Origin of the sequence: Xanthomonas sp. CFBP 8443, from assembly GCF_025666195.1 — a bacterium.
GTDB lineage: Bacteria > Pseudomonadota > Gammaproteobacteria > Xanthomonadales > Xanthomonadaceae > Xanthomonas_A.
This window is the reverse complement of record NZ_CP102592.1, coordinates 4,228,501-4,689,873: the sequence shown is the minus strand read 5'-3', so window position 1 is coordinate 4,689,873 and position 461,373 is coordinate 4,228,501. Positions and strand designations below refer to the sequence as shown.

Genomic DNA, 461,373 nt, shown 5'->3' with positions numbered 1-461,373 from the left:
CGAAGTGGCCGCAGCGACCAGCGCGCTCGGCGACGGCTCCTGGGAATTCCTGCACACCGATGCCGCCGGCGGCAACGCCGCCGGCTACGATCCGCAGCACAACCTGACCAGCACCGGCATGAACGTCGGCGTGGTCGCCGGCTGGGAACGCCGCTACGGCGGCAACGCCGCGTTCGACTGGCAGGTCGACGACAGCCTGTCGCTGTATGCACGCGCCACCTACGCCTACGCCCAGACCGAGCAGGGCACGACCTTCACCCAGTTGCTGCCGCAGAACGTCACCTACGTGCCGAGTTCGACGGCAGGGGTCTACACGCCCGACATCGGCCGCATCGCCTCACGCTTCTGGTACGAGACCAATCCGGAGATCGCCGACCTGGCGACGTTCCAGATCGGCGCACGCAAGACCTCCGGCGGCTGGACCTTCATGCCGAACCTGTTCTACAGCTTCGGCGACAACGACCGGCCCGACCACGTCGAGATCGACGGGCGCGAGGATAAGTTCTCGCAGGCCAACTACGCCTACTCCGGCAGTTCGCTGGTCGGCTACGGCGGCGGCGCCTTTCCGTATCCGCAGCTGACCCCGGCGTTGCTGGCGCAGGTCAACGCCATCCCGTCGCTGTACGCCAGCAGCTACGGCGAGCTGACCAAGATCTATTCCGGACAGAAGAAGGGCGGCGCCAAGTTCGATGTCCGCTACGACTTCGACGACGGCGCGCTGGCGTCGCTGCAGTTCGGGGTGAAGTACAGCAAGAGCTCGCGCAATTTCAGCAACCGCGACTGGTGGACCGGTGGCGTGGACGACACCAGCACGCTGGGCGACCTGGGCATCTTCAACGGCAACTACAGCGCGATCTTCCCCGGCAAGTATTCCTGGGTCACGCCCAGGGTCAGCGAGACCGCGGTCGCCAACGTCATCTACAGCCATCTGCGCGACGACGACCTGGACAGCTGCGGCAGTGCGTACTACGTCAATAACTGGAACTGCAACACGATGCGCGGCACCGAGGCCGTCGCCGCGGCCTATGCGATGGCGACCTTCTCGCTCGGCAATCTGGAAATCGTGCCGGGCGTGCGCTTCGAGCACAGCAGCATCCACAACACGTTCTGGGTGACGCCGTCCGACGCCGACGGCAACCAGACGGTCGGCTACTTCGACAGCAACCACACCGCCTACGACGAACCGCTGCCGAGCGTGTTCCTGACCTGGCGTCCCGACGCACGCACCGCCTACCGCGCCTCGCTGTGGACCAGCTATACCCGGCCCGCATTCGTGCAGCTGGGTGGTGGCAGCAATATCAGCGTCTCCAATGGAAACACCACGATCACCCAGGGCAATCCGGACCTGAAGCCGATCGAATCCACCAACCTGGACCTGTCCGGCGAATGGTCGACCGAGCACGGCGGCTTCTTCTCGGTGGCCGGCTTCTACAAGCGCCTGCGCAACTACATCTACGACGCCGGCTCCGGCCAGGCCAATCCGGGTACCAGCGGCAGCGGTACGGTGTTCTATTCGATGCCGACCAACGGCGGCGACGGTCGCGTCTACGGCCTCGAGCTCAGCGCGCGCCAGCGCTTCCAGGACCTGCCGGAACCGCTGAACGGCCTGGGCGTGAGTTTCAACGCCACCCGCCAGCATGCGCGCGCCGACCTGGGCATGGACGGCTTCGAGAACGAGCACATGCAGTCGGCGCCCAATGCCATGGCCAACGTCGAGCTGTTCTACGAACGCGAGCGCTTCTCGGTGAACCTGAGCTACCACTTCAGCAGTTCGTATCTGCTCGGCTACGACTATCTGCACCAGGGCGCGCCGTGGGACGACCTGTGGGCGCGCCCGACCCGGCGCGTGGACCTGCACGCCGGCTACCACTTCGACAACGGCCTGAGCCTGGACCTGTCGATCTCCAACCTGACCAAGGAGTACAGCTACTGGGCGCACGTGGGCCGCAGCGACCTGGCGATCTCGGACATCGTCGATGCCGGCATGACCACGTTGCTGACCGCCAAGTACACGTTCTAGCCAGCTCTCCGCAGGATCGGGGCGGTGCGCCTGCACCGCCCTCTTGCGCGCGCCGCCTTCGGAGACCTCGATGAAACGTCGCAATTTTTGCCTGCTCAGTGTGCTCGCGCCACTCGGGATGGCCGCTATGGTGCCCACGGGCGCGGCCGCCACGCTTGCCGCGCCGGTGCCGGATGGACGCCCGCACACGTTCGGCTTCGCGCACGCGCAGTTCGTGCTGGATGGCCAGCCGTGGCAGATCCGCAGCGGCGAGATGCATCCGCTGCGCATCCCGCGCGAGGACTGGCTGCACCGGATCCGCATGGCCAAGGCGATGGGCCTGAACACCATCGCCCTGTACCTGATGTGGAATGCATTGGAAACGGAACCCGGCGTGTTCGACCTGGACAGCGGGCGCCGCGATTTCGCCGCTTTCATTCGCCTGTGCGCGCAGGAAGGCATGTGGGTGTACCTGCGGCCCGGCCCCTACGTCTGCGCCGAATGGACGCTCGGCGGCCTGCCCGCCTATCTGTTGCGCGAACCGGGCATGCGCCTGCGCGATGCCGGCGATGCGCGCTACATGGCGGCGGTGCGGCGCTACATCGCCGCGGTGGCGCCGCGGATCGCACCGCTGCTGGCGTCGGCCGGCGGGCCGGTGCTGATGCTGCAGATCGAGAACGAATATTCGATGTTCGGCGATGACGTCGGCTACCTGCAGGCGCTGCGCGCGCTGTGGCAGGAACACGGCATCGACGGGCCGTTCGCGCTCGCCGATGGGATGAAGGATCTGCGCCGGCGCAAGGCCTACTTGCCGGGTGCGGCGCTGGGCCTGGACGGCGCCGACCTGGCCGATCTGCAGCACGGCCGCGCGTTCGCCGACGAGGCGCCGGTGTGGGTGGCCGAGGGCTATCCCGGCTGGCTGACGCATTGGGGCGAAGCCGATTTCGCGCGTCGCGACTACCTGCCGACGCTGCGCCGGCTGCTGGCGCACGGTTATTCGTTCAACCTGTACGTGGTGCATGGCGGCAGCAACTTCGGCTTGAGCGCCGGCGCCAATGCCGACGACGACGGCTCCAACTTCCAGCCGGCATTGACCAGCTACGACTACGCCGCGCCGATCGACGAGCGCGGCGCGGCGACGCCGGCCTATTTCGCGCTGCGCGAAGCGATCGCCGCGTCCCTGCCGCAGCGTTTGCCGGCGTTGCCGCCGGCGCCGCCACGCGCGCGCTTCGCCGCGACGCTGGCGCTTCCGTATGCGGCCTTGTGGGACAACCTGCCGGCGGCGCCGGTGGCCACCGTGGCGCCGGCCGGCAACGAGCTGCTGTTCGGCCAGGACCAGGGACTGGTGCTGTATCGCCGCCGCATCGGTCCCGGTGCGCAGCTGCGCATGGACGGCGTGCACGACTACGCCGTGGTGCAGGTGGATGGCGAGGAAGTGGGGCACGTGTCGCGGGTGCGCCACCGTGCATTGCGTTCTTCGCCGCAGCTGACCCTGCCGCGGGCGCAGCAAGCGGACCGTACGCTGGAAATCCTGGTCGACAGCTTCGGCCATGTGAACTTCGGCCCGGCGCTGGGCGATGCCAAGGGCCTGGTCGGTGCGGTGCAACTGCAAGGCGCGCCGCTGCAGGACTGGCAGGCGTATCCGATCGCGCTGGACGACGCCTGGATCCAGACGCTGCAGCCGCTGCGCGCGCCGTCGTCGCGGCCGGGGCTGTTCTTCCGCGCGCAGATCGTGGTCGAGACACCCGGCGACGTCTACCTGGACATGCGCGAGTGGGACAAGGGTTATCTATGGGTCAACGGCCAGTTGCTCGGCCGCTACTGGCGCATCGGACCGCAGCAATGCCTGTACTGCCCGGGACCATGGCTGCGGCAAGGCCGCAACGAGGTGCTGGTGCTCGATCTGCACCGCACCCGCGCCGCAACGATCCGCTGCGCGAAGTCGTTGCGGGGCGAGCGCGCATGAGCCTGCGCCGCATCCGCACCGATCGTCTCCGTCCGATCCACTGCGTCGCGCCGGCGACGAGGGAGTCTGCATGCTGCTGACCACGCCCGATACGACTGCGCGCCCCGATGCCGACCACGCGCCGCCGCGCGCGATCGGATTCTGGGGTGGCCTGTCCGCGAACCTGCTGAACATGATCGGGATCGGCCCGTTCATCACCATTCCGTTGGCGCTGTCGGCGCTGGCCGGGCCGATGGTGCTGCTGGGCTGGGTGGCCGGCGCATTGCTGTGCCTGTGCGACGGCCTGGTGTGGGCCGAACTGGGATCGGCGATCCCCAAATCCGGCGGGCCGTACCACTACCTGCGCGAGGCCTATGGCCGCGAGCGTCTGGGCAGCCTGTTCGGCTTCCTGTACCTGTGGCAGACGCTGCTGACCGCGCCGTTGTCGATCGGCGCGGCGGCGGTCGGTTTCACCCAGTACCTGGCCTTCCTGGCGCCGAGCCTGGTGCCGTGGCAGCTGACCGCGATCGCCGCGGCGCTGTGCCTGTTCAACACCGCCTTGCTGTACCGCGAGGTGCGCTCGGTGCAGCTGCTGTCGCTGCTGGTCAGCGCCGCGGTGGTGGCGGCGGTGGTGTGGATCGTCGCCAGCGGCGCGCTGCATTTCGACATGGCCATCGCGCGGCGTTTCCTGCAGGCCGGCACGGCCTCGCCGCACGGCTTCTGGCTCGGTTTCGGCGCGGTGGCGCTGATCGCGGTGTACGACTACGGCGGCTACAACAACGTGTGCATGCTCGGCGGCGAGATCCGTCAGCCGCGGCGCAACATCCCGCTGGCGGTGCTGTGTTCGATCCCGATCGTGGCGGCGCTGTACCTGGGCCTGAACGTGGCCATCCTCGGCGTGCTGCCGTGGCAGCAGGCGGCGCAATCCAAGGCGGTGGTGGCCGATTTCATGCAGGCGATCTACGGGCATGTCGGCAGCACCATCGCCGTGGCGTTGATCATGCTCGCCAGCTGGGGCTCGGCGCTGGTGGTGCTGCTGGGCTATTCGCGGGTGCCGTACGCGGCGGCCGCCGAAGGGCAGTTCTTCCGCGTGTTCGCGCGGCTGCATCCGCGCGGGCGCTTTCCGACGGTGTCGCTGCTGTTCGTCGGCGCGACCTCGGCGCTGGCCTGCCTGCTGTCGCTGGACGACCTGATCGCCACGCTGATGGTCATCCAGATCATGTTCCAGTTCATGGCGCAGTGTCTGGCGGTGGTGTTGTTGCGGCGCCAGCCGCAGCGTCCGCGCGATGCGTTCTCGATGCCGTTGTATCCGTGGCCGCTGTGGGTGAGCGTGGCCGGCTGGCTGTACATCCTGGCGACCAGCCAGGGCCGCCACCTGCTCGCCGCGGTCGTGGCGCTGTGTCTGGGCACGGCGCTGTTCTTCATTCAGGCCAGGAGACAGGGCACATGGCCTTGGGCAGCACGATGAGTGCGTGCGACGTTGCCGTGGTCGGCGAGATCTATGCCGATCACATCCTCAGCGGCTTCCAGCGCTGGCCGCAGCCGGGCGAAGAAGCACTGGCCAGTGCCTATCTGCGCGAACTCGGCGGCGGCAGCGTCAACACCGCCTGCGGGTTGGCGCGGCTGGGACGCACGACGCGGCTGATCGGCCTGATCGGCGAAAGCGACCGGCCCTGGTTCGCGCAGCGCCTGGGCCAGTTCCAGGTGCGCAGCGATGGGCTGCGCAGCGACCCGGCGGGAACCGGAATCACGGTCAGCGTGTCGATGCCCGACGACCGTGCGTTCTTCACCTACCTGGGCGCCAATGCCCAGCTCGATGCGTTGCTCGCGCGCGCCGAGGTGCTGGACGAACTGTGCGCGGCGCGCCATGTGCATTTCGCGATGCCGCTGTCGCGCGCGCTGGCGCAGACGCTGTTGCCGGCGCTGGCCGCAGCCGGCTGCACGACGTCGCTGGACGTGGGCTTCAGCCCGGAGTGGCTGGCCGCGCCGCACAACCTCGCGACCTGCCGCGAGGTCGACTATTTCCTGCCGAACCAGAAAGAGGCCGCGCTGCTCGGCTGCGGCGACGGCGCCGAGGCATGCCGCCAGTGGGCCGCCTCGCTGGGGCTGCGGCATGCGGCGATCAAGCTCGGCGGCGCCGGCGCGATGGCGGTCGATGCGGCCGGCGCGCGCCGCGTGGCCGCGCCCGCGGTGCAGGTGCGCGACACCACCGGCGCCGGCGACGCCTTCGACGCAGGCTTCATCGATGCGCTGCTCGATGGCGCAGGGCTCGACGAATGCCTGCGCCGCGCCTGCTTCTGCGGCGCGTCCTGCTGCGCCGCGCTCGGCGCGCTGGACGGCCTCCCCGATTCCGACCAACTGAGGGACAGCAATGACAGCAACGAATCGTAAGATCGCCTTGATCGGCGGCGGCGGGGTACGCTCGCCGCTGGTCGTGTACGGGGTCAACGAGGCGGCCGCGGCACTGGGCGTGGAAGAGATGGTGCTGTACGACCCGGATCCGGAGCGCGTACGGCTGATGGTGGCGATGGGCCGTGCGGTGGTGACCGAGTTCGGCGGCGACTTGCGCCTGCGCGCCGCCGATTCGCTGGAGGACGCGATCGAAGGCGCGGACTTCGTGCTCAACAGCATCCGCATCGGCGGCATCGCGCAGCGCGCCGCCGACGAGCGGGTGAGCATCGACCAGGGCTATCCGGGCCAGGAGACCACCGGCCCGGCGGGTGTGGCCATGGCCTTGCGCACCGTGCCGGTGTCGATCGCGCAGGCGCGGCTGGTGGAGCGCTTGAGCCCGGATGCGTGGCTGGTCAATTTCACCAACCCGGCCGGGTTGATCACCCAGGCGGTGACCACGCATACCCGCGCCAAGATCGTCGGCATCTGCGATACCCCGACCGAGCTGTTCCACAACATCGCGCATGCGCTGGGCGCGCACCACGCGGCGGTGGACTGCGACTACGTCGGCCTCAACCACCTGGGCTGGGTGCGCGGCGTGCGCCTGCACGGCGAGGAGGTCATCGACCGGCTGTTGCAGGACGACGCGCTGTTGCGCCAGCTGTACCTGGCGCCGCTGTTCGACTTCGACATGATCCGCGCGCTGCGGCTGATTCCCACCGAATACCTGTTCTTCTACTACGAACGGCGCCGCGCGCTGGCCAACCAGCGCACCCAGGGCGGCAGCCGCGGCGCCGAGATCGAGACCTTGAACCACGCGCTGATCGCCACGCTCGGCAGCCGCCTGCAGGCCGGCGACGGCCACGGCGCGGTACAGGCCTATGCGGCGTATCTGAACCAGCGCTCGGGTTCGTACATGAAGCTCGAGGCCGAAGGCGGTTCGGCGTTCGATCCCGGCACCAGCCTGCAGTCCGACCCGTTCCGGGTCAGCACCGGCTACCACCGCATCGCCATCGACGTGATGAGCGCGCTGACCGGCGCGGTGCCGGCGAAGATCGTGGTCAACGTGCGCAACCAGGGCGCGATCGCCGATCTGCCCGACGACGACATCGTGGAGATCACCTCGCAGATCGACCGCGACCGCATCGTGCCGTGCCCGACCGCGCCGCTGCCGGACGCGGTGCATGGCCTGATCCGCGCGGTGAAGGCCTACGAGCGCGCGGCGATCGAGGCGGTGCTGTCGGGCAGCCGCCTGACCGCGCGCAAGGCGATGCTGATCCATCCGGCGATCGGCGAATGGACGCCGTCGCACGATCTGCTGGAGAGCCTGTTCGGGCATCTCAGCGACGACGGCCAGTGCCTGTGCCAGGGGCCGATGCATTGGCATGGCTGATCGGCATGCGTGCGCGGCGGCGGGGATGGATCCGTCGCCGCGTGTGCCGAGTTCTTGTGTGATTTTTTGTAGGAGCGGCTTCAGCCGCGACATGGCCTCACCGGAGAGTGCCTGTCGCGGCTGAAGCCGCTCCTACAGAAATACTGCAGAGAATCCTTGCGCCTATCAGTCGCCCAAGGTCAGCAGCGACGCATTGCCGCCGGCCGCGGTGGTGTTGACCGTCACCACCTTCTCGGTGGCGAAGCGCAGCAGGTAGTGCGGGCCGCCGGCCTTGGGGCCGGTGCCGGACAGGCCCTGGCCGCCGAACGGCTGCACGCCGACCACCGCGCCGATCTGGTTGCGGTTGACGTAAACGTTGCCGACCTGCACGCGTGCGGCGATGCGCTCGATGGTCTCGTCGATGCGCGAATGCACGCCCAGGGTCAGGCCGTAGCCGGTGGCGTTGATCTGGTCGATCACCGCATCGAGCTGGTCGGCCTTCCAGCGGATCACGTGCAGCACCGGGCCGAAGATCTCGCGCTGCAGCTGCGCCAGCGACTGCAGTTCGTAGGCGCGCGGGGCGAAGAAGCTGCCGTGCGCGGTGCCGTCGTCGGTGGCGGCGACGGCGATCAGCCGCGCTTCGCGGTCCATGCGCGCGGCATGCTCGGTGAGGATCTGCAGCGCGTCGGCATCGATCACCGGACCGACGTCGGTGGACAGCAGGCCCGGGTCGCCGATCTTCAGTTCGGCCATCGCGCCGGCCAGCATGGTCATCACCTTGTCGGCGATGTCGTCCTGCACGAACAGCACGCGCGCCGCCGAGCAGCGCTGGCCGGCGGAGATGAAGGCGCTGGAGATCGCATCCTTGACCACCGCCTCGGGCAGCGACGAGGAGTCGGCGATGAACGCGTTCTGGCCGCCGGTCTCGGCGATCAGCACGCCGATCGCGGCGTCGCGCGCGGCCATGGCGCGGTTGATCGCGCGCGCGGTCTCGGTGGAGCCGGTGAAGGCGACGCCGGCCACGCGCGGATCGCGGGTCAGCGCGGCGCCGACGGTGGCGCCGTCGCCGGGCAGGAACTGCACCGCCGCTTCCGGCACGCCGGCTTCGTGCAGCAGCTTCACCGCGGCATGGCCGACCAGGTTGGTCTGCTCGGCCGGCTTGGCGATGACGCTGTTGCCGGCGGCCAGCGCTGCGGCGACCTGGCCGAGGAAGATCGCCAGCGGGAAATTCCACGGGCTGATGCACACGAACACGCCGCGGCCATGCAGCTGCAGTTCGTTGGATTCGCCGGTCGGCCCGGGAAGGCGCTCGGGCGCGCCGAACTGGGCGCGCGCCTGGCCGGCGTAGTAGCGCAGGAAATCCACCGCCTCGCGCACTTCGGCGACGCCGTCGGGCAGGGTCTTGCCGGCCTCCTTGACGCACAGCGCGATGAACTCGGGCAGGCGCGCTTCCAGCAGGTCGGCGGCGTGCTCGAGGATGGTGGCGCGGCTGGCGGCCGGGGTGCGGTTCCAGCCCGGCTGCGCGGCGACCGCATTGGCCAGCGCCTTCTCCACCGTGGCGGCGTCGGCCGGCTGCCAGCGGCCCACGGTCTGGCGGCGGTCGGCGGGATTGACCACTGGCAGCGGCTCGCTGGCGAGCACCGCGCCCGGCACCAGCGGCGCGGCCTGCCAGGGCTTGATCGCGGCGTTGAGCTGGTCGGCCAGCGCGCGCAGGTCGTTGTCGTTGGCGAGGTTGGCGCCCATGGAATTCTTCCTGTTGTGGTTCTGGCTGCGCAGCAGGTCGGCCGGCAGCGGAATCTTCGGATGCGGGATGGAGGCGAACGCGGACACGGCGTCGACCGGATCGCGGATCAGGTCCTCGATGGCCACGTCCTCGTCGGTGATGCGATTGACGAAGCTGGAGTTGGCGCCGTTCTCGAGCAGGCGCCGCACCAGGTACGGCAGCAGGTCCTCGTGCGAACCGACCGGCGCGTACACGCGGCACGGTACGCCCAGGCGGTCGGCGGGGATCACCTCGGCGTACAGGTCGTCGCCCATGCCGTGCAGCTTCTGGTGTTCGTAGTCCTTGCCGGCGGCGATGGCGCGCACCGCGGCGATGGTCTGCGCGTTGTGGGTGGCGAACATCGGGTACAGCGCGTCGCTGTGCGCGAACATGCGCTTGGCGCAGGCCAGGTAGGACACGTCGGTGTTCTGCTTGCGGGTGAACACCGGGTAGCCCGGATGGCCCTCGACCTGCGCGCGCTTGATCTCCGCATCCCAGTACGCGCCCTTGACCAGCCGCACCGGGATGCGGCGGCCGACGCGGCGCGCCAGGTCGGCGAGGAAGTCGATCGTGTACGGGGTCCGCTTCTGGTACGCCTGCACCGCCAGGCCGTAACCTTCCCAGCCGTCCAGCGACGGATCGGAGAAGGTGGCCTCGATGATGTCCAGCGACAGCTCCAGCCGGTCAGCCTCTTCGGCGTCCACCGTGTAGCCGATGCCGTAGGACTTGGCCAGCTGCGCCAGTTCCAGCACGCCCGGCACCAGCTCGGCCATCACCCGCGCGCGCTTGGCGTGCTCGTAGCGCGGGTACAGCGCCGACAGCTTGATCGAGATGCTGGGCGCGGCGAACACCTCGCTGCCCTTGTACGAGCCGTTCGGGCCGCTGCGTCCGATCGCGTGGATCGCCTGGCGGTAGGCGTCGAGGTAGCGGTGCGCGTCCTTCATGGTCAGCGCGCCTTCGCCGAGCATGTCGAACGAGTAGCGGTACAGCGCGTTGTCGCCCTTCTTGGAGCGCGACAGCGCCTCGCCGATGGTCCGGCCCATCACGAACTGGTGGCCCATGATCTTCATCGCCTGGCGCACCGCCAGACGGATCACCGGCTCGCCGACGCGGCCGATCAGGCGCTTGAACGCGCCGGCCACGTCGGCGCGGGTCAGGTCGTTGATCTGCACCAGCTTGCCGGTGAGCATCAGGCCCCAGGTGGAGGCGTTGACCAGCACCGAGTCGCTCTCGCCCATGTGCTTCTTCCAGTCCGCATCGCCAAGCTTGTCGCGGATCAGCTTGTCGGCGGTTTCCTGGTCGGGGATGCGCAGCAGCGCCTCGGCCACGCACATCAGCAGCACGCCTTCCTCGCTGCCCAGGTCGTACTGGCGCATGAAGGCCTCGATCGCGCCCTGGTCCTGGGCGCGGGCGCGCACGCGGGTGACCAGGTCGGCGGCCAGCGCCTGCACCTTGGCCTGGTCGGCGGCGGGCAGGCGCGCCTGCTCGAGCAGTTCGCGCACGTGTTCGGCCTCATCCTTCAGCCAGGCGGCGGTGATCGCGGCGCGCAGTGCGTGGGAGGCGGGCGGCAGTTCGGGGGCAAGCAGCGGCGAGGGAGACGCGGACGGCATCGCCGGGGAGGATCCGGCGCCAGACAGAGCGTTCATGCGGGGAGGACCAGGGAAGATGCGCCCATTTTATGTCAGCGCCCGCTCGCGCAGCGCGTCGGCGACTGTGCCCGCTCCCGCATGTCGACGCGGGTCTGAACGGCCGCGGCGAGAATCTGGTTGCAATGCAGCATTTTTTATGATGAACGCGCGCTTGCCGCCGCGCAGGCCCGGGGCTACCATCGATGCGTTACCCGCGGCTCGGACAGCGCGGCAGCCCGGAAGCGCGGTTCGACATGATCGAAATGTTTCCGTTTACGTCGGAGGGGCCGGGTACGCAGCTGCGGCTGCGACCGCCACGGGCGCTCAGCGCCCGGCAATTCGTCGTGCTGTTCGCGGCACTGGCCGGGGCGATGTGGGTGGTGGCGGTGTTGGGGTGGTTCGCCGGCAACGTGTTTGCGCCTGCGTTCGCCCTGTTGCACAGCACCGTGGTGGCGCTCGCGCTGCGCTGGTCATGGCGCAGCGGCGAACGCGAAGAGGACATCCGGGTGGGTCCGGGCTGCGTGGAAGTGACCCGCACGAATGCAGGAACGCCGGCGTTCCGCGCCCACCCGCATTGGGTGCGGTTGCGGATCGAAGGCGACGACAGGGTGGTGCTGGCGTCCAGCGGCAAGCAGGTCCGGGTCGGCGAGTTTCTCGGCCCGGGCGAGCGCCGCGAGCTGGCGCAGACCCTGGAAGGCTTGCTGGCGGCCGCGACCGGCCGCAACCGATGACGCTCCAAGGGGTCTAGGCAATGAAGCAAAGCGGCAGATGGAAGCAACAGGCGGTCAGGGGTGGGATGGCATTGGCGGCGGCGCTGGCCGCACCGATGGCGTGGGCGCAGTCGGCCGACCCCAAGCCGTGGCAATTGAACATGGGCCGCGGCGTCACCCAGAGCGCCCGCAATGCCTACGACGCGCACATGGTCGCGTTGTGGGTGTGCGTGGTCATCGGCGTGCTGGTGTTCGGCGCGATGGGCTATGCGATGTTCAAGTTCCGCAAGTCCAAGGGCGCGGTCGCCGCGCAGTTCAGCCATAACACCAAGGCCGAGATCGTGTGGACGGTGATCCCGGTGCTGATCCTGATCGTGATGGCGTGGCCGGCCACGGCCAAGCTGATCGCGATGTACGACACCCGCGATGCCGAGATGACGGTCAAGGTCACCGGCTACCAGTGGATGTGGCGCTACGAATACCTGGGCGAGAACGTGGCGTTCACCAGCCGCCTGGAGCGCGGTTCCGACCGCATGCGCCAGAGCGGCAAGGTGCCGACCCTGGAAAGCGACCCGCACTACCTGCTGGACGTGGACAACCGGCTGGTGCTGCCGGTGAACACCAAGGTGCGCTTCGTGATCACCGCCGACGACGTGATCCATGCCTGGTGGGTGCCGGCGCTGGGCTGGAAGCAGGATGCCATCCCCGGGATCATCAACGAGGCCTGGACCAGCATCGAGACGCCCGGCGTGTACCGCGGCCAGTGCGCCGAGCTGTGCGGCAAGGACCACGGCTTCATGCCGATCGTGGTCGAGGCCGTGTCCAAACAGGATTTCCAGAAGTGGCTGGCCTCGCGCAAGCCGGCTCCCGCCGCCGCGCCGGCCGCGCCCGCGCCTGCCGCTGCGCCCGCGCCGGCCACGCCGGCGGCCCCGGATGCGCCCGCGCCCGACGCCACCGCGCCGGCCGCGCCGGCCGCGCCGCCGCAGGCCGTGCTGCCTCGCCTTCGTTCCGGTTCGCACCTGACCGTGCAAGCCGCCTGATCTCCTGCATTCTTTTTTGAGGTAGCCGCCATGGCCCATTCCGCAGTCGATCACCACGACGAGCACGGGCATCAGCAGAGCTTCGTGGAACGGTGGTTCTTCTCCACCAACCACAAGGACATCGGCACGCTGTACCTGCTTTTCAGCTTCACGATGTTCATCATCGGCGCGGCGATGAGCGTGATCATCCGTGCCGAGCTGGCGCAACCGGGCCTGCAGTTCGTCAAGCCCGAGTTCTTCAACCAGATGACCACCGTGCATGCGCTGGTGATGATCTTCGGCGGCGTCATGCCGGCCTTCGTCGGCCTGGCCAACTGGATGATCCCGCTGCAGATCGGCGCGCCGGACATGGCGCTGCCGCGCATGAACAACTGGTCGTTCTGGCTGCTGCCGGTGGCCTTCACCCTGCTGCTGCTGACCCTGTTCATTCCCGGCGGCGCACCCGCCGGCGGCTGGACGCTGTATCCGCCGCTGTCGCTGCAGGGCGGCTACAACGTGGCCTTCAGCGTGTTCGCGATCCACGTCGCCGGCATCAGCTCGATCATGGGCGCGATCAACATCATCGCCACCGTGCTGAACATGCGCGCGCCGGGCATCGACCTGCTGAAGATGCCGATCTTCTGCTGGGCCTGGCTGATCACCGCGTTCCTGCTGATCGCGGTGATGCCGGTGCTGGCCGGCGCGGTGACCATGCTGCTGACCGACAAGTTCTTCGGCACCTCGTTCTTCAACGCCGCCGGCGGCGGCGACCCGGTGATGTACCAGCACATCTTCTGGTTCTTCGGCCACCCCGAGGTCTACATCATGATCCTGCCGGCGTTCGGCGTGATCAGCGAGATCATCCCGACCTTCAGCCGCAAGCCGCTGTTCGGCTACCAGGCGATGGTCTACGCGATCGCGGCGATCGCGTTCCTGAGCTTCATCGTCTGGGCCCACCACATGTTCACCGTGGGCATGCCGCTGGGCGGCGAGATCTACTTCATGTTCGCCACGATGCTGATCTCCATCCCCACCGGGGTGAAGGTGTTCAACTGGGTCAGCACCATGTGGCAGGGCTCGCTGACGTTCGAATCGCCGATGCTGTGGGCGGTGTCGTTCGTGATCCTGTTCAGCATCGGCGGCTTCTCCGGGCTGATGCTGGCGATCGTGCCGGCCGACTTCCAGTACCACGACACCTATTTCGTGGTCGCGCACTTCCACTACGTGCTGGTCACCGGCGCAGTGTTCGCGCTGATCGCCGCGGTGTACTACTGGTGGCCGAAGTGGACCGGGCGCATGTACAACGAGGGCTGGGCCAAGTTCCATTTCTGGTGGACGATGCTGTTCGTCAACCTGCTGTTCTTCCCGCAGCACTTCCTCGGCCTGGCCGGCATGCCGCGGCGCATTCCCGACTACAACGTGGTGTTCGCCGACTGGAACCTGATCAGCTCGATCGGCGCGTTCGGCATGTTCGTCACTCCGTTCCTGATGGCCGGCATCCTGCTGGCGTCGCTGCGCAGCGGCGCGCGCGCCGAGGCGCGTTCGTGGGAAGGCGCGCGCGGCCTGGAGTGGACCGTGCCGTCGCCGGCGCCGGCGCATACCTTCACCCTGCCGCCGGTGCTCAAGCCCGGCGACCTGGCCCACGACGACATCAGCCACTGATGACCGCGCAACAACCGCCGCTCGACGATCTGGTGCTGCGCCGCAAGCGCGCCGTGCGCACCGCGCTGGTGGTCGGCGCGATCGCGTTGCTGATCTATGCCGGCTTCATCCTGTCCGGGGTGCTCGGCCGATGAACGCGCCGGCGCCCCGCGTGCACAGCAGCGCCGGCCTGTTCAAGCTGGTCGGCGTGGCGCTGGCGGTGTTCGTGCTGACCTTCTCGCTGGTGCCGCTGTACCGCATCGCCTGCGAGAAGGTGTTCGGCGTGCGCCTGGAACGCGGTCCGGGCGAAGGCCCGCAGGCGGGCAAGCCGTTGCTCGGCAAGCGCACGGTCAAGGTCGAATTCGACGGCGGGGTGAACTCCAAGCTGCCCTGGTCGTTCCACCCGGAGCAGCTGACCATGGACGTGGTGCCTGGCGAGCTCAACGAGGCGCTGTACTACGCGCGCAACGACGGCGCAGGCGCGATCGTCGGCAGCGCGGTGCCATCGGTGGCGCCGTCGCGCGCGTCCGGCTACTTCACCAAGACCGAGTGCTTCTGCTTCACCGCGCAGACCCTGCAGGCCGGCGAGAAGCGCGACATGCCGGTGCGCTTCATCGTCGACCCGAACCTGCCGAGCGACATCACCACCATCACCCTGTCGTATACCTTCTTCAAGAACGATGCGCTGAGCGCCGAACTGGGATCGCCGAAACTGGCCGGTTCCGTGCACGCAGCCCCTTGACCCGACCCGGAACGCCCGCCATGGCCCAGCCCAGCACCGACGCCACTGCCTATTACGTGCCCAGTCACAGCCGCTGGCCGTTCATCGGCTCGATCGCGATGTTCGTGACCATGATCGGCGTGGCCAGTTGGCTCAACGACGCGGCCTGGGGCAAGTGGAGCTTCTTCGCCGGCATCGCGATGCTGGTGGCGACCTTGTTCATGTGGTTCGGCGACGTGATCCGCGAGTCCATCGCCGGCCACTACAACCGCCAGGTCGACGTGTCCTTCCGCATGGGCATGGTCTGGTTCATCTTTTCCGAAGTGATGTTCTTCGGCGCGTTCTTCGGCGCGCTGTTCTACACCCGCACCTTCATCCTGCCGTGGCTGGGCGGCGAGGGCGACGGGGTGATGACCAATGCGCTGCTGTGGGACGGCTATTCGGCGGCGTGGCCGACCAACGGCCCGGGCGCGGTCGGCGGCCAGTTCCAGACCATCCCGGCATGGGGCCTGCCGCTGATCAATACGCTGATCCTGCTCAGCTCCGGCGTGACCCTGACCATCGCCCACCACGCGCTGAAGGCCGGCCATCGCGCGCGCCTGCTGGTGTTCCAGGGGCTGACCGTGCTGCTGGGCTGCGTCTTCCTGTTCTTCCAGGCCGAGGAATACATCCACGCCTACAAGGAACTCAACCTGACCCTGGGCTCGGGCATCTACGGCTCGACCTTCTTCATGCTCACCGGCTTCCACGGCGTGCACGTGCTGCTGGGCACGGTCATGTTGCTGGTGATGTGGCTGCGCTCGGCACGCGGGCATTTCAGCCGCGACAACCATTTCGCCTTCGAAGCGGCGGCGTGGTACTGGCACTTCGTCGACGTGGTGTGGCTGGCGTTGTTCTTGTTCGTTTATGTGTTGTGAGGGCGGGACCCGGGACTCGGGACCGGGGACTCGGAGGATGCGCGCGAGTGCGCTGCATTTGTGTTTTTTTGTAGGAGGGGCTTCAGCCCCGACGCGTTATCGGTAAGGCGTCGGGGCTGAAGTCCCTCCTACAGAAAAGCGGCTGGGCTGGAGCGGGGAAAAGCCGCTTTGTTCTTCAAGAAATTGGCGCTTTTTTCACCAATTCGCTTGACAGCGATTTGGCCCGGGACACCATCCTGCCGTCCCGAGTCCCGAGTCCCGAGTCCCGAGTCCCGAGTCCCGAGTCCCGAGTCCCGAGTCCCGAGTCAGCGGCCCAACCCATGCGGCTTGATCACCCCGGTATAGATGCCCAGGATCACCAGCAGGATCAGGCAGACCGATAGGCCGATGCGCCAGGTCAGTGCGTTCACCGTGCGCTTGCTCTGGCCGCGGTCCACCAACAGGTAGTACAGGCCGGCGCCGAGGTTCCACAGAATGACCAGCAGGAAGGCGACGATCAGCAGGGTTTTCAGCGAGTCGTTCATGGGCGTCTCGGTGCACGGTATCGCTGCATTATGACCCTCGCCGCGTCCTCGCGCGTCGCCGCGCGCGCGCGCATGCCGCTGTGGCTGGGCTGGGGGCTCGCGCTGGCGGTGGCGCTGGGATTCTGCGCGCTGGGCCGCTGGCAATTGCTGCGCATGCACGAGAAACAGGCGCTGCTCGCGCAGGCCGCGCACGTGCGCGACCGTCCGCAGGCGCTGGCCGATGCGCTGCGCACGCTGCGCCCGGCGCAACTGGCCTGGGTGCACGGCAGCGGCCGTTTCCTGCCCGGGCAGATCCTGCTCGACAACCAATTGCGCGAGGGCCGCAGCGGGGTCAAGGTCTATCAACCGTTCCTGGCCGACGGCGCGTCCGCGCCGCTGCTGGTCGAACTGGGCTGGCTGCCGTTGCCTGCCGATCGCGCGCTGCCCACACCGGTACCGCTGCAGGGGCAGTACGCGCTGGCCGGCCTGCTCGGCCCGGCGCCGTCGCATGGGCTGGCGCTGGGGCCGGCGCTGGTCGCCGCGCCGGCGCCGCAGCTGTGGCTGGCGATGCGCATCGAGCCGGCGGCGATCGGCGAGGCGCTCGGACGCCGCGACATTTTGTCGCAGGTGCTGCGCCTCGATCCGGCGTTGCCGCTGGGCTATCCGCGCGACCTGGAGATGCTGCCGAACACCCTGCCGCCCGAGCGCCACTTGGGTTACGCGGTGCAATGGTTCGGCCTGGCGCTGGCCGTGCTGATCACCGCAGCGCTGCTGAGCTGGCGCGCGCGCAAGGGACGGGGCGGGCGCTGAGCGCGCGCGCATGAGAAAATCCCCGGCATGAATGCCTCCCCCTCGGCTCCACGCCAGGCGACCGCGCGCGGCCGCTGGACGTTGATCGCGCTGTTCGTCCTGTTCTTCGGCTCGATGCTGGTCGCCGGCGCGCTGCGTTTTTCCGGCTGGCAACCGCCGGGCAACCGCAACCACGGCGAACTGCTGCAGCCGCCGGCCGACCTGCGCGCGCTGCAGCCGCGGCTGGACGACGGCAGCGTCTACGCCTGGCAGCCGCAGCAGCGCGTGTGGCGCATCGCACTGGCGCCGCCGCGCGACTGCGCCAGCGCCTGCGAAGCGCTGGCGCGCGATCTGAACAAGGTCTGGCAGCTGTTCGGCCACGACGCCGACCACGTGCAGATCCTGTGGATCGGCACGCCGCCGGCGGCGGTGCGCGCGCTGCCGCAGGTGCGCGTGCTGCGCGCCGACCCGGCGCTGCTGGCCGGCCTGCCGCGCGTGCACGATGCCGCAGGCGTGCCGGTCTACGTGATCGATCCGAACGGCTTCGTGGTGCTGCGCTACGCGCCGGGCTTCGACCCGGCCGGACTGCGCGCGGATGTGTCGAAGCTGCTGAAACTCCTGTGAGTCACCCCCTATGAACCTGTTCGCGCCGCCGGCGCTGTTTCGGCACTTCCACCGCATGGCCTGGCTGGCGGCGTTGTTCACCGCCAGCACGATCATGTTCGGATCGTTCGTGCGCCTGTCCGACGCGGGCATGAGTTGCCCGGACTGGCCGACCTGCTATGGCCGGGTGACCTGGCCGCAGAGCAGCGACGAGGCCAACGCGCACGCCGCGAGCAAGATTCGTCCGCTGGAGACGCACAAGGCCTGGCGCGAGCAGGTGCACCGGTTCCTGGCCGGGGCGCTGGGCGTGGAAGTGCTGGTGCTGTCGTTGCTGGCCGCGCGCCGGCGCCGGCTCGGCATCGCGCAGATCGTCGGCGCCGCGGCGCTGGTGGCGCTGTCGATCCCGCTGTACATGTCCGGCTGGCCGACGTGGGCGATGGCGTTGGCCGGCACCGGCGAAGCGATCCTGCTGCTGGCGGCGCTGCGCTGGTCCAACAGCGACCTGGCGCGTGCGGCGGCGCTGACCCTGGCGGTGGTGATCTTCCAGGCCCTGCTGGGCATGTGGACGGTGACCCTGCTGCTCAAGCCGATCGTGGTGATGGGGCATCTGCTCGGCGGCCTGCTGATGTTCTCGCTGCTGGTGTGGATGGCCTGGCGCGCCACCCACCTGCCGATCACCCTGGCCGACGCGTCGCGGCTGAAGTGGCTGCTGCGCCTGGGCGTGGCGCTGCTGGCGCTGCAGATCGCGCTCGGCGGCTGGGTCAGCGCCAACTACGCGGCGCTGGCCTGCGGCGGCGGCAGCTGGTCGGCCGACAACTTCCCGCGCTGCGTCAGCCAGTGGTGGCCGCCGCACGATTTCCGCGAAGGCTTCACCCTGTGGCGCGGCATCGGCGTGGACTACGAAGGCGGCGTGCTCGACGGCGCGGCGCGCATCGCGATCCAGATGGCGCACCGGATGATGGCGCTGGTCGTGGCGGCCTACCTGCTGTGGCTGGGCTGGCGGCTGAGCCGCTCGCCGGGCATGCGCGGCTGGGCGGCGGCGCTGGTGGTGCTGCTGCTGGCGCAGGTTAGCCTGGGCATCCTCAACGTCAAGCTGGCGCTGCCGCTGCCGGTGGCGGTGCTGCACAACGCAGGCGCGGTGGCGCTGCTGTTCGTGCTGGTGTCGCTGCTGGCGCGCTTGCGGGCGCCGCAATGAGCGCGACGGGCATCCACTGGCGCGACTACTGGGACCTGACCAAGCCCAAGGTGGTGGCGCTGATCGTGTTCACCGCGCTGGTCGGCATGTGCCTGGCGATTCCCGGCGTGCCGACCTGGGCGCAGGTGCGCACCGGCCTGATCGGCTTCTTCGGCATCTGGCTGGCGGCCTCGGCCGCGGCGGCGATCAACCAGCTGCTGGACGCGCGCATCGACGCGCAGATGGCGCGCACCTCGTGGCGGCCGCTGGTGGTGGGCAAGGTGCTGCCGTGGCAGGTGCTGCTGTTCGCTACGGCGCTGACCGCGCTGTCGATGGCGATCCTGGTGATCTGGGTCAACACCATCACCGCGGTGCTGACCTTCGCCTCGCTGATCGGCTATGCGGTGATCTACACCGTGTTCCTCAAGCGCACCACGCCGCAGAACATCGTCATCGGCGGCCTGGCCGGCGCCGCGCCGCCGTTGCTGGGCTGGGCCGCGATCACCGGCATGCAGGGCCAGTGGGACTGGGCCTACGCGTCGCTGCTGGTGCTGATCATCTTCGTGTGGACGCCGCCGCACTTCTGGGCGCTGGCGATCTTCCGCCGCGCCGACTATGCCAAGGCGTCGATCCCGATGCTGCCGGTCACTCACGGCGTGGTGCATACGCGCAGGCAGATCCTGGTGTACACGCTGCTGCTGGTGGTGGTGACCCTGCTGCCGGTGGCGGTGGGCATGAGTGGCGTGTTCTACCTCGGCGGCACGCTGGTGCTCGATGCGGTGTTCGTCTGGTTCGCCTGGCGCATGCTCGACCCGCCGGACGAGATGTTCTCGATGCGCATGTTCGGCTATTCGATCGTGTATCTGATGGCGTTGTTCGCCTTCCTGCTGGTGGATCACTGGATCGGCTGAGCCGCCCGTTCCCGTTCGCGGCACTCAAGGGACGGCCGCCCAGGCCGCTACCGATGGATTGACCGTAGGCGGCGAGACCGTTGGGAGGGCGTATGTGGGGAAAGAGCAAGCGCGATGCGGCGATGGCGCTGCAGGGCATGACCGCACGTCTGCGTGAGGTCGAGACCGAGCGCGACCGTGCCCACGCCGAGGCCGAACACGCCAGAACCGAGCTCAGCTATCTGCGCGGCCGCTTCGACCTGGTCACCGGCGGCACCAGCGACGGCCTGTGGGACATGAGCGTGGTGGCCGGCGATCCGATCAATCCGGCCAACGAGTTCTGGTGGTCGACGCAGTTCCGTGCGCTGCTCGGCTTCGCCTCGGAGGCGGAGTTCCCCAACGTTCTCGACAGCTGGGCTTCGCGCCTGCATCCGCAGGACAAGCAGGCCACACTGGACGCGTTCGCCGCGCACCTGGCCGATCGCAGCGGCCGTACCGCGTACGATGTGGAATACCGGCTGCAGCTGAAGAACGGCCAATACCGCTGGTTCCGCGCGCTGGGAACCACCCAGCGCGACGCCAACGGCGCACCGCTGCGGGTGGCCGGCTCGCTCACCGACATCGGCGAGCGCCGCGAGCGCGATGCCTTCCTCGACGTGATCCTGACCCGCTTCGAACTGGGCGCGGAGATGCTCAACGACGGCCTGTGGGACATGAGCGTGATCGCCGGCGACCCGATCAATCCGGCCAACGAGTTCTGGTGGTCGCCGCAGTTCCGCGCGCTGCTCGGGTTCGCCTCGGAGGCCGAATTCCCCAACGTGCTCGACAGCTGGGCCTCGCGCCTGCACCCGGAAGACAAGCAGGCCGCGCTGAACGCGTTCGCCGCGCATCTCAACGACCGCAGCGGCCGCACTTCCTTCGACATCGAATACCGCTTGCAGCAGAAGAGCGGCCAGTACCGCTGGTTCCGCGCGCGCGGGCTGACCAAGCGCGCGGCCGATGGCACGCCGCTGCGTGCGGTCGGTGCGTTGCTGGACATCCATGCCGCGCGTCAGCTCGGCGACGCGGCCCGGACGCTGCAGGTCGCGGCGGCCGAGATGGTCGAGGACAACACCGACCTGGCTCGGCGCACCGAGCAGCAGGCGGCGGCGCTGGAGGAAGCGGCCAGTTCGATGGAAGAGATCACCAGCACCGTGCAGAGCAACGTGGACCACGTGGGCCACGCCAATCGGCTGGTGGACGGCGCCAGCGACGTGGCCCAGCGCGGCGGTACGGTGGTGAACGACGTGGTCGCGACGATGGCCGGCATCGAAACCGCATCGCGCAAGATCTCCGACATCATCAGCGTCATCGACGGCATCGCCTTCCAGACCAACATCCTGGCCTTGAACGCCGCGGTGGAAGCGGCACGCGCCGGCGAACAGGGCCGCGGTTTCGCGGTGGTGGCCACCGAGGTGCGCAGCCTGGCCCAGCGCTGCACCGATGCCGCCAGGGAAGTGCGCGGCCTCATCGCCAGCTCCAGCGAGCAGGTCGAACGCGGGTCGGCGCTGGTGGCGCGGGCCGGGACCACCATGGGCGAGCTGTTCACTGCGGTGCGCGAGGTGCAAGGGATCATGGGCGAGATCGCCAACGCCAGCCGCGAGCAGAGCGCCGGCATCGTCCAGGTCAACCAGATCGTGGTGCAGATGGATACCGCGACGCAGAAGAACGCGGCCCTGGTCGAGAAGATGGCCGATGCCGCGCGCGGTCTGGAGGGCCAGGCGCAGGGTCTGACCGCGCACACCACCAGCGGCCGCCGCCCAGGCAGCGGCCATGCCGCCGAACCGGTGCGCGCGGTGGCCTGAGCGGTACGCAGCGAAGCCGCTGGCGCGGCGGTGGGCGGCGTCGCTCGACGCCGCGCCGGCCGCTGGACACGCCGCGCACCAAGCGGCATCTGCGGCGTGCCGCCTCGAATATGTTTGTGCGATGCCTTTCGTTCGATGGCGCCCGGCGCGCGCGCTGCCTAGGCAGGCGCGTGCGCCAGCACGGGCGCATGCCGCGATGACCCGGGCGCTCAGCTCAGCCAGTGCTGGCAGCTGTCGCGTTCCTGGCTGCCGCAGCTTTGCTGCATCTTGTGCTGCAGGCGTGCGAGCACGGCGCTGCCGTCATGGCCCTTGCTCCAGCCCTGCAGGGTCTTGGCCAGGGTGTCGAAGCGCTGCTTGGTGCGCTGGTGGTAGCCGCCGGGCTGCCCGGCCAGTTCGCCGATGACCTGGCCTGCGGCGGCCTCGATCGCGGCCGCATTGTCCGGCTGCAGCCGGATCAGGCCATCGACATAGAGCACGCCCCACTGCACCCGGGTGGCGGGGCCTTCGGCGCTCTCGTAGGCCTTCTTCAGCCAGTACAGCGCGGTCTGCTTGTCGCCGCGCGCCTCGGCCAGGCCGGACAGTTCCGGCATGTAGTAGTACGGCGTCTTGCTGCGCCCCAGTTCGGCCAGCAGCAGCTGTTCGGCGCCGGCGCTGTCACCGGCATCGTCGAGCAGGCCGGCGGCGTTGCTGATCGTGGACTGGCGTTCGTAGTCGGTCTTGGCGGCCTGTTCGGCCCAGCGCACGCGCTGCTGCACCTTGTCGGTCACCGCGGCCGGCAACGGCGGATGCGGCGCGTCGCCGGCGTCGGCCGGCTGGCCCTGCGCCAGCCGCGCCAGCTGGATGTCGGCATAGGCGGTGTCCAGGCGATCGCTGATCGGTAGGCTCGCGTCGGCGTAGACCTGGTCCAGCGCGTGACTCAGCGCGCTCGACAGCGTGGTCCGTTCGGTGGCATCGGCGGCCGCGGCCTGCACCAGCTCGCGCGCCGAGTAAGTCAGGGTGCTGCGGTTGGCGCGGACCTCAGCCGGATCGGCCAGCACCGCCTGCAGCAGGCGGCGATCAGCGGCGCGGCGCTTGGCGTGCGTGGTGCCGGCCTTGTCCGGATCCTGGGCGGCCAGCGCCAGCAGCGCGAAGCGGCGCTGCAGTGCCGGCTGCGGCGCGGCGGCGGCCAGTTGCGCGAGCACGCCGGCGGCCTGCTCCGGCTTGACCAACTGGCTCGCATCCACCGCCCAGCCGTATTCGCCGAGCAGAGTCCAGTCGTCGGCGCCGAGCGTGGTGGGCGCTTTCAGCGCCTGTTGCAGCAGTTGCGTCGAGCTGGTGGTGCGGGTCGCCGCCACGCGCAACGCTTCGGCCAGCCGGCCGGTGTCGCTGTCGCCGGCCAGGCGGGTGACCTCGCTGCGATCGGGGCGCAGTACGATGATGGTCGGGTAGCCCTTGATGCCGAAGCGTTCGCCCCAGGCCTGCGCGCCTTCCGAATCGCCATCCAGGTGCACCGCGACGAAGGCGCGGGTGCGGGCGATGAAGGCCGGGTCCTTGAACAGCGTAGCCTTGAGCCGGTTGCACGGCGGGCACCAGGCCGCGCCCCAGTACAGCAGCACCGGCTTGTTGTGTTCGCGCGCTTCGGCGAAGGCGTCATCCACGTCGCCCTCGCGCCAGGCGATGCCGGCGCTGTCGGGCGTCTTGGCCGGCGCAGCGGTCTGTGGCTTGGAGGCGGCGGGCGGCTTGTCGCAGCCGCCCAGCGCCAGCACTGCGGCAAGGCTGGCGGCCGTCATCACGGAAAGGCGGAGCGTACGGCGCATACGTCGGTCACCGGGCGAGAGGGGAGGAGCGGCAACAGCGGATGCCGTGCAGGCCATGGCGCCAATCGCGCACTCTACCTAGCCGATCGTGCCGCGGGTACCCGGCGGACATGTCGTTTGCGCATTTGCATATGCCGCGATTCAGCGGCGGCGGCCGGCGCGCGTTTGCCACACGGCGCGAACGACGGCGCGTGGCGGGCCGTCATGGCGCAACGTTGCTGTTTTGCCACGGCGGCTCGCGGCGATCGGCGTGTTGCGCACGCACGCAGGCGTCGGCCGCGCCTTCTCGGGCAGGCCGCGCCGATCCGTCGCCGTGCCGCGCTCGCTAGTCCTGTGTCGCCGTCTTCGTATCGCGCGCGTAGCGCTGCGCGACGAAGGCGCAGACGATCAGCTGGATCTGGTGGTAGATCATCACCGGCAGCACGATCGCGCCGAGGCTGCCGCTGGCGAACAGCACCTTGGCCATCGGCACGCCCGTGGCCAGGCTCTTCTTCGAGCCGCAGAACACGATCGGGATCTCGTCCTGGCGGGCGAAGCCCAGCCGCCGCGCGGCGAAGGTGATCAGTCCCATCGCCAGCGCCAGCAGCAGCGCGGCGACCAGCGCCACCCCGAGCAGCGCCGGCAGCGGCGTCTTGCGCCACAGGCCTTCGATCACCGCGGCGCTGAAGGCGGTGTACACCACCAGCAGGATCACGCCCTGGTCGGTGTAGCGCAGCACCGCGCGGCGCCGTTCGACCCAGCCGCCGATCCAGCGCCGCAGCAGGTGGCCGACCACGAACGGCACCAGCAGCTGCAGCATGATCTTGCCCATCGCCTCCAGCGGGTTGGCCATCGCGCTCTGCGCACCGGCCAGCAGGCCCATCAGCAACGGCGTCAGGAACACCCCGAGCAGGCTCGACAGCGAGGCGCTGCACACCGCCGCCGGCACATTGCCGCCGGCCATCGAGGTGAACGCGATCGACGACTGCACGGTGGACGGCAGCGCGCACAGGAACAGCACGCCGATGTACAGCTCCGGGGTCAGCAGCCAGTGCGACAGCGGCTTGAGCAACAGGCCGAGCAGCGGGAACAGCACGAAGGTGGCGGCGAGGATGGTCAGGTGCAGGCGCCAGTGCAGCGCGCCGGCGACGATCGCCTCGCGCGACAGCCGCGCGCCGTGCAGGAAGAACAGCGCGGCGATGGCGATGTCGGTGGCGTCGTCCATCACCGCCGCAGCGCGGCCCTGCACCGGCAGCAACGAGGCCAGCAGCACGGTGCCGAGCAGGGCCAGGGTGAAGGGCTCGATGCGCATGCGGGCGAGGAGGTTCTTCATGATGTGATGCCTGGAATAAAAAGCCTCGGATCTGGTTGGTATTCTCACACGCCGGTCCTGAAGGTGAGTTCGAATGCAGCCCACTGTCGCCAGTGCCATGCAGACGTTGGCGTTGAACGCGGCGAGAAAGTTTCGCGGCGACTATCTGGTGATGAGCCGGGAGGCGTTCTGGGATGCGGACCAGAACAATCATCTGCTGCATTCCGGGGAATTCGGGGGCTACCGTGAGCAGTTGTTGAGAACCCTGCTGGCGTCGTATCTGCCGGCGCGCCTGTCGATCGGCAGCGGTTTCCTGGCCACGCCGCTGCAGCACCACAGCACGCAGTGCGATGTCGTCATCTACGACCGCGATGCCACGCCCAGCCTGGATCTGTCCGGCGGAAGAGTGTTCTATCCGACGGAGACCTGCGCCGCGGTCGGTGAAGTCAAATCGACCCTGACGTTCGCTGCACTGAAGGAGGCCTTGCACAAGCTGGCCTGCACCAAGCGGTTGCGTTCGGAGCACTGCCCGCCCGGCTTGCCGGTCGCGCCGAACGATGCGGTATTCCACATGTGGAACCAGCTCGCGCTGGAGGAGGCGACTCCGGGCCTTCTCGACGCCCATCGTACGTCCCTGTTTCAGCCATCCCGGATCGAGCAGCAGAACCTGGTGACGTTCCTGGTGTGCGAGAAGATCGAGTGGCCAAGCGGAGCCCAGCCCGGGACGAGCGGGTTCTACAAGGCGCTCGCCGAACTCTATCCGCGTTCGGCCGATGCGTACCATTTGCGGCACAACATGCTGCTGAGCTTGGAAGACGGGTTTCTGTCCTACTACACCGGTGACGGCGAACTGGGCCCGTTGCCTTATCCATTCCCGCGTCGCGACGAAACCGATTGCGGCTGGCGCTGGCTTCCAGCCAGCGACGACGCAGTGCACATCTTCAATTTTGCCGCCGAGTGCGCGCTGGCGTCGTCGCGCACGTGGATCTACGAGTTCCTCGCCAATGCGCATTTGCAGGGAAAACAGGTTCCGCAGTATCGCTACATCCCGCTGAGTTAGCCGGACTGCCGGTTGTCCCTCAGTGCAGCGCGGCGCGCGCCTTGAACAGCTCGCGCAGTTCGTACTTGTCGGTCTCGTCCAGGCCTTGCGCGCGTTGCTTGGCCTGCAGTTCCTCCAGCCGCTGCTGCAGGGTCTGCCGCTCCAGTTGCACCACCACGTCGTGCAGTTCCTGGCGCCAGCTGGCGGTCTCGCCGGGAATCTCCTGCACCGCCAGTTTCTGCAGCGCGGCCAGTTCCTCGCGTTCGTGGAAGTGTTCGAGCAGCGCGCCGGTGGTGATCTCCGGGCGCGTGTGCACGATCTCCAACAACTCGATCATCAGTTCGATGCCGGGCAGGCGCAGGCCGGCGAACGGGTAGGGCGGCGGCAGGTCCAGCGCCAGCGAAGGCGTATGCAGCAGGCGCACGATCGCCTCGCGCACCAGGCTGCGCTTTTGCGTCGGCCGTACCGCCGCGCGCGGCGGCGGCTTGGCCGGCTGCGCGGCGGCGGGCGCGGGGCCGCCGATGCCGGTGATCTCGGCCAGGCGCTGGCGCATCAGGTCGCCGAAGGCGCCATCGGGGATCTGCGCCAGCATCGGCCGTGCGCGTTCGGCCAGCCGCGCCTTGCCGTCGAGCGTAGCCAGGTTGACCTCGCGCGAGAGTTCGTCGAAGAAGAACTGCGACAGCGGCGTGGCCTGCTGCAGCCGCGCGGCGAAGCCGTCGGCGCCTTCCTTGCGCACGATGCTGTCCGGGTCCTCGCCGTCGGGCAGGAACAGGAAGAACGCCTGGCGTCCGTCCTTCATCCGCGGCAGCACCGATTCCAGCGCCTTCCAGCCGGCGCGGCGGCCGGCGGCATCGCCGTCGAAGCAGAAGAACACGTCCGGCGCGTTGCGGAACAGCAGCTCGGCGTGCTCGGAGGTGGTCGCCGTGCCCAGCGTCGCCACCGCCTGGGTGACCCCGAACTGGAACAGCGAGACCACGTCCATGTAGCCCTCGACCACGATCAGCCGCTCGATCTTCTGGTTGGCCTGGCGCACCTGCCACAGGCCATACAGCTCGCGGCCCTTGTGGAACAGCGCGGTCTCCGGCGAGTTCAGGTACTTGGGGCCGTCATCCTTGTCCATGACCCGGCCGCCGAAGGCGATGACCCGGCCGCGGCGGTCGAAGATCGGGAACATGACCCGGTCGCGGAACTTGTCGTAGACGTGGCCGCGCTCGTTCTTGGAGAACAGCCCGGCGCGTTCGAGCAGCTTGTGGCGGCGCTCGTCGGTGCCCAGTGCGTCCTTCAGCGCGCTGAAGCCGTCCGGCGCGTAGCCAATCTGGAAGCGCGTGCGGTTGTCCGCGTCCACGCCGCGGCCGTCGAGGTAGCTGCGCGCCTTGTCGCTGGATTCGAGCTGGCGCTGGAAGAACTTGGTCGCCGCGTCCAGCGCCGAGTACAGGTCGCGATGGTCGTCGCCGGCGGCCTGCGCGGCGCCGCGCTGCTGCGCGTCGCGCGGCACTTCCATGCCGGCGCGCTTGGCCAGTTCGTCGACCGCGTCGAGGAACTCGAGGCGGTCGTAGTTCATCAGGAAGCTGATCGCGGTGCCGTGCGCGCCGCAGCCGAAGCAGTGATAGAACTGCTTGGTCGGCGACACCGTGAACGAGGCCGAGCGCTCGTCGTGGAACGGGCAGCGCGCCGCGTATTCCTTGCCCTGGCGCTTCAGCGGCACGCGCGTGCCGACCACCTCGACGATGTCGGTGCGGGCGAGCAGGTCGTCGATGAATGCGTCGGGGATGCGGGCCATGGGCGATAGGATGCCATGCGTCCGCGCCGCGGCCACGGATCGGGCCGCAAACCCTGGCGTTGCGGTGCTACAGCTGCGGCGGAATCGCCGTGATCGCGCTGGCGTCGATCCCGGCGGCGGCGAGCTTGCGCCGCGAGCGCAGGCGTTCGTCGATCACCGCGGTGATCAGCGCGCCGACGAAGAACACCACGGTGGCGTAGTAGATCCACACCAGCAGGATCACCAGCGCGCCCATCGAGCCGTAGGCGCTGCCCGGCGCGGCGGTGGCGATGTAAAGGCCGATCGCATAGCGCCCGGCCACGAACAGGCAGGCGGTGATGGCGCCGCCGATCACCGCCTGCCGCCACTCCACGCGCCGGTCCGGCAGGTAGTGGTAGAGCACGGCGAAGGCCAGGATGTAGATCGCCAGCGTCGAGACGTAGCCCACCGCGGGCAGCAGCGACGGCAGGCGCGCGAACAGCACCTGCACCACCGTGGTCAGGATCATCGAGATCAGCAGCAGAAAGCCCAGTCCCAGCACCACGCCGAAGGAGAACACGCGCTTCTTCAGCCACGCCATGACGCCTTCCAGGCGCTGCTTGTCGGTGCGGAAGATCAGGTTCAGCGCGTTCTGCAGCTGCGCGAACACCGCGGTGGCGCCGACGAACAGCAGCAGCGTGCTCCACAGCCCGGCCAGCGAACCGACGCTGGGCTGGTTCTTGGCGTTGTCGATGATGGTCTGCGCCACTTCGCGCGCGCCGTGCCCGGCCAGCTGCCCGATCTGCTCGATGAAGGCCTGCTGCGCCTGCGGGTACAACGAGGCGGTCAGCCACAGCAGCAACACCAGCAGCGGCGCCAGCGACAGCAGCGCATAGAACGACAGCGACGCGGCCTGGGTCATCACGTCGATCTCGACGAAGCGCCGCAGCAGCGCCGCCGGCAGGCTCTGCTGCAGGCGTTCGAGGTGTTTTTGCAGGCGGGTGGGTGACAGCGACAGGGACATGGGGCGGGCACGGCCTTCGGCGGGCGCGCGGCATCGCGATGCCGGGCCCGCGCTGCGCGGAAAAGTGTCGCGGGTCGCCGGCGTTGTAGCAGTCGGTCGCCGAAAGGCGGGTGAAGCCCGCCGCCGGATCAGCCGGCCAGTTGCTGCTTGACCAGCACCGAGACCAGGCCCATGTCGGCCTTGCCGGCCAGCGCCGGCTTCAGCACGGCCATCAGCTTGCCCATGTCGGCCGCGCCGCTGGCGCCGGTCTGCGCGATCGCGGCCTGGATCGCGGCGACGATCTCGGCCTCGCCGAGCTTGGCCGGCAGGTAGCGCTCGATCACCACGATCTCCTCGCGCTCGATCGATGCCAGGTCCTCGCGGCCGGCCGCGGCGTACTGGCTCACCGAGTCCTTGCGCTGCTTGACCATCTTGTCCATCAACGCCAGCACCGCGGCGTCGTCCACGTCCTTGCGCTCGTCCACTTCCTTCTGCTTGATCGCGGCGTTGATCAGCCGGATCACGCCCAGGCTGTGCGTGTCGCGGGCCTTCATCGCGGCCTTCATGTCGTCGATGAGCTGCTGCTTGAGGGTCATGAGGGGCTCCAGGGGGAAGGGAAAAGAAGGGCGTTCATTCTAGGCGCTGCGCACGTCGGCGCCGCGCCGGGCGGATGCGGGGGCGCGAGCGGAGCAGGACGGGTGCGCCTGCGGCTGGCAAGGCCGCACGGCGGCCAATAAGGCTGCCGGGGCCAGGAGATCGCTGCACCGGTGCGGCCGGCGAAGATTCCGGGCCACACAAAAAGCCGGCGACGCTTGCGCGTGCCGGCTTCGTGGGTTTACCGTAGCGGATGCCGAAACCGGCACAACCCGCTACCGCAAACCGCGATCCTCAGTACAGACGCTGACGCTTGGTGACGTCGCGAGACGTCCGGCGCAGCTGACGCTTCACCGCGGCTGCGGCCTTGCGCTTGCGTTCCTGGGTCGGCTTTTCGTAGAACTCGCGCTTGCGGGTTTCGGCCAGCACGCCGGCCTTTTCGCAGGTGCGCTTGAAGCGACGGAGCGCAAACTCGAAGGGCTCGTTCTCGCGGACTTTGACGCTGGGCATGGAATCTCCGGGACACAATGGTGACCGGGTCACGCCCGGCGAGCCGCACATTATAGCGACTGATTTCCTGGCTGCAAGCGGGGCGTTTGCCTGCCGCCGATTCGGCCCCACAATGGCATCCATGAGAGTCCTCGGCATCGAATCCAGCTGCGACGAAACCGGCGTCGCCGTCTACGACACCGCCCTGTCCGGCGCGGCCGCGCTGCGCGCACACGGGCTGTACAGCCAGATCGCGCTGCACGCCGAATACGGCGGCGTGGTGCCGGAACTGGCCAGCCGCGACCACGTGCGCAAGCTGCTGCCGCTGATCCGCCAGACCCTGGCCGAGGCCGGGCTGGGCGTGCGCGATCTGGACGGGGTGGCCTATACCGCCGGCCCGGGCCTGGTCGGCGCGCTGCTGGTCGGCGCCGGCGTCGCCCGCGCGCTGGCCTGGGCGCTGGAGGTGCCGGCGATCGGCGTCCACCATATGGAAGGCCACCTGCTGGCGCCGCTGATGGAGGACCCGGACCCGGTGCACGGCGTGCCGGCGCCGCCGTTCGTGGCGCTGCTGGTGTCCGGCGGGCATACCCAGCTGATCGCGGTGGAGGCGATCGGCCAGTACCGGCTGCTCGGCGAGACCCTGGACGATGCGGCCGGCGAAGCCTTCGACAAGACCGCCAAGATGATGGGCCTGCCGTACCCGGGCGGCCCGCAGCTGGCCGCGCTGGCCGCGCAGGGCACGCCGGGCCGGTTCCGCTTCGCGCGGCCGATGACCGACCGCCCGGGCCTGGATTTCAGCTTCTCCGGGCTCAAGACCCAGGTGCTGCTGGCCTGGCGCGGCAGCGACCAGAGCGAGGCCACCCGCGCCGACATCGCCCGCGGCTTCGAGGATGCGGTGGTGGACACGCTGGCGATCAAGTGCGAGCGCGCGCTGCAGGCGGCCGGCAGCGACACCATCGTGGTCGCCGGTGGCGTCGGCGCCAATGTGCGCCTGCGCGCCAAGCTGCAGGCGATGGCGCAGGCGCGCGGCGGCCGCGCCTGCTTCCCGCGCCCGGCGCTGTGCACGGACAACGGCGCGATGATCGCCTTCGCCGGCGCCCTGCGCCTGCAGGCCGGCCAGTCCAGCGACGCGGCGGTGCGGGTGACGCCGCGCTGGGACATGGCTTCGCTGCCGCCGTTGGCGGCCGCTCATGGGGACCGGGGACCGGGGACCGGGGACCCGGTAGAGCCTCCGCTTCCCGCTTCTGCTTTTCCCGGTCCCTGGTCCCCGGTCCCTGGTCCCCAAAATGGATAAGGTCTTCATCGAAGGTCTGGAAATCGACGCGCTGATCGGCATCTACGATTGGGAGCGGCGGATCCGGCAGACGTTGCGCTTCGATCTGGAGATGGGCTTCGACAACCGCGTGCCGGCGGCCAGCGACGACATCGCCGATACGCTCAACTACAAAGCGGTCAGCAAGCGCTTGGTGGAACTGGTCGAGCAGTCCGACTGCGGTCTGGTGGAGACGCTGGCCGAGCGTTGCGCGGCCGCGGTGCTGGCCGAGTTCGACGTGCGCTGGCTGCGCCTGAAGCTGAGCAAGCCGGGCGCGGTGCGCGGTGCGCAGGCGGTGGGCGTGATCATCGAGCGCAGCCGCGACGGCTGAGCGTGGCCTGCGTCGGCGCCGCTTGACGCTCATTCCGGTTCCGTGCATGTTGCTGTGCAACGCAACATCTGGCCGATCGCGCTCGGTGGCGTACAACGACGGGGCACGATGGACTGGAGCAAGTACCGCACGGCCACCTACGACGAGCTGATCCAGGCCGATGGCCAGCCGCGTCCCGCCGCCCGCCGGGTCATCGAATACCTGTCCAGCCTTTCGGGGCGCGAATTGTCCGAACGCCAGCTCGCCGCCGATGTCGCCGCGCGGGTCATGGGCATCACCTTCACCGTCTATTCCGATGGCCGCAACGTCGACCGCACGCTGCCGTTCGACCTGATCCCGCGGGTGATCCCGCTGCGCGAATGGGAGCGCACCGAGGCCGGGCTGAAGCAGCGCATGCGCGCGCTCAATCTGTTCATCGGCGACGTCTACGGCGCGCAGCGCATCGTCAAGGACAAGGTATTCCCGGCGATGCTGCTGGAGCACTCGGTGAACTTCCGCCCGCAGTGCGTGGGCATCACGCCGGCGCTGGGCGTGTGGGCGCACATCTGCGGCTCGGACCTGGTGCGCGATGCCGACGGCACGCTGTACGCGCTGGAGGACAACCTGCGCATTCCCAGCGGCGTGTCGTACATGCTGGAAAACCGCATGGTCGCCAAGCGCGTGTTTCCCGAACTGTTCGAGACCAGCGCGATCCTGCCGGTGGACGAGTATCCCTCGCAGCTGTACGACACCCTGGCCGCGCTGTCGCCGCGGCCCGGCGACCAGCCGGTGATCGCGCTGCTGACCCCGGGCATCTTCAATAGCGCCTATTTCGAGCATGCCTACCTGGCGCAGGCGATGGGCATCGAGCTGGTCGAGGGCGACGACCTGTTCGTCGCCGACGACGACTGCACCTACATGCGCACCATCTACGGGCCGCGCCGGGTCGATGTGATCTATCGCCGGGTCGACGACCTGTTCATCGATCCGGAGGTGTTCCACCCCGATTCGGTGCTAGGCGTGCCCGGGCTGATCCGCAGCTGGCGCGCCGGCAAGGTGGCGCTGGCCAACGCGCCCGGCGCCGGCGTGGCCGACGACAAGGTGGTGTTCGCCTACGTGCCGAAGATGATCCGCTACTACCTGGACGAGGAGCCGATCCTGCCCAACGTGCCCAGCTACCTGTGCCACGACGACAAGGATCGCCAATACGTGCTCGAGCATCTCGACCAGCTGGTGGTGAAGCCGGCCAACGAATCGGGCGGCTACGGCATGCTGATCGGGCCGCGCTCGACCAAGCGCCAGCGCGACGAGTTCCGCAGGCTGATTCAGGCCGACCCGCGCAACTACATGGCGCAGCCGACGCTGGGCCTGTCCACCGCGCCGATCGTGACCGAGGTCGGCCCGTCGGCGCGGCACCTGGACCTGCGCCCGTTCATCCTGTCGCGCGAGGACGTCTACGTCACCACCGGCGGGCTGACCCGGGTGGCGATGGAAGAGGGCTCGCTGGTGGTCAATTCCTCGCAGGGCGGCGGCGCCAAGGACACCTGGGTGGTGGATCTGGACGAGGAGACGGACTGATGCTCTCGCGCGTCGCCGACAACCTCTACTGGTTCAGCCGCTACGTGCGCCGTGCCGAGACCACCGCGCGCCTGGTCGGCGTGGGCAGTCTGCTGCAGCTGGACCTGCCGCGCTCGGTGCGCTTCGCCTGGCGGCCGATGATCGACACGGTCGGCGCCGGCGAGATCTTCAACGTGTGGTTCCCGCAGGCCGGCGACGATGTCGGCGATGCCGACGTGGTGCGTTTCCTGCTGCTGGACGAGCGCAATCCGTCGTCGCTGCGCACTTCGGCGCGGCAGGCGCGCGAGCTGCTGCGCGGCATCCGCGACACGCTGCCGCAGGAAGTGTGGGAGGCGGTCAACGACCTGCACCTGTACATCGACGCCAACGGCGAGCGCAGCGTCGGCCGCCGCTACCGGATGGAGTTCCTCGGCCACGTCACCGACGCCTGCCTGAAGGTGTCCGGCCTGCTCACCGCCAACGTCAGCCGCGACATCGGCTTCCAGTTCCTGCGCCTGGGCACGGCGATCGAACAGGCCGACATGACTACACGGATCATCGATGCCGGCGCCTCGGGCCTGATCACCCCGCGCAAGGCCGACGACCTGGAGGCCTACCAGAACATGCAGTGGATGAGCGTGCTGCGCTCGCTGGCCGCCTACCAGATGTACCGGCGCCACGTGCGCCAGCGCGTCACCGGCGAGCATGCGCTGCGCTTCCTGCTGCAGAACAACGATTTCCCGCGCAGCGTGCATTTCTGTCTCACCCGCGCCCAGCACATCTTGCCGACGATGCCGCCGCGGCCGAACGTGGAGCGCGCGCTGATGCGGATCAACGGGCTGGTGCGCAACGCCGACCCGGCCTACCTGGCGCGGCACAATCCGGCCGAGTTCATGGACGAGATCCAGACCCATCTGGGCCATCTGCATACGGCGATCGCCGAGGCCTACTTCAGTTCCTGAGCGCCCGTCGCCGTTACGCCGTCCGCGCTGCGGCGGCGAGGATTTGCCGGTGGGTGTCGCAAGGCTGGTGAGACGCAGTCGGGGCCGCGCCAGGGACAGCGAGCGGCGCGATCACGGCTGCGCCCGGCAGGTGTCGTGTGTGCCTGGCTTGACCGCCGCGCATGGCGGTCTCGTGCCGCAAACGGCGGGATTGCGGGATCCGGAGGCGTATGGAGCCGCCAGCGGGCAGGACGGGCGCGGCGGTAGACAGTTTGCTGAATAGGCGAATCCGGCCGCACAATTTGCTCTTTCGACTGGCCGGAGAGCTAGAATTGACGGCTATGTAAACGTTTTCTCAAAGGACCCCATGGCTTCGGATCGTATCGAATCGCTCATCGCCCGCATGACCGTCGAAGAGAAGGTCGGCCAGCTCGGCGTCTTCGCCGACATGGTGCGCCCGTTCGCGCCGGACGTGAATCCGGAAGCGAACGTCAGCAATGCCGACGAGGTGCTGCAGCAGGTGCGCGCCGGCCGGGTCGGCTCGCTGTTCAATGGCGTGGGCGCCGAACTGGGGCGGCGGATCCAGCAGACGGCGCTGGAAGAGAGCCGCCTGGGCATTCCGGTGATCCTGGCCGCGGACGTGATCCACGGCATGCGCACCGTGTTCCCGATCCCGCTGGGCGAGGCCGCCAGCTTCGAGCCAGACCTCGCCGAGCGCACTGCGCGCGCCACCGCGATCGAGGCCACCGCCGCCGGCATCCACTGGACCTATGCGCCGGCGGTGGACATCGCCCGCGACCAGCGCTGGGGCCGTGGCGCCGAGGGCGCCGGCGAGGACGTGGTGCTGGGCTGCGCGTTCGCCGCCGCGCGCGTGCGCGGCTTCCAGGGCCCGGACCTGCGCGCGCACGACGCGCTGCTGGCCACGCCCAAGCATTTCGCCGCCTACGGCGCGGTCGCCGCGGGCATGGACTACAACAGCGTGGACATCGCCCCGCAGACCCTGCGCGACGTGCACCTGCCGCCGTTCCAGGCCGCGTTCGGCGCCGGCGCGCTGAGCGTGATGACCTCGTTCAACGACATCAACGGCGTGCCGGCCAGTGCCAACCACGAGCTGCTGACCGAGATCCTGCGCGGCGAGTGGAACTTCCCCGGCGTGGTCATCTCCGACTACACCGCCGACATGGAGCTGATCGCGCACGGCTATGCCGCCGACGAGCGCGACGCGACCAAGAAGGCGTTCCTGGCCGGCATGGACATGAGCATGCAGAGCGGTTTCTACGCCGCGCATCTGCCGTCGCTGGTTGAGGACGGCGAAGTGCCGATGGCCGCGCTGGACGCGGCGGTGCGGCGGGTGCTGGCGCTGAAGGAGGCGATCGGCCTGTTCGACGATCCGTACCGCTCGCTGGACCCGGCGCGCGAGGCCGACCAGTCGCACATCGCCGCGCACGATGCGTTGTCGCGCGAGGCGGCGCGGCGCTCGATCGTGCTGCTGAAGAACGATGGCGACGTGCTGCCGCTGCGCAAGCGCGGGCAGAAGATCGCGCTGATCGGGCCGTTCGTGCAGGACCGCGAGAACATCGAGGGCTGCTGGACGCTGTTCGGCGACAAGACCCGCTACGTGACCCTGGAAGCCGGCGTGCGCGCGGCGCTCGAAGACGCCGACGCGCTGAGCGTGCTGCCGGGCTGCGACCTGGAAGCGCCGCTGGACGGCGGCATCGAGGCGGCGGTGGCCGCCGCGCGCGCCGCCGACGTGGTGGTGCTGGCGCTGGGCGAGCCGCAGCGCTACAGCGGCGAGGCGCAGTCGCGCACGCAGATCGTGCTGCCGCCGGCGCAGCAGGCGCTGGCCGAGGCAGTGGCCGCCACCGGCACGCCGCTGGTGGTGCTGCTGCGCAATGGCCGCGCGCTGGCGCTGCAGGGCGCGGTGCGCGACGCGGCGGCGATCGCGGTGACCTGGTACCTGGGCACGCAGACCGGCCCGGCGGTGGCCGACGTGCTGTTCGGCGACTACAACCCGTCGGCACGCCTGCCGGTCAGCTTCCCGCTCGATCCGGGCCAGCAGCCGTACTTCTACAACCATGCGCGCACCGGCCGGCCGGAACTGCCGACGATGAGCGAGTTCAAGGCGCGCTGGCGCGAGATCCCGAACGCGCCGCTGTATCCGTTCGGCCACGGCATCGGCTACACCCGCTTCGCCTACGGCACGCCGCAGCTGGATCGCGTGCAGTTGGGTTGGGACGACACGCTGACCGTGACCACCCGCATCGACAACGTCGGCGAGCGCGCCGGCGAGGAAGTGGTGCAGCTGTACGTGCACGACCGCGTCGCCAGCCGGGTGCGCCCGGTGCGCGAGCTGAAGGGCTTCCGCAAGGTGCAGCTGGCGCCGGGGCAGAGCGTGGAGGTGGTGTTCACCCTGGACCGCCGCGCGCTGGCCTTCAGCGGCCGCGACGGCCGCTTCGAGGCCGAGCCGGGGCTGTTCGACCTGTGGGTGTGCGCCTCCTCGGCCAGCGGCGAACCGGTCGGCTTCGAACTGCTGGCGCAGGCGTAAGGCCTCACGGGCTTCCGTGCAGGCGGGGCGCCCGGCGGCATGCCGCGCGGCCAACCCCTGCGCGGCCCGTGGCGGGTTCCTGTCTACCGCGCGCGGGCGCGTCGCGTGACCGCGGCCACGGCTTGGCCGCTGCATGCTTGCCGTCCACGCCCGGTTTGCTAGGTTCGGCGTTCGACCCCATCCGATAGGTGCACGTCATGCAACGTTCTCTCCTGGGCCTGGCCTGTGCGTTGGCAGTGAGTCTGGCCGTGTCCGCGGCGCACGCGGCGCCGGCGACCAAGACGGCGGAACGGCGCGGCGACTGGCCGTTCTCGGCCACGCCGTTCGCCACCTTCAACGAGCCTTGGGCGATGAGCTTCCTGCCCGACGGCAGCGCCCTGGTCAGCGAGAAGCGCGGCACGCTGAAGCGCTTCGATCCGGCCAGCGGCCGCACCGGCACGGTCAGCGGCGTGCCCGCGGTCGCCTACGGCGGCCAGGGCGGATTCGGCGACGTGCTGCCGCACCCGGGCTTCGCCCAGAACGGCTGGGTCTATCTGAGCTACGCCGAGGCCGGCAGCGGCGACACCCGCGGCGGCGCGGTGGCGCGCGCGAAGCTGACCCTGGACGGCAATGGCGGCGGCGCGCTGTCGCAGCTGAAGGTGATCTGGCGCCAGCAGCCCAAGGTGTCCGGCCAGGGCCACTATGGCCATCGCCTGGCGTTCGGGCCGGACGGCAAGCTGTGGATCAGCTCCAGCGAGCGGCAGAAGTTCGATCCGGCGCAGGACATGAGCGGCAACCTGGGCAAGATCGTGCGCCTCAACGACGACGGCAGCGTGCCGGCCGACAACCCGTTCGCGCGCCGCGGCGGCGTCGCGGCGCAGGTGTGGTCGCTCGGCCACCGCAACGTGCTCGGCCTCGCCTTCGACGCCAAGGGCCAGCTGTGGGAACACGAGATGGGCCCGGCCGGCGGCGACGAACTGAACCTGATCCAGCGCGGCGCCAATTACGGCTATCCGATCGTCTCCAACGGCGACCATTACGACGGCCGGCCGATCCCCGATCACAACACGCGCCCGGAGTTCGCCGCGCCGAAGGTCAGCTGGACCCCGGTGATCTCGCCGGCCGGCTTCGTCATCTACAGCGGCAGCGTGTTCCCACAATGGCGCGGCAACGGCTTCATCGGCGGGCTGTCCTCGCAGTCGCTGGTGCGGATCGAGTTCAACGGCGAGAACGCGCGCGAAGCGGCGCGCTACGACATGGGCAAGCGCATCCGCGAGGTGGAGCAGGGGCCGGACGGCGCGCTGTGGCTCTTGGAAGATGGCAGCGGTGGGCGTTTGTTGAAGCTGCAGCCGCTGGAGAGTTGATCGGTGAGCGTGGCCGGCGCGCCTCGTGCAGGGCGCGCCGGCGGTCTTGCAAGCGGCAACGCCTATGGGCTTGCCGAGGCTGCGGGACGCGGCTGCAGCCGCTCCTGCATGAGGCTTGTTCGTCTGTCGTAGCGACTCAATCCTGGCCCGCCCGCTCCCAGGCACGGCGCACCGCATGCCGCGCCTTGCTCCAGCTCAGCGTCTGCGAGCCCTTGGTGCTGTCCCAGTCGCGATGCAGTTCGGCTTCCACCTGCTCGTAGGCGCGATTGAAGTTGCGCACGCGCGCCTCGTGTCCGGCGTGATACGCCGGCTCGTAGTCCTCGAAACGCTCGCCTTCGCTGTAATACGGCTCCTCGGCGAAGCGCTCGCGCCAATATTGCGAGACCAGGCTGCGGTCGTCGTCGTTGGGTTCGCGGCCGGGGATCTGATAGGGAACGCTCATCGTCGTCTCCTGTGCGGATGTGGCAGCGACGTTAGCGACGGCGCCGTTAATGCGGTTCCAGCGCCGCGTGATCGGTGCATGAAGCGTCGTGCACGCCGTTGCTGCACACCGGCGCGACCTGCAGCTCCGACAGCGCGCCGCTGCCGTGGGCATTCAACTTGAGCCTGGTCCGCGCCACCGCGGGTATCGCCTTTGCCGACCTCGGCATAGCTCAGGTAGACCCAGCCGTTCTGAGCGAAGCCCGGGTGCGGCAGCACGTCGCCAACGCCGCCCGCTGACTTTCGGCGGTGCCGCGGCCTGTGCCGCGAGACCGCCAGATCCAAGGCAAGATTGCAAGCCAGACCCAGAGAAGAACGTTGCATGGCGCCATCTGTCGGATGGAGGATCTAACACCAGATCTGTCGGATGGAGGATCTAACACCAGGCTGGCACCCAGCGCTGGCACCAGGCATGCATCGTCCAACCAAAGCGAAACAGCCGCCAGCCGTCATAATATCGGACGATTAACAAACGGGATCTAATGAAGGTGAGCGGAATATCGGATGCGGAGTTTATTGAAGGGGCCTTTATTCAGGAGGGCGTGAGTCCGGTCGCGGGTATCATCATCGCTGCCTGTACGCTTGGCGACGATCGTGACAACCCAAAGAACAGGATCGGCGTTAGGAGGCAGGATGTCTGGCTTGAGTTCGGGTTGTCTGCAGAAGCTATTCTCTCGATTGATGCCGCTACCGACGGCTCTGCTTACATCTTGGGAGAGAACGGTTCAGTCGTGCGTTTCGACTGGAAATCGCCGACAAGAGAGGAGCTCAAAGCCTCGCGGAAGGCCTACGCAAACCCTGCCGTCGGTAACATCGGCCCACTGCGGAGACTTCGTATCATAGGTGGCGATGTGATCTGCGCAGGATCTGTCGGCCAGGTCTATCGCTTACTTGGCGATCGGTTCGAGACGCTGCCGAAGTTAAGTGTTGGCTATCAGGATGCGACAATCGAGGATATCGCCGGAAGCAGTCGCAGCGATGTTGTCGCTGTAACTTCCGAAGGTTACGCCGCGCATTTCGACGGTAAAAATTGGACCGTGCTTGATCTGCCAACCAAGGCAGGTCTTACCAGTATCTGCCGGCTGGACAACGGTCACTATGCCATTGTCGGCAAGAATGGGACTGTACTGATCGGCGTTGCAGATCAATGGTCCATTGTTCAGCCGATCGACACGAGGAGAAGTTACTGGGGGGTTGCGACATATGACGATGAAATATATGCGGCGCATTTGCCTGGCGTGGACAAAGTCGCCGGACAGACGTTGATTGCCTTGGATATAGAAGAAGCAGACCTCCAATTCACAGTGCTTCGAAGCAGCGCCGAAGGGGTGTTGTCCTTTGCGGACAGAACGATTGGATTGATCCGCGATGATCGCTGGCAAACGATAATGAAGTGATGCGTGCTAAGGGCGCGTAGCAATTTGGAGCCCGACATCTGGCAAGCTCGTGGAGTCGGTCCCGGACGTGGCTCGCGTTGGCGACGGCGTTGAGCTGGACATCGCGATGCCACGTGCGAAGAATCGAGTCGGCGCATGTCGGTGCTGGGGTAGCAAACCACCCACCGCCGCGTGCGCGCAGGCAGCCACCTTTGCAGGCATCGTTGGCTGATTCAAAGGTTCGATAACGGCGATGCGGGCACACCCCGGGAGGACACCGGCTCGGCCGCGGCCCAGGCGCCGGCTGCGTGCCCCCCGCCGATGGCTTACGATCCGCGGCAACGCCGCTCATCGCCCCGCAGGATTCCATGGCCGCCACCGGTCTCGCCTTGTTCACGCCCTATCTGGCCACTGCCGGCATCGGCTGGCTGTATTACCGGCGCCTCCGCCGCTATTTCGGTCGCCAGCCCTGGCAGCCACGGCGGACCGTGGCGCGGATGCTGGTGCTGGCGCTGGCGACCGCAGGGCTGACCTACCTGGCAGCGGTGTTGCCGCCGGTCCGTCTCGGCATGGCGCTGGGTGTCGTGGCCGGTGCGGCGCTGGGGGCCTTCGCCTTGCACCACACCCGCATCGAACTGCGCGATGGCGCGCGTTTCTATACGCCAAATCCGTGGATCGGGGCCGGGCTCAGCGTGCTGCTGATCGGGCGCCTGGCCTGGCGCTGGGCCAGCGGTGCGTTTTCCGGCGGCGCGCAATCGCTGCAGAACGCCAGCCCGCTGACCCTGGCGATCGCCGCGGCGCTGATCGGCTACTCGCTGGTGCACACCGGCGGCTTGCTGCTGCGCATGCGCGCGCTGGCGCCGCCGCCGCATTCTTAGCGCTGCCGCCACTATGGGACGCGCGGCGGCGGCCTGCGCTCACTGCGCGGCAGCGGCGGACTCGTAGGGCAGCGCGGTGGTGCCGGCGTCGCGGAGTGCGGCATCGGCGGCGTCGAGCTGCGGCGACTCGCCTTCGATCACGACCAGGACGCGGCCGGCCTCGATTTCCTCTTCGAAGTTGCGCCGCACCGGATCCGGCACGGTGGCGCCGACCAGCGCCGAGGACCAACTGCCGACCAGCGCACCGGCGATGGCCATCACCCCGGCGCCGGCCAGGGTGATGCCCAGCGGCGGCACCGCGATCGCCGCCAGCCCGGCGAGCAGGCCGGCCGCGCCGCCGCCCATCGCGCCGCGCGCGGCCGCTGGCAAGGTGTCGGTCTTGACGTCCTTGCGTTCATCGGGAATCGCGTCCAGTTCGATGTCGCCGCGCGCGATCAGCGACAGGTCGTCGTTGTCGATGCCGGCGCTGCGCGCCGCTTGCAGGGCGCGGGTGGCGGTGGCCACGTCGGGGGCGCTGTAGACACGGCGTAGTTTCATCGCGGACTCCGGCATCGATCGAGGCGGGCGCCCAGGGTCGAAGCGATGCGGTTACCCGCGCGTGACAATCGCGCAAGGCCGCGTGAAGGCCTTACGCCGCGCCCTTGCGCGGGAAGCAGTAGAACAGCGCGCCGACCAGCAGCGCCACGCCGGCCGCGGCCAGGTTCTGCCAGCTGGCGCTGAGCAGCAGCGCCAATGCCAGCAGCAGCGCCGCCAGCGGGATCAGCGGGCCGCCCGGCAGATGCAGCGCGCCGGGACGGTCGCCGTAGCGCCGTGCCAGCACCAGCACCGCCGCGGCGGTGCCGATGTAGGCGAACAGGCGGGTGACCATCGACAGCAGCGCCAGCTGCACGAACGAGCCGGACAGCGCCAACGCCAGCGACAGCACGCCCTGCAGCAGGATCGCCGCGGCCGGGGTGCGGAAGCGCGGATGCACGCGGGCCAGGAACGCCGGTCCGTAGCCGTCCTGCGCGAGCGCGAACAGGAAGCGCGGCCCCAGCATCACCGTGTTGCTGGTGGTGCCGAGGATGGAGATGGTGGCGCCGACGGTGAGGATCAGCGCCAGCGCTTCGCCGCCGAAGCCGCTGGCGGCATCGGCCAACGGCGTCGCCGACTGCGCCACGTTCGCCAGCGTGCCCTGCGCGACCACCTGCACCGCGGCGTAGATCAGGGTGACGGTGACGATCATGGTGATCAGCGCGAACGGTACGTCGCGGCGCGGATTGCGGTATTCGCCGGCGGCGGCGGGGATGTTCTCGAAGCCGGCGTAGGCGAACAGCAGCAGCAACGCCGCCTCGCCCATGTTGCCGAAGTCGCGCGCATCCGGCGCCTGGCCGGAGAACGCCCACGACCAGTCCACGTAGAACAGGCCGATCGCCACGAACAGCAGCAGCGGCACCAGCTTGCCGATCACCAGCGCCACGCCGGTGCGCGCGGCCGATTTCACTCCGATCACGTTGATCGCGGTGAGCAGGCCGAGCGAGCCGACCACGATCGCCAGGCGTGCGCCGCCGCCGGCCGCGGCCGGCCAAAAGCGCACCACCGCATCGGCCAGGCCGTTGCCGAGCGCGGCGGCCGAACTGATCCGGGTCAGCCAGATCATCCAGCCGATCTCGAAACCGGCGAAGCGGCCGAATGCCTCGCGCGCATACAGATAACTGCCGCCGGGTTCGTCGAAATAGCTGGCGGCCTGCGCGTAGCACAGCACCAGCAAGCCCACCGCCAGCCCGGCCAGCAGCACCGCCCACAGGCTCATCGGCCCGAGCAGCGCAGCGGTGGCGGCGGGCAGCAGGTAGATGCCGCTGCCGATCACGTCGTTGATCGACAGGCCGACGATCTGCCAGCGGCTGACCGCGCGGACCAGACTCGGTTCGGGCGCGTTGCTCACGGTGCCGGCTCCGCCGCGGGCAGCGTCCAGGCGGTGCGCAGCCGCGCGTAGTCCTTGCGAGGTAGCAGCACGAACAGCGGCGCGGCGTCCGGCCGCAGCCAGGCCAGCAGGCGCTGCATGTCGGCCGGTTCCATCGCGGTGCAGCCGGCGGTGGCTTCGCCCGGCGCGCGCCACAGGTGGGCGAAGATGCAGCTGCCGGCGCCGGGCCGTGCCTGCGGGTTGTGGCCGATCACGAAGCCTTCCTCGTAGCGGCGATCGCCGTCGTGGTGCAGGTCCAGGCGCATCGGTTCGGTCGAGCCGGCGACCGCCTCGGCGCCGACCCGGTCGGCGTCGACGATGCGGTTGTACAGCGGCGAATCGGGCACGTCGATGCAATAGCTGCTCTGCCGCATCGGTTGGTAGGGCAGCGCGCTGTCGATACGCTGCGCGTAGCCGAAGGCCTCGCCGACGGTGAAGATCCCGGCCGGGCTGCGGCCGTCGCCTTCGCGCTTCTGCGGGCCGTCGGCCTGCGCCGGATGCAGGCCCAGGCCCCAGGCGCTGCCGTTGCGGCCGAGCGCCACGTCGAAGCGCTGGCCGTGCGCGCGCCAGCCCTGCGCGGTGCGTTCGAACGCCTGCAGCTGGCCGCGCGGGCTGTCCCAGTCCGGCGCCACCACCAGCACCAGCTGGCGCGCCTGCTGCAGTGCCGGCGGTGCGGTGTCGGCGGTGGCGGTACCGGCCAGGCCGGGGCCGGCGACGGCGGCGCACAGCAGCATCAGCGCTGCGCGCCATGTGCGGCGGGCGGCGCCGGGCTGCGTCAGGGCGGACAACCACGGGAACTTCGGCATGCGCATCTCCGGTCGCGATCGGGCATCGAACAGGTACTGGACCCAGGGTAGCCGCGCGTTGCCGGCGGCGGTCAGGGTGGCGGCACAACGGCACTCGCACGATGTCGGGTGGGCGCTCTGCAATAGTGCACGTTACCGTAGTTGTTCGGTGCGTGGCGGTCGTGCGTGTGATGCGCTGGCAGTGGGTCGATCCAGGCAGGTGTGGCAGTGCGTGGTACAGCAAGTCAGGCGGGTTGGTCGCGAGTTGATCGGGCTGGCGTCGGCCGTGGCCTTTACGTGTTGGTCGCCACTGTTGCCTATGTATCTTCCGCGGCCGTGCAGCCGTGCAGCCGTGCTGCCGCCGTACCGCCATTGTCGCCGTGGCCATGCCGCGCAGTGCCGTGGTAGTGGCTGTTGCTGTGGTTGTTGCTGTTGCTGTTTTGCTTTACCGGGCCCCTTACGTAGCGGCGAATAGGGCGGGAAAAACCCCGAAGGGGCGGCGCACAGGGATGTGCGCCGTTCGCGGCAGGGGCAGGATGCCCCTTCCGCGAATCCCGTCCTATTCGCGGACCCGGAGCGCGTAGCGCGGAGGGCGCGGAGGCAGGGTGTGCTTTCTTTTGGTTACTTTTCTTTGCACAAGCAAAGAAAAGTAACTCGCCAAAGGCGAAAGCTGTTGCCTTTGCCTTTGCCTTTGCTTACGCGACGGTGATGGTGATGGTGATGGATGGAGGAATCATTGTAGGAGCGGCTTCAGCCGCGACTGATCCTGTCAGGAAGGTGTCGCGGCTGAAGCCGCTCCTACAAAAGCAAATGCCCAAGCAAACAGCAAAGCAAAAGCTTCCGCCCTTGGCGGGTCACTTTTCTTTGCTCGTGCAAAGAAAAGTAACCAAAAGAAAGCACGCCCTGCCTTGCGCCCTCCGCGCTGCGCGCTACGGGTCCGCGGATGCACCGGGGATTCGCGGAAGGGGCATCCTGCCCCTGCCGCGAACGGCGCACATCCCTGTGCGCCGCCCTTCGGGTTTTTCCCCGGTCCATCCGCCGCTGCGGAAGGGAACCCGGTAAAAGCAACAGCAGAAGCAACAGCAGAGCAGAAGCACAGCAGAGCCAGGCCCAACCCCAAGCTCAAGCCAAGAAGAGCAGGGCAAAGCGGAAGCAGTGGGCAAATAGGATCGGCTTGGCGTTCCAGGTGATGCCTGCCGACGTCACGGTGGCCGTCAGCACAGATGCACACCAGCGTCGACCGCCATACGTAGTGATGGCAAGCGCGATCGCGATGGAAACAGCCGCATGTGTCGGTCGTGCGCATTGCAGCGCATGCGCCAACGTACCCAGATCACCCTCGCGGGGGCAGCAGCTCCAGGCCGCGGATCTCGCGGATGCCCAGGCCAGGCGCGTCGGTGATGGTGATCTGCGAGTCGTTGAAGATCACCCCACCCTCCACCGGGTTGAACAGGCCCAGTGATGGGCCGTCCAGGTCCACCTTGGTGATGACGTCCGCCTTGGCCACCGCCAAGTGCACCGCCGCCGCCACGCTGATGCTCGACTCGAGCATGCAGCCGATCATGCATTGCACCCCGTACAGCGCCGCGATGTCGGCGATGCGGATCGCGTTGGACAGCCCGCCGGCCTTCATCAGCTTGATGTTGATGATGTCCGCCGCGCGGCGCTGGATCAGGTCGAAGACCTGCGCCGGCGCGAATACGCTCTCGTCGGCCATCACCGGCGTGTTCACCCGCTCGGTCACGTACTTCAGGCCATCGATGTCCGAGGCTTTGACCGGCTGCTCCAGCAGCTCCAGCGCCACCCCGGCGTCTTCCAGCGTGCGCATCGCGTACACCGCCTGCTTCGGCGTCCAGCCCTGGTTGGCATCCAGGCGCAGCAGCGCGCGGCCGTCGACTGCGGCGTGGATCGCCTTGACCCGCTCGATGTCCACGTCGATGTCCTTGCCGACCTTGATCTTCAGCGCAGTGAAGCCGCGCGCGAGCGCCGACAGCGCATCGCTCACCATCTTGTCGACGGCGTCCACGCTGATGGTGATGTCGGTGGCGATGGCCGGCGTGCCGCCGCCGAGCATCTTGTACAGCGGCGCGCCGTACAGCTGCGCCCACAGGTCGTAGACCGCGATCTCCACCGCGGCCTTGGCGCTGCCGTTGCGCTCCAGCGCGCCCTGGATCAGCCCGGTCAACCGGTTGAGGTTGGCGACGTCCTCGCCGAGCAGGCGCGGCTTGATGAAGCCGTCGATCGCCGCGACGATCGAGCCGTGGGTGTCGCCGGTGATCGGTGCGGTCGCCGGCGCTTCGCCATAGCCGATGTGGCCGCTGTCGGTGTGGACCAGCACGATCACGTCCTCGACCGTTTCCACGGTGCGCAGCGCGGTCTTGAACGGGGTCTTCAGCGGCACGCGCAGCATGCCCAGGCGGATATCGGTGATCTTCATTCGGTGGCGACCGGGCGGACGCGTTGGATGCGGGTGATGCGGTCGATGAAGGGCGTGCCGTCGCCCAGCAGCATCGGCTCCAGCGGGGTCACCGAGACGCCGTTGAGGCGCACGCGCTGCAATTGGCCGCTCGCGTCGCGGTAGCTGGCGCCGGCCACGTCGTGGATCATCCAGGTGTGGCCGCGGTCGTGGCCGATCACCATCATCACGTGGCCGGGGATGTAGACCAGGTCGCCGACCTGCAGCTGCGCCAGCGCCCGCTGCCGTTGCGCCAGCGGCGCGGCAGCGGCGTAGGGCACGGCGGCGAGGCTGGGGCTGCGCGCCTGGTCGCCGGTATTGCGCGGCAGGGCGATGCCCAGGCTGCGGTAGACGTCGGAGACGAAGCCGCTGCAGTCGCGCGCATCGTAGTCGTTGCCCCAGCCGTAGCGCTCGCCGAGAAACTTGAACGCTTGCCGCAGCAGGTTGCGTTGGGTGGCCGGCAGCGGCGCGGTGGCGACATCGGCGCCGCGCGGCACCAGCGCGGGCGCCAGCCGCAGCCGGCCGTCGTCGCCGCGCAACGGCAGTTGCACCACGTACGCGGCCAATGGCGACTGGCCGTTGACCAGCTGTTGCGCCGGCCAGTCTTCGCGCAGCGGCAGCATGCTGCCCATGTCCAGCGCTACCTGCGACGCGGCCTGCAGTTCCGGGGTGAACGCGGTCAGCGCGCGGGCGCCTGTCACCACCAGCCGCGGCGTGCGCCGCGCGTAGTCCAGCACCGCGGCGCGTTCGCCTTCGGCGACGCGATCGCGTTCGATCCACGCTGCATAGTTCGGCGCCAGCACGAACAGCCATTGACCGTCGCCGCTGGCGTGCAGGATCGCCACCGCGGTGCCGGGATACAGCGCCGATTCCTGAAAGCGGTCGATGTCGTGGTCGTCGCGGCCGCTGAACGCGCGTTGCCGGGTGGGGAAGGTGCGCAGGTCGGCGCGGCGCACCACCAGCGCGTAACGCGGCGCGACTTGCGCGGGGACCGCGTCCAGGGCGAGCGCGGAGTGCAAGGCCGCCAGCTGCGCGGCGTCGAGCGCGGTGCCGCTCGCGTCGAAGAGCGTGCGCGTCGGCGATGCCGACAGCGCCAGCACCTGCGCGCGCACCTGTTCTGCGCTGTAGCGGTCGGGCAGCGCCTGCAGGTCGTGCATCGACGCATCGTGGCGCAGCAGATGCGCGTTGAAGGCCTGCACCTGCGCCGCGTCGAGTAGCGGGCGTTGCGCCGCGGGCAGGCGCGCGATCCAGTAGTCCGCCTGCAACTGGCTGGCGTGCAACTGGAACGGCACCGTGTCGTCGGCGCTTGCCGCCAGCACCGGGCCGCTCAGCGCTGCGGCCAGCAGCAAGCACAGGCCACGCATCGTGTTCATCGGACCCCGCGAGATGGAAAGCGTATCGACGGCTGCGCGTCGCTCCGGAATAGTCTTTTCCTCGATTCGGCTTGTCAAGAAGAGTTGATTGACAGGCCGTTTTGCGCCGTGTTACACCCGAAAGACAGGAGCGAGGGGCCGACGCCGACAAGCGCTGGTTCCGCCAGCAGCGAGACGAGGGCCTGGAACTACGGGTGCACGTCGCAGGGGTCGCCGTTCGGTATGCGCACCTGGGGGAAGTCGAGGAATAGAAGGAGGGCGCCGTGCTGCGGCCGTGCGTCGTGTTGTCCGCGTGGGTGCCCAGGAAGGCGGCCGGCTGTTGGCCTGCGTCGGCTCGGTCATCGTCGTCAGCGTCGTCGCTTGCAGGAGAGAGCCGCGTGTCCGATCCAATCCATGTTTCCCGTCCCCGTCTGCGTCCATCCGGTCTGGCCCTCGCGTTGCTGGCCGTGCTGGCATTGCCGCCACTCGCCGCCGCGCAGGACGCGCCCACCGCCACGCGCGACCTGGACAAGGTCAACGTCACCGGCTCGCGCATCGCACGCTCGCAGGTGGAAGGCCCGGCGCCGGTGACCGTGATCACCGCGCAGGAGATCCAGAAGCAGGGCTTCAGCACGGTGTGGGAGTCGCTCGGCACGCTGACCCAGTTCAGCGGCAGCGCCTTCAACGAAAGCGACCAGACCGGCAGTTCGCCCAACGGCCAGTTCCTCAACCTGCGCGGCCTGGGTCCGGGCTATCAGCTGATCCTGCTCAACGGCAAGCGCATGGCCGACTACCCGCAGTCCTACGGCGCCAACGGCACCGCGGTCAGCCTGGGCAGCATTCCCGCCGCGGCGGTAGAGCGCATCGAGGTGATGAGCGGCGGCGCCTCGGCGATCTACGGTTCCGACGCGGTGGCCGGCGTGGTCAACATCATCACCAAGCGCAATTTCAGCGGCGACACGCTGCGCCTGCGCGGCGGCACCACCACGCGCGGCGGCGGCGACAGCGGCCAGCTGCAATGGAGCGGCGGCCGCACCGGCGACCGCTGGAGCCTGACCTACGCGTTCGAGCGGATGGACCGCGAGGCGATCGTCGCCAGCCAGCGCGACTTCATGGATTCCTACGACGACCATCCGGCCAACAAGGCCGACCCGTCCAGTCCCAATGCGTCGATCTCCGGCGTCTATCTGCGCCGCGGCAACACCTATCTGTGGCCGAGCGGCGGCGCGCTGTCGACCTCGGCCAGCGCGCTGGACAGCGCCTGCGCGGCGACCAATCCGGCGTTCGCGCCCTACAAGACCGCCGACAACCTGGCCGCGCCCAACCGCTGCGGCGCGTTCGGCTACTACGAAGGCCGCTCGGTGCAGAACGGCTACGGCAAGACCTCGGCCTATCTGTCCGGCACCTTCGATTTCAGCGACGACGTCACCGGCTATGCGCAGGTGCTGGCCAACCGTTCCAAGGACGAAAGCTCCAGCCAGACCCACTACTACATCGGCGAAGGCGCCTTCACCGTCTACGATCCGGACCTGGGCCTGGTCACCGCACAGCGCATCTTCCTGCCGTCGGAAGTGGGCGGGATCAAGAACATCGAGTACGACGAGAAATCCTGGAACCTCAACGCCGGCGTGCGCGGCAAGCTGTTCGACGGCCGCTTCGACTGGGACGCGAGCGTGTCGATGTCGCGCTACGACATCACCACCCGGCGCCCGCGCTTCCTGACCAATGCGGTGCGCGACTACTACATGGGGCCGGTGCTCGGTTATCGGCCCGACGGCACCGAGATCCGCGAGTTCTACGCCGACAAGCTGTTCGCGCCGGGCAGCGCGGCGCTGTACGACCAACTCACCACCGACGTGGTGAGCCGCGGCGAATCCAGCACCGACCAGGCGCAGTTCGTGTTCAGCGGCGACCTGTTCGAGCTGCCGGCCGGGATGCTGCAGATCGCCACCGTGCTGGAGGCGGCGCGGCAGAAGTACGATCTCGCGCCGGATCCGCGCACCACCGTGGATTACACCGGCAGCGAGCGCATCTACAACCTGACCCAGACCCCGGGCGGCGGCCCGCGCGACCGCTACGCCGCCGGCCTGGAGCTGCGCGTGCCGATCTTCAGCCGGCTCAGCGCCACGCTGGCCGGCCGCTACGACAAGTACGACGACATCACCTCGGTCGACGACGCCACCACCTGGCAGGCCGGGCTGGAATGGCGGCCGTTCGACAGCCTGCTGCTGCGCGGCAGCCACGCCACCAGTTTCCGCGCGCCGGACCTGCTGTGGATCTACGCCGGCACCAGCGCCAACAATCCCACCGTCACCGACGAATACCTATGCCGCCGCGACGGCCTGGATCCGCTGTCGGCGGCGTGTTCGAGCGCGCACGAATACCAGACCTTCTCCACCCAGTCGTCCAATCCGTTGCTGGAGGAGGAGAAGGGGAAATCGACCACGCTGGGCTTCGTCTGGGACGTGCTGCCAACGCTGTCGCTGAGCGCGGACTACTACCGGATCGAACTGGAAGGCCGGGTCGAATCGATCTCCAGCGAGAGCCTGCTGGAGAACAACGCCAACTGCCTGCTCGGCAGCGACCGCGCCGGCAATGCGATCGATACCGCTTCGGCCGCCTGCCAGTTCTACATCCAGTCGGTGACCCGCAGCCCCGGCACCGACCTCACCGCCGAAGGCCAGATCACCGCGTTCGAGACCTTCCCGATCAACCAGTCGCTGATGCGTACCGACGGCGTGGACGCCAACCTGCGCTACAGCGTCGATCTCGGCGACTGGGGCGCGTTCGGCCTGCAGGCCGGCTACACGCACGTGCTGAAGATGGAAGTGGCGCAGTTCGCCGGAGCCAAGCCGGTGGACGTGATGAACGACGTCGATTACCTGGCGTTCCGCACCCGCACCAACTGGCGCCTGAACTGGAGCATCGGCGACTGGTCGACCAGCCTGTACGGCTACCGCTACGGCTCGCGTCCCAACTACGCCGAGACCGGGCGCGTGGCGCCGTACGTGGTGTGGAACGCGGACATCGCCAAGCAGATCACCGACAAGGCCACGCTCGGCATCAGCGTGCTGAACGTGTTCGACAAGATTCACCCGCGCGACGACAGCTACACGGCCTGGCCGTACTTCCCGCGCGTGTACGGCGCGATCGGGCGCCAGCTGTATGCCAATTTCACCTACACCTTCTGAGCAGGCGTGCGGGACGACGTCGCCACAGCGGCAACGATGAGACCGGATGCATCACGGCGCAGCGCCGCGGCGCGCTTGCGCGGATGGCTGCTCGCCGCCTGCGCGATGCTGCCGGCACTCGCCTCGGCGGCGCCGGACACCGTCGCCGCGCCGCCGCGCGCCGAGCTCGACCGCCTGTTCGAGCAGGCGCTGACCCGCTACCGGTTGCCGGGGCTGGCGGTCGGCGTGATCGAGAACGGCGAGGTGGTGTATGCGCGCAGCGCCGGCGAGCTGCGCGCCGGCAGCGGCGAGCGCATCGATGGCCAAACGCTGTTCAAGATCGCCTCCAACAGCAAGGCCATGACCACCGCGCTATTGGCGCGGCTGGTCGATGCCGGCAAGCTGCGCTGGGACGATCCGGTGATCAGCTACCTGCCGGAGTTCCGCATGTACGACCCGTGGGTCACGCGCCACATCCAGGTGCGCGACCTGCTGATCCACAACAGCGGCCTGGGCCTGGGCGCCGGCGATCTGATGCTGTGGCCGGAACCCAACGATTTCACGCGTGCCGACATCGTCGCCGGGCTCGCCCATCTCAAGCCGACCCACAGCTTCCGTTCGCACTACGCCTACGACAACCTGCTGTACGTGGTCGCCGGCGAGGCGGCCGCGCGCGCCGGCGGCAAGCCCTACGAGCAGTTGCTGCGCGAGCAGGTGTTCGCGCCGCTGGGTATGCGTCGCTGCCAGGTCGGCGCCTGGGAGCGCGATGCGGTCGGCAACGTCGCCCAGCCGCATATGCGCCAGGGCGGGGCCAACGTCGTGGTGCGCGCGGACCCGGCACAGATTGCGGATACGCCATCGATGGCGGCCGGCGGCGTGCGCTGCAGCCTGGACGACATGCTGGCCTGGATGCGCGCCTGGCTGGCGCCCGACAGCGGCACCGCGGCGTGGCTGTCGCCGGCGCAGCGCCAGGCGCTGTGGACGCTGCACACGCCGATGCCGATCACCGCGCAGATGCGCGAGTGGGACGGCTCGCGCCTGTACGGCTATGGCTACGGCTGGCGCCTCTCCGACGTGGACGGGCAGTGGCAGGTCGCGCATACCGGCACCTTGATGGGCATGTATTCGTCGCTGGTGCTTCTGCCGGACCGGCGCAGCGGCTTCGTCATCCTCAGCAACGGCGAGGGCGGCGAGATGCGCACCACCCTGGGCGAGGCGCTGCTCAAGCGCTTCACCCGTCCGCAGCAGCGCGGGCTGGACGTCGAACACTACGCGACGCTGCTCGAGCGCACGCGTGCGCAGGCCGACAAGGCGGCGCCTGCCGCGGGCGAGACGCCTGCGCGCGTGCCGGTAGCCAGTGCAGCATCGCGCGATCGGCAAGGCGTGTGGCGCGATCCGTGGTTCGGCGAGGTCGTGCTGTGCCCGCAGCACGGCGCGCTGCGCTTCCAGTCGCGCAAGTCGCCGCTGCTGCGCGGCCGGGTCATGCAGGTCGGCGCGCGCTGGCTGGTGGACTGGGACGAGGCCAGCGTCGATGCCGAGCCGTGGCTGGACTTCGTCGCCGATGCCGACGGCACGCCGCGGATGCGTCTGGCGCATGTCGATCCGGCCGCGGATTTCAGCTACGACTATGCCGATCTGGACTTCGTGCGGGTGGGGCCGTGCCCTGATGCCTTGGGAGGGACTCCAGTCCCGACGCTTCAGCCATAAAGCCCGTCGGGACTGAAGTCCCACCCGCAACCACCATCTCGTTCACCAGGTTTCTAGATACTGCTGTTGCTTGCGCTCGCTGCTCACTGTCAGATATTCCGGAATTCTTCATGACCCGACTCTTTCCCTCTTCTGCATCGCACCGCACCCGCTGGCTGGCACCGCTCGCGCTCGTCGCCCTGCTCGCCGCCTGCGCGCACGCGCCGCAACGCAATCCGTTGGCCGAATGGGTGCCGTCGCCGAACCAGGACCTGCGCCGGCCGATCCTGATCGTGATCCACTACACCGATCAGGACTCGGTGCAGCGCAGCCTGGACACGCTGCGTTCGCACAACAGCAAGGGCAAGGTCAGCGCGCACTACCTGATCGGCCGCGACGGCAAGCGCTACCAGCTGGTCAGCGACGAACGCCGCGCCTGGCACGGCGGCGCCGGGCGCTGGGGCACGATCACCGATATCAATTCCGCGTCCATCGGCATCGAACTGGACAACGACGGCAAGACCCCGTTCGCGCAGGCGCAGATCGACAGCCTGCTGCTGTTGCTGGAGGACCTGTGCACGCGGCTGCGCATCCCGCGCACGCAGGTGGTCGGGCACCAGGACTTCGCGCCCACGCGCAAGGTCGATCCGGGTCCGCTGTTTCCATGGAAGCGCCTGGCCGACGCCGGTTTCGGCCGCTGGCCGGCGGCGGATACGCCACCGGCGCCGCCCGGCTTCGACCCATGGCAGGCATTGGCGTTGATCGGCTACCCGCTCGACGATCGCGCCGCCACGTTGCGCGCCTTCCACCACCATTACCGCGGCAACGACGCCACTGCGCTCGACGCCGAAGACCTGCGCATCCTCTACGCGCTGACCCAGCCGGCGCTGGCACGGCCGCAACCGCAACCGGCCGCGGCGATCGAATCGGACGCGCCCTAGCGGCGCCGGTCGGTCCGCCGGCGCCTGTACCGACACGCGTGCCCGGTGCGCGGCATCCGCTGGATCGACGCACGTTCTTGGTAGCATGAGCGCGCCAAGAACTCCAAAGGACGCAGTGTTATGAGGCTCGCAAAGACAGCCCTGTGGGCGGCAGCGTTGCTGCTGATCGGCGGTTGCACGGACAAGGCCGCCGACCCCGCGCCGGCAGGCACGCAGGCGCCACCCGCGGCGACCGCCACCGCCGCGCCTGCGCCTGCGCCCGCTTCCGCACAGCCCGAGCCGGTCGGCGTCGAGGTGCCGGCGCCCGGGCAGGTGCTCGCCGACATCTATGGCATGAAGGGCGACGGATCGGCGTCCTACACCATCGACAACGGCGCCCTGGCCAGCTTCTGGTACGGCTACCGCTTCGACCTGGGCGGCAAGCACTACTACACCGGCTTCGCCAACGCGGGCCCGGAGAAATACGGCAAATCCGAGGAAGAGAACACGCCGGATCCCGCCGTCGGCGTCAGCATCAGCCAGGCGACCTACGTGCTCGACGAGGCGGACGGCAAGCCGGCGTGGACGCTGTTCCATGCGCAGCAATGGGCCGGGGATTTCGGTGGCAACGAGAAGGCCGACGGCCTGGACCAGAAGCGCGCGCCGCAGCGTACCGAAACCAAGGACGGCCACCTGCTGCTGGCGCTGCCGACCACGCGCTTCGCCGACGGCATCACCAGTTCGGGCTTCGCGGTGTTCACCTTCGACCCGAACAAGAACGACCTGGGCGACTACAAGGGCTGGGTCTACCTGGGCACCGTGGCCACCGGTGAAGACAACGGCGCGGCCTGCGACGACCAGGGCACCATGAAGTGCGCCGCCAGCACCGGCACGCTGAGCTTCGAGCCCGGCAGCGGACCAGTGCCGAGCCTGCGCGTGACCATGAGCGGCACCGCCATCGCCGGCCCCGGCAAGGTCCGCACCCTGGGCGCCGCCGACGTGGCGACCTACACCTACGACCAGGCCAGCGGCAAATACGTGCCGCCGCTGGATCGCTGAACACCGGCCGACCGGCCGCGCCCGGGCCGGCCGCAGGCATTCGTGGAGGGGGGCTGCCCGCTAGTCGCCGGCAACGGAACTGGTTAAGATGCCGCCACGGGGCCTGATGATCAGGCGAGTCATTCGCGAGCGGCAATGGATGCTGCACTCGCCCGAAATGCCGGAGTGGATCGCCGGCTTGCGGTTCGCCATGCGCGAATCGCCATCACCGCCCCTGCTTTGGGGCCGGATTGCAATCCACCGTTCTCTGTCCGAAGCCGCGCCTGCGGGAGCTGTCGTCTCCGCGGGTCGCGCTGTGTCCGCGATGCGCAAGATGGCGGCATTCTGGACACTGCGGCGTGGCGTGTCGGGATTTGCGGGTGTGTTTCCGGCTTCTTCAACGAATACAGGATGTTCTGCACATGTCCAATGACAACAAGCTTGCCGTCGCCACCGAAGCGCCGCCCTATCCGGGCAGCGTGCTGTATCTGATCTACGGCATGGACGGGGACGGCGCGCTGTCGTACGAGATCGACAACGGCGCCGTGGCCAGCTTCTGGCACGGCCAGCATTTCGATCTGGGCGGCAAGCATTACTACACCGGCTTCGCCTACGCTACGCCGAACAAGTACGGCAACGACGACGCCGAGACCTTCCCGGATCCCGGCGAAGGCGTGTCGATCAGCCAGGCCACGTTCCTGCTGACCGCGCCGGGCAGCGAGCGGCCGTGGATGCTGTTCCACGCGCAGCAGTACGTGGGCAGCTTCGGCGGCTACGAGCGCGCCGACGCGGTCGACGAAAAGCGCAAGCCGCAGCAGCACGTGCTGGACAACGGTCAGCTGCTGCTGGCGGTGCCCACCTCCAGCTTCGGCAATGGCATTACCAGCCTCGGCTTCGCGCTGTTCACCTTCGATCCGGACAAGAACGACCTGGGCGACTATCAGGGCTGGGTGTATCGCGGAACGGTTGCCGCCGGCGAAGACAACGAGGCCAGCAGCGACGAAGAGGGCACTGTCCCGCACGTCTCCAGCGTCGGCACGCTGAGCTTCCAGGCGGTGCCCGGCGAGCCGATGCCGGCCCTGCAGGTGGCGCTGCGCGGCACCGCAATCGCCGGCCCCGGCCGGGCGCGGATGCTCGATGCATCCGATGCGGTGGCCTACACGTACGACCAGGCGAGCGGACAGTACCTGCCGAAAGCAAGCGCATGAATCCGCCGTGCGCCGATCCACGGATCGGCGCACGGCGGCAGCAAGAACGCACTACCCGCAGTACCCGAATTGTTTTGTTGACCGCGCACTAACAAGCTCACGGACGAGCTCGGTTGACCTTGTCGGCGCACGCCGCCGTATATCAACCTCAAGGAGTAACACGAGATGGCACGCGATTACACGAAGGCCGAGAACCTCGACATCATCGAGCGTGAGGCCAAGGAACGCCACATTCCGGTCGACGATTTCATGCGTTTCGCCTATATCGAAACCGGCGGCAGGTTCGACGAGCAGGCCAGCCGCGGCCCGAACAGCGCCAAGGGCCTGTTCCAGTTCACCCCCGGCACCGCAGCGGCCTACGGGATCAGCGGCCGCGAACTGGATGCGGTCGCCAACACCGACGCCGCGGCGCGCCTGTACCAGGACAACCAGCATTCGCTGACGCGCCAGCACGACCGCGACCACCGCCCGTACCTGTCCGGCAAGCCGCAGCCCGATGGCCTGGACATGTACATGGCGCACCAGCAGGGCGCCGGCGGCTACCGTTCGATCCAGGCCGCGGTCGCCACCGGCAACTTCGCACGCGAAGACACGCGCTCGAACATCCTCAACAACGTGCCGCGCGAACGGGATGCGGCCGGCGCGAGGCAGTTCGAGGCCTACACTGGCGCCTCGCTGGCCGAGTTCAAGAAGATGTCCGACCAGGACATGGCCAAGACCTTCCTGAAGTACTGGGACACCAAGTTCGACCACATCGCGATTCCGGAAAAGGGCATCAAGCCGGTCGCCGAGGGCCAGGCCCAGGCCACGCCGGGCCAGCACGCCGAGCAGCGCGCGCAGACGCCGCAGGCTGCCGCGCAGACCACGCCGGCCGCCGCCAAGCAGCAGGGCGACGGCGGCATCCAGCTCACCGCCGCGCACGCGATGGGCATCAAGTACGACGACGTGCAGTACGCGATCAACATCAAGGGCCACAAGCTCTACCACCCCGGCGCGGACGGCAAGCACCTGGAGCAGGGCTACATCGATTGCTCCGGCTGGGTGTCCGAGCTGCAGAACGCCACGATGCGCGAGATCAACCAGAAGGCCGGCCACACCGTCTTCGGCCGCCAGGACATGCTGGCGCAGGGCATGAACGGTTCCGGCGGCATCGTCAAGAAAGCGTTCGACAATTCCGGCGTGCTGCTGCAGGGCCAGGACGTGTTCAAGCCGGGCGCGCTGAAGGAAGGCATGGTGATCGGCGTGGATGCCGGCAACACCAAGCACGAGCACTGGAAGGGCATCGACCACATCCTGATGGTAGTGCGCGATCCGAAGAGCGGCGAACTGCAGGTCAGCCAGTCCAGCGGCAGCAAGGGCGTGAACACCATGCCGCTGGACGATTACCTGGCCGGCCACAAGAACGCCAAGCTGTTCGCGTCCGACCCGCTGGCCAAGGCGCGCGACCTGCTGCAGGACAGGCAGCAGACCCAGTCGCAGCACCAGGGCGGCGATGCGCGTACCGGGCTGAAGCCGGGCGAGCAGGGCCCCGACGTGAAGGCGATGCAGCAGAGCCTGATCGAGCTCGGGATCAAGGACAACAGCGGCAAGCTGCTGACCGGCACCGGCTACTACGGCGACAAGACCAAGGAAGTGGTGGCCAACCTGCAGCGCGAGAAGGGCATCGAGCCGACCGGCATCGCCGACAAGGTCACGCTCGATGCGCTGAGCAAGCTGCAGGCGCAGGGCAAGGAGGCCAAGCTCAACCCGGCGGCCGCCGAGGCGCAGCGCGCCGACAATCCGCTGTTCACCCAGGCGCTGGAGAAGCTGCAGAAGCAGGGGCCCAACGGCGGTTTCAACAGCCGCGAGGAACTGCAGCGCGCGGCCGGGCAGGTGGCGTTCGAGGCCAAGGTGGGCGGCATGTCGCGTATCGACGACGTGGTGCACAGCACCGACGGCAAGGGCCTGATCGCGGTGGAGCGCAACCCGAACAATCCGCACGACGTGAACCGCGCCTACGTGGACAAGCAGCATGCCGCGACGGTGCCGCTGGAACAGAGCCAGCAGCAATTGGTGGCCGAGACCCAGCGTCAGGCGCAGGAGCAGCAGACCCAGGACCAGCGTACCCAGACGCAGTCGCCGACGCGCTGATCCGCACGCCGGCAGCGGCTGCCGCCGACAAGTGTCGGACGGCAGCCGAGGCCGCTGCGGTTGCCGATCGCGCTGGCTGCCGGCGAGCGTGCTGCAAGCCGCGTGGTGGCCTGCCAGGCAACGCCTGCGCAGCGATTGGGATTGCTGTGCGCAGGGCTGCAAATCGCGTGGTTGAAGTGGACGTCCGAGGCAAGACGCTCCACCGATCTTCGCGCTGCCTGCAGCATCGTGGCGTCGTTCGAACATCGCGTCGCGTGACGTCGCAACGCGACGCCGCGTTGGACATGGTTTCGACGATCGTTTAGAACTGCCCTCCCTCATCCGCATCACCACAAGGCGAATTCCGACAGTGGCCATCGTCAAGATTTTTCATGTTTCCTGCGTGCTGGCGCTCTGCGGCCTGACCGCTGCGTGCAACGGCGGATCTTCCGCGCCGGCGCCGGCATCGGCTTCTGCGTCGGCACCCGCCGCCAGTGCGCCGGCAACCGCATCGGCGGCGCCCGCAGGCGATGCGCCCGCGGCCGATCCGCAAGCGGCCGATCCGCAAGCGGCGAGCGCGACGTCCACCCAGGCGGATGCCGCCGCCGCACCATCGAAACCCTCAGGAGAGACCGTCGTGCTGCGACCTTCCTATGACGCATGCATCAGCGCCGCCGCTGGCGTGACGCCGACGATGCAGGACTGCATCGATACCGAATACCAATACCAGGATGGCCGCCTGAACACCGTCTACAAGGCGCTGATGGTCAAGCTGGGCGATGCGGAAAAGAACGCGCTGCGCGAGCAGCAGCGCAAGTGGGTCGCCGATCGCGACGAACAGTGTTTCTATGATCCCGACAGCGGGCAGGCGGGGCGCGTGGACGCCGCCGAATGCCGTCTGGACATGACGGCCAAGCGCGCGGACGAACTGGAAGCGCGCTGATTCCTTCAGTGGTTTTTTGCAATGCAACTTTTTAGACAAGGAGATGGACGATGAGCGACAAGGATTGGGAACTGGGGCAGACCTCCAAGCACTACGAGACCGGCGGTCGCGGGGCGAGCACGGTGTCTTCGGGCATCGACGATCCCGGCGGCGTGTCCTATGGCTCCTATCAGATGACCTCGCAGGTCAAGACCAAGGAAGGCACCGTCATCGTGGGCGGCACCGTCGCGGCCTTCGTCAAGGACAGCAAGTACGCCGACGACTTCGCCGGCCTGAAGCCCGGCTCGGCCGAGTTCAGCGCAAAGTGGAAGGACCTGGCCAGGACCGATGACACCTTCGCGCAGGAGCAGCACGACTACATCAAGCGCACGCACTACGACAGGCTGGTCGACCGGTTGCAGGACAAGGGCGTGGACCTGTCCGACCGCGGTCCGGCGGTGCAGGATGCGCTGTGGAGCACGGCGGTCCAGTACGGTCCCGGCAGCGACAAGAAGCCGGGCGGCTCGGGCGTGTTCCTGAATGGATTGGAAGAGAAGTTCGGCAAGGACTACGACCTGTCCAAGCTCTCGGACAAGGACATCGTCGGCGCGGTGCAGGATTACAAGGCCGACCACGTCAAGGGACTGTTCCCAAAGGTGGAGAGGCAGAGGACCCTGGATTCGCTGCAGAACCGCGCCGAGAACGAAAAGGCCGACCTGCTCAAGCTGGCGGACCAGGACAAGACGGTCACCCGGACCGGCGAGCAGCCGGCCAAGCATGAGCGGACGTCGCAGCCGGACAAGTCCCACGGCGGCAACAGCCCGCATGCCGACAACGGCGACGGCGTGCTCAAGCGCAACGAGCAGGGCGCCGCGGTGAAGGACATGCAGGAAAAGCTGTCCAAGCTCGGGTACCTGGACGCGAAGGACGCCATCGGCACCTACGGTCCGAAGACCGAGGCGGCGGTGGAGAAATTCCAGCAGGACCACCGGCTCAAGGGCGTAGACGGCAAGGCCGGCCCGGAAACGCTCGCCTCCATCGACAAGAATCTGCAACAGCAACAGGGCGTGGAGCAGTTGCGCCGCGACAATCCGATGTTCGACCAAGCGGTCAAGCAGATGGAGAAGCAGGGACCGAATGGCGGTTTCGGCAGCCGTGAGGAGATGCAGCGCGCGGCCGGGCAGGTGGCGTTCGAGGCCAAGCTGAGCGGCATGTCGCGCATCGACGATCTGGTGCACAGCACCGACGGTAAGGGCATGATCGCGGTGGAGCGCAACCCGAACAATCCGCACGACGTGAACCGCGCCTACGTGGACCGGCAGCAAGCCGCGGCGGTGCCGCTGGAGCAGAGCCAGCAGCAGTTGGCGGCCGAGACCCAGCGCCAGGCGCAGGAGCAGTCCCAGGACCAGCAGCGCAACCAGGCGCAGTCCACGCCCTCGCCGACGCGCTGATCTGCGTCGCCCGACACCGGCGGCCGCCGACAGGAATGTCGGACGGCCGCCGGTGTCGGCTCGCTCGCGGGCACAGGGTCGATCGCGACCTCTATTGCCTGCCGACGCGCACCGCGTGCCAGCCGCCACAGCGACTGGCGCGCGCCCTCTCGAATCCACGGCGCATGCCGACCGCCCTGCGCGGCGATGGCCTATGCTGCGCGGATGCCGCCTCGCGCCGCCACCGCTTCACGTTTCCTGCCGTGTCGCATCCCTTCGGTGCCGCCTGCGCGACGCTGCATGTCCGCCTTGTTCGGCGCGTGCGCCATCGTCATGGCGAGCGCCGCGATGAATGCGGCGGCCGCTCCAGTTCTGTCGCCAGCGACCACGCCCGCGCAGGCCGGGCTGGTGGATGTGCATGACGTCGCGCCGGAGATCGCGCTGGACATCCGCTATGCCGGCCACGACAACTTCACCGGCCGTCCGGTGCCCGGCTACGACGCGCCGAAGTGCTACCTGCTGGCCCCGGTCGTGCAGGCGTTGGTGCGGGTACAGCAGGCGGTGCACGCCGAGGGCTACCGCCTGCAGGTGTTCGACTGCTACCGGCCGCATCGCTCGGTGCGCGCGTTCGTGGCCTGGGCCGGCGACCTCGGCGACCAGATCGGCAAGGCGCGCTACTACCCACACCTGGACAAGCGGGTGCTGCTCGGCGACTACATCGCCGAAAGCTCCGGCCACAGCCGCGGCGCCACCGTCGACCTGGGCCTGCTCGACTGCCGCAGCGGCCAGTGCGCGCCGCTGGACATGGGCACCGGCTTCGACTTCTTCGATCCATCCGCGCATACCGACGCGCCCGGCATCGATGCCGCACAGCGCGCGAACCGCCAGCGCCTGCTGCGCGCGATGGCGGCGCAGGGCTTCGCCAACTATCCGCTGGAATGGTGGCACTACACCTTCCAGCCCGAGCCCAGCCCCGGCACCGCCTACGACGTGCCGGTACGCTAGGCGTCCCGTTTCGCTGCACAGGCCAAGATCATGTCCGGCATGCAAAGCTTCATCGACCTGCAATGCCCGTATTGCGGCGAATGGATCGACCTGGCCCTGGACCCGTCGGTCGAGGCGCAGCAGTACGTGGAGGATTGCCAGGTCTGTTGCCGGCCGATGCTGGTGACGGTGCGCTGGGACGAGGACGGCGCGCCGGTGGTGAGCGCCAGCGCCGAGAACGATGGCTAGCGTATTCGTTCTAGCCGATGCCGGCCTGTAAGCGCTGCACAGAGAAAGACGGCAGCGCGGGGAGTCGGTTCCATGGAGCCAATGCCTGCGTACGGGCTCAATGCGTCCATGCGCAGCCGCGGCACGCGGCATCGTTCCCGCACATCGCCAGCGACACCGCCTAGACTGGCGCTCTCGACCACTGGAAGCACCGCAATGAACCTGCCGCTGCACTTCGGCCTGCTGGGCTCGCTCGAAGCCGGGCTGATCGCGCTCGCGGTCGGGTTCCTGATCTATGCACTGTGGCATCGCCTGTGCCGCTGGCTGCAGTGGACCGACGGCCATGCGCTGGGCTGGTCGTGTCTGATCGCGGTCGTCGCGTCCGCCGGGATCGATTGCTGGAACCTGTTCTACACCGGCATCGTGCGCCTGGAGTCGCCGTTGTACGCGCGGCTGGCGCTGGCCAGCATCCACGATCCGAACGAACTGGGCACCCGCGTGGTGCTGGAAGTGTCCGGGGCGCTCGCCGGCGTGGCCGCCGGCTGGGTCGCGTTCAGTTCGCGTTCAAGCGAAAAATCCGACGACGGCGATCGCGAAACCGTGTGAAAAACACGCTTTTTTTCCAGTTTGCAAACGGCTCGAACGAACGGCTTACCGCATGCTCACCGGCCGCTAACCAAGCCGGTAGCGCGTGTGTTCGGCGCAGTGGTTAACGAAGCGTTGCCTGCGATTTTTTGCAGGGGAATGGATTCAGCCTGGCACCGGCACGGTGTGGCCATGCACCGGATTCGACCGGGCATGCCACAACCGAGAGAGCAAAGGAGACCACCCATGAACATTCGCAACCGCACGCCGCTGATCGGTACCGCCGCCATTCTCGCCGCCGCACTGGCCCTGCCGGCCTTCGCCCAGGATGCGCAGAGCGATGCCGCCACCCAGGCGCAGTCGCCTACCAGCGCGACCGGCCAGTCCGCACAGTCCGGCGCCTCGGGCGGCGGCCAGACCTGGGCGGACGTGGATACCGACAGCGATGGCGCCATCAGCAAGCAGGAGGCGCAGGTCAACGCAGGTCTCAGCCAGATCTTTTCGCAGGCCGATGCGGACCACAACGACAAGCTGACGCCCGACGAATACAAGGCCTATGTCGCCAAGCAGCAGGGCGGCGCGGCCGGCAGCGACGGCAAATAACGCGTCATCCGGCAACGCGCTGACGACGGCACGCGCATGACGAGGGCGCGTGCCGGCTGCGGCGGGTGGCTGCGGCGACACCGGTCGCCGCGCAGTTCCAAGCGAGGCGCATGCGTGAGGAACATGCGCAAGGAAGGGCGGCCTGGGTGCCGCCCTTCTGCTGTGCGCACCTTGCCAGGACACGGAACAACGCGCCCGTCAGCCTCGGCACAGCACAAGGTGTAGGGTAGCGGTCCGCCGACCGCCGAGGCTGCCATGGCCCTGTTCCGCTGTTCGCTGCGCCTATGCCTGGCGCCGTTGTCGATGAGTCTCGCCGCCGCCGGCGTGGCTGCGGCGCAGCAGGACCCGGCCGCGCCGGTGCTGCCGCTGCCGGTCCCGACGCCCGCGTCCGTTCCGACGCCGGCACCGCTGCCGCCGTTGCCCGCACCGCCAGCCTCGACCCTGCCGGTGCCGCCCGCGCCCGCCAGCGATGCCGGCGCCGCCGCCGGCGCGCGCAGCTTCGCCGCGCTGGACCTGGACCGCGACGGCCGTATCGGCCGCGCCGAAGCCGTGGCGGACCCGGTCCTGCGCGAGACCTTCGACACGTTCGATGCCGATGCCGACGGCGCGCTGTCGCGCGAGGAGTACGCGCATTACCAGCCCGGCCCCGGCGACCCTGTAGCGCAATGAGCCGCGCTGCTATGCTTTCGCGATGCCTACGCCTACCGCTCTGCGCTCCTCCGCCATCGCCCTGGTCGGCTTCGACGGCGACGACACCCTGTGGAAGAGCGAGGACTACTACCGCGACGCCGAAGCGGCGTTCGAAGCCATCCTCGGCCAGTACCTGGACCTGCGCGACGCCGGCACGCTGCAGCATCTGCTGACGGTGGAGCGGCGCAACCTGAAGGTATTCGGGTACGGCGCCAAGGGCATGACCCTGTCGATGATCGAAGCGGCGATCGAGCTGACCGAGGCGCGCATTTCCGCGCGCGATGTGCAGCGCATCGTCGAGATCGGCCGTGCCACGCTGCAGCATCCGGTGGAGGTGATCGCCGGCGTGCGCGAGGCGGTGGCTGCGATCGCCGCCGATTTCGAGGTGGTGCTGATCACCAAGGGCGATCTGTTCCATCAGGAAGCGAAGATCGCGCAGTCCGGGCTTGGCGCGCTGTTCCCGCGCATCGAGATCGTCTCGGAGAAGGACCCGACAACCTACGCCAAGGTGCTGGCCGAATTCGGCATCGGCGCCGAGCGCTTCGTGATGATCGGCAATTCGCTGCGCTCGGACGTGGAGCCGGTGATCGCGCTCGGCGGCTGGGGCATCCACACGCCCTATGCCACCACCTGGGCGCACGAGGCCGAGCATGGGCTGTCCGCCGATGAGCCGCGCCTGCGCGAGGTGGCCCTGGCCGCGGACTGGCCGCAGGCGGTGGCCGACCTGAACCGGCATGCGGCTGCGCAGGGAGCGTTGCCGCTGGCGTGAGAGCGGTCGCAGCAGCGGCCCCCGGTGCCGTGTCGCTGCCGAGCGCTGCGTCGTCGACGGCAGCGGCGCGATGGGGGCTAGCACTCGCTTGCGCGGCCAGCGCTGTTGGTCGCGGTCAGCAGGTAGCGCGAAGAAGCAGGTGCTGCCGTCCGACCCGCGCGGCATCGAATGCAGCGTCTTGGGCTGTGGTAGGCGACCTGCGCCGCTTCGTCGAGCAGGGTGTAGAACTGGGTCGCCACATCCGCCGCAATGCCGATCGAACGGTTGGCCAGCAGGCTCGGGAACCGCGCTGGCCTGACCGCCGGTCCAGTTTGTTCTTGCCGCAACGGCGCTGCGCTGTCGGCGTCGATTTTCCATCCAGGGCGATCTTGCGCCGCGCGCCAGCCAAGCGTTCCGCCGGATTGGCAGGCACGACGACGTCCATGGCGGGTTCGGTGCCTGGCAGCGGTGTCGGACCGTCAGCTGCAACTCCTTCTCGTCGTAGTGGCCTCGCACCGTCGGCGTCGATCTTCCATTCAAGCCGCTCTTAGGCTGGCGCCAGCCGTGCGCTGCACCAGATTGACGGATGTGGCGGCTTCCATGACGCCCGCAAAACCCTGACAGCGATGCCGGCATCCGGCAGAATCGGCGCATGCCGTCCCGCCTGCGCTCCGCCTGTCTGATCCTGCCGCTGGCGCTATGCATGGCCGGCGCGGCCGTGGCCCAGGACGCGCCGGCGCCGAGCGCCACCGCAGCTGCAACCGACGCACCCGGCAGCGGCGACCCCTGGATCGACCGGCAGTTGCTGGACATCGACCGCTACGCCGCGCGTTATCAGGACAGCTTTCTCGACGAGGTCGCGCGCTATGCGCAGCTGCCGCGCGGCTACGCCGAGGCGCTGCTGCGCGAGCGTCGCTGGCCGCCGCGCGATATCTATTTTGCCGGCTTCCTGGCCAAGGCCGCGGGGGTGCCGTACCGCGAGGTGGTGCGTGCGCGAACGGCCGCCGGCCCGTCAGCGAACTGGGCCGGCGTGGCGCGCGCGCTGCAGGTCGAGCCGGGCTCGCTGACCTACCGCACGCTGCGCCACGCCATCGTCGCCAGCTACGACCACTGGGACCGCCCGATCGTGCTGGACGCGCTGCTGCGCCGCCAGCTCGGCGATCGCGCGCAGCGCGATCAGGCGGCGGCGCAGTAGGCGGCGACGCCGCAGGGAGCGCCCTGGATGGTCGGTGGACGCGAACCGTCGCGCAATGCCTTCGCAGCGCGGACGCAACCAGCGAAATCCCTTGTGGGAGCGACTTCAGTCGCGACGCGGCGATCTTGGCACACACCCACCTGGCCGAACGGATGTCCGAATGGCATGGGAAACCCCGCGAGCTTGTTGCTTCGCTCGTCGCGACTGAAGTCGCTCCCACAGGGGTGTCGCAGCCGGTCTGTGAGCGGTCATGGCCGGGCGGCAGATGCTGCCTTTCCGATACCGCCTCCGTTCCGATTTTTCCCGAGCCGGTGCCTGCTTGGACTTGCGCGCCGAGCATGCTCCGCGTTCCGCGCTCTCCGGCCCGATTTTCCGATCCGGCACCTTGCCTGGACTTCCGTGCGTGCATGCTCCGCATTCCGCCCTGGATGCGGCCAACATGGCGTCAATCCCCGCACGACTGGCCGCGCCGTCGCCGCGGCGCGAGAATAGGCGTTCTGCCGGACCCGTGTCCGGCGCTACCGCCGCTCCGGACCGCCCGATGACCACTGCCTTCGTTTCGCCCGATGCCATCCGCAGCCTGTTCGCGCAGGCCATGTCCGACATGTACCGCGCCGAGGTGCCGCTGTACGGCACGCTGATGGAGTTGGTGGCGCAGGTCAACGCGGCGACCCTGGCCGCCGACCCGGCGCTGGACGCGCAACTGCAGCGTAACGACGAGCGCGCGCGGCTGGACCAGGAACGGCATGGCGCGATCCGCGTCGGCAGCGCCGAGGAGCTGGCCACGCTGCGCCGGCTGTTCGCGGTGATGGGCATGCATCCGGTTGGGTACTACGACCTGTCGGTGGCCGGCGTGCCGGTGCACTCCACTGCATTCCGCCCGCTCGACGCGGCGGCGCTGGCGCGCAATCCGTTCCGCGTGTTCACCTCGCTGCTGCGGCTGGAGCTGATCGAGGATCCGGCGCTGCGCGCACAGGCGGCGCAGATCCTCGCGCAGCGGCGCATCTTCACCGATGCCGCGTTGCAGCTGATCGAACGCTGCGAGCGCGACGGCGGCCTGGGCGAGGCCGATGCGCAGCGCTTCGTTGCCGAGGCGCTGGAGACCTTCCGCTGGCATGGCGATGCGACCGTGCCGCTGCCGACCTATCGCGCGCTGAGCGATGCGCACAAGCTGATCGCCGACGTGGTCAGTTTCCACGGCCCGCACATCAACCACCTGACCCCGCGCACGCTGGACATCGATGCGGCGCAGGCGGAGATGCTGCGCCGGGGCATCGACGCCAAGGCGGTGATCGAAGGCCCGCCGCGGCGGCGCTGCCCGATCCTGTTGCGCCAGACCAGCTTCAAGGCGCTGGAGGAAACGGTGCGCTTCCCGGCCGGCGATGGCGCCGCCGAGGCAGGCACCCACACCGCGCGCTTCGGCGAGATCGAACAGCGCGGGCTGGCCCTGACCGCGAAGGGCCGCGCGCTGTACGACGCCCTGCTGGAGCGCGCCCGCGCCGCCGATGGCAGTGCCGGCGGCGACTACGCGGCGCGGCTGCAGGCCGCGTTCGCCGATTTTCCCGACGACTACGCCACGCTGCGCCGCGAAGGCCTGGGCTATTTCCGCTACGCGCTGACCGATGCCGGCCGCGCCGCCGGTGCCGCGGCGTTGGCCGGCAAGCCCGCCGAAGCGCTGATCGCCGACGGCCTGGCCAGCGCCGACCCGATCGTCTACGAGGACTTCCTGCCGGTCAGCGCCGCAGGCATTTTCCAGTCCAACCTCGGCGGCGGCGAGCAGCGCGCCTATGCCGCGCACGCCAACCGCGCCGCATTCGAGCAGGCGCTGGGCGCCGCAGTGCACGACGAGTTCGCGATCTATGCCGGCATCGAGCGCGCCTCGCTGGACGCCTTGCAGAGCTAAGCACAAAGCCCCTCTCCCATTGGGAGAGGGGTTGGGGTGAGGGTACGGCGCGAAGCGTCTCGCTGGGTTTGGGTACACGAGGCTGCGCCCGTACCCTCATCCGCCCCTACGGGGCACCTTCTCCCGAGGGGAGAAGGGCGCAACCTAGCCCCTCTCCCGCCGGGAGAGGGCTTGGGGTGAGGGTACGGCGCGAAGCGTCTCGCGGAGTTAGGGCGCACGAGGCTTCGCCCGTACCCTCATCCGCCCCTACGGGGCACCTTCTCCCGAGGGGAGAAGGGGGCGCAACCTAGCCCCTCTCCCGCCGGGAGAGGGGTTGGGGTGAGGGTACGGCGCGAAGCGTCTCGCTGAGTTTGGGTAAACGAGGCTTCGCCCGTACCCTCATCCGCCCCTACGGGGCACCTTCTCCCGAGGGGAGAAGGGGCGCACCCTAGTCCCTCTCCCGCCGGGAGAGGGGTTGGGGTGAGGGTACGGCGCGAAGCGTCTCGCGGAGTTCTGGAGCACGAGGCTGCGCCCGTACCCTCATCCGCCCCTGCGGGGCACCTTCTCCCGAGAGGAGAAGGGTCGCAGCCTAGCCCCTCTCCCGCCGGGAGAGGGGTTGGGGTGAGGGTCCGGCGCAAGCGCCGCGCCGATACCTCGCGGCGACTAGTGCGATGCGGCCGGTTGCCCCGCCGCACGCGTCAGGCGTCGCGCACGGCGCCGGGCGCGGCGCGCCCGCCAGCGTTCGCGCAGGCAGGAGAAGATCACGTACAGCGCCGGCGTGCTGAGCAGGGTCAGGCTCTGCGAGATCAACAACCCGCCGATCATCGCGATGCCCAGCGGGCGGCGCAGCTCCGAGCCTTCGCCCAGCCCGACCGCCAGCGGCACCGCGGCCAGGATCGCCACCATCGTGGTCATCATGATCGGGCGGAAGCGCACCACGCAGGCCTCGCGCACCGCGTCCAGCGGCGACTTGCCGTGCTCGCGCTCGGCGACCACGGCGAAGTCGATCATCATGATCGCGTTCTTCTTGACGATGCCGATCAGCAGCACCAGCGCGATCATCGAGATCACCGACAGTTCGGTGTTGGTGACCCACAGCGCCAGCAGCGCGCCCATGCCCGCGGCCGGCAGCGTGGACAGGATCGTCACCGGATGCACCAGGCTCTCGTAGAGCATGCCCAGCACGATGTAGACCACCACGATCGCCGCCAGCACCAGGACCAGCATCGAGTTCGGCTGCAGCTGCACGCCGAAGCCGCCGCCGTCGGCGATGCGGATGTCGCCGGGCATGCGCAGGCCGTCGACGGTGGCCTTGATGATCGCGTCGCCTTCGCCGGTGCTCACCCCAGGCGCCAGGTTGTAGCTCAGGTCCATCGTCGTGTACTGGTTCTGATGGGTGATCTGCGGCGGCGCCAGGCCCGGCACCTGGTGCGCCACCGCGGTCAGCGGCACCATCGCGCCGCTGCGCGTGGGCACGTAGATCCGGTCCAGCGCCGCCGGCGTGGCGGTCTGCTCGGGCAGCGCGTTGACCACCACGCTGTACTGGTTGAGGTCCGAATAGATGGTGGAGATCTGGCGCTGGCCGAACGCGCCGTACAGCGCACCGTCGATCGCGCCGATCGACACGCCCAGGCGCGCGGCCTGGGCACGGTTGATGACGATGTTCTGGCGCAGGCCGGCGGTATCCACATCGGTGCCGACATCACGCAGCTTCGGGTTCTGCTTCAGCGCCGCCTGCAGCTTGGGCAGCCACTCCTGCAATTGCGCGTTGTCGTTGCCCTGCAGCGAGACGCGGTACTGCGCGCCCTGGCTGGTGCCGCCGCCGCCGTCGCTGGGCAGGTCCTGGATCGCGCGCAGGCGCAACTGCAGGTCCGGGTAGCGGTCGGCCTTGGCGCTGAGCCGCGACAGTACCTGCGCGGTGGTCTCGGTGCGGCCCTCGTCGCGGGTCTTGAGCTCGATGTTGAAGCTGGCGCTGGAACCCTGGCGGCCGCTGCCCAGGCGCGCGCCGACGATCTTCACCGCCGGATCGGACATCAGCATGTCGGTGATGCGGCGCTGGCGGTTGACCATGTCGGCGAAGGACACGGTGGCGCTGGAACTGGCGCGGCCCCAGATCAGGCCGGTGTCCTGCGCGGGAAACGACCCCTTCTTCACCGCGCCGGCCAGGAACACCGTGGCGGCGATCAGCAGCAGCGGGGTCAGCGCCAGCAGCAGCGCGTGGCGCAGCGAGAAGTCCAGCGCGCGGGTGTACACGCGCAGCATGCCGGCGTGCACGCGGTCCAGCCAGGCGCCGAAGCGGCTCGGCCGTTCCGGTTCGGCGTGCGCGGACAGGAAGCGGCTGCACAGCGCCGGGGTCAGGGTCAGCGAGACCACCGCCGAGACGCAGATCGCCGCGACCAGGGTCACGGTGAACTCGCGGAAGAACGCGCCGATCATGCCGCTGGCGAACAGGAGCGGGATGAACACCGCCACCAGCGAGGCGGTGATCGAGACGATGGTGAAGCCGATCTCGCGCGCGCCGGCCAGCGCCGCGTCCAGCCGCGACATGCCCTCGTCGAGGTGGCGCATGATGTTCTCGATCACCACGATCGCATCGTCGACGACGAAGCCGATCGCGATCACCAGCGCCAGCAGGCTCAGGTTGTTCAGGGTGAAGCCCATCACGTACATCGCCAGCGCCGCGCCGGCCAGCGACAGCGGCACGGTGGCCGCGGCGATCAGCGTCGGCGCCAGCCGGCGCAGGAACAGCGCCATGGTCAGCACCACCATCGCCAGGCTGATCAGCAGCGTGGCCTGGACTTCGTTCAACGAGGCGCGGATGGTCGGCGTGCGGTCGAAGTAGGCGGACATCCTGGTGCCCGGCTGCAGGTAGCCGCGCAGCATCGGAATCTGCGCCTTGACCCGGTCCACCGTCTCCACGATGTTGGCGCCGGCGCGGGTGAACACGTACATCACCACCGCCGGCCTGCCGCCGAACCAGGCGGCCTGGTAGGCGTCCTGCTGGCCGTCGTAGACGTTGGCCACGTCGCGCAGGCGCACGGTGCGGCCCTCCTGCTGCGAGATCACCAACTGGCCGAAGTCGGCGGCCTTGGCCACCGAATCGTTGGCCACGATCGCGGTGGTGGAGCTGCCGTCGCTGAGGAAGCCGGTGGGCGAGGTCACGTTGGCCGCGCGCACCGCATTGCGCAGGTCGTCGGGGGTCAGCCCCATCGCGTTGAGCGCGCGCAGGTTCACGTCCACCCGCACCGCGGGGGTGGAGGCGCCGCCGATGTCGACCGAGGCCACGCCGCTGATCTGGCGCAGGCGCTGCGCCAGCAGCGAGTCGGCGACGTTGTACAGCTCGTCGGCCGACTGCGTGTCCGAGGTCAGCGCGATGGCGATGACCGGATCGTCGTTGGGATTGGCCTTCTGGTAGCGCGGCGTGGACAGGCCCGAGGGCAGGTCGGCCTGCGCGGCGTTGATCGCGGTCTGCACGTCCTGCGCGGCCGAATCGATGTTGCGGTCGTTCTGGAACACCATGAACACCTGGCTGTTCCCCTCCGAACTGGAGGAGCGCATGGTGTCGATGCCGGGCAGCTGGCCCAGGTGCCGTTCCAGCGGCGCGGTGACCGTGGCGGCCATGGTCGAGGCGTCGGCGCCGGCCTGGCTGGCCTGCACGAAGATCACCGGGATGGAGATGTTCGGCAACGCCGCCACGCCCAGGCGCAGGTAGCACATCATGCCGATCACGAACAGGCCGATGGCCATCAGCGCGGTGCCGATCGGGCGGCGGATGAAGGGGGCGGAGAGGTTCATTCTGTCGGGACCGGGGACCGGGTTGCCGGGACCGGGGACCGGGGACCAGGGACCCGAAGAACGGAAGTCGGTAGAGCCTCGGATCGCGATAGCGCGCTTTTCCGGGTCCCCGGTCCCCGGTCCCCGGTCCCGATGGCGGCAGCCGCGACAACGACCATGCTCATGCCTGCTGCCCCGCCGCCACCGCCCGCCGCTCCCGATACGCCCGCAGCCGCTCCGATGCGCGCTCCATGTACAGGTAGATCACCGGTGTGGTGTACAGCGTGACCAGCTGCGACAGCAGCAGGCCGCCGACGATGGCGATGCCCAGCGGGCGCCTCAGTTCCGAGCCGATGCCGTCGCCCAGCGCCAGCGGCAGCGCGCCCAGCATCGCCGCGGCGGTGGTCATCATGATCGGGCGGAAGCGCAGCAGGCAGGCGCGGCGGATCGCGTCGTGCGCGTTGGCGCCTTCGCGGCGCGCGTCGATCGCGAAGTCGATCATCATGATCGCGTTCTTCTTGACGATGCCGATCAGCAGCACGATGCCGACGATGCCGTCCACCGACAGGCTCAGCCCGCACAGCATCAGCGCCAGCAACGCGCCGACGCCGGCCGGCGGCAGCGTGGAGATGATGGTCAGCGGATGGATGTAGCTCTCGTAGAGCACGCCGAGCACGATGTAGATCAGCACCACCGAGGCCAGCAGCAGCCACACGATGTCGGTCTGGCTGCCGGTGAATTCGGCGGCCTTGCCGATGAACTCGGCATGCAGCTGCGGCGGCAGCTGCAGCTGCGCATTGGTCTCTTCGATCGCCGCCACCGCCTGCGACAGCGAGTAGCCCGGCGCCAGGTTGAACGACACCGTCACCGCCGGCAGCTGCTGTTGGTGGCTGACCACCAGCGGTGTGGTGGTGAGCTTGGCCTCGGCCAGCGCGGACAGCGGCACGGTGCCGCCGCTGCCGACGGCGATGCCGGTGTTCTGGTTGCCGATGCCGGTGGCGGTGGACGAGTTGCTGGAGGTGGTCTGGCCGAAGTTGGTGGCGTTGCTGGCGGTCAGCGCGCCGCTGCCGTTGCTGGCCACCGCCAGCTGCTGCAGCAGTGCGGTGCTGGTGCGGAACTGCGGCGCCACTTCCAGCACCACGCGGTACTGGTTGAGCTGGGTGAAGATGGTGGAGATCTGGCGCTGGCCGAAGGCGTCGTACAAGGTGTCGTCGATGGTCTGCATCGGCACGCCGAGCGCGCTGGCCTTGTCCCGGTCCACGGTCAGTTCCAGCGCGCGGCCCTGGTTGGCCAGGTTGTTGTCCACGTCGGCCAGTTCCGGACGCTTGCGCAGCGCCTCGGTCAGGCGCGCGGCCTGGGTCGCCAGCTCGGCGCTGTCCACGTCCGACAGCGAATACTGGTATTCGGTCGCGGCCACGCGCGTGTCCAGGGTCACGTCCTGCACCGGCTTCAGGTACAGCGCCACGCCCGGCAGTCCGGCCACGGCTTTCTGCAGCCGCGGCAGCACCTCGTCCAGGCTGTCGCGGTCGCCGCGGGTCTTCAGCACGATGCTCAGCTGGCCCTGGTTGAGGGTGGGGTTCATCGAGCCGGCGCCGATGAACGCGGCCACGCCGGTCACCGCCGGATCGCGGCGCAGCGCCTCGGCCACCGCCTGGGTGCGCTGCTGCATCTGCGGGAAGGCCACGTTCTGGTCGGCCTGGACCACGCCGGTGATCAGCCCGGTGTCCTGCTCGGGCAGCAGGCCCTTGGGGATCACCACGTACAGCACCACGGTCAGCACCATCGTCGCCAGCGCGATCATCAGGGTCAGCGGCTGGTGCCCGAGCACCCAGTCCAGGGTGCGCTCGTACAGCGCCACGGTGCGCGTCCACACGGTGGTCTTGCCGGCCGCGGCCGCGCGCTCGTGCGCGTCCTCGCCTTCGGGCAGCGCGTCGGGCTTGAGCAGGTAGGCGCACATCATCGGCGTCAGCGTCAGCGACACCAGCATCGAGATCACCACCGCGATCGACAGCACCCAGGCGAACTCGTGGAACAGGCGCCCGGTCACGCCCGGCATCAGCAGCAGCGGCAGGAACACCGCCACCAGCGACACGGTCAGCGACAGCACGGTGAAGCCGATCTGCTTGGCGCCGATCTCCGCCGCCTCGCGTCCGCTCTTGCCCTGTTCGATGTAGCGCACGATGTTCTCGATCATCACGATCGCATCGTCGACCACGAAGCCGGTGGCCACCACCAGCGCCATCAGCGACAGGTTGTCCAGCGACATGCCGGCGAAGGCCATCACCGCGAAGGTGCCGGCCAGCGACAGCGGCACCGCCACCGACGGGATGATCGTGGCCCACAACCGGCGCAGGAACACGAAGATCACCGCCACCACCAGGCCGATGGTCAGGATCAGGGTGAACTTGACCTCGTGCACCGAGGCGCGGATGGTTTCGGTGCGGTCGGAGAACACGTCCAGGTGCACGCCGCTGGGCAGCACCGCCTGCAGCTGCGGCAGGATCGCGCGGATCTGCTCCACCGTCTGCACGATGTTGGCGCCGGGCTGGCGGCGCACTTCCAGCAGCACCGCCGGCTTGCCGTCGGCCCAGGCGGCGAGCTGGTCGTTCTCCACCCCGTCCACCACCTGCGCCACGTCCGACAGCCGCACCGGCGCGCCGTTCGTGTAGCTGATGATGGTGTCGCGGTAGTCGGCGGCGCTGGACAGCTGGTCGTTGGTGCCGATGCTGTAGGACTGGGTCTTGCCGTTGAGCGAGCCCTTCGGCGCGTTGACGTTGGTCTCGGTCAGCGCGCTGCGCAGCGCCTCCATGGTCAGGCCCATGTTCGACAGCTGCGCCGGGTTGACTTGGATGCGCACCGCCGGGCGCACGTTGCCGGCGATCGACACCAGGCCCACGCCCGGCACCTGCGACAGGCGCTGCGCCAGGATCGAGTCGGCGTAGTTGTTGACCTCGCGCAGCGGCAGCGTGTCGGAACTGAGCTTGAGGGTCAGGATCGCCGCATCGGCCGGGTTCACCCGGTTGTAGACCGGCTGGTAGGGCAGCGACGAGGGCAGGGTGGATTGGCGGATCGCCGCCTGCACGTCCTGCGCGGCGATGTCGATGTCGCGGTCCATCGCGAACTGCAGGATGATCGTGGACAGGCCCGCCGACGAGTCGGAGGTCATCATCTGCAGGCCGGAAATCTGCCCCAGCTGCCGTTCCAGCGGCGTGGTCACCAGCGAGGCCATGGTGCTGGCGTTGGCGCCGGGATACTGGGTGGTCACCACCAGGCTGGGCGCGTCGATCTCCGGCAGCGCCGACACCGGCAGCTGCCGGTAGCCGAGGATGCCGAGCAGCAGCACACCGGCCATCAGCAAGGTGGTGGCGATCGGGCGGCGGATGAAGATCGTCGAAAAGCCCACGGGGGTGTCCTTGCTCGGAAGTCGGGAGGGAGCGGGTCGATCTGCGGCGGGTGCGCGGCGCGCGCTGCCTGCGGCGGCGGTGCAGCCGCGCGGCGTGCGTGCGCGCAAGCGGACGCGGGGCGCCAGGCCCCGCGCCGTGGCTCAGCGCGGTCCGCCGCCGCGACGGCCGCCGCCGTCCTTGCGCTGCTGCTTGTGTTCGGCCGCCTTCAGCTCGGCCTCGGTCGGCTGCGGCGGCGCCTGGCCCGGCTTCAGCGCGGTGACCTTGGCGCCCGGCTTGAGCCGGAACTGGCCTTCGGTGACCACCCGCTCGCCGGCCTTCAGGCCCTGCACCAGTTGCACCTGGCTGTCGCCCACTTCCACGCCCTGCTTGACCGTCTGCATCTTGACCGTGTTGTCGCCCTGCACCACGTACACATAGTCGCCGTCCGGGCCGCGCTGCACCGCCTGGGTCGGCACCACCACGCCGTTGGCCAGCGTGCGCAGGGTCAGCCGCACGTTGACGAACTGGCCCGGCCACAGCGCGTTGTCGCCATTGGGGAACTCGGCGCGGACCTTGAAGGTGCCGGTGTCGCTGCTGATCTGGTTGTCGACCACGTCGACGCGGCCGTCGCCGGCGATCACGTGCGCGTCGGTGCGGTCCAGCGCCGCCACCGTCAACGGTCCGGCCGCCTGCGCCTCGCGCAGGCCCTGCAGCTCGCGTTCGGCCAGGTTGAACACCACGTAGATCGGATGGATCTGGGTGATGGTGACGATGCTGCTGCTGGTGCTGACGATGTTGCCCACGTCCACGCCGCGCAGGCCGGTGATGCCGTCGATCGGGGACAGGATGCGGGTGTACTGCAGCTGCACCTGCGCCGCGCGCATCGCCGCGTCGTTGGCGGACACCGCCGCCTCGTACTGCGCCACCTGGTTGCGCTGCGTGTCCAGGTCGGTCTTGGCCACGTACTGGCGGTAGGCCGGCGAATCGGAGCGCTGGAAGGTGGAGCGGGCGGTCGCCAGCAGCGCCTGGTTCTGGCGCTTGCTCGCCGCGGCCTGGTCGTAGCTGGCCTGCAGCGAGCGCGGGTCGATCTGCGCCAGCAGGTCGCCCTTCTTCACTTCCTGGCCCTCGCGGAAGTTCAGGCTCATCAGCTGGCCGCCGACCTGCGGGTTGATGGTGACCGTGTTGAGCGCGGTCACCGTGCCGTTGGCGGTGGCGTAGATCGGCACCGCCTGGCTGCTGGCGGCGACCACGGTGACCGGGACCGGCGCGGCGTCGTCGCCATCGCCGGCCATGCCCGCCCCGCCCCGGCCCTCACCCTGGCCAGTGCCGCCGCGCAGGAAATGCGCGCCCACGCCCACGACGAGCACCGCTGCGACGATCAGCAGCGCAATCTTCCAGAAACGCGACATCCGGGGGAACTCCTGTGGCGAGGCGGGGTGGGGGACCCTCCCGCAGTGGCTGGTGCGACGAGCGGTGCAGCATATCGCTGGCGCACCGCGATTGGACCATGACTGAAGGGATGGGCGCGCCCGTCGGCGGCAACGGGTACTGGCAACGGCAACGCACCGGCGCGGTCTCGGTTGACACGGATTTCTAAGGGGTTTTTCCGCCGCGGCCGGGCGCCGGCCGGTGTATGTCCGCCGCCAATGCAATACATTGACTGAACGCCCTGCGACCAACCCACCGGAGATCGTCCATGCCGCGCCTGTCCTGCCTGCTGTCCGCGATGCTGCTCGCCGTCCCCGCGCTGGCCTGCGCCCAGTCCGCCGAACGCCCGGAAGTGGCGGCCGCCGCCGCCAAGCTGCAGGCCAAGGTGGTGGACTGGCGACGCGACTTCCACCAGCACCCGGAGCTGTCCAACCGCGAACAGCGCACCGCGGCCAAGGTCGCCGAGCGGCTGCGCGCGCTGGGCCTGAAGCCGCAGACCGGCATCGCCCACCACGGCGTGGTGGCGATCATCAAGGGCGGCTTGCCGGGGCCGAAGGTCGCCCTGCGCGCGGACATGGACGCGCTGCCGGTGACCGAGCAGACCGGCTTGGCGTTCGCCTCCAAGGCCACCGCCGAGTACCGCGGCGAGACCGTCGGGGTCATGCACGCCTGCGGCCACGACGCCCACACCAGCATCCTGCTGGGCGTGGCCGAGGCGCTGGTGGCGATGCGCGCGCAGCTGCCGGGCGAGGTGATGCTGGTGTTCCAGCCCTCCGAGGAAGGCGCGCCGGGCAACGAAGAGGGCGGTGCCTCGCTGATGCTCAAGGAAGGCCTGTTCCGCGACTTCAAGCCCGACGCGATGTTCGGCCTGCACGTGTTCTCCAGCGTGCAGGCGGGCAAGATCGCGGTGCGCGGCGGCCCGCTGATGGCCGCCTCGGACCGCTTCAGCATCAAGGTGATCGGCCGCCAGACCCATGGCTCGGCGCCGTGGAACGGGATCGACCCGATCGTCGCCAGCGCCGACCTGATCGGCGCGGCGCAGACCGTGGTCAGCCGCCGCGCCAACATTTCCCGGCAGCCGGCGGTGGTCAGCTTCGGCGCGATCAAGGGCGGCATCCGCTACAACATCATTCCCGACGAGGTGGAGATGGTCGGCACCATCCGTACCTTCGACGAGGGCATGCGCCAGCAGATCTTCGCCGACCTGAAGACCGTCGCCGAGCACACCGCCGCCGCGCACGGGGCCAAGGCCGAGGCGCACGTGCCCGACCAGGACGGCAACCCGGCCACGGTCAACGATCCGGCGCTGACCGCGAAGATGCTGCCCAGCCTGCAGGCGGTGGTCGGCGCCGGCAACGTCTACGAACCGCCGCTGCAGATGGGCGCGGAAGATTTCTCGTTCTACTCGCAGCAGGTGCCGTCGATGTTCTTCTTCGTCGGCGCCACCGGCCCCGGCATCGATCCGGCGACCGCGCCGAGCAACCACTCGCCGCAGTTCCTGCTCGACGAATCGGCGCTGGACGTGGGCCTGCGCGCGCTGCTGCAGGTGTCCCTGGACTATCTGGGGATGAAGCGGTGATTCGGGAGTCGGGATTGGGGATTCGTCAACGCGGTTGCCAGGTGCGGAGATAGCGCCGCACGCCCTCGCATTTCTGGATCTGGATGGATTGGCCAAGCCGCAGCTCGCGCGGTGCGCTTTTACCAATCCCGAATCCCGATTCCCCAATCTCGGCCCTCCATACACCTTCCAGCCAGACCGCCCCCGCTAGACTGACGGGCATGAACACCCCCCAGGATTCCAGTCTCGGCCGCGAGGTCGCGTATCCCTCGCAGTACGATCCCGCGCTGCTGTTCCCGATCCCCCGCGCCGGCGGCCGCGCCGAGATCGGCCTGGACGCCGCGCCGCTGCCGTTCTACGGCCTCGACCGCTGGCATGCCTACGAACTGGGCTGGCTGGACGCGCACGGCAAGCCCTGCGTGGCCACCGCCACCTTGCAGGTGCCATGCACCTCGCCGCAGCTGATCGAATCCAAGTCGCTCAAGCTCTACCTCAACTCGCTCAACGCGATGCGCTTCAACAGCGCCGAAGCGGTGCGCGCCTGCATCGTCACCGACCTGTCGGCGCGCGCCGGCGCCGACGTGACCATGGAGTTCGGGCTGCCGCCGGTGGACCCGCTGGGCGACGGCGAGTCGCTGGATGTGTTGGACATCGCCATCGACTGCTACGGTCCGCCACGTCCGCAGTACCTGCTCGCCGCGGCCGACGACATCGTCGAGGAGACGCTCAGCAGCGAGCTGCTCAAGTCCAATTGCCCGGTCACCGGGCAACCGGACTGGGCCACGCTGAGCGTGCGCTATCGCGGCGGCCGCATCGACCGCGAAGGCCTGCTGCGCTACCTGATCAGCTTCCGCGAGCATGCCGGCTTCCACGAGCAGTGCGTGGAGCAGATCTTCCACGACCTGATGACCCGCTGCCGCCCGCAGTCGCTGCAGGTCGAGGCGCGCTACACCCGCCGCGGCGGCCTGGACATCAATCCCTGGCGCGCCACGCTCGACGTGGCCGAGCCGATCGCCTTCCACCGCGATCCGCGCCAGTAGCGCGCAGGCTGAATAGCGCCGGCGCCATTCACGGCTGCGCGATCCGCTTTTAACAAATCCTGTGCAACCGTGGCCGCATCCCATCCACGCACATGCACGGAGCCACACGCGATGAACAGCGACAAGCGCGCCGATTTCTCGGCAGTCACCGCCAAGGTGGACACTACCGCGGAGGTCACGCCGAAGGCGGATTTCTCCGCGGTGCAGTCGCACGTGGACACCACCGCCGAACAGGTGCAGCAGGTCTACGTGGTCAAGCCGGGCGACTCGTTGTCCAAGATCGCCAAGCTGCACTACGGCGACGGCAACGCCTGGACCCGCATCTTCGAAGCCAACCGCGACGTGCTCGACGACCCGGACAAGATCTATCCGGGCCAGACCCTCAAGCTGCCGCCGCGCGCCTAGCGTGGGCATGGCCAAACGCATTCGCCTTCCAGTCATTCCATCAAGGAGCGCCACCTACATGAAGATCCATTCGAAGACGTTGACGTCGCCGCTGCTGCTGGCCCTGGTCGGCACGCTGGCCCTGGCCGGTTGCAAGAAACAGGATCAAGACCAGAACGTATCGCAGGATCCCACTTCCTCCGCGCCGACCGAGGAGATGCCGGGCCCGTCCGACGTCGCCAAGACCCCCGAGCAGACCGCGCCCGCCGCGGCGAACGCCGGAACGGTGACCGTGTCCGCGGTGACCGTGGGCAACACCGCCGGCGCCGACAAGGCCGTCGCGCCGCTGACCACGCTGGGCAGCAAGGACAAGATCATCGTCTCGGTGAAGACCGAAGGGTCTTCCACCAACACCAGCGTCGGCGCCCGGCTGTTGTTCCAGGACGGCCAGACCGCCGGCGAACACAACGAAACGCTGACCACCGCCGGCGCGGAAACCACCAATTTCGAATTCACCAACGGCAACGGCTGGCCGGCCGGCAAGTACAAGGCCGAAGTCACCGTGAACGGCCAGCCGGCCGGCACGCCGCAGGAATTCGAAGTCAAGTGATGCGCACCGTGCATCGCTAAGTCACACGGTCACGGATCGCGCCTGCCGACTCTCTCCCGGCCGGCGCGGCACGCTGGGCGCAGCCGCGAGGCTGCGCCCTTTTTTATTGCGCGCTGTGTGCCGGCTCGACATCGCCAGCGCACCTGCAGCGTTGCTGCGGTCGCGTGGCGCGATCGCACTCGACCCAGACCGCGCTGCGCAACACCGCAGCCGCGCGCACCGGCGTCGGCCATGCGCCGGCGCATGGCGTCCCCGCTGCGCTTGCCCTTGATGGTGCCGGCAGGGCCCGCAACGCCGTGCGCCGCAGTGCGTTCCATACGCATGCGCAGGGAGCGCGCGCCGCCTTGCGCCGCAAGCGATGACGGAATTTGTCCCGGACGCCAGCGCAAGCCATTGCGGCCATGCCGCGTCGCACGCAATGCGCATGCACCGGTTCGTGCGCTGCCGGCGGTCTCCACCGTTCCATGCAAACGCTTTCTCCGGCCCGCGGAAAACGCGACAATCGGCGGCCGTCATGCCATCGCCGTCGCAGGATTTCCCTACGCCGGAAGCGCTGCGATCCGCACGCCGTCCGCGCCGTGCCACCCGCAGTCTTTTCCGCGGCACCGTGTCCTTCCCGAATCGCAAGAGAGCCTACGTCACTCATGTCGAATACGCCCAAGATCCTGTACACGCTCACCGATGAAGCACCGTACCTGGCGACGCAGTCGCTGCTGCCGATCGTCGCCGCCTTCGCCGGCACTGCCGGCATCGCCGTGGAAACCCGCGACATCTCGCTGGCCGGCCGGCTGATCTCGCAGTTCCCCGAATACCTGCGCGAGGACCAGCGCATCGCCGACGACCTGGCCGAGCTGGGCCAGCTGGCGACCACGCCGGAAGCCAACATCATCAAGCTGCCCAACATCAGCGCCTCGGTGCCGCAGCTCAAGGCCGCGATCAAGGAACTGCAGCAGCAGGGCTACGCGCTGCCGGACTACCTGGACGAGCCGCAGGACGACAAGCAGAAAGAGGCCAAGGCCCGCTACGACCGGGTCAAGGGCAGCGCGGTCAACCCGGTGCTGCGCGAAGGCAATTCCGATCGCCGCGCGCCGTTGTCGGTGAAGAACTACGCGCGCAAGCATCCGCACCGCATGGGCGCGTGGAGCGCGGAGTCCAAGTCGCACGTGGCGCACATGGACGCCGGCGATTTCTACGGCAGCGAGCGTTCGGTGCTGATCGAGCAGGCCGGCAGCGTCAGGATCGAACTGGTCGGCAACGACGGCACCACCACCGTGCTGAAGGAAAAGACCGCGGTGCAGGCCGGCGAGATCATCGACGCGGCGGTGATGAGCAAGCGCGCGCTGGCCAGCTTCGTGCAGGCGCAGATCGCCGATGCCAAGCAGCAGGGTGTGCTGTTCTCGCTGCACCTGAAGGCGACGATGATGAAGGTCTCCGACCCGATCATGTTCGGCGTGGTGGTCGGCGCGTTCTACCAGGAGGTGCTGGACAAGCACGCCGAGGCGCTGAAGCAGGTCGGCTTCGATCCGAACAACGGCATCGGCGACCTGTACGCGCGCATCGGCACGCTGCCGGAGGCGCAGCGCAAGCAGATCGAGGCCGACCTGCAGGCGGTGTACGCGCAGCGCCCGGCGCTGGCGATGGTCAATTCCGACAAGGGCATCACCAACCTGCACGTGCCCAGCGACGTGATCGTCGATGCGTCGATGCCGGCGATGATCCGCGACTCGGGCAAGATGTGGAACGCCGAGGGCAAGCTGCAGGACACCAAGGCGCTGATCCCGGACCGCTGCTATGCCGGCGTGTACCAGGCGGTGATCGAGGACTGCAAGCAGCATGGCGCGTTCGATCCGGCGACGATGGGCAGCGTTCCCAATGTCGGCCTGATGGCGCAGAAGGCCGAGGAATACGGTTCGCACGACAAGACCTTCCAGATCGCCGCCGCCGGCACGGTGCGGGTCAGCGATGCCGGCGGCAACGTGCTGCTCGAGCATCCGGTCGAGGCGGGCGACATCTGGCGCATGTGCCAGGTCAAGGACGCGCCGATCCAGGACTGGGTCAAGCTGGCGGTCAGCCGTGCGCGCCTGAGCGACACCCCGGCGGTGTTCTGGCTGGATCCGCAGCGCGCGCACGATGCGCTGATGATCCAGAAGGTGGAGCGCTACCTGCAGGACCACGACACCAAGGGCCTGGACATCCGCATCCTGTCGCCGGTGGAGGCGACCGCGTTCTCGCTGCAGCGCATCCGCAAGGGCGAGGACACCATCTCGGTCACCGGCAACGTGCTGCGCGACTACCTCACCGACCTGTTCCCGATCATGGAGCTGGGCACCAGCGCCAAGATGCTGTCGATCGTGCCGCTGATGGCCGGCGGCGGCCTGTTCGAGACCGGCGCCGGCGGTTCGGCGCCCAAGCACGTGCAGCAGTTCGTCGAAGAGAACTACCTGCGCTGGGATTCGCTGGGCGAGTTCCTGGCCCTGGCCGCGTCGCTGGAGCATCTGGGCCAGCGCGAACGCAGCGCGCGCATCGGCGTGCTGGCGCGGACCCTGGACCAGGCCAACGGCCAGTTCCTGGACAACGACAAGTCGCCCTCGCGCAAGGTCGGCGAACTGGACAACCGCGGTAGCCATTTCTATCTGGCGATGTATTGGGCGCAGGCGCTGGCCGCGCAGGACGAGGATGCCGCGCTGAACGCACGTTTCGCGCCGCTGGCCAAGCAGCTGACCGAGAACGAGGCCGCGATCGTGGCCGAGCTCAACGGCGTGCAGGGCAAGCCGGTCGACATCCAGGGCTACTACCGCCCGAACCTGGAACTGGTCAGCCAGGCGATGCGGCCGAGCGCGACGTTCAACGCCGCGCTGGCGACGCTGACGGCCTGACGCGGACGCGTGCCACGGGGACGGGCCGCCGGCCTGTCCCCGCTGGCGACGGCGCGCCGAGCGCCGCAATCCCGAAAAAACATCGTGCGTGCTTGTCGAGACGCGGCGTCCTGGGACGTCGTGATTGGGTAACGTTGGCCGAGCGTGGCCACGCACCGAAGGAGCGCGGGATGAGAAAGATCATTGTGGGAGCGTTCGTCAGCCTCGATGGCGTCATGCAGGCCCCGGGCGGGCCGGACGAGGATCCCATCGGCGGTTTCAGGCACGGCGGCTGGGCCGCCCCGTATTTCGACCCGACGCTGGAAGGCTCGGTGGGCGAGATGTTCGCCAAGCCGTTCGACCTGCTGCTCGGGCGCAAGACCTACGACATCTTCGCCGCGCATTGGCCGTATGTCGGCGCGGACGATCCGATCGGCCCGATGTTCGACCGGATCAACAAGTACGTCGCGACCCGCAACCCGGCGCTGGACCTCACCTGGCAGAACAGCCACGCGCTGCGTCCCGACGCGGTGGCCGCGGTCCGCCAGCTGAAGCGCGAGGACGGCCCGGACCTGCTGACCCAGGGCTCGACCGACTTCCTGAAGACGCTGTTCGACAACGACCTGGTCGACGAACTCAACGTATCGTTCTTCCCGCTGGTGCTCGGCACCGGCAAGCGGCTGTTCGGCGGTGCCTTCCACGGCGCCTTCCAGCTGCTCGCGTCGACGGCGTCCGCGTCCGGCGTCGTCGTCAACCGGTACGTCCGCGCCGGCGACATCGTCACCGGTTCGTTCGAATTCGAGCAGCCGACCGACGCCGAACTGGAGCGCCGCCGCCGATTGACCTGAGACGGTTTGCCGCGCGGTCGCGCGCGGCTGCCAGTGCGTGGCGCAGACCGGTCGGCGATGCATCTGCCACGCGTGTGCAGGCGCCGCGCAGGCGCGTGCCTGTGGGGGTCAGCGGAACGGCGAGAGCGCGGTCATCGCCCGCAGCAGCGCCGAACGACGGCGCGCGCCCGCTGCCGGGGCCGGCTCGCCGGGCGTGGCCTGCGCTGCGTCGGCGGCAGGCGCCGGCGCTGCCGGTCCGGGTCCTGCCGGTGCGGCCTGCGCTGTCGCCAGCGAACGCGCCAGCTCGGCATTGGCGATGTGCCCGTGGTGGAACAACAGATCGCTGTAGATGCTCATCGTGGTGCTCCTGGCTTGAGTGGAATCGACGATAGGCGCAAGCTGAGCCTTGAAAAAGCGACCATTCCGCAAGTCAGACTTGAATTGGATTCAACATGGCGCGTCCGCCGCTGCACGCTCTGCAAGGTTTCGTCAGCGTCGCCCGGCTCGGCAACCTGTCGCGCGCGGCGGCCGCAATGCACCTCACCGTCAGTGCGCTGAGCCATCAGATGCGCGCGCTGGAACAGCGCCTGGGCTATCGGCTGCTCGACCGGCACGCGCGCGGGGTGACGCTGACCGCCGACGGGCGGCGCCTGCTCGAACGCATCGGCCCGCACCTGGACGCGATCGGCGAGGCGCTGCAGCCGTTCGCCGCGCGCCGCGACGACGTGCTGACGATCAGCCTGACCCCGTCGATGGCGTCAGCCTGGCTGGTGCCGCGCCTGGGCGATTTCCTGGCGCGGCATCCGCACATCGAGATCAATCTGCTGTCCGACCAGCGGCTGGTCGATTTCGAGCGCCAGCCGCAGATCGACGCGTCGTTGCGGATCGGCAACGGCCAGTGGCCGGGGCTGGCGGTCGAGGCGTTGTTCGACGAGTGGCTGGTGCCGATGGCCAGCCCGGCGCTGATCGCGCGGATGGGCGCACGCAAGCGCACGCCGCTGGCGCAGTGGCCGCTGATCGGCGATCCGGACGGCGAATGGGAGCGTTGGTTCGCCGCCGCCGGCGAAACCGCGCCTGCGCGCTATGTGGCGGTGTTCGACGATTCCGAGTCGCACCATCGCGCGGCGCTGGATGGCGTCGGCGTGGCCCTGGGCCGCATCACCCGCGCGCGGCTGATGCTCGACGCCGGCCAGCTGGTGTCGCTGTCGCCGCACCGGGTGAAGGCGACCTGGTCGCACTATCTGGTGTATCCGCCGCGCTCGGCCGCGCATGGCGGTTTCCTGGCGTTCCGCGACTGGCTGCGCGCACAGGCCGACGAGCACCGGCAGCACACCCAGGCCCCCGAGGCGGCGGCCGCGCCCAGGCGCCGCCGCGCGCGCGGGTAGACTGCGGCCATGACCATCGCGCCCGCTCCGCCCGTGCCCACCGAACCCCGCGCCGACGCCGTCGCGCGCAGCATCCGCGACGCGTTCGAGGACTACCATGCGCGCTTCGCGCAGATCAGCGCCCGCGCCCGCCGCCGCTTCGAGACCCGCGACTGGAACGCCGCGCGCAACGACGCGGTCGAGCGCATCGCGCTGTACGACCAGTGCATCGGCGAGTGCATGCTGCGCCTGCGCGCGCTGCTGCTCGGCCAGGCCCACGACCGCGTGCTGTGGGCGCAGGTGCGCGACAGCTACGCCGCGCAACTGCGCGGGCTGATCGACCAGGAGCTGTACAAGACCTTCTACAACACGCTGACCCGGCGCTTCTTCCGCACCCAGGGCGTGGATACGCGGATCGAGTTCGTCGCGCTGGACATCGAGCCGACCGATGCGATCACCCATCCGGTGGCGCGGCACAACTACGTGGTCTCCGAGACGCGGCCGGTGGATGCGTTCGTGCGCGTGCTCGGCGACTACCCGTTCGACGTGCCGTACGCGCACCGCACGCGCTGCGCCGCGGCCATCGCGGTGCGCCTGCAGGACGACCTGGCGCACTGGGGCGAACATCCGGTGCGCGGCATCGAATTGCTGGAGACGGTGTTCTACCGCGAGCGCCGCGCCTACCTGGTCGGCCGCGTGTTCGGCGAGCATCGTTTCTCGCCGTGCGTGATCGCGCTGGTCAACGACGCCGACGGCCTGCGCGCCGAAGCGGTGCTGACCAAGCGCAACGACGTGGCGCAGCTGTTCGGCATCTCGCGCAGCTACTTCCAGGCCGACCTGCCCACCGTCGGCGATGCGGTGGTGTTCCTGCGCAGCCTGCTGCCGCACAAGCCGATCGACGAGCTGTACACCATGCTCGGCCGCGCCAAGCAGGGCAAGACCGAGCGCTTCCGCACCTTCTTCCGCCATTTCCAGGCCCAGCCCAACGAGCAGCTGGTGCACGCCGAGGGCACGCCCGGAATGGTCATGGCGGTGTTCACCCTGCCCAGCTACCCGCTGGTGTTCAAGCTGATCCGCGACCGCTTCGCCTATCCGAAGACGATGAGTCGCGAGCAGGTCGAGGACAAGTACGCGCTGGTGTTCAACCTGGACCGGGTCGGCCGCCTGCTCGACGCGCAGCCGTACCGTTCGCTGCGCTTCCCGCGCGCGCGCTTCGCCCCGGCGCTGCTCGCCGAACTGCTGCAGGGCTGCGCGCGCAGCCTGCGCGAGGACGGCGATGACCTGATCTTCGAGCTGTGCTACGTGCAACGGCGGCTGCGCCCGCTGAACCTGTACCTGCGCGAGCAGACCGCCGAAGCGGCGCGCGAGGCGGCACTGGACTACGCGCAGGCGATCAAGGACATGGCGCGCAACAACATCTTCCCCGGCGACATGCTGCTGAAGAACTTCGGCGTGTCGCGGCAGGGGCGCGCGGTGTTCTACGACTACGACGAACTGTGCCTGGTCACCGACTGCACGTTCCGCGACTGGCCGCAGCCACGCAACGACGAGGAAGCGATGTCCGCCGAGCCCTGGTTCCACGTCGCCGCGCGCGACGTGTTCCCGGAGCGCTTCGCGCTGTTCATGGGCCTGCCCGCCGCCTCGCTGGATGCGGTCAGGCGCGCCCATGGCGAACTGTTCGACCCACAATGGTGGCGTGACCTGCAGGCGCGGCTGCGCGAGGACGACTACCCGGACGCGCCGCCGTACCCGGAGTCGCTGCGCCTGGCCTGACTTGCCCGGCGCCATGCCGCTGCGCTGTAATTGACGGCTACGACTTCTCGCAAAGGAATGACGGATGCAAAGGAACATGCAGGGTATGGCACTGCGCGGGTGGCTGTTGCTGGCGCTGGCACTGTTCGCCGGCAGCGCGCTCGCCGCAGGACCGGGCGCGGTGCGCAAGCAGATCGAAAGCAGCCTGTTGCTGCAGGGCAAGGTCGACATCGAGGTGGACGGCTCGGTCAGCCGGGTCGTCCTGGACAAGGAGGAGAGGCTGCCGTCCGGCGTCGTGAATTTCGTGCGCAGCTCGGCGCTGCAGTGGACGTTCGAACCGGTCACCCGCGACGGCAAGCCGGTGGCCGCGCGTGCGCCGATGAGCGTGCGCGTGGTGGCCAAGCGCCAGGAGGGCGACAGCTACCAGATCGCCATTCGCAACGTCAGCTTCGCCACCTACGACGAACGCGACCCGGCCGCGGTGGCCATGCTGCAGATGGCCCCGCCGGCCTACCCCGAAGCGGCGTTCCGCGCCGGCGCCGGCGGCATGGTCTACCTGATCGTCAAGGTCGGCCGCGACGGCAAGCCCGAACAGGCCTTCGCCGAGCAGGTCAACCTGCAGGTGGTGGCGTCGGGGAACGAAATGCAGCGGCTGCGCGACATCTTCACCAGGAGCGCGCTGGCGGCGGCCAAGAAGTGGACGTTCCGCCCGCCGACGCAAGGTGAGGCGGCCGCCGAGCCCTACTGGATCGTGCGCGTGCCGGTGAGCTACTCGCTCGAGGGCAATCCCAACGAAGGCAATCCCGACGACTATGGCCGCTGGGTCAGCTACGTGCCCGGGCCGCGGCAACCGGCGCCGTGGCCGGTTCCGCAGGACCGCGCGCAGTTTTCGCCCGATGCGCTGCCCGGCAGCGGCGTGTACATGGCCGGGCGCAACGCTGGTCCGCGGCTGCTGACTGCGCTGGAAGGCGGCTGAGGCATCCGGTGCTTGCCGGTCTGAGCCATCTGACGCTGGCGGTCGCCGACCTGGAGCGGAGCGTGGGTTTCTACCGCGACCTGCTGGGAATGCGCCTGGCCGCACGTTGGGACAACGGCGCGTACTTGGAGTGCGGGCCATTGTGGCTATGCCTGGCCGTGGCGGCTGCACCCGGACGGCCGCGCCCGGCGGCCGACTACACCCACTATGCGTTCTCCATCACGCAGCACGCGTTCGCCGGCTTCGTCGAGCGGCTGCGCGCGCACGCGGTGGTGGAGTGGCAGCGCAACCGCAGCGAAGGAGATTCGTTCTACTTCCTCGACCCCGATGGCCATCGGCTGGAAGCGCACGTGGGCGACCTTGCCTCGCGCCTGGCGCAGTGCCGGTTGCAGCCCTATGCGGGCATGCGCTTCCATCCGGACTGAGCATCGCCCAGGCATGCGGCGATGGCGCCGCCCACCGGGACGCGCAAACGAAAACGCCCCGCCGAAGCGGGGCGTTTCGCGTTCGAGGCCGCGCCGGACTCAGCGCTTCATCGAACCGAAGAACTCGTCGTTGGACTTGGTGTTCTTCATCTTGTCCAGCAGGAATTCCATTGCCGCGATCTCGTCCATCGGATGCAGCAGCTTGCGCAGGATCCAGATCTTCTGCAGCAGCTCCGGCTCGATCAGCAGGTCTTCGCGGCGGGTGCCGGAACGGTTGATGTCGATCGCCGGGTACACGCGCTTTTCGGCGATACGGCGGTTCAGGTGCACTTCGCTGTTGCCGGTGCCCTTGAACTCCTCGTAGATCACCTCGTCCATCTTGCTGCCGGTCTCCACCAGCGCGGTGGCGATGATGGTCAGCGAGCCGCCTTCCTCGACGTTGCGCGCCGCGCCGAAGAAGCGCTTCGGGCGGTGCAGCGCATTGGCGTCGACGCCGCCGCTGAGCACCTTGCCGGAGGACGGCACCACGTTGTTGTAGGCGCGGGCCAGGCGGGTGATCGAGTCGAGCAGGATCACCACGTCCTTCTTGTGCTCGACCAGGCGCTTGGCGCGCTCGATCACCATCTCGGCGACCTGCACGTGGCGCGCGGCCGGCTCGTCGAAGGTGGAGGAGATGACCTCGCCGCGCACGGTGCGCTGCATTTCGGTCACTTCTTCCGGCCGCTCGTCGATCAGCAGCACGATCATGTGCACGTCGGGATGGTTGGTGGTGATCGCCGTGGCCACCTGCTGCATCAGCATGGTCTTGCCGGCCTTGGGCGGGGACACGATCAGCGCGCGCTGGCCCTTGCCCTGCGGCGCCATCAGATCGAGGATGCGCCCGGAGATGTCTTCCGAGGAACCGTTGCCGCGTTCCAGGGTGAAGCGCTTGCGCGGGAACAGCGCGGTCAGGTTCTCGAACAGCACCTTGTTCTTGCTCGCTTCCAGCGGCTCGCCGTTGATCGTGTCGACGATCGACAGCGCGAAGTAGCGTTCGCCGTCCTTCGGGAAGCGGATGCGGCCGGACAGGTGGTCGCCGGTGCGCAGGTTGAAGCGGCGGATCTGGCTGGGCGAGATGTAGGTGTCGTCCGGGCCGGCCAGGTAGCTGGCCTCGGCCGCGCGCAGGAAGCCGAAGCCGTCCGGCAGGATCTCCAGCACGCCGTCGGCGGCGACGCCTTCGCCGTGGCGGGTCAGCACCTTGAGCAGCGCGAAGATCACGTCCTGCTTGCGCGCGCGGGCCACGCCGTCCTGGATGTTGAGCTGCTCGGCGATGTCCAGCAGCTTCTGCGCCGGCATCCGCTTCAGGTCGCTCAGCGAGTAGATCGGGAAGCCTTCCGGCACGTTGGCGTGCGGCCGCGGCACGAACACTTCGTTGGCGCCGGTGTCGTTGGGCAGGCCGTTGTCCGGGTAGCGCTCACGACCACCGCCATTGCCACCACCACCACCACCACCACCACCGCGATCGCGGCGATTGCGGAAGCGGTCGCGGCGATTGCCCTGCTGGTTCTGGTTGTTCTGCGGGTTGTTCTGGTTCTGCGGATTCTGGTTGTTGAAGCGCGCATTGCCGCCTTCGCGCGCTTCGCCGCCGTCATTCTGGTTGCCGCCGCCCTGGCCCTGGGCATCGCCGCCGGAGGCGGGAGCGGGCTGGGGCTGGGACGACGAGGAAGGAGCCTGCGCGTGTTCCTGCGGCGCGGCGCGTTCCTGACGTTCCTGGCGTTCCTGCGGAGCGGGGCGGGGCGCGTCGGCCTGGGCCGGCGCCTGGTTCAGCGGCAGGTTCGGCTGCGCCGGCGCGCCGTGCTCGGCTCCGCCGTCAGCGCCGGAGGCGGCCTTGCTGACACGCGGCTTGCGCGCGCGCTTTTCGGCGGGGGCGTCGACGCTCCCGGGTTCGGTGGTGGTGTTATCGGACAAGTGGTGATTCCTCGCTATGAGTGCGAGCGCCCAGCGTGGGGGCAAACGGGTTGGGAAGGGGTCTAGAAGAGAATCTTCCAGAGGGGGTGCGGTGCGCGAATGCCACCGGATACGCCGACACTATCATCGCCGCGCAACCACGGCAAGCAGGCGTTACCGGGCGATTCAGCCGGCCGGCAGCGGCGCTGCGGGCCGGTATGGCAGCGGCCCGCTCCGATCCGGAGCGGCCGCGTGCCGGCGCCTCAGGCGGCCGCGCCGCCCAGGGTCTTGTCGATCATCTGGGTCAGCTGGCCCTTGCCGACGGCGCCGATCTGGGTGGCCTGGACCTGGCCGTCCTTGAACAGCAGCAGCATCGGGATCGAGCGCACGTGGTACTTGATCGCGGTGGCGCGGTTCTCGTCGACGTTGACCTTGGCCACCTTGAGCTTGCCGTCGTAGGTGTCGGCCAGATCGTCCAGGACCGGGGCGATCATCTTGCACGGGCCGCACCATTCCGCCCAGAAGTCCACCAGGACCGGCTCGCCGGATTGCAGCACGGCGGTATCGAAATCGGCGTCGCCGACGTGTAGGACCTTGTCGCTCACTAGGGTATCTCCTGGGGCAATGCGACGGGCCGGACCGGGTGGCCGCCGCTATTGCGGTAAACTGGGGCATTGCGCGGCGAAATCAAGGGATTCCCCCTGTCGCGCGACCCGGCATGGAAGTAGCCAGTGTGCGACGCTGCCGGGGCCGATGCAAGCCGCGACCTTACGCTTCGGGCGGGGTGGCCTGACGAAGATGGAATGATGAGCGACAAACCGCTGACCGATGTGACTTTTTCCGCGTTCGAGCTGCAACCGGCGCTGCTCGCCGGCCTCGAAGGCGCCGGCTTCACCCGCTGCACGCCGATCCAGGCGCTGACCCTGCCGGTGGCCCTGCCAGGCCGCGACGTGGCCGGCCAGGCCCAGACCGGCACCGGCAAGACCCTGGCGTTCCTGGTGACAGTGATGAACCGCCTGCTCAGCCGCCCGGCGCTGGCCGACCGCAAGCCCGAGGATCCGCGCGCGCTGATCCTGGCCCCGACCCGCGAACTGGCGATCCAGATCCACAAGGATGCGGTGAAGTTCGGCGCCGACCTGGGCCTGCGCTTCGCGCTCGTCTACGGCGGCGTGGACTACGACAAGCAGCGCGAACTGCTGCAGCAGGGCGTGGACGTGATCATCGCCACCCCCGGCCGGCTGATCGACTACGTCAAGCAGCATAAAGTGGTGTCGCTGCACGCCTGCGAGATCTGCGTGCTCGACGAAGCCGACCGCATGTTCGACCTGGGCTTCATCAAGGACATCCGCTTCCTGCTGCGGCGCATGCCCGAGCGCGGCACCCGGCAGACCCTGCTGTTCTCGGCCACGCTCAGCCACCGCGTGCTGGAACTGGCCTACGAGCACATGAACGAGCCGGAAAAGCTCGTGGTCGAGACCGAGAGCATCACCGCCGCGCGCGTGCGCCAGCGCATCTACTTCCCCTCCGACGAGGAGAAGCTGACCCTGCTGCTGGGCCTGCTGTCGCGCAGCGAGGGCGCGCGCACCATGGTGTTCGTCAACACCAAGGCCTTCGTCGAGCGCGTGGCGCGTTCGCTGGAGCGCAACGGCTACCGGGTCGGCGTGCTGTCCGGCGACGTGCCGCAGAAGAAGCGCGAGACCCTGCTCAACCGCTTCCAGAAGGGCCAGCTGGAGATCCTGGTCGCCACCGACGTGGCCGCGCGCGGCCTGCACATCGATGGCGTCAAGTACGTCTACAACTACGACCTGCCGTTCGACGCGGAAGACTACGTGCACCGCATCGGCCGCACCGCGCGGCTGGGCGAGGAAGGCGACGCGATCAGCTTCGCCTGCGAGCGCTACGCGATGAGCCTGCCGGACATCGAGGCCTACATCGAGCAGAAGATCCCGGTCGAGCCGGTCACCGCCGAACTGCTGGTGGCGCTGCCGCGGACCCCGCGCGCAGTGGTCGAAGGCGAAGCGGTCGAGGTCGACCCGGATGCCGACGAGAGCATCGGCGACATCTTCCGCGAGGCGCGTGCGCAGCGCGAGGCCGACGAGCAGCGGCGCGGCGGCGGCAGCAGCCGCGGCAAGCCCGGCGCCGGCCGTAGCGGTCCGGGCGGTGCTGGCCGCAGCGGCGAAACGCGCAGCGCCGACGGCAAGCCGCGGCGCCCGCGCACCCCGCGTCCGGCCGAGGGCGATGCCGCAGCCGCGGCGGTCACGGCGGCGCCCGTCGCTGCCGAGGCCGAAGCCGTCGCGGTCCCGGTCGCCGCACCCGCGCCGAAGCCGGTGCGCGCGGCCGCCGAGGGCGCGGCCGCCGTCGATGGCGAGCGTCCGCCGCGCAAGCGCCGGCGCCGCCGTGGCGGCCGTCCGCTGGAAGGCGCCGAAGGCGCGGCAGCGTCCGTGCCGACCGACGCGCCGGCCAAGCCGGTGCAGGTCAGGGCTGCGCGCCAGGGCGAGCGTGCCGCCGCGCCGGCCGCGGCGGCGAACGATTCGTTCCTGACCCGCCTCGGCCGCAAGCTGCGTTCGCTGGTCTCCAGCTCCTGATGAACCGGCGCTCCACCGTTCGCGGCGTGCGCACGGTGGACGAAAACCCGGGCCGCTCCGGCATAATCGCCGGATGAGCGTCCTGCGGTTCGACAATGTCAGCAAACAGTACGCCGGTGGCCACGAGGCGCTGGTGGACGTCAGCTTCCAGGTGGAGGAGGGCGAGATGCTGTTCGTCACCGGCCATTCCGGTGCGGGCAAGAGTACCTTGCTCAAGTTGATCCACCTCAGCGAGCGTCCGTCGCGCGGCGCGGTGCTGTTCGGCGAGCGCAACCTGTTGAAGGTGCGCGGGCGGCGCGTGCCGCTGCATCGGCGCGAGGTCGGCGCCGTGTACCAGGACCACCGCCTGCTGATGGACCGCAGCATCGCCGAGAACGTGGCGCTGCCGCTGATCCTGCGCGGCACCCGCCGCGCCGAGATCGGCAAGCGGGTGCGCTCGGTGCTGGAGCGGATGGGCCTGGGCCATCGCGAGAAGGCGCTGCCGTCGCAGCTGTCGGCCGGCGAGCAGCAGCGCGTTGGCATCGCCCGGGCGATGGTCGGCGAACCGCGCCTGCTGGTCGCCGACGAGCCGACCGGCAATCTCGACCCGACCCTGGCCGCGGAGATCATGCAGCTGTTCGCCGAACTGCCGGCGCGCGGCACCAGCGTGCTGGTGGTCAGCCACGACCTGGCGCTGCTCAAGCAGATGCGCAAGCGCGTACTGATCCTGGACCACGGCCGCCTGGTCGACGACATCTCCCCGCAGGACCTGGCCGAATGAGCGCACGCAATGCCGCCGGCGCCGCCGCGCCCTCGCGCCTGGGCGTGTGGTGGGACCACCACCTGCACAGCATCGTCTACAGCCTCGGCCGCGCCATGCGCAAGCCGTGGGCGACGCTGCTGACGATGGCGGTGATGGCCCTGGCCCTGGCGTTGCCGCTGGGGCTGTCGATCGCGCTGGACAACCTCAAGCATTTCGCCGGCAGCGTGCAGCAGTCGCGCGACATCAACGTGTTCCTGAAGACCGGCGTCGACGCCGCTGCGGCGGACACGCTGGCGGCGAGCCTGCGCGGCCGGGCCGACGTCGCCGCGGTAGCGCTGCGCACCCCCGAGCAGGGCATGGCCGAGCTGCGCGACAGCGCCGGGCTCGGCGAGGCGCTGGACGCGCTCGACGACAATCCGCTGCCGACGCTGCTGATCGTCACCCCGGCCGCGGCCGACGACGCGCCGCTGGCGGCGTCGCTGAGCGCGCTGCCGCAGGCCGACCTGGTGCAGCACGACGCGCTGTGGCGTAAGCGCCTGGACGGCTGGCTGCGTTTCGGCGAGCGCCTGGTGCAGGTGCTGTCGGTGCTGCTCGGCGCCGGCGCGGCGCTGGTGGTCGGCAACACAGTGCGCCTGGACATCCAGTCGCGGCGCGAGGAGATCGGCGTGCTGCAGTTGCTCGGCGCCAGCGACGGCTTCATCCGCCGCCCGTTCCTGTACCTGGGCGCGTGGTACGGCTTCGGCGCCGGGGTGATGGCGCTGGGCCTGATCGCCGCCTCCGGGCTGGCGCTGGGGCCGCCGCTGGCGGAACTGGCCGACAGCTACGGCAGCCATTTCGTCTTGCACGGCCTGGATGCCCTGCACTCGGCGTTCGTGCTGCTCGGCACCCTGCTGCTGGGCTGGCTCGGCGCCTGGCTGGTGACCGGGCACTTCCTGCGCCAGACGCGTCCCACCGACACCTGAGGCGCGCATGTCCCGGCACGATCTCAAGCACCTGATCAGCGACGCCCCGCGGGTGATGGTCGTGGACGGCTCCAAGCTGGTGCGCAAGCTGATCGCCGACGTGCTGCACCGCGAACTGCCGGACGTGGAAGTGGTCGGCTGCGCCAGCATCGCCGAAGCGCGCGCCGCGCTGGAGGCCGGCCCGGTGAACCTGGTTACCACCTCGCTGGCGCTGCCCGACGGCGATGGCCTGGCGTTGGCGCGCAGCGTGCGCGAGGCCGCCGGCCAGGCCTACGTGCCGGTGATCGTGGTTTCCGGCGATGCCCAGCAGCACCTGGTCGAGCGCCGCTTCACCGAATACGTCACCGACTACTTCGACAAGGCGTTGGGCCACGAGGCGCTGGCGACCTTCATCCGCGGCTACGTGCAGCCGCAGCCGGTGGCCGGCGCCACCATCCTCTACGTCGAGGACAGCCGCGTGGTGGCCGAGGCGACCAAGCGCATGCTCGAGCGCCAGGAGCTGCACGTGGTGCACGTGCTGACCGCCGAGGACGCGTTCGCGCTGCTGACCGCCGAATCGCTGGGCCGTACCACCCGCCGCATCGACCTGGTGCTGACCGACGTCACCCTGAAGGGCGAACTCAACGGCCGCGACGTGGTGCAGCGCATCCGCATCGACTTCGCCTACGGCAAGCGGCGCATGCCGGTGCTGGTGATGACCGGCGACAGCAACCCGCACAACCAGTCCGAGCTGCTGCGCGCCGGCGCCAACGATCTGGTGCAAAAGCCGATCGAGGAGCGCCTGCTGGTCACCAAGGTGCTGTTCCAGCTGCGCCTGGCCAAGCTCAGCGACAACGCCGTGACGTTCTGATCGATCGACTGCCGGACCCTGCATGAGTAGCGAAGACGACACCCGGATCCAGTTGGAACCTTCATGGAAGGCGCAGGTCGGCGACTGGCTGCTGCGCCCGGAGATGCGCGAGCTGGCCGTGTTCCTGCGCCAGCGCAAGGCGGCCGGCGCGCGCGTGTTCCCGCCCGGGCGTCAGATCTTCGCCGCGTTCGAGGCGACCCCGTTCGACCGGGTCGAGGTGGTGATCCTCGGCCAGGATCCGTACCACGGCTACGGTCAGGCGCACGGGCTGTGCTTCTCGGTGCTGCCCGGGGTGCCGGTACCGCCGTCGCTGCTGAACATCTACAAGGAGATCGAGGACGACCTGGGCATCCGCCGTCCCGACCACGGCTGCCTGCTGCCGTGGGCGCAGCGCGGCGTGCTGCTGCTCAACGCGGTGCTGACGGTGGAGGAGGGCCGCGCCGGCGCGCACCAGGGCAAGGGCTGGGAGGGCTTCACCGACCACGTCGTGGAGACCCTGAACCGCGAGCGCGAAGGCCTGGTGTTCCTGCTGTGGGGCAGCTACGCCCAGGCCAAGGGCAAGGTCATCGACACCCGCCGCCACCGCGTGCTGAAGGCGCCGCATCCCTCACCGCTGTCGGCGCACCGCGGCTTCCTGGGCTGCAAGCATTTCTCCGCGGCCAACGAGTACCTGCGCCGCCGCGGCGCCCAGCCGATCGACTGGAGCCTGCCACCGCGCGCGGCGCTGGACGCGGCGCTGGCCGGCGCCTGAACCGCGGTTCGCCGGAGGCGCGCGACACCCGCCGGATGTACGGAAATTTCGCAGGACAGGTGCTAGGTTTGCCCCTCGTAACCGGTTACGGCTGCCTCCCCACAGCGTTCCAGTGGTCTCTGTCACAGTCTCATTCCTGATCGAGTGTTCCACCAGCGGAACGCAGGAACTTTTTACTGTACCCAGCAGTCCAATTACTTGACTGCTAAGATGAGCCCCTATGAACCAGACCATGCCTGCCACCGCGCTGGTGGCCAACAACCTCCCGATCCCCAGTCCGCTCGGTTCGCTGGATGCCTATATCGGCGCCGTGCACCAGATCCCGGTGCTGACGTCCGAAGAGGAACGCGCGCTGGCGGTGCGCTACCGTGACCAGGAAGACCTGGATGCGGCGCGCGAACTGGTCCATTCGCATCTGCGCTTCGTGGTCCACGTGGCCCGCGGCTACAACGGCTACGGCCTGCCGCTGGGCGACCTGATCCAGGAAGGCAACATCGGCCTGATGAAGGCGGTCAAGCGCTTCGACCCGGAAATGGGCGTGCGCCTGGTCAGCTTCGCGGTGCACTGGATCCGTGCCGAGATGCACGAGTACATCCTGAAGAACTGGCGCATCGTCAAGGTCGCCACGACCAAGGCGCAGCGCAAGCTGTTCTTCAACCTGCGCAAGTCCAAGACCCGCCTGGGCTGGATGAACGCGGCGGAAGTGACCGCGGTCGCCAAGGACCTCAACGTGTCCGAGCGCGAGGTGCTGGAGATGGAGTCGCGCCTGTCCGGTCGCGACATCGGTTTCGATGCGCCGTCCGACGACGACGACGACCACGCGCCGCCGTCGCCGGCCGCCTACCTGATGGCCGCCGAGGAAGATCCCTCGCAGGCCTACGAGCGCGCCGACAGCGAACACAACCAGCTGCAGCTGCTGCGCGAGGGCCTGGCCGAACTGGATGCGCGTTCGCGCGACATCATCAAGCGTCGCTGGCTGGATGCCGACAGCAAGATCACGCTGCAGGAGCTGGCCGACGAGTACGGCGTGTCGGCCGAGCGCATCCGCCAGATCGAGGCCAATGCGCTGAAGAAGATGAAGGCGTTGTTCGTGGCGTGATCGTCGGTATGGCGCGCATGGGCGGATGATCGATCCGCCAAGCAAAAAGGCCCGGTTTTCCGGGCCTTTTTCGTTGCGCCGCTACGTGGCGCAGACCGGACTGAAGACCCGCCGTGCGAACGCGCGCGCTGCCGGTTACGGCTCCGGCGGCGGCCGCGCCACCGGCAGGTGCCAGCCGTAGCGGATCGCCATGAAGCGCAGGCCGAAGCAGAGCGTGGCGCCGACCGCCAGTCCCCACGGCTGCGGCAGCTGCAGGACATGCGCCGCGGCGACCACGCCGCCGCCGAGCAGCGCCGCCACCGCGTACAGCTCGGCCTGCAGCACCACCGGCGTACGCGCCACCAGCAGGTCGCGGACGATGCCGCCGCCGATGCTGCTGAGCATGCCGAGCAGGGTCGCGCTGAGCGGACCCAGGCCGAACGCCAGCGCCTTGCTGGTGCCGTACACCGCGAACAGCGCCAGGCCAAGCGCGTCGAAGATCTGCACAGGATTGCGCAGGCGTTCGACCGTGTTGTGGCTGTAGAAGGTCAGCAGCCCGGCCAGGCAGGCGACGCCGAGATAGCGCGCATCGCCGAGCGCGGCCGGCGGGGTGGCGCCGATCAGCACGTCGCGGGCGATGCCGCCGGAGGCCGCGGCCGCGCACGACAGCACCAGCACGCCGAACAGGTCCAGGCGGTGGCGCACGCCGACGGTGGCGCCGCTGATCGCGAACACGAAGGTGCCGAGCAGGTCGAGCAGGAACAGGAAGGTCGCCAAGACGGCACTGCGCAGCGGAAAGGGGCGGCTAGGATCGCAGCCGCGCCGCGGGGTGTCACGCAGCCGGCGGCGGCTTGGGCGCAGTCGGCGCCGGCTCGGAATCGCGCGCGTCGTCGCCGAGGATGATCCGCGCCGCGCGCTGGTAGCTCCAGTACGCCCAGGCCCAGTTGAGCAGCACCACCAGGCGGTTGCGGAAGCCGATCAGGAAGAACACGTGCGCGGCCAGCCAGAACCACCAGGCCAGCAGGCCCGACAGCTGCAGGCGGCCGAGATGCACGATCGCGGCCATGCGTCCGATGGTCGCCAGGTTGCCGTAGTCGGCGTAGCGGAACGGCGCATCGCCGGGCAAGCCGCGCAGCCGCTTCGACAGGTTCTCGGCCACGTGCCGGCCCATCTGCTTGGCCGCAGGCGCTACCCCGGGTACCGGCTTGCCGTCGGCCTGCTGCAAGGCGGCCAGGTCGCCGGCGACGAACACCTCCGGATGCCCGGGAACGCTCAGGTCCGGCTGTACCTGCACGCGGCCGCTGCGGTCCAGCGGCACCTCCAGCGTCCGCGCCAGCGGCGAGGCGGCCACGCCGGCGGCCCAGACCACGGTGCGCGCGGGCACGAAGGTGCTGCCCAGCCGGTAGCCGCTGGCGTCGATGTCGGCGACCGGCACGCCGGTCAGCACCTCCACGCCGAGCTTTTCCAGCTGCTTTTGCGCCTTGGCCGACAGCCGCTCCGGGAACGAGGCGAGCACGCGCGGGCCGGCCTCGATCAGCCGCACCCTGGCCTCGGCCGGATCGATGCGGCGGAACTCGTGCTTCAGCGTATGCCGCGCGATCTCGGCCAGGGTGCCGGCCAGTTCCACCCCGGTCGGGCCGCCGCCGACGATGGCGAAGCTGAGCCAGGCCGCGCGCGCGGCGGGGTCGGTTTCGGCTTCGGCGCGCTCGAACGCCAGCAGCAGGTGGCGGCGCAGATGCAGCGCATCGTCCAGGGTCTTCAGCCCGGGCGCGTGCGCGGCCCACTCGTCGTGGCCGAAATAGGCATGGGTGGCGCCGGTGGCGACTAGCAGGTAGTCGTAGTCCAGCGCTTCGCCGCCGGCCAGCTGCACCTGCCGGGCCTGCTTGTCCAGGCGCACTACTTCGCCTAGTCGCACTTCCACGTTGTACTGGCTGCGCAGGATCTGCCGCAGCGGCGCGGCGATGTCCGGCGAGGACAGCCCGGCGGTGGCGACCTGGTACAGCAGCGGCTGGAACAGGTGGTGGTTGCGGCGGTCGATCAGGGTGATGCGCAGCGGCGCCTTGGCCAGTGCGCGGGTGGCCCACAACCCGGCGAAACCACCGCCGACCACGATCAGGTGCGGCACGGGCGCGCTAGCCATGCGGGATTCCAGGCGGACGGGAAGGCGAAACGCATGCTGCCGGCGAGGCGACAGCGACGGCGGCATGCGCGGCGCGCGCCGGGCGAGCGGCACGTTCGCGGCGGCCGACGCTGCATGCAGGAACTGGGGGTTGGAACCGCATGCCCCTATAGTAGCGCGATGGCAGGCGCAGGCAGGGATGCGGGGGGCGCATGGTAGTGCGAGCGACAGCAACAGCGACGGATCGACCTCTCGCATCGCCCGGCGCGGTGCCGTCGCGCTTGGATGCGCTGCTGTTCGCGGCGAAGACCCGGGTGCTGCAACTGCGCCGCGCGCTGCGCGACCTGCGCGGCGGACCGCGCCGGCATCGCCGCGACACGGGGTTGCCGATCGCCGCGGCGGCGGTCTCCGAATCGGTCACCGTGCTATGGCCGGACACCGAGGAGACGTCGCCGCTGCTGGTCGCCGGCAAGATCCACAACCTGCGCGTGGCCGCACGCCTGCTGCACGGGGTCGAGGTGCCGGCCGGGGCGACCTTCGGTTTCTGGCGACAACTGGGCCGGGCCACGCGCCGGCGCGGCTTCGCCGCCGGCCGCGAACTGCGCGAAGGCTGCCTGGTGCCGTCGATCGGCGGTGGCCTGTGCCAGCTGTCCAATGCGATCTACGACGCGGCGTTGCGCCAGGGCCTGGAGATCGTCGAGCGGCATCGGCACACGCAGGTGATCGCCGGTTCGCTGGCCGAGCGCGATCGCGATGCGGTGGTGTTCTGGAACTACGTCGACCTGCGCCTGCGCGCGGCCTCGGCGTGGCGCCTGGAAGTGTGGCTGGATGGCGGGGACCTGCACGTGCGCATCCTCGGCGGTGCGCCGGCGGCCGCTGCGCTGCCGTTGTCGCCGCTGCGGCGCACGCCGGCAGCGACCGCGGCGAATGACTGCACCCGCTGCGGCCGCGAGGCATGCCATCGGCACGTGCCGGCCGCCGCCGCCGCCGGCGTGCGCCGCACCTGGCTGATCGACGAGGACTGGCCGGAATTCACCGCGGACCGCCGGCGCCGCATGCAGCCCGGCGATCGGGTGCTGGCGCTGCGCCGGAGCAGCCTCGCCGCCGTGCAGGCGGCCCTGCTGCAACGCTGGTGGCTGCGCCGCGGGCTGCCGTTGCCGCAGGTGCGGCAGCGCGCGCAACGCATCCGCCTGCGCGCGCTGCAGCGCAGGCTCGGCGCGCAGGATGTCGAGCTGGTGGTGCCGCAGAGCCTGTTGCCGGGCCTGTGGCTGGCCGGCGAACTGCAGGGCCGGCGCTGGGACGTGTGCATGACCGCGTTGCCGATGCATCTGTTGCAGGCGCGGCTGGACGTGGCGGCGCAACGCCATCCCGACAGCGCCACGCTGCGCGATTTCCGTGCCGATCCGCTGCTGGTCGAGGCCGAGCGCGCGGCGCTGGCGCAGGCGCGGCACTGGATCACCCCGCATCGCGAATTGCTGGCCTTGGCCGGCAGTCGCGGCATCGCGTTGGAATGGCGACAGCCGCCGTCCGATCCTGCGCCATCCAGTGGCAACGGCGGCGCGGCGCAGGTCCTGCTGGCGGCGTCGGCGCTGGCGCGCAAGGGCGCGTTCGAACTGCGCGAGGCGCTGCGCGGTTTGCCGGTGCAACTGCTGTTGCCGCCCGGCGCGCAGGAGACGCCGCAGTTCTGGAGCGGCATCGACGTGCGCCGGGTCGCCTCGATGGCCGACGGCGTGCAGGCGGCCGCGGTGGTGGTGCTGCCGGCGTGGATCGAACAGCAGCCGCGCGGCGCGCTGCTGGCGCTGGCGCTGGGCAAGCCGGTGATCGCCACCGCCGCCTGCGGCCTGGGCGCAGACGCCGGCACGTGGCGTTGCGTGGACGCCGGCGACAGCGCCGCGCTGCGCGCGCACCTGGTCGCCGTGCTGGGCTTGCCGGGCTGAGGCGAGCGTGTCGCGGACGCCGCGCGCGCCTCAGTACAGATCCTGCGGATCCACATCCAGCGACCAGCGCACGCGCCGCGCCTGCGGCAGCGCGTAGATCGCCGGCATCGCCGCGTCCAGCACCGCATGCAGCGCGCGCCGAGTCGGTGCCGATAGCAGCAACTGGGTACGCTGGAAACCGGCGCGGCGCGGCATCGGCGCCGGCATCGGCCCGAAACGTTGCACGTCGGCCTGCTCCGGCAGCAGCGCGCGCACCGCGCTGAGGAAGGCATTGGCGTGTTCGACCTGCTTGGCCTCGGCGCGCAGCAGCGCCAGGTGTGCGAACGGCGGGAAGCCGGCCGCTTCGCGCTGCGCCAGTTCGGCCTCGGCGAAGGCGTGGTAGCCGCCGTGCACCAGGGTCTCCAGCAGCGCATGGCCGGGATGGTGAGTCTGCAGCCAGACCTCGCCCGGGCGCGCGGCGCGGCCGGCGCGGCCGGCGACCTGGATCAGCTGCTGTGCCAGTTTCTCGCTGGCGCGGAAGTCGGCCGAGAACAGGCCTTCGTCGATGCCGACCACCACCACCCGGGTCAGCTGCGGCAGGTCGTGGCCCTTGGCCAGGATCTGCGTGCCGACCAGGATCCCGGGCTGCGTGCCGAGCGTGGCCAGTTGCGTCTCCAGCGCATCGCGGCGCTGGGTGGTGCCACGATCGATGCGCAGCACCGGCACATCGGGGAAGGCCTGCAGCAGGCGTTCTTCCAGGCGTTCGGTGCCGATGCCCTGCGGCTGCAGCGCCAGGCTGCCGCAATCCGGGCAGGCCAGCGGCGCCGGTTGCCGCGCGCCGCAGTGGTGGCACTGCAGGCGCCGGCCGCCGGCATGCACGGTCATCGGCGTGGCGTGCAGCGGGGTGCTGCAGCGCTGGCACGGCGCGGTCCAGCCGCAGTCGTGGCACAGCAGCACCGGCGCGTAGCCGCGGCGGTTCTTGAACACCAGCACCTGGCCGCCGTCGGCCAGTGCGCTGCCGATGCCGGCCAGCACCTCCGGCGACAGGCCGTCCTGCAGCGGGCGCTTGCGCACGTCGAGCACGCGCACCGTGGGCGGCCGCGCATCGCCGGCGCGGCGGGTCAGGCGCAGGTGCGCGTAGCGGCCGCCGGCGGCGTTGTGCAGGCTTTCCAGCGACGGTGTGGCGCTGCCCAGCAGCACCGGCACGTCCAGCGCCTTGCCGCGCACCAGGGCGAAATCGCGGGCGTGGTAGCGGATCCCGTCCTGCTGCTTATAGCTGCCGTCGTGTTCCTCGTCGACCACGATCAGCCCGGCCTGCGGCAGCGGCACGAACACCGCCGAGCGGGTGCCGACCACCACCCGCGCCTCGCCGCGCCAGGCCGCGGCCCAGACCCGCGCGCGCTCGTTGTCGGTAAGCCCGGAATGCAGCGCGTGCACCGGCACGCCCAGGCGCGCGCGGAACCGCGCCAGGGTCTGCGGGGTCAGGCCGATTTCCGGCACCAGCACCAGCGCCTGGCGGCCGCGCGCCAGGCAGGCGGCGATGGCCTGCAGGTAGACCTCGGTCTTGCCGCTGCCGGTGACCCCGTCGAGCAGGAACGGGGCGAAACCGGGCGCGGCGACGACCGCGTCGATCGCCGCCTGCTGTTCCGCGTTCGGGGTGGGGCCGGGCTGCGGCTGCGGCGCCGCAGCGCTGGCCGGCACCGCGATGCGTTCGGCGAAGGCGCGCTTGGCCAGGCTGCGCGCGGCACTGCGCCAGTCGTCCATGGCCTGGTCGAGCCGGTCTTCGTCCACCGCTCCGGCCGCCAGCAGTTCGGCGAAGCGGTGCGGACGGGTTCCCGGGCGGGCGCGATGGCTGGCGCCGGCCTCGGTCAGGCGCCAGGCCCAGGCGTGGGTGTCGGGCAGCGCCTCGCCACGGCGCAGGGTCACCGGCAGCGCGGTCGCCAGCACTTCGCCCAGCGGGGCGTGGCTGTAGCGCGCAAGCCAGTGCAGCGAGTCGGCCAGTTCGCCGTGCAGCAGCGGCACCGGGTCCAGCCAGGCCAGCGCCTCGCGCAGGCCCTCGCCGTCCTCGACCTGGCCGAGCGCGGCCACCACCCCGCTCAGCTCGCGGTTGCCGAATGGCACCCGCAGCCGGCGGCCGACGTCGCCGGCCACGGCGGCGCTGCCGGGCGGCGGCAGGTAGTCGAACAGCTGCGGCAGCGGCAGCGGCAGGGCGACGCGGAGGGTGGCGACGGGGGGCGACATCGACCCTAGTTTAGCGGCCGGGGAACCGGAGCCCGCGGTCTCTCGCCGTGATCGGCGGCGCCGCCAGTTGGGCGCGACAGCTGCCGCCAAAGTGATAAACAAGTCGTAAATCGTTGCCCCGCTTGGAGAATCGAATTTATCCACACGTGCTGTGGATAAAGCTGTGCATGAAGGGGATGCTCCACGCCGTGAAGAAGGATTCACAAGCTTCTGCCACAAGTTGGACAAAAAAGCGCCAATCGAATAATCACCATAAATAACAATGGCTTGGCCGTGAAACATGGCTGCAACATGATTTCACGCCGGGCTTGACAGGGGCTGTGGGCGTGCTCCCGGCACGCTGTGCACAACCCGCCGCTGCGATCCGCCCCGCTGGCGCCTGAAGCAGCCGATCGGCGCGCCCTTGTCAAGCGCGCGGTGCGGCGGCGGCATCGCTATCATCGCGCCGATGATGGAGTTCCGATGACCGCCGCGCCCCCCTCCGATGGCGCGGTCGCCGCGCCCGCCCTGGCCGCCTTCCTGCGCGGCATCGAACGCCGTGCCGCGGTGCTGGCCGAGCTGCAGAGCGGCAGCGTCGAGCGCGGCGCGCCGGCGCTGGCCGCGGCGATGCGCGCGTTCCGCAGCCATGCCGCGACCCTGCCGATGGCCGACTGGCCGCTGCGCTTCTGGAAGCTGCTCGCCGCCGTGCCGTCCCTGCGCCAGGCCGCCACCGCGGCCGGCAGCGGCTGGCCGGCGCCGCTGGCGCACCTGGGCGAGGTGGAGGCGGCCGATCGCCTGGCGCTGCTGCTGCGGATCGTGGCCGGCCTGGACGAGCCGGTCGCGGCGCAGGTGTTGCACCAGTCCACCCAGGACTACCAGCAGGCGCTGGCACGGGCCTGTCCGCGCGATGCCGCCGGCCGCCCGGACGCCGCCGGCTGGCGCGCGCTGGCCGAGGCCGCCCAGCAGCACCTGCGCGAGCTGCCGCCGGCACGGCTGCAGGCCTTGGCCCAGCTGCGCGACGCGGCCATCGCCAGCGCGGCGCCGAGCGCGCCGACGGCGGCGCCTAGGCCCGCGCCACCCGCGCAGGCCCCCACGCGTCGCGGTGCAGGCAGGCGCAGCCCCACCCGGGCACGCTTGGCGGGGGCGGTGATCGTGGTCGTCGCCCTGGCGCTGGTCGGCACCCTGTGGTGGGACCGGTCGCCGTCGCGGCGCGCGGCCGATGGCGCCGGCACGGATTCGGGGCTGGCGCTGGGCGATACCGGGCCGGTGCAGGTCGAGGAACTGCCGGCCGAGTCCGACGTGGCCACGGCGCCGCCGGTGCCGGCCGCGCCGCCGGCGCCGCTGCCGGAACCGGCGGTTTACGACCTGGACTTCTTCGCGTGGTACGCCGCCGGCGCGCCGCCGGCACGGATCGAGCGCAGCGCACCCAGCGCGGAAGAGGCCGCCGAAGCCGCCGCTGCCAACCCGACCAACCCGACCAACCCGACCAACCCGGCCACGGGCGTGGCGACCGCGCCGGCCACCACCGCTGCCGCCACGCCGCCGGCGCTGACCCCGGCGCAGTTGCGCGAGCGCCAGGCCGCCTGGGACGCGCTGCACGCCACGGTGCAGGCGCGCCTGCGGCAGGTGGCCAGCGCCTTCGCCGGCCTCCCGGTGGAGCAGCAGCACGCGCTGCGCGCGCAGTTCGCGGCGCTGGATGCGTTGGAGCGCAATGGCTGGCTGCTGGGGCCGGAACTGGGCAGCGAATACTGGGCGCTGCAGCCGCTGTTCGGCTACGTGCCCGACGCCCAGCGGCAGCCGCTGCTGGACCTGCTGCGCACGCTGCCGGCCGAGCAGCGCGAGCACCTGGCGCTGTTGTCGCAGCGCACCCCGCCGCAGGAGCGCGCGGCGCTGCGCCACGAACTGCTGGCGCAAGCGGCGGAGACGCGCGCGGCCTGGCTGCGCCAACGCAGCGCCCGCTGAACTGGCGTCGGCGGCGTCCTGCCGCTCCGCGCTCCGAATCCCAATCCCAATCCCCAATCCCCAATCCCCAATCCCCAATCCCCAATCCCTAATCCCTAATCCCTAATCCCTAATCCCTAATCCCTAATCCCTAATCCCTGCATCACAGGGTAAAATGCCGGCCCTCCGCCACCCGGCGCCGGCGCTTTCCTGCGCGGCCGCAGTCGGCGGGATCGCTAGAGTCTTGCAATGTCTTCGTCCTCCACCCCGGCCTCGGTCCGGGGCCGCGAACTGCGCAGCACCGCGCAGCTCGCCCTGCCGCTGGTCCTGGGGCACATCTCCGCCGGCCTGATCAGCTTCGTCGACAACGTCATCGCCGGGCACCACGGCACCCGCACGCTGGCCTCGGTGACGGTCGGCACCGCGCTGCTGTGGCTGCCGATGATGATCCCGATCGGCACCCTGATCGCGCTGACCGCGTCGGTCTCGCAGCTCGACGGCGGCAAGCGCCACGCGCAGATCGGGCCGATGTTCCGCCAGGCGCTGTGGCTGTCGCTGGGCCTGGGCCTGCTGATGTTCGCGTTCCTGAGCGTGACCCCGATGGTGCTGCCGCAACTGGGCATCGCGCCGGAGATCGTGCCCGGCGCGCGCGATTTCCTGCATGCGATCCGCTGGGGCGTGCCGGCGATGGTGCTGTACTTCTGCATGCGCTATCTGAGCGAGGGCATGCACTGGACGTTGCCGACCATGCTGCTCGGCTTCGGCGGGCTGCTGGTGCTGGCGCCGCTGGGCTACGTGCTGACCTTCGGCCTGTTCGGGCTGCGCGAGCGCGGCGCCGGCGGGCTGGGCGTGGCCTCGGCGATCATGATGTGGCTGCAGGCGCTGTGCTTCGCGGTCTACCTGGCGCGTTCCAAGCGGTTCGCGCCGCTGCGCCTGTTCGCGACCTTCGAGGCGCCGGACCTGCGCGCGATCGGCGGGCTGCTGAAGACCGGGTTGCCGATCGGCATCACCATCCTGATGGAAGGCGGCCTGTTCATCGTCACCGCGCTGCTGATCGCGCGGCTCGGCGAAGTGCCGGCGGCCGCGCACCAGATCGCGATCAACGTGGCGCAGCTGTGCTTCATGGTGCCGATGGGCGTGGCCGAGGCGACCACGGTGCGGGTCGGCCGCGCCGCCGGCGGCGGCGATGCGGTGGGCGTGCGCGGCGCGGCCTGGGCCGGCTACACCATCGTGCTCGCCACCCAGGCGCTGTCGGCGCTGGTGCTGCTGTTCGGCCACGACGCCATCGTCGGCGTCTACACCCGCGACATCGCGGTGGCCGGGCTGGCCTCCACGCTGCTGCTGTACGCGGCCGCGTTCCAGTTCCCCGACGGGGTGCAGGTGCTGTCGGCCGGCGCGCTGCGCGGGCTCAAGGACACCCGCGTGCCGATGCTGCTCGCCCTGTGCTCCTACTGGGGCCTGGGCATGCCGCTGGGCGCCGGGCTCGGCCTGTGGCTGGGCTGGGGGCCGCAGGGCATGTGGATCGGGCTGATCCTGGGCCTGAGCGCGGCGGCGGTGATGATGGCCGCGCGCTTCCGGCTGAGCAGCGGGCGCCTGCTCGCCGCCACGGCACCCTGACTTCAGGCGCATGTGCGGCGCCGGCGCAGCCGGTATGCTGCACACGCGCAAGACGCTTCCCTTCCGGAGTTTTCCATGAACCAACCCGTGCGTCGCAGCCCCATCGCCAACTTCTTCGTTGGCCTATGGGATGTGATGAACTTCACCCGTCGGCTGATCCTGAACCTGGTGTTCTTCGGCTTCCTGCTGCTGCTCCTGCTGCTGATCGTGTTCGCGATGGGGCGCGGCGACGGCGCCAAGACGCTGCACGACCGTACGACGCTGCTGATCGCGCCGGAAGGCACCGTGGTCGAGCAGTTCAGCGCCGATCCGGTCAGCCGCGCGCTGACCAAGGCGATGGGCGACAAGGGCGCCGAGGAGATCCAGCTGCGCGACCTGCTGCGCGCGCTGGAAGCGGCCAAGACCGATCCGAAGATCGAGCGCGTGGCGCTGCGCCTGGACAAGCTGCAGCCGGGCGGCTTCGCCTCGGTGCGCGAAGTGGCCGCGGCGCTGCAGGACCTGCGCGCTTCCGGCAAGCAGGTCGTGGCCTACAGCGACAGCCTGAGCCAGTCGCAGTACCTGCTGGCCGCGCAGGCCAACGAGGTCTACCTGGACCCGATGGGCTCGGTGGTGCTGGAAGGCCTGGGCCGCTATCGCCAGTACTTCCGCGAAGGCCTGCAGGACAAGCTCGGCGTCGACGTGCACCTGTTCAAGGTCGGCGAGTACAAGTCCGCCGCCGAGCCTTACGTGCTCGACGCGGCGTCGCCGGCGTCCAAGGAAGCGGACCTGTTCTGGATGAACGACGTGTGGCAGCGCTATGTTGCCGACATCGCCAAGGCGCGCAAGCTGGCGCCCGAGCAGATATCCGCCGGCATCGACACGATGCCCGAGGGTATCGCCGCGGCCGGCGGCGACATGGCCAAGTTCGCGCTGCAGCAGAAGCTGGTGGACGGCCTGAAGACCCGCGAGGAGGTCGAGGAACTGCTGACCAAGCGCGGCGTCGCTGACGACGATGCCGACAGCGGCTTCCGCAACGTCAATCTGGACGCCTATCTGCAGCAGTTGGACCTGCGCCGTTCGCCGGTGGATTCGCGGCCGCAGGTGGCGGTGGTGGTCGCGGCGGGCGAGATCAGCGGCGGCGAGCAGCCGGCCGGGCGTATCGGCGGCGAGTCGACCGCGGAACTGCTGCGCCAAGCGCGCGACGACGAGGCGGTCAAGGCGGTGGTGCTGCGGGTGGATTCGCCGGGCGGCGAAGTGTTCGCCTCCGAGCAGATCCGCCGCGAGGTGGTGGCGCTGAAGGCGGCCGGCAAGCCGGTGGTGGTGTCGATGGGCGACCTGGCCGCGTCCGGCGGTTACTGGATCAGCATGAACGCCGACCGCATCTACGCCGATCCGTCGACGATCACCGGCTCGATCGGCATCTTCGGCATGATCCCCAACCTGACCCGCAGCCTGGACAAGATCGGCGTGCACACCGACGGCGTGGGCACCACCCGGTTCGCCGGGGCGTTCGACGTCACCCGGCCGATGGACCCGGCGGTGGGGCAGGTGATCCAGTCGGTGATCAACAAGGGCTACGCCGATTTCACCGGCAAGGTCGCGCAGGCGCGCAGCAAGCCGGTCGAGGCGATCGACCAGGTCGCGCGCGGCCGCGTGTGGAGCGGTGCGCAGGCCAAGGAACGCGGCCTGGTGGACGCGTTCGGCGGCTTCAAGGACGCGGTGGCCGATGCCGCCGCGCGGGCCAAGCTGGGCGAGCGCGACAAGTACCGCGTGCGCTACATCGAGAAGCCGGCCACGCCGTTCGCGCAGTTCGTCAGCGGCTTCGCCAGCAGCCGCATGGGCGCCTGGATGCTGGGCGATTCGGCGCTGGCGCACGCGGTACTGGCGCGCAACATGCCGGAGCTGGATACGCAGTTGCGCTTCGTGCAGGACGCCACCGACAAGCGCAACGGCGCACCGGTCAAGGCGCTGGCCTACTGCTTCTGCGGCTTGTGAGCCAGGCATGAGGCAAGCGCGTCCGCCCGCTGGCGGGCGCGCTGCGAGCGACCAAGAACGCCGGCCGATGCCGGCGTTTTTTTATTGCCCGGTGGCGGCGTCGATCGCCGCGTTCTGTGCGGCCGCGGCCTGCTCGGTGCCGGCCTGCGCCTGTTTGGCGCGGTCCAGCGGCTGCGCGATCGCCGCGCGCAGCGCGCCGGCCTGCGGCTCGGGCGGCTTGTCCGCCGGTTTCGGCGGCGCCGGCTTGCACGCGGCCAGCGCGACCAGCAGCGAGAGTGTCAACGTCAGCAAGCGCAATGATCCGTGCATAGGGGCGACCTCGTTGAGCGTGGGCGTTATCCTACGCCCACCCCGGCGCAGACAGGCAAGGCGATGCAGCAACGTTGGCGGCTGGACGGACAGACCGCATTGATCACCGGCGCCAGCGCCGGCATCGGCCTGGCGATCGCGCGCGAACTGCTCGGCTTCGGCGCCGAGCTGATGCTGGTGGCGCGCGACATCGACGCGCTGGAAGCGGCGCGCGACGAGCTGGCCGACGCCTTTCCCGAGCGCCGCATCCTGGCGCTGGCCGCGGACGTGGCCGACGACGAGGACCGCCGCGAGATCCTGGACTGGGTCGAGGACCATGCCGACGGCCTGCACCTGCTGGTCAACAATGCCGGCGGCAACCTCAGCAAGGCGGCGGTGGACTACACCGAGGACGAGTGGCGCGGCATCTTCGAGACCAACCTGTTCTCCGCGTTCGAGCTGTCGCGCTATGCGCATCCGCTGCTGGCGCAGCATGCGGCCGCGGCGATCGTCAACGTCGGCAGCGTGTCCGGGCTGACCCACGTGCGCAGTGGCGCGCCGTACGGCATGACCAAGGCCGCGCTGCACCAGCTGACCCGCAACCTTGCCGCCGAATGGGCCGAGGACGGGATCCGGGTCAATGCGGTGGCGCCGTGGTACATCCGCACCCGCCGCACGTCAGGCCCGCTGTCGGATCCGGACTACTACGAACAGGTGATTGAGCGCACGCCGATGCGCCGCATCGGCGAACCGGAGGAAGTGGCGGCCGCGGTCGGCTTCCTGTGCCTGCCGGCGGCCAGCTACATCACCGGCGAATGCATCGCGGTGGACGGCGGGTTCTTGCGCTACGGGTTCTAGGATTTCTCTTGCCCGCTCATCGCTGCAGCAGTGCTTCAACCCGGTTCCGGCCGCGCGCGGTAACCCTGTAGGAGCGGCTTCAGCCGCGACCGGGGCTTTCTCGGCAATGCCCGGTCGCGGCTGAAGCCGCTCCTACAGGGAGCCTCGTCGGGATCGAAGGTGCGTGCGCGCGCGCTACTTCGGCGCGCCGCAACTGCTCGCGTCGAACAGTTGCTGGCGGCGCAGGAATTCCTGCCGCAGTTGCTCGGCGTGGTCGGGGACGGCGAAGCGCCAGTGCGTTTCGGCTTCGGCCACGTAGCTCGTCCAGGCATCGCAGGCGCCGGCCTCGGGCAGCGCTTCGCAGCGGTCGCGGATCACTTCGCAGGCGCTGCCGCCGGCCTTGTCGGGGCTGCCGTCCAGGCCGACGGTGCGCAACGGCACGCAGCGCGGGGTCGGCTCGGCGACTTCGCCGACATAGCGCTGTTGCTCACGGGTGACGCATGCATACAGCGGAGGCGGCGGCAGGCGCGGTGCGGCGTCTGCTGGCGGCGTGGGCGGCGTTGGTGGAGGATCGGATGGGGCGACGGCAGCGGATGCGGCTGCGGCCGTCGCTGCGGGAGCAGCCGTTGTTGCAGATGCGGCTCCCGGTGCCGGCGAGGGTGTCGCCGCGGCGGGCGCAGCGCTCGGCACATAGGCGGGCGCACGGCCGACGCCCTGCATGATCTTCTTTTCCTGGCGCATGCCCTTGGGGCAGGGCTGGTTCTGCAGGGTCAGGCCGCCGTGCGCATCGGTGCAGCGATAGAACACCACGTCCTCGGCATGCGCGACGCCGGCGCAGGCCAGCAGCGCCGCGAGGCAGGCGACGCTGCGCATCTCAGCTGCCGCCGCAGTCGCGGTCGAGGCGCGCATCGATGCCGCGCTGTTCGGTTTCCAGTGCGCGGCGCTCGCTCTGCAGCGCGCTGTTGTAGCGACGGATCAGTTCCCAGCGGCGGTCGGCCAGGCGCGCGCACACTTCCTGCGGCGGCAAGGCGTTGCAGGTGTCGCGGACCAGGGTGCTGCCGGCCGGCACCACCACGCTGCCGCCGACTGGATACTCCGGCCGCGGCGGCCGCGGGCCACCACCACCGCCACCGCCGTGGCCACCACCGTGTCCATGGCGAGGACCGCTGCCGTAGCCGCCGACATAGCCGATCGCCCACAGCGGCACCCAGCGCGGATTGCCCTCGTTGTCGTCGCTGGTATAGCGCTCGCCCTCGCTGGTGACGCATTCGTACATGGGCTGCGGCGGCTGCACGGTGATGATGCGGATCTCGCGCTGCGGCAGCGGCGCCGGTGCCGCAGCGGCGCGCGCCGGATCGGTGCTGAGCGTGGTGGTCGGGCGCGGCGGCGGATCGCGTGGACGCTGCATGTCCAGCACCTGTTGCTGGCGCGCGTTCTCGCAGGGCGCGTTCTGCAGGCTGACCGCGCCGGCGTTGCCGACGCAGCGGTAGATGCGCACCGATCCCTGGGCGCCGTCGCTGCTGGTGGTCTGCTTGCTCTGCGCCCAGGCGGCAGCGGCCAGCGGCAACAGCGCGGTCAGGAGCAGGGCGGGGCGGACGATGGCAGGCATGCGCGCATCTTGCGCGCCTTCGCTGGCCATGGAAAGCAGGGGCGGGCAGGCCCTCGTGACGCGCTCAGGCGCGCAGGATCTCGCCGCTGATCGCGTCGCGGATCGGCGTCGGCTGGGCCAGGTCGCCGGTCTGCCCATCGACCACGCCATCGAGCGCGGCCAGCAGCTGTGGGTCCAGGTCGGCGCGCTGCCGCGCCGGCGGCTCGCCGCCGCGGTTGGCGCTGGTCGAGACCAGGGCACCGCCCCAGGCGCGGCACAGCGCGGCCACCTGCGGATGCGCGCTGATCCGCACCGCGATGCTGCGGTGCGCGCCGGTGACCCAGCGTGGCGCCTGCGCCGCGGCCGGCAGCACCCAGGTATGCGCTCCGGGCCAGCTGCCCAGCACCGCGGCCAGGCGCGCCGGTGGCAGCGCCGCCAGGTCGAGCAGCGGGCGCAACGGTTCCAGTTCGGCGGCGACCACGATCAGGCCCTTCTCCACCGGGCGCTGCTTGATCCGCAGCAGCCGGATCACCGCCGCTTCGTCGTGCGGATCGCAACCCAGGCCCCACACCGCTTCGGTCGGATAGGCGATCACTCCGCCCTGCTGCAGGACGGCGACGGCTTGGCTGAGCGACAGATCGGTCATGTGCGCATGATGCGGCAGGCGGTTGTTGGGGGGCAATGATGGGGTGGGGACTCGGGACTCGGGACTCGGGATTCGGGATTCGGGATTCGGGATTCGCGAAGAGCGAAGAGCGAAGAGCGAAGAGCGAAGAGCGAAGAGCGAAGCACGTCTTTCTGGTGGTTCGAGCTTTGTGGCGCGATGCGGGCAGGCGGGGGTTGCTTGCCGCGTAGCTGCAGCGATCGAGGGCTTTCTGTATCTGCCGCGGTGCAAGTGCAGGGCGTCCGGGGGCCGATTGCGGCGCTATTGGAGCTCTTGCCGTGACGGATCGCCCATGAGGCCATCCGAAGGCCCGTCGCTACTGAAGTCGCTCGTGCAGGTGCGTCGCCTGGATCGGTTGCGCCAGATCGCCTGGCGTCGTTCGCAGCGTGGCATGGGGTCATCCCGCATGGCAGTAGCGCGCTGCCGCGATGGCACGCACATGCGCCTTCGCCATGTGGGAGCGACTTCAGTCGCGACGGGCCTTTCCGGGAACGCCCGTCGCGACTGAAGTCGCTCCCACAAGGGGCGTTGTCGGGATCGGGTTTCGCCAGGTCGCCCTGGCGTTGCGTCGCTCCCGCGGATGTCGCATCCGGCGGGAGCGTGGCCGGATCAGGCCGGCTTGGCCGCCGCCTTCTTGACCACTTTCTTGACGGCTTTCTTCGCGGTCTTCTTCGCTGCTTTCTTGACCGCCTTCTTCGCCGCGGGCTTGGCCGGGGCGTCGGCCGCGGCCTTCTTGGCCGCGCTCTTCTTCGGTGCGGCTTCCTTCTTGGCTGCGGCCTTCTTCGCGCCGAAACCGCGCCGTGCCGGCTTGCCGGTCTCTTCCAGCAGCTTCTGCACTTCTTCCAGGGTCAGCGTAGCCGGTTCGCGATCCTTGGGGATCTTGCCGTTGAGCTTGCCGTCGCTGATGTACGGGCCGAAGCGGCCGTTGAGCACCTGGATGTCGCTGCCGTCGAATTCCTTGATGATGCGGTTGCGCGCGATCTCTTCCTTCTCTTCGATCAGGAACACCGCACGCGCCAGGTCGATGGTGTACGGATCGTCTTCCTTCTTCAGCGAGGCGTAGACGCTGCCGCGCTTGGCGAACGGCCCGAAGCGGCCGATGCCGACGCTCACGTCCTCACCCTTGTCCTCACCCAGCGCGCGCGGCATCAGGAACAGCTCCAGCGCGTCTTCCAGGGTGATGGTGTGCATGCTCTGGCCCGGCCGCAGCGAGGCGAACTTGGGCTTGTCCTCGGCGTCCTCAGCGGTGCTGCCGATCGCCGCGTACGGCCCGAACCGGCCCAGCCGCACGCTGACCGGCTTGCCGGTCTTGGGGTCGGTGCCGAGCTCGCGCGCGCCGGTGGCCTCGGAGCGGTCCACCGATTCCTTCTTCTCCTCGACCAGTTCCTTGAACGGGCCCCAGAACTTCTCCATCAACGGCCGCCATTCCTCCTCGCCGCGCGACACCGCGTCCAGTTCGTCCTCGAGCTTGGCGGTGAAGTCGTAGTCGACGTAGCGGGTGAAGTGGCCGGACAGGAACTTGCTGACCGCGCGGCCCACGTCCGACGGACGGAAGCGGCGTGCGTCCAGTTCCACGTACTTGCGGAACAGCAGGGTCTGGATGATCGAGGCGTAGGTCGAGGGACGGCCGATGCCGTATTCCTCGAGCGTCTTGACCAGCGAGGCTTCCGAGTAGCGCGGCGGCGGCTCGGTGAAATGCTGGTCGGCATGGATGCGGTCGAGCGGGATGCGGTCGCCGGGTTTCATCGCCGGCAGCTTGCGGCCTTCGTCCTCGTCCTCGGCGGCCTTCTGGTCCTTGCCTTCCTCGTACACGGCCAAAAAGCCCGGGTCGATCACCGTGGTGCCGCTGGCGCGGAAGCTATGTTCGTTGCCGGCCGCCAGTTCCACGGTGACGGTGTTCATCGTCGCCGGCACCATCTGGCAGGCCACCGCGCGTTTCCAGATCAGCTCGTACAGGCGGCGGCCGTCGTCGTCCAGGTACTTGGCCATCTGCGTCGGCGTGCGCAGCGCGGCGGTCGGTCGGATCGCCTCGTGCGCTTCCTGCGCGTTCTTGGACTTGGTCTGGTACATGTTCGGCTTGTCCGGCAGCGCGCCGGTGCCGAAGTCGCGCGCGATCACGTCGCGGATCTCGGCCAGCGCGTCCTGCGACAGGTTCACCGAGTCGGTACGCATGTAGCTGATCAGGCCGACCGTGCCTTCGTCGCCCAGGGTCACGCCTTCGTACAGCTTCTGCGCCACGCGCATGGTGCGGCTGGTGGTGAAGCCGAGCTTGCGCGAGGCTTCCTGCTGCAGCGTGGAGGTGGTGAACGGCGGCGCCGGGCGGCGCTTGCGCTCCTTGCTGGCCACGTCGGTGACGTGCAGCGCGCCCTGTGCGGCCTTCTGCAGGCGCATCCGCGCGTCTTCGGCGGTGTCGCCGTCGGTGATGGTGAACTGCTCGAACTTCTGCCCGTCGAGCTTGACCAGCTTGGCCGCGAACGGCTGCGAGGGATGCAGGCAGTCGGCGCCGATGCTCCAGTATTCGCGGGCGACGAAGGCTTCGATCTCTTCCTCGCGCTCGACGATCATGCGCAGCGCCGGCGACTGCACGCGGCCGGCGGACAGGCCGCGCTGCACCTTGCGCCACAGCACCGGCGACAGGTTGAAGCCGACCAAGTAATCCAGCGCGCGCCGCGCCTGCTGCGCATCGACCAGGTCCACGGCGATCTGCCGCGGGTTGGCCATCGCTTCCTTGATCGCGCGCGGGGTGATTTCGGTGAATACCACCCGGTGCAGCGGCTTGTCCTTGAGCAGCCCGCGCTCCTTCAGAATCTCCGCGATGTGCCAGCTGATCGCCTCGCCCTCGCGATCCGGGTCGGTCGCCAGATAGATGTCTTCGGCGACCTTGGCGGCCTTGGCGATGGCCTCGACGTGCTTTTCGTTCTTCTCGATCAGCGCGTAGCGCATCGCGAAGCCGTCGTCCGGATCCACCGCGCCCTCTTTCGGGATCAGGTCGCGCACGTGCCCATACGAGGCCAGGACGTGGAAGTCCTTGCCGAGGTATTTGTTGATCGTCTTGGCCTTGGCGGGCGATTCGACGATGAGCAGGTGCTTGGACATGATGAGGTGGGCTTCGAATGGGCGGGGCGGGCGCCCTGGGGGCGGTAGGGTGGCGCAATTGCTCCGGTTAGTGAAGCGTTGCGGTGGTTCAGAGCGGCCGACGCCCGGGGCGGATACCCCGGGCGTTCAGCTGCGTCTCTTTTTATTAGTGGACATGTCCGGCGGCGGCTGTCAAGCGCCCCCTCCCCGCCACGCCGGAATTGCCAAGCTCCCGGGGGCTCTACCGACTTCCGTTCTTCCGGTCCCGAGTCCCGAGTCCCCAGTCCCGGCCGTCCGTCAGTGCCAATCGCCGCTGGCAGCCACCCCAATCAGCAACAGCACCACCAGCAGGACCCCGACCATCAGCACGCCGAACAGCGACAGGATCACCACGGTGACCGTGCCGAGCTTGCGTTGCTGCCATTCCGGGTGGTCGGTATAGGCCCACTTGTCCACCACCAGGGTGTCGCAGAGCATGTCGTGCAGGGCCTGCTTGCGCTCGGTGAAGGCGGCCATCAGGAAGCCGATGAAGATGGTCAGGCTGCTCAGCAGGAAGCCGAAGTAGCGGCCGATGCCGCGGCCGACGCTGATCCGGCTGCCGTCGGTGCGCACCACCTTGATGCCGACCGCCATCTTGCCCAGCGTGGCCTGCTTGGTCGAGGCATGGAACAGGCCGAAGTACAGCGCCGACATCGCCAGCGGCACCAGGTACACCAGTACCAGCATGATGATGCCGCCGGGCGTGCTGAAGTCCGGGCTGCCGCCCAGGCTGCTGAAGCCGAAGAAGGCCAGCATGATCGCGAACTGGATCACCTGCGCGACCATGCCGACCAGCATGCCGTCGATCAGGTAGGCGGCGGTGCGCTTCCAGAAGCCGGCCTGCACCACTTCGCCGCCGGCGACGAAGCGCGGTTCTTCGCCGAGCGTGGCGGCGGGAGCGGCGTATGGCGAATGGACCGCGGCACCGGTGTCGGGCGAGGTCCAGGCCGCCGGCAAGGCCTGCGCGGGCGGCGCGGGCGGCGCTTCGGCGGGGTCGCTGGGCGGCAGCGCGGCCGGTGCCTGGGTCAGGCCCAGCTCGTCGACGAAATCGGCCAGCGGATGCCATTCGCTGAGGCCGTCGCGCCAGACCAGCGTGGTCAGGCCCACTTCGCCGCGCTGGAAGCGCTGCTGCAGTTCGTCGGCCGGCATCGGTCCATGGCGCTGCTGCGCAGCGTCGGCGTAGTACCACTCACTCATTCCTGTTCCCCAGGTTGCGATCGAAAAATCCGTTTCCGCTCAGCCGCCGCGGCAATGCGCGGGCAGGTAGCGGTCGTCCAGCTCGGAACTGCAGTTCCAGGCCGCAGCCTGCGCATCGTAATCCAGCCACAGCGCCTTGCCATCCAGCTTGTCCTTGCCGGGCGCGTGCAACGTGGCTTCCAGGCCGCAATGGCCGTTGTCGAAACGGCCGATGCGTACCTGTTTGACGAACTCGCTGGCGTAGTCCTGCGCGGCGTCGAAGCCGGGATCGCCGTTCACCGGGCAGCGGCCCTGCTGCGCCGCAAACGCGACGACCTCGCCCTTCAGCAGGTCCAGGCCGTCGATCGCGGTCCTGGCATGGGCGCGCAGCGTGTAGTCGCGGTATGCCGGCATGGCGATGGCGGCGAGGATGCCGAGGACCGCCACCAGCACCAGGCCCAGCACGATGGCGACGATCGCGCCGATGCCGCAGCCGGACAGGCCGGCGCGCGGCGCGGCGACCGCCGTGGCGGTCGCTACGGGCGGCGGCGGGGGCAGCGGAGGCGGCGTGGCCACCGCAGGCAGGCCCAGTTCCGCGGCGAGCGCCTGCAGCGGCTGCCATTCCGGCATGCCCTCGCGCCACACCAGGGTGGTGCGTTCCAGCAGCCCATCGCGCACCCGCTCGCGCAGCTCGGCCGTGCTCAACGGGCCGTGCCGGTGGCGTGCCGCGTCGGCGTAATACCACGCGCTCAGGGCAGGGTCCTCGTGCATCCGTGCATGGCCGGTCAGTGGCTCAGTGCACCGGCTCCGGCTCGTCGACGAACATCTGCGTTTCCATCCACGCGTAGGCCGCCTCGGCGCCGGGCTGGTTGAACAGCACCATCAGCACCACCCATTTCAGGTCGTCCAGGTCCAGTTCGTCCTGGTCCAGCGCCATCGCCCGGTCCAGCACCAGCTCGCGCTGGTCGCTGTCGAGGATGCCGTGTTGTTCCAGGAACAGCAGAAAGCCGCGGCATTCCACGTCGAGCTTGTCCAGCTCGGGGCCGTGGAAGATGCGGATCGGGCCGTCCACGCGCGGCTGCGCCACCGCCGGCCGCTGGTCGGCCAGGGCATCGAGCCAATCGAACGCCTTGCTGATCTCGGTGGGGCTGAAGCCGGCCTGGATCAGGCCATTCTGGAGGGAGTCGCGATCGCGGACCGGGTCCGCATCCTCGCTGAAATAGTGTTCGAACAGGTACAGCAGGACATCCAGAATGCTCTCTTTCATTGCCCCTCGGCCTGCGTCGCTAGACGCTGTGGAGGTGAAGAAACTAGGGTTTGCGGGTGTAACGACCTCGTTCGACCGCCACGTAGCCATCCAGTTCCATGGCCAGCAGCATGGAGGAGGCCGCCGCGGCCGTCAATCCGGTGCGCGCGATCACTGAATCCATACAGGTGGGGTCGTGACCCAGCGCCTGCCACAAGCGCTGGTAGTCGGGATCTGGGAAGGACGGCGTGACGCCGGGGTCGTCGGCGATCCTCTCAGTGGGGGCGGCAAGGCGTCCGCGCAAGGCGTCGGCCAGTTCGGCGGCCAGCGGCGCGACCCCGGCCAGGACCTCCTCGGCGCTCTCGACCAGGCCGGCACCGTCGCGGATCAGGCGATGGCAGCCGCGTGCCAGCGGGTTGTGGATCGAGCCGGGCACCGCGAACACCTCGCGCCCGGCCTCGGCGGCCAGGCGTGCGGTGATCAGCGCGCCGGAACGGGCGGCGGCCTCGATCACCAGCGTGGCCAACGCCAGCCCGGCGATGATCCGGTTGCGCGCCGGGAAGTGGCTGGGCCGTGGCGGCGTACCCGGCGGATGCTCGCTGACCACCGCGCCGTGCGCGGCGATGCGTTCGCGCAGGGCGGCGTGCTGGCGCGGATAGGCCAGGTCGGCGCCGGTGCCGACCACCGCCACGGTGAGCCCGTCCTGGCGCGACAGCGCGGCCGTGTGCGCGGCGGCGTCGACCCCGGCGGCCATGCCGCTGGTCACCGCGAGCCCGGCCGTGGCCAGCGCCAGGGCGAAGCGGGATGCGTTGTCGCGGCCGCCGGCGCTGGGCGCACGGCTGCCGACCACGGCCACCGCCGGATGCCACAGCGCCGCCGGGTCGCCTTCCAGGTACAGCGCCAGCGGCGGGTTGGGCGCGCGCAGCAGCAGCGCCGGGTAGTCCGGATCGTGGCAGCCGAGCAGGTGCCGGCGCGGCTGCGTCAGCCAGGCCAGTGCGGTGTCCATCGCGGCGCGGTCGGGATGGCGCAGCGCCGCGATCTGCGCCGCATCCAGCCCGGCGTCGCGCCAGGTGGCCGCGCCGGCCTCCAATGCGGCGGCCGGGCTGCCGCAGCGTTCGAGCAGGCGCCGGCGTGGGGCGCTGGCGCCGCCGGCCAGCGACAGCGCCAGCAGCGCCGGGTCGGCACCGGTGGAGGGGGCGTGGCTGGGCAGGGCGGACATGGACCGGTTCCCGGGGCGGCGACGTCCCCAGGCTAGGCCGCAAACGCAGACGGCGCCCTCAGGCGCCGTCTGTTGCGGATGTAGGACTTGCCCGCGTGCGCGGGTCAGCGCGCGTCCGGGTGTTTGGCGTCGTAGCCGATCCGGATCGGCTTGATCCCATCCATCACCAGCGCGTAGCTGACCTTGTCGAAGGTGCGGAACACCATCGCGTGCGCGGCGTACTCGTCGGGCAGGGCCACGGTGCCGCGGCCGCCGGTGAAGCCGTCGTCGGCACGCGAGGTGTTCGGGCGGTGCACGCGGTCGTTGACCCGGGTGCCGTGGCGCCACAGCGAGACCACGGTGCCATTGTCGATCCCTTCGCGGCTGCCGCCGGAGAGCGCGATCACGTCGTGCGGGCCGGCGGCGCTGAACGCGTCGGCCACCGCCAGCACCCGCAGCCCGGCCTCGAGCGCCTGCGCCGAGGGCGGATGCGGCACGAACTGCAGGTCGTAAGGCTGCGCCTCGACCGCGATCAGGCGGTCGCCGGCGCGCACTTCGCGGGCGCTGTCCTGCAGCAGCAGGGACGTGGCCTGGCTGCCGTCGGCGGAGACGCGGGTGACGGTGCCGATATTGACCTGGGCCAGTTCGTAGCCGAGGGTCTCGCGGCGTTTGTTGTCCGGCGCCACGAAGGTCTGCCACAGGTTGCCGGTGCCCGGGGTGCTGCGGCCTTCGTTGTTCAGGTCGTCGCTGAGCCGGGGCAGTTCGTAGCGGACGGTCGGGCGGACCACCGCGTAGCGCTGCCCGGCCTGTGCGTCGTCGAGCCCGGTCGCGTAGACCGTTTGGCCGATGGTGGCGCGCAGGCGGTTGTCCTCGACGCCGACCACGTAGGGCAGCTCGTCGATGCTGTCGGCCACGCGCAGGTTCTTCAGGAACGGCTCGACGTCGGACAGCGGGATCGCGTCGATCGGCGCGTCCTGGCGCGGGCCGGGCTTGACCGTGCCGCGGGCCACGCGGTCCAGGTAGGCCAGGCTGAGCACGTCGCCGGGGTAGATCAGATGCGGGTTCTGCACCTGCGGGTTGGCCTGCCAGATTTCCGGCCACAGCCACGGCTTGCCGAGGAAGCGCCCGGCGATGTCCCACAGCGTGTCGCCCTTGCGCACCACGTAGGTGTCAGGGTGTTCGGCAGCCATGCTCGCGGAAGCGGCATAGGTCGCCACGGTAAGCATCGCCACGGCGACGACCGTACGGAGTCGATTGAACATGAGTGCGAAGCCTGATTCCCCAACAGGTCCGCGCACTATAGTCCAGAACCCAGGGCGCGGCGCAAGCGCCGGCGAGAACGGAGTAGAATTGGCCGGCCTTGCCGAATTGTCCGGCGCCCCCAACTGGGTACCGCTATGGCCCTGCTCCCCATCCTCGAATTCCCCGATCCCCGCCTGCGCACCAAGGCGGTGCCGGTCGACCCTGCCGAAGTGACCACCCCGGCGTTCCAGCGCCTGCTCGACGACATGTTCGAGACCATGTACGAGGCCCCCGGCATCGGCCTGGCGGCCAGCCAGGTGGACGTGCACAAGCGCTTCATGGTCATCGACGTCAGCGAGGAGAAGAACACCCCGCAGGTGTTCATCAACCCGCAGATCGTGCAGCGCGACGGCGAGCAGGTGTACCAGGAAGGCTGCCTGTCGGTGCCCGGCATTTATGCCGACGTGGCCCGCGCCGACGCCATCGTGGTGCGCTACCTGGACCGCCAGGGCCAGCCGCAGGAACTGTCCAGCGACGGCCTGCTGGCGGTGTGCGTGCAGCACGAGATGGACCACCTGGACGGCAAGCTGTTCGTCGACTATCTGTCCCCGCTCAAGCGCGAGATGGTGCGCAAGAAGCTGGCCAAGGCGCGCAAGCACGTGGCTTGAAGGCCGGGATTCGGGACTGGGGATTGGGGATTCGTAAGTGCGAGTCGGATTCCCTTCCGGTCGCCGAACCCCGCCGTTGCCAATCCCTAATCCCCACTCCCGAATCCCCGCCCAATGAAAATCGTCTTCGCCGGTACGCCGGACTTCGCCGTGCCGTCGTTGCGCGCGGCCGCGCAGCGCCATGAGGTGGTTGCGGTCTATACCCAGCCGGACCGGCCGGCCGGGCGTGGCCGCGGGCTGACTCCGTCGCCGGTCAAGCTGGAGGCGGTGGCGCGCGGCATCCCGGTGCTGCAGCCGGATACGCTGCGTTCGCCGGACGCGCTGCAGACCCTGCGCGCGCTGCAGCCGGACTTGCTGGTGGTGGTGGCCTACGGCCTGATCCTGCCCAAGGCGGTGCTGGCGATCCCGACCCATGGCTGCTGGAACGTGCATGCCTCGCTGCTGCCGCGTTGGCGCGGCGCCGCGCCGATCCAGCGCGCGATCGAGGCCGGCGACAGCGAAACCGGCGTGTGCCTGATGCAGATGGAAGCGGGCCTGGACACCGGCCCGGTGCTGATGTCGCAGCGCACGCCGATCGGCGACAGCGAGACCGGCGGGCAGTTGCACGACCGCCTGGCCGCGCTCGGCGCGCAGGTGCTGGCCGACGGCCTGGGTCTGCTGCGCGCCGGCATCCGCCCGGTGCCGCAGCCGCAGCCCGAGGCCGGCGTCACCTATGCGCACAAGCTGGACAAGGCGCAGGCGCGGCTGGACTGGCAGCAGCCGGCGGCGCAGCTGGCGCTGCGGGTGCGCGCGTTCAATCCATGGCCGATCACCGAAGCGGTGCTGGCCGGCGAGCGGGTGCGCGTGCACGGCGCGATCGCGCTGGACCTGGCCCACGCGCAGCCGCCGGGCACGGTACTGGCCGCCTCCAAGCAGGGCATCGACATCGCCTGCGGCCAGGGCGCGCTGCGCCTGCGCGTGCTGCAGCGCGACGGCGGCAAGGCGATCACCGCCGCCGACTACCTCAACGCCCGGCGCGATCTGCCGGTGCTGGCCTGAACCGGCGCCACCGGCCATGACCCAGGCGCCTGCCGCCGCCCTGCCGCCCGGCGTCGCGCCACGCGTCGCCGCCGCGCGCGTGCTGGCCGCGGTGATCGATCGCGGCCGTTCGCTGAAGGCCGAACTGGCCACGGCGTTGCCGGCGCTGCCCGATCCGCGTGATCGCGCCCTGGTCGAAGCGATCTGCTTCGCCGTGCTGCGCCGGCGCCCGGCCTACGAGGCGGCGCTGCGGCTGTGGCTGCAGAAGCAGCTGCCGCAGCGCGACGCCGAACTGCGCACGCTGCTGATGGCCGGGTTCGCCCAGCTCGACGTGCTCGGCCTGGCGCCGCACGCGGCGCTGTCGGCGACGGTGGAGGCGGCGCGGGCGCTGGACCGGCCGCGCCAGGCCGGCATGGTCAACGCCTTGCTGCGCCGCGCGCTGCGCGACGGGTTGCCGGCGGTGGCCGCCGACGCCGGCTGGCCGCTGTGGCTGCGCGATGCGCTGCATGCCGACTGGCCGCAACAGGCCGAGGCGATCTTCGCCGCCAGCCAGCAGGCGGCGCCGCTGTGGCTGCGGGTGAACCGCCAGCGCGGCACCCGCGAGGCCTATCTGCAGCAGCTGGCCGAGGCGGGCATCGGCGCGCAGGCGGTGCCGGACCTGGCCGATGCGATCCGCCTGGCCGAATCGGTGGCGATGAGCGCCTTGCCCGGCTTCGCCGACGGCTGGGTCTCGGTGCAGGACGGCTCGGCGCAGCAGGTCGCTGACGTGCTGGCGCCGGCGCCGGGCGCACGCGTGCTGGACGCCTGCGCCGCGCCCGGCGGCAAGTCCGCGCACCTGCTCGAGCGCGATCCGACGCTGCGCCTGACCGCGCTGGACGTGGACGCGCGGCGCCTGGCGCGGGTACGCGAGACCTTCGAACGCACCGGCGCCGGGGCGCTGGCCGTGCTGCAGGCGGCCGATGCGGCGCAGCCCGACGCCTGGTGGGATGGCGTGGCGTTCGATGCGGTGCTGCTCGACGCGCCGTGCTCGGCCACCGGCATCGTGCGCCGCCAGCCCGACGTGCTGCTGCACCGGCGGCGCGAGGACGTCGTCGCGCTGCAGGCCTTGCAGGCGCGGCTGCTGGACGCCGGCTGGCAGGTGCTGCGGCCGGGCGGGGTGCTGGTCTACGCGACCTGTTCGCTGCTCAAGGACGAGAACGCGCGGCAGCTGCAGGCGTTCCTGGCACGCACCGCCGATGCCGTGGCCGAGGATCCCGGCGCCGCCTGCGGCCACGCGGATGGCGGCGGCCGCCAGCGCCTGCCCGGCGAGCAGGACCGCGACGGTTTCTTCTATGCGCGGCTGCGCAAGACGGCGTGAAGCGGCCCCGGTATCATCCCGTCCCATGCTGAAGACCCGCGCGTCCCGAGAATTCTGGTTGCTGGCCCTGCTCGCGCTGCTGGTGCTCGGCGCCGGGCTCGGCCTGCGCGACCCGCACCCGGCCGACGAACCGCGCTTCGCGCTGGTCGCCAAGCAGATGGTGGACAGCGGCAACTGGCTGTTCCCGCACCGCGGCACCGAGCTGTACTCGGACAAGCCGCCGATGCTGATGTGGCTGCAGGCCTCGTTCTATGAGTTGTTCGGCAACTGGCGGGTGGCGTTCCTGCTGCCGTCGCTGCTGGCCGGGCTGGGCACGCTGGCCTGCGTCTACGACCTGGGCCGGCGGCTGTGGATGCGCCGGGTCGGCATGTATGCGGCGTACGCGCTGCTGTTCGCGTTCCACTTCACCTACCAGGCGAAGAAGGCGCAGATCGATCCGCTGGTGGTGTTCTACATCACCCTGGCCAACTACGGCCTGTTGCGCCACGTGCTGCGCGGACCGGACTGGCGGATGTGGGCGCTGGGCTGGTTCGCCGCCGGCCTGGGCACGATCACCAAGGGCGTGGGCGCGCTGGCGCTGCTGATGCTGCTGCCGGCCGCGGCCGCGTCGCTGGCGCAGTGGCGCGGAGTCAGGGTCGGTGCGCGCGATCCGCGCTTCTGGCTGGGGCCGCTGGCGTTCCTGGGCGCGGTGTCGATCTGGCTGGTGCCGATGGTGGCCACGGCGCTGTCGGCGCACGAGCCCGAATACCGCGCCTACCTCGACGACATCCTGTTCCGGCAGACCGCCGGGCGCTACACCAAGTCCTGGGACCACCCGCACGGGCCGTTGTACTTCCTCGGGGTGATGCCGAGCATGTGGCTGCCGCTGCTGCTGGCCCTGCCGTGGGCGATCCCGGCCTGGGCGCGGCGCCTGCGCCGGCGCGATCCGCGCTATCTGCTGCCGCTGGCGTGGTGGGCGCTGATCGTGCTGTTCTTCTCGATCCCGACCGGCAAGCGCGACGTCTACATCCTGCCGGCGCTGCCGATGCTGTGCCTGGCGATGGCGCCGCTGATCCCCGGGCTGCTGCGCAGGACCGGGGTCAAGCGCCTGCTGCTGGCGTTCACCGTGCTGCTGACCGTGGCGCTGGGCGCCGTCGGCGCGGCGGTCCTGGCCGGGCACGGCTTCCGCGCGCAGATGATGCAGGAGCGCGGCGTGGACCTGCCGACCGTGCAGGCGCTGGGCTGGATCCTGCTGGCGATCGGCCTGTGGGGCGTGGCCAGCCTGGCGGTGTTCGCGCGGCGCCGCCCGCACCTGGCGATGGTGTCGACGCTGAGCATGCTGTGGGTGCTGGTCGGGCTGATGGTGTATCCGTTGATCAATCTCTCCAGCTCCGCACGCGGAGTGATGGAAGCGGCCGGCCGCCGCATCGGCCCGGATGCCGAGCTGGGCCTGGTCGCATGGAAGGAGCAGAACCTGCTGATGGCCGACCGCGCCGCGACCACGTTCGGTTTCGTGGTGCCATGGGACCAGCAGTTGCGCCGCGGCGTGGCCTGGCAGGCGCAGGCGCCGCAGCGCCGCTGGCTGCTGGTGCAGGAAGCGGCGATGCTCGGCTGCATCGATCGTGGCGCCAGCACTCTGGCCGGCGTGTCCAACCGCCGCAACTGGTGGCTGGTGCCGGCCGGCGCCGTGCACGGGCAATGCGTGGTCACCGGCAGCGACCGCGATCGCCTGCGCGAGCAGGACAAGGACCGCTTCGAGTGAGTCGCGGCCGCGCCTGCTTCGCTCGCAACGCAGGCGCCATGCGCGCAGGAGGGCGAGCGTGCCGATGCGCTTGATCCGGGTCATCAGCCGCGACAACGGCGGCGGCCTGAGCCGCGACCTGCAGGTGGTCGCCGAGACGCTGCGCAACAGCGGCCGCTATCGGGTGGAGGTGCTCGGCTTCGGCACGGTGCGCTTCGCCAACCACCTGCGCGAACTGCGCCTGGCCCTGCGCAGCCTGCTGCGCGGTCGCGCCGACCTGCAGATCTTCCTGGAGCGGGTCTATCCGCGCTGCCTGGGCGCCGGCCGCCGCAACGTGCTGGTGCCCAATCCGGAATGGTTCCGCCGCAAGTGGCTGCGCTGGCTGCCGCGCTTCGAGCGGGTGCTGTGCAAGACCCGGCAGGCCGAGCAGCGCTTTTCCACGCTGGGTCCGGCGACCGCGTTCATCGGTTTCTGCAGCGACGACTGCTACCGCCCGGAGGTGCCGCGCGAGCGCGCCTGCCTGCACGTGGCCGGGCGCAGTTCGGCCAAGGGCACCGCGGTGCTGCTGCAGACCTGGGCGCGCCACCCGGAATGGCCGCGGCTGACCGTGGTGCAGAGCGCCAAGAAGTCGCGTCCGATCGAAGCCGCGAACATCGACTACCTGACCGGCTACCTGGACCAGCGCGAGCTGCGCCGGCTGCAGAACGCGCACCGCTTCCACCTGTGCCCGTCCGAGGTCGAGGGTTTCGGCCACTACATCATGGAAGCGCTGAGCGTCGGCGCGGTGGTGATCACCACCGATGGCGCGCCGATGAACGAACTGGTGGGCGCCGAACGCGGCATCTTGATCGCGCCGGTCGGCGAGCGCGCGGACAATTTCGGCGTGCGCTACCAGATCGACGCGGCCGGCATCGAGCGGGCGATGGCGCAGGCACTGGCGCTGGCGCCGATGCAGTGCGATGCACTGGGCACCGCGGCGCGCAGCTTCTTCGAATCGCGCCAGCGCGAGTTCGGCGAGCGGCTGCAGGCGGCGGTGGCCGATCTGCTCGGCGATGCGCCGCCGCCGGCCACGTCGGCGACGGCCGGCAGCGGCCGCGTGCAGGTCAGGTCGGGTTAGGGGTCGCGCTTGGATCATCGCCCACCACCGTCTTTCCGTCTGCTTTCCAGATGACCGAAGAAGCCGCACCGCATCGCGCCGCATCGCCGCTGGCCGCGTCCTCCTCCTCTCGCCATGTGCTGGTCGAGCGGGCGGCGGCGCTGGGCATGCTGTGCCTGCCGGCGCTGGTGGTCAGCATGCCGGGCGGGCTGCTGCCGTTCGGCCTGCTGCTGCTGGCGACCAGCCTGCTGGCGCTGGGCCGCATGCGCCGCGCCGCGGCCGGGCTGCAGCCGTCGCTGCGCTGGCTCGGCGTGCTGGCGCTGCTGGTGATCGGGCTGTCGGTGGTCTCGCTGCTGTACTTCGGCCAGCCGCTGAAGGACATCGACAACCGCACCCGCTTCCTGGTGCTGCCATGGGCCGCGCTGTGGGTCTACGCGCTGCGCCCGCCGCGGCAACTGCTGTGGTGGGGCGCGCTGCTGGGCATCTTCGCCACGCTGGCGGTGGCGGTCGTGCAGGTGCTGCACGGCGCGCCGCGTGCCGAAGGCTGGACCAACGCGATTGTGCTGGCCGACGTGGTGCTGATGCTGATGGTGGTGGCGGTGTTCTGCCGGCCGCACGGACACTGGCCGTGGACCATCGTCGCGATCGCCGCCGGTTGCGCGACCATCCTGCTCAGCGGCAGCCGCGGCGTGTGGCTGGGCATGTTGCTGCTGCTGGTGGCCACCTCGCTGTGCGTGCGCTGGCGCAGCGGCGGCGCGCGGCTGGTGATCCTGGGCATGCTCACCGCGCTGGCGGCGACCCTGGTGCTGAGCGTCCCGGCGCTGACCCGGCAGACCCGCCTGGCCGAGCTGCATCACGACGTGCAGCGCTACGAGCGCGGCGACAGCGATTCCTCGGCCGGCGCGCGCATCGAGCGCCTGCAGGTGGCGGCCGCGACCTTCGTCGAGCATCCGCTGGTCGGGGTCGGCGTGGGCCGCTTCGACAACGCGATGCTGCGCCTGCCGGATTGCCGCGGCAGCACATGGGTGGAGCGTTGCCACCTGGGCCATGCGCACAACGACCTGGCCGAATGGAGCGCGACCCAGGGCCTGCCCGGCACGCTGCTGATCGTGCTGGTCTACGGCGTGCCGCTGTGGCTGCTGGTGCGCCTGTACCGGCGCCGCCCGCACCGCGAGTTCCATGGTCCGGCCGCGACCGGGATCATGGTGGTCGCGGCCTACATCCTGTGCGGCATGACCCAGTCGATGTTCGCGCACCAGGTGACCACCGGCTTCTACGTGTCGCTGGTCGGCGTGCTGATCGGGCTGGCGGCCTGCGATGCTGCCGCGCCGCGCATACGCGACGGCGCCGCTGAACGGGTTGCCGGAAGCCGGTAGACTGCCGGTCCCGCATCGCCGAGCGGTGCGGCGCCGTCCGCGCCGCGACCGCAGCTTGCACCGCTCCTTTCGGATACCGAGCGCCATGGCCGACGCCGCCGCGACCACCCTGCCGCTCAGCCTGGTGGTGATGACCTACAACGAAGCCGCCAACATCGCGCGCTGCCTGGACAGCGTGCCGTTCGCCGCCGACAAGCTGGTGGTGGACTGCGGCAGCAGCGACGACACCGTGGCGATCGCGCGCGCGCATGGCGCGCGCGTGGTCGAGCAGGCCTGGCTGGGCTTCGGCGCGCAGCGCAACTTCGCTTCCACCCAGGCCGCGCACGACTGGATCCTGGTGCTGGACGCGGACGAGTTCCTGTCCGATGCGCTGCGCGCCGAATGCCTGGCGCGGCTGCCGCAGGTGCTGGCCGAGGACCGGCTGGACGCGGTGTGGCTGCGCCGCAGCACCTGGTACATGGGCGCGCCGATGCGCTGGTACCGGCCGATGGTCGGCGAACGCCTGGCGCGGCTGTACCACCGCGGCCGCGCGCGCTGGAGCGATGCGCGGGTGCACGAATCGCTGCGCTTCGACGGTGCCAGCGCCGAGTTCGCGCCGCCGTTCAACCACCTGCACAACCCGACCCTGGTGCACAAGCAGCTGAAGGTGCTGCGCTACGCCGAACTGAAGGCGCTCGGCTGGCGCGACAAGCGCAAGCCGGTGAGAATGTGGCAGAGCCCGTTCGTCTTCGTCGGCGCCTTCCTCAAGGACTACCTGCTGCGCCTGGCGGTGCTCGACGGCTGGCGCGGCTTCGTGGTGGCGCAGACCGCGGCCAGCTACGCGCTGTACAAGCGCCTGCGCTACTACGAGATGCAGTACAACCCGGCCTCGGTGGAGCAGGCGCGGGCGCAACTGCAACGCCACGATCTGGAGCACTGATGAGCAAGCACTACCTGCTGTACGGATCGGAGCGTTATGCGCTGGCGATCCTGCGCCCGCTGCAGGCGGCGATCCGCGCGCGCGGCGACCAGGCGGCCTGGTTCTTCGACGGCCCCGGCGCCGCCGACCTGAGCGCCGACGAGCGCCACCTGGCCACGGTCGAGGAGGTGCTGGCGTGGAATCCGTACGCGGTGATCACCTCCAGCAACGCGGTGCCGCATTTCTTCCCCGGGGTAAAGGTCGAGACCTTCCACGGCTTCGACGCCGGCAAGCCGCGGCACATTTACGTGCGCGGCTTCTTCGACCTGTATTGCACCACCGGCCCGCGCGACACCGCCGCGTTCGGCGCGCTGGCGCGCAAGCTCGGCCACTTCGCGGTGAAGGAAACCGGCTTTCCCAAGATCGATCCGTTCATGCGCGAGATCGGCGGCGAGCTGGCGCCGGTGCGGCAACCGCCGGTGATCCTGTATCACTCCACGTTCTCGCCGTCGTGGAGCGCGGCCGGCATCCTCTACGACGAGGTCGCGCGGCTGTCGCGCAGCGGCGAATGGCGCTGGATCGTGACCTTCCATCCGAAGATGGATCCGGACGTGGTCGCGCGCTACCGGGCGCTGGAGAGCGAATACGTGCATTTTGCCGACAACGACAACATCCTGGAGCTGTTCCCGCAGGTGGACCTGATGTGTTCGGACACCTCCTCGGCGCTCAACGAATTCCTGCTCACCTACAAGCCGGTGGTGACGTTCAAGAACCGGCGCCCCGGCCCGCAGCTGATCGACATCGACGATCCGGCGCAGTTCGAGCCGGCCATCCGCCGCGCGCTGGCGCGGCCGCCGGAACTGATGGCGGCGATCCGCGCGTTCGCCGACGGCCTGCATCCCTACCGCGACGGCCAGTCCAGCGAGCGCGTGCTGCGCGCGATCGACGATTTCGTCGCCGAGGGCGCGCGCAACCCGCGGCGCAAGCCGTGGAATTTCTGGCGCAAGCTGAAGATCCGCCGGCGCATCGGCTACTGGGGCCGCGGCGCGCGTTGAGCCGGCGCGTGGCCGGGTGCGGCGCGCGCCGCTACCAGCGCAGCCGGCGCCGCGCCAGCGCGCGGCTCAGTTGCAGGTACAGCGCCTGCGCTTCGGTCTCGGGCACCAGACGCACCCGCAACGGCGGCTCGCCATGGCGGGCGCCGGCGGTATCCAGCCACAGCGTCGCGGTGCCGCAGCAGCGGTCCAGCGGCGAGCGGGTCAGCTGCAGCGCCTGCAGCTTGTCGATCTCGGCCAGCCGCCACCAGCGCGTCCACCAGCCGCCGCGCACCGCCACGTAGCGCGCGTCCACGGCATAGCCCATGCGTTGCGCCTGGCGCCAGGCCTTGAACGCCGACCACGGCAGCCACAGCAGCGACAGTGCGGCCCAGGCGCCGAACGGGCGCCACAGCGCGGCGCAGGCCAGCGGCACCAGGCACGCTGCCGGTAGGCACAGCCGCCACCAGCAGCGCGTGGCGATCGCATGCCACTGCGGCGGCGGCCACGCGATCTGCGGCAGCAACCGATGCAGCAGCGCATCGCAGGCGGCCGGGGTCGCCAGCGGCGCCAGTTCCTTCAGCGCACGGCCCTGCTCGCCATGCCCGTCCATCACCGCGGTGTCGATGTGCAGGCTGCGCCGCCGCAGCAGGCGGTGCAGCACACCTTCGTGCAGGGTCCAGGCCTGGATGCGGCGCCGTGCCACGCTGGTGCGCAGCCGCGCCAGCAGACCGCGCTCCACGGTCAGGCGGCGTTCGCTCTCGCTGAGCCGGAAACCGTGGTACTGCAGCAGCGCCAGCGCCATCGACAGCACGCGCATGATCAGCAGCAGCGTCGCCAGCATCAGCGCCAGGGTCACCACGCCGGCCATCCAGCCCAGGTGCAGGTGGCTGGCGTAGCCGAACAACTGCCGCCCGTAGTGCTCGATCGCGTTGGAGACCATGCGCTCGGGGAACAGTTGGTAGGTGGCGCCGAATGCGGCCGCCACCACCACCATGCCGCGGTTGGAGATCAGTCCCTGGCGCAGCACTTCCGAAGTGGGCAGCGCCAGCAGCACGTCGCTGGCCGAGGCGGCATCGGCGCTGGCCGGGTCGGCCTGTGCGCGATGGCGGATCTGCCGTTCCAGCGCCAGCGCTTGGTCCAGCCGCAGCACCCGCATCTCCGCTTCCGGCTTGGCCCCGCCGGCCGATTCCAGACGGACCTCGGCCACGCCGAACAGGCGGTGCAGCAGCGACTGGTGCACGACCACGTTGTGGATGCGCGCGAACGGGATCTCGCGCAGGCTGCGCTGCAGCCAGCCGCTGCGGATGCTCAGGCTGTCGCGGCCGATCCGGTAGTGGTAGGTGAGGTAGCGCAGCAGCGAGACGGCGATCAGCGCGCTGCCCACCGCCAGCATCACAAGTTGGTCGATGTGGTCGTTGCGCCCGTCGCGGCCGCCGAACACCGCCAGCACCAGCAGCGGCAGCAGGAACTGCTTGAGGTGCTGCAGCAGCACGAACAGCCACGACCACGGATGCAGGCGCCGGACCGCGATGTCCTCGGCGTCCAGGGCCGCGCTCACAGCGCGTCGTCGTCGTGGTCGAGCTGGTGCGCCAGGCGTTCGCGCAGGCGCTCGGCATCGGCCTGGTCCAGGCCGGGTACCGCCACCGCGTTGTGGCGGGTGCCGGCGGTATGCACCACCAGCGTGGACAGGCGCGCGGCGCGCTGCAGCGGGCCGTGGCGCAGGTCCAGGTGCTGCACCCGCGAGATCGGGATGTGCGCCTCGCTCTGCCACCAGCGCCCGCGGCGCAGCGCCAGGCCCTGCGCATCGAGCCGCCAGCGGATCAGGCGATGGCGCTTGAACCCCACCCAGGCACCGCCGAGCGCGCCCAGTGCCGCCGCCGCGGCGCCGATCGGCAGCGCCTGCGCGCTGTGCAGGCCAAGGCCGAAGATGGCCGCGCCGATCAGGATGCTGCAGCCGAGCATGCTGCCGCCGCCGAGCGCGGCCAGCCAGGCGCCACGCACCGGCAGCGGCTGCCAGCCGTCGTCGGCCGGGCCCGCGTCGACCGACGGCGCATCGGCGCCAAGCGCGGCGGCGGGGGGATCCAGGGACGGCGGTGCGGTCACGGCGGGTTCTCGAAGCGGTGGACGGCACAGCATGCGCGCCGGCAGGGTCCGATCGTAACGCGGGCGACGCCCGGCTGCGTTGTCGCCGGGCACGAAGCGCGCAGGTACAGGCATGGAACGCGCCTCGCCGGTCGGAATCCCCGCCGTCGCGCAGGTCCCACGGCCGCAGATCAGCGCACGGCGCGGATCAACGCGTCCACGTCCAGCGCATGCCCGGCGCGGGCCGCCTTGGTGCGCAGATAGCCTTCGTTCTCGGCGGTGATCGTGCCGGTGATCGGGATGCGTTCGACCACCTCGATGCCGGCCGCGCGCAGGCGCTCGGCCTTGGAGGGGTTGTTGGTCAGCAGGCGCACGCGCTGGATGCCGAGTCCGCGCAGCATCGCCACCGCGCTGCCATAGCGGCGCTCGTCGGCGCCGAAGCCCAGTTGCGCGTCGGCGTCGATGGTGTCCAGTCCGTCGTGCTGGTAGCCGTAGGCGCGCATCTTGGTGGCGATGCCGGTGCCGCGGCCTTCCTGGTCCAGGTACAGCAGCACGCCGCCGCCGAGTTCCTTGAGCTTGGCCAGGCCATGCCGCAGTTGGTCGCCGCAGTCGCACTTCAGCGAGCCGAACAGGTCGCCGGTGAGGCAGGAGGAGTGCACCCGCACCGGCACCGGTGCGGACAGGTCGGGCTCGCCGATCAGGATCGCGACCTGGTCGCGCTGCGCCACGCCGCCGCGGAACACCGCGAACTCGCTGTTGCCCAGGTCGCGCAACGGCACCCGGGTGCGGGTCACCAGTTCGTAGTTGCCGGCGGCGCTCAGCGCGCAGCCGTGCTCCAGGTCGTCCAGCTGCAGCGACTGGCAGCCCTGGAAGGCGCTGGTGTCCGCGCCCAGGTCCACTGCGATCATCGCCGGCAGCAGCAGGCCCAGGCGCGCGATCTCCACCGCGCCGGCGTCCAGCGCATCGCCCGGCACCCAGTGCGCCGGCACCGGGCCGTCGCGCAGGTAGGCCAGCGCCGCCAGCGCGTCGTAGGACTGGCCGGCGAGGGCGACGCGCGCGCCCTGCGGCGCGGCCAGGCCCAGCACCTGCGCGCGCGGTGGGGTCAGGAACAGGTAGTGGCGCTGCGCCGCCGCCTGCGCGAAGCTCTGGTAGGACTGCGCGGTGCTGCTGTCCAGCGCCAGCACCGCCCGCGCATGGCCGTGGCGGTCCTCGATGACCACCGGACGCCCGGCACGCAGTTCCGAGGCCGCGCGCTCGCTGCGGATCGCGGCGGGGTCGCCGAAGGCGTGCACGGAGGTGGGGGCGGGGCTGGTCATGCACGACTCCAAATGGGGATCTCCGGCGCCGCTTCAAGGCGTGCCGGCGCCGCAGCGCCCGGCACGCGCGGCTGTGGGCCCGGCGCGGCGGCGGTTCCGGCCGGCCATTGTCGCGTGGTTTGGCCGTGCCGCCAGCATGCGCAGGATGGAACGCACTGTGCGCCGCGCCGCCACGCATCGCATGCAACCGCTGGCCGGCGCGCGGTCACTCACTGGATCGTGGCCGCGATCGCCGGCAGGAGGGGGCGGGCATGTTCAAGCGCGGTCGATTGTTTTCTACTACGCCGGACCCGTTCTCCAGGACCTGCGCATGCACCTCGTCGAATGCACCGAACAGCGCCACGCCGGCGCGATCCTGGACATCTTCAACGAGGCCATCGTCCATTCCACCGCCCTGTACGACTACCGGCCGCGGCCGCCGGAGAGCATGGCCGGCTGGTTCGCGGCCAAGCGTGCTGGCGGCTTCCCGGTGATCGGGGTCGAGGATGCGGCCGACACTCTGCTCGGCTTCGCCAGCTATGGCACCTTCCGCGCCTGGCCGGCGTTCAAGTACAGCGTCGAGCATTCGGTCTACGTGCATCGCGACCATCGCGGCAAGGGCCTGGGGCGGCGCCTGCTGCTGGCGCTGGTCGAGGCGGCGCAGGAACGCGGCGTGCACGTGCTGGTGGGCGGCATAGACGCCAGCAACGTCGGCAGCATCGCGCTGCACGAGCAACTGGGCTTCGTGCACGCCGGCACGGTGCGCGAGGCCGGCTTCAAGTTCGGGCGCTGGCTGGACCTCGCGTTCTACCAGCGCATTCTCGCCAGCCCGGCCGAGCCGCACGACGATTAGCGGCTGCGGCTAGTGCGGATGTTTGGCCGTGGCGTAGGGATTGGGTTCGGCCGGATCCGGGCGCAGCGTGTAGCGCTTGTAGGTCCACTGGTATTGCGCCGGGTCGCGGCGCGCCACCCGCTCCACGCCCTCGTTCAGCGCGGTCGCGGCGCGCAGCGGGTCCGGGTCGGCGATCGCCTCCGGCGCCGGCTGCACCTGCAGCGCGAATTCCAGGTCGTTGCCGACCCGTTCGCACCAGGCGAACAGCACGATCGCGCCGGTGCGCTCGGCCAGCCGGTTGACCAGGGTCATGGTCAGCGCCGGCACGCCGAAGAACGGCGCGAACACGCCGTCGCCGGCCTTGGGCTGCTGGTCCGGCAGGATGCCGACCGCGCCGCCGTCCTTGAGCACCTTGAACAGCTGCCGCACCGCCGGGCCTTCGGCGCGCACCTGGCGCACGTTGTCGCCGCTGCGCACCTTCTGCAGGAAGGCGTCGCCGACGTCGGAGGCCGGCGCGCGGTAGACGATGGCGATGTCCCCGCGCGAGGCCAGCCACTGGTTGAGCAGTTCCCAGTTGCCGAAGTGCGGCGCGGCCACGATCACCCCGCGCCCGGAGGCCAGCGCCGCGTCGTACAGCTCCTGGCCGTAGCGCTGGCGCAGCCGTGCCAGGTTCTGCGCCGGCGGCCGGGTCCACAGCACCAGCGTCTCGAACGCCTGCCGCGCGGTGGAGCGCAGCACGTCGTGGTGCAGCGCGATGCGCTCGCTGGGCAGCAGGTCCGGATAGGCCAGCTCCAGGTTGCGGCGGGTGACCCGGCTCTCGCGCGCGTCCTGGCGCAGCCACAGCCAGGCCAGACCGTCGGCCAGGCGGCGCAGCCACGGCCAGGGCAGGCGCGCCACGGCGGCGGCGCAGCGGTACAGCAGGGTCGCGAGCGTTGCAGGTTTCATCGCCCCAGTTTATCCGCTGCGCCGGTCGCGCCAGGCCCGCGCGATCACGGGACCTAATCGTGGTCACGGATCGCGACCGCTTCCGCCAGCCGCCGCGGCTCGGCCATCATGCGGCGGGATGACAGCAGTCCGCCGAACCCGGATGCTTCCGAGTCCCGAGTCCCGAGTCCCGAGTCCCGCTCATGCTCTCCCTGATCCAACGCGTCACCCAGGCCTCGGTCAGCGTCGATGGCCACCTCATCGGCCAGATCGGTCCCGGCCTGCTGGCGCTGGTCGCGGTGGAGCCGGGCGACGACGAGGCCAAGTTGCAGCGCATGGCCGAGCGCCTGCTCGGCTACCGCGTGTTCGCCGACGCCAGCGGGCGCATGAACCGCTCGCTGCGCGACACCGGCGGCGGTTTGCTGCTGGTCAGCCAGTTCACCCTGGCCGCGGACACCGGCTCGGGGATGCGCCCCAGCTTCACTACCGCCGCGCCGCCGGCCGAGGCTGAACGCGGCTTCAACCGATTGCTGGAAATTTGTCGGGAACGGCATCCGCCGGGGGTGGAAAGCGGGCGCTTCGGTGCCCATATGATCGTCAGCCTGGTCAACGACGGCCCGGTCACCTTCCTGCTCCGGCCTTAATCCGGGGCGCTCCTGGCGGAGCGATTCGCTCCTCGTCCGGCAAGCGGCGGTCCGGGCTGTTATAATGCTAGGTTCACTCATTCATCTACCTGCCGGTGGCGCGAGCACTCATGGCCAACGAACGTCCTGCCCAGCAATCCGACATCAAGCTACTGATCAGCAAGGGCCTGGAACAGGGCTATCTGACCTACGCCGAAGTCAATGACCATCTGCCCGACGACCTGGTCGATCCGGAGCAGATCGAAGACATCATCAGCATGATCAACGGCATGGGCATCGACGTCCATGAAGTCGCCCCCGACGCCGAGACCCTGCTGCTCAACGACGGCAACACCGGCAACCGTGAAGTCGACGACACCGCGGCCGAAGAAGCCGCCGCGGCGCTGACCGCGCTCGACACCGAAGGTGGTCGCACCACCGACCCGGTGCGCATGTACATGCGCGAGATGGGCACGGTCGAGTTGCTGACCCGCGAAGGCGAAATCGCCATCGCCAAGCGCATCGAGGAAGGCCTCAGCCAGGTCCAGGCCGCGCTGGGCGCGTTCCCGCTGGCGGTGGAGACCCTGCTCGAGGACTACGAGCAGCACAAGGAAGGCAAGAAGCGCCTGGCCGAGATCGTGGTCGGCTTCAACGACCTGATCGAGGAAGAGCCGGCGCCGCCGGCGGTGGTCGCCAGCGACGACGATGCCGCCGATGCCGATGCCGACGACGACGACGAGGAAGTCGAAGCCGCCGAGGAAGAGGCCGGCCCGACCGGTCCGGATCCGGCCGAGGTCGCGCGGCGCATGGAAGTGCTGGCCACCGAGTACGCCAAGTTCAAGAAGGCGCACGCCAAGAACGGCGCCGAGCACAAGCTGGTCACCAAGCTGCGCACCGACATCGCCGAGGTGTTCGTCACCTTGAAGCTGCCGCTGCCGCTGACCGACGTGCTGGTGCGCAAGCTGCGCGACACCATGGCCCAGGTCAAGGACCACGAGCGTCGCGTGCTGCACCTGGCCACGCACGTGGCGCGGATGCCGCGCAAGGATTTCATCCGCTCCTGGGAAGGCAACCAGACCAACGTGGCCTGGGTCGACGACGCACTGAAGCGCAAGCAGAAGTGGTCTTCGGCGCTGCGCGACGTCAAGGACCAGATCGTCGCCGAGCAGGAAGCCACCGTGGCGGTGGAGCAGGCGACCTACCTGAGCCTGACCGAGCTGAAGGAAATCAGCCGGGCGATGGCCTATGGCGAAGCCAAGGCGCGCAAGGCCAAGAAGGAAATGGTCGAGGCCAACCTGCGCCTGGTGATCTCGATCGCCAAGAAGTACACCAACCGCGGCCTGCAGTTCCTCGACCTGATCCAGGAAGGCAACATCGGCCTGATGAAGGCCGTGGACAAGTTCGAATACCGCCGCGGCTACAAGTTCTCCACGTATGCGACCTGGTGGATCCGTCAGGCCATCACCCGTTCGATCGCCGATCAGGCGCGCACCATCCGTATCCCGGTGCACATGATCGAGACGATCAACAAGTTGAACCGCATTTCCCGGCAGATGCTCCAGCAGTACGGCCGCGAGGCCACGCCGGAGGAGCTGGCCAAGGAAATGGACATGCCGGAGGACAAGATCCGCAAGGTGATGAAGATCGCCAAGGAGCCGATCTCGATGGAAACCCCGATCGGCGACGACGAGGATTCGCATCTGGGCGACTTCATCGAGGACACCAACGTGGAGTCCCCGATCGAGAACACTACCAACATCAACCTGTCCGAAACCGTGCGCGACGTGTTGGCCGGCCTCACCCCGCGGGAAGCCAAGGTGCTGCGCATGCGCTTCGGCATCGACATGAACACCGACCACACCCTCGAGGAAGTCGGCAAGCAGTTCGACGTCACCCGCGAGCGGATCCGGCAGATAGAGGCCAAGGCGCTGCGCAAGCTGCGTCACCCCAGCCGCTCCGAGCAACTGCGCAGCTTCCTCGATATCGACTGATCGAGCGCGGTTCGCGGCAACGAAAAAGCCCCGCATGTGCGGGGCTTTTTTGTGGGCGAAGGTGCCGAATCAAGCGGTGCGCAGCATCCCTGTAGGAGCGGCTTCAGCCGCGACCGGATCTCACCGGTAACGCCCGGTCGCGGCTGAAGCCGCTCCTACAGGCAGCAGCAGAGAGGCGCCGGATCGACGGCGCCTCGCGTGGTCCGCCTACGCGAACGCCCGGCTGCCGCGCATCACCGCCAGCACATCGTGGCAGGCGCCCATCGTGTGGTAATCGGTCTTGCCGGCCGGGCTCTTCTCGTCGCTGTAGCTGCGGTTGTCGCGGCTGAGGATGCGGAACCAGGCGCCGTAGCGGTGGTCGACCAGGTGTTCCCACGAATACGCCCACAGCTTGTCGTAGGCGGCGCGGTAGCCCGCGTCGCCGCTCGCGGCCAGCAGCCGCGCGGCGGCTGCGATCGCTTCGGCCTGCACCCAGAAGTACTTGTCGTCGTCGCAGAAGTAGGTCGGGCCCTGCGCCACGTCGGACACGCCGACCACCGGCTCGGCTTCGGCGCCGGAGGCGAAGCCGTAGACGATGCCGCCATGCTGCGCGTCCCAGCCGTGCGCCAATGCGGTGTCGAACAGGTGCCGGGCGGTCGGCAGCAGCCACTCCGGCGCAGCGCCATCGGCCGCCTGCAGATGCCCGTGCAACAGCACCAGCAGCTTCGACCATTCCACCTGGTGACCGGGCTGGAAACCCCATGGCCGGAACAGGTCCTTGGGGTTGTCGCGGTTGTAGTCCCAGTCCACCTGCCAGTTGGCGTCGTAGTGCTCCCACACCAGGCCGCCGGCCAGCGCCGCTTGGCGGCGGGTGATGTGGTCGGCGAGCAACAGTGCGCGCTGCAGGTAGCGCGCCTGGCCGCTGGCTTCGTAGGCGGCGATCAGCGCCTCGCACAGGTGCATGTTGGCGTTCTGCCCGCGGTAGCCGGAGAACTGCCAGTCGGGCGTGGCCTCGTCGCGGTACAGGCCGGCGGCCGCGTCCCAGTAGCGGGTTTCCAGCAACTGCCAGGTCTCGTCCATCCACGCCTCGGTATCCAGGCCGGCCTTCTTGGCGGTGGCATAGGCCAGCAGCACGAAGGCGGCGCCGTAGGCGTGCTGGGTGCGGTCCTCGGCCACGCCGTCGCGCAGGGTCCACACGTAGCCGCCGCTGGCGGCGTCGCGGTGCACCTCGCGCAGGTAGTGCAGGCCGTGGCGCGCGGCGTCCAGGTACTCGGCGGCCAGCGCCGAATCGGCGAACTCGTTGGCCGCCATCGCGTAGTTGAAGACGAAGCGGGTACTGCTGACCAGGTGGCGATGGCCGGCGTCGTACACGCTGCCGTCGTCGCGGAAGTAGTGGAAGAAGCCGCCGGCCGGATCGATCGCGCGCGGGTGGTAGAAGGCCATGGTGTCGGCGATATGCGCGCGCAGCACGGCGGCGTCGGCGAAGTCGGGCAGGGGCGTGGCGGGCAGATTCATGCGGTCGCTGGGAGTCATGTGGGTGGGGGAAGGGGAGAACAGCTACGCGCAGGCGCGGCGGCAACGCGCCGCCGCACCGTTTCGCGCGTCAATGCATCGCGCGCGCCACCGGCGTGGCGCCCGGCGCCTCGGCTGGCAGGTTGGCCGACAGCCGCGAGCCGCGCAGGCCGTACCAGAGGATGTAGGCGTAGCACAGCAGCGGGATCACGAAGGCGTGCTGGATGCCGACCACGTCGGCCAGCGCGCCCTGCGCCAGCGGCACCAGCGCGCCGCCGACGATGCCCATGATCAGCAGGCTCGAGGCCTTGCTGGTCAGCGGGCCGAGGCGTTCGATGGCCACGGTGAAGATGGTCGGGAACATGATCGAGTTGAACAGGCCGATCGCGATCACGCTCCACATCGCCACGTGGCCGGTGCTGATCATGGTCACGATCAGTAGCAGCGAAGCGACGCCGGCGAACGCGGCCAGCAGTCTGCGCGCCGGGATCACCTGCAGCAGCGCGGCGCCGGCGAAGCGGCCGACCATCGCGCCGCCCCAGTAGAACGCCAGGTAACGGCTGGCGGTGGCCTCGCTGAGGCCGCCGGTGGTCGGGCCGGAGATGTAGTTGATCAGGAAGCTGCCGATCGACACTTCCGCGCCGACGTACATGAAGATCGCCACCACGCCCCACAGCAGGTGCGACTGGCGCAATGCGTCGCCGAAGCTGTGATGCGACTCGACGCTGCCGGCATCGTCCTCGCGCAGCGACGGGATCCGCATCACCAGCACGAACACCGCCAGCAGCAACAGGCCGCCGGCCAGCAGCAGGTACGGCACCTGCACCGATTGTGCCTGCGCGCCGCGGTAGGCGGCCTGCTCGAGCGCGCTCATCGCCGCGATCTTGTCGGCCGACAGCACCGCGCCGGCCAGGATCAGCGGGCCGATCAGCAGCGGGAAGATGGTGGTGCCCAGCGAGTTCAGCGCCTGCGCGAAGTTGAGCCGGCTCGGCGCCTTGTCCGGATTGCCGATCAGGCTGATGTACGGATTGGCCGCCACCTGCAGCAGGGTGATGCCGCTGGCCAGCACGAACAGCGCGGTCAGGAACAGCGGATACGACGGCAGCCGCGCGGCCGGGTAGAACATCGCCGCGCCGATCGCCGCGACCACCAGGCCGATGACGATGCTGCTCTTGTAGCCCACCCGCGCCACCACCGCACCGGCCGGCAGCGACATCAGGAAGTACGCGCCGAAGAAGGTGAACTGGATCAGCATCGACTGCGCGTAGTTCATCTGGAACACGGCTTTCAGATGCGGGATCAGCACATCGTTGAGGCTGGTCAGGCCGCCCCAGGTGAAGAAGATCATGCTGACCACCGCGATGGCGGCAGTGTTGGACAGCGGACGACGGCTCATGCAGCGACTCCGGGAACGGGCGATAGGGCGACACGGCTGCTGGCACGCAGGCACAACCGGGACGGGGCGATGGTAAGCGCAGGCAGCGCCTGTTGCTGGCGCAGTGCATCCAGCACCAGTCGTGCGGCCTGCATGCCGCATTCGCGCGGGGCGACGGCGACGGTGGACAGCGGCGGGGTGGCGACGGCGGCTTCGGCGATGTCGTCGAAGCCCATCAGCGCGTAGTCGCGACCGGCGTGGCGGCCGCGTTCGGCCAGGCCGCTGGCCAGGCCCAGCGCGACCACGTCGTTGTAGCAGACCAGCGCGGTCGGCAGCGGATCGCGTGCGCACAGCGCGCCGGCCTGGCGCGCGGCTTCCAGCCGGGTCGGCGCGCATTCGATCAGCCAGTCCGGATCGGCGGCGACGCCGGCGGCGGCGAGCGCGTCGCGGTAGCCGGCGCGGCGTTCGGCGCAGGAACTGGACTGGCGGTGGCCGCCGAAGAACGCGATCGCGCGGTGGCCCAGCGCCAGCAGGTGCTCGGTGGCCAGGCGTGCGCCGCGGCGGTTGTCCAGCGCCAGCAGCGGCCAGTCGCCGTCCAGCGCGCGGTTGAACAGCAGCACCGGCAGCCGCGTGCCCAGCAGCTGGCGCAGCCGCGCCGCGTCGGTGTTCTCGGTCGGCGACAGGATCAGCGCCGCCGGCTGGTGCTCGATCAGCGAGGCCAGTACGGTGTGCTGGCGCTCCGGCGATTCGCCGGTACTGCCCATCAGCATCACGTAGCCGGCCTCGGCCAGCGCCGCGTCCACGCCGCCGGCGAACTCGGCGAAGAACGGATTGGCCAGGTCGTTGACCACCAGCGCCACCGCGTTGGAGGCGCGCCCGCGCAGGCTGGCCGCGCCGCGGTGGTAGACGTAGCCTTGCCGCGCGATCTCCGCCGCCACCCGCGCGCGCGTGTCCGCGTGCACCAGCGGGCTGTTGCGCAGCACCAGCGACACGGTCGCCCGCGACACGCCGCAGGCGGCGGCGATGTCGGACACGGTGACGCGTTTGTCGGCGGGGGACGACGGCACGGCGATTAGACCGGTTCAAAAGGCCGCCCATCCTGCGCCGTCGTGACCCACCGCGCATTTTGCAGTGCAGCAAAAGGCGCGGCGGCTTTTGTGGTATCCGTTTTGGACCGATTCGATCCGGGGAGGACTCCATGCGTAGCACCTTGACCAAGCGCGCCGTCGCCGCGCTGCTGCTGGCCGCGCTGTGGCCGGCGGCGAACGCCGCCACCCGGCAGGCCGCCACCGACCCGGGCGAGCGCGCGGTCGCCGCGGTGGACCCGTTCATCGGCACCGGCGGGGAAGGCCATACCTACCCCGGTGCCACGGTGCCGTTCGGCATGGTCCAGCTGAGTCCGGACACCCGCATCCAGCCGCGCAAGGAGGCCTACGGCTGGGCCGCCGGCTACCGCTACGACGACCGCAGCCTGGTCGGCTTCTCCCACACCCACTTCTCCGGCACCGGCCATTCCGACCTGGGCGACGTGCTGCTGATGCCGATCAGCGGCGCGGTGCGGCTGGAGCGCGGCGACCCGGACAAGCCCGGCAGCGGCTACAGCTCGCGCTTCCGCCACGACGACGAGCGCGCCGAACCCGGCTACTACGCGGTGACCCTGGACGACTACAAGGTGCGCGCCGAACTCACCGCCAGCGCTCGCGCCGGCGTGCACCGCTACACCTTCCCCAAGGGCCAGCCGGCGCACGTGCTGCTGGACTTGCGCACCAGCATGTACGACTACCCCGGCAAGATCAGCTGGTCGCGGCTGCGCCTGCGCGCCGACGGCACCGTCACCGGCTTCCGCGAAACCCGCGGCTGGGCGCCGGGCCGGCAGCTGTACTTCGCCATGCGCTTCTCGCAACCGCTGCGCGGCCACGCCTTCCACAACACCGAGCAGGACGTTGCGTACAGGGGTTTCCCGCCGCCGGGCGACAACGACCCGGCGCAGCGCGCGCAGATCGAAGGCCGCCAACTGGTGGGCAGCTTCGATTTCGGCGACGCCGGCCGCGAACCGCTGCTGGTGAAGGTGTCGATCTCGCCGGTCAGCGAGGACAGCGCCGTCGCCAACCTCGAAGCCGAGGTGCCGGGCTGGGATTTCGACGGCGTGCGCCGCGCCGCACGCGCGCAGTGGGCGCAGGCCCTGGGCGCGGTGGAAGTGGATGCGCCGCCGCAACAGCGCACCCAGTTCTACACCGCGCTGTACCACAGCCTGCTCGGTCCCACCCTGTTCATGGACAGCGACGGCCGCTACCGCGGGCCGGACAACGCCGTGCACCAAGCGCAGGGCTATACCAACTACTCCACGTTCTCGCTGTGGGACACCTACCGCGCGCTGCACCCGCTGCTGACCCTGGTGCAGCCGCCGCAGCGCACCAACGACATCGTCAACTCGTTGCTCGCGCATCGCCAGCACAGCCCGTACGGGGTGCTGCCGGTGTGGTCGTTCCAGGGCCTGGAGACCTGGTGCATGATCGGCTACCACGCCGTGCCGGTGATCGCCGACGCCTACATGAAGGGCATCCGCGGCTACGACACCGACGCCGCGCTCGAGGCGATGGTCGCCAGCGCCGACTACGGCCCCTACGACGGCATCGCCCAATACCGCGAACTGGGCTACGTACCGATCGACGAGGAAGGCGAGGCCGCGTCCAAGACCCTGGAATACGCGTTCGACGACTGGACCATCGCGCGCATGGCGCAGGCGATGGGCCGCACCGAGATCGCCGGCACTTTCGAAAAGCGCGCCGGCAACTGGCGCCATGCCTTCGACGCCAAGACCGGCTTCATGCGCGCGCGCAAGCGCGACGGCAGTTTCCGCGAGCCGTTCGAACCCAGCGCCAGCGGCTACGGCAGCGACTACACCGAAGGCAATGCCTGGCAATACTCCTGGTACGTGCCGCAGGACGTGGCGGGCCTGGCCCGCGCGCACGGTGGCGAAGACAAGCTGCTGGCGCGGCTGGACCAGGTGTTCGAGGCCAAGGTCGATCCCAAGGTGTTCGAACACATGGAAGACATCACCGGCTTGATCGGCTGGTATGCGCATGGCAACGAGCCCAGCCACCACGTCGCATATCTGTATGCGTACGCCGGGCAGCCCTGGCGCACCCAGGCGCGGCTGCAGCAGATCATGCGCAGCCAGTACGCGGCGCGTCCCGATGGCCTGGCCGGCAACGACGACCTGGGGCAGATGTCGGCGTGGTACGTGTTCACCGCGCTGGGCTTCTATCCGGTGGCGCCGGCCAGCAACCAGTACATCATCGGCCGCCCGTTCCTGCCGCACGCCACCTTGGTCCTGCCCAACGGCAAGCGTTTCAGCGTGGTGGCCGAGGGCCTGGACGACGCGCATCCCTACATCGGCAGCGTCACCCTCAACGGCCGTCCGCTGGACCGCGCCTTCCTGCGCCACGAGGAGATCATGGCCGGCGGTGAACTGCGCTTCACTCTGCAGGCCGAGCCGAACACCGCCTGGGCTGCGGGCGAGGGCGCGCAGCGCGCGTTTTCGATGAGCGAAGGCGGGGAGGGCGCGCAGCGGGGGCAGTAGCGCCCCGGCGAGTGCCCCGTGCCGAGGCCGCCCGCCCCGTGCGTGTGGCCGCAGCGTGCCTATGGCGCAACGGTTAAAACAGAGGGCTCGTAGTCCTCAGGTGCGAATCCCGCCAGAGCCACCACAAGCCAGGCGCTTTGGCGTCCGCCCAGTGCCTTTTGTGCCATCGGAGAAGTGCCGGAAACTCGGCGCGCGCGAAGTGATTTCACGACTGGCACGCCGCGCGATTGCCGCGCCCGTCCTAGGCGGCAGCCGATGCCCGGCTGCGTCCTGCTGTCGTCACGGCTCTCATGCACGGCCGGCACTGTCGGCAACGGCCGCTGAGACCGTCACGCACTGCGTTGGGCATCGAAGTGCTGCCGGCATTGGCGGAAATCTTCGGCGCGTTCCACCACCCACGTCCACATGGGAATCATCAAAACCAGCAGGTTCTTGCCCAATGGGGTGATGCTGTACTCGACGCGAGGAGGCACCTCATTGAAATCGTGCCTGCCGATCAGGCCATCCCGTTCGAGTTGCCGGAGGGTGCGCGTGAGCATGCGCTGCGTGATCCCGGTCATCCTGCGCGCGAGATCCGCATGCCGCAGCGTTCCGTAAACGCCAAGCGCGTGGATGATGCCCAGGGACCAGCGATTGCCTGCGTGCGCCAGAACCTCGCGGCGTAGCCCATCGTCGTCGGCGCTCATCCCGTCGCATATCAGTTGGGAATGCTGCAGGAGTTCATCGGAACTCATGAATGGAGCGGTCGGTATCACGGGTGTGCCTTCTTCTGTGTGGTCTGTGCGGCAGGCAGAATCGCCGCCATCGTACACACACATGGTGATTCAATGGCTTCTCGCGCCAGCAACACGTCTTCCCAGTCGATCCTGGTCTTGGGAGCAGGAGAGCTTGGGATGCCCGTCATCCGCAACCTGTCACGGCTCGCGAAGGAACATGACGCGGCGCGCATCAGCGTCATGCTGCGTCCCGCGTCCATCGCATCGAAACTGCCCGAAAAGCGGCGCGTGGTGGAGGAGATCCGTTCGCTGGGAGTGGATATCGTCGCCGGTGATCTTGTCATGGCGAGCGCGGACGAGTTGGCCGATGCCTTCTCCGGATTCGAGACGGTCATTGGATGCACCGGCTACGCTGCCGGTCGCGATACGCCGATGAAGGTCGCGCGCGCCGCCGTGAAGTCCGGCGCCCCCAGGTACTTCCCATGGCAGTTCGGTGTCGATTTCGATGCCATCGGACGCGGTGGCCCTCAGGATCTATTCGACGCGCAACTGGACGTACGCGACTATCTGCGCGCACAGACCGCGATGGAATGGGTCATCGTTTCCACCGGAATGTTCACCAGCTATCTGTTCGAGCCGGCATTCGGCGTGGTCGATCTCCCTGGGCGGAAGGTCAACGCGTTGGGCTCGGCGACCAATGCCGTTACGCTGACCACGCCGGAGGACATCGGCGCAATGACCGCGCGCATCGTCTTCCACTCGCCCATGATGCGTAACGAGATCGTGTACCTCGCGGGCGATACGATCGGCTATGGCGAACTTCCGGGAATTCTCGAGAAGACGTTCGGCGCACCGTTCGAGCTCGCGGTATGGAGCGTTCCTCAGCTCATGCAGGAACTGGCGGAAGATCCGGCGAACATGATCAAGAAGTACCGCGCGGCCTTTGCGCAGGGGAAGGGCGTCTCGTGGGACATGGAGCGCACCTTCAACTTCAAGATCGGCGCCGAGCTGGAAAATGTCGAGGGCTGGTTGAAAGCCAACGTCCAGATTCCCTGACTGGTACCGGCGTCGTCTGTCCCGCCTGCGGATGCGGACGATGCCCCACTGGAAAGCGTATGCGCCGACGCCGGCAGGCGCACGCCGGGCACGGACGCTACTTCGCCTTCAGCGCGACGTCCTTCGCCGCGCGATCGATGATGTCGGCCACCACCTTCGGCTGGGTCATGAACACGGCGTGGCTGGCGGCGACGCGGATGATGGTCGCGTCGATGCGTTCCGCCATGTGCACCAGCATGGCCTGGTCGAACGCCTTGTCCTCGGTGGCGATCACCGCCCAGCTGGGCTTGCTGCGCCATGCGGCGTGCGCGAGCGGGGTCTGGAAGGCCGTCATGTTGATCGGCACCTGCGCGGCGCGGAGGAAGGCCGCATCGGCATCGGTCGTGTCGTGGGCGAAGCCGGCCTTGAACGTCTTCGGGCTGATGAAGCCGTAGCCGTCGCGACCGGTCTCGATGACGAACTCGGGCGTGGGCGCGAAACCGGCGTACTGCTGCGCCGTGGTTTCGCCCGCGTCCGGCGCCAGGGCCGAGACGTAGACCAGGCCGGCCACGTTGGCATGGACGCCGGCCTCGGTGATCACCGTGCCGCCCCAGGAGTGGCCGACGAGGATGGCGGGACCGTCCTGGCGGTCGAGCACGCGACGCGTGGCCTGGACGTCGTCGGCCAGCGAGGTCAGCGGGTTCTGCACGATGGAGACGCGGTAGCCGCGCGCGGTCAGGTCGTCGTGCACCGCGCGCCAGCCGGCACCGTCGGCGAACGCGCCGTGTACCAGGACGACGTTGTGCACGCCTCCGCGCAGCGGCGCGGTCGCGTGATCGGCAGCGTGGGCCGAGGCAAGGCTGGCGACGGCGAGGGCGGCGGCCAGCATGGAACGGACGACCTTGAACATGGGCGTTTCCTCTCGAGTGGGTGTGGGCCGTCCTGCGACGTTGCCCGTACGCGTCAGACGGTCGGCACGGTGCCGCCATCGATGATGTATTCGGCGCCCGAGATGGAGGCCGCGCGCGGCGAGACCAGGAAGGCGATCAGGTCGGCGACTTCGTCCGGCGTGGCGGGGCGCCCCAGCGGAATGCCGCCCAGTGAATCCATGACCAGTTGCCTGCCGCCGTCGCGATCCGTGCCCGCCTGGGCCGCGACGCGTTCGACCAGCGCGGCGGAGGCTTCCGTGTCGATCCAGCCCGGTGATACGCGTACGACGCGCACGCCCTTGGGCGTGACCTCCTTGGACAGCGCCTTGCTGTAGGTCGACAGCGCCGCCTTCGCCGCCGCGTACGCCATGGTCGCTTCCGGCAGCGGCAACAGGCGCTGGATCGAGGCGACGTGGAGGATCACGCCGGCGCCCTGCGCCAGCATCGCCGGCAGCAACGCGCGGTCCAGCCGCACGGCCGACATCAGGTTCAGATCGAGCGCCCGCGTCCATTGCGTGTCGTCCAGTGCGGCGAAGCCGCCCGCCGGCGCGGATGAACCACCCACCACGTTGACCAGGATGTCGATCCCGCCGAGATGCTGGAGCGCCGCATCGGCGGCCCGGCGGGCGCCGTCGGCCGTGGCCAGATCGGCGGCGAGATAATGGACGCCGGTGACCGGCTGCGCCGGCGGCGAGAGCGCCGTCGCGACCACGTGGGCATCGGCCTGGGTCAGCGCGCGGACCACGGCGGCGCCGGCCCCGCGCGTGCCGCCGGTGACCAGGGCGCGCCGGCCGGCGAGGCGCAGATCGAAGCTCACGGCGCGATCTCCAGCGAGCCGATCCTGCCGCGCTCGAGCGTGAAGACGTAGCGCAGGTCTATCGGGCTGCCGGGGAAATCGCCGGCGACGTGTCCGGTCACGATGTAGCGCCCGCCGTCCCGCTGCAGCGTGCGCGGTTCGGTGGTGTAGGTGTAGCGGGTGGAGGTGTCCGCTTTCCAGGCCTCGATCGCCGCTTGCCCCTGGTGGGTCTTGCCCTCGTCGCGCACGCTGCCGTTCGGGGTGAAGCAGCGGGCGACGGCTTGGCCGTCCTGGGTGTCCGCCTGGAAGTAGGCGGCGATCGGCTCGGGCAGGTTCAGTGCGTTCATCGGTTGTGCTCCCTCTGGGTCCATGGACGCAGAGTGGCGCGACCGCATCGGTAAGAGAATCGCCTACTATCCGATCAGGCCATGTAGAAATGGATGCACAATGCGCGGGGCGGAGTTTGCGGAACTGAAGGCATTCGTGGCCGTGGTGGAACGCGGCAGTTTCGCCCGCGCGGCCGATCATCTGGGCTTGTCGCGGTCCGCCCTCTCGCAGGTCATCCGGCAACTGGAATCGCGGTTGGGCGTGCGCCTGTTGAACCGGACCACGCGTAGCGTCTCGCCGACGGAACCGGGACAACGCCTGCATGAACGGATCGCGCCGATGCTGCGCGAGATGGACGACGCCGTCGCGCAGGCGGTCGGCAGCAACGCGCGCGCTGCCGGCACCTTGCGGATCAACACGCTCAGCATGGCGGCGAAGAACGTGATCGCGCCGCGCCTGGGCCGCTTTGCGCGCGCGCATCCGCAGGTGGTGCTGGACATCGTGATCGACGACGGCCTGAGCGATATCGCCGGCGAGGGCTTCGACGCCGGCATCCGCGTGGGCGGACGCCTGCAGAAGGACATGGTGGCGGTCCGCCTCACCCCGGACGTCGCGCTGCTCGCGGTGGCCTCGCCCGACTACCTCGCGCGGCATGGCGAGCCGAAGACCCCGGCCGAGCTGGCGCGTCACGCCTGCATCAACTGGCGCTTTCCCGGCAGCGGCAGGATCGCGGGCTGGGAGTTCAGGAAGAAGGGCAGGAGTACGGAGGTGGTCGGCGAAGGCCAGGTGATCGCCAATCACCAGGACATCGTCGTCCCCGCCGCCCTGCAGGGGCTGGGCATCACCTACGCCTACAACGACGACGGCATCGCCGAGGCCTTGCGGGACGGCCGGCTGAAACGCGTGCTGGCGGATTGGTCGCCGACGGTGCCCGGCTTGTATCTCTACTACTCCAGCCGCCGCTACATGCTCCCTGCATTGCGCGCGTTCATAGATTGCCTGCTCGATCGGGACCTGGGCCAGGCGGGAGCATGATCGAACGCGGATGGCGGTAGCGTCGGATCAGCCGGCTGCCGAATCAGCCATGAGTGCCGCATTCGTCATCGGCCTCGTCTCTGGCAGCGCTTCTTCCCGCCGCGTACCCGCCCCGGCGCTGATCAACGGCAAGCGCTTGGTGATCGCCAGGGCCTGAAGACGTGCATCCCTACAGCGGTCGCGCCATCCTGCCGCCACGCCGGCGCCGTGGTATGCGCGCCCCATAGCGCGACGGCAGTGACGCCGCGGTGCGCAATCCCGTGGCGAGCGCGTGAACGTGCGGTGACGTTAAGACGTGGACGCCGTTGCGGGCGCGCCTCGCTTCCTTCGCAGACGTCCGGACAGCGGTGTTCCGGCGCCGATGCCGCTGCGTGACGGTGGCGCATGCATCGGGCGCCGCGTATGCGTCTGCTTAATGCCATGAACACATTTCATTGGCATCGCCTGTGGTCTTGTGGCGCCGTCGCATCGCATCGAGCGGCATCGGCGCCCGGCACCGAATCCGATTTGCGGATGCGGCACATCGTGCAGATGCATTCCGTCTCCGTCCTGTGCGACGGCCGATCCGGCTGCCGATGGCAAGCGCCGCTGTCTGGATCGTGCACTCCCCATCACGCGAACGGGATCTCCGAATGCATGTCTGCCTGCTGTCCCCCTTGACCCACCACGATGCGGCCGCGCTGGAGGCGGCCATGGCGGCCGCACAGGCCAATGGCTGCGACCACGTGGTGCTGCCCAACCCGTTCGCGCAGGACCCGCAAGGCCGGCTGGCCGATCCGGCCGCCGACGATGCCGCCGGCGACGCGCGGCTGCAGCAGTGGCTGGCGCTGGCGCAGAAGCACGGCTTGAAGCTGCTGGTCGACCTGCGCATCGACGAGATCGGCGGCGGCAGCCGCCTGCTGCAGGAGCATCCGCACTGGTTCCGCGCGCGCACCTCGGCGCTGCCCGATCCGCGCGCCCAGCGCGGCACGCCGGAGATCGCCCAGGGCCGCTTCGCCTATGCCGAAGAAGGCGCGGGCCTGGCGCAGTGGTGGAGCGTGCGCCTGCGCGATTGGCTGCGCGGCGGCCTGGCCGGGTTCCGGGTGCTGCAGCCGCAGCGCGCGCCGGCCACGCTGTGGCGCAGCCTGATCGAGGACGTGCACGCGCAGCTGCCGGCGACGACGTTCCTGGCCTGGACCCCGGGCCTGGGCCTGGAGGCCCTGCGTGGGTTGCACGGCGCAGGCTTCGATGCGGCGTTCTCGTCGCTGGCCTGGTGGGACGGACGCGGCAGCTGGTTCTTCGACGAGGACGTGGCACTGCGCAGCCTGGCGCGCCGGGTCGTCGCTACCATCGATCCCGATGCGCCGTCCGACGCGCCGCCGCCGCTGCAGCGCGCGCAACGCGCCAAGCTGGCCGCCGCGTTTGGCGATGCCTGGGCGATCGCCGCGCCGACTGAACTCCCGGTGCCGGCCGACGCCGACGATGCCGCCGATGCCACCCCGGTGGCGCCGACCGAGGCCATGGCCGATCTGCATCTGCGCCCGCTGCTGCGCGATGGCGCGCTGACCGCCGTGGCGGTGGAACCGCGCGGCGCCGCGCCGTGGCTGGTGCTGCTCAACAGCGACCGCGACCACCTGCTGCCGGTGCCCGGCTCGGCGCTGCTGCGCCTGCTCGGCGACAGCGAGGCGCTGCTCAGCGACCAGGGCGAGCCGATCCAGGGCGACCAGGGGGGCACCCTGGAAGCGGGCGAAGTGCGGGTCTACCGCAGCGTGCCGGCGCGCCCGGTGCTGGCCGCCGCGCGCGCCCGCACGCCAGCCGATGTCGCCGCCGGCGCGGCGCGTGTGTGTATCGAGGCGGTGACGCCCTCGGTGGACGACGGCCGCTTTCCGGTCAAGCGCACCGTCGGCGACCGCATCTGCGTGGAGGCCGACGCGTTCTGCGACGGCCACGACCGCATCGCGGTGGCGCTGCTGTGGCGCGCCGCCGATGCGCGCACCTGGTCCAGCGCGCCGATGCGCGCGCTGGGCAACGACCGCTGGCGCGGCGAGTTTCCGCTGGAGCGGCTGGGCCGCTACGAGTTCCGCATCGAGGCCTGGCGCGACGTGTTCGCCACCACCCACGCCGACCTGGAAAAGAAGCGCGCCGCCGGCACGCTGCTGCCGGTGGACGTGCAGGAAGCGCTGGCCCAGGTCGAGGCGGCGCGCGCGCGCAGCCGTGGCGCGCTGGCGGCACGGCTGAAGGCAATCGTTGCGCGCATCACCCGCAGCGACGATCCGGCCGCACGCGCGGAGATCCTGCTGGAGCCCGGCACCGCCGAGGCGATGGCGCGCGCCGACGACAAGCCGTTCCGCACCGAATACCCGATGACCTTCCGCGTCGAGGCCGAGCGCCGCGGCGCGCACTTCTCCAGCTGGTACGAACTGTTCCCGCGTTCGCAGAGCGGCGACCTGGCGCGCCACGGAACTTTCGACGACGTGATCGCGCGCCTGCCGCATATCCGCGCGATGGGCTTCGACGTGCTGTACATGCCGCCGATCCACCCGATCGGCGAGAAGAACCGCAAGGGCCGCAACAACGCGGTCACCGCGCAACCTGGCGAGCCCGGCAGTCCGTACGCGATCGGCTCGGCCGAAGGCGGGCACACCGCGGTCCACGCCGAACTGGGCGGGCTGGAAGGCTTCCGCCGGCTGCGCGCCGCCGCCGCCGCGCAAGGCCTGGAACTGGCGCTGGATTTCGCGATCCAGTGCGCGCCGGACCACCCGTGGCTGCGCGAGCATCCGGACTGGTTCACCTGGCGCGCCGACGGCTCGATCCCGTACGCGGAGAATCCGCCGAAGAAGTACCAGGACATCGTCAACGTCGATTTCTACGCCAGCGGCGCGGTGCCGGAGCTGTGGAACGCGCTGCGCGACGCGGTGCTGTTCTGGGTCAACGAAGGCGTCAACCTGTTCCGCGTCGACAACCCGCACACCAAGCCGTTCCCATTCTGGGAATGGCTGATCGCCGAAGTGCGCGGCCGCCACCCGCAGGTGGTGTTCCTGTCCGAAGCCTTCACCCGGCCCAAGCCGATGTATCGGCTGGCCAAGGTCGGTTTCTCGCAGTCGTACACCTACTTCACCTGGCGCCAGCACAAGGCCGAACTGCAGGCCTACATCGAAGAGCTCAATGCCGGCACGCCGCGCGAATGCTTCCGCCCGCACTTCTTCGTCAACACGCCGGACATCAACCCGGTGTTCCTGCAGCGCAGCGGCCGCGGCGGCCACCTGATCCGCGCCGCGCTGGCGACCACGCTGTCGGGCCTGTGGGGCATGTACCAGGGCTTCGAACTTTGCGAGGCCACGCCGCTGGCGCCGGGCAAGGAGGAATACCTGGATTCGGAGAAGTACCAACTGCGCGTGTGGCCCGAGCGTGCGCCCGGCGACATCGTCGACGAGATCACCCGCCTGAACCTGCTGCGGCGCCAGCACCCGGAACTGCAGTCGCACCTGGGCACGCGTTTCTACGTGGCGCACAACGACCAGGTGCTGTACTTCGGCAAGTTCCTCGACGAAGCGCATCTGGCGCGCAGCCGCAGCCTGGTGCTGGTGGCGATCAGCCTGGACCCGCACGCGGCGCAGGAGGCGCAGATCGAAGTGCCGCTGTGGGAACTGGGCCTGCCCGACCACGCCAGCGTCGCCATGCAGGACCTGTGGGACGGCCACGCCTTCGCCTGGCACGGCAAGCAGCAAACCATTCGCCTCGATCCGTCGCGGCCGTTTTCCCTATGGCGTATCCGCGCCGGAGCCACTTCATGAATGCTGCAGTTCCCTTGTCCGCCGACAGCGAGGCAAGCCCGCTCGCGCACGATGCACTCTGGTACAAGGACGCGATCATCTACCAGGTGCACGTCAAGTCGTTCTTCGATTCCAACGACGACGGCATCGGCGATTTCCCCGGCCTGATCTCCAAGCTCGACTACATCGCCGACCTCGGCGTAGACACCATCTGGCTGCTGCCGTTCTATCCCAGCCCGCGCCGTGACGACGGCTACGACATCGCCGAATACATGGCCGTGCACCCGGACTACGGCAGCATCGCCGACTTCGAACGATTGGTGGCGCAGGCGCACGCGCGCGGCATCCGCATCGTCACCGAACTGGTGATCAACCACACCTCCGACCAGCATCCGTGGTTCCAGCGCGCGCGCAACGCGCCCGCCGGCTCGCCGGAACGCGACTTCTACGTGTGGTCCGACAGCGACCAGGACTACGCCGGCACCCGCATCATCTTCTGCGACACCGAGAACTCCAACTGGACCTGGGATCCGGTCGCCGGGCAATACTTCTGGCACCGTTTCTACTCGCACCAGCCGGACCTGAACTTCGACAACCCGGCGGTGCTGGAGGCGGTGCTGGAAGTGATGCGCTTCTGGCTCGACCTGGGCGTGGACGGGCTGCGCCTGGACGCGGTGCCGTACCTGATCGAGCGTGACGGCACCTCCAACGAGAACCTGCCCGAGACCCACGCCATCCTGCGCCGCATCCGCGCCACGCTGGATGCCGAATACCCCGACCGCATGCTGTTGGCCGAGGCCAACATGTGGCCGGAAGACACCCAGCAATACTTCGGCGAGAACGCCGACGAATGCCACATGGCGTTCCACTTCCCGCTGATGCCGCGCATGTACATGGCCATCGCGCGCGAGGACCGTTTCCCGATCACCGACATCATGCGCCAGACCCCGGAAATCCCGGAGACCTGCCAGTGGGCGATCTTCCTGCGCAACCACGACGAGCTGACCCTGGAGATGGTCACTGATTCGGAGCGCGACTACCTGTGGCAGACCTACGCCGCCGACCGTCGCGCGCGCATCAACCTGGGGATTCGCCGGCGCCTGGCGCCGCTGCTGGAGCGCGACCGCCGCCGCATCGAACTGATGACCTCGCTGCTGCTGACCATGCCCGGCACCCCGGTGCTGTACTACGGCGACGAGATCGGCATGGGCGACAACATCCACCTCGGCGACCGCGACGGCGTGCGCACGCCGATGCAGTGGTCGATCGACCGCAACGGCGGCTTCTCGCGCGCCGACCCGGCCGCGCTGGTGCTGCCGCCGATCATGGATCCGCTGTATGGCTTCCAGGCGGTCAACGTCGAAGCGCAGCAGCGCGACCAGCATTCGTTGCTGACCTGGACCCGGCGCATCCTGTCGGTGCGCAAGCGCTACCGCGCCTTCGGTCGTGGCCAGCTGCGCTTCCTGTACCCGGGCAACCGCCGCCTGCTCGCCTACCTGCGCTGCCACGAGGACGAGACCGTGCTGTGCGTGGCCAACCTGTCGCACACGCTGCAGGCGGTGGAGCTGGACCTGTCCGAATTCGAAGGCCGCGTGCCGGTGGACATCATCGGCGGCGGCAGCTTCCCGCCGATCGGACGGCTGACCTACCTGCTCACCGTGCCGGCGTTCGGCTTCTATGCGTTCCAGTTGGTCGGCAACGCCACGCTGCCGGACTGGCACGTGCCCGCGCCGATGCCGCTGCCCGACTACCAGACCCTGGTGCTGCGCGGCGCGGTCGACGCCAATGCGCTGCTGCCGCACCTGGGCACGCTCGAACGCGACGTCCTGCCGACCTGGCTGTCCACGCGGCGCTGGTTCGCGGCCAAGGACCGCGCGCTGCGCGGCGTGCGCATCGCGCGGCGCACGCCGCTGCCCGGTCCCGACGGGCTGACCCTGCTGGAGATCGAGGCGGAGCTGGAGCACGGCGAACACGAGCGCTACATCCTGCCGCTGGGCATCGTCTGGGACCGCGAACAGCCAAGCGTGCTGGCCGAGCAATTGGCGCTGGCGCGGGTGCGCCACGGTCGCGAAGTCGGTTATCTCACCGACGGCTTCGCGCTGAAGTCGCTGACCCGCACCATGCTCGGCGCCTTGCGCGAGCGCACCGTGCTGTCGATCGACGGCGAGAGCCATGCCGGCGCCGATGCCGCGCCCGAGCAGATCCGCTTCTGCGCCACGCAGGCGCTGGCCGCCGTCGCGATTGCGGACGATGCCGAGATCCGCTGGCTGTCGGCCGAGCAGAGCAACAGCTCGCTGATCGTCGGCGACAAGGCGGTGTTCAAGCTGCTGCGCCGCGTCTCCGCCGGCATCAATCCGGAGATCGAGATTGGCGAGCGCCTGACCAGCATCGGTTATGCCAACGCCGCCCCGCTGCTCGGCCACGTCACCCGCGTTGACGTGCAGGGCGGGGAGACCACGCTGGCGCTGCTGCAGGGCTTCGTGCGCAACCAGGGCGATGCCTGGCGCTGGACCCTGGATCACCTGGCGCGCGGCGCCGAAGAGTACGCCGCCGCGCAGGACGATGCCGCGCGGCACGAAAGCGTGGCCGGCTACGACGCCTTCGCCGAGGTGGTCGGCCGGCGCCTGGCGGAATTGCACGACGTGCTGGCCCAGCCCACCGACGCCGCTGCGTTCGCGCCGCAGGCGGTGGACGTCGCCGCGGCGCAGCGGGTGGTTGCGGGCGTGGCGCACGAGGTGCAGGCGATGTGGGACACGCTGGTCGCGCATCGCGACGTCAGCGACGACGGCGAGCGCGCCGCCGTGGACGCGCTGCTGGCGGAACGGCCGCGCCTGGACGCGTGGCTACAGCAGGCGCCGGCCTTGCTCGACGGCGCGTTGCTGACCCGCGTGCACGGCGATTTCCATCTCGGCCAGATCCTGGTCGCGTTCGACGACGTAGTGCTGATCGACTTCGAAGGCGAGCCGGCCAAGTCGCTGGACGAACGCCGCGCCAAGGCCAGCCCGCTGCACGACGTGGCCGGCTTCCTGCGCTCGCTGGACTATGCCAGCGAAGTCTCCGCCCGCGGCGAAGAAGGTACCGCCGCGCGTGCCGGCGTCGGCCTGGACAGCGCGCTGGACGCGTTCCTGTCCGCATTCCGTAGCCGCGCCAGCGCCACCTTCCTGTCCGCCTACCGCAAGGTGCTCGACGCCAGCCCGCACCCGTGGGTGGCACCGGCCGCCTTCGAGGCCACCACCTTGTTGTTCCTGATCGAGAAAGCCAGCTATGAAATTCGCTACGAGGCTGCCAACCGCCCGGCCTGGATCATGGTGCCGATACAGGGACTGTTGCGCATACTCGAACGCTTTCCTGCGCCTGAGGAGGCGATTCGATGAGTGATGTCGGCCACACCTGGGACGAAGCAACGCTGCGTGCGTTCGCCAATGCCCGCCACGGCGATCCGTTCGCCGTGCTCGGTGCGCACCGCATCGGCGACGCGCGCGTGCTGCGCAGCCACCTGCCCGGCGCCGAAGCGGTGACCGCGGTACTCGAAGACGGCCGCGAGGTGCCGCTGCAGGAAGGCCCCAGCCCGGGCTTCTTCGCCGCCACGCTGCCCGACGACGGCCGCTATCGGCTGCGCATCCGCTGGCCCGGCGGCGAACAGGAGACCGAGGACGCCTACGCGTTCGGCCCGCAGCTGAGCGATTTCGACCTGCACCTGATTTCCGAAGGCCATCACCTGCACCTGGCCGACGCGCTGGGCGCCAACGTGGTCGAGGTCGACGGCGTGCGCGGCACCCGCTTCGCGGTGTGGGCGCCCAACGCCACCCGCGTGGCGGTGATCGGCGATTTCAACAGCTGGGACGCGCGCCGCCACCCGATGCGCCTGCGTCACCAGGCCGGCGTATGGGAGCTGTTTGTGCCTGGCGTCGAGGCCGGCGCGCACTACAAGTACGCCTTGCGCGGCCCGCGCGGCGAAGACCTGCCGGCCAAGGCCGACCCGGTCGCGCGCCGCGCCGAACTGGCGCCGGGCACCGCCTCGATCGTGCCCGATCCCGCCCCGTTCCAGTGGCGCGACGACGCCTGGATGGCCTCGCGCGCGCGCCGCCACGGCCCGAACGCACCGCTGAGCGTGTACGAGATCCACGCCGGCTCGTGGATGCACGCCGACGACGGCAGCATGCTCGACTGGGACGCGCTAGCCGAGCGCCTGATTCCGTACGTCGCCGACATGGGCTTCACCCACATCGAACTGATGCCGGTCACCGAGCATCCGTTCGGCGGTTCCTGGGGCTACCAGCCGCTGGGCCTGTTCGCGCCCACCGCGCGCTTCGGTTCGCCCGACGGCTTCGCCCGCTTCGTCGACCGCTGCCACCGCGAGGACATCGGCGTCATCGTCGACTGGGTGCCGGCGCATTTCCCCACCGACGCCCATGGCCTGGCCCATTTCGACGGCACCTCGCTGTACGAACACGCCGACCCGCGCGAAGGCTTCCACCGCGACTGGAACACGCTCATCTACAACCACGGGCGCCGCGAAGTCTCCGGCTTTCTGATCGCCAGCGCGCTGGAGTTCCTGCAGCGCTACCACGTCGACGGCCTGCGCGTGGACGCGGTCGCCTCGATGCTGTATCGCGACTACAGCCGCAATGCCGGCGAATGGGTGCCCAACATCCACGGCGGCCGCGAGAACTACGAGACCATCGCGTTCCTGCGCCGGCTCAACCAGGTCGTCGCCGAACACGCGCCTGGCGCCATCACCATCGCCGAAGAATCCACCGCCTGGCCCGGCGTCACCGCCGACCTGGCGCATGGCGGGCTGGGTTTCAACTACAAGTGGAACATGGGCTGGATGCACGACAGCCTGCACTACATCGAACTGGACCCGATCTATCGCCGCTACCACCACGGCGAACTGACCTTCAGCATGGTCTACGCGTATTCCGAGCGCTTCATGCTGCCGATCTCGCACGACGAAGTGGTGCACGGCAAGCGCTCGCTGCTCGGGCGCATGCCCGGCGACGACTGGCAGCGCTTCGCCAACCTGCGCGCCTATCTGGGCTACATGTACACCCACCCCGGGCGCAAACTGCTGTTCATGGGCTGCGAAATCGCCCAGCCCACCGAGTGGAACCACGACGCCGCGCTGCCCTGGCACCTGCTCGACGATCCGCGCCACCGCGGCATCCAGCGCCTGGTCCGCGACCTCAACCGCCTGTACGCCGAACACCCCGCGCTGCACGCGCGCGACGACACCCCCGACGGCTTCGCCTGGGTCATCGGCGACGACGCCAACAACAGCCTGTTCGCCTACCTGCGCACCGCCCAGGGCAGCGATACCCCGCTGCTGGTGGTCGCCAACCTCACCCCACTGGTGCACCACGGCTACCGCATCGGGGTTCCCCGCGGCGGCCGCTGGCGCGAACTGCTGAACTCCGACGCCGAGATCTACGGCGGCAGCAACACCGGCAACGGCGGCAGCGTGCGCACCGAAAACATCGGCGCGCATGGTCATCCGGCCTCGCTGTCGCTGACCATCCCGCCGTTGGGGGTGTTGGTGTTGGGGTTGGAAGACTGAGGATGGATTGAGGGCGGGGAAGGGGAGCCAGGTCCGGACGACAAGTGACGGCGCGGAGCCGTCCGACCCTCCGTCGCCGTCCCATCAGCAAAGGCGTCGTCCGCCGCGTCTACCGCGGCGGGCAGACAGCGCGCCACCGCGGACGTTAAACTCACGCCCGCCTCGGCGCCTTCCTCTGCATGCACGCCAGAGGCGCCAAGCCGGCGGCCGACGCATCGCCCGCCCGCTCCGGACGCTTCCGGGCCTATAGCTCAACGGTTAGAGCAGAGGACTCATAATCCTTTGGTTCCAGGTTCGAATCCTGGTGGGCCCACCAATAAGCCGTGGCGCGCGCAACGCCATCCAGGGTGCTCGCGTCATGCGGAGGGGCCACTGGCGCAATGCGCTTGCTGTGCAGCGGCAGCCGGCAGCGTGATCGCATGAACGGCTACGCGTCGCTGCCGGCATGCGTTGCCCGTGCCGCGCCGCCGCTGCCGGGCGAACGGCGGCTCAAGCGGCTCGGGCTTGATCTAGATCAACGCATCGCCTGAGCCGGCAGCCTATAAAGATTCTCAGCAAGAGTCCGGCAGCGTCGGGCATGCGGATCCCCGCAACATGGCGAGGATCCGCCATCCGGACGCCGGCTCTTCCGAACTCCATTCCCAAGGAATCGCTCATGGGCATCGCGCTCGCTCCAGAACAATTGCTGTCTTCCCTCGAGAAGGTGATGGTGATCTCCACCACCGACCTGCAGGGCACCATCACCTATGCCAACGACCTGTTTTGCCAGCTGACCGGCTTCGCGCGCGAAGAGTTGATCGGGCAGCCGCACAGCATCGTGCGTCACCCGGACGTGCCCAAGGCGGTCTACAAGGACATGTGGGACACGATCAAGGCCGGCAAGGTCTGGACCGGCATCGTGCCGAATCTGGGCAAGGGCGGCGTGCTCTACGTGGTCGATACCACCGTGCAGCCGTTGTACGACGAGCAGGGAAATATCAACGCTTACATCAGCATCCGCCGCGTGGTCAACGATCTGATGACGAACTTCGAGGCGGTGGAAGCGGCGAAGGAATACTTCGACGACTACTACGCCGGCAAGTGAGCGCTGCGCCCCCCATCGCGCGCGTGCTGGTCGGCTACGGCTCCGAATCGGGCAATGCGCGCGCACTCGCGCAACGCCTGGGCACGCAAGCGTTCCTGCAGCCGCACGGTCCCGTGGTGTTGGCGCTGGACGAGATCGATCTCGCCAGCCTGGGGCCGCACGATGCCCTGCTGATCGTCTGCAGTTCGTTCGGCGACGGTGAGCCGCCGGGCAACGCCGAACGCTTCCTGGACGCGCTCAGGCAGACACGGACGTTGCCGGACCTGCGCTATGCGGTCTTCGGCCTGGGCGACACCGCCTATCCGCGCTTTTGCGGCTTCAGCAAGACGCTCGACGCGCTGCTCGCCGAGCGGCTGGCGACCGCCCTGGTCAACAGGGTCGATGCCGATGCCAACTACGCTGCCTTCTTCGAGCGCTGGCTGCCCGTGCTCGAGCGGGTGTTGCATGGCGACCTGCAGGCAGGCCGCGACCTGCACCTTCAGGTCAAGGCCTATGGCGAGGCCAACGCGTTCGCGGCCACGGTGATGGAGCGACGCAGGCTCAGCGCCAGCGATCCGGCGGCCTGGCATGTGCGCCTGGATATCGCCGGCAGCGGCATCGTCTACCGGGCCGGTGACACGTTGCATGTGGTGCCGGAGAACGACGAGGACCTGCTCGGACGTTTGGCGTCCTGGTACGGGCAACCCGAGGCAGTACCGACTCTGCGCGGCAAGGAGTTGCGCCAGATCGGCAAGCCGCTGTTGCGCGAGCTGGCGCGGCTGGGCGGGAGCGAGATCCTCAAGGGCCTGACCAAGATCAGCCAGCGCGCCGCGCTGGAAGCGTATCTGTACGGGGCGGACCTGCTCGACGTGCTCGAGGATCACTGCACGCCCGACACGGTTCCGCTGGCGAGCCTGGCCGACCTGTTGCCTGGATGCCTGCCGCGCGCCTATTCGATCGCGTCGCGGGCAGATCCGGACAGCCTGGACCTGTGCGTGCGCGAAGTGCGCTATACGCGCGGCGGCCGTGTTCGCAGTGGCGTCTGCACCGGCTGGCTGTTGAGCGATCGCGCCGAACGGGTACGTATCTTCAGCCGGGCCAATCCGGGCTTCCACCTGCCGCCCGATCCGGGTTGCCCGCTGATCCTGATCGGCACCGGGACCGGCGTCGCGCCGCTGATGGGTTTGATGCGCGAAGCCGCCGCCAGCGACGGGCGCCGCGAGATCTGCCTGATCTTCGGCGAGAAGCGCCGCGAGCAGGATTTCCTCTATCGCGACGAACTCGAGGCGCTGCGCGACGGCAAGGTGCTGGACCGTCTGATCACCGCCTTCTCGCGCGACACCGACGCGAAGTACTACGTGCAGGACGCCATGGCCGAACACGGCGACTATCTCGCCGGGCTGCTGCGGCGCGACGCGCACATCTATCTGTGCGGAAACAAGCGACACCTTGAGGGCGTGGTGGAGCAGGCCGTAGGTGGGCTGATAGATGCGGACGCATCGCAGCAGGCTCCCTGGCATGCGCTGTCAGGGCAAGGGCGGCTGCACCGCGAGCTGTATTAGTCTTCGCACGCGGCCGGCAGGGCGGCCGCCGCATGGCGCGGCGTCAGCCGAAGCGGACCGGCACGCCCTGGCGGTCGAATGCGGCGAAACGGTCGATGCGGCCTTCGTTGATCGCATTGACCATGAAGCGCAGCGGCTGCATGGCCTCGTCGGCCGAGGGCGTCACGCCTGCGCGTCCAGCCAGGCCGCCGACGAACAGCAGATCCCACGCGATGCCGGTCCGTTCCGATTCGGCGAGCAATGCCTGGAACGACGCGATCTCCGCAGGCAGTTTGTCCACGCACAGCACGGGTGCAAGAGTGCCGCCCTGCCCCGATCGGTGTTGCTGCCGCTGCACCTCGGTCGCCGAGGCAGGCAGGTCGGTGCGAACGAAGACCAACAACAGGCGTTGCGGCTCCTGCTGAGCGCCGGCGGCCCGCAACAGGTCGGAAAAACTGGTCAGCATGGTGTGCTCGTGGGTGATGGCGGTCGCCTACAGCATGCACGCGGCAACCACAGGGTTTCTTGATCAAGATCATGGTGCACGCCGGTCGCATGCCCAAAGCTATGCGCAGTGGGAACAGGGGCGGAAGGCGGAGGGATCTCGTCGCCGCGCGGCCAGCCAGTGAATCAGACGAGCGAGCACAGATGATGGGCAGCCTCACCGACGGCTACGGGCGCAGCTTTCCCTATCTGCGCCTGTCGCTGACCGAAGCCTGCAACTACCGCTGCAGCTACTGCCTGCCGGACGGCTACCGCGCCGACGGCGCATCCCGCTTTCTCGGGATCGCGGAAATCCGGCGGCTGGTAGGCGGTTTTGCCGCGCTGGGAATGCACAAGATCCGCCTGACCGGCGGCGAACCCAGCCTGCGCAAGGACCTGCCGGCGGTGATCGCTGCGGTGTCGGCGGTGCGCGGTGTCCGCAAGATCGCCTTGACCACGAATGGTTGCCTGCTGCCGCGGCACGTGCGCACATGGCGCGAGGCCGGGCTGACCGCGCTCAACGTCAGCATGGACAGCCTGGATGCTGGACGCTTCCACGCCATCACCGGCCACGATCGCTTTGCCGAGGTCTACGAAGGCATCGAACAGGCGCTGACGCTGGGATTGGAGTCGGTCAAGGTCAACGCGGTGCTGCTGCGCGGCTGCAACGACGATGAGCTGCCGTGTTGGCTGGATTATCTGCGCGAGCGCGCGCTGAGCGTGCGCTTCATCGAACTGATGCGCACCGGCGACAATCTGGCGTATTTCGAGCGTCACCATCTGCGTGCGGAGGAGCTCGAGCTGCGCTTGCAGGCGGCGGGGTGGCGCCTGCGCGTGCGCGCCGCCGACGCCGGGCCGGCGCGGGAGTACGCGCATCCCCAGTTCCGCGGCACCATCGGCGTGATCGCACCGTACTCGAGGGATTTCTGCACCGGTTGCAACCGCTTGCGGGTCACTGCGCGCGGCGATCTGCGGCTGTGCCTGTTCGGCGACTTCGGCATCGCGCTGCGGCCGTTGCTGCAGTCCGATGCGGACCACGATGCGCTGGTGATGCGTATCGCCACGCAGTTGGGGCTCAAGGCGGCCGGACACGGCCTGCACCAGGGACATACGGGCCTGACCCCGCACCTGGCATCGATCGGAGGTTGAAACCATGAACGGCGATTCCGCAGCGGCCTTCCACATGGCCGACATCCGCGACAAGCGTCCGACCGCGCGCCGTGCGGTGGCGGTCGGCGAGCTGATGGCCGGGCCACTGGCGTACCCGATGATCGTCGCACGGCGCCTGCCCAAGGGCGACGCACTGGCGTTGGCGGAAGTCGCCGGCCTGCAGGGCGCCAAGTCGGCTTCGACGCTGATGCCGCTGTGCCATCCGTTGCCGCTGGAGCTGGTACGCACGTTGTGCGTGCCGGTTCCGGAGCGGTATGCGATCCGCGTGTACTGCGAGTGCGCCAGCCAGGCGCGTACCGGCGTGGAAATGGAGGCGCTGGCCGGCGTCAGCGCGGCGTTGCTGACGCTGTACGACCTGAGCAAGCCGGTCGAACCGGCGCTGACCTTTGGCGGCGTCCGCCTGTTGTTCAAGGAGGGCGGCAAGCGCGGACTGTGGCGGCATCCGGATGGCATGAGCGAGTCCGAGCAGGCGCGCTTCCGGCCGCGCGCGCCGCTGGCGCTGGACGGCGTGCCGTGCGCAGTGCTCACGCTCAGCGACCGTGCCGCCGGCGGCCTCTATGCGGATGCGTCCGGCCCGGTACTGGTGGATGGGCTGCGGCATTTGGGCGCGCAGGTGTCCGCGAGCGAGGTGCTGCCCGACGGCATCGAGCCGCTGGCCACGCGCCTGCGCGCATTGGCGGACGCGGGCGTGCGGCTGTGCCTTTGCACCGGCGGTACCGGGCTGGGTCCGCGCGATCTGACCCCGGAGGCCTTCGCATGCGTCGCCGACCGCCGTGTCGAGGCGCTGGCGCAGATGCTGCGCACGCTCGGCGCGCAACATACGCCGCTGGCCTGGCTCAGCCGTGCCGAGGTCGTGCAGGTAGGCCGGATGCTGGCGTTCGCGTTGCCCGGAAGCCCGCGCGCGGCGGCGCAATGCATGGACATCCTTGCGCCGGTGCTCGGCCACGCGCTGCGCATGCTCGATGGAGGGCGGCATCCATGATCGGCTATGCGCAGGCGCTGTCGATGGTGCGCGAGGCGGTTCCGTTGCTGGGGATGGAGGCCGTGCCGGCGATTGCGGCCGAAGACCGGGTGCTGGCCGAGCCGCTGGTCAGCGCCGCTGCGCTGCCGCCGTTCGACAACTCGGCGATGGACGGGTTCGGCGTGCATGCCAGTAGCGCGGGACTGGCTGCCGGTGTGGAACTCGCCGTGCGCGGCTGGCAGGCGGCCGGCGATACGCAATGCCGCGCCGGCGATGGCGCCTGGGAAATGATGACCGGCGCGCCCGTGCCTGCCGGGCTGGATGCGGTGATTCCGGTGGAGCAGGTGGAGGTGCTTGCACGGGCCGAGGGCCGGCCGCTGGCGATCCGCCTGCTGGCCGCGGTGCAGCCGGGCCAGCACGTGCGCCGCAGTGGCGAGGACGTCTGCGTGGGCGAACCGGTGCTGCCCGCCGGCGAGCGCCTGGGTGCGCCGCAGACCACCATGCTGGCAGCGCTGGGCGTGGCGCAGGTGCTGGTGCGGCGGCGTCCACGGGTGGCGGTGATCGCCACCGGGCGCGAACTGGTGGGCGATCCGGCACAGCCGTTGGCCTCGGGCCAGATCCGCGACAGCAACCGTCCATTCCTGGCCGCGCAACTGCGCGCGGCGGGTGCCGAGGTGGTCTGGCAGGGCATCGTCGGCGACGAACCTGCGCAGTTCCATGCCGCCCTCGACGCTGCGCTGGCAGCGGGCGCCGATGCGGTACTCAGCAGCGGCGCGGTGTCGCAGGGACGCTACGACTTCGTGCCCGAGGCGCTGCGCCAGCGCGGCGCGCGGATCGGGTTCCACAAGGTGGCGATCCGCCCAGGGAAGCCACTGCTGTTCGCCACCCTGGCGGAGGGGCCGCTGTACTTCGGCCTTCCCGGCAATCCAGTGTCCAGCGCGGTAGGCCTGCGCTTCTTCGTCGAACCGGCGCTGCGCGCGATGCTTGGCCTGGCTGCGGAAAAGCCGCTGTGGTTGCCGGCGGGCATGCCGATCGCCAAGCCGGCAGCGCTGCGCTTCCATGGCAGCGGCGTGGTGGCGTGCGATCGCAGCGGGCAATTGCGCGCTGCGATCCTGCCGCAGCAGCACTCGTTCCGGCTGCGGCCGCTGCTGGCGGCCAATGCGTGGCTGGTGGTGCCGGAAGGCGTGGCCGACGTGGCCGCGGACGAACCGGTGCAAGTGTATGGCCTGGGCCATTGGCAGCCCGTGCAACTATCCTGGGAGAAACAGTCATGAAGATTTCGGTGCGCCTGTTCGGCGCGCTTTCCGATTACGCCGCCGGCCAGCCGCTGGAATTCGAACTTGCGGCCGGGCAATGCATGGCCGATCTGCGCGCGGTGCTGCAAGAGCGCCTGGAGGCCACGGTTCCGGGCTTCCGCCCGGCGCTGCTGCGCTGTTCGGCGTTCGCCGACAGCCGGCAGATCCTGCACGAGCGCGATCCGCTGCCAGCCGATGGCGAAGTGGCGGTGCTGCCGCCGGTGAGCGGAGGTTGAGCGGGATGAACGCACATGCAGGCATCCTTCATGCGCAGGTCGTCGATCGCGCGCTGGCGGCGCTGGATCCGGCCGCAGCGATCGATTTCGTATCCGACCCCGGCTTCGGCGGGCTGGCCGTCTTCATCGGCCGCGTGCGCGACTTCAATCATGGCCGCGTCGTGACCGGCATCAGCTACGACATGTTCGATGCGCTGGCGCTCAATGGCTTCGAGCGCATCATGCAGCAGGCGCTGGCCGACATCGGGCCAAAGCTGAAACTGTACGTGGCGCACGCCAGGGGGCGGCTGGCCATCGGCGAACTGGCGGTGGTGGTGGCGGCCGGCTCGCCGCATCGCGACGAAGCGTTCCGCGCGTGCCGGCGGGTGATCGAGGCGGTCAAGCACACCAGCCCGATCTGGAAGCGGGAACACTACCAGGACGGCAGCAGCGAGTGGAGCGAAGGCTGCACCTTGTGCGAATCGGCGCTGGTTCCCGCCTCAACGGCGGACACCGAGCGCGAGTCCGTGCATGCGCATCGCCACGACCGGGATGTCGCCGCGGACGGCATGGCGTTGACCGATGTCTGACGGCGCCATGTGCTGCGGCGCGCGATGCAGTGAGCGTCGATTGTGGGGCCATCCCTTCGCAACCGCTGAGCCGATGCGCCCGGCTGCGCTATCACTGACGTGGAGAAGCGATCCATGAAGCTGCAACACCAGGCACAGACCTTGCGGTTCCGGGTGGACGAGGCGGAGCTGGCCGTGCTGCTGGGGGGCGGAGAAGTGGCGAACCGGTTGTGCATCCCCGGCGGGCCTTCGTTGTGCCAGACGCTGGTATTGGCCGAACTGGAAACGGCGGCGATGGGTGGCACGCCGACCCACTGGCGGGTGGCGCTGCCACGCGCGGCGGTGGAGGCCTACTGCGGGCGATTGCCGTGCCGCGACGGGCTCCAGTTCCAGGCGGCGGCGCAGCAAAACGGCCAAAGCGCGCTGCGGATGGTGTTCGAAGTGGATGTGCGCGACAGCGCGCGGACGCGGACCGGCACCGCACGCGGACGCAATGCCGAAGCGCAGGCCGTGACCGGCATCCAGATCGGCTTTTCCGGCGACGGCGCCGTTTGACATTTGTCATGGATATCCGATTGGAGGCGGCGGGATTGATTTCGATCAACGGCCTGGTGCCGCGGTGATGGCTCAATGGCCGTGGGGCGATGGGAGCTGTATCTCCGCATCTGCCGCAAGTCCAATTCATCAGGTGACGGCCATGACTGTTCAAGCAGATGTCGCAACTCACAATCCCGGCGGCGGCCGCGGCCGCATCATCCAGGACTGGCGTCCCGAGGACCCGGCCTATTGGGCAAGCACCGGCCGGCGCATCGCCACGCGCAACCTGGCGATCTCCGTCCCTTCGCTGCTGCTGGCGTTCTCGATCTGGATGCTGTTCTCGGTGGTGAGCGTGAACCTGCCGCGCGCGGGCTTCGCCTTCGACACCAACCAGCTGTTCCTGCTGGTGGCGCTGCCGAGCCTGTCGGGGGCGACGCTGCGGATCTTCTATTCGTTCGTGATTCCGTTGTTCGGCGGGCGCCGCTGGACAGCGCTGTCCACCGCCCTGTTGCTGATCCCAGCGCTGTGGCTGGGCTTCGCGGTGCAGAATCCGAACACGCCGTACTGGGTGTTCGTGGCCATCGCCATCTGCTGCGGCCTGGGTGGCGCGAACTTCTCGTCCTCGATGTCCAACATCTCGTTCTTCTATCCGAAGGCGCGACAGGGCTTCGCGCTGGGCATGAACGCCGGGCTGGGCAACCTGGGCGTGTCGGTGACGCAGTTCGTGGTGCCGCAGGTGATTGCCTTCGGCATCTTCGGCGCGTTGTCTGGCGCGCCGCAACAGGTCAAGGACGGCACGGCACTGTTCCTGCAGAACGCCGGCTTCCTGTGGGTGCCGCTGTTGCTGGCCTGCGTCGTCGCGGCGTGGTTCGGCATGAACGACATCGCCAGCGTGCGCTCGTCCTTCGCTCAGCAGGCGCTGATCTTCCGGCGCAAGCACAACTGGCTGATGTGCTGGCTGTACGTCGGCACCTTCGGTTCGTTCATCGGCTTCTCGGCCGGGTTCCCGATGCTGATGAAGACCCAGTTCCCCGAGGTCAACGCGCTGGCCTATGCGTTCCTCGGCCCGCTGGTCGGCGCACTGACGCGTCCGCTGGGCGGCATGCTGGCCGACCGCCTGGGCGGGGCGCGGATCACCTTCTGGGTGTTCGCGCTGATGGCTGCGGCGGTGTTCGCGGTACTGCACTTCCTGCCCGGCGCGCACGGCGCAGGCAACTTCTTCGGTTTCCTGGCCTCGTTCCTGGCGCTGTTCGTGCTCACCGGCATCGGCAACGGCAGCACGTTCCGGATGATCCCGGTGATCTTCCGCACGCTGCACGAGCGCTGGTCGTCGCGCGCCGATGCGCAGGGCAAGGCCGCGGCGACACGGCAGGCGGGCATCGAATCGGCCGCGGTGGTCGGGTTCTCCGGCGCGATCGGCGCCTATGGCGGATTCTTCATTCCCAAGAGCTATGGCTCGTCGATCGCCCTGACCGGCGGTCCGGAGGCGGCGCTGTACGTGTTCGTCGCCTTCTATTGCACCTGCCTGGCGGTGACTTGGTGGTGGTACTACCGGCGCGGTGCCGAGGTTCCGTGCTGATCCGGCCGCCTGGCCGCGCAACGATTGGAAACACCCAAGCCACGATGCACACATTAGCGATGGGAGAGGCACGATGAGTTATTTCCTGGACCGGCTGCAGTTCTTCAAGCGAGCGCCAGAGCGCTTCGCCGACGGACACGGGGTCACCAAGAGCGAGAGCCGCGAGTGGGAGAACGGTTACCGCGCCCGTTGGCAGTACGACAAGATCGTGCGGTCCACCCACGGCGTGAACTGCACCGGCTCGTGCAGCTGGAAGATCTACGTCAAGAATGGGCTGGTGACCTGGGAGACGCAGCAGACTGACTACCCGCGCACGCGCCCGGACCTGCCCAACCACGAGCCGCGCGGCTGCCCGCGCGGCGCCAGCTACTCCTGGTACCTGTACAGCGCCAACCGGCTGAAGTACCCGCTGGTGCGCGGCGCGTTGCTGCGCATGTGGCGGCAGGCGCGCAAGACGCTCTCGCCCGTGGACGCGTGGGCCAGCATCGTCGAGGATCCGGCCAAGGCCATCGCGTACAAGTCGCGGCGCGGCATGGGCGGCTTCGTGCGCGTGCAGTGGGACGAGGCCAACGAGATCATCGCCGCGTCCAATCTGTACACGGTCAAGGAGTACGGCCCGGACCGGGTGATCGGCTTCTCGCCGATCCCGGCGATGTCGATGGTGTCCTATGCCGCCGGCGCGCGTTACCTGTCGCTGCTGGGCGGCGCCTGCCTGTCGTTCTACGACTGGTACTGCGACCTGCCGCCGGCCTCGCCGCAGGTCTGGGGCGAGCAGACCGACGTGCCGGAATCGGCCGATTGGTACAACAGCCGCTACATCATCGCCTGGGGTTCGAACGTGCCGCAGACGCGCACCCCGGACGCGCACTTCTTCACCGAGGCGCGCTACAACGGCACCAAGACCGTGGCAGTCACGCCCGATTACTCGGAAGTGGCCAAGCTCACCGACCACTGGCTGCACCCCAAGCAGGGCACCGACGCGGCGCTGGCGATGGCGTTCGGCCATGTGATTCTGCGCGAGTTCCACGTCGACAGCCCCTCGCAGTACTTCACCGACTATTGCCGGCAGTATTCGGACATGCCGCTGCTGGTGCGGCTGGAGCGTCGCGCGGATGGACGCCTGGTGGCGGGGCGCTACCTGCGCGCCAGCGACCTGGGCGGCCTGGGCGAGGACAACAACCCGGAATGGAAGACGCTGGCGTGGGACGAAGCCAGCGGCCGCATCGTGGTGCCGAAAGGCTCGATCGGCTTCCGCTGGGGCGAGCAGGGCAAGTGGAACATCGAACAGCAGGACAGCGCCGGCGCTGCGACCCGCTTGCGGCTGAGCCTGAAGGACGATCACGAGGCGATCGAGGCGGTCAGCTTTCCGTATTTCGGCGGCATCGAGAGTGCACCGTGGACAGCGTCCACGTTCCAGGACGTGCTCGAACGCAATGTGCCGGTGCGCCGCCTGCAAGGCGCCGACGGCACGATCGAGGTGACCACGGTGTACGACCTGCTGCTGGCGCAGTACGGCGTGGATCGCGGCTTCGGCGGCGGCAACGTGGCCACCAGCTTTGACGAGGACGTGCCCGGTACGCCGGCCTGGCAGGAACGCATCACCGGGGTGCCGCGTGCCGACGTGATCGAGATCGCGCGCGAATTCGCGCGTACCGCCGACAAGACCCGCGGGCGCAGCATGATCATCGTCGGTGCGGCGGTGAACCACTGGTACCACAACGACATGAACTATCGCGGCCTGATCAACATGCTGGTCATGTGCGGCTGCATCGGCCAGACCGGCGGCGGCTGGTCGCATTACGTCGGTCAGGAGAAGCTGCGCCCGCAGACCGGCTGGCAGCCGCTGGCGTTCGGACTGGACTGGAGTCGTCCGCCGCGGCACATGAACGGGACCTCGTTCTTCTATTTCAATTCGGACCAGTGGCGCTACGAGAAGCTGGAGGTGAAGGAAATCCTGTCGCCGCTGGCGGACCCGAGCAAGTTCACCGGCACCATCGCCGACCTCAACCTGCGCGCGATCCGCATGGGTTGGTTGCCGAGCGCGCCGCAGCTGGACCGCAATCCGTTGCAGCTGACCCGCGAGGCCGAGCGCGCCGGCGTGGCGCCGGCCGAGTACGCGCTGACGAAGCTGAAGGATGGCACGTTGGATTTCGCCTACGCCGATCCGGATTCGCCGCAGAACTTCCCGCGGGTGATGTTCATCTGGCGCTCCAACCTGCTCGGTTCCTCCGGCAAGGGCCACGAGTACATGCTCCGTCACTTCCTGGGCACCCGCCACGGCGTGCAGGGCAAGGACCTTGGCGAGGAGGGCGCGCGCAAGCCGGACGAGGTGAAGTGGCACGACGCGCCGGCCGAGGGCAAGCTCGACCTGCTGGTGACGCTGGACTTCCGCATGTGCACGACCGCGCTGTACTCGGACATCGTGCTGCCAACCGCCACCTGGTACGAGAAGGACGATCTCAATACCTCGGACATGCACCCGTTCATCCACCCGCTGTCCAAGGCGGTGGACCCGGCCTGGGAATCGCGCAGCGACTGGGACATCTTCAAGGGCGTGGCCAGGACGCTGAGCGCGATGGCGCCCGGCGTGCTGGGCGTGGAGCAGGACCTGGTGCTGGTGCCGATCCTGCACGACACCCCCAACGAACTGGCGATGCCGATGGGCGTGACCGACTGGACCAGGGGCGAGTGCGAGGCGGTGCCGGGCAGAACCATGCCGTCGATGACGGTGGTCGAGCGTGACTATCCGAACCTGTACAAGAAGTTCGCCTCGCTCGGCCCGCTGCTGGACAAGCACGGCAACGGCGGCAAGGGCATGAACTGGGATACCCGCGACGAGGTGGCCTTCCTCGGCAAGCTCAACCATACCGTGCTGGAGGACGGCGTCAGCCACGGACGTCCGGCGATCGAGTCGGCGATCGACGCCTGCGAGGTGATCCTGCACCTGGCGCCGGAAACCAATGGCCACGTCGCGGTGAAGGCATGGGAATCGCTGGGCAAGTTCACCGGCCGCGAGCACACCCATCTTGCGGTGGGCAAGGAGCACGAGGCGATCCGCTTCCGCGACATCCAGGCGCAGCCGCGCAAGATCATCTCCTCGCCGATCTGGTCGGGGCTGGAGGACGACCACGTCAGCTACAACGCCGGCTACACCAACGTCCACGAGCTGATCCCGTGGCGCACCCTGACCGGGCGCCAGCAGTTCTACCAGGATCACGAGTGGATGATCGCCTTTGGCGAAGGCTTCATGGGCTATCGCCCGCCTGTGGACACCAAGGCCGCCGCGCCGATGCTCGGGCGCAAGCCGAACGGCAACAAGGAGATCGTGCTGAACTGGATCACCCCGCACCAGAAGTGGGGCATCCACAGCACCTACAGCGACAACCTGATCATGCAGACGCTCTCGCGCGGCGGCCCGATCGTGTGGCTCAGCGAGGACGACGCGCGCAGCGCCGGCATCGTCGACAACGACTGGATCGAGCTGTTCAACGTCAACGGCGCGATCGCCGCGCGCGCGGTGGTCAGCCAACGGGTGATGTCCGGCATGGCGATGATGTACCACGCGCAGGAACGCATCATCAACACGCCCGGGTCGGAGGTCACCGGCACCCGCGGCGGCATCCACAACTCGGTCACACGAGTGGTACTCAAGCCCACCCACATGATCGGCGGCTACGCGCAGCTGTCCTACGGCTTCAACTACTACGGCACCTGTGGCACCAACCGCGACGAGTTCGTGGTGGTGCGCAAGATGGACAAGGTCGATTGGCTGGATGGCGAATCCGCGAAGGTCGCGGCAGGGGAGGTGGCGTGATGAAAGTTCGTGCGCAAATCGCGATGGTGTTGAACCTGGACAAGTGCATCGGCTGCCATACCTGCTCGATCACCTGCAAGAACGTATGGACCTCGCGCGAGGGCGTGGAATACGCCTGGTTCAACAACGTCGAAACCAAGCCCGGCGTGGGCTATCCCAAGGAATGGGAGAACCAGGACAAGTGGAACGGCGGCTGGGTGCGGACCGCCGCCGGCAAGCTGATCCCACGCGCCGGCGGACGTTTCCGGATGCTGGCGAAGATCTTCGCCAACCCCGACCTTCCGCAGATCGACGACTACTACGAGCCGTTCGAGTTCGACTACCAGCACCTGCATACCGCCCCGGACGTCAAGCACCAGCCCACCGCGCGCCCGCGCTCGCTGATCAGCGGCCAGCGCATGGAGAAGATCGAGTGGGGGCCGAACTGGGAGGAAATCCTCGGCACCGAGTTCGCCAAGCGATCCAAGGACCGCAATTTCGACAACGTACAGAAGGAGATCTACGGCGCGTTCGAGAAGACCTTCATGATGTACCTGCCGAGGCTGTGCGAACACTGCCTGAATCCTGCCTGCGTGTCGGCGTGTCCATCGGGCGCGATCTACAAGCGCGAGGAGGACGGCATCGTGCTGATCGACCAGGACAAGTGCCGCGGCTGGCGCATGTGCGTGTCGGCCTGCCCATACAAGAAGATCTACTACAACTGGAAGAGCGGCAAGTCGGAGAAGTGCATCTTCTGCTACCCACGCATCGAGATGGGCGAACCGACCGTGTGTTCGGAAACCTGCGTCGGCCGCATCCGCTACCTGGGGGTGATGCTGTACGACGCCGACCGCATCCAGAGCGCCGCCGCGGTGCCGGCCGAAAAGGATCTGTACCAGGCGCACCTGGACATCTTCCTGGACCCGGAAGACCCGCAGGTGATCGCCGCCGCACGCGCCGAGGGCATCCCGGATAGCTGGCTGCAGGCGGCCAAGGCCTCGCCGGTGTACAAACTGGCGATCGACTGGAAGCTGGCGCTGCCGCTGCATCCGGAATACCGCACGCTGCCGATGGTGTGGTACGTGCCGCCGCTGTCGCCGATCCAGTCGGCGGCCGAGCGCGGCCACATCGGCATGAACGGCGAGCTGCCGGACATCGCATCGCTGCGCATTCCGGTGCGCTATCTGGCCAACCTGCTGTCGGCCGGCGACGAGGCGCCGGTGGTGCGCGCGCTGGAGCGGTTGATGGCGATGCGCGCGTGGCGCCGCGCCAAGAACGTGGACGGCGTGGAAGACCTCGCGGTGCTGCAGCAGGCCGGACTCAGCGTGGCGCAGGCCGAGTCGATGTACCGGTACCTGGCGATCGCCAACTACGAGGACCGCTTCGTGATCCCCACCGCACATCGCGAGTACGCCAACGACGCCTTCGGCGAGCGCGGCGGTTGCGGCTTCACCTTCGGCAATGGCTGCAATGGCGACAGCGCGGCGGACCTGTTCGGCAACCGCAAGCCCACCGGCCACACGGTGCCGTCGCCCAATCGGCGCGGAACCGAGGAGGTGGTGCGATGAGCCTGCTCAAGCTGATCGGCGTGCTGATGGATTATCCGCAGGACGCTCTCTGGCAACACGGCGAGGAACTGCTGCAGGCGGCCGACGATCCGGCCTTGTCGGCGCCGCGCCGCGCCGCGCTGTGCGGCTTCGTGCAGGAGCTGCTGGCCGAGGACCCGCTCGCGGTCCAGGACCGCTGGCTGTCCATGTTCGACCGCGGCCGGGCGATGAGCCTGCTGCTGTTCGAGCACATCCACGGCGAGTCCCGCGATCGCGGCCAGGCGATGGTCGACCTGATCGAAGCCTACCGCAGCAACGGTTTCGAGCTGTCCGCGCGGGAGCTGCCGGACTACCTGCCGCTGCTGCTGGAATACTTGGACCAGCGGCCCGACGCGGAGGCGCGCGACTGGCTGGGCCATGTCGGCCATATCGTCGGCCTGCTGGCGGCGCGCGCCGCCGAGCGCGAGAGCGGCTACGCGCTGCTGTTCGAGTTGCTGCTGGAATACGCCGATGGCGAAGTGAACCTGGCGCTGCTGCGCAAACGTGCCAGCGGCGAGGCGCGCGACGACTCGCCCGAGGCGATGGACCGGTTGTGGGAAGAAGAAGCGGTGCGCTTCGGCGCGCAGGCGCCGGGCGAAGACTGCAAGCCGGTCCCGCGGCCCGTCGCAGGCATCCAGGCCATCAACGAGGTGAAGCCATGAACCACTTGCATCAGTTCGCATTCCAGATCTATCCGTACATCGCGCTGGCGGTGTTCTTCGTCGGCAGCTGGGTGCGCTTCGACAAGTCCATGTACACCTGGCGCACCGGCTCCAGCCAACTGCTGTCCGACCGCGGCATGCGCATCGGCAGCAACTGCTTCCATGTCGGCGTGCTGGCGATCCTGGGCGGACACCTGGTCGGATTGTTGACGCCACACGCGCTGTACGAGCACTTCATCACTGCTCCGCAGAAGCAATTGCTGGCGATGGTCGTCGGCGGCGTGTTCGGCGCGCTCTGCTTCGTCGGCATCGCCATCTTGCTGGTGCGCCGGCTGACCAATCCGCGCGTGCGCGCCACCGGTACCTTCGGCGATACGCTGGTACTGGTGCTGCTGTTCGCACAGTTGGTGCTGGGCATGATCAGTATCGGCTACTCGACGCAACACATGGACGGCGCAGTGATGATCCGGCTCGGCGAATGGGCGCAGCACATCGTCACTTTCCGCTGGGGCGCGGCCGACTACATCAGCGACGTTTCCTGGGTGTACAAGACCCACGTGTTTCTGGGGATGACCCTGTTCCTGATCGCCCCGTTCACCCGCCTGGTGCACGTCTGGAGCATTCCGCTGAGCTACCTGTGGCGTCCGTACCAGGTGGTGCGGCGGCGTCAGGCGCCGCTGAACTACGACAGGAGGCGCTGAACATGGCCGCCACCTTGTCCGTGCCGCGGCGCCTGCCGCTCACCGTGATCGATTCGCAGCAGCCGGTGGCGGAGGAGGCGCACGCGCACCACGACGATGCGGATGCTGGCCCGCGCACGCTGGGCGCGCCGGCGCCGTGCCTGCTGTTCGTCGGCGACACGCCGATCAGCGAGGCGGATATCGCGCAGGAGATGCAGTTCCACCGCGCGATGCGGCCGCAGGTGTCGCGCGCGGCCGCGGCGCGCGCGCTGGTGGTGCGCGAACTGCTGCGCCGCGAGTGCGAGCGCCTGGGATTGGCGGCGCAACTGCCTGCCGACGGGCGCGAATCAGCCGAGGAGGCCACGATACGCATGCTGCTCGAGGGCGAGATCGAGCAGCGGGTGCCGGACGAGCAGGCCTGCGCGCGGTACTACGCGCAGAACGCCGAGCGCTTCCGCTCGCCGGACCGGGTCAAGGCCAGACATATCCTGTTCGCGGCGCCGGCCGACGATGTGGGCGGGCGCCACGAGGCGCGCCGCCGCGGCGAGAGCCTGATTGTCGAACTGCAGCAGCGCCCGGAGTTGTTCGCCGATTTCGCCATGCGCCATTCCGACTGCCCATCGCGCGAGCAGGGCGGCGAGCTGGGCTGGCTGCAGCGCGGGCAGACCACGCCGGAGTTCGACCGCCAACTGTTCCGCCTGCGCCAGGGCCTGGCCGGGTTCCCGATGGAATCGCGCTGGGGCTATCACGTCGTCGTCGTCGACGACATCGAGCCGGGCCTGCCGCAGACCTTCGAGCAGGTGCATCGGCGGATCGCCGACTACCTCGAACTGCAGTCGCGGCAACGCGATCTGCAACGCTACCTGCAGCTGTTGCAGGAACACTACGGGGTGAGCGGCCTGGATGCCATCGAGGCGGAAGCGGAGGCCTGAGCCGGCATGGCCTCCCGCCATCCCTCCAACCGCCCAAGATGCAGGCAGGCGCGCCTGTGCCTTTCACTACGAATGCAGACCATGCGATGAACGCCGTCCTTCCCTCCGCTGCCCAGCAGCGCGCCTTGTGGCTCAGTACCTTCGCCTTCACCACGTGCTTCGCGGTATGGATGATCTTCTCGATCGTCGGCATCCAGATCAAGCAGCAACTGGGACTCAACGACACCCAGTTCGGCCTGCTCATCGCCACGCCGGTACTGAGCGGTTCGCTGATCCGGGTGAACCTGGGCGTGCTGACCGACCAGATCGGCGGCCGACGCCTGCTGACCGCGGTGATGTTGTGCGCGGCGGCGTCCACCTGGCTGCTGACCTATGCGCGCAGCTACCCGCAGTTCCTGTTGGCGGCGCTGTTCGTCGGCATCGCCGGCGGCGCGTTCTCGGTCGGCGTCGCCTACGTCTCCAAGTGGTTCCCGGCGGCGAAGCAGGGCACCGCGCTGGGCGTATTCGGCGCCGGCAACATCGGTGCGGCCGTGACCAAGCTTCTGGCGCCAATGCTGATGGTGGCGGCCGGCTGGACCACGGTGGCGAAGGTATGGGCCGTGGCGCTGGCGGTGATGGCGGTGATCTTCTACCTGTGCACCCAGGAAGATCCCTCGCAGGCCGAACGCAAGCGCTCGGGCGTCAAGCCGATGTCGTTCCGCGAGCAGATGCGGCCGCTGGCGAAGCTGCAGGTGTGGCGCTTCTCGCTCTACTACTTCTTCGTGTTCGGCGCGTTCGTGGCGTTGGCGTTGTGGTTGCCGCGCTACCTGATCGGCGCCTACGGCATGGACATCCGCCAGGCCGGCCTGGTCGCGGCCTGCTATTCGATCCCGGCGAGCCTGTTCCGCATCGCTGGCGGCCTGCTGTCGGACCGCTATGGCGCGCGCCGGGTGATGTACTGGACGCTGAGCGTATCGGTAGTGTGCACCTTCCTGCTGGCGTACCCGGATACCCGTTACGTGATCAAGGGCATCGACGGCGACATCGCCTTCCACCTGGCGGTTGGCGTGGTCCCATTCACCGTGCTGGTGTTCGTGCTCGGCTTCTTCATGTCGCTGGGCAAGGCCGCGGTGTTCAAGCACATTCCGGCCTACTACCCGCAGCACGTCGGCGCGGTCGGCGGCGTGGTCGGCATGATCGGCGGGTTGGGGGGCTTCGTGCTGCCAATCGCCTTCGGTGCGATGAACGACCTGATCGGGGTGTGGACCAGCTGTTTCATGCTGTTGTTCGTGCTGGTGAGCATCGCCCTGGCGTGGATGCACTTCGCGGTCCGGCGCATGGAGCATCGCCAGCATCCCGGCCTGCGCGCGCAGACCGACCTGCCGGAGATCGCCGAGGCCGCCGCCGCAGCGAACGCACCTCTGGCCTGAACCGCCTGCAGCGACGCCTGAGACAGGACGGCGCCCACGGTTGCGGGGCGAGCCGCTCGGTCTGCTGCGCATCCGAGACGTCGGCGCAGCCATTCGCAACACCGCTCGCCCCGGCGCACGGTCGCCACCCGATCGCGATCGTCGCGTTCGAGCGCCGACTTGATCTTGATCAGGGCCTGGCTGGCAAGTGGCCGCTAACGTGTCCGGCATGGAATGCTCCCCGTTCGCGATCGACCGGGCTGCTCTGGCACGCTACCTGCCTGCAGCACCGCACTGGCCGTTGCATCCGCCTTGCGCGCACTACGTCTGCGGCTTCGGCGATGCCGATTTCGCCAAGACGGTGCGGGTCGGCAACGACCACCTGATCCCGCGCTCGCTGACGTTGTGCTTCGGCGCTCCGCGGGGCGGGTCGCCGATCGCGCCGGGCGAGTACCTGCACTGCCTGTTGCGCGCGCTGGCGCGGAGCGCGGCGCTGTTCGACGAGGATCGCGAAGTGCTGTACATCGTGCTGGGCGAAGGCTTGCCCGAGCTGATCGGCTGCGGCGGCGTGGCGCGCTTGCTCAATGCGATCCCGCAGTCGCTGCGCACGGTCGCACGCGCGGACGTGGCCGTGCTGTTGCGGCCAGGCAATTCGGTGGCGGCGCGTTCGCTGGTGGCCGCGGGCTGTACCCGCGGGGTACTGCTCGACGACGGCACCGCGTCCGCGGCGTCGCGGCTGGCCGCGCGCGAGGCAATCGCCGGCGCCGGCTTTGCCGCCACCGGTCACGTGCTGGCCGGATACCCGGATGCCTTGCGGCTGGAGGAGGTATTGTCGTGGCGACCGGATCGGGTGGGACTGGCCTGGCTGGCGGCGGTCGGTCCCACGCTGCCGCGCCTGCTGGCCGATGCGGTGCAACGGCTCGGCGAGGCCGGCTATGCGCCTGCCGGGGCGGACACCTTCGCCGTGGCGTCCAGCCCGCCCTGGCGCCGCGGCAGCCGTGCGCAGTATTGCGACCTGACCGGAACGGTGCGCGCCGAGCGCACCGACCTGATCGGCATCGGTGCGGGGGCGGAGAGCCAGCTGGGCGAGGTGTTCTGCCAGGCGATCGGCGATCCGGCGCGCTGGTGCGCGGCCGTCGCCGCCGGGCGGCTGGGCATCGAGCGCGGGCTGGTGCAGTCGCAGGACGAGGCCATGCGCGCGGAGATCATGCAGTCGCTGGCCTGCGACTACCGGCTGGATGCGCGGGCGACGCAACGCACCGATGCCATGCCGTTCCACGACGAATTCGCGCTGGCGCTGGCGCGGCTGCGACCGCTGGAGGAGCAGGGGCTGGTCAGCTGGAACGACCAGGTGCTGTCGCTGTCATTCACCGGCGCGCTGCTATGGCGTATCGTTGCCGCATGTTTTCAGCATCCAGCGTCGGCTCCCTAGCCGGTAACCCGTCGCCGCATTGCGGCAGCCCCGTTCGCGTGTCCAGGTGCGGCCGATGACGTCGTCCGCTCCCCCGCTCAATCCGGCCGCGTCGAGCGATGGCGACGAGCTGCGCTTCTGCTCGACCTGCGCGTTCTCCGATGCCTGCATCTCGCAGGGCTACGACAAGTCGATGCTTTCCGAACTGCATGTGCTGGTGGATCATGTCGGCCCGTTCCATGCCGGCGACTACATCTTCCGCACCGGCGAGGAATTCCGCGCCATCGCCGCGGTCCGGGCCGGCATGGTCAAGACCTTCGTCAACGACAGCAACGGCAACGAGCAGGTACTGGGCTTCAGCCTGCCGGGCGAAGTGATCGGGCTCAACGCGATCCATTCCTCGCGCTTTCCCTGCAACGCTGTGGCGCTGGACACGGTGCTGCTGTGCCAGTTCTCCTTTCCCAAGATGACCCTGCTGGCCTCGCGCATGCCCGGCCTGCAGGCCAAGCTGTTCAGCCTGCTCAGCGCGGAGATCGGCAAGGCGTCGATGCTGGCCGCCGACTACCGCACCGAAGAGCGCATGGCCGCATTCCTGCTCGACCTGTCGCGGCGCTACGCGCAGCGGGGCTTCTCGGCCACGCGTTTCAACCTGACCATGGCGTGCACCGAGATCGCCAACTACCTGCGCATGGCGCCGGAAACGGTCAGCCGCGTGCTGCGCCGGCTCGGCGACGACGGCATCATCGCGATCAAGCAGCGCGAAGTGGTGTTGCGCGATCCGGCGCGGCTGGAGGCGTTCGCATCCGGCGGGGGGAGCCCGTAGCCGGATGCTCCTAGATCGCGTCGCTCGCGGCGCGGCCAGCGACACGTGCCGCATGCGCTGTCCTGTGCGCTCCTGCAATGCACGAATGTGAGCCCCGGTCCGCTTGACTGCGGTCAAGGCGGTGCCGCGTACCGCGGCCTACAGTGTCGGTGTCCCGGATGCGACCGCAGTTGCGCGGCGCGACGGTGCATGCACGAGAGACCGCCATGTCCATCCATTCCGAAACGCCGCTGACGGCGGAACGTATCGCACTGATGCAGGCCGCGTTGCGAACCACCGATCCTGGCGCCGAACTCAGCATCGATCGGGCCAGCGGCCAGCTCGACATCGTGACCTCGCTGCCGGCGCACGAGGTGCTGGCGGTGCTCGGCAGCTTCGGCGCGAAGCCCGAACTGGTCGCCGATGGCGATGCGCCAGCGGACGGTGGCGGCTGCTGCGGGTGCTGTGGCGGATGAACGCGCGGCGGCACGCTGCATCCGCGCGCGCCACCGCCACGTCGGTTGCGTCACCACCTAGGCACACGAGCGCACTCCACCCGCCGGTACCGCGCCGGCTGCCGATCTGTCCCAACCGCAACGGCAGCGCCATGCGGCAATGCCTGATCTGCGATGTCGGCGCGCTCTGCCTGGCGCGTGGTCACGAGCAGCGTGTGCACGACATGCACCTGCACGTCGTGCACAGCGGCCCGTACCCGGCGGGCGCGTGCCTGTTCCACGAAGGCGATCCGATGTTGGCGTTGCTGGTGGTGCGCAGCGGCACGGTCAAGCTGGTCGTCGGCGCGCCGTCGAGCGAGGAACAGATCCTCGGTTTCGCGATGCCCGGAGACGTGATCGGGCTGGACGCCATCCACGCCGAACGCCACGGCTGCAGCGCGCGCGTGCTCGAGGCCACATCGCTGTGCCGCCTGCCGCTGGCCACGGTCACGCGGTTGACCGAGACCGTTCCCGGCCTGCAGCGCAACCTGTTGGACCTGCTCAGCCGCCGCCTCGATCGGAGTACCCGCCTGCTGATCGGGCGCTACGAGGCAGACCAGCGCCTGGCCGCCTTCCTCATGCTGCTGTCGCAGCATGCGCAACGGCGCGGGCTGTCCGCGCAGCGGCTGCACCTGGGAATGCCGCGCACGGACATCGCCAACTACCTGCGGCTCACTCCGGAAACCGTGAGCCGCACATTCCGGCGCTTGCAGTTGCGGCGGCTGATCGAGGTGAGCAGGCGCGAGCTGCAACTGCTCGACCTGGCGGCGTTGCATCAGATGGGTGGCGCACTGCTGCCGGCCTGACGCGCCATAGTGTGCCATGGAGCGCCGGTTGGCCTTTGGCGACGTGGGATTTGCGAAGCATGCCAGTGGCGCGTCCCGCCCGCGATGGTGCGCTCAGCCGCCCTTGCCGTCGGGGCGCGGACTCAGGTAGATGCGGCCGATCCGGGCTACCCAGGGAGCCAGCGCCAGCAGCCAGCCGACGGCGGCCGCCACCTGCCAGCGCAACGGGTCCGGTGTCAGTTCGGCGACGACCCGCATCGTGGCCACACCCTGGATCGCGGCGAACGCGAACCAGGCCACCGGCGGCATCGTCAGCGGGCGGCCGGAATGGCCCTGCGTCACCCGCGTCACCATCGCCACCAGCAGGCTGCCGAACAGGCCGATGGACAAGGCGTGGATCGGCCCACGGCCCAGCAACAACTGCCCGGTGAGCAGACAGCCCACGCTCTGGACCACGTATAGCGCGTAGGTGACCGGCAACCAGGCCATGCCGATGAACAGCGCGGCCAGCAGACCGGGCATGCAGCCGCGCGGCCACCAGCGCCATAGCGCGTACGCGGCGAGCGCGAGCGCAGGCGCGTCGGCCAGCCATAGCCAGGCGTCGGCGCCGGCCAGGGCCAGCGCCAGGTGCGCGAGCAGCGTTGCCCACATCGCAGCCAGCCACCACAGTGGGCGCCACGCCACGTAACCCGGCACCGCGTTGCCGGCGAAGAACGGGAACATGCGATGGGCGACGCTCAGGTACAGCGGCAGCAGCAGGCCGAAGCTGCCCAACGCGATGTTGGCGGCCATCAGCCTGCTCTCGCCGGCGGCCACGCCCGCGAACGCCAGCAGGCCCAGCCAGCCCAGCAGCAACGCCGCGTAGCACGAGTATGCGTGCCAGGTGCGGCCGCGCTCGGCCTTCAGCAGCCCGCCCAGCACGACCAGCGCACCGCTCCAGCCGGCGATGGCCAGCGCCAGTCCCAACCACAGGCCCGGCGCCCAGCCCAGCATCGCCAGCAGCAGCGCCGCCTGTCCGCCGAACAGCCCGGCGCCGATCGGCACATAGTGTCGGCGCGGCAGTTCCGGCAGTCCCATCCAGCGCGGGAACACGGTCAGCAGGAAGCCGAAAACGAAACTGGGCAGCACCAGGTACTGCATCGCCAATGCATGCAGCCAACCGGCCGGCAACGGCGGTTGCGGCAGCGCCCAGCCGCCGTGCAGGCCGGCCAGCCATAGGGCCCACCAAGCCATCAGCAGCAACAGGTTGCCTGCGCCGACGAAGAACAGCAGTCGATGCGGCGCGCGCGCCAGCATGGCCGGAGAAGGATGCTCATGGGACGCGGGTAGGTTAGGCATGGCCGCTAGTTTCCGGTCGCGACCCGTGCGTGTCCTTGACCTTGGTCAGGCGCCGCCGCGATACCTGGCGGCGTCCGGTAGGAGGCGCTCGCGACTGCGTCGTTAGTGAGTCAAATTGCGAGTCAAAGTGGTGGGCCTTCCTGATGAATTTTTAATTCTTACAATGGCTTGTAGGGTTAATTCGGTTGCTGGTGGGCCACCAACAAGCGGTCCCACGGACGCCTGGTTACGGTGCTGCACGATCTCCTGCCGAGCCTGCCAGCCGATCACGCAAATCTGCTTGGCGGCCGGGGCGCACGAAGAACACTGGAGCAGACGTGAGGGCTGCGTTTGACGTGGCCCGACTTCGTTGCGCGGCTCTGTCTCAGCCTTCCAGCGCCAGTGGCACCACGCGCTGCAGCAGGGCTTCGACCAGGGCCGGGTCGAAGTCCGGCTCGCGCGCAGCCATCAGGGCCAGGCCGTCGGAAAAGCACTGGATCATGGCCGCGGCCAGCTCCAGTTGGTCCGCAGCACGGCTTCGTCCCTGCTTGGCGTCGCGCTGCTGCAGCCAGCCCACGACCATCTGGCGCATGTCCCGGCCGTTGCGCTGCAGGTCGCGCGCGACGTGGACATCGCGCATGCCCAGCGCGGTGATCTCGCTCTGCAGGCCGACATGGAACGCGCTGACCTTGCGGCTGCGCCACAGTTCGAAGGCCGATTGCAGCGTGTCGGCCAGGTCGTCCGCGGCCTGGATCCGCGCCAGGCCCTGGCGACTTTCCTCCAGGTGCTGCTCGATCAGCGCCAATACGATCGCGCGTTTGTTCTGGAAGTAGTGGTAGGGCAGGCCGGTACTCAGGCCCGCGCGCGCTGCGATCTTGGCCATCGACGCGGCCTCGAAACCGTCTTCGATGAAGCACTCGCGCGCGGCGTCGAGGATGCGCTGGCGCTTCTGTCTGGCGTAGTCGTTTTCCGAAGCGGCGTCGCTGCTGGCGAATGAAGGCATGGATTCGCTCGCACGTGGGAGTGACGCCGATGGTAGCCCAGGGAAGTGCGTTGAACGGTCATTCAACTGTCAACGGCGGCTCGCAAGATTGCCGGCTATTCCCACCCCCTTCAGGAACCACCACGATGCGTCATCCTCTTTCCCGCGCCGTCGCCCTGGCGCTGGCCGCGTTGGTCGCCGGGCCGGTGTTCGCGCAGGAAGCCCCGCAGGAAACCGCGACCCGGCAGGCGTCCGATCCGGTCACGCTCGACCAGGTCGTGGTGAGCGCGCAGAAGCGCGTGACCAACCTGCAGGAAACGCCGATCTCGGTGTCGGTGCTCAACGACGAGGAACTGAAGGATCGCAGCGCGATTTCCCTCGGCAGCCTGGCCGACGGTTCGATTCCCTCGCTGCGTATCGCGCCGTTCGCCACCCGCAGCTCGGCGCTGAACATCGGCATCCGCGGCATCGGCGCCAGCGGCGATGCCAACCAGCCGGCGCGCGACCAGGGCGTGGGCGTGTACGTCGACGGGGTATTCCTCGGCCGCGCCCAGGGACTGGGGACCGCGCTGTACGACGTGGAACGCATCGAGGTGCTGAAGGGGCCGCAAGGCACGCTGTTCGGCCGCAACACCGAAGGCGGCGCCATCAGCATCGTGACCAAGGCGCCGACCGGCGAGTTCGGGCTGAGGGCCAACGTCGGCGTCTCCAATTACGACGGCTACAGCAGCGGCATGCACCTGGATCTGCCGCGCGTGGGCGACGTCAGCTTCAAGATCGACGCGGTGCAGGCGCATCGCGGCGGCACCACCGACAATCCGATGCGCGGCCAGGAGGATTTCAACGGCTACGACAAGCGCGGCGCCCGCCTCAGCGCGCTGTGGCAGCCGAGCGACAGCTTCGAGGCCCTGTACGCGCTCGATCATTCCTACGACGCGACCACGCCCTACCATGCGCAGTACCTGGGCGGCGGCAGCGCGCGGCGTGGCCCGCTGCTGAGCGCCGGCGCGCAGCGCGATCGGCGCGACGCGGCCATCATCGGCGTGCCGCAGGAAGAGAACGTCGGCAAGACCGATGGCCACCTGTTGAACCTGACCTGGACGCTGTCGGACGATCTGCAGCTGAAGTCGATCAGCTCGTACCGACAGCTTGAGCAGGGCCAGTTCGACAACGGCCTGAACGATGCGATCTCCTCGTTCGCGCCGAACGGCGAGTTCGGCCGCTACAGCCTGGCCAAGTTCTACCAGCACCAGTACAGCCAGGAATTCCAGCTGATCGGCAACACCGCGCAGGTGGAATACGTCGCCGGCGCGTTCTACTACCACGAGACCGTGGGCGACAACGCGCAGACCCCGAACACCCTGCGCTGGAACGCCGACGGCAGCGCCTACACCACGATCAACCAGCCGCTGGACCTGGGCAAGGTGCGCATCGACCGCGCCAGCAAGGCCAAGGCCGACAGCCTCGGCGTCTTCGGCCAGGCCACCTGGACGCCGGCCTCGATCGAAAACCTGCACCTGACCGCCGGCGGGCGCTGGACCAAGGACGACAAGGAAGGGCGGCTGCACACCTTGAACGGGGCGGCGTCCAACCTGGCATTCGAAGGCTCGTGGAGCCGCTTCGACCCGATGCTCAACGTGGCCTACGATCTCGGCGACGACACGATGGTCTATGCCAAGTGGAGCACCGGCTTCAAGGCCGGCGGCGCCAACTCGCGTTCGATCAGCTATCGCGCGTTCGCGCCGGAAGAGGTCGAAGCGATCGAACTCGGCGCCAAGACCCAGTTCTGGGACGACCGCGCGCGGTTGAACCTGGCGCTGTTCTCCGCCACGGTCAAGGACCGGCAGATGGACTTCTTCCTGCCGCTGGCGCCGGGCCAGACCCGTACCGTGTCCGATACCACCAATGCCAGCACCGACGGCAAGTCCAAGGGTGCGGAACTGGAGTTCAGCATCATGCCGCTGGATGGCCTGACCCTGAGCGTGGACTACGCCTACACCAAGGCCGACCCGCTGAGCGCGCCAAATCCGTACGTGGCCGGCAACCCGCTGGTCACCGTGCTGCCGCTGTACGCACCGGAAAACGCCGGTAGCGTCGGCATCGACTACCTGGTGCCGCTGGGCGCTTCGGCGCTGAAGTTCCACCTCGACGGCAACTGGTCCGACGGCTACTACACCAGCGAGGTCGAGCAGACCCTCACCGACAGCTCCTTCGTGGTCAACGCGCGCGTGGCCCTGATCGACGTGCCGCTGGGCAGCAGCGGGGCCACGGCGGAGTTCTCGCTGTGGTCGCGCAACCTGCTGGACGAGGAGCACCTGTTCTACACCAGCAATACCGCCAGCCTGGGCACCTACGGCATCTTCAACGACCCGCGCACCTTCGGGCTCGACGTCGCCATCCGCTTCTGAGGAACCATCACATGAAGAACAGCAAGCCACTGTTGGCCATCGCCATTGCCGCCCTCGCGTTCGACGCGCAGGCGCAGCTGCCGACCGACATCGCCGTCGAGCGCGTTTCGCCGACTAGGATCGCCGTGGTCTGGACCGGCGCGCTGGCCGCCGGCGAAAAACTCGACCTCGTGCTCAGCGATGCCCAGGGCAAGGTCTCCGGCAACGCCAAGCGGATCGACGATGCGCCCGGCGCCACCGGCCGCGTGGAACTCGAACATGCCGCCGGCACGCGTCCGTACGTGCTGGTCGACGACAACGAGGGCCACAAGGAAGTCGTCGCCGAACGCGTGCTGCCGCTGGAAGGCGGAGTCAATTTCCGCGACCTCGGCGGCTACCGCACCACCGATGGCCGCAGCGTCAAGTGGGGCAGGCTCTACCGTTCCGGCGTGATGAGCGACCTGACCGATGCCGACTACGCCTACCTGCAGAAGCTCGGCATCAAGACCATCTGCGACCTGCGTTCGCAGGAAGAGCGAAAGGTCGAGCCGACCGATGCGCAGCGCATCACCCAAGGTGGCGACTACTACAGCCTGGATTACAAGCTGGATTTCGACCCGGGCGCCTTCGCCAAGGCGTTCTCCACGCCGTCGGCCAACCCGGAAATGGCCGCGCTACGCGTGTTCGGCAGTTTCTACCGGACGATGCCCAAGATGTACGCGGCGCAGTTCAAGCAGGCCTTCGCCGACCTGCAGGAAGGCAACGGCCTGCTGTTCAACTGCAGCGCCGGCAAGGACCGCACCGGCGTGCTGGGCGCGCTGGTGCTCACCGCGCTGGGCGTGGCCCCGGACACGGTCAGCGCCGACTACGCGCTGAGCGCGCTGGTCTATCCGAAGCAGGAAGCCGCACGCAAGGCCAAGCATGCCGCGTCCAAGGCCAAGGGCGCGCCCAAGGCCGACGGGCCGCACAGCGCGACGATGGAAGCGATGGGCAAGCTGCCGCCGGAAGCGCTGAAGGTGTTGTCGGGAACCGACGCCTCGCTGATCGCGGCCGCGTTCGACCAGATCCGCAACGACTACGGCTCGCTCGACGCCTACTTCGAGAAGGAACTGGGCGTGAGCCGCGAAGACCGCAAGCGCCTGCAGGCGATCTACCTGGAGCCTGCGCCGCTGGTGGCCGCAAGCGAACGGCGCGCCGCCCGCTAGCGGACGCGGCATCCTGGGCGTCATTGCCAGCGCCGCCATTCATCGCGGTGGCGGTAGCGTTCGGCAGCGTAAGGGCGCGGCGCAGTTGGCCGCTTCGCCGCGCCCACGCTTGCGTACGGCACCACGGGCGAAACTTTGCGAGGACGGAAGAGATGCAACACGACAAGACGGGAAGCCGTCGATCCGGCTGGCGGTATCGCTTGCGCACGCTATCGCTGGCAAAAACATTCGGCTTCGCCTTGGGCGGCGCGATGCTGGCCGCTGGCGCCGGGGCGACGGCAACGTCGGTGCAGGCACCTGTGCCCGCGCACTGGGCGCGCTACGCCGCGCTCGCCAGCGGCGAATTGCAGCACCGCCTCAGCGACGGAGGCGGCGAACTGGTGACGCGATTGCATGCGTGGCTGGAGCAGCCGCAGGTGGCGGCCGCACAGGCCGGGCCGTGGGTGGTGCGCATCTGGATCTCGGCGCAGGGCGGCATCGAGCGCGCCGAGTTCCAGACGCTCGGCAGCCCCCAGGCCGATGCCGATCTGCGCGCGCTGTTGGCCGCCAAGCCGCTGTCGGCGCCGCCGCCGGCCGATATGCGGCAACCGCTGGTGCTGGGACTGTCGCTGCGCGCGAATCCGGATGACGCGCCGCCTGGCTCGCAGCACTGAGGCGCCGGCCGCGCGAGGTTCCATTTTCGTGCAGCCGCTCCTTCGCCGCTTCAACGGTTGGGGACGACCGGGCGTGGCGCGGGCGGCGGCGGCCGTTGCGGCGTGGTGGACTTGCCGAAGGCGTTGCCCATCCGCTGGCTGGTGGCGGCGCGATCCGCCAGTCCCAGTGCGGCCGGCGGGCGCCGGGCGATGCGCTCGGATGCGGTCATGGCGGCGGGCCGGACGTCGGCAGTTGTGTCTTGGCCGGCGAGCATCTGGCTGAAGCAGTCGTAGTCCGGGATGCGTTCGCCGTTCACTTCGACTTCGATGCAATGCAGTGCTGCGTCGTCGGCATCCGGCGGTTGCGGATCGGTCGCGTGCGCATCGGCCGCAAACAGCGCCAGGGCGATCGGCAGGATGGACAGGCGGGGACGCGACGTTCGAGGTCGGGGCATGGCTGTCACTGGATTGAAATCGAGCCCGATTAGTGTGATGGATTCCGCGTTGCGATGGTGGCGCGTCTTGCATGCAGTTTGATGACACCTGGACGCGACGCCATCGGTAGCCACACGCCGTGGCATGCGTTCGGATCATCCAGGGGCAGGTGGTGTTCGCTCGCCGTGTTGGCGCTCGCCTGGCTGCATCCGCCGCCAGCGTTCGCGGACACGCCTCGATCGGGCGACAGCGCGCAGGCGCGCGTGGAGGCGGTGCGCGCGTTCGACATTCCTTCGCAGCCCTTAGCCGATGCGTTGCAGGCGTTCGGGGAGACGACCGGATTGGCCGTGCTGATCGATTCGCGCCTGCTGGTCGGGCTGGAGTCGTCGCCGGTCGCGGGACGCTATCGGCAGAGGGAGGCACTGCAGTTGATGTTGGTCGGCACAGGGCTCGCGCCCAGGTACGTAGAGGACGGGGCGTTCACGCTGGTGGCGACTGGCACCGTCTCGCCCGGCACCGAAAACACGTATGCGGCGCCCGCGACGGGGGCAGGAAGCGCGGCTGCGCGCGCGGGCAGCGCGCGCGTCATCCAGCGCTCGCTGGAACAGGCCTTGTGCGCGTCGACGCTGGCGCGCCCGGGGCGTTATCGCGCCGGGGTGCGCTTCTGGCTGGACGAGCGCGACCGGATCCGGCAGCCGGAACTGTTCGAATCCAGCGGCGATGCGCAACGCGATGCGGAGATCGTGCGGCGCCTGGCCGGCTTGCCGCTGCGCGGCCTGCCGAGCGAGGTGCCGCAACCGGTGATGCTGTTGTTGCTGCCGGAATCGGACACGTCCACGCCACCGTGCAAGCGCTCGCGATGAGCGCCGGCCTGCGCAGCCTGTTCCTCGACAACTACGAGGCCTTCCGCAAGCGCCTGAGGCGGCGGTTGGGCTCGGACGATCTGGCGCTGGACGCGTTGCAGGAAACCTGGCTGCGGGTGGAGCGCATGGGCGCTGCCACCCAACCGCAGCGCAATCCGGTCGCCTACCTGTTCCGGATGGCGGTGAACGTCGCCTCGGACCAGCGCGCCAGCCAGGCGCGGGTGCTGACCGGCGAAGAAATCGAGGCGCTGATGGACGAGGACACCGGCGGCATCGATCCGGCGGTGGTCGCCTTCGGCCAGTCGGAACTGCTGCTGCTCGCGCAGGCGCTGCAGGAACTCAGTCCGCGGCAGCGCGCGATCCTGGTGGCGGCGCGGATCGAACAGCGGCCGTTGGACCTCATCGCCCAGCAACATGGCGTGTCGCTGCGGATGATCGGCAAGGAACTGAAGAAGGCGCTGCAGCACTGCGCGATGCGCCTGGACCGGCAAGTCGTGCAGCGGTTCGGTCCGGGCGCGGGAAAACCGTCCTGATGAATATGAAGACCACAGAACCGATGCACATCGGTGCGTCCGTCAGGGAGCAGGCGCAGCACTGGCTGCTGCGGCTGACGTCCGGTCGCGTCACCGCGGACGATGCGGAGGCGTTCCGCCGTTGGCGCCAGGCCGATCCGCTGCATGCGCGCGCCTTTGCCGAAGTCCGGCAGGTGTGGCGGGCGCTGGAGCCGGCGCACCGGCTGGCGGTGGTTGCCGAGCGCGAGCGTGCCGACGCCGCTCCGGCGCCCGGCACTGTCGCCACGCCGCTTGCGCCACGTCCGTGCGTCAGCGCCGGGCGCGGGCATGGGCGCGAGCGGCGCATGGGACGTCGCGCGTTCCTCGGCGGCGCGGTGGCGGCCGCCACGGGCTGGATGGTCGTCAAGTCGCCGTTAGGTCTATGGCCGGACTGGCAGGAACTGTCGGCCGACTACCGCACCGCCACCGGCGAAAGCGTCCAATTCGATGTGCAGGGATTGAGCATCGCGATGGCCACCCGGACCGCGCTCAAGCGCCAGTCCGGCGCAGGCCGATCGGTCGCTATGGAACTGCTGGAAGGCGAAGCGCAGTTCGAATTGCCGCGCGCCGCGGCGGCAGGTGTGTCGATCCTGGTCGCGGGAGCCGAGGTCATCGCCGCGCCCGGCTCGCGCATCAACGTGCGTTGCGTGGACGAGGACATCCGCGTGACCTGCCTGCAGGGCGAGGCGCGGGTCAGCCGCAACGGACGCAACGTGGTGCTGCAGCCGGCCTGGCAGGCGCGGTTGGCGCCGGACCGGATCGCATCGGTGGCGCAGGTCGATGCCGAGCGCATCGACGGTTGGCGGCACGGCCTGCTGATCTTCAATAACGAGCCGCTGGCGGCGGTCGTGGACGAGATCAATCGCCATCGCAGCGGCCGGATCGTGGTGACCAACGGCGCCCTGGCCGAGCGGCTGGTGCAGGCGCGGATCCCGCTCGATCGCCTGGACACCTTCGTCGACCTGGTGCGCGATGCCTATGGCGCAAGGATCCTGTCGATGCCGGGCGGCGTGGTCGTGATGAGCTGAGGCGGTCTTCAGGCGGTGCCGGACGATCGCAGGGGAGCGGTCGCCGCGTGCCGCGGATGCCGCAGGCGCGTCGGGCGCGCGTGTTGTAGCGCGTCCACATGACATCGGCATGAAACGCGCCAGGCGATTTGCGGCTGTTTCGCGGCGCTCATGAAATTTTTGTTGCAGCGGTTCAGTCCGCGCCGCAAGCGCCGGTCTTATCCCTCGTAACGAGCGCAACGCGGTGCATTGCGACGATCGTGGCCCGCGATGCGCGGCCATGATCGGCATGGATCGAAAGCGCTCGTCCATATCAGCGAACGATATTCCGACGGGTGGATGCAATGGTGAAACAGGCGAACCAGGCTGGCCGCACTTCCGCGAACCGCGGCTTGCGGATCAAGCCGCTGGCACATGCGATCACCGCGCTGCTGGTGGCCGGCGGCATGGCCGGCGGCGTGCATGCGCAGCAAGCGTTCAGTGCCGGCTGGTTCGCCACCAAGGGCGCGCAGCAGCAGGCCGCGGCCCAGACAGGGCAGTTGCCCAACGGCATGCCGGCCAACCTGCCGCGTCCCCAGCAGCAGACCCAGGAAGCGCGCGACAAGCTCAAGACCTCGCTGGAGAACCTGGGCACGGCGGCGCAGGCCATCGCCGTGCAGCAGCGCATGCAGCAGGCGGCGCGCGACGCGGCGCGGGTGCGCCCGGCCAGCGTGCCCGACGGATTGGGCGAAGGCGGCCTGAAGATCGACGACAACGCGCTGACCAGCGGTTGGCATAACGCGAAGGACCCCACCCAGGCGGTCGCCGGCGGCAAGACCACCGTCACCATCGAACAGACCGGCGACAAGGCGGTGCTCAACTGGGAGACGTTCAACGTCGGCCGCGACACGCTGGTGGATTTCCGCCAGGACGCGAGCTGGTCGGTGCTCAACCGCATCAACGATCCGCTGGCGCGGCCCTCGCAGATCCAGGGCCAGATCAACGCGCCCGGCACGGTGTTTCTGGTCAATCGCAACGGCGTGGTGTTCGGCGGCAGCAGCCAGGTCAACGTCAAGAACCTGGCCGCAGCGGCCGTGGACATCAGCGATCAGCAGTTCGCCAAGGGGCTCTACAGCGACGCCAAGGGCAGCGGGTTCGTTCCCACCTTCGCCAACGATCTCGCCAGCGCCACGAACGGCTTCGGCCAGGCCAGCGGCAGCGTCGTCGTCGAGCGCGGCGCCCAGATCACTACGCACACCCCGTCGACGGTCACCGAAGGCGGCGGCTACGTGATGCTGCTCGGCGCCGAGGTCCATAACCATGGCCAGATCAGCGCGGCCAACGGCCAGGCCACGCTGGCCGCCGGCGATGCCTTCGTGATCCGCAAGGGCATGGGCACCGAGCAGAACCAGACCTCGACCACGCGCGGCAATGTGGTGACCGCGTTGCGTTCCGGACCCGGCGCGAGCCAGGCCGCAGACGCGGCGCCGCGTGCCGGCGGCGTAGTGAGCAATACCGGCCTGATCCAGGCCAGCACCGGCGACATCACCTTGGCCGGACGCGACGTGCGCCAGCAGGGAACGCTGCTGTCGACCACGTCGGTGCATACCCGCGGCACCATCCACCTGAGCAACGACGCAGGCGACGCGGACGGCCAGGTTCGCCTGGGCGAAGGCAGCCTGACCGCGATCGTGCTCGACGACAGCGCGACCACCGCGCTGGACGTGCAGCGCGAGACCCTGGTCAAGGACGCGGACAAGCCGGGCGACGGCGTCCAGCATCGCCGCGACCAGTCGCTGGTGCAGATCGCCAGCGGCGGCGACGTGACCTTCGACGGCGGCAGCCTGACGCTGGCCACCAGCGGCCAGGTGCTGGTCGACGCCGCCGGCACCAGCCGGGTGCAGGAAGGCGCGCGCATCGACGTGTCCGGCCACGTGGGCGTGAAGATCGCGATGGAAGCGAACAACGTCCAGATCAACGTGCAGGGCAACGAGCAGCGCGACGCCCCGGTCAACCGCGACGGCAAGGCGCTCAACAACAACAACATCTGGCTGGACCGGCGCGACCTGGTGCTGGTCCCGGCGGGCACCAACGGCTACGAAGCCGATCGCTGGTACACCGCCGGCGGGCTGCTGGAAGTGGGCGGCTACCTGGGCATCACCGGCCATGGCATCGGCGAATGGTCGGCGCAGGGCGGCACCGTGCAGTTCGGCGGCGGCGAACTGGTCAGCCAACGCGGTTCCCGCATCAACCTGTCCGGCGGCACCCTCGACGTGCAGACCGGCTATGTCAACCAGACCCACCTCAAGGGCGCCGACGGCAAGCTCTACAACGCGTCGACCGCGCCGGGCGACCTGCTGTACACCGGCCTGTACCGCGGTTTCGAAGATACCCACGAACGTTGGGGCAGTGCCGCCAACGCGTACTACTACAGTCCCTTGATCGGCAGGCAGAAGCGGCTGGAGAACGGCTACACCGTCGGCCGCGACGCCGGCAGGCTGGTCGTCGCCACCCGCGCCGCCACGCTGGAAGGCGACATCGAGACCGCCACGTTCCAGGGCGACCGGCAGACCCAGGCGCGCGAGCAGGACCTCGACGGGTATCGCCAAAGCCAGACCGCCGCGGCCCGCAACGGCGAGCTGATCGTCGGCAGCTACGCCACGGTGTACGACAAGGATGTGCAGGATCTGCGCTACAGCGCCGGCGCGGTCGCCAAGGACATCGTCATCGGCCAGGCGGCCGGCGATGCCGATGCCGACGTCGATGCGGGCGATGACGGCGCCGCCTCGGACCCGGCCGATGCCGACGCGCGGCGCATCGTGCTGGACGCGGGCTGGCTCAACCGGCAGCAGCTGGGTTCGCTGCAGGCCTACGCGACGGACGCCGTGGAGGTGAACGAGGCGGTCGCGGTGGCGGCCGGTGGGCAGATCGCTTTGCACGCCACGCAGGTGGACGTTGGCGCCGATCTCACCGCGCGCGGTGGCCGCATTGCCCTGGGCAACGTGGTCGAGAAATGGACCGGCAACCTGGGATGGATCGAAACGGCGGTGGCGCCCGTGCCGGACGGCATGTCCGCGCGCACGGCGATCGATGAAGGTGTGGTGCTCGATACGCGCGGCCTGTGGACCAACCTGGCGCGGGACGGCGGCGACATCGGCGGCATGCCCTATGCGGGCGGCGGCGACATCGACGTGCGCAGCAGCGGCAGCGTGAGCGTGGGCAAAGGCGCGCTGCTGGACGCCTCGGCGGGCGCGGTGCTGATGGCCGACGACACCCTGCGCGGCGGACGCGGCGGCGACATCGCGCTGATCGCCAGCGACCTGTTGACCAGCGAGACCGTCGACGACGCCAAGCCGGGATGGTTGACGCTGGCAGGCGAAGTGCGCAGCCAGGGCGTCAAGGGCGGCGGCCGGCTGACCTTGCAGTCCGGCGGTTCGGTGGTGATCGGCGGTCAGGTGCCGGGCAGCGATGGCGTGCTGAGGCAAGGCGAGGCCTCGCTGATCGATCTGATCACCGAATCGGATTTCAGCGTGGCCGAGGGCGCCGTGCTGCCGTCGGACTATCGCTACACGCGCAGCCACGCCAAACCGGGCGAGGCGGTGGGTTCGGCCCCGGTGGTCGCGATGAACCGGCCGGAAACCCACCTGACGCTCGCTGCCGCCTGGACGCTGCCGTTGCCCGATTCCGGCGCCAGCTATTGGGTCAACACGTCCGCCGGCGAGCAGATCTTCGTGTACTCGTACAACCCGCCGCCGCAGTTGCCGGCCGGCACCGTCATCACCAACATCGATGGCACGTTTCCCACCGGCTATGTGGTACAGGGCAAGGTGTTCCCCAATGGCCTGGCGGTCAAGCCGGCGACGGCGGTGGTGAAGGCCGGCGATCGGGCACCGGTCGCGGTGGTGTTCGAGGCGGGAACCCGCATCGCCGCGGGCAGGGTGCTCCAGCAGGACGTCGCGGTGGCCGCGCCGCTGCATCTGGATGCGGACCTGTTCGCGCAGGGTTTTTCTTCCTACGAGATCCACGGGCAGCAGAGCCTGGCGGTCGCCGAGGGCGCCACGATCGACGTGCGCATGCCGGTGCTGCAATGGGACCGGTCCAGCGCGCGGTTGGTCGAGACCGGGGCCGATCCGAGCGCGGCATTGACGCTGTGGCAGCCGCCGCAGTTCCAGGAAGACGTGACCGCGGCGCGGCTATCCCTCCGCGATGGCGCCGACCTGCAACTGTACGCGGGCAGCCGTTTCGGCGCGCCGTCGACCCTGTCGATCGGACAGGGCGCGCGCATCGGCGTCGATCCCGGGCGCAGCATCGGCTTGACCGGCAATGGGCAAATCACCGTGGAAGGCACGCTGCGCGCTGCAGGCGGCCACATCGATCTGCACATCGACGACTTCGATCCCGCGCTGAACACGGGCCAGTCGCATGACCGCTCGCTGTGGATCGGCGAAACCGCGCTGCTGGATGTCGCCGGTCTCGCGCATGTCGCGCTGGACGCGCAGGGCCGCCGCTATGGACAGGTGACCGATGGCGGCCGCATCCAGATCGGCGGCACGTACCAGGCCGATGCCACCGAGGTCGGCGCAGCCGACGCGTTCGTGGTGGTGCGTCCCGGTGCGCGGCTGGAGGCGTCCGGCGCGGCGGCCACGCTCGACGTTCCGCAAGGGCAGGCGGCCCCGATCGCCTCCGATGGCGGGCTGATCCATCTGGCCAGCTCCAATGGCCTGTTCGTCGATGGCGACCTGCGCGCGGCGGCAGGCGGCGCCGGCGCGGCGGGCGGCACCCTGGCGCTGGCGCTGGAAACGCCGAACTATCCGCTCGTCGACAGGCCGGATCCGCGCGTGCGCAGCGTGCGTGAAATGCACCTGGTGGCCGAGCAGGAGCGCGAAGCGCTGCCGGAACAGCTGCAACCGGGGTACGCGGGGACCGGGTTGGACTACGGCCATGCGCGCATCGGCGTGGACCGGATCCAGGCCGGCGGCTTCGACAATCTCTCGCTGCTGGTCAACGGCGTTCTCGGCATCGGCGATGGCGTGGACCTGCAGCTGGGCCAGAGCCTGCGCCTGACCGCCGGCAGCATCAGTCTTGCGCCGGGTTCACAAGGCGCCGACATCGCGCTGGCGGCCCCCTACGTGCGGCTGGCCGGCGCCACCCGCTCGCAGAAAGACCACCACGCCATGCCCTACCCGGTGCCTTCGGGCTTGCCGGACGTTCTCGAAGGCTCGCGCCTGACGATCGACAGCAGCCTGCTGGATGTCATCGAAGACGTGGCCTTCGGCACCGCCGGCATCGCGGCCCAGGCCAGCGGCACGCCGCTGGACGTGCAACGCGCCGGCTTCGAAACCGTGGAGCTGCGCAGCCAGGGCGATCTGCGCTTCCTCAAGGCCACCGCCAAGGATCGGACGTCGCTGGACACCGGCGGCGACCTGGTGCTTGCGGCCAGCCAGATCTATCCGGCGACCGGCGCGCTGGCCGAGGTGAACGTCGGCCGCTATCCCTACTTGAACCAGTGGGGCGGCGAAGCCGTGGCGTTCGACGGCGAGCGCAGCCTGCGCATCGAGCGCATCGAGCGCATCGAGCGCACCGGCAGCGCCGAGCCGCGCGTGCCGTTCTCCGTCTTCGGCAGCCTGTATCTGCGCTCCGGCGCGATCGACCAGGGCGGCGTGCTGCGCGCGCCGCTGGGCACGATCGTCATGGGCAGTGGCAACACGTTGGTGGATCCGGACGAACACGACGTCGGCCAGCCGAGCAACGTGGTCCTTCGTCCCGGCAGCATCACCTCGGCCAGCGCCGCCGGATTGACCATGCCCTACGGCGGCACCGTCGACGGCCTGACCTACACCTACGATGGCCGCGACGTGACCTATCAGGGCCTCGGCAGCCTGATGGGTTCGGTGCAGTTGGACGGCGGCAGGATCGAGGTGCAGGACGGCGCATCGATCGATCTGTCCGGTGGCGGAAAACTGGCCGGTGCGGCGTTCCTGTCCGGGCGCGGCGGCTCCACCGATGCGCGCCTGAATCCGCTGGTGCAGATGGCGGCCGATGGCGGTGGCTTCGTGCTGCCGGGCCTGTCGACCAATCCGGTCTATGCGATCGTCCCGGGCACGCAGCCGGGCTACGCGCCGGTAGCGCAGGAACACGGCGCCGGCGATCCCGCGATCGGTCGGCAGATCACCCTGGGCGAAGGCGTGCCCGGCCTGCCCGCCGGCACCTACACGCTGCTGCCGTCCTCGTACGCCTTGCTGCCCGGCGCGTTCCGCGTCGAGCTCAACGGCCTGGCCAACAGCGTGGCGGCCGCCGGCGCGGTCAGCCCGATGCGCAACGGCTCCTACGGCGCATCCGCGCGGCTGAGCGTCGCCGGTACCGATATCGCGGACGCCTTGCCGACCCAGGCGATCCTCACCTCGGCCGACACGCTGCGCGCCTATTCGCAGTACAACGAAACCAGCTTTGCCGAGTTCGGCCTGGCCTGGGCCGAGCGCGACGGCGTGCCGCGGCCGCTGCTCGAGCGCGACGCCAAGACCCTGCACCTGGCGCCGGGCAATGGCCTGGACGATCGCCACGGCCTGCAGATGGCCGACGGCACGGTGCGCTTCGCGGCGGCCGAAGGCGGTTACGGCGGCACCTTGGTGGTGCGTGGCCGGGACATCGAGATCCTGGGCGAAGGCGCTGCCGCGACCGAAGGATTCGACGGCGTCTCGCTGCATGCCGATGTGCTCAACGGAGTGGGTGCTTCGACCCTCAGCATCGGCAATGAGTTGATATCGCAGTTCACAGACGTGCAGCGCAGGACGCAGGACGCGCACCTGGTCAGTCTCGGCAACGTCTACACCAGCGCGCGTTCGATCACGCTGCGCGAAGGCGCCGTGCTGTCCGCGGCCCAGGTATTCCTGATCAGCGGGCAGCCCGCGGGCGGCATCACCGTGGAGCAGGGCGCCTCCATCGACACGCTGGGCCGCGGCGCGGCGGCCTGGGACTCGAAGCTGGGCTACGTGTTCGACCCGGGCCTCAATGGTGTGTTGGCGCTGTCCAATGGTTGGCTGGACATGCTGGCACCGAAAGCCAGCGATGGTCTCTACGGTTCCGGCAGGATCGATATCGGCGCCTGCGCCGAGGGCGCCAGCTGCACGGGCAGCACGCGGCTCTACGCCGAGGGCACGATCACCGCCGCGACCGAGAAGGCGTTCCTGCTGGACGACTCGGTGCGCTACGGCACCCGCAACCTGGTGTTGGCGGTGGGCGGCGTCAACATCGGCAGCGAACAGGCGCTGGCCGATGCCGCCGCGCGCGGCGTCCTGCCCAATGGCCTGACCCTGAACCAGCAGGTGCTCGACCGGTTGTTGGCGGGCGACACCAGCACCGGCGCGCCGGCGTTGGAGAACCTGGTGCTCACCGCGCGCGATTCGGTGAACTTCTTCGACTCGGTGGAGTTGTCCACGTTCGACGCGCTCACCGGCAAGTCGTCGTTGAAGCAGTTGGTGTTGGGCACCCCCGCGCTCTACGGCCATGGCGATGCGGCGGACGTGGCGCGCATCGAAACCGACACGCTGGTCTGGAACGGCGCCAAGGGCGCCGCCGGCAGCCTGGTCGCCGGCGGCCCGGGTTCCGGCAGCGGCCAACTGGTCGTCGATGCGCGCCAGATCGAGTTCGGCTACGGGCCGCGCAGCCAAGCGGACACGCTGGCCACGCACGACCGCCTGGCCCTGGGATTCGCCAGCGTCGCGCTCAATGCCAGCGAACGGATCACCGCCAACCACAAGGGCAGCCTGTCGGTTTACCAGTCCCGCGATGGCTGGGACGACGCCAGCAAGTCGTTCCGCTACAGCGGTGGCGATCTCAGCATCTCCACGCCCTTGCTGACCGGCCATGCCGGTTCGGTGAACACGATCAAGGCCGGCGGCAACATCACCGCCACGGCACCCGCGGGCACCGGTCGGCCCTCGCCGGACAACGCCGCGCTGGCCGATGCGCTGGGTGCCGAACTGGTCCTGGACGCGCGCGGCGCGCTGACGCTCGACACCGCCGTCCTGCTGCCCAGCGGCAGGCTGACACTGGCGGCGGACGGCGACGTGGCGCTGGCCGATCGCGCATGGCTGGATCTGGCCGGCAGGAAGATCGATTTCTACGATGTCAGCAAATACAGCTGGGGCGGCGACGTCGTCCTCGACAGCCGCCAGGGCGATGTCCTCCAGTCGGCGGCGTCGCGCATCGATATCTCCGCCGACTTCAACCGCGCCGGCAAGCTGACGGCGATGGCGCTGGAAGGCGGCGTCGACCTGGCCGGCGCGATAGCCGCCGGCAGCAGCGGGCACTACGACGCCGGCGGCACCGCGGTGCCGTTCGCTTCCGGCTACATCGACGTGCGCGGCCAGCGCATCGCCGACTTCAGCGGCCTCAACGCCAGGCTGACCGCAGGCGAAGCGTTCGGCGGCCGCAGCTTCCAGCTCGGGCAGGGCGACCTGGCCGTCGGCGACGAACTCAAGGCGCGCGAGATCAACGTCTCCGTCGACAACGGCAGCCTGACCGTCAACGGCACGGTCGATGCCAGCGGCGAGCAGGTGGGCAGCATCCGCCTGGCGGCGAACGCGGGCGTCACCCTGGCCGGCAGCGCGGTGCTCGACGCCAGCGGCAGCGTGTTGCGCACGGACAGCTACGGCAAGGCGATCGAGGCGCCGAACCGCGCGACGATCGAAATAGATTCCGGCGACGGCCGCCTGGCGATCGGCAGCGGGGCGCGCATGGACCTGGGCGTGGCTGGCGCGAGCGCCGACTACGGCACCGTCACGCTCAACGCGCCGCGCCTGGGTGGCGCCACCGGCAACGACGTGGACATCGACGCGTCGGGCACGGTGCGGATCGCCGGCGCCCGTGCGGTCACCGTCAATGCCTTCCACCGCTACGACGACGCCGCTGCCGGGACGGATATCGGCGTGGACGGCCGCGACTACCAGACCATCGACCAGGCCTACCTGGACCGCAAGCATGCCGACAGCCAGCAGTTCGTCGCCAACGCGCTGGCGAACGGCGGCCTGATGAACGGCAAGCTGGGCGGACTGCGCGCCTACGGCAACCAGTTCCATCTCCGCCCGGGGATCGAGATCGTCAGCAGCACGGCCGATGGCGATCTGCACATCGATGGCGACATCGATCTGTCCGGCCATCGCTACGCCAGCGTCAATCCGCATGCGCAGCTGACCGGCGCGTACGGCTCGGGCGAAGCGGGCGCACTGCTGATCCGCGCGGGCGGCGACCTGGAAATCTTCGGCAGCCTGAGCGACGGCTTCGACGGATCGAAACTGCCGGTCTCGCCGGACGACAAGGGCTGGGTGCTGCCGGCCGGGCGCATGCCCTGGGGCGGGGACCTGATCATTCCGCATGGCGGCCTGGTCACCCTGGCCGAAGGCACGCAGTTCGCGGCCGGGCGCACGCTCAATTACGACCTGCCCACCCAGGCCATGACGCTGCCGACAGGCACGGTGCTGCCCGTCGCGATGCCGCTGGAGCAGGCGCTCACGCTGCCGGCAGGCAGCGTGCTCGGCGCGGCGGTGCGCGATGCCGGCGGCAACGTCGTCCATGCGGCGGGCACGGTGCTGCAGCAGCCGGTCGAACTGCAGCCGGGCATGCAACTAGGCGCCGGGTTCCGCCTGCCGTCGGAAACGCAGATGGCCGCGTTCGTGTGGCCGGGCGGCGTGCCGCTGCCGGCGAACATGACCCTGGAGCGGCCGCTGGCATTGGCCAAGGGCGCGATCGTGCCCGGCGAGACCGACGTCAAGCTTCCCGGCGACGCGGTCATGGTCAACCTGCGTCCGGCGGTCGATGCCGACGGCAACCAGGGCAGGACCTGGGCGTTGGCGCCGATGTTGCCGCAAGGGTCGCAATCGTGGGATCTGCGCCTGGTCGCCGCTGCGGACACGGCGGCGGCGGACACCCGGCTGGTCCGGCACGGCAGCGATGCCCGCCTGCACTTGGCCGATACGCACTTCGGCCTGGGCTTCATGGAAGTGGAGATTCCCGGCAGCGGCAGGCCGGCGACCTATCACTGGGCGCCGGATGTCGACGTGGCGACGTGGGAATCGATTGGTGTTGTCGGCATCGTGCCTGGCGAAGAGATTTCGGCGGACATGATGCAGATGCTGCGCAACATGGGCTTGATCTCCGAAACGCCATTGGAACTCAACGACTGGGGGCTTGGCGCGGTGGCCGGGGTCCTGGATCCAGGCAAGCCCGCCGAAACACGCGTGGAAGGCCGGCCGGCACGCCAGCAACTGTTCAGCGTGCTGCGCACCGGCACCGGCGATCTGGACCTGATCTCCGGCGGCGATTTCCAGATGAGTTCGCCCTATGGCATCTACACCGCAGGCACCGCGTCGGCATCGCTGGGCTTGGCGTACGACCAGCGCCGGGGCCGACTGGCCGATGGCAGCGTGCTCGGCAGCGAAGGCACGGAGTACGAGGCCTGGGTCGACGGTGGCCAAGGCAGCCTGTACCAGGCGTGGTACCCGGAGCATGGCGGCAACCTGCTGCTGCGCGCGCAGGGCGACGCCATCGGCGATCTCATCGGTCACAACGCCGGGCAGTACCGGTTCAACGTGACGCTGGGCAACATTCGCGAACATATCGGCACCACCGCGGTGGGCAGCTGGCTCTGGCGCCAGGGCACCGGCAGCGTGGACACCGGCGCGGACGCCGTGCCGGCGGCCTGGTGGATCAACTTCGGCACGTATGTGGCCGGGCCGGCCAATGGCCAGCGGGACGAGACCGGCCAGTCGTTGTTCGCCAATACGCCGTTCCTCACCGGATTCACCGGGATCGGCACGCTGGGCGGCGGCAACCTCAGGGTGGAAGCGGATGGCGACGCCGGCATGATCGGCGCGCGCGGCGATGCCGCGCTCACCGGACAGACGGGAAATACCCGCTCCTATGCGCCGCGCAGCCAGGGTCTGCACCTGGCGGTCGCCAGCACAGGGCGGATGACAGCGGCCGGCGAGCTGGTACAGACCGGCGGTGGCGATCTGGACATCCGCATCGGCGGCGCGCTCAATCCCAACCCGGGCCTGCAGCGCAACGAGCACGATCTCAACAGCACCTTCGTCAACCTGCGCGGCGCGCTGAACCTGCAGGCCGGCGCCGTCGGCGGCGTGCAGCTGCGCTATGGCGTGCTCGACCAGATGGACTCGCGCGGCGGCGATCCCTTCGCCGCCGGACGTTCGCTGTCGGGCGGCGGACCGGTGCTGGTGGTCGGTGATGCGACCGCACGCCTGGACAGCCGCGGCGATCTGGTTCTGGGCGGCGTGGTCGACCCCGGCCGCAGCCTGCAGTACAACGCCACGCCGTTCTCCTACCAAGGCGTCGCACACGAGGGCGAGGGCTGGAGCTGGTTCTCGCTGTGGACGCCGGCCAGTGCGGTGGATCTGTTCAGCGCCGGCGGAAATCTGACCCCGACCACGGCGTGGGCCGAGAGCGGCGTGTCGGAAGACGTGGTCAGCCCCTCCCACGGCCGCAACCAGTCGGCCACCCTGGACGGCCATTTCTATCCCTCGATCCTGCGCGCGGTCGCGGCCAACGGCAGCATGTACTACGGCGTGGGTACCACCCCGCTGCTCAACCCGATGGCCCCCCAGTCGCCATTGCGGGTGTCGATGGGCCTGACCCTGGCGCCGTCGCCGCACGGCGAGCAGTTCGTCAACGTCACCGGCAAGGGCGAACTGCAATTGCTGGCGATGGACTCGATCTACGCCAGCGGCTATCCGATCACCGCCTCGACCGCCGACCCGCTTGCGCTGACCAGTCCGTTCCGTCCCGGCTTCTCCGGCCTGCTGTCCTACACCGGCGGCGGCCAGTGGGGCTTCGATCCGGTGCGCGTGCACAACGTGGCCCCGGAAGCGGCGGCCTATAGCGACTGGGCGCTGGAGGGCGGACGCTATAACGGCGCCGCGCTGTTCACCTTCGCCAGTGCGGCCACGTCCGCCTACGCGCCGCAGGCGCAGCAGCCGGCGCAGTACTACGCGGTGCAGGGCGACATCGTGGGGCTGCGTACCGGCAACATCGCCTCGCTGGGCTACCAGGGCCGCGACGGCGTGCGCTACGAAGGCTCCATTCCGGTGGCCATCCGCGCCGGCCGCGACATTACCGATTCCGGCACGCCCCTGGGCAAGAACGACACCGTCGTCGCCGGCAAGGGCAACCTGATCTCGCACACGCATGCGGACGACATCTCGGTGGTGGAAGCGGGCCGCGATATCCGCCACAGCAGCTTCTACATCACCGGTCCCGGCCTGCTGGAAGTGACCGCCGGGCGCCACCTCTACTTCGCGGACAAGGGCGAATTGAAGAGCCTGGGGGCGGTCGTGAACGTCTCCCCGGACGATCGCAGCAGCGGCGCGAGCATCGCCGTTGCCGCCGGCATGGGCGATGGCGCGAACTGGTCCGGCTTTGCGGAGCGTTACCTGGATCCCGGCAACCAGGCCGATTCCGAACGGCCGTTCGCCGATCAGCCCGGCAAGGCCTTGACCATCTACAGCGGCGAGCTGACCTTGGCGCAATGGCTACAGCGCGAGTTCGGCTACAGCGGCGATGACGCCGGCGCCGCGGCGTTCCTGGCCGGCAAGCAGGCCGAGCTGGACCAGCGGCGCAACGACGCCGTGGCGCAGGGACAGGCCGCCAGCAATCGCTCGCTTTCCCGCGAATACAAGGTCGAGAGCCGACTGCACCTGGTGAACTGGCTGAGCGAGCGCTTCGGCAACGGCAACGGCAGCGGCAATGGCCTGGGCCTGCATTTCGACGCGGCGACGATGGATGCGCGTGCGTTCTTCGACGGCCTGCCGCCGGAACAGCAGCGCGCCTTCCTGCGCAACGTGTACTACGCCGAACTCAAGATCGCAGGACGCGAATACAACGACCAGGACGGCCAACGCTTCGGCAGCTACCTGCGCGGCCGCGAGGCCATCGCCACGCTGTTGCCGGAGCGCGACGCCGCGGGCCACAAGCGCGTCTACGAAGGGGACCTGACCCTGTTCAGCAGCGCGCTCTACTACGACAGCTGGGTGCTCTCGAACGGCATCGGCAAGGACCGCCCGACCCCCGGCAAGACCTACATCACCAAGGCCGAATGGGAGGCGTTGGGCAGCCCGGGCTACGACGTGGCGTTCTACGACGTGCTCGATGCCGGCATCCACACCAACTTCGGCGGCGACATCAGCATCATGACGCCGGGCGGACGCACGTTGGTGGGCGTGGACGGCGGATTCGTTCCGGGTGCCGGATCGGGCGTGATGACCCAGGGCGAGGGCGACATCAACCTGTACGCGCTCGACGACATCCTCATGGGCCAGAGCCGCATCTTCACCACCTTCGGCGGCAACATCCTGGCCTGGTCCGCGCAGGGCGACATCAACGCCGGCCGCGGCAGCAAGACCACGGTGGTGTACACCCCGCAACGCCGCGCCTACGACGACGTCGGCAACGTCAGCCTGTCGCCGAGCGCGCCGAACACCGGTGCGGGCATCGCCACGCTCAATCCCGTACCCGAAGTGCCGCCGGGCGACATCGACCTGATCGCGCCGCTGGGCACCATCGATGCGGGCGAGGCCGGCATCCGCGTGTCCGGCAACGTGAACCTTGCGGCCTTGCAGGTGCTCAACGCCGAGAACATCCAGACCCAGGGCGAAGCCACCGGCATTCCGGTGGTGGCGGCGGTGAACGTCAGCGCGTTGACCTCGGCCAGCGCGGCGGCCAACAGCGCGGTGCAGGCCGCGCAGGACATGGTGAAGCGGCAGACGCAGCAGTCGCGGCCCTCGGTGATCAGCGTGCAGGTGCTGGGATTCGGCGAGGATTCCAGCAGCGTCGAGCCCCCGCGCAAGGACGAGGGCTACGACAGCAACAGCGTGGTGCAGGTGGTCGGCATGGGAGAGCTGACGCCCGAGCAACGCGCGCGCTTGGCGCCGGACACGCAATGACCGCAATCGTCATGGCGCTCGTGGCGAAGGCGCCCAGCGAGCGCCTTCGCCACGAGACAGGACCGCAAGCGCGGCCCTTTGCAACGTCGGCGATACATGCGCACGCCATGATGTCTGGGCCGCAGGAAACACGCAGGGGAATCCGTTTCCGCGCGCCCGCATCGACACCTAGATGAGTGGAGCCGCGACGGCTTCTTCACCCTTTTCCGTTTCGAGAATCCACCGATGTTCCAATCGAACAAGGCGCTTGCGTTCGCGCCATTGACCCTGTGCATCCTGGCCGGCCTGAACGTGGCCAGCGCGCAGTCGGCGCCGCCGGAAAACGCAGCGCCGCCGACAGCGCCGGACGCCGTGGCGGCGCAAGCCGCTGCGCCGACGCCGCCGGCGCAGCGCGTCAACATCAACGAGTACCTGGTGCGCGGCAATACGGTGCTGGCGGCCCGCGACATCGAAAAAGCGGTCTCGGCCTACCTGGGCCCGGGACGGACCTTGCAGGACGTGGAAGCCGCGCGCGCCGCGCTGCACGCGGCCTACCAGCGCAACGGTTACCAGTCGGTGTACGTGGACCTGCCGGAACAGCAGGTCAGCGGCGGCGTGGTGATCCTGCAGGTGACCGAAACGCGCATCGGCCAGGTCAGCGTGAGCGGCGCCGAGCACAACGACAGCGACGCGCTGCGCGAGCGCGTGCCTGCTTTGCGCGCAGGCAGCGTGCCCGATTTCGACCTGGCGCAGGAGCAGCTGGCGGCGTTGAACCGCACCGCCAAGCGCCAGGTGGTGCCGCTGGTCAAGCAAGGCAAGGCCGACGGCACCATGGACGTGGACCTGAAGGTGCAGGACAAGTCGCCGTGGCGTTTCGGCGCCACGCTCAACAACGACCACAGCGCCGATACCGAGCCGCTGCGCTCGATCCTCACCATCGGCCACGACAACCTGTGGCAGAAGGAGCACGTGGCGTCGCTGACGTTCTTCGCCGCGCCGCAGGACCTGGACCAGGCGAACGTGTGGTCCGGCTCCTATGCCATGCCGTTGGGCAGCCCGGACTGGACGCTGGAGTTCTCCGGCTACACGTCCGACAGCAACGTGGTGTCCACCGGCCAGACCAATGTCACCGGCAAGGGCCACGCCCTGGGCGCCAAGCTGGTGCGCACGCTGCCGATGGCCGGCGCGTGGTGGCACCAGCTGTCGATCGGCGTGGAGTTCAAGGACCTGGACGAGTCGGTGGCGATGGTCGGCATGCCGTCGGACTTCGCCCCGCTGAAATACGCGCCGGTGACGTTCGCCTACAGCGGCTTCCGGCAGGGCGACAAGCACCATCTCAGCGTCGGCCTGCAGACCGTGTTCGGCACGCGCAGCCTGCTCGGCTATGGCAGCAGCGACGACGAGTTCGACTGGAAACGCGCGCATGCCGACGGCAGCTTCTTCGCGGTCAAGGCCGACATCAGCGACACCTACACGATGCAGAACGGCGCGCAATGGTTCGCCCGGATCTCCGCGCAGCTGACCGACCAGCCGCTGGTGTCGGGCGAACAGTTCGCCGCCGGCGGCATGTACACGACCCGCGGCTACCGCTCTGCCGAAGGCATCGGCGACTACGGCGGCCTGGCCACCATCGAGTGGCGCAGCCGCCCGCTTGCGCTGTGGAACCTGCAGGACTGGCGCGTCTACAGCTTCCTCGACGGCGCCTGGCTGGGGTTGCGCAGGCCGCTGGCCGAGCAGGACGACGCATCGTCGATGGCGGCGATCGGCGTGGGCACCAGCTTCCGTGTCACCGAACACTTCAACGTCCGCCTCGACTACGGCCACACGCTGACCGACGGGCCGACCACGACCAAGGACGCCGACCGCCTGCACATCAGCGTCGGCGCCAACTACTGAACACGCCTTCCAACGCGACACCTCGGAGATTCCATCAAATGCAACGCCTCATCACCCTGTTGTTGTTCCTCCTGGGCATGTCGATGCTCGGCGCGGCCCATGCCGAAACCCCGTGGTGGCAGGCGGACTGGAAGTACCGCAAGCCGATCACCATCGACGCCGGCCCGCAGGGCGCGGCGCTGGGCGGCAACGTCGGCCGGGTGCCGGTGCTGATCCGCCTGCATAGCGGCAACTTCGCCTTCGACGGCCTGGCCGATGGCGGCAAGGACATCCGCTTCGTCGGCAGCGACGGCCGCACCATCCTCAACCACCAGATCGAGCAGTACGACGCCAACCTGGCCATGGCGCTGATCTGGGTGGACGTGCCCGCCGTCAACGGCACCGCCGCGCAGACGATCTGGATGTACTACGGCAATCCGAACGCGCCGGCCGCGGGCAACGGCCAGCTGGCGTTCGACCCGGACTACACCGCGGTCTACCACTTCGCCGAAGCGGGCGCCGAGCCGCGCGACACCACCGCCTACGCCAACCACGCGGCCGGCAAGCTGGCCGCTGCCGAAGGCGCGGTGATCGGGCGCGGCGCGCTGCTAGCCGGACAGCCGATGCGCCTGCCGGGATCGCCGTCGCTGGCGACCACCGCCGGCGGCGCGATGACCTTCTCCGCCTGGATCAAGCCGGAACAGCTGGGCGCCAACCAGGCCATCTACGCGCGGCGCGAAGCGGGCAATACGCTGCTCGTCGGTCTCGATAACGGCGTGCCCTACATCCAGATCGGGCAGAGCCGCAGCGCCGCCGTGCCGCCGCTGAAGGCGGGCCAATGGGCGCACGTTGCGCTGGTCGCCAGCGAAGGCGCGGCGATCCTGTACGTGGGCGGACGCGAGGCCGCGCGCATCGACGCCGCGTTGCCGGCCTTCGGCGGCGAAGCGCTGATCGGCGGCGACGCCGCTGCTGCCGCCGCGGCGCCGACCGATCCGGCCGCGCCCGCCGCGGCGATTCCGCCGGCCAACCCGTTCGCCGGCGCGATCGACGAAGTGCGCGTGTCCAAGGTCGCCCGTCCCGCCGCCGTGCTGCTGGCCGATGCCAGCGCGCAGGGTGCCGAGTCGCGCCTGACCGCGTTCGGCGAGGACGAGCAGACCGCCGGCGTGAGCCACTTCGGCTTCATCCTCAAGGCGATGCCGGTCGATGCCTGGGTGGTGGTGATCGTGCTGGGCATCATGCTGTTGCTGTCGTGGGCGATCATGGTCGCCAAGAGCCGCTACTTCGGTGCGGTGGCCAAGGCCAACGCCGCCTTCACCCAGCAGTACAAGAAGGTCGTGGGCGCGCCGGTGGCGACGCTGCAGGACCTGGAGAAGCAGGGCGCGATCGGCGCGCAGATCCGCGATACCTCCACGCTGTGGCGGCTCTACCGGATCGCCATGGACGAACTGCACGGCCGCCAGGCGCGCGGCGCGCACGGGCTGTCGGCGGCGGCCATCACCTCGATCCGCGCGTCGATGGATGCGGAGGTCACCCGCGAAGCCGAGCGCATGACCAAGCGCATGAACTGGTTGTCCACCACCATCGAGGGCGCGCCCTACATCGGGCTGTTCGGCACCGTCATCGGCATCATGCTGGTGTTCGCGGTCGCGGCGATGGCCGGCGCGGTCGACATCAACTCGGTGGCGCCCGGCATGGCCGCCGCGCTGCTGTGCACGGCCGCGGGCCTGGGCGTCGCGATCCCGGCGTTGTTCGGCTACAACTGGCTGGCGTCGCGCGCAGAATCCATCGCCGCCGACATGGCGGTGTTCGTCGACGAGTTCACCGCGCGCCTGGCCGAAGAGTTCGACCGTCCCGGCTCGCCGGCGCCGCTTGCGTCCGTGCAGGCCTGAGGAGGCGCGTCATGGCCAGGCCCAAGAGATTCGGTATCAAGAAACGCGAGAAGGGGATCAACGTCACCCCGTTCGTCGATGTGCTGCTGGTGGTGCTGGTGATCTTCATCCTGACCAGCAACGCGACCATTCCCGGCATCCAGGTGAACCTGCCCAAGGCCAGCTCGAGCATGGCGCTGGAGAAGCCGAAGACCAAGGCGATCACCGTCGACAACGCCGGCCAGATCTTCCTGGACGCCTTTCCGGTCAGCCTGTCCGAACTGGAAGACCGGCTGCGCAGCGAGAAGGCGGTCAACCCCGACTTCCCGGTGATCGTGCGCGGCGATGCGCAGGTGCAGTACGCGCGCGTGGTCGAGGTGCTGGACCTGCTGCGCAAGGTCGAGATCAGCCAGGTCGGGCTGGTCACCGGCAAGCCACAGGGGTGATGGCGTGACTTCCTCCCATCCCGATCGGGGCGGACCCACGCGCCCATGGCCACGCTGGCTGCCGGCGGTCCTCGCCTCCATCGGCCTGATCGCGGCGCTGGGCTTTCTGGCCTGGTACCTGCTCTTCAAGGACGCGGCGAGCACGCGGCGCCCGGTGGCGGACACGCCGATGGTGATGTTGCCGCCACCGCCGCCACCGCCGCCGCCAGAACCGGAGCCCGAACCGGAACCGGAGCAGGAGCCGGAGGAAACGATGCCCGAACCGGAGCCGCTGGACGAAGCGCCCAAGCCGGCCGAGGAAGCGCCCACGCCCGACGCAGCGGATCCGGTGACCATGGATGCCGACGCGCAGGCCGGCACCGACAACTTCGGCATCCAGTCCGGCAGCGGCGGCGGCAGCACCGGCGCGGGCGCCGGTGGGGGCGGCGGCAACGCGTCCTACGGCCGCTACCTGGGCTACGTGCTGCAGCAGGCGGTGTCCCGCGACGAACGCATCCGCAAGCTGGCCTTCCAGCTGACCGTGCACGTGTGGCTGGACGGTTCGGGCCAGCTGACCCGCGTGGAGCTGTTGCGCGGCAGCGGCAACCACGAGGCCGACGAAGCGGTGCTCGCGGTCATCCGCGCCGTCGGGCGCGTGGACGAGATTCCGCCGGCCTCGTTGAAATTTCCCGCGCGCGTGCTGGTGCAGGGACGGCGTCCGGCCGGATGAGCACGCGCTCGAACCAATCCTTTCGAAGACTTCCAAACCTTGTGAGCAAGCAGATGACTCGTTCGACCATACGCTCCGCCTTGCGCGGACTGCGCACCACCGCCGTCGCCGCCGGCATCGGCCTGGCCCTTTTCGCCACCGGCGCACAGGCGCAGGGCGCGCGCAGCGAAAGCACGATGATCAAGCTGATCCGCGGCCTGATCGACAGCGGCGCACTGAAGCCGGAAGTGGGGCAGGCATTGCTGGAGGAAGCCCAGCGCGAGGCCGCGCCGGCCGCAGCGGCGTCGGCGATCGCCGCGCAGCCGGGCGACGTGCGGGTGCCGTACATCCCGGACACCGTGCGCGACGGCATCCGCGACGAAGTCAAGGCGCAAGTCATGGCACAGGCCAAGGCCGAGCGCTGGGCCGCGCCGGAGCAGGTGCCGGAGTGGACGCAGCGCCTGCGCGTGCAGGGCGACGTGCGCGTGCGCAACGAATCGCGCCTGTATTCGGAGCGCAACAGCGACATCGAGGTCGACTGGAGCCGCATCAACGCAGGGTCCGGCTACGACATCAACGAGAACACCAATCTCAACCTGCCGCCGCTGCGCAACACCCGCGAGGACCGCAACAATTCCTGGCGCATCCGCGCGCGCATCGGAGTGGTCGCCGACCTGGGCGAACACACCCGCGCCGGCGTGCGCCTGGCGTCGGGCAGCGACGACGGCCCGGTCTCCACCACGCAGACCCTGGGTGGCGGCCTGGCCAAGAAGGACGCATGGCTGGATCAAGCGTGGCTGTCCTGGTCGCCGGTCGACTGGATGGAGATCGTCGGCGGCCGCTTCGGCAATCCCTACTGGTCCACCGACACGCTGTTCTCCAACGACCTGAACTTCGACGGCATCGCGTTCAAGTACGCCGACGAAGTGGGGCCCGACGGCCTGTCGCTGTTCGCCACGCTGGGCATGACCCCGCTGGAGTATTCGTCCGACGGTTTCCCCAGCACCAGCCAGAACAAGATGCAGAGCGAGAACAAGTGGCTCAACGGCCTGCAGGTGGGCGCGGGCTGGGAGTTCGGCAACGCGCAGAAGCTGCGTGCGGCGGTGGCCTACTACGACTTCCGCAACGTCGCCGGCGAGTTGTCGCAGCCCTGCGCGCTGTATGCCGGCGCCGACCATTGCAGCACCGATTGGTCGCGTCCGGCGTTCATGCAGAAGGGCAATACGCTGATGCTGCTGCGCGATATCGCGCTGGATCCGCTGGACCCGGCCAACACGCCGCTGCCGCAGTACGTGGGCCTGGCGTCGGAGTTCGAACTGCTGGATGTCAACCTGAAATGGGAAGCGCCGGCGTTCGCCGGCTACGGCGTGCGCCTGGAAGCGAACTGGCTGCAGAACCTGGCCTACGACCCGGCCGAAATGTGGAAGCGCGCCAACGGCGGCATCGTCACCAACCTGGGCGCAGCGGCCGGCGCCGTCGCCGGGCCGCAGGATATCCGCAGCGGCGATACCGCCTACTTGGCGCAGGCCACGTTCGGCAACCTGGCGCTCACCCAATCCGGGGACTGGAACGCCTGGCTGGGCTACAAGCGGATCGAGGCCGATGCACTGCCCGACGGCTTCAACGACTCCAACTTCCATCTGGGCGGAACCAATGCCAAGGGCTACTACCTCGGCGCCTCCTACATGTTCGACAAGAACGTGTGGTTGAGCGGGCGCTGGATGGCGGCCAAGGAAGTGACGGGCGCGCCGTTGTCGATCGACCTGTTCCAGTTGGAAGTGAACGCGGGCTTCTGACGTATCCGGCGGCCCGGAACGCCGTGCGTCGATACGTACGGCAATGCCAATACCCCTTGTTGCACCAACGACATCGAACCAGAGGGACACGACATGACTTCCGAAACAATGGACGACGCAGCCACATCGCCGACGGACCACGCCGCCGGCGTGCCGCCTCACGCCGGCACGCCGCCGCAGCCGGCGACCTCGCCATGGCCGATGTTCTATCGCCGGCCGGTGCTGCTTTCCTCGCACGACCACGCGGATTGGCGCGTGCGCCCGGCCGGCGTGGGCTTCGCCGCGCGCAGCCACTCGGTGCCGGTGCTGGCCGGCGAGTTCGCCGCGGCGTCGCGTTGCTACCCGCTGGTCTTCGCCGGCAACGACTACATGCCGATGGCGCTGCTGGGGCTGCAGGCGGACAGCAACCGCTTCGTCGACGGGGACGCCTGGGCGGCCGGCAGCTATGTTCCCGCCTACGTGCGCCGCTATCCGTTCGTGTTCGTGCAGATGGACGAACCGGAAGGCTATGCGCTGGCGATCGACGCCGAGGCCGACATGGTGGTCGCGTCCGGTGAGGAGGGACTCGCCTTGTTCGAAGGCGGCCAGCCCAGCGAGCTGACCCGGCAGGCGCTGCAGTTCTGCGAAGCCTTCACCCGCGAAGACCGGGCGACCCGGCAGTTCACCGCGCAACTGGCCGCACAGGGCCTGCTGCTGGAGCGCACCGCCAACATCACCTTCCCCGATGGCCGCAAGGCCAGCATCGACGGCTTCCATGTGGTGGATGCGGAAAAATTCGCCACGCTATCCGAGGAGGTCATCGTCCAGTGGCACCGCAACGGATGGCTGTCGCTGGTGCATTTCCACCTGGCCTCGCTGGCGCGCTTCGCCGACCTGATGGCGCGTTGAGCCGTCAGGTCGGCATCGTCGGCCAAGCACTTTGGCAGCGGCAATCCCCAGGGCCTGCGACCACCACGTGGCGAGCTCCTGCGGATCCGCCGTGTCGATGGTGAAAGCGTGAATTTCGTGTTCTTTCCTTGTCGATGGATAGCGAATCAGCGCGCGCTGTCGATGATGGAGCCGCCGTCGGGGGTGAGGCTCGACCCGGTGATGAACTGGCTGTCCTTGCTGGCCAGGAACAGCACGACCGGGGCAATGTCGTCTTCTGGCGAGCCATAGCGGCCCAGCGGATTGGTTGGTGCCGGCACGTTGGCATCCGCTCCCCAAGTTTCAGCGACCGGCAGCACGTTGTTCACGGTGATCTTGTCGGCCGCCCACTCGCGTGCGGCGGTACGGGTCAAGGCACGCACAGCCTCTTTTGCCATGTTGTAGGGTGCATAGCCGGCTAGTCCGACAACGCCGGCCATCGAGCCGAAATTGATGATGCGTCCCTCGCCGCTTGCCTTCAGGTGGGGATAGGCCGCCTGCATCGCGCGCAGATAAGCGATGGGACCGAGGTCGAAATTGCGTTGCAACTGCTCCGTCGACAGATCGAGGACGGACGAGAACGGCGCGGTGGGATCGAAGGCGTTGTTCACCAAGATGTCGATGCCGCCATAGGTGGCCGCCACCTTGGCGATCGCCTCCTTGAGTTGGTCGGCATTGCCGATGTCGCAAGGTATGCCAATCGCCGTGCCGCCGGCGGCGGCTATGTCGGCTACGACGGCATCCACGTTCGCCGGGGTGAGAGAGAGGACGGCAACCTTGGCGCCTTGTGCTGCGAACAGCTTGGCGGTGGCGCGGCCGATGCCGCGGCCGGCACCCGTGACGATGGCTACTTTTCCGTTGAGGCGGGACATGGTTTTCTCCTGTGAGGGCTAAGGATTGCTCTGTTGCGCCGCGATGACCGCGCCATATGGCGAAGGGACGTCGCGAGCGAAATTTTGGGTGGAGAACGAGACGACCAGCAGCACGAGGCCCAGGAGCGCCGGCAGCGCGCCCTTGGGCTTGCGCACGCCGAGGTGCGCGGAGCCGGACAGCAGCAGGTGAAAGAACATGCCGGCATAGGCCAGGTCGCTCAGGGGCACGCTGACGCGCGACAGGATGGCCAGCGGCCCGAGCAGCTTGATCGCGATCATGAGCGGCACAAGGTAGGAAGCGGGATAGTTCAATTCGACCAGCGCTTGGCGTACCCAGTCCTTCCTGACGAGATAGAGCGTAGCGGAAGCGATATATAGAAATGTCAGTAATGTGGTGCTGACCCAGTAGACATATTGCGCAACCATAACGGATTCCTAAATTCGGTTAAGATCGACTTCCTCCAAGAATGTCGTCTAAGATGAAACGCAACAAGTAGGATGAATAAGTGGTACTTAGTATGGAAAACATGACGAATGGCAATTCCGCTGTGAACATGCACGAGGAAATGCGTCGCGCGTTCGCACTGCTCTCGGGTAAATGGAAGCTGGAAATCATGTGGTTGCTCAACCAGCGGGTCTACCGCTTTGGGGAGCTACGCAAGGCGATTGCTGGCATCACTCAACACATGCTGACGGCACAGCTGCGCGAGCTGGAGGCCGACGGACTCGTGTCGCGTACGGTGTTTCCGGAGGTGCCGCCCCGTGTCGAGTACGCGATCACGACCAAGGCGCGTGGCCTCGGGCCGACCATGGAAGCGTTGACGGTCTGGTGGAACGAGCACGGAGGCAGCGTGCCGGCGAAGCCGGCCGCACGCGGGCGTAAAGCCAATACCGCGGGACGGAAGACGAAGTGATCTTCATGCCGTCCGACATGGCTGCAGGTGCGCCGCTGGTTGGTCGTTGGGATTCGGTCTCAGTGCCGGAAGTCTGAGGCCGTCCGAAGCAGGCTATTCAGCAGTTCAAAAGGGATCCAAATTGTGCGTCCGGATCGCTAGTGGGTGCATGAATATATAAATACTGAAAATATTTTAGAGCGTGGCTCGGTCGTTGGTGGGCCACCAGCAAGCAGTCCAGAGGTGCCTATTTAGTTCTTGGGGCCGAGTGATTGGTCGGAAATCCGTGGCATCGGAATACTGCCGTTTGCGCGGCAGGCATTCGGGTCGACGGAAATCCACGGGCGCATCGCCGCTGCTCAGAGCTTCAAGCTCAACGACACGAACGCCGATCGCGTGGGGGCGGGCGAGAACATCGGGCGCGCGTCGCTGCCCCAGAAGAAGCTGTCGTACCAGGCGTAGGCGTATTCGCGGCCGGTCACGTTCTTGAGCTGCAGGTCGATGCGCGCGCGTTCGGAGAGCCGGTAGCCGGCGCTCAGGTCGAGCACCGCGAAGCCACCGAACTTGCCTTCGGTGTTGCGCGCTTCCAGGTAGTAGTCGCCCTGCGCACGTGCCTGCGCGCCGAAGCGCAGGCGGTCGGAAGCATCGAAATCCACGCCGATGTTGGAGATGAAGCGCGGCGTCGCCAGGACTTCGTTGCCGGCGAGCGAGGTGCCGTCGTCGGCGAACGCGCTGACCACCTTGGCTTCCTGGTAGGCGTGCGAACCCCACAGCGACCAGCGCTCGCCGATGCGCGCGCTGGCCTGCAGGTCGACGCCGCGCCGGCGCGTCTGTCCCAGGCCGACGGTGGTGCCAGTGGCCGGCATGTTGGCCACCTCGTCGGTGGCGTCCTGCTGCCAGATGGCCAGCCGGACGTCGGTGCCGTTGGCCCCGCTGAACTTGATGCCCGCTTCCTTGCCGGTGTTGACCGACGGCGCGAAGGCTTTCTGGCCGGCGGTGAGGTAGGCGGGCGCGGTGGAGCCGGTGAGGATCTGGAACGTGCGGCCCCAGTTGGCGTAGACGTTCAGCGCCGGGGTGAGCGCGTACATCACGCTGAGCTTGGGCTGCTCGATGGTGCCGTAGCGTTGCAGCGGCGCCTCGATGCCGCCGGGCAGCCGGGTGTGGCCATCGAAGCGGTCGACGCGGAATGCCGGCACGATCCGCAGCGCGGCCACGGGCGCGTAGATCGCCTGGACGTAGGCGCCGGTGTTGTCGAGCGTGTAGCGGTCGTCGTTCTGGATGCGCGTCGGCGCGGCATCGAAGTCGGTCGGGATGCCGAAGCGGAAACGGCTGCGCCGGTAGCGGTTGTCCTGGTGCTCGCGGTTCACCCCGCCTTCGAGGGTGAGCGTGTCGCCGGCCACCCAGGTCAGCGTCGACAGCAGGCCGGTCTGGCGCTCGTTCCATTCGCGGCGCTGGCGCGGCGCGTCGCCCACGGGGTAGTCGCTGAAGGTGACGTAGCGATCGTCGTCGTACCCGTTGTAGTACAGCTTGCTGCTCAGGTGCACGCTGTCGGAAAGCCGCAGATCCAGATGGGTGCTCAGGTGCCGCATGTCGCGATCGTCAAAGTCGTTGGCATTGCGCGGATCGGATGCGCGGCGGTCGGCGGCGAGCTCCTCGGCGGTCATGAATCCCGACTCGTCGGCCTCATGGTGGTACAGGCGGGCGGTCACGCCGAACTTCGCCACGTCCGCGTCGCTGCCGAAGAACCATTTGCCGCCGACGCTGATCTTCTTCGAGCCGTCGTGCGCGCGGTAGCCATCGGACGCCTGCGCGCCGAGGAAATAGTTCTGCGCGAAGCCGTCGGCTTCGCGGCCCAGCGCGAGTTGCGCCTCGCGGGTGTTGAAGCTGCCGTAGGTCAGCCGCGCATCGGAGTAGTCGCCGCCCTGGCGGGTGCCGAAGTTGATGTTGCCGCCGATGTTGTGCAGGCCGTAGCGCGGGTCGTTGGTGCCGCGGACGACCTCGATGTAGTCGATCTCCAGCGGGAACAGCATGTCGATGAAGCGCTGGTTGCCGCTGTTGACGTTGCTTGGAATGCCGTCGATCAGGGTCTTGATGCCGTTGAGGTAGCCTTCGCCGTTGAACGCGCGGAAGGTCACCTTGCCCGACTCGGCGCCCTGGCGCGTCTCGGTCAGCTGCATGCCCGGCATCTGGCCCAGCAGTTCCCAGCTCTGCATGACCGTCTTGTCCTCGATCCGCTCGGCGCCCAGGACATCGACCGAGGTCAGCACCTCGTTGGCGGTCAGCTGAGCCTGGCCGTTGCGCACCTGCACGGCGCCCATGGTGGTGGCGGTGCCTTGGGCTTCCGCGTAGGCGGCGGTGCTGGATTGGGCCGCAAGGACGGCGGCGATGAGGCGGATCTTCATGGGGAGGGATGCTCGTGCGGGCGTCTGCCGATGGGCCGGCGTCAAAGGGAGGAGCGGCGGATAGCGACCGGGAGAGAGGCGCCGAGCAAAGGCCCCGGTCGAAATCGGCCCGCATGCTAACATGTAATAACATTACATTTGCCAGGGTCGTGGACAGGGGTGCTCGGCGCATGGAATCGGCCGCCGACGGCTGCTTTTTTTGCAGCCGGCGAGATCTGGCCATGCCCGTTTTTCAGGCAGCGAGCAGCCGCACGACACGCATCCGCCGTCGTCGCCGCCATCGCTTGTCGGCTGCTGTCCCGGGAGCGTGTGATCGCGTTCGCGAACGCCAAGCGGGCATCCATAGTTCTCGCTTGCACGCTGCGCTAGCGCTGCACCGCGGCTTGCCGGCGATGCGCGCGCCATGGCTACAATGCGTCCGGATGCGACACGCGGCCTTCCAGCGCAGGATGATCTTGTTGGCGATGCTCGCCGTGGCGTTGTTGTTCGCCATGCCGATCGCGTCGCGGCTGGTCGCGTCCGCCGTCGGCGATGCGAACGGCACGTGGGCCCAACTGTGCACGGCCAGCGGCATGAAGCTGGTCAAGATCGGCGCCCCGTCCGTCGTGCCTGACGGCGAGGCGCCGGCGGCGCCGGCCATGGATCACATGCACGACGACTGCCCGTATTGCCCGCTCGCCGCGGGCATGGTGCTGCTGTTGTGCCTGCTGCTGGCCCTGCACGCCACACCGCGCCGCAGCGCATGGACCCGACGGTTCGATGTCGCGCGCGCGTTCCTGCATCCCAACGGACTGGGCTCCCGAGGGCCCCCGCTTCCGGCCTGAAGTCGATCCTCCGCGCGCCGCGTACGCGCGTCACTTCATTTCGGGAGTTCCTCATGTCGATTCTTTCCATCGCGGCGCCGCGTGCGTCGCGCTTGGCCATGGCTGTGTTCGCCATTCTTGTGCCGGCCGCCGCACTGCGCGCCGCCGAGCCCACCACGCCCACCACGCTTGATGCCGTCCAGGTCCGTTCGGCGGCGCTCGAGCGCATCTACGCCGAACAGGCACTGACGCCGGGCGGCGTCAGCGTGCTCGATGGCGATGCGTTCCACGAACGCGCGGTCGCCAACATGGCCGATTCGCTGCGCTATGTGCCCGGCGTCTGGGCCGAGAGCGGCACCGGCGGCGATGCCATGTTCCTCTCCAGCCGCGGTTCCAACCTCGATGCCACCGACTACGACAACAACGGCGTCAAGTTGTTCCAGGACGGCCTACCGGTCACCACCGCCGACGGCAACAACCACAACCGCTTCATGGACCCGCTGGCTGCGCGCCACGCGATCGTCGCCCGCGGCGCCAATGCGTTGACCTACGGCGCCAGCAACCTGGGCGGCGCCATCGACTTCGTGAGCTACACCGCGCGCAACAGCGCGCCCTGGCAGGCCGCCATCAGCGGCGGCAGCCACGGCCTGCGCAGCGGCCGCTTCACCGCCGGCGGCGTCTCCGGCGACCTGGATGGGCAGGTGATGGTGGAAGGCAAGCATTCGGACGGCTATCGCGAGCACGGCCGGCAGAACCGCAGCGGCGTCTACGCCAATGGCGGTTGGCAGGCGTCGCAGGATCTGGACCTGCGCGTCTACGCCATGCACGTGGACAACCGCGAGCAGTTGGCCGGCGCGCTCAGCAAGGCGCAGTTCGACCAGGACGCGTATCAGGCCAATCCGTCGGCGATCAGCGGCAACTTCCAGTGGAACACCACCACCGATCGCCTGGCGCTGAAGGGCGACTGGACGCCGGATGCGGACAGCCGGCTGGAGTTCGGCCTGTCCTACGAGAACCAGGATCTCTATCATCCCATCGTCGACAAGGTCATGGTCGACTTCGATGGCAGCGGTCCCGCTGCGCCGGTGGAAGTCTTCAGCCTGCTCAAGAACACCGACCAGCGCACCTGGGCCGGCATGGCGCGCTACAACGTCAAGCGCGGCGATCACGACCTGCTCGTGGGCCTCAACCTGGCCGACACGCGCGAGACCGGCGGCAACTACCGCAACGACCACGGCCAGCGCAATGGCCGCACCGGCATCATCGACAACCGCTCCGACAGCACCGAGGTGTTCGTCGTGGACCGCTGGAAGCTCGCCCAGGACTGGACGCTGGTCTACGGCGCGCAGGGCGTGTTCACCGGCCGCGACGTGCGCAACACCGACTTGGCCAGCGGCACGCTGCGCAATCCGAAGGCCGACTACCGCGCCTTCAATCCCCGCGTCGGTGCGATCTACGCCATCGCCCAGGGCAGCGAAGCCTACGCCAGCATCAGCCGCCTCTACGAAGCGCCGACCACGTTCGATCTGGAAGACGACGTGCGCGGCGACGGCTCCACCCTCGATGCCATGCACGGCATCGTCTACGAACTGGGCGTGCGCGGCAGCACGCCGCCCGCTTCGCAGTCGGTGAGCTGGCAGTGGGACGTGGACGTGTACTACGCGCAGATCCGCGACGAGATCCTCTCCGTCGACGACCCCGCCGCACCGGGCACCAGCCTGTCCGCGAACATGGATCGCACCGTGCATGCCGGCGTCGAGGCGCTGGTCGGCGCCAGTATTCCGCTAGGCGACGGCGTGCATCGCATCGAACCGCTGCTCAGCGCCAGCTACAACCGCTTCGCGTTCGATGGCGATCCGCATTACGGCAACAACGCCCTGCCGGCCGCGCCGGATTACGCGATACGGGGCGAGGTGATGTATCGCTATCAGAACGGCTTCTACGCCGGGCCGACGTTCGACCTGGTGGGCGCGCGCCATGCCGACTTCAGCAACACCTACCGCATCGGCCGCTACGGCCTGGTCGGCCTGCGCACGGGTTTCGCCCGCGACCGCTGGCAGTTCTTCCTCGAAGGCAGGAACCTGGCCGACAAACGCTACGTGGGCAGCATGAGCGTGCGCAACCGGGCGAGCGCCGACGCGGCGATCCTGCAGGCCGGCGCGCCGCGCTCGGTGTATGCGGGCATGCGGTACCAGTACTGAGGGCGCGCACATGAACACTTCGACATTCGCACTATTCCAATCGCGAGACGGCGGCCCAACGCGGCACCGCGCCCGCCATGCGGCGTTCCTGCTGCTCGCCTTGTTGCTGTGCGGCTGCAGCCGCCCGCCGCTGCACGGTGCCGACCTGAGCGCGGCCGGGCGCGGCGTGAGCTTCTACCTGACCGACACGCAGGGCGTCCCGCGTCCGCTGCAGAGCTTCCGCGGCAAGGCGCTGGTGCTGTTCTTCGGCTTCACCCGCTGCCCGGACGTCTGTCCCACCACGCTGGTGCGCGCCACGCAGATCAAGCGGCAGCTCGGCGAGGACGCACGCCACGTGCAGTTCGCGTTCGCCACGCTGGATCCGGAGCGCGACACCCCCAAGGTCCTGCGCACCTATGTGCAGGCCTTCGATCCGGACTTCGTCGGCCTGACCGGCACGGAGAGCGAGATCAAGATCGCCACCGCGCAACTCAACGTGGCTTACACCAAGGTGCCGATCGGCAACACCTACACCATCGACCATTCCACCCGCAGCTATGTGTTCGACGCCGCGGGCGATCTGCGCGTGGGCCTGGCGCACAAGCAGAGCGTGGAGGAGTGTGTGGAGGATATTCGCCAGGTGCTGGCGTACGACTGATCGCACCCGCTTCCATCCATCGCACGACAACACGCCGACCGTCGCATCGCGGCGGTCTTCTCCAGCAAGCCAAGAGGAATCACCATGAAAACCCGCGTCACCACACTCGTCGCCGCGATGCTCGTCCTGGCAGCCTGCCAGCCGCCCAACGACCATGCAGTGCAGGATGGGCCGACGGCTGCGCCAGCTCCGGCCGCCGATGCCGCGGCCGCGCCCTCGCGCTCGGCGTCGCCGAGCGTGCACATCGGCCAGGCCTGGGCGCGCGCCACGCCGCCCGGCGCGGCCGTGGGCGCCGGCTACGTCACCTTGCGCAACGACGCCGACACCGCCGACAAGCTGGTCGCGATCGAGTCGCCCGCCAGCGCGCGGGTGGAAATCCACGAGATGCGGATGGATGGCGACGTCATGAAGATGCGCCGGCTCGATGAAGGCCTGGAACTGCCGCCGCACGCAACCGTTGCGCTGCAACCGAGCGGAAACCACTTGATGTTCATCGAGCCACGCGCGCCGTTCGTCGCGGGCACGCCGGTCGAGGCCACGCTGACATTCCAGCACGCACCGCCGGTGACGGTCCATTTCGACGTGCAGCCGATGGGCGCCGATGGCCCTGGCGAAGACGACCACGGGCAGCACATGCACTGACGTGTTGGCGTTTCGCATTCGGTGCGCGTTCTCCGCCATCGGCGGTTCTTGGCCGATGGTGGGTTCAAGGAGCCGTGTTGTTGGCGAAGTTCGGCCCAAGCGGGGCGTGTCCAACGACGGCCTATGCGGATGGAACGGCGCTCGGCCATGGCTTCCTCTCAGGCGTGGGACATGCGTCGGCAATGAATCGCTATTGACGTGTTCCCGTCTGACCAGCCTCCGGCCCTGCGTCCGACCAACCACCGCCGAGCGCCAGGAACAGATCCACCTGGCGATCGACCAGCTGCGCGCGCGAGGACGCCAGCGCCGATTCGGCGTCCGCCAACGCGGCCTCGGCGGACAGGACATCGAGGAAGCCGATCCTGCCGAACCGATACAGCTGCCCGGCCTGGCCGCTGGCGCGGGCGGCAGCGTCGCGCGCGTGGGCGAGGCTGCGTTCGCGGTCGATCTCCTGGGCATAGGCCGACAGCGCGGTTTCCGTCTGCCGCAAGGCCTGCAGTACCGCGCCATCGAACGACGCCAGCGCGGCATCGGCGTCGGCGCCGGCCGCATCGATACGAGCCTTGGCCACCCTGCGATTGGGCCAACGCCACGACAGCAGTGGACCGAGGGTGGCGCCGAAGCTGTCGCCGGACAGCAGTTTCCCCAGCGAATTCGCCATGCCCGCGGAGGCGCCGATGCTCACCTGCGGGTAGAGGTTCGCCGTTTCCACGCCGATCGTCGCGGTGGCGGCCGCCAGGTTGCGCTCCGCCGCGCGGATGTCCGGGCGGCGCTGGATCAGCTGCCAGCCGTCGCCGACCGGAATCGCGCGCTGCAGGCGCGGCGGCTGCTGGCAACGGCGCGCGTCCTGCGGGTAGTCCGCCGGCAGCCGGCCCATCAGTGCGGCCAGCTCGAACAAGGCCGCCTGGCGCTCGGCCACCAGATGCGGGATCGCCGCCGCGCTGCGGTCGACCGCGGCCTGGGCCCGGCTCACGTCGAATTCCGTGCCGCGCCCGCCCGCTGCAAGCCGGCGCGTGGCATCCAGCGTGGCGCGCTGCGTCTCCAGTACGCGCTGCGTGGCCGCCAGCGTCAGGTTGGCCGAGCAGGTGCCGAGATAGGCGCGGGTGACGGCCGCGGCGACGACCACCCGCACGTGATCGCGTGCCGCCGCAACGGCCTGCGCATCCGCGCTGGCCGCCTCGATGCCGCGGCGGATGCCGCCGGCCAGATCCAGCGGATAGGACAGGTCGATGCCGAGCGCGTACACCTGTGGCGAAGACGACGGCGAGGTGTATCCGCCCGCATGGGCCAGCGTGGCCGACGCATTCGCGTCGGTGTGCAGCGCGCCTTGGGCGCGAGACTGCAGCACCGTCGCCGAGGCGCGCCGCAGGTTGGCGTCCGCCGTGCGCAGGTCGGTGTTGGCCTGCAGCGCTTCGGCGACGTAGGCGTCGAGCCTGGGATCGTCGTAGAGCTGCCACCAGCGCTGCGGCGGCTCGGCCAGTGCGAACGCCGGGTCCTGGCCCGAGACGAACGCGCGTTGGGCCTGCGGTGCGGCCGCAACCGCGTTGGCCGGAACGCGGTAGTCCGGACCGGACACGCAGCCGGCCAGCGACAGCGCCAACGCGATCGCGCCGGCGCGGCGAACCTTGCCGCTCATTTGCAGGCACCCGATGCGCCCGGGATCACGGTCACGCTCGCGGTCCTGCCGATGATGAGCCGGGTCTGCGGCGCGGCGTCGTCGATCCGGATGCGGACCGGAATGCGTTGCGCCAGCCGCACCCACGAATAGGTCGGCGCCACGGCGGGCAGCAGGTTGTGGGTGCTCGCGCGCTGGTCGTCGGCAATGCCGGCGGCGATGCTCTCCACATGCCCGCGCACCGCGCGGCCATCGCCCATCAGCCGGGCGACGGCGGCGTCGCCTTCGCGGATGCAGGCGAGCTTGGTTTCCTCGAAATAGCCTTCGACCCGGACGCTGCCGGCATCGATCAGCGCCATCGCCTGCGCGCCCGGCTGCAGGAAATCGCCGGTGTGCAGGTCGAGGTTGGTCACGATGCCGTCGGTGCTGGCGCGTACCTCGGTGCGCTGCACGTTCAGCAGCGCCACCCGCCGCTGCGCCTGGGCCTGCGCCAGGTTCGCCAGCTCCGTCTCCACCTTGGCGGCGTTGCGCTCGCGCGTCTCCGAGGCGACCAGATCGCCCAGCGCCATGTCCCGTTTCGATTCGCGCCGGGCCAGGCCGAGCGTGGCCTGCGCGCTGCGCACGCTGGCCTCCGCCTGCTCCAGCGCGGCGGCGACGCGCGGCTGGTCCAGCACCAGCAGCAGCTGGCCGGCCTTCACCCGCTGGTTGTCGTGCACCAGCACCTGCGTGACCAGCCCGCCCATGTCCGATGCCACGCGCACCACGTCCGCGCGCACCCGGCCATCGCGCGTCCATGGCCGCGTTTCGTAGCGGTTCCAGATGGACAGCGCCGCGACGACGGCAATGGCGAAGACGGCGAGCGTGGCGCTCCAACGTCCGATGACGACAAGCATGTGCTTCATTTCATTTCTCGAGCAGGGGCGCGAGCCGGATCAACAGCTCCGCCAGGATCACGAACAGCGACAGGCCCACCAGCGGCCGATAGGCGAACACCCGGTACAGGCCGAGGCGTGCCAGCAGCCGCGACACCAGCAACGACAGCGCCAGCGCGACCAGCGCCACCGCCAGCAGGCCGGGGACGAAGACGCCATCGATGGAAAGATCGGCAAACATCGCCTCAGTCCCGTTGCACGATCAGCGGCGCCAGCAGGTCGCGGCGCAGATCCGAAAGTAGCGAGAGCACGCGTTCGCCTGCGGGTTCCTTGTCCGCGACGACCGCCATGCGCATGCGGTCGAGGGAATCCAGTAGTTGCTTGTCCAGTGCGTATGCGGGCATGGCACGGGTCCGGAAATGGGCGGCCGCCCGGTCGAGCAACTCGGCATGGCAGGCGCGCACGTCTTGGCCCTTCAGCGCCTTGCCCATCGCACGCAGCTCGGCCACGGCACCTGCCGCGCGCATGTCCGCAAACAGCGTGCGCAGGGTGTGGGCGGCATCCGGCTGGCCGCGCAAGCGGGGCGCGAGCAGGCCGAGCCGGTCCACCATGCGGCTGGTCCAGTCGGCGGTAGTGCGTCCACGTCCGCGGGCGCGGCGTGCGATGGCGCGTGCGATCGCACCCAGTAGCCGCTTGCGGCTGCGCTGCGTGTCCATGGTCTGGAACAGCAGCATGCTGCACAGTGCTGCCGCCGTGCCCACGAACAGCGCCACGCTGCCGTTGAGCGCGCCCGCGAAGCTCGCGGCATTGGTGGCGCCCAGGCCCGCGATGAGCGGGAACGTCAGCACCACGCCCAGCGCGCCCATGATGAAAGCCGGGCGCGCCAGGAACGAGCCGCACAGCAGCAGCGCCGGCGCGAGCGCGGCCGCCAGGCCGATGAAATCGGACAGGCTCGGGAAGATCACGAAGCCGTACAGCAGCCCGACCACGACACCGATGGCCGACCCGGCCAGATAGCGCATGACATGGCCGGCAGGCGCCTCGGTGGTGCCGAACAGCAGGCACGCCGTGCCGACGATGGACACCGCCGTTGCGCCATCGGACCAAGCCGTGGCGATCCACAGGCCGCAGCTCAGCACGATGCCGACGAAGGCACCGACCGCGGCGCGCAGGGCGAGGCGGTGATCGCGGTGCAGGACGTGGCCGCGCACCTGTTTCGCAAGCCGCGCGGGAACCTGCCGGCGCCAGTGCGGGTTGGCGGCGCGCAACTGCGCCTCCAGCAAGCGGCAATCGCGATGGGCTGTGTCCAGTTCGGCAAGGCGCGGGGCCAGGTTGGCCTGCAGCGATGCGCGCCAGCCGTCCGGATCTGCGGCGACCACTGCCTGCGGACCGCGCTCGGCTGCGCGCAACTCGGCCATCGCATCGTCCACGGCACTGGACAGCAGCAGCACGTCGAGCATCCGATCGTGCAGCGCCCGCAGCATCTCCACCTGGGCAGGGCCATACGCGCTATCGAAGCGCAGGTGCACGGAGAGCGTGTGCAGCTCGAGCAGGTCCACCGCCGCCTTCGCGCGATCCTCCGCCAGCACCGTGTCCTTCGCACCCGCGCGCATGTCCTGCGTCCAGCGCTCGGCATCGGACAGGATCGCGGCCACGCGCGCCTGCACACGCGGCGCCACCTTGCGCGGCAGCACCAGCCCATGCACCAGCGTGGCGGCCAGGATGCCGATGGCGATTTCCTGCACGCGGGTGATGGCGATGCTGAAGACCTCACCGGGCACCATCACGCTGGGGAAGCCGATCAGGCTGGTCGTGTACCCGGCCAGCAGGAACGCGTAGGAACGCGGCGTCCGGTCGAGCATGGCCAGGTACAGGCACAGCCCCATCCATCCGGCCAGCGCCACGCTCAGCACCAGCGGCGCGTTGGCGAAGCGCGGCACCAGCGCCACCGTGGCCACCGCACCGCCCAGCGTGCCCACCAGGCGGAACAGGCCACGGCTCAGCGTGGCCCCGGACAGCGGCTGCGACACCAGATAGACCGTGCCGATCACCCAGAACGGGCGCGTCAGGCCGATCCGCAACGACAGGTACAGCCCGAGCAGCGCGGCGGCCAGGCATTTGAGCGAGAACAGCGCGGCCTCCCGATCGGCCTGCAGCGCGGGCGCCGCCAGCAGCGCGAGCGGCCGGGCGAGGAAGGAGCGGAAAGGGGAGGGGGCCGGCGAATGCATGGGCACATCGTAGGCAGCGGCCCGCTCGCCGAATTTCGCTACAATGACAACGTTTCGCTAAATCCGGTCAATAACAGAATGACGCGCGTGACGCTCCCCGGCTTCGATCTGGACCCGGACGCGACAGACCGGCCGGCGCTGGCCAGCCGCTTGCAGGTGGCCGATCACGATGCCGAGATCCCGGTGCACGAACACCGCAAGGGGCAGTTGATCCTCGCCCTGCACGGCGCCGTGACCTGCCAGGTCGAACGCGCCCTGTGGATCGTGCCGCCGCAGTGCGGCGTGTGGATTCCCGGCGGCATGCCGCACAGCAACCGCGCCACCGCCAATGCCCGCCTGTGCTACCTGTTCGTCGAGCCCGGCCTCGTGGACTTGCCGCAGCACTGCGTGACCCTGTCCATCTCGCCGCTGGTGCGGGAGATGATCCTGCACCTGGCCGACGCACCGCCCGACGCCCCGCGCGACGGGCACACCGACCGGCTCGCGCGCGTGCTGCTGGACGAACTGGTGCAGATGCCGGCGGAACGCCTGTACCTGCCGGTCAGCCACCACCCCAAGGTGCGGGCATTGGCCGACGCGCTGGCCGCGCATCCGGCGGACCGCAGCACCATCACCGACTGGGCCAAACGCCTGGCGCTGGGCGAGCGCACGCTGACGCGCCTGATCGCCCGCGAAACCGGCCTGTCCTTCGGCCGCTGGCGGCAACAGCTGCACCTGCTCATCGCCATCCGCGACCTGGCCGGCGGCGCCCCGGTCCAGCGCGTGTCCGAAAGCCTGGGCTACGAATCGGTCACCGCGTTCATCACGATGTTCAAGAAGGCGCTTGGGCTGTCGCCGACACGCTATTTTGCGGTGCGGTCGCGGGGTCGAGCTTCTGGTGGGCGGGATGAGGGGTGAGCATTTTGCTGTGGGACCGAAAGTGCGCATAGCGTTCCGCTGTCGCCTGCTACCAACCGCCCGGCTGCTCGCTTGCGCCTCAAATCTGCATTGTAGTAACGTAACTACATAGAAAACGCGGGAGGTGCCCAATGGCCATCACAACCCTATCCAGTCGGGAATTGAACCAAGACGTGACGCGGGCCAAGAAGGCCACCAAGAGCGGCCCGGTGTTCATCACGGATCGCGGCAAGCCTGCGCACGTGCTGTTGAGCTTCGAGGACTACCAACGGCTGACCAGGCAGCGGCGCAACATTGCCGATGCGCTGGCGATGCCGGGCGTTGCAGACATCGAGTTCGAGCCGCCGCGTGTGACGATTGGAGCCCGGCCGGCTGATCTTTCGTGATGTACGTACTCGACACCAACGTGCTGTCCGAGTTGCGCAAGGTGCGGCTCGGCAAAGCCGATGCGAATGTGGCGGCATGGGCGGAAAGCGTCGATGCCGCCGATCTATTCATCTCGGCCATCACCGTCATGGAGCTGGAGCTTGGCGTGTTGTCGATCGAACGCAAGGACGCCATCCAGGGCGCCATGCTGCGCTCATGGCTGGAGCAGCACGTATTACCCGAGTTCTCCGGGCGTACATTGCCGATCGATACCGCTGTGGCGCAACGCTGCGCCCGGTTGCATGTACCCGACAAGCGCGGCGAGCGCGACGCGCTCATCGCGGCGACGGCGCTGGTGCATGGCATGGCGGTGGTTACGCGCAACGTCTCTGACTTCGAGCCCACGGGAGTTTCCGTCGTCAATGCTTGGGAGCCGTTGCCATGATCGCCTACGAGCTTATGCGCAAAGGCAATTGGAAGTTGTCTACTATGGAAAGAAGTGAGGATCAGAAGTCAGCCTGACCTGATTCAATGGTCACACTACGCGGGTCTCTAACAGCCTTGCAAGGAGTGCTATGCCTATCACTGGCGCTAAAATAAAAGGTCTAAGCTGCTTCACGGATGAATATTGTGGCTTTGATGAATTCAAGTTGATCAATGTGATTATTGGTCGAAACAACACCGGTAAGTCGCAGCTATTGAAAGTCGTCCAGAGTCTTTGCTCGCCGGACCGAGCAAAGTCACGCCTTACTGCCTCGTATCAGTTCAGTGGGACGTTTGACAAGGCGACTCTGCAAGGAGTCTTCGTCAACGCACAGCGATCCGGCGCTCTTGGCGTCCCAAGCGGCGAGTCCGATTGGTCATTCCACGGAGAAAGGTTTGTCGACACTCCGGTGAACTGGATCGAGAACGCGCACGGGCTCGTCGATGATCTCGCGCATAACGCCAAAGAGAGTAACGCTCGTGGGCGTGTTTTTCGCCATGTAGTTAACGAATCAGCGGAAATAGAGCTCAACAAGGCGGCTAGCCGGCTCAGGGCTCCTTTTGTAGACAAATTCTTCCGTCACATGTTGGCCGATCGTGATATTCGAAACGAGCCAGCAGCCACCAAACTTGAGCTTCGATCCGATGGGCAAGGAGCGACCAACATTATCCGCGATCATCTCATCCGAGCGGAAAACATCATGTTGACGCGTCGCATCATCCAAAATGATTTGCGGGGTGCGCTCAACCACATCTTTGGCCCCGATGGATCATTCTCTTCAATCTCGATGCAACAGCATGGTGACGGTGAATGGGAGATTTTTTTAGAAGAGTCTTCGAAAGGGCTTGTCCCGCTGAGTAGCTCGGGAAGCGGCTTAAAGACTGTCATTCTTGTACTGCTCAATCTTCTAGTGATTCCCACGCTCGAGAAGAAAAGTGCGAGTGATTATGTATTCGCGTTCGAGGAGTTGGAAAATAACCTCCATCCCGCATTGCTGCGCCGCCTGTTAAAATTTATCGATACGTTCGCAGATGCGAATCGATGCCCGATCTTCTTGACCACCCATTCAAGCGCAACGCTGGACCAGTTCAGTCGCTCGGACCACGCACAGTTCGTTCGGGTCTCACATGACGGAACAGCTGCAACGACCCAGACGATCTCGGCACACTTTGATCACTCGCAGGTGGTCGGCGACTTGGGTGCGCGCGCGTCGGACATCTTGCAAGCGAACGGTATCATCTGGGTTGAAGGGCCGTCAGATGCCATCTATATCAACCATTGGATCGACTTGATCTCCGAAGGCAAGCTGCTGGAAGGCCGAGACTATGCTTGTGCCTTCTATGGGGGCTCACTCTTAGCTCGGACAACCTTCGGCGACCCAACAGGGCCTAATCCCGAGGAGCTCATTCAGCTGATTCGGCTCAATCGTAACGCTGCGTTGATATGTGATAGCGATAAGTCATCCAAGGGTAGCGCGCTTAAACCCCGTGTGCTGAAAGCTCAAGAAGAAGTGGCAAAGCTCCGGGATGGATACATGTGGGTAACGGCTGGCAAAGAGATCGAGACCTACCTTCCTGGCTCAGTCATTGGATCAGCGCTCCGGCTGAGTGCTGTTCCTGACGATCCCGCGCAGTTTGAGATCTTCTTCCCGAGCGCATCAAAGTCGAAAAAGGGCACTTCCTACGTCGAAGCCAAGCTCAATCGAGCCAATATCGATAAAGTTGAGCTTGCCCTCGTCTCTCGCGAGCACACCACGACGGCCATCATGCGTGGGCGCTTTGATTGGATCGTACGCATGCGAGAGCTCACCGATACCGTTCAAAAATGGAACAACTAGTCCCGGTCGGTTAGTCGTGTCAAATGCTAAACATCGGTGCTGGGTTGACTTAGTCCGCATCGGCAGGGTTCCACAGGTGCCTACGTATGCCGACCGGCCAGGACCGCGACGGACCTCAAGCCAGATGCGATTCCGTTATGACTGCTGCTGAGACTACGAATGACCTTCGCCAGGCCTGAGTACACACGGGGAGAAGTCCAGAGGGCTGGGGCGCTACTCGCCCGAATCCCAGACGAGGAGCAGGCGCCCGTCGAGCGAACACACGCTCTGGCTGTGGTGAACAACTGGCGGGCCGCGCATGCTTACCCGTTGAATACCTTCCAGGCAACACTCCGCGACAAATTGCGACGATTGGATGTTGATGCTGTCGTGGGCGAGCGGCTGAAACGACTTCCCTCGATCCTGGGCAAGCTGCAGCGCCAGCCGAATATGAACTTGCAGCAGATGCAAGACATCGCAGGCCTGCGGGCAGTCGTCCATGACGCGCGCGCTATCGCCACCATCCGCGAGAACTACGAGACCTCGCGGTTTCGGCACGAGCTTCGCGGGGTCGATGACTACATCGCTAATCCGAAAATCGACGGCTATAGAAGCCTGCACCTTAAATATAGATATCGGTCATCGAACGCATCCGCCTACAACGGCCTCCACGTCGAACTGCAGATCCGTACGAAGCTCCAGCACGTCTGGGCAACTGCGGTCGAAACAGTGGATACATTCATGCAACAGGCGATCAAGGCCGGCCGACCGCAGGCAGGCTGGGGGGAATTCTTTGCACTCGCCAGTGCATATTTCGCGCATGAGGAAGGTCGCGCGCCGCCCAGTGCCTACTCGGGGGTCAGCCGCCGCGCGATTATGGAGGCTTTATACGACGCGGAGCGGGCACTGGGCGTTCGTGCTCGGCTTCGTGGATACACGGTCGCGGCGGACCAGATCCATACTACCGGACGCGCGGCCGCAGCTTGGCACGTTGTGGTGCTGAATACCGCCGAGCGAAGGCTCAATACCTATTCGTTTTCTGACTCCGAACAGAGTCGGGTAAATGCGCTCTATGCATACTACGAGACACGAGCTGCAGCGGGAGAGCCGCTCGATACTGTCTTGGTTCGCGGCGGTGACGTACGGTCGCTCAGAACTGCCTATCCAAACTACTTTCTAGACGCGACAGCGTTTCGAGTGAAGCTCGATCGTCTCTGCATTGAGGTTGGACGCTGGCGGACCAGGGTACGGCTTCGCCAGGCGCTAGGTAGTGATGATGATTAAATCCACAGTGCAAGCGGGAGATTGGCTGAGTGCATCTACCGACATGCCCTAGTGTCCATCGATAGGAACGCAATACAGCTTGAACGAAGGGACCTCTCGACTGTGAGCAGTAGCTAAGCTTGAGCGTGCGCACGTGCAGCGGTTCCAGTTCGTTGGCCGCTCAGGCCGCGGCGGCAGTGTGCATGTTACGCAGCGGCGTCGTCCCCTCGCTGGTTGCGGTACTTAAGCCCACCGCCGCGAGCCTCACGCAATCCCGTGCGGGGATTGCAAAAAAGGCGATGACGAAGCCTTCTGGCATAGCAGGAGAACCTGCTGCACGCGTAGGCACAAATGCCACTCTTCACCCCGCGCAAGGCTATGCGCCGGTGTGAGCGCATAGCGCGCGGAAATAATCGATCCTCATCGAGCGCATATTAACTGCAGCAACACCTAATGGCTCGTCTGCATAGATGATGACGATTCTGAGCGGGCGAATCCATTGTGTCTAAACCGGAATAGCCCAGGAAGTGTCTACGAATATGCCGCGTTTTCGTATTGACAACCTTCCTTGATCGAGAAATCATTAGCCGTTGCGGCAAATTCCGCAGCCGGGATTGGTCTCCCGAAATCAAATGGCGCACCAGCGCCCTTCGTCGATGTCAGGCGCTTTTTTGTTGCCTCGACATTGCGTCGGGCCTGCTCGCTCTTCAATGGCGGGCGGTGCGTGGGGGCCTTCGGGCCCGCCGGGTTGCCTTTTGACCGGTAGACCAACCCGCACCGTCCGCCACCCCGATTGGTCTCGCGATGGCGGACTCCTACTCAAAAGGAGAACGTCATGCCCACTAACGCTTCCGTCCGCTCGAAGAGCGCATCCACCCACCGCGCCACCAAGGCGCCTGCCTGCTGGCTCAAGCTCGAATCCCCCGACCCCTTGGATGCGATTGCCGCAGAGCCGCTGCCTGGTGCGGCGTCGGCGCCGCCGTTGTGCCCCGATACCGGAAAGGTCGCCGCGCCCAGGCGCTCGGTCCCGCGCCGGCCGAGGCAATGCACCATCGGCTATCGCTACTACGATGTGGATCGCAATGGCATGCGGGTCGGGCGGCAGGTGCCCAGCCTGCGCTTGCATGGCCTGTGGCTGGAAGGCATCGGCTTTGCGGTGGGCGGCAAGGTGCGGATCACGATGGCCAATGGCGCCCTGTTGATCACGGCCGAGCCGGCGGCGCCGCCTGCGGCGAAGACACGGCGCGGCGCCACTGCGGCGCTGTAGCCGCCTGGCCCTGGTGTGACAGGTGCCGGGGAGCAATGTGGGGCGCAGCAGGCGTTCCCCGCTCCCTGCCGACCGGCAGATCCTTTGCCTCCCAGCGATGTCGTTGACCGCCCGCAGCATGTCGACGACACCGCTTGGTAATCTCCAGAAAATACGGGAACCGCCAGGCGCGTCGTGCGGACGCGCCCGGCGCGGTCGCTGGCTCAGCGTGCCTCTGCCGCCCACTGCAGGGCATCCGCTCCGGCCGGCAGGTACAGCGGTGTCGAGGCATCGGTCGCCGCGCGCCATACGGCGTCGGCGACGTCCTGCATGTGCGTTCCCGGGCCGGTGGATTCGGCCATCCGCGCGATGGTGCGGCGCATGAAGTCGCCATAGATCGCATCGTCCATGCCGCGCAGGCGGGTGCGGGCGGTGTCGCGAAAACGCGTCTCGCCCGAAGAGCCGGGCAGCACGATGCGCACGCGCACGCCGAACGGCTCGAGTTCGCCCGCCAGCGATTCGGAGAACGCATTCACGGCCGCCTTGGCCGCCCGGTAGATGCCGACCAGCGGCAGCGGCTTGTAGGTGACGCTGGAGGTGACGTTCACGATGACGCCGGCACCGCGCGCGCGCATCTGCGGCAACACCGCTTGCGTGACCGCCATGGTGCCGAAGGTGTTGGTTTCGAACAGGGCGCGCACGGTCTCCATGTCCGTCAACTCGAACGGCGCGGGCGCGCCGAAGCCGGCGTTGTTGACCAGCACGTCGATCGGACCGGCGGCCGTGACGGCCGCGCGGATGCTCTGCGCGTCGGTGACGTCCAACGGCAGCACGCGCACCTGCTCCGAGGGCGGCAGCAGGTCTTCTTGCGGCGTACGCATCGTGGCGAGCACGCGCCAATCGCGGGCGAGGAAGTGGCGTGCGGTTTCCAGGCCGAAGCCGGAGGAGCAGCCGGTGATCAGGACGGTCTTCAAGGGGATTCCTTCGATGGGTGGACGATGCAGCGACGATAGATTGCCGCCGCCGTACTCGCTACGATTCAGAGTCCTTGATTCGTTTGCGAGCGTCCAGCGATGGTGGATCCTCTTGCCGAGGTGGTCACGCTGCTGCAGCCGACCGCCCGGTTCTCCAAGCATGTGGTCGGCGCAGGTCCCTGGCGCATCCGGCGCTCGGACGCCGGCCAGCCCTTCTACTGCGCCGTGCTGGAGGGCGGCTGCCGGCTGGCGCTCGATGGCGGCGAGCCGATCGTGCTGCAGGCGGGCGATTTCGTCCTCGTCCCTGCGGCTTACGTGGTCACGATGTCCAGCCTTGTGCCGCACGAGGGCGCGGTCGAGACCATGCCGACCGCGCTAGGGCCCGGGCTGTTCCGGATTGGCGCGCAAGAGGGCCCGACCGACCTGCGCATCCTGGCCGGCCACTGCAGCTTCGGCTCGCCGGATGCGGCGCTGCTGGTCTCGCTGCTGCCGCAACTGGTCTGCGTGCGCGGCGAGCAACGACTCGCCACGCTGGTGCACCTGGTGAGCGAGGAGTCGCGCGAGGCGCGGCCCGCGCGCGAGGTGGTGCTGGCGCGCCTGCTGGAAGTGCTGCTCATCGAAGCGCTGCGCTCGGCCGCCGGCACGGGGGCGTCGCCGGGCCTGGCGCGCGGGCTGGCCGATGCGCGCCTTGCCGCGGCGATCCGCGCGATGCACGAACAGCCCACGCGCGCATGGACGGTGGTGGCGCTGGCGAAGGAAGCCGCGTTGTCGCGCTCGGCGTTCTTCGAGCGCTTCGGCCGCACCGTGGGCATGGCACCGATGGAATACCTGCTCGCCTGGCGCATGGCATTGGCCAAGGACCTGCTGCGCCGCACCGAGTTCGGCATCGCCGACATCGCCGAGCGCGTCGGCTACAGCTCCGCGAGCACCTTCAGCGTCGCGTTCGCGCGCCACGTCGGACAGCCGCCGACGCAGTACGCGCGCGCAAGCGGTCGCGGCAGCACGCGCAGCCAAGCAGCGGTCTCCGATCGAGTCGAGGACAGGGAGTAGCTGCTCTTCGTGTCGCCCCAGGCGCGGCAAGCGCACGAAACGCGCCGATCAAGGGCACGTCCAAGGCAAGATCGTGATGACGGTCGGTGAGGGATGAGGGTCGCGCCGCCAGTGGCCGCATCGATGCTACCGCGTGCGTCCGTTCGCTTTTCGCGATGCGCGCGTCGGGCGCAGCACCCCCCACTTCACTTCTGAGGGCACGATTGGCAGGGCTGCCCCGGCGACGCCGCAGGCTTCTGCGCGCCGACTTTCGCGCGGTCGGTCAGCAGCAGGCGGGCCTGCGAGCGCCAGCCGCCGATGAAGATGTCGGGCTTGCGGTCGCCGTCCAGGTCGCCCTGGGCCATGCTCCAGCCGCGGCCCACGGTGGCGCTGGGCATCGCCTGCAGGGTGACGTCCTCGAAGTTGCCGCGGCCGTCGTTCTGCCAGGCGCGCACCTGCAGCGGGACGAAGCCCGGCACCTGGATCGCGCTGACGAGCAGGTCGGGCGCGCCGTCGTGGTTGAAGTCGACCACGGTGCCGCCCCAGCTGGAAAAACGGTGGGCGGGCAGCCGCTTGCCGGTCTGGTCCTTGAAGCGGCCCTTGCCGTCGTTGATCAGCAGGCGCGTCTGCGGGTCCTTGTCCCAGCCGCCGTTGTTGCTGGTGAGGTTGAAGAACACGATGTCCGGGTGGCCGTCGCGGTTGGCATCGAACACGTGCACCTCGCGCGTCTCCAGCGGCACCGGCAGCTCGAGCCGGTCGCTCGCATCGACGAACCGGCCCTTGCCGTCGTTGAGCAGGAGCCGATTGGGGGGCGACTGGTTGGCGACCACCATGTCCAGGTCGGCATCGCCGTCCATGTCGGCCAGCGCGATGCCCTGGGTGTGGTCGTCGCTGGCCGGCAGGTGGGTGGCGGTGGCGTCGATGAAGTGCCCCGGGCGCTTGCTGTCGTTGAGCCACAGGAAGTTGCGGGCCGGGCCGGGCTTGTCCTCGGGCGTATTGCCGACCACGATGTCCGGCAGGCCGTCGCCGTTGACGTCGCCTACCGCCAATCCATTGCCCTGGCTGGTGCGCGGCAGGCGCGGGTTCATGGGCACGAAGCCGCCCTTGCCGTCGCCGAAGAACAGGTTGTGCACTTCGTCGGCTTCGGCGACGAAGATCACGTCCATGATGCCGTCGCCATTGAAGTCCGCGGCGCGCACGTGCTCGTTGTCGTTCGGGGTGTCGCCGAACACGCCTGGCTTCCATGTCAGCTTGCCGTTGCCGTCGTTGAGGTAGAGCACGTTGGCGCCGTGTTCGACGGCGACGACCACGTCCAGGTCGCCGTCGCGGTCTACGTCGATCATCGTTGCGTCCACCGCATGCAGGTCGGGCGCCTGCGGCACGTGCGTGGTCGTCACGTCGACGTAGGGGCTGGGCGCCTGCCCCTGCGCGGATGCCGTGGCAGAGGCCAGGCAGCAAAGGAGGGCGGCACCCAGTGTCGTGCGCGATCTGTTCATCGAGGCAGAGGCTCCCTGGTCGAATGGCGATGCGTGCTAGCGCCACCATAGTCGCTCGTCACACCGTCCTCAAGGAGGTTGACGAGCGGCTGGAGCGCGCTCGAGTACCCACGGCGGAGGCGCCATTTGCCTGCTGAGTCCAGTGGCATCCACTTCTCTTCTGGAAATGCTGCATGCAACGCAGGAATCAACCGCGGCGGAACCGTGCCTGCGTTCCCCGCACGTCTGCGTGCACGCACGGAGCTGACGTTCCGTGCTTGTGGAGTCCGTGTGCGACCGGCACCTGACGCTACCTTTGCCGGGGGGACTTCGCGTTGGCGACCGTCATCTTCGGCACCGTTCCGCAACGCATTCGAACGGAATTTGCCGCCGATGGCAGCGCGTGGGTTGCAACGGCAGCTTGTTCTGCTGTGCCGTGCATGCCTGGCTGCCAGTGCCTTGGTCGGAGGCAGGGAATGACGTGTCCACCAGCCCAGGTGTCGCTGGGGTTCGTGTATTCGGCATATCGCTTTCTGTCGTCACAGCTCGGTAGATTTTCCACCGCCGCTCGTCGGGCCCGCCCTACACAGAAACCCGATCCCGCCCCGCCTGCTTGGCCCGGTACAACGCAGCATCTGCCTTGCCGACCAGGTCCGCGGCCGACCAGCGTTGGTCCTCGATGCTCGCGCATGCGACGCCGATGCTCACCGTCACCTGGGAACTGGTCGGGCTGGAGGCATGCGGCAGGTCCAGTGCGTGCACCGCGGCGCGCACCTGCTCGGCCAGTTTCTCGGCGCCGGCCTGGTCGGTGAATGGCAGGACGATGGCGAATTCCTCGCCGCCGTAGCGGGCGGCGGCGTCGTGCAGGCGCAGGGCGCAGGAGGCCAGGGCCTGGCCCACCTGGCGCAGGCAGGCGTCGCCGTTCACGTGTCCGTAGGTGTCGTTGTAGAGCTTGAAGTGGTCGATATCGATCATCAGCAGCGCGACCGGCAGGTGACCGGCTTCGCTCTGCTGCAGCGCGCGGCGCAGCTTGTGGTCGAAGCCGCGGCGGTTGTAGATGCCGGTGAGCGGGTCGATCCAGGCCTCGGTGCTGAGCTTGGTTTCGCTGGCGTGCATGCGCCGCAGTTGCTGGTCCAGCCAGATGCCGAGGCCGACGAACAGGACGCAGCCGATGAGGGTGATGATGGAGCGGCGCACGGCCAGGGCGCGCCATGGCGCGAGCACTTCGTTGGAGGAGACGCCGGCCAGCACCGACAGCGGATACGGGCGGGCCTGGGCGAATCCGGAAATGCGCTCCACGCCGTCCAGCGGGGACACGTTGATGACCCAGCCGCGGTGCAGTTCCTGCATCGTGCGGTGGATCGGGGTGCCGGCGATGCTGGTGCCGCTCAGGCTCTCGTCGCCCGGGTGGCGCGAGACGATGGTGCCGTCGTCGTGGATGATGGCGATGGATCCGCGTTGCCCGACATCGAACGTGCTGTGAAAGCGCTTGAAGTACTCCACGCGGATGCTGGCCAGCACGACGCCGCCGAAGGAGCCGTCGGGATTGTTGATGCGCCGGGTCAAGGTGACGATCCACGAGCCGTCGGAGCGGCTCTGGATCGGGTGGCCGACGAACACCAGGCTGTCGTTCTGGGCCTGGTGGTGCTTGAAGTAGGCGCGGTCGGAATTGTTGTGGTGCCTGGGCCCGCCCGGCAGCGAGGAGTTCACCCATTTGCCGTCGGCGTCGTAGACGAAGATGGCGTGCACGCGGTCGGAGCGGTTGGCTTCTTCCACCAGGAACGCGTGCAGCGCCTTCGGCTCGGTGTTGCCGGTTTCCACGCGCGCGGCGATGCCCGACAGCACGGTCTCGGCGATCGCGAACGAGTCGCTGGTGTGCTGGGCGAGGGAGCTGGCCAGATTCAGCGAACTGGTCTGCGCGGTGCGCAATGCGGTGGTGCGGGCGTCGCGCAGGGACGAGTACTCGGACGCGACCAGCATCGCCCACGCCGCGGTGACGAACAGGTGCAGCGCGACGCGCTGGACCAGGTACCTTCGGTGTTTGCCTGCAATCATGTCCGCCTGCCGCTCGGGGCTATGGACTAGGCACTGCAATCCCTGTGCCGCGATTGGCGGCGCCTCCTTGGCGCCGCGCCGCGGGCATGTGCGGCAACGCTTGGCTGGAAGAGGGTAGGCGATCTCGCGGCCGTGGTGGCCGATTGCTGGGCATATACGAAACGTATATGATCCATGCATAACTTCCCTCGAGAGCCGACATGGGCATCGTCAACATCGACGACGACTTGCACGACCAATTGCGCCGCGCCTGCACGGTGACCAGCCGCTCGATCAATGCGCAGGCCACCTTCTGGATCAGGATCGGGATGCTGTGCGAGATGCACCCGGAGCTGTCGTTCCAGGACCTGGTGGCGCGCGAGCTGCGCGCGGCCGGGGTGCAGCCGCAGGCGTTGAAGCCGGGGCGGGCGTGATCAAGCGGCCGGACGAACTCGCGTTGATGGCCGCGTCCGGCCGGTTGCTGGCGCAGGTGTTCGACGCGTTGGACCAGCTGCCGCTGGAAGGCCGCAGCACGCTGCAGATCAACGACTTCGTGGAACGGATGATCGTCGAGGAGCTGGGTGCGCGGCCGGCCAGCAAGGGCCAGTACGGGTTCCCGTTCGTGCTCAACGCCTCGATCGACGACGTGGTCTGCCACGGCGTGCCCGCGGCCGACGACGTGCTGCGCAGCGGGCAGATCGTCAACCTGGACATCACCCTGGAGAAGAACGGTTACATCGCCGATTCCAGCACCACGTATCTGGTCGGCGAGGTCGCCTATCCGGCGCGGCGGCTGGTGCAGACGGCCTACCAGGCGATGTGGAAAGGCATCGCCGCGGTGCGCCCCGGCGCGCGGCTGGGCGACATCGGCCACGCCATCGCCCGCCATGCACGCGAGCACGGCTACAGCGTGGTGAAGGAGTATTGCGGGCACGGCATCGGCCGCGAGATGCACGAGGATCCGCAGATCCTGCACTACGGCCATGCCGGCACCGGGCTGGAACTGCAGGAAGGCATGGTGTTCACCATCGAGCCGATGCTCAACCAGGGCCGGGCGGCGATCCGCTCCGAGCCGGATCAGTGGCCGGTGCATACCCGCGACGGCAAGCTGTCGGCGCAGTTCGAACACACGGTGGCGGTGACGCGCACAGGGGTGCGTGTGCTGACGTTGCGGTGCGATGAGAAACCGCTTTGTCGGATCGACTGATGCGGGTGCGGTGCGGGGCGGGGCGGGGCGTATGCCGGTTTGTCGGAAGCTGGCGCGTGCACCATCGGACTCCCGCATCGTGGCGCCGACGACATGGTGTCGCGGGGCAGACGCGCCGGCACGCCGCCGTTGCGGGCGACCACGATGCGTCCGTCCAGTCGCACGAACTGGAACGGCACAGGCCTACACGCTCAACAGGGCATGCAGGATCGGCTCGGTTGGCGAAAGTCGGGAGAGGGATGGCCGCAGCGGATGCCTGCGCTGAACCGGGAAAACGCCAGGCAGGCCGCCTCGCGCAGGGGGGCGCCGCCGCGCACTGCATCGCGCAGCGCTCGAAGCGTCGCGTCATTTCCGTTCTCGGCGCCGAAGCGCTACGCCTGCATGCCTGCGGTCGGATAAGCGGCATACGCGAAGAACCTGCCGTCCGCGGACCAGCTATTGACGTTCATGCTGCCTTGTCCGCCGTAGACGCGCGCGAGGGTCTTGCCGGATCGCCACTCGGGCAGGTCGATCCGTTTGATCTCCACCCAGACGTCGCCCGGGTGGCCCTGGGTGCCGGGAGGAAACGCCAGGTAGACGAGCTTGGTTCCATCCGGCGACATGTGGGGAAACCAGTTCGCGCAATCGTCGAACGTCAATTGCGCGATCTCGCTCCCATCCGCGCGCATGCGTGCGATCTGCATGCGGCCGTCGAACGCTTCGGTGTTGAAGTAGAGCCATTGTCCGTCCGGGCTGTATTCGCAGCCGTCCGCGGGACCGAGGCCATGCGTCAACTGGCGGTAGCCGCCACCTGCTGTGGACATGGTGTGGACCTGCGCCTGCTGCGCGCCAGGCGTCCCGCCGCGGTGCACGCCGATGAAGGCCAACTGCGCCCCGGCAGGGTCGATGCCATGAAGGAAGTGCATCATGTCGGCGGCCTCCGAGATCCGCGTGGCGGCGCCCCCGGCCACTGGCGCACGATAGAGGTGGCCATCGTCCGCCGAGAGATAGACATGGCGCCCTGCGCGATCGACCACGTGGTCGTTGTTGATCGGCGGAATCCCCGAGATGGGGACAGGGCCGAGGCGCGCGTCGGACAACGACAACCGGAACAGGCGGCCGTTGCCGTTCAGGAGCAGCGCGTCTTCGTGCGCAAGCCAGTTCGGCGCTTCGAGCAGAATCTCCTGCGTTGCAAAGGCGAGCCGGGATCGGCCTTCCACCACATCCGCGATCCAGACTTCGCAACGCTGCCATGGCTGCAGGACGCGACCGCCTGGCGTGTCAGTCACCGCTGCCGGCGCCCAGTTGCGCCCGCGCCGCGTCCAGCGTGGCCATGATCCGGATGACCTCGTCGAGCGGATGAAGCGGCGACTCGGTGCGGCCTTCGCCGATGTAGCGTGCGGCCGCTGTCGCTTGCCACGCAAGGCCGCCGTAGCCCTCGATGCCGGTGGGATCCTTCCACACCGAGGGCTCGCTGGCGTAGTCGTTGCCGGCAAGGCATAGCGTCGTGGGATTGTGGAACGACCCGCCGAGGTCGATGCGTCCCCCCGTCCCGGTGACATAGGCAGTGGAGCTGCTGCGGGCCACGATCGAACTGATCAGTGTCGATTGCGCGTGCCGTCCATGAGCCAGCACCACGGTGGAAAACGCGTCGACGCCGGCGTCCGTCAGTGCGCCGTTCGCCGCGATGGCCGTGGGCGCGCCCAGGATCATCGACGAGAGCTGCACGGTATACACGCCGAGGTCGAGCAGCGCGCCGCCGCCGAGTTCCGGTTTGTGCAGGCGATGCGCGGGGTCGCTGGGGCCCAATTGGCTCAAGTCCGCAAAGACATGGCGCACGTCGCCGATCGCGCCGTCGGCCAGCAACTTCCGCAGCACCGAGGTGTGCGGAAGATACCGGCTCCACATGGCCTCCATCAGGAAACGCCCGCGCTCGCGCGCTTCCCGAACCAGCAGGCGCGCGTCGTCCGCGCGCATCGCGATCGGCTTTTCGATCAGCACATGCTTGCCCGCGCGCAAGGCCAGCAATCCATTCGCCAGATGCTCGCTGTGGGGCGTGGCAACGTAGACGATGTCGACTTCGGGATCCTCGACCAACGCCTCGTAGCTGTCGTACGCGCGCTGCAGCCCCCAGGTCCTGGCAAAGGCGTCGGCGCGTTCGGGATTTCGCGAGGCGACCGCGAATGGCCGCTGCCGGGTGTGGCTGCGCAGCGCGTCGACGAACGCCGACGCGATCGATCCCGGGCCGAGCACGCCCCAGCGCAGGGATGGCTCGCCTCGACCCGGGGAAAACAGGTCGGGTTCGGGAAACTTCATTGGCGCCATGATCGTTGCTTGTGCGGTTCCAAGTCGGCGCATCGTAGCAAACGCGCGGTTTTACCCTAGCCGATCTGCGCTGCCGTTATCGCGCCTTCCTGACGGTGGTGGAGCCGGCTCCATCGGCTGGATGGTTGCTTGCTGTCGCAGGCAAACGCTGCAGGCGATACTAGGTGGAGCGTTGTCGATCGCACCTGCGCGCGATGCACCGCCTGTGCTGCGAAAGGGTGCGTGTCCATGTGGCTTGTGATTGCGCGAGCATGCCGCCGCTCACGTTGTAGCGTCGGCAGTTCAACCGTGGGCTCGCGGCGTCGATCCAGTGCAGCAGCTTTGCGAATCGATGGTTGCGCGTAGTTCGCCATCGGCCTTCGGGCGCACCTGTGCACCTGCACGAATCGCGCCGACGCAGGATGCGCCTCAGCCGAAGTGCTCGATCAGCAGGTCGGTCAGCACGCGGATCTTGCGCGCAGGGTGCGCGGCCGGCGGCCTGACCACGTACAGGCCGACCGCGGACGGGGGGTAGTCGGTCAGCACCCGCACCAACGCGCCGGAGGCGATGTGGTCGGCGATCAGGAAATCCGGCAATGCGGCGATGCCGAGCCCGGCCAGGGCGGCGGCGGTCAGCGCGACGCCGTTGTCGGCCTTGAAGCGCCCGCGCGGGTGCAGGGTGATCGTCTTGTCGCCGTCCGTCAGCCGCCAGGCCTCGGTGCCCTGCATCAGCGCTTCGTGCGCCAGCAGCGCCTCGGGCGTGTCCGGTTCGCCGTGCTCGCGCAGGTAGCCGGGGGTGGCCACCAGGCTGCCGCGCATCGGCGCCACGCGGCGCGCGACCAGGCTGGAGTCGGGCAGGTAGCCGAGCCGGATGGCGCAGTCGAAGCCCTCGGCGACCAGGTCGATGTAGCGGTCGCTGTAGCAGGTGTGCACGTGCAGCGCGGGGTGCCGGCGCGCCAGTTCGGCGAGCACCGGCGCCAGGTGGGTGGGGCCGAAGGTCAGCGGCGCGGCGATGCGCAGGCGTCCGCGCAGGTCGCCGGCCGGGAAGATGGTCTCGCGCGCCACGTCCATCTCGGCGCAGATGCGCGCGGCGTGTTCGCGGAAGGTGGCGCCGGCCTCGGTGACGGCCGCGCCGCGGGTGGTGCGGGCGAGCAACTGGGTGCCCAGTTCCTCCTCGAGCCGGAGCAGGCGGCGGCTGACGATGGACTTGGCCAGGCCCAGGCGGCGCGCGGCCGGCGACACGCCGCCGGCATCGGCCACCTCGACGAAGGTGCGGAGATCCTCGATGTCCATGAGTGTTCCTGTTTCTGCGACACGGAATGCCGGTTTGTGTGGCTAGTATGCCGGAATGGGGAACGTCAAAGTCTGCTCCAAGGTCGCCATCCCGGCGGCCACCGAGGAGACGGCAATGAGCAACAGCAAAGGCGTGTGGCGGTCGGAAGACGTGGCCCTGGTCCTGATCGACTACCAGAAGGAAATGTTCGAGCACGTGCGTTCGGAGACCGACGCGGCGACGATCGATCTGAACGTGCGCCTGTTGATCAAGGCGGCCAAGGCGTTCGGCATCCCGGTGGTGTTGAGCACCGTTGGCGTGCAGATGGGCGTCAACGGGCCGACCCGCGCCTCGATCCTGGAGGAACTGCCGGGCGTGGAAGTCATCGACCGCAGCTCGATGAACGCATGGGAAGACGGCGCCTTCCGCGCGGCGATCGAACGCACCGGCCGCAAGCGGCTGGTGTTCGGCGCGCTGTACACCGAGATCTGCCTGGCGTTCCCGGTCGTGGACGCGCTGCGCGACGGGTACGAGGCGATGTTCGTGGTCGATGCGGTCGGCGGCATGTCGCAACTGGCGCACCGCACCGCGATCGAGCGGTTGACCGCGGCCGGCGCGGTGCCGACCACGGCGCTGGCGCTGTGGACCGAACTGTTCCGCGACTGGAAATCCCCGCTGGCCGACAAGGCGCGCGAACTGTTCGCCTGGTACGTCCCGGAACTGCAGGCGCTGGCCGCGCGCTGAGCCTGCGCATGCCTGCGGCGGTGCGCGCCAACGCACCGCCGCATCGGCATGGCGGCAGCGCCCGCTGCATCGCTATTCCTCTTCACACTCCATCGAGACCGCACACCATGACCACCTCTTCCTTTCCCAACCACGCGCCGTCCGGGCGCTTCACCCGTGGCCTGTCCTGGACGCTGCGGGTCTTCGCCGCCGCGGCCTTCCTGGCGGCCGGCGGCGCCAAGCTGGCCGGCGTGCCGATGATGGTCGAGGTGTTCGACCACATCGGCCTCGGCCAGTGGTTCCGCATCGTCACCGGCGTGATCGAGGTGATCGGCGCGATCGCGCTGCTGCTGCCGGCCACCGTCGCGTTCTCCGGCGCCTGGCTGGCGGCGATGATGTTCGTGGCCGCCGGCGTGCACCTGTTCGTGATCGGCGGCAGCCCGATCCCGGCGATCGTGCTGATGCTGGTCACCGCCACGGTCGCCTGGTTGCATCGCGGCCACTTCGCGACGGTGCTGCGCACCGCGCGTCCGGCATGAACGCGGGAGCGCACGCCATGCAGACCCTGTCCACCCCGGTTCTTCCCCTCGCCACGCCTGCGTCTGCGGCGCTGCGTGCCATCGTGTACCGCACCCGCGGCCATGGCGCAGGTCCCATCACCCGGCTGATGAGCCCGTCCGATCTCGGCCAGGCGCTGAAGCCGTTCGTGTTCCTGGATATCTTCGAGGCGCAGGGCCCGACCCTGCAGGCGATGGCCGGCATGCCGCTGCATCCGCATTCGGGCATCGCCACGGTCACCGTGTTCACCGAAGGCACGATGCGCTACGACGACCCGGGCAGCGGCCGCGGCGAGATCGGCTACGGCGGCGTGGAATGGATGCGCGCCGGGATCGGCGTGTGGCACGGCAAGGAGATGACCCCGCCGCCCGACGCGTCGCACATCCAGGGTTTCCAGCTGTGGCTGGCGCTGCCGGCGGCGCTGGAGACCTCGGAACCGCAGAGCCGTTACGTCGAAGCGCAGGACATGGCCACGGCCGGGCCCGCGCACGTGGTGATCGGCCACTACGACGGCATCCACAGCCCGATCGACGCGCCGGACGGGATCAACTACCTGCTGGTCACGCTGCGTCCGGGCGAGCGCTGGGTCTACCAGCCGCCGGCCGGCCACCAGGTGGCGTGGCTGGCGCTCGCAAGTGGCGCGCTCGATGCCGGTGCGCCGGTGTCGCGTGGCGAGATGGTGATCTTCGCCGACGACGGCGCGCCGATCGCGCTGGAAGCGCGCGGGCAGGAGCCGGCGGTGTTCGTGCTCGGCTCGGCGGTGCCGCATCCGCATGCGCTGCACATGGGCAACTACTCGGTGCACACCTCGGCGCAGGCGCTCGCGGCCGGCGAGCAGCGCATCCGCGACCTGGGCCGGAAGCTGAAGGCCGCGGGCGACCGCAGCACCGCGTCCGGGACGATCCCGGTGTTCAAGTGAGGTAAGCGCCTGCGTCATCGGTGGCGGCGCGCGTGCGCAAGATGAAATGCACCCGCCTCGCCACCGCGCAGGAACTGCGGGCCGGGTGCGGCGTCACGGCGGACGCGTCGGGCGTACCGCCGCGTTGCGCATGCGTAGTTCGGCGCGCCAGCCGGCGTGCCTTCGTGCAGCGCGGCCGCCTCTCCGGCCTCGACGTGCTGCGCAGCGTGCTGATCGTCACCCTGGAGATCACTCTGGAGAAGAATGGCGATATCGCCGATTCCAGCACCGCTTATTTGGCATGCCGCTGCGCGACTCTCGCGCAGGCGCGGCGCCACCGCTTGCGCCATCGAGCACTGCGATCGCTCTGAGCTTTTGCTGACGACCGCCGGCCGCGACCGCGCGCGACATTTCCGCGACATTCGCGGCCGATGATCGGCGCAGGCCCCCTCTCGGGCCGAGCGGCAAGCGCGCCACAAGCGAAGGAATCCCAATGAAGCAACGCCGAATCGTGCCCATCGGCGCGGTGGTCCTGATGATTGCCATTGCCCTGGTGGTGGTGGCCGTGAAACCCGGAAGCGACAGCCAGGCCGACGCAACCGCCGCAGCGCCGGTGCCCGTGCTGTCCGTGGTCATGACGACGGCGCAGGTGGCCACGCTGCCCGTGCGCATCCCGGCCAGCGGCAACATCGCCGCGTGGCAGGAAGCCAGTGTCGGCACCGAAGTGGATGGCCTGCGCCTCACCGAGGTGAAGGTCAACGTGGGCGATACGGTGCGGCGCGGCCAGCTGCTGGCGCAGTTCGCGCCGGAGATGGTGGCCGCCGACCTGGCCGAGGCGCAGGCGTCGGTGGCACAGGCCAAGGCGCAATCCTGGGAGGCGCAGGCCAATGCCGAACGCGCGCGGAAACTGGACAAATCGGGCGCCATGTCGACCCAGCAGGTCGATCAGCTGGTCGTGGCGGCCAGGACGGCGCTGGCCAGGCTGGACGTGGCGCAGGCGATCGAGACGCGGCACCGCCTGCGGCTGGCGCAGACGCGGGTGCTCGCGCCCGGCGACGGAATCATCACCTCGCGCTCGGCCACGGTCGGCGCGGTGATGCCGGCGGGACAGGAACTGTTCCGCCTGATCCAGGACGGCCGGCTCGAATGGCGGGCGACCGTGGCGATGGCGGACATCGCAAGGCTGGCCCCGGGGCAGCGCGCGGTGATCGCCGTGCACGGGCAGCCGCCCATCGAGGGCCGGCTGCGGATCGTCGCGCCGGCCATCGATGCGCAGACGCACACCGGCCTGGTCTATGTGGATCTGCCGCCCGGCCGCGCGCTGCAGGCCGGTGCGTTCGCGCGCGGGCACATCGAAGTCGGCGCGAGCCAGGCGCTGACCGTGCCGCAGGGCGCGGTGGTGCTGCGCGACGGCTTCCACTACGTGATGCGCCTGGATCCCGAGTCCAGCGTCATGCTGACCAAGGTGGCGGTCGGGCGGCGCGTGGGCGAGCGCATCGAGATCGTCGGCGGGCTGGCCGCTGCCGAGGCGATCGTCGCGTCGGGGCTGAGTTTCCTGAGCGAGGGCGACACGGTCAGGGTGGTGCGCGGCGCCGGCAGCGCCGGGCGCAGCGCCGCCGCCGATCCCGCGCGGCCGACTGCGGCGGCCTCGCGCGGGGCCGCGCCATGAGCCTCAATGTGTCCACCTGGTCGATCCGCAATCCGGTCGCCACGTCGCTGCTGTTCATCCTGTTGACGCTCGCCGGGATCGGCGGATTCCTGGCGATGAAGGTGCAGAGCTTCCCCGACATCGATTTCCCGATCGTCACGGTGAGCGCGGAACTGCCCGGCGCCTCGCCGCCGCAGCTGGAAAGCGACGTGGCGCGGAAGATCGAGGACGCGCTGGCGAACATTCCGCGCATCAAGCACATCACCAGCACGCTGACCGACGGCACCGCGACCGTCACCGCCGAGTTCCATCTCGACAAGCCGGTGCAGGAGGCGATGGACGACGTGCGCGACGCGGTGTCGAGCACGCGCGCCGACCTGCCCGCGGACCTGCGCGACCCGGTCATCACCAAGGTGGACCTGGCGAGCAAGCCGGTGCTGACGTACACGGTGACCTCCACGCGGCTGGACGGCGAAGCGCTGTCCTGGTTCGTGGACAACCTGGTCCGCAAGCGGCTGCTGGCGGTGCCGGGGATCGGTGCGGTGTCGCGCGTGGGCGGGGTGACGCGGGAAGTGCGCGTGGAACTGGATCCCGACCGCCTGCTCGCCTTGAACGCGACCGCGGCCGATATCTCCGCGCAGGTGCGCGAACTGCAGCAGGAGGCGTCCGGCGGGCGCGTGGAAGTGGGCGGCGCGGAGCAGTCGGTGCGCACCATCGCCACCGTCGCCACGGCCGACGACATCGCGGCGCTGGACGTGTCGCTGGGCGATGGGCGCCGGGTGCGCCTGGACCAGCTCGCCACGGTCACCGACACGGCCGCGGAACCGCGCTCGCTGGCGCTGTTCGACGGTCGCCCCGCGGTGGGGTTCGACGTGTTGCGGGCGCGCGGCGCTGGCGAGATCGATGTCGCCGATGCCGCGCGCGCCATCGTGCAGGAGCTGAAAGCCGCGCATCCCGAAATGCAGTTCACCGAGGCGGTGAACTCGGTCGATCCGGTCGTGGACAACTACCGCGGATCGATGACGCTGCTGCTGGAAGGCGCGGTGCTGGCGGTGCTGGTGGTGTTCTTCTTCCTGCGCGATTGGCGCGCGACCGTGATCGCCGCGGTGGCGCTGCCGCTATCGGCCATTCCGACCTTCGCGGTGATGTACCTGCTGGGGTTTTCGTTGAATATCGTCTCGCTGCTGTCGCTGTCGCTGGTGATCGGCGTGCTGGTGGACGATGCCATCGTGGAGATCGAGAACATCGAGCGGCATCTGCTGATGGGCAAGCCGCCGATGCGCGCGGCGATCGAGGCCGCCGACGAGATCGGCCTGGCCGTGGTGGCCACCACCTTCACGCTGATCGCGGTGTTCCTGCCGACTTCGCTGATGGGCGGCGTGGTGGGCAAGTACTTCGTGCAGTTCGGCTGGACCGCGGCCATCGCGGTGTTCTTCTCGCTGGTGGTGGCGCGGATGCTGACGCCGACGATGGCCGCGTATCTGCTCAAGGCGCCGAAGCATGCGCCCGCCAGCCCGAAGTGGATCGCGGTCTATCTGCAATGGGTGCACGCCTGCCTGCGGCACCGCGCCGCCACCCTGGGCGCGACGGCGCTGCTGGTGCTAGGCGGGCTGGCGATCGCGCTGCAGCTTCCCGGCGAATTCATCCCCGCCGACGATGGCGACCAGACCCAGGTCACCCTGTCGCTGCCGCCGGGCAGCAGGCTGGCCGAGACCCGCGCCTTGGCCGAGCAGGCGCGGCGCACGCTGGCTGCCCATCCGCACGTGGTCTCCGTGTACACCGCCATCGGCGCGCCGGCCGCGTCGTCCGATCCGGACGAGGGCGGCGGGCCTGCGGCAGGCGTCACCACCGCCGTGCTCACCGCGAACCTGACGCCGCGCAAGGACCGCGGCGGTGCGACCAGGCAAGCCATCGAAAGCCAGCTGCGCGAGGACCTGGTGCTGTTGCCGGGCGCACGCGTCAGCGTCGGCAGTGGCGATAGCAGCGAAGGCTACGCCTTGGTGCTGGCGGCCGAGGATGGACAACTGCTCGCGCAGCACGCGAGCCGCGTGGAGCGCGAACTCAGGAGCATCCCCGGGATCGGCGCGGTGACCTCATCGGCCAGCCTGGTGCGGCCGGAGCTGGTGGTGCGTCCCGATTTCGCCCGCGCCGCCGACCTGGGCGTGACCTCGGCGGCGATCGCCGAAACGCTGCGGGTGGCGACGGCGGGCGACTACAGCCAGGCGCTGGCGAAGTTGAACCTGAGCGAGCGCCAGGTGCCGATCGTGGTGCGGCTGGCCAACAGCGGCCGCGACGATCTGGACACGCTGCGCCGGCTGCCGGTGCCGGGCGCGCGCGGGCCGGTGCCGCTGGAGAGCGTGGCGGACCTGCAGATCCTGAGCGGGCCTTCCGAACTCACGCGTTACGACCGCACCCGCAACGTCGATCTGAGCGTGGAACTCAACGGCCTGCCGTTGGGCGAGGTCGAGGCCGCCGCGGCGGCGCTGCCGAGCCTGCGCACCCTGCCCAAGGGCGTGTCGGTGGCCGCGACCGGCGATGCCGAGGCGATGGGCGAGCTGGCGACTGGCTTCGCGATAGCGATGCTGTCCGGGGTGCTGTGCGTCTACATGGTGCTGGTGCTGCTGCTGAAGGACTTCGCGCAGCCGCTGACCGTGCTGGTGGCGCTGGTGCTGTCGGTGCCCGGGGCGTTCGTGGCCTTGCTGGCGACCGGCTCCACGCTGTCGATGCCGTCGATGATCGGCCTGATCATGCTGATGGGCATCACCACCAAGAACTCCATCCTGCTGGTGGACTACATCGTCATCGCCCGCCGCGATCACGGGCTGGACCGGCTGGCCGCCATCGTCGACGCCTGCCGCAAGCGCGCCCGCCCGATCGTCATGACCACCATCGCCATGGGTGCGGGCATGCTGCCGATCGCCATCGGCCTCGGCGCCGATCCCAGTTTCCGGTCGCCGATGGCGATCGGCGTCATCGGCGGGCTGATCACCTCGACCGTGCTGTGCCTGCTGGTGATCCCGGTCGCCTACAGCTACATGGACGACGCCATCGAAGCGGCCAAGGCGCGGCTGAAGGGGCGGGCGGACGCTGCCGCGCGCGGCGCCGCCGGGAGCGGCGCATGAGCGGCGCGCGCGGTCCCGGTGCGGGCGGTGCCGGCCGCGGCCGGCGACGGCGCGCAGCGAGCGCCGCCATGTGTTTGGTAACGTGGACGCAGGCGGCAGCGCACAGGGCAGGACCATGAGCAAAGAGCATCTGTCCATTCTGATCATCGAGGACAACGCGCAGCTGGCGGCGAACCTCTACGACTACCTGGCCGGGTGCGGCCACAGTCTGGATGCCGCGCCCGATGGCCTGTCGGGCTTGCACCTGGCCTCGTCCAAGGACTACGACGCGATCCTGCTCGACTGGAACCTGCCCCGGCTCGACGGCCTCACCGTGCTGCGCAGGCTGCGGCAGGAAGCCAGGAAGCAGGTGCCGGTGATCATGCTGACCGCGCGCGACCAGCTGGCGGACAAGATCGACGGCTTCGAAGCGGGCCTGGACGACTATCTGGTGAAGCCGGTGGCATTGCCGGAGATCGAGGTGCGCTTGCGCTCGCTGGTGGCGCGGCTCAAGCAGGTGGCCGCGCCGGACCACGTGCTGGCCATCGCCGACCTGCAGTTCGATCTGCGCACGTTGCAGGTCCGGCGCGCCGGCAGGACCGTGGCGCTGACCCGGATCGGGCGGCGCCTGCTGGAGCTGCTGATGCGCGAGAGCCCGAACATCGTCAGCCGCGCGCGGCTGGAGCGGGCCGCGTGGGGCGACATCGTGCCCGGGACCGATCTGCTGCGCTCGCATATGCACGTGCTGCGCCGGGCGATCGAGACGCCGGCGGACACGCCGCTGCTGCACACCGTGCCCGGCCACGGCTACCGGCTCTGCGACGATGCGTAGGCTGATGCGCCTGATCCGCCGGCCGCGCGGCGTGCACTGGTGGATCAGCGCGGCCCTGATCGGCTCCGGCCTGGCGATGCTGACCGCGCTGAGCGTGCAGAGCTTCAGGAGCCAGCAACTGATCGAGCACAGGTTCTGGGTCGATCTGCTGCGCTCCACCTCGGCCGACCACGCGGCCCGGGTGCGCGCCGGCCAGGCCGATGCGCTGCCGCAGAGCGGCATCGTGCGCTCCTGGTATGTCGCGCCCGGCCGCGCGGCTGCGCGCATGCCCGTGTATCTGGCGGCGCTGCCGCCCGGGCTGTACTCGACCGAGGCCGCGTATGGCACGTTCCAGGACAACGTCGCCTTCGAGGGCCTGGGCGGACACAGGAGTTTCCACGCCCTGATCGTCGATCTTCCGCCCGGCCGGCTGATCACGACCATCGATATCGCCCAGCTCGAGGACCAGCAGAACTGGAATTCCGTGCAGAGCGCCGTCTGGGGCTGCTTCTTCGTCGTCTTCATCGGCGGGGTGATCGTCTGGCTGCATGCCAACCTCGTGCGGCCGGTGCGGGATCTGGCGCAGCGCATGCAGGCCATCGTGCCCGGCACCGCCGGCGAGCGGCTGCCCACCACCTACCGGCGCGAAGAGATCCAGATGATCGCGCACGCCAGCAATGCGCACCTGGAACGGGTGGAGCAGTTCATCGAGCGCGAGCGCAGCGTGCTGGCGCAGGCCAGCCATGAGTTCAGGACGCCGATCGCGGTGATCTCCGGCGCGGTCGACGTGCTCAAGCAGATGGCGCTGCCCGACGTCGCCACGCCGGTGCTCGCGCGGATGGAAAGCGCGGTCGGCGATCTGTCGGAAACCATGGTGGCGCTGCTGCACCTGGCCCGCGAAGCCGGCGCGGGCGAGGAGCCGATGGATGTGACGGTGCTGCACGACCTGCTGCCGCGGCTGGTGGCCGATCACCAGCACATGCTCGGCGACAAGGCGGCGCACCTGCGGGTCGGGGAGATCGAGCCCACCTTCATCGCGGTACCCGAAGCCATGGTCCGCATCGCGGTGAGCAACCTGATCCGCAATGCGATCGAAAGCACCGACGACGGCTACGTCGAAGTCGCGCTGCGCGGCGGCGTGGTGTCGGTCGCCGACTCGGGCAGCGGATTCAATCCCGTCGAAGCGGCCCGGCGCTACCGCGAGAACCTGCGCCGATCGGCGCCCATCCGTGGGCAGGGCCTGGGCCTTTTCCTGATCGGCCGGATCTGCGACCGCTTCGGCTGGTCGCTCTCGATCGAGCCGGCCGCCGGTGGCGGTACGCGCGCCGCGTTGGACGTCGCGGCGAGCGTCATCGCCCTGTAGTTTCCAGTACAGGCATCGTTCAGTCGCTCGCCGCAGCACGCGACATTTCGGCGACACCGCCGGTCCATTCTGAGGTGGATGTCTGCAGCGCCCCGTTGCCAACGCACGGCTCGCCGCAGACGCGCTCTCTCTCCACCACTCACTGAGGTTCGGCGTCCCATGAAGAAACTCCTGTCGCTTGCGTTGCTGTCTGCCCTGTCGCTCGACGCGATGGCCCAAACGGCGGATGCGGATGATGCATTTTCAGAGCAGGGGCCGCCGCGATGGGGGCTGGGGGTCGCCGCCGTGGTCAGCGACAGCCCCTACGCCGGCGAGGGCACCCGGGTGACGCCGTTCCCGCTGGTGAGCTTCCAGGGCGAGCGATTCTCTTTCAGGGGCCTGACCGCCGGCTATAAGCTGATCGGCGGCGATGCCTTCGCGCTGTCGGCGATCGCCAAGTTCCGTTTCGACGGTTTCGACATCGACGACCTGGGCAAAAAGGAACTCGCCGCGAACGGCCTGGACTATCGGTTGCTCGAGGATCGCGACGACGGGCTGGATCTCGGGCTGGCGGCGACGTGGAGCGGTGCGGCAGGCGAGATCGAAGCGGAGATCCTGGCCGACGCGATCGACGCCAGCGGCGGCCAGGAGGTCTCGCTCCAGTACGGCTATCCGCTGCAGCTGGGCAAAGGCCGGCTGACCCCGAACGTGGGCGTCACCTGGCTGTCCAAGGACATGGCCAACTACTACTACGGCACGCTCGACGAAGAGGTCGCGCGCGGCGTGGTGGACTACAAGCCGGGCGCGGCGACCATTGCGCACGTGGGCGCGTCCTACATGCGGCCGATCGGGGAGAAGTGGTCGGTGCTGGCGTTCGTCAAGTACAGCGTGCTGCCCGACGAGCTCAGCGACAGCCCGCTCATCGAGCCGGACACCGACGGCACCGCGTCGATGTTCATCGGTTTCTCGCGCGGCTTCTGATCGTTCGGCGGCCACGGCGCTGGCCGTGGTCGCCGCTTCGATCGCACCGCTACGACAGTCGGGCGCGGCGCCCGGCCGGCGCCCGAATCGCGCGTTCCGCGCAGCAGCGAGAGACCACGCATGCATCCGCGTTCGACCTTCCACACCCGGCGCTCGGCCGTGGCGTCCCTGGCCGTTGCGCTGCTGCTGGCAGGGTGCTCCCTGGCGCCTGCCTATCAGCGGCCGCCGGCGCCCGTCCCGGAGCAGTGGTCGGATGGCACCGCCGCGCACGAGACGAATGAGTCCACGCCTCCCGCTGTCAACCTGGACTGGCAGGAATTCGTGGTCGATCCGACGCTGCGCGACCTCGTCGCGCTGGCATTGGCCAACAACCGGGACCTGCGGCAGACGCTGTTGAACGTGGAGGCCGCGCGCGCCGAGTACCGGATTCAACGCGCCGATCGCCTGCCCACGCTGCAGCTCGACGCCAGCGGCGTGCGCCAGCGCGCGCTGGGGACGCCGGAGGTGGAGCGCAGTTACGAGGTCGGCCTGGGACTGGCGGCGTTCGAGCTGGACCTGTTCGGCCGCGTGCGCAACCTCTCCGCCGCGGCGCTGCAGGACTATCTGGCCACCGAGCGGGACGCGCACAGCGCGCGCGTCAGCCTGGTCGCCGAGGTGGTCCAGGCCTACCTCGTGCGCGACGGCGCGCAGCACCGCTACCGGATCGGCACCGACATCCTCGCCGCGCGCGAGGCCTCGCTGCAGTTGACGGCGCAGCTGCGTGACCTGGGCTTCGCCAACGAACTCGACCATCAGGAGGCCATCGGCCTGGTGGAACAGGTCAAGGTGGATCTGGAGCGGATCGACCGCGAGTTCCGCCAGGCGACCAACGCATTGACGCTGTTGCTCGGCGTCGCCGATGCGGGCCAGCGCCTGCCCACGCTGCCCGCCGCCGGCGCGACGCTGGTGCAGAAGATCGCGCCGGGAACGCCGTCGGCGCTGCTGATGCGGCGCCCGGACATCCGCGCCGCGGAGCATCGGCTGAAGGCGCGCAACGCGAGCATCGGTGCGGCGCGCGCGGCGTTCTTCCCGCGCATCGCGCTCACCGGCACGTCCGGACGCGGCAGCACCGCGTTGTCGGATCTGTTCGGGTCGTCGGGCCAGCGCCTGTGGTCGTTTACGCCCCAGCTCACCCTGCCGATCTTCGATGCAGGCCGCAATCGCGGCGATCTCGACCTGGCGCACGTGCGCAAGGACGTTGCCGTCGCCGCCTACGAACACGCCATCCAGGTCGCCTTCCAGGAAGTGTCCGACGCGCTGGCGGCCACCGACACGCTGGCGCGCGAGGAAACCGCGCAACGGGCGGTGGCGCAGGCGACCGCGGAGGCGTTGCGCTTGTCCGAGGCGCGCTACCGCAGCGGGGTCGACGACCACCTGCGCTTGCTGGACGCGCAGCGCAGCGACTTCGCCAGCCAGATGGCGCTGGTGGACGTGCAGACCCAGCGGCAGATCGCGCTGTCCACGCTGTTCCGTGCGCTGGGCGGCGGCTGGCGCGGCGAGCTGTCCGCGCCGGCGTCGCTGCCGGCGCCTTGAACGGATGCCAGTGCCAGCCGCATGCCGACGCATGCATCGCCAGCCAGGAACGAGAGCAGGGACCATCCGCGCGATCCATCACCTCCCCCAGGAATCACGATGCACGCCCACACCCCCAAGCAGAAAGACTGGAGCAAGCGCGAAGGTTTCCTCGCGCTGCGGGATCTTCCCGAACTGCCGTCGCTCAAGAAGAACCTCGCCGCGCGCCGCCACAACGCCTGGCTATGGCGGGTGACGGTGTGCTTCGTGCTGATCTCGCTCGTATTGATCGTGCGCGCGATGGTGCTGCATCCGTGAATTCGCGACATGAGCAAGCACGGCATCGCGGCTGTCCTTGCGTCATGACCGCAGCACGTGGCGATGCCTCTAGCGCGTGAGTCGCCGCTGCCGCGCACGACATTCCGACGACATCCCCGCTCCACCATCCGACGCATCCGACGCCATGGCGATGCCGCCCGCGCGCGTCCAGCAGCGAGACCTCCAATGCCGTTCAGCACGCTCGCCCTCTGCGCGATGGGCCTCTATGCCGTGGCCGCCATCGCCTACGTCTACAAATGGCGCGCCCGCCTGCGCTACGCCGGTTTCGGCCAGTACCTGCGCAAGAGCTGGCCGCTGTTCGCGCCGTTCAACTGCCTGCTGTACATGGCCACGCGCCGGTTCGCGCGCCGTCCGGTGATCGACGCCGGCTACCTCGCGGGCATCTCGGTGCTGCGCACGCACTGGCCGCAGATCCGCGCCGAGGCGCTGGCCCTGCACGCCAGCGGCGAGCTGGACGCCACCAGCCAGCCCGGTTCGGCGGGCTACCACGACCTGGGTTTCCGCACGTTCTACAAGCGCGGCTGGAAGAAGTTCTACCTGACCTGGTACGGCGCGCCGCACCGCTCCGCACAGCGCCTGTGCCCGCAGACGCTGCGGCTGCTGGCGCAGGTGCCGGGCATCCGCGGCGCGATGTTCTCGGTGCTGCCGCCCGGCACAGAGCTGAGCCTGCACGCGGACCCCCTGGCGTGCTCGTTGCGCTATCACCTGGGCCTGGCCACGCCCAACGACGACGGCTGCTTCATCAACGTGGACGGCCACGCGCTGTCCTGGCGCGATGGCCAGGATTTCGTCTTCGACGAAACCTACCCGCACTACGCCCGCAACGACACGGACGCGCTGCGGCTTATCCTGATGTGCGACGTCGAGCGGCCGATGCACGTCGCCGGCCGCGCATTCAACCGCGTGTACGCGCTGCTGGCGCGCGCGCTGGCGGTGCCCAACACGGCGGAGGACCGGCGCGGCCTGCTCACCGGCGTGTTCGCGACGCTGGCGCCCTGGCGCACGCGCGGGCTGGCGCTCAAGGCGCGCAATCGCAGCCTGTACATGGCGCTGAAGTACGCGCTGAACCTGGCCCTGGTCCTGCTGGCCTTCCTGCCGGTGTACGCCGCGCTGCAGTGGGTCGAGCGCGCCGGCAGCGTTGCGCTCGACTAGGCGCTGCAGCGCATCGGTCATGCCGGCGTCCGCCACGCAGGCGCGCATGCTCTGGCCGGTTGCGGAGGGATGGCGTGCACGTGCGCAGGCGCAGTGCAGGAAAACTAGGCGGACGGATCCTTGAAGTCGAACACCTGCCCAGGCTCGGCCGCAACGAATCGGTCGGCTGCAACGCCTGCCAGTTGCAATGCCTCGGCCAGCTTTTCGCGCGGCTCCTCGCGGCCTTCGTCGGTGAGCTGGAAGGTGCCCCAGTGGATGCCCAGCGCCTGTCGGGCGCCGGTGTCCTGGAAGATCCGCACCGCTTCCGCTGGGTCGACGTGTTGCGGCGCCATGAACCAGCGCGGCGCGTAGGCGCCGATGGGGATCAGGGCCACGTCGGGTGCGCCGACCCTGTCGCGGATCTCACGAAAGATCGCGCCATCGCCGTAGCCGGTGTCGCCGGCGAACCAGACGGAGCCCCGTGCGGTCTCGACGAAGAAGCCGGCCCACAGGGCCATCCTGCGGTCTCTCACGCCGCGGCTCGACCAGTGGTTGGCGCGGGTGAGCGTCACCGTCGCGGTGTCGCCGAGCGGCACCCGGTCGTGCCAATCGCCGGTATGGATCCGCGCAGCGGGCGTGTGCCTGCGCAACAGGAGGTCGTTGCCCAGCGGCATCACGAACAGCGGGCGATGCGCCCGATGCAGCTTGCCCAAGGTGGTGAGGTCGAAGTGGTCGTAGTGGTTGTGGCTCAGCAGCACCGCATCGATCGGCGGCAGGTCCGCGAACGCCACGCCTGGCGCCGTGACCCGCTTCGGACCGGCGATTTGCGAGGGACTGGCGCGCTGCGACCACACCGGATCGGTGAGCAGGTTGAGGCCGGCGACCTGGATCAGCACGGTGGCGTGGCCGACCATGGTGATGCGCAGCCGATCGTGCCGCTCGGCGGGAACGGCCGGGCGCACCGGCACGCGGTCGGGCCAGCGGACCGTGCCCATGGCCGCCTTCCAGCGCAGCACGCGTGCCAACGAGTTGTCGACGGTCGGCTGGCCCGGGTTGAAGAAACGCACTCCGTCGAAGTGGTCGCTGGCGGGGCCGTCGTAGTAGGGGTTCTTCATCGGACGTGCGATCCGGGCGATGGCGGGCGACGACGCAGGGTGCGCCGCGGCGATGGGAATGGCGAGCTGCGGTGTCGGCTCATCCGGTGACGGCCCTGGGCGCGATGCCTTGCAGCAGCAGGCGCCCGTGCTGGTCGGCCAGCGCGGCGAGGTTCGGGGCGTGCGCGCTGTCGCGGCCGAAGACCTGGTGGAACAGCATCGCCATCAGCATCGGGCCCATGATCGACAGCACGTAGAGCTTCGGGTCGCCGGCCGGGGCGGTGCCGCGCGCCTGGGCCTTCTCGATGAGGCCGGCGACGGTGGACATCACCCGGTCGATGGCTTCGGCGTGCCAGATGCGGGCCAGTTCCGGAAACGCGCGGCTCTCGCCGATGACCATGCGCAGGATCGCCGGCAGGCGCTGGTCGCCCATGCCGTCGGCGGCGCGCGCCAACAACAGGCTGCTCAGTTCGGCAAGTCCGCCGTCGAAGGTGGCGGCGGCTTGCTCGAGCGGCGCAAGGCTGGTCAGCAGCCCGTGCCGCACCACCGCGGCGAACAGGTCCTGCTTGTTGTCGAAGTACAGGTACAGCGTGCCCTTGGCGATGCCCGCGCGCTTGGCCACGTCCGCCAGCTTGGTCTCGGCGAAGCCGTGCTCGACGAAGGCATCGAGCGCGGCGCTGAGGATCTCCGCGGGGCGGTCCTCCTTGCGGCGTTTCCATTTCGGCGGCGCGTCGGTCATGCGGTCGATGTACTCACTGCGGGGCGTATCCGTGCGCCACACGATACCCGTCCAGCGCCGCGAGCGAGGCGTCGGGCGCGGCGCAGGCGACGTAGCCATCAGGGCGCACCAGGTACGCCGCGTCCTGCGCGAAGCCGGCGTGCTGGTGCTCGGGTTGCCATGCGAACACGCGCAGGGCGATGCCGCGTGCGCCGCACCAGCCCTGCAACTCGGGCCGCGCGCTGCCGTAGACGTGCAGCTGCCAGCCGATCTGCGGCAGCGGCGTGTAGTTGTCGGCGTCGCGCGTCTGCACCCATGGCAGGCGATCGCCGCCGGCGACGTCGCCGGCCTTGCCGGCGCTCAACGGGCTGTCGCGATAGTGCAGCATGGTCTGCGAGACGGTGCGGAACATCAGCTCGCTGAGGTTGCGGCTGCGGTAGGCCAGGCTGGCCAGGGCCGGGGCGACGTAGGTCCTGATGAAGCTGGCGACGCTGCCTGCGGCGGTGACCAGGGTGAAGGCGCGGTCGGTGGTGTTGACCAGGGTGCGGGCGAAGGCCTGGCGCTCGGCCGCGTAGCTGTCGAGCACGGCATCGGACGCGCGGCCCTTGAGCACGTCGGCGAGCTTCCAGGAAAGATTGATGGCATCGAGGATGCCGGTATTCATGCCCTGGCCGCCGACCGGGCTGTGGACATGCGCCGCATCGCCGAGCAGGAACGCGCGGCCATGGCGGAACGTCTCGGCGACGCGGTGGTGCACGCGGTAGGTGGAAAACCAGTTGACCCGGTCGATGCTGACGCCGAGGTTGCGGATGGCATCGTCGCTGACGTCGGCGAAGCTCAGCTGCTCGGCGCGATCGGCACGCGCGTCGCGCACGGTGCCGATGAGCCGGTAGTTCCCCGCCGCGCTGTAGGCCAGCACCAGGATGAAGTCGCCATCGCCCAGGGCGATGTGCGCCTCGTCGGTCGACTGCAGGCCGCTCAGTTCGACATCGGCGACGTAGAACACCTGCCGGTAGGTGCCGCCTTCGAAATCGACGCCGAGCCGGTGGCGCACCGTCGAGCGCGCGCCGTCGCAGGCCGCCAGATAGCGCACCTCGACGGCCTGCTCGCGGCCGTCGGGCAGGCGCAGGCGCGCGGCGACGCGATCGCCGTGGTCGTCGAAGGCGACGAGTTCGGTGTCGCGCTCGACCGCCACGCCCAGCGCCGCGAGCTGCGCGATCAACAGGCGCTCGTGCTGGTCCTGCGGGTACACCAGCACGAACGGGTAGGGCGACAGGCCCGTGGCCGAATCGCGCAGCGCGATCCGCGCGCGGCGCTTGCCGCGGGCCCAGATGTTCATGGCCGGGGTGCGATGGCCGGCGGCGACGACGGCCTCGGCGATCCCCACCTGCCGGTAGAGCTCCAGGGTGCGCGCCTGCACCGCCATGGCGCGCGAGGTCTCGCCCGGGCCGGCGCTCTTGTCGATGAGGCGTACCGCGACGCCTTGCCGGGTCAGCCATAACGCCAGCGTGAGCCCGGTGGGGCCCGCGCCCACGATCAGCACCTCGCTCATGCCGCACCTCGCTTATATGACCCGTGGGTCATTTAAATCAGCTCGCGGCTTTGCCGTCAAGCGGCGGGTGCACACGTTCCCGGTTTCGGCGGTTCCCTGAGTTGTTCAGCAAGAAATCGGGATGGCGCTCTCAGGTTTGCGCCGTGGGCGCCGTTACCTCTCCAGACAACGCCCCAATCCCTCGTGCATAGCGGAATTGGATGCCGCCGGCCGTCCACCAGCGACAGCCCGGACACTCTTGCCTGGAGTTGCACTCATGAAGTGGTTCCACGATCTGCCTATCGCCCGCAAGCTGGCGGTGGGGTTCACCCTGACGACGCTGATGACGATCATGCTCGGCACCTTCGCCCTGGTCCGCCTGGGCGGCGCGCATACCGAACTGGCGGCGATGGCCGGCAACGAGATTCCTTCGGTGCAGCACCTGGGCGAAGTGCGCGCGCAGCTCGGCGAGTTCCGCACCTTCGAGCTGTCGCAGCTGACCATGCTGGCCAAGCCCGACAAGGTCGCCGACTACAACAAGCGCATGGACGCGACCACCAAGCTGGTGCGCGAAGAGCTGACCGCCTATGCGGCGCTGCCCGCCGACGACAAGGAGCAGGGGCTGTACCGCAATGTCGAGGCCAACGTGAACGGGTACTTCGGCGCCAATGCCGAGATGCGCGCGGCCATCGCCGCCGGCGATGGCGTGCTGGCGCAGCAGATCTCCGACGACAAGTCGCGGCCGGCGCGGCGCAAGCTGTTCGAGTCGCTCAAGGAACTGGGCGCCTACAGCGCCGAGCAGATGCAGGCGAAGATCGTCAAGGCCGATGCCACGCATCGTGCTAGCGTGATCGCCATCGTCGCCTGCATGCTGCTGCTGTCGCTGATCGCCGCCGCGCTGGCGGTGGTGATCTCACGCGCGGTCACCGGCCCGTTGGGCAAGGCGGTGCATGCGATCCAGTCGGTGGCGCGCGGCGACCTGTCGGTGAACATCCAGGCCACCAGCGCCGACGAGGCCGGCAAGATGCTGGCCGCCACCCGCGACATGACGGTGATGCTGCGCCGGTTCTCCGGCGAGACCCAGCAGATGGTCGAGATGCACGCCGGCCCGGACATCGGCCACCGCATCCCGGAAGATTTCCCGGGCGTGTACGGCCAGCTCGCGGTCGGCATCAACACGGTGATCTTCGAGCATCTGGACTCGATCAAGGACGCCATCGCGGTGCTCAACCGGTACGCCGCCGGCGACCTGTCGCAGGACGCGCGGCGCCTGCCCGGCAGCCGCGCGATCCTGCACGAGTCGATGGATGCGGCCAAGGCCAGCCTGCTGGCGATCAACACCCAGATCCAGTCGCTGGCGCAGGCCGCGGCGGTCGGCGATTTCAGCCAGCGCGGCGACGCGCTGCGCTTCGATCACGATTTCCGGTCGATGATCGAACACCTCAACACCATGATGCAGGTCGCCGACGGCAACCTGGGCCAGGTCTCGCAGCTGCTGCGCGCGATCGCCAACGGCGACCTGACCGCGCGCATGCACGGCGACTTCCACGGCGTGTTCGCCGGCATGCGCGACGACGCCAACAGCACCGTCGCGCAGCTGACCCAGATCGTCGGCCGCATCCAGCAGGCCTCTTCCAGCATCAGCACCGCCGCCGGCGAGATCGCCTCGGGCAACGACGACCTGTCGCGGCGCACCGAGCAGCAGGCCGCCAACCTGGAAGAAACCGCCGCGTCGATGGAGGAGCTCACCTCCACCGTCAAGCAGAACGCCGAACACGCGCGCCAGGCCAACCAGCTGGCGATCGGCGCGGCCTCGGTCGCCTCGCAGGGCGGCGAGGTGGTCGGCCGCGTGGTCACCACCATGCACGAGATCGACGCCTCCTCGCGCCGCATCGCCGACATCATCACCGTGATCGACGGCATCGCCTTCCAGACCAACATCCTTGCGTTGAACGCGGCGGTGGAAGCGGCGCGTGCCGGCGAGCAGGGCCGCGGCTTCGCCGTGGTCGCCTCGGAAGTGCGCACCCTGGCGCAGCGCTCGGCCAGCGCCGCCAAGGAGATCAAAGGCCTGATCGACGAGTCGGTCGGCAAGGTCGCGGTGGGCTCGCAGCTGGTCAACCAGGCCGGCGACACCATGGGCGAGATCGTCGCCTCGGTGCAGCGCGTGACCGACATCATGGCCGAGATCGCCGCGGCCTCGCAGGAGCAGTCCGCCGGCATCGAACAGGTCAACCAGACCGTCACCCAGATGGACGAAGCCACCCAGCAGAACGCCGCGCTGGTGGAAGAAGCCACCGCGGCGGCGCGCTCGATGGAAGAGCAGACCGGCCACCTCAACGATGCGGTGGCGCTGTTCAAGCTGGACGCGCACGCCGCGGTGCTGGCGCCGGCGGTCGCGCCGCGCGTGGCCGCGGCGGCGGTTGCGGTGCGTGCACCGAGCAAGGCCAAGGCCGCCGCCCCGGCCCGCCGCGCACCGGCCCGCGAGCCGATCCGCGAAGCGGTCGCGGCCAACGCCGGCGACTGGCAGGAGTTCTGAAGTCCCGCCAGCATCGACGCCCAGGACGAGGCCCCGCTCCGGTGGGGCCTTGTCGTGTGTGGTCGACAGGTGAGCGCCAACGTTGGTTTGCGCGGTGCATGGCGGCGGCTGCGCCGCGGGAGCGTGATGCGGGCCAAGCGAAAGTGGCGCCCGCGGCGAAAGCTGAAGCCGCTCGCTCCCAGGCTTGGCTGTCATCTCGCAGACGTGGGTGCATGAACTGCCGCATGCGAAAGAAGTCTGACTTTTTGGCTGCTGTGGCAATTGTCTGGCCGACTCGCCGCACACTGGAATGAGGATGGCCGTCTGCACGCCAGGTCCGGCCTTCAAACGTTCACTCGGACTCAAGGCTGCCGGGAGAGCAGGCGTGCCTTCGCATGGAGCCGCTTTGCTTTGTGCGGTTCTCCCTTGGCCGCATAAGCCTCGGCCAGGCTGTCCCAGGCGTTGGCCGAACGCGGAAAAAGCACGGTGTTGAGCGCGAAGACGCGCAGGGCCCGCTCGAGGCCGAGATTCTCGCGAATGCCGTTACCGGCGGTGTCGATGGCGCGCTCTAGTGCGGCGTCGTCGATCTGGGTGCTGGCACGAATCGCGTGGGCTTGCGTGCGTGCATCGATCGCCGATGGGATCTGCGTCGCATAGCGCATCAGCGTTTCCGATAGCGCTTCCATCGGAAAACGCTCCGGTGCCACCGTCGCCATCGCGCTGTCCACCAAGGTGCGCGACCAGACGTTGCTGGCGCTGCCGTTGGTCAGATAGGCGAAGACATAGACGTCTGCATCGGGCGTATCCCGAAACAGCATGCGCACCCTGACCCGCGCGCCGCCATCGTGTCCGACCTGGCGATACGCACCGCTTTCGCCGTATTCCCAGCCGCTGGCGAACCAGCCGCGACGGTCGCCGGCCAATATCCTTGGCTGCCACAGTCGCCGCAACGTGGCCTTGTCTACCAGCTCGCCGGAGCTCATGGCCTGCAGGAAGCGGCCAAGGTCGTCCAACGTAATGTACAGGCTGGCGTGGCCGTAGGCGTAGCGGGGCCACGCCAGGTCCTGCTCTTTTTGCAGGCGGCCGTGGCGTCCGACGTAACTGGTCACCACGCCACGCGCGGGTATGGCCGCTGGGCCTAGCCACGTGTGCCGCAGGTGCAGCTTGCGGATGATGCGTTCCCCGGCCACCTGCGCGTAGGGCTGGCCGTAGTGCGCCTCCAGCAGCGCGGTCAGCACCAGATAGTTGGTCTGGGTGTAGCGGATGTCGGTGCCCGGTTCGAATAGTAGCGGTGCGTTGGTCAGCGACGCGAATGCCGCTTCCCGGTCGGCGGGCAGTGCCGCGACCGATGCGGCCGCTTCGCCACTGCGGTTGTCGAAGTATTCCGGTACGCCGGAGGTGTGGTCCAGGAAGTCGCGCACGGCAATGGAACGCCAGCGCACTGGCAGACCGGCGACGTAGGTGCCGATAGGCGCTTGCAGATCCAGCTGACCCTGCTCGACCAGTTGCATGACCAGCGTGCTGACGAAGAGCTTGCTCAGCGAGTAGCCGGCGAAGACGGCATCGGCGTCGAGGCGCGTATGCGTCGACGTGTCGGCTTCGCCGTCTGCACCGCGGAACAGGACCTTGCCATCGTGCGTCACCAGCAGTGCCTGGCCGGCGATGCCGTAGCGCTGCCGGTTGACCTCCATCTGCCTGGTCAACGCAGGCGCGAGTGCATCATTGGCGGAGGCGACGCATGGCAGCAGCGCGACGCCGAGCAGGAGTGCCAGGGAAGGGGTGCGATTCATCGTGTGTCCTTGTGTGCGCTTTGGGCGCAACGCCTTGGCCGTTGGCTTGGGTCCTGCCGCGAGCGGCCTGGATGCGTAGTCGGGGCCTTCCGCATGCGCGGCTGCTCAGTCGACGAAGAACGCGGTATGCGCCACGCCGGCGTTGTTGCTCTCGCCCATCCAGGCGCGGATGTCAACCTCGTACAGGCCGGACGTGTCGGTGCGGATAGCGGCGCCGAACAAGGCCGTCTCCGGATCGAAATCCAGCCGGTAGCGGCGCGGTGCGCCGCCATCCACGGTCACGTAGGCCTCCACCTCTGTCATGTCTGCACGCCACGGCCCGTTGCTGGAAATCGCGCACCCGCACAGCATGGTGACGCTGGCGAGTAGGGATATCCCGGCGCCTGCTTTCGCCCGCCGGTACGCGGCGGGGCTGACGAGATCGACGATCAGGCCCGGAAGTTCCATGCGCCAGCCGTCGCCCGCGGTCAGCGGATGGCCGGGCAGGATCCACTGCGTGCTGGTCGCCGTGGTGGTGGCCTGGGGCTGGCTGAGCGGTCCGGTCACGCTCAGGGTCACCCGGCGCGGGCGGTCGATCTCCAGTGTGGTGCGAAAGACCGCGCTGTCCTTGCTGGACAGGGTCGCTGCCATTGCGTTGCCAGCTGCCATGATCGTGCCAGTGTCACCGGTAGTGCCGGCGGTCAGGCCGCGGGCCAGGATTTCGCCGGTGTCGGCATCGGTCAACAGCACGCGGACAGGCGCTGCATAGCCGCCGAGGAACTTGGCGCCGCGAGCCATCACCCTGACCTCCACGTCGGTCGGTTCGGCCGGAGCCTGGTCGATTGACGCGACCATAAGGGGAAGGATGCATGTTGCCGCGATGATGGGAAAACGCATGAAGTTTCCTGGGGATGGTGGCGGAGTGACAGCGGCCGGGTACGGTCGATCAGCGATGGATTGCCGGTGGGCGCGCCGCAGGTCCGGGCGGCTGGCTGGCTTAGGCGGACTCGGACAACGCTAGGGCGTTCTGCGAGAATGGGCCAATGACATGTTGTGACTTCGGCTGACATGCCGCGGTGGCAACGGATCCGGCCGATTGCAAGGACGAGGGCGATGCTGCGCTTCGACGATTTCCGACTCGACCCGGCCACTCTGCGTGTCTTCCGTCACGATGTACCGCTGGACGCTCCGCCGCAGGCGGTGGAGGTGCTGGCTTACCTGGTCGAACGTGGTGGACGCATCGTTCCGCGGCAGGAATTGCTGGATCGATTCTGGCCGCGTGCCGGCACCGGCGGCGACGCTGCCCTCAACACGTGTATTCGCCGCATCCGCACGCTGTTGGAGGACGACGCGGACACGCCGCGCTACATCCAGACGCGCCCACGCGCGGGATATCGCTTTGTCGGCACGTTGGCCGAGGGCGCGGCGGGACCGGTTTCGCCGCCACCCTCGCGTCGGCGTACCCGATCCGCCTTGGGCTTGAGCTTGCTCGGCACCTGCGTCCTCGCGGCTGGGCTCTGGGCGCACGCCACGCTGTTCCCGCCGCACCATCGCATTGCCATTGAGCCGGCGCAGGGGTTATGCGAGTACGTGCTGTTTCCCAAATTCAACCAAGGCCTGCGGGAAAGCTTGATCGCCCAAGTCAGCGGCAACTTGCCGGTGGGCTATAGCGTGGCTGCCGACGATAAGCATGCCGATCTTCGCGCACGCGTCAGTGTGCGGCAGACACCGCAGCGTACCGTGGTTGTGCTCACTCTGGTGGACACCCGCGCGCAGCGCATCCTGTGGTCGCGCGAGTATGCGGCGGCCACTGAGACGGACGACTACGTGCCGCTGCAGCGCTCCCTGGCCGAGCAGATGGCGGCTGGGCTGGTAAGGGCGCTGGACGAACGCACGTGAAGGGGCGCTCGGCCCCCTCGGTGCGCTCGGTCTCGAATCGCTGCCGGCTGGCACGGAAGCGCGATCTGCTTGGCGGTTTCAGCCGCGTCGCGCGGCCTCGATCGCGGCGATGTCGATCCTGGTCATGCCCATCATCGCCTCGAATGCGCGCTTGGCCACCGCCGGATCCGGGTCGGCGATCGCGTCGGTCAGGGCGCGCGGGGTGATCTGCCACGACAGGCCCCATTTGTCCTTGCACCAGCCGCAGGCGCTTTCCTGGCCGCCGTTGCCGACGATCGCGTTCCACAGGCGATCAGTCTCGGTCTGGTCGTCGGTGGCCACCTGGAACGAGAACGCCTCGCTGTGCTTGAACGCCGGGCCGCCGTTGAGGCCCAGGCAGGGAATGCCCAGCACGCTGAACTGGACCGTCAGCACGTCGCCCTGCTTGCCGGAGGGGTAGTCGCCGGGGGCGTGATGCACGGCGTGCACCGCGCTGTCGGGGAACGTCTGCGCATAGAACGTGGCGGCCTCCAGCGCGGTGCCGTCGAACCAGAGGCAAATCGTGTTCTTGCTGATCATCTGGACTCTCCTGGGTAGAAAGAGACAGCGGTGCGCAAGGTGCCAGAACTGAGCAGGTGCATGGCGCGTGTGCAGCAATGGCATGTGCAGTTCGACGCAACGCAATCCGGTGCGCTCGTGTTGCACGGCGGATTCTACGTCGCTGCTGGCGCTGCGGATCGAGCCGGAGCGCGTGCGCGCGGCGCGGTCGGTGCACGCGGCTGGGCCTGGCGAGCGCCGATGCGGGGCCGGGCTAGCGGGCTCTTCACCTGCGATGTGGTGTCGTTGGACATCGCACAACCACGGAGCTTTGCATGGACACCACGCTGATGCCATGGGTCGCCGGACTGTTCATTTTGTTCGTCGGCGCGGCCTTCTACCTGATCACCCGGGCCAAGAACAATCGCAACCGCCCGGCCAAGGACGCGGCCGCGACCAAGGCCGGCGACGATGCCTCGTTGAGGAAGTAACCTGCGCGACGCGGCGGCGAATCGGTCATGTCGTGGGCGCCGGGCTGTGCGACGTGCACGTTGCGATGGGTCCCGAGCGCGCAGCGCGCACGGTGGCTTGCCGGCGCCGCGCAGGATCGTCGCTTGCAGCGATGCGCCTGTGTCGCCTACCCGCTGCGCCGTCCTTGGCGCGGCAGCCGTCACGAGAATATATCCGCCACATAGCGGCCGTGTTCGCGTTCGACGCGATCGGCCCAGGCGTTGGCCTCCTCGGCGCTGACGTCCATGCCCTCGCGATAGATCCGCACGAAGGTATCGCGTACCGCCGGTGCCATGCGTTCGCCGTCGCCGCAGACGAAGACGGTGGCGCCTTGCCGGAACAACGCGGACACCTGCGCGCGGTCCTGCCACAGGCGGTGCTGGACATAGGCCACGCCATCCTGCGGCGCTTGCGAGAAGGCCGGGCGCACATCGACCACGCCCATGTCGCGCCAGCGCTGCAATTCCTCCCTGTACAGATAGTCGACGTCGGGATGGTCGATGCCGAAGAACAGCAACGCCTCGCCGACGTCGCGGCCGCCCGCTTTCTGGATCGCGCGCTCCTGCAGGAAGCCGTGGAACGGCGCGATGCCGCTGCCGGCGCAGACCAGGATGATCGGTGTGGCCGGATCCTCCGGCGGGTGGAAGCTGGCCTGCGACGGCCGCACCGCGACCGAGACCGGCGCGCCTTCGCCCAGGCCGGCCAGGTAGGTGGAGGCCACGCCGCGGCGGCGCCCGATCCCGGACAGTGCCGGCACGTCGAGCACGGCCACGGTCAGCGAACACTGCGCAGGGTCGCGCAGCGGCGAGGAGGAAATGGAATATTGGCGCGCGCGCAGGGCGGGCAGCGCGTCGAGGTAGGCGCCCAGCGACAGCTCGCAGGCCGGGAAGCGTTCCAGCAGATCGAGCAGGCTGGTCTTCTTGGCGAGGACCTCGTCGGCGTAGGCCGGCTCGGCGGCCAGTGCCTGCAGCGCGTCGCGATCGGGCGGGCAGCGCGTGGTGGCGGCCAGTTGCGCCACCTGCGCGCGGGTCGCCGGTTGCGCCAGTTCCACGTAGTCGGTGAGCACCTCGGCCAGCGCCACCGGATAGCCGCTGGGCAGGGCGGATGCGGCGCCGGGCCGCTTGCCGATGAGCACCTGGGTGTCGCTGGCCAGGCCGAAGCGCCGCAGCACGCGCTCGACCTGCGCGGCGGGGTTGCGTGGCAGCACCGCGAGATAGTCGCCGGTGCGGTAGCGCATGCCCTCGGGCAGGGCGATCTCGATGTGGCGCTTGGAGCGCGCGAACGGCGCGGCCATGTCGACCAGTTCGCGGTTCTCGACGATGCGGCCCTGGTCGAGCTCGGTGAGCCGCAACGCGCCCAGGCGCGCGGAGGGAACGATGTCCACCTGCAGCGCGTGCGCGGTCTGCGCCGTGGTCGCCTTCCCCAGCGCCTGGCCGAGGTCGGGCCACAATCCGGCGTACCAGGCGTCGAAACCGCCGAAGAAATCGCCGCCGGCATCGGTTTCGCCGCGGGGCTTGAAGCGCGCGGCGCCGGCCGCTTCGAATGCGGCATCGATCCGCTTCGGAATCGCCTGGTAGGTGCGCGCCCACTGCCGGTTGCCGCACCCGAACACGGTGTAGCGCACGCCGGCCAGTTCGCCGGCGGGCAGCGTCTCGATCCAGTCCACGAAGCGGCGCGCGTTGTCCGGCGGCTGGCCTTCGTAGGAGGAGGCGACCACCACCACTGCGCCGTCGCGGGGCAAGTGGCCGGCGTAGTCGTCCAGCGGCGCCACCACTGGCGCATAGCCTTGCGCCACCGCATCGCCGCCGATGCGCTGCGCGAACGCTTCGCAGGAGCCGGAATTGCCGCCGTACAGCACCAGCAGCGGCGTGCCCGGTGCGGTGCCGTCGGCTGCCGGCATCGCGGCCGGCGCCAGGGGTTTCTGCGGCGCGGACGGCACCGCGCTGCGGCGGCGCAGGGCGACCGCGTCGCGCCGGCGCGCGCGGATGCGGAAACCGTCCGGCTTCAAGGTCAGCGTTTCCGCCACCTCGAGCTGATAGTTCGGATCGGCCTGGTCCAGGTCGAAACGCTGCAGGATCATGCTCAGCACCAGCTGCGCTTCCTGCATCGCGAAGCCGCGCCCGATGCAGGCGCGCGCGCCGTTGCCGAACGGTTTCCAGGCATTGGGCGGGAGCCGCTCGGCCGCCTCGGGCGCGAAGCGCTCCGGCCGGAACGCTTCCGGGTCCTCCCACACGGCCGGGTCGCGATGCAGGCCGGGAATCAGCACGAGCAGGGTGTCCTGCGGCGCGATCGCATAGCGGCCGGCCAGCGTGGTCGCTTCGCGCGCCGCGACCGCGAACGCCGGCGCGGTGGGCCACAGCCGCAGGGTTTCCTGCAGGATCTGCTCGATGTAGCGCAGCTTGGCCAGGTCCTCGACCTGCGGTGGCTGCGTGCCCAGCGCGGTATCCACCGCCTGGCGCGCGCGTGCCAGCGCCGCCGGATTGCGCAGCAGCAGGTACAGCGCGAACGACAGCAGCCCGCTGGTGGTCTCGTGGCCGGCGATCAGGAAGGTCACTAGCTGATAGCGGATGTTCTCGTCCGACAGCGCCTCGCCCGTGGCCTGGTCGCGTCCGTACAGCATCAGGTTGAGCAGGTCGTCGCGCGAGGCCGCGCCCGGGTCGGCCCTGCGCTCGGCGATCAAGGTATCGGCGACGCTGCGGATCATCGCCAGGTCGGCCTCGTAACGGCGCCGGCCGGGCGCCAGCAGGCGATTGGCGAGGTCGGGGCGGCGCGCGCGCGCTCCGGCCTCGGCCAACGCGCCGACCATCGCGGCGACGAAGGGGTGCATCTCGTTCTGGTAGAAGCTGTTGAAGCGGTAATCGAAGGCGCACAGCGCGATCGTATCCAGCGTCAGCCGGGTCATGTTGTCGGCCACGTCGATCGCCGCGTCCGGGCCGAACCGCTCCCAGCGCTGCAGCATCTGTTCGGCGATGTCCTCCATGCGCCCGAACATCGCGCGCACGCCGATCGGGCCGAACGCGGGCATCAGCAGCCGGTGCGCCTTGGCCCAGTTGGGTTCGTCGTTGTAGGCGGTGAACAGGCCGTCGCCGCCGAGGTCGCGCAGCGCTTCGAGCGGGCGGTGCAACTTCTTCTCAAAGCGGGTTTCGTCGCAGACCTCGTCCACCAGGTGCTGCCCGCTCAGCACGGTCAGCGACAGCGGGCCGCTGTTCAGGCGGAAGATCGGGCCGTGCACCTTGGCCAGGCGCATCAGGCTCTGCACGGGGGCATCGCCGTCGAGGTGGTGGAAATTGCCGAGCAGCGGCAGCGAGCGCGGTTGCGGGATTGCGTCGGTCATGGGGTGCCTTCCTGTGGGGAGCGCAGCGTGGTGAGCGGCGGGGCGCCGGCATCGCTGTGCGGGGGATGCAGCAGGGTGGCGAGGACGGTCTCGACCAGCCGCGTCCGCGCCGTGGCGGCGCCGATTTCCGGGGCCAGTCGCGCCAGCAACTGCGGGAACTCCGGCGGCTGGCTCAGCATGCTGTTCAGCAGCACGAAGAACAGCGCCGGATGCGTCGCCTTCACGATGCCGGCCTCGATTCCTGCAAGCACCAGTGCATGCCCGGCCGCGTAGGCGGGGCGCAGCAACTGCTCGGTGACCACGGCGGCCCGCTCGGGGCTTTCGGAGACCACGCGCGCGACGAAGTCGCGCACTGCCGGGTTGGTCTCGTAGAAGGCGGCCATGATCAGGATCGCGTCGGTCAGCCGCTGCAGCAGCGCGCGCCCGTCGTGTTCGGTCAGTTGCGCCATTGCCGCAAGCCGGGGCCGCAGGGCATGCGAGAGCTGCTCCACGCAGGCGCTCCACAGCTGGGCCTTGCTGCCGAAATGCACGCGCACCAGGCTCGGGCTCACTCCTGCGGCCGCGGCGATGGTGCGGATGTCGGCGCGGTCGAAGCCATGCTGGGCAAAGATGCCGGTCGCCGCCGACAGCAGCGCCTGGCGGCCGTCGGCCCGGTCTCTGGTCGGGCGGCCGCGGGGGCGTGGGGGTGGCTTGGCGCTCATGTCCGGGTGTGCGTCCGCATAAATGTTCAGATGTACATTTAATGCCGGCCGCGGTTTTCTTCAAGGTGGCCGTTCAGCGGGTAGTTCGTTTGCTGCTACGGACTGCAGGCAACGCCGCGCTGCGCCTGCGTGCCAGCCAATGCGGCGCCGGTGGCGGCGCGTAGCGAAGACGGGCGATCGGCGCCGTGTCGCTGCTTGCGCCGCCTTCTTCGCTCAAGCCCGCAGGCGCTTCACTTCGGGGTTCCCAGCCCGCCGATGTTGACCATCACCCGCAGGCCGATCACCAGCGCGTTGTCCGGCGCGCGGCGTGCGGCGGTGTTGCCGAGGATGTCGGGATTGACGATGTACTGCACGCTCGGGACCAGGGACAGCGGCAACTGTGCGACGCGATAGCTGTAGTTGAGTTCGAGGATCGTCTCGTTGCGCGAGATCCCCGGCGCGGCGCCGCGCTTGCGCAGCAGGTCGTTCATGTAGCCCTGCTGGTCGGCGCTGAAGCGGTAGTAGTTGGCGATGGCGCCGAATCCGTCGTTCGGGCGCGAGTCGAACGGGCCGGCGTAGTACAGGCCGGCGGTGAGCTGCAGGTCGTACACCTGGCGCGCATCCAGCGGCGCGGCGATGTTGCCGAACGCGACCAGCATGCGTTTGCCGGCCATGCCCTGCGGCCGGTAGAGCGCGCGTTCGCCCATCAGGTAGGCGCCCCAGCGCCCTCCGTCGTACATGCGCGCCGGTCCGCCGGACAGGCCGCGCAATCCGCCGGCCTGGTTGTAGCGCAGGTCGGCGTAGTCGGCAGAGTTGTACCAGACGCCGGCCACGTAGCGCGGTGCGCCCTGGCCGCGCGCCGGATCGGGTTCGTAGCCGACCTCCAGCGTGCCGAGCACGCCGTTGCTGTCGGCGGTGCTCCAGTCCAAGCCGTTGGTGTTCTTGCGTTGCGGATTGAGTTCGAACGCGCCGACCGAGACGTAGCGCGCATCGGGCTTGTAGCGCAGCTTCGCGCCCCAGTTGACGTAGGGAAAACCGACGAAGCCGCCATCGGCCTGGCTCAGCTGGAACGGGCAATCCGAGGCGCCGACGAAGCGGCAACCGTAGCGGCTGCGCGCGAACTGCCAGGTGGTGTTCATGCGCCCGGCGACCAGCTGCCAGCGGCCATCGGCGAACGCCTGCTCCCAGGTGAGCTGCGCCAGTTGCGCCTGTTGTTGCGGATACCAGTAGCCCTGCACCTTGACCGCGTTGCCGATCTGGCGCTGCGACAGGCTGTCGCCGTAGTACCAGGCGCCGGTCGCGTGCACGGTGGCGCCGGGGATGCCGAACAGCCGCTCCAGATCCAGGTCGGCACCGGCGACCACGCCGCCGGCGTTGCGATCGCCGCGCGCCAGCCCGCCGCTGGCGTTGCGCGCATAGTCGTTGGACCAGACGAAACGCGGCGCGATGCCGTGTTCGTCCAGCCAACTGTCGGTATCGGCGGCAACGGCGGTGGCGGACAGCGTGGCCAAGGCCGCCAGCGCGAGGAACGGAACGAAAGAACGCGATCGGGACATGGGACGCTCCACGGACGAGGCGATGCACGCGGCGGACGCGCGCGGCAGGGACGCGGCGTCGCGGCAGTGCGCGAAGGGAAGACAGCGTCCGGTCGTGGAGCCGCAGGACAGCGTCGCGTCCGTCGCTAAGCGGACACGGCATTGCGCAGGCTCGTGGGAGGACCGGCAAAGTCGCGGCGGCACGTACGTTGCGCGGCGCCGAAGCGCGCGCCATCGTCGCCACGGATGGGCCGCGCGGCGGCGCGGCCCATCGGACTGGATCGGACTGCCTGGGTCAGGCCACCTTGCCGAGGCCGGCGGCGGCCATCGCGTCGGCGATTTCCTTGTCGGCGCCTTCGGCCAGCGGCAGCAGCGGCGAACGCACCGTGGCGTGGTCGAGCAGGCCGCGCGCGGCCAGCGCCCACTTCAGCGCGACCGAGCCTTCCATATGCGAACCGCGGTGATAGACGCTCTTGGTCACCGGCAGCAGGCGGTCGTGCAGGGCGCGCGCCTTGGCGTAGTCCTTGGCCTTGCCGGCGGCGATCATCTCGATCAGCGGCTCCGGCGCGATGCAGCCGTAGCCCACCAGTGCGCCGTCTACGTCGAACATGGTGTGCAGCAGGTATTCGTCGTGGCAGGTCAGCACCGGCACGTGCGGCCGCTCCTTGCGGAACACCGGGATCTCGGTGTCCCAGCGCTTCATGTTGCGCACGCCGTTCTTCATCGCGATCACGCCCGGCAGCGCGGCGATCTCCAGCAGCGTGTCCAGGTTGTAAGTGGCCTTGGTCACGTCCGGGTACTGGAACAGGATCATCGGCAGGCCGCTGGCCTCGTGGATGGCCTTGTAGCGATCCTGCGGCGCGCCCTTCTGGTAGCCGAAGCGCAGCCAGCCGTGCGAGGGATAGATCAGACCGGCCGAGGCGCCGGCGGCGACCGCGCGCTTGGCTTCGTCGGCGGCGACGCGGGTGCCTTCCAGGGTGATGCCGGCGATGATCGGGATGCGGGCGTCGACCGCATCGCGGAACGCCTCGATCACCTTGGCCTGCTCGTCGCGCTCCAGGAACGTGCCTTCGCCGGCGTGGCCGAGCACGGTCAGGCCCTTGACGCCCTCGATGCCGCCCAGCCACTTGCCGATGCGCTTGATGGCGGGATAGTCGACGGCGCCGTCGCGGGTGAACGGGGTGACGGGCGCGGGAACCAGGCCTTTCAGGTCGATGTTGCTCATGCTGTTTTCCTCTTGTTTCGGATCAACGGGGGATGGAGTCGAACGCAGCGTCCGACGTGGGGGTGGTGCGTGGAGGCGCTAGTAAGCGGGCCTCTGGAGGGATGCGTGCGGTGTGGGCGGGTACTGCAGCCGATGCGCTCAGGGCGAGAGTTCTTCCAGCGATCGGCCCTTGGTTTCCAGCGCGCACAGCAGCGTCACCGCCGCGCCGGCCAGCAGCACGACGGCGAAGGCGACGAACACGTAGCGCAGGCCGATGCCGGCGATGACCGCGCCGACCACCAGCGGTCCGCTGGCCGATCCCAGGCGCAGCCAGGCGCTGCCCAGGCCGGTGCCGATGGCGCGGATGCGGGTGGGGTAGAGCTCGGCCGAATACAGGTACAGCGAGAAGGTGATGGTCTGCACCGCGGCGTAGGCCAGCGCTGCGAACACCAGCACCTGCAGCGCCGATGTGCCGCCCAGCATCGCCAGCGCCAGCAGCGGAATGCTGCCGGCGGCGAAGGCGATGACGTACCAGCGCTTGCGCCCGACCTTGTCGATCGACAGCGCGCACACCACCGCGGCGGCGACGCCGGCCAGCGAGGTGAGGAAGCCGTAGGCGATGCTCTGCTGCAGCGGCAAGCCGAAATGCTGGCGATACAGCGTCGGCAGCCAGGTGATGATGCCGTTGGCCACCAGGTAGGAGCAGAACCACAGGCACCAGATCACCAGCGTGCGCTTGAGGTAGACGCTGCCGAACAGTTCGCGCCAGTCCGAACGTTGCGCCTTGGGCAGCGCGTTGCGGTCGAACACCGGCGCCGGCAGCGGGCCATGGCGGCGCTCGGCGCTGCGCTCCAGTTCGGACACGATCGCATCGGCCTTGTGGTAGCGGCCCTTGGAGGCCAGCCAGCGCGGCGACTCGAACATGAAGAAGCGCAGCGGGATCATCACCACCGCGGGAATCAACCCGACCATGAACATCGCCTTCCAGCCGTAGGCCGGGACCAGGAAGTAGCCGATGCCGCCGGCGGCGACCAGGCCCAGCAGGAACATCACCTCGTACAGCAGGAAGAAGCGGCCGCGCTTCTTGGAGCCGATCAGTTCGTTGATGTAGGCGCTGGCCACCGGCACTTCGCCGCCGGTGCCGATGCCCTGGATGAAGCGGAACGCCATCATCGCCGCGGCGCTGCCGGCGAACAGGCAGGCCACGTCCATCGACACGAACAGCAGGATGGTGAACAGCAGCACGTGCAGGCGGCCGACGCGCTCGGCCAGCCAGCCGAAGAACACCGCGCCGAGCAGTTGGCCCAGGTAGCCGGCCGACAGGATCATGCCGATCTGCGCCGGCGTCAGCTGCCACTCCTTGGCCAGCACCGGCATCGCGTAGGCGATGGCGATCACCGTGTAGCCGTCGAAGAAGGTGGCGGCGCCGACGATGTTGCGTGCCCACCAGACCTGGCGGGTGACGGGAAGGCGTTCGAGCCGGGCGCCGATCTGCGCCTGCGCCTCGGCGGGCGGCAGCGAACGTACGGCAGTGGCGGGGGCGGCGGTGGTGGGCATGAGCATCGTTGCTGCCTCTCACAGGACAAGAAGAACCCGGCGCGGGCGCCGGAGCGTCCACGAAGCGGTCGGATTGCAGGGGAACCGGGCGGGCGCCCGGGCGGTCAGGTGCTGGGTGCGGTCACGGCGATACTCCCGCTGGCCTGGATCGCGAAGGCGATGTCCTTGGCCGCGAGCAGGGTGGGTTGCAGGGCGGTGCGCAGCAGTTCGTCATGGCTGGTGCGCACCGACGGTGCGGCGACGCTGATCGCGCCGAGCGGATAGTCGTCGGCATCCAGCACCGGCACCGCCAGCACGCGCAGTCCCTCGGTCAGCATCGAGTCGAGGATCACGTGGCGGTCGCGGCGGATGCGTTCGAAGGTGCCGAGCATGGCGGCGATCTCCGGCGCGTGCGGTGCGTGCACGTTCACCCCCGTCACCCGGGTCACTTCCTCTGGCGACAGGTGCGCGAGCATGGCCAGGCCGATCGCGGTGCGGGTGCTGGGCACGGTGGTGCCGATGCGGATATCCACGCCCAGCCGGGTGATGCCGGCGCGGACCCGCTCGATGTAGAGCACGTCCGGGCCCTGCAGCACGGCGAAGCTGGCCGCTTCGTTGACATCGCTGACCAGCGCGCGCAGCAACGGGCGCACCACGCTGCGCAGGTCGCGGCGGGCGATGGCGTGGAAGCCGAGGTCGAGCACCTTCAGCGTCAGCCGGAAGCGGCGGCTTTCGGGAATGCGGCTCACGTAGCCGAGTTCGACCAGCGTGTTGAGCATGCGGAACGTGGTTCCCGGGTCGAGCCTGGCCAGCGCCGCGATCTGGCTCAGCGACAGTTCCTCGTGCTCGGAGGAAAACGCCTCGAGCACCCGGAAGCCCTTCGCCAGTGACTGCACGGTGCTGCGCAGCTTCTTGTCCGCCGCGGCCTCGTCGCCGTCGGCGGCGGCGGGGTCCAATGCACTTGGGGAAATCGTCTTGGTCATCTGCACATCCCTGGTGGCCGTCGTACGTCGCCAGCTTGCCGAACCGGCCGGATGGTGTCGCTTGACAAGCGTGTTTCGGATTGCGAAAATTATTTCGAAAGTACACGCCAAGGTTCGCCAAGCGCTCTCGCCGCGTCAAGTTGCGGCGCAGCATCGGCGACGTGTGATCGTGCGCGGCGCGATCGGCGACATGGTCCGCGCCTGGTTCCAGGCGGCCGAGCGTGCGCCGCAGGATCGAATTCCCAATTTCCAAACCGGCTGCATTGCCGTGTGCGTGGCGCAAGACGTAGCGCCCTGTCGAAGTAGCTGGAGCCGCGTCTTGGATTCGCCGTGGCGGCGGCACCATGTGAGATCGGTGCGATTCCAATGCTTCGAGCGGCGTGCGCGCTGTGGCGGATCGCCATGTAGACGAACGGCTCCGCGATCGGCAGCGCAAGCGTTGCTGGCAGACAACCCCGCGCGGCGCCGATAGCGTGGCGTATGGCCCGAACCAACCGACAGGCGCCGCAACCACCTGCGCAGAAATGGTGGCAGACGTTGTCGTTCAAGCGCGCCGCCGCCGAGGTGTCGGCGGTGCTGGTGCTGGTCGGCGGCACCTACGGGTTCGTGCAGTACGTGGAGGTCAAGCCGCTGGAACGGCGCCTGGCCGAAGCGCAGGCCGCCGCTTGCAAGCCGGCGCCCAGTTCGCCATTGATCGCGTTCGGCTTGTTGCCGGGCGACAGCCGCGTCCTCTGGGATGGCGCGCTGACGGTGACCAACGCGACGCGCGGCGAGGACGGCGCGGGGACGCGGTTGCGGGCGACGCCACGCGAGGGTGCGCCGGTCGAGCGGGCAGGGCTGGCGCCGGGCGACAATTTCGATGTGCCGGTTGCCGGACACGGCACGTATCAGGTCTACCTGAAAAGAAGCTCGGCCGACTTCATCGAGGTGTCAGTGCTGCATCGGCCATGACGGCCGCGACGGGCGAAGGCGGCGCGCGCCTGCTACGCCTGCGTGGCGATCTCGTTGTCGTCAACGGATGCTGGACTTCGCGCAGCGGCGCCCCGGCGCTACTGCGGCTGCGTCACCGCGCCTGCGCGGTCTCGACCACGGCGCCGTTCTCGTACACGGTCAACCGGCGTGTGCCCGTGTCCGCCGCCGGCGCGAACACGAAGCGCAGGTCGCGTTCCATGGCAAAGAAGCGGGTCGGCGATTCGGCGTGCAGGGTCACCACCAGTGCGCCGGCGCTGAGCTTCAGGTGGTCGCCTTCCACGGCGACGCGGATGTCGCCCACGCGCGCGCCGCGATAGTCGCCGGCGTAGCCGGCCAGGACCTCGGGTGCCAGGCGCAGCTGCGTGGTGGGCGGCACGTACGCCGCCGCGGCGTGCGCGTAGCTGTAGATGCGGCGCATGCGCCAATGTCCGTCCACCGACTGCCAGAGATTGGTGAATTCGGCCTGCCCGTCCAGGCGCTCGGGCTCGCCGTTGCGCTGCACGTGGAAGCGATGCGTGCCCGCCAGCAGCGCGAAGCCGCCGGCCAGCGGATGGAACTGCACGTCGCCGGCGGCCGCGTCGCGACGCAGGTGCATCGCCGGGTCGGCGCAGGGGCCATCGCGCAAGGATCGCAGCACCGCCGCCTTCGATGCGGTCAGGCCGGTCTTGTCGTGGTAGAACTCCACGTCGTCGGTGAGCAGTTCGCCCATCGTGCGCATGTCGCAGGCGTTGTAGGCCTGCCAGTAGCGCGCATCGGCGGCGCGCACCGCCGCTTCGTCGTCGGCCGCCGCGGCGGCGCCGCTCAGGCCCAGCAGCGCGCACAGCGCAAGATGGCGAAGGGACATGGCGGACTCCTGCAGCAGGAGTGCGATTGCACCTCAACGCTGCGCGCCCGCCGCGTGCAACAAGTCATGGGCACCGATGGACGTCGGCGTTCGGTGGTCATGGCGAAGGGCACCAAGCGCGGCGATGCAGCGAAGGCGGCGCTGCCGAGGCTGCTGATCAGCTGAAAGAGATGTCGTGCCAGCAGCGCCGCATGGCCGAGCGGCGAGCGCACGACGTCGCCGCGTCGCAACGGCAGAAAATGCGTCTGCGGGTTGCCGCACACCGGCCGCTGACGCTGCGCAATACCGTTACCATGCCCTGCGCCGCGACATGGCGCGTGCGCCTGCATGCGGCCGCATGTCGCCAAGATGACGGCGATCGCGCGCGTGCGATGAGCGCGAAGATGCGTCCGCTACGCAATCGTCGCATACTGGGCATGCAGGGGTGCGAGGGAGGAGCGGTTGGCGGTGCTGATGCAAGGCGGTGGGACGTTCAAACGAGTGCTGCACGGCCCGGCCAGATGGCTGCGTGCGGTGCCGATCGCCGACCCGGTGGATCTGCGCAATGCGCCGATGTTCCAGGTGGTGCTGTTGCTGTTCGGGACCTTGCCTGTCGCTGCGTGGCTGTATCGCGCGATCGCGGTGCCGGTGGCGTGGCGTCCCGGCGAACTGACCAGCCTGGCGTTGAGCGCGCTGTTCAGCGCGGTCGCGCTGCTGGGCGTGGTGCTGATCCGTTTCGGCCGCTTCCGCTGGGCCGCCTACCAGATGTTGGGCGTGTTCGCGATCTCGGTCCTGGCCAGCCACGCCGCCAGCGGATTCGGTGGGCAACGCTTCGAGCAGCCGGTGCTGGTGGTGCCGATGGCGATCGCCGCGCTGGCGGTGGGGCGGCCGGCGCTGTGGACGATGTTCGCCGCCGTCGCGCTGTCGTTCGCGCTCGGGACCTATGTGGACATCGGCAATGGCGAGCCGCAGGACGTCATCGGCGATGCGGTCATCAGCGGCGTCATCTTCCTGCTGATCGCGGTGGTGCTGGACCGCACCTCGGCCGCGTTGCGGCAGAGCCTGCGCGAGGTGCAGGTACGCGCCGAGCAACTCGGTCTCGCGCACGACACGCTGCGGCGCGAAGTGGAGGAGCGGCAGCGGATCGAAGACCAGCTGGTGAACGCGAAGAAGGTGGAGGCGGTGGCGCGGCTCGCCTCCGGCCTCAACCACGATTTCAACCATCTGCTGAGCCTGGTGCTGGGCTACGTGCGCCAGGGACGCCGCGCCGGCGACGCGCCGGCGATCGCCGCGGCGTTCGACGGGGTCGAGTCGGCGGCCAGGCGCGCCACCGCGCTCAGCGCGAAGTTGCTCAGCTTCAGCCGCCAGGACGAGACCCAGGCCGAGACGCTGGATCTCGGCGAACTGGTGGCGACGTTGCGGCCGCTGCTGAAGCAGGCGCTCAAGCCCGGCATCGCGCTGGAGGTGCAGGTGCCGCCCGGGCTGCAGGTGCATTTCGACCGGCAGCAGCTGGAGTTGATCCTGCTTAACCTGGTCGCCAATGCCGACGATGCGATGGAACACGGCGGCACCGTGACCCTGCACGGCCGGCGCGTCGGCGGCGAAGCCTGGCTGCAGTGCCGCGATACCGGCCCGGGCATTCCCGCGGCCCTGCGCGAAAAGATCTTCGAGCCGTTCTTCACCACCAAGCCGGTCGGCCATGGCACCGGGCTCGGCCTGGCGATGGCCAACGGGCTGATGCAGCGGCATGGCGCGCGCATCTGGGTCGACGCCGAGACCGGTGCCGGTGCCGCGTTCGTGCTGAGCTTCCCGCATGGGCAGGCGCAGCCGCCCGCGCTGGCGGGCGCGAAAGGCGTGGAGGGCTAGCGCGTGGCGTGTGCTTGCCGTTTGCAGGGCGCCGCGTATGCGTGGCTGGCGCCGTCAGGGACGTGCCGGCGATGACGGCGTCGCCGGGGCTGGTGCTGGCCGGGGTGCGGATCGCGGTGGTCGAGGACGATCCCGAACTGCGCGCGATCGTGGTCGACGAACTGCGCCACGAAGGCGCCCAGGTGCTCGGCTTCGGCAGCGCCGAGGCGTTGTACCGGCACCTGCTGGGCGATGTCTGCGATCTGGTGGTGCTGGACGTCGGGCTGCCGGGCGAAGACGGCTATTCGGTGGCGCGCTATCTGCGGCAGATCGTGCCGCAGGCGGGCATCGTGATGCTGACCGGCCGCGGCGCGAACACCGACATGACCCGCGGCCTGATGCAGGGCGCGGACCTGTACCTGGTCAAGCCGCTGGACGTGGAGCTGCTGATCGCGGCGCTGGCCAACCTGCGTCGGCGCCTGCAGCCCGCGGCACCGTCTGCGGCGCCGACCGTGCAGGACTGGCGGCTGAGCGACGACGGCTGGACGCTGTTCGCGCCGGGCGCGCGGACGCTGGCGCTGACCGAGGCCGAGCGTGGTCTGTTGAAGACGCTGTTCGCGCAGCGCGGCGCGCCGGTCGACCGCGACACGCTGATCGCCGCGGTCACCGATGCGCCGTGGGATTTTGATCCGCACCGCCTGGAGGTGCTGGTGCACCGGCTGCGCGCACGGGTGACGGCCGCGACCGCGGCGACGCTGCCGCTGCGCGCCGTGCGCGGGCAGGGGTATCTGCTGGGCGAGGCGGCGTAGGGCTGCCGGCCCGGTCGGGATAGGCCGCGCCGTGCCTGGGCGCGTGTGCGGCCGGTAAGGACTGGGGCTATCTCCCGCAGGGAGCCGAGCCGCCGCAGCCCGGTGCGCCCGAGCGTATCCCTTCGAAGTGCCGTGTTCGGCATCCGGGCGGCTGCGCGCATTGGACCGCCTGCCGCCTGCCGCGCCGCCACCGCACCACCACCCGCACGTTGGCACCGCCGATGCGCCGCTCTCCAATCGCGCAATGTCCCCAGGATGTCTCCCAGATGTCCCGCATTCGCGCATGGGCCGCGGATCCGACGCTTGCGCGATCGGTAGACAGATTGGCGGGTTTCGCCGGCTGCGCCGACGTCCATTCTTTCGTCACAGCCCAATAACGAGGGCGTCCCATTGCGGTTGCGGCATCCGTCTCGTTGCGCGCGTGAGGAAGTGAGAGCGAACGCGAACCGCTGCTACTGACTGCCTGCACCCGCCTGCGCAGAATCCGCGCCACCACACCGGCAGGCCCAGCCTGCGCTTTCGGAGTGGGTTCCGATCCCGATCGCAGCGCGCCCCGCACGGCTTAGGCCTGGGGCGCCGATTCGTGGGTCCGGTTTGGATGCTTGGGGAGAGAGAGGCACATGACTTATCTGATGCGCGGCAGCCGCATGGCTGCATTGCGGGCGTGGGCGCGTGTCGCCTGCGGCGACCACCGCGTTCCGGCGTTGCCGGGGCGAAGCCTGCGGCTGATGATGGCCGTGTTGCTGCTGGCCGCGCCTGCGCTGGCGGCGGCCGCGGACCTGCAGATCACCAACCTGTCCGACACCGGTTACGATCCGACGCCGGCCGGCGGCACCGTGGTCTACAGCGTCACCGTCGAGAACAGCGCCGCCGATACGGTCAACAACGCGGTGGTGATCTTCGATCTGCCCGCCGGCGCCCAAGCCGGCGCACCGCTGCCGGCCACCTGCAGCGTCGCCGCCGGCAACCCGCAGCGCATCGAGTGCCGGGTCGGCACCCTGGTCGGCACCTTCTCTTCCAACGGCGCGCCGGTGACTTTCCAGCTGCCGGTGAGCACGGTCGGCCTGGCCCCGGGCACGATCGAGATCCGCGGCGCGATCGGCGTTGAACCCGGCCTGCCGGCGGCAAGCACGCCGATCGCCTCGCTGCTCGATGGCGACGCGTTCTTCGCCGGCGACAGCAATGCCGCCAACAACCGCCGCCTGGAAGCGACCACGCTGGAATCGGCGGGCGACCTGAGCGTGGAGAAGACCGCCACGCCGAACCCGGTCGTCGCCGGCGCCGAGGTCACCTATACCGTCACCGTGCGCAACGCCGGGCCCAGCGCCTCGGCCGGCTTCACCGTGGTCGACACGTTGCCGGCCGCGGTGCAGTACGTGGCCAACAGCTTCAGCGGCAGCGGCTGGACCTTCAATAGCGGCACCATGACCGCCACCCACGCCGGTGCGCTGGCCAACGGCGGCAGCAGCAGCTTCACCTTCCGCGCCCGCGTCACCGCGGCCAGCGGCAACATCGTCAACACCGCGCGCGTGGAGGCCGGCTCCACGCCGGATCCGCTGCCCGACAACAACACCGGCAGCGTGACCACCACGGTCAACGCCGGCGCCGACCTGGCGCTGAGCAAGAGCGTCAACCCCTCGCCGGCGATCTCCGGCCAGCCGGTCACCTTCAATATCCAGGTCCGTAACCAGGGCCCGAGCGCCGCGCTCAATCCGCGCTTCGTGGACAACCTGCCCACCGGCTTCCTGGCCACCGGCGGCACCGTGCCGGCCGGCTGGACCTGCACCAACAGCAATGGCAACGCCACCCGCACCTGCGCGTTGAACGGCAGCCTGGCGGTCGGCGCCGTGGCCGATTTCACCATCGAGAGCACGGTGCCGGCGTCCGGCACCAACAGCAGCGGCGACGTCACCAACAGCGCCACCGCCAGCTCCGACACCCCGGATGCGAACAGCGCCGACAACACCGGCAGCACCACCTTCACCGTGCTCGCCGACGGTGCCGACCTGTCGATGCAGAAGACCAAGACCCCGGCGCTGGTGCCGGTGTGGAGCGGTATCGGCAGCGATCTGGACAGCCGCATGACCAGCACCATCGTCGTGCGTAACATGGGTCCGCGCCCGGCCACCGGCCAGGTGCAGACGGTGGATACGCTGGCCACCGGCGAAGAGCTGTTGCAGCCGGACGGCAGCGTGGCGCAGCCGGGCGTGCCGTTCGCCAGCGGCGCGTGGACCTGTTCCGTAGACCAGGCCTACAGCGGCTCCAGCGTGCAGCACGTGACCTGCGACCTCGGCGCCGGTTCGCTGCCGTTGGCGGTGGGCGCGCAGGCGCCGACCCTGCAGCTGCTGACGCGTGCGCGCAGCTCCTCGGCCAACCTGCTCAACAACGCCTGTACCGGCGGCTCCGGCGGCTCGATCGAACCGCTGACCGGCAACGGCATCGACCGCGACCCGGAAACCGACAACGACTGCTCCGGCGCGGGCACCCGCACCACCGACGAGCGCGCCGACCTGGCCATCGCCAAGCAGACCAATGGCGTCGGCGCCGCCGACAACGTGCTGGCGGCCAACCAGGACACGCTCAGCTACACCCTGACCGTGACCAACAACGGCCCGGACAGCACCACCGGCGTGGTGGTCAACGACACCGTGCCCGGCTTCGTCAACGGCCGCACCCAGATCACCGTGACCACCACCCCGGCCGGCTGGAACTGCGCCATCAACGGCGCCTCGGTGGTCTGCCGCTCCGGCACCACCGCGCTGGCCAACGGCGCCACCGCGCAGATCGTCATCCAGGTCCAGCGCGCGCTGTTCGACAGCTTCAACCAGGCCGCCGGCACCTGCGGCGGCACCGCCATCAGCGGCGCGTTCTGCAACACCGCCGGGGTCGGCATCGATGCGGCCGTGGCCGGTTCGGTGGGCGAGCTCAACGGCAACAACAACCAGGCCTCGGACTGGATCCGCATCGCGCGCGTGGCCAACGTCGCCACCACCGCCAAGACCATTTCCTCGGGCACGCCCGGCCGCGCCGGCGTCAACACCACCTATGTGATGTCCTACATCAACCGTGGCCCATCGACGGTACCCGGGGTGATCTTCCGCGACGTGTTCACCCTGCCGGCCAACGATTCCGGCTTCGTGCTGGTGTCCGCGCAGCGCACCGGTGCCGGTACCCGCGCCTGTACCGCCACCGCTGGCGCCGGGGTGACGGTCACCGTCGACGCCGGCGGCACCTCCTACGCCAACCCGACCGGCGCGCCGGCGCAGGTCACCGTGCAGTGCCCGGCGCTGCCCTCGCTCACCAACGAGCAGACCGAAACCCTGCAGGTGGTGATCCGGCCCAACGTCAACAGCGGCAACACCGGCCGCCAGTTCGACAACATCGCCGACTTCGTGGTGGACATCGATGGCGACGGCACCGGCGATGCGACCGCGGGCACCGATGGCGACGGCAACACCTACGACTTCAACACCGACACCAGCGACGACAGCAAGAGCGCGCAGCTGCCGTTCGAGGCCGGCCAGGTCGACCTGATCACCAACAAGGTGGACACCGGCTTCACCGGCGGCGTGGATCCGCTCGGCTACGACGAGACCAACCCCACCGCGAACCTGATCACCTACCGGATCACGATCCGCAACAACGGCCCGTCGGTCGCCACCGACGTGCGCTTGGCCGACAGCTTCACTCCGCCGTCCGGCCGCACCGTCACCTTCATCGGCGCCTCGGCCACGCCCACCGGCACCTTCGACCCGGCCGCCTGTTCGGTGACCTCCGGCAGCAACCCGACCGTGGGCGCGGTGCAGGTGCTGAACTGCCTGATGCCCGGCATCGGCTTCAGCAACAACGTCGCCGGTGTGGTCGCCTCCGGCCAGACCAGCACGCTGTACCTGCGCTACCGCTACGACACCCCGCCGGGCGCGGCCGGCGACACGGTCAGCAACCTGGCCCAGGCCACGTCCGCCGAGGCCGACAGCAACACCGCCAACAACGACGCCAGCCAGGAAACCACGATCCGCGCCTCCGCCGATGTGGGCGTGAGCAAGCACGTGATCACCACCGCGCCCGATGCCGATCCGGATGCGGCGCTGCCGGCCAACGCCACCTCGGTGGGCCTGCGCCAGCCGTTCTTCTACGTCATCGACGGCATCAACAACGGTCCCGGCGCGAGCCTGTCGCGCGACCGCAGCGGCACCAGCCCGCTCAACGGCACCGGCACCGTGGTCAGCGACACGCTGCCCGCCGGGCTGGTGGTCGTCGGCCAGGTGACCTGGCAGAAGAAGGGCCCGATCCCGGGCGGCGGCGGCGGCGAAGTGCCCAACGGCACCGGCAGCTGCACTCAGGCCTCGGCCACGCTGACCTGCAACCTCGGCGACGTCACCGTCGGCGGCAAGCTGCGCATCGTGGTGCCGGTGCGCTGGGATACCTATCCGGGCGCGTCGGCGATCAACAACACCGCGACCATCACCACCGAGCAGGTCGATCGCGTCCCGCCGAACAACACGTCCACCGTGCCGATCCTGGTCACCCGGGCGTCGCTGGCCGGCACCGTGTTCGAGGACCGCGACCGCGCGGGCGGCAACGGCGGCGTGCGCCAGAACGGCGAACCCGGCATCGCCGGCGTGACCATCGTGCTGACCGGCACCGATGCCTACGGCAACACGGTCAACCGCAGCACCACCACCGCGGCCGACGGCAGCTATAGCTTCGATAACCTGTCGGCGGCCGGCGCGGGCGGCTACACGCTGACCCAGACCCAGCCCACCGGCTACCGCAACGGGCCGGTGGATCCGCCGGTCGCCGGCGCCAGCGCGCCGTCGCTGGGCGGCACCTATGCCGCCGGCAGTCCCAACTCCAGCTACACCACCGTTCCGGTCGGCGCGACCGACGCGGCGGTGCGCTACGACTTCCCGGAAGTGCGTCGCCCCAGCCTGTCCGGCCGGGTCTACGCCGACCTGAACTTCAACAACGTGCGCGACGGCGGCGACCCGGCGATCGCCGGCGCCACCGTGGAACTGCTCGACGCCACCACCGGCGCCGTGCTGGCCACCACCAGCACCGACGGCAACGGCGCCTACCGCTTCGACGATCTGGATCCGACCCTGACCTACAGCGTGCGCGAGCCGCTGCCGGCCGGGCAGTACAGCAACCGTCCCAGCGCGATCAATCCCGGCCAGATCGGCGGCGCGGCGTGCACGCCGGGCAGCTGCGTGGCCGGCACCGCGGTGGCCGCCCCGGGCGGTCCGGATGCGGCCACCACCGACCGCATCTCGCAGATCCAGCTGGGCGCGGGCCTGGACGGCACCGAGTTCAACTTCGGCGAGAACCCGAGCGGCAGCGCGATCCAGGGACAGGTGTGGCGCGACGACGACAATGACGGCGTGATCGACCCGACCGAGACCGGCCTGGCCGACGTGGACGTGGTGCTGACCGGCACCGACCAGAACGGCCAGGCGGTCAATCTGACCACCAAGACCGACGCGACCGGCAACTACAGCTTCATCGGCCTGCTGCCGGGCACCTACACGGTGACCGAGCCGACCCAGCCGACCGGCACCCTCAACGGCAAGACCGTGCCCGGCGACAAGGGCGGTACCGCCACCGACGTGGTCACCACGCCGTCGGCGATCGCCACCATCGTGCTCGGCGCGAACCAGCTGGGCCAGCACTACGACTTCGGCGAAGTGCAGGCGGCCTCGCTGTCCGGCCGCGTGTACTACGACAACGACGACAACGGCGTGGTCGGCAGCGACGAGACCGGCATCGGCAACGTGCGCGTGGTGCTGACCGGCACCGACGACCTCGGCGCGGCGGTGCAGCTGACCGTGCAGACCGACGCGCAGGGCCGCTACCGCTTCGAGAACCTGCGTCCGGGCACCTACACGGTGACCGAACCGGACCAGCCGGCCGACACCCGCAACGGCATCACCACCGCCGGCACCGTCGGCGGCGCCACCCGCGGCGTGGCGACGCCGCGCGAGACCGTGCCGTCTGCGATTTCCGCGGTGGTCCTGGCCCCGGGCGCGCAGTCGATCGACAACAACTTCGGCGAGATCGCCAACACCCCGGACCTGGTCGTCAGCAAGATCGCCGACCCGGTCAAGTTCACCGTCAACAACACCGCCACCTACACCATCAGCGTGCGCAACATCGGTCCGCGTCCGACCGCCGGCGTGTACCAGGTGCAGGACCGCCTGCCGCCGGGCGTGACCCTGGCGGCGCTGCCCACCGGCAGCGGCTGGACCTGCGCCGGCGCGGTCGGTGCCGATCGCTTCAGCTGCGACGCCAGCACGCTGATCGCGCCCGGGCAGACCGCCAGCGACCGCATCCAGGTGCAGGTCGCGGTCGGCGCCGCGGCGGCGACCGGCAACCCGGTCAACAACGCGGTGCTGGTGCAGGGCGGCGGCGAAGATGCCGCGCACAGCCCGACCCCGACCGAGCGCGGCGCGTTCGACGGCGACGTCACCCAGTTGCCGGTGTGCGATCCGGCGATCACCCAGAATGCCTGCCGCCTGCCGACGCAGGTGCAGCTGGCGGCCTCGGTGACGGGCACGGTCTGGTTCGACGTCGGCAACGACGACACCCTGCTCGACGGCGGCGATCGCCGCCTGCCGAACTGGATCGTCGAACTGGTCGATCCGACCAGTGGCCAGGTGGTCAAGACCACGCTCAGCGCCGCCGACGGCAGCTACCGCTTCGGCGACGTGATCCCCGGACAGAAGTGGCACATCCGCTTCCGCGATCCGAGCTCCGGGGTGATCTGGGCGTTCCCGGTCAGCGGCGAGACCGCTTCCGGCGCCGCCGCCCCGTGCGCCGCCGACGCGGCGATCAGCAACGGCAGCACCAGCTCGTGCCGGGTCAGCGACGGCGGCATCAGCCAGCTGGAAGTGGTGCTCAAGGCCGGCGAGAACCTGCCGCAGCAGAGCCTGCCGGTGGATCCGTCGGGCGTGGTCTACGACGCGGTCACCCGCGATCCGGTGCCCGGTGCGATCGTCACCCTGGCCCCGGTCGGCGTCTGCGCCGGCTACGACCCGGCCACCAGCCTGCTCAACACTCAGGCCGGCGGCTACCGCATCGAAGGTAACGCGGTGTCGATGACCGTCGGCAACGATGGCTACTACCAGTTCCTGTTCGGCCCGGCGGCGCCGGCGCGCTGCGAATTCCAGCTGACGGTGACCCCGCCGGGCGGCTACGTGTTCGTCTCCACGCTGATCCCGGCCGAAGGCAACTCGCTGTCGCCGCCCGGCGCGGTGGGCAGCAACTACCAGGTGCAGCCCAACGCGCTGGCGCCGACCGGTCCGGTCGGCACCGCGACCCAATACTACCTGCGGCTGTTCGCCGGGTCGGCCACCGCCGGCATCGTGCACAACCACATTCCGCTCGATACCGCGGTAGCCACCGGCCTGGCCATCACCAAGACCGGCGATCGCCAGACCGCCGAAGTGGGCGACACCGTGCAATACACCATCACCATCCGCCAGACCGCCGGCAGCCCGCTGCAGATGGTCAACGTGGTCGACCGCCTGCCGCGCGGCTTCACCTACATCGACGGCACCGCGCGTGCCAACGGTGTGGCCGTGCCCGAACCGCTGGGCAAGCCCGGTCCGACGCTGGGCTTCAGCGCCGGCCCGATCCAGGTCGGCCAGCAGATCGCGCTGACCTACCGCGTGCGCATCGGCGTCGGCGCGCAGCAGGGCGACGGCATCAACCGCGCCCAGGCGCACGGCTGCTCGATCGCCGGCGGCTGTCTCGACCCGGTCTCGCTGCAGCCGCGTTCCGGCGCGCTGCCGTCCAACCAGGCGCAGTACCGCGTGCGCGTCACCGGCGGCGTGTTCACCGAGGAGGGCTGTGTGCTCGGCAAGGTATTCGTGGATTGCAACGTCAACCATGTGCAGGACCGCGAGGAGATCGGCATTCCCGGCGTGCGCCTGTACTTCGAGGACGGCACCTGGGTGATCAGCGATTCGGAAGGCAAGTACAGCTACTGCGGCCTGCCGCCGCAGAGCCACACGCTGAAGGTCGACGCCAGCACGCTGCCGCAGGGTGCGCGCCTGACCACCAGCAGCAACCGCAACCTGGGCGACGCCGACAGCCTGTTCATCGACCTCAAGAACGGCGAGCTGCATCGCGCCGACTTCATCGAAGGCAGCTGTTCCAACCCGGTGCTGGAGCAGGTCAAGGCGCGGCGTACGCAGGGCGAGGTGCGCGCGCCGGAGACCGAAACCGGCAATGCGCCGCTGCGCTTCAGCAGCAAGCCCACGCGCGCCCCGCAGCAGGCCACCGACTCGGCGGCGCAGTCGCCGATCGTCAAGCCACGCGGTACGCCACCGCCCGATGTCACCGTTCCTGCGGAGGTGCAGCCATGAGCCGGCCCGTCACGACGCGCCGCCTGCCGCGGCTGACCCTGCTGGCCTGCGCGCTGGCGACGCTGCCGGCCATGGCCCAGCAGACCGTCGGCAGCAGCCGCTTCACCCCGGTGCTGGGCGAGGCCGGCACGCTGTACCCGCGCACGCCGGGCAGCGCTGACGCCGCCGCGCAGACCCTGGCGCCGCCGCGTTCGGGTTCGCTCGACGCGCGCGCCGCGCAGGGCATGGACCAGGTGCAGGTCGAGGTCGACCGCGATGGCGCGCCGGCCGACGGCCAGACCCCGGTGCACGTGACCGTGCGTCTGCTCGACGACGCCGGCAAGCCGTTGCAGGGCGAGCACTTCGCCACCATCGAGCACACCGGCGGGCGCATCCTGCTGCCGGGCTCGCGCACCGACGAGCTGGGGCCGGGCGCGGCCGACTCCGACAAGGTCACGCCGGGCGTGCAGTTGCCGGTGCGCGACGGCGTGGCCGAGTTCGACCTGCTGGCGCCGGACCAACCGCAGGACGTGGTGCTGCGGGTCACCGCCGGCGCCCACAGCGCCGAGGGCACCATCGGCTTCGTGCCGGAAATGCGCGAGATGATCGCCACCGGCCTGATCGAAGGCGTGGTCAATTTCCGCCGCCGCGACAACAGCGGGCTGATCGCCCCGGTCGACCACGACGACGTGTTCGAGCGCGACATCCGCCGCTGGGAGAAGCAGTTCAACAACGGCAAGGCCAACGCCTCGGCGCGCACCGCGTTCTTCGTCAAGGGCCGGATCAAGGGCGAGTACCTGCTCACCGCCGCCTACGATTCGGACAAGCAAGTGCGCGGGCGCCTGCTGCGCGACATCCAGCCGGAAGAGTACTACCCGGTGTACGGCGACTCCTCGCTGCGTGGCTTCGATGCGCGCTCGGCCGAGCGCCTGTACGTGCGGGTGGACAACCGCCGCAGCTACCTGCTGTACGGCGATTTCCAGACCGGCGACACGCTGGCCACCGCGACCGGCATCGGCGCGCGCAGCAGCATGCCGCAGCGCAGCCTGGGCACCTACAACCGCACCGCTACCGGCCTGGGCTGGCACTACGAGAACGAGCGCGTGCGCACCAACGTGTTCGCCATCCAGGACTCGCTGCGCCAGGTGATCGAGGAGTTCGCCAGCCAGGGCAGCGGCCCGTACGCGCTGCGCAACAACGCCGTGCTGGAAGGCAGCGAGCGGGTGGAAGTGGTCGTGCGCGACCGCAACCAGCCCTCGCGGATCGTCTCGGTGCAGCCGCTGTCGCGGTTGGTGGACTACAGCTTCGAGCCGTTCTCCGGGCGCATCCTGCTCAACCAGTTCCTGTCCGCGTACGACAGCAACCTCAATCCGGTCTCGCTGCGCATCACCTACGAACTGGACCAGGGCACCGAGCGCTTCTGGGTGTACGGCGCCGACGGCCAGCTGCGGCTGACCGATGCGCTGGAAGTCGGCGCGGCGGTGGTGGACGACCGCAACCCGTTCGCCGAATTCCGCATGGGCAGCGTCAACGCCGGTTACCGCTTCGGGCCCAACACCGCGCTGGTGGCGGAGTTCGCGCGCACCCAGAGCGAGATCAACACCAACTCGATCAACCAGATCGCCACCCCGGGCCTGCAGGATCTCAGCGGCCGCGTCGAAGGCGACGCCTGGCGCGTGGAGTTCGGCCACGACGGCACCAAGCTCGACGCCAACCTGTTCGCCGCGCGCACCGATCCGGCGTTCAACAACCCGGCCTCGCCGCTGTTTGGCGGGCGCGGCGAGTACAACGCCAAGGTCGAGTACCACCTGACCGAGCGCGTGGACCTGTATGTCGAAGGCCTGCGCAGCGAGGACCGCAATCCGGACGGCGGCAAGCGCGACGCCGGCGGCGCTGGCGTGCGCGTGGGCGCCACCGAGAAGCTGACCCTGGACTTCGGCCTGCGCTCGATCCGCGAGACGGTCGGCGCGTACTCGCCGTGGTCCACCGACACCGGCTACGGCAACAGCGGCGGCCTCACCGGCGGCTTCGCCACCGGCTCCGGCGGCGGCGCGCTCGGCTACGGCCAGCAGCCGCTGGATCCGCTGACCGGCCTGCCGGTGATCGGTTCCAGCAGCGCCGTCACCGGCACCGCCAGCGACCTGCCGATCGGCACCCGGCTGGAATCGGACAGCGCCCGCATCGGCGCCGGCTACCGCATCGGCGCGAAGCTGTCGCTGGGCGCCGAGTACGAGCAGAGCGTGTCCGGCGAGGACCGCAACCGCGTCGCCGCCGGCGTCGACTACCAGGTGCTGGAACGCAGCCGCCTGTACGGCCGCTACGAGAAGCAGACCGGCCTGACCAGCGCCTACGGCATCACCACCGTCGACCGCGAGGCCGATGCGCTGGTGTTCGGTATCGACAGCAGCTACGTGCGCGACACCCAGGCGTTCTCCGAGTACCGCATGCGCGATGCGATCAGCGGCCGCGACGTGCAGGCCGCCTCCGGCATCCGCAACACCTGGGACGTGCGCGAAGGCCTGCGCCTGAGCAGCTCCGCCGAGCACGTGAAGATCTACGACGGCAACACCGGCGATGCCACCGGCCTGGCGCTGGCGCTGGACTACAGCGCCAACCCGCTATGGCGCGGCTCGGTGCGGGTGGAACACCGCATCAGCGGCGACGTCGCCGAGACCGAGACCGACGAGGCCTTCGACACCACGCTGGTGCAGTTCATGCTGGCGCGCAAGCTCAGCCGCGACTGGACCCTGCTCGGCCGCAACTACCTGCTGCAGACCAACTACGCCGCGCGCGGCGACGTGCTGCAGAACCGCTTCCAGCTGGGCGTGGCCTACCGCGATACCGACACCAACCGGATCAACGCGCTGGCCCGCTACGAGTACAAGCTGGAGCGCGACGAGAGCGGGCTGACCCTGCTCGACGGGCAGGCGGTGGACGGCAGCAGCCAGGACATCAGCAGCCGCGCGCACATCGTCTCCACCCATGCCGACTGGCATCCGTCGCGGCCGTGGTGGCTGACCGGGCGCGTGGCCGGCAAGTGGCAGCAGGACCGCTTCGCGTATGCCGACGGCGGCCGCGTGGACAGCCGCTTCCATGCGGTGCTGGTGTCCGCACGCGTCGTTTACGACATCACCGAGAACTGGGACATCGGCGTGCTCGGCTCCACCTTCCGCGGCCAGCTGGGTTCCAACCAGTACGCCTACGGCCTGGAAGTGGGACGGCTGCTGCGCCAGAACCTGTGGCTGTCGGCCGGCTACAACTGGTCCGGCTACGAGGCCGACCGCGACCTGTCCGGCTACGAGTACACGCAGCAGGGCGCGTTCCTGCGCCTGCGCTTCAAATTCGACGAAGACCTGTTCCGCCGGGATCCGGTCCGTTACCGCGACCCGGCGCGCTGAGGAATCCATGATGACCACGACCCACTCCCGCTTCGTCCTGTCCCGCACCGTCGCCGCCGCCTTGCTGCTCGGCGCCTGTGCTGCCGGCAACGCGCAGACCCAGTTGCTGCCGCAGCAGCAACGCATCAGCGACGAGGCCATCGCCGCCGATCTGCACGGCTACCAGTCCGTCCAGGACCGTATCCAGGCGCTCAACGATGGCGGCCGCCCGGTGCGCGACTACGCCTTGTCCAAGGCGCAGTGCTGGCTCGACGTGTCCTTCCACGAGTACACCCGCAACGACCGCAGCGCGTTCCCGCAGGGCGCGCTCAGCGAATCGGAGAAGCTGGTGCAGCTGATGGAGCAGGGCGCCACCACGATCCCCACCGAAACCCCGCTGGTCAACGACGCCAAGTACCTGCGCGACGACCTGTGGCAGCGCCTGCGCGCGCTGCACGGCACCGCCGGCTTCAGCTGCGCGCAGCAGGCGGCGGCCTGCGGCGAAGTCGAGCTGGTGCACGCCGGCAACGAGTTCAACCAGCAGCAATGGCGCCATGCCAAGCCCTACATCCAGATCGCCGAGGACATGGTCAACGATGCCGAGGCGCTGGCGCGGCAGTGCGGCGGACCGGAGCGGCCGGACACGCCGGTCGACGCGCCGATCCCGCTGGTGGCCAACGTGCTGTTCGAGTTCGACCGCGACGGCTACAAGGACATCCGCACCCATTCGCTGGAAAGCCTGGACCGCGCCTTGGCGCGCATCGCCGAAGAGAAGCTGACCCTGCAGAAGGTGGAGCTGGTCGGCCATGCCGACCGCATGGACGGCCGCGGCCACGACTACAACCAGGGCCTGTCCGAGCGCCGTGCGCGCACCGTGCGCGAGCTGCTGATCGGCCGCGGCATTCCCGCAGACCGCATCCGCTACGAGTACCGCGGCGACAGCCAGCAGGTGCAGCAGTGCGCCGGCGTCAAGCCGCGCGCGGCGCTGCTGGAATGCCTGCTGCCGAACCGCCGCGTCGAAGTGCGCCTGGTGGTCGGCCGCGGCGACTGACCGCACGCGTTAAAGCCCCTCTCCCCCCGGGAGAGGGGTTGGGGTGAGGGTACGGCGGCGAAGCCCTCGCGATGTTCGGCCGCACCGAGCTTCGCCCGTACCCTCATCCGCCCCTTCGGGGCACCTTCCCCCAAAAAGGGGGCCATGGTCCCGAAGGGAGAAGGGAAGGCAGCGGCGCCGCACAGTGTCAGGCTTCAGCCCCTCTCCCCCCGGGAGAGGGGTTGGGGTGAGGGTACGGCGGCGAAGCCCTCGCGATGTTCGGCTGCACCGAGCTGCGCCCGTACCCTCATCCGCCCTTCGGGCACCTTCCCCCGAAAAGGGCCATGGCCCCGATGGGAGAAGGGAAGCGCGTCAGCCGCCTGTGCAGCACGAGGCATAAGGCTTCAAGCCCCTCTCCCCCCGGGAGAGGGGTTGGGGTGAGGGTACGGGGGCGAAGCCCTCGCATGTTCGGCTGCACCAGGCTTCGCCCGTACCCTCATCCGCCCCTTCGGGGCACCTTCTCCCGATGGGAGAAGGGAAGGCATCGCGCCGCCAATAACGCTCAGATGGGCCACAAGCCGCAACACGGCCACGGCTGCGCTCAAGAATCTCCCACCGCCGCCGCCATCATGGAGAAGCGAAGTCGCTTTCGCCGCCCGGAACGGGCCGTCCATGAGGTCACGCGCATGCTGTCATTGCCACGCCTGCTGGGGCGCCACCTGGCCAAGTTCCTGTCCAAGCCGCGGCGGCACCGTTCGGAACTGCCGACCAGCCCGCCGCAGCTGCTGCAGGCGGCGCTGCGCAAGGGCGACGTGCTGCTGGTGGAAGGCAACAGCCGCTTCTCGACCGCGATCAAGTACCTCAGCCAGTCCACCTGGTCGCATGCCGCGCTGTACATCGGCGATCACCTGGGGCCGGCGGCGGACGCGGACGCGCCGACCTTCTGCGATGTGGACATCAACGTCGGCGTGCGCCTGGTCGGCCTGCGCGAGTTCGCCGGCCTGCACACGCGCATCTGCCGCCCGGTGGGGCTGCGCGCCGAGGAGATCGCGACACTGGTCGACTACATGGTCAGCCGGGTCGGCAACAGCTACGACCTGAAGAACATCTTCGACCTGGCGCGCTACCTGATCCGCACCCCGCCGCTGCCCTCGTCGGTGAAGCGCCGTTTCCTGGAACTGGGCAGCGGCGAGCCGACCAAGGCGATCTGCTCGACCCTGCTGGCGCAGGCATTCGGCGCCATCCGCTACCCGATCCTGCCGGGGATCGGCCACGCGCCGATGCCCGACGCGCAGGATGCGGAGATCCTGCACAACCGCCATCACAGCCTGTACCTGCCGCGCGACTTCGACGTCTCGCCGTACTTCGACGTGGTCAAGCCGCGCCTGCAGGCCGGCTTCGATTTCCATCGCCTGGTATGGCAGGGCGATGCCGACGAAGACGCGGCTGAGCGCCGACGCGAGCGCCAACCCGCGCCGCAGCCTGTCCTGTAGGGACGGGTGACGCTCGCAGACGTCGCCTGAAAGTGAGCGAGCGCACAAAACGGTGCGCCCGATCACAACGCTTCAGCCTGGCAGCCGACCAGGCGTCAAGTTTGAAATGCCTGTGGCCGATATCAGTGGATATACCTCACCGCATCGCCATCAGGATCGTCATGAATCCCATCCATTTCCTGCGCCGCCGCATCGCCAACCTGCCGATGTCGCGCAAGTTCGTCGTGCTGTGCACCCTGCTCGCCATCGGCGTGGTCCTGCTCGCGGTCGCCGCCGCGCGCCTGCAGTACCTGGACCTGGTCGCCGCGCGCAAGCAGAGCGTGAAGACGCAGGTCGACATGGGCATCAGCGTGATCGAGCACTACGCCGCCAAGGCCAAGCGCGGTGAGCTCACCGAGCCGCAGGCGCAGGAGGCGGCGAAGGCCGCGCTGGCCGACATGAAGACCAACGGTGGCGTGGACTACTTCTTCATGCTCGACCCGCAGATGCGCATCGTCATGCATCCCAAGCGCAAGGTCGGCACCGACATGAGCGGCTACAAGAGCGATGCCGGCGAATACGTGTACCGCGACATCCGCACCGCGGTGACCAGCGGCGACGGCTTCAGCTACTACAGCGCGGCCAAGCCGGGCAAGAAAGAGCAGCTGCCGAAGATCAGCTACGCCAAGCTGTACCCGCAGTGGAACTGGGTGCTGGTGATGGGCGTCTATGCCGAGGACATCCAGGTCGAGGCGCTGGGCTTCACCAAGATCCTGACCGTGATCGGCGCCGGCCTGGTCGGCCTGGTGGTCGGACTGTGCTGGCTGATCGCCAGCGCCATCGTCACCCCGCTGCGCGCCGCCACCCGCACCGCCGAGGCCATCGCCTCGGGCCGCTTCGACAATGCGATCAAGGTGGAGTCGCGCGACGAGACCGGGCAGCTGATGACCAGCATGCAGCAGATGCAGACCCAGTTGCAGCGCTTCAACGGCGAGATGCAGACGCTGGTGCGGCTGCAGCAGGGCGAGGACATCAGCCACCGCATGCCGGAGGATTTTCCCGGCGACTACGGCACCTTGGCACGCGGCATGAACACCGCCCTGTTCGAACACCTGGACGCGATCATCGAAGCGATGACGATCATGGGCGAATACGGCCGCGGCGACCTGCGCCGCGACATGCGCCGCCTGCCCGGCCAGCGCGCCGCGCTGCACGAAGCGCTGGACGCGGTGAAGACCAACCTGTCGGCGATCAACGGCGACATCGCGCGCCTGGCCGATGCGGCGGCGCGCGGCGATTTCTCCGCGCGCGGCGACGAGTCGCGCTACCAGTTCGCGTTCAAGGAAATGGTGGAAGCGCTGAACCGCTTGATGCTGCAGGCCGAAAGCGGCCTGGCCGACGTCGGCCGGATCATGGGCGCGATCGCCGACGGCGACCTGTCGCAGCGCGTGGACGCCAGTTACGAGGGCGCGTTCGGCCAGCTGGCCGAGGCCGCCAACCGCACCGCAGAGCAATTGACCTCGATCGTGCAAGGCATCCAGCGCTCGGCCGAGTCGATCAACACCGCGGCCGGCGAGATCGCCAGCGGCAACAGCGATCTGTCGGTGCGCACCGAGCAGCAGGCGGCGAGCCTGGAAGAGACCGCCGCGTCGATGGAAGAGCTGACCTCCACGGTCAAGCAGAACGCCGACAGCGCGCGCCAGGCCAACCAACTGGTGCTGGGCGCCGGCGAAGTGGCCGAGAGCGGCGGCCGCGTGGTCGAGGACGTGGTCACCACGATGGCCTCGATCAGCGCCGCCTCGGCGCGCATCGCCGACATCATCGGGGTCATCGACGGCATCGCCTTCCAGACCAACATCCTGGCGTTGAATGCGGCGGTGGAAGCCGCGCGCGCCGGCGAGCAGGGCCGCGGCTTCGCCGTGGTCGCCTCGGAAGTGCGCTCGCTGGCGCAGCGCTCGGCGGCGGCGGCCAAGGAGATCAAGACGCTGATCTCCGATTCGGTGCAGGAAGTGGAGCAGGGGTCGACCCTGGTCGCGCGGGCCGGCACCACCATGGCCGAGGTGGTGACCTCGGTGAAGCGGGTCACCGACATCATGGCCGAGATCTCCGCGGCCAGCGCCGAGCAGAGCTCGGGCATCGAGCAGGTCAGCAAGACGGTGATGCAGCTGGACGAGACCACCCAGCAGAACGCGGCGCTGGTGGAGGAAGCCACCGCGGCGGCGAAGAGCCTGGAAGACCAGGCCTCGGACCTGACCCGCGCGGTGGCGGTGTTCCGCCTCGCCGGCGGCGCCCAGCCGATCGCCGCCGTGGCCGCGCCGCGGCCGGTGGCCGTGCAGGCACCGGTCCGCGCGGTCGCCGCCGCGCGCACGCCGCTGAAGAAGACGCCGGCACCGGCGGCGCGCCCGCTCGCGCGCAGCAAGGCCGGCGGTGCATTTGCGGAAAGCTCGGAGTGGGAAGAGTTCTGAGCCTGCGCCACGGCGCCGGCAACGCACGCCATTGCCGGCAACGACGCCGATGCCTTAGCGCATCGGCGTCGTCGTTTCTGCGCTGGCCGCGGTCGGCGACCGCGGCGTCATGCCACGCCGCACGCGACGCAAGGCGATCCAACGCAATCCGAGCAAGGTGACGCCACGTGTGGGAGCGACTTCAGTCGCGACGGGCCTTCCCGGTAGAGCCCGTCGCGACTGAAGTCGCTCCCACATGGTTGGCGCCAGGCCGGTCCGGGTGCACTGCAGGAACGGCGGCAGCGGTCCTCTGCAGTCCAGGCGTTTGCGTTGGCGATCCAGCTGCGAGGTGCACGAGGCCGCTCCGCGGTCGCATCTGCCACACTGTGCCGCCCCCGTTCAAGCAAGGACTCGCCTGATGCATCTTCGTGCCGTGCTCGCTGCCGTGCTCGCCATGGCCAGTTCCATCGCTGCTGCGCAGGATCCGCTCGCATCCGCGGTCGCGCCGCTGCTCACCCAGGTTGCGTTCGGCGCTGGCGACGCGCAGTTGGGCGAGCGCGGCGGCCACTGCGCACTGCTGCGCGGCGAGACCGAACTGCTGGCGCTGGCGATCCCGGCACCGTGCGGGTTCAGTCCGGACCGCCACGGCAAGGTGCGCATCGAGCCGTTCAATCGCGGCAGCCGCATCGTCCTGGTCGAGCACATACGCGCGGATCCGCGACCGCCGCTGCGCGGCAGCGTGGGGCCGGACTGCATCCGCGAGGCGCAGGCCGTGCGCGAGATCGGCGGCAAGCTGGAGGCCGGCCATGTGATCGCCTCAGCCGGCTGCGCTCGCGGCGCGGCCGACCAGAAGATGTTCGTCGCCGGTTTCGATTGGTGACGTTCGCGCGCGCGGCGCGAGCGCGCCGAGGGGCGTGTCACTCGTCTTCGTCGTCTTCGTCCTCATCCGCGCCCGCGTCGGCAGCATCGCCGAGCCGGGCGGCATCGGCATCCACCGGTTCCAGCAAGGTGTAGTCGTTGCGCTCGCGGCGCTGATAGGCCGGCGACACCGGATAGGCCAGCAGCGCCGGTTGCGGCGCCCGCGCCAGGAACGCGGCAGGAAACAGCCGCGGTCCGCGCAGCCAGCTGCGCCAGCGGTCGCCATCCAGGAAGATCGGTCCGTCCGCAGTCAGCGGCGCGGGAATGGCGGCATTGGCGTGGGTCAGCATGCTGAAGCTGAGCAGCACCGGTTCGCCGCGTTCCCAGCGTTCCCACAGCCCTGCCGCCAGCAGCACCTCGCCGTCGGCATGGTGGATGTAATAGGGCTGCGCCGGCTTGCGGCTGCGGTCCCATTTGTAATAGCCGGACAAGGGGATCACGCAATGCTGGCTCTTCCACGGCGCGGCGAAGATGCGGCTGCGCGCGGCGCGTTCCAGCCGCGCGGTGACGGTGGTGTAGGGCGTGTCCGGGGTCTTGGACCAGCGCGGCACGATGCCCCACTGCAGGCGCTCCACCTGCGGCGTGCCGTCGCGGCACAGGATCACGGACGCGACGTCGCCCTTGCCCAGGTTGTAGTGATCCGGATATGCCGCTAGCGCCTCGCGCAGCGGCGGGTCCAGCCGCGCGGGCAGGTCGTCCTCGATGCCGAAGGCCTGGACGAAGCGTCTCATCGGTTCCTCGCGTTGCCCATGCCACCACCTTAGTGCGCGGGGCGGACAAGCGCAGGTGAAGACGGGCGTGCGCTGCTGCCTGCGCAGCAACGCATCGCGCCGCCGGACTGCGATGCGCGATGCTGCGCCAGCTTCTTCTTCATCCTGTCTTCCCGCGGCCGCGGGCATAGTCGCCGCCGACCCAGGCGACCGCCGCGGGTGCGGTGCAGGAGGAGACGTCCACGCATGTTCTTTAAACGCAATGGCTTGTCGCTGGTGTTGTTGGGCCTGACCCTGCTGTTCATCGGCGGCCAGGCGCTCAGCGGCCAGCACGCGTACAACGACGAACTGCGCCAGCAGGGCCTTGCGCCGCTGATGTTCTGGGAATACCTGCGCAGCGGCCATTTCGTCGGCGCGCTGTTCGAGAACTGGGAAAGCGAATTCCTGCAGATGGGCATGTACGTGCTGCTCACGGTGAAGCTGCGCCAGTGGGGCTCGGCGGAATCGCGGCCATTGCCGCCGGACGAGGAAGACGAAACCATCGCGCCCGGCACCACGCCATGGCCGGTACGCGCCGGCGGCATCTGGTTGAAGTTGTACGAGCACTCGCTGGCGCTGGCGTTCGGCCTGCTGTTCCTGACCAGCTTCGTGCTGCACGCGCTGGGCAGCTGGCGGCACGAACTGGCCGAGCGCGCGATGCAGCGGTTGCCGACGATTTCCTTCCTCGAGCATCTGGGCAGCGCGCAGTTCTGGTTCGAGTCGATGCAGAACTGGCAGAGCGAGTTCCTGGCGGTGTTCTCGCTGGTGGTGTTGACCATCTGGCTGCGGCAGAAGGATTCGCCGCAGTCCAAGCCAGTGCCTGCGCCGCACACGCAGACCGGGAGCTGACCGGGCCGCCATTCGGGAGGATGGTCCATGCAGACGAACGTGCCCTTCGCCTACATCGCGTACCTGCTGTGGCTGAGCGCCGGCCTGGGCGATTTCCTGCTGCACCGGCGCAGCGATCTGCCGCACACCTCCGGGTTGCGCGAGTCGCTGCTGCACCATCTGCAGTTGCTGTGCGTCGGCTTGGCTGTGCTCGCGTGGCTGAGTCTGCAGCCTGGCCTGGCGCAGCTGTCGGCGATAGCGTTGCTGGTGGTGGTGCACGCCTTGGTCGGCTACTGGGACACCCGCGTGGCCTACGGCGTGCGCGCCATCGGACCGCTGGAGCAGCACGTGCACAGCGTGCTGGACATGGCGCCGTGGATCGGACTGGCATGGGTCGCCACGCATGAGGGGAGCGCGGCCCTGCAGGCCGGCTGGGGACTGGCGTGGCGCGCTCCGACGTTGCCAGCGCCGCTGTGGATCGCGGTGCTGGTGCCGGCGTTGGCGATGACCGTGCTGCCGGCGCTGGCGGAAACGTTGTCGTGCCTGCGCGCGCGGGTGCGACGCAATGGCCCGCGCCGCGCCTGAGGCAAAGCAGCGTGCAGCGGCGAAACGCGTTCGCCGCTGCGGGCCCTGCGGTTACGGTTGCAGCGTGATGTTGCCCTTGGTGGAGCCGGCGCCGGGGCCTGCGCCGAGATCGGCGCCGGTGGTCGGATCGCTGTCCGGCTGCGACATCGTGCGCGCCGCCAGCGCCTGCAGCGCGCTCTCCTCGGCGGGACTGAGGCCGACGCTGGGCACGCCGCTGCCGCCGTCCACCGCGGCCTGGCGATTGCGGTCGGAGACCTTCTCCCACTGGCTGCCGCTGTTCCACGGACCGTTCAAGTCGCCTTCGCCCTGCGACATGTCGTAGAACTTGTCGGTGAACGCCGGATCGCCCGGCAGCTTGCCCGGCGGGAAGTTCGGCTCGATCGCGTACAGCGCCTTCTCGAACGACTTCTGGTGCGCCACTTCGCGGGTCATCAGGAACTTCAGCGCATCGACGATGCCTGGATCGTCGGTGACGTTGATCAGCCGCTCGTAGACGATCTTGGCGCGCGCCTCGGCGGCGATGTTGGAGCGCAGGTCGGCGGTCGGTTCGCCGATCGAATCGACATAGGCCGATGTCCACGGCACGCCGCTGGAATTCACCAGCGCCGGCCCGCCGCCATACAGGATCTGCTGGGTCTGGCTGGTGCTGTTGTTCATGGTGAGATTGCGCATCTCCTCCGCCTCGGCCATGCCTTCGGACAGCACCGCCTTGGGCCCCTGGTTGAGCATGGCGATGATCGAACCGATGATCTCCAGGTGGCTCAGTTCCTCGGTGGCGATGTCGTAGAGCAGGTCCTTGCGACCCGGGTCGACCTCACCGATGGCCTGGGTGAAATAGCGCATGGCGGCGGCCAGCTCGCCTTGCGGCCCGCCGAACTGCTCGAGCATCAGCGAGGCCAGCGCCGGATCCGGCTGCGCCACGCGGACCGTGTACATCAGCCGCTTGTTGTGCATGAACATGGGGAATCTCCTGGAGTGCGCCCAGGGCAAAGCCACAACGGACCAGTGCAGGCGTCGTGACGCATGGGGCGTCTGGGAAAGAAACCGCGGCGCCGGGTGCCGGCGCCGCGATCGGGCGGTTTAGGCCGCCTTGCGCTTCTGCGCGGCTGCTTCGTTGCCGCCCTGCTCGGCGAGCAGGGTCAGCTTCTCGTCGGTGGACTTCTCTTCTTCCAGCGTTTCCAGCAGCAGCTTCAGCGCATCGGTCTTGCCGAGTTGCTTGGCCATCGCCGCCAGCGTGCCGTAGGACGCGATCTCGTAGTGCTCGACCTTCTGCGCGCCGCCGATCAGCGCGGCGTCGCGCACCGGGCCGGCTTCGATCGACTCGATCACTTCCTTGCCTTCCTCCACCAGGCCTTCCATCGCCGCGCACTTGATGCGCTTCAGGCGCAGGTCAAGGATCTCCACGATCTTGTCGAGGCGCTCGATCTGGCCCTGGGTTTCCTCCAGGTGGGTCTCGAAGGCGGCGCGCAGATCGGGGTTGGTCGAGGCGCGGGCCAGTTTCGGCAGCGCCTTGGTCAGCTGCTTCTCGGCGCTGTAGATGTCGGAAAGCTCGTGCAGGAACAGTTCGTCGATGGTCTTGATGGCCATGTCGATGGATCTCCGTGGTTGGTAGGTGGGTGGAGCGGGAAGTGCGCGGACGCGTGTTCGGCAGATGCTAGTGCTTGGCCGTCTGGCCTTCGGTCCGTTCGCGTTTCAGGAAGGCCAGGATCGTGGCCTCCTGGTGTTCGATCAGCCACTCGGCCATGGCGATTTCCTGGTCGAGGATGGCGGCGCAGATCTCGGCGATCTGCGGTTGGTCTGCCTCCTTGGCGGCAATGACCAGCGCGCGATAGCTGGCGACCTCCATGTGTTCGAAGGCGTAGCTGATGCCCAGGCTCTTGGCCACCTCGTCGCTCATCATCGAGTTGCCGGCGGCGTGCACGGTGGCCATCACGCTGGCGACCGCGCCCTTGATGGCGGGGATGGAGCCGCCGAGTAGTTCGATGCAGCGCTTCACCTGTTCGGACTGGTCGCGGGTTTCGGTGATGTGCTGCTCGATGCGCGCCTTGAGTTCGGGATAGTGCTCCAGGCGGCCGGCGGTGGCGGTCAGCATCGTGTTCGCCTCCTGCTCCATCGCATAGGCGTCCTGCAGCCATTTCAGCAGGCGCTCGGTATTGCTTCGCGTCATGAATGTTTCTCCAAAGGAAGTGCGGGTTCCAACTTCGGCGCTACGCCATCGTGGCGTTGCGCACTCGCTGTCTTGTCCCCGTGGAGGCCAAGCTAGACCGCCTGGCGTTAGTGCGGATTCAATGAAGGGTGAACGCTTTGCGAGGAGCGCAGCGTTCTCCCACGCTGAATGCGCGCGTCATCGTCTGCGTGGCGACCGCGCGTTCACGGCCGCCACGCCAGGCTCGTGCGGCTCACCCTCACAGGAGACCCATGTGCCGAAACTCGATCACGCCGATTGGCCGCAGCGCCTGTGGCTGGTGCGGCATGGACAGAGCGCGGGCAACGTCGCCCGCGACCTTGCCGAGGCCTCCGGCCAGGAACTGATCGACATCGCCACTCGCGACGCCGACACGCCGTTGTCCGAACTGGGCCTGCAGCAATCGCAACAGCTCGGACATTGGTTCGCGGCGCTGCCGGCGGACCAGCGGCCCAGCGTCCTGCTGACCTCGCCGTTCCTGCGTGCGCAACAGACCTGCGCGGCGATCGGCGAGGCGCTGCGGTTGCCGCCGGCGGCTGCGGTGCTGGACGAGCGCTTGCGCGAGAAGGAATTCGGCATCCTCGACCGCTACACCCGCCACGGCATCGCCAGCCGCTTTCCGGAACTGGCCGAACAGCGCGCCTCGGTCGGCAAGTTCTATTTCCGGCCGCCCGGCGGCGAGAGCTGGTGCGACGTGATCCTGCGCCTGCGCAGCGTGGTCGAGGAACTGCGCCGCGACCATGCCGGCGAGCGCGTGCTGATCGTGGCCCACCAGGTCATCGTCAACTGCATGCGCTACCTGCTCGAACGTCTGGACGAAGCGGCGATCCTGGACATCGACCGCGGTAACGACGTGCCCAACTGCAGCGTCACCGAATACGCCATCGGAGACAGCGAGGGCGCACCGCGTTTCGGCCTGGTCCAGGCCAATGCGGTGCCGTTCGAGGTGCCGGTGACCACCGCGTCCGACCAGCCGGGCGGACCGCGATGACCCGCACGCGCGCGATCGCGGTGACGGCGGCACTGCTGCGGCGCTGGCCGTTGCCGAGCGCCGCCGGCGTCACCGGCAAGGAACAGCGCGGGCGCGTGCTGGTGATCGGCGGCAGCTGCGAGATTCCCGGCGCGGCGTTGTTGGCGGCGGAGGCGGCACTGCGCGCCGGTGCCGGCAAGCTGCAGGTCGCCACCGCGCGGCCGGTGGCCACGGCGATGGCGATCGCCTTGCCCGAGGCGCGGGTGGTGGGACTGCCGGTCGCCGCCGACGGCGAACTGCGCCTGGAGGGCGCGGCGCTGCGGCGCGACGTCGCCCGCACCGATGCGCTGCTGATCGGCCCCGGGATGCGCGGCAAGCCGGCGCTGCGTGCGCGCATCGCGCAACTGCTCGCGACCACCGGCTGCGGGGTGGTGCTGGACGCCGGCGCGCTGGTGGAGACGCGCGGCATGGCCGATCCAGGCCGCATCGTGCTGACCCCGCATCATGGCGAGATGGCCGCGCTGAGCGGCATCGCGATCGAACGCATCGCCGCCGATCCGACCGCGATCGCGCTGGACTACGCGCGGCACAGCGGCGCGATCGTGGTGCTGAAGTCGGCCACCACGGTCATCGCGGCGCCGGACGGGACGCACTGGGTGCACCGCGGCGGCAGCCCCTGCCTGGGCACCTCCGGCTCCGGCGACGTGCTCGCCGGCATCATCTGCGGCTTGCAGGCGCGCGGCGCCGACAGCACGCAGGCCGCGGTATGGGGCGTGCATCTGCATGCGCGTGCCGGCGCACTGCTGGCACGGCGGATCGGCACGCTGGGGCCGCTGGCGCGCGAGATCGCGGCGCAGGTGCCTGGCTTGCTCAGCCGGGACTCGGGACCCGGGACTCGGGACTCGAAGAACGGGAGTCGGTAGAGCCCCGGGGCTTGGCGGCGCCGAAACTTCGATGTCGGCTGTTGTTGAGCGCTGGCCCGGACTCGGGCCGAGGACTCGAAACTTGAAGGACAGAACTCGGTAGGGCTTCGCGAGCGGGGCGGCGCAGAAAATCCGACGCCGCCTGCCCATGTGCTGTTTGTTCAATACCCCCGCGTTCTAGCCACGAGTCCCCGAGTCCCGCGCTCTACAGCGTCGCCGCGCCGCCCGCGATGGTGATCAGGGCGCCGGAGGTGTAGCTGGACGTGTCGGAGGCGAGCAGCACGTAGGTCGACGCCAGTTCCACCGGCTGTCCGGGCCGGCCGAACGCGGTCTGCGAGCCGAATTCCTTCACTTCCTCGGCCGCCATGCCGGCCGGGATGAACGGCGTCCAGATCGGTCCCGGCAGCACTGCGTTGACCCGGATCTTCTTGTCGGCGAGCAGCCCGGCCAGGCCGATGGTCATGTTCGCCACCGCGCCCTTGGTGGTGGAGTAGGGGAGGATGTTGGGCGTGGGCTTCTTGGAGTTGACCGAGGCGGTGTTGATGATCGACCCGCCCTCGGGCATGTGCGGCACCGCCAGCCGCACCAGGTTGAAGGCTGCGTGCACATTGGTGGCGAAGGTCTTTTCCCATTCGTCCAAGGTGATCTCGTCGAAGCTCTGGAAATAGCGCTGGTAGGCGGCGTTGTTGACCAGCACGTCGAGCCCGCCGAAGGTGCCGGTCACGGTCTCGATCAGCGCTTGCGCCTGCGCGCGGTCGCTGATGTCGCAGGGCTGCAGCAGCACGCGCACGCCGGCGGTCTCGAGCAGTTGGCCGATCCGCTCGGCGTCGTGCTGCTCGCTGGGCAGATAGGCGATGGCGACGTCGGCGCCTTCACGCGCATAGGCGATCGCCACCGCGGCGCCGATGCCGCTGTCGCCACCGGTGATCAGCGTGCGCTTGCCCTGCAGCAGGCCATGGCCGACGTAGCTGTCCTCGCCGTGATCGGGCTTCGGGTCCATCTTGTCGGTCAGGCCGGGGAACGACTGCTGCTGCGGCTTGAACGGGGGAGAGGGATAGTTCGGGATCGGCATGGCGGTGTCCTGCTTCGGGGGAAGCGCCACCTTGCAAGCGTGCGGGTAAAGATCCGGCCAAGACCGCGTCGTCGCCGCGTATGCAACCGCGGTGCGGCTGTCGCGGGTGCTCGGCCAAGCGCGCATGCTCGAATACGCCCCGCGAGCGTTGGATTTCACGCGCAGAGGGACTATGAAACGCCGAACGTTGCCGCGATGCGGTCGCGGACCGCGGCGCAGCGCGACGGAGTCAGGCCGACGCGGCGATCGTGCGCGAGCCGAGGATGATCATGCGCAGCATCGCGCTGATCTGCCGCACCAGTTCCGGGTCCTTCTCCGGCGGCAGGTCCATCGCGGTGGCGCCCATCGCGAACACCAGCCGGGTGATCGCCTTGGACACCAGCGCCGGCTCGTGCAGCGGCGTGCCGTCGAGCGCGGCCAGGCGGATCAGGTCCACGCGCAGCTCTTCCTCGAAGTAGTTCAGTTCGCGATCGACCGCGCGCTTGAACGCGTCCGAGCCGACCGTGCCTTCGCGCAGCAGCACGTGCAGCAGCTTGTCGTCGGCGCGCAGCTGCTCCATGAAGGTTTCCACCGAGCTGAGGATGACGCTGCGGTTGCTGCCGGCCGCGCGCTGCCGCGCCTGGCCGATGATGGTGCGCAGCGAACTGCCGGCCAGGTCGATCAGCGCCACCGCCAGTTCGTCCATGTCGCGGAACTGGCGATAGAAGCTGTTCGGGGCGATGCCGGCTTCGCGGGTCACCTCGCGCAGGCTCAGCGTGGACACGCTGCGGTGCGGCCCGATCAGCTTCAATGCCGCCGCCAGCAGGTCTTCGCGCGAAATCGCGCTCTTGCGCGCGGGCAGCGCGTCCTCGGGCAGGGGCAGGGGCGTGGAAGTCATGGACGGGCTGGGCGAGACAAGAGAGGAATCATAGCGCCTTCCTGAATATACAACTGTATAGACATCTGTATCTGCGCCTGTATAGTGGGCCCATGAACGCTGCCCGCCGTCCTGCCTCCGCCCGCTCCGCCACCCGCGCCCTGCGCGCCTGGGTGCAGCCGGAGGTATTCGATTTCTGGTCCACGCGGATCCATCCGCTGTGGACCTGGCAGCGCCCGCGCGCGCGACTGCTGCAGCGCGAGCGCGCCAGCAGCGACGCGGTGACCCTGATCCTCAAGGCCAACCGCCACTGGCGCGGCCTGCGCGCCGGCCAGCACGTACAGCTGGGCGTGGAGATCGACGGGCGCCGCCTGACCCGCAGCTACAGCCCCACGCCGCTGCCGGGCGGGCGCCTGGCGATCACGGTCAAGGCGATCGATGGCGGCCGTGTCAGCCAGTACCTGGCCGACGGCGCGCGGATCGGCGAGGTGTTCGAACTGGGCCAGGCGTTCGGCGACATGGTGCTGCCCGCCGCGCCGCAGGGACGCTGGTTGCTGCTGGCCGCCGGCAGCGGCATCACCCCGATGCGCGCGCTGCTGCGCCAACTGGCCGACGCCGGCATGCCGGCCGACGTGGACCTGATCTACTGGGCGCGGCGCCGCGACCAGTTGTGTTTCGTCGACGAACTGCAGGCGCTGGCCGCCGCGCACCCGCGGTTCCGCCTGCAACTGGCGGTCACCGGCGAAGGCGCTGCGCCGGCGCCGCGCGTGGACACGCTGCCGCTGGCGCACCTGGCCGGGCTGGAGCAGGCGCAGGTGCTGGCCTGCGGTCCGGGCGGCTTCGTGCAGGCCGCACGTGCGCGCCTGGAGAGCAGCGTCGCGCGCTTCCAGGCCGAGGCGTTCAGTACGCCGCCGCTGGCCGATGCCGAACACGGTACGGTCGCAGTGACCCTGGCGCGCAGCGGCCGCGTGCTGCAGCTGCCGCGCGGGCAATCGCTGCTCACCGCGCTGGAAGCCGAAGGCCTGCGCCCGAAGCACGGCTGCCGCATGGGCATCTGCAACAGCTGCGCCTGCGGCAAGCAGTCCGGCGCGACCCGCGACCTGCTCACCGGCGCACACGCCACCGAACCGGGTTCGATGCTGAAGCTGTGCATCAACAGCGCCAGCAGCGACCTGATCCTGGACCTTTGAAGGACTTCCCCATGGCTGCTCCCCGCAACCGCGCACTGACCCCGGCCGACCTGCAAGCCTTCGGCGACGAACTCGATGCGCTGCGCGTGCGCACCGTGGCCACTCTGGGCGAAGCCGACGCGCGCTACATCCGCCGCATCGTCGCCGCGGTGCGCTACACCGGCCTGGCCGGGCGCGCGCTGCTGTTCCTGGGCGCGTTCGTGCACAGCGTGTTGTGGCCGGCGTGGATCGCCGGCGTGGCGCTGCTGACCCTGTCCAAGATCCTGGAGAACATGGAGCTGGGCCATAACGTGATGCACGGCCAGTACGACTGGATGGGCGATGCGCAGCTCAACGGCAACACCTACGAGTGGGACATCGTCGCCACCGGCGACAACTGGCGCAAGACGCACAACTTCAAACACCACACCTACACCAACGTGCGCGGCATGGACGACGACATCGGCTACGGCCTGCTGCGGATCTTCCCCGAGCAGCGCTGGCGCCCGTTCTACCTGGCGCAGCCGTTCATCGCGGTGGTGTTCGCGCTGCTGTTCGAATGGGGCGTGGCGATCCAGGACCTGCGCCTGGGCCGCTGGTTCGCCGGCAAGATGAAGCGCGGCGAGCTGCGCCGCACCTTCCTGCCGGTCGGGCGCAAGATGGGCCGGCAGATCCTGAAGGACTACGTGATCTTCCCGGCGCTGGCCGGCCCGTTTTTCCTGCCGGTGCTGCTGGGCAACCTGGCCGCCAACGTGCTGCGCAGCATCTGGACCTTCGTGATCATCTTCTGCGGCCATTTCACCGCCGACGCGGAAACATTCCCGAAAGAGTCGATCAAGGGCGAGTCGCGCGGCCACTGGTACCTGCGCCAGCTGCGCGGTTCCTCCAACCTGGCCGGCGGCAAGCTGCTGAACGTGCTGTCGGGCAACCTGAGCCACCAGATCGAGCACCACTTCTACCCGGACATCCCGGCCAATCGATACGCGGCGCTGGCGGTGGAAGTGAAGGCGATCTGCGCGCGCTACGGCCAGCACTACAACACTGGCTCGCTGCCGCGCCAGTTCGGCCAGGTGATGTGGCGGATCGTGCGCCACGCCTTCCCGAGCCGCCCGCGGCCGGTGCGCCAAGTGCGGCAGCAGGCCGCGCAACAGACCGGCTGAGCGCAACGCGCAGGACGTGCAACCAAAGGCGGGGACCCCCCGCCTTTTTCATGCGCCGCTGCAGGATTCAGGATCATTGACGCTTCATCCACGCGGCGCTGCGGATCATCCTGACTGCCCGCGCATCCTCGCCTGGTGCGTCGGTTCCTTCGACTGCGCGAGGTCCGCGATGAAACCAGCCAACCTGTTCAACGTCGTCGCCAAGAAGGCGTCGTATGCGGCCGGCACGCCGTGGACGTTCTGCATCGCGCTCGGCATCGTGGTGCTGTGGGGCGCCAGCGGCCCGGTGTTCGGCTTCAACGACACCTGGCAGTTGGTGATCAACACCGGCACCACCATCATCACCTTCCTGATGGTGTTCCTGATCCAGCACACCCAAAACGCCGATACCGCAGCGATGCAGATCAAGCTCGACGAGCTGATCCGGGTGAGCGCGAAGGCCAACGACGAACTGCTCGACCTGGAAGAGCTGGACGAGAAGCGGCTGGAAGAGATCCGCAAGCAGTACGAGGCGTTGGCGCAAAAGGCGGGAGAGGCGTTGCGCTCGCGTGGCTCGAATCGTCGCGACCCTGTCGATGCGAAAGGCCCGGACGATCCTGACGGCGACTGACTGCGTCGTGGCGAACGCAAGGCATCTTGCGTGCCACAACGGCAAAGCGGGCATGTGGGCTCCGATTCCGCCAATCGGATGCGCGCACATGCCCGGGATCCACGCGTTGAAGAGGCGCCGCTCGCTCGATGCACGAACGTGTGCTGGCTCCTGCCTTATGTCAGCGCTGGTCCGGTATACAGGCCGGCCGCGTTCTCTCCGCCACGCTGCTCGTCGGTGGCGGAGACCACGTCGCCGTGCGGCGGCGTGAACGTGCCGTCGTCCGGCACGGCACGGTATGCGCCGTCTTGCGAAAACGCCGCGGGTTTCTGCGCGGTGCTGCGACGACGGTACGCCCTGGCCGCTGCGACAACGGTTCCGGCGACCGCCAGTTTCCAAAGTAGGCCACTCATGTTCGGCTCCTGCGGGATGACGAATCCGGATCGTCTGCGACCGCCGGTTAGCACGGCGTGGAAGGCATGCGACCGCGCCGTGCATGGGTCTTCTGCGTGCGTAGGCGTCCACGGATCGGGATGCACGATAGGGCATGCAAAGGTGCTGCCCCCACCGTGTCGGCGATGACGTCATGGCGCGTAACCCGCGCTCGCGCCGTCTTCATCGCGCCTTGCGCCGTCGCTAACGCATGCATGCCTAGGCTTGGTCGCACGCCGCCTCCCGCGGCACGGCATCCGATTCATCGAGGAGACCTTCATGAGCGACCATGATTCCCGCCCGCTGGGCGATCACGATATCCGCCAGGCCGGCTACCGCGGCGGTACCGCCGACGTTGCAGAGGACAGCGGCGTGCCGCGCGGACGCGGACGCGACGTGCCGTCGCGCACCGCGCCGCGGCAGGACGCGCAGGGCCTCCCGGACACCGACGCCGACGATCCGGGCGCCGACCGCAGCGGCCGCACCCAACCGAACTTCGGCCAGGGCGGCACCTATGCAGCCACCGGCGAGCACGCCGGCGGCGCGCACGGCAAGCCCGCGACTGGCGGCTACCACGAGGACGCCAGCGGCGACGGTGGCGGCCGCGACGAACGCGCCGAGGATCGCGACAAGGACTGAGCGCCGCCGCCGCGGCCGGTCCTTAGCCGGCCCACGTGCGCCGGCCGGGCGTTTCGGGAGCACGCGCGTGTAACGGATCGCGTGCCAGCATCTCCGCTTCTTTCGTGGAGATGATCATGTCCAAGCCGACCATGGCCCGCCTGCTCGCCGAAACCCTGCACAGCGCCGGGGTCGAGCGCATCTGGGGGGTCACCGGCGACAGCCTCAACGGGCTCACCGACGCCTTGCGGCAGATGGACAGCATCGAGTGGATGCACGTGCGCCACGAGGAGGTAGCCGCGTTCGCCGCTGGCGCAGAGGCGGCGCTGAGCGGCAAGCTCGCGGTCTGCGCCGGCAGCTGCGGCCCAGGCAACCTGCACCTGATCAATGGCCTGTTCGACTGCCACCGCAGCCACCAGCCGGTGCTGGCGATCGCCGCGCACATTCCGTCCTCGGAGATCGGCCTGGGCTATTTCCAGGAAACCCATCCGCAGGAACTGTTCCGCGAATGCAGCCACTACGTCGAGCTGGTCACCAATCCGGCGCAGATGCCGGAGGTGCTGCACCGGGCGATGCGCACCGCGATCCTGAAGCAGGGGGTGGCGGTGGTGGTGATTCCCGGCGACGTGGCGCTGCAGGAAGTGCCCAAGGACACGCCGACCGCCTGGCCGGCGCTGGCGCCGCCGCGGATCCTGCCGGCCGACGCCGACGTGGAGCGCCTGGCCGAGCTGCTGCAGGCGAGCGAGGCGACCACGCTGCTGTGCGGCAGCGGCTGCGCCGGCGCGCACGATGAACTGGTGGCGCTGGCCGACCTGCTCGGCGCGCCGATCGTGCATGCGTTGCGCGGCAAGGAACACGTGGAATGGGACAACCCGTTCGACGTCGGCATGACCGGGCTGATCGGTTTCAGCTCCGGCTACCAGGCCATGCTCAACTGCGACACGCTGCTGATGCTCGGCACCGATTTCCCGTACCGCCAGTTCTATCCGAAGGACGCGGCCATCGTGCAGGTCGACCGCGACCCGTCCGCGCTGGGCCGGCGCACGCCGCTGCAACTGGGCATCGCCGCCGACGTGCGCGAGACCATCGCCGCGTTGCTGCCGAAACTGCAGCGGCGCGAACAGCGCGGCTTCCTGGACAAGTCGCTGGCGCATTACCGCAAGGCGCGCGCAGGCCTCGACGACCTGGCCGTGGCCGCCGCGCCCGGCGAGCCGCTGCACCCGCAGTTCGTGACCCGGATGATCGATGCGCTGGCCGACGAGGATGCGATCTTCAGCTGCGACGTCGGCACGCCGACGGTGTGGGCGGCGCGCTACCTGACCATGAACGGCAAGCGCCGCCTGCTCGGCTCGTTCAACCACGGCTCGATGGCCAACGCGATGCCGCAGGCGCTGGGCGCGCAGGCGCAGTTCCCGCGGCGGCAGGTGATCTCGCTGTCCGGCGACGGCGGCTTCACCATGCTGATGGGCGACTTCATCACCCTGGCGCAGCTGGGCCTGCCGGTGAAGGTGGTGGTCTACAACAACGGCTCGCTCGGCTTCGTCGCGATGGAGATGAAGTCGGCCGGCTACCTGGACACCGGTACCGACCTGAGCAACCCGGACTTCGCGGCGATGAGCAACGCGATGGGCATCCTCGGCCTGCGCGTGGACGAATCGGCGCAGCTGGAGCCGGCGCTGCGCCAGGCCTTCGCGCATCCCGGGCCGGTGCTGGTCGACGTGCGCGTGGCCACCCAGGAGCTGGTGATCCCGCCGGCGATCAAGCTCGAGCAGGCCAAGGGCATGGGCCTGTACCTGCTGCGCGCGGTGATGAGCGGGCGCGGCGACGAGGTCGTCGAACTGGTCAAGACCAACCTGCGCTGAGCGGCGGACGGCGGCAGCGCGCCCGCACAGCGCGGCGGCGTGGGGCGGGCTGCTATCTTTCCGACTTTCGCGCCCCCGGTGGACCATGCCCCGTTCGCTGCTGCGGCAACTGCTGCTGATCTGGATCGTCATCCTCGCCGCGTGCGTGGGCATGGCGGTGGTGCTGTTCGGCCTGTACCGGCACAGCGAGGGCGTGCGCGTGGGCGAGGCGCAGGCGCGGCTGCAGGGCGACTGCACGCGCATCGTGCAGCGCTACAACGGCGCCAGCGCGGCGGCGCGCGGCAGCGATGGCGCCGGCCTGGCCGCGGTGGTGCTGCAACTGGTGCTGGCCGACGCCGCGGGCGTGGAAGGCGGGGTCTGGGAGCGGCAGCGCGGCTTCCTCGCCTACGCCTATCCCACCTACGACGGCAGCGAACACAAGACCGACGTACCGACCGCCGAACAGAACGTCATCGTCGCCACCGCGCAACGCAGCGTGGCCGACCGCCAACCGGCGCACTACCGCCGCGACGGCCAGCGCGAGACGCTGCTGATCGCGGCCTGTCCGCTGGATCGCGACAGCGCGGCGTGGACCATGACCCGGGTCGCCGCGACCGGCGAGGCCTCGGCCGGACGTCCGCTGGCGGTGGGCATGGCGCTGATCCTGGCGCTGGCGGTGGTGTCGGCGGTGGCCCTGGGCTGGGTGGTACGGCGCTGGAGCCAGCGCCTGCAACGCATCCAGCAGGCGCTGGCGACGCCGGCGGAGGTGCCGTCGATACCGGCCACCGGCGCGCCGGAGCTGGACCGCCTGGGCGCGGCGGTTACCGATTACGCGCAACGCAGCGCGCAGGCCCTGGCCGAGGCGCGCCGGCTCGGCGAGGAACTGTCGCGGCACGAGCGGCTGGCCGCGCTCGGACGCATGACCGCGACCGTCGCCCACGAGATCCGCAACCCGATCGCGACCTTGCGCCTCGCGCTCGAAAACCAGATCGCCGCGGGCGAGGGCGGCTTCGACGAGGCGCAGGCGCAGCTGATGCTGGCGCAGATCCAGCGCCTGGACGGGGTGGTGGAAAGCCTGCTCGGCATGGTCCAGCCGATCCGCCTGCAACGCCAGACCGTGGCCTTGCAGGCCTGGCTGCAGGACCTGCTCGATCCGGCCGAATGGGCGCCGCTGGCGGCGCCGATCGCGTTGCAACTGGCGGCGGCGCCGGCGCAGTGGACGCTGGATCCGCAGCAGGCCGCGCGCGCCTTGCACAACCTGCTGCGCAACGCGCTGCAGCACGCCACGCCCGGCACCGCGGTGACGCTGATGGTCGAGGCCGATGCCGACCTGCTGCGGCTGACGGTGGCCAATCGCGGCGAACCGGTGCCCGCGCCGGTCGCCGCGCACCTGTTCGAACCCTTCGCCAGCGGCCGCAGCGACGGCAACGGCCTGGGCCTGGCGCTGGTGCGCGAGATCGCCCGCGCGCACGGCGGCCAGGCGCACTACGCGCACCACGACGGCATCACCTCCTTCATCCTGGAACTGCCATGGCGCGCATCCTGATCGTCGACGACGACACCGCCTTCCTGAGTACGCTGCAGGCCACGCTGCGCTCGTTCGGCCACGAGGTGATCGCCGCTGCCGATGGCGAAGCGGGGCTGGCGCGATTGCGCGAAGGCGGCATCGACCTGGCCTTCGTCGATTTCCGCATGCCCGGCATGGACGGCATCGCGCTGATGCGCGCGCGCCAGGCGCACGCGCAGGCCGCCGCGGTGCCGCTGGTGATGCTCACCGCCTACGCGTCCAGCAGCAACACCATCGAGGCGATGAAACTCGGCGCGTTCGATCACCTGGTCAAGCCGGTAGGGCGCGCCGACATCGTCGCGGTGGTGGAGCGCGCGCTGCAGGCGCACGCAGGCAGCGCGGCGCCGCCGCAGGCGCCGGCCGAGGACGCCGGCGCGCTGCTCGGGCACAGTGCGGCGATGCGCACCGTGCACAAGCGCATCGGCCTCGCCGCGGCCTCCGACCTGCCGGTGCTGATCAGCGGCGAGACCGGCACCGGCAAGGAACTGGTGGCGCGCGCGCTGCATCACGCCAGCGCGCGGACGGGCTCCTTCGTCGCGGTCAACTGTGCGGCGATCCCGATCGAGCTGATGGAGAGCGAGCTGTTCGGCTACCGCAAGGGCGCCTTCTCCGGCGCCGTCGCCGATCGTCCCGGGCTGATCCGCGAGGCCGACGGCGGCACCCTGTTCCTGGACGAGATCGGCGACATGCCGCTGCCGATGCAGGCCAAGCTGCTGCGTTTCCTGCAGGAAGGCGAGGTATCGCCATTGGGCGGGCGCGGCGCGCAGAAGGTGGACGTGCGCGTGGTCGCCGCGACCCATCGCGAACTGGCGCAGCTGGTCGCCGACGGCCGCTTCCGCAGCGACCTGCGCTACCGGCTCAACGTGGTGCCGATCGAACTGCCGCCGCTGCGCGAGCGCGGCGACGACATCGTGCTGCTGGCACAGCATTTCCTCGAGGACGGCGCCAGCGCGGCGCGCACGCTGTCGGCTGCGGCGCAGGCGCGGCTGCGCGCGTATCCATGGCCGGGCAACGTGCGCGAGCTGCGCAACGCGATGCAGCGCTGCCAGGTGCTGGTGCGCACGCCGACGATCGAGGCGCACGACCTGGACGAGGTGTTGGCAGGCGATGGCGCCGGCGATGCGGTCGCCGCGGATGCGCCGGCGCTGACCCTGCCCGACGCGGTGGCGCAACTGGAGAAGCGGATGATCCAGGCAGCGCTGGCGCAGGCGCAGGGCAATCGCGCCGAAGCCGCGCGCCGGCTCGGCATCCACCGCCAACTGCTGTACCGCAAGCTCGACGACTACGGGCTGGGCTAGCCACGCTGTCGCTGTCGCTGTCGCTGCCGCGAGAGCGCAGCGCACTCGCGTCGCGATGAAGCGGACGCGCCTCCGTCTCCTGGCAACGACGCCGCACACTTACGCCCAGGTATGCCCAAGCCCAACGCGGCCAGACGCCCTACCCAAGCCACAGCAGCCACGCCCATGTAGGAGCGGCTTCAGCCGCGACAGACACCCTCCGCAAGCCTGCCAAGCCAAGCGCCCAGTCACCAGGCGCACTCTTCCTCCAGCACGCCGATCCTGACAATGACGTCGCACCGGTCATGCCCAGGTACGCGCAAGCCCAATGCGGCCAAACGCCCGGCCCAAGCCACAGCAGCCACGCCCATGTAGGAGCGGCTTCAGCCGCGACAGACACCCTCCGCAAGCCTGTCAAGCCAAGCGCCCAGTCACCAGGCGCACTCCCACCAGCACGCGGACCAGCAAACGAACGAACACCAACGCGCAAACGTCCCATTCCAGGCACCACGCCTGTCCGTAAAGCGGACGCCAGTGGATGAAGCGCAGACACCCAGCGTTCCCGTCCGCAAGCGCGATTCCTTGCATATCAACTGCTTGGAACTTGGCACGGATGCTGCGTTCCTAGCTCCACAGGCGGCCAACCCTTTGCCGCCCTGGAGACTTCCGATGATCCGTCGCAGCGCACTCGCTTTCTCGCTGGCCATTGCCGCCGCCACTGCCGTCGCGCAGGTGCCGGCATCCCCCGCGGTCGCCGCCGCTGCGCCGCCGCCGGTCCCGCCTGCGGCGCCCGCACCGCCACCGCCGCCTGCCGCGTCGGTCGCGGCCGCACCGGTGCGCGTCGAGGGCACGGTCGAGCGCTTCATGCTCAATCCCAACGGCGATGTCGACGGGCTGTGGCTGCGCGACGGCACCCAGGTCGGCTTTCCGCCGCACCTGTCGGCCGAGTTGCAGGCCGCGGTACGCCGTGGCGATGCGGTGACCGTGCAGGGCTATCGCCTGGGCACGCTGCCGTTGCTGCAGGCCAGTGCGATCGGCACGCGGCGCAGCGGCCAGCAGGTGGTGGACCGCCCGCCGAATCCACTGGCCGGCCCGCCGGCGCCGCCGACCCCGCCTGCGTTGAATCCGATGCAGGCCGAAGGTCGCATCGAGCGCCTGGTCTACGGCCCGCGCGGCGAGACCGCCGGCGTGTTGCTCAGCGACGGCACCGTGGTGCGGATGCCACCGCACGTGGCCATGCAGAACGATGCGCTGCTGCGCGTTGGTGCGCCGCTGAGCGTCAGCGGCTTCGGCGTGGCCACCGCGGCGGGGCGCTCGCTGGAAGCGACCCAGCTCGGCCGCGATCGCGCCACGCAGCGCACCCTGTTCGCGCCGCCCGCACCGCCGGTGCCGCCGGCCGCGCCACCGCCGCCGGCCGGTCCCGCCGCGCCGGCAGTGCCGCCGGTGCCACTGCCGGCGCCGCGCTGATCGCCTGCGCTTGGTCGTGCGATGGCGGCGCCCTGCCTCGCGGCGGGCGCCGCCACCGGCGTGACGCCGGTCCCCACCTTCCTTCATTGGAGTAACGCCATGCATTGGGTCGATCCCGATTTCCTGCCGGAAACCCGCGGCACGCTCGCCCGCTTCCTGCTCAATCCCAAGGCCGAGGTCGATGGCCTGCTGCTCGACGACGGCACCGAGGTGCACACCGCGCCGCACCTGTCGGCGCAACTGCTGAAGACGCTCAAGCCCGGCGCCGCGCTCGGCGTGCGCGGGCTCAAACCCTACGGCGCGGACATGCTGGTCGCGCTGGCGATCGATCCCGACGGCGGCAAGCGCATCGCCGACCGCGGGCCGCATGCCGAGCACACGCCGGCCAGGAAACCGGAAAAGCACGAGAAGCCGGCGAAGACCCGGCACAGCGGCGTCGTCGCGCGCCTGCTGCACGGCCCGCACGGACAGGTGCACGGCGCGCTGCTCGACGACGACTGCATCGTGCGGTTCCCCCCGCACGCCGCCGACGCGCTGGCGAACTGGCTGGCCGTGGGCCAGCCGCTGGCGGTGGAAGGCCACGCACTGGTGTTGCCGCATGGCACGGTGATCCACGCGCAGGCGGTCGGCGCCACGCCGGCGGCATTGCAGCCGATCGCGCCCAAGCCGCATCCGCCCAAGCCGCACGATGCCGACAAGCCCAAGCCAAAACCCAAATCCAAGCACTGAACCGCGCAGCGCAGCGGCGGTCGCGGCGACGCGACCGCCTGCATCGCGCAACGTTCTCGAATTCGTCGCGGCCGTCGCAGGCGCGTCAGAGCGCCATCGTGTGTTTCTCCAGCCCGAACCCTGGCGCTGAGCCGGATAGCGCAAGCGCGGCCGCAGCAACGCGTTCGCCTGCGTCGCGCAAGTTTTCGAGTCCTCCTTGGCCCTCGCGGCGGCACTTCCAGGACATCGCATGCCACGTTTCCACTGCGCACATCGCTCGGCTTTGCCGCTCCTTTCCGCTCGCAGCGCGGTGCGGCGATGAGCGCGCTGCCGGCCGCAGTGTCCGGCGTCCGCCCGCGCGGCACGCGTGCGCTGGAGGCGCTGAACTTCACCCTGGCCGACGTGCAGGACGGGCTCGGCCCGTTCCTGAGCGTGTTCCTGCAATCCAAGGGCTGGTCGGTGGCGGCGATCGGCTCGGTGATGAGCGTGGGCGGCATCGCCGGCATGCTCGCGACCACGCCCGGCGGCGCGCTGGTCGATGCGACCCGGCGCAAGCGCAGCATCGTGGTGGTCGGTTGCACGCTGATCCTGCTGGCCTCGGCGCTGCTGTGGTGGGCGCCGAGCTTCGCCGGTGTGGTGGCCGCGCAGGTGATGACCGCGCTCGCCGCCGCGGCGCTGGGTCCGGCGCTGTCGGGCATCACCCTGGGGCTGGTGCGACAGGCCGGGTTCGATCACCAGATCGCGCGCAACCAGGTCGGCAGCCATGCCGGCAACGTGGTTGCGGCAGCGCTGGCCGGCCTGCTCGGCTGGAAATTCGGCTTCGGCGCGGTGTTCGCGCTGACCGGTTGCTTCGGCGTGCTGGCGATCGCCTCGGTGCTGCTGATCCCGCGCGATGCGATCGACCATCGTGCCGCGCGCGGCCTGGCCGATGCCGGCGTGCACGGCGCGGACCACGCCAGCGGCTGGTCGGTGCTGCTGACCTGCAAGCCGCTGCTGGTGCTGGCGACGGCGCTGGCGCTGTTCCACCTGGGCAATGCGGCGATGCTGCCGCTGTACGGCATGGCCGTGGTCGCCGCACACCAGGGCGATCCCAGTGCGCTGACGGCCACCACGATCATCGTCGCGCAATCGACGATGGTGGTGGCCTCGCTGCCGGCGATGCGCCTGATCCGCGTGCGCGGGCACTGGTGGGTGATGCTGCTGACCTTCCTGGCGCTGCCGCTGCGCGGCCTGATCGCGGCCAGCCTGATCCACAGCTGGGGCGTGTTCCCGGTGCAGATCCTCGACGGGATCGGCGCCGGCCTGCAGAGCGTGGTGGTGCCGGCGCTGGTGGCGCGGCTGCTGCAGGGCACCGGCCGGGTCAACGTCGGCCAGGGCGCGGTGATGACCGTGCAAGGCATCGGCGCGGCGCTGAGCCCGGCGCTGGGCGGCTGGATCGCGCAGGACTTCGGCTACCGTACCGCGTTCCTGCTGCTCGGCGGCGTCTCGCTGCTGTCGCTGGCGCTGTGGGTGGGCTTCCGCAAGCAGTTGCTGCCGGTGGCCGGGATGCCGGCGGCGGACGTTGCGGCAGCGCCAGCGCCGGCATGAACCGCCGCCGCGATCGCACCGCGCTGCACTGAATCAGTCCGCCGTCACGCCCGCCACCACGTCGCAGGCGATCCCGGCCGCGGCCAGTCGCGTGGCCAACTGCGCGTGCGGCGCCTGCCGGAACGCATCGCCCGGTTTCAGGCTGACCACGCGCTGCCCGGCCTGCACCTGCTCGACCAGCAACGCCAGGTGCGCGTCTGCGTCGGCCGGCAGCGGCTGCCGCGTCGCATCGCGTCGCGCCAGGCTCAGCACCGCGGCGCCCACCGCGGGATCGCACAGCAACAGGTCGGCCTGGTTCAACGCGCGCAGCGCCTTCAGCGTCAACGCACCGGGATCGCCGTTGCCGGTGCCGACCAGCCACACGCTGCCGCGGCGCGGCACGTCCTCCCCGCTGCGTTGCAAGGCATCGTGGAATGCCTGCTCGGCAGCCTGCGTCTGCCCGCTCTGCAGCAGCACCTGCACCGGGCCTTCCAGCACCTGTTCGAACCAGCGCCGGCGCTGCGCCAGCTGCGGCAGGCGCGCGCGGATCGTCTCGCGGTGGCGCGCGAACAACTGCGCCAGCTGCGCGTAGGAATGGTCCAGTTCGGTTTCCCAGCGCTCGCGCAGACGCCGCGCCAGCATCGGCGCCGCGCCGCTGGAGGAAATCGCCACCAGCAACGGATCGCGGTCGATGATCGCCGGCACCTGGAACGTGGACAGCTCGGCGTCGTCGACCACGTTGACCAGCTTGCGGCGCTGCCCGGCCTGCGCGGCGAGCTCGCGATTGAAGGCGTTGTCGTCGGTGGCCGCGACCACCAGCCAGGCGTCGTCCAGCCACTGCGCATCGAACGCGCCATCGACTCGCTGCAGCCGGCCCTGCGCCAGCCACTGCGCCACCGTGGCGTTGAGCGCGTGCGCGTACACCAGCACCTGCGCGCCGGCGTGCAGCAGCGCTTCGATCTTGCGCATCGCCACCTCGCCGCCGCCGACCACCAGCACGCGGCGCCCGGCCAGATCGGCGAACAAGGGATACAGCGGCATGCGGACTCCTGCGGGGTGGGGGACGGCTCGCTGCGGACGCGTGTTGCATGGCACCATGCGGCTCAGCCAACTTCCGTTAGCCAGGCCCGAATGCTGCGCGTCCTGCTGGTCAACGATACCGAAAAGCCGATCGGGCAGCTGCGCCAGGCGCTGCTCGACGCCGGCTACGAGGTGTTGGACGAGGTCGCCGCGGCGCCGGCGCTGCTCAAGGCGGTGTCCACCCAGCAGCCGGACGTGGTCATCATCGACGTCGATTCGCCCTCGCGCGACACCCTTGAGCAACTGGCGCTGATCCACCGCCAGGCGCCGCGTCCGGTGGTGATGTTCTCCGCCGACGGCGACGACCAGCTGATCCGCGCCGCGGTCAGCGCCGGCGTCACCACCTACGTGGTCGACGGCCTGGCGCCGGCGCGGCTGGCGCCGATCGTGCAGGTGGCGCTGGCGCGCTTCGAACAGGAAGCGGGCATGCGCCGGCAACTGGACGAAGTGCAGGGCAAGCTGCGCGACCGCGAACAGATCGACCGCGCCAAGCGCCTGCTGATGGACAAGCGCGGCATGAGCGAGAACGAGGCCTACGCCGCGCTGCGGCAGCAGGCGATGAAGCAGGGACTGAAGCTGGCCGACGTTGCCCAGCGCATCCTCGCGATGGCCGACCTGCTGGGATGAGGAAGCGATGAACGCACCACTGCACCCCGAACCGCGCACCCTGCGCCTGGGCTACCTGCCGCTGATCGACTGCGCACCGCTGATCGCCGCGGTGCGGCTGGGCCTGGACCGCCGCCACGGCCTGCGCCTGGAGCTGCAGCGGCAGGCCTCGTGGGCGGCCGTGCGCGACAAACTGCTGTCCGGCGAACTGGACGCGGCGCATGCGCTGGCCGGGCTGGTCTACGGCGTGGAATGCGGCATCGGCGGCCCGCAAGCGGACATGGCGATCCTGCTCACGCTCAACCAGAACGGCCAAGCCATCACCCTGGCGCCGGCGCTGGCCGACGCGCTCGCGCGCGGCGCGCCGCTGCGCGAGGCCTTGGCCACGCTGGGGCGCCCGCCGGTGTTCGCGCAGACCTTCCCCACCGGTACGCATGCGATGTGGCTGTACTACTGGCTGGCGGCGCAGGGCGTGGACCCGCTCGGCGACATCCAGGCGGTGACCCTGCCGCCGCCGCAGATGCCCGGTGCGCTGGCGCGCGGCGAACTGGACGGCTACTGCGCCGGCGAACCGTGGGCGGCGCAGGCCGAAGCGATGGGCGTGGGCCGGCGCGTGATCCGCAGTGGCCAGCTATGGCCCGGGCATCCGGAAAAAGTGCTGGCCTGCCGCCGCGCCTTCGCCGCGCTGCAGCCGGAACTGGCGACCGCATTGACCGCCACGCTGCTGGAGGCCTGCCGCTGGCTCGACGATGCTGCGCACCGCCGCGACGCGGTGGCGTGGCTGGCGGAGCCGGAGGTGATCGGATTGCCGGCCGAGCGCATCGCCGCGTGCCTGTTGCCCGGTGGCGCCGCCGATGCGGGCGCCGACCCGCAGGGGCTGCGCTTCCATGCCGGCGGCTTGGCGAACATGCCGTGGCTGTCGGATGGACGCTGGTTCCTGCAGCAGTTCCGGCGTTGGGGGTGGTTGCCGGCGAGCGAAGCGGGGGCCGAGCAGGATGAGGTGCACGATGCGCAGATCGTGGCGCGGGTGCATCGGCTGGAAACGTATCGAGCCGCCGCTGCGCAGCTGGAGATCGCGGTTCCGGCGCGCGACGAGCGCGAGGACGGCCTGCCGGATTGGGGTGCTGGACGCGTGTCTGCCTAACGCCTGCGCGAACTGGAATGATGCGGCTTCGGCATTCTCAGCGGAGTCCATGCGGTGTCGCGGAGCCGCTGGCCGCGTGATGATGAAGCCGCGAGGGCGTTCTATCTCAAGCATGGCTTCACCGCCTCGCCCATCCACGACATGACGGTGACGTTGCCACTTGGGTGATACTCGATACTCTTGCCCAGGTCGCATGGGACGAGGGCTGCGCGGTACGCTCGCTGCAGTCGACCTCGCCCGCAACGCGGCTCGACGCACACGCTCGCCAATGGATGACGAATGGCCAATGCACTCATTACCCTGGTGCTGCTCGAGGGCTTGCTGCTGTTTTTGTGGAACCGGGCCTATTGGTCGTGGGGGATTCCGGTGTTCAGTCGTCGCATCGCGGTACCGACCGCGGCGTTGCTGCGCTTTCCTTTCGATCGGCTGGAAGGCGAAGTCGCGATGGAGAAGTGGCCCACACTGGCATTCCGCCCGCTATCCACACGCAGCTGGGCGTTCCGCGAAAGCGTCGGTCTCCACTTCGGCTGGCGATACCCGCCGATCATGCGCGGGCTGATCGTGGTCGACCGGCGGCGCAGCGAGATCCGCGTGCTCGGCTTGTGCAATTGGTCGGCGCTGTTCGCCGCCGCGACGCTGGTCCCGGCCATTGCCGTGAAGCCCGCCGCGGTGTTGATCGTCGCAGTGCTGCTAGGCGGAAGCTATCTCATGCAGAGGCATAGGTTCATGGCCGTCGATGCGGCGGTGCGCAGGCTGATGCTGCACTGCGAGCCGCAGCGGCCGATCGTCCACGGCGACACCCGGGCTGAGCAACGCGGTTAGGCCTGGGGCATCGGGAAGTGGCGAATGGCCGCGTCTGGTCGATAGCGGACAGAAGCGCACTGGCATCGCCCCGGTGGAAGGGGGAATTGCAGAATGCAGCTGAGATCCGCCCCGGGCCTTGTAAAAGATCATCGCGGGCTTGGATGCATGCTCGTTGCGCTTCATGGGCGACAAAGGGATCCATCGCACCAAGTACGACGATCATCCGAGTGTCGCGCGGTTCTCGGCGCGATTACGAGCCAGGTGGGCAGTGTGCCAGGTAGCATGAAGCCCAACGTGACCAGCAGTCCGTGCAGATTGCAGGTCATGGACAGGGAGGGGCTACAACGCCTGGCTCGCGTCTGCGCACGCTGGAACTCACCTGAGCGTAGCCCACTTACCGTTCAAATGAAGATGCGAGGCCGTAGCCGGGCTGCAACCGTCATGCGCTCGTCATCTGGGATGCCTACCTTGCGGCGCACTTCAGGGGGAAAGGCGACACAGGTGGCCGAGCAGGCAAGACGGCGCCTGGCGCGCATGTTCGAGGACCACGCGCAGCTGCTGCGCGGCTTCTTCGTGCGGCGCGGCGCGCGGCAGGATGCCGAGGACCTGGTGCAGGAAACCTATCTACGCCTGCTGCGTGCGCATGAAGGCAACGGCGAGCCGATCGCCAATCCGGAAGCCTACCTGTTCACCGTCGCGCAGAACCTGGCGCGCGAGCAGGCCGCGCGCCGGCGCTGGTCGACGCTGCCCATCGAAGAGATCGAGGACCTGGGCCAGAGTCTGGCCAGCGGGGAATGCGTGGAAGATGCCGCCGAACGCGAACAGCGCCGCCAGCGCCTGCAGACGTTGCTGGCCACCCTTCCGGAGCACACGCGGGCCGTCCTGGTCATGCAGTACCGCGATGGATTGAGCTACAAGCAGATCGCCGAGCGCATGGGCGTGTCGCCGCACATGGTGAAAAAGCACGTGGTGCGCGGGCTTTCGGTGTGCCGCCGGGCGATGGCCGAACCGGCAGGGAGGCCCTGAGCATGGCCGTCGAACATCCGTCGGCGCTGACCCATGCCGCCGCGCACTGGCACGCCCTGCAGCGCGAGGGCGAGCTGAGCCCTTCGCAGCAGCGCGCCTTCATGCAGTGGCTGCTGGTCTCGCCCGAACATCTGCGCGAGTACATGGCCATCAGCGAGGTGGCCGGTGCGCTCGGGGAGGCGCTCCGCGCCATGCCCGTCGACGTGGATAAGCTGCTGCAGGCCCCCGCGCCCGCCGGCAACGACCATAACGTGGTGCGTCTTTCACCGCGTCCGGCCGCTGCGCCGACAGCGCGGACGGCCCGCCCTATGCGAGGACTGCCACGCATCGCGGCGGCGGCGGCGCTGGTGCTGGGCGTGGGGGTGTTCACCACCGTGGCCTGGCCTCGCACCGGGCACTACGTGGCCGCGCACGGCGCACCGCGACAGATCACCCTGGCGGACAACACCGTGGTGCACCTGGATGCGGAAAGCGAAATATCGGTACGCATGACCCTGCTGGGGCGACGCGTCGAGCTCGAACGCGGCCAGGCCAGCTTCGTGGTGGGCAGGGACCGCCGCCCCTTCGCGGTACACGCCGCAGGCCTGCAGGTGACCGACATCGGCACCACGTTCGATGTCTCGCTGCTGCGTGAGCAGGCCCGCATCGGCGTGAGCGAGGGACGCGTGCACGTGCGCGGCGATGGCGGACGCGGACGCATGCTGGCCAACCTGGGCGCGGGGCAGGCGGCGCAGGTCGACTACCGCGACCAGCAGGTGCGGGTGAGCGAGGAGGACGCCGCCAGCATGACCGCATGGTGGAAGGGCCGGGTGGTGTTCCGCGACGAGCCGCTGCGGGACGTGGCCGACCGCTTCAACCGACGCAACATGCTGCGCCTGCACGTGAGCGACGCCGCCGGCGCGCTGCGCCTCACCGGCAACCTGCGTGCGGATGACGTGGCATCGCTGCGCGCGTTCCTTGACCAGCAGCCGACGCTGGTCACGCAGCGCAGGGCGGACGGTATCCACGTGCGGATGCGCGCCGCGCCGCCGCCGCTGTAAGAAAAAATTCATCGAAAAAGTGGTGCCCGATCAGTGCGCTGCGCCCTCGTAGTTGGGGAAAGCAGGAACAAACCCGTTCCGCGACCACCGCCATTTCCTCACTGGATCCCACGATGCGCCGCACACTGTTCCTTTCCATCGCCCTTGCACTGCAGGCCACCGCCACGGCGGGTGCCAACGCCGCAGAACCGGCCCGCGTGGCCAGCGAGGCCATCGCCTCGCAGCCGCTGGACATGGCGCTCAATGCCTTGTCGCGCCAGACCGGCCTGCAGTTCGTCTACAACGCGCAGAGTGCGGGCAATCCGCGCACGCCGGGCGTGCCCGCCGGGTTGAGCGCGGATGCCGCGCTCAGCCGCCTGCTGGCCGGCACCGGGCTGCGCTACCGCTATCTCAATGCCACCACGGTCACCATCGAAGCGCAGGACGGTGCCTCGCCGGCCCCGACCTCCGCGCTGGCAGCAGCGGGTACGGCGGTGGTGGCGGCCACGGCTTCGGCCCAGGACGGCGTGGATGCCCCCGTTGCGGAAGCCGCCAACCTGGAAACCATCCATGTGACTGGCAGCTACAGCCGCAGCCTGGAACAGGCCGTGGACATCAAGCGAACCACCGTGGGCTTTTCCGACTCGATCGTCGCAACCGACGTGGCCGACTTTCCCGAACAGAACCTCGCCGAAGCCCTGCAGCGCGTCCCGGGCGTGACCATCGAACGCAGCAAGGGCCTGGGCACCAAGGTCAATGTGCGTGGCCTGCCTTCGGAGTACACCCACGTTTCGATCAACGACCTGGCGACGGCCTCGGGCAGTGGCGGGCGTGACGTGGAGTTCGACATGTTCGCCTCGGAGATCATCCAGCAGGTCACCGTGCAGAAGTCCCCCACGGCCGCGGACGAAGAGGGCGGCATTGCCGGCTCGGTGAAGATCTCCACCGCGCGCCCGTTCGACTACAACGAACGCAAGCTGGTGTTCTCCGCCGAGGGCGCGCACAACAGCATCTCGGAGGAGGTGGACCCGCGCTTGGCCTTCCTCGCCGCCGATACCTGGGGCGACTGGGGTGCGCTTGTGTCGTACTCGCAGTCCAAGCGCACCAACCGCACCGACTCGACTTCGGGCATCAACTTCCGCCCGTCCTCGCGCTTCCTGACCGCCTCGGGCACCCGCGGCACCCAGGCACAGGCCGTGCTGCTGCGCGACGCGGGTGTCAACATCAGCAACCGCAATGACGCCGACCAGACCAACCTGGTGGTATTCCAGGACAAGGTTGGCGACCGCGTCTACCTCAACGAGCAGGACAAATGGGGCGCGACCGGTTCGCTGCAGTACAAGCCGAGCAACAACTTCAGCCTGACCTTCGACGCGATGGTGGGTGGCTACGACAGCACCGAGGACGAGTACGACGCGGCGGCCTATTCGGCCTCCAGCCGCAGCACCTTCGACACCATCCACGAGTACGACGCCACCACGCTGTCCGAATACGGCATGGTGGTGTTGCGCGATGTGTCCTACACCGCGACCCAGCACGAGATGCTGAGCAAGGAACGGATCAACAAGACCGACTACAGCCAGTACAGTCTGGCGATGGACTGGAAGGGCGACAGCTGGTACGTGGATGCGCTGGTGGGCTATTCCGGTGCGGAGAAGACCTCGGATTTCTCCAACCTCAAGCACGTGGCCTATGCGCCCTCGCGCACCCGCTGGACCGGACGCAGCGGCGAAACGATCCCCACTGCCGCGGCGGGCAGCTTCGACATGTACAACGCCCCGGGCCGGTACCTGTTCGAAGCGTATGAGACCACGCTGGAGAAGGTGCAGGACGACAAGTACGCCGCCCAGGTCAATGTCACCCGTCTGCTGGATATGGCCTTCCTGCCGGCGCTGCACACGGTCAAGTTCGGCGCGCGTTACACCGATCGCTCCAAGCAGCGCCAGTACGGGGAGCTGAAGATCACCGGTCCGACCGCCGGCAGCGCCGCCTGGGTCAATACCCGCACGATGGCCGACAGTCCGCTGCAGTCCATCGGCGACATCGTCCCGGGCGGTAGCTACTCCAACAAAGGGCTGAACTGGCAGCAGATTTCCAACGAGTACGCCCGCAGCGCGTTCCGCTACGATGGCTTCTACACCCCCTTCGACCCGGGCCAGTACTACCAGGTCGACGAGAAGGTGATGAGCCTCTACGCCATGACCAATTTCGCCTTCGACATCGGCAGCGTGCCGTTCAGCGTCAACGCCGGCGCGCGCTACGTGGATACGCAGGTCGATTCGTTCGGTTATCACCCGATCCAGCGTCCCAACGGCAGCACCGGCTACACCGATACCCCGGTGTCGAAGGACGGCAGCTACGACGACCTGCTGCCCAGCTTCAACATGACCGCCGAACTCTCGCCTGGCCTGTTGCTGCGTGCTGCCGCGTCCAAGGTGATGATGCGCCCGGCGCTGACCGACATCGCCTACAAGCGTACCGCCAGCTGGAGCTCCTACCGCTTCACCGACGGCAATCCGGCGCTCAAGCCGACGTACGCCAAGCAGTGGGAGATCGGCGTGGAAAAGTATCTGGACAACGGTGCCCTGTTCGCCGCCAGCTACTTCCGCAAGAACATCGACGGCGTGGTGATCAATTCGCTGACCGGCGTGGTCGAGGACGTGGCGGTGTACAACGCCAACGGCAGCCTCAACGGCATCTACGACTTCGACGTGTACCAGCCGGTCAATGCCAAGGGGGCCTACGAGGTCGACGGCATCGAGCTGGTGGCGCAGCTGCCGCTGAACATGGTCACCCCCTGGCTGGATGGCTTCGGCATCAATGCCAACTACACCATGCTGGACAGCTCGCTGGCCGGTGAGTCCGACCTGGGCATCCGCACGCCGATGCCGGGTCTGTCGGAGAAGACCTGGAACCTCACCGCGTACTACGAGAACGAGCGCTTCGACGCCCGCGTGTCCTACAACCACAAGGACGAGTACGTCGAATCGATCGGCTACAACCTGTACCCGATCTGGCGCGATGCCTATGGCCAGATGGATGTCTCGATCGGCTACCGCATCACCGACTACATCAAGATCAGCCTGAAGGGCATCAACCTCACCAACGAGCGGACCAGCGGCTACACCATGGATCCCTCCTTCCCGACCATGGACGAGACCTCGGGCCGTCGCATCAGCCTGGGCGTGCGCGCGGACTTCTAAGGGATGGTTCAGCTGCGGGCGGCGTGCGGATCGGAAAGGGTCCGTACGTCGTCCGTACGCTTTTCAGGGATCACGTCATGAAGAAATGCCTAATGTTGGCGCTGCTCGCAGCGTCGGCTCCGGCGGTGTCCGCTCCCGTCACGGCTCCAGCCGATGCCGGCCGTCAGTGGCTGGCTGGCGACCACCACGTGCACAGCGAATGGAGCGTGGACTGGGACAGCAGCACGACGCCGCCCACGCCGGTGCGCGGTGGAGATTCGCCCTACAGCCGCAGCCGCAACGCGGCGCAGGCCAAAGCCTTCGGCCTGCGCTGGATGGTGCACACCGATCATGGTGGCCCCGGCCACTCTGCGGTCATGCGCGATCACGCCTACCCGGCACTTGTGCAGGCACGAGCCGACGTACCGGAAGTGATCCAGTTCAATGGCATGGAATTCGATGTACCGGCGGGGGAGCACGCATCGCTGATCATCGCGCCAGGCCCGGGGGAGCTGGACCAGTTGGTCACCGCGGAACGCGACTTCAGCCGCAGCGAGCCTCTGCAGGGCAGCCGCGATACCGAACAGCAGATGCAGGCGGCACTGGCCTATCTGCGGGATCTGCGTCCTGCGCCGCTGATGTTCATCAATCACCCGTCGCGCACGGCGACCGGCATGGGCGAATGGGGGGCGGTCACGCCCGAGGAGCTCCGGGGTTGGCATGCGGCCGCGCCGAACGTGCTGGTCGGCATGGAAGGCGCACCGGGGCATCAGGCCATCCGCACCGAGCGCGGCCTGTACCGCAATGCGGACGCCCCCACCTTGGGTGGCTACGATCAGATGACCGCGCAGCTGGGCGGCATCTGGGACCAGATGCTGGCGGACGGCATTCGATTCTGGATCACGGCCAACTCCGACTCGCATGTGAACCTGCGCGACGGTGGACGCGACTATGACCCCGGTGAGTACAGCAAGACCTATGCATGGGCACGGCCGGACGCCGGGGACATCCTGGATGCACTGCGGTACGGCCGCATCTTCACGGTGACGGGTGACTTGATCGACGCCCTGGAGCTTCGGGTGGCGGGTGGTGATGTCACCGGGACCCCGGGGGACACGGTAACGCTGTCCGTTACACAGACGATGCAGGTGGAAGTGCGGGTACGGCAGCCGACGCGTGCGAACGCGAAGGGGCTGCGCCCGGCGCTGAAGCACATCGAACTGATCGTGGGCGGGAGGGGGGAGGACGGCACCCTGCAGATGCAGCGGCGTGGCTTTGACGTGGCGACGTGGGTGCGTGAGGGCGACTGGATCGTGGCACGTTGGTCACTGCCGGTGCCTTCGCGCGGGGCATTCGTACGAGCGCGGGGCAACAGCACTGGAGCCGTCGAGGCGCTGGTGGACGAACGCGGCGAAGATCCCTGGGACGATCTATGGTTCTACTCCAACCCGGTGTTCGTCAACGTCGCGGACGCGGCGCGGAGGTAGATGGGCGAGTGCGAACGCGGGAAAGGAGGCTGACGGAGATCGAACCGACGAACAAGGAAGGCTTGCTATGTCCGCTCCTGGCCGAAAGCGGACATTCGCCAAGGTTCGCAGGCGGCTACTCGCGTGGCGGCCGGTGATCGCTGGATGCCGCGGTCACTGTTTGCCGCGATGGTTGTCCAAACCCGATGGCTCCCCTGCCGCGCGCCGGCCTTGCCTCCAGGGCATCCAAAGCCACCTGGACTGGCTTATGATCCGCCCTCTCAACTCTCCCGCACCGGCATCATGGACCGAGCCCGTACGCGCCTTCCCCGTCGCCAGCGCCTGTTCGCGTGGGTCGCCACGCTCGCGCTGCTGGTGTGGTGCGCCGCGCCTGCGCTGGCGCAGACCGCGCGCAAGCCTTCGCCCTACGAATACCGCCAGGGCAGCAACGCCGCGGTGCAGCCGACGCAGGGACCGGACTATCTGTCGCGCATCGACAGCCGTGCGCAGTTCATGCAGCTCGCCCGGGTCTACAACGCCGGGACCGCGCTGGAGATGCCGCATCTGATCTTCGTGATCGACCGGCAGAATGCGGCGCGCATCTACTACATCAACACGCCCCGCCACGCGCTGCACGAGGAATTCGTGCAGCGCCAGCGGCTGGTGCGCGCCATGGACAAGGCGACGCTCAACGCGCAGTACCGCGATCCGCAGCGGCGATTCCTGTTCGGCACGCTGAGCTGGCAGCGGGATCTGCCGGGCTACACCTACGAGTTCTGGGAGGGCGACAAGCTCACCGCTGCGTTGCTGCGGCAGACCGACGAGGTGGTGCGCGCCTCGTTCCGCGACCCGATCCGCTTCAAGACCAACTCCACCCAGCACGAGCAGCTGGCCAGTTCCATGGGGCTGGCCTACGTCAGCCAGGAGGCGCTGCTGCGCGAGCAGCGGTTCCTGCCGTTGAACACGGGCCGCGCCGAAGGGCGGCTGCGCATCGTGCGCTCGGAGGCGCAGCTGCGCACGCTGTCGCCGCGCGACATCCCGGTCCTGGACGAAGTGCCCATCGCCTTGGCGCCGGTCGCGGGTCTGGTGACGCAGCGCCCGTCCACCCTGCTGTCCCACGTCAACCTGCTGGCCAAGGGGTGGGGCATACCCAATGTCTACGTGCGCGATGCCCAGAACGCCCTGCGCCAGTACGACGGACGCTGGGTGGCGCTGGAGGTCACCCACAACGACTACCGGGTGACGCCACTGGCGCGCCCGCCAAGGACGCCATCGGCCACGGCCGCCCGCCCGGCGGCGCGCAACCTGCCGCGCCCAGACCTGACGGTGGTCGCGCTCAAGCCCCTGGCGGCGCTGCGTGCGCGCGACAGCAGCCACTGCGGGGTGAAGGCGGCCAACCTCGGCACGCTGAAGGCGGCGCTGCCGCCTGCCGCGCGTGTGCCGGACGGCTTCTGCATCCCGTTCTCGCACTACCAGGCGATGATGCAACGGCTGCGGATTCCGCAGCGTCTGCAGGAACTGCAGCGCCGCCCAGGGTTCGGGACCGACTCCAACATCCGTCGCGACACGCTGGCAGCGCTGCGCGCCGAGATCGCCGACGCCGCGCCCGATCCCGCCTTCGTGCGCGCGCTGGACGCGCAATGGCGGAGCCAACTGCAGGGCGGTGCCGTGTTCGTACGCAGCTCGTCCAACTCCGAGGATCTGCCGGGCTTCAGCGGTGCCGGCCTGTACACCACCGTCCCCAACGTGACCCGCGCCGACGCCCTGGCCAAGGCCGTGCAGACGGTGTGGGCGTCGGTCTACAACTTCGAGGCCTACGAGGCGCGCACGGCGGCGGGGCTGGGCCAGGACGCGGTGGCGATGGCGGTGCTGGTGCAGCTGGCCGCGCCGTCGGACAGCTCGGGGGTGATGATCACCCGCGACCCGTTCGACGCCGCCCGCCGCCACATCACCTACATCTCGGCCAAGCGCGGGCTCGGCATCCGCGTGGTGGAAGGCAAGCGCCAAGCCGAACAGGTGATGTATTCGAACTGGTCCAAGGCGGTGCAGGTGCTGAGCCGCTCGGCGGAAGACACCCAGCTCGTGGCCAACGCCGCTGGCGGCGTCCGCGAAATACCCATCACCGGCTCGCGCCAGGTGCTGACCGACGCGCTCATCGCGCGGCTGGCCAAGGTCGGCGCCTCCACCAAGCAGGCGCTGGGCGGCGCCGACCAGGACATCGAATGGGCCGTGGTCGGCGACGAGGTGGTGATTCTGCAGTCGCGACCGTACGTGGATCGGAGTGCGCCGTAGCTGGCGATAGCGGGGCTGTTGTTGGGGCGCAGGTCACGCTGTGGCCCTTGGGTAGAAAAGGACGGCTTTCCCATCAGATTGGGTCTGGTTCTAGTTGGGTTACTGGCTTGCAAGGGCAACTTTGAGATCAAGTTGTACTTGGAGGTCCTGTCTCCGTCGCATCAGGAATAGTTCCCTGCCTTGAGCACTCTCGTCCCCGGTGCCGTGATTCGATACGAGAGGTCGAGGTCAGCGCCGGACTGAATGATGTAGGCAGTCAGGTCCAAAGCAGTAAGGCCGTGTCGCGCACGCAGGGCTGGCGTATCTTTCCACGTGATGAAGCCGTGTTTCCGCAGCTCGTTGTCTAATACTGCCCTCTGCTCGGCAGATAACTCGTGCTGGGCGATTTGACGGAATGTATGATTTTCGTTCAAAACTAGCCAACCCCATCCCTGAGCGTGTGCCCACGCACGAGCTGCATCAGCTTTGGCCCGATTGATACTCAACGCCATGTGGGCGGTCGGCTTCACTTCGGCGAGCAGGCAGCGCCCGTCAGTGGTGGCGATTAGCAGATCGGGGTAGTAGATATAGTGTTTCTTGCGGAAGGCATAGCGAATGACCGCCGGCTGTTCTTGGTAGTAGGCTACATGCTCGCTCTTTTCTAGGAGTGAGATTACCGCCAGCTCAAGGCCTGACTCATACTGAACGGATCGTCCCAACTTGACTGAGTGATAGCTACCGGCAATATCGGAATCACCAACGTCTCGCTGCGCTGTTAGGTGCTCACGAGGGGGCGGTGCGCTCCTTTGGTCAGGCCAGTCGCATTGGCTCAGCCACTGGCTCACCTTTCGAGCGACTCTGTCTGCCGTCTCGCGACCGGATGCCAAGGTGCGAAGTTCAGTCCGGCGCGACTGTTCCATTTCGCAAAGCAAAGTTATGGTGCTTTCAACCTGCGGCTTGGGAAATCCCGCAGCCCGAAGGATGAACTTCAAGGCAAGCGCAAGGGGTACATCGAAGCCACTTCGAGCCACCTCAGTCAACCAAGATGCTGATGTGCTTGAATGAATTGGCGAATCGATCATCAGTCGCCGAAGGGAGGCCCCAGCGGTTCCGCCCCGACGTGCCCGTGCAGCCAATCTTTTTAGTGCGCGTTCTTGGATCTGGCGTACACGCTCTCTTGATACGCTCCATCTCTTGCCGATCTGAGCGAGCGTCATCCTCTGACCATCTAGGCCGAGGCGCATCTCCAGAACATCGCGATCGCGCTTGCTGCTCAGGCTTGTAACAGCGACAGCGACCAACATGGGCACGTCACTATGGTCGACCGACGGCTCGCTATCTGTTGTTACCTCGTCCGGTATTGTGGCCTGATTGGACGAAGGCTCCTGGCAAATCAGCTCAATGTGGCCTTGGGACGGGGAATCAGCGGGAGTGCCGTTGATTGGAAGGATGTGATCATGCTCTTGCTGGTTAAGTAGGTACTGGGCCAGGACGGTGACCGAATGAGTTCGAGTCGCTGGGCGCATCTGCTCGGGAAGCAGTCGGGTTGCGGCCCCGCTGATGCCAGAACGTGAGCGATGGTGACTACTGGCTAGCTGATCCAGGTTGAGACCACTTTTCACGCCCTCAATGAGTTTACTGAGCTCCTCAGAACTCCAAGGCTTGCCATGTCGTTTGGGTAGTCGGCCTTCATCGGCAGGGGAGTTTTTGGACTTGGTCATGCTGCTGCTTCCATGCTGTTTCGTAGTCGGTGTTTCAGGTGGCAAGAAGATCGAAGTGGACAGGCCACCATATCGAGGAACGGGCGATACGGCCCTGGGTGCTGTCGGCTTAATCTCGCCCGAAGGGCAGGCTATTTGCTCTGAGCTTGATACGTCGCCACGTACGGTGAACCCTCTTCAACATGAATATTGACGTTGAGACACTCCTGCACGGGTTGAAGGCGTTTAGCTGCTCCCGAAAAGCGTATTCAACTACTATCGTTCGTTCAATCGCGGTGGGTACGCTGGAAGTTCCTCATCCGCTTCTGGCCGGAGCGGGCTTGTAGGGGCGGGGACGACAGCGAATTCAGCGTGCATCAGTCCACCCGACACGGTTACCGCTTTGCGCGCTCCAACGTCAGTCGTTCGCGCGATGGGTCGTCCCCAAGCGCGGCGGCGCGTTCCAGTAACGCCAGCGCGGCGGTACGCTCGGCGTCGCCACCACGTTCCAGGCGCATGAGCGCAGCGTTGTAGGCGGCGATGGCGCTGCCCTTGGCGGCGGCGCGTTCAAAGCCTGCTAGGGCCTTGTCCGGGCACAGGAACATGACATCCCAGCCGGCCGCGGCCTGCGTTAACAGCGTGAGATCGGTGCCGGCAATCTCGTCCTCCACATACGTGGGCCAGCCCGCGGCCAACGCAGCGAACACGTCGGCGCCTTCGGGCAGGTAGTAGGCGCCGGCACCTTCGCGCAAGGTGTAGGCCTGGCGCGTGGTGCGGCGGGAGCCGTCCTTGGACAGCCACAGGAAGCCGGCTTCGCCGTGCACCGGAAAGCCGTCCAGCGCCTTGGACACGCGATCGGCCAGCGACGGTACGCCCGGCTCCGGCGAGACGCCGGTCCACGACCCCAGCAGTTCGACGCGCTTCACCTTGGCGTCGCGTTGCGCGCGCACGGACGCGGCGATGTCGTCGGGAGTGAGAATGCGCCACTCCGCGTCGTACATGCGCCACGGGCTCGCCTGCAGGCCGAGGATGAAATCCGCATCGGTGTCCGGCACGGCGTCCATGTAGTCGTGGAGCGCACGCCCGGAATAGACGCAGTCGACCGAATCCTCGCTCGGCGAACAGGTGGTCACGCTGACCACGTCCGCCAGCGGGAGGTGGTGGTCGCACGCCCATGTGGTGGGGCTGAGCAGGCAGAGGGCGAGCAGGGCGCGTTTCATCTGATGGGTAAAGGCTGGCGACAGGACGGCGGAAAGCGTGCCGCTTCCCATGCGGTCCGGCAAGCAGGGGCGAGATGCCTGCTTGCGGTGGTCCGGCGCCGTACAAGGTGCGCATCGCCACGTCGCCCAGGCCGCGGCCGTGTGCGTGCCAATGAGGCACGCGGCCGGCGTCGCAGTTGCCGCGGCGCACAATAAAGGTGCGCCGCGCACCACTTGTGTTCGTTGAGGCTCGCCATAGTGGCTGCGCAAGCAGGCGGCAGGTTGCCGGCGGATCGGCCAGTGCCTTGAATACTCTGATAATTCTCCGGCTTTACCGGCCCCGCGAACACTTGGCACGCCGATTGCGATAGCTCCAGCGCGGATGCAACGGGGTGTCCGCACCAATTCGATTCGGCAGGCGGGCCAACGGCGGTCCGCCTGCCCAGACAACGGCGTCTTCCGGTGCGAACCGGACGGCGCCGTTTTTTGTTTTTTCCTCCCCTCGACTACCGCGTGCTGCGGGTGGTGTGCAGCGCTGCGGCCCAACGTTTCTCGGAGATGGCGCGGATGAATCGATCGTTCTGGCAATCCGGGCATACGCCCACGCTGTTGTCGGCGTTCCTGTATTTCGATCTGAGCTTCATGGTCTGGTACCTGCTCGGGCCGATGCAGGTGCAGATCGCCGCGGCGCTGTCGCTGGATACGCAGCAGCGCGCGTTGATGGTGGCGGTGCCGATCCTGTGCGGTGCGGTGCTGCGGCTGTTCCTGGGCATGCTCGCCGACGTGATCGGCGCCAAGCGCGCGGGCATGCTGGCGCAGGTGCTGGTGATCGTGGCGCTGATGGTGGCGTGGCGGCTGGGCGTGCACAGTTTCGCGCAGGTGCTGTTGTTGGGGCTGATGCTGGGCGTAGCCGGGGCCTCGTTCGCGGTGGCGCTGCCGCTGGCCTCGCGCTGGTATCCGCCGCAGCATCAGGGCACGGCGATGGGCATCGCCGGCGCCGGCAATTCCGGCACGGTGTTCGCGGCGCTGTTCGCGCCGGTGCTGGCCACGGCGTTTGGCTACCAGGCGGTGTTCGGGCTGGCCTGCATCCCGCTGGCGCTGACCTTGCTGGTGTTCGCGGCGTTCGCCAAGGACGCGCCGGTGGAGGTGCCGCGCAAGCACCTGGGCGACTACGCGCGGGTGCTGGTCGGCAACCGCGATTCGTGGTGGTTCATGCTGTTCTACGCGATCACCTTCGGCGGTTTCGCCGGGTTCGCCAGCGCCTTGCCCGGCTACTTCCACGATCAGTTCGACTTTTCTCCCAAGCTCGCCGGCTGGGCCACCGCAGCGTGCGTGCTGGCCGGTTCGGTGATGCGTCCGCTGGGCGGCGCGTTGGCCGACCGCATCGGCGGCACACGTACGCTGCTGTCGATCTATCTGCTGGTGGCGCTGCTGGTGGCCGCCGCGGCGGTCGGGGTCGGCGGTCCGGCGGCGACGGTGGCGCTGTTCGTGCTGACCCTGCTGTGCCTGGGCACCGGCAACGGCGCGGTGTTCCAGCTGGTGCCGCAGCGGTTCGGTCGCGACATCGGGCTGATGACCGGGTTGATCGGCATGGCCGGCGGCATCGGCGGCTTCCTGCTCGCCGCGGGGCTGGGCATCGTCAAGCAGCACACCGGCAGCTATGCGCTGGGGCTGTGGCTGTTCGCCGGCTGCGCGCTGCTGGCCTGGGGCCTGCTGTCCAACGTCAAGCAGCACTGGCGCAGCCAGTGGGCCGCGGCCGGCGCGGCGCGGGTCTGATCCTCTCCACCGAAGCGAGACGCGAATGAACAAGCCAAGACTGGTGGTGGTGGGCAACGGCATGGCCGGCATCCGCACCGTGGAAGAACTGCTCAAGCTGATGCCGGGGATGTACGACATCACCGTGTTCGGCGCCGAGCCGCATCCGAACTACAACCGCATCCTGCTCTCGCCGGTGCTGGCCGGCGAACAACGGTTCGACGAGATCGTGCTCAATCCGCTGGCCTGGTATGCGGAGCACGGCATCCGCCTGCACGTGGGCAAGGAAGTGACCCGCATCGACCGGGTCAAGCGCAAGGTGATCGCCGCCGATGGCACCGAGGCGCCGTACGACCGCCTGCTGCTGGCCACCGGCTCGCTGCCGATCGTGCTGCCGGTGCCGGGCAAGGAGCTGAAGGGCGTGATCGGCTACCGCGACATGCACGACACGCAGACCATGATCGACACCGCCACGCGCAAGCGCCACGCGGTGGTGATCGGTGGCGGCCTGCTCGGCCTGGAGGCGGCCAACGGGCTCAAGCAGCGCGGCATGCAGGTGACCGTGGTGCACCTGGCCGACTGGCTGCTGGAGCGCCAGCTCGACCCGGTCGCCGGGCAGCTGCTGCAGCGCTCGCTCAGCGAACGCGGCCTGGACTTCCGCCTCGGCACCTCCACCACCGAACTGGTCGGCAATGCCGCTGGCGAAGTGGTGGCGGTGAAGTTCTCCGACGGCAGCGAGGTGCCGGCCGACCTGGTGGTGATGGCCGCCGGCATCCGCCCCAACATCGCGCTGGCGCAGGCCGCCGGCATCCACTGCACGCGCGGCATCGTGGTCAACGACACGCTGCAGACCTTCGACCCGCGCGTGTACGCGGTCGGCGAATGCGCCAGCCACCGCGGCATCGCCTACGGCCTGGTCGCGCCGCTGTTCGAGCAGGCCAAGATCTGCGCCAACCATCTGGCCGGGTTCGGCATCGGCATCTACCGCGGCTCGGTGGCCTCGACCAAGCTCAAGGTCACCGGCATCGACCTGTTCTCGGCCGGCGATTTCATGGGCGGGGACGGCAGCGAGGAGATCGTGCTGTCCGACCCGGCCGGCGGCGTCTACAAGAAGCTGGTGCTGAAGGACGACAAGCTGGTCGGCGCCTGCCTATATGGCGATACCAACGACGGCGCCTGGTATTTCCAACTGCTCAAGGATGCCAGCCCGATCGGCGAGCGCCGCGAGCGGCTGATGTTCGGCGAGAGCGCGCTCGGCGACGCCGGCACCGCCGGCCAGGACCGTGCCAGCGCGATGCGCGACAGCGACGAGGTGTGCGGCTGCAACGGCGTGTGCAAGGGCACCATCGTCAAGGCGATCAACGCGCAAGGCTTGTTCACCGTCGACGAGGTCAAGAAGCAGACCAAGGCGGCCAGTTCCTGCGGCTCGTGCACCGGCCTGGTCGAGCAGATCCTGATGAACTGCCTGGGCTCCAACTTCCAGCAGACGCCCAAGACCAAGGCGGTGTGCGGCTGCACCGACCTCAGCCACGGCGAGGTGCGCCAGGCGATCCGCGAGGGCAAGCTGCTCACGCATGGCGCGGTGTACGCGCAGCTGCAGTGGCGCAGTCCCAACGGCTGCGCGACGTGCCGCCCGGCGATCAACTACTACCTGCTGTCGAGCTGGCCGCGCGAGGCGGTGGACGATCCGCAGTCGCGCTTCATCAACGAACGCGCCCACGCCAACATCCAGAAGGACGGCACCTTCTCGGTGATCCCGCAGATGAAGGGCGGGGTGACCAACGCCTCGGAGCTGCGCCGCATCGCCGACGTGGCCGACAAGTACGCGGTGCCGATGGTCAAGGTCACCGGCGGCCAGCGCATCGACCTGCTCGGCATCCGCAAGGAAGACCTGGTGGGCGTGTGGAAGGACCTGGGGATGAATTCCGGGCATGCCTACGGCAAGTCGATCCGCACGGTGAAGACCTGCGTGGGCAGCGAGTTCTGCCGCTTCGGCACGCAGAACAGCACGCAGATGGGCATCGACCTGGAGACCATGCTGGCGAACATGTGGAGCCCGCACAAGGTGAAGCTGGCGGTGTCCGGCTGCCCGCGCAACTGCGCCGAGTCCGGGATCAAGGACGTGGGCATCATCGCGGTGGAATCGGGCTGGGAGCTGCACATCGGCGGCAACGGCGGCATGAAGACCGAGGTCGCCAAGTTCCTGGTCAAGGTCAAGACCGCCGAGGAGGTGAAGGAGTACACCGGCGCGTTCCTGCAGCTGTACCGCGAGGAGGCCTACTACCTGGACCGTACCGTGCACTACATCGAGCGCGTGGGCATGGACTACATCCGCCAGCGCGTGATCGAGGACGCGGGCAACCGCCGCGCGCTGTACGAGCGCCTGCTGTACGCGCTGGAAGGCCTGCCCGATCCGTGGGCCGAGCGCATCGCCGGGGCCAAGCAGCGCGAGTTCCAGCCGCTGCGCGTGGCCGCGCCGCTGGCGCTGGTGGAGGACTGAACGATGCACGCAGCCGCTTCCGACCTCATCGCGTCCGACAGCAACGCCGCCGACGCCAGCGCCCGCCACTGGATCCGCATCTGCCGCATCGACGACATCCCCGCGCTCGGCGCGCGCGTGCTGCAGATCGCCGGCGCCGACCCGATCGCGCTGTTCCGCACCGCCGGCGACCGCGTGTTCGCGCTGGTCGACCGCTGCCCGCACAAGGGCGGGCCGCTGTCGCAGGGCATCGTCGCCGGCGACAGCGTTACCTGCCCGCTGCACAACTGGAACATCGCCCTGGACAGCGGCCAGGCCTGCGCGCCGGACGTGGGCTGCGCGCGCCGCTATCCGGTGCGGGTGGACGATGGCGACGTGTGGCTGTCGTTGCAGGGCGCCGCGTGATGGACGGCGCGCACGTGCCCGCAGCGAGCGCGGCCGCGGACACCGCCGCGCGGCGCACGCTGACCCGTTCCACCTGCTGCTACTGCGGGGTCGGCTGCGGCGTGCTGATCGAGACCGAGCACGCCGCCGACGGCGCGGCGCGCATCATCGGCATCGAGGGCGACCCGGAACACCCGGCCAACTACGGCCGGCTGTGCAGCAAGGGCCGCACGCTGCCGCAGACCGTGCGCAGCCTGCACGGCCGCGCACTGCAGCCGGAACTGCGCACGCATCGCGACGCACCACGCCGTGCGGTGGACTGGGCGGTGGCGCTGGACAGCGTGGCCGAGCGCCTGGCCGGCATCGTCGAACGGCACGGGCCGGACGCGGTGGCGTTCTACCTGTCCGGGCAATTGCTGACCGAGGACTACTACGTCTTCAACAAGCTGGCCAAGGGCCTGATCGGCACCAACAACATCGACACCAATTCGCGGCTGTGCATGTCCAGCGCGGTCACCGGCTACAAGCTGGCGCTGGGCGCGGACGGCCCGCCGACCTGCTACGAGGATCTGGAACTGGCCAGGACCGTGCTGCTGGCCGGCAGCAACATGGCCTATGCGCATCCGGTGCTGTTCCGCCGGCTCGAGGAGGCGCGCGCGCGCGATGCGGACGTGCGCTGGATCGTGGTCGATCCGCGCCGCACCGACACCGCGGCGATGGCCGACCTGCACCTGCCGATCCAGCCCGGCACCGACGTGGCGCTGTTCAACGGCATGCTGCATCACCTGATCTGGGAAGACCGCATCGATCGCGCGTTCATCGCCGCACACACGCAGGGTTTCGCCGAACTGCGGCAGACATTGCGCGAGTACACCCCGGCGATGGCCGCCGACATCTGCGGCATTCCGGTCGCCGACCTGGTGCGGGCGGCGGAATGGTTCGGCCGCGACGCGCCGGCGCTGTCGCTGTATTGCATGGGCCTGAACCAGTCCGCGCACGGCACCGACAAGAACCTGGCGTTGATCCACCTGCACCTGGCCACCGCGCAGATCGGCAAGCCCGGCGCCGGCCCGTTCTCGCTGACCGGACAGCCGAACGCGATGGGCGGGCGCGAGGTCGGCGGCATGGCGACGATGCTGGCCGCGCACCGCGAGATCGCCAGCGCCACCGATCGCGCCGAACTGGAGCGGCTGTGGCAGCTGCCGGCCGAGCGGCTGTCGGCGCGTCCCGGCCTGCCGGCGGTGGCGCTGTTCGATGCGCTGCGCCGCGGCGAGGTCAAGGCGGTGTGGATCGCCTGCACCAATCCCGTGCACTCGATGCCGGACATCGCGCAGGTGCGCGATGCGTTGCGCCAGGCCGAACTGGTAATCGTGCAGGACGCCTTCGTGCAGACCGATACGGTGCCGTTCGCCGACGTGCTGCTGCCGGCGGCGAGTTGGGGCGAGAAGGACGGCACGGTGACCAATTCCGAGCGCCGCATCTCGCGCGTGCGCCAGGCGTTGCCGGCGCCAGGCGCGGCGAAGCCGGACTGGTGGATCGCCAACGAGGTGGCGCGGCGGCTGGAAGCGCGGCTGGACGCGCCTGCCGCCGGCACGCGTTTCGGCTTCGCCGACACTGCGGCGGTGTTCGACGAGCATCGCGCGCTGAGCGTCGGCCGCGACCTGGACATCGGTGGACTCGACTACGCACGGCTGGAGACGCAAGGCCCGCAGCAATGGCCGCTGCCGGCCGGCGCCACGCATGGCCAGGCGCGACGCTACACCGATGGCGTGTTCGCCACCGCCGATGGCCGCGCGCGCTTCCATCCCACGCCGTACAAGCCGGTGGCCGAACCGACCTCGGCGCGCTTCCCGCTGCGCCTGCTGAGCGGGCGCCTGCGCGACCAGTGGCACGGCATGTCGCGCAGCGGCAGGGTGCCGGGGCTGTTCGCGCACAGTCCGCAGCCGGGCCTGCGCATGCATCCGCAGGACGCAGCGCGGCGCGGTCTGGCCGCCGGCGATCTGGTACGTATCGTGAGCAAGCGCGGCAGCCTGGTGCTGCCGCTGGAGCCGTGCGAGGAGATGCGTTCGGGCGACGTGTTCGCGGCGATGCACTGGAATGCGCAGTTCCTGGACAACGGCGGCATCAACGAGCTCAGCCTGGCGACGGTGGATGCGCGCTCGCAGCAGCCCGAGCTCAAGCATGCCGCGGTGCGCGTGGAGAAGGCCGAGTTCGGCTGGCACCTGCTGCTGGCGCGGCGTGGCGATGCGCTCGCGCTGCAGGCCGCCGCGCAACCGTGGCTGCGCGACTTCGGCTATGCCGCGCTGAGCCTGCAGGCCGAGAGCGGCGAGCAGGAGCAGGCCTGGCTGGTATTGCGCGCCGCCGCCGAGCAGGCGCCGGCCGCCGCGCAACTGGAGGCGCTGGCCGCAGCGCTGGCCTTGGCCGGCGGCGACGCCGACACCCTCGAATACCGCGACGCGCGCCGTGGTCTGCTCAAGCGCGTGGCCTGGCGCGGCGCCGCGCCGATCAGCCACCTCGACGGCTTGCTGCTGGCCGGCGCGCAGCGCGATGCCGGCGGCGAAGCGCTGCTGGAGCGCGCGCTGAGCGGCGAGGTCTGGTACGGCGCGCGGCTGGCAGCCTTCGCGCAGGCCGGCGGCGGTGCGCGCGATCCGGTGGTGTGCCAATGCACGCAGGTCCGCGAATCGGCGATCCGCAGCGAAGCCGCGCGCGGTGCGGCGCCGGCCGAGATCCGTGCGCGGCTGGGCTGCGGCAGCGTGTGCGGCTCGTGCATGCCGCAGGTGCTGCGGCTGTGTGCGACGGCGGCAAGCGCATGAGCGGCCTCGGCTTGCAGGTTGCCCTTGTGCCGGCCACGGAGTGCGCAGGAAACGCTGTAGGCATCCACCTTGCGTTCTACTCGGCTGGCAAGGCGAAGCGACGCGCTGGTGACGAGCGCTCGTCGCAGGTGCAGCGGGCGGACGCCGCAGTGGTGCCGGCGCTGGCGAGATCATCCCGCTTCGCACACGCCGCAGCTGCTGCGGTGCGCGACGACCCGTTGCGCATGAGTGGTCGGGGCTCGCGCGCCGCCCTGGTGTCCGCTGGGGACGCAGCGACGAACGCCGCGTGCACTCGCGACCCACGCGGCGCCGCCGGTAGGGCGCGGCGATGGCGCGCGTGGCGGGCGCAGGGGAAACACGGCGCGGATGCGCGCGGCGGAGCGCAGGCGGGTGCGATGTCTTGGGTGTGGTTCCTTCTTCCTGGGTGGAGTCTGCGATGAACGATGCAAGCATGTCCGGCGTGCGTGGTGGCGGCGAAGTGGTGTTGCTGTCGGCCGGTCCCGGCGACCTGGAGCTGCTGACGCTGAAGGCGGTCAAGGCGCTGGCCGCGGCGCAGGTGCTGCTGCTCGACGACCTGGTCAACCCGGACATCGTGCAGTTCGCGCCGCAGGCGCGGGTGATCCGGGTCGGCAAGCGCGGTGGCTGCCGCTCCACCCCGCAGGATTTCATCTGCCGGCTGATGCGGCGCTATGCGCTGCAGGGTGCCAACGTGGTGCGCGCCAAAGGCGGCGAGGCGCTGTTGTTCGGCCGCGCCGGCGAGGAGATCGCGTTCCTGCGCGCGTCGGGCGTGGCGGTGCGCATCGTCAACGGCGTCAGCGCCGGGTTCGCCGCGGCGGCCGGGCTGGGCATGTCGCTGACCCATCGCGACCACTGCCACGGCATCACCTTCGTCACCGCGCACACCCAGGACCATGGCGAGCCGGACTGGGCCGCACTGTGCGCCACCCGCACCACGCTGGCGATCTACATGGGCATGGGCCGCATCGCCGCGCTCAGCGCCGCCTTGCTGCGGCACCTGCCCGGGGACACGCCGGCGGCGGTGGTGCAGTCGGCGAGCCTGCCGCAGCAGGCGCAACTGCTGACCACGCTCGACCGCCTGGCCGTGGACGTCGAAGGCCTGGGCATCGGCGTCCCGGGCGTGATCCTGATCGGCGGCGCGGTGGGCGAGGCGCAAGTGCAGCAGTTCGCGCAGTCGCACGCACTGCGGGCGACCGCGTGATCCCTTGTGGGAGCGACTTCAGTCGCGACGGGCGGAGTCGAACGCCTCGTCATCGCATAACGCCTCGAAGTCGGCCCCGAGCAGCGCGACATCTTGAATCCTGACGGTGCCGGCTGCGGATACATACCGTCGCGGCTGAAGCCGCTCCTACAGTGCACGCATGCAGCGCGCCGCAATCCCCTGTAGGAGCGGCTTCAGCCGCGACGAACGCTGTGGGAGGCGCATATGCAGGCCGTGCAGCGGCAGACGCTGCAGGCAATGGCGTGGTGCCTTGTGGGAGCGACTTCGGTCGCGACGAGCGGAGTCGAATGTTTCGTCATGGAATAACGCCTCGAAGTCGGCCCCGAGCAGCGTGACATCTTGAATCCTGATGGTGCCGGCTGCGGATACATACGGTCGCGGCTGAAGCCGCTCCTACAGTGCATGCGTGCAGTGCGCTCGATCCCCCTGTAGGAGCGGCTTCAGCCGCGACGAACGAAGCGAAAGGCGTTGCAGCGTCATGTAACGCGCCGCGCCGATGCTCCGAGGCCATCGCGATATCCGACATCTGGTGAGCCGCTGATGCACGGGCTAGGAACGCCTTGTTCGCCAATGTCGCCCGGGCCGTCGCGGTCGCCCGCAAACCTTGGGATGCCGCCAGGCCTTTGCCTTCCTGCGCAGATGGCGCATCGCGATTTTCCTGCGGCAACATGCGACGATGCCGAAGGGGCGCTGCCGCTACCCGACTGCCTGACCCTCCCGGGGTCGAAGGAGATGCAATGAAAAGCACGTCGGATGCCAGAATGCCCCGCCTTCTGGCACCTTGGGCAAGCCCCTCGCACCGCCGTTGGCTGCTGGTCCTCGCACTCGCCGCCGCAGCCACCGCGCAAGCGCAGTCGGCACCCGCGCAGGATCCGCTCGCCGTGCTGGACCACGGGCTGCGCCCGAGCGTGCTCGCGCCCGGCCAGGCTTTGCCACGATGGTCGATCGACCAACGCATGCGCCACTACAAGGTGCCCGGCGTCGCCGTGGCGATACTGAAACATGGCGAAGTGGTAGCGGTGTCGGGCTACGGCGTGCGGCAAGCGCATACGCAGGACAAGGTCGACGGCGATACGCTGTTTTCGGTCGGTTCGATCAGCAAGGTCGCTACCGCGACCACCGCCTTGCGCTTGGTCGCGCACGGCGAACTTGACCTGGACCGGAACGTCGACGACTACCTCAAGCGCTGGAAGCTGCCGACCTCCCCGAACGTTCCTCGCCCGAACGTCAGCCTGCGAATGCTGATGTCGCATACCTCCGGCCTGGGCGTGCACGGTTTCGCGGACTATCGCCCCGAGGCTCCGCTGCCGACCCTCGTGCAGGTGCTCGAAGGGCAGACACCGGCCAACGGCGAAGCGGTCGCGTTCAAGCACCCGCCAGGGCAGGTCAATGACTATTCCGGCGGCGGCGTCACCGTGGAACAGGCCGTCATCGAAGATGCGACCGGCCGCCCGCTCCAGCAGGTGGCCCAGGACCTGGTGTTCGCGCCGCTGGGGATGCGTCGCAGCACTTTCGAAAGCCCGCTCTCGGCCGAACACGGCAACATCGCCAAGGCGCATGACGCGAGCGGCGCGCCGACGGCATTGCCGCGCGGCTGGGAAAGCTTCGCCGAGGCCGGAGCATCGGGCTTGTGGACGACGGCAAACGATCTCGGGCGGCTGGTCGGCGGATTGATCGACAGCTACCAGGGCCGAGGCGATTTTCTGCCGCAGCCGTTGGCGACGGCGATGATGACCGAGGTCTCCCCGGGGCCTTTCGGGCTGGGGCCGCGTCTGGGTGGCGCCGGTCCGGGACGCCACTTCTTCCACATGGGCGCCAACGACAGTTATCGGGCGTTTTTCGAGGGGTATCCGGAAACCGGCGACGGCTTCGTGATCCTCACCAACGGAAGCAACGGCACCGAACTGTCCTTCGAGATCCGCAACGCGTTGGCGGATGCGATCGGCCAGGGCGCGCATCCGCCGATCCGCGGCGTGGCCCCGCGGCTGCCGCCTCCGCCGGACTATGCCGGCCGTTACCGGCTGGACACCAGTGTGCCGATGGACCTGCGCCGTGCCTCGGCCGACAGCTTCGACCACGACTCCCTGCAGGTGAAGGTCGCGGGCGACAAGGTGGAAGTGCTGTTGCCAGGCCAGGACGCGCCGCAGCCGTTGCACTCCCTTGGACCGGCACAATTCGTTCTGGCGGGGATGTACGCGTTCGTGTTCGAGTTCCGGCGCGATGCGTGGGGAAAGGTGCGCGGCATCTCGCTGTCGATCCCGGAGGCCAACTCTGTGACCTATTACTTACGCGAATGAAGTTGGCTATGTAGGATCGGATATCCGACCGACGGGGCGCCGGATTCACCATGCAATCCACTTGTCGGACCGGCGCTATCGCCGACCCGCCGGTGAAGGCCCTGAAATGAGCGCCTCGCGGAAAGCTGCCCGCGCCACTGGCGCCATCCGCGGCATCTGCCATGAAACGGTCCGCAAGCTCGCCGAAGCCGGCGTCGCCACCTTGCGTGCTGAGACCCACAGGTGTCGGGTAAGGCTGCCCAGCGGACGCAAGTTCGTAGGCATGGTTGCAACGCTTGCGATTGCACTGGGGCCAGCAGCAGCTTGTGTTCGGCCGCGATCCCGCATGTACCTGAGCCGCCGCCGACAAACGAGCACCGACGGCTTGCCTGTCGAGCCGATCACGCTAGACATCACCAACGCCGACGCAACTCACGAGGCCCTTGCAGATCAAGGGCGACCGCATCCGCGACGCACGCGATCTAAATTCTCGCATCCCGTAACCGACTTGGCCCGAAGCCACTGGCATCGCTCCACACGCAGCCATCTGCCTGTGTGAAGCGACGCCCAGCCGCATTGCGCGATCGGCAAGGCCGCTCTAAGCGGCTGCGCTTTCCTGCGCCGCGCTCAGGCCGCCGGCGTCGGCGACGGCGCCGCGTTCTGGTGCTGGGCCGCGGCGGCCTTGCTGTCGCGCTCGGCCGCCAGCAGGGTCAGCGAACGGCCGATGCCGTGCCATTGCGAGCCGCCCGGCAGGCCGTGCTCGTGCTCGCGCTCGGCGGTGTCGATCAGGACGCGCCAATGCTCGCCCTCGACCAGCGGCAGGGTGAAGGTCACGTCCTCGACGGCACCGTTGACGATCATCAGCAAGGTCACGTTCGACGCCGCCTGGCGCAGGCCGCTGGACGGCGCCCGGCCGTCCAGGCGCATCATCATCGCCCGCGCATGCGGGTCGTGCCAGGACGCCTCGGTCATCTCCTCGCCATCGGGCGCCAGCCAGCTGACGTCCTTGATCCCCAGCTCTTCGTCGTAGACGCCGTCGAAGAAGCGCGCACGATGCAACAGCGGGTAGTGCGCGCGCAGGTGGGTCAGGCGCGCCACGAACGCGGTCAGCCGCTGCGCGCGCTCGTCGCTGTCCCAGTTCAGCCAGGTCAGCTCGTTGTCCTGGCAGTAGGTGTTGTTGTTGCCGCCCTTGCTGCGCCCGAACTCGTCGCCGGCCAGCAGCATCGGCGTGCCCTGCGACAGCAGCAGCGTGGCCAGGATGTTGCGCATCTGCCGCTGGCGCAGCGCGTTGATCTGCTCGTCGTCGGTCTCGCCCTCCACCCCATAGTTGGCCGAGATGTTGTTGTCCGAACCGTCGCGGTTTTCCTCGCCGTTGGCGTCGTTGTGTTTGTGCTCGTAGCTGACCAAGTCGTGCAGGGTGAAGCCGTCGTGGGCGGTGACGAAGTTGACCGAGGCGGTGGGGCGGCGACCGCGGTGGTTGAACAGGTCGGCCGAGCCGGTCAGGCGCGTGGCCAGTTCGGCCAGCTGGCCTTCGTCGCCGCGCCAGAACGCGCGCACGTTGTCGCGGAACTTGTCGTTCCATTCCGACCAGCCCGGCGGGAAGCCGCCGACCTGGTAGCCGCCGGGACCCACGTCCCACGGTTCGGCGATCAGCTTGACCTGGCTCAGCAGCGGATCCTGGCGGCAGGCGTCGAGGAAGCCGCCCTTGGGATCGAAGCCGTGGTGCTCGCGGCCGAGGATGGTGGCAAGGTCGAAGCGGAACCCGTCCACGTGCATCTCCGACACCCAGTAGCGCAGCGAGTCGTTGACCATGCGCAGCGCGCCGGCATTGGTCAGGTCGAAGGTGTTGCCGGTGCCGGTGTCGTTGATGTAGAAGCGGCGGTCCTGCGCCAGGCGGTAGTAGCTGGCGTTGTCGATGCCCTTGAACGACAGCGTCGGCCCCAGTTCGTTGCCTTCAGCGGTGTGGTTGTAGACCACGTCCAGGATCACTTCCAGCCCGGCATGGTGCAATCGCGCCACCATCTGCTTGAACTCGGCCACGGTGCGCGTGGCCATGTAGCGCGGCTGCGGCGCGAAGAAGCCGATGGTGTTGTAGCCCCAGTAGTTGCGCAGGCCCTGCTTGAGCAGGTATTCGTCGTCGACGAAGGCATGCACCGGCAGCAGTTCCACCGCGGTCATGCCGAGCCGCTTGATGTGTTCCACCACCTCGTCGACCTTGAGCCCGGAGAAGGTGCCGCGCCAGGCCTCGGGTACCGACGGATGGCGCATGGTGGTGCCGCGCACATGGGTCTCGTAGATCACCGTGCGGTCCCACGGCGTCTGCAGGCGCTGGTCCTTGCCCCAGGTGAAGGCCGGATCGATCACCGCGCACTTGGGCACGTAGGCGGCGCTGTCGCGGCGGTCGAAGCTCAGGTCCGCGTCCTTGTGGCCGATGGTGTAGCCGAACAGGGCCGGGGCCCATTTCAGCTCGCCGACCAACTGCTTGGCGTAGGGATCGAGCAACAGTTTGTTGGGATTAAAGCGGTGTCCGGCGTCGGGCGCGTACGGGCCGTATACGCGGTAGCCGTACAGCTGGCCGGGCCGCGCATCGGGCAGGTAGCCGTGCCAGATCTCATCGGTGTACTCGGGCAGGACGATGCGCTCGACCTCGCGGCCGCGCTCGTCGAACAGGCACAGCTCGACCTTGGTGGCGTTGCTCGAATACAACGCGAAATTGACGCCCAGGCCGTCCCAGGTGGCACCCAGCGGATACGAGCGGCCTTCGCGGATGCGAGAGCGGCGGGCGAGCTTGCGAAGCGGCATGCGGAATCCTTACGACGTGGCGGGGCCGTTGCCGGCCGGAGAAAGCGAGTGGTCTTGCGCAGGGGCGTGGGCTTCGGCGTCGACCAGGCGTTCGGCCATGGCCCAGTGGCGGGCGGCGCGGCCGTCGGGCCGGCCCTCGGCCTCCCAGATTTCGTGTGCGAGTTGTTCGATGCGGCGCTTGCGTGTGTCTGCGTCCATGGCGATCTTGTCAGGGGAAGGTGGCCAGTACGGCGACCGGGAAGTCGGCGAGCAGCTCGGACACCGGCGTCGTGGCCGATGCCGCGAGCGTGCGCCCGCTCAACACATGCCGGTACTGTGCCGCGGGCAGTGTCAGAACGGTGTTATGCCAGTCCTGCGGCGCGCGCAGCGGCGCGGCCGGATCCAGCGCCTGCCGCGCTGCGGTCAGGCGCGGCACCAGCACCGCCAGGGTCTGGCCGGCGTGCTCGCGCAGGAAACCGAGCACGTGGTCGGCGTGCGCGCCTTGCGCGTACAGCGGACGATAGTCGCCGTGCGCGAACAACGCCGGATGGGCGGCGCGCAGCTGCAGCAGCTGCGCGCTCAGCCAGGCCTTGATGTGGCCGCTGTGCCAGTCGCGCAGCAGGTCCGCCGGCGCGGTGGCGTCGCGCAGCCAGGCCTGGCGTAGCGCGTAGTCGACCGGGCGGCGGTTGTCCGGATCGACCAGCGACAGGTCCCAGCCTTCGCTGCCCTGGTACAGATCGGGCACGCCGGGCACGGTCAGGCGCAGCGTGGTCTGCACCAGGCTGTTGAGCGCGCCGGCCGGGGCCAGCGCCGCCGCGGCCTGCGCCAGCGCCTCGCGCAACGGCGCGCCGGCCGGCGCCAGCAGCGCCACGTCCAGGAACGCGCGGGCGCCGGTTTCGTAGGCTTCGTCCGGCCAGGTCCAGTAGGTGCGCAGCTTGGCCTCGCGTGCCGCCTTCAGCTGCCAGGCGGCGATGCGCTCGGCGTAGTCGCGCAGGCCGGCGGCATCGTCGGCGGCCAGTTCCAGCGGCCAGGCGGCGACCAGCATCTGCCACAGCATCAGCACGTCGCCAGGCAGCGGTGCGGCGCTGTCCGCCGGCAGCAGGTCGGCGGCCAGCGACTGGAAGCGCGCGACCTGTGCGTCCCACCACGGCGCCTGCGCACTGAGCGCGGCCAGGCGCATGCGCACATCTTCGCCGCGCTTGTGGTCGTGGGTGGCGGTGGCCAGCAGCGCGCGCGGATGCCGCTGCGCACGCGCCGCGTTGGCGGCGTGGAACGCGTCCGGCGCCAGCGCGAACACGTCCGGATCGCTGCCGACCTCGTTGCGCGACAGCAGCACGCCATGGCGGTAGAACGCGGTGTCCTCGACCGACTTGGCGTTGAGCGGCGCCGACAGCTGTTCGATGCGCCGGCGCACGATGCGCCGCAGTGCGATCTGCGCCTTGCCGGTGCCGCGACCGTCGCGGCTCCAGCGTTCGATCGCGTCGATCGCCGCGACCACCCGCGGCTCGGCGCCGGCGCGCGCGCGCTGCGCGGCATGCGCCAGGCGCGCCGCATCGGCTTCGTCCAGGCCGTCGGGGCCGGCGTAGGTGCGGTACACCTCGAACTGCCGCAGCAGCGCCATCAGGCCCTGCGCCAGCATCTGCGGGCTGAACTCGCGGGTTGCCGGTTCCAGATGCGCGGTGGCGGCCAGCGCCTGCACGGTGCGCACGAACTCGGTCTGCAGCGACCCCTGCAGGATCTCATCGCGCGCGGCGCGCTGTTCCTGGCCGAAATCGCCGCTGCGGCCGCTGTAGCGGCGCCACAGTGCGGTCAGCGGCGCGGCGCCGGCGGGGTCATGCAGCACCCCGGCGACCTGGTCCATGAAGTCGTAGCCGGTGCTGCCGTCGCACGGCCAGTCGGCGCGCAGGGTTTCCTGCGGCGCCAGGATCTTCTCGATGTACAGCGCGATGCCGCCCGCGCCGATGCCGCGACGGCGCCCGGCGCGGTCCAGTTGCGCACGCAGCCGCTGCACGTAGCCGGTGGGATCGGCCAGGCCGTCGACATGGTCCACGCGCACGCCGTCCAGATGGCCGTCGGCGACCAGCCGCAGCGGCAGCTCGTGCACCGCGGCGAACACCTCGCTCTGCTCCACGCGCAACGCGGTCAGCGAGGTGATGTCGAAGAAGCGGCGGTAGTTGAGCATGTCGTTGCCGACCCGCCACCACGCCAGGCGGTAGCACTGGCGCTCGATCAAGCGATGCAGGGTGTCGTCGCCGAGCCGCGCGGCATCGTTGAGCCGGGCCGCCCAGGCCTGGCGCGTGGCCGGCGGATCCTGCGCGACGGGACCTTCCAGGCGGATCGGGAAGCGCTGGTCGTGGTGCTCCAGTCGCGCCTCGCCGTCTTCGTCGACCCGCAGCTGCAACACGCCTTCGCTCAGCGCCTGCGCGTACGGCCGGTCCAGCACCGGCAGCCACAGCTTGCCGTCGCGCCCGGGCGCGCGCCAATCGATGTCGAACCAGCCGGCGTGGCGGCTCTGCCGGCCGTGCTTGAGCACGTCCCACCACCACGGATTGGCCGCGTGCGCGGCCATGTGGTTGGGCACGATGTCCAGGATCAGGCCCATGCCGTGCGCGCGCACGCGCTCGGACAGCTGCAGCAGCGCCGGTTCGCCGCCGAGTTCGGGGTTGACCTGGCGCGGATCGGTGACGTCGTAGCCATGCGTGGAGCCGGGCACCGCGGTGCCGATCGGCGACAGGTACAGGTGGCTGATGCCCAGGCCGGCGTAGTACGGCACCTGCGCGGCGGCGTCGAGCAGGGTGAACCCGGCGTGCAATTGCAGGCGGGCGGTGGCGCGCAGCGGGATCAGGCTCATCGGTCGGTTCCTTGCGCGGCGGAGGCGATGCGGCGGGCTTGCGCGAACGCGTCCAGGCGGGCGTCGAGCAGCGCGCTGGCGTCCGTCGCGTCCGGCGGCGGCAGGCGCCGGCGCCAGTTCGGATGGCCGTCGACGGTGCCCGGCAGATTGGGTTGCTGGTCCAGCCCCAGCGCGTCCTCGGCCGGCAGCAGCGCCAGTGGCGAGGGCGTGGCGGCGACGAAGCGCAGCGCGTCCAGTTCGGGGTCGCGCGCCTGCGCCTGCGGCAGCGCCGCGGCGACCGCGCCGTCCATGCTGGCGACGTCGGCGGCGCGGGTCAGGTGGTCGGCGCGTTGCTGCGTGGCATCGGACAGCTGCAGGCGCCGGCGCCAGTCGATGTCCTCGCCGCGGCGCCAGCCGCGCAGGGTCGGCAGGTCGTGGGTGGTGGTGGTGGCGATCGCATCGCCGCGCCAGCGCGCCGGCGGCAGGAAGGCGCCCTTGGCGTCGCGGGTGAACAGCAGCACGTCGATGCCCATCACTCCGCGCTGCGACAGCTCGGCGCGGATGCCGTCCGGCACCACGCCCAGGTCTTCGCCGATCACGATCGCGCGGTGCCGCCACGATTCCAGCGCCAGCAGGCGCAACAGGTCGTGCAGCGGATAGCGCAGGTACACGCCGTCGGCGGAACTGGCGCCGCGCGGAATCGTCCACAGCCGCAGCAGGCCGAGGATGTGGTCGATGCGCACGCCGCCGCGGTCGCGCAGCACCGCGCGCAGCAGCTCGAGGAACGGCGCGTAGCCGGTGGCACGCAGCCCGGTCGGCGAGTAGCCGCCGATGCCCCAGGCTTGGCCGTCGCCGTTGAACGCGTCCGGCGGTGCGCCCAGTTCCAGCCCGGCCAACACCGCCTGCGGCCAGGCCGCGGCTTCGGCGCCGCCGGGATCGAAGCCCACCGCCAGGTCGGCGATCAGGCCGATGCCCATGCCGGCATCGCGCGCCTGTCGCTGCACGCCGGCCCAGCTGCGCGCGGCCAGCCATTGCGCGAAGCGGTGCAGGGCCGGATCGGCATCGCCGAAATCGCGTGCGGCGAACGCGGCGTAGTCGCGCAAGGCGGCGCCGCGTTCTTGCTCGAATGCGGCGAAATCCGCATGCAAGGCGGCGTCGGCCTGGGCGAAGTCGGCATGCAGCTGGCGCAGCCACTGCCACTTCGCCGCGGCCGAGGCCGGCCAGTCGATCAGCTCGCGCGCCTGCGCCTCGGCGAAGGCCTGCTCCAGCCCGGCCGCCTGCAGGGCGCGCTGCGCCGCGGCGGCGCCGAGCACGCGCGCCGGGGCGGCCTGCAACGGGTCGAGGAAGCGGCGGTCGCCGGGCGAATACGGGCTGTAGTGGCTGCCGACCGGCCGCGCCGCGTGCACCGGGCTCAGCGCGATCGCATCGCCACCGGCCGCGGCGATGCGATCGGCCCAGGCGGCGACGCCGTCCGCGTCGCCGATGCCGGCGTCGCGCGGACCTTGTGCCGAATACACCTGCAGCGACAGACCCCAACGCCGCGGCGCGTCCTCGCCGACCGCCTCGGCGACGCCGTAGCAGCGCGTCGGCGCCAGCGCCAGCGTGGTGTGCTGGTCGCCGTGCTGCAGGGTCCAGTAGCCGTGCGTGTCCAGCGCCGCGACGCGGCCCTGCGCATCGAAGCGGCCGTCGCGTTGGCTGCCGTCTTCGTGTTCGAGCCGGTATGCCGCGCCGGGGGTGCCGCCAGCATCGATCGGCGTGCCGACGTCGGCGGTCAGCAACGGTGCGGTGGTGGCGCTGGCCTGCAGCCGGCGCAGGCTGTCGCGGCAGGCGGCATCGTCGCGCGCGTCCAGGCCGAGCGCGCCGAGCACGCTGCGCAGCGTGTCCGGGCCGACGCTGCGCGGCGTGTCGGATGCGTCGATCCAGTCGACCAGCAGGCCGGCGGCGGAGGCCAGGGTGTGCAGGGGGGTGTCGGTCATGGGCAAGTCGGAGCCGCGGCAGTGATGGAGGGAGGACGTGCACCCGCCGTCGCCGGTGCCGCGCACGGCAAGGCCTGCGCGTCGGTCGGCGACCAACGGAACGGCCAGCTTGCCGGGGACGCTGTCGCGATGGCGTCGCGACAGCGTGCGGTCACGGTGTGGAACCGGGACGGTAGCGCGCGACGAAGGCGTTGGGCGGCAGCTGCGCTGGATCGTCGCCGGCGTTTTCGGCATGCACGGTGGCGCCGGGCAGGTCCAGCGCCACCGGCGCCTGTCCGAAGTTCGCGGCCACGTGCCACTCGCCGTCGCCCAGCGTCCAGCCTGCAGCCACCGCCTTCGGCCCCAGCGTGCGTGCGCCCAGCGCGCGTGCCTGCGCCAGCGCCGGCACCAGGTGCTGGCGGCGCAGGGCCATCAGCGCCACGAACCAGTCGCGCCAGCGCGCGCCGTCGCCGTGGGTGGCATCGCTGATGTCGGGAATGGACGCCTGGAACGTGCTCGGCGCGTTCGGGTCGGGAATGGTCGCGCGCTGCTGCGGATCGGCGAACGCGGCGAAATGCGCGAACTCGCGGCGCCGGCCTTCGCGCACCGCTTCGTCCAGCGGCGGCGCGAAATCGGTGAAGAACAGGAACGGGGTGCGGCTGCCCCACGGTTCGCCCATGAAGAACAGCGGGATCATCGGGGTCAGTGCGGTCAGCGCCAGCGCCGCGCGCAGCGCCGGCTCGGAGACCTGGGTGATCAGCCGGTCGCCGCGCGCGCGGTTGCCGATCTGGTCGTGGTTCTGCGCGAAGATCACGAACTTGTGCGGCGGCAGCTGCGCGCTCGGTTCGCCGCGCGCATGCCCGCGGTGATCGGCCTGGCCCTGGTAGGCGAAGCCTTCGCCGAGCACCCGCGCCAGGTGCTGCGCCGGCGCATCGGCGAAGCCGGCGTAGTAGCCCTCGTCCTCGCCGGTCAGCAGCACGTGCAGACTGTTGTGGAAATCGTCGTCCCATTGCGCGCTGTAGCCGCGCTCCAGCACGCCGGCCTGGTTGGCTTCGTTCTCCAGCACCAGATGCACGTGGCGCCCGGCCGGCACGCTGGCCATGATCGCCTCGCGCAAGGTGTCCAGGAACGCGTTGGGCACGATCGCGTGCACCGCGTCCAGGCGTAGGCCGTCGAAGCGGTACTCGTGCAGCCACATCAGCGCGTTGTCGATGAAGTAGCGCTGCACCGGCGCCAGCCGGAAGTCGATCGCTGCGCCCCACGGGGTCGGCGCGTCTTCGCGGAAGAACGGCGAGGCGTACTGGCCCAGGTAATTGCCGTCCGGGCCGAAGTGGTTGTAGACCACGTCCAGGAACACGCTCAGGCCCAGCCCGTGCGCCTCGTCGATCAGCGCCTTGAGTTCGTCCGGATGGCCGTAGGCGGCCGCCGGCGCATACGGCAGCACGCCGTCGTAGCCCCAGTTGTGGCGGCCGGGGAATGCGGCCAGCGGCATCAGTTCGATCGCGGTGACGCCCAGTGCCGCCAGCGTCTGCAATTGCGCGCGCAGCCCGGCGTAGCCGCCGCAGGCGCCGACGTGCAGTTCGTAGAACACCGTTTCCGCCCACGGCCGGCCGCGCCAGGCGTCGTGCTTCCAGCGGTAGCCGTCGCTGGCCAGCACCGCGCTGGCGCCATGCACGCCGTCGGGCTGCCAGCGCGAGGCCGGATCCGGCACCGGCTCGCCGCCGTCGATCGCGTAGCGGTAGCGGGTGCCGGCGGGGCAGGCGAGGGTGGCGCTGAAGTAGCCGTCCGCGGCGGCGGCCAGCGCTTGTCGGCTGCCGTCGTCGAACACCAGCTCCACGGCGGTGGCGTCCGGCGCCCACAGCGCGAACGCGACTTCGCCGGTCGCGGTCGGCCAGGCGCCCTGGCGCAGCGCGGCGGGCGGCGCCGCTGCAGCGGAGCCGGTCGATGATGCGTTCGTTGCGATGTTCACGTCAGTGCTCCGCTTGCAACCAGAGGGTGGACAGCGGCGGCAGGGTCAGCGCCAGCGATTGCGCATGCCCATGCATCGGCTGCGCCACGGTGCGCAGGACGCCGCCGTTACCCTGGTTGGAACCGCCGTAGTAGCCGCTGTCGCTGTTGAGGATTTCGCGCCACTGCCCGCTGCGCGGCACGCCGAGGCAGTAGCCGTGGTGCACGCTCGGGGTGAAGTTGCTTACCGCCAGCAGCGGCGGCGCGCCGCCATCGCGATCGTGGCGCACGAAGGCGAATACGCTGTTGCGGTGGTCGTCGGCCACGCTCCATTCGAAGCCGTCGGCGCTGCGGTCGCTGCGGTACAGCGCCGGCAGCGCGCGCAGCTGCCGGTTGAGGTCGGCGACCAGCCGCGCCACGCCGCGATGCTCCGGGCGCTGCGCCTGCGCCCAGTCCAGCGCGCGGTCGTGGTCCCATTCCTGCCATTGTCCGAACTCGCCACCCATGAACAGCAGCTTGCGCCCCGGGTGGGCCCACATGAAGGCCAGGTAGGCGCGCAGGTTGGCGAAGCGCTGCCAGTTGTCGCCGGGCATCTTGGCCAGCAGCGATCCCTTGCCGGGCGCCACTTCGTCGTGCGACAGCGGCAGCACGAAGTGCTCGGAGAACGCGTACACCAGGCCGAAGGTCATCTCGCTGTGGTGGTGCGGGCGGTGGATCGGGTCGCGCCGCATGTAGCTCAGCGTGTCGTGCATCCAGCCCATGTTCCACTTGTGGCTGAAACCCAGCCCGCCCTGCTGCAGCGGCGCGGTCACGCCCGGCCAGGCGGTGGATTCCTCGGCCATCACCCGCACCCCGGGGAAGCGCTGCGCGATCTCGGCGTTGAGCTGGCGCAGGAACGCGATCGCCTCCAGGTTCTCGCGCCCGCCTTCGGCGTTGGGCACCCACTCGCCCTCGTTGCGGCCGTAGTCGCGGTACAGCATCGCCGCCACCGCATCCACACGCAGGCCGTCGACGTGGAAGCGTTCGATCCACTCCAGCGCGCTGCCGATCAGGTAGGCGACGACTTCGGCGCGGCCGTAGTTGTAGATCAGGGTGTTCCACTCGCGGTGCACGCCTTCGCGCGGATCGGCGTGCTCGTACAGCGCGGTGCCGTCGAAGCGCTGCAGGCCGTGCGCGTCGTCGGGGAAATGCGCGCTGACCCAGTCCAGGATCACGCCGATCCCGGCCTGGTGGCAGGCATCGACGAAGCGCGCGAAGCCGTCGGCGTCGCCGTGCCGCGCGGTTGGCGCGTACAGGCCCAGCGGCTGGTAGCCCCAGGAGCCGCCGAACGGATATTCGGTGATCGGCAGCAGTTCGATATGGGTGAAGCCCAGCTCCTGCACGTACGGGATCAGTTGCGCGGCCAGCGCATCCCACTGCAGCGGCTGGCCCTGTGCGTCGTGGCGCCAGGAGCCGGCGTGCAGCTCGTAGATGCTCATCGGCTGTGCGGCGCCGGCGCGCGCCTGGCGCTGCGCCAGCCATTCCGTGTCGTGCCAGGCGAAGCCGGCGGGACTCGGCACCACCGAAGCGGTGTCCGGCGCGCGCGTGCTGTGCCGCGCGACCGGATCGGCCTTGCGCGGCAGCGGCATGCCGTCGGCGGCCAGGATCTCGTACTGGTAGTGCTCGCCGCCGCGCAGCCCGGGCACGAACAGCTCCCAGACCCCGGCCTCGCGGCGCAGCCGCATCGGATGGCGGCGCCCGTCCCAGCCGTTGAAGTCGCCGACCAGCGCGACCCGGCGCGCCTGCGGCGCCCACACCGCGAAGCGCACCCCGTCCACCGTGCCGACGCGGGTATGGTGCGCGCCCAGCGCGGTGCGCAGCGCGGCGCCGTCGCCGGCGGCCATGCCCTGCAGCCACGCCGCGTCCAGCACCGGGCCGAACGCGTACGGGTCGTCGCTTTCCTGCACCGCGTCCGGCCACACGATGCGCAGCCGGTACGGCATCGCGGTCTTCAATTCGCCTTCGAACAGGCCCTTGGCCTGCGGATGCGCGCGCATCCGCGCCACCAGCTTGCCGGACCCGTCGAGCAGGCCGAGCGCGTCGGCGCCCGGCACCAGCGCGCGCACCCGCACCGTGCCGTCTGCGGCCGCGTGCGGACCCAGCCAGGCGAACGCGTCCACCGCCTCGCCGCGCGCCAGCGCCTGCAGCGCCAGCCGTTCCTGCTCGTCGTCCGCCGCTTCCAGCGGCGCGTCCCACACCGGCGTCGTGTCCGCCGACCGTTCCCGCTCGCTCATGCCACCGCCGTCGCCGACGTCGGAGCCGCAGTACGGTCGTACAGGGCCATGTACTTGCGGCCGGCCAGGTCCCAACCGCTGGGCCGCAGCATCGCCGCGCGGCGCATCGCCTGCAGCAGGCGCGGCAGGCGGAAGGTGCGGAACGCGCGCTGCAGGCAGCGGCGCAGGCCGTCGGCGGACGGGTCCTCGAACAGGAAGCCGGTCACCCCGTCGTCCACGGTATCGATCAGACCGCCGGTGGCGTGCGCGATCGGCAGGCTGCCGAAGCGCTGCGCGTACATCTGGCTCAGCCCGCACGGCTCGAAGCGCGACGGCATCAGCAGGAAGTCCGAGCCGGCGAACATGCGCCGCGCCAGGCGTTCCTCGAAGCCGATGTGGGCGCCGACCTGGCCGGGGAAGCGCCGCGCCAGTGCCGCCACCGCCTGCTCGATCTGCGGCTCGCCGCCGCCGATCACCACGATCTGGCCGCCGGCGGCGACGATCTGCGGCGCCACCTCGCAGATCAGGTCCAGGCCCTTCTGGTGCACAAGCCGCGACACCACCGCGAACAGCGGCCCGTCGCTGTCGATCAGGCCGAACGCGCGGCGCACATGGGCGGCGTTCTCGCGCTTGCCCTGGAACTGGTCGATGCCGAAATGGGCATGCAGGTGGTCGTCGGTGCGCGGGTCCCAGCTGGCGTCGATGCCGTTGACGATGCCGCTGAGGCGGCCGCTGGCGGCACGCCGGGCCAGCAGCGAGTCCAGGCCGCAGCCCTGCGCCGGGCCGGTGATCTGCGCGGCGTAGCTGACGCTGACCGTGTTGACGTGCTCGGCGTGGACGATGCCGGCGCGCAGGAACGACATCTGCCCGTAGAACTCCAGGTCCTGCAGGCCCTCGTTCGGAATGCCCAGGGCCGCGGCCATTGAATATGGGAACAGGCCCTGGTAGGCCAGGTTGTGGATGGTCAGCAGGCACGGTGTGCGGCCGCCGGACCAGCGCACGTAGGCGGCGGCCAGCGCGCACGGCCAGTCGTTGAGGTGCAGCAGGTCCGGGCTCCAGTCCAGCCCGGCGCGGCCGCCGGCGATCTGCGCGGCGGCGTGCGACAGCGTGGCGAAGCGCAGCGCGTTGTCTTCCCAGTCGCGGCCCTCGCTGGACACGTACGGCGAACCCTGGCGCTCGAACAGCTGCGGGCACAGCAGCACGTACACGCACAGGCCGTCGGGGCGGTCCGCGCGGCCCAGCGCGCAAGCCGGCAGGCCGGCATGGGCGGCGATCTGGCCGACGATCTGCAGCGGGCCGGTCTTGCGCAGCACCGCCGGATAGCCCGGAATCAACACGCGGATGTCGCAGCTGCCGCGCAGCGCGCGCGGCAACGCCGCGGCCACGTCGCCGAGCCCGCCGGCCTTGATGAAGTCGGCCATCTCCGAGGTCACGAACAGGCTGGCGCGGCGCGCGGCCGGCTGCAGCTTGACGGTGACCTCGGCGGCGCGGATGAAGCGGCCGCGCGCGTCGCGATGGCGGCGCCGGGGGGCGCGCAGGACCGGATGGGTATCGCGTTGTCTATCGGGCAGATCGGCGAGCGTAGGGGGCGACATGGCAGTTCCGTCGAAGAGGGGGAGACGGGGGACACGGAAAGCAACTGCCGCCGCATGCCCGGACAGGCGCGCGGCGTAAAACCAAAGATGGAATGAGGTACAGCGGACAAGCGGGTCAGCGCTTCTTCAGCAATGTACGAATGCGGCGATAAAAGGGGTGTGAAGTGCGCGTGTTGTCTACGCTACAGCCGGCCTGCTACCGCATAGTGAAGCGGCCGCAATGCAGGCGGCAGTACGGGCAGACAGCCATGAATCGTTTAGCTTCGTTTTCCGCGCCGCGGCCACTCGCGCCAGGCGGCGTCAACGCGCGGGTATCGGGGGCTTCATCCGGGCTGTGCTGCAATGCCGGCATGAACCTACCTGATCAACGCATGCGTCGCGAACTCGATGGCTTCGTGCTGGACGCCGTCCTCGCCGCGGGGCCGGATGGGGTGCTGCTGCCGCAGATCCGGATCTCGTCCGACGACGGCGCGCTCCTCGGCCGGCATGAATTCGACGGCGTCTACTTCGGCGATGTCCGTGCCGGCGAGCACTTCGTCGCCGAACGGTTGGCGGCGATCCGTTCGGCGCAGTACGGCAAGCTGGTGTTCGGCTGAACGAGCCGCGCGCCGGCTAGTGGGCGGGCTGCAGGCGCTGCAGCGCCGCCAGCAGGCCAGAATGGCTGTACGGCTTGGACAGGAAGCCGGTATGCGCGGGCAGCGTCGCGGTCTCGGGGTTCTTCATGCCGGAGGTGAGCAGGGCGGGGATGGTGACCGCGCGCCGGCGCAGTTCGCGCACCATGGTCACGCCGTCGCAGCCGGGCATCTGCACGTCGCTGAAGATCAGGTCCACGTCCGGATGCTGCTCCAGCAGCTGGAGCGCCTCGTTCGCGGTGCCGGCGCTCAGCACGCGATAGCCATCGGCGTCGAGCATCATCGCAGCCAATTCCCGGATCGTCTGGTCGTCCTCCACCAAAAGAATTGTGGTGAGGGCGCAAGTCCCGCGCATAATGCTGATGCCATCGGCTTCGTTGTCCGCAGCTTCACCACTGAGGGGTGAAGCGCTGGTGACGCCACGATGATGCCGATATCCTCGGCCTCCCAATCGCGAGACGTCGCTTGCCCACTCACGCCCGCTATCGACAGATCGTCGAACTCTCGCACGACTGCATCAAGGAGATCGGCCGCGACGGCGTCGTGCGCTCGATCAACACGCACGGCCTGGGCCTGCTGGGCGCGGCGGAGCCCAAGCGCATCGTCGGCCACGAATGGGTGGGGCTGTGGCCGGAGGAGATGCGGCCGCTCGCGGAAACCGCGCTCGCCACGGCGCTGCGCAACGAACAGTACGAATTCTGGGCGCAGCGCCCGACCCTGGACGGCCGCCCGCGCTGGTGGCACGTGCTGGCCAGCCCGCTGACCAACGCGCAGGCCGAAGTGGAAAGCGTGCTGGTGATCAGCCGCGACATCACCGAGCACCGCCAGATCGAGCAGGCCCTGCGCACCCTCGGCGACCTGCCGCAGGCCGGCGCCGCGCCGCCGCCGGCGGTCAGCGAGGCGCTGGGGCGGCAGCAACTGCAGGCCGAACATACCCAGCTGCGCGGGCAACTGGACATCGCCCTGGCCGCGCAGCGCGTCGCCGAGCGGGCGATGACCCAGGCGCAGAAGGGCGAGGCGATCGGGCAGATGCTTGCCGGCATCGTCCACGACTTCAACAACATGCTGCAGACCGCGATGACCTCGGTGAGCATGGTCGCCGAACATCCGCAGCGGTTGCAGCCGGACCAGCGCAAGCTGCTCGGCATCGCCGGCGAGGCGCTGCAGCATGGCGCGCGGATGACCCGGCGCCTGCTCGGCTTCGCTCGCGCGCACCCGGTCAAGCCGGAGTGGCTGGACCTGTGCGAGGTGGTCGTGCAGATGCAGCCGCTGCTGGCGCAGGCGCTGGGCGGGGAAATGCAGCTGCAGCTGGCAACTGCCGACGGCGCCGCGACGACCTATGCCGACCGCGGCTCGGTGGAGCAGGCGGTGATGAACCTGGCCCTGAACGCGCGCGACGCCTGCCAGCCGGGCGACGTGGTGTCGATCCGCTGCGGCACCTTGCACGTGCCGGCCACGCACGAGGCGGCGGCGCTGCGCCAGCCCGGCCGCTACGTGACCCTGGCGGTCAGCGACCAGGGCGAGGGCATGTCCGAGGAGACCAAGTCGCGGCTGTTCGAGGCGTACTTCACCACCAAGCCCGAGGGCAAGGGTACCGGCCTGGGCCTGGCCCAGGTCTACGGCCTGGTGCGCCAGGCCGGCGGCTTCGTCGACGTGGATTCCGAACTGGGCCGCGGTACCATCATCACCCTGGCGTTCCCGTATGTCGCCGCCGCGCCGCCGGGCGAGCGCGACGACGGCGCGACGCTGCCGGCACTGGCCTGAGCTGACCGACTTGAGCCACCGGCTCAGCGTGCCGGCAGCCGCTCGCTCACGCTGACCGCGAACGCGTCGTGCAGCAGCCGCAACGCGCGCTGCTGGCGCGCCGCGCCGAACGTGGCGCAGCACGACGGCGGCACCTGCACCTGGAAATCGCGCATCCGCGCATCGATCGCGGTGGCCAGTACGCAGGCGTCGGTGGCCACGCCGGTGACCAGCAGGCGCGTAGCCTGCAATCGCGACAACAGGATCTGCAGCGCCGAATCCAGGAAGGCCGAATGCTTCGGCTTGAGCACGTAGTAGTCCTGCGGCTGCGGCGCCAGCAGCTTGGCGATCTGCGCGCCGCGCTGCGCCGGGTCGGCGCACAGCGTCCACAGGCCTTCGAAATCGGTCTGCCAGTCGGCGAAGTTGTCGTTGGCGAACACCACCGGCCAGTCGCGGCGGTGGAAGCGCGCCCGCAGCTGCGCGATGCGTTCGGCCACCGGCAGCGCCGCCTTGGCCAGGCGCGCGCCGTCGGGGAAATCGAAGCGGCTGACCATGTCCACGATCAGCAGCGCCGGCCGGCTCATGACGTCCGCTCACGGTGTTCGCGCAGGCGCCGCCGTTTCAGCGTCTGCAGCAGTTGCCCGGCCACGGCGGTCAGCAGCACCAGCGTGTTGGTCGCCACGAACACGTAGTTGCGCAGGGCCGCGCTGTACACGATGAACAGCAGCGAGGCACTGATCTGGCCGACGAACAGCCAGGCCGACACCGCTTGCACGTCGGGCGCGCGCCACTGCTTGTGGATCTGCCGCAGCAGCGTCGCCACCAGGATCAGCGTCGCCGCCCAGCCGACGAGATCCAGCGGCTTCATCGGCTCCTCCTTCGCGACCGCGTAGCGTTGCCGCGCGGCACGCAGCGCGCCTGCGTCGGTGGGACGATATTGTCGATGCGATCGATGCGTGGCGCGGCGGCCGGATGGACGCCTGGCGCCACTGCCTGGGACGGTTGGCGCATCTGCGCTGCCTCCTTTGCGGGACCGCTTGCCATGTTCTCCGCGCGCGGTGAAACGCGAGTGAGCGCGGCGGATGGCTGAACGGACCGCAGGCGGCGCCGCGGTCGCGTTCTCGGCGATCTTCGCGAAAGCTTACTATTTAAGGTTTACAGTGGCGGCCGTATTTTGCCCGCCCGACAGGAGAGAACGTGGGTACGAGTGGCAATCACAGCAACACGGCGCCGTTCGCGGTGCCAGGGCACGCTGCGGCCAGGTCCGGATCGCGGCGCTGCGCTGCCCGACGAGGCTGGCGGAACGCATGAGCATGGTCGTCCCCCCACCGACCCTGCCCGACGCCGTTTCCCTCGATGCCGGCCACGCGGTGCTGCCGCCCGAGGCGCCATTGCCGATGCCGGTGCAGACCCTACGCGAGGGCAAGCTGCGCAACAAGCGCCTGCCCACCACGCCGGTCGGCATGTTCTGGCGGCGGCTGTACGTGTTCGGCAGCACCGCCTTGATGACCGCCTACGCCAGCGTGCTGATCGCCAAGGTGCTGTTGATCGGTGGCGTCAGCGTGCTCGAAGCCTGCCTGATGGCGCTGTTCATCCCGCTGTTCGCGTGGATCGCGTTTTCGTTCGTCAGCGCGCTGGCCGGGTTCGTGACCCTGGTGTTCGGCGGCGGGCGCAAGCTCGGCATCGATCCGGACGCGCCGCTGCCGAGCGTGCGCAGCCGCACCGCGTTGCTGATGCCGACCTACAACGAGGATCCGCACCGGCTGATGGCCGGGTTGCAGGCGATCTACGAATCGGTCGAGGCCACCGGCCAGATCGCGCACTTCGATTTCTTCATCCTCAGCGACACCACCCGCGCCGCGGTCGGGACCGAGGAAGAAGAGGTCTACGCCGACCTGGTCGCGCGCACCGGCGGCCACGGCCGCATCTACTACCGGCGCCGCGCCGACAACGCCGAGCGCAAGGCCGGCAACATCGCCGACTGGGTGCGCCGATTCGGCGGCGCCTACCCGCAGATGCTGATCCTGGACGCCGACAGCCTGATGACCGGCGAGACCATCGTGCGCCTGGTCGCGGGCATGGAAGACCATCCCGACGTCGGCCTGATCCAGACCCTGCCGGAAGTGGTCAACGGCAACAGCTTGTTCGCGCGCATGCAGCAGTTCGGCGGCCGCGTCTACGGCCCGGTGATCGCCTACGGCGTGGCCTGGTGGCACGGCGCGGAGAGCAACTACTGGGGCCACAACGCGGTGATCCGCACCCAGGCCTTCGCCGAACAGGCCGGCCTGCCGGCGCTGCCCGGGCGCAAGCCGTTCGGCGGTCACGTGCTCAGCCACGATTTCGTCGAGGCCGCGCTGATGCGCCGCGGCGGCTGGGCCACGCACATGGTGCCGTACCTGCAGGGCAGCTACGAGGAAGGCCCGCCGACGCTGACCGACCTGCTGGTGCGCGACCGCCGCTGGTGTCAGGGCAACCTGCAGCATTCCAAGGTGGTCTTCGCGCGCGGCCTGCACTGGATCAGCCGCATGCACATGATGATCGGCATCGGCCATTACTTCACCGCGCCGATGTGGGGCCTGCTGATGCTGATCGGCATCGCCATCCCGCTGCAGAGCGACGGCTTCGACCTGGTCGCCACGGTGGTGTCCCCGTTCTCGCCGGCGCGCTACTGGCACCAGCAGGATTCGACCCGGGTGTTCTGGGTGTTCGCGGTGACCATGTTCGTGCTGCTGGCGCCGAAGGTGCTGGGCTACTTCGCCATGCTGCTCAAACCCGAGGAGCGCCGCGGCTGCGGCGGGGCGCTGCGCGCGCTGCTGAGCATGCTGCTGGAGACCGTGCTGGCGGCGCTGATGGCGCCGGTGGTGATGTACGTGCAGTCGCGCGGCGTGGCCGAAGTGCTGGCCGGCAAGGATTCGGGCTGGGACGCGCAGCAGCGCGACGACGGCCGCCTGTCGTGGCTGGCGCTGGCGCGCAGCTATGGCGGCCTCAGCGCGTTCGGGCTGCTGATGGGCGCGATGGCCTACGTGGTGTCGCCGTCGCTGGCGATGTGGATGGCGCCGGTGGTGATCGGCATGGCGCTGGCGATCCCGGTGGTCGCGGTGAGCTCCTCGCGCGCGGCCGGATTGTGGCTGCGCCAGCTGCGCATCCTGGCCATTCCCGAAGAGCGGCAGCCGCCGGCGGTGCTGCTGCGCGCCGGCGAATTGCGCCGCGCCGCGGCCGCGCGGCGCATCGCCGGCTGACCCGGGCGGCCGACGCGGCAGGCATAATGCGCCCCATCTCGATGGGGACCGCGCGCATGCTGGAAACAGTGGAACACGAAACCGCCGCTTCGCCGGCATGGACCGTGCTGTGGTTGCACGGGCTCGGTGCCGACGGCAACGACTTCGCGCCGCTGGTGCCGGAACTGCTGCGGCCGGGCTGGCCGGCGCTGCGCTTCGTGTTCCCGCACGCGCCGGTGCGCGCGGTGACGATCAACAACGGCGTGCGCATGCGCGCCTGGTACGACATCGTCAGTCCCGATTTTTCCAACCGCGCCGACAGCGCCGGCGTGACCGCCTCGGTCGCGCAGGTCGAGGAACTGATCGCGCGCGAGCACGAACGCGGGGTGCCCGCCGAGCGCCTGTTGCTGGCCGGTTTCTCGCAGGGCGGCGCCATCACCCTGGCCGCCGGGCTGCGCCGCGAACGGCCGCTGGCCGGCTTGATCGCGCTGTCCACCTACCTGCCGGACGTGGCCGACGTCGCCCGCTGGCATGCGCCGGCCGCGCTGTCGCAGCCGCTGTTCATGGCCCACGGCCAGGGCGATCCGGTGATCCCGCAACCCTATGCCGAGCAGACCGCGCAGGCGCTGCAGGCGCTGGGCATGCCGGTGCAGTGGCGGCGCTATCCGATGGCGCACCAGGTCTGCGCCGAGGAGATCGCCGATCTGCGCGACTGGATGAGCGCGCGCTTCGCCGCCGGCTGAGGCGCGGCCACGGCGCGCGGCGCGGGGCGCCGGGGCGAGCCCCTGCCGCTGAGGCGCGGATGACGGCCCGGCGGCGGCGGGGCTACTATGCGGCGAGACCGCGCTCCAGCCCACTGAGGTGACGTACGTGAAGGTGGTGATCGCCGACGACGAACCCCTGGCGCGCGAGCGCTTGCGCGCGCTGCTGGCAGAGCATGCCGGCGTCGAGGTGGTGGCCGAGGCCGGCAATGGCCTGGAAGCGCTGCACGCCTGCGCCGAATTGCGCCCGGATCTGGTGCTGCTGGATATCGCCATGCCCGGCGTCGACGGGCTGGAGACCGCGCGCCACCTGGCCAGCTTCGAGCCGCGTCCGGCGGTGGTGTTCTGCACCGCCTACGATGCGCACGCGCTGTCCGCGTTCGAGGCCGCGGCCATCGACTACCTGATGAAACCGGTGCGCGCCGAGCGGCTGGCGGCGGCGTTGGAGCGCGCGCGCACGTTCATGGCCGGTCGTCGCGGCAGCGTCGGCGCCACGCCGCTGGAACAGCGCCGCACCCACCTGTGCGCGCGGCTGCGCGGCAGCCTGCGCTTGATCCCGGTCGACGACATCCACTACCTGCAGGCCGAGGAAAAGTACGTGGTGGTGCACCATGCGCGCGGCGAGGACCTGATCGAGGAATCGCTGAAGTCGCTGGAAGAGGAATTCGCCGAGCGCTTCGTGCGCATCCACCGCAACTGCCTGGTCGCGCGCCACGAACTGGTCGAGCTGCGACGCCTGGGCGAGGGCCAGGTGCATGCGGTGCTGCGCCATGGCAAGCAGCCGCTGGAAGTGAGCCGGCGCTGCGTGGCGCAGTTGCGGCAGGAGATCCGTTATCTGTGAGGGGGCCGGGAGTGGGGATTCGGGATGGCCGGTGGAGTGGTTGCGGCAAGCGGGGTTCGGGATCGGGAGCGGATGAGCGGGCATTCGGCTGCGAAGGCCGGGATGGATGGAGGCGCTTTCCGCGATAATGGGCCGATGAAGATCCTGCGCATCGCCACCCGCAAAAGCCCGCTCGCCCTGTGGCAGAGCGAACACGTCGCCGCGTGCCTGCGCCAGGCGCATCCGCAGCTGGAAGTGGTGCTGGTGCCGATGAGTACCCGTGGCGACGAGGTGCTGGACCGCTCGCTGGCGGCGATCGGCGGCAAGGGCCTGTTCCTGAAGGAGCTGGAATTGGCGATGCTGCGCGGCGAGGCCGATTGCGCGGTGCATTCGCTCAAGGACGTGCCGATGGAACTGGATCCGCCGTTCGTGCTGCCGGCGATCCTGGCGCGCGCCGACCCGGCCGATGCGCTGATTTCCAACCTGTACGCGTCGCTGGACGCGCTGCCGCTGGGCGCGCGGGTGGGCACCTCCTCGCTGCGCCGCCAGGCGCAGCTGCGCGCGCGGCGCCCGGACCTGCAGCTGCAGGACCTGCGCGGCAACGTCAACACGCGCCTGGCCAAGCTCGACAACGGCGGCTACGACGGGATCGTGCTGGCCTGCGCCGGCCTGCAGCGGCTCGGCCTGGAGGCGCGCATCACCCAGCGCCTGCAGGCGCCGGACTGGCTGCCGGCGCCGGCGCAGGGCGCCATCGCGGTGGAATGCCGCGGCGACGCCGCGGTCGCGCTGGACCTGTTCGCCGCACTGGACCATGCGCCCACCCGCACCTGCGTGGAGGCCGAGCGGGCGATGAACCGCGCGCTGCACGGCAGCTGCCATGTGCCGGTGGCCGCCTTTGCGCAATGGCGCGGCGAGGACCTGCTGCTGCAGGGCCTGGTCGGCGGCGTCGCCGACGGGCGCCTGGTGCGTGCCGAACTGCAGCGCACCGCGCAGGACCCGGAGGCGCTGGGCGAAGCGGTGGCCGAAGCGCTGCTGGGCGCCGGCGCGCGCGAGCTGCTGGATGCCGCGCTACCGGGCTGAGAGGTCCGGCCCAGGCGCCCGTTGCATCCGGACAATTGGGTCTATGCGTGCAGCGAGCCCGTCTGCGGGCAGTGAACCCTGTAGGAGCGGCTTCAGCCGCGACAGGCGTTACCGGTAACGCCTGTCGCGGCTGAAGCCGCTCCTACAAAAAACAAAAACCATCGTCAGCCGAAACGGCCGGTCGAATGACCCAGAGCGGCAGCCCCGATCAGTGAGGCCGCGCCGCATGCTGTTCCGAGTCCCGAGTCCCGAGTCCCGAGTCCCGGCCCTACCTGAACTTGTAGACCACATTCATCGTGGTCAACGTATCGGTCTTCTTCTTGTCGTCGCTGACGTCGCTGTTGTGGCGCGCCTGCCAGCCGGCCTTCAGCGCCAGCCGCGAGTTCATGCTGACCGAGATGCCCAGGTCGTTCTGCGCGAAGGTGTTGTACGACCCCGACTCGACCAGCAGGGTATTGGCCAGTTCGGTGTTGGCGGTCAGGCCGTACTTGAAGTCGACCAGGCCGCGGCCGATCAGCCCGGTCTCGGTGCGATCCTCTTCCACGTCGTGGGCGCGGCGCACGCCGGGGCCGATCTGCACGTCCAGGCTCCTGTGGTCGCCGTCCATGATCCGCGTGCCGTAGCCGATGCCGATCGTGGCCAGGCGGTCGTAGGTGGCGAAATCGTCGCGCTCGTAGCGCAGCGAGGCGGTCAGCTGGCGGTGTTCGCCCAACTGCAGCGCGCTGCCGGCGCTGCCGGTATAGCGGTTGGAGGTGGTCTGGCGCACGCGCTCGGTGCTGCCGTCGTCGTTGGTGTTGGTGTACTCGGCGCTGGCGCGCAACCCGAACAGGTCGATGCTGTGGATCCAGTCGCCGTCCAGGTACTGGCCCTTGAGCCGGCCGTTGAAGCTCTCGTTGGAGCTGTTGCCGCGCGAGGAGGCGAAGCCCAGCTCGCCGGAGCCGCTCCACGGCGAACTGCCCGGTTCCGGTGGCGCGGCCACGTCGGCGGCCCAGGCTGGGGACGTACCCAGCAGCATCAAGGTGATCGCGGTTACTACGGCAGCGCGGCGGGGCATTGGCTCTTCTCTCCTGGTTTGGGGACGCAGCCTTCGGCTAACGAAATGGAAACGATTTCATCATACCGGATCCACATGACACCCCGGCCGCCGCCCGGCCACGGCTTCATCGGCGGTTTGGGCGCGGGGCCGGCCGCCAGGCGTATTTCCGCCACGGACTCAGACATAATCGGTGCCATGGACCGCTACGAACGCATCAATGCATTGCACCGGCTGCTCAAGTCCGCCCGCTACCCGGTGACGGTGGCGCGGCTGCAGGACGAACTGGGCTGCTCCCGCGCCACCGTCTACCGCGACCTGGCGTTCCTGCGCGACGCGCTGATGGCCCCGGTCGAGGGCGACGGCGAGGCCGGGTTCCGCTACGAGTCCGGGGAGAGCGACCGCTTCGAACTGCCGGGGCTGTGGCTCAGCTCCGAGGAGCTGCACGCGCTGCTGGCCTCGCAGCAGCTGCTGGCGCGCACCGGCGGCGGGGTGTTGTCCTCGGTGCTGGCGCCGCTGCAGCAGCGCATCGAGAGCCTGCTGGCGGCGCAGGCCGGGGCCACCCACTGGCCGGTGGAGCGGGTGCGGGTGATCCCGCACCGCGGCCGCAAGCTCGACGAAGCCAGTTTCCGCACCGTCGCCTCGGCGGTGCTGGAGCGCAAGCGGCTGTCGTTCGACTACCGCGCCCGCTCCACCGACGAATCGACCAAGCGCACGGTGTCGCCGCAGCGCATCACCCACTACCGCGACAACTGGTACCTGGACGCCTGGGACCACGGCCGCGACGCGGTGCGCAGCTTCGCGGTGGACCGCATCAACCACGCGCGCCTGCTCGACCAGCCGGCGCAGGACGTGGCCGACGAGGAACTGGACTCGCAACTGGCGTCCAGCTACGGGATCTTCTCCGGCGCGCCCAAGGGCTGGGCGACGATCGTGTTCAGCCCCAAGGCGGCGCGCTGGGTCGCCGACGAGCACTGGCATTCCAAGCAGCAGGGGCGCTTCCTGGCCGACGGCCGCTACGAACTGAAGGTGCCGTACAGCGTCTCGCGCGAGCTGTTGATGGACGTGCTGCATTACGGCTCGGATGCGGAAATCGTCGAGCCGCGCTCGCTGCGCGAACAGGCCAAGGCGCTGCTGTCGCTGGCGCTGAGCAACTACAGCGACGACTAGCGTGTCGCTGCCACTGTAGGAGCGGCTTCAGCCGCGACAGGCAGCATCAGCCACGGTGCCGTCTGTCGCGGCTGATGGCCCGAGGCCAACCAGAGCCGCTCCTACAGTGTGCCCGCCGGCGGGTTGCCGTTGCTCAGGATGGTGCCGATGTTGGTCTCGATCCAGTCCACCAGCGCGTGCACGTGCGCGGCCGCGTCCTTGCCCAGCGGGGTCAGCGCGTAGTCCACGTGCGGCGGCACCACCGGGTGCGCGGTGCGCTGCACGAACCCGTCCGCTTCCAGCGCCTGCAGGGTCTGCGCCAGCATCTTCTCGCTGACCCCTTCCAGGCTGCGGCGCAGGTCGCCGAAGCGATGCGTGCCCTTGCGCAGCGCCACCAGCACCAGCACGCCCCAGCGGCTGGTCACATGGCTGAGCACGGCGCGCGAGGGGCAGTGTTGCGCGAACACCTGGCCGCGCGTGGCGTCCGCGGCGGGCGGGCGCGGCGAATCGCAGAGGGTCTCGGAAAGAACGCTGGCCAAGCGGTGCACCTGTCTGGGGGACGGACCGGCCTGATCATACGGAGGTCGGCTGGCGCCTCGCTGAGTGGCAGGCGATGGCGGTGCAACCTATTTGGGGAGCGGCGACACGTCTCAGGGCTCGCTCGGCACTTCGAAACCGAGCCTGCCGACCTGGTCGCGGCGCTGCGGCACGCGCTTGAGCTTGTCGACGTTGATCCCGTAGTCGCGGTCCAGCTTGCCCGCCAGTTCGCGGTATTGCTTGTGGTCCATGTCCGGCTCGCGCGCGAATATCCAGGCCAGGTCGCGGCCGGGATAGTCGATCAGCGCCCAGGAATAGTCCGGCGCGACCTCAAGGATGCGGTACTTGGTCGGCACCACGGCGAACAGCCAGGTGGTCCAGCGGCGGTCGCCGGTGCCCTCTTTGACCGTGGCGCGCGAAGTGATTTCCTTGACCGGCGCGTCGAAGCCCTCGCGGTACCGGTAGCGCACGGCGATCTTGCCGTCCTCCTTGAGCGTGTACTCGTCGCTGCTGGCGACATGGCCGCGCTCGGCGAAGTAGGGCACGTGCGCGATCACGTACCAGCGGCCCATGAAGCGCTTCAGGTCGATCGGCGGCTGCTGGGGCGCATGCTCCTCTGGGGATGTCGCCCGCGCCGCCGGCAGGGGGACGGCCATGCCGAGCAGCAGCATGGAGGCGAACAGGGAGAGCAGGCGCATAAGACAGGAATCCGGAGGCTTGAAGGGACAAGCTAGTGAGTATCGGGCGAAAGCCATGTCAATAGTGGGTCGCAGCCGTTGAGATGCGCGCGCGGCACGCTGCGCGCCTCATCACCGTTCCGGAGTCGCCGCCATGCCGATCGCCCCTTCGTCCCGTTCCGCCCGCGCGCCGCATCCCGGCCTGCGCCGCCTGGTGCTGCAGGCGCTGCTCGCCGGGCTGGCCTTGGTCCTGGTGTGGCCGGCCGCGCGCGGCTACAGCGAATGGCTGGGCTGGCGGCCGCTGTGGCTGCTGGGCATGCCGCTGAGCGCGTGGTGGGCGCTGCACCGCTTCCCGCTGCCGCTGCGGCCGTTGCGCCGGGGGTTGGCGCGGCTGCGGCCGCGGGTCCAGGCGCGGCGGCGCGCGCCGGCGTGGCGGGTCACCCGCGCAGCCTGACCTTCGGCAGGGGAGGGCCGCGTCCCCGCATGCTACGGTTCGGGGCTGTTCTCCTGGACCTGTCCCATGCCCTCTCTTGCCCATGCCTGCCTGCTTGCCGGACTGATTGCCTCCGGGACCGCCGCGGCGAAGGAAACCGCAATGCCCCAAGATCCCTATGCCTGGCTCGAAGACGTCACCGGCGCCAAGCCGCTGGACTGGGTCAAGGCGCAGAACGCCAAGACCGAGGCGCGGCTGACCGCGCAGCCGGGCTTCCAGGCGCGCGAGGCCGGCATCCGCGAAGTGCTGGATTCGGACGCGAAGATCCCGGCGGTGCAGAAGATCGGCCCGTACTACTACAACCTGTGGAAGGACCGCGAGCACGAGCGTGGTCTGTGGCGGCGCACCACCCTGGAGGAGTACCGCAAGCCCGAGCCGAAATGGGAGACGGTGCTGGACCTGGACGCGCTGAACAAGGCCGAGGGCGAGAACTGGGTGTGGCACGGCGCCGATTGCCTGCGCCCGGACTACCGCCGCTGCCTGATCGCGCTGTCGCGCGGCGGCGCCGACGCCGACGTCACCCGCGAGTTCGACCTGGGCAGCAAGCAGTGGGTCAAGGACGGCTTCTTCCGTCCCGAGGCCAAGGGCGGCCTGGGCTGGATCGACGCCGACACCGTCTACCTCTACACCGATTTCGGCGCCGGTTCGATGACCAGCTCCGGCTACCCGCGGGTGGTCAAGCAGTGGAAGCGCGGCACGGCGCTGCAGAGCGCGACGCCGGTCTACGAAGGCAAGCCGGAGGACATGTACATCGCCGCGATGCATGACGACACGCCCGGCTACGAGCGCGATTTCGTCAGCCGCACGCTGGCCTTCTACAACGATGAGCTGTACCTGCGGGGCGCCGACGGCCGCCTGACCAAGATCGACGTGCCCAACTCGGCCAACAAGCGCGTGCACCGGCAGTGGCTGACCCTGGAATTGCGCGATGCGTGGACCGTGGACGGCACCACCTATCCGGCCGGCGCGCTGCTGGTGGCCAAGTTCGACGACTTCATGGCCGGCAAGCGCGCGTTCCAGGTGGTGTTCACTCCGACCGAGACCACCTCGCTGGCCTCGTTCGCCTGGACCAAGTCGCGCCTGGTGCTGAACGTGCTCGACGACGTCAAGAGCCGGTTGTGGGTGCTGACTCCGGGCGAAGGCGAGTGGGCGCGCGCGCCGTTCCCGGTCGGCGACCTGGCCTTCGGCAGCACCAGCGTCGAGGCGGTCGATGCCGACGAGAACGACCAGGTGTGGCTGACCTCCACCGATTTCCTGACCCCGACCACGCTGATGCTGGCCGACGTGCAGCGCGGCGCGCAGAGCATCGAGACGCTGAAGGCGATGCCGAGCTTCTTCGACGCGTCCAAGGACGCGATCGAGCAGCACTTCGCGGTGTCCAAGGACGGCACCAAGGTGCCGTACTTCCTGGTCCGGCCGAAGCAGCTCAAGCTGGACGGCAGCAATCCGACCCTGCTGTACGCCTACGGCGGCTTCGAGATCTCGATGACCCCGTTCTACTCCGGCGGCCTCGGCCGCGCCTGGCTTGACCAGGGCGGCGTGTACGCGCTGGCCAACATCCGTGGCGGCGGCGAGTACGGCCCGCGCTGGCACCAGGCGGCGCTGAAGCAGAACCGGCACAAGGCCTACGAAGACATGGCGGCGGTGGCGCAGGACCTGGCCGCGCGCAAGATCACCTCGGCCAAGCACCTGGGCGTGCAGGGCGGCAGCAACGGCGGGCTGATGGCCGGCAACATGCTGGTGCAGTACCCGCAGCTGTTCGGCGCGGTGGTGGTGCAGGTGCCGCTGCTGGACATGAAGCGCTACAGCCACCTGCTGGCCGGCGCCTCGTGGATGGCCGAGTACGGCAATCCGGACACCAACGACTGGAAGTACATCCAGAGCTTCTCGCCGTACCACCTGTTCGACCCGAAGAAGACCTATCCGCCGGTGATCTTCCTGACCTCCACGCGCGACGACCGGGTGCACCCGGGCCATGCGCGCAAGATGGCGGCAAAGATGATCGAGGCCGGCAAGGACGTGACCTACTACGAGAACATCGAAGGGGGCCACGGTGGCGCGGCCAACAACGCGCAGGCCGCGCATATGCAGGCGCTGGCGTACGGGTTCCTGTGGGAGCGGTTGAAGGATTGAAGGCGCTGTAGCCGCCGGTCTTAGCGGATGCCCGTGCGCTTGGTGCGGGCGTTTGGAGTTCTGGCAAGGTGCGTAACCCGGGCCGGAGCAACGGCAAAGGCTGGAGCAAGGGCAAAGGCTTTCGCGCCCTTGGCGCGAGTTACTTTTGTCTTGGCAAAAGTAACCAAAACCGCTGTCGCCGACGCGAGCCGATGCGATAAAGCCGCATCGGTTCCCTGCGCTCCTCGGCGCAAGCGGCACGGCGCCCAAACTCGCTTCGCTCAAACAAGGGCGCCTCTTCGGCCGCTTGCGCCTGCGGTGCTCGGCTCGCTTTAAGGCGAAGACAATCAAAAGCCACAGCCACAGCTAAGCCAAAACGAAAGCCAAGACCAAGACACAACGGCGTTGGCTACGCGATGTGGCCGCTGGCGATCTTGGGCTTGGTTTCGGTCTGCAACGTCATTGCGATCGGCAGCGCCTGAAGGTGCTTACGGTCCAGCGTGGCGATCCCAACGCTCCAGTCCGCGCGCGATCCGTGCCACCGCTTCCTGCAGTCGCGGCAGGCTCTGCGTGTAGGCGATGCGCACGTGCTGGCGTGCGCGGTGCCGGCCGAAGTCCACGCCCGGGGTGAACGCCACGTGCTCGGTCTCCAGGAAATGCGCGCAGAACGCCTGCGCGTCGTCGGTGAACGCGCTCACGTCGGCATAGAGATAGAACGCGCCCTGCGGTTCGACTTCGATGCGCAAGCCGAGCGCGCGCAGCGCCGGTAGCAGGTAGTCGCGGCGTTGGCCGAACTCGGCGCGGCGCGCCTCCAGGATCTGCAGGGTTTCCGGCAGAAAACAGGCTAGCGCCGCATGCTGGGCGATGCTGGACGCGCTGATGTACAGGTTCTGCGCCAGCTTCTCCAGCGACGGCACCGCCGCGCGCGGCGCCACCAGCCAGCCCAGGCGCCAGCCGGTCATGCCGAAATACTTGGAGAAGCTGTTCAGCACATAGGCCTCGTCGTCGACCTCGAGCACGCTGGGCGCGTCGATGCCGTAGCTGAGGCCGTGGTAGATCTCGTCGACCACCAGGTGGCCGCCGCGCGCGCGCAGCGCCTGCGCCAGCGCGGCCAGTTCGGCGCGGTCCAACAGCGTGCCGGTCGGGTTGGCCGGCGAGGCCACCAGCGCGCCGACGCTGTCGGCGTTCCAGTGCGCGTCCAGCAGGGCCGGGGTCAGCTGGTAGCGGCTGTCCGGGCCGACCGGCACCAATTGCGCCGCACCTTCGACCAGGCGCAGGAAGTGCCGGTTGCACGGATAACCGGGGTCGGCCAGCAGCCAGCGCTTGCCCGGATCCACCAGCAGCGCGCTGGCCAGCAGCAACGCGCCGGATCCGCCGGGCGTGATCATGATCCGCGCCGGGTCCAGGTCCACGTCGTGGCGTTGCCGATAGAAGCCGGCCAGCGCCTCGCGCAGCGCCGGCAGCCCGCGCGCGGCGGTGTAGCGGGTGTGGCCGGCGGCCAATGCGGCCTGGCCCGCGGCGACGATCGGCGCGGCGGTGGTGAAGTCCGGCTCGCCGATTTCCAGGTGGATCACGTCGTGGCCGGCATGTTCCAGTTCGTTGGCGCGGGCCAGCAGCGCCATCACGTGGAACGGTTCGATGTCGCGGCTGCGCTGGCTGTAGGTGGTCGGCGCGTGCGCCGCGGCGGAAGAGGGGGGTGGAAGGGAATCCATGGTCCGATCATAGAGGAGCATGCGGCAACAAATCGTTGCGCGCGCTTGCCAGGATGCGGCGTTGCGCGGAGACTCGCTCGGCACCATGCGCCGCCGCATGCCTGCCGCCTCCCGGCCCGGGCGGCGCGTCCTTCGTTGCGTTGCCGCCGCCGGAGCCCCATTAGATGCATCCCCGTCCCTTGCTAGCGAGCTTCCTCCTGCTCATGACCGCGCCCTTCGCTTCCGCCCTCGCCACCGATGCCACGCCGCCGCACCCGGCCAAGCAGCCGCATACGGTCAAGGCGCCGTTCGGCGCCACCCGCCAGGACGACTATTACTGGCTGCGCGACGACAAGCGCGAAAACCCGCAGATGCTGGCCTATCTCAACGCCGAGAACGCCTACGCCGATCAGCTGCTGAAGCCGCTCAAGCCGCTGGAGGACACGCTGTACACCGAAATCGTCGGCCGCATCAAGCAGGACGACAGCAGCGTGCCGTACCGCGAGCGCGGCTACTGGTACTACACGCGCTACGAAAGCGGCAAGGACTATCCGGTGCACGCGCGGCGCAAGGGCAGCATGGACGCACCGGAGCAGATTCTGCTCGACGTCAACGCGATGGCCGCCGACAAGGGCTATTTCAGCGTCGGCGATGCGGTGGTCAGCCAGGACAACCGCATCCTGGCCTGGACCGAGGACGACGTCGGCCGCCGCCAGTACGTGGTGCGCTTCAAGAACCTGGAGACCGGTGAGGTCTACGCCGACCGCGTGCCCGGCGTGTCGCCGGACCTGGTCTGGGCCGATGACAACAAGACCCTGTTCTACGTCGAGAACGATCCGGAAACGCTGCTCACCGTGCGCGTCAGGAAGCATGTGCTGGGCACGCCGGCCACGCAGGACGCGCTGGTCTACGAGGAGAAGGACGACAGTTTCTACATGGGCCTGGGCCGCACCCGCGACGACAAGTACATCGTCATCGGCGTGGAAAGCACGGTGTCCTCCGAGCAGCGCTACGCGCCGGCCGCCGATCCGCAGCGCTTCACCGTGCTGGCGCCGCGCGAGCGCGACGTCGAGTACAGCGCCGACCATTTCGACGGGCGCTGGGTGATCCGCACCAACTGGAAGGCCAAGAACTACGCGCTGATGACCGCGCCCGACGGCGCCACCGCGCGCACGCAGTGGCAGACCTGGCTGCCCTACGACGAGAAGGTGTTCATCGACAGCTTCGAACTGTTCGACGGCTTCACCGCGATCGCCGAGCGGTCCGACGGCCTGGAGCGGATCCGCCTGCACTTCGCCGATGGCAAGGAGGACTACGTCAAGGCCGACGAGCCGGCCTATTCGATGGGCCTGTCGGTCAATCCCGAGCCGGACACGCCGTGGCTGCGCTACAGCTATACCTCGCTGACCACTCCGGCCACCACCTACGAACTCAACACCCGCACCGGCGAGCGCAAGCTGCTCAAGCAGCAGCCGGTGATCGGCTACGACGCGGACAAGTACCAGACCGAACGCGTGTGGGTGACCGCGCGCGATGGGGTCAAGGTGCCGGTGTCGCTGGTGTACAGGAAGGGCTTCAAGAAGGACGGCACCGCGGCGTTGTATCAATACGCCTACGGCAGCTACGGCATGTCCACCGACCCCAACTTCAACCTGCCGGTGGTGAGCCTGCTCGATCGCGGCGTGGTCTATGCCATCGCGCACATCCGTGGCGGCCAGGAGATGGGCCGCGACTGGTACGACCAGGGCAAGCTGCTCAACAAGAAGAACACCTTCACCGACTTCATCGACGTGACCCGCGGCTTGGTCAAGCTGGGCTATGCGGCGCCGGACCGCGTCGCCGCGGCCGGCGGCAGCGCCGGCGGATTGCTGATGGGCGCGGTGGCGAACATGGCGCCGCAGGACTACCGGGTGCTGGTGGCGCAGGTGCCGTTCGTCGACGTGGTCACCACCATGCTCGACCCGAGCATTCCGCTGACCACTAACGAATACGACGAGTGGGGCAATCCGGAGAAGAAGAAGTACTACGACTACATGCTCGCCTATTCGCCGTACGACAACGTCGCGCGCCAGGCGTATCCGGCGCTGTTCGTCGGCACCGGGCTGTGGGATTCGCAGGTGCAGTACTGGGAGCCGGCGAAATGGGTGGCCAAGCTGCGCGACGACAACACCGGCACCCGGCCGATCGTGTTCCGGGTCAACATGGAAGCCGGCCACGGCGGCAAGTCCGGGCGCTTCCGCCGCTATCGCGAGCAGGCCGAGTCGTACGCGTTCATGCTCGATCAGCTGGGCGTGCAGCACGCGGCGAAGTAGGGCGGGCCGGCGCGGCGTTCTGTCGCGGCTGAAGCCGCTCCTACAGTGCGCCCTGCCGGCGCGCGCCCGCGCTCTGTAGGAGCGGCTTCAGCCGCGACGGGTCCCGCAGCCGCGGGCTGACAGATCCGCGACTGAAGTCGCTCCCACAATGACTGGCCACGCCGAGTGCAGGTCGGATGATTGTGGGAGGGACTTCAGTCCCGACTACACCGAGGTTCTGGGCAAGCGCACTGCTTCGCTCGTCGCGACTGAAGTCGCTCCCACAAGGGCCGGCCGCGCCGAGTGCCGGCCGGGTGCACTGTGGGAGGGACTTCAGTCCCGACTGCATGAAGGCGGGCAAGCTTGCCGCTTCGCTGCGTTCGCGGCCGGAAAGATCGCCGTTTCGCCAGTCGCGAGGATGGCCGGGCGCGCCTGGAGCGTCCTCGCCAAGTGCGGGCGCGGGAACGCATATCCCGCATCGTCATCCGGTCGCGGCTTTATCATGCGCCAATGGAATCCCCCTCCCGTTTCCGCTGGGCATGGTGGCTGCTGGCCTATGTCAGCCTGGCGACGGGCATCGTCGGCATCTTCGTGCCGGGCTTGCCGACCACGGTGTTCGTGCTGATCTCGGCCTACGCCGCGTCGCGCGGCTCCGAGCGGCTGCGCCGCCGGCTGCTGGAGGATCCGCGCTTCGGCCCCAGCATCCGCGACTGGGAAACGCACGGCGCGGTCAGTCGCCGCGGCAAGTGGATGGCGACGCTGACCATGGCGGTGTGCGCGCTGGTGCTGCTGCTGTTCGTGCACAGGCTCTGGGTGCAGGTGCTGGCGATCGGCTGCATGAGCTGCGTGGCGCTGTGGCTGTGGCTGCGCCCGGAGCCGCCGCCGCGCGGCTGACGGGCGGGCGGCCGCATGCGGCACAGCCGATTCAGGCCCTTCTGGCTATACTCGGCGCATGAGCACATCGTTCCGTCATCCGATCCGTATCGCCCTGTTCGGTGCCGCCTTGCTGGCGCTGTCCGGGTGCGGCAACAAAGGCCCGCTGGTGATGCCGCAGAAGCCGGTCCCGGTGGAAACCGCGCCAGCCACCGCGCCCGACGCGACGCCGCCGGCCACGACCGATCCCGCCGGCCAGGCGCAGCCGGTCGATGGCCAGCAGCAGCCGGTCGACGACACCACCACCACGCCCACCGATGGGAATGAGTGAGGCCATTCCCGCGGCGCGCCTGCGCTTTTCCAAGATGCAGGGCGCGGGCAACGATTTCGTGGTGCTCGACCTGCGCGACGGCGCCCCGGCGCCGGACGCCGCGCTGGCGGTGCGCCTGGCCGACCGCCATTTCGGCGTCGGCTGCGACCAACTCCTGACCATCGAGGCGCCGCGCAGCGCCGACGCGGTGGCCAGCTACCGCATCTGGAACACCGACGGCAGCCTGGCCGGGCAGTGCGGCAACGGCGCGCGCTGCGTCGCCGCCTGGCTGGTGCGCGACGGCGCCGCCGGCAGCGATGCGTTCGTCATCGACAGTCCGTTCGCCTCGCATCGCATCGAGCGCGGCGACGACGGCCAGTTCGCGGTCGAGATGGGCGTGCCGCGCTTCGCCCCGGAGGACGTGCCGCTGATCGGCTTCCCGCGCATACGCGAGGAATACGTGTTGCCATTGCAAGGCGGCAGCGTGCGCTTCGGCGCGGTGTCGATGGGCAATCCGCATGCGGTGCTGGAAGTGGGCCTGGTCGACGCGGCGCCGGTCGAACGGCTGGGGCCGTTGCTGCAGCAGCACGCGTCGTTTCCCGATTCGGTCAATGTCGGCTTCGCCCAGGTGATCGACCGCGGCCATGTGCGCCTGCGCGTGTACGAGCGCGGCGTCGGCGAGACCCTGGCCTGCGGCAGCGGCGCCTGCGCGGCTGCGGCGGTGCTGATCCAGCGCGGCCGCGTGGAGCGCGACGTGCGCGTGGTGCTGCCCGGCGGCGAGCTGCGCATCCGCTGGCCGCACGACGCGGCGCCGGTGGTGATGTCCGGGCCGGCCGCCTTCGTTTTCGATGGGGAGTGGATCCGATGAGCGAGACCCAGGACAAGATCGGCGCGCACGAGATCGCCGCATGGCTGCGCCGCCACCCGGCGTTCCTGAAACAGTTCCCCGACCTGGCGCTGACCCTGGTGGTGCCGCGCGACGACGGCCCGACCGCGTCGCTGGCCAGCTACCAGCTGGAAGTGCTGCGCGACAAGAACCGCGAGCTGTCGCGGCGCCTGTCCGAGCTGGCCGCCAACGCCCAGGTCAACGAGCGTCTGGCGGTGCGGACCCACCAGCTGACCCTGGCGCTGATGCGCCAGACCAGCGCCGCCGACAGCGTGCGCGCGATGGCCGCCTCGCTGCAGGAGGATTTCCAGGGCGACCTGGTCAGCATCGTGCTGCTGCACCCGCTGCCCGGGCTGGAGCAGGCGCCGTGGCTGCAGATCCTGGCGCAGGACGATCCGCGGTTGGCGCCGTTCCGCGACTGCCTGAAGGACGGTGAGCCGATCTGCGGCCGCCTGCAGCCGGAGAAGCAGGCGCTGCTGTACGCCGAGCGCATCGAGGACGTGCAGTCCACCGCGCTGCTGCCGCTGCCCGGCGTGGGCCTGCTCGCGGTCGGCAGCCGCGACCCGAACCGCTTCTATCCCGGCATGGGCACCTTGTTCCTGCGCATGATGGGCGAGTCGCTGACGGTGGCGCTGCAGCGCTTCGCATGAGCGGCGGGACTCGGGACTCGGGACTCGGGACTCGAAAGGCGCGGTCCGGCGCGCCGGCCAATGCTGCCGCGGTTGAAACCGAGACCCGAGTCCCGAGTCCCGAGTCCCGGTTCCTCGCCTACCTGCAAGTCGAACGGCGCATGTCCGCGCACACCCTGGATGCCTACCGCCGCGACCTGGCCGCGCTGGCGGCGTGGACGGCGGACAATGCCGGCGGCGACATCGTCGCGCTCGGCGCCGAGCAGTTGCGCCATTTCATCGCCGCCGAGCACCGCCGCGGGCTGTCGCCGAAGAGCCTGCAGCGGCGCCTGTCGGCGTGCCGCAGTTTCTACGCGTGGTTGCTCAAGCATGGCCAGATCGCGGCCAGTCCGGCCGCCGCGCTGCGTGCGCCGAAGGCGCCGCGCAAGCTGCCGCAGGTGCTGGACGCCGACGAGGCGGTGCGCCTGGTCGAGGTGCCGACCGACGTGCCGCTGGGCCTGCGCGACCGCGCGCTGCTGGAGCTGTTCTATTCCTCCGGGCTGCGCCTGAGCGAGCTGTGCGCGCTGCGCTGGCGCGACCTGGATTTCGCCAGCGGCCTGGTCCGCGTGCTCGGCAAGGGCAACCGCCAGCGGCTGGTGCCGGTCGGCTCGCATGCGCGCAAGGCGTTGCTGGAATGGCAGGCGGAGACCAAGGCGGCCGCAGAGGCGCCGGTGTTCCCGGGCCGCGGCGGCGCACCGATCGGCGCGCGCGCGGTGCAGATCCGGATCAAGCAGCTGGCCGGGCGCCAGGGCCTGTTCAAGCACGTGCACCCGCACATGCTGCGGCACAGTTTCGCCAGCCACATCCTCGAATCCTCCGGCGACCTGCGCGGCGTGCAGGAGCTGCTCGGCCATGCCGACATCGCCACCACGCAGATCTACACCCACCTGGATTTCCAGCATCTGGCCAAGGTCTACGACGCCGCGCATCCGCGCGCCAAGCGCAAGTCCTGATCCCAAGCCGACGCGATCGCTCGCCCGGTTGTTCTCGATCAAGGCGCAGCACGCCCGCGCTGCGGACACTGCCAGCTCCAACGCAGTGAAGAGGCATCCGATGGCCAAGCCCTTTCCATTGAAACCCGGGCATCCCGAGCGGATCTGCTGGGGCTGCGACCGCTATTGCGCGGCGGACGATCTGGCCTGCGGCAACGGGTCCGGGCGCGTCATGCACCCGATCGAGATGCAGGGCGAGGATTGGTATCTGCTGTGGGGCATCGAACCGGAGCCCGAGCATCCGGGCCGCGCCAGGATCGCAAGCGGCCGAGCTGCGGACGCTTGAACGGGCGGCGACGTGACCCCACACCTGAAGAATCGCTCAGGAGGCCGCATGGACCCCAGTCAGAACCCCAACGTTTTCCACGCCACCACGATCCTGTCGGTGCGCCGCAACGGCCATGTCGCGGTGGCCGGCGATGGCCAGGTGACGCTGGGCCATACCGTGATGAAGGGCAATGCGCGCAAGGTGCGCCGGCTCGGCCGCGACGGCCAGGTGCTGGCCGGTTTCGCCGGCGCCGCCGCCGATGCCTTCACCCTGTTCGAACTGTTCGAGGCCAAGCTCGAGAAGCACGGCCAGTTGACCCGCGCGGCGGTGGAACTGGCCAAGGATTGGCGCACCGAGCGCCGCCTCGGCAAGCTCGAGGCGCTGCTGGCGGTGGCCGACAAGGAAACCTCGCTGATCATCAGCGGCACCGGCGACGTGATCGAGCCGGAGGACGGCATCATCGCCATCGGCTCCGGCGGTTCCTACGCGCTGTCGGCGGCGCGCGCGCTGCTCGGCCACACCGAACTCGATGCCAAGACCATCGCGGTCGAAGCGCTGAACATCGCCGGCGACATCTGCATCTACACCAATCGCAACGTGGTGGTCGAAGAGCTGTGATTCGGGAGTCGGGATTGGGGATTCGCAAGAGCGCTCCTTTCCCTGTGTCCGGACACGCATCGATCGTTCCCATTCCGCTTCTACCAATCCCGAATCCCCAATGCCCAATCACGACACCTCAACCATGACCCCGCGCGAGATCGTGCAGGAACTGGACCGTCACATCGTCGGCCAGCACGACGCCAAGCGCGCGGTGGCGATCGCGCTGCGCAACCGCTGGCGGCGCATGCAGCTGCCCGATGCGCTGCGCAACGAAGTGATGCCCAAGAACATCCTGATGATCGGCCCCACCGGCGTCGGCAAGACCGAGATCGCGCGGCGCCTGGCGACGCTGGCCAACGCGCCGTTCGTCAAGGTCGAGGCGACGCGTTTCACCGAGGTCGGCTACGTCGGCAAGGACGTGGAGCAGATCGTGCGCGACCTGGCCGACACCGCGGTCAAGCTGTACCGCGAGCAGGCCAAGGTGCGCGTGCGCACCCAGGCCGAGGACCGCGCCGAGGACCGCATCCTCGACGCGCTGCTGCCGCGCCGCAGCGCCGGCATCGGCTTCGATCCGGAGGCCGCGCGCAACGAGCCCTCGGCGCAGGACAACGACACCCGCAGCAAGTTCCGGCGCATGCTGCGCGCCGGCGAACTGGACGAGCGCGAGATCGAGCTGGACGTGGCGGTCAACGTCAGCATGGACATCATGACCCCGCCGGGCATGGAGGAAATGGGCCAGCAGCTGCGGCAGATGTTCTCCAACCTGGGCGGCAGCAAGTCGCAGTCGCGCAAGCTGACGATCAAGGCGGCGCGGCCGCTGCTGATCGAGGAGGAGGCCGGCAAGCTGGTCAACGAGGAAGACGTGCGCGCCGCGGCGATCGAGGCCTGCGAGCAGCACGGCATCGTGTTCATCGACGAGATCGACAAGGTCGCCAAGCGCGGCGAGGCGGGATCGTCCGGCGGCGACGTGTCGCGCGAAGGCGTGCAGCGCGACCTGCTGCCGCTGGTCGAAGGCTCCAACGTCAGCACCAAGTACGGTACGGTCAAGACCGACCACATCCTGTTCATCGCCTCCGGCGCGTTCCACCTGGCCAAGCCCAGCGACCTGATCCCGGAGCTGCAGGGCCGCTTTCCGATCCGGGTGGAACTGTCGGCGCTGTCCAAGGACGATTTCATCCGCATCCTCACCGAGCCGAAGGCGGCGCTGACCAAGCAGTACGAAGCGCTGCTGCTGACCGAGGGGGTGACCCTGACGTTCACCGACGATGCGATCGACCGCCTCGCCGAGATCGCGTTCCTGGTCAACGAACGCCAGGAGAACATCGGTGCGCGGCGCCTGCATACGGTGCTCGAGCGCCTGCTCGATACGCTGAGCTACGAAGCCCCCGACCGCGACGGGCAGAGCGTCAATGTCGATGCGGCGTACGTCAACGCGCATTTGGGCGAGTTGGTGCAGGATCCGGATCTGAGTCGCTACATTCTGTAGTTGCGTTGCTTGCTGTGACTGCTTGCGTACCGGCACACAGCGGGCGAGCCGGCACCTTGTGGGAGCGACTTCAGTCGCGACGGGCTCTACCGGTAGATCCCGTCGCGACTGAAGTCGCTCCCCCAAAAGTTCCATCTGCGAACCGGATATGGAAGAACGCACGCTTGCGCGGCACGCAAGTGCCGCCGCGCTACCGGCGGGTGCGCGGCACGAATGCTCGTCAGGCGCCGGTCGCCGCAACCCTGTAGGAGCGGCTTCAGCCGCGACCGGGCATTACCGGTAACGCCCGGTCGCGGCTGAAGCCGCTCCTACAGGGTTCATGGCGGTGAATCCGGCGCTCAGTACAACGGCGTCCCCGCCTGATACGCGGCCGAGAACGCCTGCCAGTCCAACTGCACCTGCGCGGCGTAGTCGAACGCGAACTGGCGCAGTTCCGTTTTCAGCCCGCTCTTGCTGCTGGCCGCCGCATCGATCTGCTTGTCGATGCTGTAGCTCACCACCGCCGGGTCGTAGTCCTGGTCGGCCAGCGCATGCGCCGAGGCCAGCGCCTGTCCCAGGTAGGTGGCGGCGGTGGCCAGCTTGCCCGCGCTGCTCAGCGCGGCCGGGTCCAGGTCTTCCTGGAACGGCGATTTCTCGTGCACGTAGAACGGCACGCCGGCGACGCTGGCGTAGCCGATCAGCACGTCGGCATCCAGGGTCTGCGCCTTGGCGGTGCGCGCCACGCGCTCGCCTTCGTGACCGTCGTAGCTGGAGGCCGGCATCTGCGACGGCGCGGCGACGGCGACCACGCTGGCCGCTTCCTGTTTCCATTCCAGGATCACATCGTCGCCGGTCGAACTGCTCGCGCCTTCGATCAGCACGTACAGGCGCTGGCGGCCGAGGCTGCCGGTGCCCGAGCCGAGTTTCTGGCGCACATCCTTGATCGCGTAGTAGCTCGTGGCATAGCGCTTGGATGCCGCGATCGAGGTCACATAGCCGTTCATCGCGCTGGCGACCGACGCGGACGTCGTGCTGTCCACCGGGACCAGATTGTCCAGGTTCTGGAACGTGCGCCTGCCGCCGCCGACCGCGGTGTATTTGGCCAGCAGGCTGCTGCGGCTCTTGCCGTCGGCGCTGTCGATGGCCTTGGCCACCACGCCGCTGGTGTTGCTCTTGCCGAGCTGGAAACTCTTTTCGGCGTCGTTGCCCTTGAAGGCGCCGATCTTGTCCAGGTAGGCGCCGACCATCGTGTCGATCGCGCTGCCGATGTCGCTGTCGGACAGGCCGTTGTCGCGCCCGGCCAGGACCATGCTCGCCGCCAGCCGACGCAGGTCCCACACGTACTGGCCGAGATGGCCCTCGTCGAAGTCGGCGACGTGGAACACCGGCTTGCCGCTGCTGTCGCGCGCGGCGTCGAAGTTGCCGATGTGGGTGTCGCCGCCGAGCCAGGTATCGCCGGTCTGCGGCGTGGTCCACAGCGAGGCCGGCCAGGTCTTCATGTCCTGGTAGAACAGATGGTCGGTGCCGCGATAGAACGCGTAGGCGCTGCCGGCCATCGTCGCCATCTTGGTGTCCAGCTCGGCCTGTTGCGTGGCATAGGGATGGTTGTAGTCGCGGATCTGCTGCACCACCCAGGCGTCGCGCTGGCTGGCGGCGGTGGCGCAGCCGGCGGTGGCGGCCAGGATCAGGCCGATCAGCAGCAGGCGCGGCAGGCGGATGGGCATCGCAGGTCTCCAGGCGCGGACAGGGACACCAGTCGAGCATGCCGGCATTGCACGGCGATGAATTCCGGCCGCCGCGCCGCGTTCCCGCTAGAGATAGCGCAGCCAGGCCAGGTCGCGGCGCCGCGCCTTCAGTCGCGCGAACGCGGCGACCGGCCAGTACAGCGCCAGCCCCAGCACCGCGGCGATCGCCCACAGCGCGGCGACGCTGTCCACGCCGAACAGCGTGCCGTGGTTCGGCCCCCAGGACGCCAGCGCCGCCAGGTACAGCAGCCGCAGCACGTACAGGTGCAGCAGGTAGAAGAACATCGGCGCCGCGCCGATCGTGGCCAGCGGCGCCAGCGCCCTGGCCAGCGGCGGGTGCTCGTACAGGCGCAGCAACAGCAGGCCCACGCCCAGCGTCAGCAGCAGGAACAGCAGCGATGGCGGGTACTTGGTCACGTTGAAGAAGCTCATCGCGGTGCGCGCGAGGTCGGCGTGTTCGCGCCACGGCGCATCGCCGTAGCCGTTGTGCCAGCGCAGCAGATGGAACAGCGCCAGCGCGCCGATTCCGCAGGCCAGCAGCCGCCGCTGCCGTTGCGGCGGCGCGGCGGCGGCGCCGTACCAGGGGCCGGTCGCATAGCCCAGCGCGATCACCCCGATCCATGGCAGCAGCGGATACGAGGTGCGCAGGCGCAGTTCGCCCAGTTGCAGCCAGCTGCGGTCGTGCAGCACCGCCCAGGCCGCGGCCCACGGGCCGTCGCCGGCCACGTGCACGCCATCGAGCAGGTTGTGCCCGGCCACCAGCACCGCGCCGAGCAGCGCCAACAGTGGCCGCGGCAGCCACAGCAATGCCGCCAGCGCCAGCATGCTCAGCCCGATCGCCCAGATCACCTGCAGGTAGATCACCTGCGGCGGGAAGGCGAAGGTCCAGGCGACGTTGACCAGGGTCAGTTCCAGCACGATCAGGAACAGCCCGCGCTTGAGCAGGAACGCCGCCGCCGCGGCGCGGCCATGCGGCTGCCGCGCCGCGTACAGCCACGCCGACAGCCCGGTCAGGAACACGAACACCGGCGCGCACAGGTGCGCCAACGCGCGCGCCACGAACAGCGCCGGCGCGGTGCGCTCCACGTCCACCGGATCGCCGATCTGGTGGTGCAGGTAGAGCGTCTCGCGCACGTGGTCGAGCAGCATCAGCAGCATCACCGTGCCGCGCAGCAGATCGATCGAGGCCAGGCGCGAGGAGAGCGTGGGAGAAGCGAGGGAGACAGGGGAAGCGGAAGACATGCGGTGCGGTCGTGGCGATATTGAAATAATATAACATCGCTTTCCAGGTGCCTCTCCATCCCGCACCTCGCAGCATTCCTTCCCTTGTCGCCGCTGTCGGGCCGCGGCGCATCGCCGCACAGCGCCTGCGGGGCGGCAGCTGGCGCTGCCGCGCTCAGTCCTCGCCGATGTCCTCGTTCCACACGTCCGGGTTGGCGGCGATGTAGCCGCCGAGCAGGTCGATGCATTCCTGGCTGTGCAGGTCGATCACCTCGACCCCGCTGTCGCGCAGCCAGTCGATGCCGCCCTGGAAGGTCACCGATTCGCCGACCACCACGGTGCCGATGTTGAACTGGCGCACCAGGCCGCTGCAGTACCAGCACGGCGCCAGCGTGGTGACCATGATGGTGTCCTTGTAGCGGCGCTGGCGGCCGGCCTTGCGGAATGCGTCGGTCTCGCCGTGTACGGAAGGATCGCCCTCCTGCACGCGGCGGTTGTGGCCGCAGCCGAGCAGGCGGCCGTCGTTGTGGTACAGCGCCGCGCCGATCGGGATGCCGCCTTCGGCCAGGCCCTGGCGGGCTTCGGCGATGGCGGTGTCGAGCAGGGCGCGGTAGTCGGGCGTGGCGATCATCGAATGGGTTCCGTGGCGGGAGAGGGCCATAGTGCGCATGGCGGCGCGGGCTGTCACCACCGCCAGCCCAGGCGCGGTGCCGCCTGCGCGCACGCCGGCCCGGTGCGTGCCGCATCGGCATGCCGGCCATCGCGCGTGTGGCTTTACTTACCGCGCAAATAGGGCTATGAACGCTCTACCCCACCCCCCACATCGCCGGCTCGGCGCAGGCCTTGCTGCAGAAACGCTGTTGTCCGATTGCAGGAGACACGCGATGCGCACCACGATGTGGAAAGGGATTGGCGGGCTGGCCGTGGCCGCAGGGATGGCGACCGGCGCGCAGGCGCAGGACCAGGAAAAGGCGCAGGGACTGCAGTGGAGCGACGGCGCGGCCAGCGCTTCGCTGTACGGCACGCTGGACATCGGCTATGTCGGCCGCCGCGGCGGCAACGGCGCGGTCGCCGATACCGGCACCGACAACGACCTGCAGAGCGCGGCCGGCTCGGACGGCAGCAACGTCGGCCTCAAGCTCGGCTACGCGCTGGGCGGCGGCACCCGCCTGATCGGCGAGGTTGAGGTCGGCGTCAACCTGGCCGGCGACGAGGACGCCGGCAGCGGCGGCGATACGTTCTACACCCGCCATGCCTGGCTGGGCGCGACCGGCAAGTGGGGCACGCTGCTCGGCGGCACCGTCGATGGCGGGCGCGCCGCGGTGCTCAAGCAGTACGATCCGTTCAAGGGCCGCTCCGTCGCCAGCGCCGGTTCGCTGCAGGTGGTGGTGTCGCGGGCCAAGGACGCGGTGGTCTACGTCACGCCCACCTGGCAAGGCTTCAACGCCACCGTCGCCTACACGCCCAACCTGCTCGGCGTCAGCGACCGCGACAGCCGCAGCCCGCTGTATGCGGTGATCCTGGCCTACAACAAGGGCCCGCTGAGCATCGGCTACGACCACGAGGAAGAGTGGTGGGAGGACGTGCCCGGCCTGACCCGGCTCAAGATCAATCTGTTCGGCGCCAGCTACGACTTCGGTCCGCTCAAGCTGTACGGGTTCTACGAGCGCATCGACATCCAGCAGCCGTTCGACGTCACCGCGCTGGGCTTCTACCACGAGCACAAGGGCTATCTGCTGGGGTTCACCGCGCCGATGGGCGCCAACGGCCTGTGGAAGGCGGCATGGAGCCGGCGCGATTCGTCCTACGTGGACAACACCTGCGACAAGTGGGGCGTGGGCTACCAGCACGCGCTGTCGGCCAAGGCCTATCTCTACGCCGACTACGCGCGCATCCACAACGACGCCGGCGGCACCTGCACGATCGCCTACAGCAACGAGCAGACCTCGGCCGACCTCGGCCAGGGCGATGCCGGCGGCTACGGCATCGAGGGCGTGGACTTCGGACTGGTGCTGAAGTTCTGATCGCGCCAGCGGCCGCGCACGCCTCGCCGCGCGCGGCATGGACGCTGGCGTAGATCGTCGGAGCGTGCGGGGCCGTCGGGCGCCGGCCGGCTCAGCGGCGGCTGCGACAGAGCGCCGCGGGCCACGGCGGCGCCAGCAGTGCGATAATCCCGCCATGAGCGAATCCCCCTACAAGACCGGCACCACCCATTTCGGCTTCCGCGACGTCGATGCCAAGGACAAGCAGAAGCTGGTCGGCGAGGTGTTCACCTCGGTCGCCGGCAACTACGACCTGATGAACGACCTGATGAGCCTGGGCATCCATCGGGCCTGGAAGCGCTATTTCGTGGCCACCGCGCAGGTCAAGCCGGGCGACCGCGTGCTCGACCTGGCCGGCGGCACCGGCGACATCGCCGCGCTGCTCAAGGAGCGGGTCGGCGACGAGGGCGCGGTGGTGCTGGGCGACATCAACGCCGGCATGCTGTCGGTGGGCCGCGACCGGCTGACCAACCGCGGCTTGGTCGCGGGCCTGGACTACGTGCAGTGCAACGCCGAGGCGCTGCCGTTCCCGGACCGCAGCTTCGACCTGGTGACCATCGCCTTCGGCCTGCGCAACGTCACCGACAAGGACGCCGCGCTGCGCGAGATGTACCGGGTGCTGAAGGTCGGCGGGCAGGCGCGGGTGCTGGAGTTCTCCGCGGTCACCGCCGACTGGTTCAAGCCGATCTACGACTTCCATTCGTTCAAGATCCTGCCGCGGCTGGGCCAGCTGTTCGCCAAGGACGCCGACAGCTACCAGTACCTGGCCGAGAGCATCCGCAAGCATCCGCCGCAGGACGCGCTGAAGGACATGATGGCCGAGGCCGGGTTCGAGCGCAGTCACTACAAGAACCTGACCGGCGGGATCGTGGCGATCCATTCGGGTTACAGGATCTAGTCGAAGTGCCGGATTGGGGATTCGGGATTGGGGATTCGTAAAGAGCGCACGCCGCTTCGCTGTTGCGAATCCCCAATCCCCAATCCCGGCCGTCAAGGTAAACTTCCGGTTTCCCCGAACCGGTGCTGTCCGCCATGCGTTCCCCGTTCCTGTTGCTGTCCCTGGCCGCGGTCATCGCGACCGGTTGTTCCCGCGAGGCTCCTAGCGAAGCCGCCGCTCCCGCCGCCAAGCCCGCGCCCGCCGCCGCCGCCGTGAAATCCGCCGACCGCAGCCACGATGAAAGCTCCTACGCCGAGCCGGGCAAGGTCGTGATCAAGGACCTGGCGCTGGACCTGAAGCTGGATTTCGACAGCAAGCAGATCGGCGGCACCGCCACCTATACGCTGGAATGGAAGGACAAGGGCGCCAAGCAGTTGCTGCTGGACACGCGCGAGCTGACCATCGAGCAGGTGCAGGGCGACGACGGCAAGGGCAACCTGGCGCCGCTGCAGTACGCGCTGGCGCCGGTCGACAAGATCTACGGCAGCAAGCTGACCATCGAGGCGCCGAACCAGCCGCAGAAGATCACTATCGCCTACCACACCGCGCCGACCGCCTCGGGCCTGCAGTGGCTGGAACCGTCGATGACCGAGGGCAAGCAGTTGCCCTTCATGTTCAGCCAGTCGCAGGCGATCCATGCGCGCAGCTGGGTGCCGCTGCAGGACACGCCGAGCGTGCGCTTCACCTATAGCGCGCACGTGACCTCGCGTCCGGACGTGATGGTGCTGATGAGCGCCGACAACGACCCGAAGGCGGCGCGCGACGCCGACTACACGTTCAAGATGCCGCAGCCGATCCCGTCCTACCTGCTGGCCATCGCCGCCGGCGACCTGGTGTTCAAGCCGATCTCGGCGCGCTCGGGCATCTGGGCCGAACCGTCCATGGCCGACAAGGCGGCCAAGGAGTTCGAGGACACCGAGAAGATGATCGTCGCCGCCGAGACGCTGTACGGCCCGTACCGCTGGGGCCGCTACGACATGCTGGTGCTGCCGCCGTCGTTCCCGTTCGGCGGCATGGAAAATCCGCGCCTGACCTTCGCCACGCCGACCGTGATCGTCGGCGACAAGTCGCTGGTGTCGCTGATCGCGCACGAGCTGGCGCACAGCTGGTCCGGCAACCTGGTGACCAACGCCAGCTGGAAGGACATCTGGCTCAACGAAGGCTTCACCACCTACGTGCAGGCGCGCATTACCGAAGCGCTATACGGCGCCGAAGCGGCGGAGATGGAGCGTGAGATCGACCAGACCGACCTGCTCGCCGAGGTCAAGGACATGAGCCCGGCCGACCAGGCGCTGGCGCTGCCGGCGCTGACCGAGCGCGATCCGGACGATGCGCTGAGCCAGGTCGCCTACGTCAAGGGCGCCTGGTTCCTGCAGTTCCTGGAGCAGCGTTTCGGCCGCGCCACCTTCGATCCGTTCCTGCGCGGCTGGTTCGACGACCACGCGTTCCAGAGCGCCAACACCGACCAGTTCGTCGAGTACCTGAAGAAGAACCTGCTGGCCAAGAAGCCCGACGCGGTCAGCGAGGCCGAACTGCACGCGTGGCTGGACGAGCCGGGCATCCCGGCGTTCGCGCAGAAGGCGCGTTCGCGCAACTTCGCGATGGTCGATACCGCGCGCATCGCCTGGGCCGGCAGCGGCACCCTGCCGGGCAAGCAGGTCACCGATGCCTGGAGCACGCAGGAGTGGACGCGCTTCCTCAGCGGCCTGGGCGCCACGCTGAAGCCCGAGCAGCTCAAGCAGCTCGACGCCGCCTATCATTTCACCGGCACCGCCAACGGCGAGATCGCCATGCGCTGGTATCCGCTGGCGATCCGCAGCGGCTACGCCGAGGCGCGTCCGGCCGCCGGCGAGTTCATCGCCCGCGTCGGCCGCCGCAAGCTGATCCTGCCGATCTACGCCGAACTGGTGAAGACCCCGGACGGCCTGGCCTTCGCCAAGCAGGTCTTCGCCCAGGCCAAGCCCGGCTACCACCCGATCACCACGGTGTCGGTGGAAGACATGCTGACCAAGGCCGACAAGGGCGCTGCCGCGCACTGAGGCACACGCCATAGAGGCAGTATCTGTGGGAGCGACTTCAGTCGCGACGGGCTTTACCGGTAAAGCCCGTCGCGACTGAAGTCGCTCCCACATTTGTTAGAGGCGCCCGGAGGTCCGCCTAACATGTTGTCCCATGCAGGACTTGGCGCAGGCCGGGTCGCATGCGAAGGTAGGCGCATGGCACGTTTACGGTTCCCGGCTCCTGCATGTTGCTGATGATGGTGTTGCTGCTGTTGCTGGCGCTCGCCGCGACCGTGCTGCTGGCGTTGCTGCTGTGCGCGCTGTTCGCGGTGCGCCGCAAGCCGTTCCTGCTGGTGCGCCTGGAAAGCCTGCGCCTGCGCAGCGGCAGCGGCCTGCAGCGCCACCAGGCGCAGGTCGCCGGGCATCGTTGGACCTATCTGCACCGCGCCGCGGCCGATCCCGCCGCGCCGACGCTGCTGCTGGTGCACGGCTTCACCGGCAGCAAGGAGAACTGGCTGCCGCTGGCGCGCGCGCTCGGCACGCGCTATCACCTGTTCATTCCCGATCTGCCCGGCTGGGCCGAGAGCCAGCGCATCGACGGCGAGGACTACGGCTTCGCCGCGCAGGCCGAGCGCGTGGCCGCGTTCGCCGCGCAGTGCGTGCGCCGTGCGGGCAGCGACTGCGTGCTGGTCGGGCACTCGATGGGCGGCGGCATCGCCGCGCTCGCCGCCGCGCGCCATCCCGCGCTGTTCGACCGCGTCGGATTGCTCAATGCCGCCGGCGTGCGCTTTTCCGACAACGCCTTCGGCCAGGCGGTGCTGGACGGCGACAATCCGTTCGCGGTGTACGACGCCGACTCGCTGCGCCGCTACATCGACACGGTGTTCCTGCTGGAGCCGAGCAAGCCGCGCATCCCGTCCTGGGCGGTGTCCTCGATCGTCGCCTGGCGGCGCAGCGAGGCCGACTTCGAACAGCAGGTGCTGGCGCGGATCGGCCGCAGCGACGAAGCCTTCCTGCCGTTCGACGAAGCGGCGCAGATCCGCCAGCCGGCGCTGCTGCTGAACTGCGTGCAGGATGCGGTGATCGATGCAAGCGCGCTGGCGCTGTACGCCGAGCGCGTGCCGCAGGCGCTGCAGGTGTTGCTCGACGGCAGCGGCCACATGTCCATCGTCGAGAAACCGGCCGAGGTCGCACAGGCGATCGATGACTTGATCCAACGAGGAGTTCCCCGATGAAACGCATTCTGCTCGGCGCGCTGTGCGCCGTCGCCCTGGCCGGTTGCGGCGACCACGAGGCCGAGCGCAAGGCGCAGGCCGCGGCCGAGGCGCAGGCCAAGCAACAGGCCGCCGACGACCTGGCCAAGCAGTACGACGCCGCGGTGAAATCCGGCAACTGGGACCTGGCGCGGATCCATGGTGCGGCGCTGCTGGAGCAGTATCCCGGTTCGGACGCGGCAGAGCGCATCCAACCCGACTATGCCGAGGTCAAGGCCAAGGGCGAGGCGGCGCGCGAACTGCGGCGCATGCAGGCCGCCTGGGAATATTCGCAGGTGCCGGCCGGCAAGGGCACGCAGCGCTCGGCGATGCTGTACAGCCGCGACAAGGTCGACGTGGACGGCAGCGGCCCCAAGCCGGTGCAACTGGTGTTCCGCGATCATCCGGAGTGGAAGCGCAGCGCCTACCTGGTGCTGCAGGCCGGCGATTTCCGCTGCGCCGGCGGCTGCAAGGTGCAGCTGAAGGCCGACGACGCGGCGCCGCGCGCGGCCGCGGCGTGGCGCCCGAACACCGACGAGGCGATCGCGATGTTCATCACCGACCACAAGGCGCTGTGGAAGCTGGCGCGCAAGACCACGGTGCTGCAGATCGAATTCCCGGTGAAGGCCGGCGGCACCCGCACCGCGGTGTTCGAGACCGGCGGCCTGGACGGATCGCAGATGCCGGGATGGGACTGAGCGCGATGGGCGAGGGTGCCGCCGCGCACGCTGCGGCGCTGCGCCAGGTGCGGCACTGGGTGTTCGACATGGACGGCACGCTGACGCTGGCCGTGCACGATTTCGCGCTGATCCGCCGCGAGCTGCAGATCCCGGCGCAAGCCGACATCCTGCAGCACCTGGAGGCATTGCCGGCCACGCAGCGCGCGTCCAAGCACGCTTGGCTGCTGGAGCACGAGCGCGCGCTGGCCACTGCCGCGATCGCCGCACCCGGCGCGCCGGCGTTGCTGCAGGCGCTGCACGCTGCCGGATGCCGACTGGCGGTGCTGACCCGCAACGCGCAGGAACTGGCGCACCTGACCCTTCAGGAAATCGGGGTCGACCACCTGTTCGAGGACGTAGCCGTCCTGGGCCGCGACGAAGCGCCGCCCAAGCCGCATCCGGGCGGCCTGCAGCAGCTGGCCGCGCACTGGGGTGTGGCGCCGCACACGCTGGCGATGGTCGGCGATCATGCGTACGACCTGCAGTGCGGTCGCGCCGCGGGGGCGACGACGGTGCTGTTGCATCCGGACAATCCGTGGCCGGCGCTGGCCGATCTGCATTTCGCCGATTGCGCTGCGCTGCTGGCGTGGTGGCAGGACGCTGCCGCGTAGGGCGTCTCTCTGTGGGAGGGACTTCAGTCCCGACGCTTTATCGGTGAAGCCCCGTCGGGACTGAAGTCCCTCCCACACAGTGAAAGCTTGCCAGTTGCGGTTGTTGCCTCTGCCATACAGATCCGGTTTCCTGTGCGCATGCGTCGCTTGGCGAATCGCTATCTCTGAATCTTCTGGTTCTACTGCCACCACCGCCGTAGTGGGAGGCAAAAGCAAAAGGCAAAGCAAAGCTTTTCGCCTTACGGCGAGTTACTTTTCTTTGCTTGTGCAAAGAAAAGTAACCAAAAGAAAGCACACCCCGCCTCCGCGCCCTCCGCGCTGCGCGCTCCGGGTCCGCGAATAGGCCGGGATTCGCGGAAGGGGCATCCTGCCCCTGCCGCGAACGGCGCACATCCATGTGCGCCGCCCCTTCGGGGTTTTTCCCGGCCTATTCGCCGCTGCGTAAGGGACCCCGAAAGTCCAAAGCAACAGCAAGAGCAACAGCAAGAGCAACAGCAACAGCAACAGCAACAGCAACAGCAAGAGCAAGAGCATGCGGCTGCGGACGCGGCGGTTGCCGTCCTGCGCTGGGATTCTGCGACGCTGCAGATCCAGCAATCCTCGTGGTGCAATAGTGTTGCTCAAATCCTGCATGGAGCCAGAGGCGCATCGGTACCGTGCATAGGCGCTGATGTTGAACACCAGTTGCGTGTAGCGGCGCACGTGCGCCACCGGAACGGATGCTGGCTCGCCGCCAGCGGTTGCGAGTGTGGGCCGAGGTCGGCCAGGTACTGCGCCTCCAGCGCTGGATACTCGGACTCGCTGTTGCCGCCATGGCCGCTGTGCTGGTTGAACGGCACCTCGGACAGCAAATAGCCGTCGCGCCATGCGCACCGGTAGCCCGGTCACCGATCGGGGCGGAGCCCGGCCTGCCTTCTTCCAGTCGCGCCGGTCGCTGTCGCTTTGGCGGACGCTCCGCACCCGGTTGCGCCAACGGCGATACAAGCGCGTGGCACAGAGTGTGCCGTTCCTGATACAGCGCGGGCGCGGGGCAAGAGTGCGCCTGCGTTGACGCCACAGCCGATGCTTGAGGCGTAAGGATGCCGCAGTGCAGCAGCGCGCTGGCACGTCGATTGCTCTCTTTCTCGCGATGTTTCCGCATCCCGCCGCGCCAGCCGTTTGACGGCAAGCGCCACGGCACTTCAACGAGGGGAGTAGAACGATGCACAGTCATCCATGTCGTACCCGCACCTGGACGCTGCTCGCGCTGGCCACCGCGCTGGTGCTGGCCGGTTGCAAGAAGCAGGAAGAGGCTGCGGCGCCTGCCGCGCCCGCAGCACAGCAACCGGCCGCTGCCGCGCCCGCTGCGGTGGCCGACACCGACACCGAGTTCGCCAACAACGTCAGCAATCCCGACAACTGGGGCGGCATCGGTCGCGATTTCGCGCTGACCCGGCACAGCCCGCTGGCCGAGATCAACCGCGACAACGTCAAGAACCTGAAGATGTCGTGGGAAATGAAGACCGACGCCACCCGCGGCCACGAAGGCCAGCCGCTGGTGATCGGCAACATCATGTACATGGTCAGCGCGTATCCGAACAACGTGTTCGCGATCGACCTGGCGGCGCAGGAAGACGGCGGCAAGGTGCTGTGGAAATACACCCCGCAACAGGACGAGCGCTCGGTGGCGGTGGCGTGCTGCGACACGGTCAACCGCGGCGCGTCCTATGCCGACGGCAAGCTGGTGTTCGGCAGCCTCAGCGGCGACGTGATCGCGCTCGATGCCAAGACCGGCAAGGAAGTGTGGAAGCAGAAGATGGCGCACCCGGACAAGGGCGAGACCATCACCATGGCGCCGATCATCGCCGACGGTAAGGTCGTCGCCGGCATCAGCGGCAACGAGTTCGGCGTGCTCGGCCGCGTCGCCGCGTACTCGCTGGCCGATGGCAAGCAGGTGTGGTCGTGCGACGCCGCCGGCAGCGACAAGGCGATCTGCCTGGGCGCGGACTTCAACAAGGCCAATCCGCAGCACGGCCAGCTCGGCGACCTGGGCATCAAGACCTTCCCCAACGAGGAATGGAAGCGCGGCGGCGGCGCGGCGTGGGGCTGGTACAGCTACGATCCGAAGCTGAAGCTGGTCTATTACGGCACCGGTAATCCCGGCCTGTGGAGCCCGTCGTACCGCTGCGGCAAGACCACGCAGGAAGAGTGCAACAACGGCGAACACGACAACAAGTGGTCGATGACCCTGTTCGCGCGCAAGATCGATACCGGCGAGGCGGTGTGGGGCTATCAGAAGACGCCGTTCGACCAGTGGGACTACGACGGCATCAACGAGCCGATCCTGGTCGACCTGACCATCGACGGCAAGCAGGTCCCCTCGGTGGTGCAGTTCGACCGCAACGGCTTCGCCTACGTGCTCGACCGCCGCGACGGCACCCTGCTGCGCGCGCACAAGTTCGTGCCGGCCAACTGGGCCGAGAGCATCGACATGAAGACCGGGCGTCCGATCAAGGTCGCCGCGCATTCGCCGCTGGAACGCGGCAAGAAGGTGCAGGCGTTCCCGTCGGCGATGGGCGGCAAGGACCAGCAGCCTTGCTCGGTGGATCCGGCCGATTCGGCGGTGTTCTTCTGCGGCACCAACAACTGGCACATGGAGCTGGAGCCGCAGGAGCGCGGCAACACCATGATGGGCCTGCCGTACGTGTTCGCCAACGTGATGATGAAGCCGAACGAGCCCGGCGCGCTGGGCATCGTCAAGGCGTTCGACGTGGTCAACGGCAAGTCCAAGTGGGAGATCAAGGAGAAGTTCCCGGTGTGGAGCGGCACCCTGGTCACCGACGGCGGGCTGGTGTTCTACGGCACGCTCGACGGCTGGTTCCGCGCGGTGGACAAGGACACCGGCAAGAAGCTGTGGGAGATGAAGTTGCCTTCCGGCATCATCGGCAACCCGATCGCCTACAAGGCCAATGGCCACCAGTACGTGGCGGTGTTCTCCGGCATCGGCGGCTGGATCGGTCTGCCGATCGCCGGCGGCCTGGACCCGGGCGATCCGTACGGTGCGCTGGGCGCGGCCGGGCTGGCCTTCAGCAACGGCTTCGACAAGATCCCGTTGGGCGGCATGGTGCATACCTTCCGCATCGACGGCACCGGCAAGACCATCACCCCGACCGCTCCCGCCACCGCGGCGGCGGGCGGAGCGCCGGCCGCCGCGGCCAAGACCGCGCGATGAGTCGGCGGCCACGCGCCCATGCTGCGAACGCGTGCCGCAAGGCACGCGTCTCGCGGCACCTGCACCAGGGCGCGCGCGCCGTGTTGCTGCTTTGCAGCCTCGGACTCGTCGCCGCAGGTTGCACGCGCGAGCCGTCGTCCGCGACGGCTCGCGTTCCTGAGGCCGCCTCCACCGCGGCCGCCAAGCCGGCGGCGGAAACGCCCGCCACCGCGATCGCCGCCGATGCGGCGGTGCTGCGGGTCTGTGCCGATCCGGGCAACATGCCGTTGTCCAATCGCGCAGGCGAAGGCTTCCAGAACAAGATCGCGCAGGTCCTCGCCGAGGCGATGGGCCGACGCCTGCAATACGAGTGGCGCACCTACTATCAACGTGGGTTGGCGCGCAGCACGATCAACGCCGGGCGTTGCGACGTGCTGATGGACATGAACAGCGACTTCGAGATGGGCCTGCCCACGCGTCCGCTGTACCGCTCCACCTATGTGCTGGTGACCCGCAAGGGCCTGGCGCTGCAGCCGACGTCGCTGGACGATCCGGCGCTGAAGAAACTGAAGATCGGCGTGTTCCAGAGTTCGCCGGCGCGGCAGGCGCTGTACGACCACGGCGTGACCGGCGACGTGCAGTACCTGTTCTACGATTCGTCGACGGCGCCGGAAGAGCATCCCGGCAAGCTGGCCGAACGCGTCGCCGGCGGGCAACTCGACGCCGCCGAATCCTGGGGCCCGGTCGCCGGCTACTACGCCGCGCGCGGCGGCCTGGGCATGGTGCCGCTGAACGTCATCGACGACGAAGTGCTCGAGTATTCGATGGCGTGGGCGGTGTCGCGCAAGAACGCGGCGCTGCGCGACGCGCTGAACGAGGCGATGCAACGCAGCGCCGGCAAGATCGACGCGATCCTGCGCGAGTACCACGTGCCGCTGGTGGCCTGCGCCGAGTGCGTCGTCAACGGCGACCTGCGCTCGCACGGCAGCTACGCCACGCCTGCCACCGATGCCCCGGCACCGAGCCCGCAGACCTCCTCGGCGATGCTGGCGCAACTGCAGCTGCGCATCGCCGACGGCGCCGATCCCAATCAGGAACTGGCGCATGCGCTCGACGCCGGCGATGGCGTGCGCGTGGCCTGGCTGCTGCGCCACGGCGCCAGCGCCGACCGGCCCAACCTGCTGGGCGAGCCGCCGCTGCACCAGGCGATCCGCAACCAGGCGCCGGCGCTGGTCGGCGAGTTGCTGGCCGCGGGCGCCAATGTGGAGACCCGCGACGGCAACGGGTGGACGCCGTTGATGAAGGCGGCCTGGTCCAACGATGCGCAGAGCACCGAACAGTTGCTGGCGCGCCGGGCCAAGGTCGACGTGGTGTCCAAGGACGGCTGGACCGCGCTCGACCTGGCGATCTCCTACGCCGATGTCGAACTGGTGCAGGCCTTGCTCGGCGCCGGCGCCAACGTGCGCCGCAGCAATCCGGCCGGGTTCACCCCGGTGATGTTCGCGGTGGCGCGCAACGACCCCAAGATGCTCGACGCCCTGCTGGCGCGCGGCGCCGAGGCCGACCGGGCCAACCGCGCCGGCGTCACCCCGTTGATGCTGGCCGCCGCCGCCGGCCGCGAGGACGCCACCCGCCGCCTGCTCGCCGCCGGCGCCAATGCCGCGACCCGCGACGCCGACGGCAAGACCCCGGCGGCGCTGGCGCAGCAGCGCGGCGATGCGTCGCTGGCGCAATTGCTGACGGAGGCCGAACACCGACGCACGCAATGATCGCCACGCTCTTCCTGCTCGCGCCGCAGCCGCGGCGTTTACGTCCCCACAGTCCGTCCCGCAAAGGTTCTTTCCCCATGCGCAATGCCGTCGTCCGCCGTTCCGTCGTGCCGAAGCTGCTGTCCCTGTCCCTGTTCGCGTTGACCCTGGTCCTGGCCGCCTGCGGCAAGGATGCCCCGCCTTCCGCGCCCGCCGCCGCTGCGCCTGCCGCCGCGTCGGCCGCCCCCGCGGCCGCACCTGCGTCCAACACCGCCCCGGCCGCTGCGCCGGCGGCCGCCGCCGCGACCCCGCCGCCGGCGGCAGTCACCCCGATTCCGAAGGGCCCGCCGGTGAAGGTGACCCCGGAGCTGGCCGCCGAAGGCAAGAAGATCTTCATGTCGGCCGGCTGCAGCGCCTGCCACGGCGGCACCGGCGGCGGCGGCATGTGCCCGCCGCTGACCAACGACGTGTGGGTCTACGGCCACGACGACGACACGCTGCGCGCGCTGATCGACGAAGGCACCGCCGGCATGACCGCGCACGGCAAGGTCCGGGTCGGCCATGAGAAGGTGGTCGGGCAGATGCCGCCGTTCGCGCCGGTGCTCAAAGAGGGCGACACCGAAAAGCTGCTGGCCTTCATCCACTCGATCAACAAGACCGCGGGCGCGGCTCCATGAGGTCAGCGGCACGACGCATGCTGGGCATCGCTGCGCTGGCGCTGCTGTCGGCCGGTGCGGCCTGCCAGCGCGCGCCGGCGCCCGCCGCCGACAGCGCCGCGGCCAAGCCGCCCGCACCGCCGGCGGCCGCGCTGGCCTACGTGCCGAACCAGCGCGCCGGCACCATCTCGGTGATCGACACCGGCACCGACGTGGTGCTGCGCACGCTGTCCGCGCAGGGCCAGCTCGGCAAGCGCCTGCAGCAGATCCTGCCCGGGCCGGCCGGGCACCTGTACGTGATCGACGCGCAGGGCCACCGGTTGCTGGAACTGGATACCGCGCAGGACCGCATACTGCGCAGCGTGGACATCGGCGAGAACGCCGAGGGCATCGCCGTGTCGCCGAACGGCGAGCAGTTCGCGGTGTGCGTGGAAGGGCAGAATCAGGTGATGCTGATCGATCCGGCCAGTTTCGCGATCGGCGCGCGCATCGCCACCCAGGGGCAGGCGCCGGAACATTGCGTGTACAGCCCCGACGGCGCGCTGTTGCTGACCAGCAACGAAGGCTCCGACGACCTCGACGTGATCGACCTGAAGGCCGGCAAGTCCACCGGCGTCATCGCCACCAGCGGCCATCCGCGCGGCATGGCGTTCGCGCCGGACGGCAACACCGTGTACGTGGCGCAGGAGTCGGCCCACGTGGTCGACGTGGTCGACCTGGTCGCGCGGCGGCGCGTGGCCAGCATTCCGGCCGGGCAGCGCACCGCCGGGGTGACCATCTCGCACGACGGCAGCCGCGTCTACGCGTCCAACGGCGGCGCCGGCACGGTCAGCGTGATCGATCCGGCGGCGCGCAGCACCCTGGCCGAGATCCCGGTCGGGCAGCGGCCGTGGAATCCGGCGCTCACCGCCGACGGCAAGAAGCTGTACGTGGCCAATGGCCGCTCCAACAGCGTGAGCGTCATCGACACGACGACGATGAAGGAGATCAAGCAGATCGCAGTGGGCGAGATGCCCTGGGGTGTGGTCATCGCGCGGTGAGGCGAGGGACGCATGCGGCGCGGCAGCAGGATGTCGGGGAGAGCTGAATGAAGACGCGAGCCGCGGTCGCCTGGGCGGCGAACCAGCCGCTGGCCATCGAGGAGGTGGACCTGCAGCCGCCCAAGGCCGGCGAGGTGCTGGTGCGCATGGTCGCCAGCGGCGTGTGCCACAGCGACGCCAGCACCCTGTCCGGCGCCGATCCCGATGCCGCGTTCCCGGTGATCCTGGGCCAGGAAGGCGCCGGCGTGGTCGAGGAAGTCGGCATCGGCGTGAGCAGCGTGCGCCCCGGCGATCACGTGATCCCGCTGTACATGCCCGAATGCGGGGTGTGCAAGTTCTGCCGTTCCGGCCGCACCAACCTGTGCCAGGCGATCCGCGCCAGCCAGGACCGCGGGCTGATGCCCGACGGCAGCAGCCGCTTCTCGCATCGCGGGCGGCCGATCCTGCACTACATGGGCACCAGCACCTTCGCCGAGTACACCGTGCTGCCGGAAATCGCGGTGGCCAAGATCCATCCGTCCGCGCCGCTGGACAAGGTGTGCCTGCTCGGCTGCACGGTCACCACCGGCATCGGCGCGGTGCTCAACACCGCGCGGGTGCGGCCCGGCGACAGCGTGGCGGTGTTCGGGCTCGGCGGCATCGGCCTGTCGGTGGTGCAGGGCGCGGTGATGGCGCGCGCCGGGCGCATCATCGTGGTCGACATCAACCGCGACAAGTTCGAGCTGGCGCGCGCGCTGGGCGCCACCGATTGCCTGGACCCGAAGGATTTCGGCGCGCCGGTGCAGCAGGTGATCGTCGACCTCACCGACGGCGGCGCTGATCACAGTTTCGAATGCGTGGGCGACGTGCGCGCGATGCGCGCGGCGCTGGAGTGCTGCCACAAGGGCTGGGGCGAGAGCATCATCCTGGGGGTGGCGCCGAGCGCGCAGGAGATCAGCACGCGGCCGCTGCAGCTGGTCACCGGCCGCGCCTGGCGCGGCAGCGCGTTCGGCGGGGTCAAGGGCCGCAGCGAACTGCCGGCCTACGTCGAGCGCTACCTGGCCGGCGAGATCCGCATCGACGAGCTGATCAGCGAGACGCTGCCGCTGCAGGACATCAACCGCGCCTTCGATGCGATCCGCGAGGGCCGGGGCATCAAGTCGGTCGTACTTTACTGAAACCAAGGAGCAGGCATGCGCAGACACAACGGACGCACCACCCCGCAGGCGAGCGCGCTCGCATTGGCCGTCGCCGCCGCGGTCGCCCTGGCCACCGCGCCGGCCGGCGCGCAGACCACGGTCAACGCCGGCGATGCGCAGATCACCGCGCTGGACCGGGTCGAGGTCACCGCCACGCCGATCCCCGGCACGCTGATCGACGCCGACCACCTGCCGTACACGGTGCAGACCGCCAACGCCGACGACATCGCGCGCAGCCAGGCCGGCAACCTCACCGATTTCATGCTGCGGCAGATGAACGGCGTGGACACCAACGAAGTGCAGGGCAGTCCGTTCCAGACCGATCTCACCTTCCGCGGCTTCCGCGCCTCTGCGCTGCCGGGCGCCTCGCAGGGCGTGTCGGTGTACCTGGACGGGGTGCGCATGAACGAGCCGTTTGCCGACATCGTCAGCTGGGACATGATGCCGGAGGCGGCGATCCGCAGCGTCGCGCTGATGCCCGGTTCCAATCCGTTGTTCGGGCCGAACACGCTCGGCGGCGCGCTGGCGTTCACCACCCAGTCGGGCCTGACCGCGCCCGGCCTGCGCGCCGACCTGTCGTTCGGCAGCGGCGCGCGCAAGCGCCTGGATGCCTCCTACGGCTACGCCGGCCGCGACGGCCTGCATGCCTTCGTCGCGGTCACCGGCTTCGACGAGGACGGCTGGCGCGACGCCTCCGAAGGCCGCCTGGGCACCGTGTTCGGCAAAGTGGGGCGGCAGGGCGAGCGCACCGACTGGGACGTGTCGCTGCTGCACGGGCGCAGCCGCCTGATCGGAAACGGCCTGCTGCCCAGCGGCCGCTACACCGACGAGGGTGTCGAGCCGGGGCTGTACGAAGCCGACCGCGAGGCGGTCTACACCTCGCCGGACCTGACCCGCAATCGCAACACGCTGCTGACCGCGCAGATGGACCATCGCTTCGACGCGGACACCGCGCTGCACCTGCTGGCGTATTACCGCGAAGGCCGCCGCAACACGGTCAACGGCGACATCAACGAGGACTACGAGGAATTCGTCGAGGAATGCGCCGACGGCTACGCCGCCGACGGCACGCCGCTGGACGACGACTGCGAGGTGCCGCGCGCCGAGGCCGATGCGCTGCACAGCGGCGTGCTCAACACCACGCAGATGCGCCAGCGCGCCGAAGGCGTGGCGCTGAACTTCAGCCACCAGGCCGGCGCGCATGCGCTCAGCGTCGGCGCCACCTACGACCGCAACCGGGTGCGTTACCGGCAGTACGAACAGGAGGGTTTCGTGCAGGACGACCGCTCCGTCGCCGCCGATCCCGACGAGGAGCGCGAATTCTTTTCCGGGGTCAGCGGCCGCAGCAGCACGCTGGGCGTGTTCGCCGCCGATACCTGGGAAGTCGCCGAGGCCACGCACGTGACCGCGGCGTTGCGCTGGAACCGGGTCGAGGTCAGCAACGTGCTGTCCACCGCCGAGGATGGCGCGCTGCCGCGCGAGCGCTTCGTGTTCGCCAAGGCCAACCCGTCGCTGGGCATCACCCAGCGCCTGGGCGGCGGCTTCACCGCCTTCGCCTCGGCCTCGCAGAACAGCCGCGCGCCGACCGCGATCGAACTGGGCTGCGCCGATCCGGCACGACCCTGCCGGCTGCCGACCGGGCTGCAGGCCGATCCGCGCCTGGAGCAGATCGTCTCGCGCACCTACGAAGTGGGACTGCGCTGGAACCCGTCGCCGGACCAGGCCTTCAACGCCTCGCTGTACCGCGCCGACAACCGCGACGACATCCTGTTCCTGCGCGCGCCGAACACCCAGCTTGGCTACTTCGACAACGTCGACCGCACCCGCTACCAGGGCGCGGACCTGAGCTACCGCGCCAGCAGCGGCGCGCTGCGCTGGTTCGCCGGCTACAGCTACCTGGATGCGACCTACCGCAGCGACGGCGAGCTGCAATCGGGCGAACGCACCATCGACCTGCATCCGGGCATGCGCATCGCCGGCCTGCCGCGCAACACGCTGAAGCTGGGCCTGGAATGGCAGGCGCTGGCGCAACTGGCACTGGGCGCGGATCTGCGCGCGTTCTCGCGGCGCGTGGCCAGCGGCAACGAGGACGGGCTGGCAGAGAATGCCGAGGACGGTGAGGATGCGGCGCGCCACGACCTGTCCACCGGCGGCTACGCGTTGATCGACGTGCACGGGACCTGGCAGATCGCCGAGGGCCTGTCGCTGTACCTGCGGGTCAACAACCTGTTCGACCGCCGCTACGAGACCTATGCGGCGATCGCCGAGGACCTGTTTCCCGACGGCGCGCTGGCGCGCCCGCAGGACGCCGCGGTCGAGGACGGCCCCTCGCGCTTCGTCGCCCCCGGCGCGCCACGCCAGTACCAGGTGGGCTTGCGCTGGCGGTTCTAGGAGGCGCGCGCTGCCTGCCGCGGTGCTCGGCGCTGTGGAACACGCGAGCGAAGCCGCCACTGGTGGCCCGCCACGCTGACTGCTACCCGCCAGGCCCCGCATTATTGTAGGAGCGGCTTCAGCCGCGACACCGAAGCCGGACAGCCTCCGGCTTCGGTGGTCGTCGGGACTGAAGTCCCTCCCACAAAAAGCGGAGTGCGGATAGAGATTGCCAACGGTTCGAATGACATCGCATCGGCGAGCGCCGGCTCTTTGATCGCCGATGCTAAGTTGGCTTGCGCTGGCGGTTCTCTAGGACGGGACGGGCGATTCCGCTGACCGCGGACGCGCATCGCCAGGCCACGGCTGTTGTGGGAGCGACTTCAGTCGCGACATCGAAGCCGGATAGCCTTCGGCTTCGGTGACAGTCGGGACTGAAGCCCTCCTAAAAAAAACGGTGCGGGTGGGGTGTCGCAAACGGCGGATGGACATCGCCGTACAAAGCGCTGGCTCTTTCATTCCTGCATCGGGCGACGGCTTTTCTGTAGGAGCGGCTTCAGCCGCGACCCCGAAGCTGGAGGGCATCCGACTTCGGGGTCGCGGCTGAAGCCGCTCCTACAGGGATGGCATGACCGATCGGCTGTTGCGCTTGGAACTCAGACCGTCGCCAACCCATGCTTGCGCAGCTTGCGGTACAGGGTGTTGCGGCTGATGCCGAGCGCGTCGGCGGTGCGGCTGACGTTCCAGCGGTGCCGTTCCAATTGCTGCTGCAGCACGCTGCGTTCGGCGCTGTCCAGGGCGGCGCGGCCGGGCATGTCGTCGGCGGCGACCGCGTCGCCGTTGACCAGGCACGGGCCGCTGTCGGCGTCGACGATTTCCTGCGGCAGGTTGGAGATGCGGATCATGCCGTCGGCGCACAGCACCGCGGCGGTGCGCAGCACGTTGCGCAGCTGCCGCAGGTTGCCCGGCCAGGCGTAGCTGAGCAGCTTGTGCAGCGCGTCCTCGCTGATCCGCACGTGGCGCTCGCCGCTCTCCTCGCGCAGCAGGGTGCGGATCAGTTCGGCCTTGTCGCTGCGTTCGCGCAACGGCGGCAGGTGCAGCACCACGCCGTTGAGGCGGTAGTACAGGTCCTCGCGGAACTCGCCGACGGCCACCATCTGCCCCAGGTCGCGGTGGCTGGCGCTGATCACGTGCAGTTCCAGCGGCATCGCCCGGTCGCTGCCCAGCGGGGTCACGCTCTGTTCTTCCAGCACGCGCAGCAGCCGCGTCTGCAGCGGCAGCGGCATGTCGCCGATCTCGTCCAGGAACAGGGTGCCGCCACTGGCCTGCAGCAGCTTGCCGTGGCGGCCCTCGCGCGCGGCATCGGTGAAGGCGCCGCGTGCGTAGCCGAACAGCTCGCTCTCGATCAGCGCTTCCGGGATCGCCGCGCAGTTCACCGCCACGAACGGCCGCGCCGCCCACGGCGAGCTGCGGTGCACCGCCTTGGCGAATTCTTCCTTGCCGGTGCCGGTGGCGCCGCACAGCAGGATCGACACGCGATGCGCGGCCAGCTTCAGCGCGTTGTCCAGGTTGTGGCGCATGCGCGGATCGGAGCCGACGTGCTCGCGCGCATACACGGCCTCGCCGCTGTCGGCGCTGGCGGCGTGCGCGCGGCCAGCGGCCGCGTCGCGGCGCGGCGGCTGCGCCAGGGCGAAGAAGCGGCGCCCGTGGCAGGCGCAGCGGATCGACCACAGCGTGCTGGCCTCGTTGCGCGCGCGCTGCTCCACCGTGTCGAAGTCCAGCTGCATCACCTGCGAAATGTCGCGCCCGACCAGCAGCCCGCGCTCGCCCTTGCCGAGCTGTTCCAGCGCCGCTTCGTTGACCGCCAGCACGCGGCCGTCCTCGCCGATCGCCATCAGCGCCTCGTGCAGCAGGCCGGCGAATTCCGGGCGGCTGTGGAAGCGCAGGATCCACGCGTGCCGGTACTGCTCCAGGAAATACGAACGCGCGATCTGCGCCGCCGACATGCGCACCAGCGCGCTGGTATGGCGCTGCACCAGCTTGGTGTCGCGCGCGTCGGGGGTGGAGGCGTCCAGCACCGCCAGCAGGTCGCCGTGCGGGTCCAGGATCGGCGCGCCGCTGCACGACAGCGGCAGGTGCCGGACCAGGTAGTGCTCGCCGCGGTGCACGCCCAGCGCGCTGCGTTCCACCGCGCAGGTGCCAATGCCGTTGGTGCCCTGGTAGCGCTCGGCCCAGCTGGCGCCGCAGAACAGCCCGGTCTGGCGGAACTCGCGCAGCAGCGCCGGGTCCTGCACGCTGTGCAGCACGGTGGCCTCGGCGTCGGCGACCACCACCGCGTAGCCGCCGCCGGCGATCTGCTCGTAGAGGTTCTCCATCTCCACCTTGGCGATGCGCAGCACTTCCTCCAGCCGTTGCTGGCGCTCGCGCAGCCCGCTGCCGTCGTGGACCATCGGCGAAGGCGTGGCGTCCGGGTTCAGCCCGTACTCGTCCAGGCAGCGTTGCCAGGACCGCGCCAGTGCCGGCGGCAGCGGTTCGATCTGGCGGAAATGGCGCATCCGCGCCAGCAATGCCGGCTCCGCCTCGGCGACAGACGACGCCTTGGCTGCGGCCTGCAGGAGGTTGGCTACAGTCAACTCCGACACGTGCGCCCCTCGATCCGACCCCGGATCAGGCGGCCAGTGACGCACAAACCCGTCCCATGCTCAAACCGCAGTGCAGCAAAAGCCGGGATTGGGGATTCGGGATTGGGGATTGGCAAGGGCGGGTGGCCCGCGGCGGGTCGGTCCGGCCATCCAAACAAAAAAACCGCGCAAATGCGCGGTTCTAGTGAAAATCAAGCGCCAGGACCGGCTTTTACGAATCCCCAATCCCCAATCCCGGCTTCTCAACGAATCCCCAATCCCGAATCCCCAATCCCGGCCTTACAACGCATACCCGAACTGCTGCTTGAACTGGTCGTTGAACTCGTCGAAATCGAAGCGCTGGTTCTGGGTGCCCGGGTGCTCCACCTTCAGCGCGCCCATCAGGTTGCCCATCCGCCCGATCGTCAGCCAGTCGCAGCCGCGCTGGATACCGAAGATCAGGCCGGCGCGGAACGCGTCGCCGCAGCCGGTCGGGTCGACCACGCGGCGCTCGTGCGCCGGCGGGATGTCGTAGGTCTTCTCGGGGGTATAGACCAGCGCGCCCTTCGGGCCCTGGGTGGTGATGTAGGCCTGCACCCGCGAGACGATGTCCTGCTCGTTCCAGCCGGTGCGCTCCTGCAGCAGGTTGGACTCGTAGTCGTTGACCACCACGTAGTCGGCCTGCTCGATGAAGGTGCGCAGTTCCGGGCCGCTGAACAGCGGCATCGCCTGGCCGGGGTCGAAGATGAACGGGATGCCGGCGGCGGCGAATTCCTCGGCGTTCTGGATCATGCCCTCGCGCCCGTCCGGGCCGACCAGGCCCAGGGTTACGCCCGGCACGTCGCGCACGTGGTTCTCGTAGCTGCGCATCATCGCGCCCGGATGGAACGCGGTGATCTGGTTGTTGTCGTGGTCGGTGGTGATGAATGCCTGCGGGGTGAACAGGTCCTCGATCACCTTGACCCGCGACAGGTCGATGCCCAGCGTCTCGAAATGCTCGCGGTACGGGCCGAAGTCCTGGCCCACCGTGCCCATCGGGATCGGGTCGCCGCCCAGCAGGTGCAGGTTGTAGGCGATGTTGCCGGCGCAGCCGCCGAACTCGCGGCGCATCCGCGGCACCAGGAACGACACGTTCAGGATGTGCACCTTGTCCGGCAGGATGTGGTTCTTGAACTGGTCCGGGAACACCATGATGGTGTCGAAAGCGAGGGAACCACAGATCAGTACGGACATCGGGCAGGCCTTGGCGGAGGGATGAGCCCGCATTCAGGCGGGCGACGTGCGGGGTCGCCGCGGCGCAAAGGGTAACGGCTGCGGCCGGGCAGGGCCAGAAGCACGATGCACGGCGCCTCTGCGAGGGGCGCGCAAGGCGCGGTTTTAGCGAGAATTTTCCTTGCCCGCACCCAGGTGGGTTGTTACGCTAGCAGACTTCGTTTCTGCCCATTTTTTCGCCATTCGGCGACGGCACGCGACTCCCCAGGACTCAATTCCCCGATGTTCAAGAAACTCCGCGGCATGTTCTCCAACGACCTGTCCATCGATCTGGGCACGGCCAACACCCTCATCTACGTGCGTGGCCAGGGCATCGTGCTGAACGAACCGTCGGTGGTCGCGGTGCGCCAGGACCGGGCGATCGGCGGCACCCGTTCGGTGGCCGCGGTCGGCGCCGAGGCCAAGCAGATGCTCGGCCGCACCCCGGGCCACATCACCACCATCCGCCCGATGAAGGACGGCGTCATCGCCGACTTCACCTACACCGAGGCGATGCTGAAGCACTTCATCAAGAAGGTGCACAAGTCGCGCTTCCTGCGCCCGAGTCCGCGCGTGCTGGTGTGCGTGCCGGCCGGCTCGACCCAGGTCGAGCGCCGCGCGATCAAGGAGTCGGCCGAAGAGGCCGGCGCGCGCGACGTGTACCTGATCGAGGAACCGATGGCCGCGGCGATCGGCGCCGGCATGCCGGTCACCGAGGCGCGCGGCTCGATGGTCATCGACATCGGCGGCGGCACCACCGAGGTGGCGGTGATCTCGCTGAACGGCATCGTCTACTCGCAGTCGGTGCGCATCGGCGGCGACCGCTTCGACGAGTCGATCACCAACTACGTGCGCCGCAACCACGGCATGCTGATCGGCGAGGCCACCGCCGAACGCATCAAGCTGCAGATCGGCTGCGCCTATCCGCAGGAAGAGGTGCAGGAGATGGAGATCTCCGGCCGCAACCTCGCCGAGGGCGTGCCGAAGATGATCAAGATCAACTCCAACGAGGTGCTCGAGGCGCTGCACGAGCCGCTGTCGGGCATCGTCTCGGCGGTCAAGCTGGCGCTGGAGCAGACCCCGCCGGAACTGTGCGCCGACGTCGCCGAGCGCGGCATCGTGCTGACCGGCGGCGGCGCGCTGCTGCGCGACCTGGACCGGCTGATCTCCGAGGAGACCGGCCTGCACGTGCAGGTCGCCGACGACCCGCTGACCTGCGTGGCCCGCGGCGGCGGCCGTGCGCTGGAGCTGGTGGACATGCACGGCAACGAGTTCTTCGCGCCGGAGTGATGGCCGGCGCCGGGAACCGTGGGGGGAGAATCGAAGCGCCGGTCCGGGCCGATCCCCTTGCCGGTTCCCCGTCCGTTGCCGTGCCTGCGCCCCGGCCTGATCGACCCGGGAGCGCGCTGTCGTTTTCCGATTCCCTTTTCCCGCTTCTCTCTTCCCGGCTCTAGCCCGTGCCTCCCTACGCCGGTCCTCCCGTCACTGCCCGCCCGGGCGAAGCCGCCAGCACGCCGCGCCTGCTTGCGTACCTGGCCCTGGCGGTGGTGCTGATCGTGCTCGATGCGCAGGCGGGCTGGCTGAAGCAGGTGCGCAGCCAGACCAACCTGCTGGTGCAGCCGCTGTGGGCGCTGGCCGGGCTGCCGGGCCGGCTCGGCTCGCAGGTGCAGGAGAACGCCGCCAGCCATGCGCAACTGGTCAGGGAAAACCGCGCGCTGCGCAACGAGCTGCTGATCGCCAAGGCGCGCCTGACCCGGCTGCAGACCGCGGCGCTGGACAACGCGCAGCTGCGCGAGCTGCTCGGCGTGGCCGAGCGCCGCGGCCTGGACGTGCAGCTGGCGCCGATCCTGGACATCGACCTGGACCCGACCCGGCAGCGCCTGGTGCTCGACGCCGGCGGCCGCGACGGCGTGCACGTCGGCCAGGCGGTGATCGACGCCGGCGGCCTGATGGGCCAGGTGATCGAGGTGACCCCGCTGCATTCCACCGTGCTGCTGCTGACCGACCCCGACCACGCGGTGCCGGTGACCGTGGCGCGCAACGGCGTGCGCCTGATCGTCTACGGCCGCGGCGACACCCTGCAACTGCGCGACGTGCCACTTAGCGCCGGGGTCGAGGTCGGCGACGAGATCGTCACCTCCGGCCTGGGCGGCCGCTTCCCGGCCGGCTTCCCGGTCGGCACCGTGTCGGCGCTGCGCCCGGACGACACCCACGCCTTCCTGGTCGGCGACCTGAAGCCGGCGGCGAAGCTGGATCGCGGGCGGGACGTTTTGCTGCTGCGACCTTCGGTCGCGGCAGCGGGACCGGGGCAGCCGGGAGAATCGGGACCAGGGACCGGGGACCGGGGACCCGGTAGCAGCAACGGCGACAGCAATGCGACGCATGGACCGGCTCAAGGGCACGGTTCTGCGCCCGCTGCTGCGCCGACGGCCGGCTCGGTACCCGATCGGACCTCCGCTCCTGACCGGGTCCCCGGTCCCCGGTCCCCGGTCCCGGCGGCTGCGCAGGAGCCGCGCTCTTCCCCAATCCCGAATCCCGAATCCCCAATCCCGGCGTCTCCGCAGGAGACGCAGCAATGAGCCGCCCCCGCAGCAAAGGCTGGGTGCTCCCGGCCAGTGTGGTCCTGGCGCTGGTGCTGGGCCTGCTGCCGTTGCCGCTGGTGCTGCAGCCGCTGCGCCCGTATTTCCTGGCGCTGGTGGTGGCGTACTGGGTGATCGAGACGCCGGACACGGTCGGGCTCGGTTTCGCCTTCGCCATCGGCGTGGTCGCCGACCTGCTGTACGGCGGGGTGCTGGGCGAACAGGCGCTGCGGCTGGTGATCCTGGGCTTCATCCTGCAGCGCTTCCGCGCGCGCATCCGCTTCTTCCCGATGTCGCAGCAGGCGCTGGCGATCGGCGGGCTGCTGGTCAACGACCGCATCGTCGCCGCGGCCGTGCACCTGGCGGTGGGCGAGCCGCCGTTGCCGTGGAACTACTGGTGGGCGCCGCTGCTGGGCATGGCGCTGTGGCCGCCGCTGTTCGTGCTGCTGGACGCGCTGCGGCTGGGCCGGCGGAGCAAGAAGTAGCGTGGCCCTGACCACCCGCCGCACGCAGAAGAACCCGCACGCCGAGGCCGAGCAGTTCCGGCGCCGCGCGGCGCTGGGCTTCCTCGGCGTGCTGATCGCGCTGGTCGGGCTGGGCGCCTGGTACTTCAAGCTGCAGGTGCTGGACCACGACGTCTACGCCACGCGCTCGGACGCCAACCGGATCAAGCCGCGGCCGGTGGTGCCGGGGCGCGGCATGATCTACGACCGCAACGGCCGCCTGCTGGCCGAGAACGTGCCCGCGTTCCGGCTCGACGTGACCCCGGACAAGGTCGACGACATGGACGCGCTGCTGGCCGAGCTGGGCAAGGTGATCGCGCTGGCGCCGGAGGACGTCGAACGCTTCCAGGCCGCGCGCAAGGCCAGCCGCAGCTTCCGCCCGATCACCCTGAAGCTGCGGGTCAGCGAGGAGGAGCGCGCGCGCTTCGCGGTCGACCGCTGGCGCTTCCCGGGCGTGGAGCTGGAGCCGTACCTGACCCGGCACTACCCCTACGGCGAGCTGTTCGCGCACATCATCGGCTACGTCGGCCGCATCGACGAGAAGGACCTGGAGACGCTGGGCGAGGGCAACGCGGCGCTGACCCACATCGGCAAGTCCGGGCTGGAGCGCTATTACGAAGAGGCGCTGCGCGGCAAGGTCGGCTACGAGCAGGTCGAGACCAACGTGCAGGGCCGCGCGATCCGCACCGTCGGCCGGGTGCCGGCGCAGTCCGGCGCCGACCTGCGCCTGTCCATCGACGCCGATCTGCAGCGTGCGATGGTCGCCGCGTTCGGCGACTACCAGGGCTCGGCGGTGGCGATCGACCCGCGCACCGGCGAGATCCTGGCGATGGTCAGCCTGCCGTCCTACGACCCCAACCTGTTCGTCAACGGCATCTCGCATGCCGATTTCCAGGCGCTCAACAGCGACCTGTCGCGGCCGCAGTTCAACCGGCTGGTGCTGGGCGGGGTGGCGCCCGGCTCGACCATCAAACCGTTCATGGGCCTGGCCGGGCTGGACAGCGGCACCCGCCGCCCGGAAGACAAGATTCTGTCCACCGGCATGTTCTACCTGCCCGGGGTCAGCCGCGGCTGGGGCGACTCGCACCGCGGCGGGCACGGCTGGACCGACCTGCGCAAGTCGATCTCGCAGTCGGTCAACACCTACTACTACAAGCTGGCCATCGACATGGGCATCGGCAAGGTCGACCAGTACATGACCCGCTACGGCTTCGGCGCGCCCACCGGCATCGACCTGATCGGCGAGAGCGGCGGCATCGTGCCGTCGCCGGCGTACAAGGCGAAGAGCCGCAAGGAAGCGTGGTACCCCGGCGACACGGTCAACATCGCCATCGGCCAGGGCGACTGGAAGGTGACGCCGCTGCAACTGGTGCGCGCGGTGGCGGGCATCGCCGACGGCCAGCTGCGCACGCCGCACCTGGTGATGGCGCGGCGCGGCGCGTTCGACCAGCCGTGGACGCCGGTGCCGCTCGGCACAGGCAAGCCGATCAGCGACAACCCCGGCAACCTGCAGGCGGTGCGCGAAGGGATGATGGACACCATGCGTCCGGGCGGCAGCGGCCATGCGATCGCGGTGAGCGCGCCGTACCAGATGGCCGGCAAGACCGGCACCGCGCAGGTGGTCAGCCGCAAGGGCAACGCCGCGGTGGATCCGCGCAGCCTGCCGATGCACCTGCGCCACCGCTCGCTGTTCGAAGGCTTCGCCCCGGCCGAGCAGCCGACCATCGCGCTGGCCATCGCGGTGGAGGGCGGCGGCTACGGCGCCAGCACCGCCGCGCCGATCGCGCGCAAGATCTTCGATGCCTGGCTGCTCGGCCGCCTGCCGGCCGGCATCGAGCCGCTGGACAGCCTGCGCGGCGCCACCGCGTTCGGCAGCGAGCTGTACTACGCCGAGGACCCGGGCTCGCGCGCCGCCGCCGACGCGGTGGCGCTGGCCGCCGGCGAGCTGCCGGTGCTGGTCGGCCCGGTCGCGGTGGATGCCGCCAGCGTGGCGGTGCCGGCCGCGCCGCCGCCGATCCCCGACGAGATTCCGGACGAACGATGAAGGATTTCCTGCGCTGGCTGACCGATCTCGGCGGCCGCTTCGCCCGCACCCTGGACTGGCCGCTGTGCCTGGCCCTGGGCGCGCTGATGGTGATCGGCCTGGCGGTGCTCAAGAGCGCCGGCGGCCAGTCCGGCGGCAACCACCTGATGCTGGCGCAGGGCATCCGCTTCGCGATCGGCGCGGCGGCGATGTGGGGCCTGTCGCGGGTCTCGGCGCTGCGCTTGCGCGCGTGGACGCCGCTGATCTACGCGCTGTCGATGCTGCCGCTGCTGGCGGTGTTCGCGCTGGGCACCGGCAAGTACGGCCGGCAGTGGCTGGACCTGAAGGTGTTCTACCTGCAGCCGGCCGAGTTGCTGAAGATCAGCATGCCGATGATGGTGGCCTGGTACCTGCACCGCGTGCCGCTGCCGCCGCGCCTGCCCACGGTGCTGGTCAGCGCGGTGATCATCGGCCTGCCGACCGCGCTGATCATGCTGCAGCCGGACTTCGGCACCGGCGTGCTGATCGCCGCCAGCGGCGGTTTCGTGCTGCTGCTGGCCGGGCTGCCGTGGTGGTGGGTGGGCATCGCGGTGGGCGGCGTCGCCGCGGCCGCGCCGGTGGCCTGGCTGTGGCTGCTGCGGCCCTACCAGAAGGACCGGATCATGATGTTCCTCAATCCGGAGAACGATGCGCTCGGCGCGGGCTGGAACATCATCCAATCCAAGATCGCGATCGGCTCCGGCGGCCTGCACGGCAAGGGCTGGGGCCTGGGCTCGCAGTCGCACCTGAACTTCATCCCCGAGCAGACCACCGACTTCGCGTTCTCCGTGCTCAGCGAGGAATTCGGCTGGATCGGCGTGGCCACGGTGCTGACCCTGTACCTGGTGGTGATCGGGCGCTGCCTGTGGATCGCGGTGCAGGCGCGCGATACGTTCTCGCGGTTGCTCGCCGGCGCCACCGGGCTGGCGTTCTTCGTCTACGTGCTGGTCAACGGCGGCATGATCTCCGGGCTGCTGCCGGTGGTCGGGGTACCGATGCCGCTGATGAGCTACGGCGGCACCTCCGCGGTGTCGCTGCTGGCCGGCCTGGGCCTGGTGATGGCGGTCAAGGCGCACCGTCCGGTGCACGGCTACTAGCGACTGCGCCCAGCCATCCGCGCCTGCGCGAACGCGGCGCGCGGCCCGCTCGAATGCCGGTGCCGGCAACCGGTGCGCATTGGCTTAACCGCAAGCAAGCATCAAGGTGGCAACCGATTGCGGCGTGTGTCGGCGCTGCGCACAATCCGCATCGATGCCACGTCGCGGTGCCGCTGCTTGCGGCCCGTCGCGAGCGCAGGATCCGTTCCGGGTGAGCCATGCGCGGCGTCGACGCCGCCCAGCCGACCCGCGTCCACCGAGGGAGCCAGCACCGCGCAACGTCGATCCGGGCCTGGCCCGTGTCGCTCACCTGCGTCCGTTCGTGTGCGGTAGTCCCTCGCTCGTCCTTCCCGTGATTCCTGCCCGTTCGGCTGTGCCGACATGGATGTGCGTCGATGAAATTCCCGCGGTTGTGGTTGCTGGGCAGCGTGCTGCTGGGCCTGGCCGGCTATGCCGTCGCGCGTGCCTATTTCGCGCCCGGCATCGTGCATTGCTGCGGCTATGGCCGCATCGTCCTGACCAAGCCGCCGGGGCCGGTGCAGGGCATGGTGATCCTGCTCGCCAGCGGCACGCCGGCGCAGCGCCGGGCGGCGACCGCGCGCATCGCCGCCACCGGCGCGCTGGTGGCGACGGTCAACGGCGATCGTTACCAGGCCCGGCTGCAACGCGCCGGCCGCGGTTGCAGCCATGCCTGGCACGATGCCGAGCAGCTGAGCCGGCGCCTGCAGCGCGACCTGCACGGGGAGCGCTATTTCCTGCCGATGCTGGCCGGCAGCGGACGCGCGGCGACGCTGGCCGAGCGCATCGTCGGCGCCGCGCCGGCGGCGACCCTGGGCGGCGCGATCGGCGTGGCGCCGGCGCCGACCGAGGTCTGCGCCGGCACCGCGCAAGCCAACGCCGCGCAAGGCTTCGTCGATATCGCGCCGGCACCCGCCGCCGCCGTGGACGCGGCGCTGGCCGCGCGCGTGGCCGCGCACCTGCACGCCCCGGCCAGCGGCGGCGCGCTCGAGGACCTGCCGTTGACCGAGCTGCCGGTGCGCACGCCGGACGCGCCGCTGGCCATCGTGCTGTCCGGCGACGGGGGCTGGCGCGATATCGACAAGGGCATGGCCGAGGCCCTGCAGCAACGCGGGATCGCGGTGGTGGGCTGGGACAGCCTGCGCTATTTCTGGCATGCCAAGCCGCCGGCGCAGTCCAGCGCCGATCTGCGGCGGGTCATCGACTACTACCAGCAACGCTGGCACCCGCAAAAGATCCTGCTGGTCGGCTATTCCTTCGGCGCCACCGCGCTGCCGTTCATGTACAACCGGCTGCCGCCGGCGCAGCGCGCGCAGGTCGGGTTGCTGGCGTTGTTCGGCGTCGACCACAAGGCCGATTTCCAGATCCGCGTGCGCAACTGGCTGGACCTGGGCGATGCCGACGACGCCCAACCGGTGCTGCCGGAGATCGCGCGCATCGCCCCAGCGCAGCTGCTGTGCGTGTACGGCGACCAGGAAAAGGACACGCTGTGCCCGGAGCTGCGCGACAGCGGCGCGCAGATCGTCGCGCTGCACGGCGGCCACCATTTCGACCAGCGTCCGGCGGGGTTGGCGACGATCGTGGATGCGCGTTGGCAGCAGCTCGCAGAGGACGCACGCCATCCTATGGCGACCATCGACACCGGCCATCCTCACGCAGCCGCGGTGCCGGCCGTTGCGCTGCGCGCGCAGCCTGGCGCCCTTCAGTAGAGCCGTCCCATGCCTGGCCGCCTGCCGGGGCCGGGGCCGGTGCCGATGCATCGCGTGGCATCCCGCCGCGACCGACGCTGCGCACGCGTTCGCCGAGCCGCGATCAACGCGTCACCGACGTCGCCGTGCCGAAGGCAACAATGCACTGCTTCACTCCGCAGCCGCCTGCCGGCGTGCGGCGGCAAGCCGATCTGTCGGTCGTTGCTAGCCCAATAGCCGACAGCCGCCGCCGCCTTGTCCAGCGCCTGTACCGCAGGCCAATACCTCGGCCGCAATTGATCGCAATCAATGTGGGCGGTGGCGCGCACGCGCACCGTGTCTGTCCTAACCGACAGGCACTGGCTCATGGCGTTCACCGTAGCGGTAGTGAAGGAACAGCAAACCGGCGAGCGCCGCGTGGCGATGGTGCCGGCGGTGCTGCCGAAGCTGGCGAAGCTGGGCGCGCAGCTGCGCCTGCAGGCGGGAGCCGGCGTGGCCTCGCGCTTCGCCGATGCGGCCTATGCCGGCGCCGCGGTGTTCGACGATGCGCAGGATGTCGTCGCCGGCGCCGACCTGGTGCTGGCGGTGCAGGCGCCGTCGCTGCAGACGCTGGCGGCGATGCGTCCGGGCAGCGTGCTGGTCGCGATGCTGTATCCGGCCAAGGCGCCGGGATTGCTGGAGTTGCTGTGCGAACGCCGCATCACCGCGTTCGCGATGGAAACCGTGCCGCGGATCAGCCGCGCGCAGGCGCTGGACGTGCTGTCCAGCCAAGCCGCGCTGGCCGGCTACTACGCGCCGCTGCTGGGTGCGGTGCATCTGCCGCGGATCCTGCCGATGATGACCACCGCGGTCGGCTCGTTGCGCGCCGCGCGCGTGCTGGTGATGGGCCTGGGCGTGGCCGGCCTGCAGGCGCTGGCCACCGCGCACCGGCTCGGCGCGATCACCGAAGGCTACGACGTGCGCCCGGAGACGCGCGAACAGGCGCAATCGGTGGGCGCCAAGTTCGTCGACACCGGCATCGATGCGCGCGGCGAGGGCGGCTATGCGCGCGAGCTCACTGCAGAGGAACGGGCCAAGGCCGCCGCGCTGCTGACCCAGCACATCCAGCAGGCCGACATGATCGTCACCACCGCCAACGTGCCCGGCCGCATCGCGCCGATCCTGATCGACCGCGCGCAGATCGATGGCATGAAACCCGGCGCGGTGATCGTGGACCTGGCCGCCGACAGCGGCGGCAACTGCGAGGGCAGCGTGCCCGGGCAGACCGTCGAGGTGGGGCCGGTGACCATCGTCGCGCCGTTCAACGTGCCCTCGGCGCTGGCCCAGCACGCCAGCGAGCTGTATGCGAAGAACCTGCTGAACCTGCTCGAGCTGCTGGTCCGCGACGGCGCGCTGGCGCCGGACTTCGACGACGAGGTCGTGGCCGGCACCTTGCTGACCCGCGATGGCCAGCGCTGCCATCCCACGCCGCAGGCCGTCGCGCCTGCGCCTGCACCCGCCGCCAAGGAGTCCTGAGCGATGAATCTCGATCTGTCGATGAGCTGGATGATCGCGTTGTACGTGTTCATGCTCGCCGCGTTCACCGGCTACGAAGTGATCGGCAAGGTGCCGTCGATCCTGCACACGCCGCTGATGTCCGGTTCCAACTTCATCCACGGCATCGTCGTGGTCGGCGCGATGCACGCGCTGTTCAACGCCGACACCGTCGCCGGCCAGGCGATCGGCTTCGTCGGCGTGCTGCTCGGCGCCGGCAACGCCGCCGGCGGCTACGTGGTCACCGACCGCATGCTGGCGATGTTCAAGCCCAGCGTCAAATCCGCACCCGCCACCCCGAAGGAATAGCGTCATGCTGCAGTTACTGGTGGAGCTGAGCGGGTTCGCCGCCGCCCTGTTGTTCGTTCTCGGCCTCAAGCGCATGTCCTCGCCGGTGACCGCGCTGCGCGGCATCGTGCTGGCCGGCATCGGCATGCTGGTCGCCGTCGCCGCCGCGTTCGGCTATCTGGCCGACCTGCAGCCGGGCGCGCAGCCGCGTGCGCTGACCAATCTCGCCCTGGCGCTGCTGGCGCTGGCGCTCGGCGGCGCCTGGGCCTGGCGCAGCGGGCGCAAGGTCGCGGTGACCGCGATGCCGCAGATGGTGGCGCTGTACAACGGCATGGGCGGCGGCGCCGCGGCCGCGGTCGCGGCCGTCGCGCTGACCTCGCGGCAGCCGCAGCACAGCGGCCTGCACCTGGCGGTGACCGTGCTCGGCGCACTGATCGGATCGATCTCGTTGTCCGGTTCGGTGATCGCCTGGGCCAAGCTCGATGGCCGCATCAACACGGCGTGGCGCTTCAAGGGCCAGAGCGGGTTCAACGCCAGCGTGTTCCTCTGCGCGCTGGCACTGGGCGGCTTGGTGGTCGCGCAGATCGGCGGCGGCTGGGCGGCGCTGGCGTTCTTCGTCGCCGCACTGGGCTTCGGCATCCTGATGACGCTGCCGATCGGCGGCGCCGACATGCCGGTGGTGATCTCGCTGTACAACGCCTTCACCGGGCTGGCGGTGGGCCTGGAAGGCTTCGCGCTGCAGAACCCGGCGCTGATGATCGCCGGCATGGTGGTCGGCTCGGCCGGCACCCTGCTGACCGTGCTGATGGCCAAGGCGATGAACCGGTCGCTGGCCAACGTGCTGTTCAGCAATTTCGGCGACGGCGCGGCGGTGGTGCAGGGCGACGTGCTGGGCCGCATGACCGCGGTCGATGCCGGCGATGCGGCGGTATCGATGCGCTACGCCTCCAGTGTGATCATCGTGCCCGGCTACGGCCTGGCGGTCGCGCAGGCGCAGGCGCGGCTGTACGAACTGGTCAAGCTGCTGCAGGCCGCCGACGTGGACGTGAAGTTCGCGATCCATCCGGTCGCCGGACGCATGCCCGGGCACATGAACGTGCTGCTCGCCGAGGCCGGCGTGCCCTACGACCTGATCTTCGACATGGAAGACATCAACGACAGTTTCGCCAGTACCGACGTGGCGCTGGTGATCGGCGCCAACGACGTGGTCAACCCGGCCGCGCGCACCGACAAGGCCTCGCCGATCTACGGCATGCCGATCCTCAACGCCGACCAGGCGCGCCAGGTCTACGTGATCAAGCGCGGCCAGGGCAAGGGCTATGCCGGCGTGGAGAACCTGCTGTTCTACGGCGACAACTGCGACATGGTCTACGGCGACGCCGCCGCGGTGCTCAACCGCATGGTGCAGGCGGTCAAGGAACTGGCCGTCTGACCGAACCGCTTCCCGTGCCGGCGCGACGACGCGGCGGCGCTTTCCGACCTTCCACGAGGACACGACCATGGCTTATGCGACCCGCAATCCCTACACCGGCGAACTGCTCGCCAGCTTCCCCGAGGCGACCGACGAGGCGGTGCTCGCCGCGATCGGCGCCGCCAATGCGGCCTTCCAGCAGTGGAAGAGCGCCTCCTTCGCCGAGCGCGCCAAGGTCATGCACGCGGCGGCGCAATTGCTGCGCGCCGACGTGCGCGGTTACGCGCAACTGCTGACCCTGGAAATGGGCAAGCTGATCGGCGAGGCCGAAGCCGAGGTGACCTTGTCGGCGGACATCTTCGAGTACTACGCGGTCAACGCCGAGCGCCTGCTGGCGCCGGAGAAACTGCCGGTGGCCGATCCGGCCGAGGGCGAGGCGATCGTGGTGCACGAGCCGCTGGGCGTGCTGCTGGCGATCGAGCCGTGGAACTTCCCGTACTACCAGATCGCGCGGATCATCGCGCCGCAGCTGTCGGCCGGCAACACGGTGTTGCTCAAGCACGCCTCCAACGTGCCGCAGTGCGCGGCCAGGTTCGAAACGCTGATGGCCGCGGCGGGGCTGCCGTCCGGCGCGTTCGCCAACCTCTACGCCACGCGCTCGCAGGTGGAGACCATCCTCAACGATCCGCGCGTGCACGGCGTGGCGCTGACCGGCTCGGAAGGCGCCGGCGCCATCGTCGCCGCGCAGGCGGCCAGGGCGCTGAAGAAATCGACGATGGAATTGGGCGGTGCCGATGCCTTCGTGGTGCTGGCCGATGCCGAGCTGGACAAGACGGTGAAGTGGGCGGTGTTCGGCCGCCATTGGAACGGCGGCCAGGTGTGCGTGTCGTCCAAGCGCATGATTGTCGTGCAAGAACTGTACGAGCAGTTCCTGCGCCGCTACACGGATGGCGTGGCCGCGCTCAAGGCCGGCGATCCGATGGACGCAGCGACCACGCTGGCGCCACTGTCCTCGCAGGGCGCGGCCGACGAACTGAAGCTGCAGATCGCCGCGGCGGTCGAACATGGCGCCACCGCCACCGCGGTCGGCCCGCCGGTGCCGGCACAGGGCGCGTTCGTGCAGCCGACCATCCTGACCAATGTGACCCCGGACAACCCCGCCTACTACCAGGAGTTCTTCGGTCCGGTGTCGATGCTGTTCGAGGCCGCCGACGAGGACGATGCGGTGCGCATCGCCAACGACTCGCCATTCGGCCTGGGCGGCTCGGTGTTCACCGCCGACACCGCGCGCGGCGTCGAAGTGGCCAAGCGCATCTCCACCGGCATGGTGTTCGTCAACCATCCGACCATGGTCAAGGCCGACCTGCCGTTCGGCGGGGTGCGCCGCTCCGGCTACGGCCGCGAACTGATCGGGCTGGGCATCAAGGAGTTCGTCAACCACAAGCTGATCGATGTGGTGGATATCGACGCGCCGTTCTGAGCGTCGCTGCCGCGCAGCACTGCGGGCCGTCGGTGGCAACCACCGGCGGCCTTTGCGTTTGCGGTGCCCGGCCGGCGATGCCGGTGCCGGTGCCGTGATCCACGAAGGCTCCCCGGCATGAATACGCCAACTGCGCTTGACTCGGCGCAAAGTTCTTTTGTTTCATGGCGTTATTGGTGGAAATTCATCTGGACTCTGTTAACCTGCCGGCATGATTCGACGCTCGCTGATTTGCCTGATCACGCTTGGCCTGGTCGCATGCGCGACCCAGCCCAAGGCTCCGACGCCGCCACCGCAGGCCAGTGCGCTGCCGCAAACCGCGCCGCCGCCCGCGCTGCCGGCCGGCACCGCGCCCGAAGCGGCGCCTGCGCCGCCGGTCGACCTGACCCCGGTGCCGTTCGAGATCGCGCGCGCCAACTTCGTCCGCGACACCGCGGCCAAGTACGGCCTGGACCCGGCGCAGATCGAGGCGACGCTGGCGCAGGCGCAGTTCAAGGATGCGATCGTGGCGGCGATGTCGCGCCCGGCCGAGCGGGTCAAGCCGTGGAACGAATACCGGCCGATGTTCATCAGCCAGGCGCGCATCGACGGCGGCCGCGCGTTCCTCGCCACGCACCGCGAGGAGTTGATGCGGGTGCAGGCGCGTACCGGCGTGCCGGCCGAGATCATCGTCGCGATCATCGGCGTGGAGACCAGCTACGGCAAGAATGCCGGCAGCTATCGCGTGCTCGATGCGCTGTACACGCTGGCGTTCCGCTATCCGCGCAGCGGCGACCCGGCCAAGCTCGAGCGCGAAGTGCGCCGCGAGCTGTTCTTCCGCGACGAACTCGGCCAGCTGTTCGCGCTCGGCCGCGAGGAGAACCTGGACGTCACTAAGCTGATCGGCAGCTACGCCGGCGCGATGGGCCTGGGCCAGTTCATGCCGTCCAGCTACCGCCAGTTCGCGGTCGACGGCGATGGCGACGGCAAGCGCAACCTGTTCACCGACTACGACGACGCGTTTTCCTCGATCGCCAACTACTTCGTCAAGAAGGGCGGCTGGGTGCGCGACGGCCTGGTCGCGGTGCCGGCCACGCTGCGTCCCGGCGCCGAGGAATTCAATCCGACCGACTGGACCCCGAGCCATTCGCTGGCCGACCTGGCCGCGCGCGGCTACCAGGCCAGCGCACCCGTTCCGGCCGGCGCCACCGCCACGCCGATCGCGCTCGACGACGGCAGCGCCGGCAAGCAGTACTGGCTGGGCTTCCAGAACTACTACGCGATCACCCGATACAACATTTCCAAGATGTACGCGATGGCCGTGTTCCAACTGTCCCAGGCCATCGCCGGCAAGGAGTTACCCCCGGCATGAACCCGAACGCGCTGCTCCGGATCGTCCCCGTCGTCGCCCTGCTGGCGCTGGCCGCCTGCAGCAGCGCCCCGAAGAAGACCGCAGGCGGCGCGGCGGCGCCGGGGGTCAAGGTGGAAGGCCGCGGTCCGGCGCATGTCGCCACCGGTTGCCCGTCCACCTCGCCGTACGCGCCGGCCAAGGAAGACCCGTCCACGCGCGGCAACTACACCGCCGGCGGCCTGTACGCGCCAGGGGTCAGCGACAGGACCCCGGACTACGTGCCCAACGTCGCCTGCATCCCGGAACCGCTGGTCACCGCCGAGCCGCGTTCGCCGGTCGGCAACCGTTCGCCGTACATGGTGCTGGGCCGCGAGTACAAGATCATCGACGACCCGGACAGCTACGTCGAACGCGGCACCGCCTCGTACTACGGCAGCAAGTTCCATGGCCGGCTGACCTCCAACCGCGAGGTCTACGACATGTACGCGTTCACCGCCGCGCACAAGACGCTGCCGCTGCCGAGCTTCGCACTGGTCACTAACCTGGACAACGGCGAATCGGTGGTGGTGCGGGTCAACGACCGCGGCCCGTTCCACGATGGCCGGGTCATCGACCTGAGCTACGCGGCGGCGGTTAAGCTCGGCATCACCGGCAAGGGCACCGGCCGGGTCGAAGTGCGTGGGCTGACCCCGGCCGACAACGGCAACCTGCTGGCGGCGCGCCGTGCCGGCAAGCAGGTCGCCACCGGCACCGCGCTGGCCAGCGCGGCGGCGGGGGCGGGCGCCGCCCAGACCGCCGCGGCGCGCCGCGCCACCGACATGGACAACCTGGTCAAGGCCTTGCCGGCCAAGTCGGCGAGCGTGGCCGCGGCCAAGCCGCCGGCGCGCGGCGCGGCGCTGGCCGCGCCCACCGCCGCCAATGCAGCGGCCGCCGCGGCCGCAATGCCGGAAGGCGAGCGCTGGCGCTACCGGGTGCAGGCCGATGCCGACACCGCGGCCAACGCCGACCATTTCGACGACTGGATGAAATCGCGCGGCGTGCGCGTGGCCACCGGCAAGCCGACCAAGCTCGACAAACCGGTCAAGGCCGATACGGCCGTGGCCGCCACGCCGGCACCGCCACGGCGCGCCACCGCCGCGCCCGCGCAGGCGCCCAGTGCCGTTGCCGTCGCGGCAACGCCCGCACCAACGCCACGCGCGGTCGCCGACGCCGCCGCGGCGCGCGGCCCGCTCGGCATCCTGCTGCAGGTGGCCAGCTTCGCCAGCCGCGACAACGCCAACCGCGCGCTGTCGCAGCTGGCCTCGGCCGGCATCGTCGGCGCCAGCGTCAGCGACATCGTCTCCGGCGGGCGCACGCTGTGGCGGCTGCGGGTCGCGGCCGAGGATCATGGCCGCGCCGCCGAGCTGGCCAGCCGCATCGCCGGCCTCGGCTTCGGGCGCCCGCAGATCGTCAAGGACTGAGCGCGCGAACACCGCGCGCACGCCTGCGGCGGCCGCTGCCGCGCAGTCACGACGACGGCTTACGGGCGCGCTCCGACACCGATGGCTTAACCGCCACTCCCGCCTGCACCGCCGCAGCGCCTGGCCGGGCGCCGGGTGGCCCTACAATGCCTCGTTTACCATCGGCCCTCGGGCCCGCCAGGAGTCGTTTTAGATGAAATTCCGCTTCGCCGTCGCCGCCGTGGCCACCTTCGCCGTCGGCCTGGTTTCCGCGCAGACCCCCGGCCCGGTGCCGGCACAGCCTGCCGCCGCTGCCGCCGCGCCCGCCGCGGTGGCGATCCCGCCGGCGCCCAAGCCGGCCGTGTCCAAGTCCTGGGTGCTGATGGACTACGCCACCGGTCAGGTGCTGGCCGGCGAGAACGAACATGTGCAGGTGGCTCCGGCCAGCATCACCAAGGTGATGACGTCCTATGTGGTCGCCGCCGAGCTGAAGCTGGGCAAGATCAAGCGCGATGACCAGGTCATGCTCAGCGAGCGCGCCTGGCGCGAGGGCGGCGCCGGCACCGACGGCAGCTACAGCGGCTTCCCGGTCAACCAGACCGCGCGCCTGGAGGACATGGAAAAGGGCATGGCGATCCAATCCGGCAACGACGCGGCGATCGCGCTGGCCGAACACACCGCCGGCAGCGAGGAAGCCTTCGCCGCGCTGATGAACAACTACGCGGCCAAGCTCGGCATGACCGGCTCGCACTTCGTCAACGCCCATGGCCTGTCCGCCGAAGGCCACCACACCACCGCCTACGACCTGGCACTGCTGGGCCGGGCGATGGTGCGCGACTATCCGGAGACCTACGCCTACAACAAGATCAAGGAGTTCAAGGTCGGCGACATCACCCAGCAGAACCGCAACTTGCTGCTGTGGCGCGACCCCAGCGTGGACGGCATCAAGACCGGGCACACCTCCGAGGCCGGCTACTGCCTGCTCAGCTCCGCGCAGCGCGGCGACCAGCGCCTGATCGCGGTGGTGATGGGCGACAGTTCCGAGAAGCAGCGCGCCGAGGACAGCCTTGCGCTGTTGAACTGGGGCTTCCGTTTCTTCGAGACCCACCGCCTGTACGAGCCGGGCAAGCAGGTCGCGCAGCAGCGCGTGTGGAAGGGCAGCGAGAAGGAAGTGCTGCTGGGCGTGGCGCAGCCGCTGCTGGTCGGCGTGCCGCGCGGCCGCTACAACGAACTGAAGCCGTCGATCGACGTGCCCAAGACCCTGGAAGCGCCGATCAAGCAGGGCCAGGCGATCGGCACGGTGAAGGTCTCGCTGGACGGCAAGGTCGTCGCGCAGGCGCCGCTGGTGGCGCTGAAGGCGGTCGAGGAGGCGGGCTTCTTCAAGCGCCTGTGGGACAGCTTCTGGATGTGGTGGGAAGCGGAGTGAGTTTCAAAAAAGCCGGCTTGCGCCGGCTTTTTTTTCGGGACTCGGGACTCGGGACTCGGGACTCGGGATTTTCGCAAGTTCGGTGCATTTCTGCTTTTCTGTAGGAGGGGCTTCAGCCCCGACGCGTTACCGGTAAGGCGTCGGGGCTGAAGCCCCTCCTACAGAAAAGCGGTTGCGTCCGAGCCGCAAAAAAAGGGCCGCTTTTTCTTAAAAAAGCGGCCCTTTTTGCATCAAATCGCTTGACAGGGATTTGCCCCGGAACATCATCCCGAGTCCCGAGTCCCGAGTCCCGAGTCCCGAGTCCCGAGTCCCGAGTCCCGAGTCCCGAGTCCCGGCCCTTCAAAGCCGCCGGCTGATCGTGAAGCTGCCGAACACCGGGGTCTGTTTCTGCAGGTCGAATTCGCGGGTGCTCCAGTAACGCGCCAGGGCGAACTTCCAGTTGCCGCGCATCACCGCCAGGCCGAAGCCGGCTTCGCCGACGAAGGGGCGTTTGTTGACGCTGTGGCTGTCGCGGAAGGTGTTGCCGTCCAGGGTGATGTCGCGCACCACCCAGCGCGCGTCGCTGGTCAGGAACAGGTGCGCCGACCAGCCGCGACCCATGCCGTAGCGGGGCGGGGCGGTGTTCTCGCCGGCCGGGCGCAGCGGCGAGCTGCCGAAGTCGTCCGGCAGCTTCCAGCCGAAGCGCACTTCGGCGCCGGCGTTGGCGTGGGTCTCCAGGGTGCCGAGCGCGCCGCCCCAGTGGCTGATCGCATCCCAGCCCCAGCCGTCGGCGTTGGTCGCCGCATCCCCGGGCCAGCGGCGCATGCGTTCGTGCAGCAGGCGGAACACCGGTTCGTCGTGCAACTGGTTGTCCCAGCCGAGGAACTTCTCGTCGCCGAGCGCGTCGTGCACCGCGTCCTGCACCTGCTTGCCCTGCGCCGACGGGCCGACCATGCCCAGGGTCAGCTGGGTCGTGCGCAGGCGGTCCTGGTTGCGCGCGTTGTAGCCGAAGTTCACCGCCAGCACGGCGGCGTAGGGGCGGTCGTCCTTGATCAGGTCGCGGCGGGTCTTGTCGGTCGGGGTGAAGATGGCCTGGCCGAAACTGAAGACCATGTTCTGCTGCTCGAACTCGCCCGGGTGCAGGCGCTCCAGGTAGCGGTTGACCGCCCGCGCCAGCCGCGGCAGGCAGGGATCGTCGGTGAAGTCGACCAGGTTCGGCGAGACCAGGGTCACGCCGAAACCGTTGGTATAGCCCTGGTCCTGGTCGGCGCCGCCGAACAGGTCGTTGTCGATCCGGAAGTTCACCGTCGGCGGCGTGTCCTGCAGCGCGCTGCCGGTGCAGCGATCGGCGGCAACGGCGGGCAACGAGGCGATGGCGAGAACGACAGCAGCGGCGAGAGGCAGGCGCGATGACGGCATGGCACGTTCCCTGTACGGAGGAAGGGGGGAGGGTGTGGCGCGACGCTAGCGGGCCGGCTGCGCGGATGCCGTGAAAGCCGGTCCGCGGAAGAGGCTGAACGGCAGCATAGGGCGCGGTCCGGGCCGGGCGAAAGCCATGTGGCCGTATCGCTTCGTCCCATCGGCGTCGCTTGCCAACCCGGCCCGCATGCTGGCGCTGCAGGACCGCCGCTGCATGCCCGTGCGTAGCGGGCGCGCGGCCTTGGGTTTGCCCGGCGCCGGCCCGATAATGCAGCCATGGACATCACCTCCGACAACCCCGAACACGGCTTCCAGTTCCCCGGCGTCTTCGAGCTCAGCGCGATGGGCAACGCCAACACCGGGCTGGAGACCGAACTGCCGCGCCTGCTGGCCAAGGCCGGCGTGGACGTGCTGGAAGAGCGCATCAGCTGGAAGCATTCGTCCAACGGCAAGTACGTGTCGGTGCGGATCGCCTTCCGCGCCGCCGACCGCGCCCAGTACGACGCCGCGCACCTGGCGCTGCGCGAGCATCCGGAAGTGAAGTGGACGCTGTAGCCGGCGCCGCGGCAGTGGCGCCGCAGCCGGCCCCGGCGTTGCCGCCGTGCCTGGTCCGCGATCTCGGTCGCCAGCCCTACGCGCCGGTGTGGCGCGCGATGCAGCGCTTCACCGATGCGCGCGAGGAGGCCAGCGCCGACGAGCTGTGGGTGGTCGAGCACGAACCGGTGTTCACTCTCGGCCAGGCCGGCAAGCCCGAACACGTGCTGGCGCCCGGCGAGATCCCGGTGCTGCACGTGGACCGCGGCGGCCAGGTCACCTACCACGGCCCCGGCCAGCTGGTGGTGTACCCGCTGCTGGACCTGCGCCGGCTGAAGATCGGCGTGCGCGACTACGTGTGCCGCATCGAGCAGGCGATCATCGACACGCTGGACGAATGGAACATCCTCGGCCAGCGCCGCGACGGCGCGCCCGGGGTCTACGTCGGCGCGGCCAAGGTTGCCGCGCTCGGCATCCGCGTGCGCCGCGGCTGCACCTTCCACGGCCTGTCGTTCAACGTGGCGATGGACTTGGAGCCGTTCCACCGGATCAACCCCTGCGGCTACCAGGGCCTGCAGGTGACCTCGGTGCTAGACTTGGGCGGTCCCTCCGGCATGCAGGCCGTCAAACCGGTGCTGCTGGCCCAACTGGCGCGCCAGTTCGGGCTGACCCTGCAGCCGCTCGACGCCTTGCCCGACCTCACGCTCACGCACGCGGCCTGACCGCCTGCCCGCCGACGACGCCATGACCCAGCCCAGCGCACGCACCATCCCCTTGCAGGTCCTTTCCGGCGACAGCGCGCCCGCGCCCGCGCCATTGCAGGCCGGCGTCAAGCAATTGGGCGGAGACAAGATCAACCGCTCGCCGGTGCAGTTCGCCGACGCGCCGGTGCTGCGCAAGCCGTCGTGGATCCGGGTGCGGATCCCGTCTGGCAACGCGGTGCAGAACCTCAAGGCCAAGCTGCGCGAGAACCGCCTGGTCACGGTCTGCGAGGAAGCGAGCTGCCCGAACATCCACGAGTGCTTCAGCCACGGCACCGCCACCTTCATGATCCTGGGCGAGGTCTGCACCCGCCGCTGCTCGTTCTGCGACGTTGCCCACGGCCGGCCCAAGCCGCCGGACGCCGGCGAGCCGGCCAGCCTGGCGCAGACCGTGGCCGACATGGGCCTGCGCTACGTGGTGGTGACCAGCGTCGACCGCGACGACCTGCGCGACGGCGGCGCCCAGCACTTCGCCGACTGCATCGGCGCGATCCGCGCCAAGGCCCCGGCCACCCGCATCGAGATCCTGACCCCGGACTTCCGAGGCAAGGGCCGCATGGACCGCGCGCTGGAGATCCTGGCGACCAATCCGCCGGACGTGTTCAACCACAACATCGAGACCGTGCCGGACCTGTACCCGAACGTGCGCCCCGGCGCCGACTATCAGTGGTCGCTGACCCTGCTGCAGAAGTTCAAGGCGCAGCACCCGGCCATCGCCACCAAGTCCGGGATCATGCTCGGCCTGGGCGAGACCATGGAGCAGGTGCAGGCCACGCTGCGCGACCTGCGCGCGCACGACGTGGACATGGTCACCATCGGCCAGTACCTGCAGCCCACCGCGCACCACCACCCGGTGATGCGCTACTGGACGCCGGAGGAGTACAAGGCGCTGGAGGAGTACGGCAACGCGCTGGGCTTCAGCCATGTCGCCTCCGGGCCGATGGTGCGCTCGTCTTACCACGCCGACCGCCAGGCCGCCGGCGCCGGCGTCGCCGCCTGAGCGGCGCGGCGGCACCGATCCCGCATTCGATCGCCACGTCCGGCGCCGGCCGGGCGCTGGCCGCATGCCCGCTGCGCCGGCCTTTGCGCAGGCCCGCGGCCGCTGCACCGGCGCCATTCACACTTCGCTACCGGGCCGCCGCTAGTCTGGTTCAGGAAAGGTGACACGGCCTGCAACTTGCGGCACTGTCGTGTTGTCTCACGCGATCTGCAGCCCCCCTGACGGCCTGGTGCCGAGAGTACGTAGATGAAATTCAAAGCTTCCGTCTTTCTGCTGGCGTTCGCGCTGACCGCGCCGCTGGCGCTGTTCGCCCGCACCGACGCGCCGGCGCTGCCCGCGGCCTCGACCGCCGACCAGTCCACCACCGCCAAGCTGGTCTACGGGCTGCTGTCCGACAGCCGCTACGCCTACCGGCCGCGCGCGCTCGACGAGGCGACCTCCAAGGAAGTCTTCAAGAAGTACCTGGAGACGCTGGACGGCAGCAAGCAGTTCTTCACCCAGGCCGACGTCGACAAGTTCGCCCCGTTCCAGGCCAACCTCGGCGCCAATATCGCCTCCGGCCAGCTGGAGCCGGCGTTCCAGGTGTTCGCCGTGTACCGGCAGCGCGTGGACGAGCGCATCGGCTATGCGCGCAAGCTGCTCAAGCAGGACTTCGATTTCAACGGCAGCGAGAAGTTCGAGTACGACCGCAAGGACGTGCCGTGGCCCAAGGACAACCAGGAACTGGACGCGCTGTGGCGCAAGTCGGTGATGAACGACTGGTTGCGGCTCAAGCTCGCCGGCAAGAAGCCCGAGGACATCCGCAAGACCCTGGACAAGCGCTACGCCAACCTCGCCGATTCGGTGAAGGAGCTGAAGAGCGAGGACGTGTTCCAGTTCTTCATGAACGCCTACACCAACACCGTCGACCCGCACACCGACTACTTCACCCCGCGCACCGCCGAGAACTTCAACCAGCAGATGTCGCTGTCGCTGGAAGGCATCGGCGCGCAGCTGCAGAAGCAGGACGACATGGTGGTGATCCGCGAGGTCATCCCCGGCGGCCCGGCCGCGGTGGACGGCACGCTGAAGGCGGGCGACCGCATCGTCGGCGTCGGCCAGGGCAAGTCCGGCCAGGTCGAGGACGTGATCGGCTGGCGCATCGACGACGTCGTGGCCAAGATCCGCGGCGACAAGGACACCCAGGTGCGGCTGGAATACATCCCGGCCGAGACCGGCGTGGACGGCAAGCACCGCCAGTTGCTGCTGACCCGGCAGAAGGTGCGCCTGGCCGAGCAGGCCGCCAAGGGCGAGACCATCACCCTGCCGGCGAAGGACGGCGAACCTGCGCGGCGCGTCGGCGTGATCAAGCTGCCGGCGTTCTACCAGGACTTCGAGGGCCGTCGCCGCAACGCCAGCGACTACGCCTCGGCGACCCGCGACGTGGCCAAGCTGCTGGCCGGCTTCAAGACCGACAAGCTCGACGGCGTGGTGCTGGACCTGCGCAACAACGGCGGCGGTTCGCTGGACGAGGCGATCGAACTCACCGGCCTGTTCATCGAGCAGGGCCCGGTGGTGCAGGTGCGCGAATCCGGCGGCCGCGTCACCGTCAACAGCGACGACAAGCCGGGCGTGGCCTGGGACGGCCCGCTGGCGGTGCTGATCAACCGCGGCTCGGCCTCGGCCTCGGAGATCTTCGCCGGCGCCATCCAGGACTACGGCCGCGGCCTGATCATCGGCGAGACCAGCTTCGGCAAGGGCACGGTGCAGAACATCGTCGACCTGGACCGCTGGCCGGCCAACGAGACCGACCGCTTCGGCCAGGTCAAGCTGACCATCGCGCAGTTCTTCCGGGTTAGCGGCAGCAGCACCCAGCACAAGGGCGTGGTGCCGGACATCGCGTTCCCGGCCAGCGTCGACGCCACCGAGTTCGGCGAGAGCACCTACGACAACGCCCTGCCGTGGACTCGCATCGCCGCGGTGCCGCACACCCAGTACGGCAACTTCGCGCCGCTGCTGCCGAGGCTGGAGACGCTGCATGCCGGCCGCATCGCCAGCGACAAGGAATTCCAGTGGTGGGAAGAGGACGTGCAGCAGTTCCGCACCGAAGCGGCGAAGAAGTACGTGGTGCTCAACGAGGCCGAGCGCCGCGCCGAGCGCGAGAAGCAGGACGTGCAGCGCAAGCAGCGCCAGGAGATGCGCAAGCAGCTCGGCCTGCCGCTGGACCCGCTCGCCGACGACAGCAGCGACGACGGTCTGACCGGCAACGAGCGCGACATCGTCAAGGACGCCGCGCGCGAAAAGCTGGTCGACAAGCGCCCGGATCCGCTGCTGCGCGAGTCGGCGGCGATCCTGGCCGACGCGTTGAACCTGCTGGAAAAGGACCGTCCGCTGTCGGTGCAGGTGCTGCCGCAGTCAACCGGCCCGGGGCGCTGGGCCGACTGAGCCCAGCCTCCACCGCCGCGCGAAAACAGACGCGCCATCGCCCAGCGGTGGCGCGTTTTTCGTTGTGCGTTCGCGCGGTTGCGCGCAGCCGCCTGCGTTCGTCCTGAGTGCCGAGCGATCCCGCGGCGGCCAGCGCGGCATTCGCCGATCCCTCTGGCGAATGCTCCAGGCCGATCGCATCGCCGCTGGAGCGCGCGCCGCCGCGTTCGTCGTGATTGCGCTGGCGCGAGGCGCTGCGCACGGCTTCAAGGCCTGCGATGGCAGCGCAGTGCGCTGTAGGAGGACTTCGGCCCCGACAGCGAGCGGAGCTTGGAAATCCGCTGCTTCGTTCGTCGCGGCTGAAGCCGCTCCTGCAGGGACCTGCGACGCGCCCGCTGGGTGCACTGTAGGAGCGGCTTCAGCCGCGACCCGAGCCCCGCCGCCGCATTCGCTCCCTTATCGGCTGAAACCGAAACACCGCGACGCAGTCGCGCCGACCGGCCCTTTTGTGGGAGCGACTTCAGTCGCGACGAGCTTTCCCGAGAACGCCATCGCAACCAGCGATCCAAGCCACCGGCACTTCGACAGGTGGACATCGATTCGATCGAAGCGCCTAGCCCCATGCCTGCCACAACTGATGCAGGCCCAGCGCCAGCAAGGTCAGGAAGAACAAGCGACGGAACGCCTCGGCGGAGATGCGCTGGCGGACCCGCGCGCCGAGCCACATGCCCGCCACGGTCGGCAGCAGCGCCAGCAGCGACGGCCCCAGCGCCGCGCGCGCGAATGCGCCATGCCAGGCCAGCGCCGCGGCCAGCGCCAGGGTGGCGGTGCCGAAGCAATAGCCCAGGGCGCGCATCAGCGTGTCGCGTGGCAGGCCCAGCGCCACCAGGTAGGGCAGCGACGGCAGCACGAACACGCCGGTGGCGCCGGTCAGCAGGCCGGTCGCCAGCCCGGCCGCCGGGCCGGCCCAGGGTTCGTGCCGCGGCGGCAGCCGGCCCTGCCAGCGGCTCAGGCCGAGCAGGGCGTACAGCGCCAGCAGCGCGCCGAGCCCACCGCGGGCCAGCGCCGGATCGGCGCCGACCAGGATGCCGGCGCTGAGCCAGGTACCGACCACGATCGTCGCCAGCAGCGGCCACAACCGGCGCAGCAGCACCGCCGCACCGTCGCCCCAGGCCTGCTGCAGGTTGGTCAGCAGCGACGGCAGCACCAGCAGCGCGGCCGCCTCGGGCGGCGCCAGCCACAGTCCGAGCAGGCCCATCGCCACCGTCGGCAGGCCGGTGCCGGCGACGCCCTTGACGAAGCCGGCCAGGCAGAACACCGCGGCGACCGGCAGCAGATGCGGGATCAGCGATTGCATGCCTGCAGCATCGGGCGTCCGGCGGCGGCGGACAATGCGCGATCGCTTCAGGCAGACTTCGGCAACGACGAAGGCTGGAGTGGCGATGCATCTGGATTTCATCGACTTGCGTCTGTTCGCGGCGGTGGCCGAGGCCGGCAGCATCACCGCCGGCGCGGAACGGGCCGTGTTGTCGCTGGCCGCGGCCAGCGCCCGCATCCGCGCGCTGGAACTGCAGGCGGGGACGGCGCTGTTCGTGCGCGGCCGCCGCGGCGTGACCCTGACCGCGGCCGGCGCGGCGTTGTTGCGGCATGCGCGGCAGCTGCTGCGCCAGGCCGAGGCGATGCGCGCCGAACTGGGCGAACACGCCGGCGCCAACCAGGCCACGGTGCGGCTGCTGGCCAATACCGCGGCGCTGTACGAATGGCTGCCCGAACTGCTGGCCGAGTTCCTGGTCGCGCATCCGCGTATCGACCTGGCCTTGCGCGAGCTGGGCAGCACCGCCGCCGCCGATGCGGTGCGCGAGGAACGCGCCGACCTGGCGGTGATCGCCGACCATGCCGACCTCGCCGGCCTGCACGCGCAGGCGTTCCGGCAGGACCGGCTGGTGCTGGTGGCGGCCGCCTCGCATCCATTGGCGCAAGCGCCGCAGCTGCGCCTGGCGCAGCTGTGGCAGGCGGAATTCCTCGGCCTGGCCGACGACAGCGCGTTGCAGCGGCACCTGCGCACGCAGGCCGCGCGTGCCGGCGGCCAGTTGCGCATCCGCGCCCACGTGCACGGCATCGAGCCGCTGTGCCGGATGCTGGCGCGCGGCGCCGGCGTGGCGATCCTGCCGCAGGCGGCGCTGGCCAGGGTCAGCGTGCGCGCGCAGCTGGTCGCGGTGCCGCTGCATGAAGCGTGGGCGGCGCGGCAGCTGTCGATCGTGTGGCGGCCGGCGCCAGCACCGGTGCCGGCGGTGCGTCAGGTGGTGGACTGGCTATGCGCGCACGCCGATGGCGCCGCGCCGACACAGGGGTCGGCGCAATGACGCGGCACGCCGACGGAGCGGTTCAGTGCGGCCAGGCGAACTCGGCCATCACCGGGAAGTGGTCCGACGGCCAATGCCCCTGCGGCCGCGCGTCCAGCGTGGAGAAGCGGGTGGCGCGCAGCCCGCGCGACAGGATCCAGTCGATGCGCCGGTCGGGATGGCCGGTGAAGTCGTGGAAGGTCGCTTCCGGCCCTTGCGGCTGCGGCGCCTGCGCGCGCGCGTCGGCCAGCGCGGGAACCAGCGTGCGGTAGGTGGGCGAGTCCGGCGCGGTGTTGAAGTCGCCGGTGAGCACCACCGGCACGTCCGCCGGCAAGGCCTGCAGGCGCGCGAGGATCAGCGCGGCACCCTTGGCGCGCGCCGCCTCGTCCTCGTCGCGATACGGAAGATGCGTATCGAACAGATAGAAACGGCGGCCGTCGGCGATGCGTTCGAACAGCCCCCAGTTGACCATCCGCGGCAGCGGGTGGCCCCAACTGATGCTGCCGACCACCGCCGGGGTGTCCGACAGCCAGAAGTCGCCCGATTCCACCAGCTTCAGCCGGCGGCTGTCGTAGAACACGCCCATGCGCTCGCCGTCCTCGCTGCCGTCGCGGCTGCGGCCGAACCAGCGGTAGTCGGGCAACTGCGCGGCCAGGTAGTCGGCCTGCAGCTTGACCAGTTCCTGGGTGCCGAACAGGTCCGGATGCTGCGTGCGGATCAGCGCCGCCATCGCGCTGCGGCGGATCTCCCAACGCTTGTCGCCATCCTTGTCGACCGGCACGCGCACGTTGAAGCTCATCACCTTGAGCGGAGCCGGCGCGGGCGCGGCGCCCGCCAGCGGCGCGGCGAGGAGGGCGAACAGCGACAGGGCGAACGCAAGCGCCACGGCGCGTACGCGGGGAAAGGGCGAGGAAGTCGGCATCGGAAACATCTCTTGGATGACAGCGGGAAGCGCGGGCGCAATGGTGGCATGCACGGCGCGGCATGGGCCAGCGCCGGTGTGCAGGTTTTCGCATCTGCACGCTACGCCAGACATGTTGCGTTGTTGCAACGGAACCGGCGCGCAATGTCCGGCACGATGCCGGGCGGTGCGCGACATGCGCTTGCGCAGGCGCGCGAATCGACACCGCACGCATGCCGGCGCAGGGGTGCGCATATCTGCAGGGATCCGCTGCGGGCGCAGGCGATGCGTGATCGGGAACGCGGTGTCGCTGCGCACTCCCGGTCGTGTCAGTCCCAGGTGTTGGGCTGCGCACCGGTGGCGGGATCGCCCATCTTGACCACGCAGAAACGGTGTCCGGTCGGCGCTTCCATCACCCACCAGCGTTTGACGAAGCCGATGCGGCGCGCGCCGAGGCGCTCCAGGCGCGCGACCTCGGCGTCGATGTCGTCGCTCTCGATATCCAGGTGCACCCGCGACGGGTGATCGACGCGCTGCACTTCCACGTGCAGCCCGGCCGGGGCGCCCTGCAGCTCGGCGTATTCGGCGCCGAGTTCGGAGTAGCTCGGCGCAGCTGGATAACCGAGCGCCGCGCTCCAGAAGCGCGCGCCCACCTCGGCATCGGTGTCCTGGCAATCGATGATGAATCCGGCAAGACGGCTGCGATGGGACATGGTCGCGTGCTCCTGTTCGGGGAACGAAAAGGCTAGCGCGATCGTGTGCGCTGCGCGCGCTGCAGCGCAGCGCCGTACGCTGCCTGCGCGTGCGGCAAATGCGGCGCTTGCGCAGGCATGCGTCGCAGCTGCGACGCCGGGAAAATGCCGTACTTCTTGCGCGACGGTGCTGCCTTGCCTTCGACGTCCGCAGCCGGTGCCGTGACTCGGAGACAACGCAGCAGTGGTTGCGCCACGCATGCGGCACGAATCGCACGCACAGTGCCCCGCCGCGCACTGCCAGCCGCACGCGAGACTTGACGCCTTCGCGCATCGGCGTAGCATTTGCATCACGCCAAGGGACAGACCCGCGGCGACCCCAATCACCGTGAGGGATGCTCATGGAATACGACTATCTTGTGTTCATCGGGCGCTTCGAGCCCTTCCATAACGGCCACGCCGCCGTTGCCCGCCATGCACTGGCGCGCTCGCAGAAACTCATCTTCCTGATCGGCTCCGCCGAAACCCCGCGCACCATCCGCAATCCGTGGACCGTGGCCGAGCGCAGCGTGATGATCCAGGCCGCGCTCGACGGCGCCGGCGAACGCCTGATCCTGCGCCCGCTGCGCGACCACCTGTACAACGAGAGCCAGTGGATCGCCGCGGTGCAGTCGGCTGTGGCCGAGGCGGTGCGCGCCGACGGCGGCGGCGCCGAGGCGCGCATCGGCCTGGTCGGCATGGACAAGGACGCCAGCAGCTACTACCTGCGCGAATTCCCGCAGTGGCCGCTGGTCGACGTGCAGCATACCGAGACGCTGTCGGCGACCGAATTGCGCCGTTACCTGTTCGAGGCCGGCAGCATCGATTTCCACGGCGCGCTGCTGATGCTGCGCGGCAACGTGCCGGCGCCGGTGTTCGACATGCTCGAGGCGTTCCGCAAGAACTCGCCGTCGTACGCGGAACTGCTCGCCGAATACCAGTTCATCGAGCAGTATCGCGCGGCCTGGAAGGAGGCGCCGTATCCGCCGACCTTCGTCACCGCCGACGCGGTGGTGGTGCATTCGGGTCACGTGCTGCTGGTACGGCGCCGCGCCGCGCCGGGCAAGGGCCTGTGGGCGCTGCCGGGCGGCTTCGTCGGCCAGCACGAGAGCATCTTCGAGGCCTGCCTGCGCGAACTGCGCGAGGAAACCCGGCTGAAGATTCCGGTGCCGGTGCTGAAGGGCTCGCTGAAGAACCGCCACGTATTCGACCATCCCGAGCGCAGCCTGCGCGGGCGCACCATCACCCATGCGTTCCACTTCGAGTTCACCTTCGGCGAACTGCCCGAGGTGCGCGGCGGCGACGATGCCGACAAGGCGCGCTGGATCCCGGTCAGCGAAGTGCTGGGCATGGGCCCGAAACTGTTCGAAGACCACCTGCACCTGCTCGAATTCTTCCTGGGCCGCGGTTGACTGCGGCCTGCCCCGGCCGGCGGACAGACCGCTGGCTTTCCCCGACGCGAAGGAGCTTCCCGTCATGCAATGCCTGAACAACCTGCTGCTCAACACCGATAGCTACAAGGCCAGCCACTGGCTGCAATATCCGGCCGGCACCGATGCCACGTTCTTCTACGTGGAATCGCGCGGCGGCGTCTACGACCGCACCGTGTTCTTCGGCCTGCAGTCGATCCTCAAGGAGGCGTTGGGCCGCGCCATCACCCATGCCGACGTCGACGAGGCGCGCGACCTGTTCGCCGCGCACGGCGAGCCGTTCAACGAGGCCGGCTGGCGCGACATCGTCGATCGCCTCGGCGGGCAGTTGCCGATCCGCATCCGCGCCGTGCCCGAGGGCAGCGTGGTGCCGACCCACAACGCGCTGATGACCATCGAGTCCACCGACGCGCAGGCCTACTGGGTGCCGTCGTATCTGGAAACGCTGCTGCTGCGCATCTGGTATCCGGTCACCGTGGCCACAGTCAGCTGGCACGCCAAGCAGACCCTGCGCCAGTTCCTGGAGCGCACCAGCGACGATCCGGAAGGGCAGCTGCCGTTCAAGCTGCACGACTTCGGCGCGCGCGGCGTGTCCAGCCTGGAGTCGGCGGCGATCGGCGGCGCGTCGCACCTGGTCAACTTCCTCGGCACCGACACCGTGTCCGGGCTGCTGCTGGCGCGCGCCCACTACCACGAGCCGATGGCCGGCTACTCGATTCCCGCCGCCGAGCACAGCACCATCACCAGCTGGGGCCGCGAGCGCGAGGTGGACGCGTACCGCAACATGCTCAGGCAGTTCGGCAAGCCCGGCGGCATCGTCGCGGTGGTGTCCGACAGCTACGACATCTTCCATGCGATCCGCGAGCACTGGGGCACCACGCTGCGCGAGGAGGTGATCGGCTCCGGCGCCACCGTGGTGATCCGCCCCGACTCCGGCGATCCGGTCGCGGTCGTGCACCAGTGCCTGGAGCTGCTCGACGAGGCCTTCGGCCACAGCGTCAACGGCAAGGGCTACAAGGTGCTCAACCACGTGCGCGTGATCCAGGGCGACGGGGTCAACCCGACCAGCATCCGCGCGATCCTGGAGCGCGTCACCAGCGCCGGCTACGCCACCGACAACGTCGCCTTCGGCATGGGTGGCGCGCTGCTGCAGCGGCTGGACCGCGACACCCAGAAGTTCGCGCTGAAGTGTTCGGCCGCGCGCGTGGACGGCGAGTGGATCGACGTCTACAAGGATCCGGTCACCGACAAGGGCAAGCTCAGCAAGCGCGGGCGCATGAGCCTGCTGCGCCATCGCGAGTACGGCGGCTACCGCACCGAGCCGGTGCCGGCCAGCGCGGCGTCGCTGGACGCGGTCGCGCGGCCCGCCGGCTACGACGACGCGATGGTCACGGTGTGGGAGAACGGCCGCTTGCTGCACGACTGGACGTTCGCGCAGGTGCGCGAGCGCGCGAACGCGGCGCGCCTGTAGGTGCGGCGATGGACGCCCGCATGGAGTTGGCGCCGCCGCTGAGCGGCGCCTCGCCGCTGTTCGCCGCGTTGCGCGCCGGCATGCCGCACCTGGAATGGCGGGTGCCGGCCGCCGACGATGCCGCGCGCTGGCGCGTGCAGCGCATCGGCGGCCGCGACTACCGCGTCGCGCAGCCGGTCACCTTCACCCCGTACGCGTCGGTGCGGCCGTGTTCGGCGCGCTGCCGTTTCTGTTCGGAAACCCTGCGCCCGCACGTCGGCGGCACTGCGGCGGCCAGCCTGCGGCCGCCGCCGGAGTATTTCGCGATGCTGCGCCAGGGCCTGGCGCAGTTGTCCGGGCTGCCGCTGTCGCAGTCGCTGTCGGGGCTGGAGATGACCGACGACGAAGCCTGGTTCCTGCAACTGCTGGACACGCTGGGCGCGGCCGAACGCGATGGACTGCTGGTCGAACAGCGCGTGCTGTACAGCAACGGCGCCGGTTTCGCCCGCGGCCGCGGCGATGCGCTGCTGCAGGCCTTGCAGCGCTTCGGGCTGTCGTGGGTGGAACTGTCGCGACACCATCCGCAGCAGGCCGGCAACGACGCGATCATGCGCTTCCGCGACGGCGAGGCGATCGCCGATGCGCAGGTGTTCGCCGCCACCGCGCGGCGCATCGCCGAGGCGGTGCCGCTGCGCCTGGTGTGCATCCTGCAGCACGGCGGCATCGCCGATGCCGACGGCGTGGCCGGCTATCTGCACTGGGCGCAGGAGTGCGGCGCGCGCACGGTGATCTTCCGCGAGTTCTCGCGACTGGGCGACGGCTATCGCGCCACCGGCACCCAGCGCTACCTGGCGCAGGCCCGGGTCAGCGTGGAGCAGGTCGTGGCCGCGTGCATGGCCACGCCATGGTGGCGCACGCTGCGGCCGCTGCAGATCACCGAAGGCTATTACTTCTGGAACCTGCGCATGGCCGGCGCCGACGGCATGGAGGTGGTGTTCGAGAGTTCCGACTACACCGCGATGCACACGCGCCACGACAGCGGCGACATCTACAAGCTGGTGTTCTTCGCCGACGGCCGCCTGTGCGCGGGTTGGCAGCCGGACCGCGATCTGCTGTGGCAGGCCGCGCATGGATAGCCGCAGCTGGTGGACGCCGCCGCCGGACCCGCCCGAGCACCGGCTGCCCGAGGACCTGCGCCAGCGCGATCCGCTGGGCGCACGGGACTGCGGTTGGGTCAGCCAGATGCGCCCGTTCGTGCGCCAGTTCAGCGCGCCGGGCGGTTGTGTGCTGGATCCGTTCTGCGGCTTCGGCAGCACCTTGCTCGCCGCGGAGCTGGAAGGCAGGCGCGGGCTGGGGCTGGAGATCGACGCGGCGCGCGCGGGGCTGGCGCGCGAGCGGCTGCAGCGGCTCGGGCTGCACGCGCAGGTGCGGGTCGGCGCGCTGCCGCAGCTCGCGCTGGAGGCGCCGGTCGACCTGTGCCTGACCAACGTGCCGTACTTCGGTTGCGACTGGCCGGGTGCGGCGACGCCGGGCCAGCTCTACGCCAGCACCGACTACGCGGCCTATCTGCACGGCTTGCGTGCGGTGTTCCATGCGGTGCGCCGCGGCCTGCGCGACGACGGCTTCTGCATCGCGATGGTGGAGAACGTGGAGATCGGCGGCGTGTGCGTGGCGCAGGCCTGGGACCTGGCGCGGCTGCTCGGCAGCCTGTTCGTGCCCTGCGCCGAGCGCGTGCTGTGCTACCCCCGCGACAGCGCGCAGGCGCTGGCGCCGGGCGACGCCCGCAGCGATCGCAGCCACGAGTACGCGCTGATCTTCCAGAAACGGCGCGAGCCGATCGACCTGCCCGGCACCGCGCACCTGCTCGCCGCGCTGCTTGAGGACGGGTTCGACTACGCGCTGTACGGCAGCTACCCGGACTGGCTCGCCGACCCGGCCGCGGCCGCGCGCCTGCCCGGCGACGTGGACCTGCTGTTGCCGCGCGATCCCGGCCAGCTGCAGCGGCTGCTGGACTGGTTGCGTGCGCGCGGCTTCGCGCTCAGCCTGTGGGGCGAGCCGCTGGCGTCGCCGCCGACGCTGGCCGTACTCGACGCCCACCACTACCTGCGCGCCGAACGCCGCGACCGCGGCGGCGGCCTGCTGCGGGTGGACCTGTCGCTGCAGCCGGCAGCGGACGCACTAACTGCGGGATGAGCGCGGGCGACGGCATCAAGGCCGTCTCGACACGCTTGCGGCTATCCTTGGTCGGTTCCTTCCTTTCGGTCCACGGCCATGTCCGCTTCCTCCAACGTCCTCGCCCTTCCTGCGCTCGTGCTGGTCGCGATCGGCCTGAGCGGCTGCTTCAACCGCAAGCAGGACAACCTGGTGAAGGAGACCTTCAACTCCGACAACACCTATTCGCGCAGCTATCCGGTGCAGCCGGGGCAGGCCTGCGAATCGGCACGGCGCGCCTTGCTGAGCCAGGGTTACGTGGTCGCCAAGGCCACCGCCGATGCGGTCGAAGGCACCAAGAACTTCCAGCCCAACCAGGATTCGCACGAGCAGCTGGAGTTGCGCGTGTCGTGCGTGGCGCACGGCCAGGACGAGTCCTGGGTGTTCGTCAGCGCGTTGCAGGACCGCTATGCGTTGAAGAAGAGCGCGACTTCGGCCAGCGTCGGCGTCGGCGTGCTCGGCTCGGTGTCGCTGCCGGTCGGCAGCAGCGACGACTCGCTGGTGCGCGTGGCCAGCAGCACGGTGCAGGACGGCGATTTCTACAAGCGCTTCTTCGAGCGCATTGCGCAGTACCTGCCGAAGGCCAAGCCGGCCCCGGCCGAGCCGCCGCCGGCCGCGGAGCCAAAGGCCGAGCCCGCTGCGGCGATGCCGCCTGCATCCACACCAGCGCCAGCACCGACACCAGCAGCACCGGCAGCACCAGCACCAGCAGCATCTACACCGACGACGGCCGATGCCGCACCTGCGCCGGTCACGCCTGTGGCGCCTGTCGCGCCGGCCGTTGGCGACGCCACCACGCCACGGTGAGCCTGTTGTTCACTCGCTGCTGTGGAAGCTGAATAGAGGGATTTCGCTTCACGATCCATTCGCAATGGCGATGCAAAGGTGGCGCCTGTCGGGAGTGCGATGCGTGCTAGCGCATCGGCTCCGCCACCCAGGAGCAAGCAGCATGAACACTTTCAAATCCGCGTTGTGTCTCACCGTCCTCGCCGTCGCCACTGCTGCCGCGCCGCTGGCGCAGGCGCAGCGCCACTACGGGCCGGAAGACGCCGGGCGCCGCTTCAACGACGGCACCCGCGTGCACTGCAAGAAGGTCGCGGTGCAGAAGAACAGCACCGACCCGAATCGCATCGGCGGCACCCTGGCGGGCGCGGCGATCGGTGGCCTGCTCGGCAACCAGGTCGGCAAGGGCAACGGCAAGAAGCTGGCCACGGTCGGCGGCGCGGTCGCCGGTGGCGCCACCGGGCGCTACATCCAGGGCCAGCGCCAGCAGGCCAACGGCAACCGCCAGGTCGAGACCGTCTGCACGCGCTATTGAGCCGCCGCCGCGATCGGCCATCGCGGCGCACTCGGACACAGCAACGCCCCGGCGGACAGCCTCCGCCGGGGCGTTTTGCGTTGTTGGAGCGCTGCGACGGCGTGCGAGCGAATGAATGCAGCCAGGCCGTGAACGTCGGCCCATGACACGCTTTTTGTAGGAGCGGCTTCAGCCGCGACCGGGCGTCACCGGTAACGCCCGGTCGCGGCTGAAGCCGCTCCTACAAAAGCGTCGCAACTGGCTGCTTTAGCCGACCGCGGCGCCCAGCGCAGCGCCTAGTTCCGGATAGCGGAACCCATAGCCTTCCTGTTGCGCGCGCGTCGGCAGCACCCGCTGGCTGCCCAGCAGCAGGTCGGCCATCTCGCCGAAGGCCAGGCGCAGCGCCGCGGCCGGCGCCGGCAGCAGCGCCGGCCGGTGCAGCGTGCGGCCGAGCTGCGCGGCGAAATCCGCGTTGGTCACCGGGGTCGGCGCGGTGGCGTTGTAGGCGCCGTCGCCGCCGTGCTGCAGCAACCACAGCAGCAGGCCGACGTGATCGTCGCGATGGATCCAGCTCATCCATTGGCGGCCGTCGCCCATGCGGCCACCCAGGCCGAGCCGGAACGGCGGCAGCATCCGCGCCAGCGCGCCGCCATCGTTGCCCAGCACGACCCCGGTGCGCACCAGCGTGGTCCGCACGCCCAGCGCCTGCGCGCGCAGCGCCTCGGCTTCCCAGTCGCGGCACAGCTGCGCGGAAAAATCCGCACCGGCCGCGCTGCGTTCGTCGAGCAGGTCGCTGCCGCGGTCGCCGTAGTAGCCGATCGCCGAACCGGACAGCAGGCAGACGGGGCGTTGCGCTGCGTCCAGCTGCGCGATCCAGTCGATCAGCGCGCGGGTGGTGCCGATGCGCGAGGTGCGGAAGCGGCGTTTGCGGGTCTCGTTCCAACGGCCCTCGCTCAAGGACTCGCCGGCAAGATTGATCACCGCGTCCGCAGGCGCTGCGTCGTGCAGGTCCTGCAGCGGCTGTACGCCCGGCAGCGCGCGCGCCGCGCGCGTCGCATCGCGGGTCAGGACGCTGACCCGGTGCCCGGCCTGGAGCAGGGCAGGGCACAGTGCGCGGCCGATGAATCCGGTGCCGCCGGTGACGAGCACATGCATGACGCTGTTTTCCGCGAGCGGGGAGCGGCAGTGTAGGGCGGGCCGGCATTGCAGCCGGGTGAACGCGCGCGCAGGCGCGCTTCGCGCACGGTGCGGCGCGCGGCTTCGCGGTGCGTGCACGACGCGCGCGGCACGCTCCGCGTCCGCGCCCCTGGCGCGCCGACCCCTCTTCCCTGTCTGCTGTTCCGCATCTGCCATGCTCGCGCCATGACTGTCCTCACTGCGCTCCAGCCACTGCCACGCCGCCGGCGTTTCGCCGCGCGCCTGCTGCTGGCGCTGGCGCTGGCCACGGGCGGCGCGTTCGCGGCGCCGCCGGATCCGGCGGACCAGGCCAGCGCCGACTGCCTGGCCGCGTTGCTGCGCCAGCTCGGCTGGCGCATCGACAGCACGCCTGCCGCGCAGCCGCGGCTGCTGCCGGGCGCGCCCTGCACGCGCGCTTCGCTGGCCGACGCGCAGGCGCACGGCGACCTGCAGGCGGCGCTGCCGGCGCAGTGGAGCCAAGCGCAACGGCGCGACGCCCTGCGCGCGCTGCTGCAGACGCCGGCCACGCACTGCGGCTATTTCCTGCTGCTCGGCGCGGCCACCGAGCGCGCGGCGACGCGCCTGCAGGACAACCCCGGCTACCGCTTCTCCGCGCTGCAACTGGGCTGGATCGGGTTCGGCCCGGGCGGCGCGCGCCGGCAGGGTTGGCAGCGCTTCCGCAGTTTCGGCCGCGGCTACCGTCCGGTGCAGGGCAATGCGCGCGCGATCGAGGCGTTCTACAGCGGCCGGGTGCGCTCGGAATGCGGTGTCGGCCGGCAGATCGCGCAGCTGGCCACGCAGCGCGAACTGTACGGCGACGCCGGTTTCGATCGCGCGTTCAGCGCCGGGGAACTGTCGATCGGCACCTTCCTCACCCTGCACGATACCGACAGCATCCTGCTCGGCGCGCAGGCCGGCGAGTTCTTCGCCGACGGCAAGGCGGCCAAGACGTCGCAACTGGGCCGCGCCGCCTTCCTCGGCGCGCCCGGCTTCATCGCGCACGTGTTCGAACGCCGCTACCTCGACGACATCAACAACCAGGCCGAGAACTTCGTGGTGGTGGCGGTCAGTGCCGAGGCGGCCGCGGCGTTGCGCGCGCATGGCGGCTTCGCCCATTACGACCGCAGCAACCGGCGCATCTGGGAACTGGCGCAGGCGCTGCGCGGACCCGGCCGCGAACGCTTCGAGAAACTGCTGTTCGAGCGCGACCCGGTCTTGCGTGCGGCGTTGTCGCCGGCGCAACGCAGTGTCCTGGCACAGATCGACGCGCTGCTCGACGACCCGTTCTATCGCGGCTTCGACGTGTACGTGCATCCCAAGGGCGTCAAGCCGATCGGCTACCACGTGGCGCGCTTGCTGGACCGCAATCCGCGCACGCCGTTCGCGATCGACCTGGCCCTGCACAACCTGCATACCACCCTGTACCGGCGCTGGCGCGACCAGCAGTTGCAGGACTGTGCGCAAGCGGCGCAGGACGCTTCGTCCGGGCGCATTCCTTAGCTGCGCGTCACGCCGCCGGCGCCGCTTCGTGCGACCCTAATGGCCCTCACTTCGAGCTAGGAACGACGCATGGATCTGGGACTTTTAGGGTTGGGCCGCATGGGCGCCAACATGGCCGAGCGGCTGGTGCGTGGCGGCCACCGGGTGGTCGGTTTCGACCTGGGCGAGGCGGCGCGCAGTGCGGCGCAGCAGCGCGGCGTGGAGACCGTGGAGACGATGGCCGCACTGATCGCGGCATTGCCGGCGCCGCGCGCGGTGTGGCTGATGGTGCCGGCGGGCAAGATCGTCGACGACACCCTGGCCGTGCTGCTGCCGTTGCTGGGCAAGGGCGACGTGATCGTGGACGGCGGCAACTCGTACTACAAGGATTCGATGCGCCGCGCCGTCGAGCTGGCCGCGCACGGCATCGGCTACGTCGATTGCGGCACCAGCGGCGGCGTGTGGGGCCTGAAGGAAGGCTACAGCCTGATGATCGGCGGCGACGAAGCGGCGGTGAGCCGGCTCGACCCGGTGTTCGCCACGCTGGCGCCGGCCGCCGACGCCGGTTGGGGACGGGTCGGTCCCAGCGGTGCCGGCCACTTCACCAAGATGGTCCACAACGGCATCGAGTACGGAATGATGCAGGCCTACGCCGAAGGCTTCGCGCTGATGGGGCGCAAGCAGGAATTCGATCTGGACCTGCACCAGGTCGCCGAGGTCTGGCGCCAGGGCAGCGTGGTGCGTTCGTGGCTGCTGGACCTGTGTTCCGACGCGCTGGGCAGCAACCCGGACCTGGCCGGCATCGCTCCGTACGTGGAGGATTCCGGCGAAGGCCGCTGGACCGTGGCCGAAGCGATCGACCTCAACGTGCCCGCGCCGGTGATCACCCTGTCGTTGCTGGAGCGGCTGCGTTCGCGCGATACCGATTCGTTCACCGACAAGCTGCTGGCGGCGATGCGCAACCAGTTCGGCGGGCACGCGATCAAGCACGAAACGCCCAGCGTGCCGCCGTCCGGTCCGGTCGCCGCGCAATAGGCCGCCGCGCGCGTCAGTCCAGCGCCAGCGTGCGGCCTTCGGCGGCGCTGCGCTGGCCGAGTTCCAACAGCCGCATCACCGCCAGCGCCTGCGCCGCATCCACGGGCGCGGGCGCGCGCCCGGCCATCGCCTCGCGGAAGCCGGCATAGCAGTGGCGGTAGTCGCCGCGCTGCGTCGGCAGCGCCTGCGCGCTGGCGCTGCCGTCGGCGCCGACCAGGGTCAGCTGGCCGGCGACCGGGTCTTCGCCCCACTGCGGCGTGGCCGGGGTGAGCCCGGCGCGCAGCTGCGCCTCCTGCGTGTCCAGGCCGTGCTTGACGTAGCTGCCGCGCTCGCCATGCACGGCGAAGCGCGGCCCGTTCGCCGCGACCAGCGAGCCGGCATGCAGCACCGCGCGCAGCCGCGGGTAGCGCAGCACGGCATGGAAGTAGTCGGTGGCCTGCGCGCCATGGCGCTGCTGCGCCAGGTCGGCCTGGATCGCCTCGGGCAAGCCGAACAGCTGCAGGGCCTGGTCGAGCAGATGCGGCCCCAGGTCGAACCACAGCCCCGAGCCGGGCAGCGCATGCTCGCGCCAGCGGTCGCCGACCTGCGGGCGGTGGCGATCGAAGTGCGAATGGAATTCGGCGACCTCGCCCAGCGTGCCCGCATCCAATAGCCCGCGCACGGTGAGGAAGTCGCCGTCCCAGCGCCGGTTCTGGAACACGCTGACGATGCGCCCAGCGCGCTGCGCCTGCGCGAGCACCTGCTGCGCCTGGTCCACGTCCAGGGTGAACGGCTTGTCCACCAGCACGTGCTTGCCCTGGGCCAGTGCCGCGAGCGCCAGCGGCGCATGGGTCTGGTTGGGCGTGGCGACCACCACCGCATCGATCTGCGGGTCGGCGAAGGCCTGCTGCGCGTCGGCGACGATGCGGGCCTGCGGATAGGCCGCGGCGGCTTCGTCATGGCGGCTGGACACGATGGTGTGCAGGCGCAGACCGGGCGTGTGCGCGATCAGCGGCGCATGGAACACGCGGCCGACGAAGCCGTAGCCGAGCAGGGCGAGATTGAAGGGCTGGTCCATGACAGCGGCAGATACCCGTAACGAAGAGGCCGCCAGTATCCGGGCAACCGCCTTCACGTCGCGTGCACGCCTTTCACGCTGTCGGCATTCGCCGGTCACGTCGCCTGTACGCGGTCTTGCAGAGACTGCGCCACACACCTTCAAGGGAGGAGGACATCATGAAAAAGTTCACGTCACCCACGCTGCTCAGCGCTGCACTCGCATTCGGTCTGACCCTGGCCGCGGGCCAGGCGCTCGCCGTCGATCCGCCGACCGCCGCCAGCAAGGACCATGACGCCATGGCCCACGGCGACGGCATGAAGCACGATTCCAAGGAGCCGGTCACCGACACCTGGATCACCACCAAGGTGAAGGCCGATCTGCTCGCGACCAAGGACGTCTCCGGTACCGACATCAAGGTCGAGACGATGAACGGCACGGTCAAGCTGTCCGGTGCGGTCGAGAACAAGACCCAGCGCGACAAGGCGGTGTCGGTCACCAAGATGATAGACGGGGTCAAGAAGGTCGACGCTTCCGGCCTGAAAGTGACTGGCGCCGCCAAGCACTGATCCGTCGCGATCACCGCGGATGCGGGGCGCGAGACGAGGCGCGCCCAGCATGCCGCAGTAGGAGAAACGCACCCTTCGGGGTGCGTTTTTTTTGCGCCACGCCGGTGCATGGCCTCTATTATTTGCACCGTTTCGCATCGTATTGACATGCATTCAGCGATCATCAAGCCATGTTGGCTACCAGGCGAATCGCTATGTTGGATGCTTACTCCCATGCCGCGCCCAGTCACGCGCACGCGGCGTCGCAGACCGCAGCCGTCGGCGCGGTGGACATGTCTTCCTCGGCCGAGCTGCCGCTGCGGCCGTCTTCATTGACCTTGGCCATGCGCCAGCTGGAATCGCAGCTCGGCATGCTGCTGGCCACCTTCCACGACGATGCCGGATTCTGGCCGGCCTTCACCAGGCTGATGCAGGGCCTGGAGACCGACCTGACCCAGGCCGAGCGCGCGCGCCTGCGCAGCCATGCCGATTTCCTGCTGGTGCGGGCCGGGATGCCGTCGTGGACGCTGATCGGCGCGACCACCGGGGCCAGCGCCCGCGCGCTGCCGGCCGCGGCGCGCCGACCCTGATTGCCTGCGGCACATCGGCGTCGACCACGGGCGGCTCGCAGCCGCCCGTTTTTTGTTTCCGGGCATTAAGATAAAGTCGTATTCAGGCGGCGCGGTGGGGCGCTACGCAATGCCTGAGCCATTCATCCGGGACCATAGGACGCGGCGATGCTGCCGCCCCTCGGTGCCGCTGTCGTTTCCAATTTCGCACGAACAGGTATGCAGATCACCGCAAAACATGATGCATGGGACCGCTGGCGTTTGCCGCTGCTGGCGTTGGCGGTGGTCTTGATCGTGATCCTGCCTTCGTTGCTGTTGCGGCAGATGAGCGACAGCACCCTGCGTGCGGCCGATTGGGTCGGCCACAGCCAGGAAGTCACGGCGACGCTGCGCGGTCTGGAGGCGCACATGCGCGACATGGAGTCGGCGGCGATGGCGATGTCGCACGCGGTCGAGTCGCCGATCCTGCGCGTGCGCTTCGCCGAGTCGCGTGCCGCGATCGCGCCGACCATCGCGCGCCTGGTCGACCTGACCCGCGACAACCCCGATCAGCAGGTGCGCATCGGCCGCTTGCAGAGCACCCTGGAACGCCGCGGCCTGCTGGCCGTGCGCATCGCGCAGAACCGCGACCCGGAGCAGGCGCGTGCATTGATCCAGGAGATGACCGCGGACAATCCGGTCCGTGGCCTGATCGCCGAACTGCAGCAGCGCGAGGACGCGCTGCTGGCCGAACGCACCGCCGATGCCGAAGGGCGGCGCACGCTGACCTCGGTGATCAGTTGGGTCTCGCTGAGCGTGCAGCTGCTGCTGCTGGCCCTGGTGATCTGGCTGCTGCAGCGGCAGATCGGCCGGCGCCTGGACGCGGAGCGGCACCTGTTGCGCGCCAATGCCCGCGCCGCCGCGGTGCTGCAGACGGTGCGCGAGCCGATCGTGCTGCTCGACGGCACGCAGCGCATGATGATGTACAACGCGGCCTTCGGCGAACTGTACGGGCTGGACCCGGAGCGGGCGCCGAAGATGCTCGACGACGTCGGCGATGGCGCCTGGCAGGACCCCATCGTGCGCCAGCGCCTGGCCGACGTGCTGTTGCGCGGACGCGAGCTGTGGGACTTCGAACACGAGCAGGCCGGCGCCGACGGCGTCGTCCGCACCATGCTGCTGAACGCGCGGCGCATGCCGCTGCCGGACAGCGACGACGAAGTCGTGCTGATGACGGTCAGCGACATCAGCCTGCAGAAGGCCAGCCAGCAGCGCATCCAGATCCTGAACCGGCAGCTCGAGGGCAAGGTGGAGCAGATCTCGGAGGTCAACCGCGAACTGGAAGCCTTCAGCTACTCGGTCTCGCACGATCTGCGCGCGCCGCTGCGGCATGTCGCCGGCTTCGCCGATAAGCTGGCGCGCCACCTCGGCGACGCCGCCGACGAGAAGAGCCGCCACTACCTGGAAGTGATCGGCACCTCGGCGCGGCGCATGGCCTCGCTGATCGACGACCTGCTGGTCTACTCGCGGCTGGGCCGCAGCGCGCTGCGCCTGCAGGCGGTGGACATGCAGTCGCTGGTGGCGGAGACGCGCGCGGTGCTGGATTCCAACTTCCAGTCCGACAACGCCGGCAGCGGCCACCGCATCGAGTGGAACGTCAGCCCGTTGCCGATCCTGGTCGCCGACGAGAACATGATGCGCCAGCTGTGGTTGAACCTGCTCGGCAACGCGGTCAAGTACAGCGCCAAGCGCGAGGTCGCGGTAATCGAAGTCGGCTACCAGCTGCAGGCCGACGGCAGCCACCACTTCACCGTGCGCGACAATGGCGCCGGCTTCGACATGGCCTACGCCGCCAAGCTGTTCGGCGTGTTCCAGCGCCTGCACAAGGCCAGCGAGTACAGCGGCACCGGCATCGGCCTGGCCAGCGTGCGCCGCGTGCTGAGCCGCCATGGCGGCCATATCTGGGCCGATGCGGCGCCGGAACAGGGCGCGACCTTCCATTTCGTCTTACCCCCCGCGCTCGAAGCGCCCACCAACGAGTTGACCGCATGACCGCCATCCGCACCATCCTGCTTGCCGAAGACAGCCCCGCCGATGCCGAAATGGCGGTCGATGCGCTGCGCGACGCGCGCCTGGCCAACCCCATCGTCCACGTCGAGGACGGCGTGGAGGCGATGGACTACCTGCTGCGTCGCGGCGCCTACGCCGACCGCGAGGAAGGCCTGCCCGCCGTGTTGCTGCTGGACATCAAGATGCCGCGCATGGACGGGCTGGAAGTGCTGAAGCTGGTGCGCACCGACGAGTCGCTCAAGCGACTGCCGGTGGTGATCCTGTCGTCCTCGCGCGAGGAAAGCGACCTGGCGCGCAGCTGGGATCTGGGCGTCAATGCCTACGTGGTCAAGCCGGTGGACGTGGACCAGTTCTTCACTGCGGTGAAGACCCTGGGCACGTTCTGGGCGGTGATCAACCAGGCGCCGGAAAAAGAGTAAGCGCACATGCCCACGACCGGCACCAAGCTCGGACCGATCCGGATCCTGATGGTCGAGGATTCGCCGGAAGACGCCGAGCTGCTGTCCGACCAACTGCTGGACGCCGGCCTGGAGGCGACCTTCCGCCGCGTGGAAGGCGAGTCCGCGCTGCGCGAGGCGCTGCACGAGTTCGCGCCGGACATCGTGCTGTCGGACCTGAGCATGCCGGGATTCTCCGGGCACCAGGCGCTGCGGGTGCTGCGCGAGCATGGCAACGCGGTGCCCTTCATCTTCGTCTCCGGCACGATCGGCGAGGAGACCGCGGTGGAGGCGCTGCGCGACGGCGCCAACGACTACATCATCAAGCACAACCCGACCCGGCTGCCGTCGGCGGTGGCGCGCGCGATCCGCGAGGCGCGCACCGAGCGCGAGCGGCAGCGGGTGGAAGGCGAGCTGATGCGCGCGCAGCGGCTGGAGAGCCTGGCGATGCTGGCCGCCGGCCTCAGCCACGACCTGCGCAACATCCTGCAGCCGCTGCTGATCGTGCCGGAACTGATCATCGGGCGCAGCGACGATCCGCAACTGCGGCACCTGGCCGAGGTCATCGCCGAGTGCGGCCGGCGCGGCCACGAGATGGCCGAGTCGATGCTGTCGTTCGTGCGCGGCTCGCGCAAGCCCAGCGAGCGCGTGTCCATCGCCGGTCTGTTCCAGGCGGTGCAGATGCTGCTCAAGAGCAGCCTGCCCGAGCGGGTGAGCCTGCAGGTGGAGGTGGCCGACGCCGAGTTGTCGATCGAGGCCAACTACACCGAGCTGCAGCAATGCCTGCTCAACCTCGGCCTGAACGCGATCCAGGCGATGCCTGGCGGCGGCACGCTGGTGTTTTCGGCGGCGCCGGCGATCGGCGCCGACGGCAGCGAGCAGGTACGGCTCCTGGTTCGCGACGACGGCCAGGGCATGGATGCGGAGACCCAGGCGCGCCTGTTCAGCCCGTTCTTCACCACCAAGCCCGACGGCACCGGCCTGGGCCTGATCTCGTGCAAGCGCATCGTCGAGAGCTACGGCGGCAGCATCGCCGTGGACAGCACTCCGGGCGAGGGCACGTGCTTCGAGTTGCTGATCCCGGTGCGCGGCCACGCGCCGTCGGCCGAGCCGGAACCGACGATCCCGATGGGCAAGGGCCAGCGCGTGCTGCTGGTCGACGGCGAGGCCACGCGCCTGTCGCTGCTCGGCAACGCCTTGTCCAGCCAGGGCTACCGGCCGCAGCCGGCCTCCGACGGCGCCGCGGCGCTGCGCGAGGTGCGCGAACACGGCATGCCGGACCTGGTGATCGTGGACAGCGACATCATCCTGCTGTCGGCGGTGAGCCTGCTGCTGGCGCTGCAGGACATGGACTACCGCGGCCCGGCGATCGTGCTGGAGGACGCCGGCACCGCGCTGCAGCGCGACCACTTCCCGCAGGACATCGCCGTGCACGTGCTGCGCAAGCCGCTGGAGATGCAGCGCGTGTTCCGCGCGGTGGCGCATGCGTTGGAGAGTGGCTGAAGAGCTGGGATTCGGGATTGGGGAGTCGGGATTCGTTTCAGGCAACAGCGACAACGACACCACCGTTGCACGCAAGGTAAAGCGCTTCAGCGCGGGCGATCAGACGCCTGGACGCCGCTTTTGCGAATCCCCAATCCCGACTTCCCAATCCCAGCTTCACTGCTGGGACGACTGGTCTTCCGGGTCGCGCCTGGCCGGTACGCGGCGCGGGGGTAGCGGTGGCAGGGCGCCGCGGTTGTCGGTTTCGCTTTCGGTGGTCAGCGCCGGTTCCCAGGGGAAGCGCGGCAGCGTGCGTACCGCGTTCTCCAGCTTGCGCGACCAGGTGTCGTGGATTTCCGAGTACAGCGGGGTGTCCGCTTCCAGGCGCAGGCGCTGGGTCACGCGCAGGTCGTTGCGGCGGATCAGCGCCAGGTCGATCGGCATGCCGACCGACAGGTTGGAGCGGATGGTGGAATCCAGCGACACCAGCGCGGTGCGCGCGGCGTCCTCCAGCTGCATCTCCGGACGGATGATGCGGTCCAGGATCGGCTTGCCGTACTTGGACTCGCCGATCTGCAGATACGGCGTCTCCGGCGAGGTGGCGATCGCGTTGCCCAGCGGATAGATCATGTACAGCCCCGGCCGCTCGCCGGCGATCTGCCCGCCCAGGATCAGCGTGGACTGCACGCTGACCCCGCTGTGCTGGGACTGGTCGGACAGCTTGACCTGGCTGGAGACCAGCACCTCGCCGACGTACTCGGCGACCTCGAACAGGTGTCGGAACGAGCGCAGGCTGCGCGGCGCGTCCGGATCGTCGGCGTCGCGCTGCAGCTTGGAGATCGCCAGCTGGGTGGTGGCCAGGTTGCCGGCCGACATCAGCACGAAGACCGCCTGGCCCGGATACTCGAACACATGCAGCTTGCGATGCACGCGTACGTCGTCCAGCGAAGCGTTGGTGCGCGTGTCTGCGGCGAAGATCAGGCCTTCGTCCACTTCGATGCCTACGCAATAAGTCATGTCGCTGCCGGAAGATCAGTGCGTTTCGATTCTATGCGGGGGGGACGGGCTTGGCTACCGGTTGACGCTCGCGGCCGCGGCATGCGCGAATATCCCATGACCACCGTGCTCCTCAGCCTGGGCAGCAATCTGCGCCCGCAACATCACCTGCATGCCGCGATAGCTGCGCTGCGGCAGCGTTTCGGCCCGATCGTGGTGTCCCCGACCTACCGCACCGCGGCGGTCGGATTCGACGGTCCGGCGTTCCTGAACAATGCCGTGTCGCTGCACACCGACTGGGAGCTGGCGCCGCTGGATGCGTGGCTGCATGCGCTGGAAGACGCCCACGGGCGCGACCGCAGCGGCCCGCGCTTCAGCGACCGGACCCTGGACATCGACGTGGTGTTCTACGGCGATCGCATCGTCGAAGGCCCCGGCCACCTGCGCATCCCGCGCCCGGAACTGCGTCACGCCTTCGTGCTCAAGCCGCTGGCCGACATCGCCGCCGACTTCGTCGACCCGGTCAGCGGCCGCCGCCTGGGCGAACTGTGGCGGGCGCATGCGCAGTTTGGGGAGGCGTTCGAGGTGGTGGAGCTTGGAGAGCCGGGACCGGGGACCGGGGACCGGGGACCCGGGGCATTGTCGGCGGGGAGCTTCTAACACCCCATTGGGGATCTCCAAAGCGAAACCCCGGCGCGCGTCGCGACGCGTGCGGCACGTGCCACGTTCTTTCTCTCACCGTGCTTTGACCTCCGGGTCCCTGGTCCCCGGTCCCCGGTCCCGACTCTCAACTCAATCCCCTTCCCCCATCCACCCGCAACGTCTGCCCGGTGACGAAGCCGGCGTCGTCGAGCAGCCAACGCACCGCTTCGGCGATCTCCTCGACCTGGCCGATGCGTGCCAGCGGGGTGCGCGCCAGCAGGGCCTGCTGCGCGGCGCTGTCCTTGCCGGCCTCCGGCCACAGGATCGCGCCCGGGGCGATGGCGTTGACCCGAACCTGCGGCGCCAGTTCCAGCGCCAGCGAGCGGGTCAGCATCGCCAGCGCCGCCTTCGCCGCGCAGTACAGCGGGTGCGCGCGCAGCGGCTGTTCGGCGTGCAGGTCGGTGATGTTGACGATCGCGCCATGGTGTTCGCGCAGCTGCGCGGCCGCGGCCTGGGCCAGGAACAGCGGCGCGCGCGCGTTGACCGCGAACAGGTCGTCCCACTGCGCCGGCGTGGCCTCGGCCAGCGGGGTGGGGTAGAAGTTGGAGGCGTTGTTGACCAGCGCGTCGAGCCGGCCGAAACGCTGCACGCAGTGCGCCACCAGCGCCGGCAGCTGCGCGGCGTCGCGCAGGTCGGCGTGCAGGGTCAGGGTGCTGCCGGCGCGCACGCCTTCCAGTTCCTGCGCCAGCGCCTGCAGGTCGGCCTGCGAGGTGTGCGCGTGCAGCGCCACGCGGTAGCCCGCCGCGTGCAGACGCCGCGCGATGCCGGCGCCGATGCGCCGTGCGCTGCCGGTGATCAGGACGACTTTGGTCTCGGTCATGTAGGTCTTCCGTGCTCGGCTATGCTGTGCATTGTCCACGCAATCCAGCGCCGTATGCCTATCGACTTTCCCACGCCCGACGCCGACGCGCTCGCCCACAGCGAACGCCTGGCCGCGCACCTGCGCGCCGAGATCGCCAGCGGCGGCGGTGCGATCCCGTTCTCGCGGTTCATGGAGCTGGCGCTGTACGCGCCGGGCCTGGGCTACTACAGCGCCGGCAGCAGCAAGTTCGGCGAGGAAGGCGATTTCGTCACCGCGCCGGAGCTGGGGCCGCTGTTCGCCGCCACCGTCTCCAACGCGCTGGCGCCGGTGCTGCAGCAGCTCGGGCCGCAGGCGCGGATGCTGGAGGTCGGCGGCGGCAGCGGCGCGTTCGCCGAGGTGATGCTCAAGCGCCTGCTGGCGCTGGACGCGCTGCCCGAGCGCTACGCCATCCTCGAACCCAGCGCCGACCTGCGCGCGCGCCAGCGCGCGCGCCTGCAACGCGCGCTGATCCCGCCGGTGTTCGACCTGGTGGAGTGGCTGGACCGGCCGTTCGAGGACGACTGGAACGGGGTGCTGTTCGCCAACGAGGTGATCGATGCGCTGCCGACGCCGCGTTTCGTGCTGCGCGAGGGCGAGGTGTTCGAGGAAACCGTGACCCTGGACGGCGAAGGCCGCTTCCGCCGCGGCGAGCAGCCGGCCGATCCGCTGCTGGCGGCGGCGGTGCGCCACGTCGAACGCTACCTGCAGGCGCCGTTCGCCGACGGCTATCGTTCCGAACTGTTGCCGCAGCTGCCGTACTGGATCCAGGCGGTGGCCGGCGGCCTGCGCAGCGGCGCGATGCTGTTCGTCGACTACGGCTATCCGCGCGGCGAGTTCTACCTGCCGCAGCGCGACGACGGCACCCTGCGCGCGTTCTACCGGCACCGCACCCATGCCGATCTGTACCGCTGGCCGGGCCTGCAGGACCTGACCGCGTCGGTGGATTTCACCGCGCTGGCCGAGGCCGGCACCGGCGCCGGGTTCGAGTTGGGCGGCTACTGCACCCAGGCCAGCTTCCTGCTCGGCAACGGCCTGGACGCGCTACTGGCCGAGGCCGAGGCGCGCAGCGACGAACGCGGCCGCCTGCGCCTGCGCGAGCAGGTGAAGCGGCTGACCCTGCCCAGCGAGATGGGCGAGCGCTTCCAGGTGATGGGCTTCGAGCGCGACGTGTCGCTGGCGCCGGCGTTCCTGGTCGGCGACCTGACGTGGCGGCTGTGAGCGCGCGGGCGTTGCGCGATTTCCGGCGGCCGGCGCCCTGGCTGGGCCTGTGGCTGCTGGCGATCGCCGCGGTGATCGCGGTCTGCCTGGGACCGCCGCCGCAGATCCCGGAGCTGCCCTCGGGCAGCGACAAGATCGAGCACTTCCTGGCCTATTTCCTGCTCGCGTGGGGCGCGGTGCAGCTGTTCGCACGGCCACGCGCGCTGCTGCTGGCGGCGCTGGGCCTGGTCGCCCTGGGGATCGGCATCGAGTTCGCGCAGGGCGCGCTGACCACGGACCGCTTGGCCGACCCGCGCGACGCGCTGGCCAACAGCGTGGGCGTGGCGGCGGGCATGGCGCTGCTGCCCACGCCGCTGCGCAACTGCATGCTGTGGCTGGACCGGTGCCTGTTCGGCCGCCGCGCGCCCGCCTGAGCGACGCGGCAGCCCCGATGGCCTGCGCGCCTAGCGCGGCTGCAGCGTCAGCCGGTCCAGCACCCACATCGCCGGGCGCGTGTCGCCGGTGAAGTAGACGCACAGGTCGGCGGCGCGCGGCGCGTCCTTCGGCAGCGGCGCGCGCAGGGTCACGAAGCCGTCCGCGTCCGGTCGTGCGGGCAGTGCGACGCTGGCCAGGGTGCGGCCGTCGCAACCGTCGCGTACCACCAGTTCGCCGTGCGGCGCGCGCGCGGGGCGGAAGCGCCGATGCGGCTCGTCGTGGGCGAGCTGGAAGTAGTACGGCAGGCGGCCGGCGCGGACCTGCAGCGCGCCGATGCCGTCCAGCGTGGCCTGTCGCCACGTCCAGCACGGATCGAAGATGTCCACGTCGAAGATCGCACGCTCGCCGTCGCGCGGACCGTCGTCCTCCAGCCGCAGCGTCAGCTTGCCGCTGCACATCGCCAGGTCTTCGTCGCGGCGGCTGCGCAGCGCGGCCAGGTCAACGCGGCGGCGCACCGCGTCGGCGAGCGGCATGCCGTCGGCGAAGGCCTGCGCGGCGATCGTGGTCGGCAGCGCGACAGTCAGCGGTTCGGTGTAGCGCGCCGAGGTGGCGCTCGGCGCGCTGCCGTCGGTGGTATAGCGGATGTCGCGATAGCCGAGCGGGGTGGCCAGGGCCACCGTGGCCTGCGTCGCGGCGCCGTCGCCGCGCACCTCGAACTGCGGCTGGAACGGCGTGGCCGCGTAGCCGATGCCGAGCGCGCGGTAGTGCGCCAGCAGGTCCGGCAGGCGCTGCAGGAAACCGTCGTAGTCCTTGCCTTGCGCCGGCGTCCAGCCGGTCTCGGCGACCGCGGCGATGCGCGGGAACACCGCATGCTGCAGCCGCGCCCAGCTGCGCATGTGCTCGGAGAACGCGGTGGCCTGCAGGCCGAGCACGTGCTTGCGCTGGGTCGCGTCCAGCACCGCCGGGACCGGGTCGAACGCGTACACCTTGCGCAGGTCGTTCAGCGCCGGGCGCCCCGGCGGCTCGTCCGGCGAGGCGGTCTGCAGGTAGTCCAGGTACAGGTCGGTGACCGGCGCCATCACTACGTCGTGGCCCTGCCGCGCGGCGGTGATGCCACCTTCGATGCCCTGCCACGACATCACCGTGGCGCGCTCGGGCAGGCCGCCGGCGAGGATCTCGTCCCAGCCGATCAGGCGCCGTCCGTGCGCATCGAGATAGCGCTCCAGGCGTTTGATGATCCAGCCCTGCAACTGCTCTTCGTTGGCCAGGCCCAGCTCCCTGATCCGCGCCTGCGCCGCGGGCGAGGCCTTCCACTGGTCCTTGACCGCCTCGTCGCCGCCGACGTGGATGTAGGTGCCGGGGAACAGCGCGATCATCTCGCCGAGCACGTCCTCGAAGAACGCCAGGGTCTGCTCGCTGGCGTTGAACAGGTTGGCGTGCACGCCCCATTCGTTGGAGACCTGCAGCGGCGTGTCGGTCGAGCCGAACTGCGGGTACGCGGCGAGCGCGGCGGTGGCGTGCCCGGGCAGGTCGAACTCCGGCACGATGGTGATGTGGCGCGCGGCGGCGTAGGCCACCAGCGCGCGGATCTGCGCCTGGCTGTAGAAGCCGCAGCTGCGCAGCGGGCGGCCGTCGGCGCCGACGCCGGCGTCGCCGGCCGCGACCCGGCAGCCGCCGATCTGGGTCAGCTTCGGGTACTTCGGGATCTCGATGCGCCAGCCCTGGTCGTCGGTAAGATGCCAGTGCAGGGTGTTGAGCTTGTGCAATGCCATCGCGTCGAGCAGTTGCTCGATCTGCTCCACGCTCTGGAACTGCCGCGCCGAGTCCAGCATCAGCCCGCGCCAGGCGAAGCGTGGCGCATCGACGATGTGCGCGCCCGGCAGCACCGCGGCGCGCGCCTGGCCGGAGGCCGGCGCGAGCTGCCACAGCGTCGTCGCCGCATAGAACAGGCCGCGCGGATCGGCGGCGCGGGCGCGCACGCCGTCGGCACCGATGTCGAGCACGTAGCCTTCCGGCGACGCGCTGGCCTTGGGGTCGAGCGCGAACACGATGCTGCGCGCGCCGGGGCGGCTGGCAGGCGGCGCGAGTTGCAGCTTCACGCCGCTGCCGCGCGCCAGGCCGTCGATGAACTGCCGGGCGGTTGCGGCCGCGCGCGGGTCGTCGGCGTACACGCGCACGCTGGCGTCGAGCGCGAATCCTTCGCCGCCGACGCGCGCCTGCTGTGGTGCGGGGATCAACGGCAACGGCGTCGCGGCGACGGCGGCCATCGGCGCGGCCGCCAACGCAATCAGCATGGCGGCGGTCCGGCACGCCAACGGGAAGAAGGTGTTGCGAGTGGAACGGGTCATTCGGCGTCTCCTGTCGGCATGCCCGGCCGCAAGCAGAACGGGCCCGGACGAATCCGGGCCCGCTGCGGGTCTAGACGGTGCGCACGCGTGCGGCGATCAGAACTTGAAGTGCACGGTGGCCATGTAGCGGCGCCCGTTCTTGTAGCGGCCGACCGGGTGGTCGGTGTCGCCCAGGTACTGGAAGTAGTCCTCGTCCAGCAGGTTCTGCGCATCCACCTGCAGCGACCACTGCTCGTTGATCGCATAGCCGATGCTCGCGCCCAGGTCGGCGTAGTCGTCGACGCTGGCCGGCGCCGCGCCGGCCACGTAGCCGCCGGCGAGGTAGCTGTCGCGCCAGTTGTAGGTGATGCGCGCGTTCAGCGGTCCCTTCTCGTAGTACGGGCTGAAGGCGATGGCGTTGCGCGACTGGTAGGGCAGGGCGTCGCCGGTGTTGTTCTCGCCGTTGGCGTAGGTGTAGTTGGCGGTGAGCCCGAAGCCGCTGTCGCCGAACGGTTGCTGGTAGGCGATGGTGAAGCCCTTGACCTTGCCGTCGCCGGCGTTGCGCGGACGCTGGATGCTGTAGTCGCAGTAGCCGTCGGCGGTGCAGCCGTTGCTGCCGAGCATCTGCGCCCAGGTCTGCGGCGAGGTGTCGCGGATCGAGTTGTACTGGCGCTCGATCGTGGCCGAGGTGTCGATGTAGTTGTCGATCTTCTTGTAGAAGATCGACCAGGCCACCACCGACTGCTCGGCGAAGTAGTACTCGGCCGACAGGTTGAAGTTCCACGACTCGTACGGCGACAGCTCGGCGTTGCCGCCGCTGCCGGTGAGGGTGGTGTCGTTCAAGAAGGTGTTGTTGACCATCTGGTTGTACGGCGCCCACGCGATGACCTTGGCTGCGGCGAAGCGGAACGCCCAGTCGCTGCTGGTGTCGTAGACCAGGTTCAACGACGGCAGCACGAAGTTCTCTTTCTGGGTGCGCGTCTGCCACTTGCTGTCCAGGTCGTCCAGGGTCGGCGTGCCGCTGTAGACGAAGCCGCTGCCCTCGGTCTTGGAGTCCACGTAGCGCACGCCGAGGTTGCCGCGCAGGCCGCCTTCGGAGAAGTTCAGCTGCGCATAGGCGGCATTGTTGGTCTGCTCCAGCGCCCAGCTGTTGTTGAGGAAGCTGGCCGGATCCGGATTGCCGTAGTCCACCGGGCTGTTGCGGATCCAGTCCATCACGTTGCCGCGCCCGGCCTGCACGTGCCGGCCGTGGTCGGGATAGAAGCCCTGGATGTCGGTCAGGCCGAGGGTGCCGACGTCGGCGAGCGTGCCCGGGGTGACGCCGCCGTACACGTTGAGTTCGAAGTTCTCCTTGTGCTTGCCCTGGCGCACGCCGAACAGCAGCTGGTTGAACACGCCGTCGAACTGCACGTTGAAGTCGAGCTGGCCGTAGGTGTCCTTGCTTTCGGTGGCGAAGATGCCGTTGTTGCCGAACCAGCCGCCGGCCGAGCCCCAGTTGGCCGGATCGCGTGCGCCGGCCGCATCGTCGAAGCGGATGCCGCGGTCCAGGTCCCAGCTGAAGCCGCCGTTGTAGAACGGCTCGATGAAGTACTGCGCCAGGTTCTTGTTCTCCGACTTGCTCTGCCCGACCTGGCCGCTCACGCCCCAGCCTTCGCCGCGGAAGGCGCCGCGCAGGTCCAGGCCCTTGGTGGTGACCTCGGACTGGCGCACGTTGTTGTCGTAGATCACGGTGCCGCCGTCGGGATTGGCATTGGCGCTGGAATGGCCGCTGCGGACCACGCCGTTGCGCACGTTGCCGAGCGCGTCCACCGCGTCGACCGTGCCCTGGTTCCAGGTCAGGAAGCTGTACATCGACTGGTTGTAGTTGTCGAAGTTCTCCTTGATGTACAGGCCGCTGAGGTTGAACTCCAGCGCATCGCTGGGCTTGAGCTGCAGGTTGACCACCGCGCTGTCGCGCTTGCGGTCCTGCTGAAACCACGCCGCGTTGACCGAGTTCGGCACGTCGGCATCGGCCGGCACGCCGCCGGCGTTGGTGAAGGTGGAAGCCTTGGCGTAGCCGAACACCTCCATGCCCTGGCGATCGACGCGCTCTTCGTAGTGCTGCGCGGACACGGCGATGCCGACGGTTTCCTCCGGGTTCTTCCAGCTGTACAGCAGCGAGGCGTTCGGCTTGCCCTCGCTGGCCTGCTGGCTGTAGCTGTAGCCCACCGAGCCGGCGATCTCGTTGGCCTTCAGGTCCAGCGGCTGACGGCTGTGCATCAGCACGGTGCCGCCGAGGCTGCCTTCGGTCAGGCGCGCTTCGGACGACTTGATGATCTCGGCGCGGCCGAGGATCTGCGGCGACAGCAAGGTGTAATCGAAGCCGCGGTTGGGCTGTTCGCCGTACAGCCAGATCGCTTGCGCCACCGGGTGCCCGTCCAGGAACGACAGGTTCAGGCTGGGATCGGTGCCGTCGATGCTGACGCGTTCGCCCTGGCCGAAGCGGCGGTCGAGGGTCACGCCGGGAATCTGCGAGAACGCCTCGGCCACGTTGGTGCTCGGAAACTTGCCGATGTCCTCGGCGGTGATCGCCTCGGAAATGGTGACGTTGTTGCGCTTGGTATCCAGCGACTTCTCGAGGCTGGCGCGGATGCCGACGACCTGGACGGTATCCAGGTCGGTGGCGGCGGTGGTCGCCTGCTGCGCCTGCGCGCCGAAGGCGAGGGTGGCGACGATGGCGGCCGACAAGACGGAATGGCGGTATTGCATGATGTCTCTCCTCATCATTCAATCGGTGGATGACGCAGCGCACGCGCGTTTGCGCACGCCGAATCTGCCTGTGGTCTTACTGCGGGTGAATGGGTGGCGTCCTCCGGTGCGCGGCCAGCGGATGGCGGCGACGGCGGTTCGGCATTGCGTGCATCGGCGGGATGCGCCGCAGCGCAGCGCTCGGTGTCTGCTGCGTTGGCGGGCGTGAGCGGTCGATCAGGACAGGCTGGAGGTGCGGCAGGACGCTGCCGGGCACGGCGAGGTGGCCGCATCCAGGCGCAGCAACCGGCGCTGCGACGCTGCCGCCCGCTGCGGCGGACGGCGCCAGCGCGCCGGCCGCACTGCCGATCAGGCTGCAGCGCAGTTCCAGGCATTCCATTGGCGTACCGAATGCGGCACGCGAAACGCGTGTACGGATCAGTGCGATCACATGCCTCTCCCATGCCCCGCTGTGCACCGCGAATGCGCGGCCCCACCCCTGTGCGGACCGATTCTTACGAGGCCATGACAACGATGTCAAGTCCTCGTCGGAAAATTTGTCTGGTGCTGGTTCGGTCGGCCGAAACGCGTGCTTGGACCGGGCGACACTTGATCGCCTTGCCTAAAGGTTTTTATTTTCAATGGTTTGTGAAGATGCGCAGCGCTTGGGCGACAGCCTGCAGATGAGAACGGTGCGCAGTTATGTTGTGGCGCACAAAATTGGTCTCATTCGTAGAATTGGTGCGTCAAAGGTATCGTGACAACGATGCGTGAAAGCGGCCGCACGAAAAATATTTTCGACTTAAATTCTATTGATTTTTAAGGATTTATTCTGATTTTTAGGTCAAGTCCAGGCGCCATTTGGCGTTCGCTCGTGTCGCGGCGTTGACACAATCTTTCTAAGACCATAAGAATCGAGCTGCCTGGAATTGGTCTCTGCCAATTCGGGATCGATCAGTCCAGCAGCCGCATGCACATCACCCATCCGGGGAAGGGATGGGGACGCGCCTCTCGCACCACGGGGCGCAGGAAACAGACAGAACGCTTCATCGATTCCGTGCCTGAACGGACGGCACCGCCCTGCACATCGCGCCGGGCGGGATGGAGCGCGCTGTCCGCTCGCAGCCGCTGGATGTCAGACGTCGTCGTGCCGATCAGCCATCAACCAGGATAGCCCAATGCCACATGTCGCTCGCTCCCGTCCGCACTGCTGTTCCCTGTCCGTCCTCGCCACCGCCATCGCCCTCGGCCTGCTCAGCAGCGGCGCGCAGGCGCAGGACGCGCCCGCGCCCGCACCGGTCTCCCAGCTCGATACGGTCACCGTGACCAGCTCGTACCAGAAGAGCCTGATCACCGCGCTGGACAACAAGCGCGAGGACGCGCGCATGACCGACGGCATCTCCTCCGAGGACATCGGCAAGTTCCCGGCCGAGAACATCGCCGAGGCGATCCAGCGCATTCCCGGCGTGCAGATCTCCACCATCAACGGCCGCGGTTCGACCATCAGCATCCGCGGCCTGGGCCCGCAGTACTCGGCCACCACGATCAACGGCCAGACCATCAAGAGCGCCGATTTCACCGACGGCTTCCGCTACGACATCATCCAGCCGGAAGTGGCCGCGGCGATCGAGGTGATCAAGTCGCCGTCGGCGGACATGGATGCCGGCGGGCTGTCGGGCACGGTCAACATCGAGACCACCAAGCCGCTGGACTACAAGGAGCGCAAGCTGCTGCTGTCGGCCAAGGAGCAATACTCCGAATTCGCCGGCGGCGCGCCGACGCCGAAGGCGGTGCTCACCTACATCGACCAGTTCCAGCTCGCCGACGGCGGCGAACTGGGCGTGTTCGTCAACGCCGGCTACCAGAAGCTCAAGGACCGCGCCGACTACCTGTGGATCGACCGCTGGTACACCCAGGACACCACCGACGGCACCCTGTACATCCCGCGCCGCCCGCGCTACCGCTCGATCGAGCGCGAAACCGACCGCAAAATGCTCACTGCCGGGCTGCAGTGGAAGCCCAACGACCGGTTGGAAATGAACCTGACTGCGTTGTACTCGCAGGACAAGACCGACAACGACATGAACCAGTTGGTCTATTCCTTCGACCGCAATTTCCTGAGCGTGCTGGAGACCGACGGCCTGACCGCGACCAAGGTGTCTGCGTCCAACTACTGGCTGGAGAACAACCGCCAGCTCGAGCGCCACGATCTCACCTCGCAGCTGGTGACCTGGGACGCGAAGTGGAAGGGCGATGCGTGGACCTTCAGCGGCGTGGCCAACTACACCGAAGGCAAGACCGACGAGGACGAACGCGCGGTGATCCTCGGCCGCCTGCCGTCGGCGACGCTGTTCGACATGTCCAACCCCGGCGCGATCTCGCTGACCACCGATGCCGACGCCAACGACGCCAGCGCCTGGGACCAGGCCAACCTGGTCCGCGACGAGTATCCCAACGGCGCGATCACCAAGCTCAGCAACAAGGAATGGTCGCTGCAGTTCGATGCCGAGCGCTACGTCGGTGCCGGCTTCCTCGACTCGGTGAAGTTCGGCACCAAGTTCCGCCGCGAGACCTTCGACCGCAACGTCTGGCGCCGCGATTTCCTGTACCTGGTCAACTCCGGTGCGGTGTCCGGCTACGCGATGTTCCCGGAGCTGTCGGCGGCCAGTTCCAACGTCAGCAACTTCCTCGACGGCAATCTGGCCTCGCAGACCGGCTGGGTGGCGCCGGACGTGTACGCCTACGCCGAGGCGCTGGCCGCTTCGGGCATCACCGTGCCGGTGCTGTTCGCGCCGCAGGCCAGCTACCACATCCGCAACGACATCTTCTCCGCCTACGCGCTGGCCAAGATCGACACCGAGATCGGCAGCATGCGCCTGCGCGGCAACGTCGGCGTGCGCTACGAGAACACCAAGCGCACCACCGACACCTACCTGACCACCGCCTCGCAATTCAGCGAGGACGCCAACGACGTGGTCGGCACCGCGCGCGCGCCGTACGACTACCACAACTGGCTGCCGAGCCTGAACCTGGTGCTGGACATGCGCGAGGACCTGCTGCTGCGCTTCGCCGCCGGCAAGGCGCTGGTGCGCCCGATCCTGGACAGCAACACCGCCATCGCCACCACCATCTCCTCGGGCAGCAACACCGGCGGCACCACCACCTACGACGTGTCGCTGGGCCAGACCGACCTGAGGGCGCTGACCGCCAACCAGGCCGACCTCAGCCTGGAGTGGTACTACGGCCAAGGCGGCGGCCTGACCCTGGCCGGCTTCTGGAAGCAGGTCAAGAACGGCACCTTCAACAGCATCGTCTGCCCGACCACGTTCAACGGCGCGGCGCTGTCCGGCAACAGTGCCGGCGATTGCGTGGACGGCAGCGGCAACATCTACGAGATCACCGCCACCCAGAACGATCCGAGCAAGGTCAAGATCAAGGGCTACGAACTGGGCTGGACGCAATCCTTCGATGCCTGGCTGCCGATCCAGGGCTTCGGCCTGACCGCCAACTTCACCCGGGTGATCCCGCAGCGCGACACCGACTTCAAGATCCGCAACCTGTCGGAGAAGACCTGGAACGCCACCGGCTACTGGGAGAACGAGATGTTCTCCGCGCGCCTGTCGCTCAACCACCGCAGCGAGTACGAGCAGGACAGCAGCGACAGCTTCTTCGCCCGCGAAGGCCACACCATGAAGGCGCGCACCCAGTTCGACGCGGTACTCGGCTACCAGGCCACCGACAAGCTCAGCTTCCAGCTCGGCGGGCTCAACCTGACCGACAAGAAGGAAGAGGCGTACAAGGACATCAGCGAGCGCTGGCAGATGACCGGCGTCACCGGACGCAGCTTCTACGTGTCGATGCAGTGGGACATCCTGTGAGGTCCGTGCAGGCGCTTGCGGGATAACCCGCATCAGGCCCGGCGCCGCGGTGGCGCCGGGCGGTCGATCCGAGGGCAGGCGCATGCAACGACGACAATTCCTGGTGGGCGGCGCCAGCGCCGGGCTGCTGCTGGCGGCGCCGCGCTGGAGCTGGGCAGGCAGTGCGGCCGATGCCGGATTCGCCGGTACCGGTGGCCGCGCGGCGGCGGTGTCGCCATTGACGCTGGCGGTCGATCCGGGCGTGTTCTGCCTGGACGACGGCTGGCGTTTCCACGCCGGCGACATTGCGTTTCCGCCGATCACCGGGCAAGACGCCAGCTACGACAACGCCAAGGCCGGCAAGGCCTGGGGCGCGGCCGCGGGCGATTTCGACGACAGCCAGTGGCGGTCGTTGCGCCTGCCGCACGATTTCGCCATCGAGCAGCCGATCGAGGCCAGCGCCAACGTGGCGCAAGGCTATCGCCGCCGCGGCATCGCCTGGTACCGGCGCAGCCTGCGGCTGGACGAGGCGCTGCGCGGCAAGGCGCTGGAACTGCGCTTGGACGGCATCTCCAGCCGCGCCACGGTCTGGATCAACGGGTTGCTGATGGCGCGCAGCTGGAGCGGCTACGACGGCGTCGCCATCGACCTGAGCGCGATCGCGCGCTACGGGCAGGATCTCAATAGCATTGCCGTGCGCGTGGACGCCGAGGCGATGGATGGCTGGTGGTACGAAGGCGCCGGTCTGTACCGGCACACCTGGCTTGTTGTGCGCGATGCGCTGCATATCGTCGGCGATGGCGTGCACGCGGTGCCGCGGATCGGCGACGACGAACGTTGGACGCTGCCCGTTGCGGTCACGGTCGCCAATGCCGGCGAGCAGGCCGAAGCGGCGCTGCTCGAGGTGACGCTGTACGACGCGCATGGCGCGGTGGTGGCGCAGGGCGGCAGCGCGCTGCAGGTGGGCGCATTGGCGCAGGCCGTGGCGCAGGTCGAACTGCAGGTGCGCCAGCCGCAACGCTGGGACGTGGCCGCGCCGCACCTGTATCGGGTCGCGGCGGTGCTGCGCGGCGCTGGCCGCGAGCGCGACCGCCGCGAGTGCGCGATCGGCTTTCGCACGCTGCGCTTCGACGCGCAGCAGGGTTTCTTCCTCAACGAACGGCCGCTCAAGATCAAGGGCGCCTGCCTGCACCAGGACCATGCCGGGGTCGGCGTGGCGGTGCCCGACAGCGTGCACGAGTTCCGCATCCGCCGGCTCAAGGCGCTGGGCTGCAACGCGATCCGCCTGCATCATGCGGTGGCCAGCGAACTGCTCGACGTCTGCGATCGCCTGGGCATGCTGGTGATGGCCGAGAACCGCGTGTTCAATCCGGCGCCGGACTACGCCGCGCAGCTGCGCTGGCTGGTGCGCCGCGACCGCAACCGTGCCTGCGTGTTCCTGTGGTCGGTGTTCAACGAAGAGCCGATGCAGGGCACCGCCGCCGGCTATCAGATGGTGCGCCGCGCGGTGGCGCTGGTGCGCGAACTGGACGACAGCCGCCCGGTGACCGCGGCGATGAACGACGGCATGCTGACCCAGCGCAACGCGGCGCATGCGGTGGACGTGGTCGGCTTCAACTACCGCCAGTTCAACTACGACCGCGTGCACACGGCGATGCCGCATACGCCGCTGCTGTCCAGCGAAGATACCAGCGCCTTCCAGACCCGCGGCGCCTGGTTCACCGACATGGACGCGCACGTCATCGCCGAGGACGACTCGGTCGCCGCGCCGTGGGGCAACACCCATCGCACGTCCTGGAAGCTGGTCAACGAGCGCCCGTATCTGGCCGGCAGTTTCGTCTGGACCGGCTTCGACTACCGCGGCGAGCCGACCCCGTTCGAATGGCCGTCGGTGTCCTCGTTCTTCGGCATCATGGACCTGTGCGGTTTCCCGAAGGGCGCGTACTGGCTGCGCCAGGCGCAGTGGATCGACGACGCGCCGATACTGCAACTGCTGCCGCACTGGAACTGGCCGGGCCGCGAGGGCACGCCGATCAAGGTGATGGCATTCTGCAACGCGCAGCAGGTGGAGCTGTGGCTCAACGGGCAGTCGCAGGGGCGGCAGGCGGTGGACCGGATCGAGATGAATGCCTGGCAGGTGCCGTATGCGCCGGGCGTGCTGGAGGCGGTGGCCTATCGCGACGGCCGCGAGGTGGCGCGGCA

The 461,373-nt window shown here is 69.3% G+C and carries 355 protein-coding genes, 1 tRNA gene and 4 pseudogenes (2 of these 360 cut by a window edge); 245 read left to right on the top strand and 115 right to left on the bottom strand.

The features are described 5' to 3' along the window. The 5 genes from NUG20_RS19485 to NUG20_RS19465 form a co-directional block, all read left to right on the top strand. A protein-coding gene (locus NUG20_RS19485) for a TonB-dependent receptor (RefSeq protein WP_263396037.1) crosses the window boundary here: on the top strand, positions 1–2,020 show its 3' portion. 953 nt of this gene lie to the left of the window's left edge; the window shows 2,020 of its 2,973 coding nt (coding positions 954–2,973); its start codon lies off the left edge, out of view; the stop codon is at positions 2,018–2,020. Positions 2,021–2,090: 70 nt separating this feature from the next. Beyond that, positions 2,091–3,965, top strand: a complete 1,875-nt coding sequence (locus tag NUG20_RS19480) for a beta-galactosidase (RefSeq protein ID WP_263396036.1) — start codon at positions 2,091–2,093, stop codon at positions 3,963–3,965. Between the two features lie 70 nt (positions 3,966–4,035). After that, entirely contained in the window at positions 4,036–5,412 is a 1,377-nt protein-coding gene (locus NUG20_RS19475; protein ID WP_263396035.1) for an APC family permease, read from the top strand. Further along, positions 5,409–6,335: a carbohydrate kinase family protein gene (locus NUG20_RS19470; RefSeq protein ID WP_263398550.1), complete on the top strand. Its 927-nt coding sequence runs from the start codon at positions 5,409–5,411 to the stop codon at positions 6,333–6,335. Before NUG20_RS19475 ends, NUG20_RS19470 begins: the two co-directional genes overlap by 4 nt. Then, the gene (locus tag NUG20_RS19465) at positions 6,316–7,728 is read left to right on the top strand and encodes a family 4 glycosyl hydrolase (RefSeq protein ID WP_263396034.1); all 1,413 of its coding nucleotides are present in this window, start codon (positions 6,316–6,318) and stop codon (positions 7,726–7,728) included. Before NUG20_RS19470 ends, NUG20_RS19465 begins: the two co-directional genes overlap by 20 nt. Positions 7,729–7,893: 165 nt before the next feature. Here the strand turns inward: NUG20_RS19465 and putA are convergent, their stop codons facing one another. Beyond that, entirely contained in the window at positions 7,894–11,115 is a 3,222-nt protein-coding gene (gene putA, locus NUG20_RS19460) for a bifunctional proline dehydrogenase/L-glutamate gamma-semialdehyde dehydrogenase PutA (RefSeq protein ID WP_263396033.1), read from the bottom strand. Between the two features lie 236 nt (positions 11,116–11,351). On the opposite strand from putA, the gene NUG20_RS19455 reads away from it, so the two are divergent. Genes NUG20_RS19455 through NUG20_RS19430 form a run of 6 tightly spaced genes read left to right on the top strand, consistent with a single transcriptional unit; the run spans position 11,352 to position 16,105 of the window. Then, positions 11,352–11,828 carry a DUF2244 domain-containing protein gene (locus tag NUG20_RS19455; protein ID WP_263398549.1) on the top strand — a complete coding sequence of 159 codons (477 nt, stop codon included), beginning with the start codon at positions 11,352–11,354 and terminating at the stop codon, positions 11,826–11,828. Between the two features lie 20 nt (positions 11,829–11,848). Beyond that, positions 11,849–12,847, top strand: a complete 999-nt coding sequence (gene coxB, locus NUG20_RS19450) for a cytochrome c oxidase subunit II (protein ID WP_263396032.1) — start codon at positions 11,849–11,851, stop codon at positions 12,845–12,847. Positions 12,848–12,877: 30 nt separating this feature from the next. Beyond that, complete coding sequence (gene ctaD, locus NUG20_RS19445) at positions 12,878–14,488, top strand: cytochrome c oxidase subunit I (RefSeq protein ID WP_263396031.1); 1,611 nt, start codon at positions 12,878–12,880, stop codon at positions 14,486–14,488. Next, positions 14,488–14,622, top strand: coding sequence for a hypothetical protein (locus NUG20_RS19440; RefSeq protein ID WP_263396030.1), 135 nt, complete (start codon positions 14,488–14,490; stop codon positions 14,620–14,622). Before ctaD ends, NUG20_RS19440 begins: the two co-directional genes overlap by 1 nt. Continuing rightward, entirely contained in the window at positions 14,619–15,209 is a 591-nt protein-coding gene (locus NUG20_RS19435; RefSeq protein WP_263396029.1) for a cytochrome c oxidase assembly protein, read from the top strand. The genes NUG20_RS19440 and NUG20_RS19435 overlap by 4 nt, the downstream gene beginning before the upstream one ends. Before the next feature lie 20 nt (positions 15,210–15,229). Then, positions 15,230–16,105, top strand: a complete 876-nt coding sequence (locus NUG20_RS19430) for a cytochrome c oxidase subunit 3 (protein WP_263396028.1) — start codon at positions 15,230–15,232, stop codon at positions 16,103–16,105. A 305-nt stretch (positions 16,106–16,410) separates the two neighbouring features. Here the strand turns inward: NUG20_RS19430 and NUG20_RS19425 are convergent, their stop codons facing one another. Next, a complete protein-coding gene (locus NUG20_RS19425) occupies positions 16,411–16,629 on the bottom strand; it encodes a twin transmembrane helix small protein (protein ID WP_003480622.1) in 219 nt (72 codons plus the stop codon). A 30-nt stretch (positions 16,630–16,659) separates the two neighbouring features. On the opposite strand from NUG20_RS19425, the gene NUG20_RS19420 reads away from it, so the two are divergent. From NUG20_RS19420 to NUG20_RS19400, 5 genes are all read left to right on the top strand, one after another. Further along, a complete protein-coding gene (locus NUG20_RS19420) occupies positions 16,660–17,418 on the top strand; it encodes an SURF1 family protein (protein WP_263396027.1) in 759 nt (252 codons plus the stop codon). 27 nt (positions 17,419–17,445) lie between these two features. Beyond that, a complete protein-coding gene (locus tag NUG20_RS19415) occupies positions 17,446–18,021 on the top strand; it encodes a redox-active disulfide-containing membrane protein (RefSeq protein WP_263396026.1) in 576 nt (191 codons plus the stop codon). Positions 18,022–18,031: 10 nt separating this feature from the next. Beyond that, the gene (locus NUG20_RS19410; RefSeq protein WP_263396025.1) at positions 18,032–19,195 is read left to right on the top strand and encodes a COX15/CtaA family protein; all 1,164 of its coding nucleotides are present in this window, start codon (positions 18,032–18,034) and stop codon (positions 19,193–19,195) included. Further along, on the top strand, positions 19,192–20,085 hold the full coding sequence (gene cyoE, locus NUG20_RS19405) for a heme o synthase (protein WP_263396024.1): 894 nt from the start codon (positions 19,192–19,194) through the stop codon (positions 20,083–20,085). The genes NUG20_RS19410 and cyoE overlap by 4 nt, the downstream gene beginning before the upstream one ends. A 92-nt stretch (positions 20,086–20,177) precedes the next feature. After that, complete coding sequence (locus NUG20_RS19400) at positions 20,178–21,908, top strand: methyl-accepting chemotaxis protein (protein ID WP_286038071.1); 1,731 nt, start codon at positions 20,178–20,180, stop codon at positions 21,906–21,908. A 209-nt stretch (positions 21,909–22,117) separates the two neighbouring features. Here the strand turns inward: NUG20_RS19400 and NUG20_RS19395 are convergent, their stop codons facing one another. Beyond that, a complete protein-coding gene (locus tag NUG20_RS19395) occupies positions 22,118–23,704 on the bottom strand; it encodes a thioredoxin family protein (RefSeq protein ID WP_263396023.1) in 1,587 nt (528 codons plus the stop codon). 325 nt (positions 23,705–24,029) lie between these two features. Continuing rightward, positions 24,030–25,016, bottom strand: a complete 987-nt coding sequence (locus tag NUG20_RS19390) for a bile acid:sodium symporter family protein (protein ID WP_263396022.1) — start codon at positions 25,014–25,016, stop codon at positions 24,030–24,032. A gap of 73 nt (positions 25,017–25,089) precedes the next feature. Here NUG20_RS19390 and NUG20_RS19385 point away from each other — a divergent pair, with 73 nt between their 5' ends. After that, the gene (locus tag NUG20_RS19385) at positions 25,090–26,055 is read left to right on the top strand and encodes a DUF6602 domain-containing protein (RefSeq protein WP_263396021.1); all 966 of its coding nucleotides are present in this window, start codon (positions 25,090–25,092) and stop codon (positions 26,053–26,055) included. Positions 26,056–26,074: 19 nt separating this feature from the next. Here the strand turns inward: NUG20_RS19385 and dnaG are convergent, their stop codons facing one another. From dnaG to rpsU, 4 genes and pseudogenes are all read right to left on the bottom strand, one after another. Beyond that, positions 26,075–27,814, bottom strand: a complete 1,740-nt coding sequence (gene dnaG / locus NUG20_RS19380; protein WP_263396020.1) for a DNA primase — start codon at positions 27,812–27,814, stop codon at positions 26,075–26,077. A 103-nt stretch (positions 27,815–27,917) separates the two neighbouring features. Continuing rightward, positions 27,918–28,796 (bottom strand): annotated as a pseudogene (locus NUG20_RS19375) (YihY/virulence factor BrkB family protein); the annotation flags it as partial. A gap of 128 nt (positions 28,797–28,924) precedes the next feature. Continuing rightward, complete coding sequence (locus NUG20_RS19370) at positions 28,925–29,371, bottom strand: GatB/YqeY domain-containing protein (protein WP_263396018.1); 447 nt, start codon at positions 29,369–29,371, stop codon at positions 28,925–28,927. Positions 29,372–29,663: 292 nt separating this feature from the next. Further along, entirely contained in the window at positions 29,664–29,879 is a 216-nt protein-coding gene (rpsU, locus tag NUG20_RS19365; RefSeq protein WP_003465342.1) for a 30S ribosomal protein S21, read from the bottom strand. A gap of 121 nt (positions 29,880–30,000) precedes the next feature. Between rpsU and tsaD the strand changes: the two genes are divergently transcribed. The 6 genes from tsaD (at position 30,001) to NUG20_RS19335 (ending at position 37,866) form a co-directional block, all read left to right on the top strand. Continuing rightward, entirely contained in the window at positions 30,001–31,152 is a 1,152-nt protein-coding gene (gene tsaD, locus NUG20_RS19360) for a tRNA (adenosine(37)-N6)-threonylcarbamoyltransferase complex transferase subunit TsaD (RefSeq protein ID WP_263396017.1), read from the top strand. Then, positions 31,145–31,501, top strand: coding sequence for a dihydroneopterin aldolase (gene folB / locus NUG20_RS19355; RefSeq protein ID WP_263396016.1), 357 nt, complete (start codon positions 31,145–31,147; stop codon positions 31,499–31,501). Before tsaD ends, folB begins: the two co-directional genes overlap by 8 nt. 108 nt (positions 31,502–31,609) lie before the next feature. Further along, positions 31,610–33,058, top strand: a complete 1,449-nt coding sequence (locus NUG20_RS19350; protein ID WP_263396015.1) for a circularly permuted type 2 ATP-grasp protein — start codon at positions 31,610–31,612, stop codon at positions 33,056–33,058. Continuing rightward, positions 33,058–33,999, top strand: coding sequence for an alpha-E domain-containing protein (locus NUG20_RS19345; protein ID WP_263396014.1), 942 nt, complete (start codon positions 33,058–33,060; stop codon positions 33,997–33,999). Before NUG20_RS19350 ends, NUG20_RS19345 begins: the two co-directional genes overlap by 1 nt. Before the next feature lie 346 nt (positions 34,000–34,345). After that, on the top strand, positions 34,346–36,523 hold the full coding sequence (locus NUG20_RS19340) for a glycoside hydrolase family 3 N-terminal domain-containing protein (RefSeq protein WP_263396013.1): 2,178 nt from the start codon (positions 34,346–34,348) through the stop codon (positions 36,521–36,523). A 197-nt stretch (positions 36,524–36,720) separates the two neighbouring features. Next, a complete protein-coding gene (locus tag NUG20_RS19335; protein ID WP_263396012.1) occupies positions 36,721–37,866 on the top strand; it encodes a PQQ-dependent sugar dehydrogenase in 1,146 nt (381 codons plus the stop codon). 136 nt (positions 37,867–38,002) lie between these two features. On the opposite strand, the gene NUG20_RS19330 is transcribed toward NUG20_RS19335, so the two are convergent. Continuing rightward, the gene (locus tag NUG20_RS19330; RefSeq protein WP_263396011.1) at positions 38,003–38,308 is read right to left on the bottom strand and encodes a hypothetical protein; all 306 of its coding nucleotides are present in this window, start codon (positions 38,306–38,308) and stop codon (positions 38,003–38,005) included. A 115-nt stretch (positions 38,309–38,423) separates the two neighbouring features. Next, positions 38,424–38,670 (bottom strand): annotated as a pseudogene (locus tag NUG20_RS19325) (PQQ-dependent sugar dehydrogenase); the annotation flags it as partial. 158 nt (positions 38,671–38,828) lie between these two features. Here NUG20_RS19325 and NUG20_RS19320 point away from each other — a divergent pair. Both NUG20_RS19320 and NUG20_RS19315 read left to right on the top strand, forming a co-directional pair. Then, on the top strand, positions 38,829–39,743 hold the full coding sequence (locus tag NUG20_RS19320) for a hypothetical protein (protein ID WP_263396010.1): 915 nt from the start codon (positions 38,829–38,831) through the stop codon (positions 39,741–39,743). A 347-nt stretch (positions 39,744–40,090) separates the two neighbouring features. Beyond that, on the top strand, positions 40,091–40,600 hold the full coding sequence (locus NUG20_RS19315; RefSeq protein ID WP_263396009.1) for a CcdC protein domain-containing protein: 510 nt from the start codon (positions 40,091–40,093) through the stop codon (positions 40,598–40,600). Between the two features lie 39 nt (positions 40,601–40,639). Here the strand turns inward: NUG20_RS19315 and NUG20_RS19310 are convergent, their stop codons facing one another. The 5 genes from NUG20_RS19310 to NUG20_RS19290 form a co-directional block, all read right to left on the bottom strand. After that, positions 40,640–41,137 carry a hypothetical protein gene (locus tag NUG20_RS19310; RefSeq protein WP_263396008.1) on the bottom strand — a complete coding sequence of 166 codons (498 nt, stop codon included), beginning with the start codon at positions 41,135–41,137 and terminating at the stop codon, positions 40,640–40,642. A gap of 91 nt (positions 41,138–41,228) precedes the next feature. Further along, positions 41,229–42,524: an APC family permease gene (locus tag NUG20_RS19305; RefSeq protein ID WP_263396007.1), complete on the bottom strand. Its 1,296-nt coding sequence runs from the start codon at positions 42,522–42,524 to the stop codon at positions 41,229–41,231. Then, positions 42,521–43,276 (bottom strand): L,D-transpeptidase family protein, encoded by a 756-nt coding sequence (locus tag NUG20_RS19300; RefSeq protein WP_263398547.1) that lies wholly within the window; start codon positions 43,274–43,276, stop codon positions 42,521–42,523. Before NUG20_RS19300 ends, NUG20_RS19305 begins: the two co-directional genes overlap by 4 nt. 1,384 nt (positions 43,277–44,660) lie before the next feature. Then, on the bottom strand, positions 44,661–45,764 hold the full coding sequence (locus tag NUG20_RS19295) for a dipeptide epimerase (protein WP_263396006.1): 1,104 nt from the start codon (positions 45,762–45,764) through the stop codon (positions 44,661–44,663). Continuing rightward, positions 45,761–47,155, bottom strand: a complete 1,395-nt coding sequence (locus NUG20_RS19290; RefSeq protein WP_263396005.1) for a C40 family peptidase — start codon at positions 47,153–47,155, stop codon at positions 45,761–45,763. The genes NUG20_RS19295 and NUG20_RS19290 overlap by 4 nt, the downstream gene beginning before the upstream one ends. A gap of 455 nt (positions 47,156–47,610) precedes the next feature. On the opposite strand from NUG20_RS19290, the gene NUG20_RS19285 reads away from it, so the two are divergent. The 16 genes from NUG20_RS19285 (at position 47,611) to NUG20_RS19210 (ending at position 66,553) form a co-directional block, all read left to right on the top strand. Beyond that, on the top strand, positions 47,611–50,325 hold the full coding sequence (locus NUG20_RS19285) for a TonB-dependent receptor plug domain-containing protein (protein ID WP_263398546.1): 2,715 nt from the start codon (positions 47,611–47,613) through the stop codon (positions 50,323–50,325). Positions 50,326–50,400: 75 nt separating this feature from the next. Beyond that, the gene (locus tag NUG20_RS19280; RefSeq protein ID WP_317852727.1) at positions 50,401–52,011 is read left to right on the top strand and encodes a serine hydrolase domain-containing protein; all 1,611 of its coding nucleotides are present in this window, start codon (positions 50,401–50,403) and stop codon (positions 52,009–52,011) included. A 110-nt stretch (positions 52,012–52,121) separates the two neighbouring features. Further along, complete coding sequence (locus NUG20_RS19275; protein WP_263396004.1) at positions 52,122–52,931, top strand: N-acetylmuramoyl-L-alanine amidase; 810 nt, start codon at positions 52,122–52,124, stop codon at positions 52,929–52,931. A 120-nt stretch (positions 52,932–53,051) separates the two neighbouring features. Continuing rightward, on the top strand, positions 53,052–53,969 hold the full coding sequence (locus NUG20_RS19270) for a hypothetical protein (protein WP_263396003.1): 918 nt from the start codon (positions 53,052–53,054) through the stop codon (positions 53,967–53,969). Positions 53,970–54,370: 401 nt separating this feature from the next. After that, positions 54,371–55,156: a hypothetical protein gene (locus tag NUG20_RS19265; RefSeq protein WP_263396002.1), complete on the top strand. Its 786-nt coding sequence runs from the start codon at positions 54,371–54,373 to the stop codon at positions 55,154–55,156. Positions 55,157–55,321: 165 nt separating this feature from the next. After that, positions 55,322–57,286 (top strand): peptidoglycan-binding protein, encoded by a 1,965-nt coding sequence (locus NUG20_RS19260; RefSeq protein WP_263396001.1) that lies wholly within the window; start codon positions 55,322–55,324, stop codon positions 57,284–57,286. Positions 57,287–57,635: 349 nt separating this feature from the next. After that, positions 57,636–58,208 carry a lysozyme inhibitor LprI family protein gene (locus tag NUG20_RS19255; RefSeq protein ID WP_263396000.1) on the top strand — a complete coding sequence of 191 codons (573 nt, stop codon included), beginning with the start codon at positions 57,636–57,638 and terminating at the stop codon, positions 58,206–58,208. A gap of 50 nt (positions 58,209–58,258) precedes the next feature. Next, the gene (locus tag NUG20_RS19250; RefSeq protein WP_263395999.1) at positions 58,259–59,638 is read left to right on the top strand and encodes a peptidoglycan-binding domain-containing protein; all 1,380 of its coding nucleotides are present in this window, start codon (positions 58,259–58,261) and stop codon (positions 59,636–59,638) included. Positions 59,639–59,950: 312 nt separating this feature from the next. Then, the gene (locus NUG20_RS19245; protein ID WP_263398544.1) at positions 59,951–60,622 is read left to right on the top strand and encodes a M15 family metallopeptidase; all 672 of its coding nucleotides are present in this window, start codon (positions 59,951–59,953) and stop codon (positions 60,620–60,622) included. Between the two features lie 30 nt (positions 60,623–60,652). Beyond that, positions 60,653–60,850 (top strand): CPXCG motif-containing cysteine-rich protein, encoded by a 198-nt coding sequence (locus NUG20_RS19240; protein WP_263395998.1) that lies wholly within the window; start codon positions 60,653–60,655, stop codon positions 60,848–60,850. A 195-nt stretch (positions 60,851–61,045) separates the two neighbouring features. Beyond that, positions 61,046–61,435, top strand: a complete 390-nt coding sequence (locus tag NUG20_RS19235; protein ID WP_263395997.1) for a hypothetical protein — start codon at positions 61,046–61,048, stop codon at positions 61,433–61,435. 225 nt (positions 61,436–61,660) lie between these two features. Continuing rightward, complete coding sequence (locus tag NUG20_RS19230) at positions 61,661–62,017, top strand: EF-hand domain-containing protein (RefSeq protein ID WP_263395996.1); 357 nt, start codon at positions 61,661–61,663, stop codon at positions 62,015–62,017. Between the two features lie 255 nt (positions 62,018–62,272). Further along, positions 62,273–62,686, top strand: coding sequence for an EF-hand domain-containing protein (locus NUG20_RS19225; RefSeq protein WP_263395995.1), 414 nt, complete (start codon positions 62,273–62,275; stop codon positions 62,684–62,686). A 22-nt stretch (positions 62,687–62,708) separates the two neighbouring features. Next, positions 62,709–63,476: an HAD family hydrolase gene (locus NUG20_RS19220; RefSeq protein ID WP_263395994.1), complete on the top strand. Its 768-nt coding sequence runs from the start codon at positions 62,709–62,711 to the stop codon at positions 63,474–63,476. Positions 63,477–64,107: 631 nt separating this feature from the next. Then, positions 64,108–64,650 (top strand): hypothetical protein, encoded by a 543-nt coding sequence (locus tag NUG20_RS19215; RefSeq protein WP_263395993.1) that lies wholly within the window; start codon positions 64,108–64,110, stop codon positions 64,648–64,650. A gap of 541 nt (positions 64,651–65,191) precedes the next feature. Next, complete coding sequence (locus NUG20_RS19210; protein ID WP_263395992.1) at positions 65,192–66,553, top strand: 2-oxoadipate dioxygenase/decarboxylase HglS; 1,362 nt, start codon at positions 65,192–65,194, stop codon at positions 66,551–66,553. A gap of 642 nt (positions 66,554–67,195) precedes the next feature. On the opposite strand, the gene NUG20_RS19205 is transcribed toward NUG20_RS19210, so the two are convergent. The 3 genes from NUG20_RS19205 to NUG20_RS19195 form a co-directional block, all read right to left on the bottom strand. Then, on the bottom strand, positions 67,196–70,327 hold the full coding sequence (locus NUG20_RS19205; RefSeq protein ID WP_263395991.1) for an efflux RND transporter permease subunit: 3,132 nt from the start codon (positions 70,325–70,327) through the stop codon (positions 67,196–67,198). Between the two features lie 160 nt (positions 70,328–70,487). Then, complete coding sequence (locus NUG20_RS19200) at positions 70,488–73,709, bottom strand: efflux RND transporter permease subunit (RefSeq protein WP_263395990.1); 3,222 nt, start codon at positions 73,707–73,709, stop codon at positions 70,488–70,490. A 141-nt stretch (positions 73,710–73,850) separates the two neighbouring features. Further along, positions 73,851–75,098 (bottom strand): efflux RND transporter periplasmic adaptor subunit, encoded by a 1,248-nt coding sequence (locus tag NUG20_RS19195; RefSeq protein ID WP_263395989.1) that lies wholly within the window; start codon positions 75,096–75,098, stop codon positions 73,851–73,853. 287 nt (positions 75,099–75,385) lie between these two features. Here NUG20_RS19195 and NUG20_RS19190 point away from each other — a divergent pair, with 287 nt between their 5' ends. From NUG20_RS19190 to NUG20_RS19165, 6 genes are all read left to right on the top strand, one after another. Next, positions 75,386–76,696, top strand: coding sequence for a M20 family metallopeptidase (locus NUG20_RS19190; protein ID WP_263395988.1), 1,311 nt, complete (start codon positions 75,386–75,388; stop codon positions 76,694–76,696). Between the two features lie 200 nt (positions 76,697–76,896). Further along, the gene (gene queF / locus NUG20_RS19185) at positions 76,897–77,715 is read left to right on the top strand and encodes an NADPH-dependent 7-cyano-7-deazaguanine reductase QueF (RefSeq protein ID WP_263395987.1); all 819 of its coding nucleotides are present in this window, start codon (positions 76,897–76,899) and stop codon (positions 77,713–77,715) included. Positions 77,716–77,826: 111 nt separating this feature from the next. Further along, a complete protein-coding gene (locus NUG20_RS19180; protein WP_263395986.1) occupies positions 77,827–78,120 on the top strand; it encodes a LysM peptidoglycan-binding domain-containing protein in 294 nt (97 codons plus the stop codon). Between the two features lie 58 nt (positions 78,121–78,178). Beyond that, the gene (locus NUG20_RS19175; RefSeq protein ID WP_263395985.1) at positions 78,179–78,709 is read left to right on the top strand and encodes a hypothetical protein; all 531 of its coding nucleotides are present in this window, start codon (positions 78,179–78,181) and stop codon (positions 78,707–78,709) included. A gap of 644 nt (positions 78,710–79,353) precedes the next feature. Beyond that, on the top strand, positions 79,354–81,585 hold the full coding sequence (locus NUG20_RS19170) for an NADP-dependent isocitrate dehydrogenase (RefSeq protein ID WP_263395984.1): 2,232 nt from the start codon (positions 79,354–79,356) through the stop codon (positions 81,583–81,585). Between the two features lie 170 nt (positions 81,586–81,755). After that, positions 81,756–82,412 carry a dihydrofolate reductase family protein gene (locus NUG20_RS19165; RefSeq protein WP_263395983.1) on the top strand — a complete coding sequence of 219 codons (657 nt, stop codon included), beginning with the start codon at positions 81,756–81,758 and terminating at the stop codon, positions 82,410–82,412. A 108-nt stretch (positions 82,413–82,520) separates the two neighbouring features. Here the strand turns inward: NUG20_RS19165 and NUG20_RS19160 are convergent, their stop codons facing one another. Further along, the gene (locus NUG20_RS19160; protein WP_263395982.1) at positions 82,521–82,748 is read right to left on the bottom strand and encodes a hypothetical protein; all 228 of its coding nucleotides are present in this window, start codon (positions 82,746–82,748) and stop codon (positions 82,521–82,523) included. A gap of 95 nt (positions 82,749–82,843) precedes the next feature. Between NUG20_RS19160 and NUG20_RS19155 the strand changes: the two genes are divergently transcribed. The 4 genes from NUG20_RS19155 to fos all read left to right on the top strand — a co-directional run bounded on the left by NUG20_RS19155 (position 82,844) and on the right by fos (position 86,908). Further along, positions 82,844–83,776, top strand: a complete 933-nt coding sequence (locus NUG20_RS19155; protein WP_263395981.1) for a LysR substrate-binding domain-containing protein — start codon at positions 82,844–82,846, stop codon at positions 83,774–83,776. A gap of 9 nt (positions 83,777–83,785) precedes the next feature. Next, positions 83,786–85,528 carry a bifunctional isocitrate dehydrogenase kinase/phosphatase gene (gene aceK / locus NUG20_RS19150; RefSeq protein ID WP_263395980.1) on the top strand — a complete coding sequence of 581 codons (1,743 nt, stop codon included), beginning with the start codon at positions 83,786–83,788 and terminating at the stop codon, positions 85,526–85,528. Between the two features lie 85 nt (positions 85,529–85,613). Then, a complete protein-coding gene (locus NUG20_RS19145; protein WP_263395979.1) occupies positions 85,614–86,483 on the top strand; it encodes an energy transducer TonB in 870 nt (289 codons plus the stop codon). Positions 86,484–86,491: 8 nt separating this feature from the next. After that, positions 86,492–86,908 (top strand): fosfomycin resistance glutathione transferase, encoded by a 417-nt coding sequence (gene fos / locus NUG20_RS19140; protein WP_263395978.1) that lies wholly within the window; start codon positions 86,492–86,494, stop codon positions 86,906–86,908. 99 nt (positions 86,909–87,007) lie between these two features. Here the strand turns inward: fos and rho are convergent, their stop codons facing one another. Together rho and trxA are read right to left on the bottom strand one after the other, a co-directional pair. Continuing rightward, positions 87,008–88,855 carry a transcription termination factor Rho gene (gene rho / locus NUG20_RS19135; RefSeq protein WP_263395977.1) on the bottom strand — a complete coding sequence of 616 codons (1,848 nt, stop codon included), beginning with the start codon at positions 88,853–88,855 and terminating at the stop codon, positions 87,008–87,010. 242 nt (positions 88,856–89,097) lie between these two features. After that, positions 89,098–89,439, bottom strand: a complete 342-nt coding sequence (trxA, locus tag NUG20_RS19130) for a thioredoxin TrxA (protein ID WP_263112168.1) — start codon at positions 89,437–89,439, stop codon at positions 89,098–89,100. A gap of 201 nt (positions 89,440–89,640) precedes the next feature. Here trxA and rhlB point away from each other — a divergent pair, with 201 nt between their 5' ends. The 6 genes from rhlB to rpoH all read left to right on the top strand — a co-directional run bounded on the left by rhlB (position 89,641) and on the right by rpoH (position 95,823). After that, positions 89,641–91,419, top strand: coding sequence for an ATP-dependent RNA helicase RhlB (gene rhlB / locus NUG20_RS19125; RefSeq protein WP_263395976.1), 1,779 nt, complete (start codon positions 89,641–89,643; stop codon positions 91,417–91,419). Positions 91,420–91,492: 73 nt separating this feature from the next. Next, positions 91,493–92,179: a cell division ATP-binding protein FtsE gene (ftsE, locus tag NUG20_RS19120; RefSeq protein WP_263112170.1), complete on the top strand. Its 687-nt coding sequence runs from the start codon at positions 91,493–91,495 to the stop codon at positions 92,177–92,179. Continuing rightward, entirely contained in the window at positions 92,176–93,123 is a 948-nt protein-coding gene (gene ftsX / locus NUG20_RS19115) for a permease-like cell division protein FtsX (protein ID WP_263395975.1), read from the top strand. Before ftsE ends, ftsX begins: the two co-directional genes overlap by 4 nt. Before the next feature lie 7 nt (positions 93,124–93,130). After that, positions 93,131–93,973, top strand: a complete 843-nt coding sequence (locus tag NUG20_RS19110) for a response regulator (protein WP_263395974.1) — start codon at positions 93,131–93,133, stop codon at positions 93,971–93,973. 22 nt (positions 93,974–93,995) lie between these two features. Further along, on the top strand, positions 93,996–94,724 hold the full coding sequence (gene ung / locus NUG20_RS19105; RefSeq protein ID WP_263395973.1) for a uracil-DNA glycosylase: 729 nt from the start codon (positions 93,996–93,998) through the stop codon (positions 94,722–94,724). A gap of 220 nt (positions 94,725–94,944) precedes the next feature. After that, the gene (rpoH, locus tag NUG20_RS19100) at positions 94,945–95,823 is read left to right on the top strand and encodes an RNA polymerase sigma factor RpoH (RefSeq protein ID WP_263395972.1); all 879 of its coding nucleotides are present in this window, start codon (positions 94,945–94,947) and stop codon (positions 95,821–95,823) included. Positions 95,824–95,958: 135 nt separating this feature from the next. Here the strand turns inward: rpoH and NUG20_RS19095 are convergent, their stop codons facing one another. Continuing rightward, the gene (locus NUG20_RS19095) at positions 95,959–96,579 is read right to left on the bottom strand and encodes a trimeric intracellular cation channel family protein (RefSeq protein WP_263395971.1); all 621 of its coding nucleotides are present in this window, start codon (positions 96,577–96,579) and stop codon (positions 95,959–95,961) included. Between the two features lie 55 nt (positions 96,580–96,634). Further along, entirely contained in the window at positions 96,635–97,942 is a 1,308-nt protein-coding gene (locus NUG20_RS19090) for an NAD(P)/FAD-dependent oxidoreductase (RefSeq protein WP_263395970.1), read from the bottom strand. 248 nt (positions 97,943–98,190) lie between these two features. Between NUG20_RS19090 and NUG20_RS19085 the strand changes: the two genes are divergently transcribed. After that, a complete protein-coding gene (locus NUG20_RS19085) occupies positions 98,191–99,858 on the top strand; it encodes a VanW family protein (protein WP_263395969.1) in 1,668 nt (555 codons plus the stop codon). A gap of 30 nt (positions 99,859–99,888) precedes the next feature. On the opposite strand, the gene NUG20_RS19080 is transcribed toward NUG20_RS19085, so the two are convergent. After that, entirely contained in the window at positions 99,889–102,078 is a 2,190-nt protein-coding gene (locus tag NUG20_RS19080; RefSeq protein WP_263395968.1) for a primosomal protein N', read from the bottom strand. Between the two features lie 462 nt (positions 102,079–102,540). On the opposite strand from NUG20_RS19080, the gene NUG20_RS19075 reads away from it, so the two are divergent. The 3 genes from NUG20_RS19075 to sppA all read left to right on the top strand — a co-directional run bounded on the left by NUG20_RS19075 (position 102,541) and on the right by sppA (position 107,589). After that, positions 102,541–104,019 carry a hypothetical protein gene (locus NUG20_RS19075; protein ID WP_263395967.1) on the top strand — a complete coding sequence of 493 codons (1,479 nt, stop codon included), beginning with the start codon at positions 102,541–102,543 and terminating at the stop codon, positions 104,017–104,019. Positions 104,020–104,247: 228 nt separating this feature from the next. Then, entirely contained in the window at positions 104,248–105,615 is a 1,368-nt protein-coding gene (locus tag NUG20_RS19070; RefSeq protein ID WP_263395966.1) for an MATE family efflux transporter, read from the top strand. A gap of 75 nt (positions 105,616–105,690) precedes the next feature. After that, positions 105,691–107,589 (top strand): signal peptide peptidase SppA, encoded by a 1,899-nt coding sequence (sppA, locus tag NUG20_RS19065; protein ID WP_263395965.1) that lies wholly within the window; start codon positions 105,691–105,693, stop codon positions 107,587–107,589. An 81-nt stretch (positions 107,590–107,670) separates the two neighbouring features. Here the strand turns inward: sppA and NUG20_RS19060 are convergent, their stop codons facing one another. Further along, positions 107,671–107,898, bottom strand: a complete 228-nt coding sequence (locus tag NUG20_RS19060) for a hypothetical protein (RefSeq protein WP_263395964.1) — start codon at positions 107,896–107,898, stop codon at positions 107,671–107,673. 63 nt (positions 107,899–107,961) lie between these two features. On the opposite strand from NUG20_RS19060, the gene NUG20_RS19055 reads away from it, so the two are divergent. Further along, positions 107,962–108,735: an SDR family oxidoreductase gene (locus NUG20_RS19055; protein WP_263395963.1), complete on the top strand. Its 774-nt coding sequence runs from the start codon at positions 107,962–107,964 to the stop codon at positions 108,733–108,735. A 174-nt stretch (positions 108,736–108,909) separates the two neighbouring features. Here NUG20_RS19055 and NUG20_RS19050 read toward each other — a convergent pair whose 3' ends face one another. From NUG20_RS19050 to NUG20_RS19010, 9 genes are all read right to left on the bottom strand, one after another. Continuing rightward, on the bottom strand, positions 108,910–109,587 hold the full coding sequence (locus tag NUG20_RS19050; RefSeq protein ID WP_263395962.1) for a DUF4124 domain-containing protein: 678 nt from the start codon (positions 109,585–109,587) through the stop codon (positions 108,910–108,912). A gap of 1 nt (position 109,588) precedes the next feature. Beyond that, on the bottom strand, positions 109,589–110,323 hold the full coding sequence (locus NUG20_RS19045) for a DUF4124 domain-containing protein (protein ID WP_263395961.1): 735 nt from the start codon (positions 110,321–110,323) through the stop codon (positions 109,589–109,591). 64 nt (positions 110,324–110,387) lie between these two features. Further along, on the bottom strand, positions 110,388–110,948 hold the full coding sequence (locus tag NUG20_RS19040; RefSeq protein WP_263395960.1) for an L-threonylcarbamoyladenylate synthase type 1 TsaC: 561 nt from the start codon (positions 110,946–110,948) through the stop codon (positions 110,388–110,390). A gap of 627 nt (positions 110,949–111,575) precedes the next feature. Beyond that, positions 111,576–114,062 (bottom strand): DNA topoisomerase I, encoded by a 2,487-nt coding sequence (locus NUG20_RS19035; RefSeq protein ID WP_263395959.1) that lies wholly within the window; start codon positions 114,060–114,062, stop codon positions 111,576–111,578. 276 nt (positions 114,063–114,338) lie between these two features. After that, positions 114,339–115,277, bottom strand: coding sequence for an RDD family protein (locus NUG20_RS19030; protein ID WP_263395958.1), 939 nt, complete (start codon positions 115,275–115,277; stop codon positions 114,339–114,341). Between the two features lie 39 nt (positions 115,278–115,316). After that, positions 115,317–116,009: a GYF domain-containing protein gene (locus NUG20_RS19025; RefSeq protein WP_263398543.1), complete on the bottom strand. Its 693-nt coding sequence runs from the start codon at positions 116,007–116,009 to the stop codon at positions 115,317–115,319. Between the two features lie 40 nt (positions 116,010–116,049). Further along, the gene (locus NUG20_RS19020) at positions 116,050–116,523 is read right to left on the bottom strand and encodes a DUF494 family protein (protein ID WP_263395957.1); all 474 of its coding nucleotides are present in this window, start codon (positions 116,521–116,523) and stop codon (positions 116,050–116,052) included. A gap of 43 nt (positions 116,524–116,566) precedes the next feature. Next, complete coding sequence (gene dprA / locus NUG20_RS19015; RefSeq protein ID WP_263395956.1) at positions 116,567–117,721, bottom strand: DNA-processing protein DprA; 1,155 nt, start codon at positions 117,719–117,721, stop codon at positions 116,567–116,569. A 104-nt stretch (positions 117,722–117,825) separates the two neighbouring features. After that, on the bottom strand, positions 117,826–118,962 hold the full coding sequence (locus NUG20_RS19010; protein ID WP_263395955.1) for a LysM peptidoglycan-binding domain-containing protein: 1,137 nt from the start codon (positions 118,960–118,962) through the stop codon (positions 117,826–117,828). A 135-nt stretch (positions 118,963–119,097) separates the two neighbouring features. Here NUG20_RS19010 and def point away from each other — a divergent pair, with 135 nt between their 5' ends. From def to NUG20_RS18970, 8 genes are all read left to right on the top strand, one after another. Continuing rightward, entirely contained in the window at positions 119,098–119,610 is a 513-nt protein-coding gene (gene def, locus NUG20_RS19005; protein WP_263395954.1) for a peptide deformylase, read from the top strand. A gap of 114 nt (positions 119,611–119,724) precedes the next feature. Beyond that, positions 119,725–120,648, top strand: a complete 924-nt coding sequence (fmt, locus tag NUG20_RS19000; RefSeq protein ID WP_263395953.1) for a methionyl-tRNA formyltransferase — start codon at positions 119,725–119,727, stop codon at positions 120,646–120,648. 16 nt (positions 120,649–120,664) lie between these two features. After that, positions 120,665–121,984 (top strand): 16S rRNA (cytosine(967)-C(5))-methyltransferase RsmB, encoded by a 1,320-nt coding sequence (gene rsmB / locus NUG20_RS18995; RefSeq protein ID WP_263395952.1) that lies wholly within the window; start codon positions 120,665–120,667, stop codon positions 121,982–121,984. Positions 121,985–122,009: 25 nt separating this feature from the next. Beyond that, on the top strand, positions 122,010–123,725 hold the full coding sequence (locus NUG20_RS18990) for an ArnT family glycosyltransferase (RefSeq protein WP_263395951.1): 1,716 nt from the start codon (positions 122,010–122,012) through the stop codon (positions 123,723–123,725). A 64-nt stretch (positions 123,726–123,789) separates the two neighbouring features. Next, positions 123,790–124,821, top strand: a complete 1,032-nt coding sequence (locus tag NUG20_RS18985; RefSeq protein WP_263398542.1) for a glycosyltransferase — start codon at positions 123,790–123,792, stop codon at positions 124,819–124,821. A gap of 50 nt (positions 124,822–124,871) precedes the next feature. After that, complete coding sequence (locus tag NUG20_RS18980) at positions 124,872–126,176, top strand: O-antigen ligase family protein (RefSeq protein WP_263395950.1); 1,305 nt, start codon at positions 124,872–124,874, stop codon at positions 126,174–126,176. Positions 126,177–126,261: 85 nt separating this feature from the next. Further along, positions 126,262–127,095, top strand: a complete 834-nt coding sequence (locus NUG20_RS18975; protein ID WP_263395949.1) for a glycosyltransferase family 2 protein — start codon at positions 126,262–126,264, stop codon at positions 127,093–127,095. After that, a complete protein-coding gene (locus NUG20_RS18970; protein ID WP_263395948.1) occupies positions 127,095–128,129 on the top strand; it encodes a CDP-glycerol glycerophosphotransferase family protein in 1,035 nt (344 codons plus the stop codon). Before NUG20_RS18975 ends, NUG20_RS18970 begins: the two co-directional genes overlap by 1 nt. A gap of 31 nt (positions 128,130–128,160) precedes the next feature. Here NUG20_RS18970 and NUG20_RS18965 read toward each other — a convergent pair whose 3' ends face one another. From NUG20_RS18965 to ribA, 3 genes are all read right to left on the bottom strand, one after another. Then, positions 128,161–129,666, bottom strand: coding sequence for a PH domain-containing protein (locus tag NUG20_RS18965; RefSeq protein ID WP_263395947.1), 1,506 nt, complete (start codon positions 129,664–129,666; stop codon positions 128,161–128,163). Then, positions 129,663–130,211 carry a PH domain-containing protein gene (locus NUG20_RS18960; RefSeq protein WP_263395946.1) on the bottom strand — a complete coding sequence of 183 codons (549 nt, stop codon included), beginning with the start codon at positions 130,209–130,211 and terminating at the stop codon, positions 129,663–129,665. Before NUG20_RS18960 ends, NUG20_RS18965 begins: the two co-directional genes overlap by 4 nt. A 170-nt stretch (positions 130,212–130,381) precedes the next feature. Continuing rightward, the gene (gene ribA, locus NUG20_RS18955) at positions 130,382–131,506 is read right to left on the bottom strand and encodes a GTP cyclohydrolase II RibA (protein WP_263395945.1); all 1,125 of its coding nucleotides are present in this window, start codon (positions 131,504–131,506) and stop codon (positions 130,382–130,384) included. A 310-nt stretch (positions 131,507–131,816) separates the two neighbouring features. On the opposite strand from ribA, the gene NUG20_RS18950 reads away from it, so the two are divergent. Beyond that, positions 131,817–132,338 (top strand): GNAT family N-acetyltransferase, encoded by a 522-nt coding sequence (locus NUG20_RS18950; RefSeq protein ID WP_263395944.1) that lies wholly within the window; start codon positions 131,817–131,819, stop codon positions 132,336–132,338. A 9-nt stretch (positions 132,339–132,347) separates the two neighbouring features. On the opposite strand, the gene NUG20_RS18945 is transcribed toward NUG20_RS18950, so the two are convergent. Next, complete coding sequence (locus NUG20_RS18945; protein ID WP_263395943.1) at positions 132,348–133,262, bottom strand: lauroyl acyltransferase; 915 nt, start codon at positions 133,260–133,262, stop codon at positions 132,348–132,350. Between the two features lie 182 nt (positions 133,263–133,444). On the opposite strand from NUG20_RS18945, the gene dtd reads away from it, so the two are divergent. Beyond that, entirely contained in the window at positions 133,445–133,885 is a 441-nt protein-coding gene (dtd, locus tag NUG20_RS18940) for a D-aminoacyl-tRNA deacylase (RefSeq protein WP_263395942.1), read from the top strand. Positions 133,886–133,995: 110 nt separating this feature from the next. After that, on the top strand, positions 133,996–135,855 hold the full coding sequence (gene rpoD, locus NUG20_RS18935; protein ID WP_185815134.1) for an RNA polymerase sigma factor RpoD: 1,860 nt from the start codon (positions 133,996–133,998) through the stop codon (positions 135,853–135,855). A gap of 207 nt (positions 135,856–136,062) precedes the next feature. On the opposite strand, the gene NUG20_RS18930 is transcribed toward rpoD, so the two are convergent. The 3 genes from NUG20_RS18930 to NUG20_RS18920 all read right to left on the bottom strand — a co-directional run bounded on the left by NUG20_RS18930 (position 136,063) and on the right by NUG20_RS18920 (position 139,788). Next, positions 136,063–137,349 (bottom strand): AGE family epimerase/isomerase, encoded by a 1,287-nt coding sequence (locus NUG20_RS18930; RefSeq protein ID WP_263395941.1) that lies wholly within the window; start codon positions 137,347–137,349, stop codon positions 136,063–136,065. An 88-nt stretch (positions 137,350–137,437) separates the two neighbouring features. Continuing rightward, complete coding sequence (locus NUG20_RS18925; RefSeq protein ID WP_263395940.1) at positions 137,438–138,742, bottom strand: sugar MFS transporter; 1,305 nt, start codon at positions 138,740–138,742, stop codon at positions 137,438–137,440. Next, on the bottom strand, positions 138,739–139,788 hold the full coding sequence (locus tag NUG20_RS18920) for a LacI family DNA-binding transcriptional regulator (RefSeq protein ID WP_263395939.1): 1,050 nt from the start codon (positions 139,786–139,788) through the stop codon (positions 138,739–138,741). The genes NUG20_RS18925 and NUG20_RS18920 overlap by 4 nt, the downstream gene beginning before the upstream one ends. 131 nt (positions 139,789–139,919) lie before the next feature. Between NUG20_RS18920 and NUG20_RS18915 the strand changes: the two genes are divergently transcribed. Next, positions 139,920–142,304: a GH92 family glycosyl hydrolase gene (locus NUG20_RS18915; protein ID WP_263395938.1), complete on the top strand. Its 2,385-nt coding sequence runs from the start codon at positions 139,920–139,922 to the stop codon at positions 142,302–142,304. Positions 142,305–142,633: 329 nt separating this feature from the next. On the opposite strand, the gene NUG20_RS18910 is transcribed toward NUG20_RS18915, so the two are convergent. Further along, a complete protein-coding gene (locus tag NUG20_RS18910) occupies positions 142,634–142,990 on the bottom strand; it encodes a winged helix-turn-helix transcriptional regulator (RefSeq protein ID WP_263395937.1) in 357 nt (118 codons plus the stop codon). 207 nt (positions 142,991–143,197) lie between these two features. Here NUG20_RS18910 and NUG20_RS18905 point away from each other — a divergent pair, with 207 nt between their 5' ends. Continuing rightward, positions 143,198–144,076, top strand: coding sequence for an aromatic alcohol reductase (locus NUG20_RS18905; protein WP_263395936.1), 879 nt, complete (start codon positions 143,198–143,200; stop codon positions 144,074–144,076). A gap of 97 nt (positions 144,077–144,173) precedes the next feature. Here the strand turns inward: NUG20_RS18905 and NUG20_RS18900 are convergent, their stop codons facing one another. From NUG20_RS18900 to NUG20_RS18890, 3 genes are read right to left on the bottom strand one after another with little or no spacing between them, the layout of a single operon-like run. Continuing rightward, positions 144,174–144,965, bottom strand: coding sequence for an alpha/beta fold hydrolase (locus tag NUG20_RS18900; RefSeq protein ID WP_263395935.1), 792 nt, complete (start codon positions 144,963–144,965; stop codon positions 144,174–144,176). Positions 144,966–145,018: 53 nt separating this feature from the next. After that, on the bottom strand, positions 145,019–145,801 hold the full coding sequence (locus NUG20_RS18895; RefSeq protein WP_263395934.1) for an SDR family oxidoreductase: 783 nt from the start codon (positions 145,799–145,801) through the stop codon (positions 145,019–145,021). Further along, positions 145,798–146,127 carry a nuclear transport factor 2 family protein gene (locus tag NUG20_RS18890; protein ID WP_263395933.1) on the bottom strand — a complete coding sequence of 110 codons (330 nt, stop codon included), beginning with the start codon at positions 146,125–146,127 and terminating at the stop codon, positions 145,798–145,800. The genes NUG20_RS18895 and NUG20_RS18890 overlap by 4 nt, the downstream gene beginning before the upstream one ends. Before the next feature lie 22 nt (positions 146,128–146,149). Between NUG20_RS18890 and NUG20_RS18885 the strand changes: the two genes are divergently transcribed. The 7 genes from NUG20_RS18885 (at position 146,150) to NUG20_RS18855 (ending at position 159,076) form a co-directional block, all read left to right on the top strand. Then, complete coding sequence (locus NUG20_RS18885; RefSeq protein WP_263395932.1) at positions 146,150–147,142, top strand: LysR family transcriptional regulator; 993 nt, start codon at positions 146,150–146,152, stop codon at positions 147,140–147,142. A 692-nt stretch (positions 147,143–147,834) separates the two neighbouring features. After that, positions 147,835–150,915, top strand: a complete 3,081-nt coding sequence (locus NUG20_RS18880; protein ID WP_263398541.1) for an alpha-1,4-glucan--maltose-1-phosphate maltosyltransferase — start codon at positions 147,835–147,837, stop codon at positions 150,913–150,915. Continuing rightward, on the top strand, positions 150,912–154,268 hold the full coding sequence (gene treS, locus NUG20_RS18875) for a maltose alpha-D-glucosyltransferase (RefSeq protein WP_263395931.1): 3,357 nt from the start codon (positions 150,912–150,914) through the stop codon (positions 154,266–154,268). Before NUG20_RS18880 ends, treS begins: the two co-directional genes overlap by 4 nt. Continuing rightward, a complete protein-coding gene (gene glgB / locus NUG20_RS18870; protein WP_263395930.1) occupies positions 154,265–156,451 on the top strand; it encodes a 1,4-alpha-glucan branching protein GlgB in 2,187 nt (728 codons plus the stop codon). Before treS ends, glgB begins: the two co-directional genes overlap by 4 nt. A 240-nt stretch (positions 156,452–156,691) precedes the next feature. Then, positions 156,692–156,767 (top strand) — tRNA-Ile (locus NUG20_RS18865). A 345-nt stretch (positions 156,768–157,112) separates the two neighbouring features. Next, positions 157,113–157,535: a PAS domain-containing protein gene (locus NUG20_RS18860; RefSeq protein WP_206256775.1), complete on the top strand. Its 423-nt coding sequence runs from the start codon at positions 157,113–157,115 to the stop codon at positions 157,533–157,535. 23 nt (positions 157,536–157,558) lie between these two features. Next, positions 157,559–159,076 (top strand): diflavin oxidoreductase, encoded by a 1,518-nt coding sequence (locus NUG20_RS18855; RefSeq protein WP_263395929.1) that lies wholly within the window; start codon positions 157,559–157,561, stop codon positions 159,074–159,076. A 43-nt stretch (positions 159,077–159,119) separates the two neighbouring features. Here the strand turns inward: NUG20_RS18855 and NUG20_RS18850 are convergent, their stop codons facing one another. Next, positions 159,120–159,521, bottom strand: a complete 402-nt coding sequence (locus NUG20_RS18850) for a ribonucleotide reductase subunit alpha (RefSeq protein WP_179567646.1) — start codon at positions 159,519–159,521, stop codon at positions 159,120–159,122. Positions 159,522–159,706: 185 nt separating this feature from the next. Here NUG20_RS18850 and moaA point away from each other — a divergent pair, with 185 nt between their 5' ends. The 17 genes from moaA to NUG20_RS18765 all read left to right on the top strand — a co-directional run bounded on the left by moaA (position 159,707) and on the right by NUG20_RS18765 (position 178,418). Then, a complete protein-coding gene (gene moaA, locus NUG20_RS18845; RefSeq protein WP_179568085.1) occupies positions 159,707–160,687 on the top strand; it encodes a GTP 3',8-cyclase MoaA in 981 nt (326 codons plus the stop codon). Positions 160,688–160,691: 4 nt separating this feature from the next. Continuing rightward, positions 160,692–161,690: a bifunctional molybdenum cofactor biosynthesis protein MoaC/MoaB gene (gene moaCB / locus NUG20_RS18840; RefSeq protein WP_263395928.1), complete on the top strand. Its 999-nt coding sequence runs from the start codon at positions 160,692–160,694 to the stop codon at positions 161,688–161,690. After that, positions 161,687–162,943 carry a molybdopterin molybdotransferase MoeA gene (gene glp, locus NUG20_RS18835; RefSeq protein ID WP_263395927.1) on the top strand — a complete coding sequence of 419 codons (1,257 nt, stop codon included), beginning with the start codon at positions 161,687–161,689 and terminating at the stop codon, positions 162,941–162,943. The genes moaCB and glp overlap by 4 nt, the downstream gene beginning before the upstream one ends. Continuing rightward, positions 162,940–163,200: a MoaD/ThiS family protein gene (locus NUG20_RS18830; RefSeq protein WP_218848162.1), complete on the top strand. Its 261-nt coding sequence runs from the start codon at positions 162,940–162,942 to the stop codon at positions 163,198–163,200. The genes glp and NUG20_RS18830 overlap by 4 nt, the downstream gene beginning before the upstream one ends. Before the next feature lie 5 nt (positions 163,201–163,205). Beyond that, positions 163,206–163,769: a molybdenum cofactor biosynthesis protein MoaE gene (locus tag NUG20_RS18825; protein ID WP_179567640.1), complete on the top strand. Its 564-nt coding sequence runs from the start codon at positions 163,206–163,208 to the stop codon at positions 163,767–163,769. A gap of 114 nt (positions 163,770–163,883) precedes the next feature. Further along, positions 163,884–164,303 (top strand): hypothetical protein, encoded by a 420-nt coding sequence (locus NUG20_RS18820; protein WP_179567638.1) that lies wholly within the window; start codon positions 163,884–163,886, stop codon positions 164,301–164,303. A 142-nt stretch (positions 164,304–164,445) separates the two neighbouring features. After that, positions 164,446–165,864 carry a NarK family nitrate/nitrite MFS transporter gene (locus NUG20_RS18815; RefSeq protein ID WP_263395925.1) on the top strand — a complete coding sequence of 473 codons (1,419 nt, stop codon included), beginning with the start codon at positions 164,446–164,448 and terminating at the stop codon, positions 165,862–165,864. A gap of 73 nt (positions 165,865–165,937) precedes the next feature. Beyond that, positions 165,938–169,678 (top strand): nitrate reductase subunit alpha, encoded by a 3,741-nt coding sequence (locus tag NUG20_RS18810; protein ID WP_191825150.1) that lies wholly within the window; start codon positions 165,938–165,940, stop codon positions 169,676–169,678. Further along, complete coding sequence (gene narH / locus NUG20_RS18805; protein ID WP_191825151.1) at positions 169,678–171,225, top strand: nitrate reductase subunit beta; 1,548 nt, start codon at positions 169,678–169,680, stop codon at positions 171,223–171,225. The genes NUG20_RS18810 and narH overlap by 1 nt, the downstream gene beginning before the upstream one ends. After that, a complete protein-coding gene (narJ, locus tag NUG20_RS18800) occupies positions 171,222–171,905 on the top strand; it encodes a nitrate reductase molybdenum cofactor assembly chaperone (protein ID WP_191825152.1) in 684 nt (227 codons plus the stop codon). Before narH ends, narJ begins: the two co-directional genes overlap by 4 nt. After that, positions 171,902–172,606: a respiratory nitrate reductase subunit gamma gene (gene narI, locus NUG20_RS18795; protein ID WP_191825153.1), complete on the top strand. Its 705-nt coding sequence runs from the start codon at positions 171,902–171,904 to the stop codon at positions 172,604–172,606. The genes narJ and narI overlap by 4 nt, the downstream gene beginning before the upstream one ends. A 2-nt stretch (positions 172,607–172,608) precedes the next feature. Continuing rightward, complete coding sequence (locus NUG20_RS18790) at positions 172,609–173,517, top strand: peptidylprolyl isomerase (RefSeq protein ID WP_191825154.1); 909 nt, start codon at positions 172,609–172,611, stop codon at positions 173,515–173,517. A gap of 86 nt (positions 173,518–173,603) precedes the next feature. Further along, positions 173,604–174,926: an MFS transporter gene (locus NUG20_RS18785; RefSeq protein ID WP_191825155.1), complete on the top strand. Its 1,323-nt coding sequence runs from the start codon at positions 173,604–173,606 to the stop codon at positions 174,924–174,926. Between the two features lie 208 nt (positions 174,927–175,134). Then, positions 175,135–176,337: a coproporphyrinogen III oxidase gene (locus NUG20_RS18780; RefSeq protein WP_191825156.1), complete on the top strand. Its 1,203-nt coding sequence runs from the start codon at positions 175,135–175,137 to the stop codon at positions 176,335–176,337. A 55-nt stretch (positions 176,338–176,392) separates the two neighbouring features. Then, a complete protein-coding gene (locus NUG20_RS18775) occupies positions 176,393–177,139 on the top strand; it encodes a helix-turn-helix domain-containing protein (protein WP_263395924.1) in 747 nt (248 codons plus the stop codon). Between the two features lie 206 nt (positions 177,140–177,345). Beyond that, the gene (locus NUG20_RS18770) at positions 177,346–177,594 is read left to right on the top strand and encodes a hypothetical protein (RefSeq protein ID WP_191825158.1); all 249 of its coding nucleotides are present in this window, start codon (positions 177,346–177,348) and stop codon (positions 177,592–177,594) included. Next, on the top strand, positions 177,591–178,418 hold the full coding sequence (locus NUG20_RS18765) for a cyclic nucleotide-binding domain-containing protein (protein ID WP_225209861.1): 828 nt from the start codon (positions 177,591–177,593) through the stop codon (positions 178,416–178,418). The genes NUG20_RS18770 and NUG20_RS18765 overlap by 4 nt, the downstream gene beginning before the upstream one ends. A 93-nt stretch (positions 178,419–178,511) precedes the next feature. Here the strand turns inward: NUG20_RS18765 and NUG20_RS18760 are convergent, their stop codons facing one another. Together NUG20_RS18760 and NUG20_RS18755 are read right to left on the bottom strand one after the other, a co-directional pair. Next, positions 178,512–179,735, bottom strand: a complete 1,224-nt coding sequence (locus NUG20_RS18760) for an NnrS family protein (protein ID WP_191825160.1) — start codon at positions 179,733–179,735, stop codon at positions 178,512–178,514. 364 nt (positions 179,736–180,099) lie between these two features. After that, positions 180,100–180,717: a TetR/AcrR family transcriptional regulator gene (locus NUG20_RS18755; protein ID WP_263395923.1), complete on the bottom strand. Its 618-nt coding sequence runs from the start codon at positions 180,715–180,717 to the stop codon at positions 180,100–180,102. 125 nt (positions 180,718–180,842) lie between these two features. Between NUG20_RS18755 and NUG20_RS18750 the strand changes: the two genes are divergently transcribed. From NUG20_RS18750 to NUG20_RS18740, 3 genes are all read left to right on the top strand, one after another. Further along, a complete protein-coding gene (locus NUG20_RS18750) occupies positions 180,843–183,104 on the top strand; it encodes a TonB-dependent receptor (protein WP_263395922.1) in 2,262 nt (753 codons plus the stop codon). A gap of 11 nt (positions 183,105–183,115) precedes the next feature. Next, positions 183,116–184,288 carry a tyrosine-protein phosphatase gene (locus NUG20_RS18745; protein WP_263395921.1) on the top strand — a complete coding sequence of 391 codons (1,173 nt, stop codon included), beginning with the start codon at positions 183,116–183,118 and terminating at the stop codon, positions 184,286–184,288. Between the two features lie 200 nt (positions 184,289–184,488). Continuing rightward, positions 184,489–184,941, top strand: a complete 453-nt coding sequence (locus tag NUG20_RS18740) for an energy transducer TonB (protein ID WP_263395920.1) — start codon at positions 184,489–184,491, stop codon at positions 184,939–184,941. A gap of 50 nt (positions 184,942–184,991) precedes the next feature. Here the strand turns inward: NUG20_RS18740 and NUG20_RS18735 are convergent, their stop codons facing one another. After that, entirely contained in the window at positions 184,992–185,384 is a 393-nt protein-coding gene (locus NUG20_RS18735; RefSeq protein WP_263395919.1) for a hypothetical protein, read from the bottom strand. A gap of 156 nt (positions 185,385–185,540) precedes the next feature. Here NUG20_RS18735 and NUG20_RS18730 point away from each other — a divergent pair, with 156 nt between their 5' ends. The 10 genes from NUG20_RS18730 (at position 185,541) to NUG20_RS18685 (ending at position 209,247) form a co-directional block, all read left to right on the top strand. Then, positions 185,541–186,218: an STN domain-containing protein gene (locus NUG20_RS18730; protein ID WP_263395918.1), complete on the top strand. Its 678-nt coding sequence runs from the start codon at positions 185,541–185,543 to the stop codon at positions 186,216–186,218. Further along, positions 186,215–186,751: an RNA polymerase sigma factor gene (locus tag NUG20_RS18725; RefSeq protein WP_263395917.1), complete on the top strand. Its 537-nt coding sequence runs from the start codon at positions 186,215–186,217 to the stop codon at positions 186,749–186,751. The genes NUG20_RS18730 and NUG20_RS18725 overlap by 4 nt, the downstream gene beginning before the upstream one ends. Then, positions 186,751–187,797 (top strand): FecR family protein, encoded by a 1,047-nt coding sequence (locus NUG20_RS18720; protein WP_263395916.1) that lies wholly within the window; start codon positions 186,751–186,753, stop codon positions 187,795–187,797. Before NUG20_RS18725 ends, NUG20_RS18720 begins: the two co-directional genes overlap by 1 nt. Before the next feature lie 326 nt (positions 187,798–188,123). After that, positions 188,124–201,707: a filamentous hemagglutinin family protein gene (locus NUG20_RS18715; protein WP_263395915.1), complete on the top strand. Its 13,584-nt coding sequence runs from the start codon at positions 188,124–188,126 to the stop codon at positions 201,705–201,707. A 225-nt stretch (positions 201,708–201,932) separates the two neighbouring features. After that, on the top strand, positions 201,933–203,582 hold the full coding sequence (locus NUG20_RS18710) for a ShlB/FhaC/HecB family hemolysin secretion/activation protein (protein WP_263395914.1): 1,650 nt from the start codon (positions 201,933–201,935) through the stop codon (positions 203,580–203,582). A gap of 38 nt (positions 203,583–203,620) precedes the next feature. After that, complete coding sequence (locus NUG20_RS18705) at positions 203,621–205,450, top strand: DUF2341 domain-containing protein (RefSeq protein WP_263395913.1); 1,830 nt, start codon at positions 203,621–203,623, stop codon at positions 205,448–205,450. An 11-nt stretch (positions 205,451–205,461) separates the two neighbouring features. Beyond that, positions 205,462–205,875: an ExbD/TolR family protein gene (locus tag NUG20_RS18700; RefSeq protein WP_263395912.1), complete on the top strand. Its 414-nt coding sequence runs from the start codon at positions 205,462–205,464 to the stop codon at positions 205,873–205,875. Between the two features lie 4 nt (positions 205,876–205,879). Then, a complete protein-coding gene (locus tag NUG20_RS18695; RefSeq protein WP_263395911.1) occupies positions 205,880–206,584 on the top strand; it encodes an energy transducer TonB family protein in 705 nt (234 codons plus the stop codon). Positions 206,585–206,637: 53 nt separating this feature from the next. Then, positions 206,638–208,359 carry a putative porin gene (locus NUG20_RS18690; RefSeq protein WP_263395910.1) on the top strand — a complete coding sequence of 574 codons (1,722 nt, stop codon included), beginning with the start codon at positions 206,638–206,640 and terminating at the stop codon, positions 208,357–208,359. 93 nt (positions 208,360–208,452) lie between these two features. Next, positions 208,453–209,247, top strand: coding sequence for a SapC family protein (locus NUG20_RS18685; protein WP_263395909.1), 795 nt, complete (start codon positions 208,453–208,455; stop codon positions 209,245–209,247). A 146-nt stretch (positions 209,248–209,393) separates the two neighbouring features. Here NUG20_RS18685 and NUG20_RS18680 read toward each other — a convergent pair whose 3' ends face one another. Together NUG20_RS18680 and NUG20_RS18675 are read right to left on the bottom strand one after the other, a co-directional pair. Then, positions 209,394–210,137, bottom strand: a complete 744-nt coding sequence (locus NUG20_RS18680; protein ID WP_263395908.1) for an SDR family NAD(P)-dependent oxidoreductase — start codon at positions 210,135–210,137, stop codon at positions 209,394–209,396. Positions 210,138–210,155: 18 nt separating this feature from the next. After that, the gene (locus tag NUG20_RS18675) at positions 210,156–210,563 is read right to left on the bottom strand and encodes a DoxX family protein (RefSeq protein WP_263395907.1); all 408 of its coding nucleotides are present in this window, start codon (positions 210,561–210,563) and stop codon (positions 210,156–210,158) included. 92 nt (positions 210,564–210,655) lie between these two features. On the opposite strand from NUG20_RS18675, the gene NUG20_RS18670 reads away from it, so the two are divergent. Next, a complete protein-coding gene (locus NUG20_RS18670) occupies positions 210,656–211,051 on the top strand; it encodes a winged helix-turn-helix transcriptional regulator (protein WP_263395906.1) in 396 nt (131 codons plus the stop codon). Between the two features lie 338 nt (positions 211,052–211,389). Here the strand turns inward: NUG20_RS18670 and NUG20_RS18665 are convergent, their stop codons facing one another. Further along, complete coding sequence (locus NUG20_RS18665; protein WP_263395905.1) at positions 211,390–213,432, bottom strand: TonB-dependent receptor; 2,043 nt, start codon at positions 213,430–213,432, stop codon at positions 211,390–211,392. A 464-nt stretch (positions 213,433–213,896) separates the two neighbouring features. Between NUG20_RS18665 and NUG20_RS18660 the strand changes: the two genes are divergently transcribed. The 4 genes from NUG20_RS18660 (at position 213,897) to NUG20_RS18645 (ending at position 217,715) form a co-directional block, all read left to right on the top strand. Further along, the gene (locus tag NUG20_RS18660; RefSeq protein WP_263398540.1) at positions 213,897–214,256 is read left to right on the top strand and encodes a DUF2946 family protein; all 360 of its coding nucleotides are present in this window, start codon (positions 213,897–213,899) and stop codon (positions 214,254–214,256) included. Between the two features lie 53 nt (positions 214,257–214,309). Beyond that, positions 214,310–216,436: a TonB-dependent receptor family protein gene (locus tag NUG20_RS18655; RefSeq protein ID WP_263395904.1), complete on the top strand. Its 2,127-nt coding sequence runs from the start codon at positions 214,310–214,312 to the stop codon at positions 216,434–216,436. Positions 216,437–216,446: 10 nt separating this feature from the next. Continuing rightward, positions 216,447–217,073 (top strand): SCO family protein, encoded by a 627-nt coding sequence (locus NUG20_RS18650; RefSeq protein ID WP_263395903.1) that lies wholly within the window; start codon positions 216,447–216,449, stop codon positions 217,071–217,073. Positions 217,074–217,157: 84 nt separating this feature from the next. Beyond that, positions 217,158–217,715: a copper chaperone PCu(A)C gene (locus tag NUG20_RS18645; protein WP_263395902.1), complete on the top strand. Its 558-nt coding sequence runs from the start codon at positions 217,158–217,160 to the stop codon at positions 217,713–217,715. Positions 217,716–217,905: 190 nt separating this feature from the next. Here the strand turns inward: NUG20_RS18645 and NUG20_RS18640 are convergent, their stop codons facing one another. From NUG20_RS18640 to NUG20_RS18625, 4 genes are read right to left on the bottom strand one after another with little or no spacing between them, the layout of a single operon-like run. After that, the gene (locus NUG20_RS18640) at positions 217,906–219,351 is read right to left on the bottom strand and encodes an efflux transporter outer membrane subunit (RefSeq protein ID WP_263395901.1); all 1,446 of its coding nucleotides are present in this window, start codon (positions 219,349–219,351) and stop codon (positions 217,906–217,908) included. Further along, on the bottom strand, positions 219,348–220,232 hold the full coding sequence (locus NUG20_RS18635; RefSeq protein ID WP_263395900.1) for an HlyD family secretion protein: 885 nt from the start codon (positions 220,230–220,232) through the stop codon (positions 219,348–219,350). The genes NUG20_RS18640 and NUG20_RS18635 overlap by 4 nt, the downstream gene beginning before the upstream one ends. Before the next feature lies 1 nt (position 220,233). Beyond that, entirely contained in the window at positions 220,234–220,443 is a 210-nt protein-coding gene (locus tag NUG20_RS18630; RefSeq protein WP_185822088.1) for a DUF1656 domain-containing protein, read from the bottom strand. Positions 220,444–220,447: 4 nt separating this feature from the next. Beyond that, positions 220,448–222,430: an FUSC family protein gene (locus NUG20_RS18625; protein WP_263395899.1), complete on the bottom strand. Its 1,983-nt coding sequence runs from the start codon at positions 222,428–222,430 to the stop codon at positions 220,448–220,450. 78 nt (positions 222,431–222,508) lie between these two features. Here NUG20_RS18625 and NUG20_RS18620 point away from each other — a divergent pair, with 78 nt between their 5' ends. From NUG20_RS18620 to NUG20_RS18595, 6 genes are all read left to right on the top strand, one after another. Beyond that, positions 222,509–223,327, top strand: a complete 819-nt coding sequence (locus NUG20_RS18620; protein WP_263398539.1) for an AraC family transcriptional regulator — start codon at positions 222,509–222,511, stop codon at positions 223,325–223,327. Positions 223,328–223,458: 131 nt separating this feature from the next. Then, a complete protein-coding gene (locus NUG20_RS18615; RefSeq protein ID WP_263395898.1) occupies positions 223,459–223,713 on the top strand; it encodes a type II toxin-antitoxin system Phd/YefM family antitoxin in 255 nt (84 codons plus the stop codon). Next, on the top strand, positions 223,713–224,138 hold the full coding sequence (locus tag NUG20_RS18610; RefSeq protein ID WP_263395897.1) for a type II toxin-antitoxin system VapC family toxin: 426 nt from the start codon (positions 223,713–223,715) through the stop codon (positions 224,136–224,138). Before NUG20_RS18615 ends, NUG20_RS18610 begins: the two co-directional genes overlap by 1 nt. 130 nt (positions 224,139–224,268) lie before the next feature. Continuing rightward, the gene (locus NUG20_RS18605; RefSeq protein ID WP_263395896.1) at positions 224,269–226,014 is read left to right on the top strand and encodes an ATP-dependent nuclease; all 1,746 of its coding nucleotides are present in this window, start codon (positions 224,269–224,271) and stop codon (positions 226,012–226,014) included. 309 nt (positions 226,015–226,323) lie between these two features. Beyond that, positions 226,324–227,277 carry a RelA/SpoT domain-containing protein gene (locus tag NUG20_RS18600; protein WP_263395895.1) on the top strand — a complete coding sequence of 318 codons (954 nt, stop codon included), beginning with the start codon at positions 226,324–226,326 and terminating at the stop codon, positions 227,275–227,277. An 814-nt stretch (positions 227,278–228,091) separates the two neighbouring features. Then, positions 228,092–228,523, top strand: coding sequence for a SymE family type I addiction module toxin (locus NUG20_RS18595; RefSeq protein WP_263395894.1), 432 nt, complete (start codon positions 228,092–228,094; stop codon positions 228,521–228,523). Positions 228,524–228,726: 203 nt separating this feature from the next. Here the strand turns inward: NUG20_RS18595 and NUG20_RS18590 are convergent, their stop codons facing one another. Next, positions 228,727–229,476 (bottom strand): SDR family oxidoreductase, encoded by a 750-nt coding sequence (locus tag NUG20_RS18590; RefSeq protein ID WP_263398538.1) that lies wholly within the window; start codon positions 229,474–229,476, stop codon positions 228,727–228,729. 99 nt (positions 229,477–229,575) lie between these two features. Here NUG20_RS18590 and NUG20_RS18585 point away from each other — a divergent pair, with 99 nt between their 5' ends. After that, the gene (locus tag NUG20_RS18585; protein WP_263395893.1) at positions 229,576–230,526 is read left to right on the top strand and encodes an AraC family transcriptional regulator; all 951 of its coding nucleotides are present in this window, start codon (positions 229,576–229,578) and stop codon (positions 230,524–230,526) included. A 185-nt stretch (positions 230,527–230,711) separates the two neighbouring features. Here the strand turns inward: NUG20_RS18585 and NUG20_RS18580 are convergent, their stop codons facing one another. Together NUG20_RS18580 and NUG20_RS18575 are read right to left on the bottom strand one after the other, a co-directional pair. Continuing rightward, positions 230,712–232,001 (bottom strand): FG-GAP repeat domain-containing protein, encoded by a 1,290-nt coding sequence (locus tag NUG20_RS18580; protein WP_263395892.1) that lies wholly within the window; start codon positions 231,999–232,001, stop codon positions 230,712–230,714. Positions 232,002–232,562: 561 nt separating this feature from the next. Next, the gene (locus NUG20_RS18575) at positions 232,563–234,035 is read right to left on the bottom strand and encodes a sensor domain-containing diguanylate cyclase (RefSeq protein WP_263395891.1); all 1,473 of its coding nucleotides are present in this window, start codon (positions 234,033–234,035) and stop codon (positions 232,563–232,565) included. 200 nt (positions 234,036–234,235) lie between these two features. Here NUG20_RS18575 and NUG20_RS18570 point away from each other — a divergent pair, with 200 nt between their 5' ends. Both NUG20_RS18570 and map read left to right on the top strand, forming a co-directional pair. After that, the gene (locus tag NUG20_RS18570) at positions 234,236–234,448 is read left to right on the top strand and encodes a ParD-like family protein (RefSeq protein ID WP_263395890.1); all 213 of its coding nucleotides are present in this window, start codon (positions 234,236–234,238) and stop codon (positions 234,446–234,448) included. Beyond that, entirely contained in the window at positions 234,445–235,221 is a 777-nt protein-coding gene (gene map, locus NUG20_RS18565; RefSeq protein ID WP_263395889.1) for a type I methionyl aminopeptidase, read from the top strand. The genes NUG20_RS18570 and map overlap by 4 nt, the downstream gene beginning before the upstream one ends. 371 nt (positions 235,222–235,592) lie before the next feature. Here the strand turns inward: map and NUG20_RS18560 are convergent, their stop codons facing one another. From NUG20_RS18560 to NUG20_RS18550, 3 genes are all read right to left on the bottom strand, one after another. Beyond that, positions 235,593–236,489, bottom strand: coding sequence for a TolB family protein (locus tag NUG20_RS18560; protein ID WP_263395888.1), 897 nt, complete (start codon positions 236,487–236,489; stop codon positions 235,593–235,595). Further along, positions 236,482–237,525: a Gfo/Idh/MocA family protein gene (locus NUG20_RS18555; protein ID WP_263395887.1), complete on the bottom strand. Its 1,044-nt coding sequence runs from the start codon at positions 237,523–237,525 to the stop codon at positions 236,482–236,484. The genes NUG20_RS18560 and NUG20_RS18555 overlap by 8 nt, the downstream gene beginning before the upstream one ends. Before the next feature lie 408 nt (positions 237,526–237,933). Then, positions 237,934–238,797 (bottom strand): LysR family transcriptional regulator, encoded by an 864-nt coding sequence (locus NUG20_RS18550; protein WP_263395886.1) that lies wholly within the window; start codon positions 238,795–238,797, stop codon positions 237,934–237,936. A 115-nt stretch (positions 238,798–238,912) separates the two neighbouring features. Between NUG20_RS18550 and NUG20_RS18545 the strand changes: the two genes are divergently transcribed. The 12 genes and pseudogenes from NUG20_RS18545 to NUG20_RS18490 all read left to right on the top strand — a co-directional run bounded on the left by NUG20_RS18545 (position 238,913) and on the right by NUG20_RS18490 (position 251,881). Further along, positions 238,913–239,521 carry an isochorismatase family protein gene (locus NUG20_RS18545; RefSeq protein WP_263395885.1) on the top strand — a complete coding sequence of 203 codons (609 nt, stop codon included), beginning with the start codon at positions 238,913–238,915 and terminating at the stop codon, positions 239,519–239,521. A gap of 107 nt (positions 239,522–239,628) precedes the next feature. After that, positions 239,629–240,039, top strand: coding sequence for a DoxX family protein (locus tag NUG20_RS18540; protein ID WP_263395884.1), 411 nt, complete (start codon positions 239,629–239,631; stop codon positions 240,037–240,039). A 17-nt stretch (positions 240,040–240,056) separates the two neighbouring features. Further along, complete coding sequence (locus NUG20_RS18535) at positions 240,057–240,977, top strand: pirin family protein (RefSeq protein WP_263395883.1); 921 nt, start codon at positions 240,057–240,059, stop codon at positions 240,975–240,977. A gap of 191 nt (positions 240,978–241,168) precedes the next feature. After that, a pseudogene (locus tag NUG20_RS18530) lies at positions 241,169–241,255 on the top strand (type I methionyl aminopeptidase); the annotation flags it as partial. Between the two features lie 194 nt (positions 241,256–241,449). Then, positions 241,450–242,625, top strand: coding sequence for an efflux RND transporter periplasmic adaptor subunit (locus NUG20_RS18525; protein WP_263395882.1), 1,176 nt, complete (start codon positions 241,450–241,452; stop codon positions 242,623–242,625). After that, positions 242,622–245,726, top strand: coding sequence for an efflux RND transporter permease subunit (locus tag NUG20_RS18520; protein ID WP_263395881.1), 3,105 nt, complete (start codon positions 242,622–242,624; stop codon positions 245,724–245,726). Before NUG20_RS18525 ends, NUG20_RS18520 begins: the two co-directional genes overlap by 4 nt. A gap of 130 nt (positions 245,727–245,856) precedes the next feature. Beyond that, entirely contained in the window at positions 245,857–246,537 is a 681-nt protein-coding gene (locus NUG20_RS18515) for a response regulator transcription factor (protein WP_263398537.1), read from the top strand. Then, the gene (locus NUG20_RS18510; protein WP_263395880.1) at positions 246,530–247,879 is read left to right on the top strand and encodes a HAMP domain-containing sensor histidine kinase; all 1,350 of its coding nucleotides are present in this window, start codon (positions 246,530–246,532) and stop codon (positions 247,877–247,879) included. The genes NUG20_RS18515 and NUG20_RS18510 overlap by 8 nt, the downstream gene beginning before the upstream one ends. Before the next feature lie 159 nt (positions 247,880–248,038). Next, the gene (locus NUG20_RS18505; RefSeq protein WP_263395879.1) at positions 248,039–248,839 is read left to right on the top strand and encodes a MipA/OmpV family protein; all 801 of its coding nucleotides are present in this window, start codon (positions 248,039–248,041) and stop codon (positions 248,837–248,839) included. Positions 248,840–248,959: 120 nt separating this feature from the next. Then, the gene (locus NUG20_RS18500; RefSeq protein WP_263395878.1) at positions 248,960–250,411 is read left to right on the top strand and encodes an efflux transporter outer membrane subunit; all 1,452 of its coding nucleotides are present in this window, start codon (positions 248,960–248,962) and stop codon (positions 250,409–250,411) included. Positions 250,412–250,510: 99 nt separating this feature from the next. Continuing rightward, positions 250,511–250,708 (top strand): hypothetical protein, encoded by a 198-nt coding sequence (locus NUG20_RS18495; protein ID WP_263395877.1) that lies wholly within the window; start codon positions 250,511–250,513, stop codon positions 250,706–250,708. Between the two features lie 186 nt (positions 250,709–250,894). After that, the gene (locus NUG20_RS18490; protein WP_263395876.1) at positions 250,895–251,881 is read left to right on the top strand and encodes an aspartyl/asparaginyl beta-hydroxylase domain-containing protein; all 987 of its coding nucleotides are present in this window, start codon (positions 250,895–250,897) and stop codon (positions 251,879–251,881) included. A gap of 104 nt (positions 251,882–251,985) precedes the next feature. Here NUG20_RS18490 and NUG20_RS18485 read toward each other — a convergent pair whose 3' ends face one another. From NUG20_RS18485 to NUG20_RS18475, 3 genes are all read right to left on the bottom strand, one after another. Then, entirely contained in the window at positions 251,986–252,975 is a 990-nt protein-coding gene (locus NUG20_RS18485; protein WP_263395875.1) for an MBL fold metallo-hydrolase, read from the bottom strand. A 79-nt stretch (positions 252,976–253,054) separates the two neighbouring features. Beyond that, a complete protein-coding gene (locus NUG20_RS18480; protein WP_263395874.1) occupies positions 253,055–253,693 on the bottom strand; it encodes a TetR/AcrR family transcriptional regulator in 639 nt (212 codons plus the stop codon). A 13-nt stretch (positions 253,694–253,706) separates the two neighbouring features. Next, the gene (locus tag NUG20_RS18475) at positions 253,707–255,224 is read right to left on the bottom strand and encodes an FAD-dependent oxidoreductase (protein ID WP_263395873.1); all 1,518 of its coding nucleotides are present in this window, start codon (positions 255,222–255,224) and stop codon (positions 253,707–253,709) included. A 256-nt stretch (positions 255,225–255,480) separates the two neighbouring features. Between NUG20_RS18475 and NUG20_RS18470 the strand changes: the two genes are divergently transcribed. Further along, on the top strand, positions 255,481–257,739 hold the full coding sequence (locus tag NUG20_RS18470) for a methyl-accepting chemotaxis protein (protein WP_263395872.1): 2,259 nt from the start codon (positions 255,481–255,483) through the stop codon (positions 257,737–257,739). A gap of 341 nt (positions 257,740–258,080) precedes the next feature. Here NUG20_RS18470 and NUG20_RS18465 read toward each other — a convergent pair whose 3' ends face one another. Together NUG20_RS18465 and NUG20_RS18460 are read right to left on the bottom strand one after the other, a co-directional pair. Continuing rightward, on the bottom strand, positions 258,081–259,508 hold the full coding sequence (locus NUG20_RS18465) for a serine hydrolase domain-containing protein (protein ID WP_263395871.1): 1,428 nt from the start codon (positions 259,506–259,508) through the stop codon (positions 258,081–258,083). A gap of 105 nt (positions 259,509–259,613) precedes the next feature. Beyond that, a complete protein-coding gene (locus NUG20_RS18460; RefSeq protein WP_263395870.1) occupies positions 259,614–260,384 on the bottom strand; it encodes a hypothetical protein in 771 nt (256 codons plus the stop codon). A 216-nt stretch (positions 260,385–260,600) separates the two neighbouring features. Between NUG20_RS18460 and NUG20_RS18455 the strand changes: the two genes are divergently transcribed. Continuing rightward, the gene (locus NUG20_RS18455) at positions 260,601–261,386 is read left to right on the top strand and encodes a winged helix-turn-helix domain-containing protein (RefSeq protein ID WP_263395869.1); all 786 of its coding nucleotides are present in this window, start codon (positions 260,601–260,603) and stop codon (positions 261,384–261,386) included. Positions 261,387–261,464: 78 nt separating this feature from the next. Here the strand turns inward: NUG20_RS18455 and NUG20_RS18450 are convergent, their stop codons facing one another. Beyond that, positions 261,465–261,944 carry a VOC family protein gene (locus NUG20_RS18450; RefSeq protein ID WP_263395868.1) on the bottom strand — a complete coding sequence of 160 codons (480 nt, stop codon included), beginning with the start codon at positions 261,942–261,944 and terminating at the stop codon, positions 261,465–261,467. A 293-nt stretch (positions 261,945–262,237) separates the two neighbouring features. Between NUG20_RS18450 and NUG20_RS18445 the strand changes: the two genes are divergently transcribed. Beyond that, entirely contained in the window at positions 262,238–262,393 is a 156-nt protein-coding gene (locus tag NUG20_RS18445; RefSeq protein ID WP_263395867.1) for a hypothetical protein, read from the top strand. 179 nt (positions 262,394–262,572) lie between these two features. On the opposite strand, the gene NUG20_RS18440 is transcribed toward NUG20_RS18445, so the two are convergent. The 6 genes from NUG20_RS18440 to NUG20_RS18415 all read right to left on the bottom strand — a co-directional run bounded on the left by NUG20_RS18440 (position 262,573) and on the right by NUG20_RS18415 (position 271,684). Further along, entirely contained in the window at positions 262,573–265,746 is a 3,174-nt protein-coding gene (locus NUG20_RS18440; protein ID WP_263395866.1) for a bifunctional cytochrome P450/NADPH--P450 reductase, read from the bottom strand. After that, the gene (locus NUG20_RS18435; protein WP_263395865.1) at positions 265,743–266,447 is read right to left on the bottom strand and encodes a TetR/AcrR family transcriptional regulator; all 705 of its coding nucleotides are present in this window, start codon (positions 266,445–266,447) and stop codon (positions 265,743–265,745) included. The genes NUG20_RS18440 and NUG20_RS18435 overlap by 4 nt, the downstream gene beginning before the upstream one ends. A gap of 230 nt (positions 266,448–266,677) precedes the next feature. Further along, positions 266,678–267,982, bottom strand: coding sequence for a carbohydrate porin (locus NUG20_RS18430; RefSeq protein ID WP_263395864.1), 1,305 nt, complete (start codon positions 267,980–267,982; stop codon positions 266,678–266,680). A 274-nt stretch (positions 267,983–268,256) separates the two neighbouring features. Beyond that, positions 268,257–269,186, bottom strand: a complete 930-nt coding sequence (locus tag NUG20_RS18425; protein ID WP_263395863.1) for a dihydrodipicolinate synthase family protein — start codon at positions 269,184–269,186, stop codon at positions 268,257–268,259. 138 nt (positions 269,187–269,324) lie between these two features. Continuing rightward, complete coding sequence (locus tag NUG20_RS18420; protein ID WP_263395862.1) at positions 269,325–270,722, bottom strand: MFS transporter; 1,398 nt, start codon at positions 270,720–270,722, stop codon at positions 269,325–269,327. 104 nt (positions 270,723–270,826) lie between these two features. Beyond that, the gene (locus tag NUG20_RS18415; protein ID WP_263395861.1) at positions 270,827–271,684 is read right to left on the bottom strand and encodes an IclR family transcriptional regulator; all 858 of its coding nucleotides are present in this window, start codon (positions 271,682–271,684) and stop codon (positions 270,827–270,829) included. Positions 271,685–272,221: 537 nt separating this feature from the next. Here NUG20_RS18415 and NUG20_RS18410 point away from each other — a divergent pair. Beyond that, positions 272,222–272,635 (top strand): hypothetical protein, encoded by a 414-nt coding sequence (locus NUG20_RS18410; protein WP_263395860.1) that lies wholly within the window; start codon positions 272,222–272,224, stop codon positions 272,633–272,635. A 112-nt stretch (positions 272,636–272,747) separates the two neighbouring features. Here NUG20_RS18410 and NUG20_RS18405 read toward each other — a convergent pair whose 3' ends face one another. Next, positions 272,748–273,500 (bottom strand): nuclear transport factor 2 family protein, encoded by a 753-nt coding sequence (locus NUG20_RS18405; RefSeq protein ID WP_263395859.1) that lies wholly within the window; start codon positions 273,498–273,500, stop codon positions 272,748–272,750. Here NUG20_RS18405 and NUG20_RS18400 point away from each other — a divergent pair. From NUG20_RS18400 to NUG20_RS18360, 9 genes and pseudogenes are all read left to right on the top strand, one after another. Further along, positions 273,486–273,665, top strand: coding sequence for a hypothetical protein (locus tag NUG20_RS18400; RefSeq protein WP_263395858.1), 180 nt, complete (start codon positions 273,486–273,488; stop codon positions 273,663–273,665). The two genes, NUG20_RS18405 and NUG20_RS18400, sit on opposite strands and share 15 nt — an antisense overlap. A gap of 288 nt (positions 273,666–273,953) precedes the next feature. Next, positions 273,954–275,345, top strand: coding sequence for a sensor histidine kinase (locus tag NUG20_RS18395; RefSeq protein ID WP_263398536.1), 1,392 nt, complete (start codon positions 273,954–273,956; stop codon positions 275,343–275,345). A 71-nt stretch (positions 275,346–275,416) separates the two neighbouring features. Then, a complete protein-coding gene (locus NUG20_RS18390) occupies positions 275,417–276,133 on the top strand; it encodes a response regulator transcription factor (protein ID WP_263395857.1) in 717 nt (238 codons plus the stop codon). Between the two features lie 620 nt (positions 276,134–276,753). Next, entirely contained in the window at positions 276,754–284,499 is a 7,746-nt protein-coding gene (locus NUG20_RS18385) for an SdrD B-like domain-containing protein (RefSeq protein WP_263395856.1), read from the top strand. Further along, entirely contained in the window at positions 284,496–287,876 is a 3,381-nt protein-coding gene (locus tag NUG20_RS18380) for an Ig-like domain-containing protein (RefSeq protein WP_263395855.1), read from the top strand. The genes NUG20_RS18385 and NUG20_RS18380 overlap by 4 nt, the downstream gene beginning before the upstream one ends. Positions 287,877–287,886: 10 nt before the next feature. After that, positions 287,887–288,906 carry an OmpA family protein gene (locus NUG20_RS18375; RefSeq protein ID WP_263395854.1) on the top strand — a complete coding sequence of 340 codons (1,020 nt, stop codon included), beginning with the start codon at positions 287,887–287,889 and terminating at the stop codon, positions 288,904–288,906. A gap of 665 nt (positions 288,907–289,571) precedes the next feature. Then, positions 289,572–290,378 carry a YiiX/YebB-like N1pC/P60 family cysteine hydrolase gene (locus tag NUG20_RS18370; RefSeq protein WP_263395853.1) on the top strand — a complete coding sequence of 269 codons (807 nt, stop codon included), beginning with the start codon at positions 289,572–289,574 and terminating at the stop codon, positions 290,376–290,378. 179 nt (positions 290,379–290,557) lie between these two features. After that, a pseudogene (locus NUG20_RS18365) lies at positions 290,558–292,636 on the top strand (methyl-accepting chemotaxis protein); the annotation flags it as partial. A 583-nt stretch (positions 292,637–293,219) separates the two neighbouring features. Continuing rightward, positions 293,220–293,681 (top strand): hypothetical protein, encoded by a 462-nt coding sequence (locus NUG20_RS18360; protein WP_263395852.1) that lies wholly within the window; start codon positions 293,220–293,222, stop codon positions 293,679–293,681. 37 nt (positions 293,682–293,718) lie between these two features. Here NUG20_RS18360 and NUG20_RS18355 read toward each other — a convergent pair whose 3' ends face one another. Continuing rightward, positions 293,719–294,450 carry an SOS response-associated peptidase gene (locus NUG20_RS18355; RefSeq protein ID WP_263395851.1) on the bottom strand — a complete coding sequence of 244 codons (732 nt, stop codon included), beginning with the start codon at positions 294,448–294,450 and terminating at the stop codon, positions 293,719–293,721. 225 nt (positions 294,451–294,675) lie between these two features. On the opposite strand from NUG20_RS18355, the gene NUG20_RS18350 reads away from it, so the two are divergent. Both NUG20_RS18350 and NUG20_RS18345 read left to right on the top strand, forming a co-directional pair. Next, positions 294,676–295,317 carry a DUF6766 family protein gene (locus tag NUG20_RS18350; protein ID WP_263395850.1) on the top strand — a complete coding sequence of 214 codons (642 nt, stop codon included), beginning with the start codon at positions 294,676–294,678 and terminating at the stop codon, positions 295,315–295,317. A gap of 27 nt (positions 295,318–295,344) precedes the next feature. Next, positions 295,345–295,881, top strand: coding sequence for a hypothetical protein (locus NUG20_RS18345; protein WP_263395849.1), 537 nt, complete (start codon positions 295,345–295,347; stop codon positions 295,879–295,881). Between the two features lie 51 nt (positions 295,882–295,932). Here the strand turns inward: NUG20_RS18345 and NUG20_RS18340 are convergent, their stop codons facing one another. The 3 genes from NUG20_RS18340 to NUG20_RS18330 form a co-directional block, all read right to left on the bottom strand. Then, positions 295,933–296,841: a manganese catalase family protein gene (locus NUG20_RS18340; RefSeq protein WP_263395848.1), complete on the bottom strand. Its 909-nt coding sequence runs from the start codon at positions 296,839–296,841 to the stop codon at positions 295,933–295,935. A 120-nt stretch (positions 296,842–296,961) separates the two neighbouring features. Further along, positions 296,962–297,468 (bottom strand): YciE/YciF ferroxidase family protein, encoded by a 507-nt coding sequence (locus tag NUG20_RS18335; protein WP_263395847.1) that lies wholly within the window; start codon positions 297,466–297,468, stop codon positions 296,962–296,964. A gap of 67 nt (positions 297,469–297,535) precedes the next feature. Continuing rightward, positions 297,536–298,048: a ferritin-like domain-containing protein gene (locus NUG20_RS18330; protein ID WP_263395846.1), complete on the bottom strand. Its 513-nt coding sequence runs from the start codon at positions 298,046–298,048 to the stop codon at positions 297,536–297,538. A gap of 253 nt (positions 298,049–298,301) precedes the next feature. On the opposite strand from NUG20_RS18330, the gene NUG20_RS18325 reads away from it, so the two are divergent. Continuing rightward, positions 298,302–299,057, top strand: a complete 756-nt coding sequence (locus NUG20_RS18325) for a histidine phosphatase family protein (protein WP_263395845.1) — start codon at positions 298,302–298,304, stop codon at positions 299,055–299,057. Then, on the top strand, positions 299,054–299,959 hold the full coding sequence (locus NUG20_RS18320; RefSeq protein ID WP_263395844.1) for an NAD(P)H-hydrate dehydratase: 906 nt from the start codon (positions 299,054–299,056) through the stop codon (positions 299,957–299,959). The genes NUG20_RS18325 and NUG20_RS18320 overlap by 4 nt, the downstream gene beginning before the upstream one ends. A gap of 205 nt (positions 299,960–300,164) precedes the next feature. Here the strand turns inward: NUG20_RS18320 and NUG20_RS18315 are convergent, their stop codons facing one another. Then, entirely contained in the window at positions 300,165–301,031 is an 867-nt protein-coding gene (locus tag NUG20_RS18315) for an SDR family oxidoreductase (RefSeq protein WP_263395843.1), read from the bottom strand. Positions 301,032–301,260: 229 nt separating this feature from the next. Beyond that, positions 301,261–301,908 carry an HTH-type transcriptional repressor FabR gene (fabR, locus tag NUG20_RS18310; RefSeq protein WP_263395842.1) on the bottom strand — a complete coding sequence of 216 codons (648 nt, stop codon included), beginning with the start codon at positions 301,906–301,908 and terminating at the stop codon, positions 301,261–301,263. A gap of 92 nt (positions 301,909–302,000) precedes the next feature. Between fabR and NUG20_RS18305 the strand changes: the two genes are divergently transcribed. The 3 genes from NUG20_RS18305 (at position 302,001) to NUG20_RS18295 (ending at position 304,826) form a co-directional block, all read left to right on the top strand. Continuing rightward, positions 302,001–303,077 (top strand): ferredoxin reductase, encoded by a 1,077-nt coding sequence (locus NUG20_RS18305; RefSeq protein WP_263395841.1) that lies wholly within the window; start codon positions 302,001–302,003, stop codon positions 303,075–303,077. Between the two features lie 11 nt (positions 303,078–303,088). Further along, positions 303,089–304,216 carry a fatty acid desaturase family protein gene (locus NUG20_RS18300; RefSeq protein ID WP_263395840.1) on the top strand — a complete coding sequence of 376 codons (1,128 nt, stop codon included), beginning with the start codon at positions 303,089–303,091 and terminating at the stop codon, positions 304,214–304,216. Positions 304,217–304,385: 169 nt separating this feature from the next. Continuing rightward, positions 304,386–304,826, top strand: coding sequence for a low affinity iron permease family protein (locus NUG20_RS18295; protein ID WP_263398534.1), 441 nt, complete (start codon positions 304,386–304,388; stop codon positions 304,824–304,826). Positions 304,827–304,981: 155 nt separating this feature from the next. Here the strand turns inward: NUG20_RS18295 and NUG20_RS18290 are convergent, their stop codons facing one another. Further along, complete coding sequence (locus NUG20_RS18290) at positions 304,982–305,218, bottom strand: hypothetical protein (protein ID WP_263395839.1); 237 nt, start codon at positions 305,216–305,218, stop codon at positions 304,982–304,984. 298 nt (positions 305,219–305,516) lie between these two features. On the opposite strand from NUG20_RS18290, the gene NUG20_RS18285 reads away from it, so the two are divergent. The 7 genes from NUG20_RS18285 to NUG20_RS18255 all read left to right on the top strand — a co-directional run bounded on the left by NUG20_RS18285 (position 305,517) and on the right by NUG20_RS18255 (position 314,302). Continuing rightward, a complete protein-coding gene (locus tag NUG20_RS18285; RefSeq protein WP_263395838.1) occupies positions 305,517–305,876 on the top strand; it encodes a hypothetical protein in 360 nt (119 codons plus the stop codon). A 131-nt stretch (positions 305,877–306,007) separates the two neighbouring features. Beyond that, entirely contained in the window at positions 306,008–307,717 is a 1,710-nt protein-coding gene (poxB, locus tag NUG20_RS18280) for a ubiquinone-dependent pyruvate dehydrogenase (protein ID WP_263398533.1), read from the top strand. Between the two features lie 85 nt (positions 307,718–307,802). Next, entirely contained in the window at positions 307,803–309,242 is a 1,440-nt protein-coding gene (locus tag NUG20_RS18275) for a sensor histidine kinase (RefSeq protein WP_263395837.1), read from the top strand. Next, positions 309,227–310,561, top strand: a complete 1,335-nt coding sequence (locus NUG20_RS18270) for a sigma-54-dependent transcriptional regulator (protein ID WP_263395836.1) — start codon at positions 309,227–309,229, stop codon at positions 310,559–310,561. Before NUG20_RS18275 ends, NUG20_RS18270 begins: the two co-directional genes overlap by 16 nt. Before the next feature lie 648 nt (positions 310,562–311,209). Next, a complete protein-coding gene (locus tag NUG20_RS18265) occupies positions 311,210–312,007 on the top strand; it encodes a hypothetical protein (protein WP_263395835.1) in 798 nt (265 codons plus the stop codon). A gap of 99 nt (positions 312,008–312,106) precedes the next feature. After that, a complete protein-coding gene (locus tag NUG20_RS18260) occupies positions 312,107–312,736 on the top strand; it encodes a hypothetical protein (protein ID WP_263395834.1) in 630 nt (209 codons plus the stop codon). A gap of 297 nt (positions 312,737–313,033) precedes the next feature. Beyond that, on the top strand, positions 313,034–314,302 hold the full coding sequence (locus NUG20_RS18255) for an MFS transporter (protein ID WP_263395833.1): 1,269 nt from the start codon (positions 313,034–313,036) through the stop codon (positions 314,300–314,302). Positions 314,303–314,335: 33 nt separating this feature from the next. On the opposite strand, the gene NUG20_RS18250 is transcribed toward NUG20_RS18255, so the two are convergent. Beyond that, positions 314,336–315,322: a siroheme synthase domain-containing protein gene (locus NUG20_RS18250; RefSeq protein ID WP_263395832.1), complete on the bottom strand. Its 987-nt coding sequence runs from the start codon at positions 315,320–315,322 to the stop codon at positions 314,336–314,338. 93 nt (positions 315,323–315,415) lie between these two features. Between NUG20_RS18250 and NUG20_RS18245 the strand changes: the two genes are divergently transcribed. The 8 genes from NUG20_RS18245 (at position 315,416) to NUG20_RS18210 (ending at position 326,900) form a co-directional block, all read left to right on the top strand. Beyond that, positions 315,416–315,988, top strand: coding sequence for an ANTAR domain-containing response regulator (locus NUG20_RS18245; RefSeq protein WP_263398532.1), 573 nt, complete (start codon positions 315,416–315,418; stop codon positions 315,986–315,988). Between the two features lie 7 nt (positions 315,989–315,995). Next, on the top strand, positions 315,996–317,111 hold the full coding sequence (locus NUG20_RS18240) for a CmpA/NrtA family ABC transporter substrate-binding protein (protein ID WP_263395831.1): 1,116 nt from the start codon (positions 315,996–315,998) through the stop codon (positions 317,109–317,111). Between the two features lie 279 nt (positions 317,112–317,390). Next, the gene (locus NUG20_RS18235) at positions 317,391–317,933 is read left to right on the top strand and encodes a hypothetical protein (protein ID WP_263395830.1); all 543 of its coding nucleotides are present in this window, start codon (positions 317,391–317,393) and stop codon (positions 317,931–317,933) included. A gap of 483 nt (positions 317,934–318,416) precedes the next feature. Further along, positions 318,417–318,941 (top strand): RNA polymerase sigma factor, encoded by a 525-nt coding sequence (locus NUG20_RS18230; protein WP_263395829.1) that lies wholly within the window; start codon positions 318,417–318,419, stop codon positions 318,939–318,941. A gap of 2 nt (positions 318,942–318,943) precedes the next feature. Further along, positions 318,944–319,981 (top strand): FecR family protein, encoded by a 1,038-nt coding sequence (locus NUG20_RS18225; protein ID WP_263395828.1) that lies wholly within the window; start codon positions 318,944–318,946, stop codon positions 319,979–319,981. A gap of 113 nt (positions 319,982–320,094) precedes the next feature. Then, positions 320,095–323,163, top strand: a complete 3,069-nt coding sequence (locus NUG20_RS18220) for a TonB-dependent receptor (protein ID WP_263395827.1) — start codon at positions 320,095–320,097, stop codon at positions 323,161–323,163. 92 nt (positions 323,164–323,255) lie between these two features. Further along, positions 323,256–324,629 carry a hypothetical protein gene (locus NUG20_RS18215; protein ID WP_263395826.1) on the top strand — a complete coding sequence of 458 codons (1,374 nt, stop codon included), beginning with the start codon at positions 323,256–323,258 and terminating at the stop codon, positions 324,627–324,629. A gap of 282 nt (positions 324,630–324,911) precedes the next feature. After that, positions 324,912–326,900, top strand: a complete 1,989-nt coding sequence (locus NUG20_RS18210; protein ID WP_263395825.1) for a PEP/pyruvate-binding domain-containing protein — start codon at positions 324,912–324,914, stop codon at positions 326,898–326,900. A gap of 161 nt (positions 326,901–327,061) precedes the next feature. Here the strand turns inward: NUG20_RS18210 and NUG20_RS18205 are convergent, their stop codons facing one another. Beyond that, positions 327,062–328,600 (bottom strand): TnsA endonuclease N-terminal domain-containing protein, encoded by a 1,539-nt coding sequence (locus tag NUG20_RS18205; RefSeq protein WP_263395824.1) that lies wholly within the window; start codon positions 328,598–328,600, stop codon positions 327,062–327,064. A gap of 374 nt (positions 328,601–328,974) precedes the next feature. Then, positions 328,975–329,862, bottom strand: coding sequence for a hypothetical protein (locus NUG20_RS18200; protein ID WP_263395823.1), 888 nt, complete (start codon positions 329,860–329,862; stop codon positions 328,975–328,977). A 522-nt stretch (positions 329,863–330,384) separates the two neighbouring features. Between NUG20_RS18200 and NUG20_RS18195 the strand changes: the two genes are divergently transcribed. The 6 genes from NUG20_RS18195 to NUG20_RS18170 all read left to right on the top strand — a co-directional run bounded on the left by NUG20_RS18195 (position 330,385) and on the right by NUG20_RS18170 (position 340,746). Further along, positions 330,385–331,554, top strand: a complete 1,170-nt coding sequence (locus NUG20_RS18195; protein WP_263398531.1) for a nitrate/nitrite transporter — start codon at positions 330,385–330,387, stop codon at positions 331,552–331,554. A gap of 61 nt (positions 331,555–331,615) precedes the next feature. Next, the gene (gene nirB, locus NUG20_RS18190; RefSeq protein WP_263398530.1) at positions 331,616–334,033 is read left to right on the top strand and encodes a nitrite reductase large subunit NirB; all 2,418 of its coding nucleotides are present in this window, start codon (positions 331,616–331,618) and stop codon (positions 334,031–334,033) included. 3 nt (positions 334,034–334,036) lie between these two features. Beyond that, positions 334,037–334,417: a nitrite reductase small subunit NirD gene (nirD, locus tag NUG20_RS18185; RefSeq protein ID WP_263395822.1), complete on the top strand. Its 381-nt coding sequence runs from the start codon at positions 334,037–334,039 to the stop codon at positions 334,415–334,417. Next, a complete protein-coding gene (locus tag NUG20_RS18180; RefSeq protein ID WP_263398529.1) occupies positions 334,417–337,209 on the top strand; it encodes a nitrate reductase in 2,793 nt (930 codons plus the stop codon). Before nirD ends, NUG20_RS18180 begins: the two co-directional genes overlap by 1 nt. Before the next feature lie 478 nt (positions 337,210–337,687). Further along, complete coding sequence (cobA, locus tag NUG20_RS18175) at positions 337,688–338,428, top strand: uroporphyrinogen-III C-methyltransferase (RefSeq protein ID WP_263398528.1); 741 nt, start codon at positions 337,688–337,690, stop codon at positions 338,426–338,428. 782 nt (positions 338,429–339,210) lie between these two features. Next, positions 339,211–340,746: a serine hydrolase domain-containing protein gene (locus tag NUG20_RS18170; RefSeq protein ID WP_263395821.1), complete on the top strand. Its 1,536-nt coding sequence runs from the start codon at positions 339,211–339,213 to the stop codon at positions 340,744–340,746. Between the two features lie 606 nt (positions 340,747–341,352). Here the strand turns inward: NUG20_RS18170 and glgX are convergent. The 7 genes from glgX to glgA all read right to left on the bottom strand — a co-directional run bounded on the left by glgX (position 341,353) and on the right by glgA (position 354,085). Then, positions 341,353–343,527, bottom strand: a complete 2,175-nt coding sequence (gene glgX / locus NUG20_RS18165; protein ID WP_263395820.1) for a glycogen debranching protein GlgX — start codon at positions 343,525–343,527, stop codon at positions 341,353–341,355. A gap of 9 nt (positions 343,528–343,536) precedes the next feature. After that, positions 343,537–343,725: a DUF2934 domain-containing protein gene (locus tag NUG20_RS18160; RefSeq protein WP_263395819.1), complete on the bottom strand. Its 189-nt coding sequence runs from the start codon at positions 343,723–343,725 to the stop codon at positions 343,537–343,539. A gap of 10 nt (positions 343,726–343,735) precedes the next feature. Further along, positions 343,736–346,351: a malto-oligosyltrehalose synthase gene (gene treY, locus NUG20_RS18155; RefSeq protein WP_263398527.1), complete on the bottom strand. Its 2,616-nt coding sequence runs from the start codon at positions 346,349–346,351 to the stop codon at positions 343,736–343,738. Between the two features lie 2 nt (positions 346,352–346,353). Further along, the gene (gene malQ / locus NUG20_RS18150; protein ID WP_263395818.1) at positions 346,354–348,312 is read right to left on the bottom strand and encodes a 4-alpha-glucanotransferase; all 1,959 of its coding nucleotides are present in this window, start codon (positions 348,310–348,312) and stop codon (positions 346,354–346,356) included. Between the two features lie 151 nt (positions 348,313–348,463). Next, the gene (gene treZ, locus NUG20_RS18145; protein ID WP_263398526.1) at positions 348,464–350,200 is read right to left on the bottom strand and encodes a malto-oligosyltrehalose trehalohydrolase; all 1,737 of its coding nucleotides are present in this window, start codon (positions 350,198–350,200) and stop codon (positions 348,464–348,466) included. A 61-nt stretch (positions 350,201–350,261) separates the two neighbouring features. Beyond that, positions 350,262–352,511: a 1,4-alpha-glucan branching enzyme gene (locus NUG20_RS18140; protein WP_263395817.1), complete on the bottom strand. Its 2,250-nt coding sequence runs from the start codon at positions 352,509–352,511 to the stop codon at positions 350,262–350,264. Continuing rightward, positions 352,508–354,085, bottom strand: a complete 1,578-nt coding sequence (glgA, locus tag NUG20_RS18135) for a glycogen synthase GlgA (protein ID WP_263395816.1) — start codon at positions 354,083–354,085, stop codon at positions 352,508–352,510. The genes NUG20_RS18140 and glgA overlap by 4 nt, the downstream gene beginning before the upstream one ends. Before the next feature lie 350 nt (positions 354,086–354,435). On the opposite strand from glgA, the gene NUG20_RS18130 reads away from it, so the two are divergent. After that, positions 354,436–354,681, top strand: coding sequence for a hypothetical protein (locus tag NUG20_RS18130; protein ID WP_263395815.1), 246 nt, complete (start codon positions 354,436–354,438; stop codon positions 354,679–354,681). A gap of 16 nt (positions 354,682–354,697) precedes the next feature. On the opposite strand, the gene NUG20_RS18125 is transcribed toward NUG20_RS18130, so the two are convergent. Next, the gene (locus tag NUG20_RS18125) at positions 354,698–355,000 is read right to left on the bottom strand and encodes a response regulator (RefSeq protein ID WP_263395814.1); all 303 of its coding nucleotides are present in this window, start codon (positions 354,998–355,000) and stop codon (positions 354,698–354,700) included. Between the two features lie 182 nt (positions 355,001–355,182). Between NUG20_RS18125 and NUG20_RS18120 the strand changes: the two genes are divergently transcribed. After that, entirely contained in the window at positions 355,183–356,481 is a 1,299-nt protein-coding gene (locus NUG20_RS18120; protein ID WP_263395813.1) for a two-component system sensor histidine kinase NtrB, read from the top strand. A gap of 23 nt (positions 356,482–356,504) precedes the next feature. Here NUG20_RS18120 and NUG20_RS18115 read toward each other — a convergent pair whose 3' ends face one another. Together NUG20_RS18115 and NUG20_RS18110 are read right to left on the bottom strand one after the other, a co-directional pair. Next, positions 356,505–357,044, bottom strand: coding sequence for a cysteine hydrolase family protein (locus NUG20_RS18115; RefSeq protein WP_263395812.1), 540 nt, complete (start codon positions 357,042–357,044; stop codon positions 356,505–356,507). Then, positions 357,041–357,328: a hypothetical protein gene (locus tag NUG20_RS18110; RefSeq protein WP_263395811.1), complete on the bottom strand. Its 288-nt coding sequence runs from the start codon at positions 357,326–357,328 to the stop codon at positions 357,041–357,043. Before NUG20_RS18110 ends, NUG20_RS18115 begins: the two co-directional genes overlap by 4 nt. 439 nt (positions 357,329–357,767) lie before the next feature. Between NUG20_RS18110 and mdoH the strand changes: the two genes are divergently transcribed. The 4 genes from mdoH to hemC all read left to right on the top strand — a co-directional run bounded on the left by mdoH (position 357,768) and on the right by hemC (position 362,339). Next, on the top strand, positions 357,768–359,699 hold the full coding sequence (gene mdoH, locus NUG20_RS18105; protein ID WP_263395810.1) for a glucans biosynthesis glucosyltransferase MdoH: 1,932 nt from the start codon (positions 357,768–357,770) through the stop codon (positions 359,697–359,699). Positions 359,700–359,755: 56 nt separating this feature from the next. Continuing rightward, positions 359,756–360,421, top strand: coding sequence for an alpha/beta hydrolase (locus NUG20_RS18100; protein WP_263395809.1), 666 nt, complete (start codon positions 359,756–359,758; stop codon positions 360,419–360,421). 127 nt (positions 360,422–360,548) lie between these two features. Beyond that, positions 360,549–361,280, top strand: a complete 732-nt coding sequence (locus NUG20_RS18095; protein ID WP_263398525.1) for a LytR/AlgR family response regulator transcription factor — start codon at positions 360,549–360,551, stop codon at positions 361,278–361,280. A gap of 135 nt (positions 361,281–361,415) precedes the next feature. Continuing rightward, entirely contained in the window at positions 361,416–362,339 is a 924-nt protein-coding gene (hemC, locus tag NUG20_RS18090) for a hydroxymethylbilane synthase (protein WP_263395808.1), read from the top strand. Between the two features lie 268 nt (positions 362,340–362,607). On the opposite strand, the gene NUG20_RS18085 is transcribed toward hemC, so the two are convergent. After that, positions 362,608–363,393, bottom strand: a complete 786-nt coding sequence (locus tag NUG20_RS18085; protein ID WP_263395807.1) for a DUF481 domain-containing protein — start codon at positions 363,391–363,393, stop codon at positions 362,608–362,610. A gap of 177 nt (positions 363,394–363,570) precedes the next feature. On the opposite strand from NUG20_RS18085, the gene NUG20_RS18080 reads away from it, so the two are divergent. After that, complete coding sequence (locus NUG20_RS18080; protein ID WP_263395806.1) at positions 363,571–364,542, top strand: helix-turn-helix transcriptional regulator; 972 nt, start codon at positions 363,571–363,573, stop codon at positions 364,540–364,542. A 101-nt stretch (positions 364,543–364,643) separates the two neighbouring features. On the opposite strand, the gene NUG20_RS18075 is transcribed toward NUG20_RS18080, so the two are convergent. Beyond that, complete coding sequence (locus NUG20_RS18075; protein WP_317852726.1) at positions 364,644–365,060, bottom strand: winged helix-turn-helix transcriptional regulator; 417 nt, start codon at positions 365,058–365,060, stop codon at positions 364,644–364,646. 111 nt (positions 365,061–365,171) lie between these two features. Continuing rightward, positions 365,172–365,756, bottom strand: coding sequence for a lipocalin family protein (locus NUG20_RS18070; protein WP_263395804.1), 585 nt, complete (start codon positions 365,754–365,756; stop codon positions 365,172–365,174). 133 nt (positions 365,757–365,889) lie between these two features. Here NUG20_RS18070 and NUG20_RS18065 point away from each other — a divergent pair, with 133 nt between their 5' ends. Together NUG20_RS18065 and NUG20_RS18060 are read left to right on the top strand one after the other, a co-directional pair. After that, on the top strand, positions 365,890–366,189 hold the full coding sequence (locus NUG20_RS18065; protein WP_263395803.1) for a hypothetical protein: 300 nt from the start codon (positions 365,890–365,892) through the stop codon (positions 366,187–366,189). Between the two features lie 66 nt (positions 366,190–366,255). Further along, positions 366,256–368,361 (top strand): prolyl oligopeptidase family serine peptidase, encoded by a 2,106-nt coding sequence (locus tag NUG20_RS18060; protein WP_263395802.1) that lies wholly within the window; start codon positions 366,256–366,258, stop codon positions 368,359–368,361. A 467-nt stretch (positions 368,362–368,828) separates the two neighbouring features. On the opposite strand, the gene NUG20_RS18055 is transcribed toward NUG20_RS18060, so the two are convergent. Beyond that, positions 368,829–370,052 (bottom strand): pyridoxal phosphate-dependent aminotransferase, encoded by a 1,224-nt coding sequence (locus NUG20_RS18055; RefSeq protein WP_263395801.1) that lies wholly within the window; start codon positions 370,050–370,052, stop codon positions 368,829–368,831. Between the two features lie 203 nt (positions 370,053–370,255). Here NUG20_RS18055 and NUG20_RS18050 point away from each other — a divergent pair, with 203 nt between their 5' ends. From NUG20_RS18050 to hslU, 9 genes are all read left to right on the top strand, one after another. Then, the gene (locus NUG20_RS18050; protein ID WP_263395800.1) at positions 370,256–372,343 is read left to right on the top strand and encodes a S9 family peptidase; all 2,088 of its coding nucleotides are present in this window, start codon (positions 370,256–370,258) and stop codon (positions 372,341–372,343) included. Between the two features lie 489 nt (positions 372,344–372,832). Then, on the top strand, positions 372,833–373,216 hold the full coding sequence (locus tag NUG20_RS18045; protein ID WP_263395799.1) for a YbaN family protein: 384 nt from the start codon (positions 372,833–372,835) through the stop codon (positions 373,214–373,216). A gap of 58 nt (positions 373,217–373,274) precedes the next feature. Beyond that, complete coding sequence (locus NUG20_RS18040) at positions 373,275–373,526, top strand: LPS translocon maturation chaperone LptM (RefSeq protein ID WP_263395798.1); 252 nt, start codon at positions 373,275–373,277, stop codon at positions 373,524–373,526. After that, the gene (dapF, locus tag NUG20_RS18035) at positions 373,519–374,373 is read left to right on the top strand and encodes a diaminopimelate epimerase (protein WP_263395797.1); all 855 of its coding nucleotides are present in this window, start codon (positions 373,519–373,521) and stop codon (positions 374,371–374,373) included. The genes NUG20_RS18040 and dapF overlap by 8 nt, the downstream gene beginning before the upstream one ends. After that, positions 374,370–375,041, top strand: coding sequence for a DUF484 family protein (locus NUG20_RS18030; protein WP_263395796.1), 672 nt, complete (start codon positions 374,370–374,372; stop codon positions 375,039–375,041). Before dapF ends, NUG20_RS18030 begins: the two co-directional genes overlap by 4 nt. Positions 375,042–375,181: 140 nt before the next feature. Then, positions 375,182–376,012: a tyrosine recombinase XerC gene (gene xerC / locus NUG20_RS18025; RefSeq protein WP_263395795.1), complete on the top strand. Its 831-nt coding sequence runs from the start codon at positions 375,182–375,184 to the stop codon at positions 376,010–376,012. A 100-nt stretch (positions 376,013–376,112) separates the two neighbouring features. Further along, complete coding sequence (locus tag NUG20_RS18020; protein WP_263395794.1) at positions 376,113–376,337, top strand: DUF3079 domain-containing protein; 225 nt, start codon at positions 376,113–376,115, stop codon at positions 376,335–376,337. A gap of 48 nt (positions 376,338–376,385) precedes the next feature. Next, positions 376,386–376,937 carry an ATP-dependent protease subunit HslV gene (gene hslV / locus NUG20_RS18015; protein WP_003465879.1) on the top strand — a complete coding sequence of 184 codons (552 nt, stop codon included), beginning with the start codon at positions 376,386–376,388 and terminating at the stop codon, positions 376,935–376,937. Positions 376,938–377,037: 100 nt separating this feature from the next. Next, positions 377,038–378,405 carry an ATP-dependent protease ATPase subunit HslU gene (hslU, locus tag NUG20_RS18010; protein WP_263395793.1) on the top strand — a complete coding sequence of 456 codons (1,368 nt, stop codon included), beginning with the start codon at positions 377,038–377,040 and terminating at the stop codon, positions 378,403–378,405. A gap of 338 nt (positions 378,406–378,743) precedes the next feature. Here the strand turns inward: hslU and NUG20_RS18005 are convergent, their stop codons facing one another. The 3 genes from NUG20_RS18005 to NUG20_RS17995 form a co-directional block, all read right to left on the bottom strand. Then, positions 378,744–380,108 carry a DUF2252 domain-containing protein gene (locus NUG20_RS18005; protein WP_263395792.1) on the bottom strand — a complete coding sequence of 455 codons (1,365 nt, stop codon included), beginning with the start codon at positions 380,106–380,108 and terminating at the stop codon, positions 378,744–378,746. Between the two features lie 87 nt (positions 380,109–380,195). Further along, a complete protein-coding gene (locus tag NUG20_RS18000) occupies positions 380,196–381,371 on the bottom strand; it encodes an acetyltransferase domain-containing protein (RefSeq protein WP_263395791.1) in 1,176 nt (391 codons plus the stop codon). Positions 381,372–381,525: 154 nt separating this feature from the next. Continuing rightward, positions 381,526–381,981 (bottom strand): nucleoside deaminase, encoded by a 456-nt coding sequence (locus NUG20_RS17995; RefSeq protein WP_263395790.1) that lies wholly within the window; start codon positions 381,979–381,981, stop codon positions 381,526–381,528. A gap of 253 nt (positions 381,982–382,234) precedes the next feature. Here NUG20_RS17995 and NUG20_RS17990 point away from each other — a divergent pair, with 253 nt between their 5' ends. The 12 genes from NUG20_RS17990 to NUG20_RS17935 all read left to right on the top strand — a co-directional run bounded on the left by NUG20_RS17990 (position 382,235) and on the right by NUG20_RS17935 (position 399,115). Further along, complete coding sequence (locus tag NUG20_RS17990; protein WP_263395789.1) at positions 382,235–383,374, top strand: porin; 1,140 nt, start codon at positions 382,235–382,237, stop codon at positions 383,372–383,374. Between the two features lie 154 nt (positions 383,375–383,528). Next, a complete protein-coding gene (ubiE, locus tag NUG20_RS17985; protein ID WP_263395788.1) occupies positions 383,529–384,290 on the top strand; it encodes a bifunctional demethylmenaquinone methyltransferase/2-methoxy-6-polyprenyl-1,4-benzoquinol methylase UbiE in 762 nt (253 codons plus the stop codon). 134 nt (positions 384,291–384,424) lie between these two features. Further along, positions 384,425–386,368 (top strand): M1 family metallopeptidase, encoded by a 1,944-nt coding sequence (locus tag NUG20_RS17980; RefSeq protein WP_263395787.1) that lies wholly within the window; start codon positions 384,425–384,427, stop codon positions 386,366–386,368. A 206-nt stretch (positions 386,369–386,574) separates the two neighbouring features. Beyond that, a complete protein-coding gene (locus tag NUG20_RS17975; RefSeq protein WP_263395786.1) occupies positions 386,575–387,564 on the top strand; it encodes an alpha/beta fold hydrolase in 990 nt (329 codons plus the stop codon). Continuing rightward, positions 387,561–388,280: an outer membrane protein assembly factor BamD gene (locus NUG20_RS17970; RefSeq protein WP_263395785.1), complete on the top strand. Its 720-nt coding sequence runs from the start codon at positions 387,561–387,563 to the stop codon at positions 388,278–388,280. Before NUG20_RS17975 ends, NUG20_RS17970 begins: the two co-directional genes overlap by 4 nt. Further along, a complete protein-coding gene (locus NUG20_RS17965) occupies positions 388,271–388,912 on the top strand; it encodes an HAD family hydrolase (RefSeq protein WP_263395784.1) in 642 nt (213 codons plus the stop codon). Before NUG20_RS17970 ends, NUG20_RS17965 begins: the two co-directional genes overlap by 10 nt. Positions 388,913–390,113: 1,201 nt before the next feature. After that, positions 390,114–392,123 (top strand): methanol/ethanol family PQQ-dependent dehydrogenase, encoded by a 2,010-nt coding sequence (locus NUG20_RS17960; protein ID WP_263395783.1) that lies wholly within the window; start codon positions 390,114–390,116, stop codon positions 392,121–392,123. Further along, positions 392,120–393,871: a quinoprotein dehydrogenase-associated putative ABC transporter substrate-binding protein gene (locus tag NUG20_RS17955; protein ID WP_263395782.1), complete on the top strand. Its 1,752-nt coding sequence runs from the start codon at positions 392,120–392,122 to the stop codon at positions 393,869–393,871. The genes NUG20_RS17960 and NUG20_RS17955 overlap by 4 nt, the downstream gene beginning before the upstream one ends. Positions 393,872–393,948: 77 nt before the next feature. Beyond that, positions 393,949–394,527, top strand: a complete 579-nt coding sequence (locus tag NUG20_RS17950; protein ID WP_263398524.1) for a c-type cytochrome — start codon at positions 393,949–393,951, stop codon at positions 394,525–394,527. Next, positions 394,524–395,546, top strand: a complete 1,023-nt coding sequence (locus NUG20_RS17945; protein ID WP_263395781.1) for a beta-propeller fold lactonase family protein — start codon at positions 394,524–394,526, stop codon at positions 395,544–395,546. Before NUG20_RS17950 ends, NUG20_RS17945 begins: the two co-directional genes overlap by 4 nt. Positions 395,547–395,593: 47 nt before the next feature. Further along, a complete protein-coding gene (locus NUG20_RS17940; protein WP_263395779.1) occupies positions 395,594–396,703 on the top strand; it encodes an S-(hydroxymethyl)glutathione dehydrogenase/class III alcohol dehydrogenase in 1,110 nt (369 codons plus the stop codon). Positions 396,704–396,718: 15 nt separating this feature from the next. Beyond that, positions 396,719–399,115: a TonB-dependent receptor gene (locus tag NUG20_RS17935; RefSeq protein WP_263395778.1), complete on the top strand. Its 2,397-nt coding sequence runs from the start codon at positions 396,719–396,721 to the stop codon at positions 399,113–399,115. 635 nt (positions 399,116–399,750) lie between these two features. Here the strand turns inward: NUG20_RS17935 and NUG20_RS17930 are convergent. Together NUG20_RS17930 and NUG20_RS17925 are read right to left on the bottom strand one after the other, a co-directional pair. Next, positions 399,751–401,736, bottom strand: coding sequence for a sigma-54-dependent Fis family transcriptional regulator (locus NUG20_RS17930; protein WP_263395777.1), 1,986 nt, complete (start codon positions 401,734–401,736; stop codon positions 399,751–399,753). A 279-nt stretch (positions 401,737–402,015) separates the two neighbouring features. Then, complete coding sequence (locus NUG20_RS17925) at positions 402,016–402,948, bottom strand: carbohydrate kinase family protein (RefSeq protein WP_263395776.1); 933 nt, start codon at positions 402,946–402,948, stop codon at positions 402,016–402,018. Between the two features lie 261 nt (positions 402,949–403,209). Between NUG20_RS17925 and NUG20_RS17920 the strand changes: the two genes are divergently transcribed. The 13 genes from NUG20_RS17920 (at position 403,210) to NUG20_RS17860 (ending at position 419,820) form a co-directional block, all read left to right on the top strand. Continuing rightward, positions 403,210–404,256, top strand: coding sequence for a rod shape-determining protein (locus NUG20_RS17920; protein ID WP_003465837.1), 1,047 nt, complete (start codon positions 403,210–403,212; stop codon positions 404,254–404,256). 167 nt (positions 404,257–404,423) lie between these two features. After that, positions 404,424–405,545, top strand: coding sequence for a rod shape-determining protein MreC (gene mreC / locus NUG20_RS17915; protein ID WP_263395775.1), 1,122 nt, complete (start codon positions 404,424–404,426; stop codon positions 405,543–405,545). Further along, complete coding sequence (gene mreD, locus NUG20_RS17910) at positions 405,542–406,030, top strand: rod shape-determining protein MreD (protein ID WP_263395774.1); 489 nt, start codon at positions 405,542–405,544, stop codon at positions 406,028–406,030. Before mreC ends, mreD begins: the two co-directional genes overlap by 4 nt. Position 406,031: 1 nt before the next feature. Continuing rightward, positions 406,032–408,092 (top strand): penicillin-binding protein 2, encoded by a 2,061-nt coding sequence (gene mrdA, locus NUG20_RS17905; RefSeq protein WP_263395773.1) that lies wholly within the window; start codon positions 406,032–406,034, stop codon positions 408,090–408,092. Then, complete coding sequence (gene rodA, locus NUG20_RS17900) at positions 408,089–409,207, top strand: rod shape-determining protein RodA (protein ID WP_263395772.1); 1,119 nt, start codon at positions 408,089–408,091, stop codon at positions 409,205–409,207. The genes mrdA and rodA overlap by 4 nt, the downstream gene beginning before the upstream one ends. Before the next feature lie 395 nt (positions 409,208–409,602). Further along, positions 409,603–410,934 (top strand): virulence factor family protein, encoded by a 1,332-nt coding sequence (locus NUG20_RS17895; protein WP_263395771.1) that lies wholly within the window; start codon positions 409,603–409,605, stop codon positions 410,932–410,934. 345 nt (positions 410,935–411,279) lie between these two features. Further along, positions 411,280–412,428: an NAD(P) transhydrogenase subunit alpha gene (locus NUG20_RS17890; RefSeq protein ID WP_263395770.1), complete on the top strand. Its 1,149-nt coding sequence runs from the start codon at positions 411,280–411,282 to the stop codon at positions 412,426–412,428. A gap of 3 nt (positions 412,429–412,431) precedes the next feature. Further along, the gene (locus NUG20_RS17885; protein ID WP_263395769.1) at positions 412,432–412,755 is read left to right on the top strand and encodes an NAD(P) transhydrogenase subunit alpha part 2; all 324 of its coding nucleotides are present in this window, start codon (positions 412,432–412,434) and stop codon (positions 412,753–412,755) included. 4 nt (positions 412,756–412,759) lie between these two features. Then, positions 412,760–414,166, top strand: coding sequence for an NAD(P)(+) transhydrogenase (Re/Si-specific) subunit beta (locus tag NUG20_RS17880; RefSeq protein ID WP_263395768.1), 1,407 nt, complete (start codon positions 412,760–412,762; stop codon positions 414,164–414,166). 67 nt (positions 414,167–414,233) lie between these two features. Continuing rightward, positions 414,234–415,625 carry an NAD-dependent succinate-semialdehyde dehydrogenase gene (locus tag NUG20_RS17875; protein ID WP_263395767.1) on the top strand — a complete coding sequence of 464 codons (1,392 nt, stop codon included), beginning with the start codon at positions 414,234–414,236 and terminating at the stop codon, positions 415,623–415,625. Between the two features lie 211 nt (positions 415,626–415,836). Then, positions 415,837–416,976, top strand: a complete 1,140-nt coding sequence (gene mltB, locus NUG20_RS17870; RefSeq protein WP_263395766.1) for a lytic murein transglycosylase B — start codon at positions 415,837–415,839, stop codon at positions 416,974–416,976. Continuing rightward, on the top strand, positions 416,973–418,415 hold the full coding sequence (locus NUG20_RS17865; protein ID WP_263395765.1) for a septal ring lytic transglycosylase RlpA family protein: 1,443 nt from the start codon (positions 416,973–416,975) through the stop codon (positions 418,413–418,415). The genes mltB and NUG20_RS17865 overlap by 4 nt, the downstream gene beginning before the upstream one ends. A gap of 193 nt (positions 418,416–418,608) precedes the next feature. After that, entirely contained in the window at positions 418,609–419,820 is a 1,212-nt protein-coding gene (locus NUG20_RS17860; protein ID WP_263395764.1) for a D-alanyl-D-alanine carboxypeptidase family protein, read from the top strand. A 339-nt stretch (positions 419,821–420,159) separates the two neighbouring features. Here NUG20_RS17860 and NUG20_RS17855 read toward each other — a convergent pair whose 3' ends face one another. Further along, the gene (locus NUG20_RS17855; RefSeq protein WP_263395763.1) at positions 420,160–421,218 is read right to left on the bottom strand and encodes a lipid A deacylase LpxR family protein; all 1,059 of its coding nucleotides are present in this window, start codon (positions 421,216–421,218) and stop codon (positions 420,160–420,162) included. 276 nt (positions 421,219–421,494) lie between these two features. On the opposite strand from NUG20_RS17855, the gene NUG20_RS17850 reads away from it, so the two are divergent. From NUG20_RS17850 to NUG20_RS17835, 4 genes are all read left to right on the top strand, one after another. Beyond that, a complete protein-coding gene (locus NUG20_RS17850) occupies positions 421,495–421,773 on the top strand; it encodes a DUF493 family protein (protein WP_263395762.1) in 279 nt (92 codons plus the stop codon). A 98-nt stretch (positions 421,774–421,871) separates the two neighbouring features. After that, positions 421,872–422,474, top strand: a complete 603-nt coding sequence (gene lipB, locus NUG20_RS17845; RefSeq protein WP_263398523.1) for a lipoyl(octanoyl) transferase LipB — start codon at positions 421,872–421,874, stop codon at positions 422,472–422,474. Positions 422,475–422,496: 22 nt separating this feature from the next. Beyond that, positions 422,497–423,513: a lipoyl synthase gene (gene lipA, locus NUG20_RS17840; protein WP_263395761.1), complete on the top strand. Its 1,017-nt coding sequence runs from the start codon at positions 422,497–422,499 to the stop codon at positions 423,511–423,513. 246 nt (positions 423,514–423,759) lie between these two features. Next, the gene (locus tag NUG20_RS17835; RefSeq protein WP_263395760.1) at positions 423,760–425,937 is read left to right on the top strand and encodes a carboxy terminal-processing peptidase; all 2,178 of its coding nucleotides are present in this window, start codon (positions 423,760–423,762) and stop codon (positions 425,935–425,937) included. A gap of 592 nt (positions 425,938–426,529) precedes the next feature. Here NUG20_RS17835 and NUG20_RS17830 read toward each other — a convergent pair. Further along, on the bottom strand, positions 426,530–427,273 hold the full coding sequence (locus NUG20_RS17830) for a sulfite exporter TauE/SafE family protein (RefSeq protein ID WP_263395759.1): 744 nt from the start codon (positions 427,271–427,273) through the stop codon (positions 426,530–426,532). Between the two features lie 85 nt (positions 427,274–427,358). Between NUG20_RS17830 and NUG20_RS17825 the strand changes: the two genes are divergently transcribed. Beyond that, positions 427,359–428,279: a LysR family transcriptional regulator gene (locus NUG20_RS17825; RefSeq protein ID WP_263395758.1), complete on the top strand. Its 921-nt coding sequence runs from the start codon at positions 427,359–427,361 to the stop codon at positions 428,277–428,279. A 22-nt stretch (positions 428,280–428,301) separates the two neighbouring features. Here the strand turns inward: NUG20_RS17825 and NUG20_RS17820 are convergent, their stop codons facing one another. Both NUG20_RS17820 and NUG20_RS17815 read right to left on the bottom strand, forming a co-directional pair. After that, positions 428,302–429,180 carry an endonuclease/exonuclease/phosphatase family protein gene (locus NUG20_RS17820; protein WP_263395757.1) on the bottom strand — a complete coding sequence of 293 codons (879 nt, stop codon included), beginning with the start codon at positions 429,178–429,180 and terminating at the stop codon, positions 428,302–428,304. A gap of 308 nt (positions 429,181–429,488) precedes the next feature. Continuing rightward, positions 429,489–429,872, bottom strand: a complete 384-nt coding sequence (locus tag NUG20_RS17815; RefSeq protein WP_263395756.1) for a VOC family protein — start codon at positions 429,870–429,872, stop codon at positions 429,489–429,491. 374 nt (positions 429,873–430,246) lie between these two features. Between NUG20_RS17815 and NUG20_RS17810 the strand changes: the two genes are divergently transcribed. From NUG20_RS17810 to NUG20_RS17785, 6 genes are all read left to right on the top strand, one after another. Beyond that, entirely contained in the window at positions 430,247–431,302 is a 1,056-nt protein-coding gene (locus NUG20_RS17810) for a bifunctional nicotinamide-nucleotide adenylyltransferase/Nudix hydroxylase (protein WP_263395755.1), read from the top strand. 64 nt (positions 431,303–431,366) lie between these two features. Further along, the gene (locus tag NUG20_RS17805; RefSeq protein ID WP_263395754.1) at positions 431,367–432,791 is read left to right on the top strand and encodes a nicotinate phosphoribosyltransferase; all 1,425 of its coding nucleotides are present in this window, start codon (positions 431,367–431,369) and stop codon (positions 432,789–432,791) included. An 8-nt stretch (positions 432,792–432,799) separates the two neighbouring features. Next, positions 432,800–433,906, top strand: coding sequence for a hypothetical protein (locus NUG20_RS17800; RefSeq protein ID WP_263395753.1), 1,107 nt, complete (start codon positions 432,800–432,802; stop codon positions 433,904–433,906). Next, positions 433,899–434,963 carry a DNA methyltransferase gene (locus NUG20_RS17795; protein ID WP_263395752.1) on the top strand — a complete coding sequence of 355 codons (1,065 nt, stop codon included), beginning with the start codon at positions 433,899–433,901 and terminating at the stop codon, positions 434,961–434,963. The genes NUG20_RS17800 and NUG20_RS17795 overlap by 8 nt, the downstream gene beginning before the upstream one ends. Positions 434,964–435,041: 78 nt before the next feature. Then, positions 435,042–435,788 (top strand): DUF2242 domain-containing protein, encoded by a 747-nt coding sequence (locus NUG20_RS17790; RefSeq protein ID WP_263395751.1) that lies wholly within the window; start codon positions 435,042–435,044, stop codon positions 435,786–435,788. Between the two features lie 142 nt (positions 435,789–435,930). Then, the gene (locus tag NUG20_RS17785) at positions 435,931–436,299 is read left to right on the top strand and encodes a glycine zipper 2TM domain-containing protein (protein ID WP_263395750.1); all 369 of its coding nucleotides are present in this window, start codon (positions 435,931–435,933) and stop codon (positions 436,297–436,299) included. Between the two features lie 246 nt (positions 436,300–436,545). On the opposite strand, the gene NUG20_RS17780 is transcribed toward NUG20_RS17785, so the two are convergent. Further along, complete coding sequence (locus NUG20_RS17780) at positions 436,546–437,433, bottom strand: TIGR01777 family oxidoreductase (RefSeq protein ID WP_263395749.1); 888 nt, start codon at positions 437,431–437,433, stop codon at positions 436,546–436,548. A gap of 207 nt (positions 437,434–437,640) precedes the next feature. On the opposite strand from NUG20_RS17780, the gene NUG20_RS17775 reads away from it, so the two are divergent. Both NUG20_RS17775 and gnd read left to right on the top strand, forming a co-directional pair. Further along, positions 437,641–438,954 carry a hypothetical protein gene (locus tag NUG20_RS17775; protein ID WP_263395748.1) on the top strand — a complete coding sequence of 438 codons (1,314 nt, stop codon included), beginning with the start codon at positions 437,641–437,643 and terminating at the stop codon, positions 438,952–438,954. A 69-nt stretch (positions 438,955–439,023) separates the two neighbouring features. Next, positions 439,024–439,968, top strand: a complete 945-nt coding sequence (gene gnd, locus NUG20_RS17770) for a phosphogluconate dehydrogenase (NAD(+)-dependent, decarboxylating) (RefSeq protein ID WP_263395747.1) — start codon at positions 439,024–439,026, stop codon at positions 439,966–439,968. A 13-nt stretch (positions 439,969–439,981) separates the two neighbouring features. Here the strand turns inward: gnd and NUG20_RS17765 are convergent, their stop codons facing one another. Continuing rightward, positions 439,982–441,025, bottom strand: a complete 1,044-nt coding sequence (locus tag NUG20_RS17765; protein WP_263395746.1) for an oxidoreductase — start codon at positions 441,023–441,025, stop codon at positions 439,982–439,984. Between the two features lie 158 nt (positions 441,026–441,183). Here NUG20_RS17765 and NUG20_RS17760 point away from each other — a divergent pair, with 158 nt between their 5' ends. From NUG20_RS17760 to NUG20_RS17740, 5 genes are all read left to right on the top strand, one after another. After that, positions 441,184–441,573, top strand: coding sequence for a BON domain-containing protein (locus NUG20_RS17760; RefSeq protein ID WP_263395745.1), 390 nt, complete (start codon positions 441,184–441,186; stop codon positions 441,571–441,573). Between the two features lie 272 nt (positions 441,574–441,845). Further along, on the top strand, positions 441,846–442,142 hold the full coding sequence (locus NUG20_RS17755) for a hypothetical protein (protein WP_263395744.1): 297 nt from the start codon (positions 441,846–441,848) through the stop codon (positions 442,140–442,142). Between the two features lie 198 nt (positions 442,143–442,340). Next, complete coding sequence (locus NUG20_RS17750; RefSeq protein WP_263395743.1) at positions 442,341–444,152, top strand: sensor histidine kinase; 1,812 nt, start codon at positions 442,341–442,343, stop codon at positions 444,150–444,152. After that, positions 444,149–444,589, top strand: a complete 441-nt coding sequence (locus NUG20_RS17745; RefSeq protein WP_263395742.1) for a response regulator — start codon at positions 444,149–444,151, stop codon at positions 444,587–444,589. Before NUG20_RS17750 ends, NUG20_RS17745 begins: the two co-directional genes overlap by 4 nt. Positions 444,590–444,595: 6 nt before the next feature. Next, positions 444,596–446,110, top strand: coding sequence for an ATP-binding response regulator (locus NUG20_RS17740; RefSeq protein ID WP_263395741.1), 1,515 nt, complete (start codon positions 444,596–444,598; stop codon positions 446,108–446,110). Between the two features lie 156 nt (positions 446,111–446,266). Here NUG20_RS17740 and NUG20_RS17735 read toward each other — a convergent pair whose 3' ends face one another. Beyond that, on the bottom strand, positions 446,267–447,106 hold the full coding sequence (locus NUG20_RS17735; protein ID WP_263395740.1) for a proteasome-type protease: 840 nt from the start codon (positions 447,104–447,106) through the stop codon (positions 446,267–446,269). A gap of 96 nt (positions 447,107–447,202) precedes the next feature. Here NUG20_RS17735 and folK point away from each other — a divergent pair, with 96 nt between their 5' ends. Further along, entirely contained in the window at positions 447,203–447,745 is a 543-nt protein-coding gene (gene folK, locus NUG20_RS17730; RefSeq protein ID WP_263395739.1) for a 2-amino-4-hydroxy-6-hydroxymethyldihydropteridine diphosphokinase, read from the top strand. Positions 447,746–447,872: 127 nt separating this feature from the next. On the opposite strand, the gene NUG20_RS17725 is transcribed toward folK, so the two are convergent. Beyond that, positions 447,873–448,607, bottom strand: a complete 735-nt coding sequence (locus NUG20_RS17725) for a pteridine reductase (RefSeq protein WP_263395738.1) — start codon at positions 448,605–448,607, stop codon at positions 447,873–447,875. Between the two features lie 54 nt (positions 448,608–448,661). Here NUG20_RS17725 and NUG20_RS17720 point away from each other — a divergent pair, with 54 nt between their 5' ends. Both NUG20_RS17720 and NUG20_RS17715 read left to right on the top strand, forming a co-directional pair. Beyond that, positions 448,662–449,846: a class I SAM-dependent methyltransferase gene (locus tag NUG20_RS17720; RefSeq protein ID WP_263395737.1), complete on the top strand. Its 1,185-nt coding sequence runs from the start codon at positions 448,662–448,664 to the stop codon at positions 449,844–449,846. Further along, positions 449,834–450,259 carry a VanZ family protein gene (locus tag NUG20_RS17715; RefSeq protein WP_263395736.1) on the top strand — a complete coding sequence of 142 codons (426 nt, stop codon included), beginning with the start codon at positions 449,834–449,836 and terminating at the stop codon, positions 450,257–450,259. The genes NUG20_RS17720 and NUG20_RS17715 overlap by 13 nt, the downstream gene beginning before the upstream one ends. A 30-nt stretch (positions 450,260–450,289) precedes the next feature. Here the strand turns inward: NUG20_RS17715 and NUG20_RS17710 are convergent, their stop codons facing one another. The 3 genes from NUG20_RS17710 to NUG20_RS17700 all read right to left on the bottom strand — a co-directional run bounded on the left by NUG20_RS17710 (position 450,290) and on the right by NUG20_RS17700 (position 455,765). Beyond that, positions 450,290–452,608, bottom strand: a complete 2,319-nt coding sequence (locus NUG20_RS17710) for a beta-N-acetylhexosaminidase (protein ID WP_263395735.1) — start codon at positions 452,606–452,608, stop codon at positions 450,290–450,292. Positions 452,609–452,704: 96 nt separating this feature from the next. Next, positions 452,705–455,335: a TonB-dependent receptor gene (locus tag NUG20_RS17705; RefSeq protein ID WP_263395734.1), complete on the bottom strand. Its 2,631-nt coding sequence runs from the start codon at positions 455,333–455,335 to the stop codon at positions 452,705–452,707. 76 nt (positions 455,336–455,411) lie between these two features. Beyond that, positions 455,412–455,765: a hypothetical protein gene (locus NUG20_RS17700; RefSeq protein ID WP_263395733.1), complete on the bottom strand. Its 354-nt coding sequence runs from the start codon at positions 455,763–455,765 to the stop codon at positions 455,412–455,414. A 727-nt stretch (positions 455,766–456,492) separates the two neighbouring features. Between NUG20_RS17700 and NUG20_RS17695 the strand changes: the two genes are divergently transcribed. Further along, the gene (locus NUG20_RS17695) at positions 456,493–459,192 is read left to right on the top strand and encodes a TonB-dependent receptor (protein WP_263395732.1); all 2,700 of its coding nucleotides are present in this window, start codon (positions 456,493–456,495) and stop codon (positions 459,190–459,192) included. 82 nt (positions 459,193–459,274) lie between these two features. Continuing rightward, on the top strand, positions 459,275–461,373 hold the 5' portion of the coding sequence (gene galA, locus NUG20_RS17690; RefSeq protein ID WP_263395731.1) for a beta-galactosidase GalA. It continues 781 nt past the right edge of the window; 2,099 of the gene's 2,880 nt are visible here — the first part of the coding sequence; its start codon is at positions 459,275–459,277; its stop codon lies off the right edge, out of view.

Coding starts and splice junctions, on each gene's coding strand:
- glgB (WP_263395930.1), top strand. CDS start 154,265: ATGAGTGATGTCGGCCACACCTGGGACGAAGCAACGCTGCGTGCGTTC.
- NUG20_RS18985 (WP_263398542.1), top strand. CDS start 123,790: ATGCGCTTGATCCGGGTCATCAGCCGCGACAACGGCGGCGGCCTGAGC.
- NUG20_RS19250 (WP_263395999.1), top strand. CDS start 58,259: ATGAGCGACAAGGATTGGGAACTGGGGCAGACCTCCAAGCACTACGAG.
- rodA (WP_263395772.1), top strand. CDS start 408,089: ATGAAGGATTTCCTGCGCTGGCTGACCGATCTCGGCGGCCGCTTCGCC.
- NUG20_RS18755 (WP_263395923.1), bottom strand. CDS start 180,717: ATGCCTTCATTCGCCAGCAGCGACGCCGCTTCGGAAAACGACTACGCC.
- NUG20_RS19425 (WP_003480622.1), bottom strand. CDS start 16,629: ATGAACGACTCGCTGAAAACCCTGCTGATCGTCGCCTTCCTGCTGGTC.
- NUG20_RS19440 (WP_263396030.1), top strand. CDS start 14,488: ATGACCGCGCAACAACCGCCGCTCGACGATCTGGTGCTGCGCCGCAAG.
- NUG20_RS19345 (WP_263396014.1), top strand. CDS start 33,058: ATGCTCTCGCGCGTCGCCGACAACCTCTACTGGTTCAGCCGCTACGTG.
- cyoE (WP_263396024.1), top strand. CDS start 19,192: ATGAGCGCGACGGGCATCCACTGGCGCGACTACTGGGACCTGACCAAG.
- NUG20_RS19225 (WP_263395995.1), top strand. CDS start 62,273: ATGGCCCTGTTCCGCTGTTCGCTGCGCCTATGCCTGGCGCCGTTGTCG.
- NUG20_RS18540 (WP_263395884.1), top strand. CDS start 239,629: ATGACCACCTCTTCCTTTCCCAACCACGCGCCGTCCGGGCGCTTCACC.
- NUG20_RS17880 (WP_263395768.1), top strand. CDS start 412,760: ATGCTGCAGTTACTGGTGGAGCTGAGCGGGTTCGCCGCCGCCCTGTTG.
- NUG20_RS19265 (WP_263396002.1), top strand. CDS start 54,371: ATGTCCAATGACAACAAGCTTGCCGTCGCCACCGAAGCGCCGCCCTAT.
- NUG20_RS17820 (WP_263395757.1), bottom strand. CDS start 429,180: ATGCCGACTTCCTCGCCCTTTCCCCGCGTACGCGCCGTGGCGCTTGCG.
- NUG20_RS18260 (WP_263395834.1), top strand. CDS start 312,107: ATGCATTGGGTCGATCCCGATTTCCTGCCGGAAACCCGCGGCACGCTC.
- moaCB (WP_263395928.1), top strand. CDS start 160,692: ATGAACGGCGATTCCGCAGCGGCCTTCCACATGGCCGACATCCGCGAC.
- NUG20_RS18660 (WP_263398540.1), top strand. CDS start 213,897: ATGCTCGCCGTGGCGTTGTTGTTCGCCATGCCGATCGCGTCGCGGCTG.
- fabR (WP_263395842.1), bottom strand. CDS start 301,908: ATGACTTCCACGCCCCTGCCCCTGCCCGAGGACGCGCTGCCCGCGCGC.
- NUG20_RS18990 (WP_263395951.1), top strand. CDS start 122,010: ATGCTGAAGACCCGCGCGTCCCGAGAATTCTGGTTGCTGGCCCTGCTC.
- dprA (WP_263395956.1), bottom strand. CDS start 117,721: ATGTCCGCCCTGCCCAGCCACGCCCCCTCCACCGGTGCCGACCCGGCG.
- NUG20_RS19110 (WP_263395974.1), top strand. CDS start 93,131: ATGTCCCGGCACGATCTCAAGCACCTGATCAGCGACGCCCCGCGGGTG.
- NUG20_RS19475 (WP_263396035.1), top strand. CDS start 4,036: ATGCTGCTGACCACGCCCGATACGACTGCGCGCCCCGATGCCGACCAC.
- def (WP_263395954.1), top strand. CDS start 119,098: ATGGCCCTGCTCCCCATCCTCGAATTCCCCGATCCCCGCCTGCGCACC.
- NUG20_RS18825 (WP_179567640.1), top strand. CDS start 163,206: ATGAACGCACATGCAGGCATCCTTCATGCGCAGGTCGTCGATCGCGCG.
- NUG20_RS17740 (WP_263395741.1), top strand. CDS start 444,596: ATGCCCACGACCGGCACCAAGCTCGGACCGATCCGGATCCTGATGGTC.
- NUG20_RS17950 (WP_263398524.1), top strand. CDS start 393,949: ATGCGCAATGCCGTCGTCCGCCGTTCCGTCGTGCCGAAGCTGCTGTCC.
- NUG20_RS18465 (WP_263395871.1), bottom strand. CDS start 259,508: ATGAATCGCACCCCTTCCCTGGCACTCCTGCTCGGCGTCGCGCTGCTG.
- NUG20_RS18235 (WP_263395830.1), top strand. CDS start 317,391: ATGGCCAATGCACTCATTACCCTGGTGCTGCTCGAGGGCTTGCTGCTG.
- NUG20_RS18220 (WP_263395827.1), top strand. CDS start 320,095: ATGCGCCGCACACTGTTCCTTTCCATCGCCCTTGCACTGCAGGCCACC.
- NUG20_RS18470 (WP_263395872.1), top strand. CDS start 255,481: ATGAAGTGGTTCCACGATCTGCCTATCGCCCGCAAGCTGGCGGTGGGG.
- NUG20_RS18345 (WP_263395849.1), top strand. CDS start 295,345: ATGCAGACGAACGTGCCCTTCGCCTACATCGCGTACCTGCTGTGGCTG.
- NUG20_RS18420 (WP_263395862.1), bottom strand. CDS start 270,722: ATGCCCACCACCGCCGCCCCCGCCACTGCCGTACGTTCGCTGCCGCCC.
- dapF (WP_263395797.1), top strand. CDS start 373,519: ATGAGTGAGGCCATTCCCGCGGCGCGCCTGCGCTTTTCCAAGATGCAG.
- NUG20_RS18790 (WP_191825154.1), top strand. CDS start 172,609: ATGGCCGCCACCTTGTCCGTGCCGCGGCGCCTGCCGCTCACCGTGATC.
- NUG20_RS18070 (WP_263395804.1), bottom strand. CDS start 365,756: ATGCGCCTGCTCTCCCTGTTCGCCTCCATGCTGCTGCTCGGCATGGCC.
- lipB (WP_263398523.1), top strand. CDS start 421,872: ATGCAGCGCTTCACCGATGCGCGCGAGGAGGCCAGCGCCGACGAGCTG.
- NUG20_RS19060 (WP_263395964.1), bottom strand. CDS start 107,898: ATGCACGGATCATTGCGCTTGCTGACGTTGACACTCTCGCTGCTGGTC.
- NUG20_RS17710 (WP_263395735.1), bottom strand. CDS start 452,608: ATGACCCGTTCCACTCGCAACACCTTCTTCCCGTTGGCGTGCCGGACC.
- NUG20_RS18160 (WP_263395819.1), bottom strand. CDS start 343,725: ATGGACGCAGACACACGCAAGCGCCGCATCGAACAACTCGCACACGAA.
- NUG20_RS18670 (WP_263395906.1), top strand. CDS start 210,656: ATGGAAAACATGACGAATGGCAATTCCGCTGTGAACATGCACGAGGAA.
- NUG20_RS18285 (WP_263395838.1), top strand. CDS start 305,517: ATGAGCGACCATGATTCCCGCCCGCTGGGCGATCACGATATCCGCCAG.
- NUG20_RS18140 (WP_263395817.1), bottom strand. CDS start 352,511: ATGAGCGAGCGGGAACGGTCGGCGGACACGACGCCGGTGTGGGACGCG.
- NUG20_RS17780 (WP_263395749.1), bottom strand. CDS start 437,433: ATGCATGTGCTCGTCACCGGCGGCACCGGATTCATCGGCCGCGCACTG.
- NUG20_RS17810 (WP_263395755.1), top strand. CDS start 430,247: ATGCTCATGGAATACGACTATCTTGTGTTCATCGGGCGCTTCGAGCCC.
- rhlB (WP_263395976.1), top strand. CDS start 89,641: ATGAGCGACAAACCGCTGACCGATGTGACTTTTTCCGCGTTCGAGCTG.
- NUG20_RS17980 (WP_263395787.1), top strand. CDS start 384,425: ATGCGTTCCCCGTTCCTGTTGCTGTCCCTGGCCGCGGTCATCGCGACC.
- NUG20_RS18380 (WP_263395855.1), top strand. CDS start 284,496: ATGAGCCGGCCCGTCACGACGCGCCGCCTGCCGCGGCTGACCCTGCTG.
- NUG20_RS18785 (WP_191825155.1), top strand. CDS start 173,604: ATGAACGCCGTCCTTCCCTCCGCTGCCCAGCAGCGCGCCTTGTGGCTC.
- NUG20_RS18815 (WP_263395925.1), top strand. CDS start 164,446: ATGACTGTTCAAGCAGATGTCGCAACTCACAATCCCGGCGGCGGCCGC.
- NUG20_RS18690 (WP_263395910.1), top strand. CDS start 206,638: ATGACTCGTTCGACCATACGCTCCGCCTTGCGCGGACTGCGCACCACC.
- NUG20_RS17920 (WP_003465837.1), top strand. CDS start 403,210: ATGTTCAAGAAACTCCGCGGCATGTTCTCCAACGACCTGTCCATCGAT.
- narI (WP_191825153.1), top strand. CDS start 171,902: ATGAACCACTTGCATCAGTTCGCATTCCAGATCTATCCGTACATCGCG.
- NUG20_RS19090 (WP_263395970.1), bottom strand. CDS start 97,942: ATGGCTAGCGCGCCCGTGCCGCACCTGATCGTGGTCGGCGGTGGTTTC.
- NUG20_RS18360 (WP_263395852.1), top strand. CDS start 293,220: ATGCATCTTCGTGCCGTGCTCGCTGCCGTGCTCGCCATGGCCAGTTCC.
- hslU (WP_263395793.1), top strand. CDS start 377,038: ATGCCCAATCACGACACCTCAACCATGACCCCGCGCGAGATCGTGCAG.
- NUG20_RS17965 (WP_263395784.1), top strand. CDS start 388,271: ATGGGACTGAGCGCGATGGGCGAGGGTGCCGCCGCGCACGCTGCGGCG.
- NUG20_RS19170 (WP_263395984.1), top strand. CDS start 79,354: ATGTCGAATACGCCCAAGATCCTGTACACGCTCACCGATGAAGCACCG.
- NUG20_RS18225 (WP_263395828.1), top strand. CDS start 318,944: ATGGCCGTCGAACATCCGTCGGCGCTGACCCATGCCGCCGCGCACTGG.
- NUG20_RS18490 (WP_263395876.1), top strand. CDS start 250,895: ATGCCGTTCAGCACGCTCGCCCTCTGCGCGATGGGCCTCTATGCCGTG.
- NUG20_RS18945 (WP_263395943.1), bottom strand. CDS start 133,262: ATGAAACCTGCAACGCTCGCGACCCTGCTGTACCGCTGCGCCGCCGCC.
- NUG20_RS18850 (WP_179567646.1), bottom strand. CDS start 159,521: ATGCTGACCAGTTTTTCCGACCTGTTGCGGGCCGCCGGCGCTCAGCAG.
- NUG20_RS18930 (WP_263395941.1), bottom strand. CDS start 137,349: ATGAATCTGCCCGCCACGCCCCTGCCCGACTTCGCCGACGCCGCCGTG.
- NUG20_RS19420 (WP_263396027.1), top strand. CDS start 16,660: ATGACCCTCGCCGCGTCCTCGCGCGTCGCCGCGCGCGCGCGCATGCCG.
- mdoH (WP_263395810.1), top strand. CDS start 357,768: ATGAGCATGGTCGTCCCCCCACCGACCCTGCCCGACGCCGTTTCCCTC.
- NUG20_RS19315 (WP_263396009.1), top strand. CDS start 40,091: ATGGCCGCCACCGGTCTCGCCTTGTTCACGCCCTATCTGGCCACTGCC.
- NUG20_RS17805 (WP_263395754.1), top strand. CDS start 431,367: ATGCAATGCCTGAACAACCTGCTGCTCAACACCGATAGCTACAAGGCC.
- NUG20_RS18775 (WP_263395924.1), top strand. CDS start 176,393: ATGACGTCGTCCGCTCCCCCGCTCAATCCGGCCGCGTCGAGCGATGGC.
- NUG20_RS19220 (WP_263395994.1), top strand. CDS start 62,709: ATGCCTACGCCTACCGCTCTGCGCTCCTCCGCCATCGCCCTGGTCGGC.
- NUG20_RS19340 (WP_263396013.1), top strand. CDS start 34,346: ATGGCTTCGGATCGTATCGAATCGCTCATCGCCCGCATGACCGTCGAA.
- poxB (WP_263398533.1), top strand. CDS start 306,008: ATGGCCCGCCTGCTCGCCGAAACCCTGCACAGCGCCGGGGTCGAGCGC.
- NUG20_RS18290 (WP_263395839.1), bottom strand. CDS start 305,218: ATGAGTGGCCTACTTTGGAAACTGGCGGTCGCCGGAACCGTTGTCGCA.
- NUG20_RS18130 (WP_263395815.1), top strand. CDS start 354,436: ATGAACCTACCTGATCAACGCATGCGTCGCGAACTCGATGGCTTCGTG.
- NUG20_RS19040 (WP_263395960.1), bottom strand. CDS start 110,948: ATGACCGATCTGTCGCTCAGCCAAGCCGTCGCCGTCCTGCAGCAGGGC.
- NUG20_RS18655 (WP_263395904.1), top strand. CDS start 214,310: ATGTCGATTCTTTCCATCGCGGCGCCGCGTGCGTCGCGCTTGGCCATG.
- NUG20_RS18045 (WP_263395799.1), top strand. CDS start 372,833: ATGGAATCCCCCTCCCGTTTCCGCTGGGCATGGTGGCTGCTGGCCTAT.
- NUG20_RS18725 (WP_263395917.1), top strand. CDS start 186,215: ATGAGCGCCGGCCTGCGCAGCCTGTTCCTCGACAACTACGAGGCCTTC.
- NUG20_RS19210 (WP_263395992.1), top strand. CDS start 65,192: ATGACCACTGCCTTCGTTTCGCCCGATGCCATCCGCAGCCTGTTCGCG.
- NUG20_RS17855 (WP_263395763.1), bottom strand. CDS start 421,218: ATGCCGTCATCGCGCCTGCCTCTCGCCGCTGCTGTCGTTCTCGCCATC.
- NUG20_RS17955 (WP_263395782.1), top strand. CDS start 392,120: ATGAGTCGGCGGCCACGCGCCCATGCTGCGAACGCGTGCCGCAAGGCA.
- ribA (WP_263395945.1), bottom strand. CDS start 131,506: ATGACCAGCCCCGCCCCCACCTCCGTGCACGCCTTCGGCGACCCCGCC.
- gnd (WP_263395747.1), top strand. CDS start 439,024: ATGGATCTGGGACTTTTAGGGTTGGGCCGCATGGGCGCCAACATGGCC.
- NUG20_RS19430 (WP_263396028.1), top strand. CDS start 15,230: ATGGCCCAGCCCAGCACCGACGCCACTGCCTATTACGTGCCCAGTCAC.
- rpoD (WP_185815134.1), top strand. CDS start 133,996: ATGGCCAACGAACGTCCTGCCCAGCAATCCGACATCAAGCTACTGATC.
- NUG20_RS19300 (WP_263398547.1), bottom strand. CDS start 43,276: ATGCTGCTGTGCGCCGCCGTCGCCGGCCCCGGCCTGGCCGGTACCGCC.
- ctaD (WP_263396031.1), top strand. CDS start 12,878: ATGGCCCATTCCGCAGTCGATCACCACGACGAGCACGGGCATCAGCAG.
- NUG20_RS18675 (WP_263395907.1), bottom strand. CDS start 210,563: ATGGTTGCGCAATATGTCTACTGGGTCAGCACCACATTACTGACATTT.
- NUG20_RS18745 (WP_263395921.1), top strand. CDS start 183,116: ATGAAGAACAGCAAGCCACTGTTGGCCATCGCCATTGCCGCCCTCGCG.
- NUG20_RS18525 (WP_263395882.1), top strand. CDS start 241,450: ATGAAGCAACGCCGAATCGTGCCCATCGGCGCGGTGGTCCTGATGATT.
- NUG20_RS19480 (WP_263396036.1), top strand. CDS start 2,091: ATGAAACGTCGCAATTTTTGCCTGCTCAGTGTGCTCGCGCCACTCGGG.
- NUG20_RS18555 (WP_263395887.1), bottom strand. CDS start 237,525: ATGGCGCCAATGAAGTTTCCCGAACCCGACCTGTTTTCCCCGGGTCGA.
- folK (WP_263395739.1), top strand. CDS start 447,203: ATGACCACCGTGCTCCTCAGCCTGGGCAGCAATCTGCGCCCGCAACAT.
- NUG20_RS17935 (WP_263395778.1), top strand. CDS start 396,719: ATGCGCAGACACAACGGACGCACCACCCCGCAGGCGAGCGCGCTCGCA.
- NUG20_RS18210 (WP_263395825.1), top strand. CDS start 324,912: ATGGACCGAGCCCGTACGCGCCTTCCCCGTCGCCAGCGCCTGTTCGCG.
- NUG20_RS18340 (WP_263395848.1), bottom strand. CDS start 296,841: ATGTTCATGCACAACAAGCGGCTGATGTACACGGTCCGCGTGGCGCAG.
- NUG20_RS19175 (WP_263395985.1), top strand. CDS start 78,179: ATGAAGATCCATTCGAAGACGTTGACGTCGCCGCTGCTGCTGGCCCTG.
- NUG20_RS17775 (WP_263395748.1), top strand. CDS start 437,641: ATGACTGTCCTCACTGCGCTCCAGCCACTGCCACGCCGCCGGCGTTTC.
- NUG20_RS19160 (WP_263395982.1), bottom strand. CDS start 82,748: ATGAGCATCTACAGCGATCTGTTGTTCCACCACGGGCACATCGCCAAT.
- NUG20_RS18215 (WP_263395826.1), top strand. CDS start 323,256: ATGTTGGCGCTGCTCGCAGCGTCGGCTCCGGCGGTGTCCGCTCCCGTC.
- NUG20_RS18500 (WP_263395878.1), top strand. CDS start 248,960: ATGCATCCGCGTTCGACCTTCCACACCCGGCGCTCGGCCGTGGCGTCC.
- NUG20_RS19410 (WP_263396025.1), top strand. CDS start 18,032: ATGAACCTGTTCGCGCCGCCGGCGCTGTTTCGGCACTTCCACCGCATG.
- NUG20_RS18595 (WP_263395894.1), top strand. CDS start 228,092: ATGCCCACTAACGCTTCCGTCCGCTCGAAGAGCGCATCCACCCACCGC.
- NUG20_RS18440 (WP_263395866.1), bottom strand. CDS start 265,746: ATGACCGACGCAATCCCGCAACCGCGCTCGCTGCCGCTGCTCGGCAAT.
- NUG20_RS19310 (WP_263396008.1), bottom strand. CDS start 41,137: ATGAAACTACGCCGTGTCTACAGCGCCCCCGACGTGGCCACCGCCACC.
- nirB (WP_263398530.1), top strand. CDS start 331,616: ATGGCCGGCATCCGCACCGTGGAAGAACTGCTCAAGCTGATGCCGGGG.
- NUG20_RS19390 (WP_263396022.1), bottom strand. CDS start 25,016: ATGAAGAACCTCCTCGCCCGCATGCGCATCGAGCCCTTCACCCTGGCC.
- NUG20_RS18460 (WP_263395870.1), bottom strand. CDS start 260,384: ATGCGTTTTCCCATCATCGCGGCAACATGCATCCTTCCCCTTATGGTC.
- NUG20_RS17785 (WP_263395750.1), top strand. CDS start 435,931: ATGAACACTTTCAAATCCGCGTTGTGTCTCACCGTCCTCGCCGTCGCC.
- rpsU (WP_003465342.1), bottom strand. CDS start 29,879: ATGCCCAGCGTCAAAGTCCGCGAGAACGAGCCCTTCGAGTTTGCGCTC.
- lipA (WP_263395761.1), top strand. CDS start 422,497: ATGACCCAGCCCAGCGCACGCACCATCCCCTTGCAGGTCCTTTCCGGC.
- ung (WP_263395973.1), top strand. CDS start 93,996: ATGAGTAGCGAAGACGACACCCGGATCCAGTTGGAACCTTCATGGAAG.
- NUG20_RS19190 (WP_263395988.1), top strand. CDS start 75,386: ATGCCGCGCCTGTCCTGCCTGCTGTCCGCGATGCTGCTCGCCGTCCCC.
- NUG20_RS18905 (WP_263395936.1), top strand. CDS start 143,198: ATGCCCGTCATCCGCAACCTGTCACGGCTCGCGAAGGAACATGACGCG.
- NUG20_RS17760 (WP_263395745.1), top strand. CDS start 441,184: ATGAAAAAGTTCACGTCACCCACGCTGCTCAGCGCTGCACTCGCATTC.
- NUG20_RS18040 (WP_263395798.1), top strand. CDS start 373,275: ATGAGCACATCGTTCCGTCATCCGATCCGTATCGCCCTGTTCGGTGCC.
- NUG20_RS18890 (WP_263395933.1), bottom strand. CDS start 146,127: ATGAACGCACTGAACCTGCCCGAGCCGATCGCCGCCTACTTCCAGGCG.
- NUG20_RS18480 (WP_263395874.1), bottom strand. CDS start 253,693: ATGACCGACGCGCCGCCGAAATGGAAACGCCGCAAGGAGGACCGCCCC.
- NUG20_RS18300 (WP_263395840.1), top strand. CDS start 303,089: ATGGCTGCTCCCCGCAACCGCGCACTGACCCCGGCCGACCTGCAAGCC.
- NUG20_RS17790 (WP_263395751.1), top strand. CDS start 435,042: ATGTCCGCTTCCTCCAACGTCCTCGCCCTTCCTGCGCTCGTGCTGGTC.
- NUG20_RS18640 (WP_263395901.1), bottom strand. CDS start 219,351: ATGAGCGGCAAGGTTCGCCGCGCCGGCGCGATCGCGTTGGCGCTGTCG.
- NUG20_RS19070 (WP_263395966.1), top strand. CDS start 104,248: ATGTCTTCGTCCTCCACCCCGGCCTCGGTCCGGGGCCGCGAACTGCGC.
- malQ (WP_263395818.1), bottom strand. CDS start 348,312: ATGACCGACACCCCCCTGCACACCCTGGCCTCCGCCGCCGGCCTGCTG.
- NUG20_RS18170 (WP_263395821.1), top strand. CDS start 339,211: ATGCCCCGCCTTCTGGCACCTTGGGCAAGCCCCTCGCACCGCCGTTGG.
- hslV (WP_003465879.1), top strand. CDS start 376,386: ATGGACCCCAGTCAGAACCCCAACGTTTTCCACGCCACCACGATCCTG.
- NUG20_RS18390 (WP_263395857.1), top strand. CDS start 275,417: ATGACGGCGTCGCCGGGGCTGGTGCTGGCCGGGGTGCGGATCGCGGTG.
- NUG20_RS18910 (WP_263395937.1), bottom strand. CDS start 142,990: ATGAGCGCCGACGACGATGGGCTACGCCGCGAGGTTCTGGCGCACGCA.
- NUG20_RS18570 (WP_263395890.1), top strand. CDS start 234,236: ATGGGCATCGTCAACATCGACGACGACTTGCACGACCAATTGCGCCGC.
- NUG20_RS18065 (WP_263395803.1), top strand. CDS start 365,890: ATGCCGATCGCCCCTTCGTCCCGTTCCGCCCGCGCGCCGCATCCCGGC.
- NUG20_RS18950 (WP_263395944.1), top strand. CDS start 131,817: ATGCACCTCGTCGAATGCACCGAACAGCGCCACGCCGGCGCGATCCTG.
- glgX (WP_263395820.1), bottom strand. CDS start 343,527: ATGCCGCTTCGCAAGCTCGCCCGCCGCTCTCGCATCCGCGAAGGCCGC.
- NUG20_RS18475 (WP_263395873.1), bottom strand. CDS start 255,224: ATGAGCGAGGTGCTGATCGTGGGCGCGGGCCCCACCGGGCTCACGCTG.
- NUG20_RS19395 (WP_263396023.1), bottom strand. CDS start 23,704: ATGCGCCGTACGCTCCGCCTTTCCGTGATGACGGCCGCCAGCCTTGCC.
- NUG20_RS18205 (WP_263395824.1), bottom strand. CDS start 328,600: ATGACCAAGTCCAAAAACTCCCCTGCCGATGAAGGCCGACTACCCAAA.
- NUG20_RS18250 (WP_263395832.1), bottom strand. CDS start 315,322: ATGCCGCTGTATCCCTTGTTCGCCGATCTGGCCGGGCGCCGCGTGCTG.
- NUG20_RS18770 (WP_191825158.1), top strand. CDS start 177,346: ATGTCCATCCATTCCGAAACGCCGCTGACGGCGGAACGTATCGCACTG.
- aceK (WP_263395980.1), top strand. CDS start 83,786: ATGACCATCGCGCCCGCTCCGCCCGTGCCCACCGAACCCCGCGCCGAC.
- NUG20_RS18505 (WP_263395879.1), top strand. CDS start 248,039: ATGAAGAAACTCCTGTCGCTTGCGTTGCTGTCTGCCCTGTCGCTCGAC.
- NUG20_RS19055 (WP_263395963.1), top strand. CDS start 107,962: ATGCAGCAACGTTGGCGGCTGGACGGACAGACCGCATTGATCACCGGC.
- NUG20_RS18370 (WP_263395853.1), top strand. CDS start 289,572: ATGCTGTCATTGCCACGCCTGCTGGGGCGCCACCTGGCCAAGTTCCTG.
- NUG20_RS19205 (WP_263395991.1), bottom strand. CDS start 70,327: ATGAACCTCTCCGCCCCCTTCATCCGCCGCCCGATCGGCACCGCGCTG.
- NUG20_RS17745 (WP_263395742.1), top strand. CDS start 444,149: ATGACCGCCATCCGCACCATCCTGCTTGCCGAAGACAGCCCCGCCGAT.
- NUG20_RS18385 (WP_263395856.1), top strand. CDS start 276,754: ATGACTTATCTGATGCGCGGCAGCCGCATGGCTGCATTGCGGGCGTGG.
- NUG20_RS19350 (WP_263396015.1), top strand. CDS start 31,610: ATGGACTGGAGCAAGTACCGCACGGCCACCTACGACGAGCTGATCCAG.
- NUG20_RS17725 (WP_263395738.1), bottom strand. CDS start 448,607: ATGACCGAGACCAAAGTCGTCCTGATCACCGGCAGCGCACGGCGCATC.
- NUG20_RS17940 (WP_263395779.1), top strand. CDS start 395,594: ATGAAGACGCGAGCCGCGGTCGCCTGGGCGGCGAACCAGCCGCTGGCC.
- NUG20_RS19400 (WP_286038071.1), top strand. CDS start 20,178: ATGTGGGGAAAGAGCAAGCGCGATGCGGCGATGGCGCTGCAGGGCATG.
- NUG20_RS18275 (WP_263395837.1), top strand. CDS start 307,803: ATGCCCCGTTCGCTGCTGCGGCAACTGCTGCTGATCTGGATCGTCATC.
- NUG20_RS18350 (WP_263395850.1), top strand. CDS start 294,676: ATGTTCTTTAAACGCAATGGCTTGTCGCTGGTGTTGTTGGGCCTGACC.
- NUG20_RS18485 (WP_263395875.1), bottom strand. CDS start 252,975: ATGAAGAACCCCTACTACGACGGCCCCGCCAGCGACCACTTCGACGGA.
- NUG20_RS19230 (WP_263395996.1), top strand. CDS start 61,661: ATGAACATTCGCAACCGCACGCCGCTGATCGGTACCGCCGCCATTCTC.
- NUG20_RS19180 (WP_263395986.1), top strand. CDS start 77,827: ATGAACAGCGACAAGCGCGCCGATTTCTCGGCAGTCACCGCCAAGGTG.
- NUG20_RS18400 (WP_263395858.1), top strand. CDS start 273,486: ATGGCGAAGGGACATGGCGGACTCCTGCAGCAGGAGTGCGATTGCACC.
- NUG20_RS18545 (WP_263395885.1), top strand. CDS start 238,913: ATGAGCAACAGCAAAGGCGTGTGGCGGTCGGAAGACGTGGCCCTGGTC.
- NUG20_RS19215 (WP_263395993.1), top strand. CDS start 64,108: ATGCCGTCCCGCCTGCGCTCCGCCTGTCTGATCCTGCCGCTGGCGCTA.
- NUG20_RS18720 (WP_263395916.1), top strand. CDS start 186,751: ATGAATATGAAGACCACAGAACCGATGCACATCGGTGCGTCCGTCAGG.
- NUG20_RS18305 (WP_263395841.1), top strand. CDS start 302,001: ATGAACGCTGCCCGCCGTCCTGCCTCCGCCCGCTCCGCCACCCGCGCC.
- ftsE (WP_263112170.1), top strand. CDS start 91,493: ATGAGCGTCCTGCGGTTCGACAATGTCAGCAAACAGTACGCCGGTGGC.
- mltB (WP_263395766.1), top strand. CDS start 415,837: ATGATTCGACGCTCGCTGATTTGCCTGATCACGCTTGGCCTGGTCGCA.
- NUG20_RS19145 (WP_263395979.1), top strand. CDS start 85,614: ATGGCACTGCGCGGGTGGCTGTTGCTGGCGCTGGCACTGTTCGCCGGC.
- NUG20_RS17835 (WP_263395760.1), top strand. CDS start 423,760: ATGAAATTCAAAGCTTCCGTCTTTCTGCTGGCGTTCGCGCTGACCGCG.
- NUG20_RS18510 (WP_263395880.1), top strand. CDS start 246,530: ATGCGTAGGCTGATGCGCCTGATCCGCCGGCCGCGCGGCGTGCACTGG.
- NUG20_RS18925 (WP_263395940.1), bottom strand. CDS start 138,742: ATGAGCCGTCGTCCGCTGTCCAACACTGCCGCCATCGCGGTGGTCAGC.
- NUG20_RS19370 (WP_263396018.1), bottom strand. CDS start 29,371: ATGACCCTCAAGCAGCAGCTCATCGACGACATGAAGGCCGCGATGAAG.
- mreD (WP_263395774.1), top strand. CDS start 405,542: ATGAGCCGCCCCCGCAGCAAAGGCTGGGTGCTCCCGGCCAGTGTGGTC.
- NUG20_RS19030 (WP_263395958.1), bottom strand. CDS start 115,277: ATGAGTGAGTGGTACTACGCCGACGCTGCGCAGCAGCGCCATGGACCG.
- NUG20_RS17865 (WP_263395765.1), top strand. CDS start 416,973: ATGAACCCGAACGCGCTGCTCCGGATCGTCCCCGTCGTCGCCCTGCTG.
- NUG20_RS18980 (WP_263395950.1), top strand. CDS start 124,872: ATGACCGAAGAAGCCGCACCGCATCGCGCCGCATCGCCGCTGGCCGCG.
- NUG20_RS18335 (WP_263395847.1), bottom strand. CDS start 297,468: ATGGCCATCAAGACCATCGACGAACTGTTCCTGCACGAGCTTTCCGAC.
- NUG20_RS17875 (WP_263395767.1), top strand. CDS start 414,234: ATGGCTTATGCGACCCGCAATCCCTACACCGGCGAACTGCTCGCCAGC.
- NUG20_RS18060 (WP_263395802.1), top strand. CDS start 366,256: ATGCCCTCTCTTGCCCATGCCTGCCTGCTTGCCGGACTGATTGCCTCC.
- xerC (WP_263395795.1), top strand. CDS start 375,182: ATGTCCGCGCACACCCTGGATGCCTACCGCCGCGACCTGGCCGCGCTG.
- NUG20_RS18915 (WP_263395938.1), top strand. CDS start 139,920: ATGCGTAGCACCTTGACCAAGCGCGCCGTCGCCGCGCTGCTGCTGGCC.
- NUG20_RS18635 (WP_263395900.1), bottom strand. CDS start 220,232: ATGAAGCACATGCTTGTCGTCATCGGACGTTGGAGCGCCACGCTCGCC.
- NUG20_RS19290 (WP_263396005.1), bottom strand. CDS start 47,155: ATGAACACGATGCGTGGCCTGTGCTTGCTGCTGGCCGCAGCGCTGAGC.
- narH (WP_191825151.1), top strand. CDS start 169,678: ATGAAAGTTCGTGCGCAAATCGCGATGGTGTTGAACCTGGACAAGTGC.
- NUG20_RS18005 (WP_263395792.1), bottom strand. CDS start 380,108: ATGCCCATCCGCCTGCCGCGCCTGCTGCTGATCGGCCTGATCCTGGCC.
- nirD (WP_263395822.1), top strand. CDS start 334,037: ATGCACGCAGCCGCTTCCGACCTCATCGCGTCCGACAGCAACGCCGCC.
- NUG20_RS18975 (WP_263395949.1), top strand. CDS start 126,262: ATGGCCGACGCCGCCGCGACCACCCTGCCGCTCAGCCTGGTGGTGATG.
- NUG20_RS18115 (WP_263395812.1), bottom strand. CDS start 357,044: ATGAGCCGGCCGGCGCTGCTGATCGTGGACATGGTCAGCCGCTTCGAT.
- NUG20_RS17890 (WP_263395770.1), top strand. CDS start 411,280: ATGGCGTTCACCGTAGCGGTAGTGAAGGAACAGCAAACCGGCGAGCGC.
- rsmB (WP_263395952.1), top strand. CDS start 120,665: ATGACCCAGGCGCCTGCCGCCGCCCTGCCGCCCGGCGTCGCGCCACGC.
- NUG20_RS18780 (WP_191825156.1), top strand. CDS start 175,135: ATGGAATGCTCCCCGTTCGCGATCGACCGGGCTGCTCTGGCACGCTAC.
- dnaG (WP_263396020.1), bottom strand. CDS start 27,814: ATGGCCCGCATCCCCGACGCATTCATCGACGACCTGCTCGCCCGCACC.
- NUG20_RS18255 (WP_263395833.1), top strand. CDS start 313,034: ATGAGCGCGCTGCCGGCCGCAGTGTCCGGCGTCCGCCCGCGCGGCACG.
- NUG20_RS18295 (WP_263398534.1), top strand. CDS start 304,386: ATGAAACCAGCCAACCTGTTCAACGTCGTCGCCAAGAAGGCGTCGTAT.
- NUG20_RS18085 (WP_263395807.1), bottom strand. CDS start 363,393: ATGCCCCGCCGCGCTGCCGTAGTAACCGCGATCACCTTGATGCTGCTG.
- NUG20_RS18050 (WP_263395800.1), top strand. CDS start 370,256: ATGACCGCGCCCTTCGCTTCCGCCCTCGCCACCGATGCCACGCCGCCG.
- NUG20_RS17860 (WP_263395764.1), top strand. CDS start 418,609: ATGAAATTCCGCTTCGCCGTCGCCGCCGTGGCCACCTTCGCCGTCGGC.
- NUG20_RS18265 (WP_263395835.1), top strand. CDS start 311,210: ATGATCCGTCGCAGCGCACTCGCTTTCTCGCTGGCCATTGCCGCCGCC.
- NUG20_RS19195 (WP_263395989.1), bottom strand. CDS start 75,098: ATGTCGCGTTTCTGGAAGATTGCGCTGCTGATCGTCGCAGCGGTGCTC.
- NUG20_RS18080 (WP_263395806.1), top strand. CDS start 363,571: ATGGACCGCTACGAACGCATCAATGCATTGCACCGGCTGCTCAAGTCC.
- NUG20_RS18900 (WP_263395935.1), bottom strand. CDS start 144,965: ATGTTCAAGGTCGTCCGTTCCATGCTGGCCGCCGCCCTCGCCGTCGCC.
- NUG20_RS18645 (WP_263395902.1), top strand. CDS start 217,158: ATGAAAACCCGCGTCACCACACTCGTCGCCGCGATGCTCGTCCTGGCA.
- NUG20_RS17705 (WP_263395734.1), bottom strand. CDS start 455,335: ATGCAATACCGCCATTCCGTCTTGTCGGCCGCCATCGTCGCCACCCTC.
- NUG20_RS19155 (WP_263395981.1), top strand. CDS start 82,844: ATGGCGCGTCCGCCGCTGCACGCTCTGCAAGGTTTCGTCAGCGTCGCC.
- NUG20_RS18445 (WP_263395867.1), top strand. CDS start 262,238: ATGGACACCACGCTGATGCCATGGGTCGCCGGACTGTTCATTTTGTTC.
- NUG20_RS19010 (WP_263395955.1), bottom strand. CDS start 118,962: ATGTTCAATCGACTCCGTACGGTCGTCGCCGTGGCGATGCTTACCGTG.
- NUG20_RS17850 (WP_263395762.1), top strand. CDS start 421,495: ATGGACATCACCTCCGACAACCCCGAACACGGCTTCCAGTTCCCCGGC.
- NUG20_RS18125 (WP_263395814.1), bottom strand. CDS start 355,000: ATGATGCTCGACGCCGATGGCTATCGCGTGCTGAGCGCCGGCACCGCG.
- moaA (WP_179568085.1), top strand. CDS start 159,707: ATGGGCAGCCTCACCGACGGCTACGGGCGCAGCTTTCCCTATCTGCGC.
- NUG20_RS19240 (WP_263395998.1), top strand. CDS start 60,653: ATGTCCGGCATGCAAAGCTTCATCGACCTGCAATGCCCGTATTGCGGC.
- NUG20_RS17945 (WP_263395781.1), top strand. CDS start 394,524: ATGAGGTCAGCGGCACGACGCATGCTGGGCATCGCTGCGCTGGCGCTG.
- NUG20_RS18810 (WP_191825150.1), top strand. CDS start 165,938: ATGAGTTATTTCCTGGACCGGCTGCAGTTCTTCAAGCGAGCGCCAGAG.
- NUG20_RS19270 (WP_263396003.1), top strand. CDS start 53,052: ATGAGGCTCGCAAAGACAGCCCTGTGGGCGGCAGCGTTGCTGCTGATC.
- NUG20_RS18240 (WP_263395831.1), top strand. CDS start 315,996: ATGAACGCACCACTGCACCCCGAACCGCGCACCCTGCGCCTGGGCTAC.
- putA (WP_263396033.1), bottom strand. CDS start 11,115: ATGAACGCTCTGTCTGGCGCCGGATCCTCCCCGGCGATGCCGTCCGCG.
- ubiE (WP_263395788.1), top strand. CDS start 383,529: ATGAGCGAATCCCCCTACAAGACCGGCACCACCCATTTCGGCTTCCGC.
- NUG20_RS18620 (WP_263398539.1), top strand. CDS start 222,509: ATGACGCGCGTGACGCTCCCCGGCTTCGATCTGGACCCGGACGCGACA.
- NUG20_RS17995 (WP_263395790.1), bottom strand. CDS start 381,981: ATGATCGCCACGCCCGACTACCGCGCCCTGCTCGACACCGCCATCGCC.
- tsaD (WP_263396017.1), top strand. CDS start 30,001: ATGAGAGTCCTCGGCATCGAATCCAGCTGCGACGAAACCGGCGTCGCC.
- NUG20_RS17765 (WP_263395746.1), bottom strand. CDS start 441,025: ATGGACCAGCCCTTCAATCTCGCCCTGCTCGGCTACGGCTTCGTCGGC.
- NUG20_RS18455 (WP_263395869.1), top strand. CDS start 260,601: ATGCTGCGCTTCGACGATTTCCGACTCGACCCGGCCACTCTGCGTGTC.
- NUG20_RS17815 (WP_263395756.1), bottom strand. CDS start 429,872: ATGTCCCATCGCAGCCGTCTTGCCGGATTCATCATCGATTGCCAGGAC.
- NUG20_RS17825 (WP_263395758.1), top strand. CDS start 427,359: ATGCATCTGGATTTCATCGACTTGCGTCTGTTCGCGGCGGTGGCCGAG.
- NUG20_RS18830 (WP_218848162.1), top strand. CDS start 162,940: ATGAAGATTTCGGTGCGCCTGTTCGGCGCGCTTTCCGATTACGCCGCC.
- NUG20_RS18880 (WP_263398541.1), top strand. CDS start 147,835: ATGGCGGCCGCACAGGCCAATGGCTGCGACCACGTGGTGCTGCCCAAC.
- NUG20_RS19385 (WP_263396021.1), top strand. CDS start 25,090: ATGCAGCCCACTGTCGCCAGTGCCATGCAGACGTTGGCGTTGAACGCG.
- NUG20_RS18520 (WP_263395881.1), top strand. CDS start 242,622: ATGAGCCTCAATGTGTCCACCTGGTCGATCCGCAATCCGGTCGCCACG.
- NUG20_RS18100 (WP_263395809.1), top strand. CDS start 359,756: ATGCTGGAAACAGTGGAACACGAAACCGCCGCTTCGCCGGCATGGACC.
- NUG20_RS19275 (WP_263396004.1), top strand. CDS start 52,122: ATGACCCGACTCTTTCCCTCTTCTGCATCGCACCGCACCCGCTGGCTG.
- NUG20_RS18625 (WP_263395899.1), bottom strand. CDS start 222,430: ATGCATTCGCCGGCCCCCTCCCCTTTCCGCTCCTTCCTCGCCCGGCCG.
- NUG20_RS18425 (WP_263395863.1), bottom strand. CDS start 269,186: ATGAGCAACATCGACCTGAAAGGCCTGGTTCCCGCGCCCGTCACCCCG.
- NUG20_RS18330 (WP_263395846.1), bottom strand. CDS start 298,048: ATGACGCGAAGCAATACCGAGCGCCTGCTGAAATGGCTGCAGGACGCC.
- NUG20_RS19245 (WP_263398544.1), top strand. CDS start 59,951: ATGGCGAGCGCCGCGATGAATGCGGCGGCCGCTCCAGTTCTGTCGCCA.
- queF (WP_263395987.1), top strand. CDS start 76,897: ATGAACACCCCCCAGGATTCCAGTCTCGGCCGCGAGGTCGCGTATCCC.
- NUG20_RS17960 (WP_263395783.1), top strand. CDS start 390,114: ATGCACAGTCATCCATGTCGTACCCGCACCTGGACGCTGCTCGCGCTG.
- NUG20_RS19465 (WP_263396034.1), top strand. CDS start 6,316: ATGACAGCAACGAATCGTAAGATCGCCTTGATCGGCGGCGGCGGGGTA.
- NUG20_RS19020 (WP_263395957.1), bottom strand. CDS start 116,523: ATGAAAGAGAGCATTCTGGATGTCCTGCTGTACCTGTTCGAACACTAT.
- NUG20_RS18495 (WP_263395877.1), top strand. CDS start 250,511: ATGCACGCCCACACCCCCAAGCAGAAAGACTGGAGCAAGCGCGAAGGT.
- NUG20_RS17720 (WP_263395737.1), top strand. CDS start 448,662: ATGCCTATCGACTTTCCCACGCCCGACGCCGACGCGCTCGCCCACAGC.
- NUG20_RS18415 (WP_263395861.1), bottom strand. CDS start 271,684: ATGACCAAGACGATTTCCCCAAGTGCATTGGACCCCGCCGCCGCCGAC.
- NUG20_RS18315 (WP_263395843.1), bottom strand. CDS start 301,031: ATGCCGATCCCGAACTATCCCTCTCCCCCGTTCAAGCCGCAGCAGCAG.
- NUG20_RS18885 (WP_263395932.1), top strand. CDS start 146,150: ATGGACGCAGAGTGGCGCGACCGCATCGGTAAGAGAATCGCCTACTAT.
- NUG20_RS18020 (WP_263395794.1), top strand. CDS start 376,113: ATGGCCAAGCCCTTTCCATTGAAACCCGGGCATCCCGAGCGGATCTGC.
- NUG20_RS18650 (WP_263395903.1), top strand. CDS start 216,447: ATGAACACTTCGACATTCGCACTATTCCAATCGCGAGACGGCGGCCCA.
- NUG20_RS19045 (WP_263395961.1), bottom strand. CDS start 110,323: ATGCCTGCCATCGTCCGCCCCGCCCTGCTCCTGACCGCGCTGTTGCCG.
- NUG20_RS18615 (WP_263395898.1), top strand. CDS start 223,459: ATGGCCATCACAACCCTATCCAGTCGGGAATTGAACCAAGACGTGACG.
- NUG20_RS19415 (WP_263396026.1), top strand. CDS start 17,446: ATGAATGCCTCCCCCTCGGCTCCACGCCAGGCGACCGCGCGCGGCCGC.
- NUG20_RS18395 (WP_263398536.1), top strand. CDS start 273,954: ATGCAAGGCGGTGGGACGTTCAAACGAGTGCTGCACGGCCCGGCCAGA.
- NUG20_RS18110 (WP_263395811.1), bottom strand. CDS start 357,328: ATGAAGCCGCTGGATCTCGTCGGCTGGGCGGCGACGCTGATCCTGGTG.
- NUG20_RS18750 (WP_263395922.1), top strand. CDS start 180,843: ATGCGTCATCCTCTTTCCCGCGCCGTCGCCCTGGCGCTGGCCGCGTTG.
- NUG20_RS19435 (WP_263396029.1), top strand. CDS start 14,619: ATGAACGCGCCGGCGCCCCGCGTGCACAGCAGCGCCGGCCTGTTCAAG.
- NUG20_RS18610 (WP_263395897.1), top strand. CDS start 223,713: ATGTACGTACTCGACACCAACGTGCTGTCCGAGTTGCGCAAGGTGCGG.
- folB (WP_263396016.1), top strand. CDS start 31,145: ATGGATAAGGTCTTCATCGAAGGTCTGGAAATCGACGCGCTGATCGGC.
- NUG20_RS17885 (WP_263395769.1), top strand. CDS start 412,432: ATGAATCTCGATCTGTCGATGAGCTGGATGATCGCGTTGTACGTGTTC.
- NUG20_RS18030 (WP_263395796.1), top strand. CDS start 374,370: ATGAGCGAGACCCAGGACAAGATCGGCGCGCACGAGATCGCCGCATGG.
- NUG20_RS18405 (WP_263395859.1), bottom strand. CDS start 273,500: ATGTCCCTTCGCCATCTTGCGCTGTGCGCGCTGCTGGGCCTGAGCGGC.
- NUG20_RS19080 (WP_263395968.1), bottom strand. CDS start 102,078: ATGTCGCCCCCCGTCGCCACCCTCCGCGTCGCCCTGCCGCTGCCGCTG.
- NUG20_RS19235 (WP_263395997.1), top strand. CDS start 61,046: ATGAACCTGCCGCTGCACTTCGGCCTGCTGGGCTCGCTCGAAGCCGGG.
- NUG20_RS17830 (WP_263395759.1), bottom strand. CDS start 427,273: ATGCAATCGCTGATCCCGCATCTGCTGCCGGTCGCCGCGGTGTTCTGC.
- NUG20_RS18000 (WP_263395791.1), bottom strand. CDS start 381,371: ATGTCTTCCGCTTCCCCTGTCTCCCTCGCTTCTCCCACGCTCTCCTCG.
- NUG20_RS18535 (WP_263395883.1), top strand. CDS start 240,057: ATGCAGACCCTGTCCACCCCGGTTCTTCCCCTCGCCACGCCTGCGTCT.
- NUG20_RS18665 (WP_263395905.1), bottom strand. CDS start 213,432: ATGAAGATCCGCCTCATCGCCGCCGTCCTTGCGGCCCAATCCAGCACC.
- NUG20_RS19295 (WP_263396006.1), bottom strand. CDS start 45,764: ATGAAGATCACCGATATCCGCCTGGGCATGCTGCGCGTGCCGCTGAAG.
- glgA (WP_263395816.1), bottom strand. CDS start 354,085: ATGTCGCCCCCTACGCTCGCCGATCTGCCCGATAGACAACGCGATACC.
- glp (WP_263395927.1), top strand. CDS start 161,687: ATGATCGGCTATGCGCAGGCGCTGTCGATGGTGCGCGAGGCGGTTCCG.
- NUG20_RS18355 (WP_263395851.1), bottom strand. CDS start 294,450: ATGAGACGCTTCGTCCAGGCCTTCGGCATCGAGGACGACCTGCCCGCG.
- NUG20_RS17735 (WP_263395740.1), bottom strand. CDS start 447,106: ATGACTTATTGCGTAGGCATCGAAGTGGACGAAGGCCTGATCTTCGCC.
- NUG20_RS18700 (WP_263395912.1), top strand. CDS start 205,462: ATGGCCAGGCCCAAGAGATTCGGTATCAAGAAACGCGAGAAGGGGATC.
- rpoH (WP_263395972.1), top strand. CDS start 94,945: ATGAACCAGACCATGCCTGCCACCGCGCTGGTGGCCAACAACCTCCCG.
- NUG20_RS18430 (WP_263395864.1), bottom strand. CDS start 267,982: ATGTCCCGATCGCGTTCTTTCGTTCCGTTCCTCGCGCTGGCGGCCTTG.
- NUG20_RS18180 (WP_263398529.1), top strand. CDS start 334,417: ATGGACGGCGCGCACGTGCCCGCAGCGAGCGCGGCCGCGGACACCGCC.
- NUG20_RS18575 (WP_263395891.1), bottom strand. CDS start 234,035: ATGATTGCAGGCAAACACCGAAGGTACCTGGTCCAGCGCGTCGCGCTG.
- NUG20_RS17970 (WP_263395785.1), top strand. CDS start 387,561: ATGAAACGCATTCTGCTCGGCGCGCTGTGCGCCGTCGCCCTGGCCGGT.
- NUG20_RS17800 (WP_263395753.1), top strand. CDS start 432,800: ATGGACGCCCGCATGGAGTTGGCGCCGCCGCTGAGCGGCGCCTCGCCG.
- NUG20_RS18585 (WP_263395893.1), top strand. CDS start 229,576: ATGGTGGATCCTCTTGCCGAGGTGGTCACGCTGCTGCAGCCGACCGCC.
- NUG20_RS19260 (WP_263396001.1), top strand. CDS start 55,322: ATGGCACGCGATTACACGAAGGCCGAGAACCTCGACATCATCGAGCGT.
- NUG20_RS18605 (WP_263395896.1), top strand. CDS start 224,269: ATGCCTATCACTGGCGCTAAAATAAAAGGTCTAAGCTGCTTCACGGAT.
- NUG20_RS19330 (WP_263396011.1), bottom strand. CDS start 38,308: ATGAGCGTTCCCTATCAGATCCCCGGCCGCGAACCCAACGACGACGAC.
- NUG20_RS17755 (WP_263395744.1), top strand. CDS start 441,846: ATGTCTTCCTCGGCCGAGCTGCCGCTGCGGCCGTCTTCATTGACCTTG.
- NUG20_RS17750 (WP_263395743.1), top strand. CDS start 442,341: ATGCAGATCACCGCAAAACATGATGCATGGGACCGCTGGCGTTTGCCG.
- NUG20_RS18630 (WP_185822088.1), bottom strand. CDS start 220,443: ATGTTTGCCGATCTTTCCATCGATGGCGTCTTCGTCCCCGGCCTGCTG.
- NUG20_RS17925 (WP_263395776.1), bottom strand. CDS start 402,948: ATGTCCGTACTGATCTGTGGTTCCCTCGCTTTCGACACCATCATGGTG.
- NUG20_RS19455 (WP_263398549.1), top strand. CDS start 11,352: ATGATCGAAATGTTTCCGTTTACGTCGGAGGGGCCGGGTACGCAGCTG.
- sppA (WP_263395965.1), top strand. CDS start 105,691: ATGAACCAACCCGTGCGTCGCAGCCCCATCGCCAACTTCTTCGTTGGC.
- NUG20_RS17695 (WP_263395732.1), top strand. CDS start 456,493: ATGCCACATGTCGCTCGCTCCCGTCCGCACTGCTGTTCCCTGTCCGTC.
- NUG20_RS19165 (WP_263395983.1), top strand. CDS start 81,756: ATGAGAAAGATCATTGTGGGAGCGTTCGTCAGCCTCGATGGCGTCATG.
- dtd (WP_263395942.1), top strand. CDS start 133,445: ATGCTCTCCCTGATCCAACGCGTCACCCAGGCCTCGGTCAGCGTCGAT.
- NUG20_RS18055 (WP_263395801.1), bottom strand. CDS start 370,052: ATGGATTCCCTTCCACCCCCCTCTTCCGCCGCGGCGCACGCGCCGACC.
- NUG20_RS19320 (WP_263396010.1), top strand. CDS start 38,829: ATGAAGGTGAGCGGAATATCGGATGCGGAGTTTATTGAAGGGGCCTTT.
- NUG20_RS19050 (WP_263395962.1), bottom strand. CDS start 109,587: ATGCGCAGCGTCGCCTGCCTCGCGGCGCTGCTGGCCTGCGCCGGCGTC.
- NUG20_RS17795 (WP_263395752.1), top strand. CDS start 433,899: ATGGATAGCCGCAGCTGGTGGACGCCGCCGCCGGACCCGCCCGAGCAC.
- NUG20_RS17895 (WP_263395771.1), top strand. CDS start 409,603: ATGAAATTCCCGCGGTTGTGGTTGCTGGGCAGCGTGCTGCTGGGCCTG.
- NUG20_RS18685 (WP_263395909.1), top strand. CDS start 208,453: ATGACTTCCGAAACAATGGACGACGCAGCCACATCGCCGACGGACCAC.
- NUG20_RS19470 (WP_263398550.1), top strand. CDS start 5,409: ATGAGTGCGTGCGACGTTGCCGTGGTCGGCGAGATCTATGCCGATCAC.
- NUG20_RS17975 (WP_263395786.1), top strand. CDS start 386,575: ATGTTGCTGATGATGGTGTTGCTGCTGTTGCTGGCGCTCGCCGCGACC.
- NUG20_RS18760 (WP_191825160.1), bottom strand. CDS start 179,735: ATGCCTAACCTACCCGCGTCCCATGAGCATCCTTCTCCGGCCATGCTG.
- coxB (WP_263396032.1), top strand. CDS start 11,849: ATGAAGCAAAGCGGCAGATGGAAGCAACAGGCGGTCAGGGGTGGGATG.
- ftsX (WP_263395975.1), top strand. CDS start 92,176: ATGAGCGCACGCAATGCCGCCGGCGCCGCCGCGCCCTCGCGCCTGGGC.
- NUG20_RS18375 (WP_263395854.1), top strand. CDS start 287,887: ATGACCACGACCCACTCCCGCTTCGTCCTGTCCCGCACCGTCGCCGCC.
- NUG20_RS18320 (WP_263395844.1), top strand. CDS start 299,054: ATGACCCGCACGCGCGCGATCGCGGTGACGGCGGCACTGCTGCGGCGC.
- NUG20_RS19075 (WP_263395967.1), top strand. CDS start 102,541: ATGACCGCCGCGCCCCCCTCCGATGGCGCGGTCGCCGCGCCCGCCCTG.
- NUG20_RS18710 (WP_263395914.1), top strand. CDS start 201,933: ATGTTCCAATCGAACAAGGCGCTTGCGTTCGCGCCATTGACCCTGTGC.
- NUG20_RS18270 (WP_263395836.1), top strand. CDS start 309,227: ATGGCGCGCATCCTGATCGTCGACGACGACACCGCCTTCCTGAGTACG.
- NUG20_RS18820 (WP_179567638.1), top strand. CDS start 163,884: ATGAAGCTGCAACACCAGGCACAGACCTTGCGGTTCCGGGTGGACGAG.
- NUG20_RS17990 (WP_263395789.1), top strand. CDS start 382,235: ATGCGCACCACGATGTGGAAAGGGATTGGCGGGCTGGCCGTGGCCGCA.
- hemC (WP_263395808.1), top strand. CDS start 361,416: ATGAAGATCCTGCGCATCGCCACCCGCAAAAGCCCGCTCGCCCTGTGG.
- NUG20_RS19035 (WP_263395959.1), bottom strand. CDS start 114,062: ATGTCCAAGCACCTGCTCATCGTCGAATCGCCCGCCAAGGCCAAGACG.
- NUG20_RS18580 (WP_263395892.1), bottom strand. CDS start 232,001: ATGAACAGATCGCGCACGACACTGGGTGCCGCCCTCCTTTGCTGCCTG.
- NUG20_RS18550 (WP_263395886.1), bottom strand. CDS start 238,797: ATGGACATCGAGGATCTCCGCACCTTCGTCGAGGTGGCCGATGCCGGC.
- NUG20_RS18680 (WP_263395908.1), bottom strand. CDS start 210,137: ATGTCCCGCCTCAACGGAAAAGTAGCCATCGTCACGGGTGCCGGCCGC.
- NUG20_RS18765 (WP_225209861.1), top strand. CDS start 177,591: ATGAACGCGCGGCGGCACGCTGCATCCGCGCGCGCCACCGCCACGTCG.
- narJ (WP_191825152.1), top strand. CDS start 171,222: ATGAGCCTGCTCAAGCTGATCGGCGTGCTGATGGATTATCCGCAGGAC.
- treS (WP_263395931.1), top strand. CDS start 150,912: ATGAATGCTGCAGTTCCCTTGTCCGCCGACAGCGAGGCAAGCCCGCTC.
- NUG20_RS18450 (WP_263395868.1), bottom strand. CDS start 261,944: ATGATCAGCAAGAACACGATTTGCCTCTGGTTCGACGGCACCGCGCTG.
- NUG20_RS18705 (WP_263395913.1), top strand. CDS start 203,621: ATGCAACGCCTCATCACCCTGTTGTTGTTCCTCCTGGGCATGTCGATG.
- NUG20_RS18435 (WP_263395865.1), bottom strand. CDS start 266,447: ATGAGCGCCAAGCCACCCCCACGCCCCCGCGGCCGCCCGACCAGAGAC.
- fmt (WP_263395953.1), top strand. CDS start 119,725: ATGAAAATCGTCTTCGCCGGTACGCCGGACTTCGCCGTGCCGTCGTTG.
- NUG20_RS18970 (WP_263395948.1), top strand. CDS start 127,095: ATGAGCAAGCACTACCTGCTGTACGGATCGGAGCGTTATGCGCTGGCG.
- NUG20_RS19335 (WP_263396012.1), top strand. CDS start 36,721: ATGCAACGTTCTCTCCTGGGCCTGGCCTGTGCGTTGGCAGTGAGTCTG.